The sequence below is a fragment of the Larkinella bovis genome (assembly GCF_042655385.1).
Lineage (GTDB): Bacteria > Bacteroidota > Bacteroidia > Cytophagales > Spirosomataceae > Larkinella > Larkinella bovis.
Genome location: NZ_JBHSMA010000002.1, coordinates 288,358 through 749,730 on the forward strand (window position 1 = coordinate 288,358; position 461,373 = coordinate 749,730).

347 protein-coding genes, 1 pseudogene and 3 riboswitches (1 of these 351 only partly in view) are annotated in these 461,373 nt (G+C 53.6%); of the genes and pseudogenes, 186 read left to right on the forward strand and 162 right to left on the reverse strand.

The annotated features are described in order from the left end of the window. The 3 genes from ACFPMF_RS08525 to ACFPMF_RS08535 form a co-directional block, all read left to right on the forward strand. On the forward strand, positions 1–3,057 hold the 3' portion of the coding sequence (locus ACFPMF_RS08525) for a SusC/RagA family TonB-linked outer membrane protein (RefSeq protein WP_379843149.1). Its footprint begins 468 nt before the window's first position; the window shows 3,057 of its 3,525 coding nt (coding positions 469–3,525); its start codon lies beyond the left edge, outside the window; its stop codon occupies positions 3,055–3,057. A 47-nt stretch (positions 3,058–3,104) separates the two neighbouring features. After that, a complete protein-coding gene (locus tag ACFPMF_RS08530; RefSeq protein WP_379843151.1) occupies positions 3,105–4,637 on the forward strand; it encodes a RagB/SusD family nutrient uptake outer membrane protein in 1,533 nt (510 codons plus the stop codon). A 107-nt stretch (positions 4,638–4,744) separates the two neighbouring features. Further along, positions 4,745–8,182, forward strand: coding sequence for a VCBS repeat-containing protein (locus ACFPMF_RS08535; RefSeq protein ID WP_379843154.1), 3,438 nt, complete (start codon positions 4,745–4,747; stop codon positions 8,180–8,182). Positions 8,183–8,310: 128 nt separating this feature from the next. On the opposite strand, the gene ACFPMF_RS08540 is transcribed toward ACFPMF_RS08535, so the two are convergent. From ACFPMF_RS08540 to ACFPMF_RS08550, 3 genes are all read right to left on the reverse strand, one after another. Then, entirely contained in the window at positions 8,311–8,559 is a 249-nt protein-coding gene (locus tag ACFPMF_RS08540; RefSeq protein ID WP_379843157.1) for a hypothetical protein, read from the reverse strand. A gap of 336 nt (positions 8,560–8,895) precedes the next feature. Beyond that, positions 8,896–11,154: a TonB-dependent receptor gene (locus ACFPMF_RS08545; RefSeq protein WP_379843159.1), complete on the reverse strand. Its 2,259-nt coding sequence runs from the start codon at positions 11,152–11,154 to the stop codon at positions 8,896–8,898. A gap of 59 nt (positions 11,155–11,213) precedes the next feature. Next, a complete protein-coding gene (locus tag ACFPMF_RS08550; protein ID WP_379843162.1) occupies positions 11,214–13,529 on the reverse strand; it encodes a GAF domain-containing protein in 2,316 nt (771 codons plus the stop codon). A 256-nt stretch (positions 13,530–13,785) separates the two neighbouring features. Here ACFPMF_RS08550 and ACFPMF_RS08555 point away from each other — a divergent pair, with 256 nt between their 5' ends. The 7 genes from ACFPMF_RS08555 to wecB all read left to right on the forward strand — a co-directional run bounded on the left by ACFPMF_RS08555 (position 13,786) and on the right by wecB (position 19,922). After that, the gene (locus tag ACFPMF_RS08555) at positions 13,786–14,733 is read left to right on the forward strand and encodes an aldo/keto reductase (RefSeq protein ID WP_379843165.1); all 948 of its coding nucleotides are present in this window, start codon (positions 13,786–13,788) and stop codon (positions 14,731–14,733) included. Position 14,734: 1 nt separating this feature from the next. After that, positions 14,735–15,775, forward strand: coding sequence for a zinc-binding alcohol dehydrogenase family protein (locus ACFPMF_RS08560; protein WP_379843167.1), 1,041 nt, complete (start codon positions 14,735–14,737; stop codon positions 15,773–15,775). After that, a complete protein-coding gene (locus ACFPMF_RS08565) occupies positions 15,772–16,584 on the forward strand; it encodes a TIM barrel protein (protein WP_379843170.1) in 813 nt (270 codons plus the stop codon). The genes ACFPMF_RS08560 and ACFPMF_RS08565 overlap by 4 nt, the downstream gene beginning before the upstream one ends. Before the next feature lie 162 nt (positions 16,585–16,746). Further along, positions 16,747–17,088 carry an L-rhamnose mutarotase gene (locus ACFPMF_RS08570; RefSeq protein WP_379843172.1) on the forward strand — a complete coding sequence of 114 codons (342 nt, stop codon included), beginning with the start codon at positions 16,747–16,749 and terminating at the stop codon, positions 17,086–17,088. A 161-nt stretch (positions 17,089–17,249) separates the two neighbouring features. Then, positions 17,250–17,843 (forward strand): SGNH/GDSL hydrolase family protein, encoded by a 594-nt coding sequence (locus ACFPMF_RS08575; RefSeq protein ID WP_379843175.1) that lies wholly within the window; start codon positions 17,250–17,252, stop codon positions 17,841–17,843. A gap of 70 nt (positions 17,844–17,913) precedes the next feature. Continuing rightward, entirely contained in the window at positions 17,914–18,642 is a 729-nt protein-coding gene (locus ACFPMF_RS08580) for an esterase family protein (protein ID WP_379843178.1), read from the forward strand. 191 nt (positions 18,643–18,833) lie between these two features. Further along, complete coding sequence (wecB, locus tag ACFPMF_RS08585; RefSeq protein ID WP_379843180.1) at positions 18,834–19,922, forward strand: non-hydrolyzing UDP-N-acetylglucosamine 2-epimerase; 1,089 nt, start codon at positions 18,834–18,836, stop codon at positions 19,920–19,922. 69 nt (positions 19,923–19,991) lie between these two features. Here the strand turns inward: wecB and ACFPMF_RS08590 are convergent, their stop codons facing one another. Beyond that, positions 19,992–21,029: a sugar phosphate isomerase/epimerase family protein gene (locus ACFPMF_RS08590; protein ID WP_379843182.1), complete on the reverse strand. Its 1,038-nt coding sequence runs from the start codon at positions 21,027–21,029 to the stop codon at positions 19,992–19,994. 547 nt (positions 21,030–21,576) lie between these two features. Between ACFPMF_RS08590 and ACFPMF_RS08595 the strand changes: the two genes are divergently transcribed. Further along, the gene (locus ACFPMF_RS08595; protein ID WP_379843185.1) at positions 21,577–22,779 is read left to right on the forward strand and encodes a sensor histidine kinase; all 1,203 of its coding nucleotides are present in this window, start codon (positions 21,577–21,579) and stop codon (positions 22,777–22,779) included. Here ACFPMF_RS08595 and ACFPMF_RS08600 read toward each other — a convergent pair. Together ACFPMF_RS08600 and ACFPMF_RS08605 are read right to left on the reverse strand one after the other, a co-directional pair. Then, positions 22,769–24,172, reverse strand: coding sequence for a DUF4932 domain-containing protein (locus tag ACFPMF_RS08600; RefSeq protein ID WP_379843188.1), 1,404 nt, complete (start codon positions 24,170–24,172; stop codon positions 22,769–22,771). The genes ACFPMF_RS08595 and ACFPMF_RS08600 overlap by 11 nt on opposite strands. 331 nt (positions 24,173–24,503) lie before the next feature. After that, positions 24,504–24,716 (reverse strand): hypothetical protein, encoded by a 213-nt coding sequence (locus ACFPMF_RS08605; protein WP_379843191.1) that lies wholly within the window; start codon positions 24,714–24,716, stop codon positions 24,504–24,506. Between the two features lie 282 nt (positions 24,717–24,998). On the opposite strand from ACFPMF_RS08605, the gene ACFPMF_RS08610 reads away from it, so the two are divergent. From ACFPMF_RS08610 to ACFPMF_RS08630, 5 genes are all read left to right on the forward strand, one after another. Then, positions 24,999–26,552, forward strand: coding sequence for an Ig-like domain-containing protein (locus ACFPMF_RS08610; protein ID WP_379843193.1), 1,554 nt, complete (start codon positions 24,999–25,001; stop codon positions 26,550–26,552). A gap of 755 nt (positions 26,553–27,307) precedes the next feature. Further along, on the forward strand, positions 27,308–36,742 hold the full coding sequence (locus ACFPMF_RS08615; RefSeq protein ID WP_379843195.1) for a CshA/CshB family fibrillar adhesin-related protein: 9,435 nt from the start codon (positions 27,308–27,310) through the stop codon (positions 36,740–36,742). A 125-nt stretch (positions 36,743–36,867) separates the two neighbouring features. Then, entirely contained in the window at positions 36,868–55,344 is an 18,477-nt protein-coding gene (locus ACFPMF_RS08620; RefSeq protein ID WP_379843198.1) for a hypothetical protein, read from the forward strand. Positions 55,345–55,409: 65 nt separating this feature from the next. Continuing rightward, positions 55,410–67,727 (forward strand): Ig-like domain-containing protein, encoded by a 12,318-nt coding sequence (locus ACFPMF_RS08625; protein ID WP_379843201.1) that lies wholly within the window; start codon positions 55,410–55,412, stop codon positions 67,725–67,727. Positions 67,728–67,811: 84 nt separating this feature from the next. Then, complete coding sequence (locus ACFPMF_RS08630) at positions 67,812–68,696, forward strand: gliding motility-associated C-terminal domain-containing protein (RefSeq protein ID WP_379843203.1); 885 nt, start codon at positions 67,812–67,814, stop codon at positions 68,694–68,696. 96 nt (positions 68,697–68,792) lie between these two features. On the opposite strand, the gene ACFPMF_RS08635 is transcribed toward ACFPMF_RS08630, so the two are convergent. Next, entirely contained in the window at positions 68,793–69,173 is a 381-nt protein-coding gene (locus ACFPMF_RS08635; RefSeq protein WP_379843206.1) for a DUF805 domain-containing protein, read from the reverse strand. 197 nt (positions 69,174–69,370) lie between these two features. Between ACFPMF_RS08635 and fabF the strand changes: the two genes are divergently transcribed. The 5 genes from fabF (at position 69,371) to tenA (ending at position 73,676) form a co-directional block, all read left to right on the forward strand. Continuing rightward, a complete protein-coding gene (gene fabF / locus ACFPMF_RS08640) occupies positions 69,371–70,615 on the forward strand; it encodes a beta-ketoacyl-ACP synthase II (RefSeq protein ID WP_379843209.1) in 1,245 nt (414 codons plus the stop codon). Positions 70,616–70,645: 30 nt separating this feature from the next. Further along, positions 70,646–70,747, forward strand: a riboswitch (TPP riboswitch). A 45-nt stretch (positions 70,748–70,792) separates the two neighbouring features. Further along, positions 70,793–71,596, forward strand: a complete 804-nt coding sequence (gene thiM / locus ACFPMF_RS08645) for a hydroxyethylthiazole kinase (protein ID WP_379843211.1) — start codon at positions 70,793–70,795, stop codon at positions 71,594–71,596. Further along, on the forward strand, positions 71,593–72,216 hold the full coding sequence (thiE, locus tag ACFPMF_RS08650) for a thiamine phosphate synthase (RefSeq protein WP_379843214.1): 624 nt from the start codon (positions 71,593–71,595) through the stop codon (positions 72,214–72,216). The genes thiM and thiE overlap by 4 nt, the downstream gene beginning before the upstream one ends. Continuing rightward, positions 72,213–73,019 (forward strand): bifunctional hydroxymethylpyrimidine kinase/phosphomethylpyrimidine kinase, encoded by an 807-nt coding sequence (gene thiD / locus ACFPMF_RS08655; RefSeq protein WP_379843217.1) that lies wholly within the window; start codon positions 72,213–72,215, stop codon positions 73,017–73,019. The genes thiE and thiD overlap by 4 nt, the downstream gene beginning before the upstream one ends. Before the next feature lie 6 nt (positions 73,020–73,025). Further along, a complete protein-coding gene (gene tenA, locus ACFPMF_RS08660; RefSeq protein WP_379843219.1) occupies positions 73,026–73,676 on the forward strand; it encodes a thiaminase II in 651 nt (216 codons plus the stop codon). 12 nt (positions 73,677–73,688) lie between these two features. Here the strand turns inward: tenA and ACFPMF_RS08665 are convergent, their stop codons facing one another. Then, positions 73,689–74,354: an arginine-tRNA-protein transferase gene (locus ACFPMF_RS08665; RefSeq protein WP_379843221.1), complete on the reverse strand. Its 666-nt coding sequence runs from the start codon at positions 74,352–74,354 to the stop codon at positions 73,689–73,691. A gap of 94 nt (positions 74,355–74,448) precedes the next feature. Next, positions 74,449–74,655, reverse strand: a complete 207-nt coding sequence (locus ACFPMF_RS08670; RefSeq protein ID WP_379843223.1) for a DUF4287 domain-containing protein — start codon at positions 74,653–74,655, stop codon at positions 74,449–74,451. A gap of 373 nt (positions 74,656–75,028) precedes the next feature. Here ACFPMF_RS08670 and ACFPMF_RS08675 point away from each other — a divergent pair, with 373 nt between their 5' ends. From ACFPMF_RS08675 to ACFPMF_RS08685, 3 genes are read left to right on the forward strand one after another with little or no spacing between them, the layout of a single operon-like run. Then, a complete protein-coding gene (locus ACFPMF_RS08675) occupies positions 75,029–75,553 on the forward strand; it encodes a hypothetical protein (RefSeq protein WP_379843226.1) in 525 nt (174 codons plus the stop codon). Next, positions 75,550–76,629: a phosphotransferase gene (locus tag ACFPMF_RS08680; protein ID WP_379843229.1), complete on the forward strand. Its 1,080-nt coding sequence runs from the start codon at positions 75,550–75,552 to the stop codon at positions 76,627–76,629. Before ACFPMF_RS08675 ends, ACFPMF_RS08680 begins: the two co-directional genes overlap by 4 nt. Before the next feature lie 22 nt (positions 76,630–76,651). Further along, positions 76,652–78,436, forward strand: a complete 1,785-nt coding sequence (locus ACFPMF_RS08685) for a T3SS effector HopA1 family protein (protein WP_379843231.1) — start codon at positions 76,652–76,654, stop codon at positions 78,434–78,436. Here ACFPMF_RS08685 and ACFPMF_RS08690 read toward each other — a convergent pair. Continuing rightward, positions 78,408–80,306, reverse strand: coding sequence for a tetratricopeptide repeat-containing sensor histidine kinase (locus ACFPMF_RS08690; RefSeq protein ID WP_379843234.1), 1,899 nt, complete (start codon positions 80,304–80,306; stop codon positions 78,408–78,410). The two genes, ACFPMF_RS08685 and ACFPMF_RS08690, sit on opposite strands and share 29 nt — an antisense overlap. Before the next feature lie 377 nt (positions 80,307–80,683). Here ACFPMF_RS08690 and ACFPMF_RS08695 point away from each other — a divergent pair, with 377 nt between their 5' ends. After that, on the forward strand, positions 80,684–81,010 hold the full coding sequence (locus ACFPMF_RS08695) for a sensor histidine kinase (RefSeq protein WP_379843236.1): 327 nt from the start codon (positions 80,684–80,686) through the stop codon (positions 81,008–81,010). 159 nt (positions 81,011–81,169) lie between these two features. Continuing rightward, positions 81,170–82,192 (forward strand): helix-turn-helix transcriptional regulator, encoded by a 1,023-nt coding sequence (locus ACFPMF_RS08700; RefSeq protein WP_379843240.1) that lies wholly within the window; start codon positions 81,170–81,172, stop codon positions 82,190–82,192. A gap of 126 nt (positions 82,193–82,318) precedes the next feature. On the opposite strand, the gene ygiD is transcribed toward ACFPMF_RS08700, so the two are convergent. The 5 genes from ygiD to ACFPMF_RS08725 form a co-directional block, all read right to left on the reverse strand. Continuing rightward, positions 82,319–83,155 (reverse strand): 4,5-DOPA-extradiol-dioxygenase, encoded by an 837-nt coding sequence (gene ygiD, locus ACFPMF_RS08705; protein WP_379844562.1) that lies wholly within the window; start codon positions 83,153–83,155, stop codon positions 82,319–82,321. A 135-nt stretch (positions 83,156–83,290) separates the two neighbouring features. Then, complete coding sequence (locus ACFPMF_RS08710) at positions 83,291–83,794, reverse strand: hypothetical protein (protein WP_379843243.1); 504 nt, start codon at positions 83,792–83,794, stop codon at positions 83,291–83,293. A 123-nt stretch (positions 83,795–83,917) separates the two neighbouring features. Then, a complete protein-coding gene (gene fucP, locus ACFPMF_RS08715) occupies positions 83,918–85,162 on the reverse strand; it encodes an L-fucose:H+ symporter permease (protein WP_379843246.1) in 1,245 nt (414 codons plus the stop codon). 137 nt (positions 85,163–85,299) lie between these two features. Further along, positions 85,300–86,442 carry a trypsin-like peptidase domain-containing protein gene (locus ACFPMF_RS08720; protein ID WP_379843248.1) on the reverse strand — a complete coding sequence of 381 codons (1,143 nt, stop codon included), beginning with the start codon at positions 86,440–86,442 and terminating at the stop codon, positions 85,300–85,302. Between the two features lie 4 nt (positions 86,443–86,446). Continuing rightward, a complete protein-coding gene (locus tag ACFPMF_RS08725) occupies positions 86,447–87,022 on the reverse strand; it encodes an RNA polymerase sigma factor (protein WP_379843250.1) in 576 nt (191 codons plus the stop codon). A 140-nt stretch (positions 87,023–87,162) separates the two neighbouring features. On the opposite strand from ACFPMF_RS08725, the gene ACFPMF_RS08730 reads away from it, so the two are divergent. Together ACFPMF_RS08730 and ACFPMF_RS08735 are read left to right on the forward strand one after the other, a co-directional pair. Continuing rightward, positions 87,163–87,345, forward strand: coding sequence for a hypothetical protein (locus ACFPMF_RS08730; RefSeq protein WP_379843253.1), 183 nt, complete (start codon positions 87,163–87,165; stop codon positions 87,343–87,345). Between the two features lie 556 nt (positions 87,346–87,901). Continuing rightward, positions 87,902–89,026 carry a hypothetical protein gene (locus ACFPMF_RS08735; RefSeq protein ID WP_379843256.1) on the forward strand — a complete coding sequence of 375 codons (1,125 nt, stop codon included), beginning with the start codon at positions 87,902–87,904 and terminating at the stop codon, positions 89,024–89,026. 90 nt (positions 89,027–89,116) lie between these two features. On the opposite strand, the gene ACFPMF_RS08740 is transcribed toward ACFPMF_RS08735, so the two are convergent. The 5 genes from ACFPMF_RS08740 to ACFPMF_RS08760 all read right to left on the reverse strand — a co-directional run bounded on the left by ACFPMF_RS08740 (position 89,117) and on the right by ACFPMF_RS08760 (position 95,179). After that, on the reverse strand, positions 89,117–90,406 hold the full coding sequence (locus tag ACFPMF_RS08740; protein WP_379843258.1) for a sensor histidine kinase: 1,290 nt from the start codon (positions 90,404–90,406) through the stop codon (positions 89,117–89,119). Continuing rightward, the gene (locus tag ACFPMF_RS08745) at positions 90,403–91,788 is read right to left on the reverse strand and encodes a sigma-54-dependent transcriptional regulator (RefSeq protein ID WP_379843261.1); all 1,386 of its coding nucleotides are present in this window, start codon (positions 91,786–91,788) and stop codon (positions 90,403–90,405) included. The genes ACFPMF_RS08740 and ACFPMF_RS08745 overlap by 4 nt, the downstream gene beginning before the upstream one ends. 123 nt (positions 91,789–91,911) lie before the next feature. Next, the gene (locus ACFPMF_RS08750) at positions 91,912–93,069 is read right to left on the reverse strand and encodes an ABC transporter permease (RefSeq protein ID WP_379843263.1); all 1,158 of its coding nucleotides are present in this window, start codon (positions 93,067–93,069) and stop codon (positions 91,912–91,914) included. A 96-nt stretch (positions 93,070–93,165) separates the two neighbouring features. Next, positions 93,166–94,413, reverse strand: a complete 1,248-nt coding sequence (locus ACFPMF_RS08755; protein WP_379843266.1) for an ABC transporter permease — start codon at positions 94,411–94,413, stop codon at positions 93,166–93,168. A gap of 103 nt (positions 94,414–94,516) precedes the next feature. Then, positions 94,517–95,179, reverse strand: coding sequence for an ABC transporter ATP-binding protein (locus tag ACFPMF_RS08760; RefSeq protein WP_379843268.1), 663 nt, complete (start codon positions 95,177–95,179; stop codon positions 94,517–94,519). Between the two features lie 171 nt (positions 95,180–95,350). Here ACFPMF_RS08760 and ACFPMF_RS08765 point away from each other — a divergent pair, with 171 nt between their 5' ends. Continuing rightward, complete coding sequence (locus ACFPMF_RS08765) at positions 95,351–95,728, forward strand: four helix bundle protein (protein WP_379843271.1); 378 nt, start codon at positions 95,351–95,353, stop codon at positions 95,726–95,728. A 65-nt stretch (positions 95,729–95,793) separates the two neighbouring features. Here ACFPMF_RS08765 and ACFPMF_RS08770 read toward each other — a convergent pair whose 3' ends face one another. Both ACFPMF_RS08770 and ACFPMF_RS08775 read right to left on the reverse strand, forming a co-directional pair. Beyond that, on the reverse strand, positions 95,794–97,248 hold the full coding sequence (locus ACFPMF_RS08770; protein ID WP_379843273.1) for a TolC family protein: 1,455 nt from the start codon (positions 97,246–97,248) through the stop codon (positions 95,794–95,796). Further along, complete coding sequence (locus tag ACFPMF_RS08775; protein ID WP_379843276.1) at positions 97,241–98,503, reverse strand: efflux RND transporter periplasmic adaptor subunit; 1,263 nt, start codon at positions 98,501–98,503, stop codon at positions 97,241–97,243. The genes ACFPMF_RS08770 and ACFPMF_RS08775 overlap by 8 nt, the downstream gene beginning before the upstream one ends. Positions 98,504–98,740: 237 nt before the next feature. Between ACFPMF_RS08775 and ACFPMF_RS08780 the strand changes: the two genes are divergently transcribed. Further along, positions 98,741–100,084, forward strand: a complete 1,344-nt coding sequence (locus ACFPMF_RS08780) for a hypothetical protein (RefSeq protein WP_379843279.1) — start codon at positions 98,741–98,743, stop codon at positions 100,082–100,084. 35 nt (positions 100,085–100,119) lie between these two features. Here the strand turns inward: ACFPMF_RS08780 and ACFPMF_RS08785 are convergent, their stop codons facing one another. Further along, positions 100,120–102,123, reverse strand: coding sequence for a S9 family peptidase (locus tag ACFPMF_RS08785; protein ID WP_379843281.1), 2,004 nt, complete (start codon positions 102,121–102,123; stop codon positions 100,120–100,122). Positions 102,124–102,371: 248 nt separating this feature from the next. Between ACFPMF_RS08785 and ACFPMF_RS08790 the strand changes: the two genes are divergently transcribed. Then, positions 102,372–103,301: a zinc metalloprotease gene (locus ACFPMF_RS08790; RefSeq protein ID WP_379843284.1), complete on the forward strand. Its 930-nt coding sequence runs from the start codon at positions 102,372–102,374 to the stop codon at positions 103,299–103,301. A 226-nt stretch (positions 103,302–103,527) separates the two neighbouring features. Here ACFPMF_RS08790 and ACFPMF_RS08795 read toward each other — a convergent pair whose 3' ends face one another. Beyond that, positions 103,528–103,980 (reverse strand): hypothetical protein, encoded by a 453-nt coding sequence (locus tag ACFPMF_RS08795; protein ID WP_379843286.1) that lies wholly within the window; start codon positions 103,978–103,980, stop codon positions 103,528–103,530. Positions 103,981–104,192: 212 nt separating this feature from the next. Between ACFPMF_RS08795 and ACFPMF_RS08800 the strand changes: the two genes are divergently transcribed. Continuing rightward, a complete protein-coding gene (locus ACFPMF_RS08800) occupies positions 104,193–104,435 on the forward strand; it encodes a hypothetical protein (protein ID WP_379843288.1) in 243 nt (80 codons plus the stop codon). A 72-nt stretch (positions 104,436–104,507) separates the two neighbouring features. Here ACFPMF_RS08800 and ACFPMF_RS08805 read toward each other — a convergent pair whose 3' ends face one another. Further along, the gene (locus ACFPMF_RS08805; RefSeq protein ID WP_379843291.1) at positions 104,508–105,539 is read right to left on the reverse strand and encodes an SDR family NAD(P)-dependent oxidoreductase; all 1,032 of its coding nucleotides are present in this window, start codon (positions 105,537–105,539) and stop codon (positions 104,508–104,510) included. Continuing rightward, positions 105,523–105,657, reverse strand: coding sequence for a hypothetical protein (locus ACFPMF_RS08810; protein WP_379843293.1), 135 nt, complete (start codon positions 105,655–105,657; stop codon positions 105,523–105,525). The genes ACFPMF_RS08805 and ACFPMF_RS08810 overlap by 17 nt, the downstream gene beginning before the upstream one ends. A 395-nt stretch (positions 105,658–106,052) precedes the next feature. On the opposite strand from ACFPMF_RS08810, the gene ACFPMF_RS08815 reads away from it, so the two are divergent. Further along, positions 106,053–106,454, forward strand: a complete 402-nt coding sequence (locus tag ACFPMF_RS08815; protein ID WP_379843296.1) for a hypothetical protein — start codon at positions 106,053–106,055, stop codon at positions 106,452–106,454. A gap of 269 nt (positions 106,455–106,723) precedes the next feature. Next, a complete protein-coding gene (locus tag ACFPMF_RS08820) occupies positions 106,724–107,320 on the forward strand; it encodes a YbhB/YbcL family Raf kinase inhibitor-like protein (RefSeq protein ID WP_379843299.1) in 597 nt (198 codons plus the stop codon). A 74-nt stretch (positions 107,321–107,394) separates the two neighbouring features. Here ACFPMF_RS08820 and ACFPMF_RS08825 read toward each other — a convergent pair whose 3' ends face one another. Further along, positions 107,395–107,946 carry a cupin domain-containing protein gene (locus tag ACFPMF_RS08825; RefSeq protein ID WP_379843301.1) on the reverse strand — a complete coding sequence of 184 codons (552 nt, stop codon included), beginning with the start codon at positions 107,944–107,946 and terminating at the stop codon, positions 107,395–107,397. 55 nt (positions 107,947–108,001) lie between these two features. Between ACFPMF_RS08825 and ACFPMF_RS08830 the strand changes: the two genes are divergently transcribed. Beyond that, entirely contained in the window at positions 108,002–108,619 is a 618-nt protein-coding gene (locus ACFPMF_RS08830; protein WP_379843304.1) for a TetR/AcrR family transcriptional regulator, read from the forward strand. A gap of 328 nt (positions 108,620–108,947) precedes the next feature. On the opposite strand, the gene ychF is transcribed toward ACFPMF_RS08830, so the two are convergent. After that, positions 108,948–110,051 carry a redox-regulated ATPase YchF gene (gene ychF / locus ACFPMF_RS08835; protein ID WP_379843307.1) on the reverse strand — a complete coding sequence of 368 codons (1,104 nt, stop codon included), beginning with the start codon at positions 110,049–110,051 and terminating at the stop codon, positions 108,948–108,950. 168 nt (positions 110,052–110,219) lie between these two features. Then, positions 110,220–110,543 (reverse strand): DUF3276 family protein, encoded by a 324-nt coding sequence (locus tag ACFPMF_RS08840; protein WP_379843310.1) that lies wholly within the window; start codon positions 110,541–110,543, stop codon positions 110,220–110,222. A 264-nt stretch (positions 110,544–110,807) separates the two neighbouring features. On the opposite strand from ACFPMF_RS08840, the gene ACFPMF_RS08845 reads away from it, so the two are divergent. Then, positions 110,808–111,254 carry a septal ring lytic transglycosylase RlpA family protein gene (locus tag ACFPMF_RS08845; RefSeq protein ID WP_379843313.1) on the forward strand — a complete coding sequence of 149 codons (447 nt, stop codon included), beginning with the start codon at positions 110,808–110,810 and terminating at the stop codon, positions 111,252–111,254. 160 nt (positions 111,255–111,414) lie between these two features. Next, positions 111,415–112,326 carry a DUF58 domain-containing protein gene (locus ACFPMF_RS08850; RefSeq protein ID WP_379843315.1) on the forward strand — a complete coding sequence of 304 codons (912 nt, stop codon included), beginning with the start codon at positions 111,415–111,417 and terminating at the stop codon, positions 112,324–112,326. Positions 112,327–112,416: 90 nt separating this feature from the next. Here the strand turns inward: ACFPMF_RS08850 and ACFPMF_RS08855 are convergent, their stop codons facing one another. Next, positions 112,417–113,853, reverse strand: a complete 1,437-nt coding sequence (locus ACFPMF_RS08855; RefSeq protein ID WP_379843318.1) for a DUF5106 domain-containing protein — start codon at positions 113,851–113,853, stop codon at positions 112,417–112,419. A gap of 81 nt (positions 113,854–113,934) precedes the next feature. On the opposite strand from ACFPMF_RS08855, the gene ACFPMF_RS08860 reads away from it, so the two are divergent. After that, the gene (locus tag ACFPMF_RS08860) at positions 113,935–114,705 is read left to right on the forward strand and encodes a YdcF family protein (RefSeq protein WP_379843320.1); all 771 of its coding nucleotides are present in this window, start codon (positions 113,935–113,937) and stop codon (positions 114,703–114,705) included. On the opposite strand, the gene pfkA is transcribed toward ACFPMF_RS08860, so the two are convergent. The 3 genes from pfkA to ACFPMF_RS08875 form a co-directional block, all read right to left on the reverse strand. Then, a complete protein-coding gene (gene pfkA, locus ACFPMF_RS08865) occupies positions 114,702–115,676 on the reverse strand; it encodes a 6-phosphofructokinase (protein ID WP_379843323.1) in 975 nt (324 codons plus the stop codon). The genes ACFPMF_RS08860 and pfkA overlap by 4 nt on opposite strands. Positions 115,677–115,889: 213 nt before the next feature. Continuing rightward, a complete protein-coding gene (locus ACFPMF_RS08870; RefSeq protein ID WP_379843325.1) occupies positions 115,890–116,549 on the reverse strand; it encodes a phosphatase PAP2 family protein in 660 nt (219 codons plus the stop codon). Between the two features lie 26 nt (positions 116,550–116,575). After that, positions 116,576–117,337 (reverse strand): glycosyltransferase family 2 protein, encoded by a 762-nt coding sequence (locus tag ACFPMF_RS08875; RefSeq protein ID WP_379843328.1) that lies wholly within the window; start codon positions 117,335–117,337, stop codon positions 116,576–116,578. 58 nt (positions 117,338–117,395) lie between these two features. Between ACFPMF_RS08875 and ACFPMF_RS08880 the strand changes: the two genes are divergently transcribed. Beyond that, positions 117,396–118,133, forward strand: coding sequence for a class I SAM-dependent methyltransferase (locus tag ACFPMF_RS08880; RefSeq protein ID WP_379843330.1), 738 nt, complete (start codon positions 117,396–117,398; stop codon positions 118,131–118,133). Between the two features lie 23 nt (positions 118,134–118,156). Here ACFPMF_RS08880 and ACFPMF_RS08885 read toward each other — a convergent pair whose 3' ends face one another. From ACFPMF_RS08885 to ACFPMF_RS08895, 3 genes are all read right to left on the reverse strand, one after another. After that, on the reverse strand, positions 118,157–119,464 hold the full coding sequence (locus ACFPMF_RS08885) for a glycosyltransferase family 4 protein (protein WP_379843333.1): 1,308 nt from the start codon (positions 119,462–119,464) through the stop codon (positions 118,157–118,159). Beyond that, the gene (locus tag ACFPMF_RS08890; protein WP_379843336.1) at positions 119,461–120,201 is read right to left on the reverse strand and encodes a class I SAM-dependent methyltransferase; all 741 of its coding nucleotides are present in this window, start codon (positions 120,199–120,201) and stop codon (positions 119,461–119,463) included. Before ACFPMF_RS08890 ends, ACFPMF_RS08885 begins: the two co-directional genes overlap by 4 nt. 96 nt (positions 120,202–120,297) lie before the next feature. Beyond that, positions 120,298–121,188, reverse strand: a complete 891-nt coding sequence (locus tag ACFPMF_RS08895) for a glycosyltransferase family protein (protein ID WP_379843339.1) — start codon at positions 121,186–121,188, stop codon at positions 120,298–120,300. A 360-nt stretch (positions 121,189–121,548) separates the two neighbouring features. Here ACFPMF_RS08895 and ACFPMF_RS08900 point away from each other — a divergent pair, with 360 nt between their 5' ends. From ACFPMF_RS08900 to ACFPMF_RS08950, 11 genes are all read left to right on the forward strand, one after another. Then, complete coding sequence (locus ACFPMF_RS08900; protein ID WP_379843341.1) at positions 121,549–122,274, forward strand: class I SAM-dependent methyltransferase; 726 nt, start codon at positions 121,549–121,551, stop codon at positions 122,272–122,274. After that, complete coding sequence (locus ACFPMF_RS08905) at positions 122,271–123,395, forward strand: glycosyltransferase (protein ID WP_379843344.1); 1,125 nt, start codon at positions 122,271–122,273, stop codon at positions 123,393–123,395. Before ACFPMF_RS08900 ends, ACFPMF_RS08905 begins: the two co-directional genes overlap by 4 nt. A gap of 34 nt (positions 123,396–123,429) precedes the next feature. Then, positions 123,430–124,323, forward strand: a complete 894-nt coding sequence (locus ACFPMF_RS08910) for a class I SAM-dependent methyltransferase (protein ID WP_379843346.1) — start codon at positions 123,430–123,432, stop codon at positions 124,321–124,323. A 15-nt stretch (positions 124,324–124,338) separates the two neighbouring features. Beyond that, entirely contained in the window at positions 124,339–125,847 is a 1,509-nt protein-coding gene (locus ACFPMF_RS08915) for a lipopolysaccharide biosynthesis protein (RefSeq protein WP_379843349.1), read from the forward strand. Between the two features lie 109 nt (positions 125,848–125,956). After that, entirely contained in the window at positions 125,957–127,015 is a 1,059-nt protein-coding gene (locus tag ACFPMF_RS08920) for a LacI family DNA-binding transcriptional regulator (protein ID WP_379843352.1), read from the forward strand. A gap of 181 nt (positions 127,016–127,196) precedes the next feature. Beyond that, on the forward strand, positions 127,197–128,204 hold the full coding sequence (locus ACFPMF_RS08925; protein ID WP_379843355.1) for a Gfo/Idh/MocA family protein: 1,008 nt from the start codon (positions 127,197–127,199) through the stop codon (positions 128,202–128,204). A gap of 130 nt (positions 128,205–128,334) precedes the next feature. After that, entirely contained in the window at positions 128,335–129,696 is a 1,362-nt protein-coding gene (locus tag ACFPMF_RS08930) for a Gfo/Idh/MocA family protein (RefSeq protein WP_379843358.1), read from the forward strand. An 18-nt stretch (positions 129,697–129,714) separates the two neighbouring features. After that, positions 129,715–131,037, forward strand: a complete 1,323-nt coding sequence (locus tag ACFPMF_RS08935) for a sugar MFS transporter (protein ID WP_379843361.1) — start codon at positions 129,715–129,717, stop codon at positions 131,035–131,037. Between the two features lie 50 nt (positions 131,038–131,087). Beyond that, a complete protein-coding gene (locus tag ACFPMF_RS08940; protein WP_379843363.1) occupies positions 131,088–131,891 on the forward strand; it encodes a glucosamine-6-phosphate deaminase in 804 nt (267 codons plus the stop codon). A 90-nt stretch (positions 131,892–131,981) separates the two neighbouring features. Further along, a complete protein-coding gene (locus tag ACFPMF_RS08945; RefSeq protein WP_379843366.1) occupies positions 131,982–133,247 on the forward strand; it encodes an MFS transporter in 1,266 nt (421 codons plus the stop codon). Positions 133,248–133,420: 173 nt separating this feature from the next. Next, positions 133,421–134,788, forward strand: a complete 1,368-nt coding sequence (locus ACFPMF_RS08950; RefSeq protein ID WP_379843368.1) for a DegT/DnrJ/EryC1/StrS family aminotransferase — start codon at positions 133,421–133,423, stop codon at positions 134,786–134,788. A gap of 31 nt (positions 134,789–134,819) precedes the next feature. Here the strand turns inward: ACFPMF_RS08950 and ACFPMF_RS08955 are convergent, their stop codons facing one another. Next, a complete protein-coding gene (locus tag ACFPMF_RS08955; protein WP_379843371.1) occupies positions 134,820–135,761 on the reverse strand; it encodes a GNAT family N-acetyltransferase in 942 nt (313 codons plus the stop codon). A 23-nt stretch (positions 135,762–135,784) separates the two neighbouring features. After that, positions 135,785–136,675 carry a Ppx/GppA phosphatase family protein gene (locus tag ACFPMF_RS08960; protein WP_379843374.1) on the reverse strand — a complete coding sequence of 297 codons (891 nt, stop codon included), beginning with the start codon at positions 136,673–136,675 and terminating at the stop codon, positions 135,785–135,787. A 310-nt stretch (positions 136,676–136,985) separates the two neighbouring features. Continuing rightward, positions 136,986–137,093: riboswitch (SAM riboswitch) on the forward strand. A 165-nt stretch (positions 137,094–137,258) separates the two neighbouring features. On the opposite strand from ACFPMF_RS08960, the gene metH reads away from it, so the two are divergent. From metH to ACFPMF_RS08980, 4 genes are all read left to right on the forward strand, one after another. Further along, positions 137,259–141,080: a methionine synthase gene (gene metH, locus ACFPMF_RS08965; protein ID WP_379844564.1), complete on the forward strand. Its 3,822-nt coding sequence runs from the start codon at positions 137,259–137,261 to the stop codon at positions 141,078–141,080. A 124-nt stretch (positions 141,081–141,204) separates the two neighbouring features. Then, positions 141,205–141,558, forward strand: a complete 354-nt coding sequence (locus ACFPMF_RS08970; protein ID WP_379843376.1) for a PadR family transcriptional regulator — start codon at positions 141,205–141,207, stop codon at positions 141,556–141,558. Between the two features lie 34 nt (positions 141,559–141,592). Further along, positions 141,593–142,117, forward strand: a complete 525-nt coding sequence (locus ACFPMF_RS08975) for a hypothetical protein (protein WP_379843378.1) — start codon at positions 141,593–141,595, stop codon at positions 142,115–142,117. A gap of 177 nt (positions 142,118–142,294) precedes the next feature. Continuing rightward, positions 142,295–143,572, forward strand: a complete 1,278-nt coding sequence (locus tag ACFPMF_RS08980; RefSeq protein WP_379843381.1) for an Hsp70 family protein — start codon at positions 142,295–142,297, stop codon at positions 143,570–143,572. Here the strand turns inward: ACFPMF_RS08980 and ACFPMF_RS08985 are convergent. Then, positions 143,569–144,399 (reverse strand): CvfB family protein, encoded by an 831-nt coding sequence (locus tag ACFPMF_RS08985; protein WP_379843384.1) that lies wholly within the window; start codon positions 144,397–144,399, stop codon positions 143,569–143,571. The two genes, ACFPMF_RS08980 and ACFPMF_RS08985, sit on opposite strands and share 4 nt — an antisense overlap. A gap of 20 nt (positions 144,400–144,419) precedes the next feature. Next, the gene (locus ACFPMF_RS08990; protein WP_379843387.1) at positions 144,420–146,201 is read right to left on the reverse strand and encodes a DUF885 domain-containing protein; all 1,782 of its coding nucleotides are present in this window, start codon (positions 146,199–146,201) and stop codon (positions 144,420–144,422) included. Positions 146,202–146,335: 134 nt separating this feature from the next. Here ACFPMF_RS08990 and ACFPMF_RS08995 point away from each other — a divergent pair, with 134 nt between their 5' ends. Beyond that, positions 146,336–146,584, forward strand: a complete 249-nt coding sequence (locus tag ACFPMF_RS08995; RefSeq protein WP_379843390.1) for a DUF6582 domain-containing protein — start codon at positions 146,336–146,338, stop codon at positions 146,582–146,584. 62 nt (positions 146,585–146,646) lie between these two features. Here the strand turns inward: ACFPMF_RS08995 and ACFPMF_RS09000 are convergent, their stop codons facing one another. Further along, positions 146,647–147,321, reverse strand: coding sequence for a hypothetical protein (locus tag ACFPMF_RS09000; RefSeq protein WP_379843392.1), 675 nt, complete (start codon positions 147,319–147,321; stop codon positions 146,647–146,649). A 200-nt stretch (positions 147,322–147,521) separates the two neighbouring features. On the opposite strand from ACFPMF_RS09000, the gene ACFPMF_RS09005 reads away from it, so the two are divergent. From ACFPMF_RS09005 to ACFPMF_RS09020, 4 genes are all read left to right on the forward strand, one after another. After that, on the forward strand, positions 147,522–148,724 hold the full coding sequence (locus ACFPMF_RS09005) for a hypothetical protein (RefSeq protein ID WP_379843394.1): 1,203 nt from the start codon (positions 147,522–147,524) through the stop codon (positions 148,722–148,724). 152 nt (positions 148,725–148,876) lie between these two features. After that, the gene (locus ACFPMF_RS09010) at positions 148,877–150,448 is read left to right on the forward strand and encodes a hypothetical protein (protein ID WP_379843396.1); all 1,572 of its coding nucleotides are present in this window, start codon (positions 148,877–148,879) and stop codon (positions 150,446–150,448) included. Positions 150,449–150,573: 125 nt separating this feature from the next. Then, positions 150,574–150,975 (forward strand): c-type cytochrome, encoded by a 402-nt coding sequence (locus tag ACFPMF_RS09015; RefSeq protein ID WP_379843399.1) that lies wholly within the window; start codon positions 150,574–150,576, stop codon positions 150,973–150,975. A 65-nt stretch (positions 150,976–151,040) separates the two neighbouring features. Continuing rightward, positions 151,041–151,877, forward strand: coding sequence for a sugar phosphate isomerase/epimerase family protein (locus tag ACFPMF_RS09020; RefSeq protein ID WP_379843401.1), 837 nt, complete (start codon positions 151,041–151,043; stop codon positions 151,875–151,877). 113 nt (positions 151,878–151,990) lie between these two features. On the opposite strand, the gene ACFPMF_RS09025 is transcribed toward ACFPMF_RS09020, so the two are convergent. From ACFPMF_RS09025 to ACFPMF_RS09070, 10 genes are all read right to left on the reverse strand, one after another. Continuing rightward, entirely contained in the window at positions 151,991–152,398 is a 408-nt protein-coding gene (locus ACFPMF_RS09025) for a DUF983 domain-containing protein (protein ID WP_379843403.1), read from the reverse strand. A gap of 109 nt (positions 152,399–152,507) precedes the next feature. After that, positions 152,508–153,371: a helix-turn-helix domain-containing protein gene (locus tag ACFPMF_RS09030; protein ID WP_379843406.1), complete on the reverse strand. Its 864-nt coding sequence runs from the start codon at positions 153,369–153,371 to the stop codon at positions 152,508–152,510. Positions 153,372–153,496: 125 nt separating this feature from the next. Beyond that, positions 153,497–154,621, reverse strand: coding sequence for a C40 family peptidase (locus tag ACFPMF_RS09035; RefSeq protein ID WP_379843409.1), 1,125 nt, complete (start codon positions 154,619–154,621; stop codon positions 153,497–153,499). Between the two features lie 188 nt (positions 154,622–154,809). Continuing rightward, positions 154,810–155,274 (reverse strand): hypothetical protein, encoded by a 465-nt coding sequence (locus ACFPMF_RS09040; protein WP_379843411.1) that lies wholly within the window; start codon positions 155,272–155,274, stop codon positions 154,810–154,812. A gap of 176 nt (positions 155,275–155,450) precedes the next feature. Continuing rightward, positions 155,451–156,749, reverse strand: a complete 1,299-nt coding sequence (locus ACFPMF_RS09045) for a serine hydrolase (RefSeq protein WP_379843414.1) — start codon at positions 156,747–156,749, stop codon at positions 155,451–155,453. Next, positions 156,733–157,797: an aminotransferase class I/II-fold pyridoxal phosphate-dependent enzyme gene (locus ACFPMF_RS09050; protein WP_379843416.1), complete on the reverse strand. Its 1,065-nt coding sequence runs from the start codon at positions 157,795–157,797 to the stop codon at positions 156,733–156,735. The genes ACFPMF_RS09045 and ACFPMF_RS09050 overlap by 17 nt, the downstream gene beginning before the upstream one ends. A gap of 74 nt (positions 157,798–157,871) precedes the next feature. Next, positions 157,872–158,888, reverse strand: a complete 1,017-nt coding sequence (locus ACFPMF_RS09055) for a dipeptide epimerase (RefSeq protein WP_379843418.1) — start codon at positions 158,886–158,888, stop codon at positions 157,872–157,874. A gap of 124 nt (positions 158,889–159,012) precedes the next feature. Beyond that, complete coding sequence (locus ACFPMF_RS09060; protein WP_379843421.1) at positions 159,013–160,116, reverse strand: DUF922 domain-containing protein; 1,104 nt, start codon at positions 160,114–160,116, stop codon at positions 159,013–159,015. A gap of 7 nt (positions 160,117–160,123) precedes the next feature. Beyond that, complete coding sequence (locus ACFPMF_RS09065) at positions 160,124–161,320, reverse strand: molybdopterin molybdotransferase MoeA (protein ID WP_379843423.1); 1,197 nt, start codon at positions 161,318–161,320, stop codon at positions 160,124–160,126. A gap of 112 nt (positions 161,321–161,432) precedes the next feature. After that, complete coding sequence (locus tag ACFPMF_RS09070) at positions 161,433–162,287, reverse strand: pirin family protein (protein WP_379843426.1); 855 nt, start codon at positions 162,285–162,287, stop codon at positions 161,433–161,435. A gap of 267 nt (positions 162,288–162,554) precedes the next feature. Between ACFPMF_RS09070 and ACFPMF_RS09075 the strand changes: the two genes are divergently transcribed. The 3 genes from ACFPMF_RS09075 to ACFPMF_RS09085 all read left to right on the forward strand — a co-directional run bounded on the left by ACFPMF_RS09075 (position 162,555) and on the right by ACFPMF_RS09085 (position 166,189). Next, the gene (locus ACFPMF_RS09075) at positions 162,555–164,108 is read left to right on the forward strand and encodes an alpha-amylase family glycosyl hydrolase (protein ID WP_379843428.1); all 1,554 of its coding nucleotides are present in this window, start codon (positions 162,555–162,557) and stop codon (positions 164,106–164,108) included. 160 nt (positions 164,109–164,268) lie between these two features. Next, complete coding sequence (locus ACFPMF_RS09080) at positions 164,269–164,832, forward strand: hypothetical protein (RefSeq protein WP_379843431.1); 564 nt, start codon at positions 164,269–164,271, stop codon at positions 164,830–164,832. 427 nt (positions 164,833–165,259) lie between these two features. Continuing rightward, the gene (locus ACFPMF_RS09085; RefSeq protein WP_379844567.1) at positions 165,260–166,189 is read left to right on the forward strand and encodes an aspartate carbamoyltransferase catalytic subunit; all 930 of its coding nucleotides are present in this window, start codon (positions 165,260–165,262) and stop codon (positions 166,187–166,189) included. Between the two features lie 142 nt (positions 166,190–166,331). Here ACFPMF_RS09085 and ACFPMF_RS09090 read toward each other — a convergent pair whose 3' ends face one another. Both ACFPMF_RS09090 and ACFPMF_RS09095 read right to left on the reverse strand, forming a co-directional pair. Next, the gene (locus ACFPMF_RS09090; RefSeq protein WP_379843434.1) at positions 166,332–166,658 is read right to left on the reverse strand and encodes a DoxX family protein; all 327 of its coding nucleotides are present in this window, start codon (positions 166,656–166,658) and stop codon (positions 166,332–166,334) included. A 107-nt stretch (positions 166,659–166,765) separates the two neighbouring features. Continuing rightward, positions 166,766–169,123: a hypothetical protein gene (locus ACFPMF_RS09095; RefSeq protein ID WP_379843437.1), complete on the reverse strand. Its 2,358-nt coding sequence runs from the start codon at positions 169,121–169,123 to the stop codon at positions 166,766–166,768. 366 nt (positions 169,124–169,489) lie between these two features. Between ACFPMF_RS09095 and ACFPMF_RS09100 the strand changes: the two genes are divergently transcribed. Beyond that, entirely contained in the window at positions 169,490–171,145 is a 1,656-nt protein-coding gene (locus tag ACFPMF_RS09100; protein ID WP_379843440.1) for a hypothetical protein, read from the forward strand. A gap of 282 nt (positions 171,146–171,427) precedes the next feature. Here the strand turns inward: ACFPMF_RS09100 and ACFPMF_RS09105 are convergent, their stop codons facing one another. Further along, on the reverse strand, positions 171,428–175,324 hold the full coding sequence (locus ACFPMF_RS09105; protein ID WP_379843443.1) for a hybrid sensor histidine kinase/response regulator: 3,897 nt from the start codon (positions 175,322–175,324) through the stop codon (positions 171,428–171,430). A 730-nt stretch (positions 175,325–176,054) separates the two neighbouring features. Between ACFPMF_RS09105 and ACFPMF_RS09110 the strand changes: the two genes are divergently transcribed. The 13 genes from ACFPMF_RS09110 to ACFPMF_RS09170 all read left to right on the forward strand — a co-directional run bounded on the left by ACFPMF_RS09110 (position 176,055) and on the right by ACFPMF_RS09170 (position 197,135). Further along, positions 176,055–176,648, forward strand: coding sequence for an RNA polymerase sigma factor (locus ACFPMF_RS09110; protein WP_379843446.1), 594 nt, complete (start codon positions 176,055–176,057; stop codon positions 176,646–176,648). 67 nt (positions 176,649–176,715) lie between these two features. Further along, the gene (locus tag ACFPMF_RS09115) at positions 176,716–177,786 is read left to right on the forward strand and encodes a FecR family protein (protein ID WP_379843448.1); all 1,071 of its coding nucleotides are present in this window, start codon (positions 176,716–176,718) and stop codon (positions 177,784–177,786) included. A 213-nt stretch (positions 177,787–177,999) separates the two neighbouring features. Further along, entirely contained in the window at positions 178,000–181,482 is a 3,483-nt protein-coding gene (locus ACFPMF_RS09120; protein WP_379843451.1) for a SusC/RagA family TonB-linked outer membrane protein, read from the forward strand. An 8-nt stretch (positions 181,483–181,490) separates the two neighbouring features. After that, positions 181,491–183,332, forward strand: coding sequence for a RagB/SusD family nutrient uptake outer membrane protein (locus tag ACFPMF_RS09125; RefSeq protein ID WP_379843454.1), 1,842 nt, complete (start codon positions 181,491–181,493; stop codon positions 183,330–183,332). Positions 183,333–183,373: 41 nt separating this feature from the next. After that, positions 183,374–186,367, forward strand: coding sequence for a SusC/RagA family TonB-linked outer membrane protein (locus tag ACFPMF_RS09130; RefSeq protein ID WP_379843457.1), 2,994 nt, complete (start codon positions 183,374–183,376; stop codon positions 186,365–186,367). A gap of 17 nt (positions 186,368–186,384) precedes the next feature. After that, the gene (locus ACFPMF_RS09135; protein ID WP_379843460.1) at positions 186,385–188,139 is read left to right on the forward strand and encodes a RagB/SusD family nutrient uptake outer membrane protein; all 1,755 of its coding nucleotides are present in this window, start codon (positions 186,385–186,387) and stop codon (positions 188,137–188,139) included. 41 nt (positions 188,140–188,180) lie between these two features. After that, the gene (locus ACFPMF_RS09140; RefSeq protein WP_379843462.1) at positions 188,181–189,197 is read left to right on the forward strand and encodes a DUF5627 domain-containing protein; all 1,017 of its coding nucleotides are present in this window, start codon (positions 188,181–188,183) and stop codon (positions 189,195–189,197) included. A 46-nt stretch (positions 189,198–189,243) separates the two neighbouring features. Continuing rightward, positions 189,244–190,365 carry a glycoside hydrolase family 99-like domain-containing protein gene (locus ACFPMF_RS09145; protein ID WP_379843465.1) on the forward strand — a complete coding sequence of 374 codons (1,122 nt, stop codon included), beginning with the start codon at positions 189,244–189,246 and terminating at the stop codon, positions 190,363–190,365. A gap of 46 nt (positions 190,366–190,411) precedes the next feature. Next, positions 190,412–191,386, forward strand: a complete 975-nt coding sequence (locus tag ACFPMF_RS09150; RefSeq protein WP_379843468.1) for a metallophosphoesterase — start codon at positions 190,412–190,414, stop codon at positions 191,384–191,386. A 36-nt stretch (positions 191,387–191,422) separates the two neighbouring features. Next, positions 191,423–192,520, forward strand: coding sequence for a glycoside hydrolase family 99-like domain-containing protein (locus tag ACFPMF_RS09155; protein ID WP_379843471.1), 1,098 nt, complete (start codon positions 191,423–191,425; stop codon positions 192,518–192,520). Positions 192,521–192,615: 95 nt separating this feature from the next. Further along, a complete protein-coding gene (locus ACFPMF_RS09160) occupies positions 192,616–192,759 on the forward strand; it encodes a hypothetical protein (protein ID WP_379843474.1) in 144 nt (47 codons plus the stop codon). An 86-nt stretch (positions 192,760–192,845) separates the two neighbouring features. Continuing rightward, entirely contained in the window at positions 192,846–195,635 is a 2,790-nt protein-coding gene (locus ACFPMF_RS09165; RefSeq protein ID WP_379843477.1) for a putative Ig domain-containing protein, read from the forward strand. 228 nt (positions 195,636–195,863) lie between these two features. Beyond that, entirely contained in the window at positions 195,864–197,135 is a 1,272-nt protein-coding gene (locus ACFPMF_RS09170; RefSeq protein WP_379843480.1) for a serine hydrolase domain-containing protein, read from the forward strand. 29 nt (positions 197,136–197,164) lie between these two features. On the opposite strand, the gene ACFPMF_RS09175 is transcribed toward ACFPMF_RS09170, so the two are convergent. Next, the gene (locus tag ACFPMF_RS09175) at positions 197,165–198,370 is read right to left on the reverse strand and encodes an FAD-dependent oxidoreductase (RefSeq protein WP_379843483.1); all 1,206 of its coding nucleotides are present in this window, start codon (positions 198,368–198,370) and stop codon (positions 197,165–197,167) included. Positions 198,371–198,544: 174 nt separating this feature from the next. Here ACFPMF_RS09175 and ACFPMF_RS09180 point away from each other — a divergent pair, with 174 nt between their 5' ends. From ACFPMF_RS09180 to ACFPMF_RS09200, 5 genes are all read left to right on the forward strand, one after another. Continuing rightward, complete coding sequence (locus ACFPMF_RS09180) at positions 198,545–199,186, forward strand: cysteine hydrolase family protein (protein ID WP_379843485.1); 642 nt, start codon at positions 198,545–198,547, stop codon at positions 199,184–199,186. A 391-nt stretch (positions 199,187–199,577) separates the two neighbouring features. Then, positions 199,578–200,627, forward strand: a complete 1,050-nt coding sequence (locus ACFPMF_RS09185) for a metallophosphoesterase family protein (RefSeq protein WP_379843488.1) — start codon at positions 199,578–199,580, stop codon at positions 200,625–200,627. Positions 200,628–200,817: 190 nt separating this feature from the next. Then, positions 200,818–201,177: a DUF1304 domain-containing protein gene (locus ACFPMF_RS09190; RefSeq protein WP_379843490.1), complete on the forward strand. Its 360-nt coding sequence runs from the start codon at positions 200,818–200,820 to the stop codon at positions 201,175–201,177. A 941-nt stretch (positions 201,178–202,118) separates the two neighbouring features. Next, positions 202,119–203,273: a sensor histidine kinase gene (locus tag ACFPMF_RS09195; RefSeq protein ID WP_379843492.1), complete on the forward strand. Its 1,155-nt coding sequence runs from the start codon at positions 202,119–202,121 to the stop codon at positions 203,271–203,273. A 22-nt stretch (positions 203,274–203,295) separates the two neighbouring features. Next, positions 203,296–204,018, forward strand: a complete 723-nt coding sequence (locus ACFPMF_RS09200) for a LytR/AlgR family response regulator transcription factor (RefSeq protein WP_379843494.1) — start codon at positions 203,296–203,298, stop codon at positions 204,016–204,018. A 102-nt stretch (positions 204,019–204,120) separates the two neighbouring features. Here the strand turns inward: ACFPMF_RS09200 and ACFPMF_RS09205 are convergent, their stop codons facing one another. Beyond that, entirely contained in the window at positions 204,121–204,432 is a 312-nt protein-coding gene (locus ACFPMF_RS09205) for a hypothetical protein (protein WP_379843496.1), read from the reverse strand. A 195-nt stretch (positions 204,433–204,627) separates the two neighbouring features. Here ACFPMF_RS09205 and ACFPMF_RS09210 point away from each other — a divergent pair, with 195 nt between their 5' ends. Together ACFPMF_RS09210 and ACFPMF_RS09215 are read left to right on the forward strand one after the other, a co-directional pair. After that, entirely contained in the window at positions 204,628–210,273 is a 5,646-nt protein-coding gene (locus ACFPMF_RS09210) for a putative Ig domain-containing protein (protein WP_379843499.1), read from the forward strand. 308 nt (positions 210,274–210,581) lie between these two features. Beyond that, entirely contained in the window at positions 210,582–210,821 is a 240-nt protein-coding gene (locus ACFPMF_RS09215; protein ID WP_379843502.1) for a hypothetical protein, read from the forward strand. Between the two features lie 124 nt (positions 210,822–210,945). On the opposite strand, the gene ACFPMF_RS09220 is transcribed toward ACFPMF_RS09215, so the two are convergent. From ACFPMF_RS09220 to ACFPMF_RS09230, 3 genes are all read right to left on the reverse strand, one after another. Next, complete coding sequence (locus ACFPMF_RS09220) at positions 210,946–212,898, reverse strand: heparinase II/III family protein (RefSeq protein WP_379843505.1); 1,953 nt, start codon at positions 212,896–212,898, stop codon at positions 210,946–210,948. A 373-nt stretch (positions 212,899–213,271) separates the two neighbouring features. Next, positions 213,272–213,631: a LytR/AlgR family response regulator transcription factor gene (locus ACFPMF_RS09225; RefSeq protein WP_379843508.1), complete on the reverse strand. Its 360-nt coding sequence runs from the start codon at positions 213,629–213,631 to the stop codon at positions 213,272–213,274. A gap of 122 nt (positions 213,632–213,753) precedes the next feature. Further along, complete coding sequence (locus ACFPMF_RS09230) at positions 213,754–214,404, reverse strand: sugar transferase (RefSeq protein ID WP_379843511.1); 651 nt, start codon at positions 214,402–214,404, stop codon at positions 213,754–213,756. A 798-nt stretch (positions 214,405–215,202) separates the two neighbouring features. On the opposite strand from ACFPMF_RS09230, the gene ACFPMF_RS09235 reads away from it, so the two are divergent. From ACFPMF_RS09235 to ACFPMF_RS09270, 8 genes are all read left to right on the forward strand, one after another. After that, entirely contained in the window at positions 215,203–217,530 is a 2,328-nt protein-coding gene (locus ACFPMF_RS09235) for a TonB-dependent receptor (RefSeq protein WP_379843514.1), read from the forward strand. Positions 217,531–217,595: 65 nt separating this feature from the next. Further along, positions 217,596–218,531 carry a DUF4249 domain-containing protein gene (locus ACFPMF_RS09240; RefSeq protein WP_379843517.1) on the forward strand — a complete coding sequence of 312 codons (936 nt, stop codon included), beginning with the start codon at positions 217,596–217,598 and terminating at the stop codon, positions 218,529–218,531. A gap of 102 nt (positions 218,532–218,633) precedes the next feature. Continuing rightward, a complete protein-coding gene (locus tag ACFPMF_RS09245) occupies positions 218,634–218,957 on the forward strand; it encodes a hypothetical protein (protein WP_379843520.1) in 324 nt (107 codons plus the stop codon). Positions 218,958–219,363: 406 nt separating this feature from the next. Continuing rightward, the gene (locus ACFPMF_RS09250; RefSeq protein ID WP_379843523.1) at positions 219,364–220,692 is read left to right on the forward strand and encodes a hypothetical protein; all 1,329 of its coding nucleotides are present in this window, start codon (positions 219,364–219,366) and stop codon (positions 220,690–220,692) included. Further along, positions 220,692–222,473: an ABC transporter ATP-binding protein gene (locus ACFPMF_RS09255; protein WP_379843526.1), complete on the forward strand. Its 1,782-nt coding sequence runs from the start codon at positions 220,692–220,694 to the stop codon at positions 222,471–222,473. The genes ACFPMF_RS09250 and ACFPMF_RS09255 overlap by 1 nt, the downstream gene beginning before the upstream one ends. A gap of 18 nt (positions 222,474–222,491) precedes the next feature. Continuing rightward, complete coding sequence (locus tag ACFPMF_RS09260; RefSeq protein ID WP_379843529.1) at positions 222,492–223,337, forward strand: serine/threonine-protein kinase; 846 nt, start codon at positions 222,492–222,494, stop codon at positions 223,335–223,337. Between the two features lie 47 nt (positions 223,338–223,384). Further along, on the forward strand, positions 223,385–224,347 hold the full coding sequence (locus tag ACFPMF_RS09265; protein WP_379843532.1) for an MBL fold metallo-hydrolase: 963 nt from the start codon (positions 223,385–223,387) through the stop codon (positions 224,345–224,347). A 167-nt stretch (positions 224,348–224,514) separates the two neighbouring features. Beyond that, positions 224,515–225,471, forward strand: a complete 957-nt coding sequence (locus ACFPMF_RS09270) for a nucleoside hydrolase (RefSeq protein ID WP_379843535.1) — start codon at positions 224,515–224,517, stop codon at positions 225,469–225,471. A gap of 10 nt (positions 225,472–225,481) precedes the next feature. On the opposite strand, the gene ACFPMF_RS09275 is transcribed toward ACFPMF_RS09270, so the two are convergent. The 3 genes from ACFPMF_RS09275 to ACFPMF_RS09285 form a co-directional block, all read right to left on the reverse strand. Continuing rightward, the gene (locus ACFPMF_RS09275; RefSeq protein WP_379843538.1) at positions 225,482–228,238 is read right to left on the reverse strand and encodes an ABC transporter permease; all 2,757 of its coding nucleotides are present in this window, start codon (positions 228,236–228,238) and stop codon (positions 225,482–225,484) included. A gap of 3 nt (positions 228,239–228,241) precedes the next feature. Beyond that, positions 228,242–228,568 carry a PadR family transcriptional regulator gene (locus ACFPMF_RS09280; RefSeq protein ID WP_379843541.1) on the reverse strand — a complete coding sequence of 109 codons (327 nt, stop codon included), beginning with the start codon at positions 228,566–228,568 and terminating at the stop codon, positions 228,242–228,244. Between the two features lie 260 nt (positions 228,569–228,828). Continuing rightward, the gene (locus ACFPMF_RS09285; RefSeq protein ID WP_379843543.1) at positions 228,829–229,623 is read right to left on the reverse strand and encodes a hypothetical protein; all 795 of its coding nucleotides are present in this window, start codon (positions 229,621–229,623) and stop codon (positions 228,829–228,831) included. 199 nt (positions 229,624–229,822) lie between these two features. Between ACFPMF_RS09285 and ACFPMF_RS09290 the strand changes: the two genes are divergently transcribed. Continuing rightward, a complete protein-coding gene (locus ACFPMF_RS09290) occupies positions 229,823–230,128 on the forward strand; it encodes a plasmid stabilization protein (RefSeq protein WP_379843546.1) in 306 nt (101 codons plus the stop codon). Positions 230,129–230,290: 162 nt separating this feature from the next. Here the strand turns inward: ACFPMF_RS09290 and ACFPMF_RS09295 are convergent, their stop codons facing one another. After that, positions 230,291–231,403, reverse strand: a complete 1,113-nt coding sequence (locus tag ACFPMF_RS09295) for a sensor histidine kinase (RefSeq protein ID WP_379843549.1) — start codon at positions 231,401–231,403, stop codon at positions 230,291–230,293. Between the two features lie 92 nt (positions 231,404–231,495). Between ACFPMF_RS09295 and ACFPMF_RS09300 the strand changes: the two genes are divergently transcribed. Continuing rightward, positions 231,496–231,693: a hypothetical protein gene (locus ACFPMF_RS09300; RefSeq protein ID WP_379843552.1), complete on the forward strand. Its 198-nt coding sequence runs from the start codon at positions 231,496–231,498 to the stop codon at positions 231,691–231,693. Here the strand turns inward: ACFPMF_RS09300 and ACFPMF_RS09305 are convergent. From ACFPMF_RS09305 to ACFPMF_RS09340, 8 genes are all read right to left on the reverse strand, one after another. After that, on the reverse strand, positions 231,677–233,377 hold the full coding sequence (locus ACFPMF_RS09305) for a sensor histidine kinase (RefSeq protein WP_379843554.1): 1,701 nt from the start codon (positions 233,375–233,377) through the stop codon (positions 231,677–231,679). The genes ACFPMF_RS09300 and ACFPMF_RS09305 overlap by 17 nt on opposite strands. Before the next feature lie 3 nt (positions 233,378–233,380). After that, positions 233,381–234,391 carry an ATP-binding protein gene (locus ACFPMF_RS09310; RefSeq protein WP_379843557.1) on the reverse strand — a complete coding sequence of 337 codons (1,011 nt, stop codon included), beginning with the start codon at positions 234,389–234,391 and terminating at the stop codon, positions 233,381–233,383. Continuing rightward, positions 234,384–234,797 (reverse strand): anti-sigma regulatory factor, encoded by a 414-nt coding sequence (locus ACFPMF_RS09315; RefSeq protein WP_379843560.1) that lies wholly within the window; start codon positions 234,795–234,797, stop codon positions 234,384–234,386. The genes ACFPMF_RS09310 and ACFPMF_RS09315 overlap by 8 nt, the downstream gene beginning before the upstream one ends. Continuing rightward, the gene (locus ACFPMF_RS09320) at positions 234,778–235,176 is read right to left on the reverse strand and encodes an STAS domain-containing protein (RefSeq protein WP_379843563.1); all 399 of its coding nucleotides are present in this window, start codon (positions 235,174–235,176) and stop codon (positions 234,778–234,780) included. Before ACFPMF_RS09320 ends, ACFPMF_RS09315 begins: the two co-directional genes overlap by 20 nt. Before the next feature lie 6 nt (positions 235,177–235,182). After that, the gene (locus ACFPMF_RS09325) at positions 235,183–236,049 is read right to left on the reverse strand and encodes an STAS domain-containing protein (protein WP_379843566.1); all 867 of its coding nucleotides are present in this window, start codon (positions 236,047–236,049) and stop codon (positions 235,183–235,185) included. Between the two features lie 182 nt (positions 236,050–236,231). Then, positions 236,232–236,450: a hypothetical protein gene (locus ACFPMF_RS09330; protein ID WP_379843568.1), complete on the reverse strand. Its 219-nt coding sequence runs from the start codon at positions 236,448–236,450 to the stop codon at positions 236,232–236,234. A 69-nt stretch (positions 236,451–236,519) separates the two neighbouring features. Continuing rightward, positions 236,520–237,071: a Rad52/Rad22 family DNA repair protein gene (locus tag ACFPMF_RS09335; protein ID WP_379843570.1), complete on the reverse strand. Its 552-nt coding sequence runs from the start codon at positions 237,069–237,071 to the stop codon at positions 236,520–236,522. Positions 237,072–237,153: 82 nt separating this feature from the next. After that, complete coding sequence (locus ACFPMF_RS09340; RefSeq protein ID WP_379843573.1) at positions 237,154–238,083, reverse strand: Kelch repeat-containing protein; 930 nt, start codon at positions 238,081–238,083, stop codon at positions 237,154–237,156. A gap of 570 nt (positions 238,084–238,653) precedes the next feature. Between ACFPMF_RS09340 and ACFPMF_RS09345 the strand changes: the two genes are divergently transcribed. Beyond that, positions 238,654–239,865, forward strand: a complete 1,212-nt coding sequence (locus tag ACFPMF_RS09345) for a sensor histidine kinase (protein WP_379843576.1) — start codon at positions 238,654–238,656, stop codon at positions 239,863–239,865. Between the two features lie 168 nt (positions 239,866–240,033). Further along, the gene (locus ACFPMF_RS09350; protein ID WP_379843579.1) at positions 240,034–240,885 is read left to right on the forward strand and encodes a glycerophosphodiester phosphodiesterase; all 852 of its coding nucleotides are present in this window, start codon (positions 240,034–240,036) and stop codon (positions 240,883–240,885) included. A gap of 85 nt (positions 240,886–240,970) precedes the next feature. Here ACFPMF_RS09350 and mnmE read toward each other — a convergent pair whose 3' ends face one another. The 4 genes from mnmE to ACFPMF_RS09370 form a co-directional block, all read right to left on the reverse strand. Next, entirely contained in the window at positions 240,971–242,347 is a 1,377-nt protein-coding gene (gene mnmE, locus ACFPMF_RS09355; protein WP_379843582.1) for a tRNA uridine-5-carboxymethylaminomethyl(34) synthesis GTPase MnmE, read from the reverse strand. Positions 242,348–242,397: 50 nt separating this feature from the next. Then, entirely contained in the window at positions 242,398–243,396 is a 999-nt protein-coding gene (locus ACFPMF_RS09360) for an oxygenase MpaB family protein (protein ID WP_379843585.1), read from the reverse strand. Between the two features lie 36 nt (positions 243,397–243,432). Then, positions 243,433–243,915, reverse strand: a complete 483-nt coding sequence (locus ACFPMF_RS09365; protein ID WP_379843588.1) for a hypothetical protein — start codon at positions 243,913–243,915, stop codon at positions 243,433–243,435. A 68-nt stretch (positions 243,916–243,983) separates the two neighbouring features. Further along, on the reverse strand, positions 243,984–245,225 hold the full coding sequence (locus tag ACFPMF_RS09370; protein WP_379843591.1) for an ABC transporter permease: 1,242 nt from the start codon (positions 245,223–245,225) through the stop codon (positions 243,984–243,986). A gap of 133 nt (positions 245,226–245,358) precedes the next feature. Here ACFPMF_RS09370 and ggt point away from each other — a divergent pair, with 133 nt between their 5' ends. Further along, positions 245,359–247,158, forward strand: a complete 1,800-nt coding sequence (gene ggt, locus ACFPMF_RS09375) for a gamma-glutamyltransferase (RefSeq protein ID WP_379843593.1) — start codon at positions 245,359–245,361, stop codon at positions 247,156–247,158. A 143-nt stretch (positions 247,159–247,301) separates the two neighbouring features. Next, positions 247,302–247,913, forward strand: a complete 612-nt coding sequence (locus tag ACFPMF_RS09380) for a DUF6624 domain-containing protein (protein ID WP_379843595.1) — start codon at positions 247,302–247,304, stop codon at positions 247,911–247,913. Between the two features lie 74 nt (positions 247,914–247,987). Here ACFPMF_RS09380 and ACFPMF_RS09385 read toward each other — a convergent pair whose 3' ends face one another. From ACFPMF_RS09385 to ACFPMF_RS09410, 6 genes are all read right to left on the reverse strand, one after another. Continuing rightward, positions 247,988–248,350, reverse strand: a complete 363-nt coding sequence (locus tag ACFPMF_RS09385; RefSeq protein WP_379843597.1) for a DUF1801 domain-containing protein — start codon at positions 248,348–248,350, stop codon at positions 247,988–247,990. A gap of 214 nt (positions 248,351–248,564) precedes the next feature. After that, the gene (fahA, locus tag ACFPMF_RS09390) at positions 248,565–249,746 is read right to left on the reverse strand and encodes a fumarylacetoacetase (protein ID WP_379843599.1); all 1,182 of its coding nucleotides are present in this window, start codon (positions 249,744–249,746) and stop codon (positions 248,565–248,567) included. A gap of 48 nt (positions 249,747–249,794) precedes the next feature. Then, entirely contained in the window at positions 249,795–250,232 is a 438-nt protein-coding gene (locus ACFPMF_RS09395) for a MarR family winged helix-turn-helix transcriptional regulator (RefSeq protein WP_379843602.1), read from the reverse strand. Between the two features lie 82 nt (positions 250,233–250,314). Beyond that, positions 250,315–251,040 (reverse strand): phenylalanine 4-monooxygenase, encoded by a 726-nt coding sequence (phhA, locus tag ACFPMF_RS09400; RefSeq protein ID WP_379843604.1) that lies wholly within the window; start codon positions 251,038–251,040, stop codon positions 250,315–250,317. Between the two features lie 89 nt (positions 251,041–251,129). After that, positions 251,130–252,266 (reverse strand): 4-hydroxyphenylpyruvate dioxygenase, encoded by a 1,137-nt coding sequence (gene hppD, locus ACFPMF_RS09405; RefSeq protein WP_379843607.1) that lies wholly within the window; start codon positions 252,264–252,266, stop codon positions 251,130–251,132. A gap of 14 nt (positions 252,267–252,280) precedes the next feature. Continuing rightward, the gene (locus tag ACFPMF_RS09410; protein WP_379843610.1) at positions 252,281–253,459 is read right to left on the reverse strand and encodes a homogentisate 1,2-dioxygenase; all 1,179 of its coding nucleotides are present in this window, start codon (positions 253,457–253,459) and stop codon (positions 252,281–252,283) included. 243 nt (positions 253,460–253,702) lie between these two features. Between ACFPMF_RS09410 and ACFPMF_RS09415 the strand changes: the two genes are divergently transcribed. Then, on the forward strand, positions 253,703–254,614 hold the full coding sequence (locus ACFPMF_RS09415; RefSeq protein WP_379843613.1) for a nucleotidyltransferase family protein: 912 nt from the start codon (positions 253,703–253,705) through the stop codon (positions 254,612–254,614). Between the two features lie 440 nt (positions 254,615–255,054). Then, complete coding sequence (locus ACFPMF_RS09420) at positions 255,055–255,462, forward strand: hypothetical protein (protein ID WP_379843616.1); 408 nt, start codon at positions 255,055–255,057, stop codon at positions 255,460–255,462. A gap of 151 nt (positions 255,463–255,613) precedes the next feature. Here the strand turns inward: ACFPMF_RS09420 and ACFPMF_RS09425 are convergent, their stop codons facing one another. After that, positions 255,614–257,308, reverse strand: a complete 1,695-nt coding sequence (locus ACFPMF_RS09425; RefSeq protein ID WP_379843619.1) for an AMP-binding protein — start codon at positions 257,306–257,308, stop codon at positions 255,614–255,616. A 347-nt stretch (positions 257,309–257,655) separates the two neighbouring features. Here ACFPMF_RS09425 and ACFPMF_RS09430 point away from each other — a divergent pair, with 347 nt between their 5' ends. The 8 genes from ACFPMF_RS09430 (at position 257,656) to ACFPMF_RS09465 (ending at position 269,163) form a co-directional block, all read left to right on the forward strand. Next, positions 257,656–258,513: a CAP domain-containing protein gene (locus ACFPMF_RS09430; protein WP_379843622.1), complete on the forward strand. Its 858-nt coding sequence runs from the start codon at positions 257,656–257,658 to the stop codon at positions 258,511–258,513. 235 nt (positions 258,514–258,748) lie between these two features. After that, positions 258,749–259,576 carry a FecR family protein gene (locus tag ACFPMF_RS09435; protein ID WP_379843625.1) on the forward strand — a complete coding sequence of 276 codons (828 nt, stop codon included), beginning with the start codon at positions 258,749–258,751 and terminating at the stop codon, positions 259,574–259,576. Positions 259,577–259,663: 87 nt separating this feature from the next. Further along, complete coding sequence (locus tag ACFPMF_RS09440; RefSeq protein ID WP_379843628.1) at positions 259,664–262,834, forward strand: SusC/RagA family TonB-linked outer membrane protein; 3,171 nt, start codon at positions 259,664–259,666, stop codon at positions 262,832–262,834. A 42-nt stretch (positions 262,835–262,876) separates the two neighbouring features. Continuing rightward, entirely contained in the window at positions 262,877–264,577 is a 1,701-nt protein-coding gene (locus ACFPMF_RS09445) for a RagB/SusD family nutrient uptake outer membrane protein (protein WP_379843631.1), read from the forward strand. A 129-nt stretch (positions 264,578–264,706) separates the two neighbouring features. Next, a complete protein-coding gene (locus tag ACFPMF_RS09450; RefSeq protein ID WP_379844570.1) occupies positions 264,707–265,630 on the forward strand; it encodes a sugar phosphate isomerase/epimerase family protein in 924 nt (307 codons plus the stop codon). A 91-nt stretch (positions 265,631–265,721) separates the two neighbouring features. Next, positions 265,722–266,465: a 3-keto-disaccharide hydrolase gene (locus ACFPMF_RS09455; protein WP_379843635.1), complete on the forward strand. Its 744-nt coding sequence runs from the start codon at positions 265,722–265,724 to the stop codon at positions 266,463–266,465. 205 nt (positions 266,466–266,670) lie between these two features. Beyond that, positions 266,671–268,020, forward strand: coding sequence for a Gfo/Idh/MocA family protein (locus ACFPMF_RS09460; protein WP_379843638.1), 1,350 nt, complete (start codon positions 266,671–266,673; stop codon positions 268,018–268,020). A gap of 114 nt (positions 268,021–268,134) precedes the next feature. Continuing rightward, positions 268,135–269,163 carry a DUF6807 domain-containing protein gene (locus ACFPMF_RS09465; RefSeq protein ID WP_379843641.1) on the forward strand — a complete coding sequence of 343 codons (1,029 nt, stop codon included), beginning with the start codon at positions 268,135–268,137 and terminating at the stop codon, positions 269,161–269,163. A gap of 76 nt (positions 269,164–269,239) precedes the next feature. On the opposite strand, the gene ACFPMF_RS09470 is transcribed toward ACFPMF_RS09465, so the two are convergent. The 3 genes from ACFPMF_RS09470 to rfbC form a co-directional block, all read right to left on the reverse strand. Then, a complete protein-coding gene (locus tag ACFPMF_RS09470) occupies positions 269,240–269,641 on the reverse strand; it encodes a hypothetical protein (protein ID WP_379843644.1) in 402 nt (133 codons plus the stop codon). A 355-nt stretch (positions 269,642–269,996) separates the two neighbouring features. Further along, positions 269,997–270,758 (reverse strand): tyrosine-protein phosphatase, encoded by a 762-nt coding sequence (locus tag ACFPMF_RS09475; protein ID WP_379843645.1) that lies wholly within the window; start codon positions 270,756–270,758, stop codon positions 269,997–269,999. A 188-nt stretch (positions 270,759–270,946) separates the two neighbouring features. Beyond that, the gene (rfbC, locus tag ACFPMF_RS09480) at positions 270,947–271,492 is read right to left on the reverse strand and encodes a dTDP-4-dehydrorhamnose 3,5-epimerase (RefSeq protein WP_379843647.1); all 546 of its coding nucleotides are present in this window, start codon (positions 271,490–271,492) and stop codon (positions 270,947–270,949) included. A gap of 124 nt (positions 271,493–271,616) precedes the next feature. Between rfbC and pyrF the strand changes: the two genes are divergently transcribed. Then, complete coding sequence (pyrF, locus tag ACFPMF_RS09485) at positions 271,617–272,429, forward strand: orotidine-5'-phosphate decarboxylase (RefSeq protein ID WP_379843650.1); 813 nt, start codon at positions 271,617–271,619, stop codon at positions 272,427–272,429. A gap of 126 nt (positions 272,430–272,555) precedes the next feature. Continuing rightward, entirely contained in the window at positions 272,556–273,839 is a 1,284-nt protein-coding gene (locus tag ACFPMF_RS09490) for a DUF2851 family protein (RefSeq protein WP_379843653.1), read from the forward strand. A 63-nt stretch (positions 273,840–273,902) separates the two neighbouring features. On the opposite strand, the gene ACFPMF_RS09495 is transcribed toward ACFPMF_RS09490, so the two are convergent. The 4 genes from ACFPMF_RS09495 to ACFPMF_RS09510 all read right to left on the reverse strand — a co-directional run bounded on the left by ACFPMF_RS09495 (position 273,903) and on the right by ACFPMF_RS09510 (position 277,281). Further along, positions 273,903–274,721, reverse strand: a complete 819-nt coding sequence (locus tag ACFPMF_RS09495) for a YciE/YciF ferroxidase family protein (protein WP_379843656.1) — start codon at positions 274,719–274,721, stop codon at positions 273,903–273,905. A gap of 224 nt (positions 274,722–274,945) precedes the next feature. After that, positions 274,946–275,149 (reverse strand): hypothetical protein, encoded by a 204-nt coding sequence (locus ACFPMF_RS09500; RefSeq protein ID WP_379843659.1) that lies wholly within the window; start codon positions 275,147–275,149, stop codon positions 274,946–274,948. 39 nt (positions 275,150–275,188) lie between these two features. Beyond that, positions 275,189–276,706: a CCA tRNA nucleotidyltransferase gene (locus ACFPMF_RS09505; protein WP_379843662.1), complete on the reverse strand. Its 1,518-nt coding sequence runs from the start codon at positions 276,704–276,706 to the stop codon at positions 275,189–275,191. A gap of 56 nt (positions 276,707–276,762) precedes the next feature. Further along, positions 276,763–277,281: an L-threonylcarbamoyladenylate synthase gene (locus ACFPMF_RS09510; RefSeq protein WP_379843665.1), complete on the reverse strand. Its 519-nt coding sequence runs from the start codon at positions 277,279–277,281 to the stop codon at positions 276,763–276,765. Positions 277,282–277,603: 322 nt separating this feature from the next. On the opposite strand from ACFPMF_RS09510, the gene ACFPMF_RS09515 reads away from it, so the two are divergent. The 5 genes and pseudogenes from ACFPMF_RS09515 (at position 277,604) to ACFPMF_RS09535 (ending at position 283,613) form a co-directional block, all read left to right on the forward strand. Further along, a complete protein-coding gene (locus ACFPMF_RS09515; protein WP_379843668.1) occupies positions 277,604–278,992 on the forward strand; it encodes a ligand-binding sensor domain-containing protein in 1,389 nt (462 codons plus the stop codon). Further along, positions 278,932–279,195, forward strand: a pseudogene (locus tag ACFPMF_RS09520) (two-component regulator propeller domain-containing protein); the annotation flags it as partial. The gene ACFPMF_RS09515 and the pseudogene ACFPMF_RS09520, both read left to right, overlap by 61 nt. Positions 279,196–279,291: 96 nt before the next feature. After that, the gene (locus tag ACFPMF_RS09525) at positions 279,292–281,808 is read left to right on the forward strand and encodes a hybrid sensor histidine kinase/response regulator (RefSeq protein WP_379844572.1); all 2,517 of its coding nucleotides are present in this window, start codon (positions 279,292–279,294) and stop codon (positions 281,806–281,808) included. A gap of 96 nt (positions 281,809–281,904) precedes the next feature. Continuing rightward, positions 281,905–283,314, forward strand: a complete 1,410-nt coding sequence (locus ACFPMF_RS09530) for a glycoside hydrolase family 140 protein (RefSeq protein WP_379843671.1) — start codon at positions 281,905–281,907, stop codon at positions 283,312–283,314. A 71-nt stretch (positions 283,315–283,385) separates the two neighbouring features. Further along, positions 283,386–283,613 (forward strand): DUF2905 domain-containing protein, encoded by a 228-nt coding sequence (locus ACFPMF_RS09535; protein WP_379843674.1) that lies wholly within the window; start codon positions 283,386–283,388, stop codon positions 283,611–283,613. Here ACFPMF_RS09535 and ACFPMF_RS09540 read toward each other — a convergent pair. Continuing rightward, entirely contained in the window at positions 283,582–285,189 is a 1,608-nt protein-coding gene (locus tag ACFPMF_RS09540; protein WP_379843677.1) for a hypothetical protein, read from the reverse strand. The genes ACFPMF_RS09535 and ACFPMF_RS09540 overlap by 32 nt on opposite strands. Positions 285,190–285,361: 172 nt before the next feature. Here ACFPMF_RS09540 and ACFPMF_RS09545 point away from each other — a divergent pair, with 172 nt between their 5' ends. From ACFPMF_RS09545 to ACFPMF_RS09575, 7 genes are all read left to right on the forward strand, one after another. Continuing rightward, complete coding sequence (locus ACFPMF_RS09545; protein WP_379843680.1) at positions 285,362–285,937, forward strand: Crp/Fnr family transcriptional regulator; 576 nt, start codon at positions 285,362–285,364, stop codon at positions 285,935–285,937. A 134-nt stretch (positions 285,938–286,071) separates the two neighbouring features. Then, positions 286,072–286,566: a hypothetical protein gene (locus ACFPMF_RS09550; protein ID WP_379843682.1), complete on the forward strand. Its 495-nt coding sequence runs from the start codon at positions 286,072–286,074 to the stop codon at positions 286,564–286,566. Between the two features lie 31 nt (positions 286,567–286,597). Continuing rightward, on the forward strand, positions 286,598–286,792 hold the full coding sequence (locus ACFPMF_RS09555; RefSeq protein WP_379843685.1) for a hypothetical protein: 195 nt from the start codon (positions 286,598–286,600) through the stop codon (positions 286,790–286,792). Between the two features lie 1,099 nt (positions 286,793–287,891). Beyond that, positions 287,892–289,670: an arginine--tRNA ligase gene (gene argS / locus ACFPMF_RS09560; protein WP_379843688.1), complete on the forward strand. Its 1,779-nt coding sequence runs from the start codon at positions 287,892–287,894 to the stop codon at positions 289,668–289,670. Positions 289,671–289,686: 16 nt separating this feature from the next. Continuing rightward, a complete protein-coding gene (locus tag ACFPMF_RS09565; protein WP_379843691.1) occupies positions 289,687–290,277 on the forward strand; it encodes a glutathione peroxidase in 591 nt (196 codons plus the stop codon). Between the two features lie 92 nt (positions 290,278–290,369). Then, positions 290,370–291,263, forward strand: a complete 894-nt coding sequence (locus ACFPMF_RS09570; RefSeq protein ID WP_379843693.1) for a 1,4-dihydroxy-2-naphthoate polyprenyltransferase — start codon at positions 290,370–290,372, stop codon at positions 291,261–291,263. A 17-nt stretch (positions 291,264–291,280) separates the two neighbouring features. After that, a complete protein-coding gene (locus ACFPMF_RS09575) occupies positions 291,281–291,997 on the forward strand; it encodes an aspartate/glutamate racemase family protein (RefSeq protein WP_379843695.1) in 717 nt (238 codons plus the stop codon). Positions 291,998–292,214: 217 nt separating this feature from the next. Here the strand turns inward: ACFPMF_RS09575 and ileS are convergent, their stop codons facing one another. After that, complete coding sequence (gene ileS / locus ACFPMF_RS09580; RefSeq protein WP_379843698.1) at positions 292,215–295,664, reverse strand: isoleucine--tRNA ligase; 3,450 nt, start codon at positions 295,662–295,664, stop codon at positions 292,215–292,217. A gap of 488 nt (positions 295,665–296,152) precedes the next feature. Between ileS and ACFPMF_RS09585 the strand changes: the two genes are divergently transcribed. Continuing rightward, complete coding sequence (locus ACFPMF_RS09585; protein ID WP_379843701.1) at positions 296,153–296,635, forward strand: hypothetical protein; 483 nt, start codon at positions 296,153–296,155, stop codon at positions 296,633–296,635. Between the two features lie 30 nt (positions 296,636–296,665). On the opposite strand, the gene ACFPMF_RS09590 is transcribed toward ACFPMF_RS09585, so the two are convergent. The 3 genes from ACFPMF_RS09590 to ACFPMF_RS09600 form a co-directional block, all read right to left on the reverse strand. Further along, positions 296,666–297,718 carry a sialidase family protein gene (locus tag ACFPMF_RS09590; RefSeq protein WP_379843704.1) on the reverse strand — a complete coding sequence of 351 codons (1,053 nt, stop codon included), beginning with the start codon at positions 297,716–297,718 and terminating at the stop codon, positions 296,666–296,668. A gap of 237 nt (positions 297,719–297,955) precedes the next feature. Then, the gene (locus tag ACFPMF_RS09595; RefSeq protein ID WP_379843707.1) at positions 297,956–300,052 is read right to left on the reverse strand and encodes a CocE/NonD family hydrolase; all 2,097 of its coding nucleotides are present in this window, start codon (positions 300,050–300,052) and stop codon (positions 297,956–297,958) included. Between the two features lie 129 nt (positions 300,053–300,181). Further along, on the reverse strand, positions 300,182–300,703 hold the full coding sequence (locus ACFPMF_RS09600) for a DUF6134 family protein (RefSeq protein WP_379843710.1): 522 nt from the start codon (positions 300,701–300,703) through the stop codon (positions 300,182–300,184). A 131-nt stretch (positions 300,704–300,834) separates the two neighbouring features. Between ACFPMF_RS09600 and ACFPMF_RS09605 the strand changes: the two genes are divergently transcribed. Continuing rightward, the gene (locus ACFPMF_RS09605) at positions 300,835–303,201 is read left to right on the forward strand and encodes a glycoside hydrolase family 20 protein (protein ID WP_379843712.1); all 2,367 of its coding nucleotides are present in this window, start codon (positions 300,835–300,837) and stop codon (positions 303,199–303,201) included. Between the two features lie 12 nt (positions 303,202–303,213). On the opposite strand, the gene ACFPMF_RS09610 is transcribed toward ACFPMF_RS09605, so the two are convergent. After that, positions 303,214–304,188, reverse strand: a complete 975-nt coding sequence (locus tag ACFPMF_RS09610) for a c-type cytochrome (protein WP_379843715.1) — start codon at positions 304,186–304,188, stop codon at positions 303,214–303,216. A gap of 296 nt (positions 304,189–304,484) precedes the next feature. Between ACFPMF_RS09610 and ACFPMF_RS09615 the strand changes: the two genes are divergently transcribed. Beyond that, entirely contained in the window at positions 304,485–305,267 is a 783-nt protein-coding gene (locus ACFPMF_RS09615) for a LytR/AlgR family response regulator transcription factor (protein ID WP_379843717.1), read from the forward strand. A 41-nt stretch (positions 305,268–305,308) separates the two neighbouring features. Then, a complete protein-coding gene (locus ACFPMF_RS09620; protein WP_379843720.1) occupies positions 305,309–306,682 on the forward strand; it encodes a peptidoglycan DD-metalloendopeptidase family protein in 1,374 nt (457 codons plus the stop codon). Between the two features lie 59 nt (positions 306,683–306,741). Here the strand turns inward: ACFPMF_RS09620 and ACFPMF_RS09625 are convergent, their stop codons facing one another. The 5 genes from ACFPMF_RS09625 to atpA all read right to left on the reverse strand — a co-directional run bounded on the left by ACFPMF_RS09625 (position 306,742) and on the right by atpA (position 311,277). Then, complete coding sequence (locus ACFPMF_RS09625) at positions 306,742–307,317, reverse strand: DUF4136 domain-containing protein (protein ID WP_379843723.1); 576 nt, start codon at positions 307,315–307,317, stop codon at positions 306,742–306,744. Between the two features lie 293 nt (positions 307,318–307,610). Then, positions 307,611–308,156, reverse strand: coding sequence for a YceI family protein (locus ACFPMF_RS09630; protein ID WP_379843725.1), 546 nt, complete (start codon positions 308,154–308,156; stop codon positions 307,611–307,613). A gap of 158 nt (positions 308,157–308,314) precedes the next feature. Next, positions 308,315–308,551 (reverse strand): zinc ribbon domain-containing protein, encoded by a 237-nt coding sequence (locus ACFPMF_RS09635; RefSeq protein ID WP_379843728.1) that lies wholly within the window; start codon positions 308,549–308,551, stop codon positions 308,315–308,317. Between the two features lie 171 nt (positions 308,552–308,722). Continuing rightward, positions 308,723–309,607 carry an ATP synthase F1 subunit gamma gene (gene atpG, locus ACFPMF_RS09640; protein WP_379843730.1) on the reverse strand — a complete coding sequence of 295 codons (885 nt, stop codon included), beginning with the start codon at positions 309,605–309,607 and terminating at the stop codon, positions 308,723–308,725. Positions 309,608–309,699: 92 nt separating this feature from the next. After that, entirely contained in the window at positions 309,700–311,277 is a 1,578-nt protein-coding gene (gene atpA, locus ACFPMF_RS09645) for a F0F1 ATP synthase subunit alpha (protein WP_379843733.1), read from the reverse strand. A gap of 457 nt (positions 311,278–311,734) precedes the next feature. Here atpA and ACFPMF_RS09650 point away from each other — a divergent pair, with 457 nt between their 5' ends. Together ACFPMF_RS09650 and ACFPMF_RS09655 are read left to right on the forward strand one after the other, a co-directional pair. Further along, on the forward strand, positions 311,735–312,478 hold the full coding sequence (locus ACFPMF_RS09650; protein WP_379843736.1) for an FKBP-type peptidyl-prolyl cis-trans isomerase: 744 nt from the start codon (positions 311,735–311,737) through the stop codon (positions 312,476–312,478). Positions 312,479–312,652: 174 nt separating this feature from the next. Beyond that, positions 312,653–314,731, forward strand: coding sequence for a carboxy terminal-processing peptidase (locus ACFPMF_RS09655; protein WP_379843738.1), 2,079 nt, complete (start codon positions 312,653–312,655; stop codon positions 314,729–314,731). A 114-nt stretch (positions 314,732–314,845) separates the two neighbouring features. On the opposite strand, the gene ACFPMF_RS09660 is transcribed toward ACFPMF_RS09655, so the two are convergent. The 3 genes from ACFPMF_RS09660 to ACFPMF_RS09670 all read right to left on the reverse strand — a co-directional run bounded on the left by ACFPMF_RS09660 (position 314,846) and on the right by ACFPMF_RS09670 (position 316,993). Next, positions 314,846–315,676, reverse strand: coding sequence for a phosphatase PAP2 family protein (locus ACFPMF_RS09660; protein WP_379843741.1), 831 nt, complete (start codon positions 315,674–315,676; stop codon positions 314,846–314,848). A 172-nt stretch (positions 315,677–315,848) separates the two neighbouring features. Beyond that, positions 315,849–316,658, reverse strand: a complete 810-nt coding sequence (locus ACFPMF_RS09665; RefSeq protein WP_379843744.1) for a hypothetical protein — start codon at positions 316,656–316,658, stop codon at positions 315,849–315,851. 89 nt (positions 316,659–316,747) lie between these two features. Then, positions 316,748–316,993 carry a hypothetical protein gene (locus tag ACFPMF_RS09670; RefSeq protein WP_379843747.1) on the reverse strand — a complete coding sequence of 82 codons (246 nt, stop codon included), beginning with the start codon at positions 316,991–316,993 and terminating at the stop codon, positions 316,748–316,750. An 8-nt stretch (positions 316,994–317,001) separates the two neighbouring features. Here ACFPMF_RS09670 and ACFPMF_RS09675 point away from each other — a divergent pair, with 8 nt between their 5' ends. Further along, on the forward strand, positions 317,002–318,003 hold the full coding sequence (locus ACFPMF_RS09675; RefSeq protein ID WP_379843750.1) for a type I glyceraldehyde-3-phosphate dehydrogenase: 1,002 nt from the start codon (positions 317,002–317,004) through the stop codon (positions 318,001–318,003). Between the two features lie 60 nt (positions 318,004–318,063). Here the strand turns inward: ACFPMF_RS09675 and ACFPMF_RS09680 are convergent, their stop codons facing one another. Continuing rightward, positions 318,064–318,372, reverse strand: coding sequence for a GNAT family N-acetyltransferase (locus ACFPMF_RS09680; RefSeq protein WP_379843753.1), 309 nt, complete (start codon positions 318,370–318,372; stop codon positions 318,064–318,066). Between the two features lie 232 nt (positions 318,373–318,604). Here ACFPMF_RS09680 and ACFPMF_RS09685 point away from each other — a divergent pair, with 232 nt between their 5' ends. The 3 genes from ACFPMF_RS09685 (at position 318,605) to ACFPMF_RS09695 (ending at position 320,996) form a co-directional block, all read left to right on the forward strand. Beyond that, complete coding sequence (locus ACFPMF_RS09685; protein ID WP_379843756.1) at positions 318,605–319,288, forward strand: MCP four helix bundle domain-containing protein; 684 nt, start codon at positions 318,605–318,607, stop codon at positions 319,286–319,288. Between the two features lie 190 nt (positions 319,289–319,478). Beyond that, a complete protein-coding gene (locus ACFPMF_RS09690) occupies positions 319,479–320,372 on the forward strand; it encodes an ROK family protein (RefSeq protein ID WP_379843758.1) in 894 nt (297 codons plus the stop codon). Positions 320,373–320,435: 63 nt separating this feature from the next. Next, the gene (locus ACFPMF_RS09695; RefSeq protein WP_379843761.1) at positions 320,436–320,996 is read left to right on the forward strand and encodes a D-sedoheptulose-7-phosphate isomerase; all 561 of its coding nucleotides are present in this window, start codon (positions 320,436–320,438) and stop codon (positions 320,994–320,996) included. Positions 320,997–321,087: 91 nt separating this feature from the next. On the opposite strand, the gene ACFPMF_RS09700 is transcribed toward ACFPMF_RS09695, so the two are convergent. The 4 genes from ACFPMF_RS09700 to ACFPMF_RS09715 are packed head-to-tail and all read right to left on the reverse strand — an operon-like array spanning position 321,088 to position 324,738. Next, positions 321,088–322,098 (reverse strand): substrate-binding domain-containing protein, encoded by a 1,011-nt coding sequence (locus ACFPMF_RS09700; protein WP_379843764.1) that lies wholly within the window; start codon positions 322,096–322,098, stop codon positions 321,088–321,090. A gap of 21 nt (positions 322,099–322,119) precedes the next feature. Then, a complete protein-coding gene (locus ACFPMF_RS09705; protein WP_379843766.1) occupies positions 322,120–323,058 on the reverse strand; it encodes an ABC transporter permease in 939 nt (312 codons plus the stop codon). 12 nt (positions 323,059–323,070) lie between these two features. Further along, positions 323,071–323,904 carry a phosphogluconate dehydrogenase C-terminal domain-containing protein gene (locus ACFPMF_RS09710; RefSeq protein ID WP_379843768.1) on the reverse strand — a complete coding sequence of 278 codons (834 nt, stop codon included), beginning with the start codon at positions 323,902–323,904 and terminating at the stop codon, positions 323,071–323,073. A 15-nt stretch (positions 323,905–323,919) separates the two neighbouring features. Then, complete coding sequence (locus ACFPMF_RS09715) at positions 323,920–324,738, reverse strand: sugar phosphate isomerase/epimerase family protein (protein ID WP_379843771.1); 819 nt, start codon at positions 324,736–324,738, stop codon at positions 323,920–323,922. Positions 324,739–324,922: 184 nt separating this feature from the next. On the opposite strand from ACFPMF_RS09715, the gene ACFPMF_RS09720 reads away from it, so the two are divergent. Then, positions 324,923–325,963: a Gfo/Idh/MocA family protein gene (locus ACFPMF_RS09720; protein WP_379843773.1), complete on the forward strand. Its 1,041-nt coding sequence runs from the start codon at positions 324,923–324,925 to the stop codon at positions 325,961–325,963. An 87-nt stretch (positions 325,964–326,050) separates the two neighbouring features. Further along, complete coding sequence (locus ACFPMF_RS09725; RefSeq protein WP_379843776.1) at positions 326,051–327,517, forward strand: sugar ABC transporter ATP-binding protein; 1,467 nt, start codon at positions 326,051–326,053, stop codon at positions 327,515–327,517. Here ACFPMF_RS09725 and dinB read toward each other — a convergent pair. Next, complete coding sequence (dinB, locus tag ACFPMF_RS09730; RefSeq protein WP_379843778.1) at positions 327,514–328,590, reverse strand: DNA polymerase IV; 1,077 nt, start codon at positions 328,588–328,590, stop codon at positions 327,514–327,516. The two genes, ACFPMF_RS09725 and dinB, sit on opposite strands and share 4 nt — an antisense overlap. A 204-nt stretch (positions 328,591–328,794) precedes the next feature. On the opposite strand from dinB, the gene ACFPMF_RS09735 reads away from it, so the two are divergent. From ACFPMF_RS09735 to ACFPMF_RS09750, 4 genes are all read left to right on the forward strand, one after another. Next, positions 328,795–329,808, forward strand: a complete 1,014-nt coding sequence (locus ACFPMF_RS09735; protein ID WP_379843781.1) for a 2-hydroxyacid dehydrogenase — start codon at positions 328,795–328,797, stop codon at positions 329,806–329,808. 142 nt (positions 329,809–329,950) lie between these two features. Next, complete coding sequence (gene pssA, locus ACFPMF_RS09740; protein WP_379844575.1) at positions 329,951–330,634, forward strand: CDP-diacylglycerol--serine O-phosphatidyltransferase; 684 nt, start codon at positions 329,951–329,953, stop codon at positions 330,632–330,634. Between the two features lie 63 nt (positions 330,635–330,697). Next, positions 330,698–330,949, forward strand: coding sequence for a phosphoribosylformylglycinamidine synthase subunit PurS (purS, locus tag ACFPMF_RS09745; protein ID WP_379843784.1), 252 nt, complete (start codon positions 330,698–330,700; stop codon positions 330,947–330,949). A gap of 57 nt (positions 330,950–331,006) precedes the next feature. After that, positions 331,007–332,008, forward strand: a complete 1,002-nt coding sequence (locus tag ACFPMF_RS09750; RefSeq protein ID WP_379843787.1) for a 3-oxoacyl-ACP synthase III family protein — start codon at positions 331,007–331,009, stop codon at positions 332,006–332,008. Between the two features lie 49 nt (positions 332,009–332,057). On the opposite strand, the gene ACFPMF_RS09755 is transcribed toward ACFPMF_RS09750, so the two are convergent. Beyond that, entirely contained in the window at positions 332,058–332,420 is a 363-nt protein-coding gene (locus tag ACFPMF_RS09755; protein WP_379843790.1) for a CoA-binding protein, read from the reverse strand. A gap of 356 nt (positions 332,421–332,776) precedes the next feature. Here ACFPMF_RS09755 and ACFPMF_RS09760 point away from each other — a divergent pair, with 356 nt between their 5' ends. Next, positions 332,777–333,373, forward strand: coding sequence for an HNH endonuclease (locus ACFPMF_RS09760; protein WP_379843792.1), 597 nt, complete (start codon positions 332,777–332,779; stop codon positions 333,371–333,373). Between the two features lie 14 nt (positions 333,374–333,387). Here the strand turns inward: ACFPMF_RS09760 and ACFPMF_RS09765 are convergent, their stop codons facing one another. Further along, the gene (locus tag ACFPMF_RS09765) at positions 333,388–337,110 is read right to left on the reverse strand and encodes a sensor histidine kinase (protein ID WP_379843793.1); all 3,723 of its coding nucleotides are present in this window, start codon (positions 337,108–337,110) and stop codon (positions 333,388–333,390) included. Positions 337,111–337,233: 123 nt separating this feature from the next. After that, positions 337,234–337,554, reverse strand: a complete 321-nt coding sequence (locus ACFPMF_RS09770; RefSeq protein WP_379843795.1) for an iron-sulfur cluster biosynthesis family protein — start codon at positions 337,552–337,554, stop codon at positions 337,234–337,236. Positions 337,555–337,717: 163 nt separating this feature from the next. Here ACFPMF_RS09770 and ACFPMF_RS09775 point away from each other — a divergent pair, with 163 nt between their 5' ends. Then, a complete protein-coding gene (locus ACFPMF_RS09775; protein ID WP_379843798.1) occupies positions 337,718–338,242 on the forward strand; it encodes a DUF7935 family protein in 525 nt (174 codons plus the stop codon). Here ACFPMF_RS09775 and ACFPMF_RS09780 read toward each other — a convergent pair. After that, positions 338,239–339,099, reverse strand: coding sequence for a hydroxymethylglutaryl-CoA lyase (locus ACFPMF_RS09780; protein WP_379843800.1), 861 nt, complete (start codon positions 339,097–339,099; stop codon positions 338,239–338,241). The genes ACFPMF_RS09775 and ACFPMF_RS09780 overlap by 4 nt on opposite strands. Positions 339,100–339,316: 217 nt before the next feature. Between ACFPMF_RS09780 and ACFPMF_RS09785 the strand changes: the two genes are divergently transcribed. Then, the gene (locus ACFPMF_RS09785) at positions 339,317–341,740 is read left to right on the forward strand and encodes an endonuclease MutS2 (RefSeq protein WP_379843803.1); all 2,424 of its coding nucleotides are present in this window, start codon (positions 339,317–339,319) and stop codon (positions 341,738–341,740) included. Between the two features lie 128 nt (positions 341,741–341,868). Here ACFPMF_RS09785 and ACFPMF_RS09790 read toward each other — a convergent pair whose 3' ends face one another. Further along, positions 341,869–345,420: a carboxypeptidase-like regulatory domain-containing protein gene (locus ACFPMF_RS09790; protein ID WP_379843806.1), complete on the reverse strand. Its 3,552-nt coding sequence runs from the start codon at positions 345,418–345,420 to the stop codon at positions 341,869–341,871. Positions 345,421–345,715: 295 nt separating this feature from the next. Between ACFPMF_RS09790 and ACFPMF_RS09795 the strand changes: the two genes are divergently transcribed. From ACFPMF_RS09795 to ACFPMF_RS09805, 3 genes are all read left to right on the forward strand, one after another. Further along, positions 345,716–348,244, forward strand: coding sequence for a YfhO family protein (locus tag ACFPMF_RS09795; RefSeq protein ID WP_379843808.1), 2,529 nt, complete (start codon positions 345,716–345,718; stop codon positions 348,242–348,244). Positions 348,245–348,468: 224 nt separating this feature from the next. Then, positions 348,469–349,179 carry a sulfite oxidase-like oxidoreductase gene (locus tag ACFPMF_RS09800; protein ID WP_379843810.1) on the forward strand — a complete coding sequence of 237 codons (711 nt, stop codon included), beginning with the start codon at positions 348,469–348,471 and terminating at the stop codon, positions 349,177–349,179. 108 nt (positions 349,180–349,287) lie between these two features. Beyond that, positions 349,288–350,475 carry a sialidase family protein gene (locus tag ACFPMF_RS09805; protein WP_379843813.1) on the forward strand — a complete coding sequence of 396 codons (1,188 nt, stop codon included), beginning with the start codon at positions 349,288–349,290 and terminating at the stop codon, positions 350,473–350,475. Positions 350,476–350,528: 53 nt separating this feature from the next. On the opposite strand, the gene ACFPMF_RS09810 is transcribed toward ACFPMF_RS09805, so the two are convergent. After that, on the reverse strand, positions 350,529–351,434 hold the full coding sequence (locus ACFPMF_RS09810) for a S66 peptidase family protein (protein WP_379843815.1): 906 nt from the start codon (positions 351,432–351,434) through the stop codon (positions 350,529–350,531). A gap of 300 nt (positions 351,435–351,734) precedes the next feature. Between ACFPMF_RS09810 and ACFPMF_RS09815 the strand changes: the two genes are divergently transcribed. Together ACFPMF_RS09815 and ACFPMF_RS09820 are read left to right on the forward strand one after the other, a co-directional pair. After that, positions 351,735–352,718, forward strand: coding sequence for a glycosyltransferase family 2 protein (locus ACFPMF_RS09815; RefSeq protein ID WP_379843818.1), 984 nt, complete (start codon positions 351,735–351,737; stop codon positions 352,716–352,718). After that, complete coding sequence (locus ACFPMF_RS09820) at positions 352,706–353,503, forward strand: polysaccharide deacetylase family protein (protein WP_379843821.1); 798 nt, start codon at positions 352,706–352,708, stop codon at positions 353,501–353,503. The genes ACFPMF_RS09815 and ACFPMF_RS09820 overlap by 13 nt, the downstream gene beginning before the upstream one ends. Positions 353,504–353,552: 49 nt before the next feature. Here the strand turns inward: ACFPMF_RS09820 and ACFPMF_RS09825 are convergent, their stop codons facing one another. Beyond that, entirely contained in the window at positions 353,553–353,879 is a 327-nt protein-coding gene (locus ACFPMF_RS09825; protein ID WP_379843823.1) for a DciA family protein, read from the reverse strand. A 315-nt stretch (positions 353,880–354,194) separates the two neighbouring features. Between ACFPMF_RS09825 and ACFPMF_RS09830 the strand changes: the two genes are divergently transcribed. From ACFPMF_RS09830 to ACFPMF_RS09860, 7 genes are all read left to right on the forward strand, one after another. Further along, positions 354,195–355,673, forward strand: coding sequence for a Gfo/Idh/MocA family protein (locus ACFPMF_RS09830; RefSeq protein ID WP_379843826.1), 1,479 nt, complete (start codon positions 354,195–354,197; stop codon positions 355,671–355,673). A gap of 263 nt (positions 355,674–355,936) precedes the next feature. Next, positions 355,937–356,053: riboswitch (SAM riboswitch) on the forward strand. A gap of 217 nt (positions 356,054–356,270) precedes the next feature. After that, the gene (locus ACFPMF_RS09835; RefSeq protein ID WP_379843829.1) at positions 356,271–357,575 is read left to right on the forward strand and encodes an O-acetylhomoserine aminocarboxypropyltransferase/cysteine synthase family protein; all 1,305 of its coding nucleotides are present in this window, start codon (positions 356,271–356,273) and stop codon (positions 357,573–357,575) included. Positions 357,576–357,713: 138 nt separating this feature from the next. Next, entirely contained in the window at positions 357,714–358,760 is a 1,047-nt protein-coding gene (locus ACFPMF_RS09840; protein ID WP_379843831.1) for a homoserine O-acetyltransferase family protein, read from the forward strand. A 222-nt stretch (positions 358,761–358,982) separates the two neighbouring features. Next, positions 358,983–360,194 carry an ROK family protein gene (locus ACFPMF_RS09845; protein ID WP_379843834.1) on the forward strand — a complete coding sequence of 404 codons (1,212 nt, stop codon included), beginning with the start codon at positions 358,983–358,985 and terminating at the stop codon, positions 360,192–360,194. Between the two features lie 15 nt (positions 360,195–360,209). Further along, on the forward strand, positions 360,210–361,877 hold the full coding sequence (locus ACFPMF_RS09850; RefSeq protein WP_379843836.1) for a beta-N-acetylhexosaminidase: 1,668 nt from the start codon (positions 360,210–360,212) through the stop codon (positions 361,875–361,877). 234 nt (positions 361,878–362,111) lie between these two features. Beyond that, a complete protein-coding gene (locus tag ACFPMF_RS09855) occupies positions 362,112–363,410 on the forward strand; it encodes an acetylxylan esterase (RefSeq protein WP_379843839.1) in 1,299 nt (432 codons plus the stop codon). A gap of 57 nt (positions 363,411–363,467) precedes the next feature. Continuing rightward, positions 363,468–364,364: an SAM hydrolase/SAM-dependent halogenase family protein gene (locus ACFPMF_RS09860; protein ID WP_379843842.1), complete on the forward strand. Its 897-nt coding sequence runs from the start codon at positions 363,468–363,470 to the stop codon at positions 364,362–364,364. Positions 364,365–364,420: 56 nt separating this feature from the next. Here the strand turns inward: ACFPMF_RS09860 and ACFPMF_RS09865 are convergent, their stop codons facing one another. Continuing rightward, positions 364,421–367,129: a CotH kinase family protein gene (locus ACFPMF_RS09865; protein ID WP_379843845.1), complete on the reverse strand. Its 2,709-nt coding sequence runs from the start codon at positions 367,127–367,129 to the stop codon at positions 364,421–364,423. A 266-nt stretch (positions 367,130–367,395) separates the two neighbouring features. Between ACFPMF_RS09865 and ACFPMF_RS09870 the strand changes: the two genes are divergently transcribed. After that, a complete protein-coding gene (locus ACFPMF_RS09870) occupies positions 367,396–368,178 on the forward strand; it encodes a M48 family metalloprotease (protein WP_379843847.1) in 783 nt (260 codons plus the stop codon). A gap of 396 nt (positions 368,179–368,574) precedes the next feature. On the opposite strand, the gene ACFPMF_RS09875 is transcribed toward ACFPMF_RS09870, so the two are convergent. Next, positions 368,575–370,212 carry an amidohydrolase gene (locus ACFPMF_RS09875; protein ID WP_379843850.1) on the reverse strand — a complete coding sequence of 546 codons (1,638 nt, stop codon included), beginning with the start codon at positions 370,210–370,212 and terminating at the stop codon, positions 368,575–368,577. 143 nt (positions 370,213–370,355) lie between these two features. Between ACFPMF_RS09875 and ACFPMF_RS09880 the strand changes: the two genes are divergently transcribed. Continuing rightward, on the forward strand, positions 370,356–371,729 hold the full coding sequence (locus tag ACFPMF_RS09880; RefSeq protein ID WP_379843853.1) for a TolC family protein: 1,374 nt from the start codon (positions 370,356–370,358) through the stop codon (positions 371,727–371,729). A 149-nt stretch (positions 371,730–371,878) separates the two neighbouring features. Continuing rightward, positions 371,879–372,574: a DUF421 domain-containing protein gene (locus ACFPMF_RS09885; protein WP_379843856.1), complete on the forward strand. Its 696-nt coding sequence runs from the start codon at positions 371,879–371,881 to the stop codon at positions 372,572–372,574. Positions 372,575–372,599: 25 nt separating this feature from the next. Here the strand turns inward: ACFPMF_RS09885 and ACFPMF_RS09890 are convergent, their stop codons facing one another. Continuing rightward, positions 372,600–373,661: a DNA topoisomerase IB gene (locus tag ACFPMF_RS09890; RefSeq protein WP_379843858.1), complete on the reverse strand. Its 1,062-nt coding sequence runs from the start codon at positions 373,659–373,661 to the stop codon at positions 372,600–372,602. A 131-nt stretch (positions 373,662–373,792) separates the two neighbouring features. Between ACFPMF_RS09890 and ACFPMF_RS09895 the strand changes: the two genes are divergently transcribed. Next, complete coding sequence (locus ACFPMF_RS09895) at positions 373,793–374,449, forward strand: porin family protein (RefSeq protein ID WP_379843861.1); 657 nt, start codon at positions 373,793–373,795, stop codon at positions 374,447–374,449. Positions 374,450–374,500: 51 nt separating this feature from the next. Here the strand turns inward: ACFPMF_RS09895 and ACFPMF_RS09900 are convergent, their stop codons facing one another. The 7 genes from ACFPMF_RS09900 to ACFPMF_RS09930 form a co-directional block, all read right to left on the reverse strand. Beyond that, the gene (locus tag ACFPMF_RS09900) at positions 374,501–376,138 is read right to left on the reverse strand and encodes a SulP family inorganic anion transporter (RefSeq protein WP_379843863.1); all 1,638 of its coding nucleotides are present in this window, start codon (positions 376,136–376,138) and stop codon (positions 374,501–374,503) included. 159 nt (positions 376,139–376,297) lie between these two features. Further along, entirely contained in the window at positions 376,298–376,585 is a 288-nt protein-coding gene (locus ACFPMF_RS09905; RefSeq protein WP_379843866.1) for a hypothetical protein, read from the reverse strand. A gap of 113 nt (positions 376,586–376,698) precedes the next feature. Next, positions 376,699–378,075 carry a sensor histidine kinase gene (locus ACFPMF_RS09910; RefSeq protein WP_379843869.1) on the reverse strand — a complete coding sequence of 459 codons (1,377 nt, stop codon included), beginning with the start codon at positions 378,073–378,075 and terminating at the stop codon, positions 376,699–376,701. 3 nt (positions 378,076–378,078) lie between these two features. Then, a complete protein-coding gene (locus tag ACFPMF_RS09915; RefSeq protein WP_379843872.1) occupies positions 378,079–378,759 on the reverse strand; it encodes a response regulator transcription factor in 681 nt (226 codons plus the stop codon). A gap of 17 nt (positions 378,760–378,776) precedes the next feature. After that, a complete protein-coding gene (locus tag ACFPMF_RS09920; protein WP_379843875.1) occupies positions 378,777–380,330 on the reverse strand; it encodes a hypothetical protein in 1,554 nt (517 codons plus the stop codon). 259 nt (positions 380,331–380,589) lie between these two features. Further along, positions 380,590–381,906 (reverse strand): NCS2 family permease, encoded by a 1,317-nt coding sequence (locus tag ACFPMF_RS09925; protein ID WP_379843878.1) that lies wholly within the window; start codon positions 381,904–381,906, stop codon positions 380,590–380,592. 225 nt (positions 381,907–382,131) lie between these two features. Beyond that, entirely contained in the window at positions 382,132–382,518 is a 387-nt protein-coding gene (locus ACFPMF_RS09930; RefSeq protein WP_379843881.1) for a hypothetical protein, read from the reverse strand. A gap of 238 nt (positions 382,519–382,756) precedes the next feature. On the opposite strand from ACFPMF_RS09930, the gene ACFPMF_RS09935 reads away from it, so the two are divergent. Both ACFPMF_RS09935 and ACFPMF_RS09940 read left to right on the forward strand, forming a co-directional pair. Continuing rightward, a complete protein-coding gene (locus tag ACFPMF_RS09935; protein ID WP_379843884.1) occupies positions 382,757–384,013 on the forward strand; it encodes a sensor histidine kinase in 1,257 nt (418 codons plus the stop codon). A gap of 28 nt (positions 384,014–384,041) precedes the next feature. Then, entirely contained in the window at positions 384,042–384,788 is a 747-nt protein-coding gene (locus ACFPMF_RS09940) for a LytR/AlgR family response regulator transcription factor (RefSeq protein WP_379844577.1), read from the forward strand. Positions 384,789–384,824: 36 nt separating this feature from the next. On the opposite strand, the gene ACFPMF_RS09945 is transcribed toward ACFPMF_RS09940, so the two are convergent. From ACFPMF_RS09945 to nusB, 9 genes are all read right to left on the reverse strand, one after another. Beyond that, on the reverse strand, positions 384,825–387,038 hold the full coding sequence (locus ACFPMF_RS09945; protein ID WP_379843886.1) for a S9 family peptidase: 2,214 nt from the start codon (positions 387,036–387,038) through the stop codon (positions 384,825–384,827). Positions 387,039–387,141: 103 nt separating this feature from the next. Further along, the gene (locus ACFPMF_RS09950; RefSeq protein WP_379843888.1) at positions 387,142–387,708 is read right to left on the reverse strand and encodes a pentapeptide repeat-containing protein; all 567 of its coding nucleotides are present in this window, start codon (positions 387,706–387,708) and stop codon (positions 387,142–387,144) included. Between the two features lie 15 nt (positions 387,709–387,723). Further along, positions 387,724–389,376: an amidase gene (locus ACFPMF_RS09955; RefSeq protein WP_379843891.1), complete on the reverse strand. Its 1,653-nt coding sequence runs from the start codon at positions 389,374–389,376 to the stop codon at positions 387,724–387,726. 77 nt (positions 389,377–389,453) lie between these two features. Further along, a complete protein-coding gene (gene coaE / locus ACFPMF_RS09960; protein ID WP_379843894.1) occupies positions 389,454–390,074 on the reverse strand; it encodes a dephospho-CoA kinase in 621 nt (206 codons plus the stop codon). Further along, on the reverse strand, positions 390,071–390,859 hold the full coding sequence (locus ACFPMF_RS09965; RefSeq protein ID WP_379843897.1) for a YbbR-like domain-containing protein: 789 nt from the start codon (positions 390,857–390,859) through the stop codon (positions 390,071–390,073). Before ACFPMF_RS09965 ends, coaE begins: the two co-directional genes overlap by 4 nt. Before the next feature lie 108 nt (positions 390,860–390,967). After that, on the reverse strand, positions 390,968–391,285 hold the full coding sequence (gene yajC / locus ACFPMF_RS09970) for a preprotein translocase subunit YajC (RefSeq protein ID WP_379843899.1): 318 nt from the start codon (positions 391,283–391,285) through the stop codon (positions 390,968–390,970). A 62-nt stretch (positions 391,286–391,347) separates the two neighbouring features. Further along, positions 391,348–391,788 (reverse strand): DUF1573 domain-containing protein, encoded by a 441-nt coding sequence (locus ACFPMF_RS09975; RefSeq protein WP_379843902.1) that lies wholly within the window; start codon positions 391,786–391,788, stop codon positions 391,348–391,350. A gap of 49 nt (positions 391,789–391,837) precedes the next feature. Beyond that, the gene (locus ACFPMF_RS09980; RefSeq protein ID WP_379843905.1) at positions 391,838–392,140 is read right to left on the reverse strand and encodes a YtxH domain-containing protein; all 303 of its coding nucleotides are present in this window, start codon (positions 392,138–392,140) and stop codon (positions 391,838–391,840) included. Positions 392,141–392,188: 48 nt separating this feature from the next. Beyond that, positions 392,189–393,331 carry a transcription antitermination factor NusB gene (gene nusB, locus ACFPMF_RS09985; protein WP_379843908.1) on the reverse strand — a complete coding sequence of 381 codons (1,143 nt, stop codon included), beginning with the start codon at positions 393,329–393,331 and terminating at the stop codon, positions 392,189–392,191. A gap of 320 nt (positions 393,332–393,651) precedes the next feature. Here nusB and ACFPMF_RS09990 point away from each other — a divergent pair, with 320 nt between their 5' ends. Next, positions 393,652–395,433 carry an ABC transporter ATP-binding protein gene (locus ACFPMF_RS09990; RefSeq protein WP_379843911.1) on the forward strand — a complete coding sequence of 594 codons (1,782 nt, stop codon included), beginning with the start codon at positions 393,652–393,654 and terminating at the stop codon, positions 395,431–395,433. 38 nt (positions 395,434–395,471) lie between these two features. Here the strand turns inward: ACFPMF_RS09990 and ACFPMF_RS09995 are convergent, their stop codons facing one another. Genes ACFPMF_RS09995 through ACFPMF_RS10010 form a run of 4 tightly spaced genes read right to left on the reverse strand, consistent with a single transcriptional unit; the run spans position 395,472 to position 399,546 of the window. Further along, positions 395,472–396,569 (reverse strand): mandelate racemase/muconate lactonizing enzyme family protein, encoded by a 1,098-nt coding sequence (locus ACFPMF_RS09995; RefSeq protein WP_379843913.1) that lies wholly within the window; start codon positions 396,567–396,569, stop codon positions 395,472–395,474. Between the two features lie 19 nt (positions 396,570–396,588). Further along, complete coding sequence (locus tag ACFPMF_RS10000; RefSeq protein ID WP_379843916.1) at positions 396,589–397,740, reverse strand: amidohydrolase family protein; 1,152 nt, start codon at positions 397,738–397,740, stop codon at positions 396,589–396,591. Between the two features lie 47 nt (positions 397,741–397,787). Beyond that, positions 397,788–398,264 (reverse strand): 2-C-methyl-D-erythritol 2,4-cyclodiphosphate synthase, encoded by a 477-nt coding sequence (gene ispF, locus ACFPMF_RS10005; RefSeq protein ID WP_379843919.1) that lies wholly within the window; start codon positions 398,262–398,264, stop codon positions 397,788–397,790. Positions 398,265–398,310: 46 nt separating this feature from the next. Beyond that, positions 398,311–399,546, reverse strand: coding sequence for a M16 family metallopeptidase (locus ACFPMF_RS10010; protein WP_379843921.1), 1,236 nt, complete (start codon positions 399,544–399,546; stop codon positions 398,311–398,313). Between the two features lie 113 nt (positions 399,547–399,659). Between ACFPMF_RS10010 and ACFPMF_RS10015 the strand changes: the two genes are divergently transcribed. Further along, on the forward strand, positions 399,660–400,769 hold the full coding sequence (locus tag ACFPMF_RS10015; RefSeq protein WP_379843923.1) for a tetratricopeptide repeat protein: 1,110 nt from the start codon (positions 399,660–399,662) through the stop codon (positions 400,767–400,769). Between the two features lie 12 nt (positions 400,770–400,781). Then, positions 400,782–401,771 (forward strand): phosphotriesterase family protein, encoded by a 990-nt coding sequence (locus ACFPMF_RS10020; protein ID WP_379843926.1) that lies wholly within the window; start codon positions 400,782–400,784, stop codon positions 401,769–401,771. Positions 401,772–401,877: 106 nt separating this feature from the next. On the opposite strand, the gene ACFPMF_RS10025 is transcribed toward ACFPMF_RS10020, so the two are convergent. After that, complete coding sequence (locus ACFPMF_RS10025) at positions 401,878–403,719, reverse strand: DNA polymerase III subunit gamma/tau (RefSeq protein ID WP_379843929.1); 1,842 nt, start codon at positions 403,717–403,719, stop codon at positions 401,878–401,880. Positions 403,720–403,783: 64 nt separating this feature from the next. Then, positions 403,784–404,380, reverse strand: a complete 597-nt coding sequence (locus tag ACFPMF_RS10030) for a DUF6962 family protein (protein ID WP_379843932.1) — start codon at positions 404,378–404,380, stop codon at positions 403,784–403,786. Positions 404,381–404,597: 217 nt separating this feature from the next. Here ACFPMF_RS10030 and sucD point away from each other — a divergent pair, with 217 nt between their 5' ends. The 11 genes from sucD (at position 404,598) to ACFPMF_RS10085 (ending at position 417,796) form a co-directional block, all read left to right on the forward strand. Next, complete coding sequence (sucD, locus tag ACFPMF_RS10035) at positions 404,598–405,476, forward strand: succinate--CoA ligase subunit alpha (protein WP_379843935.1); 879 nt, start codon at positions 404,598–404,600, stop codon at positions 405,474–405,476. Positions 405,477–405,576: 100 nt separating this feature from the next. Then, positions 405,577–406,719: a DUF4271 domain-containing protein gene (locus tag ACFPMF_RS10040; protein WP_379843938.1), complete on the forward strand. Its 1,143-nt coding sequence runs from the start codon at positions 405,577–405,579 to the stop codon at positions 406,717–406,719. Positions 406,720–406,758: 39 nt separating this feature from the next. Further along, positions 406,759–407,544: a uroporphyrinogen-III synthase gene (locus tag ACFPMF_RS10045; protein ID WP_379843940.1), complete on the forward strand. Its 786-nt coding sequence runs from the start codon at positions 406,759–406,761 to the stop codon at positions 407,542–407,544. A gap of 256 nt (positions 407,545–407,800) precedes the next feature. Continuing rightward, the gene (locus ACFPMF_RS10050) at positions 407,801–408,766 is read left to right on the forward strand and encodes a PorP/SprF family type IX secretion system membrane protein (RefSeq protein ID WP_379843943.1); all 966 of its coding nucleotides are present in this window, start codon (positions 407,801–407,803) and stop codon (positions 408,764–408,766) included. A gap of 266 nt (positions 408,767–409,032) precedes the next feature. Then, positions 409,033–410,112, forward strand: a complete 1,080-nt coding sequence (porK, locus tag ACFPMF_RS10055; RefSeq protein ID WP_379843946.1) for a T9SS ring complex lipoprotein PorK/GldK — start codon at positions 409,033–409,035, stop codon at positions 410,110–410,112. An 86-nt stretch (positions 410,113–410,198) separates the two neighbouring features. Then, positions 410,199–411,023 (forward strand): type IX secretion system motor protein PorL/GldL, encoded by an 825-nt coding sequence (gene porL / locus ACFPMF_RS10060; protein ID WP_379843948.1) that lies wholly within the window; start codon positions 410,199–410,201, stop codon positions 411,021–411,023. 37 nt (positions 411,024–411,060) lie between these two features. Further along, positions 411,061–412,656: a type IX secretion system motor protein PorM/GldM gene (porM, locus tag ACFPMF_RS10065; protein ID WP_379843951.1), complete on the forward strand. Its 1,596-nt coding sequence runs from the start codon at positions 411,061–411,063 to the stop codon at positions 412,654–412,656. A 61-nt stretch (positions 412,657–412,717) separates the two neighbouring features. Beyond that, positions 412,718–413,779, forward strand: a complete 1,062-nt coding sequence (gene porN / locus ACFPMF_RS10070; protein ID WP_379843953.1) for a type IX secretion system ring subunit PorN/GldN — start codon at positions 412,718–412,720, stop codon at positions 413,777–413,779. 305 nt (positions 413,780–414,084) lie between these two features. Continuing rightward, complete coding sequence (locus ACFPMF_RS10075; RefSeq protein ID WP_379843956.1) at positions 414,085–414,651, forward strand: hypothetical protein; 567 nt, start codon at positions 414,085–414,087, stop codon at positions 414,649–414,651. Positions 414,652–414,962: 311 nt separating this feature from the next. After that, the gene (locus tag ACFPMF_RS10080; RefSeq protein ID WP_379843958.1) at positions 414,963–417,110 is read left to right on the forward strand and encodes a glycoside hydrolase family 31 protein; all 2,148 of its coding nucleotides are present in this window, start codon (positions 414,963–414,965) and stop codon (positions 417,108–417,110) included. Positions 417,111–417,289: 179 nt separating this feature from the next. Next, the gene (locus ACFPMF_RS10085) at positions 417,290–417,796 is read left to right on the forward strand and encodes a dihydrofolate reductase family protein (RefSeq protein ID WP_379843960.1); all 507 of its coding nucleotides are present in this window, start codon (positions 417,290–417,292) and stop codon (positions 417,794–417,796) included. 94 nt (positions 417,797–417,890) lie between these two features. Here the strand turns inward: ACFPMF_RS10085 and moeB are convergent, their stop codons facing one another. Continuing rightward, positions 417,891–419,036, reverse strand: coding sequence for a molybdopterin-synthase adenylyltransferase MoeB (moeB, locus tag ACFPMF_RS10090; protein ID WP_379843963.1), 1,146 nt, complete (start codon positions 419,034–419,036; stop codon positions 417,891–417,893). Positions 419,037–419,254: 218 nt separating this feature from the next. On the opposite strand from moeB, the gene ACFPMF_RS10095 reads away from it, so the two are divergent. Beyond that, positions 419,255–419,746 carry a DinB family protein gene (locus ACFPMF_RS10095; protein ID WP_379844580.1) on the forward strand — a complete coding sequence of 164 codons (492 nt, stop codon included), beginning with the start codon at positions 419,255–419,257 and terminating at the stop codon, positions 419,744–419,746. A 72-nt stretch (positions 419,747–419,818) separates the two neighbouring features. On the opposite strand, the gene aspS is transcribed toward ACFPMF_RS10095, so the two are convergent. The 6 genes from aspS to ACFPMF_RS10125 all read right to left on the reverse strand — a co-directional run bounded on the left by aspS (position 419,819) and on the right by ACFPMF_RS10125 (position 426,812). After that, a complete protein-coding gene (gene aspS / locus ACFPMF_RS10100; protein ID WP_379843966.1) occupies positions 419,819–421,588 on the reverse strand; it encodes an aspartate--tRNA ligase in 1,770 nt (589 codons plus the stop codon). 90 nt (positions 421,589–421,678) lie between these two features. Continuing rightward, a complete protein-coding gene (locus ACFPMF_RS10105; RefSeq protein ID WP_379843968.1) occupies positions 421,679–422,677 on the reverse strand; it encodes a hypothetical protein in 999 nt (332 codons plus the stop codon). A 4-nt stretch (positions 422,678–422,681) separates the two neighbouring features. After that, positions 422,682–424,109, reverse strand: coding sequence for an MBOAT family O-acyltransferase (locus tag ACFPMF_RS10110; protein WP_379843970.1), 1,428 nt, complete (start codon positions 424,107–424,109; stop codon positions 422,682–422,684). Positions 424,110–424,187: 78 nt separating this feature from the next. Continuing rightward, a complete protein-coding gene (locus ACFPMF_RS10115; RefSeq protein WP_379843973.1) occupies positions 424,188–424,577 on the reverse strand; it encodes a tautomerase family protein in 390 nt (129 codons plus the stop codon). 53 nt (positions 424,578–424,630) lie between these two features. Beyond that, positions 424,631–425,803 (reverse strand): AIR synthase related protein, encoded by a 1,173-nt coding sequence (locus ACFPMF_RS10120; protein ID WP_379843975.1) that lies wholly within the window; start codon positions 425,801–425,803, stop codon positions 424,631–424,633. A 40-nt stretch (positions 425,804–425,843) separates the two neighbouring features. Beyond that, positions 425,844–426,812 carry a Kelch repeat-containing protein gene (locus ACFPMF_RS10125; RefSeq protein ID WP_379843978.1) on the reverse strand — a complete coding sequence of 323 codons (969 nt, stop codon included), beginning with the start codon at positions 426,810–426,812 and terminating at the stop codon, positions 425,844–425,846. A 115-nt stretch (positions 426,813–426,927) separates the two neighbouring features. Between ACFPMF_RS10125 and ACFPMF_RS10130 the strand changes: the two genes are divergently transcribed. Next, complete coding sequence (locus tag ACFPMF_RS10130; RefSeq protein WP_379843981.1) at positions 426,928–427,776, forward strand: DUF481 domain-containing protein; 849 nt, start codon at positions 426,928–426,930, stop codon at positions 427,774–427,776. A 103-nt stretch (positions 427,777–427,879) separates the two neighbouring features. Here the strand turns inward: ACFPMF_RS10130 and ACFPMF_RS10135 are convergent, their stop codons facing one another. The 7 genes from ACFPMF_RS10135 to porW all read right to left on the reverse strand — a co-directional run bounded on the left by ACFPMF_RS10135 (position 427,880) and on the right by porW (position 439,238). Continuing rightward, positions 427,880–428,620 (reverse strand): LytR/AlgR family response regulator transcription factor, encoded by a 741-nt coding sequence (locus tag ACFPMF_RS10135; RefSeq protein ID WP_379843984.1) that lies wholly within the window; start codon positions 428,618–428,620, stop codon positions 427,880–427,882. Between the two features lie 2 nt (positions 428,621–428,622). Next, a complete protein-coding gene (locus tag ACFPMF_RS10140) occupies positions 428,623–429,858 on the reverse strand; it encodes a histidine kinase (protein ID WP_379843987.1) in 1,236 nt (411 codons plus the stop codon). Positions 429,859–430,203: 345 nt separating this feature from the next. Continuing rightward, positions 430,204–430,434 carry a hypothetical protein gene (locus tag ACFPMF_RS10145; RefSeq protein WP_379843989.1) on the reverse strand — a complete coding sequence of 77 codons (231 nt, stop codon included), beginning with the start codon at positions 430,432–430,434 and terminating at the stop codon, positions 430,204–430,206. A 1,004-nt stretch (positions 430,435–431,438) separates the two neighbouring features. Continuing rightward, positions 431,439–433,250, reverse strand: coding sequence for an excinuclease ABC subunit UvrC (uvrC, locus tag ACFPMF_RS10150; protein WP_379843992.1), 1,812 nt, complete (start codon positions 433,248–433,250; stop codon positions 431,439–431,441). 130 nt (positions 433,251–433,380) lie between these two features. After that, positions 433,381–434,502, reverse strand: a complete 1,122-nt coding sequence (locus tag ACFPMF_RS10155; RefSeq protein WP_379843995.1) for a glycerate kinase — start codon at positions 434,500–434,502, stop codon at positions 433,381–433,383. Between the two features lie 90 nt (positions 434,503–434,592). Continuing rightward, the gene (locus tag ACFPMF_RS10160) at positions 434,593–436,947 is read right to left on the reverse strand and encodes a penicillin-binding protein 1A (RefSeq protein ID WP_379843998.1); all 2,355 of its coding nucleotides are present in this window, start codon (positions 436,945–436,947) and stop codon (positions 434,593–434,595) included. 77 nt (positions 436,948–437,024) lie between these two features. Then, complete coding sequence (gene porW, locus ACFPMF_RS10165; protein ID WP_379844000.1) at positions 437,025–439,238, reverse strand: type IX secretion system periplasmic lipoprotein PorW/SprE; 2,214 nt, start codon at positions 439,236–439,238, stop codon at positions 437,025–437,027. A 156-nt stretch (positions 439,239–439,394) separates the two neighbouring features. On the opposite strand from porW, the gene ACFPMF_RS10170 reads away from it, so the two are divergent. From ACFPMF_RS10170 to ACFPMF_RS10200, 7 genes are all read left to right on the forward strand, one after another. Then, positions 439,395–439,649: an AtpZ/AtpI family protein gene (locus ACFPMF_RS10170; protein ID WP_379844003.1), complete on the forward strand. Its 255-nt coding sequence runs from the start codon at positions 439,395–439,397 to the stop codon at positions 439,647–439,649. Between the two features lies 1 nt (position 439,650). Next, positions 439,651–440,013 carry a hypothetical protein gene (locus tag ACFPMF_RS10175; RefSeq protein WP_379844006.1) on the forward strand — a complete coding sequence of 121 codons (363 nt, stop codon included), beginning with the start codon at positions 439,651–439,653 and terminating at the stop codon, positions 440,011–440,013. Positions 440,014–440,032: 19 nt separating this feature from the next. Next, complete coding sequence (gene atpB / locus ACFPMF_RS10180) at positions 440,033–441,103, forward strand: F0F1 ATP synthase subunit A (protein ID WP_379844009.1); 1,071 nt, start codon at positions 440,033–440,035, stop codon at positions 441,101–441,103. Positions 441,104–441,241: 138 nt separating this feature from the next. Further along, positions 441,242–441,499 (forward strand): ATP synthase F0 subunit C, encoded by a 258-nt coding sequence (gene atpE / locus ACFPMF_RS10185; RefSeq protein WP_379844011.1) that lies wholly within the window; start codon positions 441,242–441,244, stop codon positions 441,497–441,499. A gap of 158 nt (positions 441,500–441,657) precedes the next feature. Continuing rightward, positions 441,658–442,152: a F0F1 ATP synthase subunit B gene (gene atpF, locus ACFPMF_RS10190; protein ID WP_379844014.1), complete on the forward strand. Its 495-nt coding sequence runs from the start codon at positions 441,658–441,660 to the stop codon at positions 442,150–442,152. A 78-nt stretch (positions 442,153–442,230) separates the two neighbouring features. Next, a complete protein-coding gene (atpH, locus tag ACFPMF_RS10195; RefSeq protein WP_379844016.1) occupies positions 442,231–442,767 on the forward strand; it encodes an ATP synthase F1 subunit delta in 537 nt (178 codons plus the stop codon). 141 nt (positions 442,768–442,908) lie between these two features. Then, positions 442,909–443,967 (forward strand): CHC2 zinc finger domain-containing protein, encoded by a 1,059-nt coding sequence (locus ACFPMF_RS10200; RefSeq protein WP_379844019.1) that lies wholly within the window; start codon positions 442,909–442,911, stop codon positions 443,965–443,967. 3 nt (positions 443,968–443,970) lie between these two features. Here the strand turns inward: ACFPMF_RS10200 and ACFPMF_RS10205 are convergent, their stop codons facing one another. Then, complete coding sequence (locus tag ACFPMF_RS10205; RefSeq protein ID WP_379844021.1) at positions 443,971–444,411, reverse strand: GNAT family N-acetyltransferase; 441 nt, start codon at positions 444,409–444,411, stop codon at positions 443,971–443,973. A gap of 83 nt (positions 444,412–444,494) precedes the next feature. Between ACFPMF_RS10205 and ACFPMF_RS10210 the strand changes: the two genes are divergently transcribed. Continuing rightward, complete coding sequence (locus tag ACFPMF_RS10210) at positions 444,495–445,739, forward strand: DUF6786 family protein (RefSeq protein WP_379844024.1); 1,245 nt, start codon at positions 444,495–444,497, stop codon at positions 445,737–445,739. 107 nt (positions 445,740–445,846) lie between these two features. Here the strand turns inward: ACFPMF_RS10210 and ACFPMF_RS10215 are convergent, their stop codons facing one another. Together ACFPMF_RS10215 and ACFPMF_RS10220 are read right to left on the reverse strand one after the other, a co-directional pair. Beyond that, positions 445,847–447,766, reverse strand: coding sequence for a D-apionate lactonase family protein (locus tag ACFPMF_RS10215; RefSeq protein WP_379844027.1), 1,920 nt, complete (start codon positions 447,764–447,766; stop codon positions 445,847–445,849). Positions 447,767–447,773: 7 nt separating this feature from the next. Then, a complete protein-coding gene (locus ACFPMF_RS10220) occupies positions 447,774–448,424 on the reverse strand; it encodes an oxidoreductase (RefSeq protein ID WP_379844029.1) in 651 nt (216 codons plus the stop codon). An 82-nt stretch (positions 448,425–448,506) separates the two neighbouring features. On the opposite strand from ACFPMF_RS10220, the gene ACFPMF_RS10225 reads away from it, so the two are divergent. From ACFPMF_RS10225 to rodA, 4 genes are all read left to right on the forward strand, one after another. After that, positions 448,507–450,975 carry a TonB-dependent receptor plug domain-containing protein gene (locus ACFPMF_RS10225; protein ID WP_379844031.1) on the forward strand — a complete coding sequence of 823 codons (2,469 nt, stop codon included), beginning with the start codon at positions 448,507–448,509 and terminating at the stop codon, positions 450,973–450,975. Positions 450,976–451,087: 112 nt separating this feature from the next. Further along, the gene (locus ACFPMF_RS10230; protein ID WP_379844033.1) at positions 451,088–452,125 is read left to right on the forward strand and encodes an SMP-30/gluconolactonase/LRE family protein; all 1,038 of its coding nucleotides are present in this window, start codon (positions 451,088–451,090) and stop codon (positions 452,123–452,125) included. A 139-nt stretch (positions 452,126–452,264) separates the two neighbouring features. Further along, on the forward strand, positions 452,265–454,238 hold the full coding sequence (gene mrdA, locus ACFPMF_RS10235) for a penicillin-binding protein 2 (protein WP_379844035.1): 1,974 nt from the start codon (positions 452,265–452,267) through the stop codon (positions 454,236–454,238). 77 nt (positions 454,239–454,315) lie between these two features. Then, complete coding sequence (gene rodA / locus ACFPMF_RS10240; RefSeq protein ID WP_379844583.1) at positions 454,316–455,545, forward strand: rod shape-determining protein RodA; 1,230 nt, start codon at positions 454,316–454,318, stop codon at positions 455,543–455,545. Positions 455,546–455,617: 72 nt separating this feature from the next. Here rodA and ACFPMF_RS10245 read toward each other — a convergent pair whose 3' ends face one another. The 4 genes from ACFPMF_RS10245 to ACFPMF_RS10260 all read right to left on the reverse strand — a co-directional run bounded on the left by ACFPMF_RS10245 (position 455,618) and on the right by ACFPMF_RS10260 (position 461,178). Further along, the gene (locus tag ACFPMF_RS10245; RefSeq protein WP_379844037.1) at positions 455,618–456,850 is read right to left on the reverse strand and encodes a sulfite oxidase; all 1,233 of its coding nucleotides are present in this window, start codon (positions 456,848–456,850) and stop codon (positions 455,618–455,620) included. A gap of 100 nt (positions 456,851–456,950) precedes the next feature. Then, a complete protein-coding gene (locus ACFPMF_RS10250) occupies positions 456,951–458,234 on the reverse strand; it encodes an adenylosuccinate synthase (protein WP_379844040.1) in 1,284 nt (427 codons plus the stop codon). Positions 458,235–458,311: 77 nt separating this feature from the next. Next, complete coding sequence (locus ACFPMF_RS10255) at positions 458,312–458,815, reverse strand: Fur family transcriptional regulator (protein WP_379844042.1); 504 nt, start codon at positions 458,813–458,815, stop codon at positions 458,312–458,314. Positions 458,816–458,931: 116 nt separating this feature from the next. After that, positions 458,932–461,178, reverse strand: coding sequence for a RelA/SpoT family protein (locus ACFPMF_RS10260; RefSeq protein ID WP_379844045.1), 2,247 nt, complete (start codon positions 461,176–461,178; stop codon positions 458,932–458,934). Positions 461,179–461,373: the final 195 nt, after the last annotated feature.

Below are 461,373 nucleotides of genomic sequence, written 5' to 3' on the forward strand. Positions count from 1 at the left end.
GGAGATCGGCTGGTCGAGGATGTGAGCGGCAAGGTGACTGATTCGGAAGGCACGGGCATGCCGGGCGTCAGTGTCGTGATCAAAGGCACCACGCGCGGAACCACCACGAACGGTCAGGGAGAGTACGCGCTCAATGCGCCGAGCAATGCCACGCTGGTTTTCAGTTTTGTCGGTTACATGACGCAGGAAATACCGCTGAACAGCCGGGCACTGCTGAACGTAACGCTCGTGCAGGACGAACGGGCACTGGAAGAAGTGGTGGTCGTGGGATACGGTACGCAAAAGCGGGCGTCGGTCACCGGGGCGGTTTCGTCCGTAGCGCCGAAAGATCTGACGGCCCTGCCGGTGATCAGTGCCGAGTCGGCCATGCAGGGCCGGGTGCCGGGGGTTCGCGTGGTGAATAACGGAAGCCCCGGGCAGGCGCCGATCGTCCGGATTCGGGGCGTAGGGTCCATCAACTACGCATCGGGTCCGCTGTACGTCATTGACGGGGTGCCGTCGGGCGACCTGAACAACCTCGATCCGAAAGACATCGAGTCGCTGGAAGTGCTGAAAGATGCCAGCGCGGCCGCCATTTACGGTTCGCGGGCGTCGAACGGGGTCGTGATTATTTCAACCAAAAAAGGCTCGAAAGACGGCAAACTGCACGTCAATTTCGATACATATTTCGGAACGCAAAGTCCCTGGAAAAAACTGGATCTGCTCAATACGCAGGAATACATTCAGTACGCCACCGCCTTACTCGGGAACGCCAAAATTGCGATGCCCGCCCGGTTGGGCAATCTCAACACGCCGATTTACGACGGGGCATCGCAGACCTTCGCCCAGACCGAAACCAACTGGCAGGATGTCATGCTCCGGCCCGCCCCGATTCAGCAACACCAGTTGTCGGTTTCGGGCGGCAACAGCATCTCCCGGTTTTTCGCTTCGGCGGGTTATTTCGACCAGGAAGGCATTTTGATCGGAACGAATTACAAACGCGGCAATGTCCGGCTGAATTCCGATCACCAGATCAACAAGTTCCTCTCGTTCGGGCAGACCTTGATGATTTCGTACGACAAAATGCGCGGGGAGCAGGGCTTTGGCGGGGGACGGACGGCGGTGATGCAGGCGATCCGGAACCTGCCCTACTGGCCGGTTTCGGACCCGACCAAAGTGGGCGGCTATAGTTCGCCGACGGCCGCCGACGGTTCGGACCCCGACAACCCGGTGCGGATTGCCCTTCAGGATCAAAGCTACAACCAGCGGATTAAACTGCTCGGAACGCTGTTTACCGAAATCAAATTCACGAGCTTCCTCAAATACCGGTTTAGCTTCGGAGCCGATGTGGTGACCAATTTGGGCAAAAACATTTTTCCGATTTACAATGACGGGTACAAAAGCCGGGTACAAAATAACATCCAGGACAACCGGGCGTCCTATTACTCGCCCATCCTGACCAACCAGCTGACGTTCGACAATACCTTTGGCAAGCATTACATCAATGCCACGGTGGTGGCCGAGAAACAGAGTTTCCGCAGCTCGAGCCTGAACGGAAACGGCTTTCGGCCGAACAACGACATCAGCGTCTTGCAGGGTATTTCGAACCCCGGGGTCACGAGCAGCCTCGACGAAAGCAGCCTGATTTCGTACATCGGCCGGGTGAATTACGAATTTGCGGGGAAATACCTCGTCAGCGGATCCGTCCGGCGGGATGGTTCGTCGCGGTTTGCGCCGGGTAACAAATGGGGAACCTTCCCATCGGCTTCGCTGGGCTGGCGGGTCAGTGAAGAAGCCTTCCTGAAGTCGGTTCCGGCCATTTCGGAACTGAAAGTGCGGGCGAGCTACGGCGAAACCGGTTTCAACGGCATTGGCAGCTACGCCTGGCAGTCGCTGATTTCGGCCGATAACACCAATTACGTCTTCGGGGCCAACAAAGTGCTGGGTTCGTATTTCGATGCGCTGGGCAACACCAACCTGAAATGGGAAACCACCAAAATGACCAATGTCGGGGTGGATCTGGGGCTGTTTGGCAATAAAGTGACGTTTACCGGCGAAGTCTATAACCGCAAAACCGACGGGCTGCTGCTGAGCGTCCCGATTCCGAACTCCATCGGCTATTCGTCGTCGCCCCTGGCCAACATTGGCAGCATGAAAAACTGGGGGTACGAGTTTCAGGTGGGTTACAACCAGAACGAAGGCGATTTCCGCTGGAACGTGTCGGGGAATCTGGACATTACCCGCAACAAAGTGCTGAGTCTGGCGACGCCGAGCGCGACCATTTACTCGGGTAACAATGCGGATTTTGGCGGGGCCGATATCACCAAAACCGAAGCCGGACAGCCGATTCAATCGTTCTATGGCTATCTGGTAGAGGGCATTTACCAGTCGGTGGATGAGGTCTACAACTCCCCAACACCGCAATCCCGGCCCGTAAACCGCGAAGATCATGATCCGTCGAAAAACACGTCGGCGGGCGATATCAAGTTTAAGGACGTCAACGGCGATGGCATTGTTAACGCCAGTGACCGGGTTTATCTGGGTAGTTACATCCCGAAATTTAGCTACGGGGTCAACTTTGGCGCTAACTACAAAGGATTTGATCTAACGGTTTATTTACAAGGGGTTTACGGAAATAAGCTGTACAATGGAACGAAGGTAATCGAGCAGGGGATGCTGCGGTTGTTCAATGCCGGAAAAGACGTGCTGAATGCCTGGACGCCGACAAATACGGGAACGGACGTGCCGCGCGCCATCAGTGGCGACCCGAACAACAACAGCCGGACGTCGGACCGGTTTATCGAAAGCGGTTCGTACATGCGGGTCAAAAACCTGAGCATCGGGTATACGATTCCGGCCAGTGTACTAAGCCGACTGACGGTTAATACCTTGACGAAAGCCCGGATTTACGTTTCCTCGCAAAACCTGCTGACGTTTACGAAATATACCGGACTCGATCCGGAAATCGGGGTGAACGGTAGCGCGGGCGACGCCAGTAAACTGCTCACCAACGGGATCGACTACGGCCAGTATCCGCAACCGCGTACCTTGCTGATCGGCTTGAACATTGGTTTCTGATCCGAACCCCTTTGATGAAATAGCGAACCCATTAACGAACGATTTCAATGAAAAATAAAATTATTCTATCCGGTGTCCTTTTCCTGGGCCTGTTGATCGGTTGTCAGGAAAGCGATCTGGACAAACTGAACCCCAATGGGGTGACGGTTGATACGTTTTATAAGAACGGGGCCGAGCTTTCCAGCGCCGTCAATGCCGTCTACGCGCTGGGGAAAGCCAATTCGCTGACGTCGCGGGAATGGTTTTTCCTGCACGATCTGCGCAGCGATGACGTGTCTGCGGGCGGGGGGCAGCTGGAAACGCCCCGGAACCAGCTCCTGATCGGAAGTTACACCACGGACAACAGCGTTGCGGGCTCGGTCTGGCAGGGCTTCTATCGAATGATTCACCGGGCCAATGCCACCATTGACCTGTCCGAAAAAGTGGCAGACATCCCGGCGGCCGACAAGGCCCGGATGCTGGCTGAAACCCGGTTTTTGCGGGCCTGGGCGTATTTCGATCTGGTTACGATGTGGGGCAATATTCCCTTGTATAAGAATTACGTCACATCCGTGGAAGGGGCCCTGCCACGTTCGCCCGAAAAAGAGGTGTACGATTTTATCATTGCCGACCTCAAAGCCGCGCAGGAGGCTCTCCCGACTACCTACAATGCCGACAACCTGGGCCGGGCCACGAAAGGAGCCGCCCAGATGCTGCTGGCGCGGGTGTACCTGCAACAGGCCGATTACGCCAATGCCAAAACCGAGCTGCAAAAAGTGATTTCATCGGGCGTGTACAGCCTCGTGGATGAATACACAGACAACTTTCTGGAAGAAACCGAGTTTAACAAAGAATCGATTTTTGAAATTAACTTCTTCCCGGCGGGCGGTAACTACAACTGGGATGCCGACGGCAACGGCGCGACGTCTGGGACCGAAACCGTTCGGACGCAGGAATATTCGGCCATTGGCTGGCGGAACCTGATCCCGTCGAACAGCCTGCTGAATGAGTTCGAGAAAACCGCTACGGGCCGCGACCCCCGGTTTGCCAAATCCTTCTATGTCACGGGTGATAAATACAACCTCGACAAAAACGTGCTGACGGATGCGGCCCAGAACGGCAACTCGTCGGTGGTCGACGGGCAGACGATCAAAGTAAGCTGGCGGAAATTTTCGCTCATGTATAAAACCGACCAGTCGTTCCTGACGGGGGGCATCAACCAGCGGATCATGCGCTACGCCGAAACCCTGCTGGCGATGGCCGAAGTGGAAAATGAACTGGGCAATACCGCCGAAGCCGTAAAATACCTCAACATGGTGCGCGCCCGCAAGAGCGTCAACATGCCACCTTATCCAACCGCGGCTTATCCGGTGAGCACCAAAGACCAGGTGTTTGCCGCCATTGTGCACGAACGGCGCGTCGAACTAAGTGGGGAACAGGTCCGGAACCGGGACCTGCTGCGCTGGCGGAAAGCCGGTAAACTGAAGACCGAACCGTTTACATATTTCCAGAAAAATAAACACGAACTGCTGCCCATCCCGCAGCAGGAAGTGGACAACAATCCGAAAATTGAACAGACTGACCAGAATCCGGGCTATTAATACCCGGCTTCAACTATGATGAAATAGGAAACAGGCGAGGGGCAACGGTAAACACCGCTTGCTCCTCGCTTTATTAGTATTGCGATGTGGTTATTTCGCTAACAGCCATGCGGTTACTTTCTCTTTTCTACCGGCTTTCGCTATTGCTGACGGTCGGGCTGATAGCCTGCCGGGAGCAGGACGGCAACACCCTATTTCAATCGGTTCCGTCCGGCAAAACCGGCATTACCTTCGCCAACACGCTCACGCCCACCGATTCGTTCAATGCCTTTACGTTTACCAATTTCTACAACGGTGGGGGCGTCGGGATCGGGGATGTTGACAACGACGGCAAACCGGATGTTTTTTTCGGCGGCAATCAGGTCAGTTGCCGGCTGTATCTCAACCGCATCGATTCGACGACGAATCAATGGAAATTTGAGGACGTAACGGAAGCCGCCGGTTTGATCACCAATCGCTGGTGTACCGGCATTTCGATGGCCGATGTCAACAGCGATGGCTGGCTGGATATTTACGTGAGCGTGGCCAAACACCCGGCCTTGCCCCATTCCGAAAACCTGTTGTTTATCAATCAGGGCCTCAAAAATGGAAAACCGGTTTTCCGGGAAATGGCCGCCGACTACGGCCTGGCCGATGCCTCTTTCACCACCCAAACCGCCTTTTTTGATTACGACCTCGACGGGGACCTGGACGCCTACCTGCTCAATACCGGCCCGGATCTGCAAAATCCGAATTACCTGCGGGTGCCGATCAACGACGGCTCGTATCCCAGTACCGGTAAACTTTTCCGTAACGACGGGATCGGTCCCCGGGGCCACCCGGTTTTTCGGGATGTTTCCAAACCGGCCGGTATTGTCTACGAGGGGCTGGGGCTGGGGCTGGCGATCAGCGACATCAACCGAGACGGCTATCCCGATGTGTATTGCTCCAACGACTTCATCAGCAGCGATATTCTCTACCTCAATAATGGCGCTACCAACCCGGCCAATCCGACGTTCACCAACGTGATCCGGCAGGCCACGGCGCATACCAGCCTCTACGGCATGGGGCTCGATGTGGCCGATTTCAACAACGACGGCTGGCCCGACATCTTCCAGCTCGATATGCTGCCGGAGGAGAACGCCCGCCAGAAAAAAATGCTGGCCGGGCAGGATTATGACCGCAAGGAACTGAGCATCGCCGAACCCTATCGCTACCAGATGCAGTACATGCGGAATTCATTACAGCTTGGGCTGGGAACTGAGCCTGGAGGGGTTGCTCCGATAAACGCTGCCGGGACTACCCCGGTGCCGGTTTTCTCCGAAATTGGCCTGCTGGCGGGGGTGGCTAAAACCGACTGGAGCTGGGCCGCGCTCATGGCCGATTACGACAACGACGGGCGGAAGGATTTGTACATCACCAACGGGTACCGCCGGGATGTGACCGACCGGGATTTTATCTCGTTCACGGAAGAGTTCTCCGGTTTCGGGACGACGGAATTTCAGAAGGACAAGCGGGAAGAACTGCTCCGGAAAGTGCCCGAGGTTCAGGTACCGAATTACGCTTACCGCAATGCGGGTGACCTGACGTTTACGGATGTGTCGAAAGCTTGGGGATTGGCCGATTTGTCGTACTCCAACGGCGCAGCCTATGCCGATCTGGACGGCGATGGCGATCTGGATCTGGTGGTCAATACCGTCGATTCGGAAGCGCTGGTGTACCAAAACCGGGGGCAGGAACATCATCCGTCTTCGTATGTGTCGATCCGGCTGGACGGACAACCGGGCAACCGCCAGGGGATTGGCGCCAGGGTGACGGTTTGGGCCGGTGGGCAGATGCAGTACGCCGAACTGTCGCCCGTGCGCGGTTTTCAGTCGTCCGTCGAACCGTTGCTTCATTTTGGGCTGGGCAACGCCCCCGAAATTGATTCGCTGCGGGTGGAATGGCCCGGCGGCAAAACGCAGAAACACTACCGCGTCAAACCCAGCCAGCGCCTGACGCTCCGGTTTGATCAGGCCCGCGAGGCAAAACCGGAACCGGTTGACCGGACGGAAAAGCCGCTGTTTGCGAATGTAACCCGAAGCATTCCATTGGATTATCAGCACCGAACCTCCGATTTTGTGGATTTCAAGCAGACGGCGGCTCTGCATAAAATGTTGTCGCGCAGCGGTTTTGCGCTGGCTTCGGGCGATATCAATGGCGATGGGCTGGAGGATTGTTTCGTAGGCGGGACCTACCGGGGGAGTGAGGCCGGTTTTCTGCTGCGCACCCCCACCGGCGGTTTTCGGAAAAAGCCATTCCCGCTTCACCCGAAATACAACGATATGGCGGCCTTGCTGTTCGACGCCGACGGTGATAACGATCTGGATTTGTACGTCGTAGCGGGCGGAGCCGAAAAACCGGCTTCCGATACGGAATTTTACCGGCATCGCTTCTACCTGAACGACGGAAAGGGCGATTTTAGTCCGGCTCCGGCCAGTGCCCTGCCGAATGTGTCGGGCAGCGGCTCCTGCGTGGTGGCGGCCGATTTCGACCGCGACGGCGACCTGGACCTTTTTGTGGGCGGGCGGCAGATTCCCGGCCACTACCCGCTACCGGCCCGGAGTTACCTGCTGCGCAACGATGGAACAAACGGCGCTTGCCGGTTTACGGACGTCACGGCCCAGCTTTGTCCGTTCCTGCTAAAAGCCGGTTTGGTTTGTTCCGCCCTCTGGACCGATTCCAACCGCGACGGCTGGCCTGACCTGCTCCTGGCCGGGGAATGGATGCCGATCACTATGCTGCAAAATAAGGCCGGAAAAACCTTCACTCAATCGCTCAATCGCCCGATTGCTCAATCAAGCGGCTGGTGGAACAGCCTGGCGCAGGGCGATTTCGACAACGACGGTGACCTGGATTACATCGCCGGGAACGAAGGCTTGAACACGCTCTACCGGGCGTCGGAAACGGAACCTGTCCGTATTGTGGCCAAAGATTTCAACAACGACGGGACCTTCGATCCGTTGATGGGGTATTTCATCAAGGGCGTTAGTTATCCGGCCATGCCGCGCGACGCGCTGAACCAGCAGGTGATTCAGTTTCGGCGGAAATACCAGCGTTACGCGGATTACGCGAAGGTTGAGTTTGCCAATTTATTGAGCAAAGAGGACCTGGACGGTGCTTACCAGGCCGAGGTTACGTATCTGCAAAGTGCCTACCTCGAGAACCTCGGCAATGGCGAATTTCGGCTGAGTCCGTTGCCCTTGTTGGCGCAGCAAGCGCCGGTTAGTGGCATTGTGGTGCAGGACGTTAACCACGATGGAAACCTGGATGCGGTTTTGAGCGGTAATTTTTACCCGAACGAAGTCAATATGGGGCGGCAGGATGCGTCGTTGGGGCTGGTGCTGCTGGGCGACGGGCACGGAGCGTTTCGGCCGCTGCTGCCCCGGGAAAGCGGTTTGCGCATTACCGGCGACGCACGCCGATCGATCTGGCTGACCGGAGCCGGTGTGGATACCTTACTGGTGACCGCCGTCAACGGACGGGGACTGGAGATGAATCGGTACCAACCGGCAGCGAAAAAATGACCGGATTAACCAGACAGGCCCGGGCAATATAAACCCGGCAAAGCAAATCGAGTGATTTTGCTTCACGTAGGAAGGCGTCCCGGCGGAAAGGAAAAACGATGCGGGCAGGAAAAAGAGGGAGCGTAGAGTTATTGCTTCACGACGGCGGCTGAGGAAGTTAACGCTCTGATTTCATCGTCCAGAACATCTTTCAGGATGCTCAGAATATCGGCTGCCAGGAGTTTTTCGCCATCGTCAATAAAGCGGCTGTACGATTCGTAAAGGACGTTGCACCGCCGTTCGAAGCGCGTGGTTGGGTTAATCGTAAACAGAGTAGGCGGGTTTTTCAATTGACCGGCAATAACAGACTCTCGGGTTTTACTGAACAAGTTGGTCATAGATACAGGTGATTAAGAACATCTCGCGGACTGTTGCGCAAAAGGTCCGAAAAATAGTAAAAAATTGCTTGCACAAGAATGGTGGAGATACACGATATTCTTCATGAGCAGGTGCAAATTCTGTACCAATCAAGCCTAAAAACCGCTATACGACTGTAATAAAGCCAATTATTACGTCGCCGAAAGCATCAGGCAAAAAAACAAAACCCGGCTCGATCGGCCGGGCTGTCGGTTAATTCTGTTCAACCCATGCGGGTATGCTTTCGTTTGAGCAAAAACCGGACCAGAGCAAGAGAAGGTGAAGAACCGGATTGCGGGTTTTTTCGGCCGACCGGTTTACCAGAAAAAGGTCCAGCCCAGTCGGGCAAAGAAGGGGGTACCGGGCGTAAAATGAATTTCGTCAACGGGAGCGGTTTCGTTTTGCAGCCGGCTTTCGGTGGCAAACTGCGTCTCTTTCCAGCGCGTGTTGAGCAGGTTCTGGACCGATAAACCAACCTGGTAACGCGCCCGTGTATAATTCACCTGCAAATCGGTCACAAAATAGGATCGGGCCACAATCGAATTGTCTTCGTTGGCGGGCCGATTACCCAGGTAGCGGTACCGTAGCGAACCACTCCAGCGACCGGCCGGTTGCAGCGTCAGACCGCCCACGGATGTAAATGTGGGGGCCAGGGGTAAATAAGCTTGCCCCATTTCGGCACCGATCGCCCGTGGTTTGGCCGTGTTCAGATCCAGATCGGCGTACAGATGGCGGGTCAACTGGTAACGAACCGACAGATCGAGGCCATACCGACGCGTTTTTCCGCCCGGCTCCACCACGCCTTCGTCGCCGACGTACACAAACTCCTGCTGCAACCACAGATACCAAGCAGCCGCGTTGATGAGTAGTTTCGGGAATGGTTTGAAAATCGCGCCCAGGTCCGAGCCATAGGCCGGGGGCAGAATCTCGCGCCCGTTCTGGGGAACCACCACCCGCGTGTCGTTGGAGTGAAAACTCTTTCCGGTATTCAGGTACAACTGAAACCGGGGATTCGCGGTATAATACAAATTCAGCTTCGGCGAAACGATGGCGGCATCGGCTTGTTGCATACCGGTTGCGGGTTGGAGCCGGTCTTCGTACTGATTGCGAAAGTAATCAAACCGCAGCCCGGCATTGAGCGAAAAACGGTCGGAAAACTGAATCAGTTCGTCCACATAGGCACCCGCGTTCAGCTCGTTGATGTTACCAAACTGCCGCCGTTCCAGCGTTTCTATCCGGTTTCGGGTATGCGACAGTTCCGACTCGCGCGTCATATCCTGTCGGTACTGAAAACCGGCGGTGGTGGTGAACTGAATCTTCCCGGCATTGTCAGTGCGCGAAATGCTGCCGTTATACCCCCACAGGTTCCGCCGTTCTTTTTGCCGAATCTGGTCGCCGTTGATCGGGTCGTTCAGGAAAAAAGTAAAATTGGAGTAGAGCTCAAAATCGTAGTGGCTGTAAAAAAGCTGGTTTTTAAGGGTATAATTGCGGGGCGTGACCGTTACGAGTTCGGCGTTGGCGTTGGTGCGTCCGGTTTTTCCGCCTTCGGTGGGGTCAATGGACCCGAAAAAGCCGACCAGACCGGATTCAACGGCCCGGTCGGGAATCTGGCCGGAATGGTTCCATTGGCTCCAGAATGTCGAACCGGTCAGGGTCAGATGGGTAGTGGGCGACAGGTGACCGTGGTATTTGCCGAGGACGTTCAGTCGTTTGAAGTGTTGGGGATGATCGAAGTACGAGTCCGAATACGAATACTCGGAAGCCAGGTACGCCGACTGGTTTTTAGCCCGGCCCCGTTGGCCTAACAAATCCAGGCCCGCAACGGCCCGGAACGTGCCGTACTGCCCGCCTTCCAGCTTGACAAAACTGCGGTCCAAAGCGGTGCGGGTTCGGAAATCGGCCCAGCCCGCGGTCGTGAAATTTCCTTTGTCGGTCGTGTACGGCCCTTTTTTGAAATCCACTGCTTCGATAAGTTCGGGAATCACAAAGTGCAGGTCGGCGTATCCCTGCCCGTGGGCGTGCGACACCATATTGACCGGCATACCGTCCACCGTCAGCCGGATGTCGGTACCGTGGTCGATGTCGAAACCGCGCAGAAAAATTTGTTCCGCCTTCCCGCCCCCCGCGTGCTGGCCGATGAACAAACCGGGCACCATCCGCAGAATTTCCTGCGAGTTGGTGATGGGACGCATTTTAATGTCCAGGCGGCTGATTAGCTGCTGGTCACGCGCTTGCTGTGCGGAAACAACGACTTCGCTCAATTCAATGGCCGACCGGTTCAAAACCGTCTTGACTACCACATTCTGATCGTCTGGCACGGTCACCGTTACCACGGTAGACTGGTAGCCCAGGTGGGCAATTTCAATCTTGTACGGGGCCGCCACTAAACCAACGAAGCGGTATTGCCCCAGCTCATTGGTTACCGTCCCCTTGCCAACGCCCGTCAGTTGAACGTGGACTCCGCGCAGGGGCTGGTTGGTAGCGTGGTCGGTGACCGTCCCGGTGATGCTGCCGAGATGGGCAAAAACCGGCAGGCTCATCAGGATGAGTAAAAAAGCATAAAGCAATCGTTTCATAGGGTTGTATTCGCGTCGTCAAACCACAAATTTAGGACTTTTGGGCTTGATCGTAACGCTTAATCCGCCGGATAATTCAGGTGCAGCCGCAGGGCTTTCAGGTGCGCAACGCCTTGTAGCGGCTCAAGATTGAGGTATTCGAGCGAAGGCCGCACTTTCTTCTGTTGCTGGAACTGGGCGATAAAGGGGAGATAATCCGCTATTTCGCGGGCGTTGGTGTAGACAAGCACAAGGGTGTCGGGCTGGGTGAGCCGCTCCTGCGTTCCGGCCACGAGCGCTTTGTCGATCCGTTTTTTCAGGACTTCGTAACGGATACTGTACGAGCCTTCCACGTCAAACCGGTGTTCGTCCTGGCGGAAACTGATGTCGACCGGGTGCGTGTGTGCCAGCAGGAGCTGCGTGGTTTGCAGCCGAACGGGCAGGTTCGGCCGGATCAGGTGCGTCAAGTGGGCCATTTCCACCATCGTATTCAGCTGCCACTGGTAAAATTGCCGGAGGTAACCCGGTTCGAACGGTTTTTGGGGGGCAATGGAGGGTCCCACGTAAATGGTGTATTCCATGCCGTCGGTGCGGTACCGTTCAAAATAATGCGGATACAGTGCTTGCAGCTGTTTTTCGGCTTCCTCAATAAAGCTGTTGACGACCGTGTTCAGCCACTCGACGCTCCGTTCGTAGCGTTGCAAAGCCGCATGAAACTGGCCATCGGCTGCGGTGGTTTGCCGAAAATAGGCAGTCAGGGGTGCAATGGGTTCTGAAAACCGGCGTTGGATTTGCTGCAAATACGGATTGATTTCCTGCGTCAGAAACTCCGCCATACCGAGTTCGTCTTCCGGATTCGGATCGGCCGTCAGCGTCTCTTGCCAGAAGGATGCCCGGGCTGAAAGTTGCCTCAATCGGGCCGATTCCTCCGGAAAATCTAGTTCGCGCAGCAGCGTTTGGAGGGCGGTGAACTGGTCGGAGAAATCCTGACGAACGGCCTTGTACCGTTCCTGCGAAGAATTCCGGATATCAACGGCGCCGTAGAGCGGAAAAACCTGCGGAAACCGAACCTGCGTGGCCGGACTGTTCAACGGCTCGTTCCGGCCCAGCCGCAGATATTCCCAGGCTGCTTCCCGGAATTTCCATTCCACGGCGGGCTGCAACGACGTGAATTTGTCTTTGATGAGTTGCGCCAGCTGCTGGTTGAACTGGTGGAGCTGATACCGGAGCAATTCCTGAACGAGCGGAATAACCTGTTCGATTTTTGGCAACACGCCTTCCGCAAACGCGTCGGGTTGCGGACTGGCCATTTCCAGAATACCCAATCCTTCGGTATCGGCCACAATCGGATACCACAAAAAGCTGCGGAATCCGTACTGCCGGAGACGCTCCCGTTCGGTTTCGGGCAAGCCCTCCAGGTTGGGAAACAGGCGCGGGACCGGTTCCTGAATCAATTCCCGCAGCAGTTGCTGCGCCACCGGATCCTTGTACCCGTCGATCACTTTTTCCGAATGCCGCAGAATAACGCTACGGGCGCTGGTTTCCGATTGGTGAACAAAATTGCCATTCACTTGCTGAAACGGGACGATGCTGATTTCCAGATCGGGCTGACCGCAGAGGTTCCGGAGGGCGGTTTCGAAACGCCGGTACAAAACCGGCTCAGCTTCGGAATGCAGATGGGCAAAAATCTCGCGTAGCTGGAGCAGAGTTTCGGCCTCGGTCACGTCTTCCAGCATGAAAAACGCAAACCCCTCAAAGGCAAACTCCTGGATCGGGAGAGCGTGGTTGGGGTCCGGGGCGGGGCCTTCTCCGTGAGCAAAGGCGATCCAGGCGGGATTCAGGGGTGGCAGTGAGCGATTGGGTCGGGCTGCCAGAAACGTGGTGTCAACGGATACGGCGTAGTATTTGGTTAATTCCCGGAGCGGTTCCTGAAAGTGGAAGCTAGGCGTTTCGGGCTGGCTTGGCTGACCGTAGTGTTTTTCCAGAATGAGCCGGTACAGGAACCGCTGTTGCTCCTGCGGGCTGATCTGGGCTGCCAGGTTGGCCGTCAGGGTCGGGTACTGGTTCAGCAACTGACCGAAGCGCTCCGAATAGTGAAAAACTGTCCAGGGAAATGGTAGACCGAAGGCGTACGAAAGACCCCGGTTAATGTGAGTCAGCGGTAAAACGGCAACGGTGGCCAGCTGAAACAGCGTCGACAGGCGGTCGGGGTCCGGGACGAGTTCTGTTTCGGCATCGACGCTGAATTGTTCGATCAGGTAGGAATACAGCGCACTCAATTGGTCGGTCGCCGGGCAGAACTGCCGTTGTTCGGTCAGGTACTGCACAAAAGGCCGGAACGATAACCGGAAGGTCAAATCCAGGTCAGTGGAGGGAGGGGTGGCGGGTGGACGCATGGCTAAATTGCGAGGAATACGTTCCTTTGGAAACAGCATTTGGTCACGGTTTGTGCCCGGGCCGGACCTTGTTTTCAAAACCGGTAACAGGTTGCTAAGACGCGTGCCGCCGAAAAGTCGGCTTCATTGCCAGTCTGAGAAGGGAGGGCCGGCAAAACCGGGAAGGGTAAAAGTAGAAAAACCGTCCTCCGGTCTTACTAGCGCAACAGACAAGCCGTATGAATTACCAGGTTAGGACGGCTTTCGACCCCACGAAATGGAGTATCGCAAATTAGGAAAAACCGACCTGAGGGTCTCGCTGCTGAGTTTTGGCGCGTCGCCCCTGGGCAATGTATTTGACGAAACGGATGAAAATGAAGGCCGGCGGGCCGTTCATGCCGCTATCGATCATGGGATTAATTTTTTCGATGTCGCCCCGTTCTACGGTGATACGCTGGCCGAAACCCGGTTAGGGAAAGCCCTGAAAACCAAACGCAGTTCGGTTTATCTGGCCACGAAATGCGGGCGGTATGGCAACGGTGTGTTCGATTTTTCGCACGACCGCATCCTGCGCAGCATCGACGAGTCGCTGGAGCGTCTGCAAACCGATTATGTGGATCTGCTGACCGTGCACGATATTGAGTTTGGTGACCACGATCAGGTGGTGAACGAAGCCATTCCGGCGGCTTTGCAAATCAAGGCGTCGGGTAAAGCGCGTTACGTCGGTTTTTCGGGTTTGCCGGTTCGGTATCTGGCGAAGGTGGCCCGTGAGGTGGAGGTCGATACGGTTCTGTCGTGGGGGCATTACACGCTGCTGGCCGACGAAATCAACGACGAACTGGTGCCGCTCTCGCTCGAAAAGGGTTTCGGTCTGCTCAATGCCGCCCCGCTGATGCAGCGGATTCTGTCGGATGCGCCGATTCCGGTCTGGCAGAGTTCTCCGCAGGCGGTTAAGGATACGCAACCGAAGCTGTTGGCCTTGTGTCGGGAGTATGGTTTGGCTTTGAGTGATGTGGCCCTGAAATACGCTGTGAACCACCCCATTATTGCCACCACCATCGTTGGCATTTCCGAGCAAAACCGGCTGGAACAGAACGTTCGGGCGCTTGAGCTTCAGATTCCCGACGAACTGCTCCAACGGATTGAAACCCTGGTGGCGCCGGTGAAAAACCAGCTGTGGTTTGAAGGAAAACCGGAAAACAACATTCCCAAGACAAGCTTTTAGGATGATGAAGCAACGCGCCTTAGTGCTGGTCGAACCCGGAAAAACCGAGGTTCGCGAAATTGATATACCGTCGCCGAAATCGGATGAAGCCTTGCTGGAAATCAACACGGTTGGTTTCTGCGGGGGCGACCTGAACGGTTTTCGCGGCTTGTTCGAATTGCAGGAGTACCCGAACGTGCTGGGTCATGAAGTGGGCGCGACGATTCGGGAGGTGGGTAATGAGGTTCCGGACGCGTTCAAACCGGGTGTGCGGGTTACGCTCAATCCGTACCTCAACTGCGGGCATTGCGTGTCTTGCCGGAAAGGCCGCCCGAATGCCTGTCAGGATAACAAAACGATGGGGGTCCGCCGTCCGGGCGCAATGACCCGCTTCATTACGGTTCCCTGGCAAAAGCTCCATGCATCGTCTACGTTATCGACCCGGGAGCTGGCACTGGTCGAACCGCTGACGGTGGGCTTCCACGCGGCTGCCCGGGGCCGGGTTTCGGCGGGTGAAAAAGTGGCGGTGATTGGCTGCGGCATCGTGGGCATGGGCGCGCTGGCGGCTTCGGTGCATCGAGGAGCAGAGGTGATCGCGGTGGATATTGACGACGCCAAAATGCGTACGGCGAAATTAGCCGGAGCCGCGCATACCATCAATACCACCAACGTGGATCTGCACGAAGCGCTGATGGAAATTACCGACGGCGACGGCCCGGATGTGATCATCGAGGCCGTAGGCAACCCGGCAACCTACCGCGCAGCCGTGGAGGAGGTGGCCTATACCGGGCGGGTGGTGTACATCGGTTACGCTAAAAAACCGGTTGATTATAGTACCGGTACGTTTGTGCGGAAAGAAATTGAGATTCTGGGTTCCCGGAATTGTCTGGGCGATTTTCCGGATGTGATCAGCTACCTGGAAGCGGGTAAATTTCCGGTCGATGCGGTGATCAGCCGGGTGGTTTCGCTCGATGAAGCCGGGGCCGCGCTGGCCGACTGGTCAGCAAATCCGGGACCAATTACGAAAATTATGGTTGATTTTGATAACAGCGTCACCCAATGAAGTCAGCGGTAACCATTGCCTTAGTGCCCGAACTAAAAACCGGTCCCTGGATTTACTGGCACGACCTGGAAGCGGGCATGGCCAAAGCCGCGGCCCTGGGCTTCGATGCGGTTGAGTTGTTCACAGCCTCGGCGGATGCGGTGGCCCCCGACCGGCTGGCGGCTTTGTGCGAGCAGTTCGGGGTGAAAATTGCTGCGGTGGGGACGGGGGCTGGAAAAGTGATTCACGGGCTGACCCTGACCGATCCGGACGCGCAGGTACGATCCCGGGCCGTGGCGTTCATTGCGGATATGATGGCGTTCGGGGCGGGTTTTGGCGCTCCGGCCATCATCGGTTCCATGCAGGGCAATGCGGTGCCGGGTGTAGAGCGTGAACAGGCGTTGGAATGGCTGGTCGAAGGCTTGAATATTCTGGGCAAACAGGCGGGGGATCAGGGCGTAACCCTGATTTATGAACCGCTAAACCGCTACGAAACCAACCTCATCAACCGGCTGGAAGACGGTGTTGATCTGCTGAAATCGCTGGATAATCAGTATGTTAAGTTGCTGGCCGACCTGTTCCATATGAATATTGAAGAGGTGTCGCTGGCCGAGAGCCTTCGGTTGGCGGCTCCGTACATCGGGCACGTGCATTTTGCCGACAGCAACCGGCGACCGGTCGGGTTTGGCCATACCGATCTGCAGGAGGTCGCTGCGGTTTTACAACAGATGGATTACGCGGGCTATATCTCCGCCGAAGCCTTTCCGTGGCCCGACCCCGATCAGGCGGCTCAACAGACGATCACGGCTTTTAAACAATACTTTGAGTGACAGGATACGGTTTACGGTATACGGTTTTCAATTTACAGTAGCTCCGTTGGTACCTAATCGATACGTTGGCCCGCAAAAACGGAAAACCGTCCCTTACCATAAACTGAATACCGTATACTCAAAACCGTATACCGAATACTGAAAACCGAATACTTGAAAATTATGCAACGCTTTTGCCTCGCTCTTGACCTGAAAGATGATCCGGATCTGATTGCCGAATACGAACAGTGGCACGCGCCCGGTAGCGGCTGGCCCGAAGTGCGGGCGAACGACCTGGCCGCGGGAATTCTGGATCTGCAAATTTACCGCACCGGCAACCGGATGGTGATGATTCTGGAAACGGACGACGATTTCACCTTTGAGAAAAAAGCCGCACTCGATGCCGACAATCCGCACGTGCAGCGGTGGGAGGAACGGATGTGGAAGTTTCAGGAACCGCTGCCCTGGGCCAAACCGGGTGAGAAGTGGGTGCGGATGGACCAGATTTTCCAGTTTGAAAAATAAACCGGTTTTTCCGGCCCGGCCGGGATGTACGTAGACAAAGCGAACCAAAGACTTTTGGTTTGTGTACCATGTTCCGATCTTTTGGATTACTGGAATAGCAGGTTAACATACGGACCAGCGTTTGTGAGTATGTATCTTTGTCGGAATTATCGATAAGCCGCATGACCTGGTACGAAGAAGAAGTCCAACAGCTCGAAAAAAAGATTCGCTCCACCCCCAATTTGACCGGTCGCACGGTTTTTTACGGTAGCTCGAGCATCCGGTTGTGGGCAACCCTCGAGCGGGATTTTCCGGACCACCGGGTGCTGAACATCGGTTTTGGTGGTTCGACCCTGGCGGCCTGTGACTGGTTTTTTGAACGGCTGGTGCTGCCGACGCAACCCCGGGCGCTCATTTTTTATGCCGGGGATAATGACCTGGGCGATGGGCGACTGGCCGAGGAGGTTTTTCTGTTTTTTGAGACCCTGCTCACCAAAATGCAGCACTACCTTCCGGACGTACCCTTTACGTATATTTCCATCAAACCCAGTCCCTCACGCTGGCATTTGATTGACCGTATTCGGCTGGTTAATGAATTGATTCGGCAACGAATAGCGGATATTTCCACGTACCACTTTGTGGATATTTTTACCCCCATGCTGGATAGCAAAGGCCACCCTCGCTGGGAGTTCTTTGAGGCCGACGGATTACACCTGAGTCCGAAAGGGTACGCCATCTGGCGGCAGGTACTGATGCAGCACCCCGCGATTTTTTAACAAATCCTTTAAGGCGTACGTTACTCCAATACCCCCAAAACTGTGCATATTGCTGGCAGAAGGGATCTGTATGCAGCGGGAATACCACAAATGGTTTAGTGAGCACCTGAACCGGGATATGGAGTTGCTGGTTTTCGGCCACGCCGGCGCGCGGGTGCTTGTGTTTCCGACCCGGCGGGGACGGTTTTTCGATTTCGAGGATTTTGGCCTGGTGGGTGCCCTGACCGATAAGCTCGAAAACGGCCATCTGCAATTATTTTGTGTGGACAGTATCGACGGCGAAAGCCTGTACAGCAAAGTAATTCCTCCGCACGAGCGTGTTCAGCGGCACTTGCAATTCGAACGTTATATTCTCGAGGAAGTGCTGCCCTTTACCCGCCAGAAAAATCCGCAACCCTTCATGATTGCTTTCGGATGTAGTTTTGGGGCGTTTCATGCCGTGAACATTGCCCTGCGGCATCCGCAATGGTTTGGTAAAGTGGTGGCCCTGAGTGGCCGCTACGATCTGTCGATGCCGGTCGACTTTTTTCGGGGGCTGTTTGATTCGTATTACGACGAAACCATTTATTACAACACGCCTTTGCACTTTCTGCCCAATCTGCACGAAGAAGCGACGTTAACGATGCTCCGGCGGATGTATTTCCTGCTGGCCATCGGGCAGGACGACCCGTTTCTCGAGAACAACCGGGAGCTAAGTGCTACGTTAACGGAAAAACATATTCCCCACGATTTATACATCTGGGAGGGCCGGGCTCACCAGGCGCTGGACTGGCAGCAGATGGTAAAGGTATATCTCTAACGCGCCCGGTTTTTACTTTTTCAGGCAACGATTTCAGGGATCGCTTAGGGTTATTCTACCCAAGCGTGGCCGGAAGGCCAGTGGGCTAACCGACTGCGGCTGCAAGTTTTAGAAAATTTTTAGCTGTCAGACGCAGAACTAGCCCAATTTTTGCCCTGCTCTGGTTTTCCGTTCTATGTATGTCAAACCAAATGAAAATTCTGAGCATCGTTGGCGCCCGGCCTAATTTCATGAAAGTGGCTCCCCTGCACCGCGCCTTTCAGCAGTATGCCGGCGTTCAATCCATTATTGTCCATACGGGCCAGCACTACGACGCCAAAATGAGCAACGTGTTTTTCAGTCAGCTGGAACTTCCCCGGCCCGATTACTTTCTGGGTGTCGGTGGGGGGTCGCACGCGCAGCAAACGGCTAAAATCATGATGGCGTTCGAAACCGTGATGGAAACCGAAAAACCGGACCGGGTGCTGGTCGTTGGCGATGTCACGTCCACCATGGCCTGTGCGCTGGTGGCCGTTAAAATGCACGTGCCGGTGGTTCATGTTGAAGCCGGATTACGCAGCAACGACCGGCGGATGCCCGAAGAAATTAACCGGATCCTGACGGACAGTCTTTCGGACCAGTTGTTTGTGACCGAGCAGGCTGGTCTGGATAATTTGAAAAAGGAAGGCGTCGATGACGGAAAAGTGCATTTTGTGGGCAATGTGATGATCGATTCGCTGGTGCATTACCGCCGAAAAGCCGCCGAAACCGGAACGGTGGAAAAGCTGGGCCTAAAACCGCAGGAGTACGTCCTGATGACGATGCACCGCCCGGCGAATGTCGATTCGGAAGACGGTTTGCAGCGCATTTTGCAGATCTTGGACGATACGGTTCGCTACAAAAAAGTCCTGTTTCCGATCCATCCCCGGACGCTGGGCAACCTGGACCGGTTCGGGCTATCATCCCGGTTGAAAGCCATCCGGAATCTGGAGCTGATGGAACCGCAGGGGTATCTGGAATTCCTGAACCTGATGGAGCATGCCGCCATGCTGGTGACCGATTCGGGCGGAATTCAGGAGGAGACGACCTTTCTGCAAGTGCCCTGTCTGACCTTCCGCGACAGCACCGAGCGCCCCGTGACGGTCGAGTTAGGCACCAACGAGTTGCTGGCCGACCTGAACCCCCAAACCGTCCACCAGAAAGTAGTCGAAATCCTGGAAGGCCGCTCGAAAAAAGGCACCATTCCCCCGCTTTGGGATGGGCAGGCGGCCAGCCGGATTGCGGGCATTTTGTTCGACTGATTGCTGGTTCACACCCGGAAGTATCCCCACAGCCAGCGCATCACGCTGGCTGTGGGGGCGGCTGGCCCATTAACTCAAAATTTTCCGGCAGAATTCGAGGCATTTGCCGACTTCGGCCACGGACGTTGAGCCTTGCGGTACCTTATATTCCAGCTCGATGGTAGCCGGAAACTTGTATTTCTGGCTGCGCATCAGTCCCAGGACTTCAGTGAGGGGGGTATCGCCCTGTCCCCAGGGCAGGTTGCCTTTGCCGTTGGCCGGGGTTTGCCGGTCTTTGATGTGCATGCTGGCAATGCGGTCGTGTTTTTGCCGGATCAGACCCAGCGGATCGGGTTGGCCGGCGGCTATGTAGTGCCCTAAATCGAAGTTCATCGCATTGCCGGGCGATTGGGCCAGGGCGGTATCCCAGAACGTGGGCGTCTGCTGCTCGTGGCCGTGGTAGCCCACCCGAATGCCGTGTTTCTGCGCCATTGTGCCGAGCTTGAGCGTATGGGCGTCGTTGGCCGGATGCTCGAGGGTTACCTGGTTGGCCCCCAGTGCTTTGGCAGCCCGCATGCCGTAGTCGATGTCGGCGTCGGAGCTCTGCATGCCGAAGGCGTCGGGTTTGAAACCGTAGATCGTCACACCGGCCTGGCTATACATTTTCCGGAGTTGCTCGAACTTGGTCATGGGCACCGACTGCCGCCAGTTGGCCAGTTCCGTGCGGTACGCTTTCAGTTGCGCTTCGGCTTCGGTCAGGGTCTTTTGTTCGTCGGTGGTTAACGTCTGGTTTTCACGGCGTTTGCGCATGAGCGGAGAAAGCGCCCGCATGTCCACCGTATTTTTGGGGGCACCGGCAAACGATTCCGCGGGGCCACCCATCAGTTCAATGGCGCTCACCCCGCTGTCCAGAATGTATTTCAGCGTTGCGTCGGCGCTCTGGTCGGGCATATCGCGGTACGAATACGTAATCACACCGACCTGCACGCCATTGATCAGGGAATTCGGTTTGCCCAGGTTACGGATCAGGGCCGGAGCACCGAAAAGTTTCTTGGGCGCAAAAAGGGCACCCGCTACGGCCACGGCGGACGCTTCCAGAAAGTGACGACGACTTGGATTGGATTTCATGAGGTTTCGAGTCTGCTAACGTGTCTACTTGATGCTGTCAGGTATTTAGTCCTTTAAGCGAACTTAGGCTGGATTTTACCCGGATTGACTTGACATTTCCGAAGCGATCCGAACAAATGAATCGTCGCGTCGACCTTTTGGCCGGAAAACCGCAGGGAACACGGGGGGAAACTCAAACCGGATAAACCCGCCCACACCATCAGACAGATGCCGTCAATGAAAAGGTGGACTCAACCTGAATGGCCTCAATTTGACACTCGTCGGAACGGTAACGGGGAAAGCGCCGAGTACTTTTGAGCAGTTTGCGCGGGATTATACCCCCATGTTTGCCTGATTCCGGGCAAGCTGTTGCCGATGACAATTCCGATCAGAAAAACCGGACGGGCTGTCCGGTTTTTCTGATCATGGATCCTTCGGAGACATATTGAGGTAAACCGGGAAATATTTTTGATACTATGGCCGGATGCCAGCTATCTTTAGCGAGTAAACAAAGAAGAAACGGATCTGATGCCTGCTAGCGGTGTCTGCTTTTAATGAACTGCGTTCGATGAAATTCATTGCACCGTCGATCTGGATTACCGGAAGTAGATTACTTGGCTGGTACATGAAATGGGTCCTGTTGGCTTGTTGTACCGGTTTCTGGATAGCCTGTGAGCCTGCTCCCGTTAACGATGTCAACCGGGCCGCGGTTATTGGAGTGTCAAAAGGGGTGAATGCGGCCCACCGGTTTCTGGACTCCGCGTATGACGGCATTCCGGATGCGGGTAGGATGGATCGTTACCGCAACTACCTGTTCCTGACCCGGCCGTATGGGCAGGCGGGAATTGAACAACGGGATGACGTAAAATCACTGGTTGATGAGGATCGTTTATTTGCGCTGTTTAATCGGGATTGGGTCAAAGGGGCATCAAACCGCGTGTCTCTTCTGGTTGTCGTGGCTTTTTTATCGATAGTGGTAATTAGTGCCCTGTTGAGCTGGCTGGGCTGGAAACGAACCCGGCGAAATCTGGCGGAATCCACCGCCCTGAACCGGGTGATTTCCGAACAGAACCGAAACCTTCAGGCAACCCTGGCCGATCTGGAAAAAAGCCAGCAGGAAAACGACCGGTTACTGAAAGTAGTGGCCCACGACCTGCGGACCCCCTTGAGTTCCGTCAGTATGGCGGTCGGGCTGTTGCTGGAGGGCAAACCGCTCAGCCGGGATCCCCGGTTTTTTCTGGAGATGATCCGAGACTCGTCGGCCAGCGCGCTTGATCTGATCGATAACCTGCTTCATTCCAAGACCGTTCTCGATAAAAAGCGTGCCGTTGACCTTTCGGAGTTCCTGGCTTCCGGCGTGGAGATGCTTCAGCTCAAAGCCCGGGATAAAAAACAGTCGATTGAACTACAGACCGTACCGGTCCAGGTGATGATGGACCGGCAGAAAATGGGACGCGTGATGAGCAACCTGATTACCAACGCCATTAAATTCAGTCCGTCCGGATCCACCACTTATGTGCAGGCCGAAAAGCGGGGGGAGGTAGTGCTAATAACCGTCAAGGATCAGGGTATCGGCATTCCGGCGACCTTGCAGGACAACGTTTTCGATCTGTTCACGGCCGCAAAGCGACCCGGTACGGCGGGCGAGAAAACGTTTGGGTTGGGACTGGCCATTTCCCGGCAAATTGTAGAAGCGCACGGCGGAAAGCTCTGGTTTGAAACCGAAGAAAACCGGGGTACGACCTTTTTTGTTGAATTATCTATTTCGTAAGGAGTTTATAATCAGATTTTTGCTGGCCCGACCAGGCTATGATGGCCGGGTATAAGTCCGCGACGGTCTGCCCCGGTTGGCGGTTTTGATAGAGCCGAAGCAGCTCTTCGTTAAACTCCCGGAAGTGCCTGAACCCCCGCTGATTGACCATGTTGTTTTCCAGGTTCGTTTTCAGGGATTGAAAGGTTTGTTTATCGAACAGATCGGAATAAAGCAGCGTAACGAGCGCGTAGTTCATGTATTCTTCAAAACAGGCCAGCGGATTGTTGTAATTGCCGGACGGTTTGCCGGTGGTGATCCAGTTCAGCAAATCCTGGTAGGCAACGGCGATTTCGCTGGCATACCGGTCGGCTTCTGGGTTGAGGTAACTATGGTTCAGTTCGGTAAACACAATCAGCATCCGTCCTCCCTTGACAATTGCAGCCGGTTGCTGGCTCATGAATGTAGTGATAAATGGGAAGTTAATGTGAGCCTGAGCTTCCGTAAAACCGTTGTCGCTGAAGCTGTTCGCCGACTGATTCCAGCCAACCAATGGGGTAAAAATAACCTTGATGGCGGAATAGCGCGTACGTGGGAATTGTTTTTCCAGCCATTGTTTCATGGCAGCCACATCGACATTCTGCCGGAAGTCGGCTACCAGGCTAGCGTAGTAGGAACCGTGCTTTCGGAAAAAGGTCCGGTAATCCGACTGTTTGGCAAAAGACATCAGCAGCGGGATATACGGTTCCAGCGTATTGGTTTCGCCCCAGCTAACCCGGTCGTAGACACCGGTTTTTTCAATCTGATCACCCGAAAAAGCATAGGCATAACTGTCCATTTTCAACGGGGCATATATGTCTTCGGACTGGGCCAGTAATGAGTCGATCGTCCGAACGGCGGCCTGATGGCGATACGGTTCAAAATGCTTCCTTACCGCGCGGTAATAGTCGGTTTCTTTATAGATGGCGTTGGTTTGACCGTAGCGGGTCAGGGCAAAAATCACATTGATCAGCTCGTAAACTTCCGGAATCTGAATAAGGGTCTGTCCCTGATGGGCGGTTTTATAGGCATCGGAGAACGTGGCGGCTTTCACTTCCTTGTGGGCGCTGAACTGGCAGATAAGCGTATCCCCTTTGGTTTCCCGAATGATCTGAAACGTCGTTTTTACGCCGTGCTGCAACGATAAGGCGATGGAGTCCTGCTCGGAAACAACGGCAAACGGAACCGTTTCCGGCCCGGTGCCGAAGCTATAGGCGAACGGATTGGGAATCTCATTGACGCCATTGAAATTTCCCCGTTCGTGATTAATGTAAATCGTGACGTGATTGAGTTTCGTACGAACTATAGTTCGATTCTGGGCAAATGTATGACTACCGAGGAGCAAAAAGAGCAAATAGAGACCGTTGCTTTTCATAAAAAGCGTTGAATGTTTATCCTAAGTATACGAAAAAAATGAATGCCCGCAAGGCCAGGAAGGTATTCAGAAGGAGGTCGCTGGCAAGCCGTTTCCGGAGAGTGCAACGTTTGGGAGATGCTGGTTCTTTCGGGGGCAAAGCTTCGAAAAAGGCCCGGTAGCGTTGGATGCCGAAATCCGGGCGCTGGAGTACGGAAAGGGTGGAGGTGGACACGTAATGAGTGCGTGTCACATAAAACTACTGCATAAATAGGAGTGGAACCGCTGGATTGGCCCGTCCGTTTTAGGAGCCTTCCTCAAAATGGAGGCACCCATCTATCGCTGGACGTAGTTAATTACGGCCTTTGATTAAGATTTTTGAAGACGATCTGGACCGGTTTGATAGTCTGAACAGGCTCACGACCATCACAATCACGAGCAATTCGATAAACCCCCACTTGGCAACGGCCAACGCATTGAGAGAAGGTTGTGGTTTCGGCGTGACTTCCCGGTAGTACGCTGACTGGGAAGCTGCGGATGACTGGTGAACGGGATCGGATTTCATGGCGTCCTTTTTGAATTAGACGCTACAGGGATTAAAAAGTAACATAGGGGGGGAATATTGATGAGTGCCGGTTTTGGTCAGAGCCTTTTTTGAAAATCTACCCGCTAAAAAAATCATGTGACTTTTTGGAAAGGCACCAGTCTATATAAGCATAATGTGGTAACGAAGCGGTCCTGTGAAGCTGTAGAAGCCTTTTTGCCTCGATGAAGATTTCAGAAAAGAGCAAAAAAGTGTTAAAGAGCCTCCCTGATTGGCCTGTTGCCACGGCTAGCCGTTTTCAATATGAAAAAAAACGTATACCTTCTGCTGATTCTTTTCCTGGGTCTTCTGAGCAGTTCCTTTGCGCAAAAAGGAAGATACCACGTCCGCTTTCTGGTCAAAAGCATCGATTGCAGTACCGGTAAAGCCATCATTGCGCTTCAAGTCAAATCAAGCGTGGCAGATAGCACATTTCTAATGGGGGATGCCAATTACCGCTTTGATTACGACCCCCGGATCATCAACAACCCCACCATTGTCATTCAGGAGAATTATTCCAGCCTGGCACCAGCCAGTGATAATCGGTATGGGCCACAGAATATGAATGGCAGTACGTTCGGTCCTACGAAAGGAACGGTTTCCCTGAATACGACGTACGGCGGTAGTGGAAACGGGGCGGCTCTGGTTCCAACTACCTGGACTACCGTCTCCTGCATTCAGTTTGATATTGTTAATACCCAGTTAATTCAAAATAACTGCTTTGCACTTGTTTGGCATACCAATAAACCGGAAGATTTCCCCATTACCGGCATGAACGAATACATTTCGATTCCCAAAACCGATACCAATGATGGTTATGAGCTTAAGAACGTAACCGCAGGAGGGGTTTTCGGCAACTTACAGGTGTGTATTCCGCAATATTGCGCCATCGATGCCATCGACGATATCAATACAACCTCTGTCAATACTTCGGTGAATGGAAACGTACGGACGAATGACCTGAATGACCCATCTACATTGGTCGTAACGACGACTCCCGTTGTGCCTCCCAAACACGGCTCCATCACCTTAAATCCGGATGGATCGTATGTGTATACGCCCGCGAACGGATATGTTGGGAAAGATAGTGTTCAGTATCAGGTTTGCAAACAGGAAAATCTGACCGTGTGCGCCACAGCCTGGTTGCGGATAACGGTAAGTCCTCCTCCCGTGCAGACCATTGACCTGTCGCTGGCAAAAACGGTCAGTAAATCCCAGCCTGCCCTGCAGGAAGTTATTACGTACACACTGACGCTGACCAATTCAGGTGCTGGCAATGCCACCGGTGTCGAAGTGAAAGATCTATTGCCATCGGGGCTTACCTTTCAGAGCAGCAACGGAAATTACAATGCCAATACCGGAATATGGACCGTTGGAACCGTCAATGCAGGAGCAACGGTTCAGCTTGTTATTACGGCCCGGGTGGTGGCTGAAGGAACCTGGTTCAACAAGGCCGAAGTCAGCAAAGCCGATCAGCCAGATACGGATTCAACCCCGAATAACGACAATTTATCGGAAGATGATATTAGTGTAGCCTGCATTGCGATTCCGGTGAACATCTGCGACGGGGATATTTACCAGATTGGTTTGCCCAGCGGATACACGGGTATTCAGTGGTATAAAGATGGGCAGGCCATTCAGGGCGCATCGGGTTCGACGCTGCAGGTAACCGCTGCTGGCAGCTATTCGTTCACAGCGGCTAATGCCCAGTGCCCCATTCAGGGATGCTGCCCGGCTATTTTTGTCAACGGCGATTGCTGCAAGCCTATCGTTTGTGTTCCAGTCACAATCACCAAGACGAAATCCGGCCGCCTGTAAGGTACTCATTTAAAAACTGATTTAATGAGAGGCAAACGATCTTCGAATCGTCGGTTTGAGCACGCTATGGTACAGTTGCATCAGGCGGATGGACAAACCCGGCAGGAATTTTTAGCGCAGGTTATCTATGAGGTTTTGCAGGCAAGAGCGGAAAATCAATTGGGAACTCGGCCCGCAAGCCTTAAAAAAAAAGGAAAATGAGCTAGTTATTTTGTTCGGAATCTATGCAACGACATTAGTATATGGAAAATTGTACTATCAGTTAGCAAGGATTCTGTAGAAACTGGGTGGGCTGGCGTAGTGTCGTATCCGCATGAACACGTCAGGTACGAAGGTCTCCATTCAGTAGATTATATTTTTCGACAGCTACTCATTCTGTTTGGGTTTGTTTTGTGTTTGTGCAAGCATTAAAATAGAGCAGGGTGTAAAAACGGCTTTTCCAGTGGTGTCGCTACTGGAGGGAGGCCCATTAATCCAGCTGGATCATGACAAGGAATGGAATTAAAGAGAAGTCATGTACACAAATCATGAAAGTTATATCGCCTGGCCATCGAAAGGTGCTAGTTGGCTCATGGCCAGTAAGCGAACAGTCAGTTTCAAGTGGAAAAGCCTGGTTTGGTCCACCCGGTTATGGCAGCGAGGTGGATCGGAATCACGCTGAGAAAACCACCGACCCTTGCGCTGACTCCCACTTGAGGGGTTGGGAAATGGATTTAGATATTATCCCCAAAGACTTAACTCATTCCGCAACGTATATGATGGATTCCACTACGACTAAAGCCCTGTCCGCTTTCCGGCCGGCCCCATCCCGCCTGGTAGCCCTACTTGCGGGCGGGTATGTGATAAGCGGTTTGAAAAAAATAGTCTCTTTTTCGGGGGGGAAGAAGAGTCGCTATCTGAGTCGGGGGCTTCTGCTGGTGCTCATGATTTTGAGTCTGTTCGCCATCAGTACGACGGGTTGGGGCCAGAACCTGCGAAAAGCAACCGGAGGATCTGGCAAATACCGCAACAGCATCTGGTGGATGAATTTCTCGGGTGTAAATTTAGCCGCCGGGCAGACCTTTACCCGAACGTTTACGGTGAATGGCTTATCCATCAACGTGGTCATCGATCAGGTCAGCTTTACGTATTCAGGTTCTATTATTCGTGGTCCTCTGTCGGACGCCCGGTTGGCAGGCTATCAACCTGGGAGTTATGTTGGCGACGGTATGGATAACTTATACAATATTGGGGGGACGGGGACGGCCAATACCCTGACGAATGCCTTGGCCAATACTCTCCTAGGTACGACGCCCAGTTTTCGGTTCAGGGCGTATGCCACCCTAAACGGGGCTCCCATTCGGTTGGGACTGGTATTTGGCAGCGCGGAGGATGACTATATAACGCCCGAGAATGTATACGAATTCTCAGAAGGAACAACCAACGGTACTGGCTGGCAGCTCCTAGAAAAATATACGCCCCCGACCGGGCTATTTAAAAAGGTAATCTTTTCGGGCAATGATAAAACCGTCCAACTCCAGGTAGGAAGTACGAGTGATCCGGGAGCTGATGGTCCCGGCAATGTGGCTCTGATGTACACCGGTCTGGCGAATACCAGCGCTTCGAATCGGTTGAGTGTCAATATGCGGTTGCGGGGCGGGGGGAAGGCTGCAATGGCCGTCGGGCTGATCGTCGATGAAGATTTTGGGGATGCCCCGGCTTCGTACGGGGTGGCCAACCACGTTTATTTTCCGCTTCTGGATGGAGGCCGTAACCCCAGTCCGAGCGTGACACACGCGACCTACCTCTACGGGCCTCAATCCCCCGTCATTGCCGCCGGTACCGTCGCCAGCACCAAACTCTGGCTGGGCAACACCGCCCCCGATGCGGATAACAACCAGCAGAGTAATGGATCGGCCTCGGGTGATGATAATGATGGCAATGACGATGAGAATGCCATCACCCCGCCCACGCTGACGCTGTGCCAGAATTCCTATGCCCTCACCGTCAACGTCCGCAACTGGACGGGCAGTACCGCCCGCCTGGGCGGCTGGATCGACTTTAACCGCAACGGTACCTTCGACAACGGCGAATTTGCTTCGGCGGCCGTGGCCAACAATGCCACCTCGGTGGTGTTAAACTGGAGCAACCTGGCCGGTAAGGGAATCGTTGGGGGGCAATCCTACATCCGCTTGCGGTTGTCGACCCAGGCCATTGCCGCCACCGACGATATCGGCAGCCTGCCCGATGGGGAAGTGGAAGACCATCCCATCACCATCTATGCTCCGCCCGTGGTGACCAACCCGCCGGATAACCGGACGATCTGTAACGGGGGCAATGCCTCCTTTGCCGCGACCGTCACCGGAGCCAATACCTACCAGTGGCAGCAAAGCACCAACGGCGGCAGCACCTGGACGAATCTGACCAATGGAGTCACGGGCGGGGTCACCGTGGCCGGGGCCAAGACGACGACGCTGACGCTGTCGGCGGTTCCCACCTCCTGGAACAACCGGCGCTACCGGCTGGTGGCCTCCAACTCGGCCAATCCAGCCTCCTGCCGTTCCGTCAATTCAGGCGGGGCCATTCTGACCGTCGTTGCCGATGCGGTCATTACCTGGCAGCCCCCTTCCCGCACCCTGTGTGTGGGCGGCACCACCAGCATCAGTTCCTGGGTGGAAGGTGGTACGGGTACGGCCACGACCGTCTGGCAGCGGCTGATTCCGGGGGGCTCCTGGACCAACATCACGGCAACCCTCGACGGCAGCCGGTATACGGGCTTTACGACCGGAACGCTGACGATCAGCAACGTGAACGCGGGCATGAACAACTACCAGTACCGGCGGACCACCTGGTATAGTGGTTCGGGGTGCAATTGGGCGGTCAGTTCGCCCGCCCGCCTGACGGTGGTGCCCGATCCGGCGATTACCGATCATCCGGATAACCTGACCATCTGCGCCCCGGATGATATTGTGCTCACGGCCCAGGCCACGGGGGGCATCGGTGCCTTAACCTACCAGTGGCAGCAGAGCGTCGACAACGGGGCCACCTGGACGAATCTGACCAACGGCACCTTCAGCGGGGCGGTGTTCACCGGGGTTTTCAGCCCCACGATGAGTATTGCCAATTATCCCGCGGCCTGGAATGGGCGCCGGTACCGGCTGGCGGTTGGTAATGCGGCCGGTGCATCGCTGGGCTGTACGAACCAGGTTATTTCGAATGCGGCCATCATTACGGCGCAGTCGGGTGGCCCCAAAATTACCCAGCAGCCCGTTGCGCGGGCGGTGTGTGGGGGGGGCACGGCGACGTTTGCCGTCAGTGTCTCGGGGACTACGGGGACGGTGGCCTACCAGTGGCAGCAAAGCACCGACAACGGGTCGACCTGGAGTAACCTGACCAACGGCACGTCCGGAGGGGTCACCATTGCCGGGTCGTTCTCCAACACCCTGAGCCTGTCGAACCTGACGGCGGCCTTCAGTGGTCGGCGTTACCGGGTGCTGGTCAATGATGCCGCGGCCTGTAATCCGGTCAGTGCCGGGGCCCTGCTGACGGTGAATCCTGATCCGGTGGTGACGCTGGAGGCCCTGAACGGGACGATTTGTGCCGGTAGCCGGGATACGCTGGAAACCAGCATCAGCGGGGGCGCTGGAACCATGGGGTATCAATGGGCGCTGGGTGCATCAGCGTCGGGTCCCTTCACGACGATTCCCGGTGCTAGCAGCAGTACATTGGCAACCGACGACAACCTGCCAGCGGGCACGTATTATTACCGGGTGACGGTGACGCCAACGGGTTCGGGCTGTAGTTCGGCCACGGCGGTGAGTTCGGTGACGGTCAACGCGCGTCCCTCGGTGGCGGTTTTGAGCGGAGGGGGAGTCATTTGTCCGGATGGTACGGCCAGTCTGCAGGTGGCGGTGACAGGCGGCGCTGCGCCGTATACCGTTCAGTATCTGGAAGGAAACTTATTGGCGATGATCAACGAGTATATCAGTGGGTCTTCTATTGGGGTGGCTCCGACGGCGACGACGGCCTATAGCCTGGTGAGTGTGAGCGATACTAACGGGTGTAGCAGCCCGGCCGTATCGGGGAGTGCCCTGGTGACGGTGACGGGCGGGGTTACCTCGGCGAGTCTGGTGGGGGGGGGCACGGTCTGTGCGGGCAGCAGTTCGACGGTGGCTGTGGCGATTGAGGGGGGCGTGGGCCCGTACGAAGTGGTTTACAGCGATGGGGTGACGAGTTATACGGCCACGAACTATAGTCCGGGCAGCCCGCTTTCGGTGACGATCGGCTCTGGGGATACCTCGTTTGAGTTGGTGAGTGTGACGGATGCGGCCGGATGTGTCGCACCGGACGAGGAGAGTATCGCTGATTTTGTGGTGCTCGATAGCCAGTTTGCCACCGATGCGCTACTGAGCGCGTGTGATAATGGGAGCGGAGTCGCGGTTTTTGATCTAACGCAGGCTGATACGATTATTCTGGGTGGTATCGCGGGCCATGTGGCGTATTACCGGGATTCGTTGCTGACGCAGCTGATTGCGCCCGCGAGTGGGTTCAGCAGTGGTGCCGATACGGTTTATGCGCGGGTGACGCGGAGTCCGCAGGGGTGCGTCGATACGGCCCGGGTGGTGCTGGAGTTGAACACGATTGCGGTAGGTATCCTGGGAGCGGACTCGGTCTGTGTCAGCCAGCCGCTCCAGTTAAGTGTGGTTCAGGACGGGGGGCAGGGGCCGGTCAGCTACAGCTGGAGTGGTCCCAACGGGTTTAGCAGTACAGCCGAAAGTCCGGTGGTGAGCCTGAGTGCGACCGTGGGCCTGTCGGGGGATTATGTAGTGACGGTGACGGATTCGACGGGCTGTATGGGTCGGGATACGCTGCGGATCACCGTGGCACCATGTTGTAGTCTGACAGCGTTACCGTCTTCATCGTCGGTGGCTGCGTGTGTGGGCAGTACGGTCTCGTTCAGTGTGACGTTTGGTCAAGGGCAGGGTGCCCCCACCGTGGTCTGGAGTGGTCCCAATGGATTTAGTGCATCGACCGCCGTGGTGACGATTGCTTCGGCGACGACGGCTGATTCGGGACTGTACAGTTATACGGTGACGGATGGGGTAGGTTGTACGGCGGTGGGTAGCATACCGGTCACGATCGACGACTCCATTAACGCCCATGCCGACCCGCAGGTGGCCTGTGTGGGTCAAGTTATCACCTTGAACGCGACTGCCGGTGGTACGAGTTACCAGTGGAGTGGTCCGAATGGGTTTGCAACGACGGTATCGGTGTCCAGTTTTGAGTTGACCTCGTCGGCCACTATCTCGATGGCCGGCACCTATACGGTGGTTGTAACGGGAGCCGGTGGTTGTTCGGGGACGGCCACAGCATTGGTAACGGTTAACCCGGCTACCAGCCTGACAGCCAGTGTATCGACCTTAACCGTCTGTTCCGGTGAAGAGGTCCTCATTGCATACACACCAACCCCGGCCGAAGCCGAGGTTACCTGGGTACGCCAGCCCGATGGAGGAATCGGTACGGGTAACGTTATTGACGTTCTGACGAGTATGGGGGCGTCACCCACCAGTTATACCTATATAGCCTATATTTCAGCGGTGAGTGGTTGTCAGAGCAATACGGTTACGACGGTGGTTACGGTGAACCCGCGCCCCACAGTAACACCAAGCAGCTATGAGCAGGTCGTTTGCGCAGGTCAGAATTATGGCGTTACATTTACCACAGACATGCCAGCCACGGTTCAGTGGCGATTGGTTAGTCCGACGCCACCGGCTCCCCTGAGTGGTACGGGCGACATTTCCGCTACGGCACCTGCCACGCCTACTTCTCAGACCCTGGTTTACCAGGCCTGGGCGGTTGCCTCCGGTAGTAGCTGTTCCATCGGGGACACCATTGAAACGCTGGTAATCGTCTCACCCGGTCTGCAAGTATCGGCCTTTGCCAGCAGCGCGACGGTGTGTGTGGGTTCTCCGTTGAGTCTGTCGGTCGATGTTGTCCCAACGGGAAGCTATACCTATGCGTGGATAGGGCCGAATGGCTACGTGGCGACGGCAGCGAACCCGCTGGTATCAGCTACCGCTGCAATTACCAACAGCGGCAGCTATACCGTAGTAGTAACCGATGCCAGTGGTTGTTCGGGCACTGCGGTCGTACCAGTGGTGGTTGGCAACTGTTGCCCAATTCCCGAACCGATAGCTACGGTGTCGCTCTGTAATAATGAAACACTGAATTTAGCTACGTATACACCCGCCGGGGGATCATTCACGCTGCTGACGGGTACTTCAGGATCACTCTCGGGCAGCACCTTCAACGGCATTGTCTCCGGGGCGGGTGTATTCAAAGTTGGCTTCCGTCCCGCGGGATTAGCGGCCAATTGTGCCCCGGATACCATCACGGTGGTGGTGCGGAATTGTACGCCCCCGCTTTGTAACTACCCCGTCAATGCCATTGTAGTGGATGCAACCTGTGGTAACAGCGATGGGCGTGCCGAACTGACGGTAGGGGGGATTCCTACTAACGCCATTCCATCGTTTGCCTGGAGCAACGGACAGGCCGGACCGGTTATCTCGGGGCTGGCGGCTGGCATTTACAGCGTAACCGCTACGATTACGGACGGGGCCACGGTTTGTAACGTGATCGATACGGTGCAGGTCAACAACATCGGAGGGCCCATAGCCGAACTGCGGCTGATTACCCCCGCTACCTGTAACAGCAACGGCGTTGCTTCCCTGAGCATCGTCAGTGGCACCGGACCGTTCACGGTTTCCTGGACGGGAGCCGCCAGCAGTTCGCAGACGGCGGTGAACCTGGGTCCGGTCAACATCACTAACCTGCCTGCCGGCGCGTATGAATTCCGGATTAGCAGCGCAGCTGCTCCGGGTTGCTTCGGCGTCCTGAGTGTCATTATTCCGCGTAACGACGCTTCGCAAATCACGCTGATGGCTACGGCGACCGATGCGACAAGTTGTTCATCGGCCACCGGTAGCATTGTTATCACTGTACAACCGCAGGTTGGTGTAGCGGCCCCATTCTCGTATTCGTTGAATGGACAATTGCTTGGCGCATCAAATTTACTAACGTATGCCATCAATAACCTGCCTGCAGGTGTCTATACGGTTTCGGCCAGTTCGGCCTCGGGCTGTACTACCGCAAGCCTGCCGGTTCTCATTAATGCAACTGGAGCTCCAGCCATCACGGGCTGGACGGCCCAATCGCCGAACTGTCCGTCTGACCAGGGTAAACTGGTATTTGCGGGGGGACAGGCCGGAACGACTTTCCGGATTCGGGAAGCCATAACGGGCGCTATTGTTGCCAACAGCATCAGCGGAATCAATTCGACGAGCTTGGTTGTATCGGCCGGGACCTATATTGTCCAGACAACCTCCGGAACCTGTGTTTCTGCCGATACACTCGTGCTGAACCGCCCGCAGGATATCGATTTCAATGTCCAATACACGCCTGAAACCTGTGCGGAGGGTGGAGTGGGCAATGGCGATGGAAGTCTGTCGGTGGTACAAATTACCGGTGGCACAAAACCCTATACTATCGTCGTGATGAACGATCTGGGCCAAACGTTTAGCGGGGCTCAGTTAAGTGCCCTGCCAGCAGGCAACTACAGTGTCAACGTCACCGACGCCAACGGCTGTACGGGAGGGGAAGGTACGCTGGTAACGGTACCGCCCTGCGGCATTGTCTGTCCTGCACTGGATTTTAATACGGTGGTGGTTGATACCCAGTGCGATGTTGCCAACGGCGAAGCGACTGCTCAGCTGCTCAATGCTCCATCGGGGGCCACAGTTACCTATCTGTGGAGCAATGGGTTTATCGGAACAACTACCTCTGGCCTGTCGTCTGGCGTCTACTCCGTAACGGCTCAGATTACAGGGGGTAACATTTATAACGGTTGTAAATACGTCGATACCGTAAATGTGAACGCCATCGGCGGTCCGGTCTTTACGGTTTCACCCCTGAGCCCGGCGAGCTGTACGGCCGCAAACGGTTCTGCCGTCATCAACCTGCTGAGTGGCACGGCCCCCTTCACGGTTTCCTGGACGGGTCAGACTACCGGTAGCCAGACGGTACCGAACCTGGGCAGTACGACGATCAACGGCCTGGCTGCGGGGAATTATGTCTTTACGGTAACGGGGGGCAATTCAACCTGTCAGGGCGTGTTCGACATTACGTTGCCGGGCAACTCGGGTAACCTGACGGCGACGGCGACGGCCTCAGACGTAACCGGTTGTGGCGCTTCCGATGGACGGATCACGGTCAATGTCTCCGGTGGGGTTGGGCCCTTCAGCTACATCGTTAACGGTTTTGTCCGGGGCTATACCAGCACTCGAACCTTCTCTATTCAGGGCTTGCCTGCCGGTACTTACTATGTAGAAGTGACCGACCGCAACGGCTGTACCACAGTTCGTGAAAATGTACTCATTAACACGACGGGTCAGCCACCGATTGCCGGGTTCACAAGTACCAGCCCGACCTGTCCGGCCGAAAATGGGACCATCGCCTTTACCGGCTCGGGCATTGCTTCTGACCAATATGTGGTGACTGTAGCCGGAGCTGCTACTCAGATCGGCCAAACGGCGGGCAATGTAGCGGCCAGCTACTCCGTACCGGGCGGAACCTACCTGATTACCCGCACAAGCTCGACGTCCTGCGTGGTGGTCGATACGCTGGTCGTGAATCAGCCGGCCGGTCTGGATTACAACATTCAATATGGCAATCCGACCTGCGACGCGCCGTCCAGTGGCAGCCTGGCCGTGGTGCAGCCGAGCGGAGGTACGGCTCCATTGTCTTATACCGTAACGGGCGCAATGGGTGTAGTGACGAACCTGACAGCGCTGACCAGTGGCAGTTATACGGTTACTTTGGGGGATGCCAACGGCTGTACCCTCAGCAAGGTGGTGTCACTGACAGGTGCCTCAAGCTTTACGGTAACGGCTTCGGCTGCCAGTAGTACGGTTTGTATTGGCACAGGCACCGTTACCCTGAATGCGATGGTTTCTCCAACGGGTAGCTATACCTATACCTTTACCGGACCAAATGGTTTCGCCGAAACAAATACGACCGGCACGGTTAGCTTCGCGGCCACGGCTGTGACCGAATCGGGTAGCTATACCGTCACGGTAACGGATGCATTCGGTTGTTCCAGCAGGGCGGTCGTACCGGTTATTGTCAGTGTCTGCTGCGATCTGGTAGCTAGTGTTACACCTGTACCTGTCACAGACTGTGCTGCCACCACGGGTGATTTAGTCATTACCTATACCGGTTCTCAAACGTATCAATATAGCTTGAATGGTGGAGCTTTTCAGCCATTGGGGGCAAGTCCGTTTACAGTATCCAACCTGGCGCCGGGGAGTTACACGGTCGTCGTCCAGGCAGTGGGAGACCCTACTTGTACGACAGTGTTGACCAGTTTGGTTGACGTCAATCCAATTAGCGTCTACGCCACCAGTAATAGCCCGCAATGTGCCGGAAATGACGTGGCATTCCAGGCGATTGTACACGATGAAGCCAGTGGAACCTTTCAGTGGTCAGGGCCGAACGGTTTTAGTGGTACGGGGCAGTCCGTCAGTATTCCCAATGCCACTACTTTGGCGGCTGGTACCTATACAGTCGTCTTCACTAACGCAGCGGGATGTTCGGCCAGTGCAACAACAGAAGTAGTGATTGCCAGTCAGCCGAGTTTGACGCTCACGGCGGGATCGGGGCAGACCATCTGTTCCGGTCAGAGTACGACCATCAATGTAGGCGGAAGCAATGGGGCAACGGTTACCTGGTCAAATACATTCGGACAAACGGGAACGGGCACCAGCATCGTTGTGGCCGGAATCGAAAACGTGAGCAGTGTACCGCAGTCCATCACCTATGTTGTGAACGCGAATGCCGGTACCTGTTCGGATCAGACTACGTATGTTCTGACGGTCAATCCCGCGCCGGTAATCCAGGTTGTTCCATCGGCCGCGGTATACTGTGATATCGAAGAGGTTTCGATAACGGCTAGTGTATTTCCCAATACAGCGACCATTAATTGGAATCGAACACCGGCAACGCCCAGTCCACCAGCCGCCAGCGGGAGTGGAACGGGAACCGTAACTATTCAGCAGACCTTACCGGCTGCAACCTATACGTATACGCTTAGCGCTACGGGGACCAATGGCTGTACAAGTCAACCTGTCAATATACCGGTAACTGTCCAACAGTAAATAAGCCTACCATTATGACGCAGTTATCAATGTATTGCACTGCCAAACAAATATATTGTTCGAGTATGGGACTAAATCCTGCCTCTGTCATTCGTACGGCCTCCCTTGCCCCAAAGGGTAATAAGATGGTGCGTTCATCTCGCCGGTCAACGTGGCACGTCGTACTTCATTTGCTGGGTTATTGCCTGATCTGTCTATCAGGCTGGCAGACCATTTCCCAAACCCGGGCAGAAGGAATAGCAGATGATGTGCCCGGCACCTGGCTGCATACCAATCAGGATATTTATGCCTATGTCGGAACCGGCGAAAGACTCCAATGGAACATATCCAAAGCGACCAATGGGGTAGATGCCGCTTATTCGGTTACGATCTATAGCCCAACCGGACAGATTTCTACCTGTACGATGGCCGCAGGCGCGGCCATCAATACTCCGTGTTCAAGCTCCATTACGGCATCCGCAACCGGGATTTACACCATCCGAATTGTCAGGACTCCCATCGCAGGTAACACGGGGACATTTACGGCAAAGGTGAATTGGCAAGTCAATGTACGTCAGGCGAATAATACCAATATACCCGGGCGGGTCTATGTGAAAAAATTGACTACCTATGATGGCGGTAATACCCACGATTTTGATCTTCAGTTTGTTAGCGAATACGGGTATCGGTATCTGGCCGCTTATAAAGGCTTCCGGGGAATTTATGCGAACATCTCAGCGGATGCGTACGGCGTACGATTACCCAACTCCTGTTTGTCGGCATACCGTAGTATGGAAGGGAGCGACCCCGGCTTTACGCCACCCAATGACGACTGTGGAGGGTTATATAAAATCTTCTTCAATACACCAAATGGCGTGCCTGCGAGTGCGAATCGTTGGAATTACACCACCGGACAGCAGGTTATCGACTGGATTAATCCAACAATTCAGACCCCATCCATTTCCGGGCTTACATTTTCATCGTCCTCATTGACGAACCGGGCGGGCAATTTCTCGTTTATGGTGGTCAACTTCTCTGGAAACGCCCTCTTTCAGATCGATGCCAATCACAATGGAAGCTATACGGATGCGGTAGACCGAACCATTCCCTTCAATGCGTTGAGCGGTTCCAATACCATTGCCTGGGATGGCAGAGATGGTACGGGGGCGCTCATAAGTTGTGTTCAGGCAGTGCAGGCCCGCGTTCTGATTGATCGGGAAGCGGAGATCCATTTTACTATGTGGGATGTTGAAGGATTGGGTTCCCTGGCTGTAACCCGACAGAATGGAGCGGGCGCCCCTGATTCAAACCTATACTGGGATGATAGCTACCTGACGACGACAGGGCGATGTCCGGATGCCATTCCGACCAATCCACTAAGTGCTACAGCGGGAGCCAATAGTAGTAGTGGCGTGCATGGCTGGAATTATCCCACTACCTGTACTTCAAATGGGACGTGGGGAGATGAACGGTATATTGATAACTGGGCCTATGCAACGTCTTCTGCTCAGACCATCATTGAAGTTCCGGGAGTGCAGCCTAGTTCGCTGACTGCTTCGGTTACCAATCTGAGTATTTGCTCGGGCGAAGAAGTAGCCATTAATTATACGACAACTCCGTCGGGCGAAACCGTACGCTGGGACCGGATGCCAGGCAACCGTATTGGTATCGGTAATGTACAGGACTTTCCTACGGCTACTGGTACAGCGCCTGAATCGTATACCTACACGGCCTATATTCCGAGTGTCTCCGGCTGTGAAAGCAATACCGTTACGACCATCGTAACGGTTAATCCCCGTCCGGTCATCACGCCCTCGGTTTGTTCGCTGACGATCTGCTCGGGCCAAACGGGAAACATCACCTTTATCTCAAGCATACCCGGTTCAACGATCCACTGGGAGCGCACCCCCACCACCCCGGCCCCCGCCAGCGGCACGGGTGACATCAGCCAGAGTTTTATCAACACCGGCCCAACTTCGCTGACGTATACCTATAAAATCTGGGCGACTTCGCCCGCTCCGGCTTCGTGTCCGTCCTCGACGACGATCACCTGCGAGATTGTGGTGACACCGGGTCTGGAAGTAACAGCTGTTGCGAACAGCGCCACGGTTTGCGTGGGTTCTCCATTGAGTCTGTCGGCGTCGGTGGTTCCGATCGGCAATTATACCTACGCCTGGACGGGTCCCAACGGCTATGCCGGATCGGGCGCTACCCCGACGGTTTCGGCCAGTGCGGGAGTAACGCAGAGTGGAAGCTATACGGTGGTGGTGACGGATGCCGCCGGTTGTTCGGGAACAGCAGTCGTGCCGGTGGTGGTGGCCAACTGTTGTATAAATTTTGCCTTGAACCAGGTGACGAGCAATGCACATTGCGGCCAGTCGGATGGGGGAGCTACCATTACCGCCAGTGGTGGGACGGCGCCCTATACCTATGCGTGGAGCCAGGGAGCTTCGACCAGCGTGGTGAGTGGGCTAGCACCAGGTAGTTATTCAGTAGTCGTGACCGACGCGATTGGTTGCAGCACGACCGCGCTGGTAACGATCGGGAATGTGGCCGGACCTCAATTAGCGGTGATTTCGACGACCCCGGCCACCTGCGTGGGAGCAACGGGCGTGGCCAGTGTGACGGCGAGTGGGGGGACAACTCCTTATAGTTACACCTGGAGCACGGGTGCCACAGGCAGTGTACTCAATGGAGTAGTTGCCGGCACCTACAGTGTGACGGTCGCCGATGCAACGGGCTGTCGGGATGTACTTGCGGTGGACATCGACAGTACGCCGGGCAATCTGACAAGTTCCATTGCCAGCACACCTTCGGCCTGTGGTCAGGCCACGGGTATAGCTTCTGTGACGGCCAGTGGTGGTGCGACCCCTTTTACCTATCGATGGAGTAACGGCGCGACCACGGCCGGCATCAGTGGCCTGGTTGCGGGAGCCTATAGTGTGACAGTAACCGACGGGAACGGCTGTTTTGTAACCAACCAGGTTACCATCAGCGACCTGGCCGGGCCGAGTGTGGTAGTCAGCAACACGGCGGTGAGCTGTAACAGTACCTCAACGGGGCTGGCTCTGGCAGTGGCCAGTGGCGGTACGGCTCCTTACACCTATCTGTGGAGTAATGGAGCTACCAGTAGCAGCGTCAGCGGTCTGGCGGCTGGTGCATACAGTGTAATTGTACGGGATGCGAACGGTTGCCAGGCCAGCGGTTGGGTAAAAATTAGTGAACCAGCGGTGATTGTGGCGGAGCTGTCGGCCAGCACGATTGTGTGCGGCAATACAACGGGAGAAATTACGGTAGTGAGTATAGAGGGTGGTACGGCCCCCTACAGTTATCAATGGAGCAACGGCTCGGTAAGTCAGAATCTGGTGGGTGTAGTCGCGGGCTTATACAGTTTGACGGTGGCTGATGCTAATGGGTGTCTTGCCATTGGATCCGCTACGCTGGTTTTGCCAACGAATTGCTGCTCGCTGACGGCCACGGCCGGGAACGCGATTGTGGCCTGTGAAGGGGGAACCTTCAATCTGGCGGTCACAGCAGGCAACAGCACGACGGCATCGGTCGCCACCCCATTAACCTATGTTTGGAGGGGCCCTAACGGTTTTGCCGACAACACCGCAAATCCAACCATCACACCAGCCACGGCAGCGGCTGCGGGTATTTATAGTGTGACCGTTACCGATGGGGCTGGTTGTGCGGCTACGGCCAGTGTGAGTGTAACGGTTAGTTCTGCACCGTCTGCTGGCAACGATGTTATTCTGTCAATCTGTAACAACGAGACGGTTGACCTGGCAACGTATTTCACTTCTGGCGGTTCCTTTAGCGCCCTGAATGGGTCCTTGACGGGTTCCGTTTTCAATGGTATTACCTCGGGGGTTGGCTCGTTCACGGTACTCTACTCCGTGGGTGGCAACGGTTGCCCGATCGATGTGGCTATGACCACTATCATCGTCCGGGATTGTTCGGTCCCACCCTGTAACTATCCGATCAGCTCGGCGGTCGTGGACGCTACCTGCGGCAACAGCGATGGGCGGGCGACGTTTTCACTGGGGGGGCTGCCAACCACGGGCACTACCGTCGGTTATGCCTGGAGCAATGGCAAAACCGGCCCATCCGTGACCGGATTGGCAGCGGGCGTTTATTCCGTTACAGCCACTATATCCACACCTGTAGGGACCTGTACAGTTGTCGAACAAATTCAGGTTAATGAAATCGGCGGCCCGGTTGCTGAGATCGACCTGATTTCTGCCGCCGACTGTATGGGGGCCAATGGTGCCGTCGCTATTGAAATAACCAGTGGCACCGGACCGTTCCGGATTAGCTGGAATGGAGCGGCCACTGGTACGCAGACCGGTGTGAACCTGGGGACGACGACCATCCCGAATCTGGCTGCCGGACAATATACATTCGAAATTACTAGTGCAACCAGTAATACGGCTTGCTCCTCATTCCTGAGTGTAACCATTCCGCGAGACAACAGCGACCGAATTACGTTGACCGCGACTCCGACCAATGCTACCGTCTGCGGTTCGGCGACGGGTAGCATTCAGATTACGGCTACCCCCGCGGTTGGGGTAACAGGACCGTTCTCCTTCTCTCTGAATGGAGTCGAAATTGCTACCTCATCCTTGCCGACGTATATGATAAACGGCTTGCTAGCGGGGACCTATACAGTAGGAGTCAGTTCGGCCGAAGGATGTTCGGCTGCGGATGTCCCGGTTGTTATTCAGGACACCGGAGTCCCGGCCATTGCCGGCTGGACCGCCGTTGACCCGAATTGTCCGAGTGACCAGGGCAAGCTCGTGTTTGCCGGAGGGCAACCTACTGCCACGTTCCGGATCCGGGAGGCTGCTTCGGGCTCAGTTGTTGCCAATAATGTAAGCGGAGCAACCTCCACCACGCTGGTGTTACCGGCAGGTACGTACACTATTGAGCAAACGGTGACCGGATCAAATTGTGAATCCTTCACAAGCGTGACGATCAACCGTCCGGAAGGCCTGGATTTCAATGTCCAGTATACCAAGGTGACTTGTGGTCCGGGCGGAGTTGCCAACAATGATGGAAGCATTAGCATTATACAGATTTCGGGCGGAACACCACCCTATACCATCGCGGTTCGGAATGCTCAGAATCAGGTTGTCTCAAACCTGCAGGCCGTTGCGCCCGGTATTTATGCAATCCAGGTGGTTGATTCGAAAGGATGCTCGGGGGTAGAAAATGTGTTTGTAACGGTTCCGGATTGCCAGCTGGAATGTCCGGTTGTTCCGATGAATACGTTCGTCGTGGATGCCAACTGTACGGCAACCGACGGTCGGGCGGTGGCGCAATTGGGAGCCTACGATGAGAGCGAGGTCGATTATCAGTGGAGTAACGGGTTCTTTGGGAAGAATGTCAACGGTCTGGCTTCTGGGGTCTATTCGGTCACGGCGACCATTTTAACGGGTTCTTTTGTTGGTTGTGCATACGTTGAGAAGGTTAACGTTAACCAGATTAGTGGTCCGGTTGTTGCGCCGGGCATCATTAATCCATCCAGCTGTGCGGCCAATACAGGCACGGTTTCGTTTAGCATTACGAGTGGCACCGGGCCGTTTACGGTTACCTGGAGCGGAGCAATGAGTAGCTCTCGCTCGGTGAATGGAACAACGCCCTTTCAGTTTACGCAAACAGGACTGGCCCCTGGCGACTATGTCTTCACTTTCAAAGGCAGTGATTCAGACTGTCAAACGGTTCTGGATGTAACGATTCCGGTTTCTTCGAGCAGCAGTATAACCTTGACTGCAACGCCTAATCCAGCTTCGGGTTGTGGGGCACAGGATGGGTCGATTAACCTGACCGCTTCGGGAAGTGGTCCTGCGTATATATTCTCCCTGAATGGCGTTGCCTATACCTCGGTTTCCGTGAATACGGTGGTCATTCCGAACCTGCCGGCGGGTGTGTATACCGTTGGGGTAACGAGTGGGGCCAATGGTTGCGAAACCGAACGCCAGGTGATCATTCAGGAAACAGGAGCTCCGGTAGTTTCAGGCTGGAGCTCGCAAAGTGCTCTTTGTGCAACGAATAACGGAACCCTTACCTACGCCGGAGGAAGTGGTGCCGGAACGTATCGGGTATTGCTCGGTGGAACTCAGGTAGCTACAACACCAGAAAATGCAACCGGGCCCGTGGTGTATACTTTGCCTCAGGGGATTTACACGGTCGAATTGACGAATGGCACCTGTACATCGTTCCAGAACTTTACGATTACCGGCCCAGAAGGCATTGATTTCAACGTTCAATACGTCGCCGAAACCTGCGGGCCGGGCGGTGTTGGCAATGGCAATGGTATTCTCAATGTTATTCAGATAAACGGCGGGACTGCGCCCTATACGGTTTTGGTCATCAACAATAAGGGACAAAGCTTTGCCGGGCCCAACCTTACCAATCTGCTGGCGGGTAACTATTATGTATCCGTTGTGGATGCCAATGGTTGTCCGGGCAACGAGGATGCTCTGGTGACGGTACCGCCCTGTGCTTTGAAATGTCCCCCACTGGCGTTCAATACATCCGTGGTGGATACTAAGTGCGGGGAAGCGAGTGGCAGCGCCATTGCCGAATTGCTGAATATGCCATCGGGTGCGACCCCGACCTACCAATGGAGCAATGGACAAAATGGCCCAACGATTTCCGGCCTGACATCAGGCGTATACTCCGTAACGGCTACGTTGTTTGCCGATAACACGATTTATGCGGGTTGTATGTATGTCGATACGATCACGGTGAACGACATCAGTGGGCCGATCGCCAGTGTTTCGGCAACGGCGGGTGCCAGCTGTACAACGGCCAACGGGTCGGTTGCTCTGAATATTCAGGGCGGTACAGCCCCCTATACTATTTCCTGGACCGGGGCGGCTTCGGGTTCTCAAAACGCTGCCAATGCGGGCTTGCTGAATATTGCCGGTTTGCCAGCGGGTAGCTATGTTTTCACCGTAACGGGTAGCAATTCAACCTGTAAATCGCTGATTGATGTCGTGATTCCGACCCGGACGCCCAATGGATTTACCCTGGCCGTCAATCCAACGGCAGCCAGTGGCTGTGGGGCTTCGGATGGAAGGCTAACAATATCTGTTTCTGGCGGTACTGGGCCCTTTACCTACAGTGTTAATGGCTATGTTCAGGGGGTAAGTGCCACCCGGACGTTCTCGGTGCAGAGCTTGCCGGCAGGGGTCTATGCCGTGGAGGTAATGGATGCCAACGGATGCGTCGTCAATCGTGAAAACGTGTTGATCAACCCGGCTGGTCCATCTACGATTGCGGGTTGGACTGCTGCCAATGCGCTTTGTCCGGCTGAAAATGGTACCATCCAATTTGCAGGTACGGGCGTAGCCTCCGATGAATATGTTGTCACGATTGCCGGGACAGCCACCGAAATTGGTCATACAGCCGGGAATGTGGCCGCTTCGTATTCGGTTCCCGGAGGAACTTATCTGATTTCGAAAACGACGTCTACCTCTTGTGTGTCGGTAACCACCGTTACCGTTACCCAACCAGATGGACTGGATTTCAATATTCAATACCAGAACCCAAGCTGTGCCGCGCCGGCATCGGGTAGCCTGGCGGTTGTTCAACCCGTTGGAGGTACTGCCCCGTATACGTATACGGTCACGGGAGCAACGGGCGTGGTGACTGACTTAACGGCCTTGACCTCGGGCAGCTATACTGTAACCCTGGGTGATAGCCGTGGTTGTACATTTGCCAATGTGGTGACGCTGACGGGTGGTGCCAATCTCACGCTGACGGCGTCGACTACACCAACCGTAGTATGTATCGGGCAGCCCATCAATCTCAGTGCCGTGGCCCTTGGCGGAACTGCTCCACTCACGTACAGCTGGACAGGATCGGATGGCTTTGTCCAGACCGGGCAGGCAGTAACCGCAACAGCTACGACCAGTGGAATTCATACGTATACTGTAGTTGCAACGGATGCCAACAATTGTACTACCGTACAATCGACCACGGTGACGGTGGGTAGCGCTCCGGTTGCAACGGCAACTCCGGCGACCATCTGCGTTGGGGAGACAGTTACGCTGGAAGCTACCGCAGGGGGAACGAGCTATTCCTGGAGTGGCCCGAATTTCTCGACAGTAACCAGCCTGCCAACAGCCATCATTACGAATGCGCAGCTAAGTAACGCCGGAGTTTATTCGGTAGTCATTACGGGAGGCAACGGCTGTACAGGAGTAGCCTCGACCACGGTAACCATAAACCAGCTGCCAAGCGTGACCGCGCTCGTTAGTAGCGGCTCGGTCTGCGTAGGGGGCAGTTTTGTATTAAACGCATCCGCTACTCCAGCCGGTAGCTATACCTTCACCTGGGGTGGTCCGAATAATTTTACAGCGACCGGGGCAAGTGTAACCATTACCAATGCACTGGCGACGGCTAGCGGCAGTTATACGGTCGTTGCTACTTCTGCCACAGGATGTAGTTCGTCGGCGGTGATGACTGACCCAATAACGGTAACGGTTTGCTGCCAGGGTTTTGGGCTAAATGTCGTTGCGACGAACGCACACTGTGGTCAGAGTGATGGTGGGGCGACGGTGACGGCCAGTGGGGGTACGGCTCCCTATAGCTACGCGTGGAGCGACGGTGCAACGAATGCCGTGTTGACAGGTGTAGCCCCGGGTAGCTATAGTGTGATAGTGACCGATGCGGTGGGTTGTAGCACAACAGCACTGGCGATCATCGGCAACGTGGAAGGACCGCAGTTAGCCGTTGTGTCGACAACGCCAGCTACGTGTCTGGGAGCCACGGGTGCAGCCAGTGTGGTGGCAACGGGTGGTACGGCCCCCTACACGTATTTATGGGATACGGGTGCATCGGGTGCTGCTGTCGGCGGTCTGGTGGCGGGTGTATATAGTGTAACGGTAATGGATGCGACGGGTTGTTTCGATGTCATCTCGGTGGAAGTGGAAAGCACCCCGGGTGACCTGACAACTGTGGCGTCCAGTACAGCCTCGGCTTGTGGGCAGGCGATAGGTGTAGCGAGTGTGACGGCCAGTGGCGGCACGGCTCCTTATAGTTATTTGTGGAATACGGGTGCTACCACAGCCAGCGTAAGCGGCCTGGTAGCGGGCGTTTATAATGTGGTGATAACAGATGCGAATCAATGCTCAGTATCGGCCACAGTGACAATTAATGATCTTGCAGGGCCGACGTTAGTAGCCAGCGGAACAGCGGTGAGTTGTACTGGCAGTAGTACTGGTACAGCCCTGGCGGTGGTCAGTGGGGGTACGGCTCCCTACAGCTACCTGTGGAGCACTGGGGCCACGAGTGCCAGTGTGAGCGGGTTGCTGGCAGGCGTCTACAGTGTGGTGGTCACCGATGCCAACGGCTGTAAAGTGAGTGGGGCGGTATCGGTGACGCAACCGGCGGCTTTGGTGGGAGAGTTATCTGCCAGCACGCTTGCCTGTGGCAGTACGACGGGCACTATCACGCTGGTAAGCCTTCAGGGCGGTAGGGCTCCTTACACCTATCTGTGGAGTAATGGCGCGACGAGTGCGAGTCTGCAGGGTGTGGCTGCGGGCGTCTACAGTCTGACGATCACCGATGCCAATGGGTGTGTGGCGGTGGGATCGGCTACGCTGGTGCTACCAACGGATTGCTGTGAATCACGGGATATTTCCCTGGTAGGAGTCAATCCGCAGTGTGGTCAGGCCAACGGCAGGTTGACAGCAACGTTGTCGGGCACGCTGGCCGGGGGAAGTGTAGTCACAAGCACCTGGCGGAATGTAGCGACCAATGCGGTGGTGGCGACGAATGGATGGAGTGTCAGTGGCTTAGCGGCCGGAAGTTATAGTGTGAGTGTGACGGTGACGAGTGGGTCGGCGGTGTGCAGCTACAGTGCGGTGACCTCGTTGAGTGAAGTCGACGGAGCCGAGGTGAATGTGCTTTCGACAACACCCTCGGCCTGTGCTGCCAGTACAGGAGTGGCTAGTCTGAGTGTGACCGGCGCGGGTAGCCTGACGGTCAGTTATGCCGGGGCCGGCACGGGTAATGTAGTGGTCAGTTCGGGGGTAGTGAGTCTGTCGGGTCTGTCGGCCGGTTTGTACAGTGTGACGGTTCAGGATGCCAACGGCTGTACATCGGTGACGGACTTTGTGATCGAGTCGGCGGGTGCAGTGAGCCTTAACCCGGTGGCAGTGGCCACTGCCAGTTCCTGTACCGGTTCGACGGGCAGTGTGACGGTGAGTTGGGGGGCGGTTGCCGGTGTGAGCAGTTATAGTGTGAGCGTAGGTGGTCAGTCGGCGGTAGTGACGGGCACGAGTGCGACGTTCGCCGGTCTGTCAGGTGGCAGTTACCCGGTGACGGTCTCGATTGCGAATAATGCATCCTGCGGCAGTTCGACGACGGCGGTGACAGTTCCGGTGACGGGCGGTCCAGCGCTGGCGGTGATGACGATACAACCAGTGTGTGCGGGTAGTTCCGGTGTAATCAATGTGGTGAATCCGCAGGCTGGGGTTGTGTATGATCTATACGCGCTGGGTAGTGGCTTGGTGAGCAGTGGTACGAGTTTCACAGTGGGCGAAGGTCCTTACGAGGTGCGGGCCTCCGTATCGGGTTGTAGCAGCAGTACGGTAGTGAGTCTGATGGCGCCGGAAGGCATCGACTTCAATGTCTCGGTGCGGAACGGTTCCTGTGGGACGGCAGGCAGTCTGACGGTGGTCAATCAGCGGGGCGGCACGGGTGTGCTGACAACGGTGGTAACGGGCGCATCGGGCGTAGTGTCGAACCTGAACAGTCTGGCAGCGGGCAGCTATACCGTCGTGGTGAGTGATGCCAATGGGTGTTCAGCCAGTCAGGTCGTATCGGTGACGGGCAGTGTAGCCCCGCCATCGGTGAATGTGGTGACTACCAATGCGCACTGTGGTCAACCGGATGGTAGTATAATCATTACTGCCAGCGGGGGCACGGCTCCGTATCAATATATGTGGAATACGGGAGCCGTCAGTAGCAGCTTAAGTGCGTTGTTGCCGGGTAGCTATACGGTGACGGTGACGGATGCGGCTGGTTGTAGTACGACGCAGACGGTTGCTATCGGGAATGTGGACGGGCCTCAGGTAACGGTTCTGTCAATCACCCCGGCGACCTGCGTAGGAACCAATGGGGCAGCCAGTGTGACGGCGACCGGGGGAACAACTCCGCTGAGTTATGTGTGGAGTACTGGGGCCACGGGCAGCACTCTGAGTGGTGTGACAGCTGGTGCCTACAGCGTGACGGTAACCGACGGAGCTGGTTGTTCAGATGTGATACTGGTGACGATACCCAGTGTGCCGGGTAGTCTAACCAGCACCATCAGCAGCACGGCTTCGGCCTGTGGTCAGGCTATCGGCACGGCAACGGTAACGGCGACAGGTGGCGCGGTCCCACTGAGTTATAGATGGAATACTGGAGCCACGACCAGCAGTATCAGCGGGTTAGTGGCCGGCGTATATAGTGTAACGGTAACGGACGGTAATGGTTGTATGGTTACCAACAGTGTGACGGTGAACGACCTGTCCGGACCGAGCGTAACGGCAAGCTTTACGGCAGTGATGTGTAACGGTTCGGCGACGGGCGTAGCTCTGGCGGTGGCCAGCGGGGGTACAGCTCCCTACAGCTACCTGTGGAGCACTGGGGCCACGAGTGCCAGTGTGAGCGGGTTGCTGGCAGGCGTCTACAGTGTGGTGGTCACCGATGCCAACGGCTGTAAAGTGAGTGGGGCGGTATCGGTGACGCAACCGGCGGCTTTGGTGGGAGAGTTATCTGCCAGCACGCTTGCCTGTGGCAGTACGACGGGCACTATCACGCTGGTAAGCCTTCAGGGCGGTAGGGCTCCTTACACCTATCTGTGGAGTAATGGCGCGACGAGTGCGAGTCTGCAGGGTGTGGCTGCGGGCGTCTACAGTCTGACGATCACCGATGCCAATGGGTGTGTGGCGGTGGGATCAGCTACGTTGGTGCTACCAACAGACTGTATACCCTGTGAGAAACCGGTGTTGACGGTAATGGGTCCGGTTTGTGACACAGCTACCAATACGTATTCCATCCATTACATTGCCAGTATAGGAGCCATTGTCACGGCTAACGTGGGTACGATCAATACGGTTACACAAATGATCACCGGTATCCCTGCGGGGCAGAATTTGATCGTGACCGCTACCAGTTCCTGTAGCGGTATTACCAGTTCGACGGTCGTGGCTCCCAACTGTACGGTGCCGGTTGGCTGTACACTGACGGCCGGTTTATCCGTAGGTCAGGCCGTCTGTCTCGATGGTACGACTTATCTGGTGAGTGTGACGGCTAATTCAGGAGCTACCCTGAGCGTCTCGGGTGGTACAATTAATGGTAACGTAATAACGGGCACGGTGGGTACAAGTGTAACGGTCGTTGCCAACGTGGCAGGATGCGACTCGCAGACCGCCATCATTGCCAGTCCGGTATCGTGTACGACAGCCTGTGTCAATCCGTTAGTGAGTATAGCCGGAACCGTCTGTGGTGTTAATAGCTACAGTGTGAAATACACGGCACCGGCCGGGGTGACTGTGACTTCGAGCGTGGGTCTTGTCAAAGCAGGCACGCAGACTATTACGAATATTCCGTTGAATACGCCGGTGAGCTTAACAGTAGCCAACGGCAGTTGCCCGGCGCAGATTATTGATATCGCTGCGCCGACGAACTGCCCGCCTTGTATGGCACCGGTTCTGACGGTATCAGGTCCGGTTTGTAACACGGTGACCGGTACCAGCTACAGTGTGACTTATACAGTCAGCATGGGAGCTAGTGTTACGGCCAGTTCGGGCACGATCAATACCGCAACACAAACCATTAGTGGCCTTGCCGCAGGCACCAATATCGTGATCACGGCCACGAGTGCCTGTGGGGCCGTGACCAGCACGACGGTGCTGGCACCCCAGACGTGTACACCACCCGTGGGATGTACGGCGCTGGCGGAGTTGTCGGTGGGCCAGGCCGTCTGTGTGAATGGAGCCAGCTATATTGCCAGTGTAACGGCAACAAATGGTGCGGTTTTGACAGTCTTCGGCGGTACGGTTCTCAATGGGGTCGTATCGGGCGTGGTAGGCACGAACGTGACGGTCGTTGCCACGATGGCCGGCTGTAATTCGGTGAGTGCGGTCGTTGCCAGCCCGGAATCATGTACAGCGACCTGTACTATTCCCCTGGTGAGCATTGCTGGCACGAGTTGCAACGGAACAACTTACAGTGTGAAATATACCGCCCCGGTTGGGGTAACGGTGATAGCCACATCGGGTGTGGGTGTTCTAAATACGGTAACGCAGACCATTGCCGGCATTCCGCTCGGAACGCCGGTCAGTATCACGGTTTCGAATGGAACCTGTGAGGCTCAGGTGATTGAAATTGCCGCCCCGACAAATTGCCCGGGCTGTAGCCTTGCAGCGACCATAGCCGCCAATACGCCGGTGGTTTGCGTGGGCAGCCCATTAAGCCTGTCCGTAACGGTGAGTCCGGCAGGATCCTATACCTATGTGTGGAGTGGGCCTAATTTCAGTACAACAACAACGTTGCCGACGGCAGGCATTGCCAGCTCAGCCCTAGTCAATAGCGGCATCTATACGGTCTTGATCACGAATGCGGATGGGTGTACGGCTACAGCGTCAACGTCGACATCTGTGACTGTAGCACCACTTCCGCCGGCTGTGAGCAACATCCTGTTATCGATCTGCAACAATGAGTTCGTTGATTTATCAACCCGCTTCCCGGCAGGGGGTACATTTGCGGAACTGACCAGTAGCAACGCGTTGACTGGGTCAATCTTTAACGGCATCGTTTCGCAGGCGGGGACCTTCCGCGTGCTGTATACATCGGCCGTGACCGGTTGCGGCAGTGCGACGGCAGTAGCGACGATTGTTGTCCGGAGTTGTAGCCCACCACCCTGTAACTTCCCGATCAGCACGGCGGTTGTCGATGCCAATTGTGGCGCCAACGATGGACGCGCTCAAGCCCTTGTGGGTGGGTTACCAGCCGGTTCATCGGTTGGGTATAACTGGAGCAATGGCGCGAGTGGGCCGCAGATTACTGGTTTGGTCGCAGGGGTTTACTCGGTAACGGCTACGGTTACAAATGTACCAGGATCGACTTACCTGAACGGATGTATCGTTGTCGACACGGTGAACGTCAACGACATGGGCGGTCCGGTCGTTGTTCAAGCCGGTGTTATCGGCGCTAGTTGTCCGGCAAATAACAATGGTCAGGTGACGCTGAACGTTCAGACAGGAACCGCACCGTTCGTGATTTCGTATACCGGACCGGTCAGCGGTTCGCTGACAGCGGCTAATCTGGGGAATCAGACGGTGACCGGTTTGCCGGCGGGTAATTATGTGTTCCGAATCACCAGTACCGTCAATGGGGAAAGTTGCTCGGGCTACCTGCCGGTTCATATCCCACGTGATGATTCCGGACGGATTTCGGTGACGGCAACGCCGACGAACACCACAACTTGTGGATCGCCAACCGGTCGTATTCAGTATACTGTAACCCTGCAACCAGGTGTAACAGCCCCCTTTACCTACCTGCTCAATGGTCAGGTAGTCGGGACTTCGTCATTACCGACCTTTACGCTGAATAATGTAGTGGCTGGTTCGTATGTGGTCAGTGTGGTCAGTGCGGATGGTTGTACGGCGGCTGAAGTGCCGGTGCTTATTGAGGACGCTGGTGCCCCCGCTGTAACGGGCTGGACAGCAACCGATGCGACCTGTCCGAATGATGTTGCTACGCTGGTATATGCCGGCGGGCAACCCGCTACCACGCAATATAGAGTGACCAGCGTTGAAACCGGAGGCACCGTGGCAACAGTAGGAGGTAACCAGGCAAGAACGCTGGTGCTGAGCGCCGGTTCCTACGCAATCATCCGGACAAGTACGGTCGATAATTGTACCTCGGTGGACACGCTTATCATCAACGGTCCGACGGGGCTGGACTTCAACGTTCAGTACACGGCAGCTACCTGCTCACCGGATGGCTCGGCCCAGGCCGATGGGAAAATCCGGGTAGTGCAGATCGAAGGGGGCGAGGCTCCGTATACGGTCCGGATTCTCGATAGCAACAATGCTGTGGTGAGCAATGCAAATGTGCTGGCGGCCGGAAACTATGTCGTCGAAGTACGCGATGCGAATGGTTGTGCAGGGATTCAACAATTGCTGATCACGATTCCGGACTGTCAGAAAATTTGCCCTGCCTTGCCGCTCAATACCGTGGTCGTCGATGCCAATTGCGGTACCAGCGACGGAACGGCGACAGCTTCATTGGGCGGTTTATCGGCGGGAAGTTTCGTGAACTACACCTGGAGCAATGGACAAAATGGCCCGACCGCTTTCGGCTTGAGCTCCGGCGTTTATAACGTTACTGCAACTGTATCGGCTTCACCGGAAGGCAGTTCCGTCGGTTGTCAGTACGTTGGCACTGTTAACGTCAACGAAATTGGCGGTCCGATTCCTGCCGTCCTGGCCATTACGCCATCACGCTGCTCGGTCAATACGGGTATGGTATCGCTGAGCATTGCTGCTGGTACGGCTCCGTACACGGTTAGCTGGACTGGTCCGGTCAGTGGTACGCAGGCGGCTCCAAACCCGTCGTCCGTCCTGATTTCTAACCTGGCACCGGGGAGCTACACCTTTGTCGTAACCGGAGCGGGTTCCGGTTGTAAAGGCGTGATGAATGTCACGGTACCGGTTTCTACTTCTGCCGATATGACGGTGACGGTAACGCCGACTAACGTGGGTAGCTGCGACGCCAGCAACGGTCAGCTTGCCATCACGGTTTCTGGCGGTACGCCAAACTATAATTTCACACTGAACGGTACTCCGTATAGTACGCAGGCATCCGGTTTGCTGACGATTCCCAATCTGCCAGCCGGTTATTACACCATCGGTGTGACGGCGGCCAATGGGTGTACGACGTCTATCCCGACTACCATCGCAACAACGGGTGGACCGGCTGTGGCGGGTTGGACGGCACAAAATGCCCTCTGCCCGGATAATACGGGAACCTTAACGTTCGCGGGTGGTCAGGCGGCAACGGTTAGCTACCGGGTGTTGCTCGGTGGAACGACCCTGATTGCGACGGTACCTGGCAATACGGCCACGACCCTTGCGGTTTCCCGTGGTACGTACGTCATCGAACGGCGGGACAATACTTGTATCAGTTCGTACCAATCGTTCACCATCAACTCACCGGATGGTATCGACTTTAACGTACAGTACATTGGTGAAACCTGTGCGCCGGGTGGTGCCAGCAATCACGACGGTAAAATTCAGGTGGTGCAGATTAGTGGAGGTACACAGCCCTATACCGTCACGGTACTGAACAGCCAGAACCAGATTGTAAGTAACCTGAATGCCCTGGCTGCCGGTGCCTACACCGTCCGGGTGACCGACGCAAACAGTTGTACCGGGATTAGCAGTGTGCTGATTACAGTACCACCCTGCCCGCAACTGTGTCCGAACCTGAGTTTCGACAAAACCGTACTGGATACCCAATGTGGCACAGCGGGCGGTACGGCAACGGCTACACTGCTGGGCACTCCGGCTGGTTCCTTTGTAACCTATCTGTGGAGCAATGGCCAGAATGGATCAACCATTACGGGTCTGGCATCCGGAACGTACAGCGTCACGGCGACGGTAACGACGCAGAACGGTGTTTACAACGCATGTCAGTATGTGGATGTCATCCATGTGAGTGAAATCGGTGGGCCGGTTGTGAACCTGAACATGACCACGGGTGCCAGCTGTACGGCCTCAAACGGTAGTGCGGTTCTGACGATCGCGGGTGGAATGGCTCCCTATACGGTGGCCTGGACGGGCGCGGCAGTTGGAATGCAAGCCGTAGCAAGCGCCGGGCCCGTCCTGATCAACGGTCTGCCTGCGGGAGACTATGTCTTCTCTGTTTCGGGAGGGACAACCACTTGCCGGTCGATTGTGGAGGCGACAATTCCTCATAACGATACGACCGTCATGCAGGTAACCGCGACGGCAACGGATGTTTCAGGTTGCGGTGCCAGCAATGGCTCGATTACCCTGAACGTGTCCGGCGGAACCGCTCCGTTTATTTACACGGTCAACGGGTATATCACCCTGACGACCAGCAGCCGTACACCGGCCTTTCCGAATCTGCCGACCGGTTCGTATGCGGTGACCGTCCAGGATGCCAATGGTTGTTCGGTGGCTAAAACCAATATCCTGATCAATACGCAGGGCACTACGCCAATTGCGGGCTGGTCGAAAACCGACGCACAGTGTGCCAGCAGTTCAGGGACGCTGGTCTACGTACCAACCCCCGGTATCGCTACTGACCAGTATGTTGTCCGCCTGGCCGGTTCGAATACGGTGATGGGTCAGACGACAGGAAATGTGCCCCTGACGCTGAATGTACCGGGAGGAACCTATTTGGTAACCCGGACAAGTTCGAACTCCTGCGTGGTGGCTGATACCCTGATTGTGATCCAGCCGACTGGATTGGAAATCAATGTGCAGTATGGTCAGCCGACCTGTACATCGATGACGAGCGGTAGCATTGCGGTTGTGCAGATCAGTGGTGGTACCGCACCGTACACGACCACAGTGACCAGCGCCAGTGGTGTCGTCGCGAATCTGACGACCTTGGCTGCCGGCAGCTATACCGCAACGGTAACGGATGCCCACGGTTGTACGATCAGCCAGGTGGTGAGTTTGACACTCGGCGATTGTGCCGCTTGTCTCGACGCCTATGTTTACCTGCAGGGAGCTCTTGTCAATGACATTGGCGTTTGGCCAACAAATCCGGTAACCAATGGTGCCGGTGAACCGCTGATGCGTGATGATTTGAGAGCGCTTGGTATCATTCCGCTCCAGGACCCCTACCGGATGGCGCCCTACAATTCGACGTATACCCATGTGGCTAATCCGTATAGTGAAACGATCGTGAATCCGGCTGTAGCCCTGGCTGATCGGGGTGAGAACTCGGTCGTTGACTGGGTGTTCCTGGAATTCCGCAGTAAGGCGAATCCATCAGTTGTTCAGTATACGCGCTCAGCGCTTGTATTGAGAAATGGGAAAATTGTGGATGTTGACGGCTTATCCTGCCTGAACATCAGTCACATGAATGCGGATGATTATTATGTTGCCGTTCGGCATCGGAACCACCTGGGGGTCATGACGCAAACCACGCGTCGGCTGGGTCTGGGGGCGCCCACGATGACTGTCGACTTCCGGAAACTAACGCCCACCGAAATATGGCATGATACCGATCCCAATTCTGCCGCCCTGTATGGTAACGTTGAAAGACGCGATATCTCATGGGCACCGGGCTACTACGTTTTATGGGGCGGAAATGCGGATCGAAACGACCGTACCGTATTCCAGGGACAACTAACGGATGTGGATGAGGTGTTCAACCAGGTCATCACGAGTCCAGGTAACATATTGAACGCGAATTCGTACGTCCTCAATGGCTATCATAGTGCGGATGTAAACATGAATGGTGTCACGATCTTCCAGGGGCAGAATAATGAAACGGATATCATCTTTAACATCATGATTGAGCATCCGAGGAACATTCTGAATTCGAACTCATTCAATATCATAGAGCAATTGCCATGATGAGTGTTACTGGAAGAATAGCTAATAAGATGACAATGAGTACCAAGCAAAAAGACTCTACCAAAATGAGAACGTGGATCATGGTGCAAGAGAGAGTATGGGTGATATTACTGATAGCGCTGAGCAGCTTGTTCAGCCCTATCACGTTCGCCCAGAATGTCCCGGGTTGCGATGCGTTGGGGACATTACCCGTCGCCGATTTTCGGTTAACGTATGATCTCGTTACGAACCGGTATACGGCCTGGTATGTCCCTACGAGCAGCACACCAAACCGCCTTACGTCGGGGCAATTCACGATTGTTACCACAAACGGGTTCACAACGCCAGGGGGCAATGGGAGAGATGCTCCTTTCCAGATAACCAATATCAATGGTGCCTGGGCGGATCAGGTCTTTGATAATGAGTTTATTGCTAGTGTTGGCGCAACTCCTTTATCGACATTGAATGGCTTCACCGTTCATCAGGTTGGGAAAGCGGTGTTCGGCGACGATGTCGATCCAGATGGGCCTACGGGTCCTCTGGATAGTAATTCCCCGACTACGGCTGGTGTGCCCGTTCCGCTATTCTCTTTTCCGGGTAAAGGATGCGTATCGTTGGTACGAATTCTGGTCAACGGCGAGCCGATCCAGCAGCAGATGTTTTCGGTATTTGGGAATAACTTCAATAACCAGTTAAGTTATACGGTATCCCGGAATGCGGGCTCGACAACCGCGAACCGCTATTGTAAAAATGCTCCGGAGAATAGTATAAATGTAATCCTTCCTGATATACAGGATGACCTTCAAACCGTATGTGCGACTTCTACCTCTTATTCCAATAATTATTTTACGCAGGTATTCCGTAACTGGGATCCGGCTGGTCTACCGGCCGGGACATCGGTGGTCCCCACCAATGCGCAGCAGTGGTCCGGTTTTACGGTAAGCCCTTCTTCGTTATCGGCCAACGTGTCGATTAACCCGACGACCGGCGCCTATACCGTTTCCTTCCCGCAGGTGGGCGGGGTTACGCAACCGGGTTCGTTAACAATTTGTAACACCCTGCGGGATAGTTGTAATACCGCAACCGACCAGGCGTGCGTCATCGTCTCGTGGCTTAGTTCCGGCCAGGTGTCAATTACAAATACTCCGACGGTCTGTCTTTCGAACGGTAGCGCCGTTGTCTCGTTGAGCGCAACCGACGGTTTTTCTTCTTACAACTGGATAGGTCCGGGCCTGGCGGCTTCGACGGGTAACCCGGTAACGGCTACCCTGTCGGCTGCGGGGGTGTATTCTTATACGGTTGTTGCGACCAGCGGACAATCCTGTACGGCTTCTAATACGACATCTGTGACGGTGTTGAATGCCGCTACCATCGCCAGTATTACCCCTGCAAATCCCACGTCTTGTTTAGGAACGGATGGATCGGTTACCCTGAATGGGTTAACTGCGGGCCAAAACTATTCCATTGTCTATACACAGAACGGCGCTAATCCGGTCACGCAACCACTCACCGCCAATGGTTCCGGACAGATTGTTGTCTCTGGATTGTCGGCTGGGGTCTATTCATTTACGGTTTCCAATGATGTGTGTACAAGTACATTATCAACTACTTTAACGGATCCTAATCCGCCGGTTGCCCCGACCATTACGGTAAGTCCTTCACTGACGATCTGTCTGGGGAGCAGTTTAACCTTAACCGCAGAGGGTATGGCGGGGGCCAGCTTTACCTGGACAGGTACGAATCTATCGCAAACAACCAGTAATCCGGTGACGGTTTCACCAGCAACGTCGGGGGCCTTTGTTTATACCGTGACCCAAACTGTGGGTGGTTGTACGTCCGCGCCGACCAATGTGACCGTTACGGTCAACCCGGCTCCGAGCGTAACACCGACCGCAAGCTCTGCGACGGCCTGTGTTGGCAGTAGTTTTGTCTTAGCAGCAACCGCTTCCGGCGGTACGCCGAATTATATCTATACCTGGACTGGTCCCAATTATTCCACAACGACGACGGTTAATTCGGCGACGGTTTCCAACGCGACAGTGGCCAATGCCGGAAGCTATTCCATTATCATTACGGATGCGAACGGGTGTTCCGCAACGGCAGTAACGCCGGTTTCCGTCAGTGTGATCAACTGCTGTTCGCTGACGGCCACGGCTTCGGCCAGTCAAACCGTCGTTTGTGCAGGAACCAGCGTAACCCTGGCGGCCCTGACGTCCGGCGCTATTGGAGCCTTGAGTTATCAGTGGACGCCCAACGTAACGCCGGGCAACAGCCAGAGCGTGGTTGTTACCCCCGTTGGCACCGCAACCTACACGGTAGTCGTAACGGATTCGGGTGCGCCCAATTGTGTTCAGACTGCGACCGTCACCCTAACTGTTAATCCATCGCCGGTGGTGACCATTACTCCGCTGTCGGCCACGATTTGCGCCGGAAACAGCATTCAACTGACCGCCAATGTAACAACCGGGACGGTTCCACCGTATTCGTACGTCTGGAGTGGCCCCAATTTCTCGGCCAGCACGACGGGCAACACCGTTAGCATTCCCAATGCCACCGCTGCTAATAATGGCAATTATACCGTAACGATTACCGATCAAAACAGTTGTACGGCTACGGCAACAACACCTATTGCGGTAACTGTTACGCCCTTGCCGACATTTACCCTCGTTCCGTCCAATCCGACTTCCTGCTCCGGCACCAACGGTAGCGTTACGATCACCGGGTTGACGAGCGGTCAGCTTTATACCATTAGTTATAATCAAAACGGTGGAACGTCGGTTTCGATGACCCAAACGGCTGCCGGCGGACAAATTGTAATCGGTTCATTGTCGTCGGGTGTGTATTCCGTCACGGTTTCACAGAATGGCTGCGCAGCTGTTCCGCAATCTATTACTTTAACCGATCCGAATCCGCCAATTCCGCCTGTAATTACCGTGTTACCGTCTTCGGCTATTTGTCTGGGGAACTCGGTGACGCTTTCCGCCAATGGGACAAACCTGCAATGGACCGGAATGAATCTGTTACCGATCACGGGAAGTCCCGTGACGGCAACACCGGGTACATCGGGCAGTTTTGTCTATACCGTCACCCAGACGGTTGGGGGGTGTATATCCCTGCCTGCCAGCGTGACGATCCTGGTGAATCCTGCCCCCAGCATTGCGAATCTTTCGGCTCCGCCAACCTGCGTGGGGCAGTCACTAAGTCTATCGGCCACGGTTTCGGGCGGTACGCAACCCCTCACGGTGAATTGGCGGACACCCGACGGATTGACTTTAACCGGAAATCCGCTGAACCGTGCCAATGCCCAGATGAGCATGGCGGGTACATATACCGCTATTGTCAGTGGTGGCAGCGGTTGTACGGCGACCCAGACGGTTAGCACAACAGTGGGCGAGAACCCTACTGTGCAGGTGCAACCGCAGCAAGCCTGCGCGGGTGGTAACGTAACCTTAACGGCTACGGGGGGAGCTGTGAATTACCTATGGATCGGTCCCAACGGGTTCACGGCTACCGGGCAGGTCGTTACCCTAACTGGCGTTGATGCCACCGATGCCGGTAGTTATACCGTAACGGTAATGGGGGGAAATGCCTGTACGGGGACGGCTGTCGGTTCTGTAATTGTGAATCCGGCACCGATCGTAAAGGCTGATTTTGTTTCGGCCTCCGTTTGCGTGGGTAGTACCGTACATTTGCTTGGCGATGTAACAACGGGAACCGTGCCACCGTATTCCTATAGCTGGTCTGGTCCCAACGGCTTTGCTGCAACGATTCAGAATCCCAGCATTCTTTCCGCTCAGGTAAGCAATAGTGGCAGTTATACCTTTGCCGTAACCGAGGCGAACGGGTGTAGCGCCACGGCCACAACACCGGTTTCAGTGACTGTTGCTGACTGCTGCCCTCCGCGATTGGTCCAGATTTCAATAACGGCGCAGGACCCGGCTTGTGGAAGTAGTACCGGTAGCGCGACGGCTACCCTGCTACCCGCTTCACCGGGGGGCGCAACTGTAACCTATCGTTGGGAAAACGCGACTACCAATACAGTAGTAGGTACTTCCGCGATCCTGTCTGGTGTAGCCGCGGGGGTTTATTCCGTAACCATTACCGAAACAAGTGGTAATTGCGTACAAAGCTTCACCAGTACAGTGTCGATTAGTGAAACACCCGGTCCGGATGTCGATCTGGCCAGTGTCAGTGGTGCGAATTGCGGAGCCGCCAACGGTAGTGCCCAACTGATCATTGCCGGTGGGACAACCCCCTATTCCATTAGCTGGACGGGGCCGAGCAGCGGTAGTACGACGAGTTCGGCGAGTCCGGTGCAGATCACGGGCCTGATGGCGGGTAACTATATCTTTACGGTCACCGGCGTTGGCAGTACCTGCCGTGGCATTCAGGCGGTAACGGTTCCGCTTTTGCCAACCAGTTTAAGCCTGACGGAAGCGGTCTCACAGCCGGTTACTTGCGGTACCTCCGGTACGGTAGTTGTGAGCTGGAATTCAGTCGGTGGTCCTTACCAACTCACCGTCGACGGGGTTGCTACTTCGGTAAGCGATACCACTCAAACCCTGATTCTGGGTGCGGGTACGCATAGTATTCAGATTGCCAGTGGTAACCCACTCTGTGTTTCGGATAGCAGGGTGGTTATTATCAACCCGGTTCCGGCTCCGGCGGTCGCGGGCTGGGCTATCGAGCAGCAACCACTCTGTGCGGGTCAGTCGGGCGTAGTCACATTTGCGGGGGGGCAATCAGTGACGACTCAGTATACGATTTCTTTCTTGGGTGGTGGACTAGTGGGAACTACAGCGGGGAATATTGCGCGGAGTTATACACTGGGAGCTGGGGTTTACGAAATAACCCGGATTGAGCCCAATGGCTGTCTTTCGTCCCAAATCTTCGAGATTATAGCACCCGCGACCGTCAACTTTAATTTTCAAACCACTCCTGGAACCTGTGGACAGGGAGGAAGCCTAATGGTGACGAACATCACGGGCGGAACACCCGGTTTTTCCATTGCCTACAGCGGGCCGGTTTCGGGTACCATGACGGAAGGCTCTGGCGTAACCGGTTTACCAAATGGCGTTTATACGGTTACCGTTACGGATTCAAGAGGGTGTTCAACAAGCCGTTCGGTCGCTATCACGGTGAGCCCGTCATTGAATGTAATCGCTGCCATCAGTAGTGCCACAGCCTGTGTTGGTGGAAGTTTCGTACTGACGGTCAATGTGACACCGACGGGCAGCTATACCTATACCTGGAGCGGACCAAATAACTTCACTGCCAGTGGAGCGGTGGTGACCGTTGGCCCGGCTGCGTTGACCCATAGCGGAAGCTATACGGTGGTAGTAACTTCTGCAGAGGGGTGTTCGACTACGCAGGTTACAGCAACGTCCATCACGGTTGCTGTTTGCCAGCCGCCCTGTACCCTTGGATTGAATCTCGTTTCGACCAGCGCGCATTGTAATCAGGCGGATGGTCAGGCAACGGTAACCGCCAGCGGGGGTAGCGGAAACTATATCTATCATTGGAGCACGGGAGGTCTAACGCCGACGATAGCGGGACTGGTCTCCGGCATTTACTCGGTAACGGTGACGGATGCGGCCAATAGCACCTGCTTCTCCACCACAACAGTTGCAGTCGGTAATGAAGGCGGTCCGCAACTATCACTGCTCTCTAGCACCCCGGCAACCTGTGCTGGCGCAACGGGAGCCGCTAGTGTAACCGCAACGGGTGGAAATCCCGGGTACGCCTACCAATGGAGCAATGGAAGTTTGACGAATACCATTAGTGCGGTTATGGCGGGTGTTTATAGCGTAACGGTGACCGATCAGAATGGGTGTAAAGACGTTATGCTGATCGCCATATCAAGTACCCCGGGAACCTTGACGGCAATTACCAGTGGTACCCCAGCGGCCTGTGCGCAAGCAACCGGGTCTGCGACGGTTACTGCATCGGGAGGAAGTGGTCCGTATACCTATCGTTGGAGCACGGGGGGCGTTACCAATTCTGTCAACGGATTGGTCACTGGGGTGTATAGTGTGACTGTGACCGATGCGAACCAGTGTTTTGTCATTACATCCGTGAGTATCGATGATACAAGTGGTCCTCAATTCACCATTAACAAGACCAATGTGAACTGTTCGGGCGGGTCGAACGGAACGGCTTCTGTTAACATAACGAGCGGGATGGCGCCCTTCACCTACCTGTGGAATACCGGTGCCATTTCGAATAGCATCAGCGGCCTGTCGGCTGGAACCTATAGTGTAATTGTAACGGATGCCAATGGCTGTAAAACGAGTGATCAGGTCATCATTACGCAGCCGACGCCCATCATTGCCGAACTTTCGCCATCAACTATTGCCTGTGGTAGCACAGTTGGCAACATTACGTTGGCTGGTATAAGTGGTGGAACGCCCGGTTATGCTTACCACTGGAGTAACGGATCAACGAGTCCATCATTGACCGGTGTAGGCGCAGGAAGCTATACGTTGACAGTGACCGATGCCAACGGTTGTATGGCAACTGGTACGGCGGTGTTAAGTCTACCCACGAACTGTCCGGTGTGTCAGTCGCCGGTGGTGACGGTTTCTTCGGCGGTGTGTGCGCCGGGTGGTTCAACCTACACGGTGAGCTATGCGGCCAGTGTGGGGGCTATCGTCACGGCCAGTGCGGGGGTGGTCTCCAATGGGGTAATCAGTAGTATTCCGCTGGGGGTAGCCCTGGTGGTGACGGCCAGCAACAGCTGTGGACAGAGCAGTGTGCTGACGGTGCCTGCTGCGGTCTGTCCCCCGGTCAACTGTACAGCCCTGGCGGGTCTGTCAGTGGGGCAGGCGATTTGCCAGAACGGGAGCAGTTATATCGCCCGTGTGGCGGCTGGTGGCGGAACAACGCTCAGCGTGCTGGGCGGCAGCCTGAGCAACGGGGTGGTGACCGGTACGGTGGGTACGAATGTGACGGTGGTGGCCACGACGGGTTGTGATACCCGGACGCTGATCATCAACAGTCCGTCTTCGTGTACGAGTGTTCCGGTCTGTAGCCAACCGCTGGTGAGTCTGGCGGGTCCGGTGTGTCAGGGGAGCAGCTACAGTGTGCACTACAGCAGCAGTGGGGGGGTAACGCTTGTGGCCAGTGCGGGGGTGGTGTCGAATGGACAGATTAGTGGGATTGCGCTGGGTGTTCCATTGAGTGTGACGGTGAGCAATGGCAGCTGTACGCAGGTGGTAACCCTGGCTCCTCCCACGAACTGTCCACCTTTATGTCCAGCGCCAGCACCGGTGTTAACAATAACGGATCCGGTATGTAACACGGCCACAGGTACATATACGATTCAATATACAGTAAGTGCAGGAGCTAGTGTAACAGCTAGTGCAGGTACGATTAATCTGGTCTTGAAGACGATCACAGTACAACAAGGCCAAAGTGTGGTAGTTACAGCAGTTAACAACTGTGGTAGTTCAACCTCAACGACGGTATTGGCACCGAATTGTCCAGTAGGTTGTACCCAGGTGGCCGGATTGTCGGTAGGGCAGGCTATCTGTTCAGGTAGTACTAATTACTTGGCCAGTGTAACGGTCAATGCGGGGGCAACTATCAATGTGATCGGCGGAGGCAGCTACTCCAATGGTGTGGTAACGGCGCCAGTAGGCAGTAATGTGACAGTGGTTGCCACACTAGGATGCAGCACACAGTCCATGGTGATTATGAGTCCGGCCTCTTGTTCGGGTCCGATATGTGAAAATCCCATGGTAAGCATTGCTGGGACGCATTGTGATGGCGATACATACAGTGTTCGGTATACGGCTCCGTCGGGCGTGACGGTATTATCGAACGGAGGAGTGATCAATGCTGCCCAGCAAATGATTTCGGGCATTCCAGCAGGGACGCCAATTAGCATCACAGTAACCAATGGAACCTGTCTGCCGCAAATAATTCCGGTTTCTTCACCGGTTAGCTGTACAGTATGTGGCAGCACAGACGGAACAATCACTGTGCCCGCAGTGCCTGAGGGGTCAAGAAACTGGCTGGTCAATTATACTTTGACAACTCCGGCATCGGTAATAAACTGTTACAATTCACTCGGATATATCGCAACAGATGCTGCGGGGAATATACTTTATGTAAGCAGTACGCCAAACTTTACAGGGGTGGTTTCAGGTACTTATTATGTATATGCAACGACTAATCCGCTTACGACAATCATTGGCAAGAATATAAATTCTGCCTGGGATGGTTTGATGGATTATCCCTGCCATTGGGTAGCTGCAACACCATATATATTCACTGTTTGTCCACCTTTATGTCCGGTTCCGGCACCCGTGTTAACGGTAACGGCACCCGTGTGTAACACGGTGACAAACAGCTATAGCGTTCGCTATACCATTAGCATAGGCACCAGTTTGAGTACTAGTGTGGGCACGGTCAATACGGCCAATCAGACGATTATCGTTCCGCTGGGGGTAGCCCTGGTGGTGACGGCCAGCAACAGCTGTGGACAGAGCAGTGTGCTGACGGTGCCTGCTGCGGTCTGTCCCCCGGTCAACTGTACAGCCCTGGCGGGTCTGTCAGTGGGGCAGGCGATTTGCCAGAACGGGAGCAGTTATATCGCCCGTGTGGCGGCTGGTGGCGGAACAACGCTCAGTGTGCTGGGTGGCAGCCTGAGCAACGGGGTGGTGACCGGTACGGTGGGCACGAATGTGACGGTGGTGGCCACGACGGGTTGTGATACCCGGACGCTGATCATCAACAGTCCGTCTTCGTGTACGAGTGTTCCGGTCTGTAGCCAACCGCTGGTGAGTCTGGCGGGTCCGGTGTGTCAGGGGAGCAGCTACAGTGTGCACTACAGCAGCAGTGGGGGGGTAACGCTTGTGGCCAGTGCGGGGGTGGTGTCGAATGGACAGATTAGTGGGATTGCGCTGGGTGTTCCCCTGAGTGTGACGGTGAGCAATGGCAGTTGTACACAGGTGGTAATCCTGGCTGCTCCCACGAACTGTCCAAGTCTATGCCCAATTATTTCGGTGGTTTCAACCGCTCCGACTACCTGTACAGCGAACAACGGAAGCCTAACACTAACCGGCTTGACCGCTGGAGAAAGTTACACGGTTTGTTATACGAAGACACCGAATAATCCGTTCTGTCAGACGCTGCTTGCGAACCAGAATGGCCGAATTGTATTATCCGGTTTGGGGGTCGGACTGTATACGAACATCACGGTGGCGCAAAATGGCTGTGTCAGTAATGCCGTATCCGCTACCTTGTCCGGTGGGTTGCCGGCACCATCAGCGACCTGCAGCGTGACGGCAGTTTGTATGGGTCAAAGCATCATCCTGACGGCTTCCGGGACCAATATCCAATGGAATGGGCCGGGATTGCTTGCCTCAAGCGGTAGCCCGGTAACGGCGATCCCGAATGTGACCGGAATCGTTACGTATACCGCCATCCAATCCGCGAACGGATGTGTTTCTCCGCCTTCGATGGTAACGGTTGTGGTAAAACCGACGCCTACATTCTCTGTAACGGCCACCAATCCGACGGTTTGTAACAGCGCAGACGGTAGCATGACACTCATCGGCCTGACGCCAGGGCAATCGTATACGGTTTGCTATACGAAGAATGCCGGAGTGCCGGTTTGTGCCGAGCGATTAGCTAATGTAAACGGTCTGATTACGATTGGCGGGTTGACAGCGGGTGTTTATACGAATATTACAGTCAATGAATTAGGGTGTCTGAGTTCGGCGCGCGCCATCACCTTGACCAACCCGGCCTTGCCCAACCCAGTCGTGACGGTGGCTCCTGGTAGTACGATTTGCCTGGGCCAAGCGGTGAGCCTGACGGCAACCGGAGAAACTGGGGCCGTATTTACCTGGAAAGGTTCAGGGCTGCTGGGAACAACGGGCAGTGTGGTCACGGTTAATCCCCAATCGACAGGTACGATGAGTTATACGGTAACGCAGACCGTAGCGGGCTGTGGTTCTTCCTCGGCGGTGACGTTGATTACAGTTAATCCGGTACCCAGTGCGGTTTTAATTAGCAAAGTCGATCCGAATTCCTGCTCGAACCCCAACGGTGGAGTGACGCTGGGAGGCTTACTGTCGAACCAGTTGTATACGGTTTGTTACCGGGTCAACGGTATTGGGTCACCGGTATGCCTGCAACTATCGTCCAATGGCCTTGGCAACATCGTCATGAATTCGTTGACGGCGGGTGTTTACAGCGTAACGGTGTCGAATGGCGGTTGCAGTAGCCAACCGGTTTCGGCGACTCTGGTAGGACAGACACCAGCTCAACCTACGGTTACGGTAACCCCCAGCGCCACCATCTGTATCGGTCAATCGGTAACGCTGACCGCTTCCAGTTCGACGGATGGCCCGTTCACCTGGACGGGACTTGATCTCTCCAGTATCAACGGAGGAACCGCTACTGCTACGCCAACGGCAACCGGTGTTCGGAGTTATACGGTCATTCAAACCGTGAATGGCTGTACGTCGATTCCGGCCATCGTGCCCATTACAGTGATGGCTATTCCGGCGCCTAATCTGGTCACGACGACAGCGCCGACCACCTGTTCCGGCACGAACGGCAGTGTGACACTCGGCGGGTTGACGGCGAACCAAAGCTATACGGTTTGCTACAACAACGGTTCTGGTACACAATGTGGTCCGTTTACCTCAGCGGTCAACGGCCAGTTGGTGGTAAGCGGTCTGACGTCCGGTTCATACAGTCTGACGGTTCTTTCCCCGGGTGGATGCCGAAACGCAGTACCAGTCTCGGCTACAGTCGCTAGTAGCACGGCCTGCTCGATGTGTACGGATGCACCGTTGATTGTCGCCCAACCGATGCTGATTTGTAAAGACAGCACCAAGACGGTTTCAATGCAGATTCTGGATGCTGATCTGGTGGATTCGTTCACGGCGACGGCTTGCGGAGTAGGCTTCAGTAATGCTACCGTTACGATTGGGGTTGATAACCAGACCCGTCAACTGTCCATTACGTATAAGGCGGCCCCGGGCTTCCAGGGGATCGATCAGGTTTGTGTGACGGTAACGGATAAGTGTGGCAACTTCGATCAGGTTTACATTCCGGTTCAGGTAATCCGCTGCGTTTGTGGTTGTTCGGGAACACCGCCAGTGGTGGTGCCGCAGCCGATCATTACCACGAAAAATACACCCAAAGAGGTGTGTGTGCCGATTGTTGATACCCCGACGGATGTGCACACCGCCACGATTTGCGGAGGACCACAGCACGGAACGGCCGTGGTTACGGTGAACAACCAGACGCATATGCTCTGTGTGCTCTACACACCGAATACGGATTACGTTGGTGTTGATAAAGTCTGTATCACGATCTGTGATCAGACGAACCGGTGCACAGTAATCGAAGTGCCGATCACGGTGATCGATATTCCGAATCCGCCCGCTTTGTCAGTGGTTCCTTTGGTGACAAATTGCTCATCGACGACCTCGGCTCACATGCCAATCCTGGATGTCAATGTCGATAATACACATAGTGTGTCCATCATCGCACAACCGCTAAACGGTACGATTACGGCCACGGTCGATCAGGTGAACCACCGGGTGCTGATCACCTACACGCCAGCACCGGGCTTTACCGGAAATGACAAGGCCGTGGTGCGGGTGACCGATAGCGATGGACTCTCATCGGGAGATACCGATGTGCCGTTGCTGGCAACACCGGGAACCTGTCCGGCTTGCTTGACGATGGAATTGAAGGTGCTGCTCGAAGGCCCGTATAATACGACAACGCATAAGATGAATACGGTGCTGAATCAGCGTGGACTGCTACCGGGTCAAACGCCAATTGGTCAGTTTGCAGTGCCAACGCCAGCGGGTCAGCCCTACAATACCGCCCCCTGGAATTATACGGGTACGGAAAGCCTGACAACGTATGATCAGGATATTGTGGATTGGGTATTGGTATCGCTACGGACTGACGAGCTTTCGACAACACCAGTCTTCCGAGTGGCAGGGCTGTTGCACGATGACGGACGGATTACGTTTGTGAATCCCTGCTTCGATATACCGGAAGGATCGTATCATGTCGTGATCGAACACCGAAATCACATGGGCGTGATGTCGCCGACGAAAGTCCCGGTGATTGCGAATAAAATACTGTTCGACTTCACTACGCAGGATTCGTACCTGATTACTGATCCGCCATCGTTCGGACAAATCCCGATCGACGGTAAATGGATGATGTACGGCGGAGACGGGAAGAAGGATGTGTTCAGTGACAACTTCGACATCAACTTCTTCGATTCAAAATTGTGGAAAGATGAGAGCGGTATTTTTGATCAATACCGGTATGGCGACTTCAACCTGGATGCTGACGTGAACTTCACCGATAGCGTGCTGTGGAAGAAAAACAATGGTCGCTACTCCAAAGTACCTCATTGAACAATGTAAAAGGTCCGGTAGCCCCGGCTATCGGACCTGATTAATCTAACCAGATTCAAGGGATTGAACGAAAACCCAATGGACATGAAACGGTTTTTCTTTTTACTGGCATTTTGTACTTCTTTCGGCGCTAAAGCACAAAATGGCCTGTTCGATGTGCGTTTGCAACTTAAAAAGGCGGATTGCACCAATCGAAAATTACAGGTCGCGGTGGAGGTGAAAGCCCATAATGAAAACAGTTCTTTTTTGATGGGAAACGCCAATCTTCGCTTTTCCTACGATGCCCAACGCATCAAAGCCCCGACCATCGTCGATCAGCAGAATTTCACCAGTCTGGGCGAAAAGGCGAGTTTGAATTATTCACCCTTGTCGCTCAACGGTTCGGTCGAGCGGAGTACGCGCGGTATTGTTTCGCTCAATATTATCTACAGCGGATCGGAACACAATGCCACCTCGGTAACCACGAGTTGGTTACCCGTTGCCACCCTCGAATTTGATCTGGTCAATGCACAGGACAAAGCGGGTACAGTGATTGAATGGAACGATGATAAATCGTTTCCTGTAACAGGTCTCAGTGAAGTAGTCCTGAAGAAAACCGGGCCGGATTTCGACTACGATACCTATGTGGTTAAAGCAAGTGGCGTGTTTGAAAATCTGACGATCTCCTCGCTGGCCAACCTGTGCTCAGGCATCAACCCGGAAACCGCGGGTGAATTCACCATTCCCGAAGGCTTTTCCCCGAACGGCGATGGAACCAATGACAAGTTTGTGCTGCGGAATTTGGGTGGACTCACGGCTGAGGTGACCATTTTTGACCGGAACGGGACGGTTATTTTCGAGTCAAAAGCGTATCAGAATGACTGGGATGGTCGTGATCGGAACAAAGACTTACCCACCGGAACATATTTTTATAGCATTCGACTCAGCGATGGACGGAAATTTACCCGTTCGCTGACCCTCTCACGCTGATCCTTCCAGCAGTTTCTCTTCACTATATCTGCATCTGAAACCAAATCAGCCCGGTCTTTTAAAACCGGGCTGATTCATTTGTCGCTAAGCTGAAAATCAGGCTTTCGTTTTGGGGTCGTTGCCGTATTCGTTCGCACCGGCGGTGCCTTCCGTACAAGCCAGGATCAGGTTATAAACCGGCACCAGTGCATACCAGCCGCTCTTGCCCACGTCGTGCATCCGGCGAACGGCCACCGCAACCGACGGAACCAGAATGGCCAGATTCAGCAGCAGGACCAGCATGCCGAGTAAAACCGAGCCGTTGAACAGCAGAATATTCAGGAAGTTTAAGCCCTGGGAAACCAAGATGTTGACCAGAAAGAAGTACCAGTATTCGCTCCGGCGGGCGCGCCCGTTAAAATCATTGAACTTTTTCAGAACGGAAACATAGTTGTCAAAGATCGAACTGCTGGTTGCGGATGAAACGGATGTGTTCATGATCGTGTTTATTAGTATGTGTTTGTTATGTGTTTTGGTCGCCTTTCGGCTGTTTGATGATTCAAAAATACCGGGTCGGAGAAGGGACCACAACGGCGGAATGGTAACTGGTAGAGAAAAGCTGGTAACTGGCGGACAAAGCACTTTAACGAGAAACAGGAAGTCGCTTTCTTTGCAGACTCATTTAAAAATTGGTTATGTTACACCGGGTTGTTATTACTGGAATGGGCGCGTTTACCCCCATTGGCCACGATCTCCAGACTTTCTGGCGAAACGTCACGGAGGGGAAGTCGTCATTTGCGAAAATGGCCCGTTTCGATGCTTCTCTGTTCCGAACGCAGTTTGCGGCTGAAATAGCAGATTTTAATCCCTTACAATACCTGAGCCGGAATGACGTCAAACGAACGGATCGGTTCACGCAGTTTGCTCTCATTGCCGCTGAACAGGCCATTCAGGATTCCGGTTTTGACCTGGCGAAAATGGATCCGTTCGACGTAGGCGTCATCTGGGGTTCCGGACAGGGGGGCACCGAAACGCTGGAAGAACAAACGGCTGAGTTTGTGACGGGCGACGGCCATCCCCGGTTCAGTCCCTTTCTGGTGCCGAAAGTGCTGGTCAACCTGGCGTCGGGTATGATTTCGATCCGCCACGGTTTGATGGGCATCAACTACACGGCGGTTTCGGCCTGCGCCAGTTCGAACTCGGCCCTGATGGATGCGTTTAATTACATCCGGTTGGGCAAAGCCAAAATCATTGTCAGTGGCGGTTGCGATGCGGCCATTACGCCGACATCGTTCGGCGGTTATTGCTCCATGAAAGCTATGTCGACCCAGAATGCAAATCCCGAAATCGCTTCCCGGCCGTTTGATGTCGAGCGCGACGGTTTTGTGATGGGCGAAGGGGCCGGGGCCCTTGTTCTGGAAGAATATGAACACGCCCGGGCCCGGGGCGCTACCATTTATGGTGAAATGGTGGGTGCAGCCATGACCGGCGATGCCTATCACATTACAGCCACCCATCCGGAGGGGATCGGTGCCACCCGGGCCATGCAACTGGCGCTGAAAGAAGCCCGAATCAATATCGAAGAACTGGATTATCTGAATGCGCATGCAACCTCAACGCCAGTGGGTGATTTGTCGGAAATGAAGGCCGTCGCGCAGTTGACCGGGAATCGAAAAACCAACCTCTCCATCAGTGCGACAAAGTCGATAACCGGGCACTTAATGGGCGGGGCCGGGGCTATCGAAGCCATTATTTCGATTTTGGCCATGCGCGATAACGTTATACCGCCGACCATCAACACCACCGTTCGTGACCCGGCTATTCCGGACAGCCTGAACATCGTGCTGAAAGACGCGTTAGAAACCGAAGTCAGAACTGTCATGAGCAATACCTTTGGTTTTGGCGGCCACAACGGTATTGTGGTTTTTCAGAAAATCTAAAACCGTATTCCAAAATCGCCTACCTTTACCGGGCAACTTTAGGGGTGTCGGTGCCGAATTGGGCCGACTGAGAGCACACCCTCATCACCTGATGCCGTTCATACGGCCGTAGGGAAAAGTTACCGGAAACCGCTCGCCCCCGTTAAAGTTGCTGTTTATGAACTCCTTGACAGCACTATGTTTCCAACACCCCAATCCATCTGGACCGATGTCACGCAGATTCGTGCGCAGGCTCCGCTGATTCACAACATCACCAACTTTGTCGTCATGAACAACACGGCCAACGCTCTGCTGGCCGTCGGGGCCTCGCCCGCCATGGTGCATGCGCCCGAAGAAACCGCCGATTTTGTGGCTATTTCCAGTGCGTTGGTGGTCAACATCGGCACCCTGGACGAAAATTTTGTCGCCGGAATGAAACAGGCCATGCGTCGGGCAAAAGACCTAGGTAAGCCGATTGTGTTTGACCCGGTGGGCGTGGGAGCCACACCGTACCGAAACCGGGTCAGTGCGGAACTGCTGACCCTGTCGGCTCCCGAGATCATTCGGGGAAACGCTTCTGAAATTATGGCGCTGGCCGGTCTGGATGCCCAGACGAAGGGAGTCGATAGCCTGTTCGGATCCGATGCGGCCGTTGATGCGGCTCACCAACTGAGCCGGTCGCTGGGTTGTGTCGTGGTGGTCAGTGGGGCGACGGATTATATTATTCGCGGGGAGCAAACCGCAGCGATTGCCAACGGGCACCCGTTGATGACCAGGGTGACGGGGATGGGTTGTACGGCAACGGCACTGACCGGCGCGTTTGCTGCGGTCAATGCGGATTATTTCCAGGCCGCTGCGCACGCGATGGCGGTGATGGGAGTGGCGGGCGAAATGGCGGTAGAAAAACAAACCGCACCGGGTAGTTTGCAGGTCAATTTCCTGGATGCCCTGTACCAGTTGACCGCGTCGGATATTGCTGACCGTCTGAAAATCAACGAATGATGCACGGACTCTATTTAGTGACTGATGCCGGATGCGCTGGTCAGGCGGGTCACACACTCCCGTTTGTGGTTGAAGAAGCCTGCCGGGCGGGCGTTCAGTGGGTGCAGGTCCGGGAGAAAACCGCATCGACGCGGGCGTTTGTCGAACTCGCGGCTGAACTAAAGCGGATTACCGAAACCTACGGTGCTAAACTAATCATCAACGACCGGGTCGATGTGGCGCTGGCGGTTGATGCCGACGGCGTTCATATTGGGCAGGACGACATGCCACCCACGATGGTGCGCAACCTGATTGGGCCGGATAAAATCATTGGTCTTTCGATCAACAATCTCGCCGAACTGGAAAGTGCGGAAGGGCTTGCGATTGACTATATTGGGGCTGCTACGGTATTTCCAACCGCCACCAAACAGGATACGTCAAGCTTGCTCGGGCTGGAGGGTTTACGGGAAATCTGCCGCCGGTCCCGGTGGCCCGTGTTTGCCATTGGTGGGATCAAGGCCGGAAACCTGCAGGCGGTTTTGCAGGCCGGCGCTGCGGGAGCAGCGGTGGTTTCGGCGATTTGTGGCCATCCGTCGCCTTACGAAGCGACCCGTCAACTCAATCAACTTCGAAACGGATGAAAACCTACGCGCGTGCACTAACCATCGCTGGTTCCGACAGTGGCGGTGGGGCCGGGATTCAGGCGGACCTCAAAACCTTCGCGGCCCTGGGTTGCTACGGAATGTCGGTTCTGACGGCGTTAACCGCCCAGAATACCCAAGCGGTCACCGGGATTCTGCCCGTACCGCCCGCGTTTATTGCCGAGCAGCTCAAGGCGGTTTTGGGGGATATCGGTGTCGATGCCGTTAAAATTGGCATGTTGCATTCGCCGGAAGTGATTGTCCAGGTGGCAAAAACGCTCCGGGAATTTGCGGTGACAAACATCGTTCTGGACCCGGTCATGGTGGCTAAAAGTGGGGATAAATTATTGCAGGACGAAGCCGTGGATGCGCTGAAATCCCAGTTGTTCCCCCTTGCCACCGTTATTACGCCGAATCTGCCCGAAACCAGCGTATTAGTGGGCCGACCTGTACAAACCGCCGACGAGATGCTGCCGGCGGCCCGCGACCTTGCGAACTGGTGTCCGGGGGCTATTCTGGTGAAAGGCGGTCACCTGGATACCGGAGAAAGTACCGATTTGCTTTATTTACCGACTGGAGAACAGCACCGGTTTTCATCAGGACGGATTCAGACCGTGAATTCGCACGGAACGGGCTGCACCCTTTCGTCGGCCATCGCAGCGGGTCTGGCCAAGCGACGTTCGGTTGTAGAATCCGTATCCGGGGCTAAAACCTACGTAACGCGAGCGCTTCAGACCGGGGCAGCGTACCGGTTGGGCGCGGGACACGGCCCGGTTCACCATTTTTTCAATGTTTGGGAATAAACAGGTATGCGATTCACAGAACAGCTCTGGCAGGAAATATCGCCCCTTTACGATGCTATTTTGCAGCACGGTTTTGTTAAAAAGCTGACGGCCGGTAGTTTGGCAATCGAAACCTTTCAGTATTACATCCAGCAGGACGCTCTGTATCTGGTGGATTTTAGCCGGGCACTCAGTCAGCTGGCAGCCCGCTCGGCGCAGCCCGACGAGATGCTGCTGTTCTGTGAGTTTGCCCAAAATGCCATTCGGGTGGAACGCTCGCTGCACGAGACGTATTTTACGCGGTATAACATCGAGCCGCAAACGGAGAAGATGCCGGCCTGTTTTGCGTATACGAACTACCTGCTGGCGACCACGTCGCTGCAATCGCCGGCGGTGGGCGTGGCTGCGGTTTTGCCCTGTTTCTGGATTTACCGGGAGGTGGGAACGTATATTTACCAGCGGGCCGTCTCCGAAAATCCGTATCGCGACTGGATCAACACCTACGCCGGCCCGGACTTTGACCGGGTGGTCACCCAAATGCTGGACCTGACCGACCGGCTGGCCGAAACCGCTGGCCCGGCCGAGCGGGCGGGCATGCGGGAAGCCGTCCGGCTTTCGAGCCGGCTGGAATGGTCCTTCTGGAACGACGCCTATACGCAAACCCGCTGGCCGGTGTAACGAAAACCGTCTTTAGGGTTCGTTCAAAATGTCGGCTGCGAGGATCTGGACGGTTTCCCAGGAGAACGGCAGCCATTGGCCGTTGGTATCGTCGAATACCTCCGTGGCCGCTTCGCAGGGAAATAACTTGTAGTCGAACTTGGGGTAATTGCTGACGAGATAACCGGGGTAATAATATAGTTTCTGCTGAAGGCGGGCAAAGTTGATTTTCTGCAACATCAGGAATTTTCCCAGACTGTATTTGCGGTATTCCGGATCGTAAAAATTCATGATACCAGCAATGCTTTGGTTCCCGTTGTCGAAGACGCCAACGGCAATCAGGCGGTTTTCGTCCCGCACTTCGATGGCGTAGGTATCGAACAAATCGTAGGGCACGTCATTATAGAGCCAGAATTCGACCGATTCCGGCGCTTCGAAGTCGACCGAAAATTTGTAACGCTCATAAAGCGCATTGATCTCGTCCGTCAGCGTAAAGCGTTTGGCAATGACCGTGAACCGTTCGTTGCGCCGGAGCAAACTGGTTTGTTTACTTTTATAGTCAACCTGGGGAAGCACAAACCGCAACCAGTGTACCGGAAAAATGGTATCTCCGTACACCAGGTAGCGGCACGTAAACAAGCCCTGGTGCATCCGAAAATAGCCCATGCTGAGATAAAGATCCAGCTTGTTTCCTTTCATGTCGGTGGGTGCGTTAATGCCGGGCCGGTGAGAGTTACACAACGAAACGTAACAACGTACTTTCGTTCGGTGTTCCCGGCAACCGGTTGATTGATTAGATGAGGTTATCGTCTTTGAAAACTTTATAAATCGCCATCGCGTGGCCGTGGCCCAGCGCAAAATCAGCTTTCAGCCAGGCAACAATGTCACCGGCTTTGGTACCGGGCCGAAGGAGGCCTTTTTCGGCCGCCAGCTGTTTGAAATCAGCCGGTTTTTTACCCGTTTTCTTCTCAATGGTATCGATATAAGCCTGAAAGGACATGGGTTTGCAGGTTAAATGACTTGGTAAAATAGTAAAAGTTGGGAAAAGAATGGTGTCAACTCGTTCGGTACTGCACGTTTCGACGGTAAAAAGGCCCCGTTCAGCGGTTTTTGGGCCTTTTTCGGATAAAAGCGAAAACGCTCGGTTCGCTTTTTTGACGCTGGCTGGATGAAGCCATCAAGCGATACCGGTTCACGGGCCACCTTATGGGACTCCGTGGAAATACGGGGAAAACCCCTTCGGAATACAGGATTTCTCCCCTGTTTCAAGTCTGGGTTGTTGGTGAAATTTGATGGCCTGTTTAGGCCTATGAACGAAGTTAAATTAAAAAGTAAAAGCTCACTTTTTACAGCACCGTAAACCCTGGCATCCCGTGGAAAATACACCAAAACCCGCCGACATTTCCTTCGACATGTACCGTCAGTTTCACCTGACGCAGTTTGGGGTGGAAAAAACCGAAGCAGACTATACGACCGATGCATCCCGGGCGGTGATTCGTCAGGGTTGGGTGCTGGCTGCCGATCTCACGGATAACATTCAGGAATCCCGCCGAACCGATGCATACGGGCCGACCTTCGCGGCCCATTTTTCGGCGGAACAGAACTATGCGGCTCTCTTTCTGGCCAATTACTTTTTGAAAAAAATCCTGTATTTCGAATGGCGTACCGAAAACGTATTTTACTGCCCACCCGGCCAGACGATTCAGGACGCCTATGCAAACCAGGAGAGCCCGGGTTTTACGAATTATCTCTACCAGGATACCCCCTATATCTACAGCGACGATGAACTGAAAGAATGGAGGACGGAACCATTCGGCCCGCTCAGCGCCAAATTGGGGAACAGCAGGATTGCGAGTACTACCTCAACCAATCACCAGAACCGGGCGCTGATGGCATGATTGCACTGACGGGGTACTCGGTTTTTCATTATCTTCTGAATCGCGGTCTGGTTAAGTTGACGGAGTTGTTCAAGGGCGATCTGGTCATCATTGACAATCCGTTTCCGTCGGCCCGTAATGCAAATTTCATTGTCAGGCGGCTGGACGGCCAAAATCTCTTTCTGAAACAACCCCGGAGTCTGAATCACCTGGCGGAACGGCAGAAAGAACTGCTGTTTTATGAACTGGTGAACGAGTCGGACCTGGGGCTGGAAGCGCATTGCCTGAAGGCGGTTTTGCCCATCGACGACCGGAATCAGGTCCTGATTCTGAATCATTCGGACCGGGTCATCTCGTTTGAAACGCTGCTCGGGCGGATTCCGGCGCCGTTCCGGGGAAGCCGGTTGAACGAGCCTACCCGCCAGTTGGGCCGGTTGATGGCAAACCTGCGGGAAAAACTGGACCTGAACAGGCTCAGAAACCGGTTTTCTGTTCATCATTTCGGAACGTTCACGCCCTGGCTGCTGACGCTGCGGGAGTCGGATATTGTCCAGATCGAAACCGCAAATAACCCCTATTTAGCGGCTTTCGGGCGTTTTGTCCGGCAGCACAAAACCGCCCTGAACGAACGGCTGGCAGATTGGCAAACGTCACATCTGGTCAATACGGATGCCTGCTGGCGCAACATTCTGGCAATGGCCGACCCACTGGAAACGACATCCCGGTTTGTGCTCATTGACTGGGAGTTTGCGAGTGCGGGTGATCCGCTATGGGAACTGGCCACGCTCGCGGCCGAGTATTTTCTGGCCAGCGTCCGAACGGCGGTTCTGGCCACGGATGTTGCCATTTCCCGCGATCAGTACCTCGAATTGGTGCCTATTCTGCTGACCGCATCGGGATATGACGTATCGTCTGAACCGGCAGCTTGCCGGAAAATTCATCAGTTGCTCGGGATTATTCTGTTGCAGAAATACTACCGCTGGGCGGTGGAAGGGACGCCGGATAAACTCACCGACTTTCCCAGCGTGTTTCTGTACGCACAGCGGTGTCTGACCCAGCCCGAACGGGTGATTTCAGAATTGAAAATTGGTTCATGAAGCAATGGTTGTTGATAAAGAGATGATTAGCCGAACCCGGGAACAGATTCATCCCCTTGTTCAGTTGATCCGGATTTCGGAAGATCGGCGACGGATTTTCCTGGATGGCGAGGACAAAACCGACGCGATAAGCCGCGAGATGATGGCGGAACAATTCATTTTCGATGCTTCGGATGTGCGCGCGGTTTTGCAGGTTTGGCTGTATCGTAAGCATTACATTCGCCCCGGCCAGCCGGCCACCCCCGAACCCAACGACGTCCCGTTGTTTACCTATCGCGACACGGGCGTGACGCTCAATTTCTGGAACAGCCGGGGCTGGCGTTATCCCACCGGCACCCAACGCCCGAGCCGGTTTTTCAGCGAGGTCGTTCTGTTGAAAGGGAGCCAGGCCCGTTGGGTCAATGGCGGGCGGTATATGGAAACCGGTATCGATCGGGCGTCCGGCTGGATTTTGCTCGAATCCAACGAACCGACGCATAACTTCGGTGCCGTAGCGGATGCGGTGAAATTCAACTGGATTTACGGTCGGCACCTTTCCGACGGCGACAACCGGGGGTACATCCGGTTTTACGTCAACATGAAGCCGACCAAAGCCGCCGTGGCCTGTCTGGTGCGCGAAATCCAGAATTGCTTCAACCTGCACGAGGTGCCCTTCAGCCTGAAATTCGTGGCTGATCCGGCCAAATACGACCGGGCCGATTCCGCCGTGCTCTATACCGATCACCGGTATCTGAATCTGGTGGCTATTCTGTTGCAGAATGTCTACCAGGAGCTACGACGCAACGAAGTGCTGCGAACGGATGTGCCCCTGTTTACCCGCGAACTGGCACCCGGCCTGAGCGTTGCCGAAGAACCGGATACCGGGACAAGTTTCGGGCTGGATCGGGCCTTTCAACTGGCTGATGCGCTGATGGCCGTTGGTCACGATTTTGACCCGGTTAGCCGCTGCGAGAAAGTCGACGATTTTTTACTGGAAAAAGGGTACGACCCGGATAATTTTTACCGAAACCCATTTTCGGCGGTCCAGTATGCGTTTCTGTTTGCGCATTTTGCGGAACTGAACCGGCTGCCCCGGCGCCCGGCCCTGGGTTCCGGTGACGATGGGTATCGGGTCGTCCGGTTTCGGCTGATCGACGAAATCGACTGGTTTGGACAGCTTGGCTTCAGCCGGAAAGCGTACCTGCTGGCGGCTCTGCGCATCGCCATCAAACTGTGTCGGGAAGCCATCTGGTCGTTCGACGGTCAGAGCTGGTCCTGCAACTGGCTCAGTTACCGACCCGGTTCCGATCGGAAGGAAGTGGTGTACCGGATGCTGGACGATTCGTTTGAAGAAGGCGTGAAAGGCATCCGGTTTTTTCTGAAAACCGTCTTCGAAAATTGCTACGAATCCGAACTGTTGGCCTTCGTTGTGCAGCACGCCCGCGGAACGGGTCCTATGCCGGAGCACATGCAGCGTAGGTTTCATCCCGATTGGGCTAACAAAGATCCCGATTTGGCACCCGTGGCGGAGGCACTGATTACAACCGGCCCGGCCAATCCAATGCCGTACGGGCGTTCACCCGGTGACGCTCGCAGGCTTCCACCGGCTTCGGACGGTGCCGGGCCCGACGAAAAAATAGCGGATACATTAATCGGGCGCTATCTGACGCAGGACAGACCGCTGGGCAATGCCTACGGCGAGCCGCATCCCGAGCGATCTGATCTTTTTTGTCCCAATCTGCTGTACGGGCTTGCCGGTTTTGGTTACTATTTTCTGCATGTCTACGATCCGCACCGGTTCAAGCCCATTGCTCTTTCCATACCGTAAGCGTAATGACCGTACCGAGCGGGTTGCCGGTTTCAACCCGGATTTCGCCGGGGATGGCGGCCGCCCGTTCCATGATGTTTTTCAGCCCTTTGCCGTTGGATCCCGTGCCCGCAGAAAGGCCAATGCCGTTATCGGAAACGGTCAACTCAATCGACGCATCCGAAACCGAAATCCGGATTTCGCCGGTCGAAGCCCGGGCATGTTTCAGGATATTGGCAATCAGCTCCCGCCCGATGCTGTACATTTCCATTTCCTGCTTTTTACTCAACAGGCCCCCGCGGTAGTCCGATTTGAACGAAAGCGTCAGTCGGCCACTCCGGTTGATATCACTGGCGAGCCGTTCCAGCGCCGGCGATAAGCCCAGCTTTTCCAGTTCCTGGGGCATGAGGTTGTGCGAGATCGAACGAACGTCTTTATACGCCTGCTCCATCGTGTCGAGCAACTTGTAATAAATCCGCTGCTCTTCCGGGGAGAGGTTTTGAACGTCGAAACCGTTCAACTGCCACTGGAGTGCCACCAGCGTGCTGCCGAGGTTGTCGTGCAGTTCGGACGCAACCCGCTTGCGTTCGATCGACTGACCGTTGTAATAGGCTTCCTTGATGTCCTCGTTCTTTCGAATCAGTTCAAGGTTCGCCCGGGTAAGTTCGGTTGTCCGTTCCACAACACGCTCTTCGAGCGTGTTGTTAAGGTGGTTAAGTTCCTGGTTGGAAACCGCAAGCTGGCGTTGCACCTGAAGAATTTTGCGGTTTTGAATGAAAAGCAAACTGATGAAAAGAAGAAAAACCGCTATGCTTCCCATCAGGACATTGCGCTCTGTTTCTTTTTCGGCCATGTCATTGTTTAACTGAACGACCCTGATTTTATTCTTCTCGTTTTCGTACTCGAACCGCAGGGCGTTGAGTTGCTTCTGCTGCATGTCCTGCCGGTCTTTTTCCTTGATCGCCGTGAGTTCTTCGTGATTGGCGAGGGCCGCTGCGAAATTCCCATTCGTTTTATAGCCCAGATAAAGAGCTTCTTTTAGTTCAGTTAACGCGTTGCTCATCAGGACTTTATGGTTTCGGGCGGTTTTCTCGGCCAGCGCCAGAGCCTCCCGGGTTTTTCCCTGCCTGATCAGGATGTGGGCGGTTTGGGCATCGGCGATTGCGCGTTCGTTGGGGTCGTTCTGTTTCAGTTGCCGGAAGTGATCCAGGGACTCCAGCGCCTTTTCGTACTGCCCCAATTGCCGGTAACTGGCCGCCAGGTTCACCAGACAATAGCCTTCCACCTCCATGAAATAGGGCTTACGGTTTTTACTGAGGCATAATTTGAACGATTCGATCGCTTTAGCGTAGTCGCCTTTTCGGTAATACAGCAAACCGATGTTGTTGATACTGACCAGGTAACGCGAGGTGTCGCCGGCTGCCAGTAAAACCGGCATGGCTGCTTTGTAATAGGCCATTGCGGTATCCGGGGCATTGGAATTCTGGAAGTTATCGGCCAGATACCGCAAGGCAAACCCAAGGTACTGTTTATCGTGCAACTGTTCCGCAGTATGCCGGCCCCGCATGAGGTATTCGCAGGCCCGGAAATAATACCCTTTGCGTCCCGAAAAATAACCGTAATAACACTGGGCAATCATCAGGCCACGGGGCCATTTCCGGTTTTCCGCAATCGATAGAGCCTCCTGGAAAAGGGCGAGGGCCGTATCGTCCGACGTGACCAGTTTACCCAGCTGACACAGCAGCAGCCCCCGCGCCGTATCAGCCCGAAACGATTGATTGGCTGGTGGTAACTGGGCCAGTCGTCTCCGCAGGCTGTCCGCCGGAGACCGGGCGACGGTTTCGGTCAGGGTGATCAGCAGGAACGTGAAAAGCAGATAAAAAGGACGCATGAAGGCTGAGCAATTTCAGGCTTGAAACGATTCGGTGGCTGGGAACAATTGGCTGAATTCAGTCCGTGAAAAATGCTATGAAATACGGGAAATTCCCCGTTGAGTCTAAAAAAGAGGATTGGGAAATTTGTTTACTCCGATCATGTGTTTAAAAATAACAGCTAATTAGTGAAATATTCGTTGATCGTAACCTAAACTATTGAAAATATGTCGAAAATACGGGGGAGAACGGTCGATCTCGGTGGGCATTCAAAAACCGGGCGAGCAGCGAGTCGTCTCTGTCAGATACGGGTTCCATGGTGTTCACTCTACTGACGTTGGAGGTTACGATTCTGGTCGTACCTGGGATCATTCTATTTCTTCTCGGCTGGCTGACAATGCGCAGGCGTCAGGGGCAACGCCAGGCAAAACAGGATGCGTTGGACCGGGAACGTCTCGTCTCCAGGCTGGAATGGCAGCGTGCACTCCTGAAGGAAGCCGCCGAGGAGTTGCACGAAAATATCGGTCAGTTGTTGATTCTGACCCAGTTAACCACTTTTTCCATTGAGGAAAAAGTGGGAGACCCCGCCCTGGCCCCGGATTTCAAAACCGTGTACGAGTCCCTGCAAACCGGAATCAATTCGGTGCGGACGCTTTCGAATAAATTAAAAGCCGAAAACCAGCCGGCTGGAGGAAGCCACCTTGAACCGGGCTTTCGAGCTTAGCCACCGGGGCATTTGAGACCCTCCAAAACCGCCCCGGCCGTAACAATTCAACCAACGAAACTACCGCTTGACCCCGTTCATCGATCAGTTGGTAGGAGAACCGGATTTGCCGGACCCGGAGCGGGCTTACTTTTGGGTCATCCAACCCAAAGATTTCGCATGGCCGCTACGGTTTTAAATACGGCGGATTTGCTCGACGGTGAAATCATCGCCCGGTCGCAGGTCCTGAACCCCTCCACGGGTGGCACCACCGACCCTGGCCTGCTCCGTTTCCGGCATCCCGAAGCCGGTTTGATCCAGGTCCGGAATTCGGACTTCGCCCATATGCAAATCATTGACATGCAATGGGAGGCCCCGAAGGATATCATCCTGCACGAAACGGTGCCGTCGGACTGTATCGCCATCAATTTTATGCTGGGCGGATGTGTTGATTCGCAGTTTCGGGGATTGAAGAATTGCCTGAACATGCGGGCTGGAACGCACAACCTGATTTATACACCCGAGAGCGGCCATACCAATTGGATGCCGGGAGGGCAGTCGCTGTCGACGTTGCTGGTGACCCTGGATAAAAACTTTTTCGCGGCCTCGATTGGGCAGGACGACGCCTGGAGCGAACAGATTCTGACCGATCTGGAACACGACCGACCTTTTGCCGGTTTTCAGGGCGTTGGGATGGTGACGCCCCCGATGCGTTACCTGATTGACGATATACGAAACAACAAGGCAACCGGACCGCTGCGGAATCTTCTGCTTCAGTCACGCATACTGGAGCTGATCGCCTTTGAGATCGAACAGTTCAAAACGCCGGCGACTTGCTGCGAAACAATTCCGGCGGATGAGGTGGACAAACTGCACCAGTTGAAAACCTATCTGGATGCAAACTTCCTGGGCGAGCACTCGCTGGCCCAGCTAAGCCGCTATTGTCTGCTGAATGAGTTCAAGTTGAAGAAAGGATTCAAGGCGTTGTTCAACATCACGATTTTTAACTACCTCCGTAAACGGCGGATGGAATATGCCGGGCAACTGCTCCGCAACGGGGCAATGTCGGTCGATGAAGTAGCGGATCGGCTGGGCTACGAACATTCCCAGCATTTTTCGATTGCGTTTAAAAAGTATACCGGCCTTAATCCGTCGCAGTACCAGCGCGGCAAAAGTGCCGGTCGAAGCCTACCCGCTGGCTAACAAAACCGGGTGCCCCGCGCAGCCTGCTGGCAAACGGCCGGACACCCGGTTTGATTTTGAGGTTTCGGGAGGAGTTTACCAGCCTTCCGGTCTACCCACGATCCTAATAGAAACCAGTACCACCGGTCAGGCACCGATCTTGACCGACGTCATGGTGAGTGAACCAGCCACCGCCCGATCATTGAAGAACGAAACCGGATCTTTGCTGCCTTTCAGACCCAGGTTGTAGAGCAAGGGCAAATAGTGTTCCGGCGTCGGAATGGCCAGTTGCGCTTCGCGCCCCAGGCTGCTGTAATGGATCAGTGGTTGGAAATCGCCGTCGCTGATCAGGGTCTTGAAGGTATCATTCATGGAGACGGCCCAGTCGTAGCCGTAATTCGGTACGTCCATTTTGTCCCAGGCTACCATCCGCAGGTTATGCACCATGTTGCCGCTGCCGATAATCAGCACGCCTTTTTTTCGGAGTTCATACAGCTCCCGGGCCAGCTCAAAATGGTATTGTGGTCCTTTGGTGTAGTCAATGCTGAGTTGCAAAACCGGAATGTTGGCGTCCGGGTACATATGCCGAACCACCGTCCAGGTGCCGTGGTCGAGCCCCCAGTCGTGCGCCAGCTCGACCTGGGTCGAATGGAGCAGGCTGGCGGTTTCTTTCGCTAACGCCGGATTGCCGGGGGCCGGATACTGCACTTCGAACAACGCCCGCGGAAATCCGCCGAAATCGTGAATGGTTTCCGGGAAATCCATCGCCGTAATTTTCGTGCCTTTGGTAAACCAGTGCGCCGAAATCACCAGCACGGCGGTCGGCGTCGGAATTTCCTGCGCCATGCTTTTCCAGCGTTGGCTAAACTCATTATCCTGGATGCCATTCATGGGCGAACCGTGGCCGATAAACAGAACTGGCATCAGGGTTCCCTGCTCATTCAGGCTATCCGTAAATCGTTTGAAGTCTGGTAAGGTGTTCATAGTCAGTGTTCCTGTTAAAATCGTCTTGATAAATCGACTGCGTTTCATAGCGTATTAGCTAAGTTCGGTCATTTAATGTATAAACATTTTTTGTATATACATTAGTTCAATGAACTGAGCGATCCGGTTTTGAATTTACAGCCGACGTTCGTGATGAATCGAGATGCTGTACCCGGCATAGTGACCGGCGATGCCATTTCCGGCGTCGGCGGGTTTGAAACTGACGACAATGTTGTCCTTGTAAAAAATCTGCCGCTCCGTAAACTCCGACCCGGCCACGGTTTCCGCCGGTTTGAATCCCATCGCAACCAGTTCTTGGCGCAAAGCCATCTGGACGGTTTTCGACGGTTGCTGAAAATTCAGCAATCCCAGGTGGCGATTGCAAATGTACTGAATCAGGACGGCTGACTGGCTTAAATCGGGTACGTTCGGAAAGAGGGGATAGGCGTAGATGCCGGCCGGATTCGCGACACTTTCGGAGCGTTGTTTAAAGATAAGTCCTTTCCGGAACATACAGGAATCGAACTCGGCGGTTTTTAAGCACGTCAGGTCTATCAACTCCCGCATGGTGATTTTCTGGGCCAAAACCGGGCTATTCAGCAGCAGAAAGAGAATGATCAGGCGATAAAGGCTTTTCATGAGCTAAAAGGTGTAGTCTATAGTTTGTTTAGCAAGCAAATAATCGGCCGGTTTTAATGGGCCACAAATAGCAGAAGGCCAGCTTCAAGCTGGCCTTCTGCCTACCCACGGACCGGTGGGCGATTAATAAACTTTGTAGAACTTCGCTCCGAAGAGGAAAATGACGGCGTAACAGATAATGGGCAGGTAGTAGGCCGTGGCCACGTCATAATCGGCCACGGCCCCCATCGCAAACGGGAAAAAGGCCCCTCCGCAAACACCCATCGAAATAAACGAAGCCGCCTGCTGCGTGTGCGAACCCAGGTTTTTCAGGCCAAGGCTGAAAATGGTCGGGAACATGATGCTGAAAAAGAAATTGAGCATCAGCAAGGCGATGAACGAGGGCCAACCCAGGCTTTGGGCTACAATCAGGCACATGAGAATATTGCAGGCGGCAAAAATGGCCAGCAGGGAATGCGGGGCAATAAACCGCATCAGGAATGTACCGACAAACCGCCCGGCCAGCATTAGGGCCATAAACAAGACCATGTAATTCCCGGCGGTCGCGTCGGAAAAGCCCATTTTTTCGTGCCCGTAGTTGATGAAAAACGCCCAGGTTCCGCCCTGCGCGGCCACGTTGAAAAACTGCGCAATCACCGCCCAGACAAAATGCCGGTGCTGGAAAAGGCTTTTGCCCGGTTCATGGTCGACATTCACGGCATCCGGGTCGACGCTGGACGACGCGTGCGGATCGGTTAGCGTGGGAACTTTTACGAACGAAAACAGGATGGCAATACCGGCAATAACACTCCCAATGGCAATGTACAGCATTTTAACCGAGGTCAGATCCGTGCTGCCTTCGGTATTGTTCCGCAACAGAAAGTAGGAGCCGATGGCTGGTCCCATGATGGCACCGAGTGCGTTGAAGGCCTGGGCAAAGTTGATCCGCTGGTCGCTGGTTCGCTGGTCGCCGAGGGAGGCCACAAACGGGTGCGCCACGGTTTCGAGCGTGGAAAGGCCGCATCCCAGAATGAACAGGGCCAGCCCGAAATACGGAAAGGATGCCGCACTGGCTGCCGGTACGAACAGAAACGATCCGGTGGCAAAAAGGCCCAGACCGAGCAGAACGCCGGACTTATAGCCAAACCGCTTCATGAACAGACCGGCCGGTATGCCCATGACAAAATAGGCACCAAAGATCGCAAACTGGACAAAGGCCGACTGGGTTTTGGTCAGGCTCAGAACGTGTTGAAAGTGTTTGTTCAGGACGTCGCCCATCGTGATGGCGATGCCCCAGAACATGAATAGCGAGGTGACGAATACGAGCGTGATGAGGTATTTTTTTTCGGTAAAAGCCGCTGGCTTTGAGGTGCTTACGCCTGACTGCATAGTAAAGAGTTCGTTTGGTCAATGGAGCAACGGGTAAATTGCCGGGACAAGGTAACGCTTAAATTTAACTTGGTAAAACCCAATTAAAAAAGCCGACCCTTTCGGGATCGGCTTTCGGTCCATCGGTAGACGGAAAATTATTTCTCGTGCTTGAAGACTTTCACGATGTACACATTCTCCTGAATCTTCTTGATCTGATCCTTGCGGGATAGTTTGGCCAGACCGTTTTTGCGACTCATCCGGATCGAATTGTTCTTGAGTGAATCCGTCGGAATGGCAGAAATTGCCCGGAACAGGTAATCGGTTTTGATCGCGAAGGTAGCGCCTTCCGTGGAGGTTTGCTTGCCGCTGATGATTCCGATGACGTTTCCCTTTTCGTCGAGCAGCGGCCCGCCGGAGTTCCCGGGATTGACACTGATGGCCACCTGATAAGCCGTTGAATCGCCCCGGTAGCCGGTTTTGGAACTCAGGTATCCTTCGCCGTACACAATTTCTTCCCGGGGAAAACCGAGCGTAAAAACGCGTTCGCCGAGGTCCGACGGACCGGCTTCGAAACCGTAGGGGAGGGCGGTTTTAACCCGAAACGAACTGTCTTCGTGTACCTGCAAAATCGCCAGATCGTATTTCCGGTCGGCGTACACGACCTTCGCTTTGTAAATCTCTCCTTTGGTACTCTGGATATAGACCGAATCGGCATCCTGGATGATGTGCGTATTGGTCACCAGATACCCATCCGGCGACAGCAGAAAACCGGAACCGGCCACCTGACCGGGGTTGATTTGCAACGCCCGTTCGCGGGCGTTCAGGTCCTGCAGAATGGCGTTCTGCGACCGGCGGATGGCCTGCAAATCCCGGCGCATCATGCTGTATTGTTCCTGCTGCTTGTGGCTCGACTGGTACTGCCGGATCAGCATCAGCGTACCGAAGGTCGTGATGAGGGCGACGGTGGCGGCCACTGCCAGAATCGGGCGGTAGGTTTGCCACAATTGCCGGATCGTTCCGGTGTTGTGGCGCAGCGGACGCACGTTTGGTTCCTGGTTCGCTTCCTCCCGGATAGCGTCCATATCCAGATTCGCGTGAATCCGGTTCAGGCGTTGGCGAAAGTCCGACCGTTGCCCATAGTGCTGCATGGCCTGCGCCAACTGCTGTTGTTCGCGGGCTCGTTGCGCCAGAACCGGGTCCGACCGGCGGAGGGCTTCAAATTCCACCCGTTCGGTTTCCGTCAGCTCGTTGCGGAGCCATTTGTCAACCCAATCGGTGAATTGGTGGGGATCAATCATGGAATTACTCTTCTTTAAACACGGAAAAGAACAACCGTTTCAGCCGCATCAGGCATTTGTATTTCTGCGTCTTGGCGTTATCGGCGTTCGTATAGCCAAACTTTTCGGTAATAGCCTGCATCGACAGATGGCGGATGTAAAAATCCTCCAGCAAAGTCCGGCAGGGTTCTCCCAGGCGGTCGAGCGAATCGGCCATGAGGTCGAACTGGCGGTCGCGGACTTCGTGATCGATCAGATCCTCGCTCACGTCGGCCGCGTCTTCGGTATCTCTGAGCAATGCACCGGTCCGGTTTCGGGTCGACAACTGCTTGAGCCAGAGCCGTCGACTGACCGAATAGATATACGTTTTTAGCTGACAATGCAAATCCAGCGAATTCGCCGTCAGTTTCTCGTACAGCACAATCAGGGTTTCCTGGTAAATGTCCTTGGCGTCATCTTCCGTGCCGCTATTGTTCAGAATCAAGTGCAGTACCATCGGAAAATACCGCCGGTACAGTTCTTCCAATACCGTATCCGAACCGTTGGCCAAGCCCGCAAGCAATTGGTCGTCAGATAAATGAAACCGGTTCGAGTTTGTCATTGGTTTCTTGCATACTTAATACAATTTCGGGTCAAATGTAACCCAAAAAATTTTTTTTATTTTTTTCAAAAAACGTGGGTTACCTAATGGCCCCTCTGCGTATTAAGGGTGAGATCTATTAACATAAACTGACTACTCTCATGAAACGTATTGTAAAATCTGTATTGTTCGTTGCAACGATGGTTTCTTTGGCAGCTGCTTGCCAGTCTAAAAAAGCTGAAGACACGACTTCAACGACCGATTCAACGGCTGTAACGGATTCTTCATTTGCATCAGACACAACGATGGCTTCGGACAGCGCTGCTGCTGATTCTGCAAGATAAGCTACCGTTCGTTCGTATAACGAATAAAAGCCGCTCAGTAATGGGCGGCTTTTGTCTTTTTATCCGATTCGGGTTGCAAAGCCAGAAAATGCAGCATCTTAAAATAATTGGGCTAGGCATTGTTTATTTAGAAGCATTCTAATTAATTTGTGCCGTAGCTAACCGACGCACGAGGGTGAAACGAATGTAACCAACTAAAACAGCTATGCCGTTGAACATCCTGTTAAGGGTTGGTGTCTTCCATCGGTTTCGAAACCACGCAAACCTGACCGGAATCCAGATAGTACAGTAAAAGCTATAGTGAGTAGGATGGAAAAAGCAGGGTCTTTGACGCTGCTTTTTTTTGTGGACAATACATCGGATTTTTGCGCGTACTAATCAAGGGGCCAGCCGCCAAAACCGGGGACCAACGCCAGTCCGTTGAAAATTAGCCTCTGGTCCCCAAGTGTGCCGGACGACGTGTATTTTTACCCCTTCATGGTCTGTCGGTCGGCGGTTGCTGGCCCCAAAACAGTTTGGTAACGATTCTATGTATAAACCGTATCGAATCCGGCGAATGGCTTTTCTGCTTGCGGCAGGACTAATTTTCGCCCTGGCTTCCTGCAAGCAGGAACGTGACGACAAATTGAAACCTTCGCTTTATGTTCCACTGGTGTACGACAGCCTGGGTTTTACGTTCAACACGCAATCGCTCGTTCCCCTGATCGATCAGTTCATGGTGCTGCGCCGGGAATTGCAGAAGGGAAACCAGAAGGGCACGTATGTGTCCGAAGAATCTCTCAATGCGGCTTTTACGCAGGGAACGTTCAGTCTGCGGTCGGTGACAACACCGTATTTCATCAGCCGGTTGCAGTCGCAGAATAACGGTTTTTTTGCGGAATTATCGAAAGCCAGTGGCGGTTTGTTCAGCCCGTACGACCGGGGATGGGAAGGGGGCGTTTACAGTGGTCATCTATTCGATGAATACGGGCTGGAAGTGGGGCAGGTGATCGATAAAGGCCTGTACGCAGCGGCTTTGTACCATTACGCGATGTCCCTGACCACTGGCATGTTCCGGCCCGCAACGGTCGACCAGATTCTGTTTCTCTACGGGGCAAATCCGGCCTTTTATAACAGCGACAACACGACCTTCTATCCGAATGCGGACCGGCTGATGGCGGCTTATGCGGCCCAGCGCGACGACGGAACCGGTACGGGCCTGTATAGTCAGACCCGACAGGCCTTTATCACGCTGCAAACCGCCCTGAAAGCAGGGGAGGATTATAATGCGTACCGGGACGAAGCCCTGGCAACCCTTAAATTAAACTGGGAAAAAACGACCGCAGCCACGGTGATTCACGCCATTCACGAAGCCGTTGTCCTGCTCAATAGGCCAAACCTGAATGATGAACAGCGGGCGAAGGGAATGCACTGGATTAGTGAAGCCGCCGGTTTTCTGCACGGCTGGCGGATGATCGACGCGGGGAATAAGAAAATTACGGATGCCCAGATCGACGAAATCCTGACCTTGCTGAATGCCCCGTATGATCGGTCAGCTTCGGTCTATCGCTTTATTACCAATCCGGGTGAGGAACTGTCGAAGCTGTCGGAAGCCGTCGCCCGAATCCAGGGGCTCTACGGTTTTACGAACGACGAAGTGGAAAGTTTCCGCCGGAACTATGTCAACGACCAGAACCGGTAATGTTCTTCAAACTGACTACTCAGCAGGAAAACGTCTGTTGAGTAGTCAGTAGTCTTGAGTAGCGTTAACCAGTTTGTCTCGCTATTCACCTTACCACGAAATGGTAAACTCCGTCCAGCCGTCGGGATTGGTTTTGAGAGAAAACGGAAAGCCGTGATTGAGGAGAATGTCGCGGGTGAGGGTTAGGCCGATGCCCTGACCGTCGGGTTTGGTACTGAAGAACGGATTGAACAGGTTGGTTTCCAGGTCCGGGCTGATGGGTTTGCCGTTATCCCGAACGAGTAATTGGTTGTTTTTCAGGACAACTTCCACGGTTTGGCCCGCAGTACAGGCTTCAATGGCATTTTTGATCACATTGACCAGCACCTGTTCTACCTGTACCACATCCACCGGCAGAAAAACCGCATCGGTTTGGAAGTCAAGCCGAAAACCAACGCCCTTCGCTTCGGCCTGTGGCTGCATCAGCAATCCGACATTCCGGATGACTTCGACCAGATCGGTACGGTTTTTCTGTGGGGGCGGCAACCGAACCACATCGGCGAACCGGCGCATGAACAGATTCAGCCGGTCGTTGCGCTCGATGGCTACCTGGAGCGCGTGGGTCACGTCTTCCTGTTCGGGCGTTGCGACGAACGATTTGGTGACGTTCAAAATGGAGTTGATGGCACCGATGGAGTTGTTCACTTCGTGCGCCATCATCCGGATCACTTTGCTGTACGCCTTTTTTTCGGATTCCAGAATCTCGCTGGTCAATTCTTCGATCAGCATGAAATCGCGCCGGAAGCCCCGGTCCATGAAGTGCGAACGCTGCACGCGGTAGGTTTCAACACCGGAGCCCTTGATGGTCTTGGTTTCAAAATCACCGGACTCGGTCAGCTGGTTGAGCAACGGATGGTCGATTTCGGCCAGCGCGTGGCCTTTTAGCTGACTATCCGGTTGTTGCAGCAAAACCGTTGCTTTGGGGTTCGCCGACGCAATCCGCCCGTCGAAGTCAAAAATCAGCGTAGCGATGGGCGAGGCTTCGATGAGCTTTTCCAGAAAAAACTGCTGTTCCATTTGTTTGGTGCGTTCCTGACGCAACTGATCAATCATCAGGTTGTATACCTCAATCAACCCGTCAACTTCCCGGTTACCGGTTTCTACAAACTTGATCGTGAAATCCTGGTCCTTAATCGCTTCAATACCCGACGAAATAAACTGAGAAGGTTGGCCGAAAGCGCGGTAAATCTGAATCGCCACGCCAACGGAAATCAGTACCAGCACTTCCGAAATGATGAACAACAGTTTGTTTTCCTGAAGCCATTTGAAAATCAGAAAGACCAAGGCCGCGTGAACCGCGATGATGTAGAGCAGGTATTTCGTGCGCAGGGAGAGCTTCATGAATCGGTGGTATACGGTATTCCATATTTTTCCAGCCGCCGGTAGAGCGCAAACCGCGTGATGCCCAGCGCCCGGGCCACTTTCGAGACTTTATTGTTGTAAAGCTCCATGGCCCGCCGAATCATCTGGTATTCCAGCTCATCCAGGGTAATTGTGCCCACTTCCGGCAGCGAACGCGCGGACTGGGGCTGAGGACCAGGGGTAATTTGCCCCTGAAAATCCGTAATGCCGAGTTCATTGGTAGACGATAGTAAAACCGTGCGTTCGACGATGTTTTTCAATTGGCGGATATTACCCGGTAACGTCAGGTTGCGGGCCCATTGCAGTGCGGCTGGATGGATGTTGAGGTTGGGCCGCTGGTAAATGGTTTTGAGGTTGTTGACAAAATACGTAATCAGGGGCGGAATATCGTCGGGACGTTCGCGCAGGGCCGGGAGCCTGACGGTAATCAGGTTGATCCGGTAAAACAAATCCTCGCGGAAAGTACCCCGGGCCACCATTTCCTCCAGGTTGCGGTTGGTGGCGCAGATCACCCGCACATCGACGGTTTTGCTCCGGCTGCTACCCAGTGGCTCGAACGTGCGGTCCTGCAACACCCGCAGCAGTTTCACCTGACTTGCCAGATCCAGATCGCCGATTTCGTCCAGAAAAATGGTGCCTTTGTTGGCCAGCTCAAACCGCCCGACGCGGTCGGACTTGGCATCGGTGAAGGCGCCCCGCAGGTGGCCAAACAATTCGCTTTCGAACAAGGTCGAGGAAATACCGCCCAGATTGACCTTCACGAACGGTTTGCTCCGGCGCCGGCTGTTCTGGTGAATGGCTTCGGCAATCAGCTCCTTGCCCGTACCGCTTTCGCCCGTGATCAAAACCGGCGCGTCGGTGGAGGCCACCCGCCCAATGGTTTCCAGAATTTCGAGCAATTTTGGATCTTCCCCGACAATATGTTCAAACTGGTATTGCTGATCGAGTTTCCGGCGACTGAGCGATCGGGCCGGGTTTTCGTCTACCGGGTGCCGGTTCAGGTTCATCAACGTCCGGACGGATTGCAGCACGTACTCATTTTGCCACGGCTTGGTGATGAAATCCTTCGCCCCGGCTTTCATGCCCTGTACGGCCAGGTCGATGGTTCCCCAGCCCGTAATCAGAATGACCGGAATGGTGGGGTAACGGTTTCGGATGGTGGTCAGCAGGTTCATCCCTTCTTCGCCGGATGTTTCGATGGAAAAATTCATATCCAGTAAAATCAGCTCGGCGGCTTCGGCGTCGAGGGTGTTCAGGGCCTGCTCCGGATTGCTGGCAGTCTGCACCACAAAACCGTCTCTCCGCAAGAGAAGCGAGAGCGAGGTCTGAACCGCAATATCGTCGTCGATGATAAGAAGCATGTGACCGGGAAGATAGTAAAAGTTGTTACACAGAGTTGATCAAAGGACATCAGAGTTAATCAAAGAAATCTCTGTGTAATTCTGATGTCCTCTGATCAACTCTGTGTAACAACTCATTAGACGTTATTCCTCATGCAAGGCCACCGCCGGTTGAATCTGGGCGGCCTGGCGGCTGGGGAACAGGGCGCAGAGCGTGACAATGCCGTAGATGATCAACACCGACAACATAATGGCCGTGAGGTAAATACCGGCTTCGAGGTCGAACACGTTCAGCAGCGGAAACTGGGCGGCAAACAGCAAACCGATCAGCAGTCCGAAGGTGGCCAGTACCCAGATTTCGCCAATGAATTGCCGCGAGATACCGGAGCCGGTAGCGCCCAGCGCCCGGCGCAGCCCGATTTCGCCCCGTCGTTTGGCAATGCTCAGGTTCAGAACGCCGAACAGACCGAGGGCCACGTTAATCAGCAAAAAGCCGGATACGATCAGGAAAATGATCATCGGTACGAGGGTCAGGTTTTGCTGGTTTTTGTGGGAGTCGGTGAGGTAGTCCACTTCCACGCTCCAGCCGGTAACCATCGCCGTAATGTCTTTCACCAGTCGGGCTTCAAACAGCGCATCGGTACCGGGTTTTACCCGAATCAGTAACAAATCATTCCAGGGGCTTTTGGCATCCAACAGTTCAAAGACCGCCGGTTTGTCCGCCATAAATTCTCCTTTTGACTTGAAGGTATTGACCACGCCGATTACTTTGAAACGGTCGCCAACAATTTTTCCCAACGGATTTTCGACCTCTCCAAAAAGCGCTTCCTTTAATTTTCGATTGATGACAATCGGCGTGTATTTGCCGACACTGTCGGCACTCCGGTACCAACGTCCTTCGGCGATGGGAATGGCCAACGTTTCGGCGAAATGCTCATCGGTGGAGAAAAAATCGGCTAATACATTCTTTTTGTTGTATTCGATACCATTATTCATGGTGCTCTGCGCAAACGGAAAATTGTTGCTCATGCGAGACGCCGATTCCACGTCGGAATACGCTTTGATCCGCTGCAAAACCCGTTCAATTTTTGCGGCCACTTCGACACTATCCTGGTTGCTATTTAAACTGATTGCCCAGACATTCCGGTATTCAAACCCCAGCGGTTCACGGTAATTCCGGAAGTTGTAGACAATCAGCGAGGTAAGTCCGAACAGGACCAGGAACGAAGCCCATATCTCGACCAGCACCAGTGCGTGGGTCTTCTTTTTGTTCCAGATGAGTTTAAAGAGGTGACGGATCATGATGTAAAGAGCGAAAGAGTAAATGGTGAAAGAGTGAAAGAGCGAAAGAATGAAAGAGCACTCTTTCGCTCTTTCACTCTTTCGCTCTTTCACTTTTTATGATTTGAGGGCTTCGGAAATGGTGAGTTTGGACATGCGGAGGGCGGGGGCAACACCGGAGAGGAGTCCGAAAACAAGACAGACCAGCAGACTGACCAGGAAGACAGTAAAGTTGATGGTCAGATCGGCGTAGGCAATCATACCGCTGGCGTTGATCAGCTGAATGATAATAAGGGTCAAAACGAGTGCAATACCGCCACCGATGAACGTTATGAAAATATTTTCGATGATAAATTGCCACATGAGGGTTTTTACGGGGGCTCCGAACGCTTTCCGGATGCCGATTTCCGAAGCCCGTTCCATAATCCGGCTGACGTTGACATTTACGAGGTTGATGGCTGGTAGCCCCATCAACATAAGCGCGATGAAGGCAATGACGCCGAAAAAAATCGTTTTCAACCCCGCATTGCCATCGAAGAACGTACCGATGAAGTTTTCCAAATACGGTTCGCTTTTCACCTCCAACGACGTATACTTAAACCCATTCTGGACGCCCGGTAACGGGATCCGGCGGATGTGACTCTGAAACTCCTCCTGAACGGTTTTTAATTCGGACGGTTTTTTGGCCAGCAGGATTGCCACATAACCCCCTCTCATGTCGGATCGCTGGTAATTACTTTTGGGAGCCGTATAGGGATAATAGACGTCGGCATACGTAAAGGGTCGCGTAATCGGGCTGCCCTTGACGACGCCAATAACCCGGTAATGGATGTTCTCAATCTCCACATCGTTGCCAATAACGGATTCGGTGGTCTTGCCAAAGTACTGTTTCTTGAAGTCATCGGTAATCACGACCACCTGATCGCCATTGGCAATATGCTGTTCGTTGTACGGTTTTCCTTCCAGAAACTCAAACTCGGTCACTTCCCAGAAATCGGCATCGGTAAATTTGGTATTCAGCTTGATCTTCTGCGAACCCACGTACGCATTGGAGCTATTGACGAAGGTACAGATTGTTACCCGTTCGGCGGTTTTCAATGATTTCGCGTAGTCCGTCAGAAACTTGAAACTCATCGGACCCGAATTCCGGGATGTTCGGCTGGAGTCACGCTGCACCATCTGCATGACATACAGCGACCGGTCGCGCCGGGTTTCGGGATAATGGGTTCCGAACAGGTGATCGAGAAACGAGGTCAGCACCATCAACACCGTCAGGGTCAGGCTGATGCCGAAGAGCGTGATGAAGGTGTAAAACGGATGCCGCAAGAGCACCTTCCAGGCGATTTTTAAGTAGTTCGTTAGCATGTTTAAAGAGTGAATGAGTGAAAGAGTGAAAGAGTGAATGAGTGAGTAGTACGTTGCGAACCGACTGGGTTTTCGCTCATTCTCTCTTTCGCTCTTTCACGCTTTATAAAACCTGCGTTCCGTCGAAAAGCCGGATTAACCGATGGGTGCGTTTGGCCATGCTTTCGTCGTGGGTAACCATCACGATGGTGGCTCCGTCATCGTTGAGACCTTGGAGAATGTTCATAATTTCGTTGCCCATCGCGCTGTCGAGGTTGCCGGTCGGTTCGTCGGCCAGAATGATTTCGGGGTTGCCGACAATGGCCCGGGCGATGGCAACGCGTTGTTTCTGTCCCCCCGACAATTGCTTCGGAAAATGCTTGATGCGGTTGCTCAACCCTACTTTTTCCAGCGCTTCCCTGGCGTAGGTCTGGCGCGGCTTGCCATTGGTGGAACGGTACAGCAGCGGGATTTCGACGTTGTCGACCACCGACAGGTCGTTGATAAGGTGGAAGCTCTGGAAAATAAAACCGATCTTCTGGTTGCGGAGGTGCGCCAGTTCCTTGTCGCGGTAGGATGCGACGGGCTGCCCATCCAGTTCGACGGTTCCCTTCGAAGGGGCGTCGAGGAGCCCCATGATATTCAGGAGGGTCGATTTACCGCAACCCGACGGCCCCATAATGGAGACAAATTCGCCTTTGCGGATGTTGAGGTTGATGTTGTTCAGCGCCAGCGTCTCGATGCTGCTGGTGCGGTACACTTTTTCGATGTTTGTGAGGGAGATCATGATTTTGAAGATTCTTGATGGTTGGATGCTGGATGGTTCTTGATGCTTGGATTCTTGATGTTTTGGATATTTGTATGTAAAACTGTCCTGGTTTTGTATTACCTTGCCGTCTATCCAGAGCTAGTACCAAGCATCCAGCATCAAGTATCTAGCATCCACAACCATCCAGCAATGAGTTACAAGGATTTGGAAATATGGCAGTTGGCTCGTGAGATAACGGTTGATGTTCATAAGATGACGTTAACCAAACTGCCCAAATTCGAAATGTATGAAACGGGGTCGCAGATACGACGGTCTAGCAAAACGGTTCGATCAAACATCGTGGAAGGGTATAGCCGGAGACTGTACAAAGCGGATTTTATCAAGTTTTTAGTGACGGCCCTCTCCTGGAATGACGAAACACTGGACCATCTTGAAACTTTGTATGAAACCCAGTCATTAATCGACACGGATTTATACACCACGCTACATCATCGCATTCAGCTCTTAGGGCGAAAATTGAATCTGTTCATTTCAGCCGTCGAACGCCAGCACCAAAGCCCCAAATAATCCGCTATCCAGTATCCGTTATCCAGCATCCGGAAAATCCAGCATCCAGAAAATCCAGCCTCTTTTCATTGTATCTTTTCGTTTCGTTCAAAATCGTACAGGGTCAACAGACGGATCGTGTAAAAAGCCGTCCAGTAATCGCGCAGGGCCAGAATGGCGTCGCGCCGGGCGCGGTCTTTTTCCTGCATCGCAATGCCCAGGTCCGTCACGCTCAGGTCGCTTAGCATGAAGCGGTTTTGGGCAATCTGGTAGCGTTGCTGACCAATTCCGTCGGCTTCGGCGGTGAGTTTTACCTGCTGTTGCAGCATTTGCAGGAGCGTCACCTGGGTGTAAATTGCCTGCTCAAACGAGAGTTTATCCTGCTCGACGGATTGCGTCGTCAGTTGCTGGTTGGCTTTGGCGGTTTCGGTGCGGGCCTGGGCGCGTCCCCACGTCATGATGGGCAGAACGAACTGAACCTCCAGAAACTCGCGATCCTGCGGTCGAATGTAGACATCGCCAAACCGCGAGCCCCGGTTCGAAAGGCCGAAAGCGGCATTCAGCGTGGCATTCAGGCCGTTATCCTTGCGGGCTTTGTCCACATCGCGCTGGGCTTCGAGCAAACGCCGGCGGAAGGCAATGGCATCGGATCGGTTGCTGAACGCTTCGTTTAACGCTTTTTTGACGTCAATGGTCAACGCACGGATCTGCATGGGAACGGCCAGTTCCAGGGGCTTTTCATTCCGATAACCCAGGTACGATCGGAGTCGCAGCGACGCGATTTCGGCGTTCTGGCGGGCCGATGCGTAATCTTTTTTCGCCGTCAACACGCTCAGTTGCAGTTGCAACAGATCGTTCTGTGAAATCTTGCCCAGTTCCAGTTTATGCTGGGCAATTTGGTAGAGCGTATCGTTGTTGCTCAGGTTCTTCTCGGCAATCTGCAAATTCACCTGGGCCACCAGCAGGTCGAAGTAAAAACCGGTTGCCTCGACGGTCACCTGTTCCATCGATTCGATAAACTGCTGGTTGCTTTCTTCGAATTTCAGCGGCTCAATTCGGCGCTCCCATTTCATCGGGTTGAACTGAAAAAGCGGTTGAGTGATCCCGATGGCGAACGGAATCCCGTTGTACAGCGTGTTATTCCGCTGAAAATCATCGAACCGCTGGAGTTGCTTCTGCACAAAAACCGACCCACCTGTTGGGGCAATGTTCTGTGTTAGTGCCAGATTCAATACTGAGTTGTTGTTGGAAATCGGCTGAAAATTGATCGTTCCGTCGGGCTGTGTCACCGGGGTAAACGACCGCTCGAAGCTCGGAATCGACCCGTTCAGGCTCAGTTGCGGTTTGTAACCCGCCAGAAAGGTGCGGTATTGCCAGTAGCTCGTTTGTTTCTGCGTAGTCGCCTGTTTGGCGGCAATCGACTGCGCTTTGGCCATCTGCACCACATCGTCCAGCGTCAGGGGTTGCGCAAAAACCGGAAGCGTCATCAGCAGCAGGACAACGAAAGAAGCCGCTTTCATGGTAAAGAGATCCTTATTCATTGCTGCGGTTTTCAATCGTAATTTCCTGCAAATGCTCGTACTCGCTCAGGTCGGTGATGATCACTTTTTCGCCGGGCTGAATACCGCTCCTGACCTCCACGAAATCGAAGTTGGATAAACCGGTTTCCACGTCCCGACGCTCGGCAACCCCTTTCGCATTCATGACGTATATAAATTGCCGTTTCTTGCCTTTGAAGGCCGGACCATTGGCCACCCGCACGGCTTTGGCGGTTTGGCTGGTCACTACAAACACCTCGACTTTCATGTTGGGCCGCAGCGACGAATGCCGGTTGTCGTCCAACTGCACGACGAACTGGACAACACCGTTTTTGACCGACGGTTTTACCTGCGTGATCATCCCGCGCAGGTTGCTCTCGTTGATTTTCACGATGACGGGTAATCCCGTTTTTACCTGATCGGCGTAGACATCCGAGCAAGAACCTTCCACCCGAAAACTGCCCAGATCGGCCAGTTTAGCCAGCATTTCACCCTCGTTGACCGCCGAACCGATGTTTTCGTTCACCCAGGTCAGCACGCCAGGGCGGTCGGCGACGATGTTGGCCTGTTTCAGTTTGTGGTCGAGTTCTTTGAGGTTTTTCTCCTCGATCTGGGCCTGCAAGGTGGTTTCTTTCAGGCTCGTACCCATCGACTGGCGGTTGTAAGTCAGGTCGTTTTCGAGTTTCGTCTTTTCCAGTTCGGCAATCCGCAGGTTGTTTTCGGCCCGGGTGACATCCTCCTGCGTTCGCCCACCGACTTTCAGCAGGCGACGGGTATCTTCCAGTTCGGCTTTCAGCCGGTTGATGTTGAGGGATTTGATCTGGTCATCGGCTTCGGCATCGAACAGGTTTTTATTGAGCTTCATCCGCAGTTGGTCGATGCTGTTGCGTTTGAGCGCGAGCTGATCCTGCATTTTTTCGTAGTCGATGATCGTCAGCGATTTGTCGAGGTCCAGAATGGCCTGACCCGGTTTTACCTGGGTGCCGGGCGTGAGCAGCACCTGCCGGATGCTGGCCCGGATCGGGCTGGTGATGATTTGTTCGTAGGCCGGAATGACTTCGCCCGTCGCGTTCAGGGAGTTTTCGACGGGCCCCACCTCCGCCGTCGCTGTTCGGATGCGGGAGGCTTCGACGGACGTTTTCAGGGCGTTCCGGAAGAAATATAGAGCGACCGCTACGCCAACCAGGGCTACGAGGGCAATCGTATAGGTTCGGGTGCGGCTTTGCCTAACGACTTCGGGAGCAAGTTCTCTATCCATTAGCTTGTTGTTATTCGCTAATAGCTAGTATCCAAATGCTATGCCAGTAGTTAATGTGCAGATTATTAAAGCTTTAGTTGTGTTGTTGCTTGGTGGAAATGTGCGGTTTCGCACAGCTTGTGCGCCTGCGAACATAGGGCGGCCACCGAGTCGAGTAGTTTTAATCGAATATATTCATAAATTACATCAGTTTGGTACAAAACGGGACCGGATTCTTTAAACCTACGTTTTTTGATCATGCGCCGGAATTTCCATTTTCTGATTTTACTACTGGGGTTGGCCGTTTTACAAGGAGTGCTGACCCAGTGCAAGCGGAATTCGGAGGAGAATTCATCGCCTGAGTCGAAGTTGAAGATTGTGGAATTTCATCTCGCCGGTATTCCCGACAAAAACATTGTCATTAATCACGCAGCGCGGACCATTACCGTGCAAATGCCGCCGACCCTTACTTCGCTGAGTCTCAAAGCCGATTACCGGCTCAGCCCGGATACCCGACTGGTCAGCGGTTTACCGAATGGTGAACTCAACGTGGTGGCTTTGAGCAAATGCTACGAGAATCAGCGAATTGGCTTGGCCAGCACCGGTAGCTCGTCCATCGACCCCTCAGTTCAGTATGCGCTGATCGCCATCCCGTCCGGGAAACTAACGCTAAAGCCGACCCAACCGCTGGAAATCGAACTGGGTGAAGGCATGACGGTGAATGTTCCCGTCGAAAATCTGTACGGCAGCGAACCGTTAGTGGATGCGCGGGTGACGCGGGAAGGCACGACCGAGAAAGTCAGCCTGTTTCGGGAGCAGACCCCGAACAATTGTGTCTGGTTCATAAAAGGAATTGTCAATCAGGTCCAGGTGGCAACATCCCGCCAATTGCAGCCGGGGCGGTATTCGCTGGAACTGGTGCAGGCTGATGGGACGGTGGTGCCGGTGTCGCAGCCGTTGATCATCAAAAAAGGCAAGGCAAGATTGGGCTATAATCAGTGGACCTGGGGGGTGATGGCAAACGAACCCTTTATTGTCGAGGGTTTTAACCTCTTCGAAAGCGATGTTTCCCTGACGATTATTGGAAAAGACCGGACGTATCGGCCCATCTTAGGCGACTTTGCTGCCGACGGAACCCGTTTCCGGGTGTTGACCCCGGCGCTACCTCCCGGAAATTACATCGTAAAAGCGCACCAGAATGGCCAGGAAATTACCTGTCAGAAAATGAGTGTGTTGCGCGAAAAGGGACAGCCGGTTTTGCTTAGTATCACCAATTACGGTACTTGTTCGACCTTCGAAAAGTTGTCCCTGAGCCGGGCGAAGCGAATCGATCTGTATTACAATCCTATTACCGGTAGACCGGCCGCAAATCGGGTTCAGCTGGACGAACAGCTGCAATTCAATCGCATCGACAACCCGGCTGAAACCTACAGTGTTCCGATTGTTCCCTACGTTCTGGCGGGGCCGGAAGCACCCGCTTATTTCAGTATTCCGGAATCGGTTCCGGTGGGGCAGTACCACGTAAAACTACAGGTAAAAGATCCGAACACCGACCACTTATTGCAGAGCGAACCCTACGAACGGGTGATCGACGTACAGTAGATTCGCCCATCCTGCCTAATGAAAACCGATTCGTATTACTTCTTCTCGGCCAGCTGCACGGTTTTGACGTCTACGGTGATTTCTTTCAGGCGTTGGGCTACATTTTCGGGCATGGATTCCTGGTACCGTCCGCCGAGGTGCTTGGCCAGAAATTGCTCCGCCAGGGCCAGCATGGCCATGTTGTTGACGGGCCGGGCAAAACCGTGGCCCTCGTCGGGGGCGCAGAGGTATTCGACCGGAAAACCGCGGTCGCGGAGGGCAATCACAATCTGGTCGGATTCGGCTTTGTTGACGCGGGGGTCGTTGGCCCCCTGTACCACCAGCAACGGCGATTTGATTTTATCCGCCGAAAACAAGGGCGACTGTTTTGTCAGCTGGGCTTTGCCTTCGGGCGTATTCGGGTCGCCCATGCGCTCGTAGAAGGTTTTGCGAATCGATTCCCAGTACGGTGGAATTGAGTTCAGGAGTGTGATGATGTTGGAGGGGGCCACAATCGCCACTCCGGCCGCGTAGACATCGGGCGTAAAGGCCAGCCCCGCCAGCGTGGCATAGCCGCCGTACGAACCGCCCATGATCCCGACGCGCTTCGGATCGGCAATGCCCTGATCGACCAGATACTTCACACCCCAGGTGATGTCGTCCTGCATTTTTTCGCCCCACTGCTTGTTGCCCGCGTTCAGAAATTGCTTGCCGTAGCCGGTGGACGCCCGGAAATTCATCGACAAAACCGCATAGCCCCGGTTGGCCAGAAACTGGTGATAGGCATTATACCCCCAGAAGTCGCGGCCCCACGGGCCACCGTGCGGAACCACCACCAGCGGCAGCTTTTGCGGATCGCGGCCTTTGGGCAGCGTCAGAAAAGCCGGTATTTCGAGTCCGTCCGACGAGCGGTAGCGAATGGCTTCCATGCGCGCCAGATCGTTGATGGGCAGTTTGGGCCGGGGGCGGTATTGGAACATTAGCTCCTTGGTTTTGCGGTCGAACAGGAACGTCGCTCCGGGGTCCGTATCGCTCGTGGCCGACAGCAGCCAGTATTGCTCGTCGTCGGTGGACGAACCAAACTGGATGTCCATGCCCGGCAGTTCGCGCAGGATAACCTGGAAATCCTTCTCGAAGGCCTTGTCTTTCCAGTACCGGCGCAACCGGTCGTCGGTGTAGGTCGTAAAAATCGGTTCGCGGGTCAACTCGGAAAGGGCTACACCGCCGAAATCCACCTTTTTCAAGGGGTCGGATTCGACGGTTTGTTCCTTCTGGGTTTCGGGATTGAGCAGAATCAGTTTCTGAAGATCCGCTTTGTCCTTGTTGGTGACCACGTAAACCCGCTGGTTGTCTTTGTGAAAACCGACCGGATAACTGGTTTCGTAAATCGAGGTCGAATAGATTTTGGTCATCCCGCTGGCATCGACCCGCAGCATCTCGGAACTGCCATCGGCGGCCGTGCTGGTGGCCAGCCGCAGCTTGTCGTCCCAGTCGAACACCCAGCCGGTAACCCGGTCGGTATTCTGGCGGAGGAGCGTTTTTTCGCCGGTTGTCAGGTTCAGCTGGTACAGGTCGTGCCAGGCTTTGTCGCGGTCGTTCAGGCCGATGTATAAGGTATTGGGGTCGGTTTTCGGAACGCGGTAAATAAGCGCCCGAACGCCTTTTACGTCGGTCAGGTTGCGGGCTGCCGGTACGCCCGCAGCGCCCGGGGAGTCGGAGGGGTTGACGGCGTAGATGTTAAAGTTTTCATTACCACCTTTATCCTGTACGTAGAGGACGTATTTGCCGTTCCGCGACCAGAAATACGACCCAATTGGGCGGGTTGTATCGGCCGTCACCGGTTTGGCCGCTGTGAAGGGGGCGTCGCGTTTTTTGACCCAGATGTTGCGGGTCCCTTTATACGGTTTGATGAATGACATGTACGTCCCGTCGGGCGACAGCTGGGCACCGCTGATTTCCGGGTCGCCGAAAATCAGCTGCCGGTCGATGAGCGCCGGAACCTGCGCCGTTGCCGTCAGCGTCAGCCAGAATGTAAGCAGGAGAACGGAAAACTGTTTCATGACAACGGTTGATTGAGATGGTTCGGTAAGTTAGTGAAAAAAGAAACCGTTCGGGCGCAGAACGATTGCTTTTCGCGCGAGCAGGGTGGGCAATTTGTAATCGGTTTTGCCCAACGCCGTAACCGTTCCCTCAATGGGTAGGCTGGACAATCCAACGCATTCCGGTCGGTAAGGGTCGCTTTCGCGGGTGCCGCCATCATTCACTGATTCCGTTACCCGGTTTCTCTTACTACCAAAGTGACACAAGAATGATTTTTCGATTTTCCCGAAAAGTGGCGCGGGCCGCCTGCTTCCTGCTTGTCGTTAGACTATTCATGGGCTGTCAACCTGAAAATCCGGTTTCTGACCCGGTGGTACCGGGCGAGGAGATCATTCGGATTCCGGTCGTGGTGCATGTACTCTATAACAAGGACGAGTTTAACATTAGTGATGAAAAAATTGCGTCTCAACTCGCCGTCTTAAACCAGGATTTCCGGAAGAAAAATCCGGATCATACCGCAACCCCTGCCGAGTTTGCTCATCTGGTGGCTGATGTCGGTATCGAATTTTATCTTGCCACAAAAGACCCGGACGGCAAGCCCACCAGCGGCATCACCCGGACCCGAAGCACGGTGGATGGCTGGGACGGCAAAACGCCCGGTGCTCAGCAACCGATTGACGATCTGGCGCTTTATTTTACCAGCCAGGGCGGACACGACGCGTGGCCAGCGGATCGGTACCTGAACATTTGGGTGGCGGAATTGTCGAACCGGAATGGAGAGCTGGCCCTGGCCGGTTATGCCCAGTTTCCGGGGGGCGATGCGCGGCTGGATGGCGTGGTCGTCGACCCGCGCGTGTTCGGAACGCTTCCCCCGTTGGTGGAAGAACATCGACTGGGGCGAACGACGACCCACGAAATCGGGCATTGGCTAAACCTGATCCACATTTTTGCGAATTCGGGCAATTGTCAGTCAACGGATCAGGTCGATGATACACCGGCCGCCAGCGGTCCGTATACCGGCAAACCGACGTACCCGCAATACGCCTGCGGTCAGAGCAGTCTGTTTATGAACTTTATGGATAATGTGGACGATGAGGCCATGTATATGTTCACCAGCGGGCAAAAAGCGAGAATGCGGGCGGTTTTTGCCCCGGGCGGTGGACGAGAAGCCTTGTACAAGGCGCTAAAAAGCCAATAATGATGCTCAAAACCGAGTCGTTCGTAACCCGGTTTTACAACGAAAACGTCCGGGCCGTCGCCGTCTCCTGGTTTTCAAGGCGAACTTCAGTCCGCCCTGACTACCGGGCGCCCTTGCCGGTGAAGGATCGCAAAACTATGTGAAAACAGTAAACCGGTATGGTTTTATGACACTAAAAAAGCCGACCCGGTGTGGAAGGTCGGCTAATGATCAGGAAAGAATTGTCTTATTTTTTGGCTTCGAAGGTAATTTCTACCGGTTCACCGTCAGAAGTGCCGGAGGCTTCGAAAATCAGTTGACCAGCATTGATTTCGGCTACCTGCGATCCATTGCCCGTATACAGACCGTACGTTTTGCCTTTTGCCTGAATTTCGTATTCGCCCAGATCCAACTCCCGGTCCTGTTCGCCCGTGGCTTTCAATAACAGCACCAGCGAAACCGTACCGTCGCCGGTTTTTTGCACGTCGGCCGAAGCCGATACGGTAACTCCTTTTTGCGTAACGGGTAATTTGCTGTAACTGACAATGCTTTCTTCACCCACTTTGTAATCGAAGGAACTCAATTGGTAGGTTCCTGCAACGGCGCTGGCCGGATCTTTGGGAGTCACTTCCGTTTCAGAATCTTTCTTACAGGCGGCAAACGTGAGCAGTGCGAACAGAAAAATCAGTCCTTTTTTCATTAGTTCAGTTGTTTAAGGTTCGGTACAAACTTAGCGGCTAAGCGGCTTGATAATCAATCACAAAGGCGTTGAAGTGGAATTTTTAATGGTTGAATTGTCTGCCCGTTCGTTGAAGCGGCTGTAAGGGGGTGGGCGTTGAAGGAGGCAAAACGGCGGTTTTTCAAACAAAGCGGTTTGAGAGCGGTTATTTTTGAAAGCAATTCACTCAACGCATGAAAACGAAACAATGGATAGGGGGGCTTGCACTGGCCTTTTTGGCGGCTACCACACAGGTGGCCTGCCAGTCGAAAACGGAGCAAAAATCCGAGGAGGTGCGGGATGAGTACAAAGATGTCGTGGACGCCCAGAACGAAGGCGACTCCAGCGATGTCAGGGACGAACAGGCCGAACTGGATTCAGCGCGGCAGGATTACAAAGAACTGGCGAAAGACTCAACCGCCCGGAAAAATCCCTGATAACGAAAGTCAACAGCCCGCTGCGGCACCCGGCGGTTTTGCAGCGGGCTGTTGGTGACGATTTCCTCGGAACTACCACGAATACTGATTATTGGCTTCGGCCGCGTCGTCGGTCCAGGTGGTGAAAACCGAGCGGGTCACGGACGTTTCGCTGTCGTGGCCTTTGGCCCGTTCTTCGCCAATACCGCCCGGAGCCGGTAATAGCAGATTGATCACCGACAACACCTCGGCCGTCAGGCCCGGCGCCAAACCGTGTAGGGCCGACGCCAGTTTGGCGGGTAACGAAATAATCAGTTCGGCGCGTCCGTAGCGGCAGGCTTCCAGAATCTGCCGGGCGCTTTCTTCGGCGCTTTTCGACAAACCGGGCAGCGAATCGCCAATTTTAAACCAGGCATATTCTTTTTCGTTCTGGCCTTTAAACCAGGCATTGCGGGGGCTGCCCGTTCGCATCAGCCCGGGGCAAACCGTGGTGACGTAAATTCCGTCTTTGATGAATTCCGCCCGAATGCCTTCCGAATACCCCACCAGCGCAAACTTACTGGTCGAATACGGCAGCAAATGCGGGAACGCTACTTTGCCGCCAAACGATGCGATGTTGACAATGCGACCGGTTTTGCGCGCCCGCATCTGCGGTAAAACCGCATTGATGGTATGGAAGGCCGACCAGAAATTGATTTCCATCACTTCCCGAAAATCGTCTTCCGTTGCGTGTTCAATGGGCGTCACCAGAATCGTTCCGGCATTGTTGACCAGCACGTCAATGGGTCCGATTTCGGCCTGAACGGATTCGATAAAATCCGTTACCTGTTCGCGGTCGGTCAGGTCGCAGGCATAGGTGAAAACCAGGCCCCCGTTTAATTCCAGATCGGCTTTGGCGCGTTCGAGTTCGGCTTCATCGCGGGCACAGATGGCGATATTGGCCCCTTCCTGGGCAAATTCCCGGGCCAGCACCAGGCCCAGTCCGCGCGAGCCTCCCGTAATGACGACGGTTTTACCCCGAAAATCGATTTTTCGCCATTGATTCAGCAAGGCCCGGGCGGCAAAAACAGCTCCCACACCCGCGAGTCCCCATAAGCCAAGCCGGTTTTTAGTCGATAGGTGCATCGTTGTCAGTTAGTTCGGTAAACAGGTATTCAACCGTCTGCACGGCGGAATGTTGGCGAGGGTCGGTTTTTTCGAGCGAACCGATCGGCTGATTGGCTTTTTTATCCGCTTGAAGCATCAATTAATTCGCTTGACAACAAAACGTCCTCCGAAAACCGCCGTGTGGGGTGAACTTTACCGAATTACGGAACAACAAAAACGACTGAATCATGAAACGCTTTGCTTACGTACTGCTCTGGACCAGCCTTTATCTGCTGTTTATGGCCATCTGAAGGGTGCTCTACCCACTACTGACGACGAAAGGGTCGGAACGTTTAGTGGCCTACCCTGCCAGAGCAACATTGGTCGCTGCAGTTAGTTTGTATTTATCGACTAAAAAGTAGGATTGGTCGATTGCGGTGACCTATTCGTCGGTGAAAGGTCGGTTGTCGAAAAAAAAGATAAAACTGGATTAAACGTTGGTTCGGGTTTGTCCTCTAAGAGACATAAAACAACCGATTAACACGACCAACCATGAAAACGAGCATCATCACTCTCTTCGCCTTAGCCGTTATCAGCACCGGATCTGCCTTTGCCCAACGGGGTTATGACAATGGCCGTTACCCGGCTCCCAATTCACGGTATGAGAGCCAGCGTTACGACGATATGCAGGAAGATATCAAGATTGACCGGCTGGATGCCATTGTCGGTCTGTCGCGTCGGCAGGAGCGGGAATTGAAACGCATTGAAAACCGCTACGATTTCCGGGAAATGGAAGCCGCCCGCCAGCGAAACCCGTATGCCTATCAGCAAACGCTGCGCCGGAAAAACCAGGAGATGATGGCGGTGCTGACCCCGTACCAGCGCGAAAGACTCTTTGCCTACCAACAACAATACCGCCGGAACGATCGGGGTTATTACGGTCGCCGGTACTAATGAACCGTTTGCCGGTTTACGGAGAGAGGTGAAGATCGCAATCCTAAACCCAATGTAGTCAGTCGATAGATCAAGTATCCACCGTCTTGTTGAAAGGGAGAGCCGTTTGGCTTTCCCTTTTTTTGGTAAAAAATCCCTTATGGTCGGGTAAAAATCAGCCCTACCGGATCCGGGTGGGCCATCCGGCTGAGGTTGCGGCTCCGGTGGGTAACAGTTTCAGTAGATTTTGGGTCTGTCTCCTTTTCTCGTTAACCAACTCTGAAAACCGTATGAAACGCATCTTCCTGACCGCAACGCTGCTGATCAGCGTGGTTTCGCTGGCATTCGCCCAGCAACCGGCTGCTGCCCCGGTTCCTCCCTTACGGCTCACGATCCCGGCTTTTTCGGATGGCGGCATCATCCCGATCAAATTTACGCAGGCGGCCCCCGGTGCCGCGCCGGGCGGAGGAACGTCGCCCGCCTTGAGCTGGTCGGATGTTCCGCCGGGCACACAAAGTTTTGTGCTGCACATGCACGACGTGGATGTGGCCCGCAACAAAACACCGGATGATAATCTCCACTGGCTGGTCTGGAACATTCCGGGCACCCTGACCGGTTTACCCGAAGGCCTTCCGGCGGGTGCCCAATTACCCGATGGCAGCTACCAGGTGAACCTGTTCACGGCGGCCTACCGGGGGCCGGGCGCTGCGGCTTCGGGGCCGTTGCACCATTACATCTTTGAATTATTTGCCCTCGATACCAAGCTCGATATAAAACCGGGGGCAGACGGGCAGGGATCGGCGACCCGCGTCGAAATCCTAAAAGCCATGGAAGGGCACGTGCTGGGCAAAGCCGGGTATGTCGGACTGTTCAAACGTCCGCAATAAAAACGTCCGGTAAAGCGGTTAAACCGGATAGAATAGGGTATTTCTATCCGGTTACTCTATGCTTCGTCAGCCGGTTATGGCAGCGGTGCCGGTGCGTCGGTAAAGTGTTTGTATTTCCCCAGCAACCGGCCGATGAAATAGGTGAGGGGAATGATCGCTTTCTTCACCAGAAACGGAAGTTCGGGCATCTCGTATTCCGTGGCGTAACGGGTCATCAGGTAAGCGCCGTCGAACGCTTCGGGCTGCTGCTTGCCCGATTTGTTCTGGGCGGCATAGATGGCCGATAGGTAATAAACGATGCTGTTGGCGGGCGCTACCCAGCCTTTGCAGATCAGCATCTCATCCCCGGCATTCCAGAATTTGTGCGCGACGCCACGTTTGAACAGGACACGTTCGCCGGGGAAAGCATACTGCGGTTCCTGCCCCAGAATCTGATACGCCATTTTGCCGGAAACCACCGTCAGTTCTTCCTCCTGTCGGAGATGCGTGTGCATCGGCGGGCCGGATCCGGGCGTCACCTGGCTTTCGACCAGCACTTTGTCGCCCAGTGGGCCTTTTTCAACCGCCAGAAACGTCAGCGTTTCGCCGTGGGTATTTTGGATGGTGTGTGGATAGTGAATGTTCATGTTCTTTGAAGTTTTTTCAAATGTAGTAGCTTTAGGACATTGTCCAAATCAGAATATGACCACAGAGGAAAAAATTGTTGCTAAAGCGTTAGAAATGTTCAATGAACGGGGAATTGAGTACGTCGGACTGCGCGAGCTGGCCACCACACTCGGCATCCGGGTTGGCAATATCACGTATTATTTTCCCACCAAAGACGATCTGGTAAACCGGCTGTCTGTTGATCTGACCGCACTGAACTCACAGATTGTTACCGAGGAAGCAAACCTGAGTCTCTATTCATTCCTGGATCGGTTTCGGCAGGTTTTTCAGAATCACGTTACGTACCGCTGCCTGTTTCTGAGCTTTGTCCACCTGATGGAGCAAAACAAAGTGATAGCCGAGCGGTACAATGGAGTCGAAAAGCGACGCTACGCCACCCTGATGGCCAACCTCCGTTCCTTGCAAACGTCGGGTTACCTGACTTCCGAAGCCGATACCGGTTTTCTGGTGTCGGTCATCGCGCTTACCGCCCGGTTCTGGATTTCCGAAGCCCGGATTTCGTTCCGGCACCTCAGCCCGTCGGAACAGGTCCGGCATTATGCCACCATGCTGGGCAAGCTGTTTGTGCCGTATGCCACGGCGGAAGGCAAAGCGGAAGTGCAGCGGTTTTTGGATGAACTGGAGGAAAAGTAGCCCAGCTTCACAGATATTGCGCCGGAAAATCGTGCCGTCAGAGGTTGGGGCTGGACGGGGCGTTGCTATACAGCCTGAAGTACACCCCAGCGGGCGCTAAACGATGGTTTGACCGGTTCGGGCGTCGTAATTTCTGTTGTAATGGAACAGTCGGGCCGTTGTTTGGCGACAGAATCAGAAGGCCCGATAATAGCCGAAAAACAGCGACGGGCTGACCTGGAGCGGGCGGTTTTGAGAGAGTGCCGGAGCGAACGGCTGAAAAGCCGCCGGCAAGTGGATTTCCGGGCGAAAACACCGCTCCGCCCGGAAACCGATGGGTCTGAACGCGCTAGACGTTAAACCGGAAGTGCATAATGTCGCCGTCGGCCACGACGTATTCCTTGCCTTCGACGCCCATTTTCCCGGCGTCCTTGATGGCGGCTTCGGATTTATACTGCACGTAGTCCGGAAGTTTGATCACCTCGGCGCGGATGAACCCCTTTTCAAAATCGGAGTGAATCACGCCCGCGGCCTGCGGAGCTTTCCAGCCGCGCTGGATCGTCCAGGCCCGAACTTCCTTCACCCCCGCCGTGAAATACGTAATCAGATTAAGCAGTCGGTAGGAGGCTTTGATCAGCCGATCCAGCCCGGATTCCTGCAAACCGTATTCATCCAGAAACAGTTGCCGTTCGTCGGGGTCCTCCATTTCGGCAATCTGGGCTTCGATGGCGGCACAGACCACCACCACTTCCGCGCCCTCTTTTTGGGCCATTTCTTTCAATTGATCGGAATATTGATTGCCATCCGGCAGCGATTTTTCATCTACGTTGGCGACATAAATGACCGGTTTTACCGTCAGCAGCTGCAGATCACCAATAGCCGCCTGACGTTCTTCGGGCGTCACCTCCACAGCCCGGGCGTTCAGGCCCGATTCCAGGGCTTTTTTGTATTTCAGCAGAGTGTCCAGCTCGGCTTTGGCTTTCGCGTCACCGCTGGCCCGGGCGGCTTTCTCGGTCCGCTGGAGTTTGCGGTCGATCGACTCGAGGTCTTTCAACTGCAATTCAATGTCAATGATTTCCTTGTCGAAAATCGGGTTGACACGCCCCTCGACGTGCACGATGTTGTCGTCCTCAAAGCAACGAACGACGTGCACGATGGCGTCGACTTCCCGGATATTGGCCAGGAATTTATTGCCCAGACCCTGTCCCTGACTGGCTCCTTTGACCAGTCCGGCGATGTCGACGAACTCAATGATCGTCGGGACCACTTTCTGGGGTTTCACCAGGGCTTCCAGGGTATCCAGGCGTTCGTCCGGCACCGTCACGACGCCGACGTTGGGATCTATGGTACAGAACGGATAATTGGCCGCTTCGGCCTTTCCGCTCGAAATGGCATTGAAAAGGGTGGACTTCCCGACATTAGGCAGCCCGACAATCCCGCATTGAAGACTCATGAATGTTATTGTTAATGGAGTGAATGAGTGATTTAGGATTAAGGGATATTCACTCAATCGGTCGTTCACTCAGGCACAAATGTTCCGCAAAGTTCGGACATTCAGGGGCGAAAAACAAAAAAGCCTCCGGATCAAGAGAGGCTAAGGGTTGGTTAAGAACGCCGGGAATTAGTCCCATTTAAGATCGCTGCCGCCAACATCTTCCAGTTCGTCTTTGGCTTCGTACTGGGAGAAGTCAAAATCCGGCATCAAATCCGATTTAATGTATTGAATTGTATCGTGCAGCGCATCAGAGAATTTATCAAAATCTTCCTTGTAGAGAAACATCTTGTGCTTTTCATAGACAAACCCATCGCCCTGCGGATGCCGACGGCTTTCAGTGATAGTCAGATAATAATCGTTGGCGCGGGTGGACTTGACGTCAAAAAAATACGTGCGTTTTCCGGCCCTGACACGTTTGGAAAAGATTTTTTCTTTCTCTTTTTCTTCCACAATCGATGGTGGTTTGGGTGATTTAAACGCTAAAATAAGCGGATTAGTATAACAAGCAAAAATATTGCCTTAAATTAATTTTCTTAGCGTATAGACCAAACTGGACCCTTCTCAGATAACAATAGAATAAAGTAAGGAAACAAATTGCTTCTTAAGCAGTTACTGCTATCTTTGTAAATAGGAAAACGATAGTTTTTCGGCGGAGGTGGGGTGTAAGTGTCTGGCACTCAACCTTTTTTTGTTTACCACCAAACCTCACACTGTATGAGTCTAATCGTAACGATCATGCTCTTTTTCGGGGGCATGAAATCAACGGAGGCCCAGTCGGGTCTCATACAGAAAGGAAAGGCTTCTTTCTATTCAAAACGGTTTCATGGCAAAAAAACCACCAGCGGAGAACGCTATCAGAATGACAAACTGACGGCCGCACACAGTACTCTCCCCATGAACACCCTGGTCGAAGTGACCAATTTAGCCAACAACCAGTCCGTCGTAGTCCGGATTAACGACCGGGGGCCGCACGGCAAAGGGCGGATTATCGATCTGGCCTATAGCGCAGCCAAAACCCTGGGAATGGTAAAATCCGGTATTGCCAATGTAGCTATCCGGGTGGTTGGCGTGAACCGGAAATTAGTTGACCCGGCTACTGCCGCGCTATTTCCGCTCAACAACTCCTTGGAACCGCGATTGTCACCCATCGACAATATCTAAGAGCGGATTCCGTTTTCGTATCGCGGTTGGATCAACCTCCGGACCACTTGGTAATTTATCCTGGATGCATTTCAGACACACGATAAGTTGATGCGTCAGCCCGATAAATGACCAACGGCGTCCTTTTGATGATCCGGCCGCGATATCTATTTTTACACGTATGGCAACACAGATCGATTTACTGAAAGTCCGCGAATACGGCAATGTCGAATTCCTGGCCCGGCAGCTGGTGGAAGGGTTCATCACCGGTTTGCACAAATCGCCTTTTCACGGTTTTTCGGTGGAGTTTGCCGAACACCGGCTGTACAATACCGGCGAAAGTACCCGCTACATCGACTGGAAAGTATTTGCTAAAACCGAACGGCTGTTTGTCAAGCGGTTTGAGGAAGAAACCAACCTGCGCTGCCACCTGCTGCTCGATACCTCGTCGACGATGTATTATCCCGAACCGGGGTACGGCAAAATCACGTTCAGCATTCTGGCGGCTGCCTGCATTGCCTACCTGTTGCAGCGGCAGAAAGATGCTGTCAGTCTGACGACGTTTGCGGAGGGGATTGATATTCAGACGCAAACCAAATCGACGCCCTCGCACGTCCACAAGATTTTTCAGCAACTCAATACGCTCCTGCAGCAACCCGCTCCGCTCCGGAGAACCTCAGCCGCCGAAGTGATTCACCAACTGGCCGAGAAAATCAACAAACGGTCACTCGTGGTGATTTTCAGCGATATGTTCGAGAACGTGTCGGAAGTCGATCACCTGTTTTCGGCCTTGCAACACCTGCGCCACAACCTGCACGAGGTGTTGATTTTTCACGTCACCGACAAAAAAACCGAGGAAGATTTCGCCTTCGATGAGCGTCCCTATGAATTTATCGATCTGGAAACGGGCGATAAAGTGAAGGTGCAGCCGAATCAGGTCCGGGAGAGTTACCAGCAGGCCGTCAAAAGTTTTTACCACGAACTGAAGCTGCGCTGCGGCCAGTACCGGATCGACTTTATCGAAGCCGATATCGCCAAAGGTTTCGACCAGATTCTGACGAGTTATCTGGTCAAACGGACGAAATTAAAATAGGAGACGGTATTCAGTTTACAGTTTTCGGTAGCTATCGCTTATCAGGTAGAACGCGTCAGCCACTGAAAACCGAATACCGTAAACTGTCCATTACTTCCCCTTCAAACTCGCTTTTGCCTCCTTCAGCGGGGCCGGTTTTTTGGCCGCTTTCTGCTGTAGGAGAAAATGGAAGTAGCCATCCAGATCTTCGACGGGTAAACGCCGGGCTAAAATTTTCTTGTCTTTATCGAGCACGTAAACCGTGGGGGTCGAATACACATCGTATTTCTTCTTGTAATCGACGGGTGCGCTGGGGCCGTAGACGTTCAGCAGACTCTGGAGCTTAAACTCCCGGATGAATTTCTTCCACAGCACATCGGTTTTGCCAATCGCTACGGCGTAAATCTGGACGCCTTTCGCTTTGTTGACATCGAAAAACTTTTTCAGTTTCGGGGCCGATTCGCGGCAATGGCCGCATTCGGGATCGTAGAAAAACGCGATCGTATACTCGGCTTTTACGTCGTGGAGCGCCCGCCAGCGGCCCAGCGTATCCTGCAGACTGATATTGGGCAACACTTTTCCGGCCAGCAGCGGCTTCAGAATGTCGACGCGTTCGCGCATGGCGGTCAGCGTCGACGGATCGTTGACGGACATGACGCCGGACAGCCAGTATTTTTCGGCCATGTGGATAAACAGACCGTCGGTGTTCAGCACCTTTTTCTGTTCTTCGTACTGGTTTGTAATGTACCAGATCGTGTATTGCAGAATCTTCTCGTTGGCTTTGGCTTTACTCACCAGCTGATCAGCCGCCGGGATGAGCGAATCGACGGTCTGGACCGTCAACTCTTTCAGATACCGGTCGATTTTGTTTTGCAGAAACGGCGTTCGAAGCAGGCGTTCATCCGAAAAATCAAAACCGTCGAGGTAGTGATTGCGGTAATAATTAAAGACCCAGTTGGAATCGGGCCGGCCATTGGCCAGCTTCGGCGCTTCGGGTACATCCGGTTCTTCGGCGGCTCTGAACAGTTTAGCCGTGAGTGTAGTCGCGTTTTTGACGAGGAAATCCTTCCGGTAATCGTCTACTTCCTGCTGCATGGCCGCCAGCTGAGCCGGTGAGCCGCCCTGTTTTTGCAAAGCACCGATTTCTCCGTACTTTTTGCGCAGGAATTTCTGGTATCCATAAAACAGCTCATTTTCCCGCGAGCCGGTCACCTGCATGGATTCAATGACGTTGACCGTATCGGCTGCCAGCGAAAACCGCTGCTCACCGATCACCAGTTGCAAAACCGGTTTTGAATCGACAACGATCATGTACAGCCCACCGGGCAGTTCTTTCGGGCCGTCGAACACGAGCTTGCCGCCGGCATCGGCGGTGGCGGTATCAACCGGCGTATACTGCGTGGCACCGTAAAAGTGAGCTAGATAGGCGGTTTTGTTGGCCAACCCTTTAATCTGAGCCGTCACGTTATGCCCTCCGGACGATTGTGCCCGCAGCAGCGGTGCCGTAAACAGGAGCAAAAAAGCCGCAATACAAAACCGTTGATTCATGAATAGCGTGATTGGTTGACCAGAGTTTGATAGACAAAGTTACACTTTATAACGATTGGGGCGTTGGCCTTCGCATATACGATGTTCTACTTTCTTTCGAAAACACTTACGTTCCTGATTATGCCGATGGGGCTGCTGACCCTCGCCCTGCTCTTTGCCATCTTTACCAAAAACCGTGCCCGTCAGCGGAAAGCCCTGATCACGGCAGTCGTACTGCTTTTTGTTACCGCGAATGGGTTCATTACCAACGAATTACTGCTTTGGTGGGAGCTGCCACCCGCAACGCTACCGGCCCGCTCGAAACCACGCGTGGGTGTTGTTCTGACGGGTGGTTTGATGAAAACCGATAAGCGGCTGCATAACCGGCTGCACCTGAGCGACCAGGCCGACCGGGTCGGGCAGGCGTTGCAGCTGTATAAAACCGGCCAGATTCAGAAAATTCTGATCAGTGGCGGTATTGGCGGCATTCTGAAACGGGAGGTGCAGGACGAAGGGCAACTGGCGCGCCAGTTTCTCATAATTGCGGGGATTCCGGCGCAGGATATTCTGCTGGAAAATCGCTCGGTCAATACGCACCAGAATGCACGCTTTTCCGCTCCGCTGCTTCGGCAACGGTTCAGGGGCTACGACGTGGTCCTGATTACGTCGGCCTGGCACATGCGCCGGGCCGTCGGGTGTTTTCAAAAACAGCAGATTGCCGTGATCCCGTACCCGGCGGCCATGATGGCGTCGGAGCGGGAGTTTGCCCCCAATCACGTCGTGTTTTTTTCCGAAAAAGCGCTGATGGAGTTTTTCTGGCTTTTGCACGAAGGGGTCGGCTACGCGACGTACTGGCTCATGGGCTATCTCTAAACGCTCAGGATGCGGACCATTCGGAGCAAATCCTCGTTGATTGGTTTGGGGAGTTTAATCGTGTCGATAAAGGGCGTGTAAATCAGGGCGTTATTGACAATGCCGGCCATGACGTTCTGCTGACCTTCGAGCAACCCTTCCAGCGCACCCAGCCCCAGGCGGCTCGCCAGAATCCGGTCGTAGGCCGTCGGCACCCCGCCCCGCTGAATGTGGCCCAGGGTGGTAACGCGCATGTCGATTGCGACACCGACCTGCTCGCGGATTTGTTCGGCCAGCACCACGGCATTGCCTTCCACATCCCCTTCGGCCACAATGATGATCGACGAAGATTTGGAGCGGCTCCAGCCCTGCTTCAGGGTTTCGACGACTTCGGAAATGGGTGTCAGCACTTCGGGTACCATCACCATTTCGGCCCCGCCCGCGATTCCCGACTGGATGGCGATATAACCGGAGTCGCGGCCCATAACTTCGATGAAGAAAACCCGGTCGTGCGAATCGGCCGTGTCCCGGATTTTGTCGATGGCTTCCAGGGCCGTATTGACGGCCGTATCGTACCCAATCGTGTAGTCGGTTCCGTAGAGATCGTTGTCGATGGTGCCCGGGGCACCAACGGTTGGAATCCGGTATTCCTCAAAAAATTTCAAAGCTCCCGTAAACGTCCCGTTTCCGCCAATGGCGATCAGCCCTTCAATGCCATGTTGGATCAATTGGTCGTAGGCTTTTTTACGGCCTTCGGGCGTCATGAATTCTTTACTGCGAGCTGATTTCAGAATGGTCCCTCCGCGCTGAACGATGTTACTGACCGAGTGGGACGTCATGGGGAAAATATCGCCATTAATCATTCCGTTGTACCCCCGACGGATGCCGAATACTTCGACGCCGTGGTAAACCGCCCCCCTGACAACCGCCCGAATACAGGCATTCATGCCGGGTGCGTCACCGCCGGAAGTAAAAACAGCTACACGCTTCATGATAAAAGTCTATTTTAAATTTCCTGTGTGCAAAAAAAGATTCGTTGGCCTTTCAGTCACGAACCGCAAATTTATTTTCATTTTTTAACAAACCGACAAATGTATTCAATGAAAAACGAATTTAATGCTGGCGTAAAGCAGAAAGATGACTTTCAGGCGACTCTGAACCGGGAAAACGGAATAGATAATAAGTTGATTTTTAGCGGGTGGGGATTATCGGACAGCCGGTTTTCGGGGCCGCTGTAATTTTCGCTTGATCACGGGGTAAACAGCATAGGTTATTTTTACGGAGGCAATCCCGATCCCGGCGCCAGCCAACACGTCCGCCCAGTGGTGTTCGTTATTGGCTACCCGCAACACACCCGTTGCGGTGGCCATTGCGTAACCGGCAACGCTGATCCACGGACTTTTGTGTTTGTAGGCCTGGTGCAGCAATTCCGCTCCGGTAAACGCAACCGCCGTATGGCCCGACGGAAACGAACGCTGATCGGAGCCATCCGGCCGCGTCGAATGAATGGTGCGTTTGAGCCCTTCCGTTATTCCGCCCATGACAATGTTGGACACTACCGTGACGGCAATTTCGTCACCCAGTTTCACCGCCGGTTTAATTCCTGCCAGTTGCAGACCCACGCGCAGGCCGTACGGACCGAACCGCAGGTATTCATCCGCCGAACTGACGTGTCCGCTCTGGTTAAAAGGCTCCCGCGTTGGATGACCCAACAAAGCAGCCCCTCCACCCACCAGCATAGCCGGGACGATGAAGGCTTTCAGCGGATACCGCCGTTCGGTCGGAAGGGAGTCGCCCGCCGTTTGGGCAAAAAGCTGAAAGGATGTCAGCCAGAAAACTAATAAAAACCGTATTCGCTGTGTCATTTTAATGCGTTAGATATGAAGCGATTTTAGCGATTTTCTTTTCGGTTAAACCGAAACCGCACCGCCCTGGCCACAATCCGAACGTGATTCCAGACGGCTGTTGCGGTTCCAAAATGCGTCGCCAGGACCTTGAAACGGTCCGCGAGCGACTGCCGGTGCCGTTGAACCGACAGGCCGCCGGTCAGGTATTTGCACAGAATGAAATCGAGCCAAACCGCCTTCCGGGCGGCTTTCAGGCAACGGATTTCCCAATCGATGTCGGCGCTCAGGTTATCGACCAAAAAGTCCGGGGCGATGCTCCGGCGGGCCATAAAGGCCTGGTGGCAAACTTTCATACCCATCGCCATATCGCGCCAGGTCAGGGTATGAGGCAGCGTGTGGGGCGTGATCCGGCTGCGTAAGCCCAGTGGTTTTCCCGTATTGTCCACAAACAGGGCATCACTATAGTAGACGTCGGCGGGGTTAGTACGTAACTGAGAAAGGACGCGGGAAATCGTCGTTGCGTCGTATAGCTCGTCCCCGGCGTTCATAAACCAGACGTAGTCGCCCGTTGCCAGGCGCTGGCCTTTGTTCATGGCGTCGTACAGCCCGCGATCCGGTTCTGAAATCCAGCGGCTGATGTGCTTTTCGTACTGCCGAACCAGGTCGAGGGTATGATCGGTAGACTGGCCGTCGATGATCAGGTATTCTACTTCCGCGCCCGGCTGATTGGCAAGCAGACTCTGAATCGTGCGTTCCAGAAACCGCTCGGCGTTGTAGGTGACGGTGATGATCGAGAGTAGGGGCATAGCAATGGCGTGGCAATTTGCAAAAAAACGGTATTTTTACGGGCTAACCAACGGCGGCATGGAAACGAATTCAACAACCTCATCGGCGCTTCAGGACGCGTACCGGTCTCAATACGCTGATGCTGACCGAACCTGGCGGAATATGGGCGCTCGGATGAAAGCCGAAACCATTCGCCGGCTGTGCCAGTCGTACCAGTTTCCGAAGATGCTCGACGTGGGTTCGGGCGACGGCGCGGTGTTGCAGCAACTCGATCAGGCCCGGTTTTGTCCGGCCATGTATTCGCTCGAAATCTCGGAAAGTGGCGTCCGCCGAATCCGGGAGCGGGGGCTGGCCAGCTTGCAGGATGTCCAGCTCTTCGACGGGTACAAAATTCCGTATGCCGATCAGACGTTCCCGCTGGCGACCTGTTCGCACGTGATCGAACACGTGGAGCATCCCCGGCTGTTGCTGCGTGAAATCGCCCGGGTGTCCGACTACCAGTTTTTCGAAGTGCCCATCGACTTCAGCTTTTTTGTGGACCGGAAAACCGATCATTTTCTGTCGTACGGCCACATCAATATCTTCACGCCTTCGCTGTTTAAATTCCTGCTCAAGTCCGAAGGCTTCGAAATTCTGGCCGAACACAGCGTTTTCTACGACACAGCGGCCATTCGCCATTCGGCACCGGGCACGCTGGCGTTCTGGGCCATCTGGCTGAAAACGCAGGTATTGAAATCCGTGCCGGTTTTGCGGAAAATCAAACCGAGTGCCTTCGCGGTGCTGTGCCGGAAAAAAAGCGATCTGAGTATTTTTTAGGGATTGTTATTCCACAGGGTTTATCAGGGTTTTCTCTGATTATCTCTGATGTCCCCTGATAAACCCTGTGGAATAACCTCCTCGTACAATTGAATATACTGCCCAGCCACCACGGCCTCATCGTAGTGAGCTACGACAAAGTTGCGGGCGTTGGTGGCCAGTTGCTCGTAGCCGGTTTTCGGTTGCTCCAGAATCCAGTGCATGCCGTTGGCCAGGTCGTCTACCGATCGGTATTGAACTAGGTAGCCAGTCTGCTGATGCTGAACCATTTCCGGGATGCCGCCCACGTCAAAGCCGACCACCGGTGTCCCGCAGGCCATCGACTCCATGATGGTGTTCGGCAGGTTTTCTTCCAGCGACGGAATGACGAACAAATCGGCCGCACTGTAAGCGGCCACAATCTGCCGGAGGTTGCTGAGGGAACCCAAAAAGTGATACCGGAACGGCAATTCCTGGAGCAACTGCTCGTCCCCCGCGCCGAAAATGAGCAACTCAACCTCCTCCGGTTGGGGGAGTTGCTGCCGTAACTGCTGAAGCGCCTGCTGAAAATACGAAAACCCTTTGCCAAGCGCCGACACTTTGGCGGCCGCAAAAAGAATCAGCCGTTTGTCGGTCTGTAGGCCCAGTTCCTGCCGGGCAGCGGTTTTAGGCATTGGAGCAAAAAGGCTCGTATCCAGCGGATTCGGGATGGATTGGACCGAAAGTCCACGGAACAGGCTGCTTTTTCGGGCGCGGTTGGCCAGCCATTGGCTGCAACCGACGGGTGTAAGTCGGGCGTTTTCGTAAGCGTCCTGTTTCCGAAGCCAGTCCTGGTAGGAGAGATCGTCGGGCGTGGGTAGGCGCAGAAACGGGCAGTGGCCACAGTATTGCTGAAACCGCTCGCAGGGACCGCTGTGGTGACAGCCGCCGGTAAATGCCCACATGTCGTGCATCGTCCAGATCACCGGTTTTTGAAGGGCAAACAGTTTTTGGAGCGATCGGGTCGATAGAAAGCCGAACGTAGTCCAGTGCAGGTGCAGAATATCCGCCTGTTGCACCAGCGGGTGATCACTGATGTCGGTGCCGATGAGGGCGGGCGAAAACGCAAACCGGACGTCGCGGCTGCGCTCGTGGGGCAAAAACGTCAGCCGGTCGAGCGCAAACCGCGCCTTGGCCCAGCGTTTCTGCCAGGTGGTTTTGGCCAGCGAAATCACCGCCGGTTCGTCAATCGAGGTTTCGGCCACCAGCATTTCCGACGATACGCCCGCCCGGTTCAACGCCTGATTGAGTCGGCTGGCGGCAATGGCGGCTCCGCCAAACCGGTGAAACGTGCTGAGGTGCAGAACCTTCATTTCGTAGCCGTCAGAACAATATAGGGCGAAAACGCCCTGGTTTCCACCGGTACCAGTTTGAAAAATACCTTCAACGGCAGCCAGAGCAGCTTTTTGAGCCATCGCCCAAGCAGCGGTTTTTCAGCTTCGCGCTCGAACCAGAGCATAAACCGACCGTCATAATACACCCGGATATCCCGTAAACCCAGTCGTTCGGCCGCTTTCCGCAGGCGGTTCAGGTCCATCGACTGGATGTTGTGTTTGGCGTAGTTTTCGGGGTCAAACGTTTTCTGAAACCAGCCGTTCAGCCCCCGGAAGTTGGGTAGCGAAATGAGCAGAACCCCGCCGGCATTCAGCGATTCGACGTGTTTTTCGATGATGTTTTCCGTATCGTCGAAGTGTTCGATCAGCCCGTTCGACATCACCAGGTCGAATTTTTGCCGGGGTGTGTACTGGAACAGATCGGTTTCGATGACCCCGACCGCGCCTTCCCGCAATCCGTTGGCGCGCTCCAGTTCGTGCAGGATTTTCGGGTGGACGACGTAGTCGAGCAGGGTCGTCTCGGTGTTCAGGTGTTTTTTCAGCCAGACGGAATAATAGCCCGGAAAACCGCCCAGTTCCAGCGCCGACCGGACGGAATGAGTCGCCACCAGTTGCCGGATCAGGGGCAGAAAAGGGTACTTGTCGGGTATGCGGAAAATTAACCCCTCTTTCGATTCCCAGTAGTTGAGCCAGAATGTGCGGTCGGTCAGTGTCAAAGCCGTAGTGAATCAATGGACGGAAAATGGCCCATGTTCCGGCAAAAATAGCCATTGCATGACAGATTCAAAACCGGGTTGTTTGATGATGAAGAGCTAAATACCGTATTTGAACCGGTTGATGGCCTGCCGCACCAGACTGGGCTGGAAATAGCGTTTCAGATTCAGTACCACGTCCGGGTCCAGTGCCACATCTGGCGTCAGCTGGATGTGTCCTTCGTGCAGGGGCGCGTGCTGGTAGCGGCTGAACCGCCCGAAATTGGTGCCCGCATCGTAGCCGATGTGTTCCACTTTCGATTTAATCGGAAACAGACAGTACCGTTGCTGTTTGAAATGCGTGTAGGTCCAGCGGATGGCCCACGAGCTGATCAGGCCCTTCTGCTGCTTTTCGAACATCGGAATGAGGTCGCTGCCACCGGCCGAAAACGCCCGGCGGGCAGCCGGATTCCGGATAAAATCGGCGTAGTCGGGCACCGACCAGTCGGCCAGTTCCCAGCGGTTTTTCCAGGTCGACCAGCCCAGCGACGACGCCCGGGGCAACAGCAGCACTTCGCTGGAATAATGAGTTGGAATCGTGAACGGATACAGATACCCGGAAATCGAAAAAACCAGCGGATGGTGTTCGTAGACGTTCAGTGCTTCGTTTTGAAAATCAAGGAAATCGGTGGTGCAAATGATGTCGTCTTCCATCACGATGACCCGCCCGTGTTGGGCAATCACCTCCGAAACGCCCCGGATCACGGAATTGGCGAGGCCCTGATTGGCGGGCGCTTCCCGGATCTGAACGTCCGCAAAACCGGTAATGGTTGGTAAATACGCCCGTACTTTTTGTACCCGCCCGGCATCGTCCGCATTCGGTTTGGGGCCGTCGGCGTAAATATACAGGGTGCTCTGTTTGGCTAACGTGTTGTTCGCCAGGTGTTTAATGGTTTCGCGCAGGTGGTCAACGCGGTTGTAACAAAATAAAACGATGGGCGCGAGGAGCATTACGGTTATGGTTTTCAGTTTACGGTGCTGACGCGTACCCACGGACTTTAGTCCGTACGTTGCTAGTGACACATTGTAATAACTAACCCGAACGGACTAAGGTCCGTACGTTGCTAGTAACTCATGTAATAGCTAACCCGTACGGACTAAAGTCCATAAGTTGCTAGTGACTCATTGTAATAGCTAACCCGAACGGACTAAAGTCCGTGGGTACGCATCAGTCACTGGTCCCCGACAAACTAATTGCAAGATTACTTAATTATTTGCATCGTCTCTGCTTTCTTTGTGGGCAAGATGCCGAACAATACCAAAAACGGCCCTCGTCCCGGAGTTATATTGTCCGGGCGTTTCTGATTGACTATGACGACAATCCGCGCTGAAGCGATGCCGGACGACCCCTCCGAGCATTACCGGATTAAACCTCCACTGACCAATCCCCGCCGGTATTACCTCATGAAACTGAGGGAGTTGGTGCAGTATGCCAAAATTACGTTCGTCGATCCGCTGACCCAAACCGGCCGGATCAGCCTGGCCGATTACGGCTGCGGCACCAAACCGTACGTCTCGCTGTTTCCGACCGAGCAGGTGCAGTACATCGGCATCGATCTCGCGTGGAATCCGCACGCGGATGTATACATCGGTTCCGATAGTCGGATTGATATGGCTGACAATCAGGTGGATGTGGTGCTATCGACGCAGGTGCTCGAACACGTGGAAGATCCCGAAGGCTATTTGCAGGAAGCGTGCCGGATTCTGAAACCGGGCGGTTTGCTGCTGCTGACCACGCACGGCTACTGGATGTACCACCCGGATCCGACCGATTACTGGCGCTGGACGTCGGCCGGTTTGCAGAAAATTGTGGCCCGCAATGGGTTCGAAATCGTGTCGTTCCGGGGCATCATTGGCCGGTCGGCAATGGGGCTGCAATTGTTTCAGGACGGTTTTCTGTTTAAAATACCGCGTTGGCTGTGGCCGCCATTTGCGCTGGTGATGCAGGCCGCCATCAGCCTGTTCGACCGGACAACTTCGCAGGCCACGAAAGACAAGGACGCGTGTACGTATCTGGTGGTTGGAAGGAAACTATGAAGCTTTGCATTGCCTTTCCGAACAAAAACAGCTATTCGGAAACCTTTATTCGCAACCATGTCGAGTACCTGAAACCGGCCCTGACGCTGTCGGGTGGCTGGCGGCCGTATCGCACCCAGGACGGCGACTCCATCATCCGGATGCCGCTGGCCGAGCCGATCCGGGTCGGGGTGAAACGGGGCCTGTCGTTTCTGTACCCGGCTTTTTATACGCATTTCCTGACCCGGTTTCTGAAACAGAACCGCCCGGATGTGGTGCTGGCCGAATACGGTCCGACGGGTTGCGCTCTGATGACGGCCTGCCGAAAAGCGGGCGTGCCGCTGGTGGTGCATTTTCACGGCTTCGATGCGGTGGAGAAGGCCACGCTGGAGAAATACCGGGAACCGTATCGCCGGCTTTTTGCGCAGGCCCGGGCCATTGTGGCGGTTTCCAACGACATGGCCGACCAGCTTGTCCGGCTGGGAGCCGATCCGAAGAAAGTGTACCGCAATCCGTACGGCGTCGAGACGCGGTTGTTTGCCGGGGCCGAACCGGAGAAAGCCGAAAAACTGATCGTGTCGGTGGGGCGGTTTACGGCCAAAAAAGCGCCCCAGCTAACCATTCGGGCGTTTGACAAAGTGCTCGATAAGCACCCCGATGCGCAACTGGTGATGATCGGCGATGGGGAACTATTCGAATCCTGTCAAAAGTTAGTCAACGAATTACAACTAAAATATGCCGTCCGGTTGCTGGGCGTGAAACCCGCCCCTGAAATTGCCGAGTGGCTCCGGAAAGCCCGGCTGTACGCCCAGCATTCGATGGTGAATCCGGTCAATAGCGATTCGGAAGGGACGCCCAACACGGTGCTGGAAGCCTCGGCAACCGGTTTGCCGATTGTCAGCACGCGCCATGCCGGCATTAAGGAAGCCGTCGATTCGGGGAAAACCGGTTTTCTGGTGGATGAAGGCGACTATGAAAGCATGGCGAAGTACATGATTCAGTTGCTCGACGATCCCGCACTGGCGGGCAAACTGGGCCGGAATGCCCGTCAGAAAATGCTCGACGAGTACGAGATGAGCGACCGAATCAACGAATTAAACCGTATTTTACGTACCCACGGACCAGCGGGCGCTTCTGTTTAGTCCGTTCGGCATGGTTTTACCCCAATCAAATCCAATGACAGTCCTCTCACCGCTCACCAATTCCCCGGCGGTTTCACCCGTTCGAAACCTGAATGCCCGCACCATCGAGCAGCGATACCGCGCGCAGTTCGGCATGGATGTCAGCCGGTATTTTGCCGGGCTGGACGAGGTGGTGATTTACGAATGTAACCAGTCGAAGCTGCGGTTTTACTACCCGTTTACGCTGGCGGGTGATGCGGCCTTTTACGCCGATCTGGGCAAGCATTACAAAGGTTATTACAGCCCCTGGAAGTGGGAGCACGAACTGGTTTTTCAGCACGTGAAGGCGGGTGATCGGGTCCTGGAAATCGGGAGCGGCAACGGTTTTTTCCTGAAACGACTGCCCGAAAAGGGTGCTGTTGGTCTGGGGCTGGAACTGAACGACGACGCCATTGCGTACGGCAAGAAAATCGGGGTCAACATCATCAACGAAGAACTGAAAATTCACGCGGAACAGCACGAAGGGCAGTATGATCTGGTGTGTGCCTTTCAGGTGTTTGAGCACGTCAACAACGTCGGCGAGTTTTTCCGGCAGGCGGCCCAGTGCGTCAAACCGGGCGGTTTGCTGGCTCTCGGCGTCCCGAATAATGCCTCGTATTATTTCCGGGAGGACCCGTACCATACGCTGAATCTGCCCCCCCACCACACGCTGCTCTGGGACCCGGTTTCGCTGCGGTACGCCGGTGAACTGATGGGCTTGAAAGTGGTTGACATCCGGAACGAACCGGCCAGCGTCACGCACCGCAGCCTGGGGTACCGCCTGTGGCTGGAAAAACACCTGGGCCAGAATCCGTTGACTATGTTGCTGTATAAAACCACCCGGTTTGTCGCCAAACGACTGCCCATCATGAACGACGGCGCGACGGTGGTGGCTATTTATCGAAAGTGAGATTGATCTGAATACATGGGAATAGTCATTCGTCAAAGCCTGAAAGCCAGCGTCGGGTCGTACATCGGTGTCGGCATCGGGATTGTCAACCAGTTGTACGTTTCGCTGGCGTTTCTGAAAACCGACCAACTGGCGATATCGCGGCTTTTGCTGGAAAACAGCCTGTTGTTTGCGGCTTTTGCGCACCTCGGCGCTCCGTTTATTACCGACCGTTTCTTTGGTTATTTCCGCGACGACAAAACCCAGAACAACGGTTTTCTGGGCTTTCTGCTGGCTTTCCCACTGATTGGCATTAGCCTGTTTACGCTGGCGTATTTTGGCTTTGAGTCGACGATCAAGGGGTATTTTGCCGAAAAATCCGCCGGTTTACTGCCCTATTACGGGCTGGTGGTGCCCTTTACCATTTTCTGGATTTACATCACGGTGCTGGAAGCGTACTGCCGCAACAACGCCCGTATTGCCATTCCGACCTTCATCCGGGAAGTGTACCTGAAGCTGTCGAATGTGCTGATCATTCTGATGTTTGGCATTGGCTGGTACAGTTTCGACTGGATGCTGTACCTGGTGATCGGTTCGCACGGATTGGCCGTCCTGATTTTGCTGGTGTACATTTATCAACTCGGCAAGTTTTCCCTGCGGTTTGATTTCAGTCAGTTGAAAAACGGGCTGTTTCGCCAGATGGTGCATTTTGGACTGTTCGTGGTGATGGGGGGCGTCGGGACGCAGGTGGTGTATTTCATCGACCGTACGATGCTGTCGGGCGGGAAAGGCCTGATCGATGCCGGGGTCTTTATCATCGCGACCTACATCGCCGGTATCATCGAGATTCCGCGAAAAACCATCACCCAGATTTCAACGCCCCTGGTGTCCAATTCGCTGCGGACCAACGATATGGCGCACGTGCAGGAGCTGTATCACAAGTCGTCACTGAACCAGTTGCTGGCGGGCGGTTTTGTCTTTCTGCTGATCTGGGCCAATATCGACGGTATTTTTGACATTCTGCCGAAAGGAGAAATCTATCGGCAGGGGAAAATGGTCGTGCTGCTGCTGGCGTCGGCGAAGCTGTTCGAAATGGCGACCGGCGTCAACGGCGAAATCATCAATTATTCCCGGCATTTCCGGTACGCGACCTACCTGATGCTGGTCATGGCCTGCCTGGCTATCGCGGCCAATTCCTTCTTTATTCCGCGCTACGGGATCGACGGGGCGGCCCTGGCCACCACGCTCACCACCCTAGCTTTTGCGCTCAGTAAAGTCGCCATCGTCTGGGCGTTGTTTCGGATTCTGCCGTTCACCTTTTCCGGCGTGAAGGCGGTTTTTGTTCTGGTGCTGGTCTATGGCGCGTCGTTGCTGCTGCCCGAATGGGGCGGTTCGTTCTGGCTCACCCTGCTGAGCATGGCGTTTCGGTCGCTGGTGCTGACCGGCCTGTTTGCGGGGCTGGTGCTGGGGCTACGGGTTTCCGAAGATGTGAACGGCCTGGCGGGTTCGCTCTGGGGCCAGGTGCGGGCGTTTCGGCAGCGGTAATTGAAAACCGGGCAGCAGGAGCGAAGGCGGTTTTGAAAAATTAGGAGCCGAAAAGGATTCACCTTTTTGGGGAAATCACTGTACATTCGGCCCGTTGGATCAGGTGCCCATGAAGAAACAGGAACGTCAGGGAATTAAGGAAATTGCCCGTCGGGCGAACGTGGCCATTGCCACGGTGGACCGCGTGATTCACAACCGGCCCGGGGTGTCGGACAAAACCCGGGAGAAAATCAACGGCATCATTGCGGAACTGAACTACCAGCCCAATTTGCTGGCCCGGCGGCTGGCGTCCGGAAAAATCATTACGCTGGCGGTTTTAATTCCGGCCGTGACGGAAGAAACCGATTTCTGGGAAGCGCCCCTGCGCGGCATCCAGCGGGCCGAAGCCGAAATCCGGCAATACGGCATTCGCGTGGAAACGTTCTTTTTTGATCTGCGCGATGCCCGGTCGTTTCGAACCCAGGCCGACCGGATTCTGGCATCCGCGGTCGATGGGGTGTTGCTGGCCCCTTCGTTTGTGGAAGAAGCCCGCTCGTTTGTCGAAGCGTGTCACACGGCCGGTATTCCGTTCGTCTTCATTGATTCGAACCTACCCGACCAGCCGAACCTGTGCTACATCGGCCCGCCTTTGTTCCAGAGCGGTTATCTGGCGGGGAAACTTTGCACCTTTAGCCTGCGGGAAACCAGCCAACTATTGATGGTCAACATCGCGACGGCGCTGGATGGGTATACGTACCAACAGATTGAGGCCGGTTTTCGGGCGTATTTTACGGATCACCGGAAGCCGTATCCGATTGTACGGGTGGACATTCCCCAAACCGATTTTGCGTCGGTGGCCCGCCAGCTTGGGGCGCTGCTAACCAGCGGTTCGGGCTTCGATGCGGTTTTTGTCGGCAACTCCCGGGCGTTTTCCGTGGCCCGGTTTCTGGAAGGAGCCGGGTTAGCGCAAAAACCGCTGTTGATTGGCTACGATTTTGTGCCCGAAAATACCCGCTACCTGGCCCGGGGCATCATCGACTTTCTGATCTGCCACCAGCCCGAAGATCAGGGCTACCGCAGTGTCATGGCGTTGTATCAGTTTCTGGTTTTTTCCAGCCCGGTGGCGAAAGAATATTACATGCCCATTGACATTGTTACCCGGGAAAATCAGGATTTTTACCGAAATTGACGGAATTGTCCCCGTTTCCGAAAATGCCTTATATTCTACGGCGAGAAGCAGACGGGGCAAAATTTTATCGGATTTCTGGTGCAGCGGATGGCTGTTGCTGTTTTTTTGATACATTTACGGGTACGTACCCGGAATCCATACTAAGCTCGATTCATTACTTTTACTCCTAACCCTCGTAGGCATGATTGATCTTGTTGATAACCGTCGAAGTTTTTTAAAAAAAGCCGTTCTTGGCGGGGCTGCGTTGAGCTTACCCGGTTCGGTTTGGGCCACCGCTGAGGTGCCCAAAGGCAAACGGGTGGGTCTTATCGGGCTGGATACCTCGCACAGCACGGCGTTTACCAAATCGTTGAACAGCCCCGATGCAAGTCCCGATTTTGCCGGGTATAAGGTTGTGGCGGCTTATCCGTACGGAAGCCGGGATATTGAAAGCAGCACGAAGCGGATTCCGGGGTATATCGAGGAGGTCAAAAAGTTTCAGGTCGAGATTGTTGATTCCATTGCTGATCTGCTCAAAAAAGTCGATGTGGTTTTGCTCGAAACCAACGACGGCCGACTGCACCGCGAGCAGGCTATTCAGGTGCTGAAAGCGGGCAAACGGGTGTTCATCGACAAACCCATTGCGGCTTCGCTGGCCGATGTGGCGGCCATTTTTGCGGCTTCCGAAAAATATAAAATTCCGCTCTTTTCGGCTTCTTCCCTGCGCTATATCAAGGGCCTTGAGAACATCGATAAGAGCCAGGTGGTGGGTGCCGACACGTTTAGCCCGGCCACCCTGGAAAAGACACATCCCGACTTTTTCTGGTACGGCATTCACGGGGTTGAAACGCTCTACACGGTGATGGGCACGGGTTGCCGCGAAGTGGTGCGGGTGCATACGGAAGGCACCGATATCGTGGTCGGGACCTGGGCCGATGGCCGGGTTGGCACGTTCCGGGGAACACGCACCGGCAAGCACGATTACGGCGGAACGGTTTATACGCAGTCGGGCCCGGTCAAATTAGGTCCCTACGCTGGTTATGATCCGCTGTTGAAAGATATTATACGCTACTTCGAAACCGGCAAGGTTCCCGTCACACCGGCTGAAACGCTCGAAATCTTTGCCTTTATGGAAGCCGCCGACGAAAGCAAGCGCCAGGGCGGAAAACCGGTTACGCTGGAAAGTGTCCTCAGAAAAGTGACTAAATAACGTGTGCAGGGTCAGTGTCTGACGCATTACTGAAAACTGTATACCGAAAACTGAAAACCGTCTGAATCAATTCGGCTATTCCGAAAAAATAAACCCTAAACCCTACATTTTAGCCAAGACTGACATTGCCATGACAAAACATAACCAAACCGAAAATACCCGGCGGGATTTCCTCCGAAAAACCGTCCTTGGTACCGCTGTCTTATCGGCAGGCGGTATTCTGCCCGGTTTCAGTCCTGCGAGTTACGCCCGGATTCTGGGGGCAAACGAGAAAGTGCGGGTCGGGATGATGGGCGTCAACAGCCGGGGCCTGGCGCTGGCCACCAACTACGCCCTACAACCCAATTGCGAGATCGTTTCGGTATCGGACGTGGATACGCGGGCGGCTGACAAATGCATCGCCACCGTAGAGAAAGCCCAGAACCGCAAACCGCAGGATGTGCCCGATTTTCGGAAGGCGCTGGAAAACAAGGACCTGGATGCTCTGGTGATTGCGGCCCCCGACCACTGGCACGCACCGGCCGCCCTCCTGGCGTCGAAAGCCGGGAAACATGTGTACCTGGAAAAACCGTGTAGCCACAACCCGCACGAGGGCGAACTGCTGATGGCTGCGGTGAAAAAGTACCGCAATGTCATTCAGATGGGCAACCAGCGCCGGTCGTGGCCGAACGTGGCCGAAGGGATCCGGGCCGTGCAGTCGGGAGCGATTGGGCGCCCGTATTTTGCCAAAGGCTGGTATACGGCCAACCGGCCCTCGATCGGCACCGGAAAGGAAGCCGCCGTACCGAGCTGGCTGAACTATGATCTGTGGCAGGGACCGGCCCCGCGTCGTCCGTTTCGCGACAACCTGATTCACTACAACTGGCACTGGTTCTGGCACTGGGGAACGGGTGAAGCCCTCAACAACGGCACGCACATGCTCGACCTGATGCGCTGGGGGCTTGGCGTGGAGTATCCGACAAAGGTAACTTCCTCCGGGGGGCGGTATCGGTACAAAGACGACTGGGAAACGCCGGATACGCAGGTGATCAACCTGGAGTTTGCCAACCATACGGCGATGACCTGGGAGGGTCGCAGCTGCAACAGCCGGACCGTCGAAGGCAACAGCGTCGGCGTGGTATTTTACGGCGAAACCGGGTCGCTCATGATCGAGTCGGGCAATTCCTACAAGATTTTTGATTCGGATAATAAACTGGTAAAGGATGCCAAGAACGAGTTTGTGGTCGATGCCCGCAACAAGATGAATCCGTCGCAGGCGCTGGATGCCATTCACATTCAGAACTTTTTCGATGCCGTCAAAAAGGGTAGCCCACTGGCGTCCGACATCATCGGCGGGCACCAGAGCACGCTGCTGTGTCAGTTGGGGAATATCGCTCTCCGCACGGGCGGGATGCTGGACATCGACCCGAGCAACGGTCATATCAAAAACAACCGCGAGGCCCAGAAACTCTGGAAGCGCGAGTACCAGAAAGGCTGGGAAGCCACCGTTTAACCCCAAACCGTCTGACGCATGAATACGATGGCCATTGATGCCCAACAGCTCAGCAAACGTGATACCACCATTTCGATCATACTGATCGGGGTGATGTTCTTCATCTTCGGGTTTGTGTCGTGGGTGAATTCCATTCTGATTCCGTACTTCAAGATTGCCTGCGAACTGACGAGTTTTCAGGCTTATCTGGTGGCCTTTGCCTTTTACATTGCCTACTTTATTATGTCGGTTCCGGCCTCCTACCTGCTGAAAGCGTTCGGCTTCAAGAAGGGGATGATGGTCGGCTTCTGGGCGATGGCGCTGGGGGCATTTATTTTTGTACCGGCGGCCCAAACCCGAACGTATTCGATTTTTCTGACCGGTTTATTCACGATCGGCGTCGGCCTTTCGATCCTGCAAACCGCTGCGAATCCCTACATCACGATTCTGGGGCCGAAAGAACGGGCCGCTCAGCGGATCAGTATCATGGGTATTTGCAACAAGGCCGCCGGAATTCTGTCACCGCTGGTGTTTGCCGCCGTGATCCTGCGACCGACCGATACGGATCTGTTTGCGCAGTTGGGCACCATGAGTGAGGTGGAACGGGGGGCGGCCCTCGACGAGCTGGTTCGGCGGGTTATCGTGCCCTACAGCGTAATGGGCTGTTTTCTGTTCATTCTGGGCGTGCTGGTGTACCTGTCGCCCCTGCCCGAGCTGAACACCGAACAGGAGACGGAGGAGGTCGCCACGGCCAACGCGGGTAAAACGAGCATTCTGCAGTTCCCGCACCTGATGCTGGGCGCCGTCGCGATTTTCGTGCACGTCGGTACGCAGGTCATTGCCATCGATACGATTATCGGGTATGCGGGTTCGATGAATATTAGTATGCTGGAAGCCAAGGTGTTTCCGTCGTATACGCTGTTTTGCACGATTTGTGGGTATTTGATCGGGATCGTCACCATTCCGCGTTTCATCAGCCAGGTCAATGCGCTGCGGGTCTGCACGATCCTGGGGGCGGTTTTTACGCTGCTGATCATTTTTGCGAAAGGAACCCTTACGTTTCTGGGGCATACCGCCGATGTGTCGATCTGGTTTGTGGTGCTGCTCGGCCTGGCCAATTCGCTGATCTGGGCGGGCATCTGGCCGCTGGCGATCGACGGTTTGGGCCGGTTTACAAAACTGGGTGCCTCCATCCTGATCATGGGTTTGTGCGGCAACGCCATTATGCCGATGTTCTACGGGTATTTCGCCGATCAGTACGACCTGCGGACGGCCTACTGGGTCCTTTTCCCCTGTTACCTCTACCTGGTGTTTTACGCCGTGAAAGGCCACCAGATCCGTCGCTGGACACTGGCACCCTAGCGCCCGGCCCGCGGGAATTCTATTGATTTATATCAACCCCTTGTATACGAATGCTAACTTCGGCAACTTCCTCCGAACGTACTTTTCAGGTCGACCAGCTCCGGGTGAATTTATACCCCAACCGCCGGGAACTGGGCCAGCACGCGGCCCGGGCCGTCGCCGACAAAATCCGGGAGCTTCAGCAAACGCAGGAGCGGATCAACATCATTTTTGCCTCGGCTCCTTCGCAGAACGAATTTCTGGAAACCCTCGCGCAGGAAACCGGCCTTGCCTGGGACCGCATCCGGGCGTTCCACATGGATGAGTACGTGGGGCTGGCCACCGAAGCCCCGCAAAGTTTCGGCCAGTATCTGAAGCAGCAGCTTTTCGATAAAGTGTCCATTCGGGAGGTGTTTTACCTGAACGGAACGGCTCCCGATGCCGGGGACGAATGCCAGCGCTACAGCGCCCTGCTGGAGCAATACCCGACGGATATCGTTTGCCTGGGCATCGGGGAGAATTGCCACATCGCGTTCAACGATCCCCATGTAGCCGATTTCAACGATCCCCAACTGGTGAAACTGGTGGCACTGGATTTGACGAGCCGCTGGCAGCAGGTCCACGACGAATGTTTTGAAACACTGGAGCAGGTGCCCGAAACCGCCATCACCCTGACCATTCCGGCGCTGCTGCGGGGGAAACACCTGTTCTGCATGGTTCCGGCTTCGCACAAGGCTGAAGCGATTCAGCACACGCTGGTCGATGCGGTTTCGGAGCAGTACCCGGCCACCATTCTGCGGACACACCCGAACACCACCCTGTTTATCGATCAGGATAGCGCAGGCCGGTACCTGAGCGAAACCGGAGCGGAGTAGCGTTTTTATTTGGCTTTTCGTTTCGTATTTTCAGGCTCGGCAACGATCGGGACATAACCCAATGCCTGCTTTCAAACCGCCCGTAACGCCTTGAATACGCCGATTAAATCCATTGTGGGCGGTTCCATCGGGAACCTGATTGAGTGGTACGACTGGTATACCTACTCCGTGTTCTCCATGTATTTCGCGGGAGCGTTTTTCCCGGAAGAAGACGCCACGGCCCAGTTGCTGAACACGGCGGGGATCTTTGCGATCGGTTTTCTGATGCGGCCACTGGGCGGCTGGCTGCTGGGGGCGTATGCGGATCGGCAGGGGCGTAAAGCGGCTTTGACCTTGTCCGTCCTGCTGATGTGCCTGGGTTCGCTGCTGATTGCGCTGGCGCCCGGTTATCACCAGATCGGTATTCTGGCCCCGAGCCTGCTCGTGGTGGCCCGACTGATTCAGGGCCTGAGCGTGGGTGGAGAATACGGAACGGTGGCGACCTACCTGAGCGAAATTGCGCCGGACGGTCGCAAAGGCTTGTATTCGAGCTTTCAGTACGTCAGCACGACCCTGGGACAACTGCTGGCGCTGGGTGTGCTGCTGGCGCTGCAACGGTTTTTTCTGACGGCAGAGCAACTGGAAGCCTGGGGGTGGCGGATTCCGTTTCTGATCGGAACCGCGCTGGCCCTTCTGGCCCTTTTGCTGCGGCAAAATCTGTCCGAGACGACCGATTTTATCAAAAACCGGCCGAATGCCGGGCGGGCCGGAACCTTCCGCGAATTGGGGAAATACCGGAAAGAAACCGCCCTGGTGGTTGGGCTGACCATCGGCCTGACCGTTTCGTACTACACGTTTACGACCTATATCCAGAAGTTTCTGGTCAACACGGCCGGTTTTTCCAAATCGGATTCTACGGTGATTACGCTCGTTTCGCTGACGCTGTTCATGCTGGTTCAGCCGCTGGCGGGCTGGCTGGGCGACCGCTTCGGAACGAAACGGATGATGATCATCTACGGCGTGCTGGGCATATTGACGACCTATCCGCTGCTGATGTGGTTGCAAAACCCCGGCGGTATTTCGCAGGCCATTGGGCTGATTACCGTTGCGCTGGTCATTCTGAGTCTGGCCACCTCCGTATCGGCCATTATCAAAGCGGAACTGTTTCCGGTGGCCGTTCGGACGCTGGGAGTCAGCCTGCCGTACGCGCTGACGGTGGCGGTTTTTGGCGGATCGGCCGAATACGTGGCGCTGCTGTTCAAGCAGGTTGGGTATGCCAACTGGTTTTACGGCTACATCACGTTCTGCCTGCTGCTGACCCTGTACGCCAGCATGCAACTGAAACCGGCTGCCCGGCTGTTGCCCGATAAAGGCTAAATGGCCGGGCGGTTTTTGCTGTCTATTGATTTCCAGATGCTTATTGATACGCCGACAAAAGAAAAAAGACATGGGAGAAACGATGCATCGCTAAAAATAATGTGTTTCTCTCTTGTCTCCTGTCTTTTCTCTCTTGTCTTTTCTCTAACAGTCTCTAAACCCCATCCGAAACCATGCCTTCCCGTCGTGATTTTCTGAAACAGAATTCGCTGGCCATCGCCGGAGCCTTCGTTGCGGGGGGCAGTGCGGTGGCTGCTCCTACGGTCGTATCATCCAGCGCCCGCGTTCCGGCGCTGTTGGGTGGCCCGTCGGCCTGGAACAAAAACCGCTGGCCCACCTGGCCCCGCTGGAACCCTGAAACCGACGAAAAACAACTGCTGGAGGTCATGCGGAGTGGCGTTTGGTCGCGGGCGGGCGTGGTCACCGAATTTGAAAAAGCCTGGGCCAGCGCCCTCGGCGCCAAACGAGCCCTGGCGGTCGTCAACGGAACCAATGCCCTCGTGACGGCCATCGCCCAGCTCGGGATTCAGGCCGGGGATGAGGTACTGGTGCCACCGTATACCTTCATTGCCACCGTCAGTGCCGTACTGACCAATGGCGCCCTGCCGGTTTTTGTGGACATCGATCCGCGAACCTACCAGATGGACCCGGCCAAAATCGAAGCGAAAATTACCCCCAGGACAAAAGCGATCATTCCGGTGCACATCCTTGGGTTGCCCGCCGATATGAACCGCATTATGGCGATTGCCCGGAAACACAAGCTGGTGGTGATTGAAGATGCCTGTCAGGCGCACCTGGCGGAAATCGACCGGAAGAAGGTGGGAACGATTGGGGACGCTGGCTGTTTCAGTTTCCAGAATTCGAAAAACCTGCCCATTGGCGAAGGCGGGGCGGTGGTGAGCAACAACGATGCCTTCATGGACCGCTGTTTTTCCTACACGAATTTCGGGTATGCGTACGGGAACACGGTGGGCAGCGTGGGAACCGGGGCCGTGATGCAGGGCACCAAACTGCGGTTTTCGGAATACCAGGCCGCCATCGGACTCGCCCAACTGAAACGGCTGGATGCCGAAACCACCACCCGGAACGAAAATGCGGCTTACCTGAAAGCAAAAATCAAAGCCATTCCGGGCATTGTGCCCTACGAACTGTATCCCAATGTGACGCGGGCGGCTTTTCACCTCTTTCCGTTTCGGTACCAGGCGGATGCCTTCAAAGGCCTTTCCCGCGCGGATTTTCTGGCGGCTCTTACGGCAGAAGGGGTTCCGTGTTCCTCCGGCTACATTCCGCTCAATACGCAGCCTTTTTTGAAGGAAACCTTCCGGTCGAAGGCATTTCAGCATATTTATGCCCGGGAAAGCTTGAATATCGATCGGTACAACGAACGGAATGCCTGTCCCGAAAACGAGCAGTTGTGCCGCGAAGCCGTCTGGTTTACGCAGAATATGTTGCTGGCCGAACGGTCCGATATGGAGGCCATCGCCAGCGCGATTGAGAAAATTTACCAGAACGCCGAGACGCTGAAAAAACGGGCGAAATAACCGGCCCTCATGCGAAACCAACCGGCCGGTTTTAAAACCGCATCCCGAAAATGAATTTCGGTGATTCCACGGCTCCCAGGTGCTTTTTGAAACGAATCAGCCCTTCGTTTGGAATGCCCTTGCTGGTCGAAATGCCCAGATCGAGTAGCGAAATGTGGTGTTGCTGGCAGTAGCTATACAGGGATTCGATGAGCAGAACCGACGGACTGAACGACAGGTACTCTTCGTGATCGGCGGGAAGAAAATAATACAGAATGTCGGGCGTCACCCGAATGCCCAGACAGGCGGCAATCAACTGGTGGTGGTTTCGCACCGTAAAAACCGGGCAGACATCACCGAAGGTCGTCAGCAAACCGGCCAGCGTTCCACTATCCATGGTTAGCGGCAGAGCCTTCCGGATGCGGGCTTTCCGGATGAAGGCAAACAGTGCGTCCGAATCCGGATTTTCCCAGATTTGCGTGGTGAAACCGGCCTGCTGGCACTTCCGAAGCCGCCGTCGCTCGGCGGCATGCAGGTTTTCGGCGAAAGGTTGGCTGCTAACCGGCAGGTGTTGATTCAGTTCTTCGTACTCCACCACAAAGCCCGCAGTCAGTAGAACCACCCGGAGCCGGTGCGCGGCCGAAACCGCATAACAATCCGGGTAATTGACCAGCCGAATTCCCTGAACGGGTACTTGCTGGCAATAGGTCACGACCGCCGTAACCAGGCGATGCAGGTCCGCATCCGGTACGTCGTCCGCAAATTCAACCGACCCAAACGAAGCCGCACCCGGACTAACGGCCTGGTGATCGCGGATAAAAATCGCACAGTGGGCATCGGCCCACCCGGTTTTGACATTGATTAACGCGAAATAATGGAGCGGTCGGCAGGGTTGGTTGAGCAAATGCCGGGCCTGCAGAAACAAAAAACCGTCCCGGTAAAACCGGGGCAGCTGGCTGGGCAGTGGATTTTCGACGTGCAGGATTTCGTACACCGGTCGGTGGGAAAGGCCAGGAGTTAGTTCTTCTTTTTGTGCTGTTTTTTGAGCCAGCGTTCGTGCACCAGCTGAATGATTCCGTCTTTCAGGCCGAGATCGGGCACAATGATGGTGTCGGCGCCCGCCCATTTCATGACCGCAATGTAAATGTCAGCCGCCGGAATAATGACGTCGGCGCGGTCGGCGTTCAGCCGCAGTTTGTTGATCCGGTCGTCCAGGCTGTAGCCGGAAATATAATTCCGCATCCGTTCGATTTCGGCCAGCGTGGTTGTGTCCGAAATTTTGGAAACGAGGTTGAAGATTTTGTTGATGTTGCCGCCCGTACCGACGGCCACGATTTCCTGCGATGGCAGCACGTTTTCGGCCACCCATTCTTTCATTTTGTTCCAGGCCCCTTTGGTTTCTTTTCCCTCCAGCAGGCGCACGGAGCCAATTTTGAACGATTTGGAGTTGACCTTTTTGCGGTTCAGATAGAGGTTCAGTTCGGTGCTGCCCCCACCTACATCGATGTGCAGAAACTGCCGTTCGTCGAGCGCCTGAACCACCACATTGTTAATCAGTTGGGCTTCTTTCTGGCCGTCGATGATGTTGATTTCGATGCCGGTCAGTTCCTTGATCCGCGTGGCGACTTTGTGCCCGTTGGCGGCTTCCCGCATGGCCGAGGTGGCGCAGGCCATATAATCTTCCACTTCGTGCAACTCCATCAGCAGTTTATAAACCTGCATCAGTTTGTTGGTCCGAACCTCGCTTTCCGGCGTAATTTCCCCGTAGTTAAACACATCGTGTCCCAGCCGGAGCGGAAACCGGACGTATTCGACTCGTTTAAAGCTGATTACGTCGTCGACGTGCAGAACCGTGGAGATCTGGAGCCGGGCCGCGTTGGAGCCGATGTCAATCGCTGCAATTTTCAAGGTGACGTTGGAAAAGTGGTACTGAAACGCCCAAATATAGTCAATTTACGTCCGCAGACGAAATGAGCCGGTTTTTCTGCGGTGCAGGAATTTTGCCCAAAATCCAAAAAGGACGGATTCGCGTTAACGGGCGGTTTTGTTCCTGTCCTGGGCAACCGGACGAAGAATGGCCGGGTTTCGCGACCGGAATCCGGCGGACATCACCGCCGATCGCAACCACTCGGATAGGGAATCTTTTCGGTGCTCACGCGGTTTTTCGGCTATGCGCATCGATTTGGTAAAAGACGGCGCTTTTCCTATTTTTGTACAACGCTTATCGAGAAAGACGGAGGGATTGGACCCAATGAAGTCTTGGCAACCATTCAACCCCCTTGAAAAAGGTGCCAAATTCCGCCCCGCTGGTGGGGACAGATAAGTTGAAAGTATGCTCCCCGCTTCCTTTCTTCGATAAGCTATTCCGTGAACATTGCCTTTTTCTGCCAGAACCGGCTGATTGTCTGGACTCTATTGCTATAACCAATTCACGAACTTGGAAAAAATAACTAACCTTCTTCAGCAGCGCATTTTGATGCTCGACGGTGCCATGGGGACCATGATTCAGCGCTACAAACTGGGCGAAGAAGACTACCGCGGAACCCGGTTTGCCGACTGGCCGCACGAACTGAAAGGCAACAACGACCTGCTGTCGATCACGCAGCCGCACATTATTAAGGAAATTCACCGCCAGTACCTCGATGCGGGTTCGGACATCATCGAAACCAATACGTTCAGCGGAACGTGGGTGGCGATGGCCGACTACCACATGGAAGAACTGGTGTATGAACTGAATTATCAGTCGGCGAAAATTGCCAGGGAAGTAGCGCAGGAAGTGACGCGCCTGACGCCCGACAAACCCCGGTTTGTGGCCGGAGCGATGGGGCCCACCACGCGACTGGCGTCGATGTCGCCGGATGTAAACAACCCGGGTTACCGGGCCATCACCTTCGATCAACTGGTCGAAGCGTTTTATACGCAGGTGTCCGGTCTGGTGGAAGGTGGAGCCGATCTGCTGCTGATTGAAACGATCACGGATACACTCAATGCCAAAGCGGCTTTGTTTGCGATTGATAAATACTTTTCGGACAAAGGGTTGGCGCCGTTGCCAATCATGGTCTCAGGGACGATTACCGACGCGTCGGGCCGGACGTTATCGGGCCAGACGACGGAAGCGTTCCTGTATTCGGTTTCGCACCTGCCGCTGCTCAGTATTGGTCTGAACTGCGCGATGGGGGCCGAACTACTGCGCCCGTATGTGCAGACACTGGCGAAAGAATCGCCCTTCTATACCTCCGCCTACCCCAATGCCGGTTTACCCAACGAAATGGGTGAATACGATCAGTCGCCCGAAGAAATGGCCGCCCAGATCGAAGGCTTTGTGCAGGACGGTTTTGTCAACATCGTCGGCGGTTGCTGCGGTTCGACGCCCGATCACATCCGGGCGATTGCCCAAGCCGTCGCCAAATACCAGCCGCGGCCCAAACCGCAGCCGGAACCGTACCAGAAACTGAGCGGCCTGGAGCCGCTGAAAATCACGGAAGTAACCAACTTCGTCAACGTTGGGGAACGGACCAACGTAACCGGTTCGAAAGCGTTTGCGCGGTTGATCAAAGCCGGCGATTACGATGCGGCTTTGTCGGTGGCGCGTCAGCAGGTCGAGAACGGCGCGCAGGTGATCGACGTGAACATGGATGAGGGGATGCTCGATTCGGTGGAGGTGATGACGACCTTCCTGAACCTGATTGCCTCGGAGCCGGATATTGCCCGCGTGCCTATCATGATCGACTCCTCGAAGTGGGAGGTGATCGAAGCGGGTCTGAAATGCGTGCAGGGCAAAGCCATCGTGAACTCCATTTCGCTGAAAGAAGGCGAAGAAGCGTTCATTGAGCGGGCTCGTCTGATCAAACGCTACGGCGCGGCCGCCGTGATCATGGCGTTTGACGAAACCGGTCAGGCCGATAACTACGAACGGCGGATCGAAATCTGCGAACGGGCGTACCGGATTCTGGTCGATCAGGTCGGTTTTCCGGCCCAGGATATCATTTTCGACCCCAACATCCTGACGGTGGCGACCGGGATCGAGGAGCACAACAACTACGCCGTCGATTTCATCAATGCCACGCGCTGGATCAAGGAAAACCTGCCGTTGGCGAAGGTGAGTGGTGGGGTGTCCAACATTTCATTCTCGTTCCGGGGCAACGAAGTGGTGCGGGAAGCGATGCACTCGGTTTTCCTCTACCACGCCATCAAAGCCGGGATGGACATGGGTATCGTGAACGCGGGGCAACTGGCGGTTTACGACGAAATTCCGAAGAACCTGCTCGAGTACTGCGAAGACGTGCTGCTGAACCGCCGTCCGGACGCGACGGAGCGCCTGGTGGCGTTTGCCGAAACCGTTAAGGCGAAGGGCAAAGAGGTGGTGCAGGACGAAAGCTGGCGGCAGGAATCGGTGGCCGAACGACTGAAACACGCCCTGGTGCGTGGCATTACGGATTATATCGAGGAGGATACGGAAGAAGCCCGGCAGCAGTTTGAACGCCCGATTGAGGTCATCGAAGGACCCCTGATGGATGGGATGAACGTGGTCGGCGATCTGTTCGGTGAAGGAAAGATGTTTCTGCCGCAGGTTGTGAAGTCGGCGCGGGTGATGAAAAAAGCCGTGGCCTACCTGTTGCCGTTCATCGAAGCCAGTAAGTCGGAAGGAGCCAAAGCCGCCGGAAAAATCCTGATGGCGACCGTCAAAGGCGACGTGCACGACATTGGGAAGAACATTGTCGGTGTGGTGCTGGGCTGTAACAACTACGAAATCATCGATTTGGGCGTAATGGTGCCGACGCAGAAAATTCTGGAGGAAGCCAAAAAGCACAACGTCGATATCATTGGGCTGAGCGGCTTGATTACGCCCTCGCTCGACGAGATGGTGGGCGTAGCCAAGGAGATGGAACGGCAGGGCTTCACGATTCCGCTGTTGATCGGTGGCGCCACCACCTCCCGGATTCATACGGCCGTCAAGATCGATCCGCATTATTCGGGACCGGTGATTCACGTGCTGGATGCCAGCCGGAGTGTGCCCGTCGCCGGGCGGCTGACCAGTGAGCAGGCGACCGTTCGGAACCAGATTTTTGACGAAATCAAAGCGGAATACCGGAAACTCCGGGATGATCACGCCCGGCGGAAGCAGGATAAAAACTACCTGAGCCTCCATGCCGCCCGCAAGAACAAAACCGCTATCGACTGGTCGGCCTTTGAGCCGGTAAAACCGCAATTTCTGGGCAACCGGTATTTTCCGGATTATTCGCTGAAAGAAATCGCCGAGTACATCGACTGGACGCCGTTTTTCCAGACCTGGCAGTTGCACGGAAAATACCCGAAGATTTTCGAGGATGCGGTGGTCGGGAAAGAAGCCAAAAAGCTCTACGACGATGCCAACCGGCTGTTGCAGCGGGTGATCGACGAAAAACTCCTGAAAGCGAAAGCCGTCGTCGGATTTTTCCCGGCCAACTCGGCTGAAGATGATGTGTTGCTGCATGAGTTTGAGGAAATCGCCCACGAAGTACCCTGCGAGCGGCACGGGACGCACACGCATATTGAGTACAAACTCAGCCGTCTGGCAAACCGCTCGTCGGCATTGGCAGGGGCCGATGTTTCGGTTTCGACTTCAACGGTAACGGATTTCAAATCCGCAGCCGACTCCGTCAGGATGGCAAATCCTGACGAGCCGCTGAAACCGGTTGGAGAACTGGTGTATGATACCAAAGTCGTCCTGCATTTCCTGCGGCAGCAGAACCAGAAAGCACCCGGTTTGCCGAATTTCTGTCTGGCAGATTTCGTGGCCCCGCTGGAAACCGGCCATACGGATTACATCGGCGGTTTTGCCGTGACCGCGGGCATCGGCATCGAGAAACTGATCGAAGCCTTCGAGCGCGACCATGACGATTACAACAGCATCATGATCAAGGCCATCGCCGACCGGCTGGCCGAAGCGTTCGCCGAACTGATGCACAAACGGGTCCGGACGGAATTCTGGCCGTATGCAACCGGTGAAAACCTGTCCAATGAGGAGTTGATCAAGGAAGAGTACCAGGGGATTCGCCCGGCCCCCGGCTATCCGGCCTGCCCGGACCATACGGAAAAAGCCACCTTGTTTGAGCTGCTCAATGCGGGCGAAATCGGAATTGAGCTGACCGAAAGTTTTGCCATGTATCCGGCCTCCTCGGTGAGCGGTTTTTATTTTTCGCACCCGGCATCCCGGTATTTTGCCGTGGGTAAAATTACTAAGGATCAGGTGTTTGCCTATGCGCAACGCAAGCAGATGAGCGTGGAAGATGTCGAACGCTGGCTGGCGCCGGTGCTGGCTTACGACGCGTAAGCAGAAAACAGACACCCCCCTTTGGAGAAACTTTCGCATGAAAGTTTCTTTTTTTGTTTGGATATATCGGAATCTTGTATATATTTACTCCATATTTATTGGTGAACAATTAGGATTGCAAAATATGGAACCATCAAGCAATGAGTTTTTGCGGGGAACCCTCAAAACCATCGTATTAAAACTACTGACCGAACAGGGCCGGATGTACGGGTACGAAATCACGCAGTCCGTCAAGGAACGGACCCAGGGCGAAGTGGTGCTGACATTCGGAGCGCTGTACCCGGTTTTGCACAAGCTGCAACAGGAAGGATTGTTGATCACGGAGTCGGTGGAGGTCGATGGGCGGTTGCGAAAATACTACACGCTGACTCCGCGTGGTAATGAAATGGCGGTTCAGAAGGTTTCTGACTTCGAACGCTTTGTTGAAATAATGAAACAACTCCTCCAACCCGCTCCGGCTTTGTCGCTGGGTAATTAATCGTTACATTAACCGCCCTAAACTGCTTTTAAACATGGAAAAGCTCAGCCCGCAACAAATCGATACATTATATCGTCATTTGGTCTGGAACGGCACGGACGAGGCATTGTTCGAAGAACTTCTCGACCACCTGGCCTGTGAGGTGGAGCATTACATGTGGATCGGTCTTCCGTTTGAGAAGGCGCTGGAAAAAGTTCAGCTCGAAGCCAACGCGAAAGCCGTTAAACAACTGCGTAAAACCTACCAGATCGAGCTGACCATGTCGGAGAAACAACTTCAGCAGGCCGATCTGGACGATATCGTTTTTCAGTTCCGGAACAAGGCCTACGGTGCCTACGACCTGCGGCAGGAATACCGGAATTCCCTGCTGACGGCACTGCTGATGACCGTCGGGATGGTGTTGATGATGATGTCGCTGCTGACCAGTTTCAATACCGGCAAATGGTCGTACCTGAGCGTCTGGGGTATGGTCTGGACGACCGGTTTAATCAGCTTTTCCTATGCTGTCGGTACCTGTATCCGCCAGTCGATTCAGCAACGCTACCGGATCGTGCGGTAACTCTTTATCCTGATCAGTCTTAACGCCCGAAGCTGTGGTTCGATCGACCTACCGCTCCGGGCGTTCTTATTCGTGGCCGCCTAGCTCAATTCTTTTGGGTAGAAATTCAGGATGGGAACGCATTGGCGTCAATTTCCTCGTAACTTTGCGCCCCTTTTTACCCAACCAGCAGCAGGCATGACTCCCATTTCGTGCGGAATCGATTTCGGTACCTCCAATTCAAGCATTGCCATTGACCAGGCCGGGCAGATTACGCTCGTGCCGGTTGAGCAATCGCACGTTACGATTCCCAGCGCCATCTTTTACCGGCGCATCGATAACAAACCGTGTTACGGCCGTACCGCCATTCACGCCTTTTTTGACCGGCAGGATGGTCGGTTTATGCGCAGCCTGAAACGGGTCCTCGGCACCTCGCTGATGACGCAGGGGACCATCGTGAACGGCACGGTGATGAATTTTACGACGATCATAGCCTCGTTCCTGAAAACCCTGAAGGCGAAAGCCGAAGCCGATGCGGGGCAGGAAATCGAACAGGTCGTGATGGGCCGACCGGTTCACTTTGTCGATCAGTCGCCGGAAGCCGATGCCCGGGCGCAGGCGGAACTGAAGGTGATTGCCCAGCGCATCGGATTTAAGGACATCGATTTCCAGTTCGAGCCAATCGCGGCTGCTTTTGCCCACGAAGCCCGCCTGACCGGCGAGAAGCTGGCCATTGTGGCCGACCTGGGCGGAGGGACCTCGGATTTTACGGTGATCCGGCTGTCGAACCGTTCCATCCATAAACCGGATCGGTCGTCGGATATACTGGCCAATACCGGGGTTCGGGTGGGCGGCAACGATTTTGATAAGCACCTAAGTTTGACGGCCATTATGCCTGAACTGGGGTACCGCAGTACCTACGGGGACAAATGCCTGGAAGTGCCGCTGAAACCGTTTCATGATCTGGCGGAATGGAGTAAGGTTAACTTTCTGTATACGCCGAAGCTGATCATGCAAACCCGGCAGTTGCTGCACCAGTCGCACGACAAAAACCGCTACGGGAGGCTCCTGAACGTGCTGGAAAACGAAACCGGCCACGCACTGCTGGGCGCGGCCGAAGAAGCCAAAATGGCGCTGACGGCCCAGGAAATGTACCAGACTCCCATTGATTTCGTCGAGGAAGGCTTTTTAATCCCGATCCACCGGGCGCAATTCGAAACCGCCATTCAGGGAGAAGTCCGGAAAATTACGACTTCGGCCACCGAATGTCTGCAAAATGCAGGGGTTCGGAACGACGACATCGAACTGGTCATTCTGACCGGTGGTTCCACCGAAGTGCCGCTTGTCCAGGCCGAATTCCGGCGGCTTTTCCCGAAGGCCGCCATTGCCGACGAAAACAAACTCTCCAGCGTTGGGCTGGGGCTGGCCTACGACAGCCGGAACAAATTTGGTCATGGCGTTTATAAAACCGCTTAAACCCGGTAAATCCCGTCGTCTTTGATGACAATCTTCCGTTCGCGGAACAGGGCACCGATGGCTTTTTTAAACGTTTTCTTGCTCATTTCCAGCGTGCGGTAAATCTCGTCCGGGTCGCTGTTGTCGCTCAGGGGCAAAAAACCGCGTTGCTTTTCCAGCAGGGTCAGAATCCGTTCGGCATTGGGTTCCACGTTTTCGTATCCCGGTTTTTGCAGGCTGACATCCAGTCGGTTATCTTCCCGGATCTGCTTGATATAGCCCGTCAGGCGGTCGCCAGGATAGACCCGCTGGAAGATTTCGTTGGCGTACACCAGCCCGCGGTAGCGGTTGTTGATGATGACGTTAATCCCCAGGTCGGTCGATTCGTAGGCCAGCAGCGACACTTCCTGCCCTTCTTCCAGATTCGGTTTGCCCGTATCCAGAAACCGGTTCAACCGGTTGGAAGCCACCAGCCGGTCGGTTTCGTGATCGAGGTACAGATACACGACATACCAGCGTCCGACTTCCATCGGAATGCTTTGTTCGCGGTAGGGTACGAGCAGGTCTTTTTCCAGCCCCCAGTCCAGAAACGCCCCCACGCGCGACACCGACACCACCTGCAGGCGCGCGAATTCATTGCGCATGATTTTCGGCGTCAGCGTGGTGGCAATCAGCCGGTCTTCCGAGTCGGTGTAGACAAACACCTCAATATCATCATCGACCCGCAGCCCGTCGGGTACGTATTTGTTGGGGAGCAGCAGATCCGTGCCCTCGTCGTCGCCCAGGAAAAAACCGACACTGGTTTCACGAAGCGCGCGTAGCGTATTTAGTTTTCCGATTTGTATCATTCGTTCGTTTTTCGGAGCGGTTAGTTCCCCTGACGGGTAGCCCAGGCATCCATTTTGCGTTCCAGTATGTCCAGCGGCATGCAGCCGTCTTTCAGAAATTCGTCGTGAAAAGCCGCCAGACTGAATCGATCACCGAGTTGTTGTTCGTATTTAGTGCGCAATTCCCGGATTTTCAAAGCGCCGATTTTATACGACAGCGCCTGCCCCGGAATAGCCATGTACCGCTCGATTTCGGCCACCGCGCCTTCTTCCGCTATCGGCTCGTTGGCCATCATATAGCGGATGGCTTCCTCGCGGGTCATGTGTTTGGTATGAAGGGCCACATCGACCACCAGCCGGATCGCCCGGTGCATCTCGTCATTCAACGCCCCCATATACTGGTACGGATCGGTGTAGAGGCCGAGTTCTTTTCCCAGGGATTCGCAATACAAGGCCCATCCTTCGCCGTAGGCACCGTACCAGGCAAACCGCCGGAATTTGGGTAGGCTGGTGTCTTCCTGCTGGAGCGAAAACTGGTAGTGGTGGCCCGGAATGGCTTCGTGCAGAAAGAGCGATTCCATGCCGGACGTCACGTTGAATTTCCGGGCGTCCGGGATCGGGACGTAGAAAACACCGGGTCGGCTGCCATCCGCCGAAGCCGGGTTGTATTCGGCGCTGGCCGACGCTTCGCGGAATTTCTCGGTTTGCCGGATTTCGAATCGTGACTTCGGGGTTTTGGTAAACATCGTCTTCAGATTCGGCTCGATCCGGGTCAGAATGGCGTTGAAAGCTGCCAGCACCTCTTTCGGCTGCTGGTATGGGTAAAACTTCGGATCGGTTTTGAGGTGGGTGAAAAACTGGTCGAGGGTGCCCGTAAAACCGACCTGCGTTTTCACTTTCTCCATTTCCGCCCGAATCCGGGCCACTTCTTTCAAACCGGTCTGGTAAATTTCTTCCGGCGTTTTGTCGGTGGTCGTCCAGGTCCGGACGAGGTAGTTATAAAGCGCCGGCCCCTGCGCAACCGCGTCGATGCCCGAAGTCGTGCGGGCCTTGGGCAGGTATTCATTTTGCAGAAAATCGCCCAGCTTCCGGTACGTCGGGACGATTTCCTCCCGAATCGCTTTTTGATAAGCCGCCGTCAGCCGGTTTTTATCGGCCTCGCTGAAATCCTTGGGAAGTTTGTTGATCGGTCCGTAGAACAGACTTTGGGTCGGGTCGCTGACCACCAGATCGGTCATCTGCGGAATCATTTTCAGCACCAGACTTTTGGGCCAGGTAATGCCGGCGTCGATGCCTTTCCGGAAGTTGACAAGGGCCGAGTCGCCCCAGACCGCAAAGGCCGAGATCCGTTTCAGCCAGTCGTCGTAATCCTTCACGGTGTTGAACGGCTGCGCACTGGCTCCGCTGCCCAACTGCCCGAACGTCAGCGTCAGGCCATCAAACTGCGAGAAGGGTACGTATTCGAGGTGAAATTTGAACTGCTCCAACTGGAGTTCGAGTTCGCGTTTCAGAATGTCGTACGAAATCTGGTCCTGTTCCGGGAGCGATGCGCGGTCGAAGGTTTTCAGTTTGTCCAGATAGGTCGTATAAAACGCTTTGGTCTGGTCGAGGTAAGCCTGCGAATTGCTGTTGGGCAACTGATCGTTATACCGGTTATCCCCCTGAAACGTGGCTTCCAGCGGAAACAGTTTTAGCCGTTCTTCGTAATAATCGTCCACGGTTTTGGTAAAATCGGCGTTTGCGGCCGTGTTTTCCTGTCCGGTTTTGGAGTTACAAGCCATCATTGAAGCCATGAGCAGGGCGGTTACCAGAATCGTTTTCATACCAAAGATTCCATCGAAAAAGGTTCGGACCGGAAAGGTAAAAAGAAACCGCTGAAAACCCTGATCAAGCCGTTGCCGGGGTTTTAACATTTTGCCCGCAAACCGGTTATTCATAAAAATAACCACTCAGCGTTATGAACAAGATTGATCGACGGGAAGATGTGAACCCGGAAGAGGGGCAGCATCAATACGGTGACGTAACGTTTGCCGACCCGACCAACAAAAAATACCCGATTGATACGCCCGAACACGTTCGGGCGGCCTGGTCGTATATCAACCACAAAGACAATGCGGCCAAGTACGATGCGGATGAGGTGGAAACCATCAAAGACCGGATTCGGCGGGCGGCTAAGAAATACGATATCGAAATCAAGGCCGACTAAAGCGGTGAAAGAACGCAAAAGGCCGGGAATACTCTACGTCATTCCCGGCCTTTTGCGTTCTTTCAGCTTTTCATCATGGCTTTCATGGTTTCCAGTGCCTTCCGGCGGTTCGCCAGCAATTGCCCGGCATAGGCTTTCAGGGCCTGGTCTTTCGCGAATGAAAGGTACGATTCCGTCAGGTCGATGCTGTCCTGCTGATGCTGCGTCAGGATGGTCAGAAAATCTTTTTCGGGATCGTCGGTCAGGCGGCCGTTCATACCATTTTTTAAGTCCAGTTCCATTGCCAGAAGCTTCTGGTCGATCTGCTGGGCAAAAGCCGGATTCGGCGTACTGCTCCGGAGCCGGGGCGTTATCTTTCGAAGGTCGTTGCCGTCCTGTTGTTTCTGCGCCACCAGTTGCTGGATGGTGTTGACCAGCGCCGGATTTTTGCTGGTTTTCATGCCTTGCTGCAATAACTCGGCTTCGGCCTGATCACGAATCCGAATCAGGATGGCATAATCATGATCCGGGTCGCCCGTTCGGTTAACGGCTTTGCTCTTGGCCAGCATACTCGATAAGGGTTGCATCAGAACGCTCGTGGAGCGGTTTTTAGCGGGTACTTCCGAGCGGTTTTCGCGCCCCGCATCCGGTTGCCGGCGGTTATCGGCCTGCCCATAAACCGGCCCCACACCGGCCCACACCAGCAGCGAAACCGTCACCAGTCCCGTTGCCCGAAATCCTGCCTTACGATTTATCATAGCGTTGAGGGGTTAAAAGTGAACTCGTCTATCCCTTTAGTAACTACCTGAAACCGATTTCGTTTACGCTTTCCAGAGCGCATCACGGACACCCGTTCGCCGAACCGGTTGAAAGACATTCGGAAAGGATAGGGGGAAGGGCCGTTTAACGGGTCTTTCTTCATATATTTACTCTCTATTCCTCAAACAGAAAGCGTTTCATGCAAGCCATTCTTTCTCCGCCAGTTGTCCGTCCCCAAATCCCTACCTACATCTATGCCGTGGTATTCTCGTCGCTCTGCATTGTCTGGGGGTTGCTCTGGGACATCATGTGGCACATGAGCATCGGTCGCGATGGGTTGTTTGCGCCCCCGCACTTGCTGATGTATGTCGGGGCGGTTGTTGCCGGGTTGTTTTCCGGAATAAAGATTTTGCAGTTGACCTTTGCCAAAAGCCACGCCGAACGGACGCATTCGGTGCGGTTCTGGGGGATTTTTTACGGCTCGCTGGGGGCCATGTACTGCGTCTGGGGCGCCCTGACCATGCTGACGTCCGCGCCCTTCGACGACTGGTGGCACAACACCTACGGCCTGGATGTCCAGATTCTGACGCCCCCGCATACGGTTTTGCTCGTCGGGATGATGACCGTTCAGTTCGGGGCGATGATTGGGGTGCTGGCCGTTCAAAACCGGGTGGCGAACCAACCGGCGGTTGGTAGCCGGGCGGAGAAACAGGCCCATGAGCGGCTGGCGAAGCGGCTGAAAATCATGTTCACCGTTGCCGCCGGATTGCTGCTGAGCATTCTCTACACCATGCTGGCCGAAAAACTGGGGGAATGGGCGTCCCACCATTCGTCCTCCTATATCACGATGGGGATTGCCTTTCCGTTTTTTCTGCTGTCGGTGGGCCGGGCGTCTCCGCTCCGGTATCCGATCACCCTGACGGCAGCTGCCTACATGCTGACGATGCTGATTCCGAGCTGGATTCTGCCGTTTTTCCCGGCAACACCCCGGCTGGGGCCGGTGCTGAACCCGATCACGCACTACCAGGCGTTCCTGTTTCCGTTGCTGCTGGTCGTACCCGGTTTTGTGCTGGATAAACTGCTGCATCGGTTCGGGAAGCTGAACGACTGGCTGCTGGCCGTGCTGACCGGTACGGTTTTTATCCTGGTCATAACGGTGGTGCAGTGGTATTTCGGCGCGTTCCTGCACACGTCCGTTTACGCCCAGAACCGGTTTTTTCTCAGTACCTCCATGTCGTACAGCGACGATCCCGGCTGGCCGTACCATCACGCGTTTCATCCGCACTGGCTCCAGACCATGCCTGCCTTTCTGAAAGGAATCGGTATCGCCATTGCCTGCGCCATCGTGTCGGCCCGTCTGGGGCTGCTGTGGGGCAACTGGATGAAACGGGTGCAGCGGTAAAAGGAGTTAAGAATTAAGAGTTAAGAATTAAGCGTTGATCTAAGGCTGTGGAATTGAACGTCAGGCGTTTTCCAATCGGGATACTTTTTATACTTATTCTATCATTCACGCTTGCACACACGGCGCGGGCTCATATCGGAAGTCCGGGCGTCATGGTGCAGAAACAGGCTGGGAATTACCAGGTACTGGTGAATGTCATTCCACCGGAAGTGGTGCCGGGAACCGCCAGCGTGACGGTTTTTGTCGAAAACGGCCGGGCGAATTCTATCCAGGCGCGACCGGTTTATTTCTCCGCCGGCGATGAAGGGGCACCGGTTCACGATGAGCTGCAACGGGTTGGCAATAACCGCTTTGAAGGCGTCGTCTGGCTGATGGACTCGGGTTCGTCCAGCGTGGAAATGATCATCGATGGCCCCGACGGGAAGGCTACGTTAATCGCTCCGATTGTGTCGGTGCCAACCCGGATGCAGCCGATGCCCACCGGAACCGGCATGGGGCTGGCCGCTTTGGGTGTGCTGCTCGTCATTCTGCTGATTACCACCGTTGGGGCCAGTCTGGCCGATGGGACGCTCAAACCGGGGCAGCCCGTTCCGAAATCGTTCCGTCGGAAGCGCCTGATGGGCATGGGGATTGCCGCCGTTTTACTGGGCGTTGGCCTGACGGGCTGGCGGACGTGGTGGACGAGTTGGGCGGATCAGTACCGTACGCACGAATTGTACGCTCCGCTGCCGGTCGATTCGAAGGTAGAAACCGCAACCGACGGGCGGACGGTGCTGTCGATGCAACTCGATACGTCCCGGTTTTCGGAAGGAGGGATCAAACGGCGTCGGCTGAGCTATCTGGTGCCCGACCACGGCAAACTGATGCACGTCTTTCTGGTCCGAACGCCCGCGCTGGATGCCTTTGCGCACCTCCATCCCGACCGCCGGGCGCTGAATCAGTTTGAATCACCTCTGCCGCCGTTGCCCGCCGGTCAATACCTGGTCTATGCCGATATCGTCTACCGCAACGGTTTTGCCGAAACCCTGACCGATACGGTGACGATTCCCGAAATCAGCCCGCAGCCCGCAGCGATCAGGCCCGCCGATCCGGACGATAGCTGGCTGGTAGCGGAGCCAATGGGCGTCAGGGCCAATGCCGTCGGGTTGCCGCATCTGGACGATGAGATGGTGTTGTGCGGGATTCCCGGCGCGAGCTCGAAGCTGAGCGACGGTTCGACCATGCTCTGGACCGACAAACCCGCAGCGGTGCTGGATGCCGGGAAACCGTATGTGCTGAAATTTGCCGTGGCGGATGCGCAGGGAAAACCGGCTCCGCTGGAACCGTACCTGGGCATGGGCGGCCACGCGGCCATAGTGCGGTCCGACGGGACGGTATACATCCACCTGCACCCGGTAGGAACCTACTCAATGGCGGCCGAAACCTTTCTGGTCGATCGCATCGCCGACACGACGCGCCGGTTTGCGTTTCCCGATCCGGCGGTTTTCCGCGACAGCATCGATCGCTACGTGGCCGCGTTGAAGCAACTGCCCGAAGCCGAAAAGAACAAACGGTTGATGACCGCTATGCCCACCATGACACATGCGATGAAAATCAACAACATGGTGGCGTTTCCGTATGCGTTCCCCCGTTCGGGGCATTACCGGATCTGGGTGCAGGTGAAGCGCAACGGGCAGGTGTTGACGGGTGTTTTCGATACGCAGGTGAAAGAAGGAATTCTGTAATAGAGGAGACGTAAAAGGGAGGAAAGGGAACGGCATTCGACGGTTTTTTCCTTTTCTCCCTTTTCTGCTTTTACTTCCTTTCCTCCTCCCGGCCATGTATCTTTACGAAAAGTCCATGTTGCGTTATGAGAATTGTGGTCGTAGTAAGTCTTTGTTTTCTGACAGTAACCAGTTTCGCACAAACTAAAAAACCAGTAGCCAAACCGAGTCCGGGCCAGCAGATTTACGAGCAATATTGTTTGACCTGTCATCAGGCCGATGGGTCGGGGGTTCCGAATCTGAATCCGCCCCTGAAGCAGTCCGAGTGGGTATCGGGTGATAAAACCCGGCTCATTAACGTGATCCTGAAAGGGTTGCAGGAGCCCATCGAAATCAACGGAGAAACGTTCGATAACGTGATGCCAGCCCACGACTTTCTTTCCGATAAGGAAATTTCGGACGTTTTGACCTTTATTCGCAGTAGTTTCGGCAACAAGGCCGATGCCATTTCGGCCGAGGAGGTGAAGAAGGTAAGGAGTGCGAAGTAGCCCGCGAGTGACGTGATTTTTTCGGGATTGTGATGAGTAAACCGTATTGTATTTCCTAATAACCCATGAAAACCCTTTTCCTATCGATGCTGCTGGCCGCTGGTCTGATGACGGTCGGTCTGGCCCAGCCGAAATCGCCGGTTGGTCTGCAATTGTATAGTTTTCGGGCCCAGTTTCCGAAAGATGTTCCCGGAACCCTGGCCAAAGTCCGGGCGATGGGCTTCCGGGAAGTCGAGCTGGCCGGGACGTACGGAATGGCGCCGGAGGAGTTTCGGAAACTGCTCGAAAAGAATGGACTGAAACCCATCAGCACGGGCGCTTCGTTCGAAGACCTGGAGAATAACGTGCCGAAAGTGCTCGCCGAAGCCAAAGCGCTGGGCGTCAAATACGTGATGTGTGCCTGGATTCCACATAACGGCGACAAGTTTACACTCAACGATGCCAAACGGGCCGTCGATGTGTTTCATACCGCCGGTAAGCTCCTGAAAGACAACGGTCTTTCGTTTTGCTACCACATCCACGGCTACGAGTTTCAGCCGCACGAAAACGGAACATTTTTCGATTACCTGGTGGAGAATCTGGACGCGAAATACGTCAATTTCGAAATGGATGTGTTCTGGGTGAAACACCCCGGGCAGGACCCCATTGCCTTGCTGAAAAAATACCCCGGCCGGTTCCCGCTCATGCACCTCAAAGACCGCAAACCGGGTACGCCCGGCAACGATACCGGCCATGTAGATGTGGAGTCGAACGTCGCCATCGGCAAAGGCGATCTGGGTATTGCCGAAATTATGAAACAGGCGAAAAAATCGGGCGTTAAACACTATTTCATCGAAGACGAATCCTCGCGCTCGATGGAGCAGATGCCCGAAAGTGTGGCGTATCTGCGCGAAGTGATGTGATCGACGGTTTTGCCGCAACGCAAACTAACGGAAAATACCCTGGAAGGATCAACGCGTACGGGCTGATAACCAGCTACCTGTCATCCCTTCAGGGTATTTTCCCGTTCAGCCGTTCAGGCTGAAACCTTCAGTTGTTTTCCCTCGGTTTTCGTTTTTTTCTGCGGATCGTAGGCAATAAAGAACGTGAGCCATGTCCGGCGCGCCAGCCGGAAAAAATACGGCGTGAGCAACACCAGGGTCGGCACCAGACCGATCAGGTAATAGTCCAGATCAACGTTCAGCCACTGAACGGCGACGAAGAACGTCAGCAGCGTATAGATCGTGTAAAAAGCGTAACTGACAAACATGGAGCCCCAGTAAAAACCGGGTTCGGGCACCAGCACTTCCCCACAGTGCGGGCATTTTTCGTGCATTTCGTCGAACCGGCGGCTGTAGGCGCTGCTGGTAACGAAGAAGTCGCCCTGGTGACAACGCGGGCATTTGTTGAACACAACGCTGTATAATCGATTATCTTTTAGCATGGCTTTCGGATGTTAGGTACCCATCGACCTCAAGGGTACGATGCAAAGATAGAGCCTGCTGTTTTGAATCGGAAAGACAAAACCGGGGAGGTATGGTACAAATCAACGATCAGGTGGTCATGGCCTGCCGAAATTCGGCGGGTGTCCGGCGGGTGTGTTTTTTGAAGAAACGGACAAAATAGGAGGGGTCTTCGAAGCCCAGTAGAAAACCGATTTCCTTCACCGATTGGGCCGTATGGGTCAGCAACCGTTGCGCTTCGATGACCTGCCGCTCGTGCAGCAGTTGGCTGGCGGTTTTGCCCAGTACCTTTTTGCAGATGTGGTTGAGGTAATTCGGCGTCAGGTGCATCTGTTCGGCGTAGTCGCTCACTTCCCGAACCGTCAGAAACTGCTGTTCCAGCAACTCCTCATACTGCCGGATGCGGTCGAACAGGTTGGCGTCCGTGACGGTTTGCCGTTCGGTATAGAGTCGGCTGGCGGTTTCCAGCAGCAGGTGGACATACGACAGAAAGACCTCCGGGCGGTTGGGCTGCGGGGCTTCGTATTCCTGCCAGGCGTAGCGGAACAAATCCCGAAACAGCCCGGACGAACCGGCCACCGCCAGCAGGGGCTGGTGCTGATGCGAGTGGAAAAACGGGTATTGAAACAAGCGGTTTCCGAAGCGACTCCGAAAAAAATTAGCCTCAAAAAACAGGTTGAAGCCTTCAATATCATCGGATAAGTGCCAGCTGTGGACCTGTCCCGGCGTCAGAAAATAGAGTTGATAGGGAGCGATCGAATAGGTTTTAAAGTCGATCGTGTGCGTGCCACTGCCCTTGATAATCCACATCAGCAGGTAAAACGTGTGCGAATGCGGTTTGTCGATGCCCTTGAATTCCTGCACCAGTTTTTCCAGCCGCGTCATGTAGAAGAGCGTATTCGGCTCGTGATGCGGAAACGCCTGAAGTTTGTAAACCGGTACGGAAGAAGCCATAGAATGAGACGAAAGACGTGAACAGGAGACAAAAGACGAAAGACAAGAGATGAAAGAATGGGTAAGAATTTTCGTTATTCGCCCGGTTTCCGCTGGTCTTTTGTCTCTTGTCTATCCTCTTTTTTCTAGAACGAACTTTTCACGACGCGTTTGACGCGCAAAAACCGGTTGAGTTCGTAGGCATCGAAGTTGGGGGCGGCCGGGTTGACGCTGGTGATCCGAATCTGGCCCGAAGCGTGAATAAACTCACTGTTCCCGATCCACATGCCCACGTGAACCACCCGCTCCGGTTTGTCGGCGGTAGCCGGTTCACCAAAGAAGAGCAAATCGCCCGGTTTGAGCTGGGCAAACGTCTTGTTCGGTGTTTCGATTAACTCGCCTTCGTTGACCTGCTGCGACGCGTCGCGGGGCAATTGCTGCCCGTTGAGGAAGTAGACGGTTTTGGTAAAGCCGCTGCAATCCATGCCTTTTACCGAGGTGCCGCCCCATAAATATGGGATGCCCATCAGGCTCTTCGCCGTGCTGACCAGCGCTTCTTCGGTTGGGCGGGCGGTTGCTTTCCAGCGGTCGAACCGCTGCGCTTCGCGTTTGGGAACGTACCCCGTCCGGCCATCGGGGTAGCGGACCTGGAAGTATTGCCGACTTTCGCCCATCAGGGCCAGTGTATTACCGGCAACAATATCGGAGACGGTTTGCGACCGTTTGCTGGCTTCGCTGTACACAAAGCCGAACGGGCGGGTGAAGATGATTTTTTCGGCGGCCTGCCATTGCTCAAAATCTTCCCTGGTCATCAGTTGCAGGGCACCCGCATCCGTCCACGCAATGTACTGATCGGGCGTCTGCACCAGGTACCAGTTGCGGTCTTTATCCCAGACTTTCAGCGGCATCCCGAGCAGTGCCTGGGTGGCAAGCTCGGCGGCATTGCGGGCGTTGGCACGCAGATTGGCCACCGACACGTTTGCGATGGCGTAACTTTTTTCGCCCACCGACTGGCTGGGCAGCAACTGAATCTGATCGACCACGGGCCGATCGGCGGCTTTCAGTTGAGCCAAAAGCGCCTGTTTGGCTTCGGGTAAATTCGTAAAACCGGTCAGGTTGCCCGATGAATCGGCTTCGACGTTGAAAATCGCCACCCGTTTATCGGGCGCGTACTGCTTCCGGACCGCTTCCACGATTTGGGCCAGTGATTGCGAAAAACCGTCGAGCGAAAGCATAGAAAGTATGAATAAACCGGCACAAAATCGTTTCATGACCAATGGATAAAACAGACTGAATAGACAAAAATACAAAAAGCCAGCGACGAAACGGACTGGCTTTTTGTATACGGTGAACAGTTTACGGTATTCGGTTTACGGTTTTTAGTTTATAGTATTCCTTGGCCCGTGTTGCGGTAGCTACTGTAAACCGAAAACCATAAACCATAAACCGAATACTGACTTTATTTCTTCCCATTAAAGGCAAGCTTCAGTTCGTCGCCGGTGTCGGGGTCGGTTCCGCCGACGTTGAAGATCAGAAAACCGCCGTCGCAGTCGCCAATCCGTTCGCCTTCGGCATACAAACCGTATACTTTTCCGGATTCTTTGACGTCGATTTCCAGACCTTCCAGCAGGGTCCTGCCTTCGCCTTCGATGAAGAGTGTCAGGTCCAGCGTTGCTTTACCGTCGGTTTTTTTGGTGATTTTGGCCGTTCCGGAGGCAACGGTTTTGCCACTCTCGACCAGCGGCAGCGTGGGCAGTTCGATTTCGTTCCCCCCGTTGATGAAGTGAAACGAGCTTAAGGTATAGGTTCCGGTCACACGGGCGGCTGGTCCGGCCGGTTGCTCCGGTTCAGGATCGGTAGTATTGTCTTTCTTACAGGCGACGATGGTGAGGAGCGCAAACAAAAAAATAAAGATACTTTTCATCAATAGTGTTGTTTTGATCGCAGCAAACGTAGCGCGAAACGACCCCAAACTCAACCGATGGATACATGAATCGTTATTTTGAACGCTTGAACCGTTATCAAAACCGGCTGAATGAAGGAAAAGGCGGGTTCACTCAAACCCGGTTTGGACCCGGTTTACCATTCCGGAATCGCTTTCTACGGCTCGTAACTCACCCGAAACCTGCTTAAATCGGGCGGATAAGACCGTTTTCGTTTGACTTCGTAATCAAAAATCAGCCGCCCCAGATTCGCCATGAACGGATAACCAACCGTTTGGTAATCGTATGTATTGTCGTTGAAAATACCGTCTTCGTTGCATAAAATCACCGCCGACAGCAGAAATTCAATGCCTTTTTCGAAGTCCACAACGTAGGCGTTGTCGATCATGTAACCGTACGCATTGCCCACTTTATTGAAAATCCGAACCGAGGGCGGTAGTTTACTTCGCGCATCGCCGAAGACCAGAAACTTGCCATAACTGTCGTAATAGGTCGAATCGTAGCGTGGGTAGTTCGACTCGCGCGGAAACTGGGAGAGGTAGCGGTACAAAAACCGGTAATCGTCGGACGTCAGATCGAACGTCTGGCGGGCGGGCGTATCGTCGGGAAACAAAACCGCCCGCAGCATTTCCTGCTGGTTTTCCAGCGAGAACGCATTTTTTTCGGTGAAATCGAAGGGCTCGTTCACCAGCGTACCGTTGTTCAGATACCCCACTCCCCGCCGGATGGGTTTGTCGGGCCGGAACGTTTGGTCGCATACCTGTTCGGACTGCTGGTATAAAACCGTATCCGATTGCACAAACCGCAGCGCGTTGGTCCGGCGGTTTTGCCCGGGCGTCAGCGGAAGGGAAAGCCGGTGCACAATCCGGGTATCGCGATACCCTTTTTCCCGCAACCGCTCATTCAGGTAGCAGGGGCCGAGGAATTCGTATAACCGGTTAAAGGCGTCATTGTCACTTACCAACAGGATTTTTCGAATGTATTGCGCCACCGACGGCAGGCCATTTTCCGCTGTGGAATCGGTGCGGACTCCGCGCTGGACCCCGGCGAGGGAGTCCGTCAGCAGGGGCGTATAAATCGACAAGTGAGGATGTTTTTTGCGGAGTTGGTTGATTTTTTCCAGCGCCAGCAACACCGCCGGGAGCTTGACGGTGCTGGCCGGGTAAAAATACCGGCCGTTGTCGATTCGGTAGCGGTAACTTTTAAATAAGGGGCGGTTTTTCTCGTCGCGGTTGATCTGGGTATACAGAATCTGCACGTCGTATTTCGCCGGGTTTTTCAGGATGTTGCCGAACAGTTCCGGGTTCTTCTGCAGCAGTTCCGCCAGAAATTTATCGGTATGCTGCGCCTGGCCGTTCGGACACCCGCACCAGAGAGCGAAAACGGCAAGAAAGGCCCGAAACCGGTTTCCGAGCGCCCTGACCGGGCTTCTTTTATGTTCAACTCGATTCTTCATACAGGTAGTCGCCTAAGCGTTCAATGTCCTCGGGGCGGTGCAAGGCGCTGATGACAATCCGGGTGTTCGGTTTGTCGGCCGGGGTCGGATAGGCAAACGAATAGATCAGAATCTGCTTCGTTAACAGGGACGAATATAACCGATCCTGCTCAGTATAAAAGACCGGATAATCGGGAATGTGCTGAAAAAGGCCAGAATCGCCCACCCGGTTTTCAAACTGTCGAATGTTGGTTTTCAACTGCGAAAAAGCCGCACGATAAAGGTCCTGCGCCTGGCCGAAAGCATACAGATAGGCCGGTGGAATGGGGGAGCAGGCTCCGAAAAAAGCCGTCTGACGAATGGCGTTCAGCGTAGCCGGATCGGCCAGAATCACCCCGCCGGGCAGGCCCATGGCCTTCGCCAGCGACGCCGTGACAATCAGCCGGACATTGGCCCGTTGCGGAATCTGCGAACCGATGCCGCTGCCGGCCGGGCCGATGATCCCCAGCCCGTGGGAATCATCAATCAGGAGGATAACCGACTGATTTTCGGGTAATTGATTCACCCAGGAAAACGAATAAGCGACGGAGCATAAGGCATCCAGCGAGTTCAGGGCAATGACGACGGTGGGCGTTGGAGCCGCTGCCACCAGGTCGGGAAGTTGCCGGGTCCAGGCATCGAACGAAAGGGCCGGTAACCGCTGGGTGGGTTCCTGCCAGATGGCCGGGTGGGCGTTGGGGCCGTAAAGGAAGCCAAACCCCTGTTCTTTCAGCCAGTTGACCACGGCCTGTCCGGCCAGCATCCCCGACGAGAGCGTTAGAGCGGCTTCGGCCCGGGCAAAAGCGGCCAGTTTTTGCTCGGCTTCTTCGTAGATCCGGAGCTGCAGATTGCCGTTGCGGGACGAACCAAAAACCGTACCGTAGCGCATCATCCCGTCTTGCAGCAGCGACTGAAAAACCGGGTTCTGGGCCATGCCGAGGTACGACGTACCGCTGAAAAACAGGTATTCCTGCCCGTCCACCGCAAGGGTCCGGCCCGGGAGGTGATCAATGGAATAATGAGTGGTCATGCGAGAATGAATGCAGAAGGGGAAAGGAGAGAGGGAGAAAAGATGCCATTCCCTTCGTCCTCTTCGCCTTTCTTTTAGTTTAGTTGAACGCCCGTACCGTTTTCGTTGGCGTACAGAACCCGCCCGAAATCGAAGGTGACGCCCGTGGCGGGGTCGTTGGCAATGAGCAGCGTACCGTCCATATCCACATAATTGAGCAGGGGCAGCAACTGCGCAATGGCTGAAATGCCGACGCTGGTTTCGTTCATGCAGCCGACCATGACCTGCAAACCCCGTTGCCGGGCTTTTTCGATCATGCGCCGGGCGGGCGTCAACCCTCCGCATTTGGTCAGTTTGATATTAATACCGTGAAAATAGCCCGCGCAGCGTTCCACATCGCCTTCGACAATGCAGCTTTCGTCGGCAATGACCGGCAGGACGCTCTCCCGCACGACCCGTTTCATGCCCTCCCAGTCGGCGGCTTTCAAGGGTTGTTCAATGAATTCAACCCCCAGGTCTCTCAAAACCGGGGCATACTGGATGGCGGTTTCAGCGGTCCAGGCGCAGTTGGCATCCACCCGAAAAACCGCATCGGTATGCCGGCGAAGTTCCCGGACGATGGCCAGATCGTCGGTCGTGCCGAGTTTGATTTTGTAGAGCGGCCACGGAAATTCCTGCATTTTGCGCACCATATTCTCAATGGTATCGATGCCGATGGTATAATCGGTGATCGGATTATTTCCGGCGTCCAGGTTCCAGTGCTGGTACAGCGGTTTTCCGGCCCGCTTGGCTACCAGATCGTGGGCGGCTTCGTCGAGCGCGCACTGCGCAAACGGATTGTCTTTCAGGTGCGGATGGGCCAGTTGCCAGAGTTCTTCGGCGGTTTGCCAGTCGTCGGACTCGATCAACCCACGAAGGGCTTCGAGCGCGTCGATCATCCGGTCGATGGTGATGCCGTAATATTTGTTGGAGGTGGCTTCGCCAAATCCGCTCAGCGAACCATCCTGTAGTTCCACAATGAGCGTTGGCTGCACATCGCGCGAATCGTGGGCAATCGTGAAGGTATGTTTCAGCCGCAGGTCGAAACGGTGGAAACGGAGTGATTGGGGCATTACGGTATTCGGTTTACAGTTTTTAGTATTCATTTTACGGTTTGAGTCAGGATGGAGCGTCAAAAATAAAACCGGATATCGAACACGGAAAACCGTAAACTATAAACCGGATACCGGAAACCGGTCACTGGCGCGTTGACAGCATGATGCTGGTCAGGTCTTCGGCGTTTTTCAGGTCTGCGGCAATTTTCCGGTTCCAGCGTTCCTGTTCGGCGCGGTTGAGGCCGTGCTGCGTTTCCTGGTCGTATTGCTCCTGCCAGCGGTTCATGTCGCGGTAGGCTTCCAGGTACAGAAACTGCACGCGGCTGTTGTAATCGTCGAAGTCCATGTGGTCGTCGGCCATAATTTTCTGTTTAAACCGCTCAACCACCAGTTTAACAATATCGAAATGTTTCTGCTCGTGGCGCAGGGCGTACTCGTCTTTGGCGGTGGGCCGCACCCACGACATGCTTTTCACCATGAACGTCTTGAAGGTCAATTCGATCTGGATGTAGCCGTTGACCCACCGGCTGTGACCTTCGTACGAAAACGTCGGAAAGATGGAAGCGGCATTCCGGCTGCCGATGCGCGGAACGGCCTGAAAATCATCCCAGGTCAGCGGCCGGAGCGGACTATAAAAAACCGTATCGCCCGCTGCCTGCTGAATGCCGTGGTCAACGTACACAAATTTCAGCCCTTTCACCAGCGCCGGACTTTTATCCCGGTTGACTTTGATCCAGTTGGAGAGGTATTGAGCGGCACTTTCGAGGGCTTTTCGGGCCACCAGTTCCAGCCGGGCGGTTTCGCCGAACGAGCGGGTGTAAATGGTCCGGGCGGTGTAGGTGGTCAATTGAACGGGTTTCCCGTCGCGTAGCACATCAAACGCCAGTTCGAGCCGGCAAACTCCGTCGGCCTGCGAATCGTTTTTGGCTTTCTCGGAAAACACCAGTTCCCGAATGCGGATGATGACGGGCACACGGCTGGAATCGGGCCGGAAACCGGGCCGTAATAAATCCCCAAACACATCGGTGATTTCGTCGGTACTGCGAACCGGCAAACTCGCTTTGGGTGCCGCCAGAATCGTTCCCAGCTGCGCTTTGGTCGTTCGCTCATCCCGCATCCGCAGCAGCGAAAACGTGGCCTCCCTGACCGAAATGGGTTCTTTCCGGATCGTAATCCGCACCGGTTCCTGCCGCGCCAGCATGGGGTGCGGAACCAGTAACAGCAGGAAGAGCAGGAGCCGGTTCATTGGTACGTCAGCGAAATGCAAAAACCGGAAAAGCGTCGTTGGCGTTGAAGTCGGTCCGATCCGGGGGTAATTCCATAAACCCATCGCACCGCAACAGGTTGGCGTAATCGGCGGAACCGCTTCCCGGTAAAGGTTCGGCCTGCCAACTTCCTTCCGGATTTACCGATAAACTAACGGGCAGGAAATAAGTTAGTTTGGGCAGGAACGAAATCGGGCGGGTTAATCGGGCAACCGGCGGCTGAACAGCTGGTAATCCCAGGGATGCTTTAAGCCACGGCAGCAGGTACCGGTAGGCGCATAAAAACGTCGAAACCGGGTTGCCGGGTAAGCCAAAAACGACTTTTCCGTGATCGGACGTGCCGAACCATAGCGGTTTTCCGGGCCGTTGGGCCACCTGATGGAACCGCTGCCGGACGCCCAGCCGTTCCATCACGGCCGGCACAAAATCGGCTTTTCCGGCCGAAACGCCCCCGCTCAGGACCAGCGCGTCGAAATCGGTCAGCAGGGTTTTCAGGGCGGTTTCCATCGTATCGGCCTCGTCGGGCAGGTGCAGCAGGGCGGTTTCAGCGCCGGCCTTTTCCAGAACCGTTTGCAGCAAATACGTATTGGACCGGCGAATCTGGTACGGCTCGGGCGTTTCGGCCACGTCCACCAGCTCGTCGCCCGTCGAAATCAGGGCAATGCGGGGCCGTTTGCTAACCCAAACCGTGGCTTTCCCGACGGAGGCTGCCACGGCCATTTCGGCCGGACCCAGGAGCGTTCCGCCTGGGACCAGTTCGTCGTGTTGGTGCCGGTCGGTGGCCCGGCGGTGAACGTTCTGCCCCGGCTGGATGTCGTCGATCTGAAGTTCGGCAAAACCGTCGGCTATTCGGAGGTCTTCGTAACGAACGACCGTATCCGTTCCGAGCGGCAGCATGGCCCCCGTCATCACTTCCAGACAGGCAGTTTCGTCGGCCAGTGTCTGAACCGGTTTTCCCGCAAACTGAGCCCCCGCTACCCGAAACCGGCGCTGGCCGTTGGCAAGTGCCTGGTGCAGCACCGCAATACCATCCATCGAAACCCGGTCGAACGGTGGCAGGTCGCGGTCGGCGGTGAGGGGTTCGCGCAAGATTCGCCCGGCCGCCTGCCCGAGCGGAACCGGTTCGGCGGGAAGGCCCAGGGAATGATTCAGAACAATGGAATAGGCTTCGGCAACGGAAAGCATACGCAGTTTTTTTACAAAAGAAAGCAACGTGGCAGCCGCAAAAACGCGGATTGCGGGGAATTTACCGAATTTCCGGTAAAAACTCCGCAATCCGTCGGTGACTAAAAAACTATTAATCTTCGATCAGGATGCCCATTTTACCCATGCGATAATCGCGGTAGGCTTCCATCACTTCAATTTCCGAATTGAGGACAAACGGCCCCTGGGCCACGATTTTTTCGCCGATCGGTTCCCCCGACATCAGCAGGACCCGCGTATCCTCGAGGGCTTCGAGCGTGATGCCTTCGCCGTCGTTTTCCGGCACGACCATGTAGCGGGGTTTCACCTCCGTTTGCTCGCCGACGCGCAGCTTTCCGTCCAGCAGGTACAGAAAGGCGTTGTGGCTGGCAGGCAGCGGCAGGTAAATTTTACCGCCGGTTTTCAGGAACAGCGTCGCCGAATTCACCGGCGAAAAGGTTGGAATCGGCCCTTTCAACCCCAGCAAATTGCCCGAAACGACATTAACCGTCACCTTGCCATCGTCGCTGACGAACGAAGGCGTTTCTTCTTTCAGCAGCGGGTGGTACGTCGGCTGATCTTTTTTGTGCGCCATGGGCGTATTTACCCACATCTGGATGATTTCCAGTTCGTCGGAAAGTGGACGTTCGCTGTGCATGATGCCCATTCCGGCGTTCATCCACTGCGTACCCCCTTCGTAAACGCTGCGGTCGTTGCCCCGGCTGTCGCGGTGCCGCACACCCCCCTTAAACACAAAGGTGACCGGTGAAAAGCCCCGGTGCGGGTGCGGATCGACACCTGCGCGTCGGGGATCTTCGTGTTCCCTCAGAAAACTGTGGCTGTGGTGCAGCAGCACAAACGGGTCAAGGTAAGGCAACGACTCCGACGGCAGCGGCTGCCGAACCCGAAGTTCTCCCATACTGACTAAAGGGGCCGGTATCAAGTGCTGGATGGTGCGTTCCGTTTTCATGGTTTCTGAATTTATGTGTAATAACATTTAATGTATATACATTAAATTAATAAAGAAAGTTCATTCAGGTTGGATTCTATATTTTATAGGTATGGAAACCGGATCATTCTGGTACTTTCTCAAAACCATACACCGAATATCGAATGCGGCAAACCGGATTCTTACTTATCTGGGGATTTAGTTGTCGAATTTAGGGAAAAATTGTTCTTTACAAACTCCTGCCCAGCTGCGGCCGTTTTACCGACTGAATCGATTTGCTTTTCTACAATGCCTGACGTTTCTATTCCGACGACTTTGCGGGGTTTGCCCCGACCAATTGCGGATCAAACTGCAACCGGACAGACCGGGGTTCATTACGAAATTTTCGTGCGGGCTTTCTGCGATTCCAACGGCGACGGCATTGGCGACCTCAACGGGGTGACTTCCCGGCTGGATTACCTGAAAGACCTCGGAATTTCGGCCATCTGGCTGATGCCGATCAATCCGTCGCCGAGCTATCACATGTACGACGTGACGGACTATTACGGCATTGCGCCGGAGTACGGCACGCTGGATGATTTCCGGCGGCTGATTCGGGAAGCCCACCAGCGCGGCATCAAGGTCATCATGGATTTTGTGATCAACCACACCAGCCGCCGGCATCCGTGGTTTGTGGAAGCCTGCAAAAGCCGGGACAATCCGTACCACGACTGGTACGTCTGGATGAGTCAGAAGGAAATTGACGCGCTGAATATTGCGACTCGTGAAATTACGGCGGATTCGCAGGAGAAAAACCCGTGGCATCGGGTGCCGGGTGCGCCGTTTTCCGAGAAATATTACGCGCTGTTCTGGAGCGGCATGCCGGATCTGAACTACGACCATCCGAAGGTGCGGGAAGAGATTTACAAAGCCGGAAAATTCTGGCTGACCGATGTGGGCGTCGACGGTTTTCGGCTCGATGCGGCCCGGCATATTTACCCGGACTGGGAAGAACCCAAAAATCACCAGTTCTGGGAGGAGTTCGGGCAGGTGATGGAGTCGGCCAAACCGGGCGTGTATACGGTGGGGGAAGTCTGGACGCGGGCCGAGCGCATTGCGCCGTATTTCCGGGGCCTGAAAGCCAATTTCAATTTTGACCTGAGTCTGTCCCTCCAGGAAATTCCGTTCAAGGAGCGCGACACGGCGGAAATTGTTCAGATGCTGGTTCAGAACCGCGCGATTTTTGCGGAGGTCAATCCCAACTTTATCGACGCCATCATGCTCTCGAACCACGATCAGACCCGGATCGGGAGTTTTCTCAACGGCAACCTGAATCACCTGAAAGTGGCGGCCAACCTGCTGCTGACGCTGCCGGGGAATCCGTACCTCTACTACGGCGAAGAAATCGGCATGTTGGGCACCAAGCCCGACGAAAGCATCCGGGAACCGTTTTTGTGGGATCGGAAAAGGAACGATAAAAACCGGAGCCGCTGGCGACGGCCGGTTTGCTCCACCGAGGCCACCGTGACACCCCTGGCCCAGCAGCAGGCCGACCCGGATTCGCTTTTCAATCATTACAAACGGCTGATTCACTTCCGTAATAACCACCCGGTTTTGAACGATAACCTGAGCCAACTGGAAGCCAGCGAAATCCGGCATACCAACGTGATTGCGTTCGTTCGAAAATCCGGTGACCGATCGGTGCTGATCATCCACAACCTGACCAAACGCGGAACCGACGTGGTGATTTACCCACCGGAGGCCGAAGGCAGGACGATTGTGCTGGATACGGTCGGGGGTGCCCGGCTGATCAAGGACGGAAAAGTGCGGGTTCCGGGCTACAGTTGTGTGGTGCTGGAATAAGCGTTTATCACCCCGTTTTCAACCCTGTTTCTGGTGAAGAAAAATCAACGGTTTCTGTCGGAATTGCCACGAAATCAGGACTTTTTGAGTCACTTCCTGGTGAATTACAAGACAAATTTAAAGTTTATTTCTATCTTGTTGCATCTAACGGATAGATGCTATGGAGAAGATTCTGCTTTCACGGAATTTTTTGAAAAAACCGGGTCACGTAATAGCCATTGCGCTGTTTACCGTTCTGGTGATTGAAGCCATTAGCTGGGTGTTTCATTACGAGAAGAAGGTAATACATTTACAGGAATACGGCGGGATTCTGGGCTATCTCTATATCGTGCTGGGTGGCGCGGTTCTCCCCGAAATGGCAACGCTGATCATTATTCTGACGTTGCTCAACCAGTACCACATGATCTTCCGAATCAAGTACGTGAAGCTGAACTGGTCCAGTATTCTGCGGTACGAGCTGCTGATTCTTCCCGTTCTGCTGATTGCGTTTTTCTTCTTCAATCCGATCACCCAGACCGTTCGTTTTCTGCTCCTGGAGTTTCCGCATTACGATGTCGCCCGGTTTATGGAAAACTACGTTATGGGTACCTATTCGTTGCGGTATTATTTTCTCTACCTGCTGCCGGTTTTCATCATGGGCTACGGAGCCATTAATGCCTCGCTGGTGAATGACCTGATGAAAGCCGGAAGAAACTATCGTTCCGATACCATGGCGGTTGAGTGACCAACCCGGTTTTTCTGGTTGAGCAAATCCGTTCCCCTTTTTCGGCTTCAGGACGGTGTTCCCGCCGGCGAGTAGAAACAGGACCCGGAAAAACGCGGGCCGGACCGGCTGTAACTTCCCGGATACGCAGCCGATCCGGTTGTCGGTGCTCACCCAGGCCGTATTGAAAACCGCCCGAACCGTGTAGATTTTCTGATACTAGGAACCGGTCAGGTAGCTGGCATTCCCGAATTCGCACGCCCTGCCCTGCCTGCAAAACCGGTTTTGCCGGTGTTCTTCTTCGTACAGATTTCCCATCAACCGGCCCTTGGGGCTGGCCCCGCACGGGGCTGGCTTTTCGGGTATCTGCCAAAATCAACCGGCCCGGGATTTTCAAACCCGGGGGATGAAAGCTATCTTTGCCAAACTTTTCCTCCCGTTTCGCGCCATGCAACAACTCAGCGTCCGACACCTGCTGGGCATTAAGAACCTGACCGAGAACGACATTCAACTCATTTTAGCAACGGCTCGCGAGTTCAAAGACGTCATTAATCGACCGATCAAAAAAGTGCCGTCGTTGCGCGACATCACGATTGCGAACGTTTTTTTCGAAAATTCGACCCGCACCCGGCTGTCGTTCGAACTGGCCGAAAAGCGGTTATCGGCCGATGTGGTGAATTTTTCGGCCTCGGGCAGTTCGGTTAAAAAAGGGGAGACGCTGCTGGACACCGTCAACAACATTCTGGCGATGAAAGTCGATATGATTGTGATGCGGCATAGTAGTCCCGGCGCTCCGCATTATCTGTCCGATCGGATTCACGCCAACGTCGTCAATGCGGGCGATGGGACGCACGAACACCCGACGCAGGCGCTGCTGGATTCATTTTCGATCCAGGATAAACTGGGCGAGGTGGCCGGGAAACGGGTGGCCATTATCGGCGATATTCTACATTCGCGGGTGGCGCTGTCCAATATCTTCTGCCTGCAAAAACAGGGCGCCGAGGTGATGGTTTGCGGCCCAACGACCCTGATTCCCAAATACATCGCGCAGCTGGGTGTCAAGGTGAGTCACGACGTTCGTGAAGCCCTGAACTGGTGCGACGTGGCCAACGTATTGCGGATTCAACTGGAGCGGCAGCAGATCAAGTATTTTCCGTCGCTGCGGGAGTACTCACTTTACTACGGAATTACCAAAAAGATGCTGGACGAGCTGGACCGGCCCATTGTCCTGATGCACCCCGGGCCAATCAACCGGGGGGTTGAACTGACGTCGGAAGCCGCCGATTCGCACCACTCGATCATTCTGGATCAGGTCGAAAACGGGGTGGCCGTCCGGATGGCGGTTTTGTATTTGCTGGCGCAGATGTCACGAAGATAGTACACCAAGTGGGTCAGATGTAAGGCGTAAATCTTCCTGATCTAACCCACCTAGTGTAATAGTCTCAATCGACTAGTACACATTTTTCTGTTAAAATCGCTCTGTAACCGTCGGTTGTGGTGGAGGAGTAGGTGTTTTGGAACTAGTTGAAATCCGGCGGAATCACCGCATCCAGGGAGAAAACGCCCGCTCCAGTCAGCATCAGGGAGAGAAGCCCCGCTATATACAGCAGGTTGATCTCGTAGCCCGGAGGGCCGAACTGGGGGCCGTTGGGCGTTAATCCAATGGTGTTGACGGAGCTAAAACCATAGTTGAGGTGAACCGTAAACATCGCAACCAGCATGGTGCCAATGAGCGGTATGGCTGTGTAACTGACCAGCAGACCCACAAAGAATGAAATCGTAACGTCAGGCGAAGGGTTTGAGAAAATAAACGGCAAGTTGCGCTGGAAACACTGGTGTGTCCGCATGAACCCGAGACACTGATTTTCATCGGGCTGACTGGCAAAAACGCCAGTCAGCCCGTCGCAGTTGTAACCCAAGTTATGATGGTTGTGTCACGGGATCCATCACCAGGTTATCGATCATTTTTTAAAAGGGTCTTTTTCAACGCCGGCAGCCAGTTTTCGAGCAAGTCATGGCAATTGATGACCTTTTCGGCCAGGTCATTACAGACGTAGAAATAGTGATTGGAAGCCTCAAAACCCAGGCGGCTGTCCTGACCCTGGAGCGCGGCCATTTGCCTGGCCAGCCGAATCTCTTTTTTCAGGATGTTTTCCAGCGCCAACACCTTCTCCTGCCAGTCCGGCGTTGGTTGATTAGCGGCTCCCAACTGGTCCCGAAGCTGGATGAATCGCGCCTGGAGCGCAAGGCTGCTGTAATGAACGGCCACGGTTTCGGCTACCCGGCATTCACCAGCCAGCCGTTGTTTTTGCCGGGGCGTCAGCCGGAGCGATACCGTTTCGTGCCTCAGTTTTTCCAGGGCCTGCGTGAATCCAGACGCCACTTTTTCCAACTGGTCGATAAAAACCCCGGCTGGATAGTTACTCCGCCAATTTTTAAGATCATCATACGCAAGCCCCACCATACTTGCCTTATAACCAGTTGGTTCCGGCCAGAGCAGATTGGCCGGCCCCACTTGCAACGGAGCATTGTACACAACGCCGACATGATACGGAAATTCCGAGAACGCCCGGCTAAATTGACGCCACGCTTCGGTGACGGCCCCGGCGGCCGGACCAAACCGCCGTCGGGCCACGTTCTGCATGGCTTCCAAAGGTTCAATGGTGGGACGGCTTCCCATTTCGGCCACTACTTCCAGATTGGGCGACGGATAGCCGCACAGCGTCCAGCCGAGCATCAGGCCTTCAACGCCGGAATTGCGCAGGTTTTTGGCATGGTTCGCCACATTTTCGAGAGCCGGAATATACGGGACTGCGGCCAGTTCCCAGGTGTTGTTTGCCTGAATTTTGGCGATTGTTTTCAGACCGTTCCGGCGCGCTAGGTCCCAGTGTCTGGAAGCCCGGGGGCCCGGCCCGATGGAGGAAATGGAATATTCGCCCACCGTGTTTTTGATCCCGCCCCGTTCGATGGGTAGTTCCCATTCGCTCACACTCATCAAGGCCGCTTCTTTCGGGAGTTTGGGGATAATGTCTTCGGCAAACCCGGTTTTCCAGCCCCAATCCCAGACAATCAACTGCGGCTGGTGGGCGGTTTTGTGAGCGCTCATACCGCGCTGGATGCCGGTCATATAGAGCTGATTTAACTCGGCGATGACCTCGGAGGGGCTGCGTTTCGAACAGCGAGGACAGTCGGCCCCTTTCCCGTGCGACCAGCAGTTGGTATAATTTTCCGAAGCCGTAATGGAGAAAAAACCGGCCAGGTCAGGGATGCGGTTAACAATCAGGGCAATCGAATCGGCCAGATACTGTTGAACCGCCGGATGCGATGTACACAAGGCGGCCTGTTGACCGAATGGCACGCCTTTTAATTCCGGGTGTTTGTCAAAGAAAGCGAGGGGCAGGAAGCGTGGCTCATTGAGGTACAGATACATCCCGATGCCGTGTCGACGTGCTTTTTTGACCAGCGTATGCAGGTTTTCCAGCCGTTGTTCCCACTGCTCGCTGAGGGTATGATCCCAGGGGAACGGGGTGATCTTCGATAGGACAATGTGCATCCAAGTTCCATTCATGCCCGCAGCCGCCATCTGATCCAGGTAGCCTTCCGGATACGGGTCAATGTCCGTTTCCAGCAACGGATCGCCGAATAACGCAAAATAGGCGTAGCCAAACCGGGGAGCGCTACCCGCCGAAGCAGGCACTGCTTTCGTTTCGGGCGGTTGTGACAGGTCGTTGACAAACTGAAACAAGGGTTCCCGATGGATGGGAAAACCGGCCGGAAATTCATCCCGTATCCAGCGGGCCAGTTGCTTTTCCCGGGCTTTCGTTTCCGGGGACGCTTCTGTAAACGTGATCGGTTTGCAGTCCGGTTTCAGGCTTCCCAGCTTAATATAAAAGAAATCATCTTCCTGCAGCGTGAACGTCAGCTTTTCGTCGCTCCAGTTGAGCAGGGTTAACAGCTGTTCGCGGGGCAACAGGTGCCAGTTTCTCCGGATAATGGTCAGATAGCTCCGTTTGAGCTGGTCGGTCGAAACCGGCTGCACGGGCGGGAGCCCCATGGCCGATGCCAGCTTTTGCAGGGCCGCCTGATTGGTGTCCAGCACGAGGGCTAGTCGTTCGATCGGGACCAGGTTCCAGTTCCGCCAGATAAACGCATGCAGCGTCGACGGAAAATGGCTTAACGAAACCGGTTGGTGAGCCAATTCGGTCAGAACCGGGGGGGAGGCCCAGGCCGGATCGGCGACTGCATAGGCCGTTACGAAAGCCGCAGCTGTTAAAAATTGCCTTCTCGACAAGGCGGTGGGATGACCGGTCATAAGGGTTCTGTTCTATTGTAAGGGTTGTAGGCGTCTAAACCGGCCCAGCGGTTGTTTTCGATTCACCATCAGGAAGTCGATCCTTCCGGTAAAAGCAAAAATAGGGTCCCAGGCTTTATATAGCTTTTACTTTTATCACGATTATTGATACTATTTTTCAGAAAGAAAAAAAGAGGCCCTTTCCCGCCGTCGGGCAGCTTTCGGAACCCGTTTTTCCAGCCCGCTGCGGGCCTTGATGAGTTCAGCCATTTTGTTCCTGATGCTACCCAATTCTGGACGGCTGCGTACTTCATTGAGTAAATTGTGCCCCTTAACCCCTTTACCAGACGGACTTTTCTGAACCCAATGACACCAATGCTCACCCGTATGACGAAGTATACGCTCCTGACCTTCCTGGTAATAATCAGTGCTTTGGTTGCCCGGGGGCAGCAGAAAGACCCGCTTGACAAGATCATCATCACGGCCCAAAAGGGGAAAACCCGGGTGACTGCCGGCGAAAACGGCGAATTGCAGGTCAACGTGTCTCCAAAAGATGTCCGTACCTTTAAAACCGCCGGACGGGTTCGTTACCGGGACTTCGGTGCCAGGGGGGATGGCAAAACCGATGATATCGACGCGATCGCGGCCACCCACGCCTTTGCCAACCTGCACGGCCTGCCGGTGAAAGCCGACGATGGAGCCACCTACTACATTGGCGGGAAGGAGCGCACAGCCCTCATCCGGACGGACACGGATTTTGGCACGGCAGCCTTCCTCATTGACGATACGCAGGTACAAAACCGCAATGCGTCTGTTTTTACGGTAGGGTCAGACCTCAAACCGTTTAAGCTCGAGACGATAACTTCCCTGAAACGGAATCAGGAAAAAATTGACGCGACGTTGCCGGGCCCCTGTCTGATCACGGTTACGAACGCTAACGTGAAGCAATACATCCGGTTCGGACTCAACCAGAACAATGGCTCCGCGCAGACCGATATCTTTGTCGTTGACAAAAATGGTACCGTCGATAAAAACGCTCCGATCATCTGGGATTTCGACCAGATCACGGACATCACCGCGCTGCCCATCGACGAGAAACCGCTGAAGATCACCGGCGGGCGCTTCACCACCATTGCCAATAAAGCGGAATCAAAGTATACGTATTATAACCGAAACATCGCCATCCGGCGGTCCCACGTGCTGGTCGAAGGGCTGGAACACCGCGTCACGGGGGAAGGAGACCACGGGGCTCCCTATGGCGGTTTTCTTAGCATTGGCGACTGCTCGTATGTGACGGTTAAAAACACCATTCTGACCGGCCACCGAACCTACAGCACCATTGGCGCGGCCGGGAAACCGGTCACTATGGGCACGTACGACCTTTCGGTCAACCGCGCCCTGAACGTATCCTTTGTCAACTGCAGCCAGACCAATGACATCAACGACAATACGTACTGGGGCATTCTGGGTTCTAACTTCTGTAAAAACCTGCTGTATGACCATTGTATCCTCTCCCGGTTTGACGCCCACCAGGGAGTTGCCAACGCGACCATCCGTAACTCGACCCTGGGGCACATGGGAATCAATGCCATTGGCACCGGACTCTTGTTAGTGGAGAATTCGACCATTCGCGGCAGGAGCATTGTCAACCTGCGCTCCGACTACGGCAGTACCTGGCAGGGAGAACTGGTGATCCGCAACTGTGTTTTCGTACCGGCCAATGGTAAACCCACCAATGCCGCCCTGATCAATGGATTCAATTCCGGTCAGCATGATTTCGGCTATACCTGCTATATGCCGGAACGAATCACCATTGAAAATCTCCGTATCGACGACGCCCGGCATCCGGAAACGTACCAGGGACCGGCCATTTTTACCAATTTCAATCCGGAGATGAGGGATTCTTCCTACCAGGAAAAATTTCCCTACGTCATCACGAAAGAGGTCATTCTCCGAAACGTAACGACCGCCAGCGGAAAGGCCTTGAGAGTCAGTGATAATCCGTTCATGTTCCGGGCGGTAAAGGTTACCGCCGACCGGTGAGGGAATCGCCATTCGGGTCGTCAATGAATAAATGGAAAAGGATGCGGTCATCGACCGGCACTCATAAAATGCTTCCTGCGAAATCCGCCGGACCGGTTTTCTTACGGCTTGAAGACCTTCAGCGTAACCGTTTTCAGGCCACTGCTGACCCGTAGCAAGAACAGTCCTGGTGGTTGGTGATGAACCGGAAATGTCTGCCGTTCGATTGCCTGGAGAAGCTGATGTTGCCACCCGTACCAAAGGCGGTATCCAGTTGGCGGGCTATGCGAAATCGTTCAAGGATTATAAGCAATAATTCAGGTACAGTAACCAACTGGCAATACCCCCCTTGGTCACAAATTCCATCGGTGTCATCTGGTAAAAATCGCGGAAACATTTGGTAAAATAGGCCGGACTGTCGAAGCCCACCTGGTAGGCGGTTTCTGAACTGTTAAGCCCTTGTCGCAGGTATTGCGTAGCGCGTTTCAGCCGGTAATTCCGGATGACCTCGTTGGTCGATAAACCGGTCAGTGTTTTCATTTTGCGGTACAGCCCCGTACGGCTCAATCGCAGTTCGTGGCTTAATTCCTCGACCCCGAAATGGGGATTATCCAGATTTTTTTCCAAAACCGGGTAGAGAATTTCGAAAAAAGGCTCCGGTGATTCCGGGGAGGAAACCATCGGAGCCGTATCCGGATTAGTCAGGCGTCCCCGAATCCATTCCCGATACTGCCGTTGCTGGTCCAGCAGATTTCGTACCCGCAACCGGAGTTCTTCCATGTGAAACGGCTTGGTAATGTAGTCGTTTGCCCCCGCTTTCAGCCCTTCCACCCGGCTCTCGTAGGCCGATTTCGCCGTCAGGAGAATTACCGGAATGTGATTAAGGCGGATGTCTGCTTTGAGCTTCCGGACCAGCGTATACCCGTCCATGACCGGCATCAATACGTCCGAGATAATCAGGTCGGGCATTTGGCCCAGCGCCAGCGCCAGGCCCTCGGCACCGTTGGACGCCTGGATAATCCGGTAGGAATCGGGGAAACTCTCCGCGATGTACATTGCCAGCTCCTGGTTGTCTTCCACGATGAGCAAATGAATAGCGGCATCGGCTTCCCTAGCCAAAGGCGTCGGGGCTTCGTTGGGCTGCCCGACGGAAGAAACCGCTGGGCGGTAGGGTAGGGAAACCGTAAAGGTTGTCCCGGTGCCCAGTCCGCTTTTGACCCGGATCGTGCCGCCCTGTAATTCCACAAACTCTTTGACCAGCGACAGTCCGATGCCCGTGCCGCCCTGTTGCTTCTGGGCCGACAGACCGGCAACCGAATCTTCCACCTGATAAAACCGGTCGAAAATGTGCGGCAAATGGTCGGGGGCTATGCCAATGCCCGAATCGCTGACCGTCAGCAGAATACCGTCAGAACCCGGGTCTTTCAGCGGACTCAGCCGGCATTCAACGCGGCCCCCGGTTTGGGTGAACTTCAAGGCATTGGCGATCAGGTTCGTTACAATTCGCTCCAGCTTTCCGGTGTCGAACCAGTACTCTTCCGAAAGGGGGACGGTTTCATACCGCAGCTCAATGCCGCGCGCTTCGGCCGCAGCTTGAAACGACTGCACCATCGTACCGACAAGCTCGGCCAGATTGCCCCGCGCTTCTTCAACTTTGATCGCCCCGGCTTCCAGCTTGGACAGATCGAGCAACTGATTGACGAGGTCGAGCAACTGATTGGCGTTGCGATTGATGGTGTACAGCCGTTTCCGGTCTTCCGGTTCCTGGAGCCGGTTCAGCAACTGCTCGGCTGGCGTCATAATCAGCGCAATCGGCGTACGAAATTCGTGGGTAATATTGGAAAAAAACCGGGTTTTCATCGCATCGAGCGATTGGAGTTGCCGCAACTGCAAGCGGTTCAGGTAGGAGCGGACGGCGATATAACCGATGCTTACCAGGATCAGCGTATACCCTGATAACGCCCACCAGGTAGTCCACCACGGTTGCTGCACGATCATGGAAAGCCGCCGGACGTGCGGACTCCAGATCCCTGACGTATTCGATGCGTTCAGTTTCAGCGTGTATTCGCCGGGTCGTAAGTCCGTATAAACCGCAAGGGGGCGTTCGGTTTCAATCCATTCGGCGTCCAGCCCTTCCAGTTGGTAGCGAAACCGGATTTTGTCATGCCGGTTAAACTGCATGGCCGCAAAATGGACCGTCACAAAGTTCTGGTTGTGCTTCAGGTTCAGGGTCGAAACCGTATGAATGGTCCGGTTTTGGGTCAATTCGCCGGCTTCGATCGCCTTGTTGTTAATCAGGATATCCGTAATCTGCACGGGAGGGTGGTACGAATCATCGCGGATTTGCCGCGAATCGAAGGCCGTAATGCCCTCCAGACCACCCAGCGCAAGGCGGCCATCGGGCAACTGTAGCTGGTGAAACCGGTTGAATTCCTCCGCCAGCAAGCCATCTTCGTACGTGTAGCTATGCGTCTGCAACGTACGCTGGTTCAGGCGGCCCAAGCCCTGATTGGTGGCTACCCAGAGGAACCCCTTCCGGTCGGGGAGGACACTGTAAATGACATCGTTCGGCAAGCCGGTTTTCGTCGAAAAGCAGATTGACCGGCCGGTACGTTTGTCAAAACGACACAGCCCCGCGCCAAACGTACCAACCCATAACCGGGTGCTATCGGATGGGTCGGCCACCAGGCAGGTCAGCAGGTTACTGCTCAGGGAAGCCGAATCGCCGGGTCGGTGGGTAAAATGATGAAGCTGGCCGGTTTTGCGATCGGTTCGGAAAAGCCCGTTGGAACCGGTGATTACCCAGATGGCCTGGTGATCAACCACCATTTGCAGCGAAACCCGCTGCGAATCGGCCTTGGGCCGGATGACCCACGGAAATAACTCCCAGGTATGCTGTTTTTCGTTGTATCGCCAGGCTTTCAGATGGTGCCCCAGCCAGATGTGGCCTGCGAGGTCGATGGTCAGCAGCACGGGATGCATCGCGGGGCCGCTGCCAATGGTTTCGGGCAAGGGGATCGCTTGCCACTTTTTCGTTCGAAGGTCGAGTTGATAGACCCCGGAGGTGCCCACCGAAACCCAAAGTTTTCCGTGCCGGTCGCTGACCGACCGAAAGTTATACGCATATCCTTTCGCCAGCGCCGGCGGTAGCTCCGCTGCCGGCAGCCCCAGAAACCGGGTAAAAAGGTCGGCCTGAAACCCGTCCCGGTAGCGTATGGTCTGAAACAGGCTGGCACGCAGGTTGAACTTCAGAACGCCGTCCCCGTTGGTTCCGACCCACAGAACATCCGACCGGTCGATGTAAATACAGCGATAGCTTTGATTTCCCACCGGATCGGTCAGCAACCGGACGCCATTGGTGTCATCGAACCGGTACAGCCCGTTGATTGCCACGTAGTCGTTGCCCTGGCTATCGGTGGCAAAGTCGGTTTTGGTTTCTTTTTGATAGGTTTTAGGAAGTTTGAACGCTTTGAACGTTCCGGTCCGGGTCTGATAAACCGTCAGGTGCTTTTCTGTGGCCAGCAATAAATCGCCATTGGTCCGGGCGTACAACCCGAGAAGGGAGGCATCGGGTAAGCCATTGGGCGTTCCAAACGGATAATGAACAAAGCGGTCCGCAGATTCGTCCAGGCGATCCAGCCCGGCTTCGGTGGCCAGCCAGATCCGGCCCTGCCGATCCTGTACGATTTGCCGGATCAGCGGATGGGAAAGCGACCCCGGCTGGCCCGGCTGGTGACGAAACCACCGATAGTGGTTGGTCCGGAGGTCGATCTGCAGCAGTCCGCCCGCCCGGGGACTCATCCAGAGCCGGTTTTGGTTATCCACGAAAAAACACCGGATGGAATCCCGCTGAATATTTTTCTGATAAAGAGGTTGGTGGGTAAATCGATAGAAGGTTTCGGTAGCCGGGTCGAACCGATCAAGATCGTGTTCGCTACGAATCCACAACCGTCCCTGGGCATCCGGTTTTAGTTCATGGACAATGACCGACTGGAAAGTTTTGAAGTTCGTGCCATCGTAGCGCCCCAGTCCGGCCAGTGTACCCACCCAGATAAACCCCTGCCGGTCCTGAACGATGGAAGGAACAAAGCCCTGTGGTAGCCCCTGTCGCTGCGTGATGATTTCGGGTGGCCGCCAACCGTCGGATTGCGCCAGCGCCCGCTGTTCGCAACCGGTTAGTCCGCCCAGAATTGCCCACAAAAAATAATGGAATCGGAAGTAATTCCCCATCATGAGGCTGCACCTGACCTTTCAAAAGTAACTCAACCAAAATAGTGACAATATAGTCGTTATGAGCGCTACTTGAGTAAGGAAGCAGAATTAGAATTAATTAACTGGCATAGTTGGATGAGTCGTCGGAAAAGCCTGTTGCCCGGACTGAGGGCGTTACCAGGGGAATTCCATCCTTCGGGCCCCTATCTGGCAAAACGAGATGGGGAGTTGACGGAGTCGTTTTCGTTCCATCAAGTTCCATGGGCGGGGGCTTGGTCGTTGGCTGAGCATCCTTTCCTGACGCAAGACCTCTAAAACCAGCTTGGCGTTGAAATCAGCCGCGAACAGACGACGGTTTTTTGTTTTCATGGAGGACAGAGTTAGTAACTATTCCGGGTAATTAAGAGCCTGACACCACGAGCGGGGCCCACGCTATTCTACCGACGCGGAACCACACAAATGGCGTACGGGCCGGTAGACCCACAGGCCGGAAACATACATGCCGGTCCGAAAATGAGAGCCCTTATACGGTACAGTTCAAGGCCGGTTGAGATAATATACTATTAAATAGTGTATAGTTGCAATTTTATTGTTAAACTTGTTTTAAAAGGCGGTAAGTAAAATTTGTGCCTCGCAATCTTATGTTCATAATTATTTAACGGTCAGTTTCCAAGTACCCTTGAAACGGCATGTAAGTTTGAATCCAAAATCTTCTTCTGTGCAACTACCACCTGATAACGAATTGTGGGCCTCCTTTTTGAAAGGAGACAGGGTGGCGTTTGCCTGGATATACAATCGAAATATCGAAGAACTGCTTCGATACGGTTACCGGGTTACCAGTAATCGCCAACTGATCAAAGACAGTATTCACGATCTGTTCCTGCATTTGTGGCTCCACCGCGAAAACCTTTCCAAAACCGATAATATTCGGTTTTACCTCTTTCGCTCGTTACGCAACCGAATCATTCAGAATACGGATGCGCCCACGGTTTCCGGTATTGATATGGATCTCCTCCTCGACAAGGTGTTCAGCGAACTGCCGTTGGAACACGCCATTATTGAACAGGAAAATCAGGAAGATCAGATAAAAGTACTAAAAAAGGCGATTGACCGGCTGCCTAAACGCCAGCAGGAAGTGATTCAACTCCGCTATTTCCACGATTTTACACTGGATGAGATTGCCGTGGTCATGCAGATCAACAATCAGTCGGTCCGTAATCTCATTCACCGCTCCATTTCCCAGTTAAAGATATTTTTTGAATTGGCCGGGTGGCTTCTCCTGCTCCTGTTCAATAATATCGGTAAAAATTAAAATATTTTCCGGCTCTTCTGAGTACAAATGTCTATCCGCTCCATTTAGACTTACGATTGCCATAGAGATGTTTGAAAAATACGCGACATATGGTCTTGAAGACTTCGTTCAGGACGGAGAGTTTATCCGGTGGGTCAAATACCCTGACCTGGAGAATAATCTCTTTTGGTCCCTGCTACTGGAGACGTACCCCTTTCAACAGGAAACCGTTCATCAGGCCAGGCAGGTTGTTCTGAAATTACAGGAAGCATCTCATATCAGTCTCGGGGACGACGATGCCAGGGAGATTTGGAATACCCTCCAACACTCTATTAATAAGCCTGTTCGTGTTTTGCCGCTCTGGGAAAGGACCTGGATTAAAATGGCAGCGGCTATCATTGTTCTGATTGGCGGCCTGTCGGTGTGGCAATTGAGGAAGGAGGAGACGAATTTGCTTGCGATCAGCAAAATCATGTATGGCGTACTTTCCGGCGATCTGACCGTCGTATCGAATAGTGAAGCTGACTCGCTGGCCATAACGCTTCCGGATAATAGCCGTATCACCCTGGCGCGCGGGGCCAGGATCCGGTATAAAACCAGTTTCGGTGATTCGGTTCGTGAGGTTTATTTGACCGGAGAAGCTTTTTTCGAGGTCGCGCGTGATCCTCAAAAACCGTTCGTGGTCTATACCAATAAGTTAATAACCAGGGTGCTAGGGACAAGTTTTCGGATAAAAACCGATGCGGAGACTAACAATGTAGCGGTTTCGGTCAGGACCGGTAAAGTGTTGGTAAAGGCTCTGTCGGTTGATCAACCGGTCGGGCTGATTTTGCTTCCTAACCAAAAGGCCAACTTTAAAACGGATTCTAAAATCCTGAGCCGGACACTCGTTGACGAACCCGTACCCATTCGGGCGGAAGGCGAGCTTCAGCTACCCGCTTTTAGGAATATACCCGTTGCCGAGCTTTTCGATAATCTTGAAAAGGTATATGGCATACCTATTCAGTTCGACCGAGACTTGCTGACAGGCTGTCGGCTGACGACTTCCTTCAGGAATGAGTCCCTGTTTCAGCGCCTGGACATTTTATGTGAAGCGATTAACGCTACGTATAGAATAGAAGAAACAAAAATAGTGATAGAAGCCCACCGATGTTTATAAGGATAAGTTCATCAAAAACATGAGCGCTTATGATTTAAATTCTTCGACTAACTAAAGCCCGACGGTGGCTGCTACCGGGTTTAAAATCCCCTGTTTTCTTTACGTATAAGGGTGTCCGTTATGGCGGATAAAGGGACATTATTGCCTTTTCAAAAATCTAGAACGATCAAATCAATGAGAAAAGATTTCGGTTTTCTAAACCTCCGAATCCTCATGAGAGTGCTCCTGATGCCGGTGGTAACAGGCGTACTTTTCGCCAACTTTACCCTTGCGCGTGAGCCGGGAACGCAAGACTTGCTCAACACAAAGGTGACCCTTAAGATGGAGAACCGGAGTATTGCAGAAATTCTCAACCAGATTGGAAAACAGGTAGACCTTACGTTTACCTACCGCACCAAACTGTTGCCCGAACAACCCGTCATTTCGGTCTATTACCGAAATGACCGCTTATCCGATGTGCTGAATCGGTTGCTTACACCGATCAATATAAAATACCGGGTTATCGGGAAGCAGGTTGTGTTAACGCCTAACGAGCCCGAGTCGAACTCGTCGGCGACGGAACCCGACCTAAAGTCGAAAGCAGGCGCTGAAATTCCGATTACCGGAACGGTTACGGACGATAAGGGGGAAAAACTGCCCGGGGTAAGCATTCTGATCAAAGGCTCTCAGCGCGGCACCACCACGGATACGGAGGGGGCGTTCTCGCTTACCGTTCCGACCAGGGAAACCACGTTGGTGTTTTCATTTGTGGGCTTTTCCTCCCAGGAGATCACCATTGGGAACCGGACGAGGATCGATGTGGTGCTGACCGTCGACGATAAGATCCTCGACGAAGTGGTGGTAGTGGGTTTTGGGACGCAAAAAAAACAGAGCGTAGTCGGTTCGATTGTACAGGCTTCGAGTGAGGAGCTGAAAAGGAACGGGAATGTTACTGACCTTAAACAGGCGTTAACCGGCAATCTTCCCGGCTTAACGACGATCACCTCCAGCGGGGAGCCCGGTGGAACAGCCTCCGGCGAAAGCGCTACGGCGATTTTCATCCGGGGCCGCAATACCTGGAACGGCGGGCAGCCCCTCATTATGGTTGATGGCGTTGAAAGAAACATGGAGAACATCGATGTAAACGAGGTCGCAACGGTTTCGGTCCTGAAAGATGCCTCTGCAACCGCCGTTTTCGGGGTGAAGGGGGCGAATGGCGTTATTCTGATCACCACAAAACGGGGGTCAGAAGCCAAACCGCAGCTTTCGGTCTCCTACAATGCTACCGCCCTGTCGGTTTCCCGTTTGCCTCAGAAACTGGACTCGTATGAAGCCATCATGCTCCGAAACGAAATGATCGAGCGCGAAGGGGTTATTAGCCCGGTTTCGTGGGGGGACTACGTACCGTATGACGTGGCCCTGCGGTACCGGCGCCCGCAAAGCGACATCAACACCATCTTGTATCCAAACGTTGACTGGAAGGAGGCTATGTTCAGGGATGTATCCTGGTCGCATCGGGCCAATCTGAACGTGACGGGAGGCACTAAGTTTGTCAAATATTTCGGGTCGCTGGCGTATCTGAACGAGAGCGATATGTTCAAAAAGTACGAGAACAACAAAAATTATGACCCCAGCTACGGCTTCAACCGCTTTAACTTCCGGAGTAACCTGGACTTTAAAGTAACCGGAACGACGAATATCAAGGTAAACCTGGCCGGTTTTTTTAGCCAGAAAAATACCAATTATTCGTACGCCAGTGGTACATCCGGCACCAATCCGCTCGCGTGGGCTGCGGCCTACCGGTTTCCGCCGGATGTTATTCTGCCCCAGTATCCAGACGGAAGCTGGGGACAGAGTTACTCGCTGCCTCCCGAAGGACTTCAAAACCCGGTTGCTCTTGTTTATAATACCGGCGTCTGGCAGCGACGGGAAGTAGCGCTGAACGCTGACTTTACCCTCGAACAGAAACTGGACTTTATTACCAAAGGGCTGAGTGTGACGGGTTTGCTGTTTTATGACAACAGCATGCAAACCGTCGGCGGTATTACCGATCAGAACCATGTGCGGCCCGAGGGAAACCTGCCCGGAAAAATTGTCTATCCGGATCGCTACACCGGCGAAGGTCAGAATCCGAATGAGTATACCGAAACCACACCGGTCACCGCGGCAAACGCTTTTGACTGGGTGATGAGCCCGTGGACCATCAATCCGGAGGAGGTCTCCTCGACCTTCACGGGTTATCTGCCCATCCGACGCAGACTGATGTATCAGTTACAGACGAATTACACACGTGATTTCGACAAACACCATGTGGGCGCGCTGGCCTTGTTCAAGCGGGAGCAATTCGCGCAAGGAAGTATGTTTCCGAGTTACCGGGAGGACTGGGTCTTCCGCACCACCTATGATTACGATTCCAGGTATTTGTTCGAATTTAACGGGGCTTACAACGGATCTGAAAAGTTCGGCCCGGGTTATCGCTTTGACTTTTTCCCCTCTTATGCCTTTGGATGGAATGTTACGAATGAGAAGTTTTTCAAAGTTAGCTGGATCAATCATTTGAAATTCCGCTACAGCGCGGGAACCGTCGGGGACGATGCGGGGGGCGCGCGGTGGGCGTACCAGTCGCAGTATGCCTACGGGAATTCCAGCTTACTGAATGCCAACCCGAACGAAAAAAGTCCGTACATCTGGTACAAGGAATCGATCGTCGGTAACCCGGATATTCACTGGGAAAAGGCCCGGAAAAATAATTACGGGGCCGAACTGGGCTTCTTCAATGACCTGGTGCAGGTGAACTTCGATTACTTTACGGAGAACAGAACCGATATCATGATTTCGGGAACCTCCAGAGCTATTCCTCCCTATTTCGGAGCAACACCCCCTTCCGCCAACCTGGGCCAGGTAAAGTCCAAAGGATACGAGTTGGAGGTGAGGGTGAACAAACGTTTCACCTCCGGGGTGCATCTCTGGGGTAACCTCTCCTATACCCATACGCAGAATAAGGTGCTGAACCGGGACGATCCGGCCTTACAGGCCGCGTACCTGAAACAGGCTGGCTACCAGATTGGACAAACCAGAAGCCTGGTGAACACCGGTTTTTACAACAACTGGGATGAGGTGTTTGCGAGTGTTCCGCAGCAAACCAACGACTTGTCCAAGCTGCCCGGATACTATAATATGCTTGATTTCAATGGCGACGGGGTGATCACCGGCAACGACGATAGCGTGCCCTTCGGCCATTCCGACATCCCTCAGAATAATTACAACGCGACAATCGGCGGTGGTTACAAAGGCTTTACGTTAATGCTGCAATTTTTTGCCGTCAACAATGTCTCCCGGAACATTCCGCTGGACAACTTTTACCTGTATCAGAACGTGCTTTTTTCGCACGTAAGGGATCACTGGTCAAGAGACAACCAGGATGCTACGTCCTTTCTTCCCCGCTGGAAATCCCAGGGACAGTTTATCGGAAATTATTTCATCTATGACGGGTCTTTTGTGCGGCTTCGCTCCGCCGAGGTTGCCTATACGTTTCCCAAAACGGTTACAAGCCGCCTGGGGGTTTCTTCACTGCGCCTGTTTGCCAATGGCAACAACCTGTTTTTCTGGTCGAAACTGCCGGATGACCGGGAGTCGGCTGCTTCGGGAGGGGCTGCGAGTGCCGGAGCCTATCCGACACCACGGCGCTTTAATATCGGTATTGACTTAACTTTTTAAGAATGGTTATGATCAGAAATCTCGTGTATTCACAGAGGCAGTGGCTGGTGAGAACGATGGTGCTTGTTGCGTTTATTTTCAGTGGCTGCGAAAACTACCTCGACCGCGCTCCGCAGGCGACCATAACGGACAAAGATGTATTTGGGAGTTTTGTAAGCTTTCAGGGATATGTCGAGGAAATGTACAATTGTGTGATCGATATCCATAAAGTGCTTGGCGGAAATCAGTTTTACAATTTCAGCGCTTCCGATGAAGTGCTGTCTACCGTTCCCCTGATTTGGGACGATGGAAACTACTGGAACCAGGGCACTTTTCTGTATGCCGCCAGCCCCAATTTTGACTACCAATCCAACCTTACCCGGATGCGCGTCTGGCCTTTTGCCTGGTATGCGATCCGGAAGGCTAATCTCGGCCTGAGTAAACTGGACCTGCTGACGGATGTCAGCCCGGAGGAAAAAAATGCCATCCGGGGGCAATGTTTATTCTTTCGGGCATTCTTTCATTTTGAATTGATGCGCTTTTACGGGGGGCTGCCGTATGTCGACCAGGTACAGAGTTCATCGGAGCCGCTCACCTTACCGAGGCTTAATTACCGGGAAACAGCCCTGAAAGCAGCCAGGGATTTCCAGGAAGCGGCAGAATTGCTGCCGCTGAAATGGGATGATACGGCCATGGGGAAAGCTACGCTCGGCAATAATGCATCGCGTATTACCAAAATCCATGCGCTGTCGATGCTGGGGAAGAATTTGCTGTATGCCGCCAGCCCCATGATGAATGAATCCTCGACCGGAAGTAACGCCTATGATGCCGAACTCTGCAAGCAGGCCGCCGATGCATTTGCCGACGTGATCAGAATCTGCACAGAAACCGGCGTTTACCGCTTACAGTCCTGGGCTACCTGGACGGACAATTTCTGGGTCTGGTCGCCCAGCAACCGCGATCGTCCGGGCGGAACCGAAGTCATCATGAATCAAACCATTATCATCCCGAATTACGTCCGGTTTACGACCAACCGTACCAGCAATCCCGTGCAGTTTGGCGCGGGCAACAGCCGGGTGGAAGTGCCCACGCACAACTTTGTTAAAAATTACGGGATGGCCAACGGGCTGCCCCTGGATGATCCGGAATCGGGCTATAATCCCAACGACCCATGGACCGGGCGCGATCCACGGTTTTATGTCGACATTATTTATGATGGCGTGCGCATGGTAGACAATGCCACTGCGGCCGCGGCCAAGCTGAATGAGTTTGCCCAATTAGCCAATAACGGCACGCACCGGAACGGGACGCCCGCCAGCAGTAATGTAGCAGGCAGTGTAACCGGTTATTTTTACAAGAAATGGACGCCGAAGGGCTGTAATCCCTGGGATAACCGCTGGGGCAATTTCCAGTCTTACCATCCGGTGGTGCGCCTGGCCGATGTGTACCTGATGTACGCGGAAGCCGCCCTGCACGGTTATGGAACGCCCCTTTCCAAATCACCGAAGGTGGCTTTAACGGCTGCAGACGCCGTCAATACCATCCGAAACCGCGCCAATCTGCCCAATCTGGCTGGTAAATTCACCGGCTCCAAGGAGGCTTTCATGAAAGAACTTATCCGGGAACGAGCCGTGGAACTGGCGTTTGAAGGGCATCGCTTCTTCGATCTGCGCCGGTGGAACATTGCCGGAAATCCCGAATACCTTCAAAAAACGGCGATTGACTTTGACCGGGGTGCCAACGGAAAACCGATCAATTTAAGGGAGCGGGTGGTGGTCACCCGGGTTTTTGAAAAGAAGCATAACTGGCTTCCTTTTCAATTGAAAGACACAAAGCTTTACGATGGCTTTCCGCAAAATCCAGGCTGGTAACTACGGGTAATGGTTGTGTCATCCTTTAAAAGTTGAATTTCATGAAGAAAATATACAGGTATCTGAGTTATATGTTGCTGTTCTGCCATTTTGTGGCCGTTGCCCAGAAAAAAGCAGCAACTCCGATCGTTATCAAGTCGCTCGTAACGGATGAAAACGGTCGGCCGATCAGCGACGCAACCATCTATGGCAATGAAGGTGTCGCCTTCAGTAAAACCGATTCAGACGGCAGGTTCACGATTTCCATCCCGGATCTGGGCGACCTTCTTGTGGAAGCCCCCGGATTCGAATCGGCCGTTTTCAAGTCAGGCGAGTATAGTAATCAGGAAACGTTGACGTTACAGAAGTCGCCGTTCCAGTTCGGGCAGCGCGATGCCGTCAACATTGCTTTTGGCAAAATCAAAAAAGGCAATCTGGTGAATGCCGTCAGTGTGCTGGGGCCCAACGAACTCCGGCGGTTTGACAATACCCAGAGTATTTCCTCGGCGCTCACGGGGCTGATCCCGGGGATGCTCGGCAGTGCCAATATTCGCGGAATCGGAAGCCCCATGTTCGTTGTCGACGGTTTGCCGCGCGACGTCAGCACCCTCAATCTGTCGGAGGTCGAACAGATATCCGTTCTGAAAGATATCAACGCGGCCATCCTGTACGGCAATGATGCGGTTAATGGTGTGGTGCTGGTAACCACCAAACGGGGGCAGGCGTATAAGAAACAGATCAATGCGACGGCTTTTTATGGTATTTCACGGCCCAGCGCGTTGCCGGAATACCTTTCGTCGGCCGACTACATGGAGCTGTATAACGAAGCGCGGTTAAACGACGGTCTGGGCATTCAGTATTCCCCCACGATGATCCAGAATTTCAGAAACGGAAATTCCTACCGGTATCCCAGTATCGATTATTATTCCAGCGATTATTTAAAGAAAATCAAGCCCTTTTCCCGGGCCATGGTCGATTTTTCGGGAGGAAACAATGTAGCGACCTACTATTCGAACATCGGGTGGACCCAAACGGGTAGCCTGTATAATTTCGGGGAAGGGAAGTCCATGAAATCCAACGTATTTAATGTACGCGGGAACATTGATCTGAAAGTAAATCACTGGATTAAAAGTGCCCTCGATGCGGTTATTGTGCTGAACGACAACAACCAGCCGCAGGGAAGCTTTTTCGCCAATGCCGCAACGCTCCGGCCTAACCTGTACGCGCCGTTACTGCCCATTTCGCTGATCGACCCGGAAAATGCGATTCTCAAAGGACGCAAGAATGATGTCGATGGCGCTTACCTGATCGGTGGAACGGCAGCCTATCTGACGGGCCCGATTGCGTCGGGGTACGCAGGCGGTGAAAACCGGCAGCTACAGCGAACCTTTTCGTTCAATAACCGGATTGATTTCGATCTAAACCAGGCCGTTCAGGGGTTGGCCTTTCACACCAATCTAAGCTTCGATTACCTCACCCTGTACGACCAGTTTATCAGCAATACCTACGCGGTTTACGAACCCGTCTGGGCCGAAACGGAAGACCGGATTGTCAACATCCGCAAGTACGGAGAAGATGTTCGGACCGGAACGCAAAATGTCGGCAATGCTTCGTACCGGCGCCGGATCGGTTTTTACGGATTGCTGGATTACAATCGGACCTTCGACGACGTACACCAGGTTTCTGGTTCCGCCCTCGCTTATCTGACCAACGACAAGCTACAGGGTGATATTCAGGGCAATAAAAATGCCAACCTTGGCCTGCGTCTGGCGTACGGTTTTAAGAACAAATACCTGGTGGATTTCAGCAGTGCCTTTGTCAACTCGGTTAAACTGCCCCCCCGAAACCGGACCGCCTTTTCCCCGTCGCTGGGTCTTGCCTGGGTAATGAGCGCGGAAGATTTTATGGCTTCGGCATCGTTTATCAACTACCTGAAAATTAGGGCATCGGCCGGGATTCTGAACTCGGACAATGGCATCAGCGGATTTTACAACTACCACGAGCGCTATGCGGGCTCCGGAAGTTATTCGTGGTATGAAGGAACCCGGTCGCGGGCGGGCGTGGTGCCCATGAACGGAGGTAATGATAACCTGGCATTTGAGAAGCGCCGGGAACTTAATGTCGGTTTTGAGAGCATTTTATGGAACAACCGGTTGTCGCTCGATGCCAATGTGTTTACCAGTGTGTACTCCGACCAGATTACCCGGCCGCAATCGATCTACCCAAGCTATTTCACAACGTTCATTCCCTATCAGAACTTCGACGAAAACGCCTATCACGGCGCTGAATTAGGGCTTTCGTACCGCGAACGATGGGGCGATTTCAGTTTGGTCGTCGGGGCCAACGTGCTGTATGCGAATTCGGAGGTCAAAAAACGGGATGAGCTTTATGCTTCCAGTAACCGCAACCGGACCGGTCACCCGGTCGATGCGCGGTTTGGATTGGCTACCGAAGGCTTTTTCAACAGCCGAAGCGACATTGCGGACCATGAACCGCAGGCATTCGGAACGGTCAAGCCCGGGGATCTTAAATACAAGGATCAGAACGGCGACGGCATTATCGATGCCAATGATGAGCTGCGGATCGGACGCTCGCAGGCTCCTTTTTCCTACGGCCTGAACCTTCGCCTGTCGTATAAAAATCTGACCCTGTTTGCGCGTGGTAACGGAAGGATGGGCGCCGATGGTGAACTTTCGAATAATTATTTCTGGGTAGATGGCGACGACAAGTATTCGACCTTCGTCCTCAATCGCTGGACGGAAGCCACCCAGGCAACCGCAACCTTTCCGAGACTCAGTTCCATTGCCAACACTAACAATTACCGGAGTTCGGATTTCTGGCTGTACCGCGACAATTTCTTTGTGGTCGATCGTCTGCAGCTCACCTATGAGATTCCGGTTAAAGTATCAAACAAGTGGCATACAAGGGCTTTTTCGGTGTTTGCCGACGTTTCCAATCTGGGTATGTTCTCGAAATACCGCCAGGTTAAGGAATTGAACATTGGCAGCGAACCGCAGTACCGTTCCTATTCGCTGGGTCTAAACATCTCATTTTAATTCGTAAAAAAGACATGATGAGATTATTCGTATACAGTCTTTTATTTCTGGGCGCGGTGGCCTTTTGGTCGTGTGATGTGCTGGAGCCCGTGAACGACAACCATAGCACCATTGAGCGGATTTATAGAGATCCCGCTTATGCCGAAGGGATACTCGTGACCGCCTACAACAAAATTCCGACCAACAACCTCAGCTTTAATGACGTCGCGACCGACGACGCCGTAAGCAACAACAAGCTGAATGAGTACCTCCGGATGGCTACCGGTCAGTGGTCATCCATGTATAACCCTGTCGATCAGTGGGCGAACTGCATTTCCGGTATCCAGACGACGAATCAGTTTTTCACCCTGGTTGATACCGTGAACTGGAAAGGGTCGGTTCCGGAGCTGAACTGGTTATATACCCAACGGTTTAAGGGGGAAGCCTACGCCTTGCGGGCCTTACTGCAATACCATCTGTTAGTTGCCGTCGCGGGGCCGGGCCCCGGTGGTCAGATGCTGGGTATTCCCATCATCGATCGATTCCTGGACGTTAACGCCAACTTTAATATTCCGAGGGCTACCTTCAAGGAATCCGTCGACCGGATTTATTCCGACATCAATCAGTCGCTGAAGTACCTGACCATGAATGATTACCGGAATGTCGCCAATGCGGCCCAATTACCGCCCGGCTACGAAAAGGTATCCGTCAGTAACTATAACATTGTTTTTGGGGACGAACTCAACCAGCGCATTACCAGCCGGGTCGCCAGAGGGCTCCGCGCAAAACTGGCCTTGCTCGAAGCCAGCCCTGCGTTTAATACGGACCCCGCCAAATGGGAGCAGGCCGCCAATTATGCCGGGGAATTACTGAAAGACATCGGCGGGCTGACCGGGCTGGACCCGGACGGGAATAAATTTTACCTGAAATCATTTGTCGATAAGGTGAACGTATCGGCAGCTCCCCCGGTCGATCAAAAGGAAATTCTGTGGAGGAGGTCGGTCGTTGCATCGAACTCGCGGGAAATGGCCAATTATCCGCCGTCTCTTTTTGGCCGGGGGAATGTTAATCCTACCCAGAATCTCGTCGATGCGTTTCCGGCCGCCAATGGTTATCCCATAGCAAAACCGGAAAGCAAATACGATAAAACGAAACCCTACGAAAACCGGGATCCGCGTCTGCGGCAGTATATAGCCTATAATGGCAATACCGTCTCCGGAAAGGCCATTCTTACGGGTGTGGGCGGTGGCGTCGATGCGAAGGATTCCCTGGAAACATCAACGCGCACAGGCTACTACCTGAAGAAGCTGCTGGTAGAAGAGGTCAATCTGAATCCGGTTTCGACCACGACCCAAAAGCACTACGAAGTCCATGCGCGCTATACCGAACTGTTTCTGCTCTACGCCGAAGCCGCCAACGAAGCCTGGGGGCCGACCGGCACGGGTGCCTGGGGTTATTCAGCCAGGGACGTCATCGGCGCGATCCGGAGCCGGGCTGGTATCCCCAAGCCTGACCCGTATCTGATGGGCATTTCAACCAAGGAAGAGATGCGGGAGCTAATCCGCAATGAACGTCGGTTAGAGCTGTGTTTCGAAGGGTTCCGGTTCTGGGATTTGCGCCGGTGGAAGGCCGATTTAACCGAAACCGCGAAAGGGGTCAATATTAACAAGACGACTTATACGGTCGTTGACGTCGAGCCCCGGGGGTATAATAACACCTTCATGCATTACGGCCCGGTGCCTCAGACCGAGATTGTCAAATATTCGGCACTCCAGCAAAACCAGGGATGGTAACCCATTCATTAAAACCGGAAAATCATTACAACCTCTCCGAAATGAAAAAGATATTGTTCCTACTTGTTGTCATCGTCGGCTTGAAAGCCTGTAAAAACCGGGACGTTGTATTCCCTGATTACGACTATACATCGGGATACTTTCCCTACCAGTTTCCGGTTCGGACGCTGATTCTGGGGGATTATATCTACGATAATTCCAACGACAACAGCTATAAATTTCTGATCTCGGCGGCAATGGGCGGTGTGTACGAAAACACCAAGGACCGGATTTTCAAAATTCAGGTAGACAACAGCCTTTGTAACCAGGCAAAATTTGCCTCCACCAATCAGCCCATGTACCCGCTGCCTGAGAGATATTATACCTTGAGTTCTTCCGACCAGCTGGTTATCCCGACCGGTGCCTTCAACGGCAACATTGTGGTCCAGCTGAAAGAGGCTTTTTTCGATGATACACTGGCTACTAAACTGGCTTATGTCTTGCCGGTGCGGATCAACGAAGTGGTCGGACTCGATTCGCTGCTCACCGGGAAAGCATCCGTAGCGCAGCCTGATCCCCGCATTGTTAGCAACTGGGAAGTAGCCCCCAAGAATTTTACCATGTTCGCGGTTAAATTCATAAACCCTTATCATGGCAGTTATTTCCGCCGGGGGAAAAGCACCGTGACGGATGCCGCCGGGCAAGTGGTTGAGTCCAACACCTACCGTACGGAATTTATCGAGAAGAACGAAGTCTTGAATCTGGTAACGAAAAGCAAAAACCAGGTTACGCTGGAAGGAACGCTTCACTCAACGGCCATCAAGGGGACATTGGGGCTTCAGTTAACGTTCACCGGCAATACCTGCGTCGTACAAAGCAAGGCGGGTTCGGCTTTTCAGGTAACCGGTACCGGCAAGTTTCTCGACGATGCCGATGAATGGGGAAATAAAAAACGGGATGCCATCCACCTGACGTACCAGTTCAAGCAAGGGGCGACGACCTATTCGGCAACGGATACCCTGGTGGTCAGAGACCGGAACGTGGCCATGGAGCTTTTTCAGCCGGTCATTACGAAATAGTTTCCGGGGCCCCGGTTTACGTTAGCTTATTTTTACCCCTCAACGCATGAAAATGATAGCGAAAAGCGTATGGCGGCTGGTCCTACTGGCCTGCCTGACCGGACTGGTGTCCGAACTTTACGGGCAAACCGTCAGGCAGCCGATCCGGGTTGGTGTTTATTATTACGACGGCTGGGGCGGTCAAAACCCCAAAGCCAATGATCCGAATGAACCGTGGGCGAAAACCGCCCCCCGGCAGGTTACCAAACGAATGCTGGATGAATTTGCCGACCGTGAGCCGGTTTGGGGCTGGCGGAACGATTCCCAGGAAATTATGGAACGCCAGATCGACCTGGCAGCTGATAACGGCGTCGAGTTCTTTCTTTTCTGCTGGTATTGGCGCGATACCAACGGCCCTTTCAATCCGGAAAAAGTCGCCATGCTGCCGCAGCATGAAAGCATGAACCGGTATCTCAAAGCTAAAAACAAAAACCGGGTCAAGTTCGGGCTTTTGATTGCCAATCATCAGGGGGCGGAAATTACCGGAACCGAAAACTGGGAAAAAGCAACCGAACATTGGATGCCGTATTTCAACGACCCCCAATACGTTAAAGTTGACGATAAGCCGCTGGTGGTTATTTTCAATTCCAGGGGAATCGAAAATGCGGATATGGCCGGGATGCAGCAGGCAGCCCGGAAACGCGGTCTGGAGGGATTGACGATTGCGGGCTGTGGCAACACGGAGGGCAAAAACTTTGTGGTAACGACCCACTACAACGTCGTGCCGGGCTATTCGGCGGGCCCTGAAGAACATCCGTATGCCGAGCTCGCAGATGCCCAGCGGAGCCGGTGGAAGGGAACTGCGCAACAACCCTATATCCCAACGGTGATCGTCGGCTGGGACAAACGCCCCTGGGAAGACGCCAGCGGAAACGGCAAAGGCGGAGCCAAACAGGGGTGGTACTATACCGGACGCTCCCCCGAGCAGTTCAGAACGTTCCTCAACGATGCGGTCGTCTGGATGGACACACATCCGGAGCAGACCCCAAAGGAACGAATGGTATTGATCTACGCCTGGAATGAACTCGGAGAAGGCGGCTACCTGGTTCCTACCAAGGGCGACCCCCAAGGCAACTACCTAAACGTGGTTCGGGAGGTGGTCTCCAACCAAACTAAACAGAAAAAATAATACGGCGGCACGTAATTTTGCCCTTCGCTAAAACCCTTTTCCTGACTTGAAAAAGCTATTCAAACCCTGCCTGATCGCTTTGATCGGCCTGGCAACCGCTACCGGCGGCTATTCACAAACGTTTACCCTTCCGGTTTTCCCTGACACGCAAGGCGAGGTCGGTGGGAACCACGCCATGTTTAACAGCCGGATCAAATGGGTCGTGGATCATAAGGATTCCCTCAACATTCCGATGGTGTTACACGTGGGCGACCTCGTTAATTTTGACAATTATGACCATTTCGAAGTAGCCAGCAAAGGCTATGACGTCTTCGACGCCCATCATATCCCGTATGCGATTACCCTCGGTAACCACGATACGGAAGCGGTCGGGTTTAATAGCGGAAGTGCGGCTCCGGGCAATGTCAACCAGAACCTCCGGAAAACGCGCAAGTTTAATTCTTACTTTCCGGTTAGCCGCTTTACGCACCAGCGTGGCCGGTATGAAGCCGATAAAAGTGACAATGCCTACTACACCTTTAAAGTTGGCAAAACCAACTGGCTCGTCCTTACCCTGGAGTTTTGTCCAAGAATGGGGCCGATCAACTGGGCCGGGGATATCATCAAAGAGTACTTCAACTACAACGTCATCATTCTTACCCACTACCACCTAACCCCGAAAGGCGAGATTGACACCCGCAATGCAGGCTACGGCGACTTTAGCCCGCAGGTGGTTTACGACCGGTTGATCAAGAAGCACGCCAATATCCGTTTTGTTCTGAGCGGACACGTCATGAGTTCGGCCCTGAAAGTTGATACCGGGGAGCATGGCAACAAAATCTACCAAATCCTTCAGAACTACCAGAACGATGATATGGGCGGGGGATATATCCGGATGCTCTCGTTCGACATTGATAAAAAGACGGTTTCTGCCAGCATGTATTCGCCGTTTTACCAAAAGACCCGAGAGGATAAGTCCAAGTTCATTCTGGAAGACATCGACTTCATTAAACAGGGGGAGGAAAGAGCCCTGAAACGATAAGCAACGAACCTCTTTAGTGCATCAACCTTTTCCTAAATGAAAATTCTACGCTCGCAGGGCACCCGGTTTTTCCTGCTACTGGTTGCCCTCTTCGTTACCGGATACCAGCACGTCCTGGCTCAAAAAAGCAAAAACAAAATCGGGGCGTATTATTTTGACGGCTGGAGCGGAACGACCTTCCACATTACCCAGGACCTGAAAAACAACTACCCGGATCGCGAGCCGGTATGGGGTTGGGTGACCAGCAAACAGGAAATCGTCGATGAGCAGATTGCGCTGGCCGCCCGGGCGGGTCTTTCTTTTTTTAGTTTTTGCTGGTACCACCGCAATGGCCGCACGATCGATGAACTGCCGGAAAACCGGGCCTTGTCGTTTTACAAAAGCTCAAAGAATGCGAAGAAGCTGGAGTACTGCCTGCTGGTGGCCAACCACGGCGGGTTTGATGTAGGGCCGGAAAACTGGGACAAGCTGACCAACCTCTGGCTGGCTGAGTTTAAACACCCGCAGTATTTGCGGGTGGATAAAAAACCACTGCTCATCTTCTTCGAATTTACGTCCCTGATCAAAAATTTTGGCTCGCCGGAAGCGGTTCGTGGCGCTTTCGACAAGCTTCGGAAAAGTGCCGTTGACGCCGGACTTCCCGGCGCGTCGATCGCCATCTGTGCCGGTTCGCCGGATGGGGTTACAAAGGCCGAAAGCTCGGGTGCCGACATCATCACCGGTTACAACTATCATAGTGTAGGCTTCAAAGGCGATAAGCAGGCGATCCCGATCGACACCCTGCACACCGCGGAACAACGACTCTGGAGTAAGCTGGGGGATTTTGCTCAAAAACCGTATATCCCCGTATCCACGATGGGCTGGGACCCGCGCCCCTGGTCCAACGACAAAAACAAGTATCACGAGAAGCCTTATTTCACCGGTTTCTCGGCCCAGTCCGTCGAAAAATCGGTCACCGGGATGATCGACTGGATGAATGCCCATGAGTCTTCGCTGACCCGCGAACGGATCGGGCTCCTGTATGCCTGGAATGAAAACGGAGAAGGAGCCTGGCTGACGCCTGGAAAGCAGGGGCTAAACCCATTGACGGGATTAAAAGCAGCCCTTTCGGGTAAAAAGCAGCGTACCAAATAATGGGGTCCGGTATTCGCGCTGGTAGGAAGGGCATGAATGGCCGTGAACGGGTACGCCCGGGCGCTGGCGAAGCAAGTAACCAATGACTTGCCGTTATGCCCTGGCGAACGGTAGGGCTTCCCCGCAGCCTGAATGCCCAAATGGTCAACCAGGTCATAGCCTCTGATTCGTTCGAGGGCTTAAGCCACGGTCTGGCCCACCGGGACCAGGGTCCTGATCCCACGCTGAACCAAAATTGATACTTATTGGACTGAAATTGATAGCCCCTTTGACACCAGTCGCGGAATTTTACCGGTGTTTTTGGTCCTATAAATTTCTGCTTCCAATGAAAACTTCTCTACGGTTTTATGGCCCTGGTGCGCTGGGTCAATTCTTTTTTATCGGTCTGCTGGTGCTCATGGGGCTGAGTGGCTTTGGCCAGAAAGTGTTTTACGTCACCCCCAGTGGCGGGGGCACCCCACAGGACGGTTCCTCCTGGGGCAACGCCTTCGCCGGTACGCAGCTGCAAGCGGCCATCGAGGCTGCCAGTGCCTACTCACAGGCCCACGAGAATCAGGATGTGCAGGTCTGGGTGGCGGCCGGGACCTATAAGCCCACCGAGGATGGGAATCGAGACATTAGTTTTTCGATGCGCAACCACGTGGCGATTTATGGCGGTTTTGTCGGTACAGAAACCGCGTTGAGTCAGCGCCCATCGGTCCTGAGTACGCCTTCCAGCACAACACTGAGTGGGGATATTGGGGAGCCGGGTGTAACCAGTGACAACTCACGCATTCTTATTGACAACGCGAGCTATTTTATTGGCTCTCTGCTGTATTTGGACAACAGTGCCGTGATCGACGGCTTTATCATCACCGGGGCATATAGTACTGAAACGATCGGCGGTAAAGGCATGCACAACCAAGCCAAGGGGGAGGGCAGTTATTGTGATCCTGTCGTTCGGAACTGTTGGTTCATCGACAATACGGGTTGGCATGGTGCCGCGGTCATGAACGAAGCTAGTAGTCCCGCTAGCGCGAACCCGGTGTTTATTAACTGCTCTTTTGTCAATAACCGGGCTACGCAATCCGGGGGAGCGATGTTCAATTTTACCGCTTACTTCGGCACCGTTAACCCACAGGTAATTAATTGTCGTTTTGTGAACAATCACGCTTCTGATGGCAGTAAAGGAGACGGTGGAGCCATAGGGATTTTAGCTTTAGAAGGCGGTAACATTAACCTACAGCTAACCAATTGTACTTTTATCAATAATTGGGCGCAGAACAGTGGGGCAGCTATTTACGGATCCAGTGCGGGCAGTTTAGGGGAAACAAATGACAGTGCGGTATTGACCAACTGTATCTTCTGGAAAAATGGCAATGGGGGGGAGAATACATTCGGAATTGGGGATATCGAGGCTCATTACTGCCTTTTCGATATTCCGGTACCGGGCTCTGTGGACGACCATAACCTGACAACTGACCGGTTCCCCTTCGTCAGCGAAACCGACCTGCGGCTCACCGCCTGCTCGCCCGCCATCGATGCCGGTGATCCGGCCAGCAGCGGCACCACCGATCTGGCGGGCAACCCCCGGTTTTATAACAATGGCCGCATCGATATCGGAGCCTATGAGTTTCAGGGCCGTCCGCTAGCCGCTCCCAGCCTGAGCTTACCGCCCGCAGTTACCCGGCCCATTCTGCAAAATACCCCTTCGGTGGGGCTAACGGTGTCGGGCTGTGAAGGTGGAACCGTCGCCTGGCGGAGTTCCACGGGCGTTACCGGAACCGGTACAAGTATTCCGGTTCCCACCGATGCGGTCACCACCCTGATCTACTCGGCCACCTGCACCGTGGGCGACTGCACCAGCCCCCCCGGCTCGACCACCGTGGTCATCAACCCGCCATCAATGACGGGCAGCTTCGACGGTTTTATCTATGGGGCGGATTGCAGCACCTTTCGGGGCTGGGCCTGGGATCGCAACAAACCCAATACCGCCGTCCCGGTCGAGATCCTGGACGGACCTGTTGTCATTGATACGCTGATGGCCGATGTATTCCGCTCTGATCTGCAAACCGCTGGCAAGGGCAACGGCAAACACGCCTTCTTCTTCAGCATTCCCCCCACGCTCAAGGATGGGTTACCGCACCACCTCTCGGCCCGGGTCGCGGGCAGTAGCTTTTTGTTGAAAGACTCGCCCAAAGCCCTCATCTGTCAGGTCAATCCCACGGGACCCACCGCCAACAAAGCGCCGGCTCCGCCCTCGCCCACGGTGCTGATCGCTCCGCTGGTGGCCCAGGTTGGGGTGCCCTTCGCCGGGACGCTGGTGGCCTTTACCGATCCGGAGGGTGATGCCTTGAGCTACCAGCTGACGGGTTTGCCTGATGGATTGAAACTGGAGGCCGGTAGCCGGGTGATTCAGGGTACGCCCCTGGTAGCGGGCAGCTTCGTGCTGACGTATCAGGCGACGGATACCCAGGGGGCCACCAACTCGGTGAGCTTCAACCTGACGGTTAATCCGGCGGCTGGGAGTCCGGTCACGGGTGATTTTGAGGGCTATCTGGACAAGCTGGATTGCGGGGGCATCCGGGGTTGGGTCTGGGACCGCAAAAAGCCCAACACCCCGCTGACGGTGGAGTTTTTCACCCAGGTTGGAACGGGGCCCGCAACAGTGTGGGGCAGCACTGTGGCTAATATTGTTCGCCCCGATCTAATCGATGCTAAAAAAGGCAATGGGGCGCATGCCTATAATTTTACGGCCCCGTCGGGGCTGGTCAATGGCACCCTGGTACGGGCCCGGGTGCTGGGGAGCCCGTATGAGTTGAAAGGATCTCCCAGGGCTTATCAATGTTCCAAGGCCCGCTTGTCGGCTGAACGGGGGGCGGAGCTTCAGGTGGCGGTATTGGGTAACCCGGTTACGGATTACATCCAGGTGGAAATTCGGGGGACGGAAGGCCAGCCGCTTCGCTTGCAAGTTCTGGACGGCAACGGCCGATCCCTTCAGGAGCAGACGATTCCGGCCGCGAAGGCCGTGGAGCATCAGAAGCTCTGGGTGCAGCAACAACCCGCCGGATTATTCCTGCTGCGCGTCACGCAGGGAGGACAGGCCATCGTTGTGAAACTGCTAAAGTCGTACTAGCCGGTTTACAGGCGTCCCGGTTCAACACCGGGTCAGGATTGCCAGGACGGTAGTCGGGATGGTTAGTCGAGCCGACTTACGCCGGCTCGTTGCCTACCCTGCGGGGCAGTCGCATCCGTTGGCCACAAAACAGAACCGCTGAACAGTATTTTTTCGCTATTTTCAGGCTTTTCGGCCTAGCCGATGCCAACGATTCGTGGCTCCGTAACTTCTAAACCGTTCTGCCTGATGAAAACCGCCTTTTGTGCTCTGTTTGGTTCATTCGTTTTGGCCTGCTCGCTGGCCGGGTTTGCCCAGCCGATGAGCTTTAGACCCGCCGATGCGCCGGGCGAGGCCGGTTTTTCGGCGGAAAGCCTGAAACGAATCGATGATCTGATGCAGGGCTTTATCGACAAAGGGCTGGCCCCCAATGCCGTGACGTTTGTGGCCCGTAACAGCAAAATCATCCATTTCAAAGCGTATGGGTACAGTAACCTGGAAAAGAAAACACCCCTCAAACGCGACGATATTTTCCGGATTGCGTCGCAGTCGAAAGCGATCACGACCGTGACACTGATGACGCTGTTTGAAGAACAGAAATTTCTGCTCGACGATCCGATTGCCAACTACATTCCGGCCTTCAAAAATCCGCGCGTGCTGGTCAGTGTCGATAAGGAGAAAGGGACGTACGAAACCCGCCCCGCCAAGCGCGATATCACCATTCGGCACCTGCTGAGCCATAATGCCGGCATTCCCTACGAACACCCGCTCGACCAGCGCCCCGAATTCAAGGTGCCGTACCTGAATTCGCTGCAACCCGATAAACTGGAAGATGTGGTGAACCGGCTGGCGACCCGCCCGCTCGTTCAGGACCCCGGAGAAACGTTTACCTACGGCCTGAACACCGATATTATTGGCCGGCTGGTCGAGATTTTATCCGGAAAACCGCTGGATGTGGCGATGCGCGAACGCGTGCTGGAACCGCTGGGAATGAACGATACGCATTTTTATCTGCCCGCCAGCAAAGCCAGTCGGCTGGTGGAACTGTACGCGAAAGGCAGCGCCGATAAACCGCTATCCCTGCACGACAATGTCAGCAACCGCACGTACCCGGTGGCCGGGGCCAAAACGTATTTTGCCGGAGGGGCCGGTCTGGTCGGGCCGATTGAAGATTACGCCAAATTTTGCCAGATGCTGCTGAACGGCGGCTCGTTCAACGAAAAGCGGATTCTGGGTCGGAAAACCGTTGATATGATGCTTGAGAACCAGATCGGCGAGGCCGAAGTCTGGGACCGGCGTGATAAATTCGGTCTTGGGTTTCAGTTGATTACCAGCCGGAGTCATTACGGCGATCAGGCGACGCCGGGGGCTTACACCTGGGGCGGGGCGTATTGTTCGGAGTATACGATCGATCCCAAAGAAAACCTGATTCTGCTGGTTTATACCAATGTCATGCCGTATGCACACTACACCGATTTTGTTCGAAAATTCCGGATGGCGGTGTATCAGGCGATGAATTAATCGCCCGGCGACTCCGCAGCGACCGGTTTTTAAGCTACCTCCTCATCCCAGTTTACCTGGTACGCCAGAACCGGCTCCGCGGCTTTTGCACCCATTCGGATGAAAAAGGGCAGCATGAGGTCGCGGAACCAGACGGCCACCGGATTCGTCACCATTTTGCCGTTGCCGGTGCGTCGGGCCTGCTGCACAATTTTCTCAACCCGCTCCTTGCGTAGCCTTTCAAACCGGGCAAATGCGGTTTCTGTTTTCAGGGAATCGCGCAGGCATTGCGCCAGCACAGCGGCATCTTCCAGGGCGAGTGACGCGCCCTGTCCGGAATGGGGTGAGGTAGCGTGGGCGGCATCGCCAATCAGGCAAACCGGCCCTTGGTGCCAGGTGCGTAACGAGGGCATGTCGTACACCGGCCACCTGCCGATTTCGCCCGGCGTCGATTTCAGGATCGTTGGAATCGGTTCAGGATCGCTGGCGTGATTCTGGAGCAGTCGTAGCCGCCAGACCTCGTCGGAAATTGCTTTCAGTTCATCCCGTTGCGGTTCGTTGGGCCAGGCTACGTTGCTGAACCAGTAGACTTCGCCGTCCGGTTTGGCAATCGAACCAAAAAAGGCTTTCTTCCCGAAGGTCATCTGCATGGCGCCCGAAGCAGGCAGGTCAGCCGGATGGCAGTAGGCAAAACCGCCACAATCGACCATACCCGTGTAGGCCGGTTGCGGAGCGTTCGGAAACGTGAGCTGGCGGGTTCGGGAATGAAGGCCGTCGCAGCCGATCAGAAAAAGGCCGTTGGCTTCGGTTCCGTCCGCAAAACGCGCCGTCACGCCCTGAAAACCGTTACGCTGAATGGCGGTGAGCTTTTTGCCAAAATGAACCGGAATTCCCCGGCGAAGCGCTTCGTCGCGCAGCACCCGGTGCAACTGCCCCCGTTTGATCATGACATTCTGACTGCCAAATCGTTCGGTTTCGTTGCGGCTGTCGATGAACGCCAGGCGTTTGCCTTTGCCGTTGAAAAACGCCATTCCGGTCGAATGAAAACCGTCGGTATCCTGTAAAGGGTCGATGCCGAGGGTTTTCAGGATATTGACGCCGTTGGGGGCCAGGTTCAGAAACGCACCGGCTTCGTCCAGCGCGCCGGGCTGGGCTTCATAGATTTCGGCAGCAATACCGACCTGCTGTAAAAAAAGGGCCATCGCCGGACCGGCGATACCACAGCCAATGAGGAGAGCGTTTTGGGGCGTTGTCATCACGTTTGTTTCGGATTTGAGCCAAAAGTAGCCAGAGCGAGGAGGCTATGCCGGTGTTTTTTCGTGAACCGACGGTTTTACGCGATGGGCGCACAATTCGGGCGGATCGGCTGCCGTTGTTTTTACGGAAATTTCCGCCAATTTTATGTTCATTCTTACCAAACAAACCAGACCATGAACCCCAAGAAAACCGCCTTGGTACTGATCGAGTACCAAAATGATTTTACCTCGCCGGGAGGAACCTTGCACGACGCCGTGAAGGGCGTGATGGAATCGACCAACATGCTGGAAAACACGAAGGCGGTAGTGCAGAAAGCCCGTGAAGCGGGCGCGACCATCATTCATTCGCCGATTAGTTTTCACGATGGCTACTACGAAATTACGGCCCATCCCTACGGAATTCTGAAAGGCGTGGTGGACAGCCAGTCGTTTCGGAAAGGAACCTGGGGCGTCGAGATCATCGACGAGCTGAAACCGGAGCCGGGCGATATCGTGCTGGAAGGCAAACGCGGCCTCGACGCCTTCGCCAGCACCAACCTGGATTTTATTCTCCGCAGCAAAGGCATCGAAACCGTGGCACTGGGCGGTTTTCTGACAAACTGCTGCGTTGAATCGACGATGCGTTCCGGCTACGAAAAGGGCTTCGAAGTGATTACGCTGACCGACTGTACGGCCACGCTGAGCGAGGAAGAACAGCAGTTTGCCTGCGCCAAGAACTTCCCGATGTTCTCCAAACCGATGACCCACGATCAATTTGTGGACGAGCTTTCCGGCGAAACGGTTTCGGAAATTGAAGGGCGGGGGTATACGGCCTGAGAAAACCGGATAAGGGAAAACCGGCTGACGTAGTGCAACGACAGTCGGTTTTTTATTGTCCTAAAATGGGGTCGGTGCTATTTTTCAATTCCTTTCGATCTTTTCCACAAACCATTCCAATTCTTTCATCAAGCCGTCTTGGCTAACCGGTGTAAACGCTTTCGTCGGCCGAGTTCTCAAGGTTTAGGATCAAGATGCGGAGGGTTGTTTAACTACTTGGATGAGTAACAAAACGAATGGCCCATTAATGCCAAATTAATTTTAAGAATGGCCGGTACCTCAATCGGTTCACGTTGAAGTGGTTTTGCCCATCTGTCAATGAAAAGCTTTCTTTATGTCAGTTAAAGCGATAAAAAGCTACCTTGCATCAAACTATTCCTAACAGCTATTTATGGGAAAATTATCCAGAGAGCGTTTTTTAAAACTAACCGCACAAAGCACTTTTGCCGTACCGTTTCTAAAGGAGAATAGGCTACAGGACGAACCAAAGAAGGATGAGAAATTGGTTTTTAGATTCCTTCAGGTGAATGATCTACATGTGCAAAATGAGTCATCGCGGTACCTGAAGCAACGAATTGCCCCCGCCTATGCCGGAGCGAATACCCGGGCAATATGGTTGAGAGAAGCATTGCGGGGTGGGCAGTTTTTTCCGGAAGTTGATTTTGTCCTGTCGGTCGGCGACATGATTCATGGTAATACGCTGGAGGGAGTTAAATACGATATGGATTTCTTTCATCGCTATTTTTATTCCGATTTCCCCTTGCCATTTTATCCAGTGATGGGCAATCATGAAAATGTTCAGAACGAGGGCGATCCGGTATTTGAGGGCTCGTATATCCAAGCCTTTGGCAAGGATAAGATTAACTATTCCTTCGTCCACAAAGGGCTGCACTTTATTATTTTTAATAATTCTGGTTCCTGGGTGGTGAAAGATAGCGGGATTCTGGAGTACCGATTAAAATCGTTGCGGCAATTGTTGGATTTGCATCCGACTCTCCCTAAAATTGTCTGCTGCCACATTCCACTGGTTTCGGTCAGGACAAAGGAGGTTCTGGCCAAGAGTTTTGGTTTTACGTCTTTTTACACAAAAGAGCAGGAGATCGGTGACCTTATCAGGCAGTATAATCCTAAAGTTCTAGCCGTACTCTCGGGGCATTTACACATTTCAGGAATGGTGAATACCCATGCCATTCACCACGTTGTGCTGTCAGGACTGGCCTCGTATCCCCATGATATGGCCCTTTATTCAGTGTATTCAGACCGAATCGATGTCGAGTTTGTCAGAGTGCCCTCCGATTTGCTACAGCCGGAGACCAACATCCACGGAGCTAAACGTTTTGGGTTCGATTATACCGATGAGCTACATACTGACTATTCGTCCTATCTTATGGGGAACAGCCAGGAGCGCCGGTTCTCAATCCCAATAAAGAAAAATTCATAGCCTACAGCGTGGGCCATCACCGGTACGACAATGGCCCACCGTATTACGATGAGCCATTCGTAGTTTTACAAAACCTGTTTCACAAAACTCCACGCATACCAGAAGAAAGGGGGTAAAAATCAACACGCTCACCCTTTGTCTTTTCTCTATTGTCTTTTGTCTTTTCTCTGATAAACTACACGCTATTCCGATGTTCGCTAAACTCCTGATTGGCCTGGTGGCGGTTCTCCACCTGTATATTCTCTGGCTCGAAATGTTTGCCTGGACCACCCGGGGGCCGAAAGTGTTCCGGAACTTTCCGGCGCACCTGTTTCCGGCCACGAAGGCGCTGGCGGCCAATCAGGGGTTATACAACGGTTTTCTGGCTGCGGGGCTGATCTGGTCACTTCTGATTGGTGATCCGGTCTGGCAGCGGAATGTTGCGTTCTTCTTTCTGGGCTGCGTGGCCATTGCCGGGATCTACGGGGCGGTGACGGCTGATAAAAAGATTTTCTTCTCCCAGGCGCTCCCGGCCCTGATCGCGCTCGTCCTGCTGCTGATTCCGGGATAACGGCAACGGAACCGGTTTTGGGCGCACGGGCTCGCCGGACTGGGACAACAAAACCGGCCGGCCCTGGGTATCCGGATAATGAACACCTAACCGGTAGCGATACCGGTATTGTTTACCGGAAAGGGTTAAATCGTAGACGCCAAAAGCCAGTTCATGCAGATTGAGATAGCGTTTGTAGCGGGGTAAATGGCTGACCTCCTTGTAGACGGTGTGTCCAGCCGAATCATGAAGCTGGATGAAAACCGGGTCGGTACCGGTTTGCCGGAAATAAATCGAAATTTTATTCAGTTGTATCGGCGTGATGTTGGCCCGAAAACCGCCCACGCTCGAATCGGCCACCGGCGGTAGACCGGAAAGCGGCTCGGTGAACGGTTCATTGAGGGGTACGATGCGGTCGGGTAGAATCATGGACGCCACCAGTTGGTTCGAGGCTAACCGCTCGCAGGTTTCGTCGAGCCGCCGGACGTTTTTGCGGGTAAGACGGATATGCTGGCCGGGTAATTTTTCCTGATAAATCAGGCGGTTTTGATCGTCGTAAAAAGCGACGACCGTGGTGTGCGAAACCGCGTCGGTGTGGAGCTGCCAGCGGCAGGAAGGGCGGTAATAGGCATTGGGCTGGGCCGAAGCGGAAAACACCGTTAACAGGGTGCCGATGCACAGCCAATGGATTCGGACGTTCATGTGTTGTTTCATCTGATTCGGATTGGGGATACTGCCGGACTTTTTTGCTAAGGAACCGACGGTTTCGATACCAAACCGGTTTTTTTGCCCAACGCAAAGGAAAGCCCGACAGAAGCAGCCCCGGGCGGATGAAGAACGTTTGCGGGCTGACAATGCCGTTCGTCGGGCAGTGGTGTCGTTTGTCTAAAAATCGGGTCCTTCGTCGATTCCGTCCGACGAAACCGGTACCTTTAAGTATCCAACGGACTAAAACCCGACCCATGGAAGCGCCGTTCAAGTTATTGTTTCGCTACCGCATGGCCTGGCACAGCCTTTTCTGGCTGTTGTTGCTGGTGTACGAAGGCTTGATCTGGGGTACTATCGACGACCAGTACAGTCAGCGGTTTATGATTTCGCTGATCGAACTGCCGGTTAAAATGCTGGCCACGTACACCACGCTCTGGCTGATCGACCAATACCTGATTTACCGGCAATACGGTTATTTTTTGCTGTTTATGGTGCTTTCGGCCGCGCTGACGGGCGTGAGCCAGCGGCTGGTGGCGTATTTCGTGATCTACCCGATCTATTACCCGGAAGGGCTGGCGATGCCGCTTATTTTTCTGCCTAAGATCCTGATATATACTTTTGCGACCTATTCAATGGTGTCGATTCCGTCTGCCGTTCACCTGATGAAAAAGTGGTACGCCGACCAGCAGCTAACCCAGGAGCTTCGCCAAAAAACGCAGCAACTGGCCCAGGGAAAACTGGAAGCTGAGCTGAAGTTACTGAAATCGCAGATTCATCCGCATTTTCTGTTTAATACGCTCAATAACCTCTACGCGCTAACCGTGAACGGCTCGCCCAAAGCGCCGGAAATTGTCTTTAAACTGTCGGAATTGATGAGTTATATGCTGTACGACAGCAACCTGCCGCAGGTGCCGCTTCGGAAAGAGATTCAGTACATCGAAAATTACATTACGCTGGAGAAAATCCGGTATGGCGACCGGCTGGATGTTTCGCTCAATTTGTACGCGCCGATTGAGGGCATTCAGATTGCCCCGCTGATCATTTTACCGTTTGTCGAGAACAGTTTTAAACACGGCGTCAGCCGACAGCTGGATGGCGTCTGGGTTCGGGTTGATGTGTTAGTGAATGATAATGTCCTGGTTTTCAAGATTGAGAATAGCAAAGTGAGTAATCCGCCCGTATCTTCGACACAGGCTCATTCCGGTATCGGGCTGGAAAATGTGCGGAAGCGGCTGGATATCATTTATGGATCCCGTTACTCGTTGCAGTTGTTCAACGAGGAAGAAACGTTTCTGGTGGTTCTCCGGATCGAACTGGAATCGCTGCCGCGCGTGCAGTCAGTCCCTTTGGTTCGTACGGACTGGGAAGAAGGACTTAAAATCAATGGGTTGAAAAACCGGTTACCTTAACCCCTTAGGCACTTGTAATCAGATGAATTGTGTCATTATTGAGGATGAGCCGCTGGCCTTGAATCTGCTGGAATCGTACGTTCGGCGCGTTGAAGGGCTGAATCTGATTCGAAGCTATACCAACGCGGTAGAAGCTTTTACCTTTTTACAATCCAAATCCGTCGATTTGTTGTTTCTGGACATCGAATTGCCCCAGATTACGGGTCTGGAATTGCTGAAATCCCTCAAAAACCGCCCGGCGGTGATCATGACCACGGCATACCGGGATTACGCCGTTGATGCCTATGATCTGGATGTCGTGGATTACCTGCTGAAACCCATCACGTTTGAACGGTTTTTACGGTCGATCAGCAAAGTCTACCAGGGGAATCCGTCGGTGAGTGCTGAAACACCGGCGAACCCGTTGACGCACGATTTCGACCGGGCCTATATTTTCCTGCGTGAAGACCGCGAGATGGTCAAGGTCTATCTCCGGGATATTCTCTATATTGAAAGTCTGCGGGACTATGTCCGGGTGAAAACGCTTGATCGCCAGATTATTACTTACCAGAAAATCAGTTATCTGGAACACAAGTTGCCGGAAAACAAATTCATCCGGATTCATCGGTCATTTCTGGTGTCCATCGAGAAGGTTACCGGGTTTACCCCTTTGTCCGTATTAATTGGGGACAAATCGCTGCCCTTGGGCCGTAATTATAAAAACCAGGCTCTCAGGGCTTTTCACAGCGATAATGTCATGCTGTAAGCGGGTTTCCATCTTTTCCGTCCCATCCCTTCTTCTTCCCGCAGCACCCGGACATAGATGGGATCACCGGGCGCGTGAACGTATACATCCTGCGTTATTTTTTTATACCCTTCGTTTTAAAAACGAAACCGCTTCTACGTGATTTTTCGGCTGATGAACCGGCTTGGACCTTCCCTGATTGACGCTTCTAAACGTTTCTTTTTCCACCTGCTTAGTACCCGCTGGTAAGCTTTTCTTTTCCAATCGTTTCCCCTGAAAACCGTCCGGATAACTGGCTAAGAAAAATACTTCGCCGGTCCGCTGACGGTCTGATCCAGGCCATAAACCGCTTACTAGTTTTTTAAATTGCGGTAGGCAAGTTGTTAATGTATTGTAATTCAGGGTTTTATACCAGAAACTAACAATTGCTTTCATTGGCACCCCTTTTGTGTACTGCCTTTTACAACGAAACGACAGAACCCCTCTTTTGGTAAGTATTGACTTTTTATGGCTACTATTTTCGTAGTTAAACGAGGAAGTTCCCGTTCCGTGGAGTGTAATTGAGGAAAGCGGAGTATGTAGCTGGAATACTCCTTTATTGATTCACATTTTAAATTGCTCAACGTTATTATGGTTGCAAAATTACCTATCCGCATTCTGGGGAATGCTTTCAACGTGGCATTGCTCCTGGTAGTAACTTTTTACGTTGGCTATGCGCATTCCCTTACCAAGCCATCGGAACCCCGCACGAAGGGGGCAAAACGAGCCGCAATCGAGTTGGATACCAATCGGTATATTGGTCTGACAATTTTCAACTTTGAACGGATTGCGGAGCGGGACGACGAACGGATTCGGCATTCGGCACAACACGGGTGTAATGCCGTGGAGATTACCATCAACTGGGACCGAATCTATCCAACCATCAACAGTACGGCTTATTGGGATGTTGTCGATTCCCACATCCGGACGGCGGAGGATCATAATCTCAAGATAGCGTTGCGGGTGCATGTTGGCCGGGATGCCGATAAGCTGGGCGGTTTTTGGGGCGTCCATGAAACCATGCAGGCTGCGGACAGCGCCCGAAACACGAAAACGGGCATTGTTCAGTTTACCTTCGCCCATGAGCGGACTGTCGATCGGGCCATGGCTTTCGTTCAGGAGGTGGCGAGCCGGTACCATTATCTCCAGAAACAGGGAAAGCTGCTGTTTTTCTCCGTTGTTTCGTCACCCGCCCTGGAAGCCGAGTACACCCCGGTTTACGACCCGCCGTCGGGTTCGGGCAAATACGTCGTTCCCTATGACTACAGTATCCATGAACTGACCGGTTTCCGGCAGTATCTGCAGGCACGCTTCAGTTTATCGCAGCTCAACCAACGCTGGGGCACGGACTTTAGTACCTGGAACAAGGTGATGCCGCCGGCGAATAATAAATCCAACCCCTACGCCGTTCATGACGGTGTTCGGGGGCAGGACTGGTACGTGTTCCGGCACCGGCAGCTCAAGAAATTCATCGATAAGGTCGATGGCGCGGTCAAGAGTGTTGACCCTTCGATTGTGGTCATCAACCAGCACGGTTGCGTCTGGGATCGGCTATCCGGGCTGCGGGCCACGTTTGCTTTTAAAAACCTGGCCGAAAATGCCGATGGATTGAAGTTTAACGACGGTCCTGATTATAACCACCGGTTTTCGATGGACGTCGTGCGGAGCAACCTGAAACCCGGCGCCTTTATGGTGAATGCTGTTGATGGAATGTTCCACCCGTCCGTATCGGCCGAAAAATACTACGAACAAATTGCGCAGTGTTACGAACACGGTGCAAAAATGCTGACGCTGGCCAATTTCGGGGGGCTGGACGCCCGGCCCAAGCTGGAGAAACTGATTCATATGGTGGTGGATTCCAATAAGCTGTTGCAGAAGCGGGTGACGCAGGTGCAAACGGTTGGCGCGGCCATTGGCTACAAGTTGTCGGATATTCTGAAATCGAGTTCCATTGCGCAGGAACGCTGGAGTCAGCGGTATAACCAGAACGGAAAAAAACCGGTCCGGATCGAACTCGATGAGGATTTGCTGCGGAATGAACCACCGGTGATCAACAGTCTGCCGGTAGTGAGTAAACCGTTGGTGGATCAGAACGCCATTGTTGGCCAGCCGTTTAGCTATTCAATCGGGTCCACATTTACCGACTCCGACGGTACCATCGTGAGTGTTGAAGCGAGTAATTTGCCCATCGGTATCGGCTGGTCGAGTGCCACCGGCGAGTTCAGCGGGACACCCACCCGGGTAGAAGCCACGCTGGTGACCCTGACGGCGCGCGACAACCTGGGGGCAACCGTTACGGCCAGTTTCCGGTTGACGGTGACCGATCCGACCACCACTAACCAGCCGCCGGTTGCACCGATCGTTGCGGCCCAAAACGGGCAGGTGGGCACGGCCTTTGCCTATACGCTGCCGGCTTTTACCGATCCGGAAAACCTGCCCCTTAGCCATTCGCTGACGGGTTTGCCGGCCGGGTTGACCTTCTCGACTGAAACCAGGGTCCTGAGCGGAACACCGGCGACGGCGGGGGTTTATTCGTTGACGTACTCGGCTTCGGACCCGTCGGAAATTGTTTCCACTACGTTTTTCCAGTTTACCGTGAAAGACGTTCCTCCTCCGCCGATCCGAACCGGTAATTTCGAAGGATACTTTGATACCTACAACTGTGAGGGCGATATCTGGGGCTGGGTCTGGGACCGGAACCTGCCCAATACGCCGATGCCGATCGAAGTGCTGGACGGTCTGAACGTTATTGGCAAGTTTACGGCCGATCTCTACCGCCCGGACCTGGTGGCCGCTAAAAAGGGGAATGCGCAACACGGCTACCAGTTTTTGATCCCGAACAGCGTTAAAGATGGGTTGCCGCACGTGATCAGTATGCGGATTGAGAACTCGGAATATTACCTGAAGGGCTCCCCCAAAACCGTGGTTTGTCCGCCCAGTACGGCGCAGACCACCGACCCGTCGAACAAGCCGCCGGTAGCCGTTCCCATTCCGATCCAGAATGCCTATCTTCAGGTGCCCTTTTCCTATACCTTGCCGGAGTTTACCCACGAAGACGGCCAGACGCTGATTTATGCGGTTTCCGGCGGGGTGGCCGGGTTGACGTATAACCAGGCTACCCGGACGTTTAGCGGGGTGCCGAGCCAGACCGGAACATTCACCGCCAGCGTGATCGTATCGGATGGGGAAGGGGGGTATACGCCCGCAACCGTAACCGTGGTGGTAACGGCGGCTCCGGCAAACCGCCCGCCCGTGGTCGCCCAGCCCATTCCAAACCAGACAGCCACCGTCGATCAGGCGTTTACGTATACCCTTCCGGCCAATACCTTCACCGACCCCGACAACAACCTGACGGGTCTGCAGGTAAGTGGTTTGCCGAACAGTTTTTCCTATACTACCGCCAACCGAACGATTAGCGGAACGCCGACCGCAGCCGGTATAATCACGGTTACCGTAAAAGCAGTCGATGCGGTGAATGCTTCCGTAACGACCACGTTCAACATTACGGTAGAAGCACCCCCCGTGCAAAACCAACCACCGGTAATCGTCCAGGACCCGGTCAGCCAGACGGCGGTTGTTGGGCAGTCGTACCATTTCCAGATACCACTCCAAACCTTTTCGGATCCGGATGGCACCATCGCCAGCATTGCGGTTTCGGGTTTGCCGGCCGGGCTGACCTATACGCAAAGCAGCCGGACGATTTCCGGGACGTTGACTACCCCGCAAACGGCGACCATTTCGGTCACAGCCACCGATAACGGCGGAGCGACGGTAACGGTTAGTTTCCAACTGACGGTGGTGCCTCCGGCCAATCAGACCCCGAAAGTCAGTAGCCCGATTCCGGACCAGGTGGCGACGGTGGGGAAGGCGCTGACTTATCAGCTTGGGGCAGAAACGTTTGCGGATTCGGATGGCAGGATTGAAAACGTGGAAATTGTCAGCGGTTTACCGGCTGGGCTGACCTATACGCAAAGTAGCCGGACCATTAGCGGAACACCGACGACACCGACCACCACGACCGTGACGGTGAAAGCCACCGACAATGAGGGCGCTTCCGTGACGACTACCTTCCGGTTTACGGTCAATGCCGCCCCGATACCGGACAATAAACCCCCCGTGGTTGTCGAGCCGATTCCGGATCAGACGGCAACCATTGGTCAGGCCTTCACGTATGCCATTAGTGGAAGCGTTTTTACCGACCCGGACGGAAATATTACGACAGTCGAAGTCCTGAGTAGTTTGCCCGATGGCTTGACGTATAGTCCACCCGTTCGAACCATTAGCGGAGTTCCCAGCGCAAAGGTGGCGCAGCGCGGTCTGACCGCATCCGTTAGCGAACCCCTGATAACGACGGTGGTTGTGAAGGCCACCGACAACCACGGCGGCTGGGTGACTACGAGTTTCCGCCTGACGGTAAATCCGGCACCCAACGAACCGCCTGTCGTCTCGAGTCCGATTCCGGCCCAAACCGCCACCGTTGGCAAGAGCTTCGTCTACACGATTGGCGATGACATTTTTTCGGATTCCGATGGCCATATTGCCAACGTCGAAGTGAGCGGTTTACCGACCGGTCTGGCCTATACGCAGCATTCGCGGGTCATTGCCGGAATACCGACAGTCGCCGGTAGCGCAACGGTGACGGTGACAGCCACCGACAACCAGGGCGCGACGGTAACGACGAGCTTCCGGCTGACCGTCAGCCCGGCCCCGAACGAGCCGCCGGTGGTTTCGCAAACGATTCCGGATCAATCGGCCACCGTAGGACAAAATTTTTCGTATACCCTTGGAACCGGGGTGTTTACCGATCCGGATGGCGTTATTGCGAGAGTGGAAATTACCAGCGGTTTACCGACCGGTCTGGCCTATACGCAGCATTCGCGGGTCATTGCCGGAACACCGACAGCCGCCGGTAGTTCAACGGTGACGGTGAAAGCTACCGACAACCAGGGCGCGACGGTGACCACTACGTTCCGTTTAACGGTCAGCCCGGCTCCGAACGAGCCGCCGGTGGTTTCGCAAACGATTCCGGATCAAACGGCGACGGTGGGCCAGACTTTTACGTATACGATCGGTGCCGGCGTGTTTACCGATCCGGACGGCAGTATCGCAAAAGTGGAAATTACCAGCGGTTTGCCAGCCGGCCTGACCTATACGCAGAACACGCGGAGCATGACTGGAAAACCGACAACGGCAGGCGTTGCTACGGTAACCGTGAAAGCAACGGATAATCAGGGTGCGGCCGTGACAACGACCTTCCGTGTCACCGTAAACCCGGCCCCGAGCGGAGGAAATCAGCCCCCGGTTCTGCTCAGTCCGATTCCGGACCAGACCTTCGTTACGAGTGAAGAATATACCTATATGCTCGGAAAAACGCAGTTTACGGACCCGGATGGTAGCATTGCTTCGGTTGAAATTGCCGGTCTGCCCGCCGGACTCGTTTATAATAAAGCGGCTGGTATCATTGGTGGAAAGCCTTCGAAAGCCGGTGTTTACAAGGTGGAGGTGAAAGCCATTGATAATAAGGGGGCTTCGACGACCGTCAACTTTACGATTACGGTTATAGAAAATGCGGTTATGAAATTGTATAAGGCCGGAAAAGGACCGGAAGCGCAGAACTTCATCCAGGAGTTGAAGGGTGGTGAAGTGCTGTACTTAACCAACTTACCGGCTTCGGTGAATTTCTTCTTCGAGTTCGTAACCAAAGTGTCAAGCGTGAAATTTGAGTTGAGAGGGCCTAAAACGGTCGTGTTTCAGGAGAATTTTGCCCCCTGGGCCCTTTGCGGAGACAATGGCGGCACCAATCTATTGCCCGGCACTTATTCACTTAAAGTAACCGGCTATAAAAAACCGAACCTGCAGAGTAACCTGCTCGTGGAGCGTCTCATTGTATTTGAGGTGAAAAGCAGTTCGGGGAAACGGGAGAATGCCGAAACCGCCGTTGCGAGCAGCGAACCGGTGACGGGTGTCTGGGGTGTTTATCCCAATCCGTTCCGTGACCAGCTGGTGGTTACGATTCCGGGTGAAGCCCAAACCGCCTTTGGCCCACTGGCCCCGTATCGTTTCTCGATTGTGTCGCCATCCGGCCAACAGTATACGGTTCCGGAACAGGATACGCGTATCGAAGGCAGCAACGCCATTCTGAACGTTCAAGCCGCCGGACTGCAACCGGGTCTCTATTTCCTGCAAATCCGTCGGGGGGAAGGCCGTCTGCATACGCTGAAAATTGTAAAAGAGTGAGAAACAATGACTAATAACCTGGACTAACTAGAAAAGCCTGTTTCCTTTGGAGACAGGCTTTTTTTTACCCCAACTCGGCCGTTCTGCCTTCGGATCTACTCAGTGCTGCAAATTATTTTCAACAAATAGGTGTTGTCTGATAAAATAGGAAAAATTATACGTCTGGCGCTGGAAATAGGCTTTTCTGGACCATTTTTGCGGTTTTGAGATAAAAAATGGCCTACCGCTTAATCACATTGATAAGTAATACTACTTATTTTATTTATTATTTGTTACTTTTGAACATCCTACCGTAACATTGTTATTTTATGAACGTAATCAAAGACGTTTCGAAATTGATGGCACCCACTCTGTCGAGCCTTCAGTTGCCATCCTGTTATTTTACGAGTTTGTCGCAAGCCATTGCTTGTGCGAACCGGTTTTTCATGGAAGGGCTGAATGCTCAGATTATTGCCAAAGGAAAGAATACGTTCCTGGTTGTACCACCGGATATTGCCCGGGAAATGCACCCGCAAGGATTTCAATTGATTTACGGTAATGAACTATAATTCAATAGAATATCAGGTTATCTACAAAGAAAAAACCAGCCAATTGGCTGGTTTTTTTCTAATTACTCTATCCATGTTACTAACTTTTAACGGAACGGCTGGCCGGATACTTCCCTGTTTTCAATCAGGATTGAACCGTAATCCGGTGCTGTAAGGCGAGATTGGTCTTGGCTCCCAGCGTGAGATAGGCCCGGAAAACGCAGGTGGCCTGTTTCTGGTACAGCTCCGACGAATGCCAGCCCAGCAGGTTCGGATGCATCTGCCCATTGACAACTTCGACCTGGAGCGCCGGGTCGATTTGTAAGACCACCAGCCGCTTTGTTTGCGGGTGCGACAGCACAAAATGATTGCGGCCCTTCGCCCGAAACCGGATGGCCGGATGAACGTGAAACAGGACCTCCACCGTGCGATGGGTTCCGCGACGGTTATCGATGCGGTCTTCGATCAGCAAGTGGTTAGTGAGCTTGTCGAATTCCAGCCGACGCTGGTGGGAGCAACCGATCCGGTCGTACCCGTTATGGGAGGCAATGATCTCATCGGTATTATCGTCCGATTCGGCTTTCTGGACGGCGCTGGTATAGTGGCTCAGCCACCGCAAATCAGGGTCCTGAAAGGCCTGATTCTGGTCATCGATACAAACCGTATTGTGGGCGCGGGTACTGATAAAATACCGGCGCCAGTCGGAAGTGCCAGAAGGCTGGTACGTGCCTGAATCGACGAAAAAAGGCTGGCCGTCGATGTGCATGGCAAACGACAGGGCGTCGGCATGACGGTGCGTATTCTTTCCGGTCAGACCCAGCGATGCTGCATTGAAATGAATGTAAATCTCACTTTGATCAGCTTCCTGCTTGCGGAGAATATAATGCCCTTCGTCGAGGTAAAATTGGCTGTCGAGGGGCGTTTCCGTATCCGGAATAGCGTTGAACTTCTGCCGGCCTGCGTTGCCGAACAGAAGCTGGTTTTTGAGGTCAAAACCGTTGGACCGGTTTTTGAAAACCGGGTTGCCAAACAGCACGGCCGCCGAACCGAGCAGCGACCGGAAGTTGTTCTGATCGGTGATGCCCCCCCAGAGCCGGCCACTGCCTTCGTCGCCGTAGGACGGGAAATTACCGCCTTCATCGAGGCAATGGGCAATGTAGCCGAAAATGGTCTCCAGCCGGCGGGTGTATAAGTCCGAAAACGGATTGTTGGTTTGTAAACCAGCAATATAGGCGATCAGGAGTATATCGGTAACAAACTGGGTATAATCGCCCGCTTCGTCACCGTTGATGCCGTTTGGGCTGTGCTGCCGTTGCATTTCCTGCTCCAGACCGGTTTTGGCAAAAGCGTTCCAGGCAGTCGATTCGGGAAATTGCCAGAACGAACTGGCCACAAACAACCCGGCATACCCCGCAACGAGCTGGTGATGGGTCGCTGAAAGATACGGCAGGTTGTGGCGACTATACGTGCAGTGCTGGTAAATCATCGGGAGCCAGGTCGATTCGGCAAACCGCCGAAAAACCGGGTCAGCTTTCGCCAGCAGGGAGGCATCCAGAATGTTCCAGCTGATAAACCAGTTGATGAGCCGGATATTGACTTCCAGATTGCTGTACCAGTTGATTCCCAGCAGATAAGGGTTCGCTTTCACCCAGGACGAGATCACGGCAATCAGGCGGGCCAGTTCTTTCGGATCGGCCGTCAGCCGGTAGCGCATGGCCAGGGACGGTAAAAACGGAAACCGGTTTACTTCCCAGACGTACCGGGCACTGCCCAGTGCCGGATTTTGCAGGTCAATTTCCCGGGTATAAGTCAGCGGAAACCGCTTATGCGTGCCAAGGTCAAGGTGCCAGTCGATCGGGTAACTATAATCGAGGATATGATCAAAAACCTTGTACTGGAGTGGAAACGAAAGCGTCGAAAAGTCGTCGGTCTGAACGGGCAGCAGCGGATCGGGCCATGCGGAAAGCTCAACCGTTGCTTTCCAGCCAACCTGCTGTTTATCCGACTGTTTCCGGAAATATTGCCGAAGCCGGAAGAGAACCTCCGTCGTCGATAAAGATCGCAGTCGGTAATAAAACCAATGATACCGATTCAGCATTATTATCTTACACGTTGAGTAGCCGACAGCCGCAGCGTGTTGCGGATGGTCATAGCCTATGGATACTTGCCTGCCGAAACCCGGGTTGCCGATTTGCTCAGGAATGGTCGGGCCGATCAGAGGATGACAAATTGCCTACAAATAAAACCAGCCCGTAGGGTTAACTGCGGAAGGAAGGGAACTTGGTCAGCCAGTTGCGCACCAACTCAGATGAGGCATGAGTTGAAGTGGCTCGAAGTTGAGGGAAATCTGCAACCAGCCCGGAATGCCCTGCTCAGGGCAAGGGCATTCCAGACCGGCACGTTTTTCATTGGCGTTGAGTAAATGGTATTTGCTGGTTGGGAGCAGATGCCGAAACGTCTGTTGCCCGAATTTATCCGGAATATGTCAGATTCATGAATTTGGCTAAAGAAGCGATCGATTTGACCCGCCGGCGACTTACAGATAAACGTGTTTCGTCTGATAATTCAACCCAGCTATTATGCATATCGTGTAAATCCAGCTGAACAATATGCTCCGGATTGACCAGATGGGATCGTGAAATGCGCCAGAACGTCGGGTGATATTCCTGCTGCTCCTTCAGGGTATAACTGGACACAAAACCACTCTGTTTATTCAAAATGATGCGACTATAATTGCTCCAGCCTTCAAAAAATAGGATTTGTTTTGCAGCAATGGTTATGGCTCTTCCCCTGCGGTCGCGGACTTTAATGCTGGTACGGGTGCTATTCATAGAAAGTAACGTTGAGTGCATCGCTTTCTGAATGAAAAGCAAACTCTATGCCATTGTGTAACTTTTTGTATATATTGGTTACAATTTTTGTCTGGTAAATCCAAGACCTGGTCGGTGCGGTTTCAACGTCTGGCCCTCCGGCTACCGGCAAGGGCCCACCAGCCTATCGTAAAATCCAGCACCAGCGACGCGTGAGCGGCATACCAGCGGTCGTATCGAATCCCGTGCTGTCGTTGCATCCGACCCGGCCTGTCGGCCAGCCTGGTCCGGGTTTGGGCTAAACCGGTGATTCCCGGGCGGACACGATGCCGGTCCTGATAACCGGGCTGGGTCCAGTGTTGAGCGTCCTCCTGCAGCGTGTGCGGGCGCGGGCCAACAAGGCTCATGTCACCGATCAGAACATTGAAAAAATGGGGTAGTTTGTCCAGATGCGTAGCCTGTAGCCACTGGCCTACGGTCGTTAGCTGCGGTTCAGACCTGAAACCGGGCCGTGAAGCAACCACAGTCGTCCGGAATTTCAGGCAGCGGAACGGACGACCCTTTCGGCCGGTACGAAGCTGCGCAAAAACAACGGGTCCGGGCGAGGTGAGTACAATCGCCAGGGCGATGATCGGTACCAGCCAGGCAAAAACAAAAACCGTGAGCAGTACGGTTACCGTAAGGTCAAACACGCGCTTTCCCACCGTTGCATACACCGAACGCAGCTCCTGGGGCGGGTGCTGGTCGTATACCGGTGAAGGAAGGGGATAAACCCGGGATTCAAGACTGATCATAGGCGTTGAGTATAAGGTATTGACTATAATAAATACAATTTATTCAATGATTTGCCATGAATCGGCGTGGTGCCTTATAACTGCACTTAACCAACAAAAATAAAGAGTTATAGAAAAGGATTAATATATTCTCGGGATACCAGTTACGGTTATAAAATCCGGTAAATACTGTCTAAGACCGGAAATGGGCTCTTGTGTAGGAAGCAGAGAGCAAAAGGCGAATAAATGTCAATAACAATGACTTGTTATTTATCAGACAATAATAATGCTGGTTCTGTCTTTAAACAACTCCGTTACTGGAAAAGTGATTGAATGGTTATCTTCCTTTTGTTATTTTTTTATCGCTTCGTATACAGACTTCTTATCCGAAAAGTGGAGTCGGCCTGATCCGTTTCCGAGGGTTAACGAATCGTCTGACAACTAGCGCGCATTACTTAGGATATACTTAGGAAAATAATTGACTATTTAGGGGAGGGTTTATTTGTGAAAACTGCATTTAATTATGCAATTTGCTTTTGGGTCGTTTGGGGCTGTAATTGAGGTAGTTAGTGGATAATAAGCAATGATTTGTTGATCGTGAGTTTATGTATTGATTTACAGTATATTATAAGATGGAAATGTTTTTGATAATCTGGTATTGTTAATTAAATATTTATTATTTTTGTTGACTAGTTACTCAACGTATCTAATAAAGTGTTTATTTTGTATTGAGTAAATTTACTCAATAACTCTCTGTCTGATACCGTGAAAGTAACTTGTACCCTCGCAAACCTTGTTTGCGTGTTTGCTGCTATTGCATTGCACGCACAAGACCCGGTTACCCTTTCGGGGACTGTCCGGGAAATCGGAAACCGAAAACCGTTATCCGGTGTCCACGTTTATCTTCCAGCCCTTCAAACAGGGACCACCACCAACGAAGTCGGTTTTTATACCCTAACCGCTCCAGCCCGCTACCCGTTGAGCGTTGTTTTCTCGTACGTAGGCTATAAAACCATTACCCGCACCCTTTCGTCGGCGAATAAACAGACGATTGATATTTACCTGAATCCGGGTCAGACGCTGACGGAAGTGTCTGTTAAAAACCAGCCTGTTCGTTCACTGGAAAGTGATCAGGCTCAACTCGGCCGCATCGGGCTGCCGATGGCGCAGCTCAATAAAATACCGGCTTTGTTGGGGGAGAAAGATGTGCTGAAAGTGATTCAGCTTCTGCCGGGCGTTCAGAAAGGCTCCGAAGGCAATGCCGGGGTATACGTGCGCGGGGGTGGTCCGGATCAGAACCTGATTACAGTCGACGACGCGGTTGTCTACAATCCCAGTCACCTGCTCGGCTTTTTTTCCGTGTTTAACGGCGATGCGCTCAAGAATGTGGAGTTGACGAAAGGCGGTTTTCCGGCGCGGTTTGGCGGGCGGCTGTCGTCCGTGATTGAAATGGGTATGAAAGAGGGCGATAAAGAAAACCTTCACGGTACGGGCAGCATCGGTCTGATTGCCTCCCGGTTTACGCTCGAAGGCCCTTTGCAGAAAGGCAAGGCGTCGTTTCTGGTTTCGGCCCGTCAGTGTTACCTGGGCGTGTTAACGCAGTTGATCTCGCCGGGGCCCGAGTCGGGCATTCCGTCGCGCTCCGGTTTTTACGATTATAACGCCAAACTTTCCTTCGACTTAGGACCTCGCGATCAGGTCTACCTGAGTGGTTACCTGGGGGCCGATCAGTTTCGAAGTCAGCGGGTTTTTGACGACCGAACCCTGGAGGCTGGTCTGGGCTGGGGCAACACAACCGGCACCCTGCGCTGGAGCCACCGGTTTTCAAAGCGGGTGTCGGCACATACGGCCCTGTTATTCAGTCAATACCGGATGGAGGTTTCCAATGAGGAAATCGCCACGGCGAACCAGGCCAACCTGGTCTTTCAACTCAGGTATCGTTCCAGCATTCGCGATTTTTCGCTGAAACACGACCTGGATCTGTACGCGGGTTCAACGCACCAGTTTCGTTTCGGTTTTCAGGTGACGCCCCACCGGTTTCGCCCCAGCGCCATCGTGTCGGCTGCCTCGGAAACCGGAAATCCGTCGCTTGTTTCCGATCAGACCATTCCAGTGATTGAATCCGGTGTGTATGCCGAAGATTTCTGGCAGCCTACCGATCGCTGGCGGCTCAATGCCGGTTTGCGGGTGAGCCATTACTGGCACAAAAATGCCCAGTATGTCCGGCCGGAACCGCGTCTGTCCATTGCCTACAAGCTGCCCGCCAACTGGGCCATCAAGGGCGCGTATGCCCAGATGAATCAGTATGTTCACATGCTGTCGAGTTCGGGGGTTGGCCTGCCGACCGACCTTTGGGTGCCGACGACCGACCGGGTAAAACCGCAGCAGTCCGAGCAGGTTGCGATGGGATTGGCCAAAGATTTCAAATCGGGCGTAGCGCTGACGGTGGAAGGGTACCATAAAACGATGCGGAATAACATCAGCTACCGGGAGGGGGCCAGTTTTCTACCCACCGGGCTGGTAACGGGCGAATCGGTTCGCTGGGAAGACAACCTAACGGCGGGCCGTGGCTGGTCGTACGGGGCCGAGGTGATGCTTCAGAAAAAGACCGGTCGGCTGACGGGTTGGATGGGGTATACGCTGTCGTGGACCCAGTGGCAGTTTGCCGATTTGAACGGGGGGCGCAGATTCTTTCCGCGTTACGACCGTCGGCATGACTTCTCGCTGGTGGGCGTCTACGAGTTGAGTCGACGTATAACGTTATCCGGTACCTGGGTGTACGGGACCGGGCAGGCCCTGACCATCCCACTGGCCCGCTATGCGACTGGCGGAAACAATCCGGATCATTCAAACCCGTCGGTGAGCCCGTTTACGGGAATCCGGAATGTGAAGGATTATGGCGAAAAGAACGGTTTCCGGGGCGAAGCGTATCACCGGATGGATCTTAGCCTGCAATTTCATACCCGTCGGAAAATGCGGGGAAGCGTCTGGGAGTTAAGCGTTTATAATGCCTATAACCGGCGGAACCCCTTTTATTATTCCATGGAAGGAAAGGTAGAAATCGACAACAAACCATCGAAAACGGTTTTGTATCGTTATTCGCTTTTCCCGGTTGTTCCGACCGTCAGTTACACCTTTACGTTTTGAGTGCCCCGCAGTTCCGACTGTAGAGTTTAGTGCAATTTCTCTGTCTTACTTTTAAAAATACACGTATGAAACGGATTTACACGGTATTTCTGTTGCTGGGCCTATTGGTCACAGGTTGCGAAAACATGCGCCAGGAAATAGAACCTGCCGGGCTCGACCACGTTGCGAAGAAGTTGGTTATTATCGGTTTTATTTCTCCTCAGGACACCATCATTGCGATAAAAGTTACTGCTACACGACCCGTCATGGACGAAAATTATGCGACCAACTACGGTACGGTTAAAAATGCCAAAGTCATCCTGGCTACCGGAAACCGGTCGGTTCAGTTGACTTACAATGGTAAATTCGATTATTACCAGGCCGATCCGAAGAAATTTCCACTCCGGGTGGGCGAGTCATATCAGGTGACGGCTCAAACCCCGGAGGGATTGAAGGCTGCGGGCTCCTGTACAATTCCGCAACCGGCCCGTTTGCAGCACATGCGGCTTGATTCGGTCGAGGATGCAAACCGGCAGAAAAAATACTTTGTCCGGTATTACTGGGAGGATACGCCCCAGTCATCGGACTATTATCAGACAAGTGGTTTGTTCACGTATGCGAAACCCTGCCCGAGTTGTAAGGGCGATGCCGGATCAAAACCAAAGCCAGAAACCACGCCGGTCGTGTTTGAGCCGCTCGGACAGACCGGTACACTGATGACCGACAAGGCCCGGGACGGCAAGGTGCTGGAGTCGTGTCGGGGCTTTCTGAACCAGGGGGCAATTACTCAGAGTTTGTCTGATAAATATTCATTTTCCAGCACATATGACCGAGCCCTGGTCAAAGGCACCTTGTTGCACGTCGATGAAGCCTATTACCACTACCACCAGGCACTCGAGTTACAGAAGAAGTCGGATGGTAACCCCTTCGCCGAGCCGGTTTTACTGCCCAATACGATCGAAGGAGGACTGGGCTGTTTCGCCGGCTACTACCAATCATCCTTAACGGTAACCTTTAGATAACTATTTATAGATATTGTTAAAAATTAATCAGATTTTTATGCGTACAAATACTCAATATTTCTTTAATATTGCGTATGGTATTTTTAGACACCTTTTCACTCCATGAAAGACTTCATTGCGGTCCATTACGACGGCACCAGTACTACTCTCACGTACACGGATACGGAAGAAGATGCCCGGGCTTACCTGGCGGCTTTGATTACGACCAACCAGGTTGGCAAGGAAGATACCCTGTCGATCGTACGAGTATATGATGATTCTCTGATTTATTTTAAACGTAGAAACAATACGATCAAAAGCGTTCTGGGGAAAAGCCGCCAGGCGTCGATCGGGCAAACCGATTTTGGGCTCGATTCATTTCGGGATATTCTGACCAAACTGTATAAAAAATTGGCTAATCTCGGCTTTGTTTTCGGCGGCCGCTAAAATTTTCTTCGGGTAAAGTCATTATTATTTTCAGTTCATTGCACGGGTATTTTCACAGCCTGAACGGCCCCCTCTGGCGGCCATCCTCCTTACCATTTTCGACTGGCGGCCCAAAACCGCTGGCCTGGCGATCCTTCCGGTATCAGCGCTTTTCACCTCTGTGAATGCGCATCAGCATTCCTTTGCGGTTGAATTCGACCGGAGCCGATCCATTCCTGTACCGACCAGCCTCGTTGGTCAGCCGACCGGCGGAAAAACCGGAGTAAAACCTTCATTTTCATTTGGTAGCGGCAGGCTTTACGAAACTATAGGTTTTCCTGTAGCCAAAATGTAGGTCTTTGCGGATTGAACGGGTACCCCGCAGCGCGGACCTTTGTCATGGCAATTCAATCAAACTCAGGCTGTCATGCTCGCTGCTTCGTCTCTACCCGCTTCTCAATCGGCTCGCCCGTCCGAACCCGATGCTAAAAATGACGGATTCTTTACGATCCTCTATGATATTATCCGGAATCATCCGCTACTGTTCACGGCGTTTTTCATGATTCCATTTCTGGCACTGCTCATCTCGCTGGGGTTGAAGTGGTACTATGTTTTTCACGATACCACGCATTACCTCTCTGATTTTCAAGTTGATCCGGTTTTGGGCACATGGACGGACCCGCAGGCGTATTTCAGCCCCGGACTCGATAAATACATCCGGGAACTCGATATAGCCGGTTTGCTGGGCGGAATTGTCGGGATTTTTATCGGGCTGTATGTCACCGTGACAACCGAAAAAGCCAACCGCCTGAAAGAGAAGCTCAATCAGCAGGAAATGGACCACCTCAAGACTCAGACCAACCTGCTGGTGCAGGCGACCCAGTCGCTGAACACGCTGATGATCGATGTGAGCGGTAAAGTGAACGAAAAAGTGCTGCTGATGGAAGGCCCGGACGAGGTGCTGAAGGGCATTGGCCGGGTGGTCGAATCGGCGCAGTCGCAGGGGAATGATCTGCTCGTTCTGTCCAATACGGCCCGGGTCGAAGGCATTGCACCGTTCCGGATGGACTATGTGGCCAAGCACGCTGATCTGAAACCGCATGAACTGCGGAATGCGACCCAGTTCGATTACGCCCGCAAAGCTGAAGCCCTGCAACGCGATTGCACCGACGTGGAAAATAAACTGAAAGGGGCCGCGATTTACCTTCAGAACATGGGCAGCGACGCCCACGTCGAGTTCGTCACGCTGAACGACCAGAATGAAGGGGCCAATCACGCGTTTCTGAAATACCTCGGCAAAGTGATCAACGAGCACGTTTCGGTCGAAACCTACCGCCCGGGCAGCAATGCCTTGCTGAGCCAGCTCGATGCCATTCCGCATCATAACCGGTTTCTGGTGCCGTCGTCGGCCGCCGAACCGGCCGATCCGAAAGCCCTGCTGGTGAATCAGTTGTATGCCGAACATAGTCAGGCCATCCGCGAGATGCAGGAACTCGGTATTCGCATTACGAAAGCCAACAAAACGTTGCCGGTTCAATTGTTTATCAGTGCGCCCCGCGAAAACAAACCGGGTATTTACCGGGGCCTTTGCGTCTGTATTCTCGGGAGCGGTTCCAGTGCCAGCGGCCGGGCTACCAAACTGACGGCTTTCCTGACCGAAGACCCGCATATTGTCGCGTCGATGACCGAACTTTTCTATGATTATCAGACCGACGGAAAATTGAACACCCAGGAATTTATCCGCCAGATGATCTGATGAATACGTTCCTGCTGATCCGAAAATTGTGGCCGTTTGTGCGGAGCTACCGGGGGAGTCTGGTACTGGCTCTCCTGCTGACCACCGTCGGGGCTTTGCTCGCCCAGGTAACGCCCCTGGTGATGGAATATACGGTCAATACCGTGCAGGGTTTGTTGAAAAAACCGATTGATAAACAGGAGGTAAGCTGGGTGGTGGGCACGCTGGTTGCTATCCTGCTGACAAAGGAATTGCTGAGCTTGCTGGTGCAGCTGGGCCAGAAATTCCTGAGCGACCGCATCCGGTTTCACATGGCGGCCGACCTCTACGATTACACCATTCGCCGGATTGTTTCTTACCATCTGTCGTTCTTTGCGCTGGACCAGAACCAGACCGGGAAGCTCGAAAAACGGATCGACAAGGGAATCGAAAGCCTGACGAAAACCGTCAAGAACCTATTCGTGGATATTGTGCCGATGCTGGCGAATGCGGTTTTTGCGCTGATTCTGATTTACAACAAAAACATCGGCGTGGGGGTGGTGGCTACCCTGGTGCTGCCGGTTTATTTCTACATCAGCCGGGAACAGACGCACCGGCAGAAGCAGATTCGCCGGAATATTCAGGAAATCCGGGAGAACAAGGCCAATGCGCTGTTCGGCCTGCTGGAGTCGATTTTTGTCGTTAAATCATTCGTTCGGGAGGGATACGAACAAAACCGGCAGCACGACCTGAACCACCGGCTGGCCGAAAACGAAATCCGGCACCACCGCACCAATTACCTCTTCGACGGCCTGAAAAGCGTGGCCGAACAACTGGGCATCGTCCTGGTGTTTGTCGTTACGATTTATTTCGTGCTGAACCGTCAGATGACCGTCGGTGCCATTCTGCTGCACATCATGCTGTTCAATAATGTGTCGGCTCCGGTTCGGCATTTGCACCGGATTTATGACGAATACACCGAGGCCCTGGTATACGCCGAAGGCTTTTTCGATATGATCGAAAACAATACGTATCTGCTCCGGCGCGGTTCGCTGAAATCATCGGCCTGGGGCGGGTATTTTGAATTGCAGAACGTGGATTTTGTGTACCCGAATGGCAAGCAGGCGCTCCGCAACGTCAGCCTCGAACTCCATCCGGGTAAGGTCACGGCGCTGGTCGGGTTGTCGGGGGCCGGAAAGAGTTCGGCGCTGAACCTGCTGGCCGGTTTTTACGATCCAACACGGGGTAACGTACTGCTCGACGGGCAACTGCTGGCCGACTACGACAGTGAGTTTGTGCGGGAGAACGTCGGGCTGGTATTGCAGAAAAACCACATTTTTGCCGGAACGGTGGAAGAGAATATCCGCTACGGCAAACTCGACGCGCCGTTTGAAGAGGTGGTTGAAGCGGCCCGGCGGGCCAGTTTGCACGATCAGGTGATGCAGTTGCCCAACGGCTACCAGACCGAAGCCCGGGCGTTGTCGGGCGGACAGCAGCAGCGGATTGCCATTGCGCGGCTGTTTCTGAAAAATCCGCCGGTTTTGCTCCTCGACGAACCCACCGCCAGCCTTGACGCCATTACGACCGAGCAGATCAAGGACAGCCTGGATGCCATCAAGAAAAACCGGACGGTTTTGATTATTTCGCACAACATCAGCCAGATCATGGATGCCGACCACATTTACGTGATGCAGGAGGGGGAAATCATCGGACAGGGAACCCACGAGTCGTTGTACCGCGAAGGCGGTTTGTACCGCGACATCATCGATTCCAACGCCCGTTCGATGAACCTGACCCGCCTGGCGGCTACGGTTTTGGGATAAAACGAAGCAACAACAACCATGAACCAGTCGATACGCGGTTATACGCTGACCCAGTGGGTAGGAGCGGGCGGAATGGGAGAGGTCTACCAGGCTTTTCATGCGGACACCCAACGAACCGTCGCCATCAAACTGTTGAGCCGGGTCGAACAGGCCGAGCGGTTTCGGAACGAAGCCAGCGTGCAGGCATCGCTGCGGCATCCGCACATTGCGCTGGTCTACGAGTTTTTTGTGGAAAAAGGACTGTGGTGTCTGGTCCTGGAGTACATCGAAGGCCCGACCATCGAACAGTTTATTCAGAAAAATGGCCCACTGACCGAAGAATCGGCCTGGAAAGTGCTGGGGCAGATTGCGTCGGCGCTGGAATACCTGCACAGCCGTGGCATCGTTCACCGGGATCTGAAAGCGGGGAATATCAAAATAGCCCGGCATGGCAAAGCCAAACTGCTGGATTTTGGCCTGGCCCGGTTTGCGAATTCGCCGAAACTGACGCACCAGGGGTACCTGATCGGAACGGCCTCGTCGATGGCGCCGGAGCAGTTTTCGGGCCAGAGCAGTCCAGCTTCCGATTGCTGGGCGCTGGGCGTTCTTTTGTACGAAATGCTGACCGGCCAGTCGCCGTTCGGCGGGAGCACCCACAGCGAAATCAGCCGCCGAATACAGAGAGGGGACTATCTGGCCCCCCGCAAGCTGAATCCGAATCTATCAAAAGCCAGTGAGCGGCTGATCGACAAACTGCTGACGGTTTCCCCCGAACGCCGGTTGACCGCCAAACAGGTGATGGAAGCGCTGCGGCACCCGGCTTTGCTGGAAGCCACCGACTGGCTGGGGCCGGTGCTGAAGTGGTGGGACCGTGTGAAACCTTGAAGGAATAGCGGAAAAACCGTAGTTTTAAGGGCGCAATCTCCCAACGTATGTCAGCCCGGTTTTTCTTCTTTTGTATTTTTCTGCTCATTAGCCGGATTCCTGTTTCCGCTCAGAAAACGCCGGTATCGACATTTACGGTCGTACCGTTAGGCGTCAAAGGGGGAATTGACGAAAGCAATCTCTCGGCGTACCTGCTCGCTCCGGCGGGAACGACGAATTACATTTGCCTGGACGCGGGCACCCTACATGCCGGAATTGAAAAGGCGGTCCAAAACCGGGCGTTCACCGTTTCGTCGGAAACGGTGCTGAAGGAGTATATCAAAGCCTACCTGATCAGCCACCCTCACCTGGATCATCTGGCGGGTTTGATCATCAATTCGACGGATGATGCCAAAAAGCCGGTTTATGGCTCCGCCGGCTGCCTGGAGGTTCTCAAAAAACATTATTTCAACTGGCAAAGCTGGCCCAACATGGGCAGCGAGGGCGATCAGCCTGCGCTGAGTAAATACCGCTATACGGTTTTGGCCCCGGCCGCCGAGACCGTCATCGAATCGACCGAAATGAGCGTTCGGCTGTTTCCGCTGAGTCACGGCATGTCGTACCAGAGCGCGGCTTTCCTGATCAAAAGTGGCGGCAGTTACGTCCTGTACCTGGGCGACACGGGGCCGGATCTGATCGAAAAATCCCAAAACCTGACCAAACTCTGGCAGGCCATCCAGCCACTGGTGCAGTCAAAAGCGCTCAAGGCCATTTTTATGGAAGTGTCGTATCCCAATGAGCAGCCGGACAATCAGCTCTACGGCCATCTGACGCCCAACTGGCTGATGCACGAACTCAGGGCGCTGGGGAAGCGGACCGGCCCGGAAGCGCTGAACGGTTTTCCGGTGGTCATCACGCACATGAAACCGACCGGTACGAACGAAACCATCATAAAAAAACAGTTGCAGGAAGCGAACTCCGTCAACGTAACGTTAATTTTTCCGGAGCAGGGGAAACCTCTCCACTTTTAGGGTGGAAATCCGGGGGAGGCTCGATAAACAGATCCATTTCGATGAAGATTTTCTGCTTAGTTAACCAGAAACCCAACCTTAAAGGACCCATCCTGTTTTTGGCCGTGTTGACGCCATTGATATTGCTGGGGACTGTCGGTAAAGCACAAGATCCGCCAGCAAAACCGATGAAACCGGTTTCAATCATTCTGGATACCGATATGGGAGCCGATTATGATGATGCGGGCGCGTTGGCAACCTTGCATGCGTTGGAAGATCTTGGCGAGGCCAGAATCCTAGCGGTTGGCGCGTCCAATCAGTTGCCTTATTCCGTTCCGCTGATCGAGGTCATTAACCGGTATTACGGAAAACCGGCGATTCCGGTTGGGGCCGTCAAGGGCAAAGCCGCCACGATCGATACCTGGCATAAGGGGGAAAAATGGACCCACGAACTTCCGATTCACTATTTTCATGCCGTGCCGACCACCCGGGATGCCCCGGATGCGATAACCGTATTCCGCTCGGTCCTGGCCGCGCAACCCGATCAAAGTGTGGTGCTGGTTACGATTGGATTCTTTACGAATCTCGGCCATTTACTGGATTCGCCACCGGACAAATTCAGTCCCCTGACGGGCAAACAGCTGGTTCAGAAGAAAGTGGTTCGCGTGGTTTCGATGGCGGGGAAATTTCCGTCGGGGAAGGAGACAAACGTCATCGTGGACCCGGAAAACGCCCGGAAAGTATTCGCGGAATGGCCCGGCGAGATGGTCATCAGTGGCTACGAAATCGGTCGTTTTGTCCGCACCGGCGACCGGCTTATTCAGATGCCCGTAACCAAAAACCCGGTTAAGGATGCGTACGCCATGTCCATCGCGCAGGATAAGCTGGAGACCGATAATAGCCGGTATGAACCGGGCGGGAGGGCCAGCTATGATCAGACCGCCGTTCTGGCCGCCGTACGCACCCCGGAGACCTATTTTGGGTTGGAACGGGGAACGTTTGTCGTCCAGAACGATGGCAGCAATACGTGGCACCCGAACGCAACCGGAACGCACTGGCGATTGCTGGAAAAAACGAAACCGCAGGCGCTGGCGGGCGTCATCGAGGACTTGATGATGAAAGCGCCGGCCAGCAGGAATCCCTGATCCCGTCGCTTTATTCGCTGCGTAGACTTTTCACCGGATTGACCAGCGCAGCTTTGATGGTTTGAAAGCTGACGGTTGCCAGCGCTATCAGAATGGCCGCCAGCCCGACGCCGGTAAACACCCAGAGGCTGATCGGAATGCGTTCGCGGTAATTGCTCAGCCAGGTGGTCATTAACAGCCAGGCGAGCGGCATCGCAATCAGCAGGGAAATGAGCACCAGTTTGACGAAATCCCGCGACAGGACCACGATGATGTTCGGAATGCTGGCCCCCATCACCTTCCGGATCCCGATTTCTTTCGTCCGCTGCTCAATCACCATCCTGGCGACGGCAAACAGCCCCAGACAGGACAACAGAATGGCAACGCCCGACGCCAGGCTGCAAATCTGGGCCATTCGTTCTTCGTTCTGGTACCAGGCATCGACGTTTTCGTCCAGGTAAGTCGCAAGAAATTCCGACTGCGGAGCCACTTCCTGCCAGGCGGTTTTCAGTTTCTCCATTGCGCCCGCCAGGCTTTGCGGAGTAACCCGGACAAAAATGTAGTGGATCGTTTCCGAATTCGAAAGGTGCAGGGTGATGGGTTTGGCCTGGTCGGATAACGAATACAGCTGAAAATCCGGGATGACGCCAATAACCTGGGATTTGGTTCCTGTCGTATCGCCATCGTCGCCAAGCAGCAGGCCAACCGGGTTCTTTTCGCCCAGTAGTTTTGCCATGCTGGCCGTTATAATCACCCGGTTGACTGAATCCGTGGCATACAGCCGACTGAAGTCTCGGCCCGAAATGGGTTTGATATTCAGGGTTTTTAGGTAGTCATAGTCGATGAGGAGCCAGTCGGTTGAGACCTCTTTGCCCTTGTACGTATAGCCGATGGTTGTTCGGGAGCTGACGCGGTCCCGGCCCCGGCCAATGTTGACGCTGGTTCCGGTGATGGCCAGAACCGACGGATCGTTGGCCAGCTTATTCCGCAGGCGACCGAGTACCTGACGACCGTCCACCTGGTTACCCACCGGAATGCTGATTACCTGTTCCTTTTCAAAACCGAGGGGGCGGGAACGGAGATAATCGACCTGCTGGGCCGCGATAATCGTGCAGCAGGCCAGCAGGCAGGATAAGGTAAATTGTGTCACAATCAGCGAATTGCGCAGGATGCCCGGCCGCTTCAGCGAAACTTTCCCTTTCAGTACTTCCACGGTGTTGAACTTGGTCATCTGCCAGGCCGGATACCCCCCGGCGACCAGGGTGACAAGCCCGAACACGGCCAGAATCAGCGCCATAAAACCGGGTTTAAATACGGCTTCGAGCCGAAGCCGGGCGTCGAACGTTGCATTGAACTGGGGTAACAGCAGGTAGGCCAGGACTAATCCCAGTAAAAAACCGATCAGGCAGATCACGGTCGATTCGCCCCAGATCTGGACGAAAAGCTGATTTTTAAGCGCTCCGAGCGCCTTCCGGACGCCAACCTCGCGGGCACGGGTGAACGATCGGGCGATGCTGAGGTTGATGAAGTTGCTGCAGGCAATCAGCAAAATAAAGAACCCAATGCCCAGCAGGGTATACACCAGGGCAATGGGCACCCCCCGGCCGTTGCTGATCTCCCGGTCGAAATGGATATCGGCCAGTTTCTGCAACCGCACCGCAAAGACATCACCCCGCTGATCGGGCTGGGCACCTTTCTTGTTGAGTTCCTCCAGTGTGCCGGGAAAATACTTGGCGGCAAATGGTTTCAGGCGGTTTTCAAACGTAGCCTGATCGACCTGGGGCGATAGTTTGAGGTAAACCGGATAAAAGTAGGCATTCCAGTCGGTTTTGGCTTCCTGGTAATTGGGTGCCGTCTCGATCCGCACGAGGGCATCGTACTGAATGGTGGAGTTGTTGATGGGCGCATCGCCGATGACGCCCGTCACGACGTACTGCTTCTGGCTGCCGATACTTCCCACCAGTACGGTTTTGCCCATCGGGTCGGCCGCACCAAACAGCGTCTGGGCCATCGTCTCGTTGATGACGATGCTGCTCAGGTCCCGCAGCGCCAGCTCGCGGTTGCCTTTCAGGAGCGGAAACGAAAAGACCTTGAAAAAATCCGGGTTGGTATGGACCACCAGTTTGTCGAAATACTTCTGGTTGACTTCCACCAGGCTTTTCCGGCCGCTCATAATGCAGGTGGCCGCTTCGACTTCCGGGAAACTGGATTTAAGGGCGGGCAGAAACGGAAGCGGCACGGCCCCGTTGCGGGTCGTTTTGTCGGAGTGGTTGGCAAACAGATACGGCTGGAAAATCCGGTCGCCATCGGCGTGGAACGAATCGTAGGTCAGTTGCAGGTACGACGTCAGGAAGAGAAAAACGCAGATGCAGAACGCTACGGCCAGCCCAACCACATTGATGGCGGCATAGCCTTTGCTTTTCCAGAGGGTACGGAAGGCAATTTTCAGGTAATTACGAAGCATGTCGGGGTGCAGAAAAAAAGGTGGTTGTTCGTGGGTTACGGGGTATCGATGAGCGGTTTTTGAAACCGGACCGGTTGCGGTTTTCGTCAGGCTGGTTGCTTTTCGTTTCAGAAAATACGGTCGGCAGAATTTGATCACCTCCAGCGCGTAAAACCGCCGGGCTTGGGCAATTCCGACCGTATCGACCTGATCGGCAAACTGTTCGTGCAGATCCCCCAGCAGTTCTTCCAGCAGGCAGGGCGGACAGAACCACTTCAGCAGGCGGTCGGCCCAGGGCGGAGGAACCGGCGGTCTGGTCGGCTGGGAGGAAGGCGGCTTTTTCATGGTCTACGATAGGGCAGGGTTTGGAATGGCTTCCCAGAGTTCGTTGCGGACCTGGCGCATTTCGTGGAGGGTTTGTTTACCGGATGCGGTAATTTGGAACAGGCGTTTCCGTCGCCCTCCCCGGGCCGCCGTAGCGCCCCCCAGTTCCGAGCGGACGAAGCCTTTCTCCTCCAGCCGGTAGAGTGCAATATGCACTCCGCTGAGACTGATGGTGCGGTCGGTGCGGTTTTTCAGTTCTGCCGCAATCGTAACGCCGTAGGCACCGCCCTCCAGCACGGCCACCGTCAGTAATACCAGTTCTTCAAATTCACCTAAATACGGTCTTCCCATTCCCTGAGTTATTTGCTTATTATTTGCTAAACAAATGCCTTGCCAAAGTACAGCGACCGCCTTTGGGAGGCCGCCAGGGCAGTTTTCAGGAGGTTGGGCGGGATGGATTGTCCAGAAACGGACAACCGGTTGTACCATTCTGGACAGTTGAAAACGGGAGTGCGGGGGAGAAAGATTGCCTATCGTTTAGCGGATACTTTGTTCCGTCAGGAACGATTTCATGATTGGGAAAGGGGTTGGCTGGCGCGGATCGGACGACGTTATAAAACGATTCCATCCGGATGCTGGGCGATTTCCGGAACCGGTTTTTCCGCCGGTAGCGTTTGGGGACGACTATCCTGAAGCCGGGCAATTTCGATCAGTTCGCCCTCGTTGAATCGCTTTTTGGTCAGAAAACCGGCTAACGAATGCACCGAATCGTCCAGCGCGCGGAGAATGGATGGGCGGTTGAGGGAAACCGGCTGCGGTTTTTGATGATTTCGTTTGACGTAATAGTGGCTCTGGCAAGCAAAATAACCGTCGAACCGATCGTCACGTTGCCGATGCGCCGGTGGCGTGCTGTGCAACCGGCAACGGGTGTGTTTGAGGAGTTGCAGCCTGCCATCGTACAAAACCTGGTAATACACCCGGTTTCGGCGGGCTTTCAGGCTGACAAAACGGGTTCCATTCAGGGTGAACGCAGCCGGTAAAACCGGGTGTTCCAGCGGACTGTTTTCAAACCGGCTCAGTAAGCGGTTCGTTGTCAGGTCATACGCGAGCTGGCAGGAAATACGCTGATTGGTATAATCCAGTTCCAGGGTGCCGTTCTGCCAAACCGGGTACGAAAAATAGGGGCTGCCCAGGTAAGCGACCGGTGAGGAAATACCCGAATTGAAATCGGGGCGGTTCTGGAGAAAAGAGCCTGCCTGCGCCCTCTCCTGACAAACCGTAATAAGGCGGCCCTGGTCGTCGCGGGAAACGACACATTGGCTATAGCCAACGAATTGTGTCAGGAGCAATAAGCCGGTCGTCATCAGGCTGTGACGGCCGGCCTTCGGTTTCAACATGTCATCCATAGTTGTTGTTTTTAACCCGACGAAAAACGGTAAACCAAGGTAATGCTTTGCCAATCAGTGAGCTATCCCGCAGGTCAGGGGATTTTTGGTCTTGCTAAAGAAGCTGAACATATTGGGGTGAATCGGGTTTATCCACCAATTAAAAACTACTGGCAGGCTTTAAAAAGCCGCAGCGGTTGCAAACTAAACAAATCATGTCATGGCACGAGGGGATAAATCGGCTTATACCGACAAGCAGAAACGGCAAGCCGAACACATTGAGGAAAGTTACGAAGACCGGGGTGTATCTACCGAAGAAGCGGAGCGCCGGGCCTGGGCGACCGTGAACAAAACGTCGGGTGGGGGAAAGAAAAGTGGGTCAGGACGCGGGAAACCCGAAAACCGGGAGCCTGAGCAGAAGGGTGGCCAGAAGGGGGGAGCAGCCTCAGCTTCACGGAGTGCAGAAGAACGATCCGCTTCCGCCAAAAAAGCAGCCGCTACCCGGAAGAAAAACGCAGCGCAATAGTGGGGGATGGGCTGGATACTAGATGCTGGATACTAGATACTGGATGGCTGATTGACGCTGGTTTGAGTTGTTGTCAGGTAATCGTTTACTTGCACCCTTTTATCCATCCAGTATCCAGTCCATCCAGCATCCAGTCCATCTAGTATCCAGCATCCAGGCCATTTAGTATCCAGCATCCCGCCCATCCAGCAGGGGCAGCCGCACGGTAAACAGGGCCTCCGATTCCTCGACAACGGGTTGCGGGAGTTTTAGCATCTGGTATTTGGCAACGATGTTGGTCAGGCCGACGCCATTGGACATGATGTGGGTCACTTTGCGTTGTAACGTATTCTGAACGACCAGGCGGTGCTGTTCATCAATCCCGATCTGGATCGTGAGCGGCTTCCGGGGCGCCACCACATTGTGTTTGACGGCATTTTCGATCAGCAATTGCAGCGTCAGCGGGGGCAACTGGCAGTTCAGGTAACGATCATCGACCGCAATCGTCAGGTTTAACCCGGTCCCGTAGCGGGTTTGCAGCAAATGGTAATACGAATCGATAAACCGCAACTCCGTTTCCATGGTGGTCAACTGCTGTTCGTTAGCCCGCAGGACGTACCGGTAGACGCCACTTAGCTTGTCTACAAACTGTTCGGCCTGTTTCGGGTCTTCGCTAATCAGCGAGGAGAGTGAATTGAGGGAGTTGAACAGAAAGTGCGGATTAACCTGCTGTTTGAGCACGTCGAGCTGGCTTTGCAGGTTGGCCACCCGCAGCTTTTCCCGTTCCTGTTCCGAGTGTTCCAGTTGCTGCTGGTAAAGCGCTAAATCCTGCCGGTGAAAGAGGAGTTCGTAAACCGTCAGGAAGAAGGTGGTGATCAAAGACGCATGAATAATCTCCAGGCCCAGAGCATTCAGGGTGAAAACCGTATTGCCGAAAGAAAGATGAAACGAACTGCTTAACGGACGGGCATCGGTCAGGAGATCCGGAATGGCCCGGTAGCGGATGGCATCCACCAGCAGCGCAAACGCGGTATTGGCACTAATACAGAGCACGGACGTGATGACGAGCCGTCGGGCCGTCTTCATCCGTTCGCGCAGCGCCGTCCGGAAGTAGGTGATCACCACCCGGTTCAGATGCCAGGTCAGCGCAACGGAAGCAATATCAAGAACAATCAGGGTCCAGGTCGCGCCCGTGAAAGGTTGCTGAAATACGCCATCGATCATCAAGGACAGTCCACTCAGAATACTGATACCAACGGCGCGTAACCAGATGTCTTTGAGCGAATAGCTGTTCATCGAATGGAAACGCCCCGGTTTTAAATGGCCTGTTTGAGTCACGGTTTGGGTCGCAGAGAATGAACGGTGAAATTAAGCAAATACCAGCGCAAATGCTGGTAACTGACTCGGGAAAATCCCTGATTTCTTTGACCTATGAAGATCCCGGTGCCCGGCAGGAAGCCCATGCCGACTGGCTGTATTCGACCGTCAACACCTACGGCAAAGCCGTGGATATTGTCTTTGAATCGAAAATGAAAGAACTGGCCGTGTTGCGGTTGCGCGGTAACCGGTTCACCGCCCGCCCGTGATCCCAGCGTCCAGAGCGGTTTCGGCGGGCAGGTACACCATAAAGGTGCTGCCTTTGCCGGGCTGACTGCGTACGGTCAGGTAGCCCTGGTGGTTATCGGTGACTTTTTTGCAAATGGCCAGGCCCATTCCGGTCCCTTCGTACTGGCTGTGGCCGTGCAATCGTTGAAATAACCGGAAAATACGATCCTCAAATTTCTGCTCGAAACCAATGCCGTTATCCGAAATTGAGACAAAAACATACTGTGGAGCGGCATGCCGGATGGTTACGGGCAACTGGTGGGGCAACAGCACCGAAGTGGTGATTTGAATCTGGGGCGGCTGGTCGGTTTTCGAGAACTTGATGGCGTTGGATAAGAGATTCTGGAATAGTTGCCGCATTTGCAGCGGATCGCCCTGAATGGCCGGCAGTGCCTGCGCCGTTATGGACGCCCGTTTCTCCTGGATACTGGTTTCGAGGTCGGTCAGCACTTCGGCGAGAATCTGATTCAGGTCCAGGGGCTCAAACGGCTGTTTCTGCGTCGAAAGCCGGGAGTAGGAGAGCAGGTCTTTGACCAGCACCTTCATGCGTCCGGCGGCTGCCTGCATCCGGGTAATAATGTCTACTCCGGCGTTATCGAGCTTCGCTGCGTGCTGGTTCACCAGAATTTCGCCGAAAGCCTGAATTTTTCGCAGCGGTTCCTGCAAATCGTGGGAAGCCACGTAGGCAAACTGACTCAATTCCGCATTGCTGCGGTTAAGTTCGTTGACGGTAGCCTGCAAATCCCGCTGCGATTGTTCGAGTTTGGCTTTGGCCTGGGCCAATTCTTCTTTTTCCTGCAAGGTTTGACCCATCACCTTTTGGGCGTGAATATCCACGACGAAACCCGTCCAGGCCGCTATTTTACTCGGCTCATTCGGCACCGGAGAGACCGAAAACAGGTGCCATTGGTAATCCTGCGTCATTTGCTTCCGCAACCGGCACTCATAATGAAAAGGCTGCGCATCGGCGGCCTGCTGGTTCCAGTGTTTCCAGAAATCCGGGTAATCGTCCGGGTGCATGACTTTCGACCACCGGGTCTGGTTGAGGGCCTGAATGGAATGGCCCGTAAAGGCCGTGACCCAGGCGTTGGCGTACAGCAGCTGCCCAGCCTGATTGGCGGTGAAAATCATCAGCGGCAAGGAGTCCGTGACGCGTTTGTAATGCTGCTCGCTATCCTGCAACCGACCAGCCAACTCCTGCAACTGCTCATTTTTTCGTTTGATCTCGTCGTAGGGCGATAATGGCTGGTCCGAACTGAACTGGGACCGCCAGAGCGCGATGCGTTCCGCACTGATTTTCCGGGCTATGGGAAGGCTGAAATAAAGCGAAATCCGGCTGCCGTTGCCCGTACTGGTGATTTCCAGTTTCTCGACCAGTCGCTGGGCATACAGCAGGGCCTGATTGAGCGGATTGGCAACCGGCAGGTTTTCGTCTTCAATGGAGGCTACCAGATACTGCCTTTTAGGCGTTGCGATGGCACTGAGCGTGAGCACGGCGCTGGTACCCTGTTCGATGGCATACCGGGCCACCTCCGAAACCGCCGTGGCGAAGGTGGTCTGAGTCGCGAGCGACAGGCTTGCCAGTTCGCCCAGTTTCATGGTCCGTTTGTGGGCCAGTATCAGGTCCATCTCGTTGTCGAGCGATACTTTAGCAAGTTCCTCCATGGTTTAAATCCGCCCGATAAATACCGAAGTGTCGTCCGTCTGACGGGCATAATCTTTATACAACGCAGCCGCCAGAATTGTTAGATCATACCGGTGAATCTGCGGATATTTTGAATGATCCCAGCGGGATTGCAAACCGTCTGAGCCCATGATCAGTAACTGGCCCCGCTCCAGGGGCAGCAGGTGGTTGTGCATGGTGCCCGGAAGGTTCATGCCCACAATGCCGTTATAGGACAGCAGGTTTTTAGCCGTTACCGGTCCAGCAATTCGGGTTACAATGTTACCGACCCCGCACCAGTGCCATTGCTGGCTCTGGCTATCATACACAACGACTGAGCCAACCAGCCCCCGGGTTTTATTGACCGACTGGTGCATGTGCCGTACAATGTCGACCGGGCTGTGGTACGGACAAATCCGAAAGGCTTTGATGGCTTCCTGGACGGCCCGATTGGCTTCAGGACCGTGCCCCAGCCCGTCGCCCAGAAAAAGCTTGATGTGCTCGGACGTTCGTTTTACGTAACAACCGTCTCCGCAGACAACTTCGCCGGGTTTGGGAACCAGTATCGAACGAAAGGTAAAACCGCCCGTCGGTGGTTCGTCCGGTACCGGATTTTTAAAGATTCGGGCCAGGAGAATGGTTCCCCAGCCTTTCGTGGAATACAACTGGAATTGGTCAGACAGCCGTTTAATGGCTCCCAGCCCGCTGCCCAAGGTCCCGGCGGTCGAGATACCGTCCTGCATCATGCGGTTCGGATCGGCGATGCCCGGACCGTTATCGATACTGATAATTTCCAGGCCAGCGTTGTTGGAGGTAATAAAATGGCGGACGAGAATTTCTCCCCCCCCGCCGTGTTTGACCAGATTCGAAGCAATTTCAGCGACAATCAAATCAATTTCGCCGATGCGCTGGGGCTTAAACCCCACCTGATTAGCCAACTGATTGATGCCTTTTTTGGCAATCGACAGATAACTCCGATCCGTAGCCAGAAACCGCACATGCGGGGAATTATCCATTTTTCCACTTTAAAATGATGACGGTCGTCCCCTGGCCGGGTGTACTCCGGATGCTAAATTCGTTGACGAGACGTTTAGCTCCCGGCAATCCCAGCCCCAGGCTTTTTCCGGTTGAATAACCGTCCTGCATGGCCAGATTGATGTCGGCAATCCCCGGCCCTTTGTCGGTAAACGTAAGCCGTACGCCCGAATCCCGTCCTTTACTGACGACTTCAATGCAGGTATCGCCCCCGCCCCCGTAGCGCAGCATATTGCGAACCAGTTCGCTGGCAGCCGTAATGAGCTTGGTCTGGTTGACAATGCCCATTCCGATTTTGACGGCCACTTCCTTGACGCGATTGCGAAAGGGAACCACATCCTGTTCCCGCGTGATGGACATGCTTTCCTTATTCAGTATCGTCAGCATCGTCGTCCGCCATTTCGGTGCTTAGATCCAGCTTGGTGTGCAGCAGTGCCATCCCACGCTCAACGTCGAGGGCCGTATGCACGCCTTTCAAAGATAAGCCAAGCTCAATCAGCGTAATGGCTACCGCGGGTTGCATGCCGACCACCACGGTTTCGGCATCCAGAACGCGGGTCATGCTGGCGATATTGCCCAGAATCCGGCCCATAAACGAATCGACAATGGTAACCGCCGAAATATCGATCAATACGCCCCGGGCACCGGTCTGGTGAACTTTCTGCACCAGATCCGATTCGAGGTTCATAGCGAGCCGGTCGTATAAGTCAATCTGAATGGTAACCAGCAGGAACGGTCCCATTCGCAGGATTGGTATTTTATCCATAGTTTGTTAGAGGGCCCTTTTTTCGACATCCATCCGCTTAACAACCATGCGGTTCATTGAAAAAGCGTATTTCAGGGCACTGGCTAATGTCGCCTTGGTGATGATGTTGGACAAATCGATGCCCAGGTGAACCACCGTTTGGGCAATTTCGGGGCGAATCCCACTGATAATGCATTCGGCCCCCATGAGCCGGGTCGCGCTAACGGTTTTGATCAGGTGCTGGGCCACCAGTGAGTCAACGGCGGGAACGCCGGAGATATCCAGAATGGCGATGCTGCTGCCGGTATCGACGATTTTCTGCAGCAGGTTTTCCATCACCACCTGGGTCCGTGAACTATCCAGGGTCCCGATGATCGGCAGGGCCAGGATGCCCTCCCAAATCTGAATAACCGGGGTGGAAATATCGCTGATTTCCTCGGTTTGGCGCAGAATCACTTCTTCCCGCCCCTTGATAAAGGTTTCGAACGTAATAACGCCCAGGCTGTCGAGCAACCGGTTTATTTTCTGACTCTCCTCAAAAAGCACCGTCGTGTCATCCGTTGCCTGCCGAAGCAGGTCGATGATGGCCTCCTTCAGACTGAAAATGTATAAGCCCGTTTCGCGGGGTGAGAACCCCTGCCGGGCGCGGGAAATCGAAATGCCGGAAAGGATTTCGTATACCTCGTCAAACTGCGTGGAATCAACCTGATTAAGGTTGTCCTCGGTCAGTGTGTTGGCCAGCGCATTTACTAACTCCTCGGACTGAGCCCGGAGGTCATCGTTGGTCATTAGGTCGTCGCGCAGGCTTTCATTGACCAGTTGTTTCTGAATCCATAAATCAAGCAGTCGCGCTTTGTTTGATTTGATCAACGAGATGACGCTAGTATGAGCCATAAAAAGAATAAGGTGAAATAGATACCTGCAATATTAGCGGAATATTTTAAATGCCCATTTTACTTACCATTTGGTGGGTTGAAAATAACGCTTCAGGGTAGTCTGCCTGGCAGCAGGTCGCCCGGGTTCCGGCCTGAGATCCAACCCAGGGCTACGCAACGACCAAAAGAAAGGGGGATGGGCTACACACTTGGCGCACTCTCCGGAATCGCAATCCGAAGGGTAGAAAACACCAGATCCCGAACCTGCTCATCAGAAAGCAGCCGGGCCACCGCCGACGATACGTTCAGCTGCTGACAAAACAGGAGAGCTTCGTTGCCGTGCATTCGGTCATTGGCAATGATCGTGTACGTTGAGCCCGGAAGCATGGCCGCCAGATGCGCGCCGGAGATAATCAGCATGAGGACATCAGGAAAAAGAAAGCCGGTTAGCGTGTAACCGGCTCGATCTGTTCATAGCACTAGCAAAAATCAGGCCGCGGCCCGCACCGGTTGCGGGGGTTGCAGCCGGCGAATATGCTCTTCTTTCAGGACAATTACCTCACGCTGCGGTTTGCCGCTATTGATCGAGTCGACCAGCGCATCCAGCAGGCGAATGGCCCATTCCGGAATAAATTTACCGTCTACTTCCACGAATACCTTCGGAAACGTATACAGCGCCCGTCCGAGTCCAAACTGAACGGCGGCCCGTTTCATGGCGTCAGAAATACCGCCTTTGACGGGTTCGATCGCCGTCCGCCCGGCGCCATCGGTTTTACTGACTTTTTCCCCGGAAGGGAGCGTTACCGTGATGGTACACAGAAAACCGCCGTCAATCTCTTTGATTTCGTTGCTCCAGCTGGCCCAGCCGAACTGTTCGTCGAAGCGTTCCATGACGCAGCGATTGGTGATGTAGGGAACGACGATCAGCTTGGCCGGTTTGCCGTTTTTAGCGTCAATCTGCTGTTGAACCCGCCACTCAATTTCTTCGGGCCGCAGGGGAGCGGTCAGTTTATTGATGTCCATGTATGAGTTGTTTTTCATAAAACAACGGCGGGCGAAAAAACGATCCCGGCGGACTGCGAAATTTTGCCGGCTGACGGAGAGCTCCGGCACCGGAAAACCGCTATTTCATCGACACCGTCAATTCGGTGATGGCCGGAATATTGGAAGGGCTTTTTCCGCTGATAAAAAGTTTTTGCCCATTGGAAAACAGGTTGCCGTAGCCCGGAACGTTCTCCAGTTTAAGGGGCGCATCGGCCCAGGTGTCTTTGACAAGGTCATAGACATAAACCGATTGGTTTTGCAGCAGAAACAAATAATCGCCCAGGACGGCCGAAAAGACGCTCTGGTAACTGCTTGAAACCTCGAAGGGAAGGTCCTTCAGGGGCGTCCAGGTGTTGGTAGCGGTTGAGAAATAAGCCATTTTCTGTTTAGCACCCTGCCCGCCCAGGGCGTATATCCGTTCTTTATACGTGACTAATTCCGTGCTGGTGGTTGCGTAGAGGTAATTCGGAACCGTAAACCATTTGTCCTGGCTGATGCTGTAATATTTGAAGAGGGTACTGGGCGTACGGCCACCCAGAAAATAAAGGTTGCCGCTATAATAGGTGACGCCGGCTTCTCCCGCATTATCTTTTGCCGTTGCCGGATAATTTATGGTTTGCCAGGTGTTTGAAGAGGCAACGTATTTGGTGGCATCGTTGGCGATAAAAAAGATATTGGTGCCATCCGACACCAGTTTGCTGGAGTAGCCGCACCCACAGACATTACTTGATTTGGCAAGGGCCGAGGAAAAGGTATTGCTGCCCAGGTCATAGCGAACAAAGAACTGCGGTTTAGCGGTATTGGAATAATTGCCAAAATAGATCGCATTCCCGACCAGAACAGACTGAATAGGGTAAGCACCGGCATTGAAGGTGCTTAGGGGCATGCTCAGTTGCTTTGCCGTCAGCACGACATCATTAACGTTCTTTTCGGGCGTTGCGGTCCCTTCTTCGTTCTTTTTACAGCTTCCCGCCAGAACGAGTAAAATGCAGAAATACAGGGGCTTCATAGTCTTATGGTAGTAAGGTTAATGTGCTTTTGCTACCTGAAAGTAAGCGATGCGAGAAGGCGGTTTTAGCGTAGAAGTACGGGTTTTAGCGTCCGGCACGGTCCCGGTCAGGAACCGGCGATTCCTAAAAACAAGCCCCGGCAAAAATTGCCGGGGTTGTCATGCGAAACGTGTATGATGCTGGCGAACTGAAAAACGCCAGCACCCAGTAAGACGTAGGGTATTTTTGAAAGTCACCATTTTCTTGAAAAAAATAACTTTAAGTTTTCGGAGATCATTGGAATAGGCGACAGAGATCAACAAAACCCTCTTTCCGAAACACGTTCCCCCATCGCTAGCCGCTTGATCGATTAAAAGGACTAAAGAAGGCTCGCGGGTGATGGCGTGTCATATCGTACTTTGTTTATAAAGTGATCTTCGCCATGAACAATGGGTTGCTGGCTGTAGTTACCCTTATAGAAGCTGATATCAGTTCCATTTTCAGCTATTTTTCGCCTGGATGCCTAATTGGGAAAATTCTCTGGACGGACCGCTCCTGCCGGACGTAGAGATCAGATTTTGCCCAAGGTAATGATGACATCCTCCTCCACTGTAGAGTCGAATTCTCTGATCCGGCTAGCTACCTACCTGGCTACCCGGCGCGAAGCCCTGTTCATAAATTGGCAGATGGCTTGCAAGGTAGAGCCCGCCCTGAAAGGAGTTGCCCGCTTAAGCCGCCAGGAGTTTACCAGTAACGTCCCTTTGATGCTCACAATGCTTGAGCAGCGGCTACTAGGCCAGGATCAGGAAGTACAGGTCAGCCTGTTAGCCGCTGATCATGGTCTCCATCGCTGGCAAAAAGGCTATACCCTGGCTGAACTGTCGATGGAGATGCAGTATCTGGGGCGTCTGTTACTGGAGGAACTACGGGTGTTCTGGCAACTTTATCCCTCGACCGATTCCCGGCTTATGACCAGCGTCTATGAACACTTCGCGGCTTTCAATAACCAGATTAGTACCGGCAGTGTCGGCCAGTATGCCGAATTACACCGTATAGCGGCTTCCAGCCGGGTCGAAGCCCTGGAGAAAGCCCTGGCCGAATTAAATGAGGCCAGCCTGCAGCGCAATGAGTTACTGCGCCATTCCTCGCATGACCTGCGGGGCGGTTTCGGAGCCATCGAGGGAGCGGCTTCCTTGCTGGAGATGGGCATTGAGTCCGAACAGGAGCGTAAACAGATGCTGGAGATGCTGTTGCGTAACCTGACCAATTGCCGGTTACTGGTCACTCAGTTGATGGATTTAGCCCGGCTGGAAGCCGGTCAGGAATCGCTCAACATCCAGCCTGTGGATGCAGGCCTGTTGCTAACAAATCTGGTGGTGGGCTATCAGCCCCTGGCTAATAAGAACGGTCTTTTACTCAAAGCGGACGGCCCGGCCAGCCTGGTGGTCGAGTGTGATCCGGTTCACCTTCAGCGAATTATCCAAAATCTGGTGCTCAATGCCCTCAAGTATACGCCCACAGGCTGGGTAGCGGTTTTCTGGACTCGGGAGAATGAAGATTACTGGCTCGTCAGTATACAGGATTCCGGGCCGGGCCTGCCGACGAAGGCCGGGTGGTGTGCTCAAACCGTAGGGCCCACCGCGCACGTGTCCGGTTTGTGTTCTCCCCACAAAGGGGAAGGCCTTGGGTTGTCCATCGTTAAGGGGTTGTGTGAGCTCCTGCGGGCGAATCTGGAGATCGAAAGCAAGCCGGGGGAAGGGACTCTGTTTCGGATCCGGCTCGCCATTCGCTGGCAACCCTAACGGGCTTATGCCGTTCGGTTTTTTCCTTCCATCCGGCTCGGCCAGAGGGCATACTGTCCTGTTCTCAAGTGGAACTGCCCCTTCTGGCGGGGCACAACGCTGCGAACCGTATGGAGAGTTTGGGATTTTGTTTACTTTTGAGCCATTCCTATTCCTTAAAATACAACCATGGCTCAACAACGTACCGGTCGCTTTTTATTGTTGTTTTTTCGTTGCCTCTTTTGCGGCTCCCTCCTGCTTCCCCTTCAAAACGTATCGGCCCAGGATAAAGCCGTCCAGCTTTTTGCCCATCGCGGGGGGGCTCATGAACAGGATGAAAATACCCTTCAGGCGTTTCGAAATAGTTATGAAAAAGGCCTGCGGGGCTTTGAAACTGACGTCCGGATCAGTAAAGACGGGCAGTTAATTGTTTCGCACGATGCTTCGCTGGACCGAATGACCACAAGCCAGGGCATTGTGGAAGAAATGAATGCCGCAGACTTGCGGAAAGTGAAAACGAAGAAAGGAAATCCGCTGCTGTTTCTGGATGATTTGCTGGCTTATTTCGCCGATAAACCGGGGGTGTATCTGGAGTTTGAAATGAAAACGACTCCCAAAGCGTATCCCCAGGAATTGCTCGAAAAATACTGCGATCAGGTGTATAAAGCCGTTATGGCCAAAAAACCGCAGGGGTCTACCTATTTATTGACCTCCTTCGACAAGCGGCCCCTGCAATATCTCAAAACCAGGTACCCCGATGTCGATTTGCTGTTTATCACGTCATCCCCACTAACCAAGGAAGTTTTGCAGGAAACCCTGGATCTGGGGGTGAAACGAATCGGCTGTAACCTGAGCGGAACGAGCCGGAAAAATGTAAAAGATGCGCAGGCTGCCGGTATTCTGGTCAGTTGCTGGCCGGGCCATACCGTCCAGGATTTCCAGTTGGGGGTGGCCCTGGGCTGTGATTACCTCTGTTCCGACATTCCGGTAGAAGTATTGACCTTTATGCGCACCAAAATGCCCTGGGTGAAAATCAAGTAACCGGTTTTTGTCTGTTTAGCGGCAATGACGTCGCTAAACAGACAAAGGAGAATAGAGAAGAAATGCAAAATGCTATTGAGTGCAGTTACTTCCCAATACAGAACTTACTGAAAATCGTAGCCAGCAGATCGTCCGTGGTGATTTCGCCGGTCAATTCGCCGAGGTGACGGAGGGCGTCGCGGAGGTCGATGGCGAGCCAGTCCTGCGTGGTTCCGGCATCGAGACCGTCCAGAACGCGGGCCAGGGCGGCATCGGTTTGGGTGAGGTGTTCGTAATGGCGCAGGTTCGTTACGACCGTACAGCCCGGAACGGTATTCGCCTTGACAAAACCGGTCAGTCGCTGGGTCATTTCGGTCAGATTTTTACCCGTATTGGCCTGAATAGGGACCAGATTTTCCCCAAACGTACGTTGCCATTCGTTCAGTTTTTCGGCAGATAGCTTGTCCATCTTGTTGGCAACCAGCACATACGGGACGCTTCGCTGCTTCAGGTCCGCTTCCACGGCCGAAATCTCGGCCGGCGTCGCTTCCGCTACATCGAACAGATACACAATGATGGCGGCTTTGTCGAGTTGCTGGCGGGTGCGTTCAACGCCGATGGCTTCGATGGTATCGGTGGCTTCGCGCAAACCGGCGGTATCAATCAACCGAAACCGTATTCCATCGATGAACAATTCATCTTCGATCACATCGCGGGTGGTGCCGGGAATGTCGGAAACGATGGCTTTCTCTTCGTTCAGCAAAGCGTTTAACAAGGTCGATTTACCGGCATTGGGCTTTCCGGCCAAAACCGTTGCCACGCCCTGTTTGATGGCATTGCCAACCGCGAACGATTCGATCAACGGGCGCAAGACGCGCTGAATCGACCAGACCAGCCGCCGAAGATCGTCGCGCTGGGCAAATTCGACATCTTCTTCCCCGAAATCCAGTTCCAGTTCGATCAGGGCGGCAAACTCGATCAACTGTTGCCGCAGCGCTTTGAGCTGTTTGGAAAAACCGCCCCGGAGCTGGGTCAGGGCCGCCCGGTGAGTAGCCTCCGAGTCGGCGGCAATCAGGTCGGCCACGGCTTCGGCCTGCACCAGGTCAAACTGGCCGTTCAGAAAAGCCCGCTGCGTAAACTCGCCCGGCTGGGCCATGCGTACCCCTTCTTTCAGCAACAGCCGCAGAATCTGCCGGATCACGTAATCCGAACCGTGGCACGAAATTTCGACCACATCTTCTTTCGTAAACGAAGCCGGACTGCGGAAAAGGGAGACGAGAACCTCGTCAATGATGGTATTTTGTGCATCCCGAATAGTGCCGAAATGCACGGTATGCGACGCCTGCCGGCTCAGATCTTTTCCCCGGAAAAGCCGGTTGGTGATCTCGATCGCGTGGTCTCCCGAAACGCGGATGACCGCAATGGCCCCAATGCCCGGTGCCGTGGCCAAAGCCGCAATCGGCTCCTGTTGTAGAATCTCCATGAATAACTCTGATGCTCTCTGATTAACTCTGTGTAACAGTTTGTTATAAATCAGAGGTTGTATTTCAATAATTTGGGGAAAATAGGTAAGGTGTTGGCCAGCCCCACCAGCCGTTTTTCCAGTGCGACCGCCGGAACCCCGAGCAGGTCGGCCAGCTCATCGCCGAGGAGGAAACGCATTTGGGCCGCCGGGAGGTTCCGCAGGGCCGGGGGCGACATTGTTTCGAGGGCCGCCAGCAACGACCGGGTCAGGCCCATTCCCTGCTCCGAGGGCCGGAATTGCCGCCGGACAATCGCGCGTTCGAGGTGAAAGGCTTCGCGCCGGTTTTGGGGGAGTAGCTCTTCCGAAACGCCCAGCAGATAACCGGTAACATTGATCAGGTGCAAATACGCATCTTCTTCCTCGTCCGTCATCAAAACCGCCCCTTTGCGCAGCCCCCGGATTACAATGTACGAAAAAGCCAGGTTGGTGGCGGCCATGTCCTCCTGGTTGATGGGGTATCCCCAGTCCATCTGCCATTGGCTACTCTGGAGCGTGAACCACCGAACGGCGGCATGAAGCAGCCGGATTTTCAGGGTGTGCGCAACGGCTTTTCCGTTTTCCCAATTACGCGGTTTCATGATCCGGAAAAACCAGGCCCCGGTTTCTTCCAGACGTTTGCGGGTGTCGTTATGAATGCGTTGCGATTGCCAGAGCACCCGCGCACCGTCGGCACCGGCGTAGCAATACGGCAAGGAATAGCAGCCCAGTACCAACTCCACGGCCACTTCATTTTTGGAGAAAAACCGCATGGCGGTTTCCATCCGGCGGTAATCCAGCCAGGTGGGTAACCGGACCTGGGTTTCCACAAAATCCCGCACGGACGGGTGTTGGTCGGTAGCGTTTAAGTCGTCGGGGTTTGCCAGCCAGCGCATCAGTAAACCGATTTTTTCGCGCCCGCCTTCGGCGGCCACAGCCGCCAAAACCGCATCGGCCGCCGGATCGCCCTGTTGTCGGGAGCGGTCGAGCAGGTCTTCGGAAAAAATACGGTTGAGCGTGACGGTTTTCATCGGAAATCCACGAACGTTGGCCTGAAACTACGGGCCTTATAAGGTGTCTCGTTGCACCGAATCAACGGATCCGGGCGGAAGTTGTTGCGTTGGCGGGCTTTGGGGCGTCGGTTGATTGGGGAGATACCGTTGGCCGGGAACCCCGTACTTGTACGGCGGGTCAACAATTTCCACCCCCGTCACAAAATACTTCGTTTCCCCGTTCCAGGGTAATTTGACCAGTTTCTCCTCGTAATGCAGGGTTACGCGCTGCCCGGTTTTGACGGCCTGATTGATCTGCCGGGCCACCGAATCGTCTTTCACCGAGAAATCGAAAAACTGTGGGGTCAGCGAACCGGTTTCGCCCGAAAAACCGCCAACGTTCAGAACACCTTCCCAGGTTTTGAAAACATAACCGCGCCGGCTGTATTTGGAAATGGTGCCCGCCCGTTCACCATCGCTGTAACTCCAGGCGGTCAGGTAATAAAAAATACCGAAAACGATCAGAAGAAAAACAAGCAGAAACAGAATACGTCGCATGGGCCGGGGTGGTTTGGTGAGTTCGCTATACAAATGAACGCGTTATCGGAGGGAATTGCAACCGTTCCCTATTTGGAACGAATGGCGATCACCGGATCCAGCCGGGCCGCAACGAGCGCGGGCAGAATGCCGGAAACCGTACCGATAATGCTCGAAACACCGATACCCAGCAAAATGTTGGCGGGCGACAGAATGATTTCCAGACTGCCCAGCTTCATGAACGACAGCAGGTAGACCAGTAAAATGCCGACTCCTCCGCCGATCAGACTCAGGAAAACGGCCTCGAAGAGGAACTGAAACAGAATGACGTAATTTTTTGCTCCCAGCGATTTCTGAATCCCGATGATGTTGGTACGTTCTTTCACCGAGACAAACATGATGTTGGCGATGCCGAACCCGCCCACCAGAATCGAGAAGCTGCCGATCACCCAACCCGCCACCGTCAACACGGCAAAAAGGCCGGAAATGGCCTGCGCGGCCGCTTCGGGGCGGTTAAGGGCAAAGTTGTCATCCTGCATCGGTTTCAGCCCCCGACGCGCCCGCATGACGCCCCGGACTTCACTTTCCAGTTCGAGTAGTCCTTCGTCGGTCTCGAAACCTTTAACGGCAATGTCGATGCTGGGGTAAACCGAATGATACATTTTGGCAAACGCTCCGATCGGAATCAGGCATTTGGTGTCGGGATTGCCGCCGAAGTCGAGCAAACTGGCTCCCTTGCGCTGCTGCACACCGATGACGACGTATTTCAAGCCGTTCAGTTTGAATTCCTTCCCGACCGGATCCTGACCGGGAAACAGCGTTTCGGCAATGTCGGCTCCGATAATGGAGACATTACGGGCCGCATCGATTTCCTGCTGCGAAAAATACCGTCCCTGCTCGACCGGCACCTCCGAAATCTTGTTGTACTCGAACGAGGTGCCCTGGATGAGTGCCAGGATGCTGTTGTTGCCGTTTTTAACCGTTACCTGACCGCGAAAGTCCATAGCCACCACGGCCTGGGCGCGCTCCAGTTTTTCGGACAGGAACTTGAATTCGTCGAGCGACGGTTCGGGGCGCTGGAAATATTTCCACCATTGATACTCTCCCCCGAAGCCCCAGGGCCATTTCTGGATATACATCACCTTGTCGCCAATCCCCGACAGGCTGTCTTTGATGTTCCGTTCCAGCGAATCGACAATCGTAAACACCGCAATGATGGCGAAAATACCGATGGTAACGCCCAGCAGCGAGAGCGTGGTCCGAAGGAGGTTCGAGCGCAGGGCCTGCCACGCGAACCGGAAGCTTTCGTAAGTCTGACGGATAAATTTCAAGGGATCGAACGGTTTATAATGAACTAAAGATATCAGACCATCCTTAATCTAGCAAGCGATTTGAAAGCGAAGGTAGTTTCGGCGGATGTTTGGTTTGTTTTTGTAGATTAGTGGTTTAGGTCGTGCTCCTTGTATGAAAAGAAAAACGCTCTCTCTCCAGTGTGCAATCATTCTGTTCTGTATCGTCCTGAGCGCCTGCCGGACCGGCCCGCAGCAGCCCGGACTCCGGCAGAGCACCGGTATGTATCAGTATGATAACGAAACGAAGTCGGTCGGCGTGCGAAAAACCGGCCCGTATTATTCGGATCGCCAGGCTGTAACCGGAAAGAACGGAATGGTAGCTTCGGCGCATCCCGAAGCCTCACGGGTTGGAGTTGATATGCTGAAAGCCGGGGGTAACGCGGTGGATGCGGCCGTGGCCGTGCAGTTTGCGCTGGCGGTCGTCTATCCGGGCGCGGGCAATGTGGGCGGGGGCGGTTTTATGGTCTACCGCGACCGGAGCGGGCAGGCGTATACCCTCGATTTCCGGGAAAAAGGGCCCGAAAAAGCACAGAAGGATATGTACCTGGATTCGGCCGGGAATGTCATTCCCAGCCTGAGCATTACCGGCCATCTGGCGAGCGGGGTGCCGGGTTCGGTGGATGGGATGGTGGAAGCGCACCGGCGGTTTGGCAAACTGAGCTGGGCGCAGGTGCTGCAACCGGCCATCGATCTGGCCGAAAAGGGTGTCGTCCTGACCGAACGCGAAGCCCTCGGACTGAACCGGACCAAAAAATCCTTTCTGGCGGTGAATCCCGACAAACGGTATTTCATGAAACCCGATACAACCGACTGGAAAACCGGTGAGTTGTTGATTCAGACGGATTTAGGGCAAGTGCTGCGCCGGATTCAGGCGCAGGGCCGGGCCGGTTTTTACGAAGGCGAAACCGCCCGGCTGCTGGTGGCCGAGATGCAGCGCGGAGGAGGCATTATCACCGAAAACGATCTGAAAAATTACCATGCCATCTGGCGCGATCCGCTGGTCGGGACCTACCGGAATTATAAAATTATCACGATGCCGCCGACCTCCAGCGGGGGCGTGGCTTTGTTGCAACTGCTGCGGCTGGTCGAACCGTATCCGCTCCGGAAATGGGGGTGGAACAGCGACTCAACCGTGCAGGTGATGATCGAGGCCGAGCGCCGGGTGTATGCCGACCGCGCCAAATTTCTGGGCGACCCGGATTTTGTGAAAGTGCCCGTTCAGGAGTTGATTGATCGGAATTATCTGAAAAACCGCTGGGCTGATTTTTCCTTTGACCGGGCGACCGATAGCAAGAATGTGAAAGGCGGAAACCTGCCCGGTTACGAAAGCCTGGAAACCACGCATTTTTCGGTGGTCGATAAAGACGGTAATGCGGTGGCCATTACGACCACGCTGAACGGCGGGTATGGCAGCCGCGTGGTGGTGGGCGGAGCCGGTTTTCTGATGAACAATGAAATGGATGATTTCAGCATCAAACCGGGGGTTCCCAATATGTTCGGGCTGATCGGCAACCAGGCCAATGCCGTTGCGCCCGGTAAACGGATGCTGTCGTCGATGACGCCCACCATTGTGGAGCAGGAGGGTAAGCTGTACATGGTGGTCGGCACGCCGGGCGGTTCAACGATCATCACCTCGGTTTTTCAAACCATTCTGAATGTGCTGGATCACGGCATGACGATGCAGCAGTCTGTCAATGCCCTGAAGTTTCACCACCAGTGGTTGCCGGACAAAACGACGTTTGAAAACGGGGCGTTTTCGGACGAAACCATCCGGAAACTGCAGGCTCGTGGTTACATTCTCGAACAACTGACCAACTCGCTCGGCCGCATGGACTGCATCCTGTTCCGCCCCGATGGCACCCTCGAAGGCGCATCGGACCCCCGGGCGGATAATACCTCGGTCGGCTACTAATGACCGTAACGCGCTAAAGCACAGGCTTACCTTTGGGAAAGAATTTGACGGGCTGCCGTCCGGGGCTACGGTTATTTTTTAAACTTTGCGGGCCGAAAACCGGTTTTTAACACATCACCACAGTAAGCTACTGATTTACAATCATGAAAACGAAGTTCCTTTCTCTTCTTATCCTGTGTCTGATCAACACAAGTGTCTGGGCGCAGGCCCCGAAAAGCACGGCGAATCTGGCCGATGTTCGCAAGAAATTAACGCAGCTTTACGACAAAGACCAGAAAGAACGGGCGGCCTACGACGCCATTGAACGACAATACGGCTGGGGGGCGAAAGAATCGCAGGATGCCCGCCAGAAAATCAAGGACATGGATAAGGAGCATCTGGGCGAGGTCGAGAAAATCATTGCGCAGGTGGGTGGCTATCCGGGTAAAAGTGTGGTAGGGCAACCGCTGGATCAGGTCGCGTTCCTGATCATTCAGCACAGCACGGACCGGACCGTGCACGAAAAATATTTACCGATGGTAACGGAAGCCGCCCAGAAAGGCGAACTGGACAAAGCTGGGGTTGCTTTTCTGACCGATCAGGTAAAAGTTCAGAAGAAAGAAAAACAGATTTACGGTACGCAGATTCACATCAACAACAAAGGCGAAAAGGATGTGTATCCCGTTGAAGATGAAGCTAATCTCGATAAACGTCGCAAACAGATGGACCTCGAACCGATGGCCGCGTATCTGGCCCGGATGGGGGTGAAAAAATAAGGCCGCGTCACGGCTGGAAGAGAAAAGGAAACCGGGCCGCCCGGTTTCCTTTTTATTTTTTTCTGCAAAACCGCCTAGAATTTTCCGTGATTTTTGGCGATTTTCAGCAATTCGACAATGCCGGGCACCGAAACTTCGTCGGTCGATTCGAATTTGATGTGGCGCAGGAGTTTGCCCGTTCCTTTCAGCAAACCGTTCGGGTCGGGCAGTTGCGTTCCGTAATTGAAACCCAGGTTAACGCTGGAAGAAAGCGGAGCAATGTAACAGATTTCGTCCGCCATGCGGGGGCTGTTTCCGTAGATGATGGTTTTGTGACTGGTATTCACGGATTCGTGCGCTTCGGGCAGAATGCTCCGAACCAATTCCCTGACTCTCAGGGCTAAGTCCCGAACCTCCGGCTTGTAGTCGGCTAAAAAGGTTTCCACTGGTTTTGTCATACAAGGGCTTAGTTTGTTAAAACTACACTTTGTCTATAAAAAGTGCAATAATCGGGCCGCTCTTGGCCTTTTAAGGCCAAAAAGTGCCGACGTAAGCGGTCAGTGCGCCATTTAGGCACTTTTTCCAATGGATGATTCTGCCAGTACGCAGGAAAGTGATTTTTCGGTTTCCAGGCACCGAAGGATGGTGTAAGCGGCTCCTGGAGAGAGTCGGTTAGGCTATGATTCGACCTTTTACTTCACCCCAGTCGATTTGTTTATTACCCGCCCAGCCGCGCAGGGTCACCGTATCGCCGTCCTCTAAAAATGTTCGCACGGAGCCATCGGGCAGCGTCAACGGCCGGGTGCCGTTCCAGCTGAGTTCGAGCAGCGAACCGTAACTGTCCGGTGTGGAACCGGAGATGGTACCGGTTGCCAGCAGGTCGCCAACGTTCAGGTTGCAGCCATTAACCGTATGATGCGCAATGAGTTGTGCTACATTCCAGTAAAGATGCCGGGAGTTCGTTCGGGAAATGACGAATGCATGCGCTGACTGAGCGGGTTGCAGAACCACCTCCAACTCAATGTCAAAATGTCGTTTTGCGGTCGTTTGTAAATAGGGAAGGGGCGTGGGATCTTGTGGCGGACCTTCCATCCGGAAGGGGTCGAGGGCTTCGAGCGGAACCACCCAGGGCGAGACGGATGAGGCAAAATTTTTCCCCAGAAACGGCCCCAGCGGCTGGTATTCCCAGCGTTGAAGGTCGCGGGCCGACCAGTCGTTGAACAGTACAAAACCGAATACGTGGTCTTCGGCGTCGGCAATGGAAACCGGTTCGCCCAGCCGGGACGGTTTTCCGATGACGATGCCCAACTCGAGTTCGAAGTCCAGCGCCTGCGAAGGGCCGAAAACCGGTTGCTGGTCTGGTCCCGGAAATTGCCCGGCGGGTCGTTTGATGGGCGTGCCGGAAACCACAATCGACGATGCCCGCCCGTGATACGCCACCGGCAGGTGCTTCCAGTTGGGCAACAACGGATCGCCCTGCGGACGAAACATCCGGCCCACGTTGGTCGCGTGTTCTTCGCTCGCGTAAAAATCGGTGTAGTCGCCGATGCGCATGGGCAGGTGCAGCGTGGCCCGCGACGCGGGAAATAGCACCCAGTCTGCGAAGGCATCCAGCGGTTTTTCGGGCTGGGTCAGCAGGGCCAGCAGCCGTTGCCGAACCGCCTGCCAGACCGGTTTTCCCAACGCCATGAAATCATTCAGAACCGGTTTTTCAAAAACCGCCCGGTCGAACCCCAGGTCGTCGAAGAAGCCAAGCCGACCGACCATGGCCAGATCAAGAATCTGATCGTCAAGCCGAACGCCCACGCGTGGAGCGGAACCGTCGGTGCTGAATATGCCGTAAGGAAGGGTCATTGGTAAGGAGAAGGAGAAGACAGGCGGAACCTCTTCCTGTTCCGCCTTTTAGTCATTAAAATTCTGATAAATCGAATCCATGATGCGGACAAAGTGCTGGTAATCTTCTTCGCTCAGATCATCCCAGCCTTTGCGCCGGATTTCGACCACCGTGGGCAACACTTCGTCGTATTTTTGACGGCCCTCGGGTGTTAAGAAAATCAGGAACTTCCGGCGGTCATCTTCGGCCATCCGGCGTTCGGTCAGGCCTTTTTTACACAGCAGATCAATCATCCGCGTGACCGTCGGCGCGTCTTTTGTCGTCAAATCGGATAACACATTCTGGCTGATCCCGGGGTTACGGAACAGGTGATCGATGAGAACCCACTGGTCAACGGTCAGATCAAAACCGGCTTCGTTGAACCGTTTCTGCAGGACGTTCCGGATTTTCTTGATGGTGGTGTCGATCTTGAAAAAATAGGCCCGGTGATCGGAAGGGTGCGTCATGCGATACGTAGCGGTTAATGGCGTTCAGCTTTATCATACCTCGAAGCAATATGATAAAAACCGGTTACAAAAATAGGCCAAACTAAGTGACTAACAATTCTTCCAGTTTTTCTTCAATTTGCGGAATCGAGTGAAACAACTGCTCGTACGACTCGATCACGAAGTACTGGTCCTGGTAATGGTCGATTACGTAGGGCGTTTGCAGCAGTTTTTCGACCTGGTATGGAAGTCGGCCGGGGCGCTGACTTGCCAGGCTGTAGGTCGTTTCACCCGGCGACGACAAAATACCGCCCCCGTAAATCCGCAAGCCGTGCGGCTCAGCGATTAACCCGAATTCCACCGTATACCAGTAAAGCCGCGAAATCATTTCGATGGCTTCCGGATGATCGACATGGGCCAGCGCAATCTGGCTTAAAGCCGCCAGAAAGTCGCAAAATGCCTGATTCGACAACATGGGCACGTGCCCGAAGGTGTCGTGAAACATATCCGGTTCTTCCAGGTAATCCAGTTGTTCGCGTTTCCGCAGCCAGGTTGTCGCCGGGAAGTGGCGGTTGGCCATCAGTTCGAAAAATTCCCGGTTGGAAATCAGCCCCGGCACCGCCGACACCCGCCAGCCCGTCAGCTTTTGCAACCGCGGGTTCAGTTCGCGTTCAAAATCCGGAATATGGTCGGCCACAAAACCGACTTTTTCAATACCATCGAGGTAATCCTGACTGGCTTTGCCCGGCAACTGCGCGAGTTGTCGTTCAAAGAGTAACTGCCAAACGGCCTGGTCGTCGGCGGTGTAGGTGTGATAGGTCTGAATCATGGCGAATTTCAAAGAGTGAAAGAGCGAAAGAGCGAATAGCTTCGCAAGAAGCAGGGAATTGGCAGCGCAATTCGCTCTTTAGCAATTGGTTAGAGTGTTCCTCTCAATTCCTGTTCGTGTTCGATGGCTTCGAAGAGGGCTTTGAAATTGCCTTTGCCGAATGATTTGGCGCCTTTGCGCTGGATGATCTCGAAAAACAGCGTCGGGCGGGGACCGATGGGTTTTGTGAAAATCTGGAGCAGGTAGCCTTCGTCGTCGCGATCGACCAGAATGCCGAGCGACCGCAGGGCGTTAATTTCCTCGTCAATTTGGCCAACCCGGTCGAGCAGGTCGTCGTAGTAGGCATCCGGTACTTTCAGGAATTCCACATTCCGGTGGCGCAGATCCGTGACGGTTTTCACAATATCGTCCGTGGCAACGGCGATGTGCTGCACGCCGGGACCGCCGTAAAAATCCAGGTATTCTTCCACCTGCGACTTTTTCTTGCCCTCAGCGGGTTCATTGATCGGGAATTTAATACGCCCGTTGCCGTTGCTCATGACTTTGCTCATCAGGGCCGTATAATCGGTGGAAATATCCTTGTCGTCGAACGAAACCAGCTGCCGGAATCCCATGACATTGGCGTAAAAGTTTACCCAGGTATTCATTTCGTTCCAGCCGACGTTGCCCACCATGTGATCGACGTAGTGCAGCCCCACTTCCTGGGGGCGGTGTTCCGGTTTCCATTCCTGGTAATCGGGCAGAAAAATACCCGTGTAGTGCCCGCGTTCCACAAAAACATGGACCGTGTCGCCGTAGGTATGAATGCCCGACCGGACCACAAAACCGCCGGCGTCCTCCTCGCGGGTCGGTTTCAGATACGGTTTTGCACCCCGTCGGGTGGTTTCTTCGTAGGCCCGGGTGGCATCATCGACCCAAAGGGCCACCACTCGCACCCCATCGCCGTGTTGGTCGATGTGCCGGCCGATCTCCGTGCCGCCGTGCAGGGGCGAGGTCAGCACCAGCCGGATTTTACCCTGCACCACCACGTACGATTCCCGATCCCGCCAACCGGTTTCCAGCCCGGCATGAGCCAGCGGCTGAAAGCCAAAAGCGGTCTGGAAATAATGCGCCGACTGGAGGGCATTGGCGACGTACAATTCGATATAGTCCGTGCCGTTCAGCGGCAGGAAATCGGTTTCGGTACCGTTTTCCGGTTTTGCTTCGATGGTTGCTGTCGTTTCCATAGTTGTTGATGCGTTTATTCCATCCAGGATTGGTAATACGCTCCATCGTCGAGGGTGAGCGCGTCTTCCGTCAGCATCAGCGGGCGGAACGTATCGACCATCACGGCGTATTCCTGCGTTTCTTTTTTGCCGATGCTCCGCTCCATCGCGCCGGGATGCGGCCCGTGCGGAATCCCGCCCGGATGCAGCGTAATATGCCCCGGGGCAATGTCGTTGCGGCTCATGAAATCGCCATCGACGTAGTAAATCACTTCGTCGGAGTCGATGTTGGAGTGGTTGTACGGGGCCGGAATCGCTTTTGGGTGATAGTCGTACAGCCTGGGGCAGAACGAACAAACCACAAAGGCATCGGTCTGAAAGGTCTGGTGAACCGGCGGGGGCTGATGAACCCGGCCCGTAATCGGTTCAAAATTGAAAATCGAAAAACCGTACGGGAAATTATAGCCATCCCAGCCCACCACGTCGAACGGATGCGTGGCATAAACCAGTGAATGCAGGGCGCTCTGCTTTTTGATTTTGATCAGAAAATCGCCGGTTTCGTCGTGGGTTTCGAGGTGTTGCGGGCGTTTGATGTCCCGCTCGCAGAACGGCGAATGCTCGAGCAACTGGCCGAACTGGTTGCGGTACCGTTTGGGCGTGTAAATCGGTGAATGCGATTCCAGATACAGCAGGCGCGGCTGAGTTATGGGGTCGAACTCGATCTGGTAGATCATGCCGCGCGGGATGATCAGGTAGTCGCCGTATTCGAACGGAATGGTGCCCAGCAAGGTCCGGAGCCGGCCCGATCCGCGGTGAATAAACAGCAGCTCATCGGCGTCGGCATTCTTGTAAAAGTAATTGGTCATCGAGCCGGTTGGAGCCGCCAGGCCCAGCGTTACATCCCGATTGACCAGCAACGGGACCCGGCTTTCCAGAAAATCGGACGGGCTGGGGGGCAGCTCGAAACCAATCAGTTTGCGCGACAGCATATTTTTTTCAACGGCTACCCGGGGGGCGGTTTCGACACTTTCGAGAACGGCCTTGACCATCGTCGGCCGGTGAATATGGTAGAGCAGCGACGACATGCCTTCAAAACCGATGGTGCCGAACAACTGCTCATAGTACAGGCCTCCTGTGCCGTTCGGGCCCGGCGGTTTTTCAAACTGCGTGTGTCGCTTCGGCGCAATGTGTCCCAGGGTGTGGTAAAAAGGCATGGCATCGAATGATTTTTTACCTCTATTGATTGTCTTACTAATTATTGTTTAGCTTACAATTATAACGCTAATTAATAATTATATTGAACAATTTTGAGAATAAATTTTCTTATAAATTGATTTTACGGATTTCCGGGGCCTAACGCGCATTTAACGCCAACCGCTATAGAGACCATGCCGCATTTCCTTATTTTTGCCCGCACTTAACCCTTCTATTTACTGACTTTCAACAGAACGAACCTGATGCAACCCACACTCCTGATTTTGGCCGCCGGTATTGGCAGTCGCTACGGTGGAATCAAACAACTGGATCAATTTGGGCCCAATGGCGAGACCATCATCGATTATTCCCTTTACGACGCGATTCGGGCCGGTTTTGGCAAGGTCGTTTTCATTATTCGGGAAGAATTGAAGAACGATTTTGAAGAAATATTCCTGCCGAAGCTGGCGGGCCGACTGGAGGTGGCATTTGCCATTCAGGCCCTGGATTCTCACGTTCCGGCCGAACTCGGGGCTGTGCAACGGACGAAACCCTGGGGAACCGGCCACGCCATGCTTTGTGCCTGGGAGCAAACCGATACGCCGTTTGCCATCATCAACGCCGACGATTTTTACGGAAAGGAAGCGTTTGAAATCCTGGCGGATTTTTTGAAAACCGATACCGCCGACGATCTGCACGCGCTCGTGGGGTACGAAATCCAGAATACCCTGTCGGATTATGGCTCGGTATCGCGGGGTGTCTGCGACCTCAATGCCGACCAAACGCTGGCGTCGGTGATCGAGCGGACCAAAATTTACCGGCAGGAAGACGGCGAAACGCCTGGACAGATTGTGTTTGAAGAACCGGACGGTCTGACTCCGCTGGCTCCCGAAACCCCGGTTTCCATGAATTTCTGGGGCTTCAAACCATCGGTTTTTCCGTACGCGCAGGAGCAGTTTGCCGAGTATGCCCGGGCCAATTTTGATTCGCCCAAGGCCGAGTTCTATATCCCGACCATCATGACCAACCTGATCCGGAGGCAGCAGGGACGGTGCAAAGTATTCCGCAGCCGTTCCGAATGGTTTGGGGTAACCTACCCGGAAGACAAACCGCTGGTACAGGCTTCACTGAAACGGTTGCACGATGCGGGGAAGTACCCGGCGAAGTTATGGTAGTTTTCCCGGATGGGGTGGCTAGGTTCGCAATCCCAACTGTTTTTTATCATTTCATCGGGTAAAAATAACCGTATTGTGGTAAAATAGGGTAAAATATAGGTTTAGTACACGATTGGACGTAAGGCTCCGACCACACAGGTTGGGGCCTTTTTTCATTCCGGGAGGAATAGTTTGCATTATTTACTTTCGGCCGAAAAATATTCGGTAAAAACCGCATTTCACTTTTTAAAGTATTAGTAGCATACTACCGTAAAGTATTGTATTTTTTTGATTTTAAGCTTCAAATTATAAACAACTTTTTAAGAATTAATAATTTGGTAATTGACTTGTATTCAGTAGCGTATAAATTTGTATCAACAAAGCAGTTGACAAGAGTTTGGTAGGGTAAGCAGTTTGTTTATTGTACTATAACGAGTCTGAATACAACCTTAAGAAAGATCATGAAAACGAAATTTGTTCAAAATACTGCCAAGTTAGGCCTGGCTGTTCTGGCCGCAACGTCTTTACTGGCTGTTGCCCCTTCATCCGCTACTGCCCGGGTCCTGGATGGTCCGAAAGCAGAAGCTAAAGCAGCGCCGGTTTCTATCCGCGAAGTCGGTAATCTGAAATTCAAAGTGTCGGTGAATCTGCCCGTTGAAGAGAAAGTGAACGTCCTGATCTCCGACGATTCGAATAACCGCTTATACAATGGCACGCTGTCGAAGCAGGAAAAAACCGGCCGCGTGTTTGACTTGTCGCAACTGGCCGACGGGAAATACGTCATCGAAGTATCGTATGGCAAAGAGCGCGTATCGCAATCATTTGCCATTCAAACGCAGGTAAGTCGTGTGGTTCTGGCGCGGAACTAAGCCTTCGGCTAATTCCGCTTTGACCTCCTGATTCTCGTCCACTTTGTCAACAATCGTAAATGAAACGGCCGGCTGGTTCTTGAATCAGCCGGCCGTTTCATTTTTCAATGACGAACGGTTTTTCAACCAATTCCTCGTTTATCCTCCAAAATTACCCTTCCCAGATTACCGTTTCCTCCCGCTCGAGCCAGGGTTGGAGCTTGGGTTGGTAGCGGGATTCGATGATTTTACGTCTGATTTTCAGCGAAGGTGTCATCATGTCGTTATCAACGGTCCACGGTTCTTTAACAATAACTGCTTTTTTCACCCGCTGGTAGGTGTGTAAGCTGGGGTTCAGGGTGTTGAGTGTTTCTTCCAGGCTTTGGGATACTTCGTCCTTTTCGGCCTTCTGACCGGTTTCGGAGAGTACAATGAGGGCAATCGGTTGCGGGAGCTGCTGAACGGCTACGCAAATCTGATCGACAAAACTGTTTTCGGAAAAACCGGTTTCGATGAGCGCCGGGGCCACATACTCGCCTTTGGTGGTTTTATAGATTTCCTTGACCCGGCCCATAATCGTTAAAAAACCTTCCTCGTCGAGCGAACCGACATCGCCGGTATGGAGCCAGCCTTCAGAATCCAGGGCCGCAGCCGTCATGTCCGGTTCGCGGAAATAGCCGCGCATCGACCAGTCGGAGCGGGTCATCAATTCGCCGGTGATCGGATCAAATTTTACCTGAATACCTTCGTATAACTTGCCTACCGTTCCGTCCCTGATGGTATCGGGCGGCATCAGCGAAACCACGCCCAGGTTCTCGGTCATTCCGTAGGCTTCCTGAATATGGATTCCCAACTGGCGGAACCACCTGATCAGCGGCACGGGCGTCGGAGCGGCTCCCGTTAGGATCAGCCGGGCGTTGTTCAGGCCCAGCGCCACGCGCAGACTGCGTTTAACCAAACCGGAAACAAGCGGAAGTTTAAGGAGCCGATCAAGTTGTGGCTGGGGTAATTTTGCCAGGATATTCTGCTGAAATTTCAGCCAGATGCGGGGAACACCCAGAAAATGCGTCGGTCGGGCCGTAGCCAGGTTCCGGGCAAACGTCGCCATCGACTCCACGAAGTAGACGGTTCCGCCCGTAATGAGGCTCAGGGCTTCGACCATGTTGCGTTCGGCGATGTGGCAAAGTGGCAAATACGAGAAAAACCGCGGCTCGGGGACATCGACATGCATCAGCGGTTTGGTCGCGTCGATGGCGCTGATCATCGCCTTATACGGCATTTTCACCCCTTTGGGATTGCCGATGGTGCCGGACGTATACACAATTGTGAATAAATCGTCGGAATGCGGCTGCGGATTGTCCGTCATGGGCTCAAACCGGGCCAGAATATCAGCCCACTGGGCATGATCCGGGTCAGGCTGGCCGCCCGACAGGGACTCTGCCGGAAAGGCGATGCAATGCAAGGAATAGGGGACGCCGGTTTTCATCTCATCCCACTTATCAAGCTTGCCGACAAACAGGACCGAACAATCGCTATGGTCCAGCACCTGGCGTAACTGGTTGGCTGTCAGGGTCGGATAGAAAGGGACAGAAACGTGGCCACTGAGCAGAATCGCCAGATCGGCAATTATCCAGTGGGCGCAGTTTTTCGAAAGGAGACCAATGTTGCTTTTGGGCGGGAGACCGAGCGAGTTGAGATAGGTAGCCAGCGTACGGGCCTGCTTGCCGACGGCGCGCCAGGTGAAATCCAGGTAGCGGTCGCCCTGGGGTTGGCGCAGATAGACTTTTTTGGGTTGTTGTTTCTCCCAATAGTAAAAATAGTCAAGCAGCGTCTGCCCTTTCTGGAAGTCAGAGCGTAGCGTATTCATGGTCCGAAACGTTTGGCTGGATATTAAAGATGTAAAATAGTACTTGTTTTTGAAATAATTGTAGTTAATGCGGAAATATTTAGCGAACTGTCCTGAAAATTAACCGGTTCGACGTTGGCAGTATAAAAGGGTCACACATGTCGTGTGTCTGATAAATAAAGCACTTACGGTTTTTGGGCAATGTCCGTTACGGAAAGCGCGGAATGCCGTCTTAAAGAGACGGGTGACCGCCGTCCGGATCGTTCCGACCGTTGCTATCCCAAATTGCGAGCTGGCTTTTTGTGGCCTTTCGTGTACATTTAACGGCGGTTTTCCTGTCCCTTGTTGCTCATTTGGCTTTTCATTCAATGCGAACCATTCTGATCCTTCTTCTGCTGAGTGTGGGTTTTACTTTCGGTCAGTCGCCGAAAAACCTGAAGGCTGATATCAAATTACCCCACGACCCGGCGCTCACCAGTGCTCCGAATGGTTTTCCGGTTTTTGACCGGGCAGATCAGGTCGTCAACGCCTTCAATTTTGCCCGGCGGCAGGAAGAAAAGCAGATGAAGCTGCCCGCCAATCGACTCGGCAGCTTGAGGTTGCCCGAAAATTACCGGCAGCTTTCCGCCGTCGATCGGGCTTTATGGTTGACCAACCAGGAACGAACCGCGCGGGCCGGGGTCGATTACGGGGCCGGAAAAGGGCGGGGGCTGCCCCTGGAAGGGCTCGAAACCCATCTGAATGAGGTCGCCCGGCGCCACGCCCTGGAAATGACGACCCATGATTTTTTCGGGCACACTAGCCACGATGGGCAAAACGCACTGCAACGCATTACCGCTCAGGCGGTTTTTGGCGGAAAATGCTACGAATTCATGGCGAGGGCCGAAAATATTTACATGTTCTGCTACTACACCAGTGACAAACCGGTGCTCGAAATGCCCCCGTTTATCGTGGAACAGGCCATTTTTTCCTGGATGTACCAGGATGCGGTGGTCGCCTGGGGACACCGCGAAACGCTGCTGATTCAGGACAGGGATGCGTCCGGCGGACAGGGTTTTCACAACAACCACGGCCCGGCCACCAGCGAAGGCTTTCTGGGCGTGGGGCTGGCAACAAAAGCTGAGTATGGCCCCTGCGCCAACATGCAGGGTTTTCAGCGGGTTGGCCATGTGGTGGTGATGAATCTGGTTGATCCGGCTCCGGACTGTTCATACTCCCTTCCGTAAAGTTCCTCCGACCCGGTTTTGATGCTGGTTAAATTTTTCTGTGCATATAGAAAAAATACTTAAGTATAAATTGAAAAATCTACTTCATTTGGCTCTTTTCGCCCTAAACTTTACCCGCAAGTAAAAAAACAGAGATGGAAAAATAGTCTTGTTGGTAAAATTCAGAAGGTAGCAAGTAGAACGCTCCACAGGGCTACTTTATGGCATTGTAAACTTTATCTACAAAAAATACTAAATGAGACACTTCTCCGCCTATACTGCCGAGGAGTTAGCCGCTGACGAATTGTTTATTCGGTGGGTTCAACATCCTGAGGATGCCGAAGTTGCGGCATTTTGGGAGGGTTGGCTGAATCACCATTCTAATCGTATTGAAGTCGTAGAAACCGCCCGCGAGCTGGTTTTGCTGGCGTCGAATCCGGCTTCCCGATCGCTGGAAAGTGAGGAAGTAGTCTCGTTATGGGGGCGAATCCGGTCATCGATTCAGGAAATGCCGGAATTGCAACCGCTCCAGCCCGAAATTCAGAGCTGGGTGACCAACTGGTATATTTTCCGCTGGGTGAGTGCCGTCGCCGGTATTTTGCTATTCATCGGCTGGGTACTCTGGATGCAGTGGTCGCACGCCATGAAAACCGTCCGGACACCGGATGGCGTCGCAAAAACCGTGCAGCTGCCCGACGGAACGCTGGTAAAACTGATTGGCAACAGCCAGATTCGGTACGCCCGCGTCTGGTCCGGCGAAGTGCCACGGGCCGTCTGGCTCGAAGGGGAAGCGTTTTTCACCGTCGCCGAACGACCGGGTTCGGGTGAAGACAGTAAATTCCGGGTGCATACCACCACCCTGACGGTTGAAGCGGAGGGAACACGGTTTAACGTTTCGCAACGCAAAAAAGGAACCCGGGTCGAACTGTCGGCCGGGAAAATCAAGCTGATGCTGAACGATGGCCCGCAGATCATTGAAATGAAACCGGGCGAATCCGTCGAGATTCCCACGCCCGTCACCGTCCAGAACAAAACATCATTCATTGACCCTAATACTCATGTAGAGAATGTGCCGGCCAGCTAAGGGTTAGCGCACGCAGCATCTACCACTCTCTATTCATAAGCAATCAATCTCTATTACTATATTTTAAAACAACCAATCTCTACATGTATGAAATCGAACATTACGGAATTTTCCATTTTCCGGCCAAACCGGTCTATGACAGGAGTGCGTCTGCTCGCTTGCGGACTGGCCGGTCTGTTGGCTGGTAGCCTGCCTGCTCAGGCCGAAACCGCCCTTCCTGCTGTCCGCGCGAAAGTCATTCTCAACCGCCCGGCGGCCACCTTCACCAATCCGGTTCTTCAGGAACGCACCATTACGGGGCGGGTTCTCTCCTCGGAAGACAACACCGCGCTGCCCGGTGTAAACATCGCCGTGAAAGGATCGACGCGCGGAACCACCAGCGATGCCGAGGGGAGTTACCGGCTGGCCGTTCCGAACGGTGATGCGGTGCTGGTTTTTTCGTCCGTCGGTTTTATTTCGCAGGAAATAACCGTCGGAAACCGCACTACGGTTAATATCTCGCTGAAAGCGGACGACCGGACGCTGAATGAAGTCGTCGTGGTGGGGTACGGTACGCAGAAAAAGAGTCAGTTGACCGGGGCCATTACCCAGGTTACGGCGAAAGAAATCCAGGAAATGCCGATCACGAACCTGGGCCAGGCTTTACAGGGCCGGGCGGCCGGGGTCGATGTCACGCAAACCGGGTCAAAACCGGGTACGGTGCCCACCATCCGGATTCGGGGGCGTCGCTCGTTCAGTGCCAGTAACGACCCGCTGTATGTGGTCGATGGAATTCCGCTTGCGGGCGGGTATGAAGACATGAACCCGAGCGATGTAGCCTCCATGGAGGTGCTGAAAGACGCAACGGCAACGGCCATTTATGGGGCGCGGGGCGCCAATGGCGTGGTGCTGATTACGACCAAACGGGGGGCTCAGAAAGGCAAAACCACCGTATCGTACGATGGGTACGTTGGGGTATCGCGACCTCTGGACAAGCTTGAACTGTTCAGCGGACCCGAGTTTGCCGAATTTGTCCGGGAGTCGTACCGGGCAACGGGCGGCTACAATGATGCCGGTGGCAAGCCGGTTCCGACGGGGGTGGCGGATGCTGCTGCCGATGCGAAAGTGGCCGTATTGGGGGGCGACCCGGCCGTTGCGAAAGGGCTGGCCAACGGCACCAATACCGATTGGCAGGACCTGATCCTGAAAAACGGATTTGTGCAAAACCATTCCCTGGGTGTTCAGGGCGGCAGCGAACGCACGCAATTTTATATATCGGCGGGCTACTTCAAAGATAAAGGGGTTTCGGAAGGACTGGATTTCACCCGGTATACCTTGCGGGCCAATATCGACCATCAGATTAATAAGGTCCTGAAGGTGGGGCTGTCGTCGTACCTGATGTACAGCGAACGCAACGGTGAAAACCTGAACCCGTACCAGTTTACGATTCAGCAGAACCCGCTGGCGGCTCCGTATGATGACAATGGGAATATTATTTTCTCGCCCACCAACGATGCCCTGCTGACCAACCCCTTGGCCGAAATCGTACCCGGCGCGCAGATTGACCAAACCAAAAAGTACCGGATGTTCAACAGCCTGTACGCGGAAGCGAAAATTATGGACGGCCTGAAATACCGGGTCAACTTTGGGCCGGATTTTACGCTGGCCCGCTGGGGACGGTTTATTGGGGCCCGCACCAACGCCCGGAAATTGGGTGATCCGCAAGCCATGAATGAAAACCGTTTCGGCTTTAACTGGACGCTGGAAAATATTGTAACCTACTCGAAAACGTTTAAGGAGAAGCACAACCTGAACGTAACCCTGCTCCACTCCATTCAGCGGGATAATTACGAACGCTACCGCACCGACGTTCAGGGCATTCCGGCCGAAACGCAGCAGTTTTATAATCTGGGGGCAGCCTCTTCCGTGCAGGCTACGGCCAGCGAGCTGATTCAATGGACCATCAACTCGTATATGGCCCGGGTCAACTATGATTTCAACGATAAGTACCTGCTGACGGCTACCATCCGGCGCGACGGTTCGAGCCGGTTTGGGGAAAACACGAAGTATGGGAACTTCCCCGGGGTGGCGCTCGGCTGGAACATCAGCAATGAACCGTTTCTGAAAAGCGTAACCTGGATCGATCTGCTGAAACTGCGGGCCGGTTATGGTGCGGTGGGAAACACGGCGGTAGCTCCCTACCAGACGCAGGGGCTATTGGGCCGCACTGCCTATGCCTGGAACGCCACACCGGCCTTCGGCTACCGGCCCAACACCATTGGTAATCCCGACCTGCGCTGGGAGACCTCGGCCACCGTCAACTTCGGGGTTGATTTCAGCTTCTGGCAGGGCCGTTTGCAGGGGTCGCTCGAACTGTACCAGACCAACACCACCGCCCTGCTGCTGGCCGATCAGCTACCGGGCTCCGTCGGCTTCGGTGCGGTGACGCGGAATGTGGGCGAAACCCGCAACCGGGGGATCGAACTGGGCTTTACCACCTTTAACATCAATTCGGCCGGCGGCTTTAAATGGCAGACCGATTTCACGTTCATGAAGAACACGGAGGCCATCGTGTCGCTGTACAACGGGAAAGTCGATGATATCGGGAATGGCTGGTTTATTGGCCGCCCACTGAGCACCGTGTACGATTACAAGAAACTGGGCATCTGGCAGACGTCGGAAGCGGATCAGGCCAAGCAATTTGCCAGCGAAGTCGGTCAGATCAAGATCCAGGATACCAACGGCGATGGCCGGATCAATGCCGACGACCGGGTGATCATCGGCTCCGATGTGCCGAAATTCAGTGCCGGGATTACCAATCGCTTCAATTACAAAGGATTCGATCTGTCGTTCTTCTTCTTTGGCCGGTTTGGCAACCTGCTTCGGAGCGATTTCCACCGCAACCGGAATGCCCTGGCCGGACGCTATCAGCAGATTAAAGTGGATTACTGGACGCCGAACAACCCGACCAACGAATTCCCCCGGCCCAAGAGCACGCAGGAATTCCCGGTTTACAACACCACGATCTCGTTTTTCGACGGAACGTTTGTGAAGCTGCGGAACATCAACTTCGGCTATAACTTTAGCCCGGTCATCGCTAAAAAGCTGGGAATGGAATCGTTACGGGTATACACCAGCATTCAGCAACCGTTCATCTGGTCGGAATACCGGAACAAATACAACGGGATCGATCCGGAAACAACAGGCTTAGCCCTGAGTGAAACCGGGGTGGTGCCGGCCACGATGGTAACCACCTTCGGGCTGAACGTCCGATTCTAATCCGGAAGTGAAGTTAAAAACACGGTTTTAGCTATTAAAAAGATGAAAATCAGAACTATAAAAAAATCCATAAAAATCGCTGGCCTGGCGACGATGCTGCTGGTAAGCCAGTCGTGTAAAGATGTCCTGGACGAAGAAGTCGTCTCGGGAATCGGCAACGATTACATGAATACCACCAAGGGCTTCGAGGATGCAGTCAAGGCCGCCTATTCGACGCTCCGCTATTACTACGGCAGCCAGCAGGGGCTGACCATGTCGGAGTACGGGACGGATATTTACGCAACCGGGGCCGACGGGGGCTACAAGGGCTTCCACTTCTACGATGGCCAGTTGAACCCAACGGTCGATTACCTCATCAACACCTGGGATGAATTGTACAAGGGCATCAATACCTGCAACGCCATCATCGACCGGGCACCCAGCGTGACCGGAATTACCGATGCGGTGAAGAAAGTCCGGGTGGCCGAAGCCAAGTTTTTACGGGCTCACTACTACTATCTGCTCTTCATGCAGTGGGGCGGTGTCGATCTGCGGCTGACCGAAACGCTGGCGCCGACCAAAGAAACCAAGCGGGCTTCGGAGGCTGAAATGTATACGCAGATTATCAAGGACCTGACCGAGGCCGTTGCGGATCTGGAAGCCAAAGCGCAGTCGGCAGACTATGGGCGGGCCACAAAACCGGCGGCCGAGACCCTGTTGGCCAAAGTGTATCTGACCAAAGCCTATTCGACGTCCAAAGCAGCCGACGACTTCAGCAAAGCCGCAGCGCTCTGCAAGAACGTTACGACGGCCTACGGTTTCAAACTGCTCGACGATTTTGCCAGTGTATTCGATGAAAACAACCAGGTGAATAGTGAAATCGTATTTGCCACCCAGTATACATCTGATCCGCTGACGAACCTCACCAACAACACGGGGGCTGCTAACGGGGGCAACAACCTGCACCTGTTCTTCGGGATGCAGTACGATGTGCAGCCGGGCCTGAAGCGGGATGTGTTTTACGGTCGTCCGTTCAAGCGGTTACGGCCTACCGCCTATTTCCTGAACACGGTTCTGGCCGACCGCACCAACGATTCGCGGTATAAGAAAATGTTCCGCGATACCTGGCTCAGCAACAACCCCGGCGCTAATCTCAACCCGTCGTTCGATGATTCGAAGGCCAAGCTCACGTTTGCGGCTGGTGACACGGCCATCTATATGCCCGGCGTCGAGTGGACCAAGGCCCAGCGGGCCGCCAGGAAATACCAGGTACTGGTACCCAGCATGTATAACGAAGCGTTGTTTCCCACGCTCATCAAGTTTTTCGATACCAAACGACCGGACCTCACCTATGAGCCGGGGAGTCGCGACTATTTTGTGTTCCGGCTGGCCGACGTATATTTGATGCAGGCCGAAGCGCTGCTGCAATCCGGTAATGTTGCCGAGGCCGTAACGGCTATTAATGAGGTGCGTTACCGGGCGGGCTGGCCGGGGAAAAAAGAGGCCATGCTGTTGACGGCAAAAGACCTGACGATGGAAACCATCATGGAAGAACGCGCCCGTGAGCTGGCCGGGGAACAAATTCGCTGGCTGGACCTGAAGCGCTGGAATCTGTTGATCGACCGCGTCAAGAAATACAATCCCCAGGCGGCCGTCAATATCAAGGATTATCACGTTCTGCGTCCGATTCCGCAAACCCAGATCGACCGGAGTGCCAAAGGGGCAGATGGTAAGTCGGTTTTTGCCCAGAATCCGGGCTATTAGCAATACGGTGTTGGATTGAACCGGCCCCGAACGCCCCGCGTGTTCGGGGCCGGTTTGTTTGTGGCGATCCTGAGAGTAGATTCGCGGGCGGACGTTCTTCTTACTCCGGAATCTTTCAATCATAAAATGATACAGAATACCGTAAATAGACGCCAGTTTCTGGCCACCGCCGGGTTGTCGGCCCTGGCGCTGGCTACCCAAACCAACCTGCTGGCCGAAACGGCTAAGAAATCAGGCCTGAAAATCGGCTACTCCGGCATTACCTGGGGCGGCAAAGACGAGCAGGCCATCAAAGACCTGTCTTCGCTGGGGTATAAGGGGATTCAACTGCGGGCCAATACGTTTGCGCCGTACAAAACCAGGCCGTCTGAACTGAAAGCTCTGCTCGATCAGTATCAGCTGAAGCTGGCCATGTTTTCGAGTGGAAACGTGGAAATCGATCCGGCAAAGTTCCAGAGTACGGTCGATCTGCACGTGGCTCACGCCAGTTTTGTCAAAGCATTGGGTGGTTCGGCGTTCCAGATGACCAACAGCCTGCGGAAAGGCGGTCAGGCACCGACAACCGAAGAACTCAAAAAACTGGCGAGTGTCATGAATGAAATCGGCAAGCAAACCGCCGATATGGGGGTTCAGGCTACGTATCACAACCACATGAACCAGTGGGGGGAGACTCCGGAGGAGGTCGATGTGCTGGTGCAGGAAATGAATCCGAAATACGTGCGGCTGCTGCTCGATATTGCGCATTACAAGCAGGGCGGGGGCGACCCGGCCAAGGCGGTTTTGCAATACAAGGATGTGCTGCATACGCTGCACCTGAAAGATACTAAAAGCCCGTTGCCCGAAAAACCGGACAATCCGAAAGCCTACAAATTCGTAGAACTGGGGCAGGGGAACGTGGATGTTCCGGCGGTTTTTGCGGCTTTGGACAAGATCAAATTCAAAGGCTGGGGTGTGGTCGAACTCGATGGTGTTCCCGATCCGAACAAAACGCCCCTGCAATGCGCGCAAATCAACAAGGATTACATCACAAAAACCCTAAATTTTCCCCTCTGATAAGCTCTGATAGTCTCTGATCAACTCTGTGTAACAGGTTATAAATCAGGGTTAATCAGGGGACATCAGAGGTTATCAGAGTAATACACTTATGAAAACGTTATTGATGACGGCGGTTTTAAGTCTTGGCCTGATGGCTGCTGAGAAACCGCAGGCTCCCAACACGCTGACCGCCAGGGAAAAAAAAGAAGGCTGGCAACTGTTGTTTGATGGCAAAACATCCAAAGGCTGGCGGGGCGCCTATAAGGACAAGTTTCCCGAAAAAGGCTGGCTGATTGAAAATGGAACGCTGAGCATTACCAAATCTGACGGTTCGGAATCGACCCACTATGGCGACATTGTGACCGATGGCGAATACGGCGACTTTGACCTGACGTTCGAGTTTAAACTCACCGAAGGGGCCAACAGTGGCTTAAAGTATTTCGTGGTGGAGCACCAACCCAAACCGTCGGGTTCGGCCTATGGCCTGGAGTACCAGGTCCTGGATGATGACAAACACCCGGATGCCAAAATGGGCCGCGACGGCAACCGCACCGTCGGATCGCTCTACGACCTGATTCCGGCGAAAGAAAAGAAAGCCAATCCGATCGGCGAGTGGAACCAGGGTCGAATTATCTCCAAAGGTTCACACGTTGAACACTGGCTGAATGGCAAAAAGGTGGTGGAGTATGAGCGGGGCAGCGAGGCTTTCCGAAATCTGGTGGCCCAGAGCAAGTACAAGGCTCCATCGTATAATGCCCACGGCCGGTTCGGCGAAGCGCCCAAAGGCCATATTTTGCTTCAGGACCACGGCGACCGCGTGTCGTTCCGGAACATGAAGATCAAGGCGTTGTAGCGGGTTTACAGTTTACGGTTTTCAGGTTACGGTAGCTGACACATTCCGATCAACCTTTACGCCATAAACCGAAAACCGTATTCCAAAAACTGTATACCGAAAACCGTAAATCCGGAATAGTAGACTTTTTATAAATAAGCCTTTCACTCATAGTCTCTTGTCAGGCATCAGGCGTATACACAATAACAACTAAACGACATACCGCATGGAAAATCGTCGCGACTTTATAAAGAAATCTGCTCTGGCCGGTTTGGGCATGAGCTTTTCAGCCGCCAGCTACGCCCGGATTCTGGGCTCTGCCGACCGTGTACGGGTCGGCATCGTCGGCTTTTCGGATCGCTTCCGGGGCGCCCTGGCACCAAGCTTTGCCAGTCACGCCAAAGAACTTAATTTTGAATTCGTGGCGGTTTCCGACATCTGGAGCCGTCGGCGCGAAGAAGCGGAGGCTTATCTGAAACAAAAAAACTTTATCAGCGGCCCTAATTTCGTCAAATGCCGCAACAATGAAGAACTTTACGACCGCAAGGACGTCGATGCCGTGATTATCAGTACCGCCGACTTCCAGCACGCGCTGCACTGCGCCGAAGCCGTGGAAGCCGGAAGGGATGTGTACGTCGAAAAACCATTCGCCGAATCGCTGGAAGATGCCCGCAAGGCGCTGAAAGCCGTTGAAAAAAGCAAGAAAATTGTTCAGGTCGGGTCGCAGCGCCGGAGCACGCCGAACTACTGGGCCGCCAATGAATACATCAAATCCGGCAAGTTTGGCGACATCGCCATGGTGGAAATGACCTGGAATGTCAACCAGCCGGGCCGGTGGCGCCGTGCGAAACTCGTTTCCGAAATCAGGAAAGAGGATACCGACTGGAAACGCTATCTGATGAACCGCCCGATGGTGGAATGGGATCCGCGTAAGTATCTGGAATTCCGGCTATTCTATCCGTATTCATCGGGTATTCCGGGCCAATGGATGTCGCACCAGATTGATACCGTACACTGGTTCAGCGGGTATGATCACCCACGTAGTGTGGTTGCCAACGGTGGTATTTATGTCTGGAAAGACGGGCGTGTAAACCCCGATACGTTCACGGCGGTTTTTGATTACGGCCCGGACAATGACAAGAGCAAAGGCTTCCAGGTTTTGTATAGTTCGCGGATGACCAACGAAGCGGGCGGAACGAAAGAATTGTACTACTCGAACGGGGGTATGATTAACCTGGATACAAACAAAATTAGCCCGGAAGGTGGTCTGGAAGCCAAAGCTGCGGCTGAAATGGGTATGAAAGCCAATCTGCTGGCCGAGCAGTCTCTGGCAACCACCGGCGAAAAACAGGTGACTTCAGCCAATACGGGTGCCGACCCGATGACTTCCCGGCACATGCGCAACTGGATGGAGTGCGTTCGCAGCCGGAAAGAGCCGAATGCGCCCGCCAAAGCCGGGTACAATCACTCCGTGGCCAGCATCATGTCGACGATTGCCTACCAGACCGGTGAGCGTGTGACCTACGATAGCACCAAACAGGAAGTGATGGCGAGCGGAAAAATTGTAAAGGTCTGATTGAACGGTTTAAATTGATCGAACGCGGATTGAACGGAGACAACGGACCAGAGCGGATTTTTCCGTTTGGGACCACCGAATCCGATCAGTCCGCGTTTTTATAACTACCTATATATGAAAAAGATAACTCTTCTTTTTTGCCTGCTGACTTCCGTTGCGATGGCCCAGAAGCAACGCGTTCAACTGATCAATAACGAGGCCCAGAAACGGGTGGATGTGGTCATTGATAGCAAACCGTTTACGTCGTATATCTATCCTGGTCCGGAGGTGTTGAAAAAACCGGTAATATACCCGATCCGGACGGCGGGCGGGAATTTTATTACCCGGGGCTGGCCAATGGACCCCCGTCCGGGCGAGCGCGTCGACCACCCACACCACGTGGGCATGTGGCTGAATTACGGGGATGTGAATGGGCATGACTTCTGGAATAATTCCAACGATGTCAAAGGGCACGGCGGCCCCTTCGGAACAATCGTACACACCGCCATCAAATCGCTGAAGAGCGGGAAGGATGTGGGCGAACTGGTCGTTACCGCCGATTGGCTTGATAAAGACGGCAAACCGATGTTGCAGGAAACGACCACGTTTGTTTTTCGGGGTACTGCCAAAGAGCGCACCATCGACCGCACCACGACCCTGAAAGCGCTGGACAAAGACGTGACCTTCAAGGATAACAAGGAAGGAATGGTGGCCATCCGGCTGGCCCGCCAGCTCGAACACCCGTCCAACAAACCGGAGGTTTTTACCGACGCGAGCGGGGTGGCGACCAAAGTGGCCCAGATGGACAATTCGGGGGTAACCGGGAAATACAAGAGCAGTGAAGGCGTTGAAGGCGAGAAAGTATGGGGGACCCGGGCCAAATGGATGAACCTGACGGGTGTGATCAACGGCGAAAACGTTTCGGTCGCGATTCTGGATAATCCCAAGAATGTTGGCTATCCCACCTACTGGCACTCACGCGGCTACGGTTTGTATGCGGCCAATCCGCTTGCCCCCAGCATTATGAGTGAGGGAAAAGATAAACCGATGAATTATGTGCTCCCTGCCGGTAAATCAGTCACGTTTAAATACGAAGTGTTGATTACGTCGGGCGCGGTTTCTGACGACGCCCTGAGTCAGAAAGTAAGCCAATTTGCCAACTGAATTCGGAAATAATGCACAAATACCAAAAAGCCCTCTGATCGATCAGAGGGCTTTTTGGTAGGGGAGTTGTCCCGTCCTAGTTCAGGTGCAGACCGGCGGGTTCTTTGTAGGAAAACCGGTTTTGCTTCCGTTTTACCCACGAGCAAAAGGCCGGGCTGTTCAGCTCCATTTTGCCCAGTTCGTCGTCGATTTGCCGGAGCAGAAAATTCAATTGGTGAACCATCATCCACTGCCGTTTAATTTGTTGGGGAGCTTGCGCCTTGGAGGACGTGGTGGCGGTTTCGTCGATCAGGCGCCGGACCGTGGCGCGCAGGTGATATTGAATGACAACGAGCCGCCCGGCCAGGGAATGATCCACGGGATGTTTTTCCAGAAACGTGATGCCGTCGGCGAGAAGTTGATTGCGGCCCTGGAGAAGTTGGGTCACGGTGATCCAGGCCTGATCGGCTTTGATCGACTCGTAGGTTACGGTTTTCATGGTAATCGGTCAATGACAAGTTTACGGTACGGTTATCCCAAAAATAGCAAAATAGTCCAAATAAAATAGAGGTATATATTTTAAATTGTAAAATTTTAGTTGGTGGTATGGTTTTGGGAAAACCGCCTGGTTTTCGACGGATTGACTGCCTGGAGGGGCGTTTGCTTACCCAAAATGGCGGCTCTCGGGTTTGATCACCGCAAGGGAACGACCCGGACTGATAAACAGAAGGCGGTTTTTGGAAAAAACAACGGGCGAAAACCGCCGACGCTTTACCGGAAAAGTCGCATTCCGGTTCGGCGGAAACGAATCGGGGCAATACCGGGGAAACAGGTGATTCTGCCGGTTTTGGCGTCTACAGCAAGGAATTATTCAGTAAACCGTTATCAATGGCTTTTTGATAGTACGGCAGTTTGCGCGTCTGTTTGATGGCGGGCAACTGCGTCTCGTGGTACGTATCGGTTCCGATAAACGACACCAGCCGCTGGTCGATCATCCATTCGGCCAGATGCCGGGCTTCCCGCGAAGGCTGGCCCGACAGGGAAAGCAGATTGAGCTGAAATTTGACCCCTTGATAATGTAATTCACGGACAGCCTCGGGGTTTTTCTGGAGGTAAATATATTGTTCGGGATGGGACAGCACCGGCACCAGATTGCGTTGCTGAATCGCCGAAATCACTTTGTCCAGTTCAAAGGGCCGTTTCACCAGGCTGGTATCGAAAAGCAGATAGCGCTCGGTGGTCGTGTGGCCAAACGTCAGCAATTCGGCGTTGGAATATAGAATCCGCAGCAGGTTGATATCGACAAAATATTCGGCCGCCACCTCGACTTCGATATTGATCTTCGTTTTCTGCAATTCATACTTCAGCCTCGACGCTGCGGCAAAGATGGTGTCGGTCGTGTTCTGGTAAAAACCGTCCATGATGTGGAGAGTCGCAATGACCTTCTGAAACCCCAGAGCGGCCAGCTCGCGGAGGAGGCTGATGCTGTGTTCAACGGAATCGGTTCCGTCCTGGCTACCGGGCAGCAGTTGAGCGTGGACATCGACACGGAGATCGGATACCGGGTCGGCCTTTGCGTTTTTGGTGTAGGAGCGGGTCAGAAAGCCAAATGCCATCGTTCTTTGAAAGAAGTTACGTCGGGTTGAGCCACCGTTAAAAATTTGGCACGATAGACTCAGCAGTTCTTCTTTAACGGACATGAATCGTGCCAAAACCCTGGCCTCCGGATGCGTGCTACCGCTTAATAAACGTAAAAAACCGCCTGTCAGGGCGGTTTTTTTATAGTCTTGCCTGTAATCGGGAATCAGGCCATCGATTGCGGATACAAGGCGCGAAAACTGGTTAGTTGCTGGTCTTTTTCCGACACGATCGGATGGTCGATGCCCCAGTCAATGTTCAGGTCCGGATCGTTCCAGATAATCCCTGACTCACTGGCTTTGTTGTATACGTTTGTGCATTTATAACTGAAAATACTGTCTTCCAGGGCGACAAAACCGTGGGCAAACCCCTCCGGAATATACGCCATGTTACTGGTTTCGGCATCGAGTAAAAAAGACTCGTATTTTCCGAAGGTCGGCGAACCTTCGCGCAGGTCAACGGCAATGTCGAGTACCTTCCCGACAATGACCCGGACGAGTTTACCCTGCGCAAACGGCTCATTCTGAAAATGTAATCCGCGCAGGACACCTTTTACCGAGAACGACTGGTTATCCTGCACAAACTGAGCGGGCAGGCCGAGTGCCTGAAAAACCGGCTGATTGTATGTTTCCAGAAAACTACCACGGGAATCTTTAAATGTTTGAGGGCGTAGTTCGATCAACCCTTCAATCGACGTTTTGATGACCTGCATGAAAAATGGTAAGCTAAATGGTCGGTTTGTCCGGCACCTGGTGACAAATTTAGGAAACTCTGGCTACTTCCAGTAATTTTGAGGCTCACCTTTTTGCAACCTTCCAATAAGTTACGACTGCCCTATGACGGCTAACGAATTGTATAGCAATATTCTAGCTAAAAAATCCTATTTGTGCGTCGGCCTGGATACCGATATTCGCCGGATTCCGGCCCATCTCCGGCGGGAGCCGGATCCGGTAGCGGCATTTAACCGACAGATTATTGAAGCAACGGCGGATTATGCGGTTGCTTATAAGCCAAATATTGCTTTTTACGAAGCACAGGGACCACGCGGGTGGGAAAGTCTGCAACGAACCCTCGAATACATTCCCCGGGCGTGTTTTACGATTGCCGATGCCAAACGGGGCGATATCGGCAACACCTCGGGCTTATATGCGCGCACTTTTTTCGATCCGGCCTCCTCTGGGCTGGATTTTGACGCCGTGACCGTGGCCCCCTATATGGGCCGTGATTCGGTGGAACCCTTCCTCGAATTTCCGGACAAATGGGTGATTTTACTGGCCCTGACGTCAAACGTTGGAAGTTCCGATTTTCAGCAGCTGCCGGTTCGAACCGAAAAGCTTTACGAAAATGTCATCCGTACTTCTCAAACCTGGGCCGGAGCCGACCGGATGATGTACGTGGTGGGGGCGACCCGCGCCGATGAACTGGCGCATATCCGGACCCTCATTCCGGATCATTTTTTACTGGTGCCGGGTGTTGGTGCGCAAGGCGGCAGCCTGGCCGAGGTATCACGGTACGGTTTTAACAGCCAGTGTGGTTTGCTGGTCAACGCGTCACGGAGCATCCTATACGCTTCCAGCGGTACGGATTTTGCCCAAAAAGCCGCCGGTGAAGCCCGGACACTCCAGCAGGAAATGGCGGGGTATTTATGAGGTATGAGTTAAGAATTATGAGGTAAGGATGGGGAAACCGGCAAAGTTTTTTGGTTGGAAGTGTGACTTTTCAACGCCTTTTCCTTCAAACTCTTAACTCATAATTCTTAACTCTCGCTTCCCGCTGTGGCCGAAGATTTTCTCTATTTTCTCTGGCAATTTCAGTATTTCCGGCATAATGACTTGCGAACGGCGGAAGGCGAGACGCTGCGCGTGATTCATCCGGGCGTTCGAAATGCGGATTCCGGGCCGGATTTTACGCAGGCGCGGTTGTTTCTCGGCGACGTGGAATGGGTAGGAACCATCGAAGTCCACCACCGGGCCGCAGACTGGCTGTTGCATCGCCACCACCACGACCGGGCGTACGACAACGTGATTTTGCATGTGGTGTGGGACAACGAAACCGTTGAACTGAGACGTTCGGATGGATCCGTCATACCGACCCTGAGCCTGTGCGATCGGGTGGACCCCAGGCTATTGCAGCGTTATCAGGACTGGCAGGCCGAATCCGGCGTCATTCCGTGTGCCGGACGCGTGACCGAGGTGGAGCCTTTCCGCCGGACTGCCATGTTTGACAAGGCCTTGCTGGAACGGCTGGAGCGGAAGGCGAACGGGGTAACCGCCCTTTTTCAAGATGCTAAAAGGGATTGGGAAGAGACAACGTACCAGTTGGTAGCCTCGGCATTCGGTTTTCAGGTTAATGCCGAACCGTTTGGTCAACTGAGCCGGATGGTGCCATTAAAGATTCTGAATAAACACCGGAACAACCTCTTTCAGCTGGAAGCGATGTTATTTGGCATGGCGGGGCTGCTTACCAGCGATCAGCCGGATGTGTACGAAACCGCCTTGCAACGGGAATTCCGGTTTTTAGCGGCTAAATATCAGTTCCGGGCCAATCCGCTACCGCCCCATATCTGGAAATGGTCGAAACTCCGTCCCGCCAATTTTCCGACGCTCCGACTGGCGCAACTGGCTACGTTGCTGAGCTTTCCGCAGAGCCTTTTTTCGACCTTGATCGAAACCGGCGACCCTGCCGCGCTACTCCGGTTTTTTCAGGTAACCCCTTCGGCGTACTGGCAAACGCATTACCGTTTTGGAAAAGCAACCGAAACCAGCTTGTCCACGCTGGGACCATCGACCGCCGAAAGCCTCCTGATCAACACGGTTTTGCCCTTATTGGTCGCCTATTCTCACCATGCCGATCGGCCGGACTATCGGGAACGGGCCGTGGCACTGCTCGAACATCTACCCGCCGAAAACAACCGCGTGACCCGCATCTGGCAGCAGGTGGGCGTTCCGGTGCGTACGGCTTTTGATTCCCAGGCGTCCCTCGAACTGTATAAGAATTACTGCCAGTCGAAACGGTGTTTATCCTGCCAGATTGGCGTTAGCTTGTTGAAAAGCCGGTAGAAAAACAAGGCGCTCCCGGTTTTGCCGGGAGCGCCTTGCGGAAAAACGTCAGTCCTGGATCGCTTAAAAACCGGGTCCGCCCGCTGTTGGATCGGTCGTTCCCCGATACGGATTGCTCGTGCTGGACGGCCGATCGGTGTCGTTATCCCACTCGCGGTTTTCGTCGCGGTTCTGCCAGGTTTCGGCGCCTACGTTTTCTTCGGTGCCGCTGCCGGTAATACCCGAACGGCTGGTACCGGTTTGCTGCTGCCAACGGTTGGTCTGGCCATAATCGCCTTCGCGAACCGTGTCTCTCATCTGATTTCGCAGGCCATCACGGTCGGTATCATCATCGCTATCCGATTCCATTTTGGCCCGCTCGTTGATGAAAGACTCCGCTACTTCGGTTAGCTTCCTATCCGTATTTTTTTCTTCCTCCAGACTCTCTTCGATCAGCCGCGCAGCCTCGTGGTAGCCCAGGAGTCGCGCCAACGAGTGGAGAGAACCATAAGCCGCAATTTCGTGATGTTCAACTTTTTGTCCGGCAATGATCAGGCCGGCATCCCGCGTGAGGGACCCGGAATCGGTTTCCGAAATAACGACATTCCCATCGTCGACCAGGCCGTCGGCGGCATTGCAGGTTTTTTCATCAGCTTCCAGGCCTAATTGCTGAAAAATCTGCTCGAGCCGGTTAATCTGATTCCGGGTTTCGCCGAGGTGTTGCTGAAAGGCTTCCCGCACAACATCCGTGGTGGCCGCTTCAGCCATTTCCGGCAAAGCATCAGCAATCTGCTTTTCGGCATAATACATGCCTTTCAATTCGCTGATAAACAATTCACGTAATGAGGTATCCGTGCCCTTCGTGCCAAAAAAATTCGCTAACTGTTCCGTGAACGAAGCCATACTGGTATGTGATTAATAGGTTGAAAAATGTTTGTAACCCCCATTTTTCAAAACCTGTACCAGTTTGTAATCGTCTGAAAGTTAATGGTTTATTAATTGGCCCGTGTAGATGATTAGCCACAGTTCGGGGTATAGATTCCTCATAGAATGCTAAATCAGCTTGCCAAAAGTCTATTTTTAGGCCAAAAAACCGGGTGCGAAAGGATGAGATCCGGAGGGGCCGGCTACGAATTGTTGATCAGACTGACACCCGATCCCAGAAACACCAGCCCGACAATGAAAGGGGCCAGCGACTCCCATTTTGTAATGCTCATACCCAGCACCGGTTTGGCGTCCGACAGAAAAGCGACGCAGGCAAACAGAATGACGATAATACCCAAAATGGTCAATGTCGCGCCAAAAAAGCGCCGGAAATTATTCTTATCCATTGTGACTAGCGAATGAAGGCCTGAGCGTTTGAATTAAGATTACGGTATGTTTCCTGAGGGTGACGGTTTTTCGTTTACTAATTCGGGATTAATCGTCAGTTCTTTCACGGGCTCGAGTCCGAATTTCCGGCCTTCTTCGAGCATGTAGGGAACCGCAGCTTCGAGCGTGTTGGCGACCGTTCCTTCCAGAATGGCCTCCCGAACGGCGGTTTTAATCTGCCCCACTTCCTTCGACGGTTTCAGCCCAAAGGCTTCCATGATCAGTTCACCGGTGATAACGGGCTGAAAGTTACGGAGTTTATCGCGTTCGTCAAGTTCGCGCAGTTTTCGCTCGACTTTATCGAAATTGGTAAGGTGTTTCTTAACCCGGTCGTAATTTTTCGAGGTAATGTCGGCCCGGCAGAGGGTCATCAGAGCCTCCAGGTCCTCACCCGCTTCGATCAGCAACCGGCGAAGGGCCGAGTCGGTAATCTGTTCCTTCACGAGCGCAATGGGCCGCAGGTGCAGGCGCACCAGTTTTTTCACAAACCGCATTTTTTCGTTTAGCGGCAGCTTCATCTGGCGGAAAATTCCCGGAACCTGTTTCGCTCCCAGATCTTCGTGGCCGTGGAAGGTCCAGCCCACGCGCGGATCAAAGCGTTTGGTGGCCGGTTTGGCAATATCGTGCAGCAGAGCCGCCCACCGCAACCAGAGATCGTCGGAACGATCGGCGACGTTGTCGAGCACCTGCAGCGTATGATAAAAATTATCTTTATGGCCTTTGCCTTCAATCGTTTCCACTCCTTTCAGAGCAACCAGTTCCGGAAAAATCAGGTCGAGTAAACCGGCGTGAAACAGGAGTTTGAAACCGTAGGAGGGGCGGGGTGATAGAATGATTTTATTCAGTTCGTCGGTAATCCGTTCGCGCGAAACAATGGCGATCCGGTCTTTCATGGCGACAATCGCATCGAACGTATCCGGCTCAATATCGAAGCCTAACTGCGACGCGAACCGGATGGCCCGCATCATTCGGAGCGGATCGTCGGAGAAGGTGATGGTTGGGTCGAGCGGGGTCCGGATTATTTTCCGGCGCAGGTCATCCAGGCCCCCAAACGGATCGAGCAACTGTCCGAAATCGCTTTCGTTCAGGCTGATGCCCATCGCATTGATCGTAAAATCCCGGCGGTTTTGGTCGTCCTCGAGCGTGCCGTCTTCGACGATCGGCTTCCGGGATTCGGAGCGGTAGGATTCCTTCCGGGCACCCACAAACTCCACCTCCCAGCGGTCGGCCGGGTCGGTGGTTTCCGGGGCTTCTTCCGGTTCAGAACCGCCCGTACGGAGCATGGCCGTCCCGAAATTTTTGAAGACAATTACCGGTACGTTCAACGTCCGACCTACCGATTCGGCCAGGTCGATGCCGCTGCCAATGCACACAATATCAATGTCTTTCGATGGTCGTTTCAGGACCAGATCCCGCACAAAACCGCCGATGACGAACGCGCGCACGTCCAGCGCGGCCGCCCGTCGGGCGATGACTTCAAAAATGGGATTGGTATGTAACGTTTCAGCAAAATTCATAGAACAAACGAATAACGAATCGGGCCCCGGATGGTCGGCGATGGCAGTACGGTTCATTATTTTCTTAAAAAGGCTACTTCTCCCTTCGGCCCTAACTCCATGATGCGCGGCAACTGCGTTTTGACCGGTAATTCGCCCCAGGCAATCGGTGGTTTGGCCAGCCCGACCGGCCAGTCGGTCCCCTCGAACGGGAGGGTCAATAAACCGCGTCCGAAGGCTCCAATGAGTTTGCGCACGGGCTCACTCAGGGTTTTCCGGACTGGTACCTGCGCCCGGAAAGCGTCGGGTAAGTTAACGCCCCCCGCCAGTAAAACCGTCAGTGGGTTTTCGGCAAAGTCAATCAAATCCCAGGCCACATCGGGCACCGGCCGGACATACAGATTCAATTGACCGCTGTCGGCAATCAGAATGGTTGGGAGCGGAGCCGGAACGAGGTCTTTCCGGACGGCCAGCAAGTGCTCGACGGCTTCCGTATGACCGGGATCGCAGGCTAGCGAAACCCCGGTTTCGTCGGACAACTGGATGAGGGTCCCTTTCCGGAGTTCGGCAACAATATCGCGCGGAGTTGGTGTCATAGTCGTAACAAGCCGCAAAAGTACGGCAAGTTTTTGGAAACCTGTTTGAAATGGTGGGAAAGCTTGTCGGATTTCGGACAATTCCAATTGCTGCATCCCCGCAAAGGGCCAGAGATTGACGCTGATGAATGATCATTGCCGGGCCCTGCCTGGCATAGTCCTTCCTGTTCCTTTTGGGTTATAATTCCTTGTTAAAATTCAAAGTCTGTTTCGGAATAAACAGACTTTGAATTTTGTAATATGGTTTATAATTAATTGATAATCTGTTGTTTTTTAGAGAAATTTATTTAATTAACGGAATATATGTTACAAGACTGTTATTATGAAAGACATCCTTGCCTTTGTACTGGTATTTCTTTTGTCGCTAGGGGCAGCAACGGCACAGAGTCCTTTGATACGGTTTAAGCATATTACACCAAGTGAAGGGCTTTCCCATAGTAATGTGACCAGCATCATCCAGGATAGGAAAGGCTTCATGTGGTTTGGTACCCAGGATGGGCTGAATCGGTATGATGGGTATTCCTTTACAAGCTATCGGAGTAACCCGGCCAAGCCCGGTACTTTGAGCGATAATTTCATTCAGGTAGTGTATGAAGACCGTCAGGGAAAAATATGGGTCGGAACCGATAGCGACGGTTTATGTAGGCTGGATCCGGAAACCGGCCACTTTACCACGTATAAAAATGACGAAAAAAAACCGAAAAGTCTGAGTAATGATCGAATCAGGGCCATTACGGAAGATCCGCAGGGTAACTTGTGGGTTGGAACCGATGGCGGAGTAAACCGGTTCGATCCGGCTACCCAAACCTTCCAGCGCTATGTGAGTGAGCCTGGTCGTTCGGGTAGCCTTAGCATCGACTACATTCAGGATATTCTATTTGATCGAAAAGGGCAGATGTGGGTGGCCACCTACGGGGGAGGGCTGAATAAATTTGACCGAAAGACTAATCGATTCGAGCATTTCAGGCACCGTGCGTCCGATAAGACGTCGATCAGCCATGATATTGTGAAAAGTTTACTCGAAGATGCGAACGGAACCCTTTGGGTTGCCACAGAAGGCGGAGGGCTTAACCGGCTTAATGCCGATCAGAAAACATTTACCCGGTTTTTGCATAACCCCGCCGATAAGACGTCCATCAGCCACAATGATCTGCAGGTACTCCAGGAAGACCGTCACGGGAGTTTATGGATCGGTACGGAAAATGGAGGAATCAGTGTGCTGAATCCCGATGGTGTTACGTTTACAAGGTACGGATATGATGAAAGGAACCCGGATGGGCTCAATAATGGGTCGATCTATGACATTTGTCGGGACCGAAGCGGAAATATGTGGGTGGGGACATTTGATGGCGGAATCAATTTTATGGACGCTCAACCGCCCCGGTTCGACCAAATCAGGAAGGACATTCTGAATCCGAACAGCCTGCAGGGGAAAAGTGTGCTGGCCGTACTGGAGGACCTGGAAGGAAATCTGTGGATGGAAACCGACGGGGGAGGACTGAATGTGTTACGAAAGAGAGATGGACGGTTTATCCAGTATCGGCATAATCCGACGGATCCCGGCAGCATTGGCAGCAACGCGGTGGTATGCCTTTATCAGGATAGTGACGGGGATATCTGGGCCGGGAATTTTCGCGGAGGACTTAGTTTATGGCAGAAAGGGACGGGCGATTTAAAAATTTTGGCAAAACCAATGATGAACGGGGATTGAGTACGGTTTCGATCAATTCGATTGTTGAGGGGAAAAAGGGGGAAATCTGGTTGGCCAATTTTTCATCCGGAATTAGTCGTTACGATAAGAAAACAGGACGCTTCACGCATTTTCGACCGGATGGCAGCCGGCCGGGGCAGATTATTGATGACTACGCGAGCGTTTTATGTGTGGACCGCCAAGGTAATGTGTGGATAGGGACGGGCTCAAAAGGAGTAAACCGGTTTCATCCTGAGACGGGAACGTTTACGGCCTTTCAGTATAAGCCCGCGGATTCCACGAGCCTGAGTCATAATTCCGTGAATAGCCTGCATGTTGACCTCCAGGGCAGAGTATGGGTTGGGACCAAGCAGGGGCTTAATCTATTCGATGAGCAGCGACAGTCGTTTACGCGCTACCGGCAGGAGAATGGACTGGGCAACGATTTTATTCAAGGCATTTCCAGCGATTCGAGCCAGCTGTGGATCAGTACCAACCGGGGTTTGTCTAAGCTCCATTTCCAAACGCAGAAAATTCGGAATTACGATGAAGGCGATGGCCTGCTGCCGGGGGCCTTTAACCGCATGGCCGTTTTTCGAAACAAATTCGGGAAATTTTATTTTGGCGGGATCAACGGGCTGATTTCGTTCACGCCGGAACAGGTGCGCGATAATTCCTATATTCCGCCCGTCTACCTGACGAAAGTGAAGATTTTCGACCAGCCTACTTCCTTCGCGTCGGATACGTTGAATCTAAAATACAATCAGTCCACGCTCACCTTCGAATTTGCTGCGCTTAACTATACCTTACCCGAAAAAAATCAGTACGCGTACCGGTTAGACGGTTTTGACGATCAATGGCAGTTTAGCGGGAACAAGCGGGAGGCCGTTTACACCAATCTGAACCCCGGTGAATATACCTTTCGGGTCAAAGCGTCGAACAACGACGGCGTCTGGAACGAACAGGGAACGGCCCTGCGGATTGTGATCACGCCCCCGTTCTGGCTGACCTGGTGGTTCAAAGCCCTGGCCGGATCTCTTTTTCTGGCAACTCCCTTGATCCTGATCCGTTTGCGGATACGCTCGTTGAAGTTGCAGAAAACCAAACTGGAAAAAGTTGTCCAGGAGCGAACGGCTGAAGTGCAGTACCAGAAGGAAGAGCTATTGACGCAGTCCGAACATTTGCTGACGCAGTCGGAGCATTTGCAACTCCTGGTGGAAGAACTCAATGAACAGCGTACGCAGGAACAGAAAGCCCGGGAAGAGGCCGAAAAAGCCAATAAGGCTAAAAGCGTGTTTCTGGCGACGATGAGCCACGAAATCCGCACGCCCATGAACGGGGTATTGGGAATGGCCTACCTGATGAAAGAAACCGAGCTGTCAGCCGACCAGACCGAATATGTCGATACCATTGTTCAGTGCGGGGAGAGTTTGCTGGGCGTCATTAACGATATTCTCGATTTTTCGAAAATCGAGTCCGGAAATCTGGAACTGGAGCCGAGCGAAGTCAATTTGCTGAATAGCATCGAAAGTGTACTGGAACTCTTTGCGGGAAAAGCCGCGGAGACGGGCCTCGATCTGGTGTGCCAGCTGGAGCCGCAGGTGCCTACCCACATCCTTATCGACGGATTGCGATTGCGGCAGATTTTAATCAATCTGGTTGGCAATGCCGTGAAGTTTACGCACAAAGGAGAGGTCTTTGTGCAGGTGGTCGTGAACCAGTTGCTTGATAATCAGCAGGTAGAATTGCTTTTTACGGTTCGCGACACGGGAATCGGAATTTCGCCTGAAAAACAGGCCCGACTTTTTAAGTCGTTTTCGCAGGGGGATTCGTCAATGACCCGACGGTATGGAGGAACCGGACTTGGGCTGGTCATCAGTGAGCGGCTGGTCAAGCTTATGGGCGGAGCCATTCGCGTAGAGAGTCAGGAGGGGAAAGGAACCTCGTTTTCGTTCACGGTGCGTTGTCCGATGGTGACGGTACCCAAACCGTGGTCGTCCTCCCCACACGTCACAGATCCTGTGGAAAAACGCATCCTCATTGTCGATGATAATGCGACGAATTTAACAGTTCTGAAAGCGCAACTTGAACTGTGGGGGCAAAGCCCAACGGTCGCGAGTTCGGGTTCGGAAGCCATGATGATTCTGGAAAAGAGTGAACCGTTTCATCTGGTTATGACGGATATGCAGATGCTGGGAATGAGCGGGAAGGAGTTAGCTCGGAAGATCAGGGAGAAAGAGACTGCTCTCCCGATCATTCTGCTCAGTTCGGTAAAGGACGATCTTCGTAAAAATGAAGACGGTTTATTTGCGGCCGTCCTCACAAAGCCCATCCGGCAGCATCATCTCAGGGAATTGGTGCTGCGTCAGCTCGGGCAAACCAGTGTACCGCAAACCCCGGGCAATCGACCGGCCCCACAACAGCAACTCGTGAAGAGTTTTGCCCAGGATCATCCGCTCACCATTCTGGTTGCCGAAGACTATCTGGCCAACCAGAAGTTGATCTTAAACGTATTGCAACGGCTGGGGTATAACCCGGTTATTGTTCCGAACGGCGTGGAAGTCGTGGAGGCCTTGCAGAAAGAGGTGTATGATTTAATATTAATGGATGTGCAAATGCCGGAAATGAACGGGCTGGAAGCTACCCGACTGATTCGGAGCCAGCCGGGGCTCCAACCGGTGATTGTGGCGATGACGGCGAACGCCATGAAAGAAGATTACGAGGAATGTATTCAGGCCGGCATGGACGATTACCTTTCCAAACCCATCTTTATGGAAGCTCTGAAAAAAACACTGGCTCAGGTGGCCGACCGGCGGCAGCAGGTGATGAATTCCTGAGGTGGGTTGTCCGGCGTTGGGGTTCGGTTTGTAATCGAAAGTTTATAGTTTAGGGGCCGGAATTTTCAGGAGAAATTCCGCAGCTATTCTGAACGAATGAAAAAAGTTATTGTTGCCGGATTGCTTTTCGTGTGGGCGACGTGTGTACAGGCTCAGAAAACCGCCCCTGTATCGACCGCGACCGTTGCCCTTTCTAAACTGTATATCATTCCCGACAAACGCTACATCATGAGGGGGGATGGCAAACCGTTTTTCTGGCTGGGCGATACGGCCTGGGAACTGTTCCACCGCCTGACAAAAGAAGAAGCCGATCTTTACCTGAAAAACCGGGCGGCCAAGGGGTTCACGGTGATCCAGGCCGTGGTGCTGGCCGAACTCGACGGCCTGACGCAACCGAATCAGTATGGCCAGTTGCCGTTGGTGGATAATGATCCTGCCAGGCCCAACGAAGCGTATTTTCAGCATGTCGACTGGGTGGTAAACCGGGCCGCTGCGTTGGGGCTCGTGGTCGGGTTATTACCTACCTGGGGGGATAAGTTCAACAAGAAATGGGGAAAAGGCCCGGAAATTTTCAATACGGCCAACGCCCGAACCTACGGCGAATTTATCGGGAAACGCTACCGGGGTAAACCGGTGATCTGGATTCTGGGGGGGGACCGCAATCCGGAAGGCGAGCAACGGCTGGCCATTGTGCGGGCCATGGCCGAAGGTATTAAAAAAGGCGATGGTGGCACGAAACTTATGACCTACCACCCGCAGGGCGATAGCAATTCGGCCGGTTTTTTTCATAGTGACAAGTGGTTGAACATCAATATGTTTCAATCGGGGCATAGCGCGAAGAACAAGAAAAATTACGTATTGCAACGCCAGAATTATGCCATGTTCCCGCCCAAGCCGACGCTGGACGGCGAACCGCGCTACGAAGATCATCCGGTGGCTCACAAAGCCGAACAGGGCTATTTCGACGACTTCGACGTGCGCCAGGCCGCCTGGTGGGCCATGCTCTCCGGCGGTTGTGGCCATACGTACGGCAACCACAACCTCTGGCAGTTTTTCGATAACGATCGCAATCCGCCAGTTTCGGCGGCCCGGACATACTGGAAACAGGCCCTTGACCATCCCGGCGCGTTTCAGATGGGTATCCTGCGCCGGTTGTACGAATCGCATCCCTGGACGCGCCTGATGCCCGACGACCGGCTGATTCTGAGCCCCAATCCCGATGACGGCAACCACCAGGTCGCTGCGGTTTCGGAGGATGATAATTTTCTGTTTGCCTACACGCCCAACGGCAGTCCGCTGAAAATCGACCTGCTCCGGCTGACGGCGGCCCCGAAAATTTTGGCCTACTGGTACAACCCGCGTGATGGGAAGAGTTACCGAATCGGTGAATTCCCGAATACCGGACCGCAGGAATTCAAACCGCCAATTGCCGGACCCACCACCGACTGGGTGCTGGTGTTGGACGATGTCAGGGCACCGTTTGCCGGGTTTGGGCTGAAGAAATAGACCTTCAAATGGAGGCCGATGGGTACAGGATTGGCCTTCGCGACGTTTTACAATTACAACGTTTATGACGTATGAATCCGGGGATTGGAAAATATCTGATTGGAATCGGCGCGGTAATTCTGCTGGCCGGACTGGTCGTATACTTTTTGGGCGACAAACTGCACTGGCTGGGGCGGTTGCCGGGGGATATTCGGGTGGAGGGCAAAAACGGCGGTTTTTACTTCCCGATTGTGACCTGCATCGTTGTCAGCCTTGTGCTGAATCTGATCATTGTTTTGATCCGGAAGTTTTTCGGGTAGCGTTTTCGGACGAATCCGAGCGGCTCGACGGGCTATCGCTCAGTTTTTCGAGGTTACTGACGACTTTGTTCATGTAGAATACCTCCCGTGGCGGAGCGAGCGAACGATCCGTTGAAATTTTCTGAAAACCGCAGGCCAGAAAATGACCATCGTACCAGGCTTCCAGCTGATCGTTTTCCGAATACACTACTTTTTCGTTGCCTGCCAGTTTTTTCAGCGAATACTTCTCCCGTTCCCGCACCACCTTGCCGCCTTCGATCACTTCCGCGTTGATTTCGCCTTCGTGCGGGTACGCCAGAATGGTTGCGTCGCCGTGCCGGGCAACCTGTACCATCTGATTCAGGTCGTAACTGGTCAGGTCGGGGATGGATATGGAATTGTCCCAGAGGAGTTTACCTTTCTTGTCAAAACCGCACAGGAAAGCGTGGGTGTACCGATATCCTTCCTGATACCGGTCGAACGAACGCCCGCTGCCCAGGTAGGGATAGGCGCTGCCCCGGTATTGCGGATAATAGACCTCGGCCAGCAGCATCAGCCCTTCGTCGGTTGGCACCAGATCATGAACCAGCAAACGGTACCGGAATTTGGTATCTTTCCCCTGATCTTTCCGGCGGGCCAGGCGTTCCAGTAATTTCTGTTGCCGCTTGGGCTTCATATAGTTAAAGAAATTCTGAAGTTCCGAGAAATCGATGAAACGCGTGTCCTCGGTGGGCGTAATAGCCATGTTGTTGCCAGTTTCGCCGGTCATGGCGGCTGCGTTTCGGATGCGTGTGATGTAAACGCCCTGCGAATAGGGAGTACAGTCATTCGAATAATTGCCGACCAGCAGCGATTCCTCGTCGTTGAGCGGCAGCAGTTTGCCCGAAATCAGGCTGTGTTCGTTGCCGTCCAGGTTGACGGTCCGGAGCAGTTTGCCTTCGTAGGAGTAGGTCCGGACGGTAAACTCGCAATTGCGTTGGTGCGTGGCGTCGGTCATGACGTGAACCAGCCGCCGTTGCTCATCGACTTCGATGTTGTTCAACTGAATGTGGTTCGTGTATAAACCGGGTAATACCTTGGACGTCAGATCGAAAAACGAAAACGATACCACCACCGGCCGCGAACGGTAGTAGCCCCCCAGGTAGGCAATGTTGTCGAGAACTTTGAAATGGAAAATATCCATCTGGGTGACCAGATCGCCTTTGTAGGTCTCGATCATGCCATCGTCCAGATTCAGCCGCAAAACCGTGATCTTTTCGTTCGAATTTTCCTTTAACAGCCAGTACAGGTAATGCTCGGTCCGGCAGGAGCGAATCGGCTCGTAGTAGGAATCGATTTTATACTCCGTCGCCCAGAGTTGTTTGAGGTTCGTGTCGTAGCGTTTGAAGGAGAACTTGGTGGGAGCAGACGAGTAAAAATCACCGTGCCGGACGTTGAGCAGCACGCCCTTGTTGCCGAGGGTGGTCACGTCGAATAGTTCTTCCGAGTTCTGGCTAATGGGCAATTCCAACCGGGCCGATGGCTCGAACTGCGCCCACGCGGGCATCAAGGCTACTACCAGCCAGCTCCAGAGCGCGATCACGAGACGTTTGGTCATCAGCATTTCGGTTAAATACTGATTAAAGGTACGTATTCTGGTTCTCTTCTCAAATTCAAATGGCGGTTTTTGACGGAGAGAAATAGCATTTCACCGGCATAAAATAGGGATAAAGTGACCAGGTCCTCGATTGCGCGTCAAAGGTCAGATTCTCAGTTCAATCCCATAACCTATGATTGCTGCGAAAAAAAAACTGTTCGATCAACTTTCCTCCATCCGAAGTTTGTCAACTGAGGTGTTGCAGGAGCTAGAAGTACGGATTGTATTCCAGCGCTTACCAAAAGGCGCTCATTTGCTGCAAGCGGGCGAAACCGGAGACCGTCTCTACTATATCGCTCGTGGTTTAGTACGGGGTTATTGCGTTGAGGAAGCAAAAGAAATAACGACCTGGCTGGCTGTAGAAGGTGAGTTTGCCTTTTCGGGTTCCAGTTTTCTACGTGAAAAACGATCCAATGAATCCATTGAATTACTGGAATATACAGAGCTGTTTTACATTACCAGACAGGATCTTCACTATTTACACAAACATTTTCCAAAAATAAACTACATCAGTCAATGTATTCTTCAACAACATTTCCTGCTCCAGGAAGAGCGGCTGTATTTATTGCGTCAGATGAAGGCTGAAAAACGACTTGAGCAATTCCGGCAGCAATTCCCAGATTTGTGGAAACGTGTTCAAAACCAACACATTGCTTCTTATTTAGGCATTAATCCTGCTACGTTGAGTCGGCTGTTACGGAAAAAGTGAAATTAGAACAACAAAGATGTAACTGGTTGTTCATCAGTCGGTCACTTGCAACCCAAAAGCAAGAATAATTTCCTAAAATGATCTCTTTTTTTTGATGTTTGTCGGACGGTTTTTGAGAAAAGCCAAGCATTTTTTTGAGTGCAATTGCCAGATTTGTGCATGCAAAAGCCGTACACATCCGGGGCTGCAATTCTTCTTTGCTTTTAACAATGTATGAAATAGAAGCTATTGACTTAGCGAATAACTTTGATAATCAAATACGTGCAAACAGAGTTTTGACCGAAACAGAGAAATATCAGCTGTTCGAGATTAGTTCTGCAACAAGAACAGTCGCTTCTATCTATGATCAACTTGAGACAGATATTCGAGGACACACTTCAGCTCGGATTGGGCGTTGTAAAGTTGACGCGAGGGGAGTTTGGACAGATGCTGTGATTGGTTTTTTTGTAGGTGTAAGCGGAGGGTTGAAAGTAGGATGCACTGGTGGAACGGTGACATTACCAGGTATTGGAACAGCAACTGGTTGTGTAGGAGGGGCTGTTCTTGGAGGTGCTGGTGGTTTTGTTGGTGGTGCAATAACCGGGGTAGCGAGTCAGTTATTGCAGACCTGTTTTAGGAATTCTGTATAGTAATTATATTATCTATTCTTTTGATAATGCTATGTCACTGAACAAACGACAGAAGAAAATATTGCCATTAGCTGGACTTTATTTTGCAGTCTGCATGATGGCTTTTAGTTCGTATGGCTCCTTTAATCCAACCAGAATAGGTTTTTATTTGTCGCTTTTTGCCGGTCTAATTTGGGCTGTAATTGTGGGCTATCTTATTGGTAAATTTCAGACAAAGAAGGATTAATCTTTAATCTAAGTTTGGGCTAAACAAACTCCAACGGTTGACTCACGACAGTTAGCCATTGGAGTTTGTTGCGATTGTGTTTCAGTTTGTGTTAATTCTGCATATAATATTCTTCAAACAAAGTATATTCAGTACGAAAGTGATTTTAAAGTCCAATATAATACCTGTAACTAACAAAGCTTTTCTTACTCTTTAAGAGACTGTCTAAAAATAATAAATCATGTTTTATAGGCCACTCCCCCACCCCCTGAAGGGGCTTTAGCACACCGATTAAAGTCCCCTTCAGGGGGTGGGACAATATGAAAAACGAAAATTCTAAAATTTAGACAGTCACTAATAGAGTAGGAAAAGTATTAAAGATATGAGTATAAATATAAAATTATTCGTAGTAATTGTGTGCCTCGGGCTGAGCATAATAATTGTAATCTATAATAACGAACTCTTCTCGTTTTTGGGGCTTATTTTTTCACCAGAGGTGAATAATTATAGACTGTCTATAACTTCGTGTTTAATTTGGGTCACTTTATGGCCTCTAACGGTAGTTGAATATTTTTCGAAACGGTTTTGGGCCTCCTTAGTTACATTCTTAATTATAGGTATAGTACATGATATAATGTAAAAAAGATTCTGGGGGATTCACTCATTATCGCAAAATGACTATCGGTTTTGGATCGTATTTATGGTCAGTTCATGTATCGGGTGTTTTATTTTTTACCTGTACATATTCAAATTTGACTATTTTTTTAACCTAAAAGGGTCTAAAAGGCTTGGAATAATCATGGCTGCTATTACCTTATTAATTCCGGCTATTTCATTACGCAGGCTTCATGTCGTAGTAATCATCATACTTATTCATTTGGCCATAAATCTGCTCAAGAACTACTAATCAACGCTTCGATCGTGGGGATATAAAAGAAAACCTGCGGTAATGCTTTACGTAAGTTGTTTTGGTAAGTGTCTTATAGTGAATATGTTGCCTTTATACGCTATCGAGCTTTGGAAACGAAAAAACTGCCAGAAATGACGAGCTTTGTGGGCGTGCATGAGGATTGGGACTAAATTTTGCCGTAGTTTTGTGCTTTGAATCTTACCTTGCCGAATGGATATTCAAGCACAACTCAAACGGGCTATTTCGGAAGCGATTCAATCGCTGTATGAGACGTCTGTTGAAACCGTATTACTACAACCGACCAAAAAAGAATTTGAAGGACTCTACACCTTCGTCACGTTCCCGCTGACCAAAACGACCCGAAAACCGCCCGTTGAAATTGGGCAGGCTATTGGAACGTACCTGAAAGAAACCACCCCGCTCATCAGCAAATTCAACGTGGTTCAGGGTTTTCTGAACCTCAGCATTGCCGATGCGGTTTGGGTGGAGGAACTGAACGGAATTCTGACAGATCCGAATCTTGGGCAATTGCCGGCCCGGAACGAATCGGTCATGGTTGAGTTTTCGTCGCCGAATACGAACAAACCGTTGCACCTGGGCCACCTGCGCAACAACTTCCTGGGCGATTCGGTCAGCCGGATTCTGAAAGCCAGTGGTTACGATGTCGTTAAGGCTTGTCTGGTCAACGACCGGGGGATTCACATCTGTAAGTCAATGCTGGCCTACCAGGAGTTCGGCAACGGCGAAACGCCCGAATCGACGGGCATGAAAGGCGATCACCTCATCGGAAAATACTACGTCTGGTTCGACAAAGCCTACAAGCAGCAGATTGAGGAGTTGATCGAAGAAGGAATGCCAAAGGACGAAGCCGAGAAAAAAGCCCCGCTGCTGCTGAAGGTGCAGGAAATGCTGCGGAAGTGGGAGCAGGGCGACCCCGAAACCGTCGCCCTCTGGGAGTTGATGAATTCGTGGGTGTATGCCGGTTTTGCGGAAACCTACCACGCGATCGGGGTGCATTTCGATACGATGTACTACGAGTCTAAAACGTACCTGCTCGGAAAGGACGTGATCGAAGACGGTTTGCAAAAGAATGTGTTTTACCGCAAACCGGATGGTTCGGTCTGGATTGACCTGGCTGACGAAGGACTCGATCAGAAACTGGTGCTCCGGTCGGACGGAACCTCGGTGTATATTACGCAGGATTTGGGAACGACCGACCTGAAATTCCAGGATTTTCCGATTCAGCGCGGTATCTGGGTGGTGGGCAACGAGCAGGATTACCATTTTGCGGTGTTGTTTGCCATTTTGCGCCGGTTGGGTCGTTCGTACGCCGAGGGGTTATACCACCTTTCCTATGGCATGGTCGATTTGCCAAGCGGCAAGATGAAATCGCGCGAGGGCACCGTGGTCGATGCCGACGATCTGATCGAAGAGATGCTCGAAACCGCCCGAAACCGGACCCGTGAACTGGGTAAAATCGACGATTTTGAGAGCGAAGAAGCCACCCGTCTGTACCATATGCTGGCGATGGGCGCCTTGAAATACTACCTGTTGAAAGTCGATCCGAAAAAGCGCATGACGTTTAACCCGGAGGAGTCGATCGATTTTCAGGGACATACCGGGCCGTTCGTGCAATATACCCACGCGCGGATCTGCTCGATATTGCGGAAAGCGGACCAATTGGGGGTAAATCCGGTTGGTACATTAAATTTGGTTGAACTCGCTGATAGTGAGCAACAACTTGTATATTTGCTTACGCAGTTTGGACAGCGGATTTCGGAAGCAGGTACCGATTATGCGCCCTCGTATCTGGCCCAGTATGCGTTTGAACTGGCCAAAGCGTATAACCAGTTTTACGGCGAGTTATCCATCCTGTCGGAACCGGATGCCGACAAACTGAAATTTCGGGTGGCGCTGTCCAAAGCGGTGGCCGAAACTATCCAGAAAACAATGGAGTTATTAGGCATTGAAGTACCGTCAAAAATGTAAACTTTTCCCAACGCAAATGAAAAAGCTGTTGCTTATTGTAACCGTCGGTTTCGTTGCTGTGACCTTGTCCAGCTTTATGGCCGTCAAAAGTAACCTGGTGGGGAGCGACAAAAATGCCGCAGCGCCCACTAAAAAATTGTACGATTTTACCATGACCTCGATTGACGGTAAAACCGTACCGCTCAAACAATACAGGGGTAAGAAAGTGGTGATTCTGAACACGGCTTCCAAGTGCGGTTTTACCAAGCAGTTTGCCGATTGGGAAACTTTCTACAAAGACCACGGTGATAAAGTGGTGGTGCTGGGTTTCCCTTCCAACAACTTCAAGAGCCAGGATCCGGGTTCGAATTCCGAAATCGCTGAATTCTGCAAAAAGAACTACGGGGTGACGTTCCCTATGTTCGAGAAGATCGATGTGATCGGTGAAAATCAGGCTCCCTTGTACAAGTGGCTGTCGGATAAATCATTGAACGGTGGGGTGAACGATAAAGTACCCAGCTGGAATTTCTGTAAATACGTTATCAACGAAAAAGGTGAATTGGTTGCCTTTTTCCCCTCCAAAGTGCTCCCGACCGACGACGAGTTCAAAACCGCGGTTGGAATTTAAGGAGTTAAGAATGATGAGTTAAGAGTTAAGAGTTGCTCCGCAATAGTAGCATCGCGGAGCAACTCTTAACTCTTAACTCATAACTCATCCCTATGAAAAGTTGGCTTGCGGCTGCCCGTCCGCGTACCTTGCCGCTGGCGCTGGCCAGCATTATTCTGGGAAGTTTTCTGGCCTCTTCAGCCGGGCAGTTTAGCTGGAAAATTGCCATTCTGGCGGCCCTGACTACTATTTTTCTCCAAATTCTCTCCAATTTCGCCAACGATTACGGCGATGCGGTTTCGGGTAAGGATACGACCGAACGGGTCGGCCCACGGCGGGCCGTGGCCACCGGGATGATCACCAGGGAAGCCATGCTGCGGGGAATCATCATCACGGCGGTTTTGGCCTTGATTTCGGGGATCTGGCTGTTAGTTGAAGCCCTGAAAAATGCTCCGGCGCAGGTTTTCTGGCTTTTTCTGGTACTGGGTTTGCTGTGTATCGGTGCCGCCATAGCCTACACCAACGGGAAGCGTCCGTATGGGTACAGCGGGTTTGGCGACATTGCCGTGCTGCTGTTTTTCGGCTGGGTGGGGGTTCTGGGAACGTATTTCCTGCACACCTTATCCTTCGATCCGATTCTGTTGCTGCCGGCCACCAGCGTGGGTTTTCTGGCAACGGGTGTGCTGAATATCAACAACATCCGGGATATTGAAACCGACGCCAAAACCGGCAAATACTCCATTCCGGTTCGATTGGGCCTTCAGCGGGCCATTCGCTACCACTGGCTGCTGCTCCTGGGGGGCATGGTATGTGCGGTTCTGTATACGCTCTTGGTTGGTTACAACTGGCTGAGTTGGCTCTATCTGCTCGCTTTCCCGCTTTTTGTGCTGAACGGGCGGGCCGTGGCCACCCATCAAAAACCGGGTGAACTGAATCCGCGGCTGGGCCAACTGGCCTTATCAACCCTCCTGTTCGTCCTGCTCTGGGGCGTTGCGCTGGTGGGCTAAACCTTCCTTGTTTCTACATGAAAACCATCGGCATCATTGGCGGCATGACCTGGGAAAGTTCGGCGGCCTACTATCGGATTATCAATCAGGAAGTTGGCCGACGGTTAGGGGGCAATTACTCGGCGAAGCTGGTCATGGCGAGCGCCAATTTTGAGGAGTTCGACCGCTGGCAGCGGGCCGACGACTGGGGTTCCGTTGAAGCTGCCGTCGACGACATGGCGCAGTGTCTAGTGCGGGCCGGGGCCGATTGCGTGGTGATTGCCTGTAACACCCAGCATGAGGTGGCCGAGGGCGTGGCCAGACGTTTGCCGGTTCCGTTGATTCACATTGCCGATGTCACGGCGGAAGCCATTCAAAAAGCCGGTTTTCGGAAAGTCGGTTTGCTCGGAACTCGTTACACCATGGAACGCCAGTTTCTGCGCGGACGGCTCCGGGAGCGGTTTGGCCTCGAGGTCATCCTGCCGGGCAGCGAAGAACAGCACTACATTCACCACGCGATCTATACCGAGTTCAGCAAAGGCATTTTCGCCGAAGCTACGCGGGCAACGTTTGTGAAGATCATCGAAACTCTGGCGGCACAGGGCGCGGAAGGCGTCATTCTGGGTTGTACCGAAATCCCACTGCTGGTGCAGGCGAAACACACCGATGTCCCTCTGTTCGACACCACTACGCTTCACGCGCTGGCGGCTGTGGACTTCAGTCTGGCGACCCACAAAAATCTGACCGCTAGCTAAACAAATTTAAAACAAAGCGCCTTTTCCGTCGTTAAAACCGGTAAGATGGTGGACCATGAGCGGAAAGGGTTGTGCAGATCGCGTTCACCATCTTCTTTTTTTCCGGAGCATCGTTCCGGCTTCCCAACCCGGTAATTTGCTTAAAACGGCGGAAAAAAGGATACCCACGGAAAAGACGGGGCGCCTGGTCCGTGGGTATGGTTTGAATAAAGATTCGTTAGGCTACTTCTACCTTCAGGCGAAGCAGAAACTCATCCATTTCAATTTCAGTCGCATTGCCGTTCAGGTCACTGACCAGATCCAGCGAGAGCGCCTGCACTTCCTGACAGATGTAGTCCTTATGCGTTTCGATCGCGCTGGTCAGAACTTCATTCGGTCCTTCGGTGCGGTTTTGTTCCAGTTCGATCCGAATCTTGTCCGTAACGTCGAAATTCTGATCTTTCCGCAGGTTCTGAATGCGGTTGATGAAATCGCGGGCGATGCCTTCCTGGCGCAGTTCGGGCGTGATCGTGACATCCAGGGCGACCGTCAGGCCATTTTGACTGGCCACAATCCAGCCCGGCACGTCCTCCGTCCGAATCTCGACATCGGCCAGCGTGATTTCGCCGATCGCCAGTTGCATACTGCCGGCGGCTTCCAGTTTTCGGATGTCGTCTTCGGTCATGGCGTTGATTGTTGTGGCCACATCCTTCATCATCGGACCAAATTTAGGCCCCAGCGTTTTGAAATTCGGTTTGATCTTCTTCTTCAAAATACCGGATGCATCGTCGATGAACTCCACGGTTTTTACGTTGACTTCCGACTGAATAATCGGCGACACGTGCTCGATCTGCCGCCGGGTGGTTTCGTTCAAAACCGGAATCAGCACCTTGGTCAACGGCTGGCGAACCTTGATTTTGTGGCCTTTTCGCAGCGAGTGAACCAGCGAACAAATATCCTGGCCGAGCTGCATGGAGGTTTCCAGATCGCTGTCGATCAGGGCGGTTTCGGCTTTTGGGAAATACGTCAGGTGAACCGAAAGTTCTTTCTCCTTCGTCAGGTTGCGGTACAGCCAGTCGGCGAAGAACGGCGCGATGGGCGACATCAGTTTCGAAACCGTCGTCAAACATTCGTGCAGCGTTTCGTAAGCCGCGCGGGTATCGGCACTCAGCGAGCCGTCGTCCAGTTTGGGCGCGTTCCAGAACCGCCGGCGCGACAGCCGCACGTACCAGTTGGACAACTGATCGTTGACAAAGTCTTGAATGGCCCGACCGGCCTTGGTTGGATTGTAATTCTCGAATTGCTGTTCCACCTCCTGCACCAGCGACTGGAGTTTCGACAGAATCCAGCGGTCGAGTTCCGGGCGGTCGGCCACGGGAATCGTCCGGACGCCGTCGAAATCAAACTGATCGAGGTTGGCGTACAGGGCGAAGAACGAATACGTATTGTACAGGGTACCGAAAAACCGGCGCTGTACTTCGGCAATGCCGTCGATGTTGAATTTCAGGTTGTCCCAGGGTTCGGCGTTGGTGATCATGTACCAGCGCGTGGCGTCGGCCCCGTAGGTTTCCAGTGTCGTGAACGGATCGACGGCGTTGCCCAGCCGTTTCGACATTTTGTTGCCGTTCTTATCGAGGACCAAACCGGTCGAAACCACATTTTTGAACGCCACCGACGCGTCGGTTTTGCCATCCAGTGTACCGAGCATCCCCGAAATGGCGTGGAGCGTGAAGAACCAGCCCCGGGTCTGATCGACGCCTTCCGAGATAAAGTCGGCCGGATAGGCTTTGTCGAAAATAGCCTTATTCTCGAACGGATAATGCCACTGGGCGTAGGGCATGGCCCCGGAGTCGAACCAGACGTCGATCAGGTCCGGTTCGCGCTGCAGAATTTTGCCCGAATCCGACACCAGATAAATATCGTCAACAAACGGACGGTGCAGATCAAAGTCGCCGGAAGCCAGGTGCTGCAAATAGGCTTCGTTCTGGGTCTTCTGGTTGTCTGATAAAACACCGGAAGCAATGGCCTTCTCCAGCCCGGTTTTTAGTTCGGCCACCGAACCAATGCAGATTTCCTCCCCGGCTTCGTTCCGCCAGATCGGCAAGGGGGTTCCCCAGAACCGACTGCGGCTGAGGTTCCAGTCGACCAGGTTTTCGAGCCAGTTGCCAAACCGGCCGGTTCCCGTGCTTTCCGGATTCCAGTTGATGGTTTTATTCAGGTCAACCAGCTTGTCTTTAACAGCAGTTGTGCGAACGAACCAGCTATCGAGCGGGTAGTACAGAACCGGTTTATCGGTCCGCCAGCAGTGCGGGTAAGGGTGTTCGTATTTTTCAACGTGGAACGCCTTGCCTTCACTTTTCAGCTTGATGGCAATCAGGACATCGGTGGGTTTGAACTCCGGTTCGGCCTGTTCTTCATCCGAGTAATACTGCTCCTTCACGTACCGCCCGCCGAATTCGCCGATTTCTTTCACAAACCGCCCCTGTTTATCAACAATGGGGACTTCCTTGCCGTTTTCGTCCTTCACCATGATGGACGGAATGCCGTTCTGCTGGGCAACCCGGAAGTCATCGGCCCCGAACGTCGGAGACGTATGCACCACGCCGGTCCCATCTTCAGTGGTCACGAAATCGCCGAGAATGACGCGGAAAGCCGGTTTTTCAGGCGTGACGTAGGGGAGAAGCTGTTCGTATTCAATACCGGCCAAATCGGCGCCTTTGAACTCGCCGACGATGGTCCAGGGCAGCAGTTTTTTATCCGAAGCGGCATAGCCTTCAAAATCACCGTCTTTGCCCTTCTCGTTAAACCAGCGACCTACCAGCGCCTTGGCCAGCACCACATGGACGGGGTCATAGGTGTACGGATTGAAAGTTTTGACCAGGACGTAGTCAATGTCTTTGCCTACGGTCAGGGCCGCATTGGCGGGCAGCGTCCAGGGCGTTGTCGTCCAGGCCAGGATGTAGGGCGCTGAACCGGCCAGGTCGCCAAACACGCGGGCGGTTTGAGCCGACGGTTTGGTTTTAAACATCGCCACGATGGTGGTGTCTTTCACGTCTTTATACGTGCCGGGCATGTTCAGTTCGTGCGACGACAGCCCTGTTCCGGCTTTGGGCGAATAGGGCTGAATCGTATAGCCTTTGTAAAGCAGATTCTTGTCGTAGAGCTGCTTGAGCAGGTACCAGATGGATTCGATGTAGTCGGTCTGGTAGGTAACGTACGGATTGTCCAGATCGACCCAGTAGCCCATTTTTTCGGTCAGGTCGTTCCAGAGATCCGTGAATTTCATCACGGCCTCGCGGCACTTTTTGTTGTATTCTTCAATGCTGATGCCGCCTTCCGACGCGGGTTTGCCGATATGGTCTTTTGTAATGCCCAGTTCTTTTTCGACCTGCAACTCGATGGGCAGGCCGTGGGTATCCCAGCCGCCTTTCCGTTTCACCTGAAAACCCTGCAAGGTTTTGTAGCGGCAAAAAATATCCTTGATGGCACGGGCCATCACGTGGTGAATACCCGGTTTTCCATTGGCGGACGGCGGCCCTTCGTAAAACGTAAAAGTAGGCTGTCCTTCGCGCGTTTCGATCGATTGTTCAAAAACGCGGTTGGCTTTCCAGAACGCTAAAATATCAGTAGCGACCTGTGCGTATCGGAACGCCGAACCGTTCAGGTCTTTGTATTCTTGGTAACTCACGATAAACTGGATTTGGAATTGACCGCAAAGATACGGAAAATTGAGCGCAACGTATGGTTTCGTTCGGAAGGACGACCTGCCGATTTTGTTTTTAACCAACAGAAATTCGCTGATTTTGATTCGCCTGTCCGACAACCCGATTGGAATTGGCCGGTTTTTTCTACAAATTTACCGAAGGGGCGGCCGTAACTTTGTTTGAATGCGGTCGTTCCCGAACGCCAGCACCGGTGTAAACCCGTGCCGATCCATCCCGCTTTGGTTGAGCCGAATCGGTGATTTTCGACGTTCGTTCACGAAGCAGAACGGTGGTGTTGCTCAACCCAGATCCATAACGGGCCGTTATTCGCCCGAGGTTCTACGTGATTGATCCGTTCGTCAGGGTTCTTCTTTTGGACTGATCGCTAACCCGCCTGGAAGCGTTAAGGCTGAAATTCTGAAAACTGCCCGGGGTTCATTCACTTCTTTCGTCGATCGTAATTTCTGAAAAATTGGATATTCGTCACTATATAGACAGTGGGATTTTAGAAGCGTATTTGCTGGGATTAACGTCCGAAGAGGAACAGAACGAAGTGGAGCAAATGAAACTTCGGCATCCGGAAATTTCGGCGGCTTTAAACGAGATTGAAATCCGGATCGAATCCTGCTGTTTGGAAAATGCCGTTCCTCCTCCTCCCGGTGCCTGGGACGTCATTCAGGCCCGTACCAGCCATTCGGACCTTAAAAAACGCGCGCCGAACGATTCGCAAAACAAAAAAGAAGCGGGCAGCGATAAGTCCGGTTATGTCGAGGCTGAAGTTCGTGATTCCTACATCCGGGTCCACAAACTGTGGCGGATCGCGTTCCTGATCGTTTTTATTCTCTCCAAAATCTTTCTGATCGCGGGTCTGTATTATTACTTCAAATCGGACAGCCAGCAGCAGGAAATCGAGCGGCTTAAAACCGTCCTTCAACAGCCGCAAACCGCTCGCTGAATTTCCGCTGACGTTGTCTGATAAGTGAGCTTAAGGCGCAGGCCATTGACCGGCATTGATGGCGCCTGGTTTGAGTTTGGCTGGATCAATCACTACGTACTTAATCTTTTTCCGATGGTGCGTATACGTGATATGGACCAGACCGTCGCGCGTTTGAATAACCGCCGGGTACGAAAACTCTCCGCCCGGTTCATTCTCCAGCACTACCGCAGCCTGCCAGCTCTTGCCTTCGGGTGATACGGCCACATTGAGCGGTGAGCGGCCTTTGGGGGTGTGGTTATACACCAGCAACTGCCGGCCATCTTTCAGCGTCACGGCATCGGTTCCCGAATTGGGGTTGGGCAGCTCCGTCGCTTTTAACGCCGACCAGGTCTTGCCCTGATCGTCCGACCAGGCTTCCAGCACGTACTTGTTTTTGCTGCGGCAGAGCAACTGCAACCGTCCGTTCGGGTGGAACAGGACGCTGGGCTGAATGGCGCTGAACTCTTTGCCATCGTTGAGGGCCGGGGTTTTCTGCCAGGTTTTCCCGCCGTCCGGGCTGCTTTCCATGTGCAAACGCCAGCCCTTGTCTTCGCTGCTCGACGGGCTGAGCAGGGTGCCGGACGCCAGCAGAACCGGTTTGTTCTTGATCGGGCCAACAATGTCGTCGGGCAGCCGTTCGGGTTTCGACCAGGTTTTGCCACCGTCGGTCGAGCTCATTTTCATGCCCCACCAGGTTTCCGGATCGGGCCCGACTTTATAAAACAGCAGGAGCGGACCTTTCGGCATCTGAAATAAAACCGGATTCCAGGTGGGATAACGTTTGCCGTTCGCCTGTTTGCCGTTGGCTACTTCGACGGGAGCCGTCCAGCCTTTCTTGTCCCGGCGACTGACCCAGATCCCAACGTCAGGGTGATTTTCGTGAGTGCCGCCAAACCAGGCCGCCACTATACCGTTGCTGGTTTCGGCCAGCGTAGACGCGTGGCAGGATGGAAAGGGAGCCTGTTCGTAAATGAACTCGGTTTTGACAATGCCGGCGGTTTGCTGGGCAATTGAAAAACCGGGGAGAATGCTAAGTAAAAAGAGAATGAACGCGTTTTTCATGGAGAACGCTACGGTTTTTAGGGTTAGGATTAACGCCAAAAATAGAGGTTTTAGGGCGAAGAAAAAAAGCGGATGGGGGAGGTGTTTTACGAGTCCTCTGCTCTGGCGCTGGGGAAAGTGAAAAGAAACCTTTCAATCGGTTGGTCATTCGGCCCCCGTTGAAACCGTGGGTTACTAAAAACGCCAGTCGCCGGGGAGTAACTTCCCGGCGACTGGCGTACGTTTCAAAACCGTTGTTTAAATTCCCTTGTTCAACACCCGCACTTTGACGTGCGAAGGGGCTTTGTTTGAGAAATACACCCGGTTGGTGGTTTTCTGGAAATCAGCGTCCGTGGCGTCGTAGATGTTCATGAACGTGCCGGGATTGCGGTCCACCAGCGGAAACCAGGAGCTTTGCACCTGCACCATTAGTTTGTGGCCTTTCTTAAAGGTGTGGGCCGCATCCTGCATATCGAACGTGACTTCCGTGACTTGGCCCGGTTTCATCGGTTCCGGTTTCGAGAAGCTGTTCCGGAATTTGGCCCGCATCACTTCACCGCGTACCATCAACTGAAAACCGGCCATTTTCGTCGTTGGAATCGGGCTGGTGGCTTTTGAGGTATCCGGATACACGTCGATCAGTTTGACCACGAAGTCCGCATCCGTTCCGGTGGTTGAGACGAACAGGTTCGCCATCACGTTACCGGTAATCGTCAGGTCTTCGGTCAGCGGTTCGGATTCGTACACCATCACGTCGGGTCGGGTAGCCGCAAACCGCTGATCTTCGTACATGAAGTCACTGCCTCGGGTGATCTGTACATTGTTGGTGTACGGAACCGGTTTTTTCGGATCGTTCACGTATTCGTCAAAGACTGACTCAGTTTCTTTGGGTGCATCAAAGGAGAGCTTGCCGTTGGCGTGCAGGTACAGGTTGCGCTCCTCCGATTCTTTGGGCGGCCACTGGCTGTATTGGTTCCATTCGTTGGCTCCGGTCAGGAAAATCGATGCTTCCGGCAATTGTGGATCGGGACCGTCTTTCAGGTAATGGTTGAAGAACGGCAGTTCCATTTTTTCCCGGTAATACGGGGCGGTTTTGGCCCCGAACCGGATGTTGCCGAGTACATCGCCATTGCCCCGCGCCCAGCCACCGTGAATCCACGGCCCCATCACCAGCAGGTTTTTCGTCTTCGGATTTTTGCTTTCGATGCCGGCATAGGTCTTCAGCGGACCGTACAAATCTTCCTGATCGAACCAGCCTCCGACCGTCATCACCGCCGGTTTGATGTTTTTCAGGTGCGGTACGGGGGTGCGGCTTTGCCAGTACTCGTCGTAGTTATCATGCACCATCATTTCCTGCCAGAGCTTGTTTTCACCCCTGAAGTACTTCTCGTTCACCTTCGACAGCGGCCCGACATTCATGTAAAACTGGTAGGAATCCGGGGTGCCGTATTCGGTAAAACGGGGACCGCTTTTGGTCGTCGGTACGGGCCGGGGCTGACCGAAGGATGACAGGAATGCGAAGGTGCCCATCAGGAAGAAAGCTCCGTTATGGTGCCGGTCGTCGCCCATGTACCAGTCGGTGACCGGGGCCTGGGGGGAAACGGCCTTGAGGGCCGGATGCGCGTCGATGGCCGTCATGGTCGTGTAAAAACCGGGTGCCGAAATGCCCCAGGTTCCCACGCGGCCGTTGTTGTTCGGAATGTTCCTGAGCAGCCAGTCGATGGTGTCGTAGGTGTCCGAACTTTCGTCCACGTCGGTTTTCTTCTTCTTGTCAGGGATGTGGGGACGAACGGCCACGAATTCGCCTTCCGACATCCAGCGGCCCCGAACGTCCTGATACACAAAAATATACCCGTCTCTGGCGAACGCCATCGATGGCCCCAGCGACGTTTTGTACTTGTCTTCACCGTAGGGAGCCACACTATAGGGCGTACGGCCGAGCATAATCGGGTAGTTCTGCGACGGGTTTTTCGGAACGTAAATCGACGTGAACAGTTTTACACCGTCGCGCATGGGCACCATCCGTTCCATCTTGGTGTAATTCTGGACGATGTACAGCGAATCGGCCTTGTTGGTCACCGGTTGCGCGAACAACGGATGGACCAGCGCCACGCTCACCCACAGGAGCAGGAACCGGAAAATCGCCGGTTTTTTGGACATACTTTGCATACAAGGTTGGTTTATTCGTTGGCTTTGCCCGCTGCGGTTTTGCCGGATGCCTTTTTGGAGGTGCGCATCCATCATGGTCAGCCACTCGCCGTTCGAATAGGGCCGCCAGCTATGACCACCCCGTTCGCCGTACGTGATCGAACCACCGTACGCCGGACTGGTTGTTTTGGGTATGAAATCTTCCATTTTGTGTACCCCAAAGGTAAGGAAGAAATCGTCCATCTGTCTTGTGGACTCTCGAAAAGACCTTGCCGGTATTGAAGACATCCGGTTGGGTGCCTGATCGTAGCCTTTGGGTAACCAAATCGTCTTTGGTTACTCGATAAAGCGGATGGTGTAATTCTTCAATGCGTTCTTTTTCAGGATTTTTACCAGCTTTCCCTTCTCGTAGAAATACGCGTCTTCGTGGTCGTCGATCCGGACGCGGTAACTGCCTTTTTTCGTCAGCTCGATGGTGGCGTAATTGCCGAAGTATTCCGCAAACGCCCGTGACCGCCCGGCCGGTTCTTCAAAGTACATCCGTGAAATGGTGAAATCGATCGGCTTGGCTTCAACCGCTTTCCGGGCGTATTTGTACTGGTTGACCGTGATCTCGTATTGACTGTTTAGCCAGCTGATTTCTGACCGAAAATTGCCCCGGCTGGTTGTCGCGTCCGTTTCGGAACGCAAAAGCTGCCCCGTTGCCGGATCGTGCCGTGACACGGTTTTGTAATAAATCCGGACGTTTTTAATCAGTTTGAACTCCACGTTACTTACCTGGTCGTAAACCAGGGACGTTGGGGTAGTAATTTGGGCAATTTGCAATTTCCCAATGCGCAAACCGCTGGCTTCAATCACGAAATTTCGGGTAAGTGTCTGGCAAAAACCGCCAGCTGGCACGAGGATACAGGCAAGAATTGTTGTAAAAAATAACCGTAACACGTTCGGATGGGTTTTCTGTATTTTTGATGGTACTTTAACGCAATGACATGAGGCATATCGCGGCACGTATGGGTTGGGGCTGGCTGGGTTTGCTGCTTGCTTTTTCCGGTTTTGGGCAGTCGGAGGCCGTTTATCCCATTATCCCCAAACCGGCCAGGCTCGAAAACCGGGCGGGTCGGTTTGTGTTTACCAACACTACCGTTCTCCAGATCCCGGCGACCCGTCCTGAACTACGAACGATTGCTGAACACTTTGTCCATCAACTCCATGCCGCCAGCGACCTGACCGTCCGGATTCAGCAAACCACCGAAACCGCTTCCGCGAACCAGCAGATTCGGTTTGAACCCGTTGCCGATGCACGTTTGGGCGATGAGGGCTACCGGCTCGACATTTCGCCAGCCACCATTCTCATTGAAGCCACCCAACCCGCCGGTTTTTTTTACGCCGTTCAATCGCTGTACCAACTCTTGCCACCGGCGGTTTTTTCGCCTAAATCAACGAGTTTTTCGAGTAACTGGTCCGTTCCGGCCTGCCGGATTGACGATCAGCCCCGGTTTCGCTACCGCGGTTTGCACCTCGACGTAACCCGGCATTTCTTTCCGGTTTCGTTTATCAAAAAATACATCGATCTGCTCGCGCTGCACAAGTTCAATACGTTCCACTGGCACCTGACCGACGATCAGGGCTGGCGGATCGAGATCAAAAAATACCCACGGCTTACCCAGGTTGGGGGCTGGCGTAAAGAAACGCTGATCGGTCATTATTACGAGTCCGAGCCGCAGCAGTTCGACGGGCAGCCGTATGGCGGTTTTTACACGCAGGACGAAGTGCGGGACGTGGTTCAGTATGCCAAATCCAAATATGTAACTATTATTCCTGAAATTGAAACGCCCGGGCACGCACTGGCGATTCTGGCGGCTTATCCGGAGCTGGGCTGCGCGGGTGGCCCCTACGAAACCGCCACCAAATGGGGGATTTTCAGCGATATTTTATGCCCGCACGAAAAGACGTTTTCGTTCTTGCAGGATGTGCTGACGGAAGTGATGGCCTTATTTCCGGGGCCGTACATCCATATCGGCGGAGACGAAGCTCCGAAAACCGCCTGGAAAAAAAGTGCGTTTTGTCAGCGCCTGATGAAGCAGTTAAAACTGAAAAACGAGAATCAGTTACAACGCTACTTCACGGCCCGACTGGACCGCTGGGTAAGCGCGAAAGGCCGGAGAATGATTGGATGGGACGAAATCATGGACGGAGAAAGTCCGGCGGCCCGCGTTTCGACGGGGGCGGTGGTAATGAGCTGGCGGGGCACGGCCGGCGGTCTGAAAGCCGCCCGGCAAGGCCATGATGTTATTATGACCCCCGAAAACTACGTTTACCTCGACCATTACCAGGGCGATCGGGCGCAGGAGCCCCTGGCGTTCGGGCGATTTACCCCTCTGGAAGAAACATATTCGTATGATCCGGTTCCGGCGGATTTGCCGGTCAGCGTTCAGCAGCACATCCTGGGCGTTCAGGCCTGCGTCTGGACGGAATACCTGAAAACACCCGAACAGGTGGAATACATGGCCTGGCCGCGGGCGGCTGCCGTGGCCGAAATCGCCTGGACATCGGCCGAACAGAAAAGCTGGCCGGATTTTACGCAACGACTGCCGGTTTTGTTCCAGCGACTCGATTTTTTGCAAACCCGGTACGCCCGGACCTATTATGCCGTGAAAGCTGATCCGGTGCCGCAAACGGATGGTCGGTTGCGGCTATCGCTCAGCGGGAGCGAACCCGAAATTGATGTCCGGTATACGACCGATGGCTCCGTACCGGGCGTGGAATCCAGTCGATACGACCAGCCGTTGCTTTTAAGTCGGCCGACCACCATCCGGGCCGTTGTGGTTCGGAATGGGCGCGTACTGGGGCCGGTGCAATCCTGGGATTTTGCGGTTTCGAAAGCGATCGGAAAATCGCTGCAACTCGCTACGCCCGTCACCCGCCCCAAAACCGCCGAAGCTTCGATGCTGATCGATGGGCAAGTGGGAAATACGGTGGGGTATCTGGAAGAAATGCAGGGCGTCGCGGGTGTCAAAACCGCCAACCTGAGCGCAACCATCGACCTGGGAGAACCGCAGCCGGTTCAACAGGTGACGATTGGGCTGGTGAAGGCGACTGCCGGGAATATCCTGCTGCCGAAAACCGTGGAAGTCGCCGTTTCGGAAGATGGCCAAAAGTTCCGGACCGTGAAAACCGTTGCGCTGGACCCGACCGAGCGCGGAAAAAAGGCAATCATCCGCCAGACCCTGACCTTTGAACCGGTCAGGAGCCGGTTTGTGCGGATCATTGCCCGAAACGTTGGTAAAGTGCCGGCCGGCATGCCCAAAGCCGGACAGGATGCCTGGGTGATGGCCGACGAACTTACGATCGATTGAGCCAAACCGGGCTTATTGCTGCGCCAGCGCTTCCTTTTCTTTGGCGGCAATGTCGTTCTTAAGTTTCGGAACGGTTTTAAGGTATTCGTAAATCGCCCCGACTTCGTAGTCGGTCATCAGGTGCGGAAACATGGGCTGACGAATCAGGCTGCCATCCGGACGAATGCAAGCCTTAACGGCCTGGATGAACTGCTGTTTGGTGTATTTTTTGCCAAGACCGGTTTCGTCGTCGAAGGTCAGGTTGGCCGTGAAAATCGGCTTGTTGTCGGGCGTTTTCATCTCGTTGCCCCCGCCGTAATACCCCGCCGACAGTTCCGGGTGCTGGGGATTCTGTTTGGTGAAATCCGCCGAGTGACAGGCAAAGCAAGTGCCCAACCCATCGGCCACGTAGCGGCCAAAGGCCACCTCGTCGGTGCTGTCCGGAATGACAATGGCCTGCTCCGGGTACGGCAACGGTTTGATGACCGTGTTGGCTAAGAGCTTGGAAAACAGGGAGAAGTCAGACGCCGGTGCTTCCTTGGCGACCGGTTGAACCGGAGCCGCATCGGACTTAAGCCAGGCGATAACTGATTTCAGGTCTTCGTCGGCCATTGTGGCAAACTTTGGCATAATTCCGGCAAAGGAACCGTCTTTTCGCAGGCCCGTCCGCAAAAAATAGAGTAGTTCACCTTCGGTCCAGTTTCCGATACCGAATGTTGTGTCCTGGGTGATGTTCATGGAATAGATCGTACCAAACAAACTCGGTAAATCGCTCAATTGGTGCCCCGTCAGGTGATTGTCCGCATCCGAATGGCAGGCAATACAGTGCATCTGGGCAATTTTGGCGCCCCGGGCCAGCCGCGCTGGCGTTACTTCGATTTTAAGGTCCTGAATGACCGGGGGATCGTAGGTCGGAACACCCCGAATGGCCGCGAAACTGACAAAGCCGACCAGGGCCACCGCAACAAAGCCGATAAGAATCAGCAGGACGCGCACTACTTTTTTCATTGTGGTGTTCATTAGCGTTTATCCGTACAAAATACGGGACAACGGGCGCTAAGAGCACTGTCGGAACACGTCAAAAACGACGCTTTTTCCGCCAGAACACGACCGCTCCCTAAGTGAAGAACCGCCCGTGTCAGGGGCTGGAAAACAATCGCAGGATGGGGTTAGCCACCGGGTACGCACAATTCCTCCGCTGGTTTCACCAGTACAGGTGGAAGAAAACTCATTTCGGTCACGATTTTTATCGGGAATTCGCAGAAATACGGTTACTTGCCACTGTTTGCAGAAATGATCCTCCGATGAATGTACTAATTGTAGAAGATGAAGACCTGGCCGTGCGGAAGTTGCGGAAACTGGTGCAGGAAGTGGACCCGACCCTCGAAGTAGCGGGCGTAACGGCCAGCATTGAAGACACGGTTGGCTGGCTCAAAACCAACGAGTCGCCCGATCTGATTTTTATGGATATTGAACTGGCCGACGGGCAGAGTTTTGAGATATTTGAGCAGGTGGAGGTGAACAGCACGGTTATTTTTACGACCTCCTACGATGAGTATGCGCTTCAGGCTTTCAAGGTGAACAGCATCGATTACCTGCTGAAACCGATTCAAAAGGATGATTTACAGCGAAGTCTGAAAAAATTCCGGGATCTGAAAGTGCGCCGGACCGAGCAGAATGAGCAGCCGAACCCGGTTTTTAATCTCGATAAACTCCTGCGCGAACTGCAATTGCAGCAACCGAAGGAATACCGGAAGCGGTTTCTGGTGCGGCTGGGGCAGCGGCTGCTATCGGTAGAAGTGCAGGACATTGCCTATTTTTTCACGGACGAGCGGTTTAGTTTCTTCAAGACCTGGAACAATCAGAAATACCTCATCGATTATACGCTCGACGAACTGGAAGAAGCCCTTGACCCGGGTATGTTTTTCCGGATTAACCGGGGCGTTATCGTGACGCATAATACCGTGGAGCAGATTCAGCCGTATTTCGGAAACCGCCTTTCCCTGGTGCTGAAACCGGTGTTTGATAAAGAAGCCATCGTAAGCCGGGAGAAAGTCAGCGATTTTAAAATCTGGATGGGCAAATAAGGCCATCGCATCCAGAACCGCGTTCCTTCAAACTTTGTCGAATGCGTAGTCGTTTACTGAAAAACCGCTACGCATTCATGAAGGTTACGTTCGCCAACTCACTTCTTTTTGTTTTACTCTGCGGGCTGCTGGATGCCTGTACGAGCGTCGGACCGGGGAAGTTATTTCGGTCGGTTTCACCCCATGAGCAATACGCTCAGTCGCTTCGGGATGCGCGGCTGGAAAAAACCGCCCTGGGCACCGACTGGCTGGCCGTGGCCGACCGGGCCTTAAAGGACTCGGTTGTCATCAGTGCGCCCTATCGCGAAAGCGGTTATTTTGCCTCCAATCGTCCCTTTGCCATTGGCTACCGGCTGAACGGGCAGCGGGGCGATAAATTCATCATCAAAGTTGAGGTGCAGGGCCAACAGCCGGTTCAGGTTTTCATCGATGTATTTGAACTGGACGAACGCAACCAGGTACCCAGCCGACTGACTTCCGCCAAAGCCGATACCAATCAGCTCGAAATCGAAATCCGGCGTACCCGGATGCACCTGGTTCGGATTCAGCCTGAATTACTCCGCAGTGGCCGCTATACCATTTCCATCACCCGCGAGCCCATCCTGAGCTTTCCGGTTACGGGGCGCGACAGTCGCCAGATCAGCAGTTATTTTGGAATGCCGCGCGATGCGGGCCGTCGGCGGCACGAAGGCATCGATATTTTTGCGCCCCGCGGAACGCCCGCCATTGCTGCCGCAGACGGTTATGTTTCCGGGGTCGGGACCAATAATCTGGGCGGAAATGTCGTCTACGTTTCCGATTCCCGGCGAAATCATACGTTATATTATGCGCACCTGGATTCGCAGACCGTTCAGCAGGGGCAAAAAGTGGCCGTAGGGGATACCGTGGGTTTTATCGGAAATACCGGCAACGCCCGGACGACGGACCCGCACCTGCATTTTGGAATTTATAGTTTCAATGCCGGTGCGATCGACCCGTTGCCGTTTGTCCGGCGCGGCACGGGGCCGGCACGTCAATCCCTGATTTCGGCTGAAACGCTGGGTGATTCCGTTCGGATTTCGGCCACGCAGGCTGTCGTTCGGCAATCGCCGAACGGTGATGCACCCATGTTGCGGGTCTTACCCCGTTCGTCAGTTGTTACCATTATTGGCGGAACGACCACCTGGTTTCGGGTCGCAATGCCCGATCAGACCGTCGGGTATCTTGCCGGAACGGTGGTGGAGCCCGCCCGCCGTTCGTTGCGGAAACGATCGTTACCAACCGGGGCTGATTTGCTGGAAGCCGCCAGCGGACAGGCCGCGCCAATTGAGAATTTACCCGCCGGAACGCTGGTCGAGATCCTGGGGAGCTTCGGATCCTATCAACTGGTGCGGGACCCGAATGGGGCAACGGGCTGGCTAGCCCAGACGCCTTAAACGCAAAACCGCCCACTTCGCTGGAAGCGGGCGGTTTTGCCAAGCCAGTCTGTGCTTACTTATTTTTCTTTGGCGGAACCATAGTCAGCACCCGCACTTTCGGGAAGTTGTTTCATGATGCTGTCAACGGTTGTCCGGTAAGCGACATCCCGGTTTCGGTCTTTTTTGCTTTGGTTCAATTGTCCGGTTGCCCAGCCCTGCCAGATGATGTCGTTCGTGCGCGCATCATAGACATTGACAACCACCCGGTTTTCTTCGTATTGACGGGTGTAGACATTGTTATAGCCCGGGTTGTACCACATCCAGTAAGGCGACCAGGTATTGTTGGACTGCACTTGCTGACGGTCTTTCGAATCGGAAAAGAAACGAATCACCAGATCAGCTTCTCCACCAACGACGGGCTTATAGCCTTTAGCCTGCATCGTCTTTTCGATCTGGTCGGCAATCCGGCGCTGGTTAAGATTACTGCCCGCAATCGGGTCGGCGTTACGGCGTTGGTCGGCTTCCACCCGGAACGTGCTGAACTGCCGAACATTAACTTTTGGGTCATAGTCATATTTGACATTGACAGATGGCGCACAACTTGCCAAAAGACCCAACATGAACAAGCTGGCAATTATGCTCTTGATATTCATAGGTTTATTGTGTTGAAAAGTGGATTTGGGTTAACGTTTTGCGTTTGGTAATTACTACGAACTACTTGTTAACGCTTATTGATTTCTCATTAGTATTTCACCAACCAAATAACTAATTTCTGCGGAAGATAGTTCGTCTTTTCGTCGTGAACCCAAGCGGGCCGTGGAGCTCAATTTTTGATTGTAATTTATTGATATGCAGGAGTTTATCTTCCGGATATTTCTTTTTTGATCAATAAAAAACCATCCGTTCCTGGGAACGGATGGTTAAAAATAGTTAAAAATTTGTGGTCTTATTGACGCGCTACCTGAACTTCCAGAATCAGCTTGACATCGTCGCTGACCACCACGCCACCGGCTTCGGTAACGGCATCCCAGGCAAGGCCAAATTCTTTCCGTTTGATTGTACCGGTCAGTTCAAAACCGGCTTTGGTATTGCCGTAGAAATCCTGCATTTGTCCGCCGTACTCGGCTTTCAGCACAATCGGTTTGGTCGTGCCCCGGATCGTCAGATCACCGGTAATATCGTACGTATCGTCGCCGGTTTTCGTAACGCCGGTAGAAACGAACGTTAGTTTCGGGTGGTTCTCCGCGTCGAAGAAGTCGGCGGATTTTAAGTGACCGTCGCGTTGTTCGATGCCGGTCGTGATGCTATCGATGTCGGCGGAGAAGGTGATCGAAGCGGTTTCGAAATCGTCACCGACGGTTTCTACTTTTCCATCAAAAGACGTGAATTTACCGGTCACATTGGACACCATCAGGTGCCGAACTTTAAACTGGATAACGGTGTGAGCAGGATCAATGGTCCAAACAGTGGTTTCGGGAGCAGCAGTTGCCATACGTTTATTTATTTTGATTAATAGTGTTACAACATTTAATGTAAATACATTTAATAAGGCATTATTGTTCCAAGATTCGTGATTTTTTTTTGTACGTAAGGAATAGCTTTAAAAAACAGATCGAAAAAAAACGATGAAATTAGCCTATGGGCTGACGTTCAGCCGAATAGCAAGTCGAGTACGGCCCCTAGGTTATCTTTCCCTTCCAGAAGTTCGGGATTATATAATTCGGTATAGCTGCATCGCGTGCACGAACAGGCGATAAAGACATTATGCTCAATGTCGAAAATCCGGGATAATCCGGTTCCGGTGGTGGCAATCCGTTTGATGTACACTTCCGGGTTGCGGCACTTGGCGCAGGAATACCGGATAGCAATCTCGTGTTCAAGGCTCATTGGAAAGGCGGTTTTACGAATGAATGCCTCAAAAATAGGAGCGGATGGAGGTCCTAAGCGAGTTATTGTTGGAAGGGTTGATTGATGCCTTAAACGGTATTTTTAGGTTACCAAAAATAAAACCCCGTTACCTTACGGGAACGGGGTTTCTGGCTAAAAAAGAAGGTATACCTAGTTCTTGAGGGCTTCGGCACCACCGACGATCTCGAGAATTTCTTTCGTAATGGCGGCCTGACGGGTCCGGTTGTAGACCAGCTTCAGTTCTTTCAGCAACTCACCGGCATTGTCGGTCGCTTTATCCATGGCCGTCATCCGGGCACCGTGTTCCGACGCGTTGGATTCCAGAACAGCTTTGTATAGCTGGATTTTCAGCGTTTTCGGAATCATCTCCGTGATGATTTCCTCTTCCGAAGGCTCAAAAATATAGTTGACGTTGGCCGTCTTGGTCGCCGAGTGGGTCGGTGCTGAAACGATCGGCAGGAATTGTTCCGATCGGATAATTTGCGTGGCTACGTTTTTAAATTCGTTGAACACAATCAGCACCTGATCATATTTCCCCGCGGTAAACGCATTCATGACCTCCTCCGCGGCCGTCCGAACTTTAGCAAAACTCAGCGCCAGGAAGGTGTCAATATACGTGGTATTGACCGTAAAGCCCCGACGTTGAAAAGCTTCGGCCCCTTTTTTACCGATAGCCAGAATCTCGACATTGCCGCGACGGGCCTGTTCGGCATAGCGGCTGTTGATCAGCGACAGGGCTTCCTTGATAACGTTCGTATTAAAAGCACCGGCCAGCCCCCGATCGGAAGTAATGACGATCAGTAACACCCGTTCAACCGGACGAACCTGGTTGTAGGGGCTTTCGGCCGCCAGTTCAGCGCCTGCCGCCACCGTACTGAGCATTTCACTCAGCTTCTGCGCGTAGGGTCGCATTTGGATGATGCTGTCCTGAGCCCGTCGCAATTTGGCCGCAGCCACCATTTTCATCGCTTTGGTGATCTGCTGCGTCGAGATGATAGAAGAAATCCGACTTCGTACTTCTTTTAGTGAAGGCATTGTTTTGGTGGTGGAGGGATGAGCCTGGGCATCCGACACCGTAATGTGTTACGGTGTCAAATACCCTATTTCTAAACTCCTGAATCTAAACGTTATGCGTAACGAGCGGCTAGCTCGGTTGCAACTTTCTTAATGACGGCGATGATGGTATCGTCGAGTTTGCCCGCCCGGAGCTGATCCAGGGTAGCCTGATGCTGGGTGCTCATTTGCAGCGCAAATTCGCTTTCAAACTCTTTTACCTTATTGACCGGCACTTTGTCGAGGAAACCGTTGGTTGATGCCAGGATAATCGCCACCTGCTGCTCCACCAAAACCGGCGAATACTGCGGTTGCTTCAGGATTTCCTGGTTCCGGCGGCCCCGTTCGATCGTCAGCTTCGTGGAAGCATCCAGGTCCGAACCGAATTTGGCAAAGGCTTCCAGTTCGCGGAACTGAGCCTGATCCAGTTTCAGCGTACCGGCTACTTTCTTCATCGACTTGATCTGGGCGTTACCTCCTACCCGCGAAACCGAGATCCCCACGTTGATCGCCGGACGGATACCGGAGTTGAACAGGTTGGTTTCGAGGAAGATCTGGCCGTCGGTAATCGAAATTACGTTGGTCGGAATGTAGGCTGATACGTCACCCGCCTGTGTTTCGATGATCGGAAGAGCTGTCAACGAACCACCCCCTTTCACCTTACCGGCCAGAGAGGGCGGCAGGTCGTTCATGGTTGCGGCAATTTCATCGTTGCTGATGATTTTGGCGGCCCGCTCCAGCAGACGGCTGTGCAGGTAGAATACGTCACCCGGGTAAGCTTCACGGCCCGGCGGACGACGCAGCAGCAGCGATACTTCGCGGTAAGCAACGGCCTGTTTCGACAAGTCATCGTAAACGACCAGGGCCGGACGGCCCGTATCGCGGAAGTACTCTCCGATAGCGGCCCCGGTAAACGGTGCGAAGAACTGCATCGGCGACGGGTCAGCGGCTGGAGCAGCCACGATCACCGTGTAATCCATGGCACCGGCCCGGCGCAGCGTTGCTTCCACCTGCTTGATGGTTGACGCTTTCTGGCCACAGGCTACGTAGATACAGTAAACGGGCTGACCTTTATCGTAAAATTCTTTCTGATTAATGATGGTGTCGATGGCCACGGCGGTTTTACCCGTCTGGCGGTCACCGATGATCAACTCCCGCTGACCCCGGCCAACGGGAATCATGGCGTCGATGGATTTAATACCGGTTTGCAGCGGTTCGGTTACGGGCTGGCGGAAAATAACCCCCGGCGCTTTCCGTTCCAGCGGCATGGCGAAGGTTTCGCCAACGATAGGACCGTTACCGTCGATGGGTTGGCCGAGCGTGTTGACGACCCGACCCAGAATTCCCTCACCCACGTTAACGTAAGCAATCTGGTTCGTCCGTTTAACCGTCGCACCTTCCTTGATATCGCTGTAGTCTCCCAGCAATACAGTTCCGACGTTGTCCTCTTCGAGGTTAAGGGCGAGTGCCTGCAAACCGTTTTCAAACGCCAGCAATTCACCAGCCTGCACTTTTGACAGACCGTAAATGCGGGCTACCCCGTCACCGATTTGTAATACCGTACCGATTTCCTCGAGTTCGGCGGTGGTTCTGGAGTTCGATAGCTGTTCCCGGAGAATGGCTGAAACCTCGTCGGGTCTAACTGATACCATATGAGTGGAAGAATCGTTTTATGATGGTTCTAAGAATTCGGGTGCAAAGTTACGTACTAAATTTCACTAAAACAGACCTTATCAAGAAAATTCCTCGCTAAAGTTTATACTTTTCTAAGAATCGGACGGCAGAAATCCGAATCGGCAGGCTGGCCCGCTTGTAACCGTGGTTTCGTGGCCCTCAAACTGGTTGCTCAAAAAAAATAACATTATTTAACAGACCTGAGTTGAGATACTAATAATTGTTTTTTACTTTAGTGAGTTGTGAGCAGTTCATGATCAGCAATCGGTTGTCTGCCGGAATGGATTGACTCCCCGCATTTACCCGCTGGCACCTGCCGATCACCATTCATCAATAATTTGTTTTATAAAATCCCGCTATTGCCAAACTTTTGACCTACAGTTTTACGTTTCCACCACAAGTACCTGATTTGAATACAACTTTTGAATCTTTCACATGACGATTAAACAATGGACTTTAGCCGGTCTTCTGTCGGCTGTATTTGCAACGGGTCAGGTAGTGGCTCAAACGAAAAAACCGGCTGCCAAGCCTAAACCCAAAGCGCCTGCGGCCGCCGTAACTTCTTCCCCGGTTAAACTAAACAATGCTATTGATTCGGTAAGTTATAGTATCGGTATCAATGTCGGACTTGGATTGAAATCGCAAAACCTGGGAAACGCTAACCTTCAAGCCCTTTCCAAAGCCTTACAGGATGCTCTTCAGTCGCAAAACATGCAGATTGCCCCCGAACAGGCTAACCGAATCATTCAGGAGTTTTTCATGCGGGAACGCACCGTCAGGGCCGAAGCCAATCGGAAAGTAGGGGAGCAGTTTCTGGAAGAAAATAAAAAGAAACCCGGCATCAAGTCAACCGCCAGTGGTTTACAGTATGAAATTGTAAAAGAAGGAACCGGCCCGAAACCGCAAACGACCGATACGGTGAAAGCCCATTATACCGGGCGACTGATCGACGGGACGGTTTTTGACAGCTCCATCGAACGCGGCCAGCCGCTCGAAATTCCGGTCAATCAGGTCATTCAGGGGTGGAGCGAAGCCCTGCAACTGATGCCCGTCGGGTCGAAATGGAAACTCTATATTCCGTCGGCACTGGCGTATGGTTCACAGGGAAGTGGTCCCCAGATCGGCCCGAATTCGACCCTTGTTTTTGATATTGAATTGATAGAAATAGTGAAAAAGTAAGCGGTTTCGATGGTTTGTAAGGCTAAAAATGGTTGAAGGGTGAAGAAAATCCAGTTGTTGAAAGCGCTGAGTGATCCAGGCTGCCTGAAACAACGGGAACGACCGACCTATTTTAACCGGCAGACTATCCGGCCTGAGTAAGAGTGGTGCTACATAAATCATAGAAAGGGGAACATGAGAAAGTACCTCATTACGTTAGTCCCGGTGCTGATGCTGAGCCTTCAGCCGGGTCCACAAGCAGGGATGTCGGCCGTACCGCTGCCCCCGCCAAGCGCTGATGATCTCAAACCGTCATTATCGCAGGAACATGTCGAACAACTGGTCGCGAAATTGCTGACGACTCACCACTATCGCAAGGTACGTCTGAATGATTCCCTGTCGTCGGTGGTCTACGAAAATTATCTTAAAGAGCTCGATGGTAACAAGGCCTATTTTCTGGCTTCGGACATCAACTCTTTCGAAAAATACCGCAACAACATCGATGATCAGCTGATCAACGGTGAACTGACGGCAGCGTATGAAATTTACAACGTTTTCCGGAAACGGTACCAGGAGCGCAACAAGTTTGTGCAGGAAAACCTGGTAAAGCCGTTCGATTTTACGGTTGACGAAACCTTCAATACCGACCGGGAGAAGGCCAACTGGCCGAAAAATCTGGAAGAGCAGAACGATCTGTGGCGCAAATTGCTGAAAAACCAGTCGCTGGAACTGAAACTGACCGGCAAAGCCGATACGTCGGTGGTCAACAGCATGAAGTCGCGGTATAAAAACCTCGACCGCTACATGAACCGGATTCGGTCCGAAGACGTATTCCAGATTTACCTGAACTCGTTTGCCGAATCGCTCGATCCGCATACGAATTATATGTCGCCCCGCGTCGCCGATCTTTTCAATCAGGATATGAGCGCTTCGCTGGAAGGAATCGGCGCCTTGTTGCAGGAAGACGGCGATTACATCAAGATTTCGGAGGTCATTCCCGGCGGACCGGCTTTTAAAAGCAAGCTGCTGGCCAAGGGCGACAAAATTATGGCGGTGGCGCAGGGCGATGGCCACATGGTCAATATTGTTGGCTACCGGGTGGATGATGCCGTGAAGCTGATCAAAGGTCCGAAAGGAACTACCGTGCGGCTGCAAATCCAGTCGCTCGACGCGGTAGCGGGTGCTCCGCCGAAAGAAATCCGGCTGGTGCGCGAAAAAATCAAACTGGAAGAACAGCGGGCTAAGAAAGAAGTCATTGAAATTACCCAGAACCAGAAGAAATACAAGGTGGGGGTCATCACTATTCCGGTTTTCTACCGTGATTTTGAAGGCGCCCGCAAGCGGGAAGAAGGCTTTGCCAGCACCACTGGCGACGTTCAACGGTTTTTGAATGAACTGAAAACCGAAAAAGTAGACGGGGTTGTGGTTGACCTGCGCGATAACGGCGGGGGCTCCCTGACCGAAGCCATCACCCTGACCGGTTTGTTTATTTCACGGGGTCCGGTGGTTCAGGTAAAAGAAGCCACCGGCGATATCGAAGTCCAGACCGATCCCGATCCGTCGGTGCTCTATGACGGACCGCTGGCGGTTTTGGTGAACCGCTTCAGTGCTTCGGCGTCAGAGATTTTTGCGGCTGCCATTCAGGACTACAAACGCGGGATCATTATTGGGAGCCAGACGTATGGCAAAGGAACCGTCCAGACGATGGTGGATCTCAATACCTGGCTGAAGGAGTCCGAGAAAGTAGGACAGGTGAAGATGACGATTGCCAAATTCTACCGGATTAACGGAAGCAGTACGCAGCACAAGGGCGTAACCCCGGATATTGAACTGCCGTCGGCATTCAGCGCGGAGGAATACGGGGAAAGTTCTCAACCCAGTGCTTTGCCCTGGGATCAGATTGCATCGGCCCGGTTTGATGCTACCCGGAATCTGGATGATAAGTTGATTGCTAAATTGCGCGACCGCTACGAGCAGCGCCTGAAATCCGATACGGACCTGAAACAGTTGCTGGCCGATTTTGCGGAACTGAAACGGGCCAAAGAAAAAACCGTGGTTTCGCTGCAGGAAGCGAAACGGAAAAAAGAACGGGACGAAGCTGAAAAACGCAGAAAGTCGATCCGGGAATCGGCCGGCGATCCGGTGGCGACGAACGACTCTTCCATCCCCGCCAAAGATCCGAAAGATCCCAAGGCGTCGAAGAAAGATCTGTATTTAATGGAGTCCGCCAAAGTACTGGCCGATTACATCGTCTTTACCAAAAATCCGCAGTAAGGATTGGTCATTACCCCGTTAAAAAGCCCGGCTGACGCAATCAGTCGGGCTTTTTGTTTCGTGTAGTGAACAAATACCGTAGCCAGTTATCCGGCTACGAACGCTGACCTGGGCCTAAAACGAATACGTAACCGCTAGCCCACGCTGGCAGGCGAAGGAGACCTCCGGGCGGAAGGCCAAACCGGCGGTTTTCCGGCGAAATTTATGCCATTCGGGTACGCCGATTCCGCAGGCTGCGCCGATGAGAAAGCCGGTCAGTACGTCGGTTGGGAAGTGTTTTCCGGCCTTCATTCGGTTTACACCGACCAGGATGGGTGGAACGGCCGCTACCGAGAAAATGGCCGCCCGTTTCCAGCCCCGGATGCGGTAATAGTCTGTTAGAACTTTGGCTCCGAAAAAGGTAGCGGTTGTACTGAAAGAAACATGACCGCTGTAAAACGAATTGCTTTTAGCGGGGCCGGTTTTCTGGTCCAGCGGAAGCAGGGCGTTGTAGGTGAGGGGCCGGGCGCGCCGGATGGAAAAAGCCGTCCCGAAGTACAGCAGGTTATTGACGACGTGGGCGGTGGCATACATCCCCAGCAAATCCAGCGCATCGTGCCGGATCGGTTTACTCAGCAGGAGTAGGAGCGGACTCGCAATCGAGAGGTTCAGAAACAGGTCCGACCGTTTCTGGGCGGTTTCGAAACCGGCCGGATTCAGGGACGCAATGGGCCGATCGAAGGCGTTAATGCGGACCGGATTCAGCTTGGCAACTTCAGCGGCATCCAGCGTGGCCACGCGGTCCAGTTTCCGAAAACCGAAGTAAGAAGCGCCCAGCAGTACGCCCGAACCCGCTAGTTCGTAGGACCGGTGAATGCGATACGGTGAAGCCGGAAGGGAGTCCGGCTGGGCAAAAGAAATCGTTGATTGGATCAACAAAACGGCAAGCGTCAGGCGTATTTTCATAAAAGGGACTCTCACGTTCGGACGGTGATTGGTAATGTAAATTCGGTTCTATCCAGGGAGCGGTTTGCGGACTCGTTGCTATCCGCGTGCAATTTTCGCTCCTGATTATTGATACAACAAAAAAAGCCCCGGTCTGGGCGAAACCGGGGCCTACTCATGAATACGTTGGTCTTTATTGACAGGTGTACGAATAGTCACTAATCTGGTAATGGGTGGTTCCGTAACTGTCGAACGGGTAATAGCTTCGGATGACGCGGCCGTGTTCATCAAAAACATAGTTGAATTCGTAGACAAAAGTTGCGGTTGGATTGACACCATCGTAGATTATCAGTGTTTGCCTGATCGGTAAATTCCTGCTGCTTTTCCCCTTATAAGGCCCCCGGTTGGGCGTGTTCAGTTTGGTTACATCATACTCAAACGTTTGCACCTCCGTAAGCGGTCCGTTCGGGCCTTTAAATGCTTCCCGGCGTTCCATCCGGACGATATTGCCGCCACTAATGGTATAACTGGTGGGGCCGTAAATCGTTGTATCGGCTACCAGATAACCATCCGAATCGTAGAACAATTCCGGTTTTTGCAGTAAACCCTGCGCATTCAGGGGTAACGTTTCTTCCAAATCCGGCGTGGGGGAGCCATAGTTGTACATTTTCGTCGTGACACTGTTGGGACCGTAATCAAAGGTAATCCGCTGGTTGGCCGAACTGCCCGTGTAGGTCAGGTAGTGGGTTTGGATAAGCCGGTTTTGACTGTCATACGTGTATTCATAGGATCTTTCCTTACCGATGGGAATCTGCTTACCGTCTACTTCCAGGATGTCATCCTTCAGGAGCCGTTCACCAAACGAACTTTTGGCGGTGAGGGTCATCGTCCGAAGCTGACAACCGGGCTCCTGAAGGGATGGGATGTGGTCCTGTAATGTACAGGCATCGAACAGGACAAAGAGTGCGATAGGCAGGAACGCTAAACGGAGAAATGTTTTCATACTCATGGACATAGAAAGATATTTACGTGTTGACTCTTGGGAGATAAGAGCAGAAAGGAAGGGGAAGGGTTGCAAGCGGGCTGCCATTTTTATTCAGCGGGATAGACCGCCGGAGCGCGATTCCATCCGGACTTTTTGGGGAGAAAATTTCTGTTGGAAAACCGCCCGGCGATACCGGTTTCTCTCTCCTCGGACAGAACCATTCCGGCGGTTCCGGATGTTCTCAAGTTGAGGTCGGTGATGGTTTTCAACCCGGTTTTCCGCCCAGTGGCCGATTGCAATCCGGAAAAGAACGGGATGAACCAGCCTGCCCATTCATACAACAACTCTAACAAACATTCGTATGGCTACGATTGCCCTGTATGGTTTTGGGCGCATTGGACGGCAGTTCCTGCGCGTTGGACTCAGTAAAAACCTGTTTGTCCCGGTTTCTATTTCTGACATTCGCGATGAAGCCACGCTGGCGGCTCTGTTTGCGGTCGATACCAATTATGGCCGCTGGCCCGAGCCGGTTTCGGGCACTGACGGCAAGTTAACCATCGGGAACCGCGAAATTCCCTATATCAATTCGGCAAAAGAAGTACCCGACTGGGCCGCGCTGGGCGTCGATCTGGTTGTCGATTGTACGGGTCGGGCCACCACCCGCGCCGGGGCGCAGGTTCACCTGGATCGGGGCGCCAAATACGTGCTGATCAGTGCACCGAGTAAATCCCTCGCCGATTGCGATGCGGTGTTGCTGAAAGGCATCAACCTCGATACATTCGACCCCGCCAATCACCATATCGTGAGCATGGGTAGCTGTACGACGAACGCCCTGGCAGCCGTGGTCAAAGTGGTGCTCGAAAACTTCGGTATTCAATACGGTTTGTTCTCGACGGTTCACTCGTATACCAACACCCAGTCGCTGACCGACCAGCCGATGAAAGACCGGCGCGATTCGTGGGCGGCTGCCGAGAATATCATTCCGTCGTCGTCGGGAGCGGCCCGTGCCTTGCAGTTTATCTGGAAAGACCTGAAAATTACCGGAAAAGCCTACCGGGTTCCAACCCGGACGGGCAGCATTGCCGAACTGAACCTGATTACGGAGAAAGACTGTACGGTGGAAGAAGTCAATGACGCTTTCCGGAAAGCCGCAGCCGAAGGACCGCTGAACGGCGTGATGGATGTGCTGGAAGACGAATGGGCGTCGTCGCGGATCGTGGCCGACCCGCACTCGTCCATCGTGGATTTACCCCTGACGGCAAAACAGGGCGGTTTATTGTCCGTCGCGGCCTGGTACGACAACGAATGGGGCTTCTCCAACCGGCTGGCCGAAGTGGCGGCTTACCTGGCGGAACGAATCTGACACCCGGAAACATAGGGATCAAACCGGCTCCGAAAGACCAGGTTGATCCCTATGCGGTTTTCAATCCGGTTCGGAGCGCTCTTTTTCCCAAATGTCTTCGTAGAGATCCGGGTGACGCCGGAACTGGGCATTGACGTACGGGCAGAGCGGAATGACTTTCAGCTGGTGCTGCCGGGCGTAATCGACCATCGCAGCCAGCAATTGCCCGGCGAGTCCCTTGCCTTCTTTCTGCGGAACCACTTCGGTATGATACGCCGTCAGGTACTGGTCGGATAAACCGACCACCATTTCGCCGATTTTTTCTTCTCCTTCCTGGATCACAAAAGCACTCAGCCCTTTGCCGAGTGTTTTAAACTGAATGTTTTCCATTGTAAGCGGTTTAACCGGGCTATTTTGCCCAAATTACGAGTTTTCAAGTCCCTTAAAGATAATGAAATATACCATTGAGCGACCACCCGCCCAGCCTAAGTTTACGGCCGGGAGTCCGATTCCAGGTCGGGCGGTGGCAGCGAAATGAACGTTCATATAGAAATATTCGTATTTTCGTTATTAAGATACCTGATGGGGCGGATTTAAGAGTGGGTTTTTACGCGACACAACTATGAAATGGTCATTTGTAATTCAGCAAAAAATAAAAGCAGCAGTCCTTTTAACCGGAATTATGTTGCTGGTGGTGCTATGTACCTTAATTTCACGAAGCACGATAAAAGATATTGATAAATCGTTTTCTTCCATTTATCAGGACCGGCTGATTCCGGCCGTTGATATGGTTTATCTAAGTGAAAACTTGTACACCAAACGGCTTTTGGTCGAAAATTACCTGTTCGCAGCCGCCGATATACAACCGGCGCAGATTCAGAGCCAGCTGACAAAACAGAACCAGGCCATCGACTCACTCATCCGTAAATTTGAGAAAACGGTTCTGACGGTTGATGAAGCGAAAAACCTGCGGGATTTTAAAAACCGGGTGGATGCCTATGCGCAGATCGAGCGTGAAATTCTGCAACTAAGTCAGGTGGGAAACCAACCGGCGGGCAGCGAACTGTTCAACGGATTGGGTTCGACTACGTTTCTGCAATCGATCAAATCCCTGAATGAACTGATAAAAATTCAGTCTGCCGAGGGACAGGTTCTCGTGAATGAATCGATGTCTGAATCGTCGCAATTTACCATGATTTCAACCCTGCAAATTGCCGTTGCGATTATTATTGGTCTCCTGATCCTGGGCCTGATTCATAATTCTAAAATAATCAATCAGGAAAGACAACCGTTTCACTTAAATTGATGCCAACCAGGTGATTCCTGGCTGACGCTATCGAAAATGGCGGTGGGCACCACCCCGTGGGCCGGTAGGGCATGATCCTAAGCGGGTCACCCTGACCGTTCCGAAAATACCCATCTCTGCAAAAAGATTCCCTGCGGTAAGCTTTTTCTTCTTTACTTTGGCATCCCGGATCGGATGTCCGGTTGAGCGAATGAATCTTGGTATTGAAATTGGCGGTACAAAACTGCAAATTGTCGCGGGCGAAGGACCCGCAATTGGCCGGCATTTCCGGTTTTCAGTCGACAAAGCCCGGGGCGCGGCTGGTATTCTGTCCCATATTGAGGAAGCCATTCGGCAGCTAAATGACCCCCTCGCAAGCATCGGAGTGGGCTTTGGCGGCCCGGTGGATACGCAAACCGGGCAGATTGCAACTTCCCATCAGATTGAAGGCTGGTCCGGTTTTGGACTAGCGGACTGGCTGCGCGAGCGCACATCGGCGCCCCGGATTTGCGTCGAAAACGACGCGAATGTGGCCGCGCTGGGCGAGGCTCTACACGGCGCCGGACGGGACTTTCGGCACGTTTTTTACGTGACGCTGGGCAGTGGTGTGGGGGGAGGCATGGTCGTCGATGGGCAGATTTACCACGGACGGCCACCGGGTGAAACCGAAATCGGGCATATTCGTCTCGACAAAACCGGCTCCACCCTCGAGTCGGTCTGTTCGGGCTGGGCCGTCGACCGCGAAATCCGGCAGGCCGTCGCGCAGGGATCCGACAATGCCGTGCTGAAGCAGCTGATCGGCTCCACGACCACCGGCGAAGCCCGGTTTTTGCGGGCGGCTTTCGACCAGGGCGACCCGATGGCTCAGCGGATTCTGGCGCGAATCGCCGACGATCTGGCGTTTGGACTTTCGCACGTTGTCCACCTGCTGCATCCCGATGTCATTGTGCTGGGTGGGGGGCTGTCCCTGACTGGCGAACCCTTGCGGATGGCCGTTGAAAAAAGATTACCCACCTATATCATGGGCGCGTTCCAGCCCGGTCCGGCGATTCGTCTGGCCGAACTGGGCGAAAATGCCGTGCCAATTGGGGCCTTAAGTTTATAAAGAACGAATGGGGCAAAACCGCCGTCCCGTCCGACAACCCGACTCACTTTTACCGTTACCCGTATGCAGACGTATTTTGAGCAGTACCTCGTTGACCACCAGGCCGCGATCAATTCCATTCCCGTTGACCAAGTAGAAAAAGTTGTTAAGTTGTTGAAAACCTGCTGGGAAGAAGATCGGCAGTTCTTTGTTTTTGGCAATGGCGGTAGTGCGGCCAATGCCTCCCATTTTATGACGGACCTGGGCAAAGGCGCTTCCGATAAACTCGGCAAACGATTTCGTTGTCTGTCATTGAACGACAATACCGCCTGGCTGACGGCCTTGGGCAACGATTATTCGTATGATGACGTCTTTGTAGGGCAGTTGCAGAATTACGCCAAACCCGGTGATCTGGTGCTGACGATGAGCGTGAGCGGCAGCTCGCCCAACCTGGTGAAAGCCATTCAGTGGGCCAATGAGCACCAGCTAACGACGGTCGCGCTGGTGGGAGGGAAACGCGGCAAGCTCGCCGAGCTGGCGCAGGAAGTCATCGTGATCGATTCCGAACATTACGGTCGGGTCGAAGATGCGCACATGACGATTTGCCACATGCTGTGCTACGCCTTCATGGAAAATCCGGTCTAACGGCTAACAATCTAGCCGAAGGCCGATCATGACCGACCATTCGGTACGGTTTTGTGCGGGATTTGACATCCCGCACAGTTGATCTTTCATCTCATTGGGGAGGTGTCGTATTCAGAAAACCGGCTACGTTTTCTTTGGTAATGCGCAGCAAACCGGTATTGACCGTTGCGGGAATCGTCGTAATGTCGGGGCGACTGGTATGGCCCAGGGGATTCGTCTGGTGCACCATATCGTACAGAAACTGAGCACCGTACCAGGTAAACAACGCCCGTTTCTGGCCCGCCAGCATGTGGATGACGCCCTCCTGGACCAGTCGCAGGTGTTCGGGCTCCCAATCGACGGTCGTTATTTTCACCTTTCCGGCCCGCCCGGCTTCGCGAACGGCGAGGGCCATGCCCGGCCCGGAATTGGAATCAAAACCGCATAAACCGGCCAGGTCGGGATGGGCCGCCAGCAGGTCGGAGGTGATGCGGGCGGCTTCTTCGACATTGGATTTGTCGTCGAATTTTCCCACAACTTCAAGGCCGGGGTAATTTTTGATCGCATCCAGCAAACCCCGAAAACCGGCTTCCATGTTCGTCAGGCCCAGAAGGCCCATGTAGGCAATTTTGCCCTTGCCGTTCAGCAACCGAACCATTTCCCGGCCCTGCATCTGACCGATCTCGTACCAGTCCGTTCCCAGAAAAGCGTGCCGGTTGGAGTTGGGAATATCCGAATCATACACCACCGTCGGGATGCCAGCCGCAACCGCCTTGTTGATCACCGGGGCCAGGGCCGGGTCGGTGCCATTGATGAGCAGGCCCGTGGGGTGCGTCCCGATAACTTCTTCGATGGTATTGATCTGGGCCGGAACATCCCAGTCGGCCGGCCCTAACACCGATACTTTAACGCCCCGTTGCTCCCCCCAGCGCCGGAACGTTGCCTGATCGTGGTTGACGTACATCGGCATGGTAACGGCCGTGGTCACCATAACGTATTCTTCCGTTGCGCCGGTTTCGGTCGAGGAAGCCACCGTCCGCAGCGTGGTCGAATGCGTTGCCCCGCGCGGGGGGAGTTCGCAGGCCGTTAGCAGGAGCAGAGCGAGGTAAACAAACTTTTTCATGGGGATAGGAGATAAAAACCGTTACCGGTTGCGCTTTTGCAGGGCCAGATCGCTCCAGACGGCGGCAATCAGGATGAGTCCGAGGATAATTTCCTGCCAGTAGCCCGACACCCGCGCCAGGATCATGACGTTGCTGACCAGCCCCATAAACAGCGCGCCGAGCAGGGCACCAACGATTTTGCCGTGGCCACCCGCCAGACTCGCCCCGCCCAGAATAACCGCCGTAATGACGCGGAGTTCCAGCCCCCGGCCTGCCGTTGGCAAGGCCGTGCCCAGCCGCGACGCCAGCAGCAGACCGGCGATTCCAGCCAGCAACGAGGTCAGCACGAAACCCCAGAGTTTCATGCGCCGGACGCGGATTCCCGACAGTTCGGCAGCCCGTTCGTTGCCGCCAATGTAATAGTAACGCCGGAAGAAAACCGAGCGGCTGGCCAGAAACGAGAAAACGCCCACCGTCAGCAGCATATACCAGACCGGCATCTGCACGCCAAGTAATTTGGATTGCCCGATGGCGTTGAACCAGTAGGGCAGGTTCTGGATGCCGGAACCGCCCAGTAGCAGGGTTCCGCCCCGCACTATGCCCATCATGGCCAGGGTCTGGATCATCGGGTTAATGCCTTGGTAGGCAATTAAATAACCGTTAGTCAGGCCGATCAAGCCGGTGCTGAGCAGCGCAGCCAGCAACGCCAGCGGCACCGGCCAGCCGAACGACATCATACCCAGGGCCGCCATGCCACCCGAAAATGCCACCACCGAGCCGACCGACAGATCGAAAACCCCGCTGATCATCAGCAACATCATGCCGACGGCCACTATGGTGTCGATCGACATGTTGAGCAGAATCTGACTGAGATTGCCGAAGGTGGGGAATATTTGGGGAAATACCGCCGTGGCTCCGACGCCAATCAGCATAATCATCAGCGCGAGGGTATAAATCCGGTCTTTCAGCAAAGTGGGCATGAAATCGGGGGCTTAGCGTTGCGTAATGTCTTTGACCTGTTCCCGAATATCGTCCATTTCGAAAATCTGCTGCCAGCCTTCCCGGAACAGAATGGGTTTGGCCCGCTTCGAAATTTTATAGGCCGCATCCGAAAACGTTCCGTTTACTTCCTTAAACAGAACCGCAATCTGGATCCGCAAATGACCCAGCACAAAATCGCGGGCGGCTGCTTCCGGCACGCCCAGCGCTACAATTTTATCGTAGCCTTCGCGCACCACCTCCATGCAGGTCTGGGCCAGGGTTTCCACCATCGCCGGTTCGAGAATGGCCATTTGTTCGAGCGTGATCCGGTGCGTTTGGTCAATCGGGCCGTACATGTCCTGCGCTACTTTTTCGCCCAGGGCGTAGTGTTCCTCCGTGCCGTGCATGAGCGCGACCACGATGGATTGTTTGGCCGAAATACCACCATAAAAATCCCGGAAAGCCGCTTCGGTGGGTTCCCAGTTGAAAACCGACGGGTGGCACGGGTGCGCAATGACGTAGCCCAGGTCATCGCGGTGCGCAATGACGCCGTCGAGCGGAGCTGCCGGATCAAGTGTTAGCACCAGCGCCCCCGGTTTCATGGTCGGAACCAGATTTTCCGAAATCTTCCCGATGGCCACGTCGGGAACGGCCAGAATTACCACGTCGGCATCCGGAATCACCGCAGCGGGTTCGCTGGTCGAAATGCCTCGTTGCCGCAGATTTTCGCAGCCCTGCTGACTGACTTCGAGATAGGAAACGTCGTATTCGGGATGTTTGATGAAATTATCGGTCAGTCGGCAGCCCATTTTGCCGCCTGCGCCAACCAGCACAATTTTACGCATGATAAATAGAAAAGGTTAAAAAATAAGTCCGTTAATCGTTCGTAAATACTGGATACTTTCAGCGGCCCAGGCGGTTTCTTTGGCGATGGTGGCGCGAAGGTCGTTTTCCGGGACCACCCACTGTTCCAGAATGGCGGTTTGGCAGCGCCCGTTTTTCCGGACGGTTTCCAACAGCCACGGAATATTAAGCATGCCCCGCCCGGCGGGTCGGCCATCGACCTGGAAACCCATCAGATGCGGCAGTCGGACAATTCCAAAATCCTTCAGGTGCAGGTTCACCGTGTAGGGGGCCAGGGTGTCGACCACCTCTTCCAGCCCTTCGCCCGCGCCCAGCGAATTGACGGAGTCGAGGCAGATGCCAACGTGTTCACTGCCAATTCCTTCAATGATTCCGGCAAACTCCCGGGCTTTCAGCCGATCGTGGTTTTCGAGACCCAGCGTTATGCCTGCCCGTCGGAGTTCCGGTTCTGCTTTCCGCAACAGACTCACTACGGTATCGATCGAAGGCTCGTAGCCCGGTGCGTCGATGACAAACCGCAGCAACCTGCTGCTTAGCTGGGAGCAAAGGGAAACGTACCGCTCCAGATGATCCGCTGTCAGGCCGCGTGCGCCGATCTCGAGCTGAATCTGTTCGGTTTGGGCCCGTTCCCGCAATTGGTCAATTCGTTCCGGTGGCAGTTCGTGCAACGGAAAATTGTCGCCAAACTGAACGACATGAACCCCGAACGCTTTCGCCCGATCCAGTAAACCCGTCTCATCGAGCGGGGGAGCGGGCCGGTGCCCCGGCGTCCCGACGGCCCAGCCGTAGGTATACGTACTGATTCCAACCTGCATCAGCGCATCTGGATTTTCATCGACCAAATCAACGGGGTGCTTTTCATTCCGAATTCTAATTTTTCCTGAAACCCGTGTTGTATTCGTCCGAAAAGCTGCTACTTTTGTTGAACTTATCAATACAGTAGAGTACAGTAGAGATGGCGACAAAACTACAATCTTTTTGTTTTCCTGCAATATTTTCATGCGAAAATTAAAATTTGCCATCCTCGGAACGGGCTTCTGGGCGAAATATCAAATTCCGGCCTGGCTTATGCTCGACGGGGTGGAGTTAGTAGCCCTGTATAACCGGACCCGCAGCAAAGCGGAGGGATTTGCCCGGCAGTTTGCCGTCCCGCATGTGTACGATAATGTCGATGAATTGCTGGACCGGCACGCGTCGGAACTCGATTTTGTGGATATCATTACTGATGTGGATACGCATACCGATTTTACGCTGAAGGCAGCCGCGTACGGTCTGGATGTGATTTGCCAGAAACCGATGGCCCCAACGCTGGAAGCCGCCCGGCAGATGGTGGAAGGCTGTCGGCGGGCGGGCGTCCGGTTTTACATTCACGAAAATTTTCGCTGGCAAACGCCCCTGCGTCGGTTGAAAACCGTCCTGGATTCGGGCGTAATCGGCAAACCGTTTAAGGCGCGGGTCAGTTTTTGTTCGGCTTTTCCGGTTTTTGAAAACCAGCCGTTTCTGGCGGAACTTGAGCAGTTTATCCTGACCGATATTGGTTCGCATACGTTGGATATCTGCCGGTTTCTGTTCGGCGAAGCGGTTTCCCTGTATTGCCAGACCGCCCGGGTCAACCCGAAGATCAAGGGCGAGGATGTCGCCACGGTATTGATGAAAATGCAAAGCGGGCTGACGTGTTCGGTCGAAATGTCGTACGCATCCATTCTGGAAAAAGAAGCTTTTCCGCAAACCTTTGTCACGGTGGAAGGCGCGCTGGGGTCGGCGGTATTAACGCACGATTACACGCTGCGGCTAACGGCCCGGAACGAAAGTGGCGAAATCGAAACCCGGCAGCAGGTAGCGGCTCCCCCGCAGTATGTCTGGGCGGATCCGGCTTATGCGCTGGTGCATTCGTCCATTGTCGATTGTAACCGCAACCTACTGGCCGATTTGCAGGGGAAAGAAACCGCCGAAACCACCGGCAGCGACAATTTTGAAACCGTCCGGCTGGTTCATACTGCCTACGAGTCAGCAGCCCGGGACAAGGTTATTTATTTGTGAATGAGGATGTTAGTGGATGGGTTGCGGGGGGCGAATGTTTAAACCATGAACGATAAACCCTAAACGGCATCCTGTCTCTCTTTTAGTATGCTCAGACTTACGGAAATCAGCAAGCAATTTCCCGGCGTCAAGGCGCTTGATGGGGTTTCGCTCGACATTCGGGCGGGGGAGGTCCACGCGCTTTGTGGCGAAAACGGAGCTGGCAAAAGTACCTTACTGAACATTCTGACCGGAAATCTTCAACCGGATGCCGGCCGCATCGAACTGAGGGACGAAGTCGTGCATCTGAGCGGACCCGCCGAGGCCACCCGTCGGGGGATCGCCATTGTGTATCAGCAATTAAGCCTGATCGACAGCCTGACGGTGGCGGAAAACATCTTTGCCAACCGGCCCCCTCAAAACCGCTGGGGGTTCATTCACGCCCGACGGCTTCGGGAGCAGACTCAGGCTTTGTTGAATGAGTTGAATATCAGCGCCATTAAGCCTGATGACCGGGTATCAGGCCTGGCACCCGGTCCGAAACAGATGGTTGAAATTGCCAAGGCACTTTCTCAAAAACCGGATATCCTGCTGCTCGACGAACCGACGGCTTCACTGACTGAGCGCGAAACCCAAACGTTATTTGCCCTTATCCACCAACTGAAAACCGCCGGGAAAGCCATCGTCTATATTTCGCACCGGCTGTCGGAAATCTTTACCGTGGCCGACCGGGTATCGGTTTTGAAAGACGGTCGCTATCAGGGCACGTTCCCGGTGGCGGAGATCTCGTCTGATGACCTGGTGCAGCGGATGGTAGGCCGGGAAATCCGAACGGAACGGGTGGCCTCTTCCGCGCAAAAGGAAGTGTTTCTGCGCGTCGAAAAGCTGTCGGGCCACCGTTTCCGGGACATTTCGTTTCAACTGCACAAGGGCGAAATTCTGGGTCTGGCCGGGTTGGTGGGCGCGGGCCGGACGGAACTCGCGCGCGCCATCTTCGGAATCGATCCGACGGAAACCGGCACGGTTCAGTTCAAAGGGGAAACCGTCACGCTCCGGCATCCGGCCGATGCCGTGCGGATAGGAATCGGTTATTTGCCCGAAGAACGCAAAGCGCTGGGCCTGTACGGCGAACAATCGGTGGCCGAAAATATGGTCGTGGTCCAGCCACCCGTCACGCGTCCGGGTTGGTTTGATGCCCGAAAGAGCCTGGCCGTGGCCGAAACCTACCGGCAGCACCTGCGTATCCGGACCCCATCCGTAAAAACCGCCATTGCCAGGCTGAGTGGGGGCAATCAACAAAAGACGCTGCTGGCCCGCTGGTTGCTCGCCAATCCCGAGGTGCTGATGGTGGATGAACCCACGCACGGGATCGACGTTGGCGCAAAAGCCGAAATCTACGCACTCCTGCGGCAACTGGCGGCAGAAGGAAAAGCTATCCTATTGATTTCGAGCGAACTGCCGGAGTTGTTGTTGCTGGCCGACCGGGTTCTGGTTATGCGCAACGGTCACCTGACGGCTGAATTGGACGGCGCAACGGCCACGGAACCACAGGTGATGCAGTGGGCGACGGCTTAAAAAAGCCGCAACTGCTGGCCTGAAATGTGGCCGGCATCCTCCAGATTCGAGAGCGAAATACCAAGCAGGCGAACTCCTTTGGGGAGCGGAAAAAGCGCCGTCAGCAAGTCCATGCCCATCCGATCCAGCAACGTCTTCTGCACAATGGGACTCAGGACGGTGCGACTGCGGGTGATCTGCTCAAAATCAGCAAATTTTACTTTCAGGGTAACCGTCCGGCCTATCACCTGCATGCGGTCGCAGATTCGCCAGACCGCATCGAGTTCCGGCTGCAAACCAGCCAGTAATTCGGCTTCGGTGGTCAGATCGTGGTCGAACGTATTTTCCGAACCTATGGATTTTCGCAGCCGGTCGGGCGTGACCGGGCGTTCGTCGATGGCCCGGGCGATGGTATAGTAATAGTGACCGACTTTCCCAAAGTGTTTCTTTAGAAAGGCTTCCGACTGTTGCCGCAGATCCCAGCCCGTAAAAATGCCCAGTTGGTTGAGTTTGGCCGCCGTAACCCGGCCAATTCCGTGAAATTGATCGACGGTTAGTTTTTCCACAAACGCCAGCCCCTGAGAGGGTTTAATTACGTACAAACCGTTGGGTTTACGGAAATCAGAAGCCAGTTTAGCCAGGAACTTGTTGTAGGAAACACCGGCCGACGCCGTTAGCTGGGTCGTCTCCTGAATTTTAGCCCGGATTTCCTCCGCAATGCGGGTGGCCGAGGAGATGTTTTTCAGATTATCGGTTACATCCAGATAGGCTTCATCCAGCGAGAGCGGTTCAATGAGGGGCGTATAGTCGGCAAAAATGGCCCGGATTTCGTTGGAAACCGCCTTGTAAACCTCGAAACGGGGTTTGACAAAAACCAGGTCGGGGCACTTGCGAATGGCCAGGCTGGAGGCCATCGCCGAACGGACCCCAAACTTCCGGGCTTCATAACTGGCCGCGGCCACCACACCCCGCTGGCTCGATCCGCCCACGGCGACGGGTTTGTTCCGCAACTCGGGATGGTCCCGTTGCTCCACGGACGCATAAAAAGCATCCATGTCGATATGGATAATTTTTCGGATAGCGGGCTGATCCACAGTCGTCGGAAGTATTCGATTTCAAAGTGAATCTTAAGTTAACAGTTTCAATCCATTTTAACCGCTCCGGTGGCTTGAAAGGGAACAGACGGAAATCGCCCACTTATAACACGGTTTCGTACAAAACTGGCCAATCTGCTCAGAAAGTTGCGAATAGCCCGTTTAATCCCGTTTTTCGTACTTATTATATCAACTAACCCAAAGATGAAAATTGCTTTTTTTAGTGCCGCCGATTACGAGCGGGAGTGGTTTGTCCGGCTTCAGGGCCATCACGACATTACATTTATCGAAGAATCACTAACCGAGCAGACCAGTGAGCTGGCCGCCGGACACAAAGCCGTCTGCGGTTTTGTGCAGGACGATCTCAGCGAACCGGTCCTGCAGAAAATTTGTAATCTTGGCGTCGAATTGGTGGCCATGCGTAGTGTTGGCCTGGATAATGTCGATCTGGCGGCTGCCGAAGCGATGGGGCTGACGGTTTTAAATGTACCGGGCTATTCGCCTTACTCCGTGGCCGAACACGGGGTGGCGCTTCTCATGGCGCTTGTCCGGCAAATACCGACTGCCCATCAGCGTATTCTGCGGGGCGATTTTTCAATTAACGGCCTGACGGGTCAGGATCTGCACGGGAAAACGGTGGGGGTGATCGGAACCGGGCGAATCGGGGAGGTATTTGGACGGATTATGCTGGGGTTTGGTTGTCGCGTTCTGGCGTACGACATCAAACCGAACCCCAACCTCATGAACGGCGAGATTCATTACGTTTCGCTCGCCACGCTGCTGGGCGAATCGGATGTGGTGGCGCTGTATTGCCCGTTGACACCCCAAACCTTCCACCTGCTGAATACCGAAACGCTGTCCCAACTCAAGCCGACGGCTCTGGTCGTCAACCTGGGGCGGGGTAAGCTGGTCGATACGGAAGCCTTACTGGATGCGTTGGATAACAGTCGGTTAGCGGGGTATGCAACGGACGTTTATGCGGAGGAAAAACAATGGTTCCACCGCGATTTTTCCGATAAACCGATTACCGACGCATTGCTAAACCGGCTGCGGTTACACCCGCGTGTTTTGCTGACCGCCCATCAGGGCTTTCTTACGCAGGAAGCGCTTCAGGAAATTGCCCGTAGCATCATTTTGCAGATTTCCTACCAGGAATACAACTGGGAAAAACCGGGTGCGAAACGACGGCCCGGCCCGGCCTCCCAATCGGGGAGCTGATGCTTTTTCTTGCTGCCAGAATTTGAGTTGACAACTCTCTCCCGTAGATTTACGCTGGCATTACCGAAAACCGGTTTTCTACTTGTCAACAGGAAACCGGTTTTCGGATTATGAAAACGTTTTACTTTCAGTCTTTAAATCAATCAATAAGCTACTTCGCCATCTGCCCAATGCCATGACCTGCGGCAACCTGCTGTGCGGTTGCATCGGGCTGGTCATGACGCTACGCGGTCAGGCTGACCTGGCAGCCTGGCTGATTTTACTCGCGGGCGTACTCGACTTTGGCGACGGTTTCGTGGCCCGGCTGGTCCACGTTTCGGGGCCATTTGGCAAAGAACTCGATTCACTGGCCGACGTAGTGACCTTCGGAGTATTGCCGGCCACGATGATTTATCAGGCGTTGTGGTCGCTGGGGCTGGGCAACTGGTCGTATCTGGCCTACCTGATTGCGGTTTTATCGGCCCTGCGATTAGCGAATTTCAACATCGATACCCGCCAGTCGGAGCAGTTCCTTGGTTTGCCGGTTCCGGCCAACGCCATCCTGATCGCGGCTTTCCCGCTGATGAGTTCCTACCAGCCGCAATTCGCTTTTCTGTGGCAAAATCCCATTGTGCTTTATGGACTGGTCGGTTTTTCGTTCATGCTGGTTTCCGACGTGCCGCTGCTGGCGTTTAAGTTTAAATCGTTTGGCTGGCGGGAAAACCGGATAAAATTCATTTTTCTGATCGTCTCGGCGTTTCTGTTGTTATTTTTGCACTTCGCAGCCGTACCGCCTGTGATTATTTTATACATTCTTGTGTCATTATTTGCTAAAAATAAGGAGTAGAGCAGGAGGGATAAAGTTATTTGCTTTTCCTCCCACCGCTTTTCCTCCTTTCTTCCTTTCAACATGAAATACATTGCTGAAATTAACATCATGCCCCAGAAGGAAATTCTGGATCCACAGGGCAAAGCTGTGAAACTGGGACTGCACAATCTCCATATCGACTCGGTGGGAGACGTTCGGATTGGCAAGCACATCCGGCTGGAAGTAGAAGCAGAATCGGAAGACGCTGCGAAAACTACGGTGGATACGGCCTGTCGTCAATTGCTGGCGAACCTGATCATGGAAGAATACAGTTTCACACTTCACGAAGCCTAAGAAGCGAAGGAAAGAAAGACACGTTTGTTCTTCCTCCTTCTGCTCCTTTTTCCGCCTATGATCTATTCCACCATTACCGGCCTGGGGTTTTACGTTCCTGACAATATTGTCACGAATCAGGATCTGACGCAGTTCATGGAGACGTCGGACGAATGGATTCGGGAACGGACCGGGATCGAACAACGGCGGTATTTCACGCCCGGAAAGGATACCAACGCCAGTATGGCTGCGGCCGCGTCGCGAATGGCCATCGAACGGGCCGGGCTGCAAGCGGCCGATATTGAACTGATTGTTTTTGCCACGATTACGCCCGATTATTTCTTCCCGGGTTCCGGTTTTCTGATGCAGCGTGAACTGGGCCTGGAGGGCATCGGCGTGATCGACATTCGGAACCAGTGTTCGGGTTTTGTTTATGCCCTGTCCATCGCCGACCAGTTTATCAAAACCGGCATGTATAAAACCATTCTGGTGGTGGGTTCGGAGATTCAATCCACCTGGATCAACAAAAGTACGGCGGGCCGGAACGTGGCCGTTATTTTTGGCGATGGGGCCGGGGCCGCCGTGGTGCAGGCCACCCGTGATCCTGACCACCGGATTTTATCGACTCACTTGCATGCCGATGGGCGTTTTGCGGAGGACCTGTACGTTCGCGATCCGGGCAGCAGCCGTCCAACGCGCTCGGCGACGAAAGAAATGATCGATGAAGGCGGTTTTGATGTGGTGATGAATGGCAATGCGGTTTTTAAGCACGCAACCGTCCGGTTTTCGGAAGTGATCGACGAAGCACTGAAAGCGAATGGGTATGGCCCCGAAGACATTGCCCTGCTCGTGCCGCATCAGGCCAATATCCGGATTTCGGAGTATGTACGGCAGCAACTGAAACTGCCGCCCGAGAAGGTCGTCAACAACATCCAGCGGTTTGGTAACACCACTGCCGCATCGATTCCCATTGCGCTGACCGAAGCCTGGGAACAGGGGCGAATCCATTCCGGTGACCTGATTTGCCTGGCTGCTTTTGGCAGTGGTTTTACCTGGGCATCTGCGCTGTTGAAATGGTGAAAATGACGAATGAGCATCATCTTGTTGATGCTCATTCGTAAATTCTCCCTTAATACTGCCCGATCGCCAGCAACACCAGCGTACAGGCTTCAACCGGTTCGATACCCTGCTGAGCCAGTTCCTTTTCAAAAACCGGATTTTCGGTTCCGGGGTTGAAGATGACCCGCCGGGGCTTCAACTTTTTGATGTAATCGTACAGATTCACCTGATTCTTCGCCGAAACGTAGAGTGTCACGGTATCAATATCGTTCAGGTCCGGTTGTCCGGTGCGGATGGGTGTATCCCGGATCGTTCCCGGCCGTAAGCCCAGTAATTCGATCTCATGTCCTTGTTGCACCAGGCGATTGGCCGCTTTATAAGCGTACCGGTCCGGATTTTCAGAAGCGCCAATAACCAGTGTTTTCCTTTTCATTTTTCCAACATCCTTTACCTTGGGTAAACTATCGGCACCCTTTTTAGTTCCTATAGAAACTGATAAACCGTCATTTGTGCGGATGGATTGCTTCCGATTTGCCATGCGTACTTTCTCTCCCTGCCCTTTATGGAAGTTCCGTATCCAGTCAGGGGGTTTGTTTAATAAAATTATGGACTAGTTATACAAATTTAGTTTCAACGGATGGGTGTATTTCAACGAGATTATTTGAAAGACAGTACTTTCCTGTAATTTTAGTCTCTTTTTAATTTGCTCCCTGAAACACTTGATTTGTTAATTTGTTAATATTCCGTTCAACAATCTGCGACATTTCGATTAACCTTTTGGCCTTACCAATGACAGAGAAACGGACCAGTAATTACTGGAATGAAAAATGGGTTCCGATTAAATTTGATGGCGTAGAAAACCCGCCCCGCTACGAAGTTTCAAATTATGGTCGACTGAAAAGTTTCCAAAACGACCCGAAGGAGGGCACCCTGATCAATGGATCCATTATTCAGGGATACCGTTCGCTCAACATCCGAACCGGTGGAAAAACCATTAACCGCTATTTTCACAAACTGATTGCCGAGCAGTTTGTCCCGCGTGATCGCCCCGAGCAGACGTTCGTGATTCACCTCGATCATGACAAAAAGAACAATCACTTTCAGAACCTGAAATGGGTAACGAAAGAGGAAATGATCGAACACAATCGCTCCAGCCCGAATATTCTGAACCGGGAAGCACCGCGCCGGACCCGCAATTACAAGCTGACCGAGTCGAAGGTGAAAATGATCAAGAAGTTACTGAAGAACGAGAAAAACCGCCTGAAGATGATCGCCAAGCAGTTTGGGATCACGCACACGCAACTCAACCGAATCCGGTCCGGCGAGAACTGGAAACACGTAACCATTGATGAGGATCCGCCGAGTGGAAAGAATAACGCGGAATAAGACCGCTGCCTTCTTTAATTCTGTCCCAGACTTTCTCCTTTGAGCCCACTGCTCATTCCGATGGGCGGAATGTGGGGGAGTGTAATAAAGAACGTGGTTCCTTCGCCCGTGGCGGTTTCGAACCAGATGCTACCGCCGGCGTGTTCGATTCCGCGTTTGGCAATGGCCAGCCCCAGTCCCGAGCCTCCTTCTTTGGTGGTAAAATTGGGCAGGAATATTTTGCTGCGGATGGCTTCCGGAACGCCCACACCATTGTCGTGGATTTCAATATTGATGTGCTCATCGGTGACATTCAGCCGCAACTGAATAACCGGCTTGCGGTCCGATGAAACCGATTGCACGCTGTTGATAATCAGGTTGGTCAGGATCCGCCCGATCAACTGGCGGTCGCCCATCACCATAACCGGATAGGGTGAGATGTCACGCACCAGGGTAATTTTGCCGTCGTCGGCGTACAAGTCTGCGGCTTTGTTGATCACCGAAGTGATTTCAAACAATTCGTGCTTCGGCAACGGCATTTTCGCAAAATCCGAAAACGAAGTGGCAATGTCGCTCAGGTTATCGATCTGATCGAGCAGCGTATCCAGGGTGCGCTGCAACACCCGTTTGGCCGCCGGCGTATCGGACTGCAGCGTTCGTTGCAGGTGTTGCAACGTGAGCTTCATCGGTGTGAGCGGGTTTTTGATCTCGTGAGCGACCTGCTTGGCCATTTCCCGCCAGGCCGATTGCTTTTCACTCTGCGACAAGGCCTGTTTTTTCTCTTCCAGCTTCACCAGCATTCGGTTGTATTCGCCAATTAGCAAGCCGATTTCATCGTCCGACTTCCAGTTCAGCGGTTCATTAAACCGGTCGAGATTCGTTTTCCGAATTTTCTGCGTGATAATTTGTAGGGGCTTGGTCAGTACCGTAGACGCCCAGTACGAAACCAGCAGGAAAATAAGGAACAGGCCGATAAACACACTCAGGGCGGTGGACACGACATCGATCATCTGGTGTTCGAGTTCGGGCTCGGACCCAAAATGCGACACGCCCAGAATGCCCAGCAAACGCCCGTCGTACGCTTTAAGACTGGCATACGCGGTCCGGTATTCTTTCGAACCGAGCGATTCGCTCAGCATGACCTGAATTTCCTTTTCTTCAACCAGGTGGATGTAGGCATCCGGATTGATCCGTTTCGACAAATGACCACTTTCGTAGAGCAGCGGCTGGGTGGAGCAACGGAGTTTTCCCTGCACATCGAATACGCTGATTTCGATCTGATCGTCCTGCTTGATCTTCTTCAGATCTTCTTCCAGATACAGCTCGCTGGCCCCGCCGTTCAGGTACTTGATCCAGTTATCCAAAAATTTGTTCCCGATGTTCTTGGCATTGGTCAGGTAGGTATTCTCCTGATAGGCATCGTAGTTGGAGCTGATCACCCCGAACGTAATGGCCACAACCAGCACCAGCGGTAAAAAGAAAGCCGCATTCAGGTAAAGCTGCGTTTTGGTCGAGTAGTTGATATAAAACCGGGAAATCCCGAACCGGATCGTATACCCCAGAATCAGGAGAAGGATATACAGAATCAGAACCAGGTACAGGAACGAGAAGTTGGAAAAAATACTCCGCAGCGGGTATTCATTCGACGACACAATGACGGTCCGGTTGCTGTCGTCCTGCAAACCGACGTGTTTATACCCATTGTACAGAAGTCCGTCTTCGTACAGGGCGGGCTGGCCCAGGAGGTCGGCTGGAAACCGGCGCTCGTAGTTATAGGGGCCTTTTCCGTAGAATATTTTTTTACCGGGATTATAAATGACGTAACTGTACGATTGCGTCTCGGGGGCCTGGATGAACTTCTTGTCGGTGGTTAAGTCAGGATGGGTGCTCCCCGGGAAACTCTGATTCTGTTTCAGATCCAGTACCACGTGGGCCACCCGGTTTTCGCTCCCGGCGAAATCCAGAAACTGCACATACTTGACCCAGTCACTGCCCGCTTCCTTGACAAAATAAAGACCCGGATACTGGGTGCGGTACCGGTCCTGACGAAACCGCTCGGCATACTGGCCATACTGGGTCTGGGTTTGCTGGTAACCGGGCGACTGCGGATTGATGTTAAAAACCAGCACGTCGATGGTGTACCGCGAAAGGTACTTGTCCAGGTGCAGGTTTTTGACCCGTTGCTGAATCCGTTCCCGGACTAACAAGGTATCATTCATCAGCGAACGCAGGATGATGCTGTCCTGCAAAATCGAAGGACCGGCCTTATTGAGCAGCAATTCACCGTAGGCGTCGTTTTCGTTCAACAGCAGTTTGCCAAATTCCCGTTTATTGATCAGGTCTCTTTTTATACCCTGACTATAAACGATATACGTAGTGACGACGGCGCAAACCAGGGCCGTGAAAAACAGGTAGAGTGTCGTCTTGTACCGGAGCGCGTAGAGGGCCCGCGGAAAACGGCTGAGGTACAGCACCAGAAAAAAGATTCCCTGAATGCCCAGAATCCAGAGCGTTGGAATCGGGCTGGACCACAAAGCCAGAACCGCCAGCGCCGACCCCACGGTAAATGACAGCAGACCGCGCCAGAGCGACAGGTTGAGCCGGATAAATACGCTCGCAAAAACGTGCTGCAGGAGGAAAAAAACCGTCGAGATACCGACGAAAACCAGCAGACAGGCCAGCTTGAGACTGGTAAATGATAAACTGAGGGTAATATCGAGCGTAAAACCGGCCTGCTCGTAGATGGAATTCAGTTCGTAAAAGCTGGCATAAAAGATACCATAACTGATCACTACCGTGATGACCGACACCACGGCTTTCAACCCATCGGACTGCCGCAGCAACCAGTAATAGGATCGGGTGCGGTAAAACGTACTGGCCATATACAGGGCCAGAATGACCATCACCATGCAATTCAGCAACTGGTCCCCCAGCGAAGGCGCAACCATCGAGGAGGCAAAGGAATTGGCGTTGAACAGGTCGTTTTCCAGAAATAGAAAGGGGACGCCAAAATAGAGCATAACGGCCCGCAGAACGACCAGATAGAGGGCCAGAATGATAAAACCGGCTCCATAATGACGACTCTGGCGCAGATTCAGGGTCCGGCGGATCAGGTAAATGCCCATGAAAAAAACCGACAGCAGTGCCAGAATGACGGTATTGACCGGCGACGTCTGGTTCTGATACCCTTCCTGTTGGGGCGGGACAACCGAAAACAGAAAAACCGGCGTCTGGTCATACATGCTGTAGTAAATACTGCCTTTCTCCGGGTTTACAGCCAGCGGTGGGCGCGAAAAAAGGTCCGGATTGTAGCCTGAACGCAGGTAACTGTTCTCGTTTTGGTACTGCCGGTACACATTCACGAGCGAAAACACTTCCAGTGCATCGCTGCCCTTTTGGATAAACTGGCGGCTGACGATGTATTTCCCCTGCGGAAATACCATCAATTTGGGGTATAAAACACTCCTGAGCTGGCTGTAGTCAGGAATGAAGCGAAAGTCTGACCAGAAAAGGAGCTGTTTGTTACGGAAAATAAAATACGGGTATTTGGCGTCAAGGCGCAGTTCCGCAAACGAATACGGCGGTTTGGCTTCCTGAAGGCGCTCGTGAACATGCTGGAGTTCTTCCGCACTGATCGCCAGTTCTTTTTTAATCCGTTGCTGAGTCGTGAGCAGATACTGTTCATCCGCGGCACTAATAGCCCCGCGCTCCAGCACCGAATAGAAAAAGACGGAGGAGCCCAGGGCTAGAAGCGACAAGATGAGAAATATATGCTTGTTGAGTATACTCACAACAGAAATGGATGAATGGGATTCGATTCGTTCTGAATTAACCCCAAAATCATGCCAGATTTTCGGGAAGTGCCCATACGTCGTTAAACATCAATTTGCCCGGTTTTGGTCGGGTTTTTGAATGGTAAAACCACGGGCATCTTCGCTGGTCTCATAACCCACTTCAACGCCCAGGACGTATAACAGGTGTTTTTTATCGATGATGATCCGAATGGATTCGACCTCAAAAACTTCGTCGGTTTGGCCCGGCTGGTCAAAACCAAGCAGCCACGACGAACCACACCCTCCTCCCCGGACGCCAACGCGCAGACCGTATGTGGCCGGAATTTTGTTCGCCTGAAAGGTGTCCTGAATCTGAGCCCGGGCTTCGGGGGTCAGGCGAACCGGATTTTCAATACCGTCAATAAACATACTAAGTAAAAATTCCGTTTGCTGACTGAAATTTACAAACTTTGCCCCACAATATTGCCAACTGCCGGCGGTTTTCAGTTTGGGGGTTGGAGCCGGACAGGTTCTCTGACCGGATCGCCGAATCCTGATGGTAGGACAATTCATGGGGGACCTAAAAATAAGCATGGATCTTTTCGCTGATTTATTGAAATTAGTCATTCCAGCCGGACTGGTTTTGTACGGTATGTATGTTACTGTCAAGTTATTGCTCGAGCGGGAAGCTGAAAAGCAACGCGTCGACCTGAAAAACCGGTACGCCAGCGAGCTAACCCCGCTGCGGCTCCAGGCATACGAGCGGATGGCGCTGTTTCTGGAACGCATTACACCCAGCAATCTGCTCCTGCGGCTGAGTGGAGAGGCTACCGTGGCGCTGGAGTTTCAGCAACTGCTGCTGCGCGACATCCGGGAAGAGTACAACCACAACGTTTCGCAGCAGATTTACATGAGCCAGGCGGTTTGGGAAGCCGTCCAAAGCGCCATGAATGAGGTGGTGGTGCTCATCAACGAAGCCGCCGGGGAGGTGGCTCCGGATGCCCCGGCCCTGGATTTGTCGAAACGGATTTTTGAAAAAGTCATTCAGAAAAACGTCGCGCCTACAGCGAATGGCCTGAAAGCCGTAAAGGACGAAGTGCAGTCGGTTTTTCTCTAACGGGGGCTCATGATTTCCATTGAAAGCGCCAACGCTTCGGCCAGCCGGGCAGCATTCAGGCCGGGTGAAAAACCGGCTTTTTCGAGCCAATAAACGATTTGTTCCGTGGGCAGGTTACCGGTCAGGTCGTCGGCGGCCATCGGACAACCGCCAAAACCGTGCAGAGCCCCGTCGATCCGCCGGACGCCCGCCCGCCAGGCCGCTTCCACTTTCTCCATGACCTGCCCGGGCCGCGAGTGCAGGTGGGCGCCAAACTCCACCGCCGGATAGGTTTCCAGCAAATAGCGGAATAAGCGTTCGATGCCTTCCGGGGTCGACGAACCGACGGTATCGGAAGGGGCGATAATTTCGACGCCCAGGGCCACCAGCCGTTCCGTAAATTGCCCGATGAGTTCGGGGCTGTACGGGTCGCCGTACGGATTGCCAAAACCCATCGACAGGTAGACAACCAGTTGTTTCCGGTGACTGACGCATAGCTTTTGAATGGCCGTCACCTCGGCAAAGGCCTGCTCGATGGTTTTGTTGGTATTGCGGAGCTGAAACGTTTCCGATACCGAAAGCGGAAAGCCCAGGTACTGGATCGGGGAATACGAAACCGCCTGTTCGGCCCCGCGCTCATTGGCAACGATGGCCAGCAAGCGGGTGGCCGTCTGCGACAAATCCAGACCGGCCAGCACCTCGGCGGTGTCGCGCAGTTGCGGAATCGCTTTGGGTGAAACAAAACTCCCGAAATCCAGGGTATCGAAACCGACCTGTAGTAACACATTGAGGTAGCGAATCTTATCCGCGGTCGGGATAAAACCAGGCAGTCCCTGCATCGCATCGCGCGGGCATTCGATCAGTTTAAACGAATTCATAGTGCAAGATGGCATAAGGGCGTGAAAATTGGGTTGTTCAGACCGGTAATTCACATTCCCGGTATAGTTTTGCGGCTTTTTCGGGCCGAACAGCGGTTTGGAAAATAATAAAGAGAAAAGAACCGCTTGCCCTTCGTTGCTGTTATTTTTAGCATGTACCACCGGGGTAAAACCGCATCGTCCGGTCCGTCGGTACGTTTAACCAGAGAAACAATAAATGCTTTACCCTGATTCATTTGAACAAAAATTAGGTTTCGATAAAATCCGCGATTTGCTGCGGCAGGCCTGTCTGAGTCCGCTGGGGCAGTCGTATGTCGATAAAATCCGGTTTTCCGACAATTTTCAGCTGATCGATAAAATGCTTCGGCAGGTCGCCGAGTTCAAGACGATCGTACAGTACGAACCCGAATTTCCGGTCTCCAATTATATAGACATCCGTCCGCAACTGGGGAAAATCCGGATTGAGGGCATGATGCTCACCGAAGAGGAGTTTTTTGACCTGAAACTGACGCTTCGAACCATTCAGCAGTGCCTGCGGTTTCTGGCCGGCAAGGAAAAAGAGAGTTACCCCTACCTGAACGAACTGGCCGATGCGATTACGGTCGACAAAAAGCTGACCGACCCCCTTGAGCGGGTCATCGACGACCGGGGCCACGTCCGCGATTCGGCCTCCCCCGAACTGGCCAATATCCGCCGACGCATCATCAGCGAGCAGGCCGGTTTGCGCCGGAAAATGGACAGCATCATGAAAAATGCCCGCCAGCAGGGCTGGATGCCGGATGATATTTCGCTGACGATCCGGAATGGCCGCGTGGTGATTCCGATTGTGGCCGAACACAAACGGCGGTTGAAGGGCTTCATTCACGATGAGTCGGCGACGGGGCAGACGGTTTTTATCGAACCGGCGGAAGTGTTCGATACCAACAACGAAATCCGCGAACTCGAATACGAAGAACGGCGGGAGGTGGCCCGGATTCTCCGCGAACTGACGGCCACGATCCGGCCGTATCTGCCGGAACTGCAACGGGCCACGACCTTCCTGGGCTTGATTGATTTCATCCGGGCCAAAGCCAAATTTGCCCTGGAAATCAACGCCGAAATGCCGAAGCTCGTCAATCAGCCGCTGGTCGACTGGCTCCAGGCCAGGCACCCGCTGCTGTATCTTTCGTTTCAGAAACAGGGCAAAAAAGTGGTGCCGTTGAATCTGTTACTTGATCCGGGTCAGCGGATTCTGATTATTTCGGGGCCTAATGCCGGGGGAAAATCCGTGGCCCTGAAAACGATCGGGCTGTTGCAATACATGATTCAGAGCGGTCTGCTGATTCCGGTCGTCGAAGGCTCGACGGCGGGCATTTTTCAGAATCTCTTTATTGACATTGGCGACGAGCAATCGCTGGAAAATGACCTCAGTACGTACAGTTCGCACCTGACCAGCATGAAGGCGTTTGTGACGTTTGCCAACCGCAAAACGCTGTTTCTTATCGACGAATTCGGAACCGGTACCGAACCCGGTTTGGGGGGCGCCATTGCCGAAGCCATTCTGGAAGAACTGACCCGGTCGGGGGCGTATGGCGTTATTAACACGCACTATACCAACCTGAAACTCTTCGCCGACAAAACCGCCGGTCTGGTCAACGGAGCCATGCGGTTCGACGGCGAACACCTGGAGCCGTTGTACGAACTCGAGATTGGGCGGCCGGGCAGTTCGTTTGCGTTTGAAATTGCTTCCAAAATCGGTTTGCCCAAACCGGTGATCGACCGGGCGAAGGAAAAGCTGGGGTCGCAGCAGGTGAACCTCGAAAAACTCCTGAAAGAACTCGATATCGAGAAGCGGGTTTTTGCCGAGAAAAATATGGAAGTCGGTATCAATCAGCGCAAACTGGCGCAGCAACTGGCCGAAACCAACGCCCTGAAAACCCGGCTTGAAAATGACCAGAAACGGCTGTTGAACGAAGCCAAACAAAAAGCGAAAGCGCTCGTGGCCGAAGCCAATCAGCGCATTGAAAATACCATTCGTGAAATCAAGGAAAACAAGGCCGAGCGCGATATGACGCGGCTGGTGCGGCAGGAACTGGAGCAGTTCGAGAAAAAAGAACTGAAACAGGAAACGATGGCGGAGGAACCAAACCGCGATGCGTCCAGGTCCGAAAATGATGATTTTCAGCCCGATAATACGGCCATCGGGGTTGGGAGCTTTGTCCGGATCAAAGGCCAGACGACCATTGGCGAAGTGCTGGCGCTGCGCGGGAAGGACGCCGAAATCCGGATTGGGGATCTGAAATCCACCGTCAAACTGAACCGTCTGGAAAAGGTCAGCCGGAAAGCATACCGGGAAGCCGTTGGCGAAACTACCCGGCCCAAAATGCAGGGAATCGACCTGAACGAGAAGATGATGAATTTCAGCTTCAACCTGGATATCCGGGGCAAACGGGGTGAGGAAGCGTTGGTGGATCTCGACAATTTCATCAACAACGGCCTGATGCTGGGTTATTCTGAACTCCGGATTGTGCACGGCAAGGGCGACGGCATTCTGCGAACGCTGGTCCGGAATCACCTGCGCACCTTCCCGCAGGTCGCTTCCATGCAGGACGAACATGCCGACCGGGGCGGGGCCGGGGTGACGGTGGTGAAACTATCCTGAATTGTCTGAACCGGGATGCCGAAGCTCTCAAGAGTGGCTGATCTTGAAAGCTTCGGCAAACTCTATACGGGCCGGGGCCATAAAACCGAAATGTCCACCTACGCCTTGCTGGGATCTAAATCGCCAGGTTATTGAACCCGCATCACCTGAACGCCCAGCACCGGACGTCCATCGGCCGTCACGCCCTGGATCACCACTCGTACCGTTCGCACGACGTCCGATAACGGAAACCGGAGCTGACTATGCCCCTGACCGTCGGTTTGCATCAACGGTTTCCAGTACAATACATCCCGGTCATCAACGGGGCCAGAAAGGGGAGCGGATGCTGCGTCCGCTTCGTAGCGGGGCACATAGAATTCGCGCTGCACTGACGGATAGCCAATGAATTGAATCGGCGTCATTCCCCCCTGGGGTTTGGTGTTACCTTGCATCGACCGTTTGCTTTTGGTGTAAAAAGCAATAACGCCGTTACCGCCCCGAACCCCGTATATACCGGTTGTGCCCCCATTTTTCAGCAATTCGATCCGTTCGATATCCGCTGCATTGAATGGCATTAAAGCGGTTCCATCCGGGTCCTGAATAGGAACACCATCGATCAGATACAAAGGCTGCATACCACTTTTGAAACTACTTACACCGCGTAGAAAGACCTTGTAGCTACGCGCTTGCGCGGCCCCTTCCCGGGTAACGGTCACGCCCGCCAATCGGCCCTGAATCATTTCGTAGAGATTCGAATAGGTTGGCGATTTCTCATCGAATACCAGAACCGCATCAGCCCCATTATGCAGACTTCGCCGTTGGATATCCTCGGGCCTTGCCTCGTTTTTCCGCGCTCGAACCGTTACTTCCTCCAGCACTTTCGTCGTTTTGTCGCGGTAAAAATCGGCGTTTGCTGCCTGACGAATCCGGGCAGCTTCCAGGTGAGCACGCAAAGGCGACCCGTTTGGCGCACTCGTTTGTTGACTGGATTCCCATTGCTGGCCGGGCCCTTCCTGAACCAGAAAGGCTTCTTTGGGAGAAAAAATCCTCTTCTTGCGATCGGCAAGTTGGATCATCAATTGCGTGGTATCCGTAATTGCTAGCCCCGCCAATCGGAACCGCCCCTGCTCGTCCGCGTCGGCTGTTTTGACGAACGATTTCCCGGCAGCGGTCGACACCACCGTAAGCTGTGCGCCGGGGATGGGTTGATTTTTTGCGTTCAGAATGCGGCCCCTGAGCGATAGGCCACCCGGCAAATCCGTTTCGGGCGTGCCACTCACCCGTCGCCAGCCCTGCGTGAGCAGCAGGTCATCCAGTGCCCGACGGGTTTCGGCCGAGTGATTCAGGACGTAGTGGTTGGGGTTTTCGATCCGGCCCCGCAACTCGCCCGTTAGCAACAGATGGGCTGGCAACGTCGCTTGGGTGGTGTCATCCGGTACGTTATCGGCATCGGTAATCGACGCCGATAAAGCCGCTACCGTCGGTGATCCGTTATCGGTCAGATTGACGCTCAGAATAACCGGCTCGCGGGGATGATACCGGGTTTTGTTGAACCCCATTCGCACCCGGACCGGGGCCATGAAGGCGGGCACAAACACCAACCGCTCGGCTTGCGGTCTGGCGAGGGCATCGTACAGGGTGATTTGCGCCAGGCCCGGCAACCAGGTCGTCATGGACAGGTTTACCTTCGCCACCCCGTTTTGCAGGAGAATTTTTCGCTGATCAACCACCCGGCCGCGTTGTTGAATCAGGATATACACGGAGTCGAGAACGGCCCGGTTCGTGCTCCTGATGGTCAACGCCAGCTGGGTTGTATCGGTGATCGCATCGGCCGAAAGCAAGAGTCCTTCCGGTCCCGGTTTGGGCAACGGAACGCGTTGCGCCTGGTTGTTATCCATTACCTCGGCGTAGTACGTCCGCTGCGTCTTGGGCTCCATGGCCACGCTGGTCATCCCGTACGGGTTGGTCCTGAAACGAGCGGCTTCCGCGCCTAGGTCATCGATGATCCGCCCCGCGATGGGCAAGCCCTGACCATTGGGCTGGACAATCTTTACACCCAGACGGGCGGGTAATCCCGCAATCCAGCGGCCACCTTCGGGCAAAAGCTGAACCTCTAAGGGCGGAGAAACCGAATCAGTACGGGTTGATAAACCGTTCCGAACCAGATTATAAATTGTTACCGACCGCTCGAAAGCCGGGCGTCGGTGGGCATCGTCTCCATCGGTATAGGCGCGCAGACGATAGGTTCCCGTCATGAGCGAATCCGACAGGCGGAAATGGCCCTGACCGCGTCCGTCAACGATCCGTATCCACTGGTGCTGTACGAGTTTTCCGGTTGACGTGAGCAGGTCGACCTGAAGGGCGGTTTCGCCACCGGCTCGCTGGTGACTAGCCGCGTCGAGTACGTACGGACTCATCCAGAGTCGATCGCCCGTGGCGTAAAAGGGTTTGTCGATGTGCACAAATACGGTGGGAGCCAATACCCTGAATCGCTCGTTGAAGGCGGCTGTGATCCGTTCCAGGCTGGAATCGGGTGGGGCCAATTTCCCCTGGGTCGCCACCGGTCCGTCGGAAAGTGTCTCCTTCTCATTGCCTTCGGGTTTCCAGTCGGCGGGCAACATCGTCGATAGCCGGTCGTTGCCCATCGAGCCTTTCGCTTCCATCCCTTCGGGCATTGTAATCACTCCATTAACGGTCATTTGCAGCTGACCGCTAGGTAGTTTCATTTCCGTATAGGCATAACGAGCGTCGGGATAGGGCGAAAAATTCGAGGAAGCATGTTTATAGAAAATGATCAGTTTGAGGGGCGAAACCAATCGGCGTTCGGTGGCTAACCGACCGGGTTGAATCAAGGTGGAAACCTGAACGGGAATCAGTCGTTTATAGTCGCTAACCGCAGCCGCGAGGGTAATCAGCCTTTGTTCAAGGGGTATCATTTTGGTAACATCTTCCTGGTAAACCAGAAAGCCAGCCTCCTTGAACGTATTGTCCATCAGGCTGGCCATCAGGTGCCGGATGGACCCCTTGTAAGCAAGCAGCCGGTTTCGGCGAAACCGGTTGGCCTGCCGTTCATTCTCGGGTTTTAACTCTTCAAAACGGGTCGTACCCGCCGAATAAACCTCTCCCGCCGGCGTCGCGTCGAAATGTTGCAACGCATAAATCAACCGATACCCCAGCGCCTGATTTTCAATCAGTAGGGGTTCATCGGCCGTCGCATACAGCCGGTTTTTCTCTTCTTTAAAATGCAGAACTTCGCTGTTGACCAGCAGACACTGCCCGCCAAACGGCTCACCAAAGAGTAATTTTTTGAACTGACGCAGGTGCCGCTCCCAATTCTTCGGATTGCCCCGTACGGTGACGGCATCCAGCAGTTGTTCACTTTCTTTTAGCTGGAAACTGGCTTTTTGAGGGGCTGCATTATCAAACCGGATTTTTTGCGCAACAGGCTGGTAACCAACGAAGGAGACGGCTATTTCGACCGTGCCCAATGGAATGCCACTCAGCGAATAATAGCCCTTTTCGTCGGTAGTTGCCCCCCGCGTTGACCCATTGATGTAGACGTTGGCCAATGGCATGGGTTTTCCCGTCGTGGCATCCGTAACGTAACCGGTCAGTACGGCGGTTGTTTGGCCATAAGTCAGCCGGGTCGACCCAAGGAGGAAGACGGCTGCGATCCAGCCGATAAAGAACGGGCAACGCATAGAGATGAAATTACCTTCAAAGAATAATTGCGCTATGTATGTATAAATTCCTTGATGAGCAATTAGTTGTTCGTGTTTATTTCTGATTTTAGTACGGGATTGATTCATCGTCACACTGACCCCGGTTTAGCCGGATCGGCCTGGGAAATACGACGGTTGTTCAACAATTTGACGTGGGGCCGAAGTGGTGCGAATGCGGAAAAAGTGACGGAGGGAGTTTTCGCCGTGTTGGAAAAAAGCGTTTCTTTACCCTTTATTTCAAAAGCCGCTTCGGGCTTCGCATCCGTAAGATTGTATGAATTTCAAACGCTTCCTTCCTCACCTGATTGCCGTCGTTGGGTTTGCGATACTGGCCATCGTGTATTGCTCACCCGTTCTGAAGGGTAAACGATTGAATCAGCACGACATCATTCAGTCCATTGCCGCCGGACGCGAGGTGGTGGATTATCATAAACAAGCCGGCGAGTGGGCCTGGTGGACCAACAGCATGTTCGGCGGGATGCCTGCCTACATGATTTCGGGCGATTACCCGACCAGCCTGACCCACAAACTCGGCCAGTACATCAACCTGTTACTGCCCGATCCGGCCAATTACATCTGGCTCATGATGGTGGGAGCGTATGTGCTGCTGGTGGTTCTAAGCGGAAATGCCTGGATTTCGGCCATTGGATCGGTCGCTTACGCCTTCGCGTCGTATCAACTGCTGAGTCTGGAAGCAGGGCACGTCTCCAAAATACTGGCACTGGCTTATGCGCCCGGTATTCTGGCGGGCGTGATCATGGCGTTGCGGGGCCGTTACCTGGCCGGAGCCGCGCTTACGGCCCTGTTCCTGGGCCTGGAACTCTACGCTAACCACGTTCAGATTACGTATTACCTGGCCTTTGGAATCGTCGTTTACGTCCTGATTGAGAGCATCGTTGCGGTGCGTGAAGGCCGGATGCGGCAGTTGCTGCTGGCCTTGTCGGCGCTGGCCGTTGCGGCCGTGCTCGCCGTCGGAACGCACACGACCCGGCTCTGGAATACGGCCGATTACGTCACGGTTTCGACGCGCGGGAAGTCGGAACTGACCATTTCGCCCAAAGCTGAACCCGGTGCTCCGGGAACGAATACGGAAGACGGTTTAGGGAAAGATTACGCGTTTCAATACAGTTACGGCATTGGCGAAACCTTTACCCTGCTGATTCCGAATTACGCGGGAGGCCCTTCGGCGGGTTCGTTGACGACCAACTCGGAAACGTACAAAAAGCTGACAAGCATCGGGGTGGATCCGGGTATGGCACAGCAATACATCCAGATTCTGCCGCTGTATCACGGCAATCTGTACAGCCAGTCCGGTCCGGCCTACGCCGGAGCCATCGTCATTTTTCTGTTTGTACTCGGTTTGTTCATTGTTCCCGGACGCCTGAAATGGTGGGCCCTGGGCATTGCGCTGTTGTACATTGCCTGGGCCTGGGGGAAAAACGCGCCAATCATCAATTATACGTTCTTCGATTATTTCCCCGGTTTCAACAAGTTTCGGGCGGTTACAATGACCCTCACCCTGGCGCAATTGCCGCTGATTATGCTTGCGGGGCTGGCGCTAAAACAACTGGTTGACCAGCAACGGGTTGCTGCCGGACTCAATCGCCCGCTGCTGATCAGTCTGGGCATTACGGCGGGTTTGTCGCTGCTGATGGCGCTGGCTCCAACGGTTTTTCAGAGTTTCAGCAGTCCCAACGACGGTCAGTTGCTGGGAGGGCTGGAGCAGGCTTTACAAAATAAAAATCTTGCTGAACAGGTGCTGGCCGCGATGGTCGAAGACCGGATTGGCATGGTCCGTTCCGATGCCTTTCGTTCGGCTATCCTGATTTTGCTGGTCGGCGGCCTGATCTGGCTGTTCGTTCGGAACCGGCTGAAACCGGCGGTTTTCTACCCGCTGGTGCTCGCACTGGTCATTTTCGATCTGTTTGGCATTGATAAGCGGTATTTCAACAACGACGATTTTGTAAACAAACAGGCCATTCAGGAGACGGTTTCTCCGACACCCGCCGACGAGCAGATTCTGGCCGATAAATCGCTGGATTTCCGGGTACTCGACCTGACGACCAGTTTTATGAGTGATGCCAAGGCGTCGTACTTTCATAAATCATTGGGTGGTTACCACGCGGCCAAAATGCGCCGGTATCAGGAACTGGCCGACTTCCAGCTTTACCGGAATTTGCGCGAATCGCCAACCGCGCCGAATGCGTACAACGTCATTAATATGCTGAACACCAGATATTTTATTACGCAGGCGCAATCGGCAAATCCCGAACAGCAACAGGCCCCGGGCCCTCCGGTAGCCGTACCCAATCCGGGCGCGCTCGGCAATGCCTGGTTTGTGCAGAATTACCGTCTGGTTCCGAATGCCAACGCCGAAATGCAGGCCCTCGACAGCCTGAACACCCGCACCAGCGCCGTGATCGATCAGCGGTTTGCCGAACAACTGAAAGGATTGACTCTTCAGGCGGATTCGGCCAATTCGATTCGCCTGACGAGTTATAAACCCAACGAACTGACGTACGAAAGCAACGCCAAAAGTGAACAACTGGCGGTTTTTTCCGAGATCTACTACAACGTCCGCGACGAATGGAAAGTGACGGTAGACGGCAAGGAAATGCCGCACCTGCGGGCCAATTACGTCCTGCGGGCCATGCGCGTTCCGGCGGGGAAGCATACGATTGTTTTCCAGTTCGATCCGGTTTCGATTCGGGTGGGTAAAATAGTCGATCTGGTGTCCTCACTGCTCATTATCGCTTTCATCGGAACAGCGGTTTTTATCGAAAACCGGAAGAAAAAAGGCTAAACCCGGCGGGTCGGGATTTTGAAACTGGCTTGCTGGTCGGGATTTGAAATCCCGACCCTACCTGTTCTGGATTTTAAATCCAAAACCCCTGAAATCAAGATTTGAAATCTTGATTAGCGTACTGTTTTCGCGGGCTAACGATGACTGAAGGGGCCAGGTTTGGCGTTTGTTGCGTATCTTGTTTCGTAATCCAAACGGCGAAGGCCTTTTCATCAACGACAACCATGGAACCGAACGAAACCGCCCCCGAATCGGACAAACTCGACCGCATCATCGAGGCCCGTATGAAACTGAAACGGCGGTTTGAAGAAGCCATGCAAACGACGCCGTCGATGGCCGACGAAAAACCGCTGGGTTCCGGGCCACCGAACCGCCACGGGATGCCACAGGTTCCCAAAAGCCAGACGGTGACGAAAAAATGGCCGGTGCTGGACCTGGGACATCACCCGAACATTCCGCTGGACAAGTGGCAACTGGCGATCGATGGCGAAGTGGAACACCCGGTTCGTCTGAAGTGGGCAGATTTTCTGGCCTTGCCGCAAACGAACGATGTGAGTGATTTTCACTGCGTGACCACCTGGTCGAAGCTGGATATTCCGTGGGTGGGGGTCCGGTTTGCCGATCTGGCCGCGTTGGTGATGCCGAAGGAAACCGCCACGCACGTGATGTGCTACGGTTTTGACGGTTACTCAACCAATCTGTCGCTGGAGGAAGCCCTCAAACCCGATGTGCTTTTGGTTCATACGGCGGAAGGCCAGCCGCTCCCGCGCGAACACGGCGGTCCGTTGCGCATGATTACCCCCCAGTTGTACGCCTGGAAAGGCTCCAAATGGATCAAGCGCATCGAGTTTATGGCCGGAAACCGGCTGGGTTTCTGGGAAGAGCGCGGGTATTCGAATACCGCCTATCCCTGGCGCAATGACCGGTATAGTTAAGGCCAAATTACTGCGGTACAGAAATAACCAGAACGCCTGCATCACCACATAACCGGGTAAAATACTCTCAAACCGTCCGGGCAATAAGTAAAACTGTTTTTTACAAGCGTGAAAATTCTATCCATTGCCGCTCTCATCGGGTTGCTTGGCGTTCAGCCAGCCAGCCGGGAATCCATTTCCAATACCGGGCTGGCGGCCCCGGAAGAAACGACGGTTTTTCGCAACGGTACCGACGGCTATCAGTGTTACCGGATTCCGGCCATTGTCAAAGCGCCCGATGGGGCTCTGCTCGCTTTTGCCGAAGGACGCCGGACCAACTGCGGGGACTTCGGTGATGTTGATATTGTCCTGCGTCGGAGCAGTGATGGGGGCAAGACCTGGGACGCCCAGACGCTGGTGGTCGATTTCGGAACCCATCAGGCCGGAAATCCGGCCCCGGTTTTTGATCTGACGGACGCGCGGTATCCCGACGGGCGGCTTTTTCTGATTTACAACACGGGAACGGCTTCGGAAGACGAGGTCCGCCAGGGCAAAGCGATTCGGGAAGTTTGGTACAAAACCAGTACGGATAACGGGAAAACCTGGTCCGAGGCCGTGAACATCACGACGCAGGTCAACCGGCCTAACAAACCGGCGGTCAATCCGGCCTACCGGTTTTCGGACGACTGGCGCTCGTATGCCAACACGCCCGGCCACGCGCTGCAACTGACGAAAGGGCCGCACCGGGGTCGGTTATTTGTGGCGGCCAACCATTCTGCCGGGCCACCGAAGCCGCAGTTTCGCGATTACCAGGCCCACGGTTTTTATTCTGACGACCACGGCCAGCGCTGGAAACTGAGCCCTACCATCGATTATCCGGGTAGCAACGAAAGCACGGCGGCCGAAACCACCGACGGCGGTTTGCTGATGAACATGCGCAACCAGTCGGGCGATGTGAAAAACCGCCTGCTGGCTTACTCGCCGAATGCGGGCGAAAGCTGGCAACCGACCGTGGTGGCAAAGGACCTGCCCGACCCGGTTTGCCAGGGTTCGATGGTGAATTACCAGACGAGGGCGGGAAAACCGGTCTTGCTTTTTGCCAATGCCAACAGCCCGACCCGGCGCGAGAAACTCACCGTGCGGGAAAGCACCGACAACGGTAAAAGCTGGTCGGCAGGCCGGGAAATTTACAGCGGCTCATCGGCGTATTCGGATCTGGTGATTTTGCAGGACGGTCGGATTGGCCTGCTCTACGAGCGTGATAATTATTCCCTGATTCAGTTTACGTCCTTTTCCTACGACTGGCTGAAACCGTAAGGCGGCCAAAACCGGTTGGCTCGCGGTTAGCAGGGCTGAAAAAGCGAATCGATCTAAAACCGCAGGCGTCCGCCGGTTTCGGTCACGTCCAGGTCGGCCACCCGACCGATGGGCATCGCCAGATTGCGGGGCACGTGGCCGACCGGAAAATCGAAGCAAACCGGGTAGTCGAAACCGGCGACGTGTTCGGCGATGATTTCATTGACGGTTTTGCCAAATGGGGCCGATTCGTTGATCCGCATCTCGGTAAACTGACCCACCACCAGACCGGCCAGACCGGTCAGCCGGCCGGCGCGCCGGAGCTGGATCATCATGCGATCGGTCGAATAGAGCGTCTCGTCGATGTCTTCAATGAAGAGAATCTTGCCGTGCAGATCGACATCCGAGGGCGTGCCCAGCGTGTGGACGAGCAGGGCCAGGTTGCCGCCTACCAACGGGCCGCTGGCTGTTCCCGGGCGGTTGAGCGCGTGGTTGGGGCTGGTATACGGTTCGAGCGCTTCCCCGAATAAACATTGGTGCAGGGTGTCTATCGCCGGTCGGGCACCTTCGCTTCCGAAAAGTTTGGGCATGATGGCGTGCAGACTCTGGACGCCCAGCCGGTGCAGGTGACAATGCAGAACGGTAATATCGCTGAAGCCGATGATCCATTTCGGGTGTTGAAGAAACCGGGTAAAATCGAGCTGATCGAGAATGCGGTAACTGCCATACCCCCCCCGGGCGGAGAAAATGGCCCGAATGGTCGGATCGTCGAGCATGCGTTGCAGGTCGCGCCCGCGCACGAAATCGTCGCCCGCAAATTGAAAATAGCTACTTTGGAGGGATTCGCCTTCGACTACTTCCAACTGCCACTCGTCGCGCAGAATCCGAAACGCCGGTTCGAGTGTCTCGTAATCCAGCCGACTGGCCATCGCCATCAGACCCACCCGTTGACCGGGGCGCAAATAAGGGGGCTTTATCAAATTATTTTCAAGTTTTGTTTCAACAAAACCGGCTCAAAATCAGGGGCCGGTTTTAATGAATAATGTCGATCAACAGGTTGGTTTACAGGTTTGTAAGGAAACCAAGGGGAATCAATTAATTAGATCTTAATGTATTTCTAATTAAAATTTAATTTCCATAACGCACTGATACTGTTGTGGTTATGGGGATGGCGTTGGTGGGCCGGAAACTACCCAATCAGCCTGAGTGCGAAAATACCTATTATTGTTTAGCAGTAATGCCAAACGAATAAACTACCATCTTCCGTACACAAAGATAAGATGCCGACTGAATTTATAAACCGGCACGCTGGCAAAATCAGTATTGTAGTTCCGGCTCATAATGAAGAAGAAAACCTGCCGGTTTTGGTGAATCGGCTGGGACGTATTTTGGCGCCGTATCCGGATGTTGAAATCCTGATCATCGACGACGGCAGTACGGATAATACCCTCGATCTGCTGCAACGATTGAGCAATCTGTACCCCCCGGTTCATTACGTGTCTCTTGCCCGCAATTTTGGCCACCAGGCCGCGCTACGCGCTGGTTTCGACCACGCGACCGGTAGCTGCGTAATCTGTCTCGGTGCCGATTGGCAGCACCCACCCGAACTGATTCCGGCGCTCATCCGGCAGTGGGAGGAAGGCTACGACGTGGTATGCGCCATTCGGAAACCCGACCCGTCGCTGTCCCTGATGAATCGGCAGACCTCGCGCTGGTTCTACCAGTTCGTCCGCCGGGTGTCCGGCGTCAACCTGGAAGAAGGCGCTGCTGACTTCCGGTTACTCGACCGAAAAGTAGTTGAAAACCTTAGGCTTTATCAGCAGACCGATTTGTTTCTGCGCGGGATGATCACCTGGATGGGTTTCCGCCAGAGCCGGGTCGAATACCAGCCTGTCCGGCGCGACGCCGGAAAAAGTAATGACTCGTTTCGCAAGATATTCGACCTGGCGACGATGGGGGTTACTTCGTTGACTACCAAACCGCTCTACCTGTCGGTCGTGCTCGGTTTTGGTATGTTTTTGGTTGGGTTATTAGCCGGAGCCGACGTCGTCTATGAAACGTATTTTACGGCCAACACGGTTTTCGGCTGGTTAATCCTTGGGCTGTTGATTACGCTACTGGCTGGTATTCAGATAATTATGGTTGGCGTCATCGCCGTTTATCTCGGGAAGGCATTTCAGGAAATTAAACACCGGCCAACCTACCGGATTCAGGAATCGAATCTGGTCAGGAAAGTCGTTAGCGTCGGGTCATGGGAGTGGTAAATCGTCAGATTTTGTTTACGGTCGATGTGGAGGAGTTCGATACGGCGCTGGAGTACGGCCACGAACTGTCGCTCAACGAACAACTGATCGTTTCGACCCGGGGCCTGCACTTGCTGGCCGATCGGCTGGCGACGCTGAATGTTCGGGCCACCCTGTTTACGACGGCCAACTACGCGTTTCACGAAACGGACTTGATTCTGAAACTGGTGAAAACGCACGAAATTGCGTCACACGGCTATTATCATACGACGTTTGAACCCGCCGATCTGCTGAAATCCCGCCGGACGCTGGAAGCCATTACGGGGCAGGAGGTGGTCGGTTTTCGCCGGGCTCGGATGGGAGAAGTGGATGAGAAGGATCTTTGGCTGGCGGGCTATCGCTACAATTCGTCGCTGCATCCGACCTATCTACCGGGGCGGTATAACCACCTGCGGGAGCCCCGGACACCTTTCCAACGGGGTGGTATTCTGCACATTCCGGCTTCGGTGACGCCCCGGCTTCGGCTGCCGTTGTTCTGGCTGAGCCTGAAAAACTTCCCGTTTGCCCTGTATAAACGGTTGTGTCTGCACACCTTAAAAACCGACGGTTTCCTGAATCTCTACGTGCATCCCTGGGAGTTTACCGACTTGTCGGATTACCGTAAAATTCCGGCGTACGTCCGGCGGTATTCCCACCAGCGGTTGCTCGACCGCGTCGAAGACCTGCTGCGGTTCCTGGCTCCCCATGGCGAGTACCGGACCATGCAGGAATTTGCCGATACTTTCCTGTCGACCTCAAAAGCATGAGTTTATACGGGTTACCTCCGTCGCGGAGCGGGTTTTGGAGCCTTGTGGATCAGATAAAAATAACGTCTTCCAGCACATCCGCGCCCATTTCGCGGTTGATGAGCTGAATCATTTTCTGTTTGGCAATGACCAGTTCGTTGCGGAGTGGCCCGGAACTGATTTCAATGTGGAGCTTGCGGTCCTTGACGTACAGGCGGTTGGTGCGGGAGGCAATGGCTTTGCCCATCATTTTCTCCCAGAACGCTTCGAGGTAGGTTTCGTTAAACCGGGTTTGCAACTGGTATGACTTCAACATTTGCCCGATAGCATCTTTCAGGACAACGGTTCCCGCGCGACGGGACGCGTTTTCTTTGTCGAAGCGATAATAGTGAGCCATACGAAACGGTGTCTTGCTACAAAGGTAACGATCGGCCCGTCGGAATGGCAAGCGATTCCGAAAAAAAATACCCGGTTATGGAGCGCCAGTCCGAAGGTAAAACGATCCCGGGCAGGCTTTCTTCCCGGAATTCAAAAAGCAGGATTTGGTACCGGTTTCGCTCAACAACCCTGAAATCAGGCCTAAAACCGGGGGTTGGTGACCGGGCGCGATTAAAAATCGAGAAATGCTGGATAAAGGATTCGCTTTTTCGGGTATATCTTCCCTATTTTGGACTTTATTTGTATTGATTTACCCATAGTCCTTATCTGATTTATGCAATCTTCTGAAAAACCGTCGCAAACATCGCGTCGCAAATTTATTCAGGCCGGAGCGCTGGCCGCTGGTAGCTTCTTTATCGTGCCGCGCCACGTTCTGGGCGGGAAAGGTTTTATTGCCCCCAGCGATAAACTGAACCTGGCCGCAGTAGGCTTTGGCGGTAAAGGCTCCAGTGATATTAACAACTCCTTTAACAACGGAGCCAATAATGTTGTGGCCCTGTGCGACGTCGATTGGGGCCTGCCCCGCGTAAAGGAAAACTTTACCAAACACGAAAAAGCTAAACGGTACAAGGATTTTCGTGAGATGCTCGAAAAAGAAGGCAACACCATTGATGCCGTGACGGTTTCAACCGCCGATCATACGCATGCCGTGGTGGCGCTGGCGGCTATGCAGCGGGGTAAGCACGTTTACGTACAAAAACCGTTGACCCACAACATTCACGAAGCCCGGTTGCTGACCGAAGCGGCCCGGAAATACAAAGTAGTAACCCAGATGGGGAACCAGGGGTCGTCGAATCCGCAACAGAAAACGATGGTTGAGTGGTTTGATAAAGGCTTGATTGGGAAAGTCCACGAAATTCAGATCTGGACCAACCGCCCCGTATGGCCGCAGGGAATTCCGGTTCCGCAGCCGGCCGGCGAACCGTCTGCCGACCTGGATTGGGATCTGTGGCTCGGGCCTGCACAGAAAGTAGGCTATACGCCAGCTTACCACCCGTTCAAATGGCGTGGCTGGTGGAACTTCGGTGCCGGCGCGCTGGGTGACATCGGTTGCCACATCATGGATATTCCGTTCCGGGTGCTGGGATTGGGCTACCCGACCGAAGTAGAAACCAGCATTAGCGCGGTCTTTTTGAAAGACTGGACCCCGGAATACAACCCCGAAGGGTGCCCGCCCGCTTCCCACGTCGAATTGAAGTTCCCGGCCTCGGCCAAGAATAAGTCGGAAGTCAAAATGGTTTGGTCCGACGGCGGTATCCGTCCGTTCCGCCCCGACTTCCTACCTGCCGGTGAAGCGTACCCCGAAGGTGGCGAAAATGGGATGTTCATGATTGGTGATAAAGGCCTGATTGCCTGTGGGATGTACGGTGACGATCCGAAACTGTATACCAAAGACGGCAAGAAAGTGGAAGCACCCGCGAAACCAAAACCGGCTGATGGCAAGCCCTGGCCGGAAAACGGCCACCAGATTCTGTGGACGGAAGCCTGCAAAGCCGGTTTCAACAGCAAGGAACACAAAGCGCTGACCTCGTCGTTCGACTTCGCCGGTCCGCTGACTGAGTCGGTGCTGATGGGCAACCTGGCCATTCGCAGCTACATGCTCCGGACGCCGAAAGCCGATGGGAAAGGGTTTACCTATCCCGGTCGCCAACGCCTGTTGTGGGATGGCAAGAACATGAAAATTACCAACTTCGACGATGCCAACCAGTTTGTGTCGCGCCAATACCGCGAAGGCTGGAAGCTGTCGATATAAGCCGTCGCGTCCGGAAGTTTACCAACGACCGTCGGACGGCAGAACCTCCTGTTTTATGGCCATCCGGCTGTAAGACAGGAGGTTTCTTTTTAAGGGAGCGACTACCGTTCGGTAATCCGTTTGCTGCCATTCAGCGACTGCAAGCCGTTTCCTGCCAAAAAATTTGCAGCAACGGACTCCGTTCGCTATACTTGCGGCTGAAATCAAGTTTCCCACGGATTCGACTAACTCCGAATCTTTGCTGCAACATTCCGGTTGCGCTTGATTTATAAAGAAGAGGCAAGAGACCGGGCTCGGTGAACCTCTGGCAACCTGCCGCGCGGCAAGGTGCTACATCCCGCCTGCGGAACGCTTCGGTGGTTCGACAGGAGATATAAATCGACAAACACATGATCAACATCCGATGCTGTATGCCCCCGGCGGGCAATTAATGTCACACAGCCCGAGTATTCCGACAACCGGGAGAGGGATCGGCTTCGGGTTGGCGGTTATACCTGCGTAAAACCGTCAAAATAACTCCATTACGTATCCAGGCGGGCCAACATGGACTCGCGGCTAAACTCTAATCCTAATTTTTACCAATCCACGTTGATTTTTATGGCAAATTCATTGCATTTCGAAACCCTGCAACTGCACGCCGGACAGGAACCTGATCCCACCACCAATTCACGGGCTGTTCCTATTTACCAAACGACTTCCTTTGTATTCAATAATGCCGAACACGGAGCCAAGCTGTTTGCCCTGCAACAATTCGGGAATATTTACACGCGCATTATGAATCCCACCACCGACGTTTTCGAAAAGCGCATTGCTGCGCTGGAAGGCGGAGTCGCGGCTTTGGCCGTCGGGTCGGGACAGGCCGCGCAGTTCGTTGCCCTGAATAACATTCTGAGCGCCGGGGATAATTTCGTTACTACCTCGTATCTCTACGGAGGAACCTACAACCAGTTTAAAGTTTCCTTCAAGCGGCTGGGGGTCGAAGCCCGGTTTGCCGATGGCGATAAAGTAGAGAGTTTTGAAAAACTGATTGACGATAAAACGAAGGCCATTTACCTGGAAACCATCGGGAATCCGGAGTATAACATCCCGGATTTCGAAGCGTTTGCGGCTCTGGCCCAGAAATACGATCTGCCGCTGATCGTGGATAACACGTTTGGTGCGGGCGGTTATTTGATCCGGCCCATTGAGCACGGGGCTGCGGTGGTGGTCGAGTCGGCGACGAAATGGATCGGCGGCCACGGAACCAGCATCGGCGGGGTGATTGTCGATAGCGGTAATTACAACTGGGGAAATGGCAAATTCCCGCAGTTCACCGAACCCGCCGAGGGCTATCATGGGCTGGTGTTCAACGACGTGTTTGGCATTGGCGGGCCGTTTGGCAACATCCAGTTTATCATTCGCGCCCGGGTCGAAGGCCTCCGCGACTGGGGACCGGCACTGAGCCCCTTCAACTCGTTCCTGTTTCTGCAGGGGGTAGAAACCCTGTCGTTGCGGGTAGACCGGATTGTTCAGAACGCCCTGGCGCTGGCCCAATGGCTGGAACAGCACGAACAGGTTGAGAAAGTGTTCTACCCGGGACTGGAAAGCAGCCCGTACCATGCGCTGGCAACCAAATACCTCAAACGCGGTTTCGGGGGCGTTCTGTCGTTCAAACTGAAAGCCGGTAAGGAAGCCGCCGACACGTTTATCGATAACCTGAAACTGATTAGTCACCTGGCGAACGTCGGGGATTCAAAAACGCTGATCATCCACCCGTCGGCGACGACGCACCAGCAACTGAGCGAAGAGGAGCAACTCAGCGCGGGTGTGGTGCCGGGCCAGCTGCGCCTGTCGGTCGGTATTGAGCATATCGATGACATCAAGGCTGATCTGGAAACGGCTTTTGCCGCGATTGCAGGATAGTTTTCGTTTACGGTTTACGGTTTTCAGCTTACGGTTTATAGTTTACGGATTTCAGGATGAACGCTAACGCCTTCTGTCTGACCGTCTAAAACGATAAATTGTAAACGGAAAACCGTAAACCGACAATTCTTTTTTCGATTGGAGACCAAGTTTTTTGACTACAAATACACCTTCTCACTCGAGTCGGGCGCGGTTTTGCCGGGGTTCCGACTAGCGTATACGACACTGGGGAAGCCGAATAAAGATCGTTCCAATGTCGTCTGGATTTGTCATGCACTGACCGGCAGTGCAGACACCCTCGATTGGTGGTCAGGCATGGTCGGGCCGGGTAAATTCTACGATCCGGCGCATTCTTTCATCGTTTGCGCCAACGTGCTGGGTTCCTGCTACGGCTCCACAGGGCCTTTGTCCACAAACCCGGTTTCGGGTAAACCCTTTTACCACGATTTTCCGCAGGTAACGATTTTCGACATTGTCAAAGCGCTCGATCTGCTCCGGCAGGACCTGGGTATCGACCGGATTCAGACCTGTATTGGCGGCTCGCTGGGCGGGCAGCAGGCACTGGAATGGTCTATTCAACAACCGGGTCTGATCCAGAACCTGATTCTGATTGCTACCAACGCCGTGATGTCGCCCTGGGGGATTGCCTTCAATGAATCTCAGCGGATGGCCATCAGTGCCGATCCCACCTGGAGCGAAAACCGCGATGACGCGGGCCGCAACGGCATGAAAGCTGCCCGGGCGGTGGCTTTGTTATCCTACCGGAATTACGATACCTACGGTTTTACGCAGGCGCTGGATAACAACGAACAGCTCGACCACTATAAAGCCTCCAGTTATCAGCAGTACCAGGGCGAAAAACTGGCCAACCGGTTCAATGCCTTTACGTACTGGATTTTGTCGAAAGTGATGGATTCTCATAATGTCGGCCGAAACCGGGGCAGCATCAGCCGGGCGCTGGAGCAGGTTACCTCCCGCACGCTGTCGGTCGGCATCAAATCCGACATTCTTTTTCCGCCCGTCGAGCAACGCACGCTGGCCCGGCACATCCCCGACGCCCGTTACGAAGAGATCGACTCTCTTTATGGGCATGACGGTTTTCTGATCGAAACCAAACCGCTTACCCAAATCATCCGGACCTGGATGGAAGAGCGCAAACCGCTGATAACACCCGCAATGGGCTAGGCTGCGATCTATTAAACCGAATAATAAGTAAATACGCTGTTTTCTACCGCTTTTAAGGACATTCATTTAGCAATCATTGTGTTTTTTGGGGAAATGAATACAAAATTTGTTGTTTTGTAAATAATTTAATAAAATCGCACAATTATTAAATTATTTTAAAAATACGCTTACCCCGCGTTCATCCCCTTTTATCTCATAGATTTTCTCAATGCATGTCATTTTATGGAGGCAAACGATACGGTATCTATTGTTGACAAGAAAAAAAGCCGTCTGAAGCGTGGGATACTGAAAGAAATGTATCGGCTTGGCTCCCGGACGCTGGCGCAGCTAGCCAAGGCCTTACACGCCAGTGTTCCGTCCATCACGATGTTGATCGATGAGCTTGCAACCGAAAACTGGGTGCAGGAAATCGGCATCGGAACCGCTCAGTACGGTCGAAAACCGGCCTTATTCGGGCTGCGGCCCGGTAACCAGGCCGTGGTAGTGGTCGATATCAGTGTTCACGATGTAAAACTGGTGATCTTCGATCTGGCCAACCAACTGCTCGACCGGCTGGATGTCAACCTTCGTTTAGAAGACTCCGTTTCTTTTCTCGATGCCCTGAAAGGGCCGCTGGAAGAAATTGCGGAACGGGCCCGGGAGCGCCGGTTGAATGTGATCGGAGTCGGTTGCGCCCTGCCCGGCCTGGTCGATCCCCGGACGGGTAATAATTACACCTATAAAAACCTGAACCGAAACGGAGAGTCGTTGCCGCAATTGCTCGCCAATAGTTTCAACGCGCCGGTTTATCTCATCAACGACACCAAGGCCACCATTCTGGGCGAGCACCGCTTCGGGCTGGCGAAAGGCAAAAACCACGTGTTGTCCATCAACATCGATTGGGGCGTTGGGTTGGGCGTTATCATCAACGGGGAGATTTTGCAGGGGTCGGCGGGGTTTGCGGGCGAATTGGGGCATATTCAGTTGCAGGCCGACGGCGAATTGTGCACCTGCGGCAAAGTGGGCTGTCTGGATACGCTGACCTCGGCTTCCTCGCTGGTCCGTCGGGTTAAAGTCGGGTTGCGGGAAGGGCGCGTTTCGAAGCTTGCGGAAGAAAATTACGAAGCTATCGATGTTGAAATGGTGATCGATAAGGCCAAAGCGGGCGACGAACTGGCCATCGATCTGCTGAACGAAGTGGGCCGTGAACTGGGCAAAGGCTTGTCCATTGCGGTTCATTTATTTAATCCCGAACTGATTATTGTGAACGGGGTGGTGGCCAAAGCCGAACGGCTCATTACCCGGCCGATCGAACAGGCCATTGACAAATATTGCCTCTCGGATTTTCGGAACAAACTGGTTATCAATGTTTCCCGGCTGGGCGAGATGGCGAAGCTATTCGGTACGCAGGCCTACGTTGTGCAGTGTTTGCTCGAACACGAAGAAATTCCCTAATTAATCAGCTTCCGAATGAAAATTCTCTTTTCCTGGGTCGTCATGTTTGGCCTGATCTGCCAGCTCGCCGGGGCCCAGACCTCCCGTTACGCCATAATCCCCCAACCCGTTCGGCTGACCGCCCAGAACGGCAGTTTTAAATTACCCGCTCAGTTGGTTATCAGCGTCGGAACCGATAACCCGGACGTGCGCCGGGTGGCCGGTATGCTGGCCGACCAATTGACCAAAGCAACCGGGCGAACCCCAACGGTAAAAACCGGTAAGAAGGGTGACATTGCGTTTGTTACGGTAACGAATAACCCCAAAGTAGGCAAGGAAGGCTATTTCCTAAATGTCACGCCGAAACGGATTACGGTGATGGCGCAGGAACCGAACGGTTTTTTCTATGGGATGCAATCACTGCTGCAACTGATGCCTGCGGAGGTGTTCGGGGCTTCGGTCGCGCAGGGAGTGGACTGGTCGGTGCCCTGCTGCGCCATTGAAGATCAGCCGCGTTACGGATACCGGGGCGTTATGCTGGATGTAAGCCGGCATTTTTCGCCGGTTCCGACGGTTAAAAAGATCATCGATGAGATTGCGTTGCACAAAGTCAATACGTTTCACTGGCACCTGACCGACGACCAGGGCTGGCGGATTGAAATAAAAAAACACCCCCGACTAACCGAAATAGGCTCGACCCGGCAGGAAACCATGCTGGGCCATTACCGGAACAATAAATACGACAAAACGCCCTATGGCGGTTTTTATACGCAGGACGAGATCCGGGAGGTGATTAAATACGCCCAGGAGCGGTTTATTACGGTTGTGCCGGAGATTGAGATGCCCGGCCACGCAATGGCGATTCTGGCCGCTTATCCGCAATTGGGCAGTAATCCCGACAAGATTGTGCCGGTGACGGGCAAATGGGGCGTGCACGACGATGTGCTGTTCCCCCGCGAAGAAACCTTCCGGTTTCTGGAAGAAGTGCTGACCGAAGTGATCGATTTGTTTCCGAGTCCGTACATCCATATCGGCGGTGACGAATGTCCCAAAACGCAGTGGATTCAAAGCCGGTTTTGCCAGGATCTGATCAGGAAACTCGGTCTGAAAGACGAGCATGAATTGCAGAGCTATTTCATTGGCCGGATCGATCAGTTTATTACCTCGAAAGGCCGCAAGATGATTGGCTGGGACGAAATTCTGGAAGGCGGTTTATCGCCGAACGCAACGGTGATGAGCTGGCGGGGCGTCGATGGCGGAATCGCAGCGGCCAAACAGGGGCACGATGCGATCATGACGCCGACGACCTATTTCTACCTGGATTATTACCAGGCCGATCCGAAAACCGTCAGCCAGCCGGTTTCCATCGGGGGCTTGTTACCGCTCGAAAAAACGTATTCGTACGAGCCCGGTCCGGATAGTTTGTCGGCCGATGTCAAAAAGCACATCATCGGGGTCCAGGCCAACCTCTGGACGGAATACATCAAGACGCCGAACCATGTCGAATACATGCTTTTTCCCCGGGCTGCGGCCATGGCCGAGATTGGCTGGTCGCCCAAAGAGCGGAAGAACTTCGAGGATTTCAAACAACGGCTGGAAGTTCACAAAAAGCGACTCGATGCCCTGGGTGTCAATTACTTCGGAGCGCCGATCAATAACGATTTTATCTATGTCAAACCGGATGGTTCGACGGGGAAATTATAAATGGATTGACACGTATCCCTCAAAAATGCCCGGCTAAACCGGGCATTTTTGGTTGGTGGGAAAACCGGCGGTCAACGGATGCGGGTTGGACCGAAGGACGTGGAAACGGAAAACCGCCTTGGTTCACGGAGAAAACGGTCGAAAATAGAAAGTTAATGCGGGCTGACAGGTAGAGAACGCGGTTTTCATGCTTACCAGCAAAAGTGACTGACTAAACTTCAATACCTGATTTGTATGAAAAAATACGCCTTGCTGGTCTATCTGTACCTGCTTGTCACGGTTTGTGCCCTGGCCCAGCCCGCCGAACGCCCCATTAAAATTGTCGTCGCGCCCGATCATACCAACTGGTTGTATCGCCCCGGCGAATCGGTGAAATTTACCATTTCCGTGCTGCAAAACGGCAACCCCATCAAAGGAGCCAGAGTGTCGTACGAGGTTGGGCCGGAAAGGATGGAGCCGACGAAAAAAGAAACCGTTACGCTCGCCAACGGCACCACCACCATTGACGGCGGTACGATGAAGGCCGCCGGTTTTTTACGGTGTATTGCCACCGCCGAAATCAACGGCAAAACCTACCGGAACCTGGCAACAGCCGGTTTTAATCCGGAGCAGCTGGCCCCGACCGTCGATAATCCGGCCGATTTCCGGACGTTCTGGGACAGTGCCAAAGCCGAACTCAGCCGGGTTCCGCTCGACGCCCGGATGACTCTGATGCCCGAACGCTGCACGGAAAAAGTCAACGTGTACCACGTCAACATCCAGAATTACGCCAACTCCCGTTTGTACGGTATCTTGTGCGTACCCAGGCAGGAGGGCAAATACCCGGCGCTGCTGCGGGTACCGGGTGCCGGTATTCGTCCGTACGGCGGTAACATCGCCGATGCGGAAAAAGGTATTATCACCCTGGAAATCGGGATTCACGGCATTCCGGTTAACCTCGATCCGGCGGTTTACCTAAACCTTGCCACCGGTGCCCTGAGCGGGTACATGAACATCAACCTCGACGACCGCGACCGGTATTACTACAAACGCGTGTACCTGGGCTGTGTGCGGGCCAATGACTTTCTGGTGAGTTTGCCGCAGTATGACGGCAGCAACCTGGGCGTAACGGGCGGTAGCCAGGGGGGCGCTTTATCTATCATTACGGCCGGGCTGGATAGCCGGGTGAAGTGGTTGGGGGCGTATTATCCGGCCCTATCCGACATGACCGGTTACCTGAAAGGCCGGGCGGGTGGCTGGCCCCACCTGTTTACCGGCAAAGGGCTGGCGTTCAACAACACACCCGCGAAAATCAAAACCGTGGCCTATTACGATGTGGTGAATTTTGCCCGGCTGGTGAAAGTGCCCGGTTATTATTCGTGGGGTTTCAACGACGAAACCTGCCCGCCCACGTCGATGTATGCGTCTTATAACGTCATTTCGGCTCCGAAACAACTGAAACTCTATGAGGATACCGGCCACTGGACCTATCCCGAACAAACCGAACTGATGACGACATGGCTGGTGCAACAGTTGAAAGGAACAGGTAAATAGGTTCGGCATACGGTAGTTGCCAGGCGTCAGCCACCGTATACCGAAAACCGTAACCCCATGAAGTGCAAAACTGTCCTTTTCCTGCTCATGAGCTGGCTGGCGACCGGGATGGTGTTGGCCCAGAATGGCGTGCTGGTTTTTCAATCCGATTTTGGGGAGAAAGATGGCGCGGTTTCGGCCATGAAGGGCGTCGCGATGGGCGTTTCGACCCGGTTGCAACTCTTCGACCTGACCCACGAAATTCCGGCGTACAACATCTGGGAAGCCGCCTACCGACTGTTGCAGACGGTTCCGTATTATCCCAAAGGAACGGTTTTCGTGTCGGTTTGTGACCCAGGGGTGGGCACAGACCGTAAATCGGTGGTTTTGCTGACTCAGTCCGGCCATTATGTGGTAACGCCCGACAACGGTACCCTGACGTTCATCGCCGAAACGCTGGGTATTCAGGAAGTGCGCGAAATTGACGAAGCGGTCAACCGTCGGCGGAATTCCAACGAATCGTATACCTTCCACGGTCGCGACGTGTATGCGTACACGGGTGCCCGGCTGGCGGCCAGGGTGATCACGTTGGCGCAGGTGGGCAAAAAACGGCCCGCGGACGTCACCCGGATTCCGTACCAGAAACCGGTTTTTGAAAACGGCGTTCTGAAAGGTACCATTCCGGTGTTGGATGTGCAGTACGGCAACGTCTGGACCAACATTCCGAAAAACCTCTTTGCGCGATTGGGAGCGAAAACCGGAGAATCCGTACGGGTCCGGATTTTTAAGGGAAACCAGAACGTGTTTGACGATCAGGTGCAGTTGGTCAACACCTTCGGTGAGTCGAAAGAAGGCGAAAATGTGGCCTATTTCAACAGCCTGCTCAATTTTTCGGTGGCGGTCAACATGGGGAACTTCGCCGAAAAATATATCGTCGGCAGCGGTCCCGACTGGCGGCTGGAAATCAGGAAATGAAAACCCGGTTTTGTCCTCCAGACAGTGACACTTCCCACCGTCTGGAGGACAGATCATTACGGTTTGAGTGCTTTGACCGTGATTGATCGCTGGCCGCTCGTGACCCGCAGCAGCAGGACCCCCGAAGCCGGACTACCGACGGGCAGGACGTGACGTTCAATCAGACTGGCTTCTTTTACAGAACGTTCTGTTACCAGTCGGCCTAAAACATCCGTGAGTTCGAGCCGTAACGGCTGACCCTGCGCCCCGCGGACTTCCACCGCTATTTCCCGGTTGCTGACGGGGTTGCCCAGCAGCGTAACCTGGAGATCGTCCGTTGATTCGGCGCTCAGGCGACCAGTAGCGGGCGGGCATTTCAGGGTTTTGGGCGACCCTTTTAAGACGAATGTACTGCCTGCTACCCGGCCAAAAATCGGCCGCTCGGTATTGTCCTTTAATTCGGTCGGCACAGTAAAGCTATAGGCGTGGGCTCCGTTGCCTTTTCCGGCATCTTTCAGATCCTGCCGGAAGATGTTCGCCAGCGTTGACCCCCAGACTCTGGTCGGATTTTCGGTATAAAACTCGACCGTAATCGCCGTGTTGCCCTTGTCCCGATCCCAGACCCAGCCCCGGATGGTGCCGCATTCCACCTTGTCCAGATAGCCGTCGAAATTCCCGCTCACCGGTGGGGGCGGGGTGGGAGTAGTGCTGACGGTCAGCGAAAGGGTTACGGTTTTCGTTAAACCGGGTTGATCCGTCGCCGTATACGTTAACGAATACACGCCCGTCGACTTCGGAGTGCCCGTAATCTGCAAGCTGCCTGCATTGAAACTTAAACTTTCCGGCAGACCGGTTAGCGTATACGTCAGGGACTGTTTTTCGGGGTCGGTGAACGGCGGCAGTGTTTGAGTATACAGGGTGTTAACGGTCGCGGTCAAATTCGGGAGTGAAGTGGGGGCAACCGGTGGTTGATTGACCGGTGGGGGCGGGGTGCCCGTACCGGCGCAGGTTACTTTCATACCCGACTGTTTCAAAATAAAATTGCTGCCCGGAACCTGAATCCGGATCGTATGCGGTTTGTTGTCTTTCAGGCTTTCCGGGAAGGGAATAACAAAACCGTGTTTTCCATCGCCCCGCGTTTTCAGATCGTCGCGGTAGTTACTGGCTAAACCGGACGCCACCGGCGTCTCGTTGTCCAGCACTTCGAAGGCGATGGCCGCCCGGGGTTGATTGATGTCCCAAACCCAGCCGCTGATGGTGTTGCAATTGGCACTTCCTAAAAAGCCTTCGAAGTTCCCAACGGTGGTCAGGGGTGAATTTTCATCGAGCAGCGTCGCGAAATATTGGTCGAGGTAGGTCATTCGGCGATCAATCCAGGCCGTTACGTACGACAGATCATCGGGAGCCAGGGTAGTTGACCATACTTTCTTTTCGCGCAGGTACGCTCCCTGATTGGTCAGAAAGGTGCTGCTGGCAATCCAGTCGTTTTTAATGTTAGCGTTCGATAACTCATTCTCACGGAGCTTGAACCAGCGCTTTTTCAGTTCCCGCTGGTAGCTGTCAATTGACAAAAGGCGGTTGAAGAGGCCATTGCTTAGAATGTCGATGTGGCGATTGGTTTTGGTACCGTTCCACAGATAGCCGTAGGTGCCGTCAAGGTCCCAGGGAACAATAAAATACGGGTCGCCCTCCTTGTACCGCGCCACGTAGGTGTTTTTTCCGTAGTTGTCCGTTCCCCGAATGACGTTTAAAAAAATGAAGTAGTCCATCAGGCTGGGCAGGTGCATGCGGGTGCCAATTTGGGTTTTGAATTCTTCCGCCTGGGCCTTGTAGACAAATTCCACGAGGTTATACAAATTATTCCAAAAGGGCTTTTTGGGAAGTTTGAGCTCGTAGCCAGCCCAGACATCGCCCGTGTTGGGGGGCAAAGCCGGCAGTCCGTCGAATTCCGTAGCTCCCGACCAGTCATCGGCTTTGTAGAGTTCGCCCCGGACCGTGCCGTCGTCGGCTTCCTTTTTCAGCTTGAGCTGTTTGCGGTCAATCTGTTCGGTAAAGGCGTAAATACCGTTGTAGCTGTCGTTGATGAACACATCGCAATACCGCATTCCGATGAATTCGCGGGCGTCGGGTTCTTTGGCAGCATAAGGCAGGGTGTGCATTCGTTCCCACAGGGCCCAACCGGCTTTGTTGTTATTACGGAGCGGTTCCTTATACATCGCCATCAGCAGCCACTCGCTGTCTTCCCGCAAGCCCAGCAAGGTTTCTTCCCGTTCTTCTTTGCCTGCGGCATCCGTCGATAGCTCCACTTTGTACGACTTTTTGGGATACCCTCTGGAAAGGCCTCCGCGTACCCGGATCCCCATATTGGACGTAAACGGCTGGCCACTGGCATCGGCAATGGAAATGGTACCACGCGTAAGAATGTCGTCGTTTGTGCTGATAACGGCATTCTTGTCGGTTTTAACGTGGATGATCGGTAGGTCCGTAAAGAACAGCGTGTAGGTGACATTGCTGTTAACGACCGAATACTCTTTACCAACCTGAAAAGCACTGCCGACACTCCCGGAAACGATATAAGGCTTGTCCAATTGAAGCGTAACCGTCTGACTCCCTCCCGGAATGGCCGGGATTTGGTTACAAACGATTAACTTTAACTTGGAATCGATGCGGTAATGACCGGCATCCACGATTTGCGACCAGACATCGGAAACGGACAGAGCGAAGAAGACAAGGAGTGCCAGCAGGCAGTCACCCAAAGGGAGTTTTAATGTAGAGGGCTTCTTCATAAGAAATTAGTTTTAAGTAAACTAGTACAATATTATTAATTTAGGGCCTTATGGTTAAGGGTTTTTACCTAGCGGTCGGGCGGTGAAAGGAAACGGGAGGAAGGCCGGCTGGCCGGGCGGGCGTAGCTGACGTATCGTTGAATTATAAAACCGGTAAATGGCTCTTTTTTTAGCCATCGGGGCGAATCTTTCGTTCGGGTAAGAACTTTTCGTTACTTTTTGGTTTAGTATACGACTAAAGTTAAACCTCATTATCCTTCGAACCCATGCGTTCACGAGCCACACGCGTAGTTATCGGTCTGGTCATGGCATTGATTGCCATTTTCACCTATTTCACCAATACCCAGGAAAATCCGGTTACGGGTGAAAAACAGCATATCAGCATGACGCCCGAGCAGGAAGTTCGGCTCGGTCTGGAAAGCGCCCCACAAATGGCAAAGGAATTTGGCGGTTTATACCCTGACGAAAAAGTGCAGCAGTCTGTGAAGCGGGTAGGGCAGAAGCTGGTGAATTCAACCAACGTCAAAAACAGCCCCTACCAGTTTGATTTTCACGTGCTGGCCGACGAGAAGACCGTCAATGCGTTTGCCGTGCCGGGCGGGCAGATTTTCATCACGGCAGCTTTGCTGGATAAACTGAAAAATGAAGACCAGTTGGCGGGCGTTTTAGGCCACGAAATTACGCATGTTGTCGGGCGGCATTCGGCCGAGCAGATCGCCCAGCAGCAATTGACGCAGGGATTGGCCGGAGCAGCCGCTATCGCTACGGAAGACCCCAATTCGCCGGGCCGGAGTGCCGCCATTGCCTCGTATGTGGCCAACCTGATTGGCCTGAAATACGGCCGGGACGACGAAATCGAGTCGGACCAGCTGGGCGTTCGCTGGATGATTGAGAGCGGGTATAACCCCGAAGCCATGATCGACGTCATGGAAGTGCTGAAAGCCGCTGGTGGCCCAAACCGCCCCTCCGAATTTATGAGCAGCCATCCCGACCCCGACAATCGCATCCAGCGGATTAAAGAAGCCATCGCAAAATACAAGGGGCAATGAAGGGGCTGTATACGGTTTACAGTTTTCGGTTTACGGTCGGTCGTTGATACGGTTTCAGGATCTGTCCCGACCCGTACAGCGGTAGGACCCACAACCAACTACTGAATACCGTAAACTGAAAACTGACGTGAACGATGCGATTTTGGGCCGCGTAGCGGACTTATGTTTGTAGAAGAGGACTAGGTGTACCTGACGACACGTGCAGGTGTGTGAATAATGCTGTTACTACCAACATCTCGTGCCAATGGCACGTCATTCAACTTACTACCTCATCAATTAATTCCGTGTAATCTGTAGGGTACATATTGAATGATCTGGCACTTCATCCACTCACCAGCACCCATCCAATCTCACCGTTCGTATTAACTGTATACCGTAAACTGAAAACCGTAAACTTTATTTCTGGTAAAGTTTTTCACCCCCCACCCAGGTTTGTAAAACGGTTGCATTCCGCAGGGCCGTTGCCGGAATTTTCATGATATCCTGTTGCAGTACGACAAAATCCGCCTGTTTGCCGGCTACAAGGCTGCCTCGCAGGTGGTCTTCAAAGTTGGCGTAAGCGGCCCAGCTGGTCATGGCTTTCAGGGCCGAGGGCCGATCCAGCGCATTTTCCATCTGAAAACCGCCTTTTGGATACCCTTTCGCATCGACCCGGGCCACGGCGGCATGAAAACCGTACAGCGGATTGACGGCTTCGACCGGAAAATCACTGCCAAAGGCAATGTAACCGTTCTGCTTCATCAAATCCTTGAACGCATACGCGCCTTTGACCCGAACCGGTCCCAGTCGGTCGGCGGCCCAGTACATGTCAGACGTTGCATGGGTGGGCTGCACTGACGGAATAACCGAAAACCGGTTGAATTTCCAGAAATCATCGGGCGAAACCACCTGCGCGTGTTCGATTCGCCAGCGCCGGTCGTTTTTGCCTTTCAGTAATTTGCCGTATACATCCAGAATCAGGTGGTTGGCCGAGTCGCCGATGCAGTGCGTATTGGCCTGAAAGGCACTGTTGGCCAGCAGGGTCAGGTTTCGTTCCAGCTCCTCGGGGCTGAGCAGCAAAAAACCAGCGGTTTCGGGTCGGTCGTTATACGGTTTTCGCAGGCAGGCTCCGCGTGAGCCGAGGGCACCGTCGGCGTAGAGTTTGAACGAGCGGACGGTCAGGCGGTCGGTCTGGAAAGGGCCGCGTTTGAGGTAATAATCCAGATTCGGTTCGCCAAGGCTGATCATGACGTAGTCGCGGATTTTCAGCTTGTTTGTTTTCTGGAGCCGTTCCACCAGCTCGATGTCGTTCTGGTTCAGGCCAGCGTCGGAAACCGTCGTCAGCCCCAGCGACAGGCAGACTTTCTGGGCGGCCAGTAACATGCGTTCCTTGTCAGCTTGGTCGGGCTGCGGAATGACGCGCCGGACCAGGCCCATCGCATTATCGACCAGTACGCCCGTTGGTTCGCCGTTGGCCAGCACCACTTCCCCGCCGGGTACCCGGGTTCCTTTACCGATTTTTGCCAACCGAAGGGCTTTGGAGTTGATCACAACGGCGTGCCCGTCGATGCGGGTGAGGCAAACCGGGATGTTGGGAAAGGCGGCATCCAGTTTTTCCCGGGTCGGGAATTGCTGATCGGGCCAGTCGTTCTGGTCCCAGCCCCGGCCAATGAGCCAGAGGGCCGCCGGGTGTTTTGCGGCAAACGTTTGGAGTCGCTGGATGACCTCATCAAACGACGTTGTCCCGACCAGATCGGCCTGATCGAGCATTTGTCCGAGGCCCAGAAAATGGGCGTGTGGATCATAAAAGCCGGGGTAAACCGGCAGGCCGTTCAGGTCAGTGACCCGATCGGCACGGTAGTTGTTCAGGATATATTCCGAGGTTCCGACCGCTACAAATTTCCCATCGCTAACCGCAAACGCTTCCGCCGTGGAAAAAGCCGAATCAGCGGTATAAACAACCGCGTTGTGGATGATGAAATCCGCTTCTTTTTTGGATGAACAGGCTACCAGCGCCCAAACAGATAATGCGGTAATCAGGTATCGGTATTGCATAAGTCCTTTTTTATCATTTATTCAAACGATTGTGTTCAAAAATATTACGAGGGAATAATTCCCTCCAAATCTAATTCGGGCATATCAAGATTGACAGAATATGTTTTAATTTTGATGGTCAGTTACCTAAAAATAATACCAGAATGCGTTTCTTGCTAACCCTGATTCTTTGCCTTTCACTTACTGCTGTCTGGTCGCAAACTACTCAACCGCCCGCACTCCGCACCCGCCGTAATTCAACGATTAGCCAGGAAGGACCGACGCTGACGCTTCAGGAAGCGATTTCGGCCGCCCTCGAAAAGAGTTACCAGATTCGCATTTTCAAATCGCAGGAGGAAATCGCCCGAACCGATTTCCGGACCGCCAAAGCGAGCTTTTTTCCGAATGTGACAGGGAATCTAACGAATAACAACAACTTACAAAACTTACGGCAGGAATTCCTCGACGGGCTGCGGCCACCCCAAAATCTCTACGGCATTACCAACAAAAACACGCAGGTCGGGGTCGCGGTGAACTGGACAATTTTCAACGGTTTTGGCAATTTCATTGCATACGATCGGCTGGGCGAAGTCGTTAAACTGAACGAAGTCAACACCCGTGCCAACGTGGAAGCCACGGTGGCCGATGTCGCCACGGCCTATTACGATGTGATTCGGCAACTCCAGCAGCTGGTGTCATTGCGACAGGCCCTCGACATTTCCCGCGAGCGGCTGGAACTGGCGCGCGCCAATTTTGAGGTAGGAACGCGCTCCCGGGTCGATTTTCTGAGCGCCCAGGTCGATTACAATACCGACAGTTCGGCACTGGTAGCCCAGCAGCAGAATGTCCGCAACGCCAAGGTGCTGCTCAATACGCTCATTGTTCGGGACCCGGCAACGGAATTTGCGGTTCGCGACACCATTATTGTCCAGCCGGATATTTCACTGGATCAACTCCGCCAGTCGTTGGTAAACAACAACCCGCTGCTGGTGGCGGCTGCGCTGAATCGCCGGGTTGCCAGCCTCAACGTCCGGCTGGCCAAATCGGCCCAGCTGCCGACGGTAAACCTGACGGGCGGTTACAACTTCCAGGCCATCAACAACCAGGGCGGTTTTGGGGTCAGAAGTGCCCGTAACGATGCGCTGGTTTACGGTATTCAGGCAACGGTTCCGATTTTTACCGGTTTCAACCAGCGCCGGTTGATTGCCAACGCGCGAACCAGCGAACTGATTAGTGAATACCAGGAATCCGACCAGCGGTTACAACTTCAGCAAGCGCTCGAACAAACGTATTCACAATACCGCAACAATCTGATTCTGGTCAATCTGGAAGTGGAAAGCTTTAAAATTGCCAACCAGAATGTCGATATTGCCTTCGAACGGTACCGCGTCGGCAACTCCACGGCGGTCGAGTTCCGGGATGTACAGCGCAATGCCGTAGCCGCCGAAACCCGGCTGATCAACGCCGAATACAACACTAAAATCGCCGAAATCGAGCTCCTCCGTCTCAGCAGCCAGATTATGCAACAAACCAAATGAGTTAGGAGTTAAGAGGGATGAGTTAAGAGTTAAAAGTTATGAGTTAGGAACAGCCTGCGTCAGCCAACCGCCGGGCGGCTCCATCTCATCATTCTTAACTCATCATTCTTAACTCTTCATTCTTAACTCTTCATTCTTAACTCTCTTCGATGAATCAGGAAGAGCCGGTACAGCCGTTTGACTGGCAACGCATTTTTATGCATGATTTTCCGTTTGGTTACCTTGGTGAGGTGGCTTTGCGGACATTCGTGATGTTTCTGATTATTTTGCTGGCGCTGAAAATTTCGGGCAAGCGGGAGGTCAAACAATTGTCGGTTTTTGAACTGGTGCTGGTCATTGGTCTGGGTTCGGCAGCCGGTGATCCCATGTTTTACCACGATGTTCCCCTGCTGGTGGCGGTGGTGGTGTTCGCGGTGATGATGCTGAGTTACAAATTTTTCACCCGACTGGCCGATAAGAGCCCGACTGTTGGCGAGTTTCTGGAAGGAAAGCCGGTATACGTCGTCGAGAACGGCTGCATTCTGGTGCAGAATTTTGACGATGAGGATCTGGGGCTCGACGAATTATTTGCCGAACTCCGGCTGGCGGGCATTGAGCATCTGGGGCAGGTTCGAACGGCGATTCTGGAGCATAACGGCGATGTCAGTATCTTTCAGTTTAAAGCTGATGACGTAAAACCCGGTTTGCCGATTTTTCCCCATAAATTGAAAAATCCCCTGGAAGTTCTTTCCGAACCGGGGCTGTATGCCTGTTGCCGCTGTGGTCAGGTGGTTGAGTTAGGTAAAAAGCCGATTTCGGCCTGCCAGCGCTGCGATCATCACCAGTGGGTGCAGGCGCAGGTGTAAGTTCGCTGGCATAAGCCGCTCGGAATCAGCGCTTCACCTGATCCTTCAAAAACCGCAGCAGCAACTTTTCGATCGGATCGAGGCCGTACGCCGACGTTCGGCGGAACTGGTTTTTTCGTTCCAGATACGGATTCAGATCCTGGCATTCGTAGGCGTTGAGCAACTGCGGATGAACGTAGTATTTCCGGCTGACGGTTCGGGTGTTGCCCAGCCGGTGGGCCACTTCGTCCAGCACGGTGTTGATGTTTTTCTTCGCTTCCTTCTCCGTGGAGCAGGGCTCCAGTTCGGCCAGCAACCGCAGCGCGTTGACCGTGCCGGCCCAGGTCCGAAAATCTTTGGCCGAGAATTCTTCTCCCGTACTTTCGCGCAGGTATTCGTTCACCATTCCGGAGTCGATGCTGCGGTGTTCGCCGGTTTCGTCGTAATACTGAAACAACTCTTTGCCCGGAATTTCCCGACACGCTTTGACCAGCCGGGCCAGCCGCCGGTCACGCATCGTGATGTCGTGGTAAATGCCTTTCTTTCCCTGGAAACGAAACCGCAAACCGGTTGGTATCAACTCAACGTGTTTATCTTTCAGGGTTGTCAGGCCGTAATGCCCGTACTCTTTTTCATAGGCGGCATTTCCAATCCGGATCAGGGTTTGTTCCATCACACTCAGCGCAATCGCGATAACTTTTTCCTTGGTCAGTTCCCGGCGTTTTAAATCCTTCCCGATGCGGGCGCGGAGGTGGGGCAGTTGCTCTCCGAACGCGATCATCCGAAAAAATTTGGTTTCGCTGCGGGCTGCGTTCCAGTTGGCGTGGTAGCGGTATTGCTTGCGGCCCCGCGTATCAAAACCGGTTGCCTGAAGGTGTCCGTTGGGTTTGGGACAAATCCAGACGTTCTCCCAGGCGGGGGGAAGGGCCAGTTTCCGGATGCGCTCCAGGGTTTCTTCATCCTCCAGTACACGATCTTGCGGGTCTTTGTACAGGAAACGATCACCGGAACGCTGACGACGGATGCCCGGCATCGCGTCGGTAACATAAATTAATTTGACGGCCCGCGCAATTTTGGCAGCATCCTGGGCTAAGGTAGCTAGGTTCATGGGGTTGGGTAAAATCTCTGCATAAACCGGTTGTAGCGGCAAAAGGTTAAGCCGCTCACTGGATATTGTACGTTTCAATGTATGAACAAATCCAGCTTATTCGTTTATCGGACAAATCAACTTTAAAACCGATGACAAAAGTCTCTCTTTTCACTGTCCTTTCGGTTGCTCTTTCTTTTCCGTTGTACGCACAGCTACAGATTGGCGTGCGGGCGGGTGTGCATGCCTCTTCGGTGAATCACCGAAAAGGGGCCGTTGCCGACCCGAAACTCGTGCCGGGTTATGCAATTGCCGTGCCGGTTCAGATACCCTTCGAGAAACGCTGGGCGATCCGGGTAGAACCCACGTTGATTCAGAAAGGCTGGCAGTCAAAAGCGGATTATACGACGGACTTGGGACAACCGGCCGGGACCGGTCGTATGGTCGTCCGTTACCATGTCGTCGAATTGCCCTTGCTGGTTTCATTTCGGCAAAAAACCGGTGACCGGGTTTCGTGGTACGGGTTGGCGGGCCCCAGTGTGGGCTACGTACTGGGAGGGAATTTGCGGCTTACAAACGGCAAAACCGAGATTTTTAAGGATAAAATGCAACTGGCCCGCCGAATCGAAACCGGTATTTGGGTGGGGGGCGGGGTTGAACTCCCCTTTGGAAATCGGACAGCGTTTGTGGATGCCCGTTATCAATATGGGGTAGGAAAGGCTCCCTGGCCTTTACGGGCAGCGGCCTCCAGAGAAGCCACCCACGGTTTTACGGTTTCGGTGGGGTGCTGGCTTCCGGTAAAAAAATGAGCCTGACCCCATTTCTGGTCAGGCTCAATCGCATTTATCACACAATGAATATTACTCAAGCTGCTGTATTTCACGCAGGTGCCGGTTGCGCATCGCAAGGAGGGATTCGGGGATCGGTTTAGGGTTCACCGTTTCCCGGAGAAAAACCAGTTGAATATTGCGTAAATGCGCGGTTTCCTTGAAGTTCTGGATAATGCTCATGACATCACTATCAATGTAGGACGAGCTGCTGCTGTCGATTTCCACGATGGCGTTGTCCGGCACGTTTGTCAGCGATTGAACGATACTGGCTTTGCTCAGAAACGAAACATAATCGCCCAGACGAATCAGGATGCGCTCCCGCCCATCGGCCTGAAACGTCTCGGTTTTGTGCGCATTCAGGTAATTCTCCCGCAGGATGAAGAAAAGCGCCACGAGCATACCGATACCGATACCGGTCAGTAAATCCGTCAGCAGAATTGCGGCAACGGTTGCGACGAAGGGCAGAAATTTGGCTATTCCGTCGTTAAACAATGCTTTGAAAATCCGGACGTGCGTTAGTTTATACCCCGTGATGAGCAGAATCGACGCCAGCGAGGCCCACGGAATCTGGTTCAAAACCGTCGGTAGGGTAATCACACAAACCAGCAGCAAGGCTCCGTGCACCAGGGCCGCCCGTTTGGTGCGGGCGCCAGCGTTGATGCTCACCGAGCTGCGGACAATGACTGAGGTCAGCGGAATCCCCCCGATCAGCCCGCTGACCAGGTTGCCGATGCCCTGCGCTTTCAGTTCGGCATTGGCGGGGGTTTTGCGTTTCAGCGGGTCCAGCTGATCCGAGGCTTCGATTGCCAGCAGAGCCTCCAGACTTGCCACCAGCGCAATGGACATGGCAGCCGCGTAGACCTGCGGATTCGTCCATTGACTGATATCCGGTAGGGTAAATAACCCGAAAAAACCGCTCAGGCTATCGGCGACCGGCAATTGGACAAGGTGATTGCCCTTTAAAGCCCAGTGGGGAGCCACAACACTCACCAGCCCATTGATGGCAATGCCGAGTACTACCACTACCAGAGCCGCCGGAATGTTTCTGAGAAAGGCGTTCGTTTTGAAAACCGGGCGTTCCCACATCAGCAGAATAGTCAGCGACAGGGCCGCAATCAGCATGGCGACACCGTTCAGTTGCTCCAGCGCCAGCCGAAACTGACTGATAATATTAAATCCTTCCGGTTGAAACAGGGAAATCTCTTCGACCGAGTCGGCATCATAGCCAATCAGGTGGGGGATTTGTTTAATGATTAGGATAATACCGATTCCGGCCAGCATTCCTTTGATGACCGGGGTCGGGAAGAAGTTGCTGATGATACCGGCCCGCAGATACCCTAAGCCTACCTGAATCAGACCGGCCAGGCAAGTAGCCAGCAAAAACGCCGGGAACGATCCGAGCGACTCAATGGCCGCCAGCGTGACCACGATCAGTCCGGCTTCCGGGCCGGAAATACTCAGGGCCGACCGGCTGAATAAACCGACGACCAGACCGCCGACAATTCCGGCAATAATTCCTGAAAAAAGTGGCGCACCAGAGGCCAGGGCGATTCCCAGACAGAGCGGCACTGCGACCAGAAACGAAACAAAACCGCCCCGGAAATCCCCTTGAAACTGGGTAATATCGATAGCCCGGGATTTGGTATGTAATTTTTTTACGGTATTCATTGGCATGGTTGTATTCTGTTTAGTCTTGCTACGCGACCCGCTTGACAATTGACGCGGAACAAAACAAACACGATGGAACGAATAAGGAACAGGTTGCCGATGCGCCGAAAACCGACTTTTCATCCTGGCAACCTATCCAATCGGGATGACACCGCAGCCCTATCGACTGACTTCGTTGGAAGCCATAACCGTAGCGGTTGCGGTGGTGGGAGATTGCATCGCCTTTATTTCCAGAAGCTGGCGTTCCAGCTTGCTTTTAACGGCGCGCAGGGAGTCAGCTTCGGAAACTTTGGTCTCGTACCGGATCCGGTACGTTTCTTTATCCTGCTGATTTGCGCTATAGTTGATGTAGAGATCCAGCGCAATTGCGGTAAAAATCAGACCCCAAACGGTTCCCCAGTTTACGTAATTGCTTCTTTTTGGAGCAGAATTTGAGTTGGTAGCCATGAGTTACATTCGTTAGGTGTGACAGTTACAAAATTACCTTCTAAATGTAATGGCTTAATTAAGAGTGAATTAGAAGTTGGTGAGAAGTCGGTTATAAACTCATTAGAAACCGATTAGAGCGTTTTGGGAAATTTCAATAAAAAGTTGGTTCCTTCATTGATGCGTGACGAAACCGAAATTTGCCCCCGGTGTAACTGGATGATTCGGTACGTCAGCGGCAGGCCAATTCCGTACCCGTGAATCCGTTTGGCGTTTTCGGCCCGGAAGAAAGGTTCGTAAATATGCTTGATGTCGGCTTCTTCAATCCCGATGCCATTGTCTCTGAACTGAATGGTCACCCACTTGTCGGAAGCGCCCAGAATTACTTCCACCTGATTGTTGGACGAAAACTTGCAGCCGTTTTCCATCAGGTTATGAAAGGCCGAAATCAGGAGCGAAAGACTGCCCTGAACCGTGAGCGATGATTGCATGGTTTCGGCTTCGTTTTCGAACGAAAAAACGACGTGGTAGTCGGGGCGACGTGTCGTTAAGAGTTTGGTAGCCTGGTAGATAGCGTCGTCCAGAGACACCTCGCTGAATTTCATCGTTGCATCGTCGAGGCTCACCTGCGCCAGTTCAAGCAGGTTGTTGGCCAGCAGGTTCAGTCGTTTGATAACCTCCAGCACCGATTTCCACTTGGCCTCGTGTTCTTCCACCGTCCGCTTTTTAATCAGTGTGACCTCAATCTGGCCGGTGATGATGGTGAGGGGCGTCCGGAGTTCGTGGGAAGCATTGGCGACGAAGTTGCGCTGCACCTCAAACGCTTCCTGGACCCGGTCAAGCATGGAGTTGAAGGTATGAGCCAGTTGGGCAATTTCGTCGCTATGGTCGCCCGCATCCACCCGCTGATTCAGGTTCGATACCTTAATCTGGTCCACCTGCCGGATCACGTTGGAAATCGGGCGCAGAAAACGCCCGGCAAACATCCAGCCCGAAATTCCGACCAGTGTCAGGCTAAAAACCAGGGCAAAACCGAGAATATTGCGCAAATGGGCCATTTCCGTCAGGCCGGATTCGTCGTAGGCGGAAGCAATGATCACGTACTCCCGGTTTTTGTAGTGGTGGGTCAATCCCACAACCTCTTTGGCGTTCCGGCGTAGATAGAGTTGCTTTTGTACCCGAACCCGGTCGAGCAGGTCGTGCCGGCCCACAATATCGTGCAGGGTATCGGCACTGGCGTAAATCGCCTGGTTGTCCGGGCCGTAAATAATGATATGCTCATCCGGTAAGGAAGTCAGGTTATTGCGTTCGATCAGGCGGAGAATAGCCGGATTGAGCTGTTCCTCTTCGATCAGCAACCGGGCCGTAATGCGTGCTTTATCGGCCAGCCGATAGTAAAAATCCCGTTGCCGGAAATATTCAGAAATAAAATAAATCGCCAGGGAAAAAAGAACCAGGTTAGTCGCAACAATAACCAGGAACGTAACGGAAATTCGGGCTCTTATTTTCATTGGCTAATCGTCGGACTCCTGCATGATATAACCAATTCCACTGATGGTATGAATGAGTTTTTTAGGAAAATCCTTGTCAATTTTTTTACGCAGATAATTGACATATACATCCACGACATTCGTTCCGGTATCGAAGTTAACGTCCCAGACTTTCTCCGTAATTTCGTTCCGGGTCAGGGCTTTGTTCTGATTCTTCATGAAAAATTCCAGCAGAGCCAGTTCGCGCGCGGTCAGGAGTATTTTCTGATTGCCCCGTTTGACGGTTTTGCTTTCCTGGTTGAACTCCAGATCGGCGATTTTGAGGATAGCGTCGGATGTGGGAAGCGCACGGCGTCGGTTTAAAGCACGAAGCCTGGCAATTAACTCCCTGAATTCAAATGGCTTAACTAGGTAGTCGTCCGCTCCGGCATCAAAACCGCTCAGCTTGTTATCGGTATTGCTCAGGGCCGTCAGCATCAGGATGGACACATCTTCATAGCGACTCCGGATGATTTTACAGAGTTCAAAACCGTTGATAACCGGAAGGTTTACATCCAGAATGATGGTCGTGTAGTCCGTATTCGCCAGCTTCATTTGGGCCTGTAACGCATCGTTGGCGATGTCGGCGTTAAAACCGTAATCTTCCAGCCCACTTTTAATAAACGCGGCTACTTCCTGCTCATCCTCAACAATTAGAATCTGCATACGTAAACAGTAATCATTTATAAATCCCGCAATAAGTTGGCCATAGCATGGTATAGTTTCGGAGCGGTTTCCGGTCCGGTCGAATTGATCTCCCCGTACGGTTTATCCTTTGAATGGTAATTATACGGGGCTTCCGAATCCCACTCACTTTTCGGGATAATGTACCCTAATTCGTCATTCGCCAGACCAATAACGAATTTATACTTACCACGCATTAAGCTCCGCAGGGGCGGGGTTTCCAGGGGTTTCATCTGGAAATCAGCGCCCGACGGAGATTCGACTCCGCCGTTCACGATTTCGGGGTAAATTTCGCCGGGTACGCACAAAAAGGTCGTATTCCCTAATCGAAAAGCCGCGATTTCGCTCCGAAAGTTCCCCCAACTGCTGTAACCGGCATCCAGAATCCCCAATCCAACCGCCAGACGGAACAGTTTATTGGTCAAGGGAATTTCGAGGGTCTGGGCTTTGAGCCGGATGTCTGCCGGTCGGGTCGTCGTGGTGTCTTGCTGCAACGCGTTGTAAATCAGCATTGCAAGATGCTTGCCCTGCGCGTCGGCTTTTGCGAACGTCGGTTCCTGAAACTTTTCGCCCGTCAGCGGGTCCTGAATCGTCACTTTGGGCGAAGTGGTCATCAATCCGCCGACGCAGCCCGATGCGTAGACTACCGTGCCGCCTAACCCTTTCTGCACCACGGAATCGCCCCGTGTAATGCCTTTTTCGAGGTAATCCCGGACATAATGCGGAAAATCGGAGGTCAGCAATGTGTTTTTGCTCCATAACGTTTCCGGATGATTCCCCCACACAACCAGGGTGCCCAGGGTACTGTCTTTCCCGGCGTCCAGCGCCTGCATGATGTATAAACCGGGATCCTTCACGATTGGTTTTCGGGTGTCCATCAGCAGCGAATCGGCCCCGGTCAGGTCCTGCGCAAACCGCAGCCGTGCGGGGCGCCGGTTTCCTGCCGCCTGCACGATGGCCCGCGTTACCTGCTGCTCGACAAAGTGCTCGTAGGCTTTATTGACCCCGCTTTTCAAGACGCTGCCCCCCCACATGCCCAGAAAATCCGGGGCTTCGTGCGTGTGCGTGCTGCAAACAATCGCGTAGGTAATGCCCGCGCTGGCCGGTAGCGCCTGGCGAACATTGATGACGTTTTTGTGCGTAAAACCGAGCAAATCAACGGCCACGAATGCCAGCCGGGTCTGCCCATCGTCGATGACCACGGCCCGCGCCCAGAGGTCGTCGTGTACCCCATTGGCGGCCCGTTTCTGGCTAAAACCGGCCATCCAGTAGGCATCAAACTCGCCGTTGTGGTTGCCGTCGGTGAACGTGTCGCCATCCTCCGGTTTGTAGGCCGCATCCCCGTTCTTGTCGGTCCAGCGGTCGGGCAGGTAGGGCGTGATTTTCAGGGCGGCAAAGCCGACCTGCAGCGGTTTGGGTTGCGCCGGAGCCTGGATGTTCAGGTTGAGTGAGTAGCCCGGATGGCGATCGCGGCTGTTGTAATACCCGTATCCTGCGCCGAGCAGGATCAGCGCAACCAGGAAAAGCAGGAAACCAAGGAGAAATTTTCGCACAGAGGAAGGGTTTAAAACAGAGGTCGGGATTAAGCTATAGGCAACCCCAGGAAGCAAGTGAATAGATGAGTGATTATTTAGCTAGAAGTCAGTCTATTAGTCTTTCATCTTTCCTTTTCGTTAACGGTTCAGATCTGATTGATGGCAAGGAGACCGGTTAACCCGGTGACGTTGAAGCAAACGGATGGCCTGTTCCATCTGTCGTCAATAAGGGTTTCCAGGGTGTAAAATAACGATTGAATTCAGGATTTTCCGAAAATTAGTGCCCGGAGAAAAGCGCTAGGATGCAGAAAGCATCCACAATGAGCAAGCCCACCGGCACCTCATTCGATTTACCAGCCGTCAGTTTGATGACCGTCCAGGACAGAAACCCCCAGATGATGCCCTGCGTAATCGAATAACTGAACGGAATCAGGACCAGGGCCAGAAAAGCCGGTATGGCGTCGTCCAGCTGGCCCCAGTTGATTTTGGTGACGGGTTTCATCATGAACGCGCCGACAAGCACGAGAGCCGGGGCCGTGGCAATCGCCGGGATGACCGACAGCAAGGGAGACAGAAAGAGAAACGGCAGGAACAAGGAGCCCGCTACGATGGCCGTCAGGCCCGTTCGTCCGCCCTGAGCAATGCCCACCGCCGACTCGATGTATGCCGTGCCAGGGCTGCTTCCTAACAAACCCGCGGCCGTTGTGGCGACGGCATCCGTCAGCAAGGAGCGGTTCAGGTTGCGGGGTGTCCCGTCTTTGTCGTACAAATCGGCGGCTTCGGCCACGCCCACAAAGGTGGACAGGCTGTCGAACAAGTCCGTAAAGACGAAGGCGAAAATAACCGGCCAGAGCGACCATTGCAGCGAATGGACCAGGTCCAGTTTTCCAAGCAGGCTGAAGTCGGGAGCCGCCAGAATCCCCTGAAAATTGACCAGCGTTTTTTGCCCGAAATTAACGGCGGAGGCATCGCCCCACCACCGGCCTACGGGAAGGGCCGCGAGGGTCGTGAGTGCAATGCCGATGATGATGGCCCCCGGGAAATTGCGCACGACCAGAACGGCGGTTACCAGCAATCCGAAACTGAAGGTCAGAATAATGGGATCTTTCAGACTCGCAATGCTCACCAGCGTTGCGGGGTTGGCAATAATAAACCGGGCGTTTTCGAAACCGATCAGGGTGATAAACAGGCCAATGCCGGCCGAAACGGCGTACCGCAGCGGTTTTGGAATAATTTTGACAATGGCCGACCGGGCGTTGAACAGGGAGAGAATCAGAAACAAAATCCCCGCCCAGAAAACCGCCCCCAGCGCCACCTCGGGCCGGATGCCCATGCCTTTGACAGCCGTGAAGGTAAAGAACGCATTGAGGCCCATCCCCGGTGCTACAACCATCGGATTTCGGGCGTAAAGGCCCATCATCAGGCTGCATCCGAACGATAGCAAAACCGTGGCCGTCAACACCCCGCTGAATGGCAAACCGGCCTGCGACAGAATTGCCGGATTGACCACGATAACGTACATGGTCGCCAGAAAAGTGGAGACACCCGCCAGAATTTCGGTGCGGGTTGCGGATCCGGATGAGACGTTTTGCATGCAGAAAGGAGGGCTTGATCGAAAGTCGAAAATACGGATTCCACACACCGACACAAGGATTCGCCGGGGAAATACCAATAAAAAAGCCTCCGGTCCGGAGCAAACCGCCCAAACCGGAGGACTTAAACCTAATTTAACCAAATTGAAATGTATTGACGATCCGACCAGAGACGTTAGCGATAAGACCCAGCCCGAGATCTTTTGTCTCCTGTCGAACTTCCTGGTCTAATGAGTAAACTCAGCCGCCAGCCATTGCTGATTGGCCGGAACGGCTTCGTGGCCGGTTTTCTGGCCCAGGCTCCATTGTTGCAGGGCCTGTTTCAGCACCGCATTGAGACTTTCCTGCGTTGCCGGCCGTTTGATGTTGAGTTGTTTTTTGGTCAGCACTTCCTGGTAAATGAGCTGGTTCGCATCATTGTAGAAGTAAACCGTACAATTTTTCTTCGGCTGGGATTCGACTACCCAGAAGCCTTCGTGGGGAGGTACATTCGTGCGGGAAAGGCGTCCCTGGCCAAAGGTGGCCGTTGTCAATGCGAGCAACAGGCTGGTGGCAGCCACGGCCCGTCGGAAAGCGGTTTTGATTTTCATGGTGGTACCGCCGGAGCGGTTCATTAGTTGTTGTTTAATCAAATTTCTGGTTTTAAAAATAAGCATCCCGTCAATGGCTGGCCGGACTTTTCGCCGAATGGACCAGCTTTGGGACGATATGGCGGCACCGCGACGACGAGTGTCGTCCTGCTGCCAAAAGCGGCCATTTGACGACGAAACCTGACCGTTCGTCTACAATTCACCGGATTCGTGGCGGGATTAACGTCGTTTGTCTATCTTCGATCAGCAATCGGGCTTACGTATGCAACTGGCTGACAGCAACTTCATCTTTTCCAATTATCCCCAGTATCGGCTGGCCCGTCACGGACTTTTCTGGGGTGTTGTCTGGTTGTATTTTACGGTTTTGTACGGTGTTTTTCCGGTCAAGGATTTTCTGAGTAGGGGGTACAGCGAGGCTGCGGCTTTTTTTATGGGGTTATTCTCCTCGGGGATGAGTGCCTTGATTTTTATGCCTGCCCACATGACCCTGGCCTACGGTATTATTTACGTTCTGTTTCCGCGCTATCTGGACAGGGGACACTATTGGAAAATCGTGGTTGGTGTTCTTTTCTTTTCCTTCCTGAGTGCTTGTGTGTCGGCCCTGCTTTCGGCCTGGGTAGTAACGCCCCTGCACACCTGGATCGGTACGTCGCGGTTCCGGGGGGGCGGCCTGACCTACCTCCTGATGGCGGGTTTGCGGGGCGGTATTACGGTAGCCGGTTTTGTAGCAGCCATCAAGCTGATGAAAGTCTGGTACCTGAAAGAGCAGGCATTCCGGCAGATTGAGAAAGAGAAATTTCAGGCTGAATTGCAATTGCTGAAATCGCAGATTCACCCGCATTTCCTGTTTAATACGCTTAACAACCTCTACGCGCTGACGTTGCGAAAATCGGAACAATCGCCGGCGGTGGTGCTGAAACTGTCACAATTGCTCAGGTATATGCTCTACGATTGCAACGCGTCGGAAGTACCGCTGGAGAAGGAGATTGCGTTCATGAAGAATTATATCGGGCTGGAGCAGTTGCGATACGGTGCCCGGCTGGAAGTTTCCGTACATTTTCACGGGGATTTGCAGGGCAAACAAATGGCTCCCCTGCTGCTGATTCCGTTTCTGGAAAATGCGTTCAAGCACGGCACGAGCGAGCAACTGGAACAAGCCTGGATTTTTCTGGACCTGTCGGTCGATGATGACGTGCTGAATTTTAAGCTGGTCAACAGCCGCGATGCGGATGGCCCGGCTGCTAGTCCGGCAGGAAAAACCGCCGTTGGGGCAACATCCGTTGGGGCAACATCCGTTGGGGCAACATCCGTTGGGGCAACTTCCGTTGGGGCAACTTCCGTTGGGGGAATTGGCCTGCAGAATGTTACGAAACGGCTGGAATTGCTGTATGCGAATCGCTACGAACTGAAAATTCAGACCGAAGAAGAGACCTTCCTGGTCGATTTGTCCGTCCGGTTGCCCGAGAGTTTACCGTTGCAACAACAACATCCTACGCCGTTTGCAGAAGTGCCGGTGTAGAACACCATACCAACAACAAATACACATGATGAACGTACGTTGCCTGCTTGTCGATGATGAACCGCACGCTCTGGAAATTATTGAGTCGTACGTCGAAATGATCGACGGACTGGAAGTGATCGGGAAATGTCACAATGCTATTCAGGCGTTTAGCCTGCTTCAATCGACTCCGGTTGATCTCCTGTTTCTGGACATTAAAATGCCTAAACTCACCGGCACGGATTTTCTGCGGAGTTTACGAGAGCCGCCCAAAGTCATTTTTACCACGGCTTACCGCGAATACGCGCTGGACGGTTTTGATCTCGATGTCGTTGATTACCTGCTGAAACCGATTCCGTTCGAGCGGTTTTTGCGGGCGGTTTCGAAAGTGATGCGGCTGGAAGCGCACCCGGCTTCGACGCTTCCGCCGGAGACGGAACCAGCGTTGGCCGAAAAAGAACTGGTGCCGTCGGAGCGCGATGCCTTTCTATACTTCCGGGCCGACCGCAAGATGGTTAAAGTGTATACGAAAGACATTCTCTACGTCGAAAGCCTGAAAGATTATATCAAAATCATCACGGCGACCGCCAAACCGCTGGTTGTGAAGCAGGCCATCAGTTCGGTGGAAGCCATGTTGCCGGGCCGCGATTTTCTGCGAATTCACCGCTCATTCATTGTAGCCATCGACAAAATTTCGGCCTGGTCGCCCAGCCACCTTGAAGTCGCCGGTCAGGAACTACCAATCGGACGACTGCACCAGAAAGACGTCGGCCGGGCGCTCAAGATGGAAGTCTGACCGAATTCGGGAACCGGTTTAAGGGGATTGAGGCAATCAATTAGCCGTTCCGTTTTTCAGATACCTTTCCAGATACTCCGTGTATTGCTGATGAAGCAGGAGGGACGTCGTGCCGTTGTAAGCAACGCCGTGGGCACCCGGCGGGTAAATGCGCAGGTCAGCATCTTTTCCGGCGTCCTCCAGCGCGTTCATCAGCTGCATGGTGTTCCGAATGTGCACGTTTTCATCCATTGCCGAATGGGCGATAAACATTCGGCCCTGCAAATTTTTGGCATTGGGCGAAACCGCACTTTTCTGGTACGGCACTTCATTTTCGGGCAGTAAGCCCATGTAACGCTCGGTGTAAATGCTGTCGTACAACCGCCAGTCGGTGACGGGTGCGCCCACCAGCGCTACTTTGAAAACACCGGGATGGGTCAGCATCGTATAGCTGCTCGAATAACCGCCGTAGCTGTGGCCCTTGATGGCCATCCGGCCCGCATCAATCCAGGGCAGTGTGGCCAGATACCGGGCGGTTTCGACAAAATCGCGGCTTTCGTAGAGTCCCAGTTTTTCGTAAACAATTTTCTCAAAAGCTGAACCGTATCCACCGCTGCCCCGGTTGTTGACACTCACCACCACGTAGCCCTGTTGCGTCAGATACTGGTGCCAGCCCGAGGTATGAAACTCGTTGTAAACCGATTGTGCACCCGGCCCCCCGTAAATGTCGATCAAAACCGGGTACTTTTTAGTCGCGTCGAAGGCGAGTGGTTTCAGCACCGAAATATCGATTTTCTGACCATCGGAGGTGGTGAAATTCGCTAATTCCTTGGGAACGTAAGTGGTACGGTCCAGAAACTGCGACACACCGGTATTGGCTTCCAGCGTTTTGAGTGTCCTGCCTCTGGTGTCGCAGAGGTCAACCCGCAGGGGCGTGGTCACGTTCGAAAACCGGTCGATGTAATACTGGCTGCCCGGCGAAAAGTCGATCTTGTGCCGCCCCGGAGCCTGCGTGAGTTTCTGTTTATTTTTTCCGTTAAAATCAACGACGTACAACTGCCGGTCGAGGGGGGATTGCTCGGTCGAGGTGTAGTAAATTTTCTTGTTTTTGGCGTCGACATTGTGCACGAAAACTACTTCCCAATCGCCTTTCGTTACCTGATTCAGCAGTTTGCCGGTATAATCGTAGCGGTAAATATGGGCCCAGCCGTCGCGCTCCGAAACCCAGAAAAACTCCTGTGAATTGGCCGGAAAATAGAAATAATGCAGAATGCCGGCGAAGAAGTCGAACACATCGATCCAGGATTTTGACGTTTCTTCCATGATCGGCTTTGCATCGCCCGTCCGGCCATTGGCCAGATACAGCGTGAGGTGGTTTTGCTTGCGATTCAGGTGCACCAGTGCCAGCTGGCCTTCCTGCGAGGTCCAGTAAATGCGCGGGATGTAACCATCATTCAGATCGACCTTCATCCATTGGTGTTGCCGGTTGCTGATTTCAACGACGCCAATGCGGGCGGTCGGGTTTTTGTCACCGACACGGGGATACGGCAGTTTCGTGAAATTTTCGTCAAACCCTTTGTAGTCGGTCATGGCATAAATGGGAACCTGCCGTTCGTCAATTTGCCAGTAGGCAATGAACTTGCTGTCGGGCGACCATTCCCAGGCCTGCGCCAGACCGAATTCTTCTTCGTAGGCCCAGCCAAACCGGCCGTTATAAAAGAAGGGAGCCGCATCGTTGGTGAGTTGCGTTTCCTTCTGCGTCGCAAAATCGAAAACGAATAGATTGCCGTCGCGTTCGTAGCCAATTTTGGCCCCATCGGGTGATAATTCGGCGGTTTGGGCCTCTTTGGCAACCAGTTTCAACCCTTTGTCGGCCACCGAATACACGTAATAGTCCGAAACGCCCGACCGACGCCAGACGGGCCGGAAATTGGTCTGAAACAAGAGGTTTCTGGAGTCTTTCGACCACTGAAACGATTCGTAGGCAAACGGTTTGTCGGTGCCGGGAAACGTCAGTTTACTGCCGTCAAAGATGATCTCTTCGCGCTGTTCTCTGGGCGAATAGGATTTGATTACCCCTTTGTCGATGAACGAAAACCGGGTGCCGCCATCGATCCAGTTAACGCTGGCTGGCCCCTGCGAACCCGCCAGCTGTCCCGTTGCGGCCAGGGCCTGCTGGAGATTCTGAAACGGCTGCTTCTGCTGGGAAAAGGCGGAAAGCTGGAAAAGAAAAACGAAAAGGAAGCTGTAGGACGAACGTTTACGGAACATAACGGAATCGACGGAAGTGTAACCGGCTGCAAATTTAACGAAAAAACGGACGTCGTTGCGTTCGTCCGTCTTTGGGAGATGAGGAGTTGGTTGCCGGATGGTTTTACGGACTAATGACGAGATCGTACTTGGTCAGAAGACCGGGCAGATTGTGGAGCGAAAACCGGGCCTTTTTAATTCGGTTAGCGTCCGGGTCCAACGCCAGATTGTAGGAACTGCTGAAATCGACCTGCATCAGGTTATTGTCCTCAAACCGCGCCAGTTCGAGATTGCAGTCTTTAAAGATCGTTCCCGTCAACTCGCATTTCAAAAACTGGGCTTCTTTCAGCGAACACTCGATAAAATGCGTTTTTTTCAATTTTCGGTTCAGAAAAACCGTGTAATCCAGTTGACAGTTCTGAAAACTGGTATGGAATCCAAAGGCGTTGCAAAGGCCAAAATCCACGTAGGTCAGCTTGCAGTGGACAAACGAGACCTCGAAAAGTTTGGTATTTTTGAGTTGGGTCCGCGTCAGATCACACCCTTCAAACCGGCAATTGACAAAATTGGCATCCGTCAGTGCAACGCCCGCCAGATCGAGCTTTTTAAAGACGCATTGCTCAAAGGTCTGGTGGCTCCACGGGCCCACTACCGGATGGGATGGGGTAAAAACCTGGTCGTAATGTTCCATTCGAATGCAATTCAATTACAAAGTGGGATGTTTCTGGTGAAAAGGGGTGGCATCCTGATACGCCTTGGCGACGGCCAGCAACCGGCCTTCCTCAAACAGCTGCCCCATGAAGGTAATACTGGTCGGCAACCCCCTGGCGTTAAAACCGTTCGGCAGCGCTACGCACGGATGGCCGGTCAGGTTGGTCAGCGTTAGATTTGCGTTGCCGTAGGTGGGGGTAAGGTATACCTCGAAAGCTTTCATGGTCTGCGCCATTTCGTTGATTAGCTTCGTCCGGATGCGGTTGGCCTGGATGTATTCGACCGCCGGAATAAACCGGGCGGATCGGAACGCGTTGGGCCAGGCACCTTTTACCTGCCGAACCAGTTGATCGTCCTTGCCCGAACGCGTCAGTTCGTCGAAAGCTGCTGCCGCTTCCGCGCTCAGAATCATGTTCATCCGACCCACCGGAATGTCCGGCAATTCGAACGGGATGAGTTCCGCCCCGAGTTTGCGGAGTGTTTCGAGCGTCGCGTCGTCGTTGGCTTTGGTCGGATGATCTTCGTCAAAAGCTTTTTTGAGGTACCCAATCCTAACGCCTTTCAACGAAGCGAGTGGCGCGTATCGGAAAGGAGCCGCGAAAACGGTCGGGTCGTGGCCGTCCGGGCCGTATATGGCGTTGAAAACCAGGGCGCAGTCTTCCACCGACCGGCACATCGGCCCAATTTTGTCCATCGACCAGCTCAGCGCCATTGCGCCGTACCGGCTGACACGCCCAAAGGTGGGGCGGAGGCCCGTTACGCCGTTGACGGTCGAAGGGGAGACGATGGAGCCCAGGGTTTCGGTGCCGATGGCAAACGGCAGCAAACCCGCCGAGACACTCGAACCCGACCCCGCCGATGACCCGCTGGAGCCGGTGGATGGGTCCCAGGGGTTGCGGGTTTTGCCCCCAAACCAGACATCGCCCATTGCCAGTTCGCCCATGGTCAGCTTGGCGCACAAAACCGCCCCGGCTTTTTCCAGCCGCTGAATGATGGTGGCGTCGTAGTCGAGGGTCTGGTTTTGGTAGGGAACGGATCCCCAGGTGGTTTTGTAGCCTTTCCGGGCAAACAAATCCTTGGCGCCATACGGAATGCCGTGCAAGGGCCCCCGGTATTTTCCGGCTTTAATCTCCGCATCGGCCTGCTGAGCCTGTTTCAGGGCCAGTTCGTCGGTCAGCGTGACGACGCACAGGAGTTTCTGGTTGTACGTCTTCAGCCGTTCCAGAAAGAACCGGGTCAGTTCCACCGAGCTAATCTGACGGGTTCGCAGCAGTTCGCCTAGTTGGGCCACGGAGTAAAAGGCCAGCGCCTTGCGGTCGGCGGGCAGCGTCACTTTTCCAGCCGGGCTGGCTTTGAAGGAGGGCGGGCCGGTCGGCAATTTAAAACCGGCAGGTAACGGACTGAAATACAAGGCCGGAGCGACATTGTTAGTCAGTTCAATTTTTCGCAGGGCTTCGTAGTTTGCGCGGTAATTGTTGAGATTATCAACCATCGAATCCCGTTCGCTGGCGCTGAATTCAAGACCAAAAACGGTCGAAGCGGCCTCAATGAGGCTGGTGGTAAGCGGTTTTTTCGGGTCGTTGTCGGTGATGAAGGCACCCGCAAGAAAGCTGAGTAGACAGGCCGCCGGAAGGAGAAGTTTTTTCATACGGTTTTGATGACGTTTCGGACCCTTTGCTGGAGCGCCGTCCTTACGTCATCGTAGGTACGGAAAAAAATGAGGAATTACAAGACCCGATTGCAGAACCGTTCGTGCAGTTGGACTACCTGCGGAATGAGCAACTGCGTTTCGTTATTGTAGATGACATAATCCGCCATCTGAATCCGTTCTTCGTCGCTGATCTGCCGACTGATGATGTTTTTAATCTCTTCTTCCGAGCGGTGCGGGTCGCGCTGGTGAATGCGCCGGATGCGCAAATCGAGCGGAGACTGGACGACAATCAGCTTGTCGAGGGAGTTGCCGTCTTCACCCGCTGCCCGCAACAGAGCGGCTTCCTTGATGACATACGGTTTATCGAGGTGTTCACTAACCCAGCGTTGTGTATCGGCATAAACCCGTGGGTGAATCAGGGCATTGAGTTGCCGGAGCAGGTCCACTTGTGAAAACACCTGAGCGGCCACCCAGGACCGGTTATACCGTCCGCGGGCATCATACGCTTCTGCGCCGAGCAGTCGCGTAATGTCGGCTTTCAGGATTACGTCGTGATCAACCAGCCACCTGGCCTGGTCATCGGCGTAATAAACCGGGATGTTGAACGCTTCGAAAATGCGGCAAACCGTGGTTTTTCCGGCACCAATTCCGCCGGTCATGCCAATCAGCAGCGGGCGTTTCGATTCCTCACTCATTTCCGACGGTCCGGTTTGGTTTTGGAAGACTTTGAGGCTTTAGCCGGTTTGCTAGCTGCCGCCGGTTTTTCGGGCTGGGGTGCCGGGGGCGGGGGCAGCGGCTGCAAGAGCTCGGCCACTTCGAAACTAACGGCCACCTGATCGGCACTGGCCCGCAGCAGGGGATGGCGGGGAATCGGTAACCGCAGTTCTTCGTCGTAGCTGAGCGCCAGCCGCCGGGCCGGAATTTTTACGTGGATGGTATCGGGAACCCCGCGTAGCAACCGTGCCGGTCCTTCGAAGCGGATGGTTCGAGGGGATACGTTGATCAGGCTCGAGACAACCATTTGCTCGGCCAGATCAATTCCGGCGCTGTCGACTACCACCGGAACTTCCTGAGCGGCCAGCCGGTCAAAATTCAGTTCGAGCGTATCGCCCGCGACAAAATTGACCCGGACATCCTTAGCGTGATCGGTCAGGGACGTTGCTAGCGAAGCCGTGTTGATGAATTTGGTTTTCAGCGGGTGCGCAATGGGGTACCGGATTGGGCTTGACCGGAATGGCAGCCACGATTGCCGGAACAATTTCCAGCCGTTGCCGGTAATGCTTACCGTAACGGTTTTGGGCAGGGGAGAGGTAGGAACGAATTGCTTCTGATCGTAAACAAATTCAATGGGATACTGAACGTTGACCGTATAACTGTTCTTATTGAGTGCATTCAGCAACCAGATAAGGGCAGCCGCCAGCAGACACAAAAACAGCGTCGGCAATTGGACAGGGCGGGATTGAGCAGTCGTTAACGACACAGGAGAGAAAAAATTGAAATGATAAATGATGAATTGGCCAATGAGGATCGATGAATGGGTTTTTGTTCAGCGCATTCACCGACCTTCATTGATCAATTCAGCATCCCGTTATGCATTTACTTTCACCGTGGCATCGCGGGAGATGGCGGTTTTTTCAAACGTCAGTTTCAGACCCTTGTCTACTTCCAGCGTGATGGTGTTGCCTTCCACGGCATAGACCTTGCCGTGCAGCCCGCCAATGGTGACGACGTTATCGCCTTTTTTGAGATTTTCGATGAACGACTTTTGATCCTTCTGCTTCTTCTGTTGCGGACGAATCATGAAAAAGTAGAACACAACAAAAATACCAACCCAGAGAACAATGTTCCACACCATGGAATTGGAGGTGCCGGCCGGAACCTGTAACAAAACAGAAAGAGAGGTCATTTTGACAATTAACGGTTTAAAATGGATCGTTTGTGGTGAGCGTATGGCTGCTCTCCGCTGGTTTACTGGACGGTTTTCGCCTGGGCTGAATCCGGACGTGGGTTGACCATCACCCGAAAAGACAGCTCGGTATAAGCCGGGTCGGTATTGGCATACACGGTTACGGTTTTGTTCTGAACGCCCCGTCTGCCCTGGCTATTGAACAGCACTTTGATGGATGACTCCTGGCCGGGCTCAATGGGTTGTTTGGGCCACTCGGGGGTAGTACAACCGCAGGACGCATTGGTGCTGTTAATAATCAGGGGGAATTCGCCTTCGTTTTTGAATTTAAAAATCCGCGAAACCGTGTCGCCTTCCGTGATCTCACCAAAATCGTAAACACCCGTATCGGCGAAAACTATTTTGGGCATTTTGCCCGATAACTCGTTGGATGAATCTTTTTTCGTCTGATTGCAGGCCATAACGCCGATCAGCATCATCAGACTGAGTGCAAGGTTTTTCATTGTTTGACTACATGATATAAATGGCCCGCAGGCATTGGCTCGCGACAAATTAGGATCCCTGTTGTTTGATCTGGGCCATCAGGCGGTCCACATCTTCCAGCAGTTTTTCGGCTTTTTCGCGGGCGTCGTTCACCACGCGCTGGCCTTCAGTTTTGGCAAAACTCTCCGGCAACTGGTCGGTTTTCAGTACATTGTCCAGCAGGTAACGCAGTTGTTCGCGGTATTTCGATAGCCGGAACGTCAGGCGGTCACGGGTTACAACGCCTTTCTCGGGGGCATACAGCAGGCCTAAAGCGGCTCCGGTTAAACATCCCGTCACAAAGGCTAGTAAAGTTTGGCTCGTCTTACTCATGATGGTTGTGGTTTTGTTGGTTATTCCCCTTCGGAACAACCGAAAAGCTTATTTGTTGTCCAGCAGACCCCGCCCACTCTTGCGAAGTTGGCCGGACGTTTTCAATTTTTCCGATAAACTGTCCAGAATACCGTTGACAAATTGCCCGCTTTTGGGGGTGCTGTATACTTTTGCCAGTTCAATGTATTCGTTGATCGTGACTTTCACCGGAATATTCGGAAAATTCAGCAACTCGGTCAGTGCCAGTTTCAGAATGATTTTATCCAGTTGCGCGACGCGTTCCACATCCCAGTTGGTCAACTGTTCACCCAGCAGGGCTTCGTATTCCGTGTCGTTTTCCAACGCTTTTTTATACAGCGTTTCCATAAACAGCCGGTCTTCCTCCCAGTCGTCGGTCAGGGCCAGCAACTGCAGGCCTTGGGGGCTTTGGGCGGATTTCAGCGTTTTGATCGCCATACTCCGGACCAGTTCGCTGTTTTCGGCCCAGCTCAGGTCGGATTCTTCAAAATAGGTTTTTGCCGGGTCCTGTTTCAGGAGAACGTTCCGCAGGATATGCTGAACCAGTTGCTGATCTTCGTCGGCGGTATGCTGGGCGGTTTCGCAATAGGTGCGGTAGAGATCGTCTTCCTTGAGGATATCGTTGTAAATGGACCGAATCATCTGCAGGTCATCGCCCCAATCGATCTTCCGGCGAATTTTTTCAACCTCCAGGGCTTTGTTTTCCCGCAGCGCCTGAATGATCCGGTTACGATCCAGTCCCGATTCCTTGGCAATTTTCCGGGCGTCAACATCTTCGTATTTACGAATGCGTTCGCGGTCGATCTGGGCCACGTGGGCCACCTCCAGCAGCAGCGTCAGCAACCGGATGTAGGAATTGTCGAGTGTCCGCACATCGTCGAGCAGCAACTGCAACCCCCGCAGACGGTCGCGGGTCAGGGTGTTGCGGTAATCCGCCAGCGCCTGATTGGCCGCTACCAGCACGCGATGGGGCACATCCTCCTCGTCCGACGGTTTGCCTGCCTGCAAGCCTTCTTCGAACAAAATGGTCGCCAGCCGGCGATACCCCTCGAGTTGCTGAAGGTTCTGTTCCTCCATCGAATTGAGGTCGCGCTGAAAAGTGTCAGTAATGGTGTCGACAGCTAACTGCCGATTCGACAATTCGGATTGTCGCAGTGCATAAAAAGCCTGCATGACTTTTATCCGCAATAAACGTCTGTTTAGCATTCTGGTCCGGCAAGAAACAAAGAACTCGGTTCGATATTTCGAAGATTGGTAATCGGGTACAAAAGTACGGAAAATGTCCGAACTCGGCTTACACCGATGGAAGGATTCACGCGGATTCGCGGCCGTGCTCCTCATTTTATCGCTGGAAAAACCGTTAATTTATAGCCTGGTATTCCGTTAATGTGCGTAATCCGGGTTCGAAACCGCTCCGAAAACTATTCCAGCCGGTTTTCTGTTACCCGGTCAGACCTGTGCAATTTGTTTCATTGAAAGACGTCTCCTGATTTGTGAAAGCACTTTCTCATCTTAACAAGTACTTACTGAAATACAAATGGTACCTAATTTGGGGAACCGCTTTCACCATCATTTCCAACCTGTTTGGCATTATTCCGGCCCAATTGGTGCGGTATTCGCTTGATCTGGTCAAGGAAACGCTTGATATTTATTTCCTGTATGCCGGAAGTCGTCTCCAGACGAAGCTGTATGATGTGTTTGCCTTCAGCATTTTATTTTACGGTTTGCTGATTCTGGCGATGGCGCTGCTGAAAGGCTTTTTTCTTTTTCTGGTCCGGCAAACGCTGATCGTGATGTCGCGGCATATCGAATACGACCTGAAAAACGAGATTTACCTGCATTACCAGACGCTGCCGCTGAGTTTTTTTCGCCAGCATAATACCGGTGACCTGATGGCCCGAATTTCGGAAGACGTCAGCAAGGTGCGGATCTACGTCGGTCCGTCGATCATGTACGGGTTGAATCTGATTACCCTTTTTGTGCTGGTCATAAGCTACATGGTCTCGATCAACGTGCGGCTGAGCCTGTACGTGCTGCTGCCCCTGCCGGTGCTTTCCGTTGCGATTTACGTGGTCAATACCATCATTATCAAACGTTCGGAAGAAATTCAGCGGAGCCTATCCAAGCTGTCTACCTTTGTGCAGGAAGCCTTTTCGGGCATTCGGGTGCTCAAGGCATTTGTCCGGGAGGACAATTCCGCCACCAATTTTACGGTCGAGAGCGATGTTTATAAACACAAATCGCTGCAACTGACGCGGGTCGATTCGCTGTTTTTTCCGCTGATCATGCTGCTGGTCGGTTTGAGCAACGTGCTGGTCGTGTACGTCGGCGGGCAGGAAATCCTGACCGGTCGGCTGACGCCCGGGAATATCATGGAGTTTATTCTGTACGTCAACATGCTGACCTGGCCGGTGATGGCGCTCGGCTGGACCACCAGCCAGACCCAGCGCGCGGCCGCTTCCCAGCAACGGATCAACGAGTTTCTGGCGGTCAAAACCGATCTGGTTTCGGAAAAGGCGCTGGAACGCGAAATCGTCGGCGAAGTCGAATTCCGGAATGTCCGGTTTGTCTACCCGGATTCGGGCATTGTCGCGCTGAAAACCTTCAACCTGCACGTCAACGCGGGTGAAACCGTGGCTATTCTGGGCACGACCGGTTCGGGCAAAAGCACGCTGGCCAACCTGCTGACCCGCATGTATGACCCCACCGAAGGCGAAATTCTGATCGACGGCATCCCTCTGAAAGATTACAGCCTGACGACTGCCCGGCGGCAGATGGGTTATGTGCCCCAGGAAGTGTTTTTATTCTCCGACACGATCAGCAACAACGTCCGGTTCGGCATGCCGGAATTGGGGCAGGAGAAAGTCGAACAGGCCGTAAAAGACGCGGATTTGTACCAGAACATCCTGGGTTTTCCGGAACAGTTTGAAACCCGCATCGGGGAACGGGGCGTTACGCTCTCGGGGGGCCAGAAACAACGGCTGTCCATTGCGCGCGCCATTGCCCGCGATCCCAAAATCCTGATTCTGGACGACTGCCTGTCGGCGGTGGATACCAACACGGAAAACATCATTCTCAACAACCTGCACCGGATCATGGAAAACCGCACGTCGGTCGTGATTTCGCACCGGGTTTCGTCGGCCAAACTGGCGGACAAAATCATCGTTCTCGACGAAGGGGAAGTGGTCGAACAGGGCACGCACGAAGACCTGCTGGCTGCCAATGGCGTTTACCGCGAACTTTACGAGAAGCAGTTGCAGGCCGAAGAAGTGTAGGAAACAGATTGGCCTTCACCTGTTAACCGAACCCTTGCTTACCGAATCGTGACGTTCTCCAAACCGGCCAGAAACGTTTCGTCGCAGGTGGCACCGATTCCCGGGCGGGTTGGTACTTCAATTTCGTAGCCTTTGTAGGTAACACCGCCCAAAACCGGGTCTTCGGCGTGTTCAAACGGCGCGTCCAGATCGTAGAACGTTACATTCCGCCGGGCGGACGCAAAGTGGGCTTTGGCGGTGATGGCCAAACGCGATTCGGACATGCAGCCGATCATGCACGGAATACCGGCCGCTTCGGCAATGGCGTTGATTTTCTGCGCATTGAAAATCCCTCCGCTTTTCGATAGCTTGATGTTGAAGTAATCAACGGCTTCTTCCTGGGCGAGCCGCAGGGCATCACGGTGGTTGAACAGCGACTCATCGGCCATGAGCGGCACGGTGGTTTGCTGACGGAGCCGCTTCAGGTCGGCAATATTCCAGTGTTTGACGGGCTGTTCGCAGTATTCGATGTTCCAGTCCTGGATGGTTTTCAGGACGTTACGGGCCGTTACATAATTCCAGCCCTGATTGGCATCCGTCCGAATCGGAATCTGATCGCCCACGGCTTCCCGAATCGCTTCCACGCGCCGGATATCGTCGCGCTGGTTGGTGCCCAGCTTCACTTTTATCGCCAGACCGCCCTGCGACTGAATCCGAACCGCATCCGTAACCATGCGTTCCGGCGTGTTGAGGTAAATCGTTTCGTCCGTCACCAGCGTAAACCGGTTTCCGCCCAGAAAAGCGTACAGGGGCAAACCGGCGGCCTGAGCCGCCAGGTCATACAACGCCATGTCGAACGCACTTTTGATGGTCGGATTGTTGGGCAGATAGGCGTCGAGCCGGTTGAGATTACCCTCAATATCCAGCGCATTCTGTCCGATCAAAAGTCGGGCAAAATCCTGGGCGGCTGCAAAACCGGTTTCCTGCGTTTCACCCACAATCATCCAGAAGGGCGAACCTTCCCCCCAGCCCGTTAAACCGTCGGCGTGAATCCGGACGAGCAGGTTGCGGGCGTTCTCAATCGTTCCCAGCGAAATGGCAATGGGTGCTTTGAGCGGAATGTTGTACTTGAAAATATCGATGTGGCTGATTTTCATGTTCCGGTCCGTGGGTACGTTAGTTCGGAAACCGGGACTTATCCAGGCCCGGAATAATCCGCAGGGCGTTCTTGTAATATACCTTTTTCAGCACTTCATCCGGCAGTGCCATCCCGTACATTCGCCAGAACGCGTGGTATTTTTTGTGGTACGGAAAATATTCGTCGTCGGTTTCCAGCACGCGGAAATAGGTCGCGTATTCCGAGGGAACCCAGCTGTCTTTTCCGAACAAAATCCGGTCCTGGTGTTTTTCGAAGAACTTCCGGGCGGCCCGGGGCTGGCGGCCGAGTTCGGCAATTACCGCCCCAATCTCCACATTCATGTTTGGAAAAACCGTCATCAGGCTATCCAGTTTCACCAGGTCGTTCGGATACCAGCCCATGTGAGCGTTAATGAACGTGGTTTTCGGGTGTTTCCGGAACACATTGTGCTGCTCGACGAGCAGTTGTTCCCACGAAACCGGGTTATCATCCGAGCGCTTGCGACCGGGGTGGGTTTTCAGCTCGAGCCAGCGTTCGTTAAAACGGTCCATCGGGTCCCAGAACGGTTTGGGGTCGGCGGTATGAATCAGCACCGGAATGCCCAGCTGGCCGCATTTGGCCCAGATCGGGTCCAGCCGCGGGTCGTCCACCTGAACGCGTTTGCCCTGCGTATCCTTCACGTTGAAACCCAGGCTTTTGTAAATTTTCAGACCTTTGGCGCCTTTCCTGACATCCTCCTCCAGCAGCTTGACGGCCTGCTCGGTCCAGCCGGGTTCGCCGAGGTTGGCGAAGTTGATGTTCGTAAAGATGGCCAGCCGCTTCGGGTTGGTTTTCTGAATATTGGTCAGGGCTTTGTCCAGAAAGTTTGTGCTTTCAGCGACGTTCGATGTAAAACCGCGTCCGCTCAGGTTTACCATAATGCCCATGTTCAGCTTATCCATTTCCTGAATAAGCTTCTGTAAGTCCGCCCCATCCATCTGATACTGGTGGTTGTGAACGTCGATAAACGGGTATTTGGACCGCGTCAGTATATGTTCCGGGGTCTTGAGGGTCGAAACCGGTTCGTATTCCTCAAAGTCAATCGGGCCGTTGGCGGTCGCCACTTTCGGCTGCGCGTAAACCGTTGTCAGCACCAGCGAAAACGCGGAAAGCGTGGTAAAAAGACGGAAATTTCGGAACGATGCAATCATGGTCTATCGGATCAATGGGTATAAAAGAAACGGTTCTTCGTTGCCCTTCAGGCATAAATCAGGGCGACACAAAACGCGGCAATGCCTTCTTTACGGCCCACAAAACCCAGATGCTCGGAGGTTGTGGCCTTGATGGAAATATCGTCTTCCGGAATTTGCATGACGTCGGCCAAACAGGTTTTCATCGCCGGAATGTATGGATTCAGCTTCGGTTCCTGCAACACCACCGTCACATCGACGTTGGAAACTTCGTATCCTTTTTCGCGAATCATCTTCATGACTTCGGCCAGCAGGAGTTTGCTGTCGACGCCTTTCCAGCGCGGATCTTTGTCCGAAAAATGGTAACCGATGTTCCGTAGATTAGCCGCTCCCAGCAGGGCGTCGCAGATGACGTGGCAAACCACATCGGCATCGGAGTGCCCCAGCGCACCATGCGTGTGCGGAATCAGGATGCCGCCGAGCCAGAACGCCCGGTTTTCGGCTAATTGATGAACGTCGTACCCTTGTCCTACGCGAATTTTCATGCTATAATTTTCTGATACTCAACTGGCCCGACCTACGCGGCCCGACCTACGCGGCCCGATAATATAAAGTAGACCGGTTTTCCCTGCGCAGCAACTGTTTGGCCATTGCCTGAATGGCGTCGGGCGTAACGGCCTGAATGCGTTCGGCTTCCTGATTCATCCAGTCGGCATTGCCCGCATTGGCGGCATAGGCCAGGTTCATGGCGCGGGTCAGCAATTCCACTTCGGCGAACACCAGGGTCGATTCGGCCTGGTTCTTCACTTTGGTGACTTCCTCCTCCGGCAGCGGCTGGTTGATCACCTCATCCAGAATGGCATCAATGGCGGCATCGGCTTCTTCCAGCGCAACGCCCTGATTCAGCGAACCGCTGATGACCAGCAAACCCGGGTCCAGCGAACCGCTAACGTGCGCCGAAATTCCGGTAAACAAGGCCTGTTCTTTCAGTAACTTCTGATAAAGTCGGGATGATTTCCCGCGTCCCAGCACATCGCCCAGCAGATCGGCACTGTAGTAATCATCGGAAAAACGACCCGGCATGTGGTAGACTTTGTACAGCGCATTGAGCGGCACGTCGGCCACGGTTTCCAGAAACCGGGCTTCGGTCTGCACAGGTTCCTGCGGCAACTGACGGACCGGCGGTTTTCCGGCCGGAATCGGCTCGAACCATTTTTTGGACAACTGCTTGACCTGCTCGAGCGTGACGTTACCGGCAACAACCATGATGGCGTTATTCGGCACATAATGCGTATAAAAAAAGTGCCTGACGTCGTCGAGCGTGGCGTTTTCAATATGACTGATGTCCTTGCCGATGGTGGCCCACTGGTATGGATGGACCTTGTAGGCCAGCGGCCGGAGTTTCAGCCAGACATCGCCGTAGGGCTGGTTGAGGTAGCGTTGTTTAAATTCTTCAATCACCACTTTTTGCTGCACCTCCAGTACCGTCGGATCAAACGACAGGCCCAGCATTCGGTCGGATTCGAGCCAGAAGGCGGTTTCCAGATTGGCCGAGGGCAGCGTGATGTAGTAATTCGTAATGTCGGGGGAGGTAAAGGCGTTGTTCTCGCCCCCTACTTTTTGCAGGGGTTCATCGTACACCGGAATATTTTTTGAGCCGCCGAACATCAGGTGTTCGAACAGGTGAGCAAAGCCGGTTTTCTTCGAATCTTCATCCCGTGACCCGACATTGTACAAAATGTTGACCGTCGCCATCGGACTGGTCGGGTCCTCATGAACGTAGACTTTTAAACCGTTGTCTAAGACAAAATGCTCAAAATGGATCATAGCAAACTTTTTCGGTGGGGGTGTCGTTAGGCGTTTTGAGAACAAACAAAAATAAGAGTCTGATCGGATTCTTCAAAAAAGAACATTGCCGTAGCTCTTTGACACACCATCTCATGAAAAATTTGGCTTTCCTTTTTCTCCTCTTTTTGCCCCTATCTTCCTGGTCGCAGATACTCGATGATGCTGGTATCCAGCAGGTTATTTTAAAGGCGACGGACCGGATTTACAATTACGAATTCGACGAAGCCGAAGAATATATCCAGCAGGTACGGGCCAAATACCCGCAACACCCGGTCGTTCCGGTCATGAAAGCCATTCAGTTGTACTGGCAATATCTTCCGCTGAAAGAGAACAAAACCGCCACGGCCCAGTATGTAAGCTACCTGAATCAGGGGATCGCGTTGTCGAAAAAGTTGCTGGACCGTAACGAAAATGATCCGGAAGGCGTCTTTTTTTCACTGGCATCGCACGGGTATCTGGCGATGAAAAATCACTATGATAATGAGACGCTGAAAGCGGTCGGTGAAGCTCAGAAAGCCTATAATTACTTAAAAAAGGGATTTAAACTGATGGAGAAAAATCCGGAGTTTTATTTCTCGACCGGGCTTTATAATTATTACCGGGAGCGGTATCCGCTGGATCATCCGGCGTCAAAGCCGTTGCTGATTTTCTTCCAGAATGGTGACATGGTTTCCGGGCTGAAACAGATGGAAACCGCCGTTCGGCGGGGCGTTTTTACGCGGACGGAAACCGCTATTTACCTGGGTCGCATCTACCTGGAACACGAAAGCCAGCCCGCGCGGGCGGCTTATTTCATGAAACCGCTGGCGGATAAGTATCCCCGAAATCCAATTTTTAACCTGGTTTGTGCCGAAGCCCTGACAATGGCCGGACGATACCGGGAAGCCGAGCCATACATTGACCGGCTTCGGGGTTTTCCGCAGAAGTTTCTGGCGATGCCCATCAAAACGCTGGACGGGATTATGGAGGAAAAATTGAATGGTGACTTTAAAAAAGCCGCTGAAAATTATCAGGCGGCCATTAAATTACCGGTTGATGAGGTCTTTACCAAGGAGTTTTCGGCCCATGCCTATAGCGGACTGGCCCGGATATCGGCCCGGACCGGCGACCGGGAGCGGGCAAAATCCATGTACAGGAAAGTGTTGAATGTGGCCGAATACAAATCCACCATTCGGGAGGCAAAAGGTTACCTGAAGTCCTGATAATCACTTGGTATGATGAAACGCCGGAACTTCCTGAAAGCGTCGCTGGCCGTCGGGCTCCTACCGGTTTTGCAAAAAAAGTCACCCCTCCATTCCGTGACGGGCCCTTTTCCGGCGTCGGCGATGGGGTTGACGCTCATTCACGAACATGTGCTGGTGGATTTTATCGGCGCCGAAAAGATCCGTAAAGACCGCTGGAAACAGGCCGAAGTAGTGGCTAAAATGCTGCCGTATTTACAACGGTTGCGGCAGCTGGGGGTTCGGACGCTGGTGGAATGCACGCCCGCCTATCTTGGCCGGGACCCTGAGTTATTGAAAACGTTAGCTGAACAATCCGGTATCCGCATTTTAACCAATACCGGATATTACGGCGCTTCCAACGACAAGTACCTGCCCGCTCACGCCCGGACCGAAACCGCCGATCAGCTCGCCGACCGCTGGGTGGCCGAATTCGAGCAGGGCATTGAAGGAACCGGCATCCGACCCGCGTTTCTGAAGATTAGCGTTAATCCCGGATCTTTATCGGAACTGCACCGCAAACTGGTGACGGCAGCCGCCCGCACCCACAAACGCACCGGCCTGCCGATTTATTCCCATACGGGGCCTTACGTACCGGCGTTTGAGCAGATTGAAATTTTGAAGCAGGAAGGCGTCGATCCGGCGGCTTTTGTGTGGGTCCACGCGCAGGGGCAAAACATGGTCCATTATGCCCGGGCTATCCGCGAAGGAGCCTGGGTGAGTCTGGACGGCCTGGATGCCAGTAATGTCGGTCAGTACGTCGATACCTTATTGTTACTGAAAGAAAACCGGTTGTTACACCGAACCCTGCTCTCCCACGATGCGGGCTGGTTTGACCCGGCCGAGCCAGACGGTGGACCGATTGGCCGGGATTATACGGTTTTGTTTACGAAGCTCATGCCCGAACTAACCCGGAAAGGGTTCACGAAAAAAGACTGGAAGCAGCTTCTGGTCGAAAATCCGATGAAGCTTTTTCAGGGATAAGGAGCCAAGAGTTAGGAGTGAAAAGTTATGAGTGAAGAATTTTTGGCTTGCGTTAGCGAACCGTTCAGCATCTCCCCATTATCATTCATAACGCTTCACTCATAACTCAATAATCCACGTCCAGGCCCAGCGTTCGCTTCAACTCCAGCAGGGCGGGATTCTTCTCGGCGAGGTAATTGAATTTGTCCTGGGGCGTGTAAATCATTCGGCGCATTTCCTGCTGAACGATGGTCGATTCCAGTTGAATCTGGCTGTTGTGGAGCGTTTGGCGGAGGTAGGTCAGCAAGTCCTGTCGTAAATCATTTAACAGATCGTTCTGCAGGGAATTATCGAGCGCAATGTGAATGGTGGTGCCGTCGAGGGCAATCTCCCGGTTAAGAATAACCTGCTCGGTTTGTGAACCACCCTGCTGGTCGCGCAGCCGGGTAAAGGTATTCCAGGCGGCTTTCAGTTGCTCAAAAATGAACGGTTTATCCTCTTTGGGCACTTCAGGTACTTCCACCAACGCCGTTACGGCCGTCTGAGTGGCCGCCGGGGTCGGGCGATTGGTGGGCACCAGATTCGCCGTCGTACGTAATTTGGTGCTGACCGGTTTCGGAATTTCGGCAAGGACAGGCGCTCGATCCGGGGCGGCTTTCACCGCACTGATTCCGTTGCCGTTGGGCTGGGAATGGTACCCGTTGGCCGGTTCGCTGGTGTGCGACGGAAGGGATACGGTTTCCGTATTGGCGGTTACGGGGTTAGGATCGGCTGAACTGTCCTTTTTTTTTTCGACCCGCTCGGAAAGCGACCCATTCGTACGATCCGAATCGTTGACCAGCGCCGACAGGTCGAGCACATGGGGCAGATGGGCCAGCTTCATCAGGCAAATCTCCACGTGTAACCGCTGGTTTTTGGCCGCTTTGTAGTTCAGATCGCACTGCGCCCCAACGCTCAGGGCCGACAGCAGGAAACTCAGGGGAGCCGCTGCGGCCTGTTGCAGGTATTTCTGCTGAATGGTTTCGGTAACCTGAAGTAACTCGATGGTGGCGGCATCCTTGCAGACCAGCAGGTTCCGGAAATGCTCGCTCAGTCCGACGATAAACTGGTGGCTATCAAACCCTTTTCGGAGGATTTCGTCAAACAGCAGCAGGGTTTGTGACAGATCGGCCGCCAGTAGCAGATCGGTTAACCGGAAATAATAATCGTAATCGAGGATGTGGAGGTTTTCCAGCACTTCCTTGTAGCGCAGGACCCGGTCTTCCGAGAACGTGACGTTCAGGTCGAACATCGATAGTGCATCCCGTAACCCGCCGTCGGCTTTCTGGGCAATCAATTCCAGGGCTTCAAATTCGGTCTGAATGCCTTCTTTTTCGGCAATACTGGCCAGGTGATGGCTGATGTCGCGGGGCTGAATCCGGTTGAAATCAAACAACTGGCAGCGCGACAGAATCGTCGGCAGAATTTTATGTTTTTCGGTGGTCGCCAGGATAAAAATGGCGTAGGAGGGCGGCTCTTCCAGGGTTTTCAGGAACGCGTTGAAAGCGGCCTGAGACAGCATGTGCACCTCATCGATGATGTAAATCTTGTATTTACCGGACTGGGGCGGGTAACGAACCTGGTCGATCAGGTTCCGGATGTCCTCGACGGAGTTATTGGACGCGGCATCCAGTTCGTGAATATTGAACGACGCATTCTGGTTGAAACTCAGGCAGGATTCGCACTCATCACACGGTTCAACGGCTTCGGAGGATGTAATCTTGCCGAGGTTCTGGCAGTTGATGGTTTTGGCCAGAATCCGGGCACAGGTTGTTTTTCCAACCCCCCGTGGTCCGCAAAACAGGAATGCCTGCGCCAGGTGATTGGTTAAAATCGCGTTCTTAAGCGTTGTTGTAATATGTGCCTGCCCGACGACGGTATCGAAGGTTGCCGGACGGTATTTCCGGGCCGAGACAACGAAGTTATCCATGACGGCAAGTTAGCCAAAAAAAACGGTTTGCCCGTGCAATCGGAAGCCACCTAACTAAATTTCGCTAGGTCTGCCGACGCAGGTCCTGCACCGCTTTTCCGAAGCAAAGCAGTGATAATGAAAGCGTATAATGGTAAAAATCGATGGGATGAATGGGTAAATTTTTTAACTCGGCAACGCGCGTGGCCACGGCCAGGATCATGACGGCCAGCACAATCCAGGAAGCCCGCGGGTCCCGACGCAGGACGCCCAGGAACGCAATCAGCAGGACGATAACCATACCCATCGAAGGAACTACGGGGCTGAAGGCGCCAATGGTTGGATGCAGGAGTAAAAGAAGAAAGAGGCCCAGACCAACAAGGACGGTTAGCAGGAATCCATTCCGGCTGATTTGCTGCTTCAGGACAATTGCGTAAACGCCCACGATGACGCAAACGACCCCCAGGCTACCCGCCAGTATTTCCAGCGAACGATGAAACGGAATCACCGGTTGAAAGCCCGCAAAAAGAAAAATACCCACCAGGGCCGTCAGGGAGATGGTGATCAGAAACAGCCCCCATAAAATCCGGGTGTACCAGCTTAACCCCTGAAAATACCGCCAAAAAACCCAAACTCCGGTGAACGCCAGCACGGCGTCTGAAACCATATTTGAAATGTTCATGCTGGAAATAACAATTTTTCGAAGAAAAAGCCAAAGTGCGTTATAAAGGAAGACAGGCAGCCCGGAGGTTATGAATGAAGCGCCAGCGGACACTCTCATAAACGCTTAATTCTGATACTCTTCATTCATAACTTTTTTCTTTAGCCATTTCGCTCTACTTTTGCGCCGGTTCCAAGGGCTTATACCTTCACACGCATAGCATAGCTTTCCTTTCATCATGAGCGTATTAGTTAACAAGAATTCCAAAGTTATCGTACAGGGCTTTACGGGCTCTGAAGGGTCATTTCATGCTCAACAGATGATCGAGTATGGGACAAACGTCGTCGGCGGTGTTACACCGGGCAAAGGCGGTCAGACCCACCTCGACCGACCTGTTTTCAACACCGTGAAGGAGGCTGTTGAGAAGGCTGGGGCGGATGTATCGATTATCTTTGTACCACCGGCTTTTGCGGCCGATGCGATCATGGAAGCAGCCGATTCCGGTATCAAGGTCATTATCTGCATCACGGAAGGAATTCCGACGAAGGATATGATGGTGGCGAAAGCCTACCTTCACGACAAGGATGTGCGGCTGATTGGCCCCAACTGTCCCGGTGTCATGACGGCGGAAGAATGCAAGGTGGGAATTATGCCCGGTTTTATCTTCAAAAAAGGCACCATCGGGATCGTTTCGAAATCCGGTACACTGACCTACGAAGCGGTCGATCAACTCTCGAAAGTGGGCCTGGGCCAGACGACGGCCATCGGGATCGGTGGCGACCCGATCATTGGCACCACCACCAAAGAAGCCGTGGAGTTGTTGATGAACGATCCCGAGACTGAAGGCATCGTAATGATCGGCGAAATCGGGGGAGGCATGGAAGCCGAAGCCGCCCGCTGGATCAAAGCCGACGGCAATAAAAAACCGGTGGTCGGCTTCATCGCCGGGCAAACCGCTCCCAAAGGACGCCGGATGGGGCACGCCGGAGCGATTATCGGGGGGGCTGACGATACGGCAGCCGCCAAGATGCGCATCATGGCCGAATGCGGTATTCACGTGGTTGAATCCCCCGCGCACATCGGCGAAACGATGCTGAAAGCGTTGGGAAAGAATTAGATAGTTAAGAGTTAAGAGTTAAGAGTTGGCTCCGCCGGTTTATTAGCTATTGGGCGGAGCCAACTCTTAACTTATACTTCCAAGAAGGGTGCGTATCGGTTTGATCTTGTCCATCCTGGTGTTGTGGACGCTGGGGAGTTTTGCGCAGGGCGTAGGGCCGAATCAGCAGTTTTTCCCGGTTCATGACTTTCGTAACGACTGGCTGGTTTATGACCAGGCGTACAGATCCTACGTGCCCTTTATCGATGAACAACACGCCCAGGTCAATGCCGTCAGTTTTTTTCTGGATATCGAAAGTAATCGGCGGTATCATCTCCTGGTTACGACCCAGCAGGACGGGTATTTATTCATCGACGCGGCCCTGAAGCGCAAACTGACCGCCAATGAGTGGCTGGTGCTGAACCTCGATAGCTTGTACCGCGTCTATCGCAAACCCGAATTATTTCTGACGTTGTACGGCAGTCCGGGCGTGGAGGATAAGATGGTGTTTATCGGGCACCGGAAATCGGCCGCTCAGAAAAATATCGTGGTCAGTGAAACCCGCCTGAGCATTTTGCCCCGTCGGCTCTCGGTTTACCCGGAATTTTTTACGCTCTGCCTGCTGTTTATTGTCGCCATCAACGCCTATCTGTTTAACGTTCACCACCGGGCGTATCTCCGGTTTTTCAACCTGGCCGACTTGCTGGATATTACCGTTCGGGATGAATTGTTTCTGGTCAACCGTCCGCTGGGCCGCACTAATCTGCTTTTTTTGCTCAACCTGAGTTTTATTACGGCGTATTTATACTTAATCGTTCAGAGTAAAAATATTGATATTTTCCTGTCGAGGGCGTTGCTGCTACGCGGTCAGGGCCTGCTTGATCTGACCGTTACCTTTTTTGAACTGAGCGGTCTGGCGTTTTTGCTGCTGCTGGCTAAATATCTTTTTATCGTGACGATTGGCGGTTTATACCGGCTGGAAGAGATTGTTAATTTGCACTTCTTTAAGGCAATTCAGTCGTCATTGGTCTTTTTTACGGCGGGGGCGGTTTGCGTGGCAACCCTGGCGGCCAACACACCCGCCACCGGAACCTGGCCCAGTTTGTGGCTGATTGTGCCCTTTGTTGGGTTCTACGTAATCCGGCTGGCGCTGTTATATGTTGTGATTGCCAACAAAGCCGTTATCAAAAATCTGTATTTATTTTCGTACCTTTGCATTGTTGAACTGATTCCACTAACCATTGGCGTGCGGTTTGCACTGTAGCCGAAAAACCAGCTTTAAACACAAAACGCGAGGTATTCGATGAGTGAGATTTCTGCGAAGTATGACCAGGAAAGGTTGACAAAAGTTGCCAGCATCTTAGTAACTCAAGCCCGACCTGCCGACAACAATTCTCCTTATTTTGCGATTGCGGGTAAATACAATCTGCAAATTGAATTTCGCCCTTTTATTCAGATTGAGGGCGTTTCATTCAAAGACTTTCGGAAGCAGAAAATCAATATCCTCGACCATACGGCCATTATTTTTACCAGCCGTAATGCCGTTGATCACTTCTTTCGGATTTGTCAGGAGGCCCGGCTGGAAATGCCGGCCGATATGAAGTATTTCTGCGTCACGGAACAGACCGCCAATTACTTGCAAAAGTATATTGTCATCCGGAAGCGGAAAATCTTTACGGGGACCAAAACCGCAGCCGACCTGTTCGATCTGATCCGGAAGCACAAAAACGAGAAGTTTCTGTTCCCCTGCTCCAACATTCGGGGTAATGACATTCCGGATTTTATGGATACCAGCGGTCTGCACCTGACCGAGGCCATCATGTACGAAACCGTACCGGCCGACCTGACGGATCTGGACATCCATTCGTTCGATATCATTGCTTTCTTCAGCCCTTCGGGCGTCAATGCGCTATTGCATAACTTTCCGGATTTCAAGCAAAACGGGATTCGGATGGCTGCTTTCGGGCCGACCACGGCGCGGGCCGTCACCGATGCCGGATTTATTCTGGATATTGAAGCTCCCCTGCCGAATGCGCCCTCGATGGCGGGGGCCCTGGAACTGTATATGAAAAAGGCCAACAACAACTAGATCAGGGCGTGACCCAACCCAGTGGATGCGCGGATTGAATGAAAAAAACACTGATTACTTTCTGATCAGACAACTCATTCAACCCGCGCATTTGTGGTTTAAAACTGTGTCCTTTTTTATACCAATATTTTTGGAAAATCTCCGTTTAATAGGTAACATGCCGCCTAAGCATCGTTTTCAGTCGAACAGGTTACAGGCGTTTTAGTTTACTGTTCGACGGGCCATCTGGTATTAACGTTGATTGCTCTGAGATTTTATGAATAATACGTTCTACGTTGTCCTGTTTGGAATAGTCTGGGGGTTAACTACATCGGTGGTCAGGGCGCAAAACCAGGATCCGCAATTCAGCTCCTACATGTTCAATCCGGTTTACTATAATCCGGCGGCAGTTGGGTCGGAGAAAGTCGCCCGGTTTCAGTTGGTCCACCGGACGCAGTATTTGGGTTATCAGAGCAATTTTGACGATGGCGGGTCGTTTAACACGCAGTTGTTTTCGTTCAATATGCCCCTGGCCAGTATTCGGGGCGGAGTCGGTTTATACGCGTTGAACGAGACGGTAGGACCGCAGAGTTTTCAGCGGGTTCAGGCCGCTTATGCCTTTCGGTTGCCCTTGAAAAAAGGAACCTTATCCCTGGGCGTTGAAGGCGGTTTGCATAATTATACCATTAATTACGACTGGTTTCGGCCCAATGAACCCGATCCGCTGATTCAGAGCGGAAAAGTCAGTCAGATGCAACCGGATTTTGGGGCAGGGATCTATTACAATACGGATACTTATTACGTGGGCGCGAGCATGAAACACCTGACGCAGCCGGATTTTAATCTGGGGACCGATCAGAATTTAAACGCACTTTATCGAACCTCGTACATCACGGCCGGTTATCGGTATGAATGGAACTATCTGATCGATATCATGCCTTCCGCCATTTATAAATTCAACACGAACGGAACGTATTCGTCGCTGGAAGTGAACCTAATGGCCATGTATGACAAGCGGCACTGGTTCGGACTGGGCTACCGGCAGGGTGATGCTGTTTCGGCCAGCGCCGGCGTCAGTTTATTGCGCAATAATGCCCTGCGATTTGGCTATTCGTTCGATTTTATCGTGGGCAACCGGAACGCTAAAAGCCCGACTTCCCACGAAATTTTATTATCGTATTCGCTCCCCGAACCCCGTTCAGGTCGTAAACCGATTATTCGAACTCCCCGTTTCCGCTATTGAAAAAAACACTACGAAAACTGCCATCGTTTGCTCCTTCCGTTGCTGCCGCCAACATTGGCGTAATTATTGTTAGGCTGTTTGGTGCCAAACCAATAATTTTGAAATACGTAGCAAAAGTGGTGATAGGAAAGATCGCAGGTTCGTTTGCACTTTTTTTGAATAATAAATGCATTTACTCAATTCAAATGGACGTATACAATAAATTGCTTTATTTTCGTTCTAAGACTGGTTTGCACGCGAAACAGATTTTAACGTATCATACAACTATGAGTATTAAGTGGTTTACCGGCAACGCAGCCCGAGGGGTGATGGTGGTGGCAACGATTCTGCTGATGCAGGGTTGCGGGTTTATCAAATCAAAATTTGGTGGGGGGAAAGGAAAGGGTGATGACATTGGGGTAACCAATGGTGAAATTACCGCCAATGGCCGGAAAGGCTGGAAGCAAACCACACCATACGGTATGGTACTGGTCCCATCCGGTTCCTTTATGATGGGCCAGGCCGACGAAGATCTGGCCGCAAGCCAGGCCAATATGAACCGTCGGGTTACGATCAGTTCATTCTATATGGACGATACCGAAATCACAAACCACGAATACCGGCAGTTTGTGAACGCCCTGCTGACCGACTCGGTTTCGGTCCTGGGTGAGGAAGAAATCATGAGCAAGTATTACCCGGATACGACCGTCTGGAAAAATGACTTTACGTACCATAACGGCGACCCGATGCTGGAGTATTACTTCTCGCACCCGGCTTTCGATACGTATCCGGTGGTGGGAGTGAGCTGGCAGGCCGCTCAGTATTTCTGCAACTGGCGGACGAATCTCTACAACGATTACCGCACGAAAGAAGGTCAGTTTGTGTCACCCCGTTACCGGCTGCCGTCCGAAGCCGAATGGGAGTGGGCCGCTCGCGGTGGACATAGTTCGGCCAAATACCCCTGGGGTGGTCCGTATGTAGCCAACGGCAAAGGATGCTACCTCGCCAACTTCAAACCGCAACGCGGGAACTTCGATGCCGACGGCTATCCGTATACGGCTCCCGCCAATGCCTATAACCCCAACGATTACGGTCTGTATAACATGGCCGGTAACGTAGCCGAGTGGACCCGCGATGCCTATGCCGAAAACTCGACGGCTATCGTTTGGGATATGAACCCGGATAACCAGAATGCCGACGAACCCCGTAAGGTGGTTCGGGGCGGTTCCTGGAAAGACATTGCCTACTACCTGGAAACGGGAACCCGGTATTACGAACTGGAATACAACAAACGTTCGTACATCGGCTTCCGTTGCGTGATGGATAACCTGCAGGGTAGAACCGCATCACGGGGTGCCCGTCGTTAATCCGGTCGAATGGCTGAATCCATTATCGCTCCTGCTTTTTCATACTAAACATAATTTAACGCTTATTTTATCTCTTCTTTTATATCATGGCCAGTAACAGTTCAAACGTTTTTTTCGACAAAATTCTTCCGACCATATATAGTGCCGGAGCGGCTGTAGTTGTTCTTGGAGCGTTAGGTAAAATTCAACATTATGATTGGGGTGGCCCGATGCTAACGATCGGTTTGTCCGTCGAAGCCGCCATTTTTGCCCTTTTTGCATTACAAACCTTCTTTCAGCCCACCCAGACCGAACCAGACTGGACGCGGGTTTATCCAGAACTGGCCGACGATTACAAAGGTGAATTGCCGAAACGGGGTCCGGCTTTGCAAAGCAATGGTCTGACGGCCAACATGGACAAAATGCTGGCGGATGCGAAAGTGACGCCGGATATCTTCGAAAAGCTGGGAACGGGGCTTCGCAGTTTTACGGACACGGTCGGAAAACTGCGCGATGTTTCGGAGGCTACAGTAGCCACGAACGAATACGCCCAGCACGTTCGTCAGGCGTCCAACTCCATCAATGAGATGAATAAGTCGTATGGGGTGGCCGTTACCTCGATGAACGCCATGGCCGACGCGACCCAGGATGCGAAAGAATACCGGGCTCAATTCCAGAAAATCACCCAGAGTATGGGCGCCCTGAATGCGGTTTATGAGCTCGAATTGCAGGATACCAACAAACACCTGAAAGCGATGAATGCTTTCTATGGTAACCTGACGAGTGCCATGGAAAATATGTCGGAAGCCAGCCGGGATACGCAGCAATTCAAGAATGAATTGTCCAAACTGACCAATAACCTGTCGTCACTGAACAACGTTTACGGCAGTATGCTGACGGCAATGCGGGGCAGTGGGAATGGCGCGAAATAATCTTCAACTCTAATTACAGCTTACACTACCATATAAAATGGCAGGAGGAAAAGAAACACCCCGGCAGAAAATGATCGGGATGATGTATCTGGTATTAACCGCCATGCTGGCCTTACAGGTCAGCTCGGCGTTACTGGAAAAATTTATTCTGTTGAATAATAGTCTTGAAACATCCACCGGTTCGGCCAATCGCATTAACCAGTCTACGCTCGATAATATTAAATCCACGGTAGAAAAATCGGGAAACCGGGCGGCTGACCTGGAAGTGGTCAAACAAGCGCAGGAGGTCCGCGACCTGACGGCTGGCATTGTTACGCAGCTGGATGCTCTTAAAGAGCAGATTGTCAACGAAGCCGGCGGTGGCCTCGACGAGCAGGGTAATATCAAAACGCCGAACGAAGAAACCAAGGTGGGGGCCATCATGGTGGGCAACAACAAGAACGGGAAAGCGTATGAATTGCAGACGAAATTGAATCAATACGTTCAGCAATTACAGAAGTACAACCCGAACGCGAAGTTTATTCCCCTGGCCGTTGATGCGAAAGATGATCCGATTGCCAGCCGGTCGAAGGAGCAGCGCAACAAGGATTTTGCCGAACTGAACTTTGAACAAACCCCGGTTCCGGCGGCTCTGGCCGTGTTGAGCCAGCGCCAGTCGGACATTCGGCGGATGGAAGGGGAAGTTCTGGATTACCTGGCCAGCAAAGTGGGGGCGCAGGACATCAAGTTTGACAAAATTCTGGCGATGGTCAGCATGGAGTCGAAAGTAGTCGTGGCCGGGACCAAGTTCAAAGGGGAAATGTTTCTGGCGGCTTCATCCAGCGGGGTTACCCCCCGGATGAGCCTGAACGGCGGAGCGGTTCGCGTTGAAAATGGCGTCGGTAAAATCGAGTTTACGGCGCAGGGTGGAACCTATGACAAAAACGGTCTGGCGAAGCGGGCCTTGACCGGTTCTATCAGTTACCAGGCACCGGATGGAATGAAAACCGTTAACTTCAATCAGGAGTACTTTGTCGCGAAACCATCGTACGAAATCGAAACGGCTTCGATGCCACCCCTCTACCTGGGATGTGCCAACAAGCTGAGCATCCAGAGCCCGCAACTTGGTGCCTTGTGGAACCCGACGTTTAGCGCCAGCGGTGCTACGGTGCTAACCAGCGGAGAGCGGGGTAAAATTACGGTCATCCCGACCTCGGCGCAGGTAAGTCTGAACGTTAACAATGCCGGCAGTTTGCTGGGAACGAATGAGTTCAAGGTAAACCGGGTGCCCCGCCCAACCCTGCGTGTATACGCGGGTGGTGCAGAGATCGACGAACGGCGCGGTATGCCGGTGTCGAGTGTCCGAACCATTCAGGTACGTGCCATTCCCGACGAAAGCTTCAAAAACTTCATGCCCGACGATGCTAATTTCCGGGTGAAAGGATTTACGGTTCGTCTGGCGCAAGGGGCCCGTCCAATTGGCCCTCCGGTTTCATTGGGTCCCAATGGCGGTTCGGTTGGTTCCTTAGCTTCGGAAGCACAACCCGGTATGCGGTATGTGATCGAAGTGGAGGGCGTAGAACGGCGTAACTTCCGGGGAGAGATTAGCGAAGTCCCAGTAACACAGAAGGTTTATCAAATATTTCTGAACTAAATAGTACGAGGCTGTCGTTGCATTCGTTATTGTGAAGAAAGAAACGCAAAAGCACAAGGTCATGAAACAGGCGGGAAGTATAGTCGTAGCTGCTGTACTGGCGGTTTTGGCAGGCGGGGTGGCACAGGCGCAGGAAAAGGAAAATCCGAAAACCAACCCGTTGTCAGTTCGGGAGATCGATGATAATGACATCATGATGAAGAAAACATTGTGGCGTCGGGTCGACCTGAACGAAAAGCAGAATCAGGCGATGTTTTCCAAAAACAATCAGATCACCAAATACCTGATTGATGCGGTAAAAGCCGGTGTTCTGGTCGCTTATCCTAACGATTCGGTAAGTACGCCGATGGAAATTGGAAAGTTTGCCGAGAAATTGGCGGTGCCAGCACAGGCCGATGTCTTAACGGCGGAAGAAAAAGCAGCCGGTTTTGGGGATGAAGCCCAGAAAGCCAACGATGGCTGGGGCGATGCGCCGAAAGATAAAAAAGCGGCTGCCAAGCCGGTCGATGATGGCTGGGGAACGCCTTCTAAAGCTGCCACGGCCAAACCGGTCGATGATGGCTGGGGAACACCCGCTCCGAAGAAAAAAGCAACGGCTAAAAATACGAAAGGCAAAAAAGGGGCGAAACCGGCTCCGGTAGTGCCTGAGCCTCCCAAAGTAGATTCCTCCGCCATGGCGAAAGCTGCGCCGTCGCCGTTCACGGGCAATGAGCGGCTGGCCGATGAATACAGCGTGCTGGAAATCAAGGAAGACTGGGTGTTCGACCGGAAGCGCTCCCGTTTGTATTACGATATTCAGACGGTTGGAATCGTGATTCCGGCGGATAAAAACCCTTCTGGGCTGGAGCAACCCGTCGCGTACTTCAAGTACAAAGACCTGGATAAACTGTTCCGGAGCGACCCGAAGAAATTCATCTGGTATAACTCGCAAAACCAGGCGAAACACCTGAATCTGGCCGATGCTTTCGATCTTCGGCTGTTCTGGGGACGCATCTACAAAGTATCAAATCCGAAAGATCGGGACCTGATCGGGCAGTATGGCAGCGAACGGGAAGGCTTGTTGAAGTCGTACCAGATCGAGCAAAAACTCATGGAAGAGGAGCACGGGTTGTGGGAATACTAAGTTGAAGTTTTGCCAGGCAAAACCTGAGTCATCCCGAAGTTTGATAACTCTGTTTTAAAAGCGAAAACCTTCCGAATTTAGTGGTGCGAACAACTAAGCGGAAGGTTTTCTTATGTCCAAAGACTTTATAAAAGTCGGTATCTGTACCGACGATGTCAAGCAAGAGGCCCGTTATTTCCAAAACCGGCTACAGACTTTTATCCAACCCCTGGCCGAGCGGCTGGATCGACTCGTTGATCGACAAGCACCTTTGAGGCTTTGGTAGGGGCCTTATTCGCTTCCGAGATAACAGTCTGGGGTTACTGTTGAGCGAGTTGGGCGGTAAACTCCTCGGTGAGCAACACGCTCCGGCCGCAACCAAACGCATCAGCAACCTGCTTCGCAGTAAAGCTTGGAGTCACACACTGATTGAAGCGTTTCTTCTGGAGAAAGCCCAGAACGTGGCCCAGCAGCTACAGGATCAGCCTCAGGTCGGGGTCTTGATCTGGGACGAAAGTGTGATCGAAAAATCCGAGAGTATCCGCTCGGAAGGCGTATATGCGGTTCGGAGCAGCAAAGCCAAACGGCTCAAAGGCAGCAAACCCGGTTTCCTTAATCCGCCCGGCGGACGCCCCGTACCTGTACCCGGCTTTGAGTGGATGGGTCTATTACTGGCTGGTTTGAAGACTCATCCCTGCATTGCCTTCTTCCGGTGGTACACCCCGCGGGGGAACACGCTCAGGACCGCTTACTGCTCCAGACCGGCCTACTGCAGGAGGCTGTTAAGGCGTTCGGTCGCTGTGGCCTGTGTTTGGGCTATGCTGGGAAACGCGGGCTGGGGTTGGCGATTCAGTGGCCCCGACTGTGGTTCTGGCTCAACCGACGCAAGTTGATGATGATGGTTGCCTTGGTGTATGCATTTCTGCTGGAGTTGCTGGCGGTAGACAAAAGCGATGAGCGGTTAGCCTTATTGCGAAGGTGGTGTCATCGAACCGGAAAGCGGTGCCAGTCTGCCCTGACACCGCTTTATCGACTTCGCGCTGCGTTAGCTGCGGTATTCAACTTCTATCAAGTCATCCTACAAACTGCGGGATGACTCATGTTTTGGTTTCAGATCGCCCTGATTTGGTCCCGCTTTGAGTAGAATTAACAGAAAGCCCATTTTTCAGATCAGGTACGTTGTCGGTCAATACGCTTCTCGTCTATGATTACTGCTCAAAAACTAGCCCAAACCGTTTTCTTTTTATGGATCGGGAGCCTGTCGGCCTTCGCCCAAACCGGCTGGACCGAAACCGCACCCAGCGTCTGGAAGCTGTCGGTCGGCCAGCCTGAAGCGTATAATCTGCTGACGGCAGCGGGTGTGCAATCCAATACCGTTGCGCTGGCTACCCTGCCCAAAACCGACTTCCCGCTGCCGAAAGAAGATATTTCGGTGAAAGTGGTAGACGGGAAAACCTACCTGCGCTTTCCGCTCGAACGCGGGGAGCAGTTGTACGGTTTCGGCCTGAATTTTCAGACGGTTCACCAGCGCGGCCGGATTCTGAACCTGCACATGGATCATTACGGCAACCGCGATAATGGCCGAACCCACGCACCGACTCCGTTTTATGTTTCGTCCAACGGATACGGTATTTTCATCAATTCGGCCCGCTATCTGACGGTGTATGCCGGATCGGCGGCCCGGCTGGAGAGTAAAAATGCCCCAAAGGCGCAGGACCGGAATACCGATAAAAGCTGGTCGGCGAATCCGTATTCCGATGCGGTGGAGGTGCTGGTTCCGGCCGCTGGTGTTGATATTTACGTCTTTGGCGGTCCCAAACCGATGGAAGCCGTTCGGCGGTTTAACCTGTTCAACGGTGGCGGGTGTTTGCCGCCCCGCTGGGGACTCGGTTTTACGCAGCGCGTCCACCGGCTCTACACCGCCGACAGTGTGCGGAAAGAAGCCGCCGAATTTGAAGCCCGAAAGTATCCGCTGGATTTCATCGGACTGGAACCGGGCTGGCAGAGTAAATCGTACCCCTGCACGTTTGAGTGGGACAAAACCCGTTTTCCCGATCCGGCCGGTTTTGTGAAAGATATGCTCAACAAGAACGTACGAATCAATCTCTGGACGAACCCCTACGTTTCGCCCGATGCGTCGATTTTTCCGCAGATTAAACCGTTCAGCGGTTCGCATACCGTCTGGGTAGGGGCGGTTCCGGATTTAACCATACCGCAGGCGCAGGCGATATACTGGCGGCAGTTCGACAACGATCATGTCGGTATTGGCGTCAGCGGGTATAAAATCGACGAGGTAGACGGCAACGATTCGTGGTTGTGGCCGGATGTTGCCACATTTCCGTCGGGAACGAGTGCCGAGCAGATGCGGCAGACGTACGGTTTGCTGGTGCAGAAGCAAAGCACGGACTTGTACCGTAAACGTAATACGCGGACCTACGGGTTGGTGAGGGCGTCGAACGCGGGCGGCTCGTCGTTTCCGTACGTGATTTACAACGACAATTACAGCCACCAGGACTTTATTACGGGGGTGATCAACAGTGGTTTTGCCGGGGTATTGTGGACGCCGGAAGTGCGGGCGTCCAAGACGGGCGAAGAATGGTTGCGCCGGTTTCAGTCGGTTTGTTTTTCACCGATGGCGATGATTAACGCCTGGGCCGATGGCACCAAACCATGGTCGTTCCCGGATGTGGCCGAGCAGGTCAAAGCCGTAGCGCAACTCCGGATGCAGATGATGCCGTACTGGTATACGGAATTTGCCAAATACCATTTTGAAGGGACGCCACCGTTCCGGGCGCTGAATCTGGAAGCCGGTTTTGTGGAGAAGGTCGAAAAGCAGACCACCGTGGCAGATCTGGGTGAAAACCCGTATCAGCAGGCCGTTACCAAAGAAATTAAGGATCAGTACATGGCGGGTGACTACCTGCTGGTCGCACCGATGTTTACGGGGCAAACGTCGCGGAAAGTGATTTTGCCGAAAGGGAAATGGTACGACTTTTACACGGGCCAGCTGGTGGGCGAGGGAGAGGTGATTACCGTTACGCCGGGATTGGACCAGATTCCGGTTTTTGTCAAAGACGGCGGAATTATCCCGATGATGCCGCCGAGGCTCCATGCGCCGATAGCCGGGGAGAAAGTGGACCTGGAAATCCGGCATTACGGCGAAAAACCGTCGGAATACCGCCTGTATGACGACGATGGCGAAACCTATAACTACGAAAAAGGTCAGTTTAGCTGGCGGCTGATTCAGGTCGAGCGGCAGAAGAATGGGACGTGGAAAGGCCGGATGTCGGCGGCCGAGAAGGGCAAACCCGATACCGTCGGGAAGGTGACGTGGCGGTTTATGACGAAGTAAACGCGCTCCCCCTACGGGTTGGCGGTAAATTGTCGCAATGGCCCCCGATGAACGGCGTAATAACCACCCATTCCTGAAAACCGTCACCTGTATCTTTGGGAAAACAACGAAACAATGAGAAAACTGAAACTTCAGGTCCAAATGACAGTCGATGGTTTATCGCGGGACCCAACGGCGAAATGGATTGGGTAATGTTCCAGTGGGACGATGCCTTGAAAAACTACGTGTCCGAATTGACTGAGCCGATTGATACCATCGTGCTGGGGCGGAAGCTGGCCGAAGGGTTTATTCCCTATTGGGCTTCGGTGGCGGTCAATCCGGAGGATCCACAGGTAGAAGCGGGTAAAAAATTTACGGAAACGCCTAAAGTGGTTTTTTCCAAAACGCTTCAGCAGTCGGAATGGGACAATACGGTGGTCGCTACCGGTGATCTGATGGACGAAATTACGGCGCTGAAAGCCCAGGAAGGTCGGGATATCATTGCGTACGGTGGGGCAACGTTTGTATCATCGCTTATCCGACAGAACCTGATCGACGATTTTCATTTGTTCATTAATCCGGTCTCCATTGGTAGCGGCATGCCGATTTTTAAGGACCGGGACTCGTATCAGAATCTGACGCTGGTGAAGGCAACTTCGTTTGACTGTGGAATCGTTGTCCTCCATTATCAACCGAAGCAATCCTGACGGTTTACAACACCATTCAAAAGCGGATGAGTATGAAAAAACCGTGACCTGTGCAGACAGGTCACGGTTTGACGGTATTGAATTCTAGACAGGATTAATATACCTCCATTTCGGGCTCCACATCGCGCGCCCAACTGTTAATCCCGCCCTGCAGGTTCATGATGTTGGTGAGACCAAATTCTTTCTGGAGGTAATCGACCACGTATTGGCTGCGGATTCCGTGGTGGCAGTAGACCACGACGGGCCGGTCGGTTGGGATGCGCTTGACATTGTTGGCGATAATGTTAACCGGAATCAAAACCGCATTGTCGAGGTGGCAGATGTTGTATTCGGGACGTTCGCGCACGTCGAGCAGGAAAATATCTTCGTCCTGCGCCAGCCGTTCGGCCAGTTCGATGGCCGTAATGCTCTGGCGAATTTCGGTTTTTTGGGGTATTCGCTGGCCTTCTTCCCAGCCATTCTGGGCGGCCGTTTCAGCATCGAGCCGCCGGCGCACCCGGATTTTCTGGAACGACATACTGAGCAAATCTACCATCAGGAGTTCTTCGTTCAGCAGGTGGCCGACGCCGGTAATGAGTTTGATGGCTTCGTTGGCCTGGTAGGTACCAATCACGCCCGGCAGTACGCCGAGAACGCCGGTTTCGGCGCAGTTCGGAATCTCCATCTGGTTCGGAAATTCGGGGAACAGACAGCGGTAAGTCGGGCCGCGCCGGATCTCTTCGGGTTGTAGCTCTGAAGCCGTCAGCCGGGCGTTCAAAACCGCCACTTGTCCTTCAAACCGGTGAATCGCCCCGTAAATGAACGGTTTTTCCTGCATCACGCAAACGTCGTTGACGAGGTACCGGACCGTGAAATTATCGGTACAATCGATCACCAGATCGTATTCGTCGATGAGGGTGCGGGCGTTCGAACGATCCAGGGCATACGCGTAGGCGTTGAAGCTGATTTCCGGATTAATTTTTTTGAGTGAATTTACCGCAATCGTTGCCTTAGGCTTACCCACCTGTTCGGTGGTGTAAAGAACCTGCCGTTGCAGGTTACTGACGGCCACGGTATCCGGGTCAATAATACCGATGGTGCCGACGCCGGCAGCGGTTAAATACAGTAAAACCGGACAGCCCAGTCCGCCAGCGCCCACAACCAGGACACGAGCCTGTTTCAGTTTTAGCTGGCCATCTACCCCAATTTCGGGGAGATTGAGGTGTTTTTCATAACGGGCGTATTCGGCTGGTCGGAGCATAGTCGATTTGTTGTTGGGATTACCACCCTACATTTTAAACGAAAAAGCAATTCAAATTACATCACGCCCCTGAATTTTATTTTACGTTCAGCTTTGAGTATAAATCTGATGGGAAGGTTTGCAAACCTGCTCACCCGTTCTAACTTTGGTACTCAAATCATTAGCCTTTCGCCATGAAAAAAAATCTTGGATTAACCGCCTTGACGTTGATACTCTGGATGACATTCAGCAGTTTCACCACCAGGCTAGCCACCGTTAGTCAACTGACGACGGAGTGGCAGCGCGCCAAAGAGTACACCAAGGAATACCTGGATGCCATGCCGGAAAACGGCGTAGGCTTCAAACCGACCCCCGATATCCGTAGTTTTGCTGAGCAAATGCTGCATCTGGCCAACGCCAACTACAATTTTGGCTCGGGAGCAACCGGCAAAGCGAACCCCATGCAAGGGAAAAAGATGGAAACGATGGAGGAGTTCAAGACCAAAGCCGGTCTGACGAAAGCGGTTATGGATAGCTACGACTTCGTTATCGAGGCTGTTAAAGGCCTGAGCGATGCGCAACTGGGTGAAATGGTGAAAATGGGGCCACGCGAATTATCCCGGGAAACGATTCTGGCTAAAGCATTCGAACACCAGACGCACCATCGCGGCCAAACCACGATCTACATCCGGATGAAAGGCATCAAACCCCCGAACGAGAAACTGTTTTAAGAGTTAGGAGTGATGCGTTAAGAGTGATGAGTTGGCTGACGCATTAACTTATCACTCTTAACGCATCATTCATCACTTTCTGGCGATGGCGATCTGCAACTCGTCCAGCTGGGCGGGGGCAATCGTGGACGGTGAGTCGATCATAACGTCGCGGCCCGAATTGTTTTTCGGGAACGCAATGAAGTCGCGGATCGAATCGGCTCCGCCGAAAATCGAACAAAGCCGGTCGAAACCAAACGCGATACCGCCGTGGGGCGGAGCGCCGAATTCGAAAGCATCCAGCAGAAAACCGAACTGCGCCTTGGCTTCTTCGGGCGTAAAGCCCAGAAAATCAAACATCTTCGCCTGTAATTCGCGCTGGAAAATCCGGATCGAACCACCGCCCACTTCCGTCCCGTTGATCACCATGTCGTAGGCATTGGCCCGCACGGTGCCGGGGTCGGTTTCGAGCAACGGAATATCTTCCGGTTTGGGCGACGTAAACGGATGGTGCATCGCAAACCAGCGGTTTTCTTCTTCGCCCCATTCGAGCAGCGGAAAGTCCAGCACCCACAGGGCACTGAACTGGTTCGGGTCGCGCAGACCCAGCCGGGTGCCCATTTCCAGCCGCAGCTCGTTGAGCTGCTTCCGGACCTTGCCGGTATCACCCGCCAGAATAAGCAGTAAATCACCGGGTTCGGCCTGGAATTGCACCACCCAGTGTTTCAGGTCTTCTTCGGAATAAAATTTATCGACCGACGATTTGATCGTGCCATCGGTATTGTACCGCACATAGATCAGCCCTTTGGCTCCAATCTGCGGGCGTTTGACGTAGTCGGTCAGTTCATCGATCTGCTTGCGGGTATAATCGGCGCAACCTTTGGCATTGATGCCAACCACCAGTTCCGCCGAATCGAAGACGACGAAGTTTTTACCCGATGTCAGGTCCACCGTATCGAATGCTCCTTTCAGTTCAACAAATGGCATTCCAAACCGGGTATCGGGCTTGTCGGAACCGTACAGCCGCATCGCGTCGGCGTAAGCCATGCGGGGCACTTCGGCCAGATCGATGCCTTTGACGGTTTTGAACAGGTGCCGAACCAGCCCTTCAAACATTTGCAGAATGTCTTCCTGCGTGATAAATGACATCTCACAGTCGATCTGCGTAAATTCCGGCTGGCGGTCGGCGCGCAGGTCTTCGTCCCGAAAACACTTGACAATCTGGTAGTAGCGGTCAAAACCCGACACCATCAGCAATTGCTTGAACGTCTGGGGCGACTGTGGCAGGGCGTAAAACTCGCCGGGATTCATGCGGCTCGGCACCACAAAATCCCTAGCTCCTTCCGGCGTCGATTTGATCAAAACCGGGGTTTCCACTTCGATAAAATCCTGGCCGTCCATGTAAATCCGCGTCTGCTGCGCCATTTTATGGCGCAGTTCGAGGTTTCTCCGAACCGGATTCCGGCGCAAATCGAGGTAGCGGTATTTCATCCGCAGGTCATCGCCCCCGTCGGTTTCGTCTTCGATCAGGAACGGCGGCAATTTGGCCGGATTCAGAATCTCCAATTCTGCCAGCCGTACTTCAATATCCCCCGTCGGCAAATTGGGGTTCTTGGATTTGCGCTCAATGACCTGGCCAACGGCTTTTACGACGAACTCGCGGCCCAGTGAACGGGCTGCGGCAATCACCGCCGGATCGGTTTGGCCTTCTTCGAGCAGTAATTGGGTCAGGCCGTACCGGTCGCGCAGGTCGATCCAGATCAGACCGCCCTTGTCGCGGATGCGTTGCACCCACCCGCAAAGAATGACTTTCGTATTAACGTGTTCGATGCGGATTTCTCCGCAAGTATGGGTTCGAAGCATGCGTTTATCGGTTCAATAAGCCGCAAAGGTAGCCAAAGTAAATCCGGCTTTCAAGCTGAATATAAAATCCCTCACGGCTGGATGTAATTTTTAGCGGGCATCCGCCGTTGCGCGTTTTTGCAGGTAGGCCTGCGCAAACTGTAGGGAATACAACGTGGCCGATTTCTGATTCAGGTGTTGCTGATCGTCCGAGCAATCATCCGGAAAAGGAGCGGTGTATTCCCGACGGTAGGGCACGGCGATTCGGTAACGGTCGGGGAGGGCAGCATACACATTCGGGAGAATCTGTTTTTCCTCAGCCATCGGTCGATTGGGCAAATACACGTACAGCGAAACCTTTCGGGCGTCGCATTGCCGGATTAATTGCATGAGTTGGTTCAGGTAAAACCGGTCCCGCTCCGTCAAACGAACCGGTAGTGCTGTCGTATCCGGCGGTGTTGCTGCCGTGAATCCTGCCGGTTTTCGGTCACCAAAGGCGTTCGGGCGGAAATACCGGTAGCCAGTCGAGTCCATGATGAAATTGTCCTGCTCGGTTCGAATGAGCGGTAGGACCGACATGAAAACCGAACTGCGCAATGTAAAAAACTGATTTAAAAAAGAGTCGTAGAGGTCGTTGCCCCGCCGTATCCGTTCCGCACTGTAGTCTTCTTCCCGCACAAAATGGCCAGTTTTAAACCCGATTTCGTGCAGCGGATTCGTGCGGCTAAAGGGATCTTCATGGGCTTTACCCGGCGGAAACGACAGTTCCAGAAAGATCGTCTTCAGCGTTAATCCATCCATTTTCAGGAGTTTTTCGCATTCCGCAAATGTATTGGGGGCAAACAGGGCGCTCAGGCCGTGGTTGAATGATCGGGTCTGGTACTGTGTAACGGAATCAAAAACGGCCGGATTGATACTGTGCATCGTCCGGCTGGAGCCGACAAAAACCGTATTGATGCGATGGCGCACCGGTTTCAGCATCGAATCGAGTTTATACCCGCTTTCGTCAAATCGTTTCGGATTCTGTCGCTGCAAACGGGCCCAAAGCGTGATTTTGAGGCCGAGCATCACCATTACCAGAACCAGGATCTTTAGGAAAAAACGCAGCATGGGGTCAAAACTGGTAGTAAAAAAAGGGAGACTCCCCAACGCGGGCAAAGGTCAGAATCAAAAGGCAAAGTACCAGGTAAACACTCCAGCGTCTAACTCCTCCCAATGACCCAAGCAGTTCGGGGAAATCCCGGTTTTTCAGCTGCCGGTTCACCAGATCCATCAAAAATAAACCGCCCAGAACGGGCATAAACGGTTTTATCAGTTCCCAGTTGGTGCCGTGCCAGCGATTTTCGGTGAACAAACCGCTTAGGAGCGACCCGGCGGCTTCAACCGAAGGCGCTCGTAAAAAAACGCCCATCACTGCTCCGGCATGAAAAACCAGGAGGGTCGATAAAAACCGGTGTGCCGGGGCGTTCAGATCGGGCCAGAACCTTCGAAAGAAGATTTGGCGTTGCGCTTTTGTCGCGTGTTCGGCCACCAGCCAGAGTCCATTGAGCAGTCCCCAGAGAATATAACCCCAGGTTGCACCGTGCCAGAGACCGGTTAGAAAATAGACCACCATCAGGTTGACATACAGGCCACTGCGCGAGCGGAGCGATTTGCTTAGCGGAAAATAGACATAATCCCGAAACCAGGACGTAAGGCTGATGTGCCAGCCTTTCCAGAACTCGATGCGGGAGGTCGAAGCGTAAACCCGGTCGTCAAAGTTTTTCATGAGCCGGATGCCCAGCATGCGGGCCGAACCCAGCGCAATATCGGAATAGCCCGAAAAATCGCAGAAAATCTGAAAGGGTGCCAGCACCAGCGCGAGGTAAAGCCGGGCACCGGTCTGGGTGTCGGCCTGCTGGAAAACCGGCTCGATGAGGAAGGCAATCTGGTTGGCCAGGACCACCTTTTTGAACAGTCCCCAGGCAATGAGCTGCAAACCGGCCACGGCATTCTTGTACCGGAACGGCTGGGGCATCTGGAGTTGGATCAGCACCCGTTTTGCCCGTTCAATGGGTCCCGCCGTCAGCGTCGGGAAGAAGGCCAGGTAAGTCGCAAAGTACCCAAAATGCTGCACCGGTTTGAGGTATCCCCGGCGAACATCGATCAGGTAGCTGATCGCTTCAAAGGTGTAAAAGGAAATTCCGATCGGCACCACCGGCGACCACGCCGGCAAGGGGCTCTGGACGGCCCACCAGCCCAGTAAAACCGCCAGGTTGTGATTCAGGAAGGCATAATATTTGAAAAACAGGAGCGGAAGCAGCAACAAGCCGATACCTAACCAGAGCGGAATCCGGGATGGGGTGCTTTTCACCAGCCGTCCAAACCCGTACGCTACCCCAGTCGATCCGGCCAGTAACAGGACGAAAAGAGGTTGCCAGGTGAAATAGAAAAAATACCCTGAAACCAGGAGCCAGCACCAGCGAAACCGGTGCGGCAGGGCGTAGTAGACCACAAAAACCAGGAGCAGAAAGAACAGGTATAGAGTTGAACTCAGCGACATGGCGTCGGGTTTTTTCGTCTTACGATTTCTCCAGGAACAGCATCTTATGCCAGAAATCGCCGTTGCATCAGGTGGAAGTTATACCTTGATTTGATAGGAAATCGATACGTCATCGCCGGTTTGACCGCGAAAGCCCCAGTTGTGGGCCGGGCTTTCCAGAATGCAGATTTCGATGTCGTTCAGCGACAGGCCGAGTTGCCGGTGGATGCGGTCGAAAAGCAGGGTGATCAGTTTTTTCTTCGTCTCCACGGTCCGGCCCTCGATCATCAGCAATTCGATAATAATATATTGCTCCGTCCGGCCTTCCGGCATGAAAAAATCGTCGGGCTCGAGGTACAAAAACCGGTGCGCGCGCTTGTTTTCCGGGAATTGCAGGGCCTCCACCACACACCCGTGGATGACGTCCGACAACCGGTTCCGGATCGCCCGCAGCGGTTCTTTTACCCCGTAAACTTTTACCTGACTCATTGGGTAGACAAGAGACAAATGAGTTAAGACAATGGAAAATACGGTTTTGTAAGTTAGTACACAAACGTTCCGGCTGCACTCTGGACCGTCACCCGTTTCCCTTCAAACGCTTCCACGTGGCCGATGATCCGGCCTTCGATCCCAAAGTGGGCGGCCAGGTCGATCACCCGCTGGGCGTGTTCTTCCGGCAGGTAGATTTCGAGTCGGTGTCCCATGTTAAACACCTTGTACATTTCCTGCCAGTCCGTGCCACTTTCCTGCTGAATCAGCCCGAACAGGGGCGGAATCGGGAAAAGATTATTTTTGACAACGTGCAGGTTATCAATGAAATGCAGGACTTTTGTCTGCGCTCCACCGCTGCAATGAACCATCCCGTGAATCTGTGTCCGCAGTTCATCCAGCAGCACTTTGGCAACGGGAGCGTAGGTCCGCGTGGGGGAAAGAATCAACTGGCCGACGTTCAGGCCGGTGTTTTCAACCGGATCGGTCAGCCGTTTGGAACCGCTGTACACCAGACTCCGGTCCACGGCCGGGTCGAAACTTTCGGCGTATTTATCGGCCAGGTAATGCGCCAGCACATCGTGCCGGGCCGAAGTCAGCCCATTGCTGCCCATGCCGCCGTTGTAGGTTTTTTCGTAGGTGGCCTGTCCGAACGACGCCAGCCCCACGATCACATCCCCGTCCTGAATCCGGTCGTTGCTGACGACATCGTCCCGGCGCATCCGGGCAATGACGGTGCTGTCGACAATGATTGTCCGCACGAGGTCGCCCACGTCGGCGGTTTCGCCCCCGGTGCTGGCAATGTCAATGCCGTGTTGCCGCAGCATCTCGAGCACTTCCTCGGTACCGTCGATGATTTCGGCAATCACCTCGCCCGGAATCAGGTTTTTGTTCCGGCCAATGGTCGACGACAACAGCATCGGGCCCGTCGAGCCGACGCAAATCAGATCGTCGGTATTCATCACTACGGCATCCTGCGCAATGCCCCGCCAGACCGACAGGTCGCCGGTTTCTTTCCAGTACAGATACGCCAGCGACGATTTGGTTCCGGCACCGTCGGCGTGCATGATGGTGCAATAGTCAGGATCGCCCGCCAGGGCGTCGGGTACAATTTTGCAGAAGGCCTTGGGAAACAATCCCTTGTCCAGTTTCGCAATGGCTTTGTGAACGTCTTCTTTCGAGGCCGAAACACCCCGTTGCGCGTATCGATCAGTTGGTTGACTCATTGGGTTGTAAGCGCAGCCAGCTTTCGCCGGCTGCGTAAATTTATTTCAGAACTTCAACGGTATTCAATTCCGGGCCACCGCCGTGGTTGGCCGATCCGGCCAGAATGTAAATGCTATTTTTATAGACGACGGCCTGCGTGCCGTGGCGACCTTCAAGCAGTTTCGGCCCCGACGTCCAGCGGTTGGTTTTCGGGTCCAGGATTTCGGCTTCGTTATGCGACTTGAGTTGTTCGCTTTCCCCGCCGATCACCCACACTTTGTTGTCTTTGGTCACCGCCGTGCTACCCGCCCGCAGGGTCGGGAAATTGCTTTCGGCGGGCAGGGTTTCCCATTTGCCGGTTTTGAAATCGTAGACATCCACTTCCGGTAGGGTCGTATCGATCACGTGGCCGGTTTTAGCCGACGACCGGCGGCCCCCCGCCAGGTACAGTTTGGTGCCGACCACGGCCGCGCTGATGTGGTCGCGGGAGCGGGGCGCGTCGGCCAGTTGTTTCCAGGTGTTGGTTTTGGGATCATATTCGTCGAGCCGCGACACATGACCGTCGAAATGACCATCGATGATCCCGCACACCATGTAAATTTTGTCGTTATAGACCACCACGCCCGCCGATCCGCGCTGGATCTCTTTCGGGATTTCCGGACCTTTCCGCCAGTTGCCGGTTTTGGGGCTATAGATATAAATGTTCGGAATGGGGGTTTCGTGCGGGTATTTTCCTTCGAAAGCGCCCATTACGTAGATTTCACCTTTGTAGGTAATGGCTTGAAAATGATTCATTTCCACCGGCGGTGTCGGCAGCCTTTTCCACATGAGGGTTTTCAGGTTCAGGGCTTCCAGCGGTTTCATACCCCGGCCCCCGATGGCGTAGAGGCTATCGCCCACCAAAGCGGCCGCGTTTTCGTGGCGTTTTTCGCAGTCATTCTTGTAGGGTACCGCTTCCCAGGTCTGGGCAAACACACCCGTCGATCCGAAAAGGGTCAAAGCGCAATAGGTAAGAAGTTTTTTGTTCATAACAACTGGCCGATTTTGAAACGCTTAGCTGATAACTGAATCATTTTTGGAAAAAATCCCAAGTCAAATGTACGGCATCGTACGTTATAGACAAGAAGCCATCCTATTTTTGCCGATGCTCCATCCCAAAATCTACCTGATTTTATGCCTTTTTTTGCCAGTGCGTGGTATGGCCCAGGTGGTAACTTCCGATACCCTGCAAGTTACCGCTCCGGTCGATTCGGTAGCCGCCGATTCCATCAACCGTCTTAAAAAAGAAGAAGCGGCCAAAGCCGCCCCCGTGGCCGCCAGTGATCCTACCGGTTTTCATTACAAACTCACCGCCGACGGCACCGTCACCGCCGGAAACGTCAACCGGGCGCTGATCCAGGTGGGTGGTTCATTCGACTGGGCGGTGAGCCAGTTGTTCCGGTTTGCCAGTAACCCCTCATTTGCCTACGGACGCCAGAATCAGCAGTTGAATGAACGGGAAATTCTGGCGGACTTCCGGACCAGTTTTCTGCACGAACGGCGGTTTTATTACCTGGGTTTCGGTGCCGTCGAAATCAGCAATCTCCGTAAAATCCGGCAACGCCTGACCGGCGGAGCGGGGGGCGGCTATAAGTTTCTCAGTCGTAAAAACGCGTATCTGTCCGTGACCAACGTCCTGCTGTACGAATACACGGATTTCATCACCAACAGTGCCGAAGTGAAGGATGTCAATGTGCTGCGAAATTCGACGCGGGTGTTTGGAGAATATCAGTGGGACGATGGGCGGTATTCGGTCACGCATACGGTTTTTCTGCAACCGGCGCTCAACCAGCCCAACCTGCGGTGGAACGGCAATGTTTCGTTCCAGTTGCGGCTGACTTCGCTCATCAGCGTGCGGACCTCCGTCCAGAATTCCTACGAAAGTTTGGTGGCCGTGGGCCGCAAAAACAACGATTTTCGCTGGACAACCGGCCTGGTGCTTGAGGTGAAATAAGTCGTGAAGGAGAGGGAGGGCGGTTTACGGTATTCGGTTTACGGTGGCTGACGTGTTCAGGGGTGGGCGTCAGCCACCGTATACTGAATACCGTAAACCGTACTCATATTTTTTCCAGCAAATTCAGAAATTCCTGTTTTTTGTTGCGGGAAACCGGGATGTTCTTGTTGTTTTCCATGATGACTTCGCCCCCGTCGCCCCGGATGTAGCGCTGCACATAGCGCAGGTTGATGAGGTAGCCGTGGTGAACGCGGCAGAACCCCTTGGCTTCCAGTACTTCTTCCACTTCTTTCAGCGTTTTGGAAATCAGAATGACTTTGCCGTTCGTCAGAAAAAACCGGGTATACCCCCCGTCGGATTCGCAGTAGTAAATCTCTTCGCTGTTGATGATCTGCAAGCCTTCCAGGGTGGGCAGCGCAATGCGGTCGCCGGTTTTCTGCCGGTGCAGGTATTCGACGAAGCTGTCGACCTTGGCCGACGTTCGGGTGAGCCGCTCCTGTTCAGCCTTCTGAACGGCCTGCACCAGTTCGTCCTTGTCGATCGGTTTCAGGATGTAGTCCAGGGCGTTATGCCGAATGGCTTTGATGGCGTATTCGTTGTAAGCCGTCGTGAAAATGACGTCGAATTTGGTAAACCGACAGGCTTCCAGCATATCGAACCCACTCATGCCGGGCATTTCAATATCCAGAAAAACCAGGTCCGGGTGGTGCATTTCAATCGCCTGATATCCTTCCGTACCATCGACGCACGACGCCAGCAACTGGATTTGGGGGCAAAACCGCTGGAGCAGCAGGGCGAGCACGTCGCGGCAGTGTTTTTCGTCGTCGACAATAATGGCAGTCATGGTTATTTAAGTTTCATGGTGAACGTAACGCAGGTGCCGGCCGGAGCGCCCACTGAATCGACCAGGTCGGCCACGTCGATCCGGGCATCGACGCCGTAAATCTTGTTGACAATCTGCAGGCGTTCTTCGGCAATCCGGCTGCCGTGCGATTTATGCGCCGTCAGGCTGTTGACCTGCATACGCCGGGACGCTTCGCGGCCAATGCCATTGTCGGCAATGCAGATCACCAGAAAACCGGCGGCCTGCTGGCAGTCGATCTGCAAAACCGGTTTTTCGATTTTCTGCGGCAACAGGCCGTGCCAGATTGCATTTTCGACGTACGGATGAATCAGCAAAGGCGGAACCTGCACCGTGTCCAGACTTAACGTTTTGCTGACCGTCAGCGAAACGTCAAACGCATGGTCACTCCGCATCTGCTCCAGTTCGACGTAATTTTCGATGGCCTGCAATTCGTGCCGCAGCGACACCCATTCGGTTTGGGTGTTGACCATAATCTGCCGCATCAACCGCGAAAACTTGGTCAAATACAGCGACGCTTCGTCCACGTTGTTCAGCAGCACGAATTTGTTGATGGCATTCAGGCTGTTGAACACAAAGTGCGGGTTCATCTGCATCCGCAGTGCCATCAGCTTGGTTTCAGCAATCCGCTTGTTGTTTTCCAGCAACTGCCGCTCGGTTTGCCGGTAGGCCTGTTCGATCTGCACCCGCCGGATTTTCTGCGCACACAGTCGGGCAATGCTCGTCAGAATGTGCAGGTGTCGCGGCTGGAAAAAGTGCTTTTCGGGGTGTTCGGCATCGATGATGCCAGCCACTTCGTCGTCCAGCATGATCGGTACCGTAATTTCCGAATACCGAATGTCGTCGTCCCGGATGTAGCGGGGGTCCTGCGAGGTATCCCCGATCATTTCGGCCCGACCCGTTTGCGCTACCGAGCCCACGATACCCTGCCCGATGGGAATTTCAATCGGTTGAAAAATTTCAAATGAGCGGGGGTTTTTCGGGCCGTGGGCGGCTTTCTGCACCAGCACATTCCGTTTTTCATCCCGCAAATAAACCACGCAATCGACGAAGTTGAGTCGGGCGATGCAGTTCTTGGCAACGTCCCACAGCACCTCCTCGACAGTTGTCTGATCAATGAGTGAAATCGCAAAAAAATTGATGGCCCGCTCGGTTTCGAGCTCTTCTTCTAACGCTTTTCGTTCCTGATCTGCCTGGTTATGTCGCCCATTTTTTACCACGTTTAGTCTGTTTGATGGAGCAATGTCCTTTCGGATTCGCGTATCGAAAGTAGAGGTAATTCCATTCTTTTGAAAGGTGGAATCAATAACCAGTCGTTTTCAACCCATAACTTGCGGAAAATGACAAGTAAGTTGTTGGGTCATTTATTCAACGGCATAAAAAACGCCCTGCAACTGCGGGGCGTTTTAACCATTACCAAATACACATTACTTATACCCAACTACATAAGCCTTTTTGAGCGTTTACCCGGCGGTCTCCCGTTTGGCGGGGAGCCTCTTGTTGGTTGATTTAGTTGTATAGTCTGCTGTCTTTCAGGTTATTGCTTGCGCGGAAGTCCTCTATTTTTAAACCCGGTGGTTGTTCGGTTCGCTGTCAAAGGGCAGCAACTGATCGACCTCCGTGGGCGCGATCAGAAGTGGTCCATCCGGCATCGGAAACGGGTCGGACGTCCGGCCGGTTTTACCTTCAAGGGGGGCATCCTGTCGAATCGGCTGACCTCCTTTTTCGCAGGGGACCAGGCTCATTCCGAGAATGAGAATAAACTTGACAAATGCACTTTTTGAGAGCAATCCCATTGTCCTTTTGTAGTACGGGTGTGGATCTTGAAAGAAACAGCACAAAAGTAAGGGAGCCAGTCATGGGCTTTTTGTCCCAATCAATACCTGGTGCTTTCGGGTTGACAATTGCCCGTCCTGCCCTGATAAGTAGCCGAAAAGAAGTGGGTTAGCCGGTTTACGGGGCAACCGCGTGATGAATTTGACAAGGCTTGGTGGCCTTCATGAAGCAACTAAAAACCTGAGTCATCCCGAAGTTTGACAACTCTGTTTTAAAAGCGAAAACCTTCCGAATTTAGTGGTGCGAACAACTAAGCGGAAGGTTTTCTTATGTCCAAAGACTTTATAAAAGTTGGTATCTGTACCGACGATGTCAAGCAAGAGGCCCGTTATTTCCAAAACCGGCTACAGACTTTTATCCAACCCCTGGCCGAGCGGCTGGATCGACTCGTTGATCGACAAGCACCTTTGAGGCTTTGGTAGGGGCCTTATTCGCTTCCGAGATAACAGTCTGGGGTTACTGTTGAGCGAGTTGGGCGGTAAACTCCTCGGTGAGCAACACGCTCCGGCCGCAACCAAACGCATCAGCAACCTGCTTCGCAGTAAAGCCTGGAGTCACACACTGATTGAAGCGTTTCTTCTGGAGAAAGCCCAGAACCGGTGGTGCTGGCTTATGCCCGTCGGTGGCCAATTGAAGCCTGCTGGCGCTTTTCCAAAAGTGCGTTGGCGATTCAGTGGCCCCGACTGTGGTTCTGGCTCAACCGACGCAAGTTGATGATGATGGTTGCCTTGGTGTATGCATTTCTGCTGGAGTTGCTGGCGGTAGACAAAAGCGATGAGCGGTTAGCCTTATTGCGAAGGTGGTGTCATCGAACCGGAAAGCGGTGCCAGTCTGCCCTGACACCGCTTTATCGACTTCGCGCTGCGTTAGCTGCGGTATTCAACTTCTATCAAGTCATCCTACAAACTGCGGGATGACTCATGTTTACCGGACAATGCCGGGTCAGGTTTCTTTTCTTTCGTTTCTACTGCTGGCTGATGGTTTCAAAATACTGCTTGACCTTCTGGGCCTTGTCGTTACCGACCACAACGGCGACATCTTCCAGCGGAGCTTCCCGGATTTTCTTAACGCCTTTGAAATATTTCAGCAGCTTGGCTGCGGTTTTTTTGCCAATTCCCTCGATGTTTTCCAACTCGCTGATGAGGCTGTTCCGGCTGCGTTTATCACGGTGGTACGTAATGGCAAACCGGTGGGCTTCGTCGCGGATGCGCTGAATCAACTTCAGGGATTCGGATTTTTTATCGATGTACAACGGCAGGCTGTCTTCCGGGAAATAGATTTCCTCCAGTCGTTTGGCAATCCCGATAATGGGCACCTGTCCGTATAAATTTAATTCCTTCAGGGCCTCACAGGCTGCGCTCAGTTGCCCTTTCCCGCCATCGATGACAATCAGATCGGGGAGTCCCGTCTGTTCATCCAGCACGCGGGTGTAGCGCCGGCTTACAACTTCGTACATGGATGCAAAGTCGTTGGGGCCGACGACGGATTTGATGGAAAAATGCCGGTAATTCTTGGGAGACGGTTTTCCGTCGATAAAACACACCATGGCCGATACCGGATTGGTGCCCTGAATGTTGGAGTTATCGAAACATTCGATCCGGTTGGGTAAGGTCTTTAACTGCAAATCCTGCTTAAGCCGGATGAGGACCCGGTCTTTGCGGCTGGCGTTTCCGGTGGCTTCGGCGGCTGCCCGCTCGGCCCGTTCGCGCCGGAAATACAGCACGTTTTTCAGCGACATGTCGAGCAGCTTCCGCTTATCGCCAATTTGAGGGACCGTGATTTCCGCTTTTAAATCGGCATCCAGCGGAATATTGGTAATGATCTCTTTGGACTCGCTGCCGTACTGCGTCCGAAACTCGACAATCAGCATGGTCAGCAGGTCGCTGTCGGATTCGTCCAGTTTCTTCTTCACTTCAACGGTATTGGTCTGCGTGATGGTCCCGTTGACCACTTTCATGAAATTGATGTACGCAGCCGATTCGTCCGAGGCAATGGTGAACACGTCGGCATCCGAAATTTTGGGGTTAACGACCGTCGACTTGCTCTGGAAGTTTTGCAGGACGTTCAGCTTTTCCTTGTATTGCTGGGCCTGTTCAAACGCCAGGTCATTGGCCGATTCCAGCATGCGCTCTTTAAAATAAAGCTGGGCGGGTGAGATATTGCCTTTCAGAATCGAATGAACCTGCTCGATATCTTTCAAATAGTCCGCTTCGCTAACCAGCCCTTCGCAGGGGCCTTTGCAGTTACCGATATGGTATTCCAGGCAAACCTTGAATTTTTTGGCTTCAATGTTTTCCGGCGAAAGATTGAGGTTGCACGTTCGGATGGTAAACAACTGGCTGAACATCTCCAGCAGCGCATACATGGGGCGCAGCTGGGCGTACGGGCCATAAAACGTCCCCATTTTTCGATCGATTCGCCGGGTTGTCAGGACGCGCGGAAAGCGTTCGTTGGTGACGCAGATGAAGGGATACGTTTTATCGTCCCGCAGCAGAATGTTGTAGCGGGGCTGAAACCGTTTGATCAACTGATTTTCGAGCAGGAGGGCATCGAATTCGGTATGGACAATCGTGAACTCGATCTTGCGAATCTGACTCACCAGCCGCTGGGTTTTGCGGTCGTGCTGGTTGGATTTGACAAAATAACTACTGACCCGGTTTTTTAAATCCTTGGCCTTCCCAACGTAAATTACTTCTCCCGATGCATCGAAATACCGGTAAACCCCCGGTTCGTGCGGGACTTTGGTTAATTCGGTTTTATAGTCAAACTCCGCCATTGTAAAACGGTTGGTCGGTTTACGGTTTATCGTGTTTACGGTAAGCTGGATGAAGAGGGAAATCAGCACGAATTACCGGCCGGAGCAGCGTCGTAAAACCGGGAGTTGGGCTGGCTAATCGTTCGTCCGCTCAGTGTTTTAGTAACAAACGGATCACATTAAAAGTTGTCAGACTGACGGTTTCGTAGGCTGTCGCCAGGGCTTCATCGAGCGATTGGGGACGATTGAGGACGGAAAAGGCGGCTTCCAGTCCCAACGCCATAAGGTCGGCAGGGGGTGCATCCAGTGTGCCGCAGATCGCCACCGTCGGAACGCCAAACGAACGGGCCTGTTGCGCAATGCCGTGGATGAGTTTGCCTTGCAGGGTCTGGTTGTCAATTTTCCCTTCCCCTGTTAGGACCAGATCGGTACCGGCCAGATGGTCCACAAACCGGGTTTGTTCCATGACCACTTTGGCGCCTTCTTTCAAGGTCGCCCGCAGGAAAAATAACGCACCGGCACCCAGTCCTCCGGCCGCACCGGCGCCCGGCACATCGGCTAAATCGATGCCAAACTGGTCGTAAATCAAACCGGCCAGGTGCTGCAAGCCCCGATCCAGGTGTTCAATATCGTCGGCCGAGGCTCCTTTTTGCGGACCGTAAATGGCAGCGGCTCCGTTCGGGCCAAACAAGGGGTTCGTAACATCGCAGGCCACATCCACCACCAGATTGAGCGGTAAAGCAGGTGGGATGATGCGACGGATCGCGGACAGATTCCCTCCGCAGGGGGCAAGAGAATCACCGTTGTGGTCCAGAAACTGCCAGCCCAGCGCAGCAGCCATACCGATTCCGGCATCATTGGTCGCGCTGCCACCGATCCCCAGCACCAGCTGCGAAACACCCCGGTTTATGGCGTCCAGAATGAGTTCGCCCGTGCCGAAGGTGCTAGCTTTCATCGGGTTGTATTCATGCCGTTGCAGCACCCGCAGTCCCGATGCCTGTGACATTTCAACGAAAGCCGTCTGTCCGTCGGCTGAAATTCCGTATGACGCTTCAATCAATCGTCCGAGCGGATCAAAAACCGGGACGGTCAGCCATTGCCCGCCGGTGGCCATCGTCAGCACTTCGGCGGTTCCTTCGCCACCGTCGGCCATAGGCAAGGGGATAATTTCGGCGGTTGGATGCGCCAGCCGTATGCCTTCCGTCATGGCCTCGCAAACCTGACGGGCCGTCAGCGAACCTTTGAATTTATCGGGAGCCAGCAGGATTTTCATTTCGGCGGACAAAAGAGGGAGAAAAGGAGACAAGAGACGAAAAGACCGTTCTGGGCGCAGTATTTTATCGTTCTGCGCCCATCTTGCGTCTTAATTCAGAATTTCTTCTTCTTCGGATTCAACCACTTTGGGCGGGATGTAACGCTGGCTGGAGTCGATGGCGTAGCCACCGCAATCCAGTGCCAGGTTGAACCCGTCCGGTTTTCGGAAAGGCACTTTGGGATACGAGCGTTTCAGCGTCGGATCGGCGTAGACCTTTTGCATATACATTCCCCAGGCAGGCATCGCCACCCGGGCCCCCTGACCGAGCGCCATATCCCGGAAGTGAATACTGCGGTCGTCACCGCCCACCCATAAACCCGATACCAGATTTTCCGTCATGCCCATGAACCAGCCATCCGAGTAGCTGGAGGTCGTACCGGTTTTGGCGGCAATCTCATTGCCGCCTTCCAGTAGCTTGTACTGCGTCCGCAGCCGTTGTGAAGTGCCGTCCGGGTCTTCGACGGCACCGCGCATGAGATACAGCATCTGGTACGCGACGTTGGCGTTGATAACCAGTTTGTTCTCCGGGAAGAAATTGACCAGCACGTTGCCTTTTTTATCCTCAATGCGCAGCACGGTGAGCGGTTTTACCCGGTAACCGGCATTGGCAAACGTACAATACGCAGCCACCATTTCGTAGACGGATACATCGCTGGTGCCAAGACACAAGGTCGGATTTTCGGCCAGCTTGCTTTCGATCCCCAGTTTATGGGCGTATTCGACCACCGAAGCGGATTTGGCCTGTTTAATCAACTGAGCGCTTACGGAGTTGATCGAACGGCCCAGCGCCTGACGGAGCGATAGTTGCTGATAACTCCACTTTCCATTTGAATTATTCGGAACCCAGGGGGTCGGGCCATTGTGATCTTCATACGGATCAAACCGGACGGGCTGGTCGGTAATCCGGTCGCAGGGTGTCAGGAAGTTCTTGTCGATGGCGGCCAGGTACACAAACGGTTTGAAGGTCGAGCCCGGCTGCCGTTTGCCCTGTTTGACGTGGTCGAACTTGAAGTATTTGAAATTAATACCGCCCACCCACGCCTTCACGTGGCCGTTGCGCGGGTCCATCGACATGAAACCGACATTCAGAAACCGCTTGTAATATTTGATCGAATCGAGCGGACTCATGACGGTATCCTTCTCATTCCGGCGACCACCGTACACGAACACTTTCATTTTTACCGGTTTTCGCATTTCCGCCCAGATCGCCTTTTCGTCGTCGCCGTATTCTTTTTTCAAGGCAATGTAGCGGGGAGTTCGTTTGGCTGCATTCTCGATATAACCGGGCAGTTCGCGCCATTTGCCGCCTTTGTCTTTATACGTCCAGGGATTCCGGCCCCGCCAGTGTTCGTAAAATTTACGCTGCTGTTCGCGCATGTGTTCGTAAACCGATTCTTCCGCTGCGCGTTGAAGCCGGGAATCGATGGTGGTCCGGATTTTTAACCCACTGGTATGCAGGTCCAGTTCATTGTCCGGATTGGCTTCATTGTATTCGTCGATCCATTTCTGAATATCGTCTTTGATCACCGACCGGAAATAAGCCGCCGGGCCGGTATTCTGGTTCTCGATGTTGAAGTCGAGCTTGATCGGTTTCTGCTTATAGACGGCGTACTGATCGTCGGTCAGAAAACCGTATTTCCGCATCTGCGACAGCACCACGTTCCGGCGAACCAGCGACCGGTCTTCGTACAGCCGGGGATTGAAGCGCGACGGGTTCTGGAGCATGCCGACCAGCAAAGCCGCTTCCTCGACGTTCACCTGCCAGGGTTCCTTGTTGAAATAGGTCTTGGCCGCGGTTTTAATTCCAAACGTGTTGTTCCCGAACGAAACCGTGTTCAGGTACATCATCATGATTTCCTGTTTGGTGTAATTCCGCTCCAGCCGGACGGACAAAATCCATTCTTTGGTTTTATCGATAATGACCCGCACGTACGGAATGCTCCCCAAAACGCCCCGGAATTTTTCGGTCCGGGTTTCGAACAGGTTTTTGGCGACCTGCTGCGTCAGCGTACTACCCCCGCCCGAACTGCTCCGGCCGGTCAGCACCCCGGTAATGGCCCGGAAAATACTGCGGGCATCGATGCCCGAATGTTTGACAAACCGGGCGTCTTCCGTCGCCAGCAAGGCCGAAATGACATTCGGCGAGACCTGCGAGATTTCAATCGGGGTCCGGTTTTCGAGGTAATATTTGCTCAGGAGGACGCCGTCTTCCGTATAAATTTCCGATGCTTCGTAGCTCTGCGGATTTTCGAGGGCCTTCAGGCTGGGCATTCCGCCAAACAACCAGAGGAAGTTGAAACTCACCGCAACGATGTACAAAACGAGCAGGAGGATGCCGGCCAGGGATATTTTCCAGAGTCTTGCAATCAGGCGTCGATACAAACCCGGTTGTAACTCGAACATAAAGGGATCGGGGATTAAACTTGCTACTAAGTTAACGCTTCCGCATTTGCCAAAAGTACACAATTTAACCCAAACCGCTATTTTCTTTTGGCGGTGGGTTGCTCGGCGGCTACCTGCATTTCGCGGACCCTCGGAAGCAGGGGGCTGGTGGGATAATCACGAATAAATTCAATTAAAGCCTGCCGGTAAGGATCAACGCCCCGAACTTTCCCGATCAGAATGACGCGGAGTAAAGCCATTTTATCCTCGATCAGGCTGCCCGTCAGCGAACTCATGGCGGCTTCGGCCCGGCTGAGGGCTTCGGTCAGGTTGTTGGCTTTGTACAAGTCGTAAATTTCGGTATACGTCCGATTCGCGGCCGACTCGCCCGTGGCCGTAGGGGTCGCATTGGTACCGGTTTTTCCAATCTGCCGGGCGTACGACGAGGTTGGGTATTCGGCCAGCAATTTATCCTTCCAGCCCGATGGCCGGTTCAGCTGATCGTTCGACACCATTAAAAGGTAATAGATTTCCGGCTTAACGGTGGTATTCGGATACCGGTTCAGCAGGGTTTCAAAGGTCGATATGGACTTTTCAGGTTGATTGAACTGGAATTTATACAGTTTTCCCAGGTGGTAATACGCATTTTCCAGGCGCTGGTTGGAGCGCTGTAAAGCCTCGGGACTGAACGGAATCGTGGCATACAGCGCATCTTTCTGGGCTTTGCGTTCAGCCTCTGACAAGGCCGCCGGCACACTCCCTTGCTGGACATTGGGGCTCAAACCCGGAGCGGTTTGGGGAGTGGCATCCGCCTGGGCGAGTTGCGCCGATGTTTCTTTCTGGCTCCGACGCCAGTTGTCTTCCAATGCCCGGTTTCCCCATTTCTGGGTAAATTCCGCCCGGCCCTGCGTAATCAGCAGCGGATTATACAAAACCCAGCGTTGGTCGGCCGGAATATCGGAGGTAGTAGCCGGACGGTTGGCTGCCTGAGCCGCAATGGCTTGCGCTTTGGCCAACAACTCCTGTTGCTGTTTCAGTTTGCGGTCAATGGCTTCGTTCAGATGGCGGTCGAGAGCGGCCGGATTCAACTGGGCCAGTTTCTGTAAACTGTCTTCCGTTTGAATCGTCGACTGGTGGTCAACAAACTCATCGAGATAGATTTTCCGGGCGGCCAGGGCTTTGTAATCCGCAGACTGTTGCGGCAACAGAGCCAGAGCGCTGTCGTAATAGGCCTTGGCGGTGGGGAAATCCTGTACTTTTTCAAAATACAGCTTTCCCATTTCCTGGTAGGTGTACGGGATCTGGGTCGTATTGGTCGTGGTTTCCCGGATCGATTTTTTCCAGTATTCGATGGCTTTGGGATAGCGACCAGCGCGGGCTTCCAGCAGGCCCATGGTGTAATAAATCTTGTCGCGCAGATCGTTGTTTTTCCGGTCGTTCAGCATGCGGCTAAACCGTTCGTTGCTGGTTCGTCCTCCCTGAATCGAGTAAATAGTGGCATAAAAGGACTGCTCGTAGTTCGGACGATTCCGCGCTACTTTCTGGTAGTGGGCGAGGGCCTGCTCCGGTTTTCCAATCAAATCATACATCTGACCGGCAATCAGGTGCAAACGGGCGGTGCTTTCGCCTTTTTTCAGAAACGGAAAGGTGGCATCCAGCAGAGCCGCCGAAACCGCATATTCCTGCCGTTTCTGATGCAGATAGGCTTTGGTTAGGTAATAATTCCGGGTATTGACGTTGTTAAGCGGCTGGGCGCGGAGGTATTCCGCGACGCTCAGACCATTAGTATAATCACCGGTTTCGATATACGTCCTCATGAGCAGAATCAGCGCTTCATGCTTTTCTTCGTCACTTTCGCCCTTCGTGTTGATGTATTTGAACACCTCAATCGCGTTGGCGTAGTCCTGTCGATACAACCGGGCCGTTCCTAACAGAATGTAGCTGTTGTCGAGCCACTTACTATTCTGGTGGCGTTCGGCTACCAGGGAGGCCTTTTTAATGGCGTCTTCCAGTTGCGCCCTGACCGGTTCCAGCTTGGTCGAATCGAGCGGCAACAAAATCGGTAAAGGCTGGTTGTAATTTTCCTGAAAGGTTTTTAGCCGGTAACGCTCCACTTCCCGGATGCGGTCGCGGGCAATGACATAGGCGTTATAGTGGGCGTTCAGATCGTGGTAGGCAACCGGTAATTTCTTGCTGCTGTATTGAGAACAGCCACTGAGCCAGGCGGTTATGATCACCCATAAAAAAACGGGCCGAAACCGGTTCGTGATCGAATCAGAATTGAAATATCGGTTGCAAAACCCGCCTTGCATGGAAAGTTGTCAGATTCTTGGTAACCGCCGGAAGGCTTTCTACCTTCGCGGACGGAACCCACACTAGTAACGTCGTCAGCGCAAAAACCGTATCGAAAGACGGGGCACTTAGACAAAAATACGAAATTCCTGGCACGAACCCAGAACGTACCGCTTATGAACACGGATAATTCACAACCTGAAGAACCGGAAAACCCGCTCCGGAAGGCCAGCCGCCGGACCAGTTCGTTCGTTCAGTATTCCGCCATCGGTTTTCAGATGCTGGGAACCATTGGGTTAGGGGTCTGGGGCGGTATCAAGCTGGACGAGTGGCAGGAAAACGAAAAACCGATCTGGACGCTGGTGCTGTCGTTGTTTTCCATCGGGGCTTCGCTCTACTTATTTATCCGCAGTTTACCCAAACAATCCTGATATGCTTCCCAGCCTTGGCCTGACCGTCGTCCTGGCAATTGTATTTTTTGTAGCCGAACAATACGGCGCCGGAGGATGGCTACATCCCTACTGGAAATACATGCTGATTTTTTTTCTGAGCCTCTCGTTTCTGATTCATCGCCTGATGGGGATTGGTTTTCAGAATAATCGCGAAAAATTTGTGCCGTTTTACATGACAACCATTGTAGCCCGCCTGATCCTGGCCCTGGTCTTTGTCGGGGTCTTTGTCGGGCGTGGCGTAACCGGGGTCAAGCTGTTTGTGCTGGACTTTCTTGCACTATATATATTTTATACTGCCTTTGAAATCTACATTTTGAGTCGTAACTTGCGACGCGGTTTGTGATACATACCATTTACTTCATATGTTTCGTCTCCTGATTCGTAAGACTTTTTTTAGTATTGTATTGTTTCTGAGTACGTTGGTCGCGGTTCAAGCCCAGCACGACGATCACCACGAGCACGGCGCTACGCAGGAAAAAGAAAAATTCAATGTGGGCGACATGATCATGCACCACATTAAAGATGATCATGGTTGGGAATTTGCCCACGGGCTGACGCTCCCGTTGCCGGTCATTCTGTATACGGCTGATCGGGGCATTGAGGTGTTTTCATCCTCGCATTTTGCCCACGAAACCCACTACAACGGGTACGTCAAAGAACACAACAAGATCTACCGCGCCGGGGCCAGTGGCGAGCCTGACAAATCCATTAAAGTATACGATTTCTCGATTACGAAAAACGTGGCTTCCCTGTTGTTGAGCGCCGTTTTACTGATCGTTGTATTTTTCTCCGTTCGGAACGGGTACGAAAAGAACAAAGGCAAGGCTCCGAAAGGCTTGCAGTCGTTTCTGGAACCGATCATTCTTTTCGTACGCGACGAGATTGCCAAACCCAACATCGGGCCGAAATACGGACGGTATCTGCCTTTCCTGCTGACGCTGTTTTTCTTTATTCTGTTCAATAACCTGCTGGGCCTGCTGCCGGGTGGGGCCAACCTGACGGGGAACATCGCCATTACGATGACGCTGGCGGTGATTACCTTCCTGATTGTGAACCTGAGCGGAAACAAGCATTACTGGGCGCACCTTTTCAAACCGACGGGCGTGCCCGTGGCGCTGCTGCCGATCATGATTCCGGTCGAGATCGTAGGCGTGTTCATGAAACCCTTCTCGCTGATGGTGCGGTTGTTTGCCAACATTACGGCGGGACACATCATCATCCTGAGTTTGCTGGGTCTGATTTTTATTGCCAAGGATCTGGGCGGTTCGGGCATGGGCTGGGGTGTTAGCCCGCTGATCGTCGTGTTTACCCTCTTCATGAACCTGATCGAGTTACTGGTGGCGTTCCTGCAAGCTTTCATCTTTACGCTGCTGTCGTCGATGTACATCGGTAGCGCGATCGAAGAGCACCATGAAGCCGACCACGGCCATTGAGTTAAAGTTTACGGTTTCCAGTGAATGGGTACGTATCAGAACAACCTGAAAACTAAGGACTGAAAACCGTAAACTGAGTACCGAATACCGTCTTTTAGTTTGTATTTTTTTGTTTAACCATAAATCTGTTTATCGAGCATGTTAGCAATGTTGCTCTCAATTCTTTTGGAAGCTACGGGTAGCTTCGCAGTAATGGGTGCCGCTATCGGCGCTGGTCTGGCGGCTATCGGTGCGGGTCTGGGTATCGGCCGTATCGGTGGTTCTGCGATGGAAGGTATCGCTCGTCAGCCGGAAGCTGCTGCACGGATCCAAACTGCGATGTTGATTATCGCAGCCTTGATCGAGGCCGTGGCCCTGTTTGCCGCCGTTATCTGTCTGCTGATCTCGCTGGGTTAATCCGCGACATCCGCATGCGAGTCGCTGACTGCATTAGGCGTCGGCATCCGACTCAAAAAACCAGGATACAGCCCGTTGGTTTGAGCTAGTCAGCCGACGGGCTGTATCCAAATTAAACAGAAATACTACGAATTCATATATCCTAATTCCATACTACAATGGATCTGCTGATTCCTGATATTGGATTATTATTCTGGATGGTGCTCGTTTTCGGGCTGCTGTTCTTCATCCTGTCAAAATTTGCCTGGAAGCCGATTACGGAAAGCCTGAAAGAGCGCGAAGACGATATCCAGAAAGCCCTGGATATGGCCGAAAAAACGCGGATCGAGATGGCCAAGCTGCAGGCCGACAACCAGAAGCTGCTGGCGGAAGCCCGGGCTGAACGGGATGCCATTCTACGGGGTGCCAAAGAAACCGCCGACCGCGTTGTGGCCGAAGCCCGCGATAAAGCGACGGAAGAAGGTACGCGCATCATCGAGAAAACCCGCGAAGAAATGCAGACGGAGCGCCTGGCAATGGTGGCTCAGGTCAAGCGCGAAGTCATTGACCTGTCGCTGGAAATTGCTGAAAAAGTGCTGCGGAAAGAACTGAGCGATAAAAAATCGCAGGAAGAACTGGTGAAAAGTCTGGTTGCAGACGCGCGATTGAATTAAGAATGAAGCGTTAAACGTTACGAGTTTGGTACGTCCGTAAACTCTTAATTCTTAACGCTTAACTCATTACTCTCAAAGATGGCAGAGTCTACCGTTGCGTTCCGATACGCGAAATCCCTCATTGACCTGGCTCAGGAAAAGCAAAAGGTCGAGGAAGTATATAAAGATATGTCGTTTTTTCGGCAAGTAGTCGGTCAGAACCGCGACCTGATGCTGGCGCTGAAAAGCCCGATTTTACGGCACGAGAAAAAGCTGGCCGTGTTGCGGGCGGTTTTTGAAAAACGGGTCGATCCGTTATCTTTTTCGATCTTCAATATCATTTCGAAGAAGAACCGGGAGGGCATCATGGACATCATTGCGGACGAGTTTGTCCGGCAATACAATGACCTGAAAGGCATTCAGAAAGTACAGGTCATCACGACGGTACCCCTGACTGACGAACTCCGGAAACAATTCATCGACATCGTTGCCAAAGCGACCGGCAAACAAATCGAACTGGAAGAAAAAACGGATCCGAACCTGATCGGCGGTTATATTCTCCGCGTTGGTGATCGCCAGATCGATGCCTCGATCCGGAGCCAGTTGGCTGAACTCCGGTTGGGCTTTCTGAATTAATCGAATCGATTTGCAGAGAGAGACCAGCGAGGAAAGGGACAACCGTTTTCTCCGCTGGTCTCTCTTCTTTTTAAACGAAACCTGTAAGGTCTTTGAGGCTTACAGGTTTTTTTGTTATCATGCCTGGCAAAAGCCCGTTGAATGGATTTATTGGCGCAAACCCGAGCAATCGACATTATCCGCCTGGTGGCGGACTTGGGCTATGTTTTGCAGGAAAACCGCAAGATTATCTGCCCATTTCATGCCGAAAAAACACCTTCGCTGGTGGTCTATCCCCAGACCAATTCGTACCACTGTTTTGGCTGTGGCCGCCACGGTGATGTGATTCATTTCTATGCCGGTGTGGCCAATCTGGAGTATACGGGGGCTATGCACGAACTGGCCTTCAATTATTTGCCGGATTACAAACCGGAACTCTACAAGCGCGGCCATCTGAAAAAAATCCAGGCCGCTGGCCCGGTAAAACCGGAGAAGATGGCATTGCCGTCGGATACAAATGCCTATGTCTACAAACCCCTGCACAGTGCTATTTACGAAGATTTCCAGCGCGTTTGTGAGACGCAACCCGCCGGTCCGGTCCATGAAGACGCCCGGAAGTACCTGACGGAACGCGGTTTTTCGGAGTCGACCTTACGCCGGTTTCGCATCCTTACGGTCAACGATTACCAGACGGCCCAGGCTCACCTGCGGAGAACCTATAATCTGCTGGATTTGCAGGAATGCGGCCTGTTCAACGAAAAAGGGAACCTGATTTTTTACCGCCATCCCATCGTGATTCCCTATTTCCGGAAGGGGCGCATCGTCTTTTTGCAGGGCCGGGTCATCGGCCAGCCGACCGAAACGGTTTCGCGCTACCAGTTTCTGAGCGGGGTGCCGGTCGAGTTGTTCAATGCGGATGTGATGGATGTCCTCAAAACCGGCCGGACGTTGTATGTTACCGAAGGAGCTTTTGATTGCATGACGCTCATGCAGGAAGGGATGCCCGCCGTCAGTCTGGGTAGCGCGACGATGTTCAAACGGGAGTGGATGAAATTATTTCGCCGGTTCGAAATCTGCTTTTACTTCGACAATGACGCGGCCGGTCAGAAAGCCGCCCGCGACTACAGTGAACTGTTCAGCCACTACCGGATCTCAACCCACGTCAAAATGGTGAAAGCAGGCTACAAAGACGTAAATGACTATTTTTCGAAGCGGGAATGAAGGTTATTGAAATTCCTTCACAAACTTGAAATGCGACGGCCGGAAGGTCAGTTGCTGGTAAAACCGGTGGGTGTTTGTTCGTTTTTGATTGGCTGTTACTTCCAGGTTGACAAAACCGTGCGCTTCCGCGAGTTCTTCCAGCGCGGCCACCAACTGCCGGCCAATTTGCTGGTTCCGGTATTCAGGCATGACGTATAACTCCTGAATTTCACCGACTTTACCCGTGTGGTGCAGCAGGTACTGAACGTGGCAGCTGATGAACCCAACCACGTCACCGTCCACTTCGGCAACCAGGTAATGGACGCGCCGGTCAGTGAGGTTTTTCTGGAAAACCGCCCGGAAAGCAACGGCATTCAGTTGACATTCTTCCAATTCACAAATAAACCGGTAAAGTGTCGCAACATCCTGATGATCAGCCGGACGGATGTGGGCAGTAATGTTCATGTCGGATAAAGATTCGTAGGGTTTTCGGGAAGTGGCTAAGATGTGGTTAAATTTCGGGAAATTCTGATGAATCCTAAACCAAGATGAAGAAAAAATTAAACCAATGGGCAATTTTACTCATTCTGGCGGGTGTCATGGCCTGCCAGTCCAACTCCTCAAAAAACACCGACAAAACCACTTCTACTGAATCAACCCCAACCAACATGTTTGCTTCTGACGCAGCTTTTCTCCAGAAATACCACCCCGATTTAGTTACCCTGAAAGACGGCTCGGCCGAAGTACTGATCTGTCCGGCTTATCAGGGGCGCATCATGACCAGTACCGCCGACGGCCAAACGAGCTACGGCTGGATCAACCGGGAATTGATCGAATCGGGCAAACGGGTGCCGCATATGAATGCTTTCGGGGGTGAAGACCGGTTCTGGCTTGGGCCGGAAGGCGGGCAATTTGCCATTTATTTTAAACCGGGGGCAGAATTCAACGGCGACAACTGGCAGACGCCCGCGCCCATCGACTCCGAACCGTTTACGCTGGTTTCGAAGGACGATCGGTCGGCCCGGTTTTCGAAAGAGTTTGAGTTAACCAATTACTCCGGAGCAAAATTCAGCGTGGGCGTTGAACGGGACGTTCACCTCCTGGGGGGTGAGCAGATTCGGCAGACGCTGGGCGAAATTGACCTGCCGTCGAACGATTCGCTGAAAATGGTCGGGGTCGAATCCGTCAATACGCTGATCAACAAAGGCCAAAACCCGTGGACGAAAGAGAAAGGCTTGCTGTCGATCTGGATTTTGGGTATGTACAACGCTTCGCCGGAAGCTACCATCGTGGTTCCGTTTCAACCCGGCCAGGGACCGGCCATTAACGACAGCTATTTTGGGAAAGTACCCGCTTCGCGGCTGATCCAGAAAGACAGCGTGGCTTTTTTCCGGGCCGATGCCAACGAACGGGGTAAAATCGGCGTGCCGCCCGCCCGCGCCAAAAACCGCCTGGGTAGCTACGATCCCGGTTCGCAGACGCTAACGCTGGTGCTGTTTACGTTCAATCCCGCCAATCGGGACTACGTGAATTCGGCCTGGGAAATTCAGAAAGAGCCGTACGCGGGCGATGTGGCCAACTCCTACAACGATGGCCCGATGAAACCGGGTCAGCCGCAGATGGGTAAATTTTACGAACTGGAAAGCTCGTCGCCCGCAGCCGCCTTGCAACCCGGCGGTCGGCTGACACATACGCACACGACCTTACACATTCAGGGCGACGACGCGCAGTTGGATAAAATAGCCCGGCAGTGGCTGGGGGTTTCGCTGGAAGAAATCGTGAACGCGTTCTAAAACCGGATTCCGGTTGTTTCCCGAAAGAATATTTTTGATCCTTCGGAGTAACCAATCGCCGGAGAAGCGTTCTGGCTACGTGGCAGGGCGTTCTTCCGGAGATTGGGTCACCATTCCAGAAAAACCGTAGCGTAGGGTTTTAGCGAAAACCGCAGGTTCTCATCCCCGTTCGCGGGTATAGGCTGGCCGGTTTCTTCCCAAAACGTAGCGGGGGAAAAACAGGCCCGGGCAAACGTGGTTTCATCGATTGTCCGCTGAAAAACCGCCTGCCTGACCGGTACCGAAACCGGCTGAACCTCATCCGTCAGGTTGGCGAGGATCAGGGCGGTTTTTCCGTCGTTTTCCAGACACATCGCTTCAACCTGGAGCGGTCGCTGGCTGACGGTTGGAATCACTCGTCCGGCCCGGAAACGATTGACGGTTCTGAAAACCCAATACATCGGGAACACCATGCCGGCTTCGGCCAAAAACTCGTTGGGGTAGGCCGAGGGCGAATCGCCCTGCAAAATGCCCTGTTCGCCGATGGTTTCGTAATAGGTAAGCGACCGGGCTCCGGCCTGCATCAGATTTTTCAGACTGGCTACCGTCCAGGCGGCTCCGAACAGTGCCATTTGCCGGGGATCGGTCGAGAAAGGCATTTGAACGGAATCCGAAACCGGTTCGTCACCGGTGGCATCGGGATTGAAACGCGGGCGGAGCGTGACGGGCGAAACATGCACGTCCGGAATCCAGCGACGAGCATCCCGAACGGTGTCGGACTGGGCCGCCGTATTTTCCATTACGGTCAGACAATCAACGGCATGGGCCTGCGGACTCACCGAATAACCGATGAAATCGACGGCATCGAGCGCGGGGGTTTCCCGGTTAACGGCCACAAAAAAAACATTGGTTCCGGCACCGATTGGGACCTTGGGAAAAGCCTGCCGCAGGGGCGAAACCACCTGGTCGATCAGCGAAGTTGGCGTTGTTTTGGTGTAATTGCTGAGAATCAAAACCGATGCAACCAGATCCGGATCAATGGGTTGTTTCAGAAAGGTATACAGTTCGAAGTTAGCCAACTGATTAAAAAGCAGCACAAGCTCCAGATTGATACCCAGTCGGGTAGCGTCTTCAATTCCTTTTTGCAGTTCATCGATCCAGTCCGGTTGCTGAAAATTGACCTCCACCCGCAGGTGCTGAAAACCGCCTTCCCGGAGAAGATCCACGGCCGATGTCGTTAGCGGTTTGGCATTGCTTCCGAGGCCAATGGCGGGCAAAACCAGGGTTGAGGATTCGACCGAAACAACGGTTTCGGAAGCAGTGGATTGAGCCGTCAGGGGCAGGGCATCCGGCCCAACCAGCCGCAGTTCGACCGATTGCTGCACGGTATCGCCCGGCCGGAGCGTTACCGGAAACGGTTTGGCCAGCGGAGTACAGTAGGTTTTGTAGGAAGCATCCGTCCAGTTCCGCTGGTCCTCGGTTTCGAACACATCGCCCACAAACCACAGGACCGCCGAACCGCCGTTGACCGTCGGCCACTGCATTTCGCGAATGTTGAAAAACGGCTGGTGCGGGCTGATGGCTTCCGGAAAGGTCGCCACCGACTGGCTGCCGTCGGGATGCGTCAGTGTACAGGCTTGCCCGTTGCACTCCGGAATCGGGTGCAGAATGCAGAAACCGGCACGGTTCCGGCGAAATTCCGTGAGCGCTTCCCCGTCGATATTGAACTGGATCGTGCCATCGGGTTCGCCGACAAGTTCGCACTGCCAGCGAAACTGAATGGTTTCGTTGCGGCATTCGCAGGTATAGCGAATGTGAAACGAATCGTCCTGTTGCTCAATGAATTCGTCGGTAATGGTATGGGTTGCCGTTGCCCAGTTGTGGTCACGAATGGCATGGTACATCATCCGCAGCACTTCGTGGTCGCCCAGGCGGATGTACCGCAGAAACCCCCGGTCGTACAGCATTGTAAGCGGGCCGGCGCGGAGAATACGGGGTTCCGGTAACGGCTCGTTCAGGCCGTACCGGATCAGGGAGGTTGAATTCATAATGGGTTTAGAATGACTGCAACTGATCCGATTCAAAGATATGCTTTCCGACCAGTTCCTGTTGCGCTTTCTGACACATCACCGTAGCGACGCGTTCGGCGCGGATGCCTTTGTAACGGGCGGGAATCAGCGGATTCAATAACCGCATCAGCCCGGCGCCGATGCGTTCGCCCAGCCGGAATTCTTTCCGGTCGCCGAGCAGGAGCGAGGGGCGGAAAATCAGTAGGGTCGGGTAGTCCAGCGCACTGAGGTCGCGCTCGAGTTCGCCTTTGACCCGGTTGTAGAAAAATGAGGAATTAGGATTGGCCCCCAGGGAGGAAACCAGTAAAAATTGCCGGGCCTGGTTGACCAAAGCCTGCCTGGCAACGTCTAAGGGATATTGGTAATCAACTTTTCGAAACGCTTCGCGCGAACCCGCCTGTTTCAGGGTGGTGCCGAGGCAGCAGAAAATGTCGTCAGCCTGGACCAAAAGGCCGTTCGGGTGATCAAAGTCGTACTGAATTTCCTGTAAACGAGGATGTTGCCAACCCAGCGAATGCCGCACTAATACTTTTACTTTTTCGTACGCGGCCGTATCGACCAGGCGGTGCGTCAATGCGGTGCCGATCAGTCCGGTCGCTCCGATAACAAGGGCGGTTTTTGAAGGTGGTTGGGTCATTCGTGGGGAAATTTCTGTTAAAGAATACTAATTTATAGGCGAGTATTTGTTTTTTAACCATCTTTTCTCAAAAAACTACTCAATGAGTCGACTAGAGCCTTCGTTCCGTCGCTTTTACTGGCTGATCGCCCTTCCGGTCCTGCTGGCGTTTGGCGGGGCCGATCCCGATTTTCCGACCCGTCTGGTCGAGCGCTTACAGGCTTTCAACTCGGCGTTTCCGAAAGAGAAAGTCTACGTTCAGACCGACCGACCGTATTACACGGTTGGCGAAACGATCTGGATAAAGGCGTATTTATTCGACGGCCCGTTGCACCAGGCCGATTCTGTCAGTAAAGTGGTCTACGTCGATCTGGTGCAGATTGACAGCCGGAAAGTGATGGTTCACCGGGTGCTGCCGGTGGAGCATGGCTACGCGACCGGTGACATCGCACTGGGTGATTCGCTGGCGTCGGGCGGCTATCTGCTGCGGGCCTACACGGGCTGGATGCGGAATTTTTCTGAAGATTATTTTTTCACTAAACCGCTTACCCTGCTGCGAACCGACGCGGACAATGGCCCACCGGTGACGGGGCAACCCACGATGCCCCGGCCCGATGTGCAGTTTTTCCCGGAAGGCGGGCAGTTGATCAACGGCATTGAAGGGCGGGTGGCGTTTAAAGTGACCAGTCCGGCGGGCAAAGGTCTGGATGCTTCCGGTTTTGTACTCAATTCGGCAAAGGATACCGTGAGCGGTTTTTCGTCGAAACACCTGGGGATGGGGCACTTCCCCCTAAAACCGGAAACCGGGCAGCTCTATACGGCTTTCGTTAAACTCGCCGATGGCAGTATGCACACGTTTCCGCTGCCCGAAGCCCGTCCGGAAGGGTACGTTATGGTCGTCGACAATGTAACAAACCGGGATAATGTTCGGGTATACATCAAAAATAACAAACCGGCCAGCGTGCAGGGCAAGTTTACACTCATTGCCCAATCGCGCGGAAAACCGATCCAGGTAGCGCTGGGCGACGTCGGCAAGAAGGCGGTGGTGATGCAGATCGCGCGGCAATTATTCCCGGACGGGATTTCGCAGATTACCCTGTTCGACGAAACCAATCAGCCGGTTTGCGAACGGCTGGTGTTTGTGGATAAGAATAACCGGCTGACCATCCACCTGAAACCGTCGAAACCGGTGTTCAGCCCGCGCGAAAAAGTGCAGGTTGATGTGGCCGTAACGGACGCCAGTGGCGCGCCGGTTCGGGCCAATCTGTCGCTGGCGGCCACCGATGCGGCCCAGGTGCTGGAGAAGGAACCCTATGCCACCGACCTGGTTTCGTACCTGCTGCTGAGTTCCGACCTGAAAGGCACCATCGAGCAACCCGGTTATTACTTTAATCCGGCGAACAAAGAACGCGTGCCCGATCTGGATGTGCTAATGATGACGCAAGGCTGGCGCCGGTTTGTCTGGAAAGAGGTTCTGCAGGAGTCGTATGTTCCGGCTAAATACCCCATCGAAGAAGGCCTGACGTTCTCGGGGCAGGTGGTCCGGGCCAATCAGAAAGCGTCCGGCGTGGCTAACCTGACTTTTATGGTGATGCAGCCCGACAGCTCGCGGGATGTGCTGGCGGGTGAATCCGACGAGAACGGGCGGTTTATTGTGCAGGGGCTGAATATCCTCGATTCAACCAAGGTACTGATTCAGGCGACCATTGGCAAAAATAACCGGAATGTGGACGTGAAACTGAATGAATTTTACAGCCCGACGCTCACCGTAACCCAGGTTCCGTATAACCCGCTGGTTTTCCAGCGCGACGAGCTGGCGGATTATCTGAAACGGGCCAAAGAATACCTGGATATTGAACGGCAAATCCGGCAAAACCGCGAGATTTTACTGAAGGAAGTCACCGTCCGGAAAAAGAAGGAAGCGCCGGCGGATTCGCGGAAGATTTACGGTCAGGCCAGCAATACGCTGAAAGTCGATCAAACGATGATGGGGGGCGCCATGAACGTGCTGGATTTGCTACGGGGCCGGATTGCGGGGGTGAGCGTGTCGGGCAGCGCCATGAATCCGACGGTTCAGATTCGCGGGTCGGTCAATTTTCAGGGCGTGGTTGAGCCACTGTTTACGCTGGACGGCGTACCGGTCGATAAATCGAGCATCGTGTCGATTCCGGTTTTTGACGTTGATTACATCGATGTCCTGAAAGGGGCCAATGCGGCCATTTTCGGCAGTCGGGCGAGTGGGGGCGTGATTGCGGTATACACCAAACGGGGGTCGCCCAATTACGACTATACCCAGGAGAAAGTGCCTGGCACGCTGGTGGCAATCTTACCCGGTTTTCGGCTGGCCCGCGAATTTTATGCGCCCAAATACGACCAGCCGAAGCCCGAACACGTTCGCCCGGACTACCGTCCGACGCTGCACTGGGCTCCGATGATCCAGACCGGAGAGGACGGCAAAGCGCAGGTGACTTTTTTTGCTTCCGATGCCCGCAGCCCGATTCGCCTGCTGGTTGAAGGGGCTTCTGTCGACGGCCGACCGGGCGTGGGAAAAGCGGTTTTTGAAGTAAAATGACGGTTTACTGGTTACGGTACTCGCTGGTTGGGTGCGTTAGTCAACCGGAAGCCAACTACGGTAAACCGGTTTTAATTTGTAATTTACCACCCTGAACCCTTATCGAAATGCTATGAAAAAAAGTATGCTGTCGGTGCTGTTGGCGGCAAGCAGTTGCCTGACCTTGGCCCAAACGCCCTATCCCTCCCTCGGTTCGATCGAGCGTCTGGATCCGAAACTGGATGCCCTGCTGGCGAAAGACGCCAGGCTGGAGGTGCTGGCCAGTGGGTTTGACTGGTCCGAAGGGCCGGTTTGGGTGAAAGGAGCCGGGAATGCGGACGGCTATCTGCTGTTTTCGGATGTGCCCCAGAACACCATTTTTAAATGGTCGGAAAAAGAAGGATGCAAGCCGTTCATGAAACCGTCGGGCTACACCGGCGTGGCGGCTTACGGGGGCGAACCGGGCAGCAACGGGCTGGCACTGGATGGCAAAGGCCGACTGATTTCGGCGGAACATGGCGACCGGCGGATTTCGGCGCTGGGGCTGGATGGCGTGTCGGGCGGGAAGAAAACGCTGGCCGATACGTACGGCGGAAAACGCTTCAACAGCCCCAACGACGTGGCCCCGCACTCCAATGGCAGTGTCTATTTTACGGACCCGCCGTATGGCTTGCCGGGCCGCGAGAACGATACCAAAACCCGGGAGCTGAGCATTCACGGCGTTTACCGGGTGGCTCCCGACGGCAAAGTGACCCTGCTCATCGACGACCTGACCCGGCCGAACGGCATTGCCTTTTCGCCCGACGAAAAAACGTTATACATCGCGCAGTCTGATCCCGAAAAACCGTATATTATGGCCTATCCCGTGCAGACCGACGGAACCGTGGGCAAAGGCCGGATTTTTTACGACGCCACCGAAGGGGTGAAGCAGAAGCTGCCCGGTTTACCCGATGGCCTGAAAGTCGATAAAAGTGGGGTTGTCTGGTCAAGCGGTCCGGGGGGCATTCTGATTATTGCACCCGACCGGCCCGATGGACCGGGTAAACTGCTGGGGCGTATCCGAACCGGCGTTGCGACGGCCAACTGTGCATTTGGCAACGAGGGTTCTACGCTCTATATCACGGCGGATATGTACCTGATCCGGATCAAAACGCTGGCCAAAGGATTCTGACAACCGAAAAACCGGTTCGGTATCCGTAAAATAACTCTTAATTCTTACCGTTTGATTCATCAGTCCTACGCCTTCTCTCGTTATATTTGTAACTAAGTTGGCACGAATCGTGAGGAAAGGATTTACGGGATAAAGAGTTATGCTTGAGAACAGAAAATACATTGTCATCGGCGTTTTCTGTCTGGTTGGGCTGGTCTATCTGGCGCGTTTGTTTTATCTGCAAATTCTGGATGACAGTTATTCGCTGGAGTCGTCGAGTAACTCCATCAAACGGGTGATCGAGATTCCGTATCGTGGCCAGATCTACGACCGCAACGGGAAACTCATCGTATACAACAATCCGGTTTACGATCTATACGTCACTCCTAAAAAAGTATACATTCCGGATACGGTAGCCTTCTGTCAGTTGATGGGACTGGAGCGCCCCGAATTCGACAGCATTATGGCGAGTGCCAGAGCCTATTCGTCCAACAAACCCTCGTTGTTTTTGCGGCAGTTGTCCAAGGAGGATTTTGCCCGGATTCAGGATGCCCTGGTGGATTATAAAGGGTTCGAACACGTAACCAGTTCGACCCGGACTTACCCGGCGCGCACCCTGGCCAATGCGCTGGGGTACGTGAGCGAAATCAGCAAAAAGCAACTCGATGAGCAGGAGACGCCCTACTACCGGCAGGGTGATTACATTGGCCATAGCGGACTGGAGGAACAGTACGAATCGGTATTACGCGGGCAGCGGGGCATCAAGTTTGTAATGCAGGATGTGCACGCCGTACCGAAAGGGTCCTGGAAAAATGGGGCCTTTGATTCGCTGGCGGTTGCGGGTAAAAACCTTTATACCGGCATCGATGTCGAAATTCAGCAATATGCCGACACGCTGATGCAGAACAAGGTGGGCAGTGTGGTGGCCATCGAACCGTCGACCGGCCAGATTCTGGCGATGGTGTCGGCACCGACGTATGATCCCAATATTTTATCGAGCCGGTATTTTTCCAAAAGTTATTCGCAACTGGCGAAAAACCCGTATAAACCGCTGATCAACCGCCCGGTCATGGCGAGTTACCGGCCCGGCTCAACGTTCAAGCTGATTCAGAGTCTGGTGGCCCTGCAAGATGGTGCGGTTTTGCCCAGTTCGATTTTCAGCCACGCGGGCGTTCCGATGAAGTGCCACTGCAACCGGTCCGGTCGTCTGAATCTGTCGGGGGCCGTTCAGTATTCCTGCAACCCCTACTTCTACCACGTTTTCCGGCGGCTGCTGTATAACAACTCGGAGCGCAATACCTTCAAGGCATCGGCGATGGGCCTGCACCACTGGCACGATATGGTGGCCAAATTCGGAATCGGACAGCAGTTGGGAATCGATTTGCCGAGTGAACGGAAAGGGAATTTGCCCGATGCGGATTATTACAACCGGATGTACGGTGAGAAACGCTGGAAATTTTCCACGATTTATTCGCTCAGCATTGGCGAAGGCGAGTTGCTGATTACGCCCCTGAAAATGGCGAACGTAGCGGCTATTATTGCCAACCGGGGCTGGTTTTATACTCCCCATCTGGTGGCCGGAATCGGCAAACCGGGTGAGGGCATCGATCCGAAATACCTCGAAAAACGCGATGTAGGCATTAACCCCGCCTTTTTCGAGTACGTCGCCGAAGGCATGCAGGGGGCGGTTGAGCACGGAACCGTTACGGCAGGGGCCATCATTCCGGGTATCACCATGTGCGGAAAAACCGGGACGTCCCAGAACAAAAAAGGAAAGGATCATTCGATTTTTGTGGCCTTTGCGCCCCGCGAGAATCCCAAAATTGCCATCGCCGTGTTTGTGGAAAACGCGGGCTGGGGTGGGGTGGCTGCGGCTTCGGTGGCCTCCCTCGTAATTGAAAAATACATCAAACGGCGCGTCGATAATCTGGCACTGGAAAAGAAAATAAAAGAAGCGAACTACCTGCCGGCCATCACCCCTCCCAAGAAACCTGCACCCATTCCTAAAAAAATTGAAACACCCCGGGATTCGGCGGCAAAACCGCTGATCGTGAAAACCGCCCCGCAGCGGACGGCAAGCCCGGCGGAACCCAACTTACTGGTGGCCCAATCGGTCACCGCGAACGGAAATTAATTCATCATTAATCATTCTATATTCCCTTGGTTTCGCGCGAACCACAGATTACGCAAAACATCGATTGGGTGACACTCATGCTGTATATAGCCTGTGTGTTAATGGGTTGGCTAAATGTTTACGCAGCCGTTTATAGCCCGGAATCCCAAACGAGTCTGTTCGATTTATCGACCAATGCCGGAAAGCAGTTGATGTGGATCGGCACCACGGTTTTGTTGATTATTGCCATTCTGGTCATCAACTACCGGTTTTGGGATACTTTTGCCTTTGTAATTTACGGGATTACCATTCTGTCGTTGCTGCTGGTGTTGGTGGCCGGCTCGAACGTCAACGGATCGCGGTCGTGGTTCAAATTCGGCGGTTTTTCCATCCAGCCCGCCGAATTTGCCAAACTGGGAACGGCCCTGGCGCTGGCCCGGTACATCGATTATCCGAACGTTAACCTGACCAAGCTGAAAGACCAGCTCTGGTGCGTCGGCATCATCGCTTTGCCCGCTTTGCTCATCATTGCTTCGAATGAAACCGGGTCGATGCTGGTGTTTGCGTCCTTCATCATCATGCTATACCGCGAAGGATTGCCGGGGATTTATCCGCTGATTGCCATTGTGGTCATTACGCTCTTCATTCTGACGCTGATTGTCCCGAAGCTGTATTTGTTTGTGGCCATTCTGGCGCTTGGTATTGTGGCTATTTTCCTGACGCCCCGCTACCAGCGATCCTTTCAGAATATTATGGTCATTGGTATTACGGCTTTCTCGATGATTGCGGTCGTGGCCGGGGTCGACTTTTTTGTGAATAGTGTTCTGCAGAAACACCAGCAAAACCGGATCAAAGTCTTGATCAATCCGGCGGCTGATCCGCTGGGGGCGGGCTGGAATGTGACACAGGCCAAGATTGCCATTGGGTCCGGGCGGCTTCAGGGGAAAGGTTTTCTGGAAGGGACCCAGACCAAATTTGACTTCGTTCCCGAACAGAGTACGGACTTCATTTTCTGCACGATCGGTGAAGAACACGGTTTTGTCGGGAGCCTGATCGTGGTAAGCTTGTTTGTTTTCCTGTTGTGCCGGATTGTTATTCTGGCCGAAAAACAACGAACGCGTTTTGCGCGGGTGTATGGCTACTCGCTGGCGGGGATTCTCTTTTTCCACCTCATGATCAACGTCGGCATGACGATTGGGCTGATGCCCGTCATAGGAATTCCACTCCCGTTCTTCAGCTACGGCGGGTCATCGCTCTGGTCGTTTTCGATTCTGCTCTTTATTTTCCTGAAACTGGATTCCCGGCGGGTCGGCATGTTTACGCGGTAGCTTTTCGGTATACGGTTTTCAGAAACCAAGAACCGCCATTCACTAAAACCGTATACCGTATACTGAAAACCGTCAGACCACTTTCACCGCAATCCGGTGACAGGCGTTGTTGCAGTAACCTTCTGGATTCCATTGGGGCATCACCATCGGCTGCGAAACCCCCGCATCGTCGACCGCCCGCGCCCAGATTTCGTAATAACCTTTCCGGGGCAATTTCAGGTCGAGGGTCCAGTGTTGCCAGGCCAGGCGGTTTTTGGGGGGCTGTAGTTTACAGCTTTGCCAGGTACTGCCAAAATCGAAGGAGATCTGCATGGATTTGACCGACCGATCCCCCGCCCAGGCATGGCCGCGCAGCGGAATGGATTGCCCGAAGTCAACGGTGGCACCGGTTTTGGGAAACGTAATCAGGGATTTTACCGGCATGGATTCAATAATTTTGAACTGATCTTCCGGTGGATCGACACCCGGCGGAACGGGATTGATCGGCACTTTGTAGCTTTTGCCGGTCATTTTGGCGCCGTCATGTACTTTATTTCGTACCGAAAGGGTATGCAGCCATTTACCCGAAACGGAAGCGGGCCAGCCGCCAATCACCAGCCGGAGCGGAAAACCGTGTGTCAGGGGAATATCCTGCCCATTCATGGCCCAGGCAATCAGGGTTTCATCTTCCAGGGCTTTTTTCATGGGAACGCCCCGCGAAATGACCGGCTTGGTCGGATCCTGGCTCACGTGCAGATCCTTGCCGTAATAACCGATATAAACCGCATCGTCCTTCAGGCCCACGTCGGCCAGAATGTCTTTCAGGCGAACGCCGGTCCATTCGGCACAACTGACGGCACCATCGGTCCACTGGTTGCCAGCAGCCTGGGGAACGTAACCCGCCCGCCCATTTCCGGCGCATTCGAGAACCAGCTGGTACGTATAGGTCTTGAACCGCTTTTTCAGGTCGTTTAAGGTATAGGTTTTGGGGGCTTTTACCGATTCTCCGTTAATCGTCAGCTTCCAGTTCGCGACATCAATGTGCTCCGGAATCAGACCGTTGTTGCGGATAAACATCTTATTGGCGGGGGTGATTGCATCGTCGAGCAGGTGAGCCGGTGCTTCGACATTCCAGGGTTTATCGTTCAAAACCGTCATGTCTTTGTCTTTGGCCACCATCGGATTGGGCTCGGCAAAAACCAGCGGCACGTAGTTGGCAGGCAGGTGTTCGGCAAAGGCGATTTTGGTACCCCAAAAACCGGCTATCGTGGCCAGTGTGCTTTTTTTGAGAAAACCCCGACGGTCGGAAAACGAAGAATGGTCCATTGAAAGTTGGGTTTAAGACGTCAAAAATAGCAAAAAAAGACCTGCCAAGGTAAATCCCGGCAGGTCGATTACGTGGTGGTTGCCATAAATCCGGCACGACTTACACCACGGCTTCGCGGTGAATGATGGCTTCCCGATCCGGCCCGGTCGAAATAAAGCTGATGGGCAGGTGCAGTTCGGCTTCCAGAAAATCGATGTAAGCCGCCAGTTCAGCGGGTACTTCTTCAAACGTATGGAAATCCGTCAGGGCGGTTTGCCAGCCTTTGAATTCTTTATAAATCGGCGTTACGGCCGTATCGCACAGATCGTAAGGCAACTGCTCGGTGAGCGTGCCATCGGGCAACTGGTAATGCGTACAGACGTTAATCGTTTCAAAAATGTTCAGCACGTCAACTTTCATCATGATCAGTTGCGTGACTCCGTTGATCATGATGGCGTATTTCAGCGCGGGCAGATCGAGCCAGCCGCACCGACGCGGGCGTCCTGTGGTGGCACCAAATTCCCGGCCTTCGGCCCGCATCCGCTCGCCGGTTTCGTCCAGCAGTTCGGTGGGGAAGGGGCCACTCCCGACGCGCGTACAGTAGGCTTTGAAAATCCCGAAGACTTCACCAATCTGTCGGGGAGCGATGCCCAAACCGGTGCAGGCACCCGCCGTCATCGTATTCGAACTGGTCACAAACGGGTAGGAGCCGAAATCGATGTCGAGCAGGGAACCCTGCGCCCCTTCGGCCAGGACTTTCTGACTGGCGTTCAGCGACCGGTTTACTTCGTACTCGCTTTCGACCAGTTGGAATTGCTTCATGAACTCCACCGCATCGAAAAACTCAGCCTCTGCCTGTGGCAGAACCGACTGATAATCAAACTGGTGGTGATCCAGCGTGATTTTATGAATACTAACGAGTTTATCGTATTTAGCCCGGAAATTGGGCGAGAGAATGTCGCCCACGCGCAAGCCCTGCCGGGCTACTTTGTCTTGGTAGGTCGGGCCAATCCCGCGCAGGGTGGAGCCGATTTTGGAGTCTCCCTTGGCCTGCTCATACGCGGCATCGAGCAGCCGGTGAGTCGGCAGAATAATCGACGCTTTCTTGGAAATAAAGAGATTTTTGGTCAGATCAAGCTTGTATTTGGCTAAACCGTCGATCTCTTTCCGGAAAACAATGGGGTCGAGAACGACACCGTTGCCAATGATATTTTTGATATCCCCCCGGAAAATACCCGACGGAATCTGGTGCAACACATGCTTGAAACCGTCGAATTCCAGCGTATGACCCGCATTGGGACCACCCTGAAACCGGGCCACTACTTCGTACTGGGGGGCTAGTACATCCACAATTTTCCCCTTGCCTTCGTCGCCCCATTGAAGGCCGAGTAATACATCTACCATAATAAATAGTTAAAGATAAAGACTGCGTTCATGAAGTCGGTCTTTGTCGTTGAAGCGTAATAGTCAGACGGTCGCCGTTATTCGCCGTGTTCCTGTAGGGCCTGTTCTTCCTCGTTTCTGGTGCGGTTTTCGCACGCATCACGCTGACAACTGCCGTAGAAAATCAGCGAGTGATGCATGACGTTGAATTTCAGCATATCCCCAACCAGCGACTGGATGTTCTGCACGCGGGGGTCGCAGAATTCCATCACGTGGTGGCAGTCCGTACAGATGATGTGATCGTGCTGTTTATAGCCGTACGATTTTTCGTACTGGGCCAGGTTTTTGCCAAACTGGTGTTTGGTTACCAAATCACAGTCTACCAGGACGTCGAGCGTGTTGTAAACCGTGGCCCGGCTGACCTGGTATTTTTTATTTTTCATCGAGATGTAGAGTTCGTCCACATCAAAATGGTCTTCGCGGTTGTAGATTTCGTCCAGAATGGCGAAGCGTTCCGGAGTTTTCCGAAGGGCTTTGCTTTCCAGATAAGCCGTAAAAATCTTTCTTGCGGCCTCAAGATTGGCTTGTTTCGCTACTGGCATAACTTCTCAAATATGGGTTTAGAGATTGGAGCAGGAGGTTCAGCAGGATAATGATCAGAAAATTACGGATTCAACCCACCGCATTCAAGCCCTAAACACGCTTACGAAATACAAAATTAATCAAACCGAGCTACTTTCACGACTCCGTCTACTTTTTCGAGTTTTTTCATCAACTCTTCCAGGTGTCGCGTATTATGAACGTATAACTTCAGAGTTCCTTCAAAGATTCCGTCTTTCGAATCGATAGTGATCGAACGGATATTGATGTGCAGTTCGTTACTGATGATTTTGGTAACGTCGTTGACCAGCCCGACGCGGTCGGTGCCCGTGATCCGTAAGCCGGCCAGAAAGGCCAGGTCGCGCTGGGAGGTCCATTTGGCCTTAATGATCCGGTTGCCGTGGTTCGACATCAGTTCGACGGCGTTGGGACAGGTGGTCCGGTGAATTTTGATGCCTTCGTTCACCGTCACAAAACCGAATACGTCGTCGCCCGAAATCGGGTTGCAGCACTTGGCCAGGGTGTAATCAATCCGGTCCATGTCTTCACCGATCAGCAACATATCGGCATCGGCCCGTTCACCGTGGATTTTCTTCAGTTCTTTTTCAAACTGCTTGCCGTCCTGCAGCGTGTCCGTGTTGAGTTTGTTCTGCCGGTTTTCCTTGGCTTCCTTGTCGGACTTGAACCGCTTCAGTTCCTGGATATCGATATGTCCCTTGCCAACGCGGTAAAAGAAATCGTTGGACGTTTTGGAGCCGAAATACGCCCGAAGCTGGTTGAGGACTTCGTTCGTCATTTCCAGACGCAGCGTTTTCAGCTTCCGGGCCACCATTTCGCGCCCGTCCGTGATATGCTGCTTATTCTCCTCCTTGATGAGGTCCTTGATTTTGGTTTTGGCCTTCGAGGTGACCACAAACCGCAGCCAGTCCTCGTTCGGTTTTTGCTTGTTCGAGGTAATGATTTCAACCTGATCGCCATTGTTCAGCACGTGGCTCAGCGGCACCAGGGTCGTATTGACTTTAGCCGCCATGCACCGCGCTCCGATCTGGGTGTGAATGTCGAAGGCAAAATCGAGGGCGGTGGCCCCGCGTTGCAATACTTTCAGATCACCTTTGGGCGTAAACACAAAGACTTCTTCGCTGTAAAGATTGCTCCTGAAATCGTCGAGAAACTCGATGGCTGCGGTTTTTTCGTTGCTGGCTGATTCGAGCATTTCGCGGACCTGACTGATCCAGGATTCAATTCCCTTGGCGGTCTGGGTTTCGTTGCCTTTGTACTTCCAGTGCGCTGCGTAGCCTTTTTCGGCGATTTCGTTCATTCGGGCGGTCCGAATCTGTACTTCCACCCACTGCCCGGCTTTACTCATGACCGTCGTATGCAGGGATTCGTACCCATTGGCGCGGGGCGTACTGATCCAGTCTTTCAGCCGGTCGGGATTCGGTTTGTAGTGATCAGTTACGACCGAATAGGCCTGCCAGCACGCGTTTTTTTCGTGTTCCAGCGCCACGTTCAGCACAATCCGGATCGCAAACAGATCGAAGATTTCTTCGAACGGTTTTTTCTGTTTGCTTAACTTATTGTAAATGGAATAAATGGATTTCGGACGTCCTTTTATCACAAAATCATACCCCAATTCTTTGAGATCCGCTTCAATCGGCTCGATAAACCGGGCAATGAACCGGTCGCGGGAGGCTTTGGTTTCCCGGAGTTTCTGGGCAATGTCTTTGTAAGCCTCCGGTTCGGCGTACTTCAGGTACAGGTCCTCCAGCTCCGACTTAATGGCGTACAACCCCAGCCGGTGGGCGAGGGGAGCGTAGATGTAAATGGTTTCGGAGGCAATCTTGAGCTGCTTGTCGCGCGGCATCGAATCGAGCGTCCGCATGTTGTGCAGCCGGTCGGCGAGTTTAATCAGAATCACCCGCACATCGTCCGACAGCGTCAGGAGCATTTTGCGGAAATTCTCGGCCTGCTGCGACGTGCCGTATTCGAATTTGCCCGAAATTTTGGTCAGCCCGTCGATAATCCGTGCGACTTTCGGCCCAAAAAGCCGGTCGATATCGGAAATGGTCATCTCGGTATCTTCGACCACATCGTGCAAGAGTGCAGCCACGATCGAGGTCGTCCCCAGCCCGATTTCTTCGACCGCAATCTGAGCAACAGCCAGGGGGTGATAAATATACGGTTCGCCCGACCGGCGTCGCATGCTTTGGTGGGCTTCGAGCGACGTATTAAACGCCTTCTTGATCAGCTTGGCGTCATTATCCTTCAACATCGGTTTCGCTTCCCGTAACAGACGCCGGTAGCGCTTCAATATTTCTTTCCGTTCCAGATCAAGCTCATTGACCGGTTCCGCGGTTATATTCATAAGAGGGTGGCCTTCTTTCGTTATACGCTGCATCCCATCCGGGATGCAGGATATACACTAATATAAAATATCGGTCGCAGCAATTCAAAGGATACCGTCAAAAAATAATCCTCCTGTGCGAATAGGTTGTGTAGTACCAAAATCATTCGTACTTTTGCAGGCCAAAATACGAGAAGGCGATTTGATTGGGTGATT

Bases quoted from the DNA above. Each gene is read 5' to 3' on its own strand.
- mrdA (WP_379844035.1), top strand. From the start codon at position 452,265: ATGCTTGAGAACAGAAAATACATTGTCATCGGCGTTTTCTGTCTGGTT.
- atpG (WP_379843730.1), bottom strand. From the start codon at position 309,607: ATGCCTTCACTAAAAGAAGTACGAAGTCGGATTTCTTCTATCATCTCG.
- ACFPMF_RS09615 (WP_379843717.1), top strand. From the start codon at position 304,485: ATGAATGTACTAATTGTAGAAGATGAAGACCTGGCCGTGCGGAAGTTG.
- ACFPMF_RS09170 (WP_379843480.1), top strand. From the start codon at position 195,864: ATGAAAACCGCCTTTTGTGCTCTGTTTGGTTCATTCGTTTTGGCCTGC.
- nusB (WP_379843908.1), bottom strand. From the start codon at position 393,331: ATGCAGGCTTTTTATGCACTGCGACAATCCGAATTGTCGAATCGGCAG.
- ACFPMF_RS09385 (WP_379843597.1), bottom strand. From the start codon at position 248,350: ATGACAAAACCAGTGGAAACCTTTTTAGCCGACTACAAGCCGGAGGTT.
- ACFPMF_RS09475 (WP_379843645.1), bottom strand. From the start codon at position 270,758: ATGGCATTTGGCTTTCTGACCCGCTCCTACACCAAAAACGCAAAGGCC.
- ACFPMF_RS10110 (WP_379843970.1), bottom strand. From the start codon at position 424,109: ATGTCGCTGAGTTCAACTCTATACCTGTTCTTTCTGCTCCTGGTTTTT.
- ACFPMF_RS09975 (WP_379843902.1), bottom strand. From the start codon at position 391,788: ATGAAAAACCTTGCACTCAGTCTGATGATGCTGATCGGCGTTATGGCC.
- ACFPMF_RS09255 (WP_379843526.1), top strand. From the start codon at position 220,692: ATGAATACGTTCCTGCTGATCCGAAAATTGTGGCCGTTTGTGCGGAGC.
- ACFPMF_RS09250 (WP_379843523.1), top strand. From the start codon at position 219,364: ATGCTCGCTGCTTCGTCTCTACCCGCTTCTCAATCGGCTCGCCCGTCC.
- ACFPMF_RS08785 (WP_379843281.1), bottom strand. From the start codon at position 102,123: ATGAAACAGTTTTCCGTTCTCCTGCTTACATTCTGGCTGACGCTGACG.
- ACFPMF_RS09120 (WP_379843451.1), top strand. From the start codon at position 178,000: ATGAGAGTGCTCCTGATGCCGGTGGTAACAGGCGTACTTTTCGCCAAC.
- ACFPMF_RS10220 (WP_379844029.1), bottom strand. From the start codon at position 448,424: ATGACCCAACCACCTTCAAAAACCGCCCTTGTTATCGGAGCGACCGGA.
- ACFPMF_RS09215 (WP_379843502.1), top strand. From the start codon at position 210,582: ATGAACGTAATCAAAGACGTTTCGAAATTGATGGCACCCACTCTGTCG.
- ACFPMF_RS08595 (WP_379843185.1), top strand. From the start codon at position 21,577: ATGAAATTCATTGCACCGTCGATCTGGATTACCGGAAGTAGATTACTT.
- ACFPMF_RS09230 (WP_379843511.1), bottom strand. From the start codon at position 214,404: ATGATCAGTCTTGAATCCCGGGTTTATCCCCTTCCTTCACCGGTATAC.
- ACFPMF_RS09155 (WP_379843471.1), top strand. From the start codon at position 191,423: ATGAAAATTCTACGCTCGCAGGGCACCCGGTTTTTCCTGCTACTGGTT.
- ACFPMF_RS09190 (WP_379843490.1), top strand. From the start codon at position 200,818: ATGTTCGCTAAACTCCTGATTGGCCTGGTGGCGGTTCTCCACCTGTAT.
- ACFPMF_RS08530 (WP_379843151.1), top strand. From the start codon at position 3,105: ATGAAAAATAAAATTATTCTATCCGGTGTCCTTTTCCTGGGCCTGTTG.
- ACFPMF_RS09605 (WP_379843712.1), top strand. From the start codon at position 300,835: ATGAGGCATATCGCGGCACGTATGGGTTGGGGCTGGCTGGGTTTGCTG.
- ACFPMF_RS08870 (WP_379843325.1), bottom strand. From the start codon at position 116,549: ATGACACAGCGAATACGGTTTTTATTAGTTTTCTGGCTGACATCCTTT.
- ACFPMF_RS08815 (WP_379843296.1), top strand. From the start codon at position 106,053: ATGAAAACGAGCATCATCACTCTCTTCGCCTTAGCCGTTATCAGCACC.
- ACFPMF_RS08975 (WP_379843378.1), top strand. From the start codon at position 141,593: ATGGAAAAGCTCAGCCCGCAACAAATCGATACATTATATCGTCATTTG.
- ACFPMF_RS09320 (WP_379843563.1), bottom strand. From the start codon at position 235,176: ATGGATAAAATACCAATCCTGCGAATGGGACCGTTCCTGCTGGTTACC.
- ACFPMF_RS10095 (WP_379844580.1), top strand. From the start codon at position 419,255: ATGACATTCAGCAGTTTCACCACCAGGCTAGCCACCGTTAGTCAACTG.
- ACFPMF_RS08925 (WP_379843355.1), top strand. From the start codon at position 127,197: ATGATTGATCTTGTTGATAACCGTCGAAGTTTTTTAAAAAAAGCCGTT.
- ACFPMF_RS09330 (WP_379843568.1), bottom strand. From the start codon at position 236,450: ATGCTGATTATCTCCGGCGCGCATCTGGCGGCCATGCTTCCGGGCTCA.
- ACFPMF_RS10225 (WP_379844031.1), top strand. From the start codon at position 448,507: ATGAGTCGACTAGAGCCTTCGTTCCGTCGCTTTTACTGGCTGATCGCC.
- ACFPMF_RS09815 (WP_379843818.1), top strand. From the start codon at position 351,735: ATGCCGACTGAATTTATAAACCGGCACGCTGGCAAAATCAGTATTGTA.
- ACFPMF_RS09435 (WP_379843625.1), top strand. From the start codon at position 258,749: ATGAGACACTTCTCCGCCTATACTGCCGAGGAGTTAGCCGCTGACGAA.
- ACFPMF_RS09220 (WP_379843505.1), bottom strand. From the start codon at position 212,898: ATGCTGAATCGGTATCATTGGTTTTATTACCGACTGCGATCTTTATCG.
- ACFPMF_RS08680 (WP_379843229.1), top strand. From the start codon at position 75,550: ATGATTGCACTGACGGGGTACTCGGTTTTTCATTATCTTCTGAATCGC.
- ACFPMF_RS08615 (WP_379843195.1), top strand. From the start codon at position 27,308: ATGATGGATTCCACTACGACTAAAGCCCTGTCCGCTTTCCGGCCGGCC.
- ACFPMF_RS08560 (WP_379843167.1), top strand. From the start codon at position 14,735: ATGATGAAGCAACGCGCCTTAGTGCTGGTCGAACCCGGAAAAACCGAG.
- ACFPMF_RS09455 (WP_379843635.1), top strand. From the start codon at position 265,722: ATGAAAACGTTATTGATGACGGCGGTTTTAAGTCTTGGCCTGATGGCT.
- purS (WP_379843784.1), top strand. From the start codon at position 330,698: ATGAAATACATTGCTGAAATTAACATCATGCCCCAGAAGGAAATTCTG.
- ACFPMF_RS10030 (WP_379843932.1), bottom strand. From the start codon at position 404,380: ATGAACATTTCAAATATGGTTTCAGACGCCGTGCTGGCGTTCACCGGA.
- ACFPMF_RS09910 (WP_379843869.1), bottom strand. From the start codon at position 378,075: ATGAAAATAAGAGCCCGAATTTCCGTTACGTTCCTGGTTATTGTTGCG.
- porL (WP_379843948.1), top strand. From the start codon at position 410,199: ATGGCCAGTAACAGTTCAAACGTTTTTTTCGACAAAATTCTTCCGACC.
- ACFPMF_RS08685 (WP_379843231.1), top strand. From the start codon at position 76,652: ATGATTAGCCGAACCCGGGAACAGATTCATCCCCTTGTTCAGTTGATC.
- ACFPMF_RS08875 (WP_379843328.1), bottom strand. From the start codon at position 117,337: ATGCCCCTACTCTCGATCATCACCGTCACCTACAACGCCGAGCGGTTT.
- ACFPMF_RS09075 (WP_379843428.1), top strand. From the start codon at position 162,555: ATGCCTGACGTTTCTATTCCGACGACTTTGCGGGGTTTGCCCCGACCA.
- ACFPMF_RS09770 (WP_379843795.1), bottom strand. From the start codon at position 337,554: ATGTTTATTGACGGTATTGAAAATCCGGTTCGCCTGACCCCCGAAGCC.
- ACFPMF_RS08795 (WP_379843286.1), bottom strand. From the start codon at position 103,980: ATGAAAAAAGGACTGATTTTTCTGTTCGCACTGCTCACGTTTGCCGCC.
- argS (WP_379843688.1), top strand. From the start codon at position 287,892: ATGGATATTCAAGCACAACTCAAACGGGCTATTTCGGAAGCGATTCAA.
- ACFPMF_RS08770 (WP_379843273.1), bottom strand. From the start codon at position 97,248: ATGAATAAGGATCTCTTTACCATGAAAGCGGCTTCTTTCGTTGTCCTG.
- ACFPMF_RS08565 (WP_379843170.1), top strand. From the start codon at position 15,772: ATGAAGTCAGCGGTAACCATTGCCTTAGTGCCCGAACTAAAAACCGGT.
- ACFPMF_RS09945 (WP_379843886.1), bottom strand. From the start codon at position 387,038: ATGTTCCGTAAACGTTCGTCCTACAGCTTCCTTTTCGTTTTTCTTTTC.
- sucD (WP_379843935.1), top strand. From the start codon at position 404,598: ATGAGCGTATTAGTTAACAAGAATTCCAAAGTTATCGTACAGGGCTTT.
- ACFPMF_RS09470 (WP_379843644.1), bottom strand. From the start codon at position 269,641: ATGAAAACCGTAACCTACGAGTCGATCAAAGCCGATCAGGCCTGGATC.
- ACFPMF_RS08775 (WP_379843276.1), bottom strand. From the start codon at position 98,503: ATGGATAGAGAACTTGCTCCCGAAGTCGTTAGGCAAAGCCGCACCCGA.
- ACFPMF_RS09260 (WP_379843529.1), top strand. From the start codon at position 222,492: ATGAACCAGTCGATACGCGGTTATACGCTGACCCAGTGGGTAGGAGCG.
- ACFPMF_RS09925 (WP_379843878.1), bottom strand. From the start codon at position 381,906: ATGCAAAACGTCTCATCCGGATCCGCAACCCGCACCGAAATTCTGGCG.
- ACFPMF_RS08990 (WP_379843387.1), bottom strand. From the start codon at position 146,201: ATGAAAACGATTCTGGTAACCGCCCTGCTCATGGCTTCAATGATGGCT.
- ACFPMF_RS08670 (WP_379843223.1), bottom strand. From the start codon at position 74,655: ATGTCCTTTCAGGCTTATATCGATACCATTGAGAAGAAAACGGGTAAA.
- ACFPMF_RS08720 (WP_379843248.1), bottom strand. From the start codon at position 86,442: ATGATTGATCCCCACCAATTCACCGATTGGGTTGACAAATGGCTCCGC.
- ACFPMF_RS09565 (WP_379843691.1), top strand. From the start codon at position 289,687: ATGAAAAAGCTGTTGCTTATTGTAACCGTCGGTTTCGTTGCTGTGACC.
- ACFPMF_RS08710 (WP_379843243.1), bottom strand. From the start codon at position 83,794: ATGAAAAGCCTTTATCGCCTGATCATTCTCTTTCTGCTGCTGAATAGC.
- fahA (WP_379843599.1), bottom strand. From the start codon at position 249,746: ATGACCCTTCCTTACGGCATATTCAGCACCGACGGTTCCGCTCCACGC.
- ACFPMF_RS09040 (WP_379843411.1), bottom strand. From the start codon at position 155,274: ATGAAAAGTATCTTTATTTTTTTGTTTGCGCTCCTCACCATCGTCGCC.
- ACFPMF_RS09185 (WP_379843488.1), top strand. From the start codon at position 199,578: ATGGGAAAATTATCCAGAGAGCGTTTTTTAAAACTAACCGCACAAAGC.
- ACFPMF_RS09460 (WP_379843638.1), top strand. From the start codon at position 266,671: ATGGAAAATCGTCGCGACTTTATAAAGAAATCTGCTCTGGCCGGTTTG.
- ACFPMF_RS09010 (WP_379843396.1), top strand. From the start codon at position 148,877: ATGGTGCAGAAACAGGCTGGGAATTACCAGGTACTGGTGAATGTCATT.
- ACFPMF_RS09735 (WP_379843781.1), top strand. From the start codon at position 328,795: ATGAAAATTGCTTTTTTTAGTGCCGCCGATTACGAGCGGGAGTGGTTT.
- ACFPMF_RS09705 (WP_379843766.1), bottom strand. From the start codon at position 323,058: ATGCCCACTTTGCTGAAAGACCGGATTTATACCCTCGCGCTGATGATT.
- ACFPMF_RS09720 (WP_379843773.1), top strand. From the start codon at position 324,923: ATGCGAAAATTAAAATTTGCCATCCTCGGAACGGGCTTCTGGGCGAAA.
- ACFPMF_RS08855 (WP_379843318.1), bottom strand. From the start codon at position 113,853: ATGAATCAACGGTTTTGTATTGCGGCTTTTTTGCTCCTGTTTACGGCA.
- ACFPMF_RS09590 (WP_379843704.1), bottom strand. From the start codon at position 297,718: ATGAAAAACGCGTTCATTCTCTTTTTACTTAGCATTCTCCCCGGTTTT.
- ACFPMF_RS10245 (WP_379844037.1), bottom strand. From the start codon at position 456,850: ATGGACCATTCTTCGTTTTCCGACCGTCGGGGTTTTCTCAAAAAAAGC.
- ACFPMF_RS09315 (WP_379843560.1), bottom strand. From the start codon at position 234,797: ATGCTGACGATACTGAATAAGGAAAGCATGTCCATCACGCGGGAACAG.
- ACFPMF_RS10230 (WP_379844033.1), top strand. From the start codon at position 451,088: ATGAAAAAAAGTATGCTGTCGGTGCTGTTGGCGGCAAGCAGTTGCCTG.
- ACFPMF_RS08850 (WP_379843315.1), top strand. From the start codon at position 111,415: ATGGCAACACAGATCGATTTACTGAAAGTCCGCGAATACGGCAATGTC.
- ACFPMF_RS09030 (WP_379843406.1), bottom strand. From the start codon at position 153,371: ATGGCTTCTTCCGTACCGGTTTACAAACTTCAGGCGTTTCCGCATCAC.
- ACFPMF_RS09225 (WP_379843508.1), bottom strand. From the start codon at position 213,631: ATGAATAGCACCCGTACCAGCATTAAAGTCCGCGACCGCAGGGGAAGA.
- ACFPMF_RS09275 (WP_379843538.1), bottom strand. From the start codon at position 228,238: ATGAAAAAGCCGCCTTCCTCCCAGCCGACCAGACCGCCGGTTCCTCCG.
- ACFPMF_RS10085 (WP_379843960.1), top strand. From the start codon at position 417,290: ATGGATTGGGTAATGTTCCAGTGGGACGATGCCTTGAAAAACTACGTG.
- ACFPMF_RS09620 (WP_379843720.1), top strand. From the start codon at position 305,309: ATGCGTAGTCGTTTACTGAAAAACCGCTACGCATTCATGAAGGTTACG.
- ACFPMF_RS09420 (WP_379843616.1), top strand. From the start codon at position 255,055: ATGAAAACGAAATTTGTTCAAAATACTGCCAAGTTAGGCCTGGCTGTT.
- ACFPMF_RS10260 (WP_379844045.1), bottom strand. From the start codon at position 461,178: ATGAATATAACCGCGGAACCGGTCAATGAGCTTGATCTGGAACGGAAA.
- ACFPMF_RS09325 (WP_379843566.1), bottom strand. From the start codon at position 236,049: ATGGCTCATACTAGCGTCATCTCGTTGATCAAATCAAACAAAGCGCGA.
- ACFPMF_RS10145 (WP_379843989.1), bottom strand. From the start codon at position 430,434: ATGGGATTGCTCTCAAAAAGTGCATTTGTCAAGTTTATTCTCATTCTC.
- ACFPMF_RS09380 (WP_379843595.1), top strand. From the start codon at position 247,302: ATGAAAACGAAGTTCCTTTCTCTTCTTATCCTGTGTCTGATCAACACA.
- ACFPMF_RS08825 (WP_379843301.1), bottom strand. From the start codon at position 107,946: ATGAACATTCACTATCCACACACCATCCAAAATACCCACGGCGAAACG.
- ACFPMF_RS10205 (WP_379844021.1), bottom strand. From the start codon at position 444,411: ATGAACATTACTGCCCACATCCGTCCGGCTGATCATCAGGATGTTGCG.
- ACFPMF_RS09955 (WP_379843891.1), bottom strand. From the start codon at position 389,376: ATGAAAAAACTTCTCCTTCCGGCGGCCTGTCTACTCAGCTTTCTTGCG.
- ispF (WP_379843919.1), bottom strand. From the start codon at position 398,264: ATGAAAATTCGCGTAGGACAAGGGTACGACGTTCATCAATTAGCCGAA.
- ACFPMF_RS08860 (WP_379843320.1), top strand. From the start codon at position 113,935: ATGTTCTACTTTCTTTCGAAAACACTTACGTTCCTGATTATGCCGATG.
- ACFPMF_RS09795 (WP_379843808.1), top strand. From the start codon at position 345,716: ATGAATTTCAAACGCTTCCTTCCTCACCTGATTGCCGTCGTTGGGTTT.
- ACFPMF_RS08700 (WP_379843240.1), top strand. From the start codon at position 81,170: ATGGCCGCTACGGTTTTAAATACGGCGGATTTGCTCGACGGTGAAATC.
- ACFPMF_RS09950 (WP_379843888.1), bottom strand. From the start codon at position 387,708: ATGGAACATTACGACCAGGTTTTTACCCCATCCCATCCGGTAGTGGGC.
- rodA (WP_379844583.1), top strand. From the start codon at position 454,316: ATGCTGTATATAGCCTGTGTGTTAATGGGTTGGCTAAATGTTTACGCA.
- ACFPMF_RS09900 (WP_379843863.1), bottom strand. From the start codon at position 376,138: ATGAATACCGTAAAAAAATTACATACCAAATCCCGGGCTATCGATATT.
- ACFPMF_RS09145 (WP_379843465.1), top strand. From the start codon at position 189,244: ATGAAAATGATAGCGAAAAGCGTATGGCGGCTGGTCCTACTGGCCTGC.
- atpH (WP_379844016.1), top strand. From the start codon at position 442,231: ATGGCAGAGTCTACCGTTGCGTTCCGATACGCGAAATCCCTCATTGAC.
- ACFPMF_RS09210 (WP_379843499.1), top strand. From the start codon at position 204,628: ATGGTTGCAAAATTACCTATCCGCATTCTGGGGAATGCTTTCAACGTG.
- ACFPMF_RS09135 (WP_379843460.1), top strand. From the start codon at position 186,385: ATGAGATTATTCGTATACAGTCTTTTATTTCTGGGCGCGGTGGCCTTT.
- ACFPMF_RS08920 (WP_379843352.1), top strand. From the start codon at position 125,957: ATGAAGAAACAGGAACGTCAGGGAATTAAGGAAATTGCCCGTCGGGCG.
- ACFPMF_RS09160 (WP_379843474.1), top strand. From the start codon at position 192,616: ATGCCCTGGCGAACGGTAGGGCTTCCCCGCAGCCTGAATGCCCAAATG.
- ACFPMF_RS09290 (WP_379843546.1), top strand. From the start codon at position 229,823: ATGGCACGAGGGGATAAATCGGCTTATACCGACAAGCAGAAACGGCAA.
- ACFPMF_RS09995 (WP_379843913.1), bottom strand. From the start codon at position 396,569: ATGAAAATCAGCCACATCGATATTTTCAAGTACAACATTCCGCTCAAA.
- mnmE (WP_379843582.1), bottom strand. From the start codon at position 242,347: ATGGAGATTCTACAACAGGAGCCGATTGCGGCTTTGGCCACGGCACCG.
- ACFPMF_RS09070 (WP_379843426.1), bottom strand. From the start codon at position 162,287: ATGAAAACGGAACGCACCATCCAGCACTTGATACCGGCCCCTTTAGTC.
- ACFPMF_RS09310 (WP_379843557.1), bottom strand. From the start codon at position 234,391: ATGGATAATTCCCCGCATGTGCGGTTTCTGGCTACGGATCGGAGTTAT.
- ACFPMF_RS09855 (WP_379843839.1), top strand. From the start codon at position 362,112: ATGAAAAAATACGCCTTGCTGGTCTATCTGTACCTGCTTGTCACGGTT.
- ACFPMF_RS08935 (WP_379843361.1), top strand. From the start codon at position 129,715: ATGAATACGATGGCCATTGATGCCCAACAGCTCAGCAAACGTGATACC.
- ACFPMF_RS10010 (WP_379843921.1), bottom strand. From the start codon at position 399,546: ATGATCCATTTTGAGCATTTTGTCTTAGACAACGGTTTAAAAGTCTAC.
- ACFPMF_RS09500 (WP_379843659.1), bottom strand. From the start codon at position 275,149: ATGGATAAGAATAATTTCCGGCGCTTTTTTGGCGCGACATTGACCATT.
- ACFPMF_RS08930 (WP_379843358.1), top strand. From the start codon at position 128,335: ATGACAAAACATAACCAAACCGAAAATACCCGGCGGGATTTCCTCCGA.
- ACFPMF_RS09465 (WP_379843641.1), top strand. From the start codon at position 268,135: ATGAAAAAGATAACTCTTCTTTTTTGCCTGCTGACTTCCGTTGCGATG.
- ACFPMF_RS09885 (WP_379843856.1), top strand. From the start codon at position 371,879: ATGAATCAGGAAGAGCCGGTACAGCCGTTTGACTGGCAACGCATTTTT.
- ACFPMF_RS08970 (WP_379843376.1), top strand. From the start codon at position 141,205: ATGGAACCATCAAGCAATGAGTTTTTGCGGGGAACCCTCAAAACCATC.
- atpB (WP_379844009.1), top strand. From the start codon at position 440,033: ATGTTTCGTCTCCTGATTCGTAAGACTTTTTTTAGTATTGTATTGTTT.
- ACFPMF_RS08535 (WP_379843154.1), top strand. From the start codon at position 4,745: ATGCGGTTACTTTCTCTTTTCTACCGGCTTTCGCTATTGCTGACGGTC.
- ACFPMF_RS08690 (WP_379843234.1), bottom strand. From the start codon at position 80,306: ATGCGTCCTTTTTATCTGCTTTTCACGTTCCTGCTGATCACCCTGACC.
- ACFPMF_RS09015 (WP_379843399.1), top strand. From the start codon at position 150,574: ATGAGAATTGTGGTCGTAGTAAGTCTTTGTTTTCTGACAGTAACCAGT.
- ACFPMF_RS08910 (WP_379843346.1), top strand. From the start codon at position 123,430: ATGACAGTCCTCTCACCGCTCACCAATTCCCCGGCGGTTTCACCCGTT.
- ACFPMF_RS09125 (WP_379843454.1), top strand. From the start codon at position 181,491: ATGATCAGAAATCTCGTGTATTCACAGAGGCAGTGGCTGGTGAGAACG.
- ACFPMF_RS08905 (WP_379843344.1), top strand. From the start codon at position 122,271: ATGAAGCTTTGCATTGCCTTTCCGAACAAAAACAGCTATTCGGAAACC.
- ACFPMF_RS08950 (WP_379843368.1), top strand. From the start codon at position 133,421: ATGCCTTCCCGTCGTGATTTTCTGAAACAGAATTCGCTGGCCATCGCC.
- ACFPMF_RS08745 (WP_379843261.1), bottom strand. From the start codon at position 91,788: ATGCTTCTTATCATCGACGACGATATTGCGGTTCAGACCTCGCTCTCG.
- ACFPMF_RS08765 (WP_379843271.1), top strand. From the start codon at position 95,351: ATGAGTTACAAGGATTTGGAAATATGGCAGTTGGCTCGTGAGATAACG.
- ACFPMF_RS09890 (WP_379843858.1), bottom strand. From the start codon at position 373,661: ATGAACCTAGCTACCTTAGCCCAGGATGCTGCCAAAATTGCGCGGGCC.
- ACFPMF_RS09205 (WP_379843496.1), bottom strand. From the start codon at position 204,432: ATGAAAGCAATTGTTAGTTTCTGGTATAAAACCCTGAATTACAATACA.
- ACFPMF_RS09725 (WP_379843776.1), top strand. From the start codon at position 326,051: ATGCTCAGACTTACGGAAATCAGCAAGCAATTTCCCGGCGTCAAGGCG.
- atpF (WP_379844014.1), top strand. From the start codon at position 441,658: ATGGATCTGCTGATTCCTGATATTGGATTATTATTCTGGATGGTGCTC.
- ACFPMF_RS09410 (WP_379843610.1), bottom strand. From the start codon at position 253,459: ATGCCTTTTTACCACACCCTGGGACACATTGCGCCGAAGCGACACACG.
- ACFPMF_RS09895 (WP_379843861.1), top strand. From the start codon at position 373,793: ATGACAAAAGTCTCTCTTTTCACTGTCCTTTCGGTTGCTCTTTCTTTT.
- ACFPMF_RS08620 (WP_379843198.1), top strand. From the start codon at position 36,868: ATGGTGCGTTCATCTCGCCGGTCAACGTGGCACGTCGTACTTCATTTG.
- ACFPMF_RS09280 (WP_379843541.1), bottom strand. From the start codon at position 228,568: ATGGGAAGACCGTATTTAGGTGAATTTGAAGAACTGGTATTACTGACG.
- ACFPMF_RS09980 (WP_379843905.1), bottom strand. From the start codon at position 392,140: ATGAGTAAGACGAGCCAAACTTTACTAGCCTTTGTGACGGGATGTTTA.
- ACFPMF_RS09665 (WP_379843744.1), bottom strand. From the start codon at position 316,658: ATGAAAACATTTCTCCGTTTAGCGTTCCTGCCTATCGCACTCTTTGTC.
- yajC (WP_379843899.1), bottom strand. From the start codon at position 391,285: ATGACCTCTCTTTCTGTTTTGTTACAGGTTCCGGCCGGCACCTCCAAT.
- wecB (WP_379843180.1), top strand. From the start codon at position 18,834: ATGAAAATTCTGAGCATCGTTGGCGCCCGGCCTAATTTCATGAAAGTG.
- ACFPMF_RS08570 (WP_379843172.1), top strand. From the start codon at position 16,747: ATGCAACGCTTTTGCCTCGCTCTTGACCTGAAAGATGATCCGGATCTG.
- ACFPMF_RS09870 (WP_379843847.1), top strand. From the start codon at position 367,396: ATGCGTTCACGAGCCACACGCGTAGTTATCGGTCTGGTCATGGCATTG.
- ACFPMF_RS08730 (WP_379843253.1), top strand. From the start codon at position 87,163: ATGAAACGTATTGTAAAATCTGTATTGTTCGTTGCAACGATGGTTTCT.
- ACFPMF_RS09495 (WP_379843656.1), bottom strand. From the start codon at position 274,721: ATGGCTTCGTTCACGGAACAGTTAGCGAATTTTTTTGGCACGAAGGGC.
- hppD (WP_379843607.1), bottom strand. From the start codon at position 252,266: ATGGAAACGACAGCAACCATCGAAGCAAAACCGGAAAACGGTACCGAA.
- ACFPMF_RS10155 (WP_379843995.1), bottom strand. From the start codon at position 434,502: ATGAAAATCCTGCTGGCTCCCGATAAATTCAAAGGTTCGCTGACGGCC.
- ACFPMF_RS09570 (WP_379843693.1), top strand. From the start codon at position 290,370: ATGAAAAGTTGGCTTGCGGCTGCCCGTCCGCGTACCTTGCCGCTGGCG.
- fabF (WP_379843209.1), top strand. From the start codon at position 69,371: ATGTTACACCGGGTTGTTATTACTGGAATGGGCGCGTTTACCCCCATT.
- ACFPMF_RS09650 (WP_379843736.1), top strand. From the start codon at position 311,735: ATGACGATTAAACAATGGACTTTAGCCGGTCTTCTGTCGGCTGTATTT.
- ACFPMF_RS08915 (WP_379843349.1), top strand. From the start codon at position 124,339: ATGGGAATAGTCATTCGTCAAAGCCTGAAAGCCAGCGTCGGGTCGTAC.
- ACFPMF_RS08590 (WP_379843182.1), bottom strand. From the start codon at position 21,029: ATGAAATCCAATCCAAGTCGTCGTCACTTTCTGGAAGCGTCCGCCGTG.
- ACFPMF_RS10255 (WP_379844042.1), bottom strand. From the start codon at position 458,815: ATGCCAGTAGCGAAACAAGCCAATCTTGAGGCCGCAAGAAAGATTTTT.
- ACFPMF_RS09700 (WP_379843764.1), bottom strand. From the start codon at position 322,098: ATGAAAAAGTTTGTTTACCTCGCTCTGCTCCTGCTAACGGCCTGCGAA.
- ACFPMF_RS08980 (WP_379843381.1), top strand. From the start codon at position 142,295: ATGACTCCCATTTCGTGCGGAATCGATTTCGGTACCTCCAATTCAAGC.
- ACFPMF_RS09940 (WP_379844577.1), top strand. From the start codon at position 384,042: ATGAACGTACGTTGCCTGCTTGTCGATGATGAACCGCACGCTCTGGAA.
- ACFPMF_RS09635 (WP_379843728.1), bottom strand. From the start codon at position 308,551: ATGAGCCTTGAACACGAGATTGCTATCCGGTATTCCTGCGCCAAGTGC.
- ACFPMF_RS10160 (WP_379843998.1), bottom strand. From the start codon at position 436,947: ATGTTCGAGTTACAACCGGGTTTGTATCGACGCCTGATTGCAAGACTC.
- ychF (WP_379843307.1), bottom strand. From the start codon at position 110,051: ATGAGTCTTCAATGCGGGATTGTCGGGCTGCCTAATGTCGGGAAGTCC.
- ACFPMF_RS09130 (WP_379843457.1), top strand. From the start codon at position 183,374: ATGAAGAAAATATACAGGTATCTGAGTTATATGTTGCTGTTCTGCCAT.
- ACFPMF_RS09865 (WP_379843845.1), bottom strand. From the start codon at position 367,129: ATGAAGAAGCCCTCTACATTAAAACTCCCTTTGGGTGACTGCCTGCTG.
- metH (WP_379844564.1), top strand. From the start codon at position 137,259: ATGGGGACCATGATTCAGCGCTACAAACTGGGCGAAGAAGACTACCGC.
- pfkA (WP_379843323.1), bottom strand. From the start codon at position 115,676: ATGAAGCGTGTAGCTGTTTTTACTTCCGGCGGTGACGCACCCGGCATG.
- coaE (WP_379843894.1), bottom strand. From the start codon at position 390,074: ATGAGTGAGGAATCGAAACGCCCGCTGCTGATTGGCATGACCGGCGGA.
- fucP (WP_379843246.1), bottom strand. From the start codon at position 85,162: ATGCAGTCAGGCGTAAGCACCTCAAAGCCAGCGGCTTTTACCGAAAAA.
- ACFPMF_RS08555 (WP_379843165.1), top strand. From the start codon at position 13,786: ATGGAGTATCGCAAATTAGGAAAAACCGACCTGAGGGTCTCGCTGCTG.
- ACFPMF_RS08885 (WP_379843333.1), bottom strand. From the start codon at position 119,464: ATGAAGGTTCTGCACCTCAGCACGTTTCACCGGTTTGGCGGAGCCGCC.
- ACFPMF_RS09050 (WP_379843416.1), bottom strand. From the start codon at position 157,797: ATGACCACTCATTATTCCATTGATCACCTCCCGGGCCGGACCCTTGCG.
- ygiD (WP_379844562.1), bottom strand. From the start codon at position 83,155: ATGAACACCTTACCAGACTTCAAACGATTTACGGATAGCCTGAATGAG.
- ACFPMF_RS09115 (WP_379843448.1), top strand. From the start codon at position 176,716: ATGTTTGAAAAATACGCGACATATGGTCTTGAAGACTTCGTTCAGGAC.
- ACFPMF_RS09285 (WP_379843543.1), bottom strand. From the start codon at position 229,623: ATGGATGACATGTTGAAACCGAAGGCCGGCCGTCACAGCCTGATGACG.
- porW (WP_379844000.1), bottom strand. From the start codon at position 439,238: ATGCAAGGCGGGTTTTGCAACCGATATTTCAATTCTGATTCGATCACG.
- ACFPMF_RS09685 (WP_379843756.1), top strand. From the start codon at position 318,605: ATGAAATGGTCATTTGTAATTCAGCAAAAAATAAAAGCAGCAGTCCTT.
- moeB (WP_379843963.1), bottom strand. From the start codon at position 419,036: ATGCTCCGACCAGCCGAATACGCCCGTTATGAAAAACACCTCAATCTC.
- ACFPMF_RS08635 (WP_379843206.1), bottom strand. From the start codon at position 69,173: ATGAACACATCCGTTTCATCCGCAACCAGCAGTTCGATCTTTGACAAC.
- ACFPMF_RS09100 (WP_379843440.1), top strand. From the start codon at position 169,490: ATGACGAAGTATACGCTCCTGACCTTCCTGGTAATAATCAGTGCTTTG.
- ACFPMF_RS09845 (WP_379843834.1), top strand. From the start codon at position 358,983: ATGGAGGCAAACGATACGGTATCTATTGTTGACAAGAAAAAAAGCCGT.
- ACFPMF_RS09690 (WP_379843758.1), top strand. From the start codon at position 319,479: ATGAATCTTGGTATTGAAATTGGCGGTACAAAACTGCAAATTGTCGCG.
- ACFPMF_RS09055 (WP_379843418.1), bottom strand. From the start codon at position 158,888: ATGCCCCAATCACTCCGTTTCCACCGTTTCGACCTGCGGCTGAAACAT.
- ACFPMF_RS09660 (WP_379843741.1), bottom strand. From the start codon at position 315,676: ATGAAAATACGCCTGACGCTTGCCGTTTTGTTGATCCAATCAACGATT.
- ACFPMF_RS08805 (WP_379843291.1), bottom strand. From the start codon at position 105,539: ATGCACCTATCGACTAAAAACCGGCTTGGCTTATGGGGACTCGCGGGT.
- ACFPMF_RS09005 (WP_379843394.1), top strand. From the start codon at position 147,522: ATGCAAGCCATTCTTTCTCCGCCAGTTGTCCGTCCCCAAATCCCTACC.
- porK (WP_379843946.1), top strand. From the start codon at position 409,033: ATGAGTATTAAGTGGTTTACCGGCAACGCAGCCCGAGGGGTGATGGTG.
- atpA (WP_379843733.1), bottom strand. From the start codon at position 311,277: ATGGTATCAGTTAGACCCGACGAGGTTTCAGCCATTCTCCGGGAACAG.
- ACFPMF_RS09610 (WP_379843715.1), bottom strand. From the start codon at position 304,188: ATGAAAAAAGTAGTGCGCGTCCTGCTGATTCTTATCGGCTTTGTTGCG.
- ACFPMF_RS09555 (WP_379843685.1), top strand. From the start codon at position 286,598: ATGTCACTGAACAAACGACAGAAGAAAATATTGCCATTAGCTGGACTT.
- ACFPMF_RS09430 (WP_379843622.1), top strand. From the start codon at position 257,656: ATGCGAACCATTCTGATCCTTCTTCTGCTGAGTGTGGGTTTTACTTTC.
- ACFPMF_RS08995 (WP_379843390.1), top strand. From the start codon at position 146,336: ATGAACAAGATTGATCGACGGGAAGATGTGAACCCGGAAGAGGGGCAG.
- ACFPMF_RS08545 (WP_379843159.1), bottom strand. From the start codon at position 11,154: ATGAAACGATTGCTTTATGCTTTTTTACTCATCCTGATGAGCCTGCCG.
- ACFPMF_RS09935 (WP_379843884.1), top strand. From the start codon at position 382,757: ATGCAACTGGCTGACAGCAACTTCATCTTTTCCAATTATCCCCAGTAT.
- ACFPMF_RS09090 (WP_379843434.1), bottom strand. From the start codon at position 166,658: ATGCGGACACACCAGTGTTTCCAGCGCAACTTGCCGTTTATTTTCTCA.
- ACFPMF_RS09825 (WP_379843823.1), bottom strand. From the start codon at position 353,879: ATGGCTCACTATTATCGCTTCGACAAAGAAAACGCGTCCCGTCGCGCG.
- ACFPMF_RS08985 (WP_379843384.1), bottom strand. From the start codon at position 144,399: ATGATACAAATCGGAAAACTAAATACGCTACGCGCGCTTCGTGAAACC.
- ACFPMF_RS09295 (WP_379843549.1), bottom strand. From the start codon at position 231,403: ATGAACAGCTATTCGCTCAAAGACATCTGGTTACGCGCCGTTGGTATC.
- ACFPMF_RS09440 (WP_379843628.1), top strand. From the start codon at position 259,664: ATGAAATCGAACATTACGGAATTTTCCATTTTCCGGCCAAACCGGTCT.
- ACFPMF_RS09750 (WP_379843787.1), top strand. From the start codon at position 331,007: ATGATCTATTCCACCATTACCGGCCTGGGGTTTTACGTTCCTGACAAT.
- ACFPMF_RS09875 (WP_379843850.1), bottom strand. From the start codon at position 370,212: ATGCAATACCGATACCTGATTACCGCATTATCTGTTTGGGCGCTGGTA.
- ACFPMF_RS09800 (WP_379843810.1), top strand. From the start codon at position 348,469: ATGGAACCGAACGAAACCGCCCCCGAATCGGACAAACTCGACCGCATC.
- ACFPMF_RS09545 (WP_379843680.1), top strand. From the start codon at position 285,362: ATGATTGCTGCGAAAAAAAAACTGTTCGATCAACTTTCCTCCATCCGA.
- ACFPMF_RS09350 (WP_379843579.1), top strand. From the start codon at position 240,034: ATGGCTCAACAACGTACCGGTCGCTTTTTATTGTTGTTTTTTCGTTGC.
- porN (WP_379843953.1), top strand. From the start codon at position 412,718: ATGAAACAGGCGGGAAGTATAGTCGTAGCTGCTGTACTGGCGGTTTTG.
- ACFPMF_RS08540 (WP_379843157.1), bottom strand. From the start codon at position 8,559: ATGACCAACTTGTTCAGTAAAACCCGAGAGTCTGTTATTGCCGGTCAA.
- ACFPMF_RS09630 (WP_379843725.1), bottom strand. From the start codon at position 308,156: ATGGCAACTGCTGCTCCCGAAACCACTGTTTGGACCATTGATCCTGCT.
- ACFPMF_RS09165 (WP_379843477.1), top strand. From the start codon at position 192,846: ATGAAAACTTCTCTACGGTTTTATGGCCCTGGTGCGCTGGGTCAATTC.
- ACFPMF_RS09785 (WP_379843803.1), top strand. From the start codon at position 339,317: ATGCTTTACCCTGATTCATTTGAACAAAAATTAGGTTTCGATAAAATC.
- ACFPMF_RS09305 (WP_379843554.1), bottom strand. From the start codon at position 233,377: ATGGAGGAACTTGCTAAAGTATCGCTCGACAACGAGATGGACCTGATA.
- ACFPMF_RS09680 (WP_379843753.1), bottom strand. From the start codon at position 318,372: ATGGAAAACATTCAGTTTAAAACACTCGGCAAAGGGCTGAGTGCTTTT.
- ACFPMF_RS09445 (WP_379843631.1), top strand. From the start codon at position 262,877: ATGAAAATCAGAACTATAAAAAAATCCATAAAAATCGCTGGCCTGGCG.
- ACFPMF_RS09335 (WP_379843570.1), bottom strand. From the start codon at position 237,071: ATGAAAAACAACTCATACATGGACATCAATAAACTGACCGCTCCCCTG.
- ACFPMF_RS09655 (WP_379843738.1), top strand. From the start codon at position 312,653: ATGAGAAAGTACCTCATTACGTTAGTCCCGGTGCTGATGCTGAGCCTT.
- ACFPMF_RS09425 (WP_379843619.1), bottom strand. From the start codon at position 257,308: ATGAATACGCTACGCTCTGACTTCCAGAAAGGGCAGACGCTGCTTGAC.
- ACFPMF_RS08820 (WP_379843299.1), top strand. From the start codon at position 106,724: ATGAAACGCATCTTCCTGACCGCAACGCTGCTGATCAGCGTGGTTTCG.
- ACFPMF_RS09510 (WP_379843665.1), bottom strand. From the start codon at position 277,281: ATGACACCAACTCCGCGCGATATTGTTGCCGAACTCCGGAAAGGGACC.
- ACFPMF_RS09780 (WP_379843800.1), bottom strand. From the start codon at position 339,099: ATGAATTCGTTTAAACTGATCGAATGCCCGCGCGATGCGATGCAGGGA.
- ACFPMF_RS10130 (WP_379843981.1), top strand. From the start codon at position 426,928: ATGCTCCATCCCAAAATCTACCTGATTTTATGCCTTTTTTTGCCAGTG.
- ACFPMF_RS09850 (WP_379843836.1), top strand. From the start codon at position 360,210: ATGAAAATTCTCTTTTCCTGGGTCGTCATGTTTGGCCTGATCTGCCAG.
- ACFPMF_RS09415 (WP_379843613.1), top strand. From the start codon at position 253,703: ATGCAACCCACACTCCTGATTTTGGCCGCCGGTATTGGCAGTCGCTAC.
- ACFPMF_RS08780 (WP_379843279.1), top strand. From the start codon at position 98,741: ATGCGCCGGAATTTCCATTTTCTGATTTTACTACTGGGGTTGGCCGTT.
- ACFPMF_RS08625 (WP_379843201.1), top strand. From the start codon at position 55,410: ATGAGAACGTGGATCATGGTGCAAGAGAGAGTATGGGTGATATTACTG.
- aspS (WP_379843966.1), bottom strand. From the start codon at position 421,588: ATGCTTCGAACCCATACTTGCGGAGAAATCCGCATCGAACACGTTAAT.
- ACFPMF_RS09195 (WP_379843492.1), top strand. From the start codon at position 202,119: ATGGAAGCGCCGTTCAAGTTATTGTTTCGCTACCGCATGGCCTGGCAC.
- ACFPMF_RS08630 (WP_379843203.1), top strand. From the start codon at position 67,812: ATGAAACGGTTTTTCTTTTTACTGGCATTTTGTACTTCTTTCGGCGCT.
- ACFPMF_RS09535 (WP_379843674.1), top strand. From the start codon at position 283,386: ATGAATCCGGGGATTGGAAAATATCTGATTGGAATCGGCGCGGTAATT.
- ACFPMF_RS09540 (WP_379843677.1), bottom strand. From the start codon at position 285,189: ATGACCAAACGTCTCGTGATCGCGCTCTGGAGCTGGCTGGTAGTAGCC.
- ACFPMF_RS08845 (WP_379843313.1), top strand. From the start codon at position 110,808: ATGAGTCTAATCGTAACGATCATGCTCTTTTTCGGGGGCATGAAATCA.
- ACFPMF_RS09515 (WP_379843668.1), top strand. From the start codon at position 277,604: ATGAAAGACATCCTTGCCTTTGTACTGGTATTTCTTTTGTCGCTAGGG.
- ACFPMF_RS08940 (WP_379843363.1), top strand. From the start codon at position 131,088: ATGCTAACTTCGGCAACTTCCTCCGAACGTACTTTTCAGGTCGACCAG.
- ACFPMF_RS09360 (WP_379843585.1), bottom strand. From the start codon at position 243,396: ATGAAAACCGTCACGCTCAACCGTATTTTTTCCGAAGACCTGCTCGAC.
- ACFPMF_RS08880 (WP_379843330.1), top strand. From the start codon at position 117,396: ATGGAAACGAATTCAACAACCTCATCGGCGCTTCAGGACGCGTACCGG.
- ACFPMF_RS09915 (WP_379843872.1), bottom strand. From the start codon at position 378,759: ATGCAGATTCTAATTGTTGAGGATGAGCAGGAAGTAGCCGCGTTTATT.
- ACFPMF_RS09175 (WP_379843483.1), bottom strand. From the start codon at position 198,370: ATGACAACGCCCCAAAACGCTCTCCTCATTGGCTGTGGTATCGCCGGT.
- uvrC (WP_379843992.1), bottom strand. From the start codon at position 433,250: ATGGCGGAGTTTGACTATAAAACCGAATTAACCAAAGTCCCGCACGAA.
- ACFPMF_RS09080 (WP_379843431.1), top strand. From the start codon at position 164,269: ATGGAGAAGATTCTGCTTTCACGGAATTTTTTGAAAAAACCGGGTCAC.
- ACFPMF_RS10000 (WP_379843916.1), bottom strand. From the start codon at position 397,740: ATGATTGCATCGTTCCGAAATTTCCGTCTTTTTACCACGCTTTCCGCG.
- thiD (WP_379843217.1), top strand. From the start codon at position 72,213: ATGAAAACCTACGCGCGTGCACTAACCATCGCTGGTTCCGACAGTGGC.
- ACFPMF_RS08695 (WP_379843236.1), top strand. From the start codon at position 80,684: ATGCGCAGGCGTCAGGGGCAACGCCAGGCAAAACAGGATGCGTTGGAC.
- rfbC (WP_379843647.1), bottom strand. From the start codon at position 271,492: ATGCAGGTCATCAAAACGTCGATTGAAGGGTTGATCGAACTACGCCCT.
- ACFPMF_RS09625 (WP_379843723.1), bottom strand. From the start codon at position 307,317: ATGAATATCAAGAGCATAATTGCCAGCTTGTTCATGTTGGGTCTTTTG.
- ACFPMF_RS10020 (WP_379843926.1), top strand. From the start codon at position 400,782: ATGATGAAACGCCGGAACTTCCTGAAAGCGTCGCTGGCCGTCGGGCTC.
- ACFPMF_RS10115 (WP_379843973.1), bottom strand. From the start codon at position 424,577: ATGAGTCAGGTAAAAGTTTACGGGGTAAAAGAACCGCTGCGGGCGATC.
- ACFPMF_RS09710 (WP_379843768.1), bottom strand. From the start codon at position 323,904: ATGCGTAAAATTGTGCTGGTTGGCGCAGGCGGCAAAATGGGCTGCCGA.
- ACFPMF_RS10120 (WP_379843975.1), bottom strand. From the start codon at position 425,803: ATGAGTCAACCAACTGATCGATACGCGCAACGGGGTGTTTCGGCCTCG.
- ACFPMF_RS09675 (WP_379843750.1), top strand. From the start codon at position 317,002: ATGGCTACGATTGCCCTGTATGGTTTTGGGCGCATTGGACGGCAGTTC.
- ACFPMF_RS09775 (WP_379843798.1), top strand. From the start codon at position 337,718: ATGGATCTTTTCGCTGATTTATTGAAATTAGTCATTCCAGCCGGACTG.
- ACFPMF_RS09860 (WP_379843842.1), top strand. From the start codon at position 363,468: ATGAAGTGCAAAACTGTCCTTTTCCTGCTCATGAGCTGGCTGGCGACC.
- ACFPMF_RS10045 (WP_379843940.1), top strand. From the start codon at position 406,759: ATGAGTGAGATTTCTGCGAAGTATGACCAGGAAAGGTTGACAAAAGTT.
- ACFPMF_RS09830 (WP_379843826.1), top strand. From the start codon at position 354,195: ATGCAATCTTCTGAAAAACCGTCGCAAACATCGCGTCGCAAATTTATT.
- ACFPMF_RS09270 (WP_379843535.1), top strand. From the start codon at position 224,515: ATGAAACCGGTTTCAATCATTCTGGATACCGATATGGGAGCCGATTAT.
- ACFPMF_RS08900 (WP_379843341.1), top strand. From the start codon at position 121,549: ATGACGACAATCCGCGCTGAAGCGATGCCGGACGACCCCTCCGAGCAT.
- ACFPMF_RS08750 (WP_379843263.1), bottom strand. From the start codon at position 93,069: ATGATCCGTCACCTCTTTAAACTCATCTGGAACAAAAAGAAGACCCAC.
- ACFPMF_RS08830 (WP_379843304.1), top strand. From the start codon at position 108,002: ATGACCACAGAGGAAAAAATTGTTGCTAAAGCGTTAGAAATGTTCAAT.
- ACFPMF_RS08600 (WP_379843188.1), bottom strand. From the start codon at position 24,172: ATGAAAAGCAACGGTCTCTATTTGCTCTTTTTGCTCCTCGGTAGTCAT.
- ACFPMF_RS09930 (WP_379843881.1), bottom strand. From the start codon at position 382,518: ATGAACCGCTCCGGCGGTACCACCATGAAAATCAAAACCGCTTTCCGA.
- ACFPMF_RS09065 (WP_379843423.1), bottom strand. From the start codon at position 161,320: ATGCTTTCCGTTGCCGAAGCCTATTCCATTGTTCTGAATCATTCCCTG.
- ACFPMF_RS08740 (WP_379843258.1), bottom strand. From the start codon at position 90,406: ATGAAGCTCTCCCTGCGCACGAAATACCTGCTCTACATCATCGCGGTT.
- ACFPMF_RS09180 (WP_379843485.1), top strand. From the start codon at position 198,545: ATGAACCCCAAGAAAACCGCCTTGGTACTGATCGAGTACCAAAATGAT.
- ACFPMF_RS08755 (WP_379843266.1), bottom strand. From the start codon at position 94,413: ATGCTAACGAACTACTTAAAAATCGCCTGGAAGGTGCTCTTGCGGCAT.
- ACFPMF_RS08735 (WP_379843256.1), top strand. From the start codon at position 87,902: ATGGCTTTTCTGCTTGCGGCAGGACTAATTTTCGCCCTGGCTTCCTGC.
- ACFPMF_RS10250 (WP_379844040.1), bottom strand. From the start codon at position 458,234: ATGGTAGATGTATTACTCGGCCTTCAATGGGGCGACGAAGGCAAGGGG.
- ACFPMF_RS09595 (WP_379843707.1), bottom strand. From the start codon at position 300,052: ATGGAAGATTTCATACCCAAAACAACCAGTCCGGCGTACGGTGGTTCG.
- ACFPMF_RS09140 (WP_379843462.1), top strand. From the start codon at position 188,181: ATGAAAAAGATATTGTTCCTACTTGTTGTCATCGTCGGCTTGAAAGCC.
- ACFPMF_RS10175 (WP_379844006.1), top strand. From the start codon at position 439,651: ATGCTTCCCAGCCTTGGCCTGACCGTCGTCCTGGCAATTGTATTTTTT.
- ACFPMF_RS08605 (WP_379843191.1), bottom strand. From the start codon at position 24,716: ATGAAATCCGATCCCGTTCACCAGTCATCCGCAGCTTCCCAGTCAGCG.
- atpE (WP_379844011.1), top strand. From the start codon at position 441,242: ATGTTAGCAATGTTGCTCTCAATTCTTTTGGAAGCTACGGGTAGCTTC.
- ACFPMF_RS10200 (WP_379844019.1), top strand. From the start codon at position 442,909: ATGGATTTATTGGCGCAAACCCGAGCAATCGACATTATCCGCCTGGTG.
- ACFPMF_RS08725 (WP_379843250.1), bottom strand. From the start codon at position 87,022: ATGACAAACTCGAACCGGTTTCATTTATCTGACGACCAATTGCTTGCG.
- ACFPMF_RS09095 (WP_379843437.1), bottom strand. From the start codon at position 169,123: ATGACCGGTCATCCCACCGCCTTGTCGAGAAGGCAATTTTTAACAGCT.
- ACFPMF_RS09755 (WP_379843790.1), bottom strand. From the start codon at position 332,420: ATGAAAAGGAAAACACTGGTTATTGGCGCTTCTGAAAATCCGGACCGG.
- ACFPMF_RS09505 (WP_379843662.1), bottom strand. From the start codon at position 276,706: ATGAATTTTGCTGAAACGTTACATACCAATCCCATTTTTGAAGTCATC.
- ACFPMF_RS09760 (WP_379843792.1), top strand. From the start codon at position 332,777: ATGACAGAGAAACGGACCAGTAATTACTGGAATGAAAAATGGGTTCCG.
- ACFPMF_RS09695 (WP_379843761.1), top strand. From the start codon at position 320,436: ATGCAGACGTATTTTGAGCAGTACCTCGTTGACCACCAGGCCGCGATC.
- ACFPMF_RS09575 (WP_379843695.1), top strand. From the start codon at position 291,281: ATGAAAACCATCGGCATCATTGGCGGCATGACCTGGGAAAGTTCGGCG.
- ACFPMF_RS09345 (WP_379843576.1), top strand. From the start codon at position 238,654: ATGATGACATCCTCCTCCACTGTAGAGTCGAATTCTCTGATCCGGCTA.
- ACFPMF_RS10050 (WP_379843943.1), top strand. From the start codon at position 407,801: ATGAATAATACGTTCTACGTTGTCCTGTTTGGAATAGTCTGGGGGTTA.
- ACFPMF_RS09025 (WP_379843403.1), bottom strand. From the start codon at position 152,398: ATGCTAAAAGATAATCGATTATACAGCGTTGTGTTCAACAAATGCCCG.
- ggt (WP_379843593.1), top strand. From the start codon at position 245,359: ATGAAAAGAAAAACGCTCTCTCTCCAGTGTGCAATCATTCTGTTCTGT.
- ACFPMF_RS08580 (WP_379843178.1), top strand. From the start codon at position 17,914: ATGCAGCGGGAATACCACAAATGGTTTAGTGAGCACCTGAACCGGGAT.
- ACFPMF_RS08610 (WP_379843193.1), top strand. From the start codon at position 24,999: ATGAAAAAAAACGTATACCTTCTGCTGATTCTTTTCCTGGGTCTTCTG.
- ACFPMF_RS09000 (WP_379843392.1), bottom strand. From the start codon at position 147,321: ATGATAAATCGTAAGGCAGGATTTCGGGCAACGGGACTGGTGACGGTT.
- ACFPMF_RS09035 (WP_379843409.1), bottom strand. From the start codon at position 154,621: ATGAAACGATTTTGTGCCGGTTTATTCATACTTTCTATGCTTTCGCTC.
- ACFPMF_RS10215 (WP_379844027.1), bottom strand. From the start codon at position 447,766: ATGAATTCAACCTCCCTGATCCGGTACGGCCTGAACGAGCCGTTACCG.
- ACFPMF_RS09060 (WP_379843421.1), bottom strand. From the start codon at position 160,116: ATGAACCGGCTCCTGCTCTTCCTGCTGTTACTGGTTCCGCACCCCATG.
- ACFPMF_RS09715 (WP_379843771.1), bottom strand. From the start codon at position 324,738: ATGCAGGTTGGAATCAGTACGTATACCTACGGCTGGGCCGTCGGGACG.
- ACFPMF_RS10015 (WP_379843923.1), top strand. From the start codon at position 399,660: ATGAAAAATTTGGCTTTCCTTTTTCTCCTCTTTTTGCCCCTATCTTCC.
- ACFPMF_RS09085 (WP_379844567.1), top strand. From the start codon at position 165,260: ATGCAACAACTCAGCGTCCGACACCTGCTGGGCATTAAGAACCTGACC.
- ACFPMF_RS09880 (WP_379843853.1), top strand. From the start codon at position 370,356: ATGCGTTTCTTGCTAACCCTGATTCTTTGCCTTTCACTTACTGCTGTC.
- ACFPMF_RS10125 (WP_379843978.1), bottom strand. From the start codon at position 426,812: ATGAACAAAAAACTTCTTACCTATTGCGCTTTGACCCTTTTCGGATCG.
- ACFPMF_RS10105 (WP_379843968.1), bottom strand. From the start codon at position 422,677: ATGCTGCGTTTTTTCCTAAAGATCCTGGTTCTGGTAATGGTGATGCTC.
- ACFPMF_RS09045 (WP_379843414.1), bottom strand. From the start codon at position 156,749: ATGAAGAATCGAGTTGAACATAAAAGAAGCCCGGTCAGGGCGCTCGGA.
- ACFPMF_RS09905 (WP_379843866.1), bottom strand. From the start codon at position 376,585: ATGGCTACCAACTCAAATTCTGCTCCAAAAAGAAGCAATTACGTAAAC.
- ACFPMF_RS09530 (WP_379843671.1), top strand. From the start codon at position 281,905: ATGAAAAAAGTTATTGTTGCCGGATTGCTTTTCGTGTGGGCGACGTGT.
- ACFPMF_RS09265 (WP_379843532.1), top strand. From the start codon at position 223,385: ATGTCAGCCCGGTTTTTCTTCTTTTGTATTTTTCTGCTCATTAGCCGG.
- ACFPMF_RS08800 (WP_379843288.1), top strand. From the start codon at position 104,193: ATGAAAACGAAACAATGGATAGGGGGGCTTGCACTGGCCTTTTTGGCG.
- thiE (WP_379843214.1), top strand. From the start codon at position 71,593: ATGATGCACGGACTCTATTTAGTGACTGATGCCGGATGCGCTGGTCAG.
- ACFPMF_RS09395 (WP_379843602.1), bottom strand. From the start codon at position 250,232: ATGACGCACCCTTCCGATCACCGGGCCTATTTTTTCAAGATCGACACC.
- ACFPMF_RS08550 (WP_379843162.1), bottom strand. From the start codon at position 13,529: ATGCGTCCACCCGCCACCCCTCCCTCCACTGACCTGGATTTGACCTTC.
- ACFPMF_RS10210 (WP_379844024.1), top strand. From the start codon at position 444,495: ATGAAGAAAAAATTAAACCAATGGGCAATTTTACTCATTCTGGCGGGT.
- ACFPMF_RS09245 (WP_379843520.1), top strand. From the start codon at position 218,634: ATGAAAGACTTCATTGCGGTCCATTACGACGGCACCAGTACTACTCTC.
- ACFPMF_RS10025 (WP_379843929.1), bottom strand. From the start codon at position 403,719: ATGGATAACTTCGTTGTCTCGGCCCGGAAATACCGTCCGGCAACCTTC.
- ACFPMF_RS09300 (WP_379843552.1), top strand. From the start codon at position 231,496: ATGCTGGTAACTGACTCGGGAAAATCCCTGATTTCTTTGACCTATGAA.
- ACFPMF_RS09820 (WP_379843821.1), top strand. From the start codon at position 352,706: ATGGGAGTGGTAAATCGTCAGATTTTGTTTACGGTCGATGTGGAGGAG.
- ACFPMF_RS08575 (WP_379843175.1), top strand. From the start codon at position 17,250: ATGACCTGGTACGAAGAAGAAGTCCAACAGCTCGAAAAAAAGATTCGC.
- ACFPMF_RS08810 (WP_379843293.1), bottom strand. From the start codon at position 105,657: ATGCTTCAAGCGGATAAAAAAGCCAATCAGCCGATCGGTTCGCTCGAA.
- ACFPMF_RS09020 (WP_379843401.1), top strand. From the start codon at position 151,041: ATGAAAACCCTTTTCCTATCGATGCTGCTGGCCGCTGGTCTGATGACG.
- ACFPMF_RS09340 (WP_379843573.1), bottom strand. From the start codon at position 238,083: ATGAAGCCCCTGTATTTCTGCATTTTACTCGTTCTGGCGGGAAGCTGT.
- thiM (WP_379843211.1), top strand. From the start codon at position 70,793: ATGTTTCCAACACCCCAATCCATCTGGACCGATGTCACGCAGATTCGT.
- phhA (WP_379843604.1), bottom strand. From the start codon at position 251,040: ATGATTCAGACCTATCACACCTACACCGCCGACGACCAGGCCGTTTGG.
- ACFPMF_RS08665 (WP_379843221.1), bottom strand. From the start codon at position 74,354: ATGAAAGGAAACAAGCTGGATCTTTATCTCAGCATGGGCTATTTTCGG.
- ACFPMF_RS09200 (WP_379843494.1), top strand. From the start codon at position 203,296: ATGAATTGTGTCATTATTGAGGATGAGCCGCTGGCCTTGAATCTGCTG.
- ACFPMF_RS10170 (WP_379844003.1), top strand. From the start codon at position 439,395: ATGAACACGGATAATTCACAACCTGAAGAACCGGAAAACCCGCTCCGG.
- porM (WP_379843951.1), top strand. From the start codon at position 411,061: ATGGCAGGAGGAAAAGAAACACCCCGGCAGAAAATGATCGGGATGATG.
- ACFPMF_RS09790 (WP_379843806.1), bottom strand. From the start codon at position 345,420: ATGCGTTGCCCGTTCTTTATCGGCTGGATCGCAGCCGTCTTCCTCCTT.
- ACFPMF_RS09835 (WP_379843829.1), top strand. From the start codon at position 356,271: ATGGCAAATTCATTGCATTTCGAAACCCTGCAACTGCACGCCGGACAG.
- ACFPMF_RS08895 (WP_379843339.1), bottom strand. From the start codon at position 121,188: ATGCTCCTCGCGCCCATCGTTTTATTTTGTTACAACCGCGTTGACCAC.
- ACFPMF_RS08790 (WP_379843284.1), top strand. From the start codon at position 102,372: ATGATTTTTCGATTTTCCCGAAAAGTGGCGCGGGCCGCCTGCTTCCTG.
- ACFPMF_RS10080 (WP_379843958.1), top strand. From the start codon at position 414,963: ATGATTACTGCTCAAAAACTAGCCCAAACCGTTTTCTTTTTATGGATC.
- ACFPMF_RS09240 (WP_379843517.1), top strand. From the start codon at position 217,596: ATGAAACGGATTTACACGGTATTTCTGTTGCTGGGCCTATTGGTCACA.
- ACFPMF_RS09365 (WP_379843588.1), bottom strand. From the start codon at position 243,915: ATGCGACGTATTCTGTTTCTGCTTGTTTTTCTTCTGATCGTTTTCGGT.
- tenA (WP_379843219.1), top strand. From the start codon at position 73,026: ATGCGATTCACAGAACAGCTCTGGCAGGAAATATCGCCCCTTTACGAT.
- pyrF (WP_379843650.1), top strand. From the start codon at position 271,617: ATGACGGCTAACGAATTGTATAGCAATATTCTAGCTAAAAAATCCTAT.
- ACFPMF_RS08760 (WP_379843268.1), bottom strand. From the start codon at position 95,179: ATGATCTCCCTCACAAACATCGAAAAAGTGTACCGCACCAGCAGCATC.
- ACFPMF_RS10135 (WP_379843984.1), bottom strand. From the start codon at position 428,620: ATGACTGCCATTATTGTCGACGACGAAAAACACTGCCGCGACGTGCTC.